This window comes from Klebsiella sp. D-Nf1 (assembly GCF_002810515.1).
GTDB classification, from domain to species: Bacteria; Pseudomonadota; Gammaproteobacteria; order Enterobacterales; family Enterobacteriaceae; genus Klebsiella; species Klebsiella variicola.
This window is the reverse complement of record NZ_PIOK01000001.1, coordinates 56,142-517,514: the sequence shown is the minus strand read 5'-3', so window position 1 is coordinate 517,514 and position 461,373 is coordinate 56,142. Positions and strand designations below refer to the sequence as shown.

General features: G+C 57.0%; 421 protein-coding genes, 3 tRNA genes and 9 pseudogenes (2 of these 433 running past the window's edge). 213 read left to right on the top strand and 220 right to left on the bottom strand.

The window, feature by feature from the left end:
- The 4 genes from glnH (CWM54_RS02505) to CWM54_RS02490 all read right to left on the bottom strand — a co-directional run.
- On the bottom strand, positions 1-315 hold the 5' end (the start) of the coding sequence (gene glnH / locus CWM54_RS02505; RefSeq protein ID WP_008807644.1) for a glutamine ABC transporter substrate-binding protein GlnH. 438 nt of this gene lie to the left of the window's left edge; only the first 315 of its 753 coding nucleotides appear in the window; it begins with the start codon at positions 313-315; its stop codon lies beyond the left edge, outside the window.
- Positions 316-442: 127 nt separating this feature from the next.
- Complete coding sequence (locus CWM54_RS02500; RefSeq protein ID WP_206053113.1) at positions 443-997, bottom strand: carboxymuconolactone decarboxylase family protein; 555 nt, start codon at positions 995-997, stop codon at positions 443-445.
- The gene (locus CWM54_RS02495) at positions 994-2,322 is read right to left on the bottom strand and encodes an aspartate aminotransferase family protein (protein WP_016160729.1); all 1,329 of its coding nucleotides are present in this window, start codon (positions 2,320-2,322) and stop codon (positions 994-996) included. The genes CWM54_RS02500 and CWM54_RS02495 overlap by 4 nt, the downstream gene beginning before the upstream one ends.
- Positions 2,323-2,450: 128 nt before the next feature.
- Positions 2,451-3,308 carry a MurR/RpiR family transcriptional regulator gene (locus CWM54_RS02490; protein WP_100695832.1) on the bottom strand — a complete coding sequence of 286 codons (858 nt, stop codon included), beginning with the start codon at positions 3,306-3,308 and terminating at the stop codon, positions 2,451-2,453.
- 226 nt (positions 3,309-3,534) lie between these two features.
- On the opposite strand from CWM54_RS02490, the gene CWM54_RS02485 reads away from it, so the two are divergent.
- Positions 3,535-4,542, top strand: a complete 1,008-nt coding sequence (locus CWM54_RS02485; RefSeq protein ID WP_100679965.1) for an AraC family transcriptional regulator — start codon at positions 3,535-3,537, stop codon at positions 4,540-4,542.
- Positions 4,543-4,644: 102 nt separating this feature from the next.
- The gene (locus CWM54_RS02480; protein WP_100696882.1) at positions 4,645-5,475 is read left to right on the top strand and encodes an oxidoreductase; all 831 of its coding nucleotides are present in this window, start codon (positions 4,645-4,647) and stop codon (positions 5,473-5,475) included.
- A gap of 13 nt (positions 5,476-5,488) precedes the next feature.
- On the opposite strand, the gene CWM54_RS02475 is transcribed toward CWM54_RS02480, so the two are convergent.
- Positions 5,489-6,424 carry a LysR family transcriptional regulator gene (locus CWM54_RS02475; RefSeq protein ID WP_100695830.1) on the bottom strand — a complete coding sequence of 312 codons (936 nt, stop codon included), beginning with the start codon at positions 6,422-6,424 and terminating at the stop codon, positions 5,489-5,491.
- A gap of 100 nt (positions 6,425-6,524) precedes the next feature.
- Between CWM54_RS02475 and CWM54_RS02470 the strand changes: the two genes are divergently transcribed.
- On the top strand, positions 6,525-7,634 hold the full coding sequence (locus CWM54_RS02470) for an alkene reductase (protein ID WP_100695828.1): 1,110 nt from the start codon (positions 6,525-6,527) through the stop codon (positions 7,632-7,634).
- A 2-nt stretch (positions 7,635-7,636) separates the two neighbouring features.
- Positions 7,637-8,230, top strand: coding sequence for an ester cyclase (locus tag CWM54_RS02465; protein WP_072123283.1), 594 nt, complete (start codon positions 7,637-7,639; stop codon positions 8,228-8,230).
- 90 nt (positions 8,231-8,320) lie between these two features.
- Here the strand turns inward: CWM54_RS02465 and CWM54_RS02460 are convergent, their stop codons facing one another.
- On the bottom strand, positions 8,321-9,070 hold the full coding sequence (locus CWM54_RS02460) for an SDR family oxidoreductase (protein WP_012542112.1): 750 nt from the start codon (positions 9,068-9,070) through the stop codon (positions 8,321-8,323).
- 167 nt (positions 9,071-9,237) lie between these two features.
- Here CWM54_RS02460 and CWM54_RS02455 point away from each other — a divergent pair, with 167 nt between their 5' ends.
- From CWM54_RS02455 to CWM54_RS02425, 7 genes are all read left to right on the top strand, one after another.
- Positions 9,238-10,143 carry a LysR family transcriptional regulator gene (locus CWM54_RS02455; protein WP_100695826.1) on the top strand — a complete coding sequence of 302 codons (906 nt, stop codon included), beginning with the start codon at positions 9,238-9,240 and terminating at the stop codon, positions 10,141-10,143.
- A 437-nt stretch (positions 10,144-10,580) separates the two neighbouring features.
- On the top strand, positions 10,581-10,787 hold the full coding sequence (locus tag CWM54_RS02450) for a hypothetical protein (RefSeq protein ID WP_227521601.1): 207 nt from the start codon (positions 10,581-10,583) through the stop codon (positions 10,785-10,787).
- Between the two features lie 315 nt (positions 10,788-11,102).
- On the top strand, positions 11,103-13,796 hold the full coding sequence (mgtA, locus tag CWM54_RS02445) for a magnesium-translocating P-type ATPase (protein ID WP_100679960.1): 2,694 nt from the start codon (positions 11,103-11,105) through the stop codon (positions 13,794-13,796).
- A 75-nt stretch (positions 13,797-13,871) separates the two neighbouring features.
- Positions 13,872-14,096, top strand: a complete 225-nt coding sequence (locus CWM54_RS02440) for a hypothetical protein (RefSeq protein ID WP_016160720.1) — start codon at positions 13,872-13,874, stop codon at positions 14,094-14,096.
- Between the two features lie 14 nt (positions 14,097-14,110).
- Positions 14,111-15,763 (top strand): Na/Pi cotransporter family protein, encoded by a 1,653-nt coding sequence (locus CWM54_RS02435; RefSeq protein WP_100696880.1) that lies wholly within the window; start codon positions 14,111-14,113, stop codon positions 15,761-15,763.
- Positions 15,764-15,828: 65 nt separating this feature from the next.
- Positions 15,829-16,173, top strand: a complete 345-nt coding sequence (locus tag CWM54_RS02430; RefSeq protein WP_100695822.1) for an SLOG family protein — start codon at positions 15,829-15,831, stop codon at positions 16,171-16,173.
- A gap of 324 nt (positions 16,174-16,497) precedes the next feature.
- Positions 16,498-17,631: an FAD-dependent oxidoreductase gene (locus tag CWM54_RS02425; RefSeq protein WP_100695820.1), complete on the top strand. Its 1,134-nt coding sequence runs from the start codon at positions 16,498-16,500 to the stop codon at positions 17,629-17,631.
- Positions 17,632-17,774: 143 nt separating this feature from the next.
- On the opposite strand, the gene CWM54_RS02420 is transcribed toward CWM54_RS02425, so the two are convergent.
- Positions 17,775-18,362 (bottom strand): TetR/AcrR family transcriptional regulator C-terminal domain-containing protein, encoded by a 588-nt coding sequence (locus CWM54_RS02420; RefSeq protein ID WP_100695819.1) that lies wholly within the window; start codon positions 18,360-18,362, stop codon positions 17,775-17,777.
- 165 nt (positions 18,363-18,527) lie between these two features.
- On the opposite strand from CWM54_RS02420, the gene CWM54_RS02415 reads away from it, so the two are divergent.
- Positions 18,528-19,970: a DHA2 family efflux MFS transporter permease subunit gene (locus CWM54_RS02415; protein WP_100695818.1), complete on the top strand. Its 1,443-nt coding sequence runs from the start codon at positions 18,528-18,530 to the stop codon at positions 19,968-19,970.
- Positions 19,971-20,092: 122 nt separating this feature from the next.
- Here the strand turns inward: CWM54_RS02415 and CWM54_RS02410 are convergent, their stop codons facing one another.
- Positions 20,093-20,878: an SDR family oxidoreductase gene (locus CWM54_RS02410; protein ID WP_100695816.1), complete on the bottom strand. Its 786-nt coding sequence runs from the start codon at positions 20,876-20,878 to the stop codon at positions 20,093-20,095.
- Between the two features lie 51 nt (positions 20,879-20,929).
- Positions 20,930-21,826, bottom strand: coding sequence for a GntR family transcriptional regulator (locus CWM54_RS02405; protein WP_100695814.1), 897 nt, complete (start codon positions 21,824-21,826; stop codon positions 20,930-20,932).
- Between the two features lie 192 nt (positions 21,827-22,018).
- Between CWM54_RS02405 and CWM54_RS02400 the strand changes: the two genes are divergently transcribed.
- Genes CWM54_RS02400 through CWM54_RS02370 form a run of 7 tightly spaced genes read left to right on the top strand, consistent with a single transcriptional unit; the run spans position 22,019 to position 28,697 of the window.
- Positions 22,019-22,831, top strand: a complete 813-nt coding sequence (locus tag CWM54_RS02400) for an ABC transporter substrate-binding protein (protein WP_100695812.1) — start codon at positions 22,019-22,021, stop codon at positions 22,829-22,831.
- Between the two features lie 27 nt (positions 22,832-22,858).
- Positions 22,859-23,584 (top strand): amino acid ABC transporter permease, encoded by a 726-nt coding sequence (locus tag CWM54_RS02395; RefSeq protein ID WP_008807665.1) that lies wholly within the window; start codon positions 22,859-22,861, stop codon positions 23,582-23,584.
- Positions 23,581-24,321 carry an amino acid ABC transporter ATP-binding protein gene (locus CWM54_RS02390; protein ID WP_012968502.1) on the top strand — a complete coding sequence of 247 codons (741 nt, stop codon included), beginning with the start codon at positions 23,581-23,583 and terminating at the stop codon, positions 24,319-24,321. The genes CWM54_RS02395 and CWM54_RS02390 overlap by 4 nt, the downstream gene beginning before the upstream one ends.
- 13 nt (positions 24,322-24,334) lie before the next feature.
- Entirely contained in the window at positions 24,335-25,510 is a 1,176-nt protein-coding gene (locus CWM54_RS02385) for a M20 family metallopeptidase (protein WP_100695810.1), read from the top strand.
- Positions 25,507-26,607 carry a mandelate racemase/muconate lactonizing enzyme family protein gene (locus tag CWM54_RS02380; protein ID WP_100695808.1) on the top strand — a complete coding sequence of 367 codons (1,101 nt, stop codon included), beginning with the start codon at positions 25,507-25,509 and terminating at the stop codon, positions 26,605-26,607. Before CWM54_RS02385 ends, CWM54_RS02380 begins: the two co-directional genes overlap by 4 nt.
- Complete coding sequence (locus tag CWM54_RS02375) at positions 26,594-27,763, top strand: M24 family metallopeptidase (protein WP_016160709.1); 1,170 nt, start codon at positions 26,594-26,596, stop codon at positions 27,761-27,763. The genes CWM54_RS02380 and CWM54_RS02375 overlap by 14 nt, the downstream gene beginning before the upstream one ends.
- Before the next feature lie 10 nt (positions 27,764-27,773).
- Positions 27,774-28,697: a dihydrodipicolinate synthase family protein gene (locus CWM54_RS02370; protein ID WP_023297410.1), complete on the top strand. Its 924-nt coding sequence runs from the start codon at positions 27,774-27,776 to the stop codon at positions 28,695-28,697.
- Here CWM54_RS02370 and CWM54_RS02365 read toward each other — a convergent pair.
- On the bottom strand, positions 28,681-29,778 hold the full coding sequence (locus CWM54_RS02365; RefSeq protein WP_100695806.1) for a glutamine amidotransferase-related protein: 1,098 nt from the start codon (positions 29,776-29,778) through the stop codon (positions 28,681-28,683). The two genes, CWM54_RS02370 and CWM54_RS02365, sit on opposite strands and share 17 nt — an antisense overlap.
- 68 nt (positions 29,779-29,846) lie before the next feature.
- Between CWM54_RS02365 and CWM54_RS02360 the strand changes: the two genes are divergently transcribed.
- A complete protein-coding gene (locus tag CWM54_RS02360; RefSeq protein ID WP_100695804.1) occupies positions 29,847-31,055 on the top strand; it encodes a pyridoxal phosphate-dependent aminotransferase in 1,209 nt (402 codons plus the stop codon).
- Positions 31,056-31,441: 386 nt separating this feature from the next.
- A complete protein-coding gene (locus tag CWM54_RS02350; protein WP_022065835.1) occupies positions 31,442-32,029 on the top strand; it encodes a TetR/AcrR family transcriptional regulator in 588 nt (195 codons plus the stop codon).
- Between the two features lie 26 nt (positions 32,030-32,055).
- Here the strand turns inward: CWM54_RS02350 and CWM54_RS02345 are convergent, their stop codons facing one another.
- A complete protein-coding gene (locus CWM54_RS02345; protein WP_100695800.1) occupies positions 32,056-32,832 on the bottom strand; it encodes a BPL-N domain-containing protein in 777 nt (258 codons plus the stop codon).
- A 494-nt stretch (positions 32,833-33,326) separates the two neighbouring features.
- Between CWM54_RS02345 and umuD the strand changes: the two genes are divergently transcribed.
- The 3 genes from umuD to CWM54_RS02330 all read left to right on the top strand — a co-directional run bounded on the left by umuD (position 33,327) and on the right by CWM54_RS02330 (position 35,516).
- Positions 33,327-33,746, top strand: coding sequence for a translesion error-prone DNA polymerase V autoproteolytic subunit (gene umuD / locus CWM54_RS02340; protein ID WP_008807676.1), 420 nt, complete (start codon positions 33,327-33,329; stop codon positions 33,744-33,746).
- Between the two features lie 2 nt (positions 33,747-33,748).
- A complete protein-coding gene (umuC, locus tag CWM54_RS02335) occupies positions 33,749-35,011 on the top strand; it encodes a translesion error-prone DNA polymerase V subunit UmuC (RefSeq protein ID WP_100695798.1) in 1,263 nt (420 codons plus the stop codon).
- Between the two features lie 262 nt (positions 35,012-35,273).
- The gene (locus CWM54_RS02330; RefSeq protein WP_002901096.1) at positions 35,274-35,516 is read left to right on the top strand and encodes a DinI family protein; all 243 of its coding nucleotides are present in this window, start codon (positions 35,274-35,276) and stop codon (positions 35,514-35,516) included.
- Between the two features lie 171 nt (positions 35,517-35,687).
- Here CWM54_RS02330 and CWM54_RS02325 read toward each other — a convergent pair whose 3' ends face one another.
- On the bottom strand, positions 35,688-36,824 hold the full coding sequence (locus CWM54_RS02325) for a glycosyltransferase family 9 protein (RefSeq protein ID WP_165785705.1): 1,137 nt from the start codon (positions 36,822-36,824) through the stop codon (positions 35,688-35,690).
- Here CWM54_RS02325 and CWM54_RS29140 point away from each other — a divergent pair.
- The 3 genes and pseudogenes from CWM54_RS29140 to CWM54_RS02315 all read left to right on the top strand — a co-directional run bounded on the left by CWM54_RS29140 (position 36,819) and on the right by CWM54_RS02315 (position 38,138).
- Positions 36,819-36,978: pseudogene (locus CWM54_RS29140) on the top strand (hypothetical protein). The gene CWM54_RS02325 and the pseudogene CWM54_RS29140 overlap by 6 nt on opposite strands.
- A gap of 95 nt (positions 36,979-37,073) precedes the next feature.
- The gene (locus tag CWM54_RS02320; protein WP_008807680.1) at positions 37,074-37,574 is read left to right on the top strand and encodes a YbaK/prolyl-tRNA synthetase associated domain-containing protein; all 501 of its coding nucleotides are present in this window, start codon (positions 37,074-37,076) and stop codon (positions 37,572-37,574) included.
- Between the two features lie 117 nt (positions 37,575-37,691).
- Positions 37,692-38,138, top strand: a complete 447-nt coding sequence (locus tag CWM54_RS02315) for a DUF441 domain-containing protein (protein WP_008807681.1) — start codon at positions 37,692-37,694, stop codon at positions 38,136-38,138.
- On the opposite strand, the gene CWM54_RS02310 is transcribed toward CWM54_RS02315, so the two are convergent.
- Entirely contained in the window at positions 38,122-38,916 is a 795-nt protein-coding gene (locus CWM54_RS02310; protein ID WP_162677727.1) for an AraC family transcriptional regulator, read from the bottom strand. The genes CWM54_RS02315 and CWM54_RS02310 overlap by 17 nt on opposite strands.
- Before the next feature lie 106 nt (positions 38,917-39,022).
- Here CWM54_RS02310 and CWM54_RS02305 point away from each other — a divergent pair, with 106 nt between their 5' ends.
- Positions 39,023-40,198: a CynX/NimT family MFS transporter gene (locus CWM54_RS02305; protein ID WP_165785908.1), complete on the top strand. Its 1,176-nt coding sequence runs from the start codon at positions 39,023-39,025 to the stop codon at positions 40,196-40,198.
- Positions 40,199-40,229: 31 nt separating this feature from the next.
- Here the strand turns inward: CWM54_RS02305 and CWM54_RS02300 are convergent, their stop codons facing one another.
- Positions 40,230-40,922 (bottom strand): CTP synthase, encoded by a 693-nt coding sequence (locus CWM54_RS02300; protein ID WP_100695794.1) that lies wholly within the window; start codon positions 40,920-40,922, stop codon positions 40,230-40,232.
- A 145-nt stretch (positions 40,923-41,067) separates the two neighbouring features.
- Between CWM54_RS02300 and CWM54_RS02295 the strand changes: the two genes are divergently transcribed.
- Positions 41,068-41,577, top strand: coding sequence for a DUF523 domain-containing protein (locus CWM54_RS02295; RefSeq protein WP_061154986.1), 510 nt, complete (start codon positions 41,068-41,070; stop codon positions 41,575-41,577).
- A gap of 4 nt (positions 41,578-41,581) precedes the next feature.
- Entirely contained in the window at positions 41,582-41,920 is a 339-nt protein-coding gene (locus CWM54_RS02290; protein ID WP_075203370.1) for a DUF488 domain-containing protein, read from the top strand.
- Here the strand turns inward: CWM54_RS02290 and CWM54_RS02285 are convergent.
- From CWM54_RS02285 to CWM54_RS27985, 3 genes are all read right to left on the bottom strand, one after another.
- A complete protein-coding gene (locus CWM54_RS02285) occupies positions 41,910-42,149 on the bottom strand; it encodes a DUF333 domain-containing protein (RefSeq protein WP_074386263.1) in 240 nt (79 codons plus the stop codon). The two genes, CWM54_RS02290 and CWM54_RS02285, sit on opposite strands and share 11 nt — an antisense overlap.
- 265 nt (positions 42,150-42,414) lie before the next feature.
- On the bottom strand, positions 42,415-42,666 hold the full coding sequence (locus CWM54_RS02280; protein ID WP_004216467.1) for an ogr/Delta-like zinc finger family protein: 252 nt from the start codon (positions 42,664-42,666) through the stop codon (positions 42,415-42,417).
- Positions 42,667-43,018: 352 nt separating this feature from the next.
- Positions 43,019-43,810, bottom strand: coding sequence for a competence protein CoiA family protein (locus CWM54_RS27985; protein WP_133123754.1), 792 nt, complete (start codon positions 43,808-43,810; stop codon positions 43,019-43,021).
- A gap of 373 nt (positions 43,811-44,183) precedes the next feature.
- Here CWM54_RS27985 and CWM54_RS02265 point away from each other — a divergent pair.
- Both CWM54_RS02265 and CWM54_RS02260 read left to right on the top strand, forming a co-directional pair.
- A pseudogene (locus CWM54_RS02265) lies at positions 44,184-45,164 on the top strand (phage portal protein).
- 758 nt (positions 45,165-45,922) lie between these two features.
- Positions 45,923-47,743 carry a hypothetical protein gene (locus tag CWM54_RS02260; protein WP_100695790.1) on the top strand — a complete coding sequence of 607 codons (1,821 nt, stop codon included), beginning with the start codon at positions 45,923-45,925 and terminating at the stop codon, positions 47,741-47,743.
- A 311-nt stretch (positions 47,744-48,054) separates the two neighbouring features.
- Here the strand turns inward: CWM54_RS02260 and CWM54_RS02255 are convergent, their stop codons facing one another.
- Complete coding sequence (locus CWM54_RS02255) at positions 48,055-48,282, bottom strand: hypothetical protein (protein WP_100695788.1); 228 nt, start codon at positions 48,280-48,282, stop codon at positions 48,055-48,057.
- Entirely contained in the window at positions 48,279-48,989 is a 711-nt protein-coding gene (locus CWM54_RS29460; RefSeq protein ID WP_413773792.1) for a hypothetical protein, read from the bottom strand. Before CWM54_RS29460 ends, CWM54_RS02255 begins: the two co-directional genes overlap by 4 nt.
- A 26-nt stretch (positions 48,990-49,015) precedes the next feature.
- Between CWM54_RS29460 and CWM54_RS02245 the strand changes: the two are divergent.
- The 5 genes and pseudogenes from CWM54_RS02245 to CWM54_RS02225 all read left to right on the top strand — a co-directional run.
- Positions 49,016-49,381 (top strand): annotated as a pseudogene (locus CWM54_RS02245) (tyrosine-type recombinase/integrase); the annotation flags it as partial.
- A gap of 234 nt (positions 49,382-49,615) precedes the next feature.
- Positions 49,616-50,629 (top strand): sensor domain-containing diguanylate cyclase, encoded by a 1,014-nt coding sequence (locus tag CWM54_RS02240; RefSeq protein WP_100695786.1) that lies wholly within the window; start codon positions 49,616-49,618, stop codon positions 50,627-50,629.
- A gap of 57 nt (positions 50,630-50,686) precedes the next feature.
- A complete protein-coding gene (locus CWM54_RS02235) occupies positions 50,687-50,788 on the top strand; it encodes a YoaK family small membrane protein (protein WP_004150782.1) in 102 nt (33 codons plus the stop codon).
- Positions 50,788-50,862 (top strand): protein YoaJ, encoded by a 75-nt coding sequence (gene yoaJ, locus CWM54_RS29455; RefSeq protein WP_004892898.1) that lies wholly within the window; start codon positions 50,788-50,790, stop codon positions 50,860-50,862. The genes CWM54_RS02235 and yoaJ overlap by 1 nt, the downstream gene beginning before the upstream one ends.
- Before the next feature lie 119 nt (positions 50,863-50,981).
- The gene (locus CWM54_RS02225) at positions 50,982-51,107 is read left to right on the top strand and encodes a hypothetical protein (protein WP_012542130.1); all 126 of its coding nucleotides are present in this window, start codon (positions 50,982-50,984) and stop codon (positions 51,105-51,107) included.
- Between the two features lie 59 nt (positions 51,108-51,166).
- Here the strand turns inward: CWM54_RS02225 and CWM54_RS02220 are convergent, their stop codons facing one another.
- The 4 genes from CWM54_RS02220 to fraE all read right to left on the bottom strand — a co-directional run bounded on the left by CWM54_RS02220 (position 51,167) and on the right by fraE (position 54,904).
- Complete coding sequence (locus CWM54_RS02220; protein ID WP_004203731.1) at positions 51,167-51,430, bottom strand: DUF2534 family protein; 264 nt, start codon at positions 51,428-51,430, stop codon at positions 51,167-51,169.
- A gap of 130 nt (positions 51,431-51,560) precedes the next feature.
- A complete protein-coding gene (leuE, locus tag CWM54_RS02215) occupies positions 51,561-52,199 on the bottom strand; it encodes a leucine efflux protein LeuE (RefSeq protein ID WP_004203730.1) in 639 nt (212 codons plus the stop codon).
- Positions 52,200-52,288: 89 nt separating this feature from the next.
- Positions 52,289-53,203, bottom strand: a complete 915-nt coding sequence (lpxP, locus tag CWM54_RS02210) for a kdo(2)-lipid IV(A) palmitoleoyltransferase (RefSeq protein ID WP_061155012.1) — start codon at positions 53,201-53,203, stop codon at positions 52,289-52,291.
- Positions 53,204-53,860: 657 nt separating this feature from the next.
- Entirely contained in the window at positions 53,861-54,904 is a 1,044-nt protein-coding gene (gene fraE / locus CWM54_RS02205) for a fructose-asparagine asparaginase (protein WP_012542131.1), read from the bottom strand.
- Positions 54,905-55,213: 309 nt separating this feature from the next.
- On the opposite strand from fraE, the gene CWM54_RS02200 reads away from it, so the two are divergent.
- Together CWM54_RS02200 and CWM54_RS02195 are read left to right on the top strand one after the other, a co-directional pair.
- Positions 55,214-56,422, top strand: a complete 1,209-nt coding sequence (locus CWM54_RS02200; RefSeq protein ID WP_061155013.1) for an HD domain-containing phosphohydrolase — start codon at positions 55,214-55,216, stop codon at positions 56,420-56,422.
- A 72-nt stretch (positions 56,423-56,494) separates the two neighbouring features.
- Entirely contained in the window at positions 56,495-58,279 is a 1,785-nt protein-coding gene (locus CWM54_RS02195; RefSeq protein WP_100695784.1) for a sensor domain-containing diguanylate cyclase, read from the top strand.
- Positions 58,280-58,285: 6 nt separating this feature from the next.
- On the opposite strand, the gene CWM54_RS02190 is transcribed toward CWM54_RS02195, so the two are convergent.
- Complete coding sequence (locus CWM54_RS02190; protein ID WP_100695782.1) at positions 58,286-59,176, bottom strand: LysR substrate-binding domain-containing protein; 891 nt, start codon at positions 59,174-59,176, stop codon at positions 58,286-58,288.
- 120 nt (positions 59,177-59,296) lie between these two features.
- Here CWM54_RS02190 and CWM54_RS02185 point away from each other — a divergent pair, with 120 nt between their 5' ends.
- Entirely contained in the window at positions 59,297-60,799 is a 1,503-nt protein-coding gene (locus tag CWM54_RS02185) for a UbiD family decarboxylase (protein ID WP_100679918.1), read from the top strand.
- A 75-nt stretch (positions 60,800-60,874) separates the two neighbouring features.
- Here CWM54_RS02185 and CWM54_RS02180 read toward each other — a convergent pair whose 3' ends face one another.
- Together CWM54_RS02180 and CWM54_RS02175 are read right to left on the bottom strand one after the other, a co-directional pair.
- Positions 60,875-61,285 (bottom strand): Spy/CpxP family protein refolding chaperone, encoded by a 411-nt coding sequence (locus CWM54_RS02180; RefSeq protein ID WP_032730058.1) that lies wholly within the window; start codon positions 61,283-61,285, stop codon positions 60,875-60,877.
- 129 nt (positions 61,286-61,414) lie between these two features.
- Positions 61,415-62,101 (bottom strand): EAL domain-containing protein, encoded by a 687-nt coding sequence (locus CWM54_RS02175; RefSeq protein WP_100695780.1) that lies wholly within the window; start codon positions 62,099-62,101, stop codon positions 61,415-61,417.
- Positions 62,102-62,567: 466 nt separating this feature from the next.
- Here CWM54_RS02175 and CWM54_RS27980 point away from each other — a divergent pair, with 466 nt between their 5' ends.
- Complete coding sequence (locus CWM54_RS27980; protein ID WP_133123755.1) at positions 62,568-62,756, top strand: hypothetical protein; 189 nt, start codon at positions 62,568-62,570, stop codon at positions 62,754-62,756.
- Here the strand turns inward: CWM54_RS27980 and CWM54_RS02170 are convergent.
- Positions 62,735-63,367 carry a helix-turn-helix domain-containing protein gene (locus tag CWM54_RS02170; protein WP_100695778.1) on the bottom strand — a complete coding sequence of 211 codons (633 nt, stop codon included), beginning with the start codon at positions 63,365-63,367 and terminating at the stop codon, positions 62,735-62,737. The genes CWM54_RS27980 and CWM54_RS02170 overlap by 22 nt on opposite strands.
- A 573-nt stretch (positions 63,368-63,940) precedes the next feature.
- Here CWM54_RS02170 and CWM54_RS02165 point away from each other — a divergent pair.
- Positions 63,941-64,138: a hypothetical protein gene (locus tag CWM54_RS02165; protein WP_061155019.1), complete on the top strand. Its 198-nt coding sequence runs from the start codon at positions 63,941-63,943 to the stop codon at positions 64,136-64,138.
- Between the two features lie 59 nt (positions 64,139-64,197).
- Here the strand turns inward: CWM54_RS02165 and CWM54_RS02160 are convergent, their stop codons facing one another.
- Positions 64,198-64,992 (bottom strand): AraC family transcriptional regulator, encoded by a 795-nt coding sequence (locus CWM54_RS02160; RefSeq protein ID WP_100679915.1) that lies wholly within the window; start codon positions 64,990-64,992, stop codon positions 64,198-64,200.
- Between the two features lie 77 nt (positions 64,993-65,069).
- On the opposite strand from CWM54_RS02160, the gene CWM54_RS02155 reads away from it, so the two are divergent.
- Genes CWM54_RS02155 through CWM54_RS02145 form a run of 3 tightly spaced genes read left to right on the top strand, consistent with a single transcriptional unit; the run spans position 65,070 to position 68,243 of the window.
- On the top strand, positions 65,070-67,121 hold the full coding sequence (locus tag CWM54_RS02155) for an FUSC family protein (protein ID WP_100695776.1): 2,052 nt from the start codon (positions 65,070-65,072) through the stop codon (positions 67,119-67,121).
- Positions 67,114-67,326 (top strand): DUF1656 domain-containing protein, encoded by a 213-nt coding sequence (locus CWM54_RS02150; protein WP_074386273.1) that lies wholly within the window; start codon positions 67,114-67,116, stop codon positions 67,324-67,326. Before CWM54_RS02155 ends, CWM54_RS02150 begins: the two co-directional genes overlap by 8 nt.
- On the top strand, positions 67,323-68,243 hold the full coding sequence (locus CWM54_RS02145; protein WP_100695774.1) for an HlyD family secretion protein: 921 nt from the start codon (positions 67,323-67,325) through the stop codon (positions 68,241-68,243). Before CWM54_RS02150 ends, CWM54_RS02145 begins: the two co-directional genes overlap by 4 nt.
- On the opposite strand, the gene cydB is transcribed toward CWM54_RS02145, so the two are convergent.
- The 6 genes from cydB to CWM54_RS02115 all read right to left on the bottom strand — a co-directional run bounded on the left by cydB (position 68,231) and on the right by CWM54_RS02115 (position 72,912).
- Positions 68,231-69,247 carry a cytochrome d ubiquinol oxidase subunit II gene (gene cydB, locus CWM54_RS02140; RefSeq protein ID WP_100695772.1) on the bottom strand — a complete coding sequence of 339 codons (1,017 nt, stop codon included), beginning with the start codon at positions 69,245-69,247 and terminating at the stop codon, positions 68,231-68,233. The two genes, CWM54_RS02145 and cydB, sit on opposite strands and share 13 nt — an antisense overlap.
- A complete protein-coding gene (locus CWM54_RS02135) occupies positions 69,244-70,650 on the bottom strand; it encodes a cytochrome ubiquinol oxidase subunit I (protein WP_061155025.1) in 1,407 nt (468 codons plus the stop codon). Before CWM54_RS02135 ends, cydB begins: the two co-directional genes overlap by 4 nt.
- A 55-nt stretch (positions 70,651-70,705) precedes the next feature.
- Entirely contained in the window at positions 70,706-71,593 is an 888-nt protein-coding gene (locus CWM54_RS02130) for a manganese catalase family protein (RefSeq protein ID WP_100631739.1), read from the bottom strand.
- Positions 71,594-71,609: 16 nt separating this feature from the next.
- Positions 71,610-72,116 (bottom strand): ferritin-like domain-containing protein, encoded by a 507-nt coding sequence (locus tag CWM54_RS02125; RefSeq protein ID WP_061155027.1) that lies wholly within the window; start codon positions 72,114-72,116, stop codon positions 71,610-71,612.
- A gap of 26 nt (positions 72,117-72,142) precedes the next feature.
- Entirely contained in the window at positions 72,143-72,637 is a 495-nt protein-coding gene (locus CWM54_RS02120) for a ferritin-like domain-containing protein (protein ID WP_008807707.1), read from the bottom strand.
- Positions 72,638-72,726: 89 nt separating this feature from the next.
- Positions 72,727-72,912 carry a general stress protein gene (locus tag CWM54_RS02115; protein WP_004150795.1) on the bottom strand — a complete coding sequence of 62 codons (186 nt, stop codon included), beginning with the start codon at positions 72,910-72,912 and terminating at the stop codon, positions 72,727-72,729.
- Positions 72,913-73,707: 795 nt separating this feature from the next.
- On the opposite strand from CWM54_RS02115, the gene CWM54_RS02110 reads away from it, so the two are divergent.
- On the top strand, positions 73,708-73,935 hold the full coding sequence (locus tag CWM54_RS02110; RefSeq protein WP_012542149.1) for a DUF1272 domain-containing protein: 228 nt from the start codon (positions 73,708-73,710) through the stop codon (positions 73,933-73,935).
- A 54-nt stretch (positions 73,936-73,989) separates the two neighbouring features.
- Here the strand turns inward: CWM54_RS02110 and CWM54_RS02105 are convergent, their stop codons facing one another.
- Positions 73,990-74,535 (bottom strand): cysteine hydrolase family protein, encoded by a 546-nt coding sequence (locus tag CWM54_RS02105; protein WP_061155029.1) that lies wholly within the window; start codon positions 74,533-74,535, stop codon positions 73,990-73,992.
- Positions 74,536-74,825: 290 nt separating this feature from the next.
- Positions 74,826-75,467 (bottom strand): GntR family transcriptional regulator, encoded by a 642-nt coding sequence (locus CWM54_RS02100; protein WP_100695770.1) that lies wholly within the window; start codon positions 75,465-75,467, stop codon positions 74,826-74,828.
- A gap of 173 nt (positions 75,468-75,640) precedes the next feature.
- On the opposite strand from CWM54_RS02100, the gene CWM54_RS02095 reads away from it, so the two are divergent.
- From CWM54_RS02095 to CWM54_RS02080, 4 genes are all read left to right on the top strand, one after another.
- On the top strand, positions 75,641-76,114 hold the full coding sequence (locus CWM54_RS02095) for an OsmC family protein (protein WP_100679906.1): 474 nt from the start codon (positions 75,641-75,643) through the stop codon (positions 76,112-76,114).
- Positions 76,115-76,251: 137 nt separating this feature from the next.
- On the top strand, positions 76,252-76,575 hold the full coding sequence (locus CWM54_RS02090) for an antibiotic biosynthesis monooxygenase family protein (protein WP_100695768.1): 324 nt from the start codon (positions 76,252-76,254) through the stop codon (positions 76,573-76,575).
- The gene (locus CWM54_RS02085) at positions 76,568-76,960 is read left to right on the top strand and encodes an amino acid-binding protein (protein WP_100695766.1); all 393 of its coding nucleotides are present in this window, start codon (positions 76,568-76,570) and stop codon (positions 76,958-76,960) included. The genes CWM54_RS02090 and CWM54_RS02085 overlap by 8 nt, the downstream gene beginning before the upstream one ends.
- The gene (locus CWM54_RS02080) at positions 76,957-77,670 is read left to right on the top strand and encodes an ArsR/SmtB family transcription factor (RefSeq protein WP_100695764.1); all 714 of its coding nucleotides are present in this window, start codon (positions 76,957-76,959) and stop codon (positions 77,668-77,670) included. The genes CWM54_RS02085 and CWM54_RS02080 overlap by 4 nt, the downstream gene beginning before the upstream one ends.
- A 145-nt stretch (positions 77,671-77,815) precedes the next feature.
- Here the strand turns inward: CWM54_RS02080 and CWM54_RS02075 are convergent, their stop codons facing one another.
- Together CWM54_RS02075 and CWM54_RS02070 are read right to left on the bottom strand one after the other, a co-directional pair.
- The gene (locus CWM54_RS02075) at positions 77,816-78,256 is read right to left on the bottom strand and encodes a GNAT family N-acetyltransferase (protein WP_061155034.1); all 441 of its coding nucleotides are present in this window, start codon (positions 78,254-78,256) and stop codon (positions 77,816-77,818) included.
- A gap of 428 nt (positions 78,257-78,684) precedes the next feature.
- On the bottom strand, positions 78,685-80,118 hold the full coding sequence (locus tag CWM54_RS02070) for a PLP-dependent aminotransferase family protein (RefSeq protein ID WP_100695762.1): 1,434 nt from the start codon (positions 80,116-80,118) through the stop codon (positions 78,685-78,687).
- Positions 80,119-80,216: 98 nt separating this feature from the next.
- Between CWM54_RS02070 and CWM54_RS02065 the strand changes: the two genes are divergently transcribed.
- Entirely contained in the window at positions 80,217-81,005 is a 789-nt protein-coding gene (locus CWM54_RS02065) for an arylamine N-acetyltransferase family protein (protein ID WP_100695760.1), read from the top strand.
- A gap of 180 nt (positions 81,006-81,185) precedes the next feature.
- Entirely contained in the window at positions 81,186-81,407 is a 222-nt protein-coding gene (locus tag CWM54_RS29135; protein ID WP_319823385.1) for a YnfU family zinc-binding protein, read from the top strand.
- Between the two features lie 274 nt (positions 81,408-81,681).
- Here CWM54_RS29135 and CWM54_RS02055 read toward each other — a convergent pair.
- The 5 genes and pseudogenes from CWM54_RS02055 to CWM54_RS02035 form a co-directional block, all read right to left on the bottom strand.
- Positions 81,682-81,849 (bottom strand): annotated as a pseudogene (locus CWM54_RS02055) (isocitrate/isopropylmalate family dehydrogenase); the annotation flags it as partial.
- Positions 81,850-82,166: 317 nt separating this feature from the next.
- The gene (locus tag CWM54_RS02050; protein WP_100695758.1) at positions 82,167-82,490 is read right to left on the bottom strand and encodes a hypothetical protein; all 324 of its coding nucleotides are present in this window, start codon (positions 82,488-82,490) and stop codon (positions 82,167-82,169) included.
- Between the two features lie 5 nt (positions 82,491-82,495).
- On the bottom strand, positions 82,496-83,188 hold the full coding sequence (locus CWM54_RS02045) for an EAL domain-containing protein (protein ID WP_080930058.1): 693 nt from the start codon (positions 83,186-83,188) through the stop codon (positions 82,496-82,498).
- 355 nt (positions 83,189-83,543) lie between these two features.
- Complete coding sequence (locus tag CWM54_RS02040; RefSeq protein ID WP_047666393.1) at positions 83,544-84,602, bottom strand: diguanylate cyclase; 1,059 nt, start codon at positions 84,600-84,602, stop codon at positions 83,544-83,546.
- A gap of 422 nt (positions 84,603-85,024) precedes the next feature.
- A pseudogene (locus tag CWM54_RS02035) lies at positions 85,025-86,281 on the bottom strand (tail fiber domain-containing protein); the annotation flags it as partial.
- A gap of 274 nt (positions 86,282-86,555) precedes the next feature.
- Between CWM54_RS02035 and CWM54_RS02030 the strand changes: the two are divergent.
- Positions 86,556-87,917: a YncE family protein gene (locus CWM54_RS02030; protein WP_100695757.1), complete on the top strand. Its 1,362-nt coding sequence runs from the start codon at positions 86,556-86,558 to the stop codon at positions 87,915-87,917.
- Between the two features lie 343 nt (positions 87,918-88,260).
- Here CWM54_RS02030 and CWM54_RS02025 read toward each other — a convergent pair whose 3' ends face one another.
- Positions 88,261-90,024, bottom strand: a complete 1,764-nt coding sequence (locus tag CWM54_RS02025; RefSeq protein ID WP_064151304.1) for an EAL domain-containing protein — start codon at positions 90,022-90,024, stop codon at positions 88,261-88,263.
- 406 nt (positions 90,025-90,430) lie between these two features.
- On the opposite strand from CWM54_RS02025, the pseudogene CWM54_RS02020 reads away from it, so the two are divergent.
- The 3 genes and pseudogenes from CWM54_RS02020 to CWM54_RS02010 all read left to right on the top strand — a co-directional run.
- Positions 90,431-90,643, top strand: a pseudogene (locus CWM54_RS02020) (3'-5' exonuclease); the annotation flags it as partial.
- 52 nt (positions 90,644-90,695) lie between these two features.
- Positions 90,696-90,941 carry an excisionase gene (locus CWM54_RS02015; RefSeq protein ID WP_012542206.1) on the top strand — a complete coding sequence of 82 codons (246 nt, stop codon included), beginning with the start codon at positions 90,696-90,698 and terminating at the stop codon, positions 90,939-90,941.
- Entirely contained in the window at positions 90,922-92,049 is a 1,128-nt protein-coding gene (locus tag CWM54_RS02010; RefSeq protein WP_100695755.1) for a site-specific integrase, read from the top strand. Before CWM54_RS02015 ends, CWM54_RS02010 begins: the two co-directional genes overlap by 20 nt.
- Positions 92,050-92,166: 117 nt before the next feature.
- On the opposite strand, the gene icd is transcribed toward CWM54_RS02010, so the two are convergent.
- Positions 92,167-93,417, bottom strand: a complete 1,251-nt coding sequence (gene icd, locus CWM54_RS02005; protein WP_008806032.1) for an NADP-dependent isocitrate dehydrogenase — start codon at positions 93,415-93,417, stop codon at positions 92,167-92,169.
- A gap of 240 nt (positions 93,418-93,657) precedes the next feature.
- Here icd and rluE point away from each other — a divergent pair, with 240 nt between their 5' ends.
- The 5 genes from rluE to purB are packed head-to-tail and all read left to right on the top strand — an operon-like array spanning position 93,658 to position 98,016.
- A complete protein-coding gene (gene rluE / locus CWM54_RS02000; protein ID WP_032729972.1) occupies positions 93,658-94,308 on the top strand; it encodes a 23S rRNA pseudouridine(2457) synthase RluE in 651 nt (216 codons plus the stop codon).
- A 16-nt stretch (positions 94,309-94,324) separates the two neighbouring features.
- Positions 94,325-94,783: an NUDIX hydrolase gene (locus CWM54_RS01995; protein WP_100682195.1), complete on the top strand. Its 459-nt coding sequence runs from the start codon at positions 94,325-94,327 to the stop codon at positions 94,781-94,783.
- 56 nt (positions 94,784-94,839) lie between these two features.
- Positions 94,840-95,946, top strand: a complete 1,107-nt coding sequence (mnmA, locus tag CWM54_RS01990; protein ID WP_074386605.1) for a tRNA 2-thiouridine(34) synthase MnmA — start codon at positions 94,840-94,842, stop codon at positions 95,944-95,946.
- 54 nt (positions 95,947-96,000) lie between these two features.
- Positions 96,001-96,642 (top strand): high frequency lysogenization protein HflD, encoded by a 642-nt coding sequence (gene hflD / locus CWM54_RS01985; protein ID WP_004140557.1) that lies wholly within the window; start codon positions 96,001-96,003, stop codon positions 96,640-96,642.
- Positions 96,643-96,645: 3 nt separating this feature from the next.
- Positions 96,646-98,016: an adenylosuccinate lyase gene (gene purB, locus CWM54_RS01980; RefSeq protein ID WP_072124892.1), complete on the top strand. Its 1,371-nt coding sequence runs from the start codon at positions 96,646-96,648 to the stop codon at positions 98,014-98,016.
- 54 nt (positions 98,017-98,070) lie between these two features.
- Here the strand turns inward: purB and CWM54_RS01975 are convergent, their stop codons facing one another.
- Positions 98,071-98,433, bottom strand: a complete 363-nt coding sequence (locus CWM54_RS01975) for a cupin domain-containing protein (RefSeq protein ID WP_012542212.1) — start codon at positions 98,431-98,433, stop codon at positions 98,071-98,073.
- Between the two features lie 83 nt (positions 98,434-98,516).
- A complete protein-coding gene (locus CWM54_RS01970) occupies positions 98,517-99,323 on the bottom strand; it encodes an AraC family transcriptional regulator (RefSeq protein WP_100695753.1) in 807 nt (268 codons plus the stop codon).
- A gap of 283 nt (positions 99,324-99,606) precedes the next feature.
- Between CWM54_RS01970 and phoP the strand changes: the two genes are divergently transcribed.
- The 3 genes from phoP to CWM54_RS01955 all read left to right on the top strand — a co-directional run bounded on the left by phoP (position 99,607) and on the right by CWM54_RS01955 (position 102,951).
- Positions 99,607-100,278, top strand: coding sequence for a two-component system response regulator PhoP (gene phoP / locus CWM54_RS01965; protein WP_004150807.1), 672 nt, complete (start codon positions 99,607-99,609; stop codon positions 100,276-100,278).
- Entirely contained in the window at positions 100,278-101,744 is a 1,467-nt protein-coding gene (gene phoQ / locus CWM54_RS01960; RefSeq protein WP_074386309.1) for a two-component system sensor histidine kinase PhoQ, read from the top strand. The genes phoP and phoQ overlap by 1 nt, the downstream gene beginning before the upstream one ends.
- Positions 101,745-101,829: 85 nt before the next feature.
- Positions 101,830-102,951, top strand: coding sequence for a cupin domain-containing protein (locus CWM54_RS01955; protein ID WP_100695752.1), 1,122 nt, complete (start codon positions 101,830-101,832; stop codon positions 102,949-102,951).
- Positions 102,952-103,459: 508 nt separating this feature from the next.
- Here the strand turns inward: CWM54_RS01955 and pepT are convergent.
- Complete coding sequence (gene pepT, locus CWM54_RS01945; protein WP_074386311.1) at positions 103,460-104,692, bottom strand: peptidase T; 1,233 nt, start codon at positions 104,690-104,692, stop codon at positions 103,460-103,462.
- A gap of 257 nt (positions 104,693-104,949) precedes the next feature.
- On the opposite strand from pepT, the gene potA reads away from it, so the two are divergent.
- The 4 genes from potA to potD are packed head-to-tail and all read left to right on the top strand — an operon-like array spanning position 104,950 to position 108,752.
- Positions 104,950-106,086: a spermidine/putrescine ABC transporter ATP-binding protein PotA gene (gene potA, locus CWM54_RS01940; protein WP_008806021.1), complete on the top strand. Its 1,137-nt coding sequence runs from the start codon at positions 104,950-104,952 to the stop codon at positions 106,084-106,086.
- On the top strand, positions 106,070-106,927 hold the full coding sequence (gene potB, locus CWM54_RS01935; RefSeq protein ID WP_008806020.1) for a spermidine/putrescine ABC transporter permease PotB: 858 nt from the start codon (positions 106,070-106,072) through the stop codon (positions 106,925-106,927). Before potA ends, potB begins: the two co-directional genes overlap by 17 nt.
- Positions 106,924-107,709: a spermidine/putrescine ABC transporter permease PotC gene (potC, locus tag CWM54_RS01930; RefSeq protein ID WP_074386314.1), complete on the top strand. Its 786-nt coding sequence runs from the start codon at positions 106,924-106,926 to the stop codon at positions 107,707-107,709. Before potB ends, potC begins: the two co-directional genes overlap by 4 nt.
- Positions 107,706-108,752, top strand: coding sequence for a spermidine/putrescine ABC transporter substrate-binding protein PotD (potD, locus tag CWM54_RS01925; protein ID WP_016160627.1), 1,047 nt, complete (start codon positions 107,706-107,708; stop codon positions 108,750-108,752). The genes potC and potD overlap by 4 nt, the downstream gene beginning before the upstream one ends.
- Positions 108,753-108,797: 45 nt before the next feature.
- Here potD and CWM54_RS01920 read toward each other — a convergent pair whose 3' ends face one another.
- The 9 genes and pseudogenes from CWM54_RS01920 to CWM54_RS28315 all read right to left on the bottom strand — a co-directional run.
- Positions 108,798-110,522, bottom strand: coding sequence for an aldehyde dehydrogenase family protein (locus CWM54_RS01920; RefSeq protein WP_100695750.1), 1,725 nt, complete (start codon positions 110,520-110,522; stop codon positions 108,798-108,800).
- Entirely contained in the window at positions 110,519-112,147 is a 1,629-nt protein-coding gene (locus tag CWM54_RS01915) for a long-chain fatty acid--CoA ligase (RefSeq protein WP_100695748.1), read from the bottom strand. The genes CWM54_RS01920 and CWM54_RS01915 overlap by 4 nt, the downstream gene beginning before the upstream one ends.
- Positions 112,148-112,398: 251 nt before the next feature.
- Positions 112,399-112,743, bottom strand: coding sequence for a hypothetical protein (locus tag CWM54_RS01910; protein WP_100682169.1), 345 nt, complete (start codon positions 112,741-112,743; stop codon positions 112,399-112,401).
- A 90-nt stretch (positions 112,744-112,833) separates the two neighbouring features.
- Entirely contained in the window at positions 112,834-113,664 is an 831-nt protein-coding gene (cobB, locus tag CWM54_RS01905; RefSeq protein ID WP_100682168.1) for a Sir2 family NAD+-dependent deacetylase, read from the bottom strand.
- 14 nt (positions 113,665-113,678) lie between these two features.
- Entirely contained in the window at positions 113,679-114,590 is a 912-nt protein-coding gene (gene nagK, locus CWM54_RS01900; RefSeq protein ID WP_038422335.1) for an N-acetylglucosamine kinase, read from the bottom strand.
- A 48-nt stretch (positions 114,591-114,638) separates the two neighbouring features.
- Positions 114,639-115,883, bottom strand: a complete 1,245-nt coding sequence (lolE, locus tag CWM54_RS01895) for a lipoprotein-releasing ABC transporter permease subunit LolE (RefSeq protein ID WP_100682167.1) — start codon at positions 115,881-115,883, stop codon at positions 114,639-114,641.
- Positions 115,883-116,584: a lipoprotein-releasing ABC transporter ATP-binding protein LolD gene (lolD, locus tag CWM54_RS01890; protein WP_002900798.1), complete on the bottom strand. Its 702-nt coding sequence runs from the start codon at positions 116,582-116,584 to the stop codon at positions 115,883-115,885. Before lolD ends, lolE begins: the two co-directional genes overlap by 1 nt.
- Positions 116,577-117,776, bottom strand: coding sequence for a lipoprotein-releasing ABC transporter permease subunit LolC (lolC, locus tag CWM54_RS01885; protein WP_074386606.1), 1,200 nt, complete (start codon positions 117,774-117,776; stop codon positions 116,577-116,579). The genes lolD and lolC overlap by 8 nt, the downstream gene beginning before the upstream one ends.
- A 142-nt stretch (positions 117,777-117,918) precedes the next feature.
- A pseudogene (locus tag CWM54_RS28315) lies at positions 117,919-118,041 on the bottom strand (hypothetical protein); the annotation flags it as partial.
- A gap of 39 nt (positions 118,042-118,080) precedes the next feature.
- Here CWM54_RS28315 and mfd point away from each other — a divergent pair.
- Positions 118,081-121,527 carry a transcription-repair coupling factor gene (gene mfd / locus CWM54_RS01875; RefSeq protein ID WP_100682166.1) on the top strand — a complete coding sequence of 1,149 codons (3,447 nt, stop codon included), beginning with the start codon at positions 118,081-118,083 and terminating at the stop codon, positions 121,525-121,527.
- A gap of 163 nt (positions 121,528-121,690) precedes the next feature.
- Positions 121,691-122,650 carry a L,D-transpeptidase LdtC gene (gene ldtC, locus CWM54_RS01870; RefSeq protein WP_100695744.1) on the top strand — a complete coding sequence of 320 codons (960 nt, stop codon included), beginning with the start codon at positions 121,691-121,693 and terminating at the stop codon, positions 122,648-122,650.
- Positions 122,651-122,778: 128 nt separating this feature from the next.
- Here ldtC and bhsA read toward each other — a convergent pair whose 3' ends face one another.
- Positions 122,779-123,036, bottom strand: coding sequence for a multiple stress resistance protein BhsA (gene bhsA / locus CWM54_RS01865; RefSeq protein WP_022065354.1), 258 nt, complete (start codon positions 123,034-123,036; stop codon positions 122,779-122,781).
- A gap of 133 nt (positions 123,037-123,169) precedes the next feature.
- On the opposite strand from bhsA, the gene CWM54_RS28310 reads away from it, so the two are divergent.
- Positions 123,170-123,289, top strand: a complete 120-nt coding sequence (locus CWM54_RS28310) for a hypothetical protein (protein ID WP_162677765.1) — start codon at positions 123,170-123,172, stop codon at positions 123,287-123,289.
- Positions 123,286-123,921 (top strand): TetR/AcrR family transcriptional regulator, encoded by a 636-nt coding sequence (locus tag CWM54_RS01860; RefSeq protein ID WP_074386326.1) that lies wholly within the window; start codon positions 123,286-123,288, stop codon positions 123,919-123,921. Before CWM54_RS28310 ends, CWM54_RS01860 begins: the two co-directional genes overlap by 4 nt.
- Before the next feature lie 52 nt (positions 123,922-123,973).
- Here CWM54_RS01860 and CWM54_RS28305 read toward each other — a convergent pair whose 3' ends face one another.
- A complete protein-coding gene (locus CWM54_RS28305) occupies positions 123,974-124,096 on the bottom strand; it encodes a hypothetical protein (protein WP_165784190.1) in 123 nt (40 codons plus the stop codon).
- Between the two features lie 69 nt (positions 124,097-124,165).
- On the opposite strand from CWM54_RS28305, the gene CWM54_RS01855 reads away from it, so the two are divergent.
- On the top strand, positions 124,166-126,355 hold the full coding sequence (locus CWM54_RS01855; RefSeq protein ID WP_100695741.1) for a TonB-dependent siderophore receptor: 2,190 nt from the start codon (positions 124,166-124,168) through the stop codon (positions 126,353-126,355).
- 57 nt (positions 126,356-126,412) lie between these two features.
- On the opposite strand, the gene CWM54_RS01850 is transcribed toward CWM54_RS01855, so the two are convergent.
- From CWM54_RS01850 to yceD, 22 genes are all read right to left on the bottom strand, one after another.
- Positions 126,413-126,952 (bottom strand): glycine zipper 2TM domain-containing protein, encoded by a 540-nt coding sequence (locus tag CWM54_RS01850; protein WP_008805999.1) that lies wholly within the window; start codon positions 126,950-126,952, stop codon positions 126,413-126,415.
- 192 nt (positions 126,953-127,144) lie between these two features.
- A complete protein-coding gene (locus tag CWM54_RS01845) occupies positions 127,145-128,449 on the bottom strand; it encodes an NAD(P)/FAD-dependent oxidoreductase (RefSeq protein ID WP_008805997.1) in 1,305 nt (434 codons plus the stop codon).
- 244 nt (positions 128,450-128,693) lie between these two features.
- On the bottom strand, positions 128,694-129,236 hold the full coding sequence (gene ycfP / locus CWM54_RS01840) for an alpha/beta hydrolase YcfP (RefSeq protein WP_002900775.1): 543 nt from the start codon (positions 129,234-129,236) through the stop codon (positions 128,694-128,696).
- A gap of 35 nt (positions 129,237-129,271) precedes the next feature.
- Positions 129,272-130,282: a beta-N-acetylhexosaminidase gene (nagZ, locus tag CWM54_RS01835; RefSeq protein ID WP_165785858.1), complete on the bottom strand. Its 1,011-nt coding sequence runs from the start codon at positions 130,280-130,282 to the stop codon at positions 129,272-129,274.
- A 23-nt stretch (positions 130,283-130,305) separates the two neighbouring features.
- On the bottom strand, positions 130,306-131,133 hold the full coding sequence (gene thiK, locus CWM54_RS01830) for a thiamine kinase (protein WP_100682164.1): 828 nt from the start codon (positions 131,131-131,133) through the stop codon (positions 130,306-130,308).
- Positions 131,114-131,752 (bottom strand): penicillin-binding protein activator LpoB, encoded by a 639-nt coding sequence (gene lpoB, locus CWM54_RS01825; RefSeq protein WP_162678317.1) that lies wholly within the window; start codon positions 131,750-131,752, stop codon positions 131,114-131,116. The genes thiK and lpoB overlap by 20 nt, the downstream gene beginning before the upstream one ends.
- A gap of 21 nt (positions 131,753-131,773) precedes the next feature.
- Positions 131,774-132,148 carry a YcfL family protein gene (locus CWM54_RS01820; protein ID WP_002900683.1) on the bottom strand — a complete coding sequence of 125 codons (375 nt, stop codon included), beginning with the start codon at positions 132,146-132,148 and terminating at the stop codon, positions 131,774-131,776.
- 4 nt (positions 132,149-132,152) lie between these two features.
- A complete protein-coding gene (gene hinT / locus CWM54_RS01815; RefSeq protein WP_004204571.1) occupies positions 132,153-132,509 on the bottom strand; it encodes a purine nucleoside phosphoramidase in 357 nt (118 codons plus the stop codon).
- Positions 132,510-132,770: 261 nt separating this feature from the next.
- On the bottom strand, positions 132,771-134,204 hold the full coding sequence (gene ptsG / locus CWM54_RS01805; RefSeq protein ID WP_008805993.1) for a PTS glucose transporter subunit IIBC: 1,434 nt from the start codon (positions 134,202-134,204) through the stop codon (positions 132,771-132,773).
- A gap of 296 nt (positions 134,205-134,500) precedes the next feature.
- Positions 134,501-135,295, bottom strand: coding sequence for a metal-dependent hydrolase (locus CWM54_RS01800; RefSeq protein WP_100682163.1), 795 nt, complete (start codon positions 135,293-135,295; stop codon positions 134,501-134,503).
- Positions 135,296-135,305: 10 nt separating this feature from the next.
- Complete coding sequence (gene holB / locus CWM54_RS01795) at positions 135,306-136,310, bottom strand: DNA polymerase III subunit delta' (RefSeq protein WP_061155075.1); 1,005 nt, start codon at positions 136,308-136,310, stop codon at positions 135,306-135,308.
- Complete coding sequence (tmk, locus tag CWM54_RS01790; RefSeq protein WP_008805990.1) at positions 136,307-136,948, bottom strand: dTMP kinase; 642 nt, start codon at positions 136,946-136,948, stop codon at positions 136,307-136,309. The genes holB and tmk overlap by 4 nt, the downstream gene beginning before the upstream one ends.
- Positions 136,938-137,960, bottom strand: a complete 1,023-nt coding sequence (gene yceG / locus CWM54_RS01785) for a cell division protein YceG (protein ID WP_061155076.1) — start codon at positions 137,958-137,960, stop codon at positions 136,938-136,940. Before yceG ends, tmk begins: the two co-directional genes overlap by 11 nt.
- A 1-nt stretch (position 137,961) precedes the next feature.
- Positions 137,962-138,771 (bottom strand): aminodeoxychorismate lyase, encoded by an 810-nt coding sequence (pabC, locus tag CWM54_RS01780; RefSeq protein ID WP_100695739.1) that lies wholly within the window; start codon positions 138,769-138,771, stop codon positions 137,962-137,964.
- Positions 138,772-138,897: 126 nt separating this feature from the next.
- A complete protein-coding gene (fabF, locus tag CWM54_RS01775) occupies positions 138,898-140,139 on the bottom strand; it encodes a beta-ketoacyl-ACP synthase II (RefSeq protein WP_061155078.1) in 1,242 nt (413 codons plus the stop codon).
- 89 nt (positions 140,140-140,228) lie between these two features.
- Positions 140,229-140,465: an acyl carrier protein gene (gene acpP, locus CWM54_RS01770; protein ID WP_000103754.1), complete on the bottom strand. Its 237-nt coding sequence runs from the start codon at positions 140,463-140,465 to the stop codon at positions 140,229-140,231.
- A gap of 210 nt (positions 140,466-140,675) precedes the next feature.
- A complete protein-coding gene (gene fabG / locus CWM54_RS01765) occupies positions 140,676-141,410 on the bottom strand; it encodes a 3-oxoacyl-ACP reductase FabG (protein ID WP_002899294.1) in 735 nt (244 codons plus the stop codon).
- A gap of 12 nt (positions 141,411-141,422) precedes the next feature.
- Positions 141,423-142,352: an ACP S-malonyltransferase gene (gene fabD / locus CWM54_RS01760; RefSeq protein WP_061155079.1), complete on the bottom strand. Its 930-nt coding sequence runs from the start codon at positions 142,350-142,352 to the stop codon at positions 141,423-141,425.
- Positions 142,353-142,367: 15 nt separating this feature from the next.
- The gene (locus CWM54_RS01755) at positions 142,368-143,321 is read right to left on the bottom strand and encodes a beta-ketoacyl-ACP synthase III (protein WP_002899288.1); all 954 of its coding nucleotides are present in this window, start codon (positions 143,319-143,321) and stop codon (positions 142,368-142,370) included.
- Positions 143,322-143,375: 54 nt separating this feature from the next.
- Positions 143,376-144,473: a phosphate acyltransferase PlsX gene (gene plsX, locus CWM54_RS01750; RefSeq protein ID WP_206052723.1), complete on the bottom strand. Its 1,098-nt coding sequence runs from the start codon at positions 144,471-144,473 to the stop codon at positions 143,376-143,378.
- A 203-nt stretch (positions 144,474-144,676) separates the two neighbouring features.
- Entirely contained in the window at positions 144,677-144,850 is a 174-nt protein-coding gene (gene rpmF / locus CWM54_RS01745; RefSeq protein WP_000290724.1) for a 50S ribosomal protein L32, read from the bottom strand.
- A 16-nt stretch (positions 144,851-144,866) separates the two neighbouring features.
- Positions 144,867-145,388, bottom strand: coding sequence for a 23S rRNA accumulation protein YceD (yceD, locus tag CWM54_RS01740; RefSeq protein WP_008805983.1), 522 nt, complete (start codon positions 145,386-145,388; stop codon positions 144,867-144,869).
- Between the two features lie 141 nt (positions 145,389-145,529).
- On the opposite strand from yceD, the gene CWM54_RS01735 reads away from it, so the two are divergent.
- Positions 145,530-146,114, top strand: a complete 585-nt coding sequence (locus CWM54_RS01735) for a Maf family protein (protein WP_100695737.1) — start codon at positions 145,530-145,532, stop codon at positions 146,112-146,114.
- Positions 146,115-146,151: 37 nt separating this feature from the next.
- Here the strand turns inward: CWM54_RS01735 and rluC are convergent, their stop codons facing one another.
- Positions 146,152-147,105: a 23S rRNA pseudouridine(955/2504/2580) synthase RluC gene (rluC, locus tag CWM54_RS01730; protein ID WP_077274739.1), complete on the bottom strand. Its 954-nt coding sequence runs from the start codon at positions 147,103-147,105 to the stop codon at positions 146,152-146,154.
- Between the two features lie 699 nt (positions 147,106-147,804).
- Here rluC and rne point away from each other — a divergent pair.
- The gene (rne, locus tag CWM54_RS01720; RefSeq protein ID WP_100695735.1) at positions 147,805-151,050 is read left to right on the top strand and encodes a ribonuclease E; all 3,246 of its coding nucleotides are present in this window, start codon (positions 147,805-147,807) and stop codon (positions 151,048-151,050) included.
- A gap of 38 nt (positions 151,051-151,088) precedes the next feature.
- Here rne and CWM54_RS01715 read toward each other — a convergent pair whose 3' ends face one another.
- Positions 151,089-152,117: a LysR family transcriptional regulator gene (locus tag CWM54_RS01715; protein WP_165785856.1), complete on the bottom strand. Its 1,029-nt coding sequence runs from the start codon at positions 152,115-152,117 to the stop codon at positions 151,089-151,091.
- Positions 152,118-152,133: 16 nt separating this feature from the next.
- Between CWM54_RS01715 and CWM54_RS01710 the strand changes: the two genes are divergently transcribed.
- Positions 152,134-153,348: an MFS transporter gene (locus CWM54_RS01710; protein ID WP_100682158.1), complete on the top strand. Its 1,215-nt coding sequence runs from the start codon at positions 152,134-152,136 to the stop codon at positions 153,346-153,348.
- A gap of 53 nt (positions 153,349-153,401) precedes the next feature.
- Here CWM54_RS01710 and murJ read toward each other — a convergent pair whose 3' ends face one another.
- The 4 genes from murJ to rimJ form a co-directional block, all read right to left on the bottom strand.
- The gene (gene murJ, locus CWM54_RS01705) at positions 153,402-154,937 is read right to left on the bottom strand and encodes a murein biosynthesis integral membrane protein MurJ (RefSeq protein WP_061155086.1); all 1,536 of its coding nucleotides are present in this window, start codon (positions 154,935-154,937) and stop codon (positions 153,402-153,404) included.
- Between the two features lie 111 nt (positions 154,938-155,048).
- Positions 155,049-155,960 carry a Gfo/Idh/MocA family protein gene (locus tag CWM54_RS01700; protein ID WP_165785859.1) on the bottom strand — a complete coding sequence of 304 codons (912 nt, stop codon included), beginning with the start codon at positions 155,958-155,960 and terminating at the stop codon, positions 155,049-155,051.
- 14 nt (positions 155,961-155,974) lie between these two features.
- Positions 155,975-156,628, bottom strand: a complete 654-nt coding sequence (locus CWM54_RS01695; RefSeq protein WP_012542247.1) for a YceH family protein — start codon at positions 156,626-156,628, stop codon at positions 155,975-155,977.
- Between the two features lie 9 nt (positions 156,629-156,637).
- Positions 156,638-157,222: a ribosomal protein S5-alanine N-acetyltransferase gene (gene rimJ / locus CWM54_RS01690; RefSeq protein ID WP_008805973.1), complete on the bottom strand. Its 585-nt coding sequence runs from the start codon at positions 157,220-157,222 to the stop codon at positions 156,638-156,640.
- A 228-nt stretch (positions 157,223-157,450) separates the two neighbouring features.
- Here rimJ and mdtH point away from each other — a divergent pair, with 228 nt between their 5' ends.
- The 7 genes from mdtH (at position 157,451) to CWM54_RS01650 (ending at position 162,820) form a co-directional block, all read left to right on the top strand.
- Entirely contained in the window at positions 157,451-158,659 is a 1,209-nt protein-coding gene (gene mdtH / locus CWM54_RS01685; protein WP_074386341.1) for a multidrug efflux MFS transporter MdtH, read from the top strand.
- A 114-nt stretch (positions 158,660-158,773) separates the two neighbouring features.
- Positions 158,774-159,334 carry a lipoprotein gene (locus CWM54_RS01680; protein ID WP_061155089.1) on the top strand — a complete coding sequence of 187 codons (561 nt, stop codon included), beginning with the start codon at positions 158,774-158,776 and terminating at the stop codon, positions 159,332-159,334.
- A 125-nt stretch (positions 159,335-159,459) separates the two neighbouring features.
- Positions 159,460-160,506 (top strand): dihydroorotase, encoded by a 1,047-nt coding sequence (gene pyrC / locus CWM54_RS01675; protein ID WP_100695733.1) that lies wholly within the window; start codon positions 159,460-159,462, stop codon positions 160,504-160,506.
- Between the two features lie 73 nt (positions 160,507-160,579).
- Positions 160,580-160,831 carry a DNA damage-inducible protein I gene (dinI, locus tag CWM54_RS01670; RefSeq protein WP_100695731.1) on the top strand — a complete coding sequence of 84 codons (252 nt, stop codon included), beginning with the start codon at positions 160,580-160,582 and terminating at the stop codon, positions 160,829-160,831.
- Between the two features lie 304 nt (positions 160,832-161,135).
- A complete protein-coding gene (gene bssS / locus CWM54_RS01660; protein ID WP_008805969.1) occupies positions 161,136-161,390 on the top strand; it encodes a biofilm formation regulator BssS in 255 nt (84 codons plus the stop codon).
- Between the two features lie 126 nt (positions 161,391-161,516).
- Complete coding sequence (solA, locus tag CWM54_RS01655) at positions 161,517-162,635, top strand: N-methyl-L-tryptophan oxidase (RefSeq protein ID WP_100695729.1); 1,119 nt, start codon at positions 161,517-161,519, stop codon at positions 162,633-162,635.
- 71 nt (positions 162,636-162,706) lie between these two features.
- Positions 162,707-162,820, top strand: a complete 114-nt coding sequence (locus tag CWM54_RS01650) for a DUF2770 family protein (protein ID WP_002898988.1) — start codon at positions 162,707-162,709, stop codon at positions 162,818-162,820.
- Here the strand turns inward: CWM54_RS01650 and CWM54_RS01645 are convergent.
- The gene (locus tag CWM54_RS01645) at positions 162,806-163,870 is read right to left on the bottom strand and encodes a rhodanese-related sulfurtransferase (protein ID WP_100695727.1); all 1,065 of its coding nucleotides are present in this window, start codon (positions 163,868-163,870) and stop codon (positions 162,806-162,808) included. The two genes, CWM54_RS01650 and CWM54_RS01645, sit on opposite strands and share 15 nt — an antisense overlap.
- 205 nt (positions 163,871-164,075) lie before the next feature.
- Here CWM54_RS01645 and CWM54_RS01640 point away from each other — a divergent pair, with 205 nt between their 5' ends.
- The 3 genes from CWM54_RS01640 to CWM54_RS01625 all read left to right on the top strand — a co-directional run bounded on the left by CWM54_RS01640 (position 164,076) and on the right by CWM54_RS01625 (position 166,883).
- Positions 164,076-164,996 carry a Kdo(2)-lipid IV(A) acyltransferase gene (locus CWM54_RS01640; protein ID WP_004140735.1) on the top strand — a complete coding sequence of 307 codons (921 nt, stop codon included), beginning with the start codon at positions 164,076-164,078 and terminating at the stop codon, positions 164,994-164,996.
- A gap of 170 nt (positions 164,997-165,166) precedes the next feature.
- Positions 165,167-166,405, top strand: a complete 1,239-nt coding sequence (gene mdtG, locus CWM54_RS01630) for a multidrug efflux MFS transporter MdtG (protein WP_008805966.1) — start codon at positions 165,167-165,169, stop codon at positions 166,403-166,405.
- A 91-nt stretch (positions 166,406-166,496) separates the two neighbouring features.
- Positions 166,497-166,883, top strand: a complete 387-nt coding sequence (locus CWM54_RS01625) for a MysB family protein (RefSeq protein ID WP_012542251.1) — start codon at positions 166,497-166,499, stop codon at positions 166,881-166,883.
- Here CWM54_RS01625 and CWM54_RS01620 read toward each other — a convergent pair whose 3' ends face one another.
- From CWM54_RS01620 to mdoG, 3 genes are all read right to left on the bottom strand, one after another.
- The gene (locus tag CWM54_RS01620) at positions 166,884-167,111 is read right to left on the bottom strand and encodes a YceK/YidQ family lipoprotein (RefSeq protein ID WP_008805964.1); all 228 of its coding nucleotides are present in this window, start codon (positions 167,109-167,111) and stop codon (positions 166,884-166,886) included. It abuts the gene before it with no gap.
- Positions 167,112-167,177: 66 nt separating this feature from the next.
- Positions 167,178-169,706, bottom strand: a complete 2,529-nt coding sequence (gene mdoH / locus CWM54_RS01615; protein ID WP_100695725.1) for a glucans biosynthesis glucosyltransferase MdoH — start codon at positions 169,704-169,706, stop codon at positions 167,178-167,180.
- Positions 169,699-171,252 carry a glucans biosynthesis protein MdoG gene (gene mdoG, locus CWM54_RS01610; protein WP_165785871.1) on the bottom strand — a complete coding sequence of 518 codons (1,554 nt, stop codon included), beginning with the start codon at positions 171,250-171,252 and terminating at the stop codon, positions 169,699-169,701. The genes mdoH and mdoG overlap by 8 nt, the downstream gene beginning before the upstream one ends.
- 251 nt (positions 171,253-171,503) lie before the next feature.
- Here mdoG and mdoC point away from each other — a divergent pair, with 251 nt between their 5' ends.
- The gene (gene mdoC, locus CWM54_RS01600; RefSeq protein WP_061155096.1) at positions 171,504-172,664 is read left to right on the top strand and encodes a glucans biosynthesis protein MdoC; all 1,161 of its coding nucleotides are present in this window, start codon (positions 171,504-171,506) and stop codon (positions 172,662-172,664) included.
- A 34-nt stretch (positions 172,665-172,698) separates the two neighbouring features.
- Here mdoC and CWM54_RS01595 read toward each other — a convergent pair whose 3' ends face one another.
- The 6 genes from CWM54_RS01595 to ghrA all read right to left on the bottom strand — a co-directional run bounded on the left by CWM54_RS01595 (position 172,699) and on the right by ghrA (position 176,966).
- Complete coding sequence (locus CWM54_RS01595; protein ID WP_100695723.1) at positions 172,699-173,292, bottom strand: TetR/AcrR family transcriptional regulator; 594 nt, start codon at positions 173,290-173,292, stop codon at positions 172,699-172,701.
- Positions 173,293-173,358: 66 nt separating this feature from the next.
- Entirely contained in the window at positions 173,359-173,886 is a 528-nt protein-coding gene (gene ymdB, locus CWM54_RS01590; protein ID WP_100682153.1) for an O-acetyl-ADP-ribose deacetylase, read from the bottom strand.
- Positions 173,887-174,038: 152 nt separating this feature from the next.
- Entirely contained in the window at positions 174,039-174,521 is a 483-nt protein-coding gene (locus tag CWM54_RS01585; protein ID WP_100695721.1) for a DUF1097 domain-containing protein, read from the bottom strand.
- 103 nt (positions 174,522-174,624) lie between these two features.
- Positions 174,625-175,179 carry a molecular chaperone gene (locus CWM54_RS01580; RefSeq protein ID WP_100682151.1) on the bottom strand — a complete coding sequence of 185 codons (555 nt, stop codon included), beginning with the start codon at positions 175,177-175,179 and terminating at the stop codon, positions 174,625-174,627.
- A 22-nt stretch (positions 175,180-175,201) separates the two neighbouring features.
- Entirely contained in the window at positions 175,202-175,939 is a 738-nt protein-coding gene (locus CWM54_RS01575) for a phosphatase (RefSeq protein ID WP_008805956.1), read from the bottom strand.
- A gap of 88 nt (positions 175,940-176,027) precedes the next feature.
- The gene (gene ghrA, locus CWM54_RS01570) at positions 176,028-176,966 is read right to left on the bottom strand and encodes a glyoxylate/hydroxypyruvate reductase GhrA (RefSeq protein WP_100682150.1); all 939 of its coding nucleotides are present in this window, start codon (positions 176,964-176,966) and stop codon (positions 176,028-176,030) included.
- A gap of 268 nt (positions 176,967-177,234) precedes the next feature.
- Between ghrA and CWM54_RS01565 the strand changes: the two genes are divergently transcribed.
- The 3 genes from CWM54_RS01565 to CWM54_RS01555 all read left to right on the top strand — a co-directional run bounded on the left by CWM54_RS01565 (position 177,235) and on the right by CWM54_RS01555 (position 179,378).
- Positions 177,235-177,322 (top strand) — tRNA-Ser (locus CWM54_RS01565).
- 525 nt (positions 177,323-177,847) lie between these two features.
- Positions 177,848-178,711 carry an arginase family protein gene (locus CWM54_RS01560; protein ID WP_061155103.1) on the top strand — a complete coding sequence of 288 codons (864 nt, stop codon included), beginning with the start codon at positions 177,848-177,850 and terminating at the stop codon, positions 178,709-178,711.
- Between the two features lie 94 nt (positions 178,712-178,805).
- Positions 178,806-179,378, top strand: a complete 573-nt coding sequence (locus CWM54_RS01555) for a TetR/AcrR family transcriptional regulator (RefSeq protein WP_100696874.1) — start codon at positions 178,806-178,808, stop codon at positions 179,376-179,378.
- A 189-nt stretch (positions 179,379-179,567) separates the two neighbouring features.
- Here the strand turns inward: CWM54_RS01555 and CWM54_RS01550 are convergent, their stop codons facing one another.
- The gene (locus CWM54_RS01550) at positions 179,568-180,473 is read right to left on the bottom strand and encodes a LysR family transcriptional regulator (protein ID WP_100695719.1); all 906 of its coding nucleotides are present in this window, start codon (positions 180,471-180,473) and stop codon (positions 179,568-179,570) included.
- Positions 180,474-180,587: 114 nt separating this feature from the next.
- Between CWM54_RS01550 and CWM54_RS01545 the strand changes: the two genes are divergently transcribed.
- From CWM54_RS01545 to CWM54_RS01535, 3 genes are all read left to right on the top strand, one after another.
- A complete protein-coding gene (locus tag CWM54_RS01545; protein ID WP_061155105.1) occupies positions 180,588-181,448 on the top strand; it encodes a pirin family protein in 861 nt (286 codons plus the stop codon).
- 18 nt (positions 181,449-181,466) lie between these two features.
- Positions 181,467-182,144 carry an isochorismatase family protein gene (locus CWM54_RS01540; protein WP_002898927.1) on the top strand — a complete coding sequence of 226 codons (678 nt, stop codon included), beginning with the start codon at positions 181,467-181,469 and terminating at the stop codon, positions 182,142-182,144.
- A gap of 145 nt (positions 182,145-182,289) precedes the next feature.
- Positions 182,290-182,377, top strand: a tRNA-Ser gene (locus CWM54_RS01535).
- 555 nt (positions 182,378-182,932) lie between these two features.
- Here CWM54_RS01535 and phoH read toward each other — a convergent pair.
- The 4 genes from phoH to efeU form a co-directional block, all read right to left on the bottom strand.
- Positions 182,933-183,721 carry a phosphate starvation-inducible protein PhoH gene (gene phoH / locus CWM54_RS01530; RefSeq protein ID WP_002898923.1) on the bottom strand — a complete coding sequence of 263 codons (789 nt, stop codon included), beginning with the start codon at positions 183,719-183,721 and terminating at the stop codon, positions 182,933-182,935.
- 504 nt (positions 183,722-184,225) lie between these two features.
- Positions 184,226-185,509 (bottom strand): iron uptake transporter deferrochelatase/peroxidase subunit, encoded by a 1,284-nt coding sequence (gene efeB, locus CWM54_RS01525; protein WP_100681509.1) that lies wholly within the window; start codon positions 185,507-185,509, stop codon positions 184,226-184,228.
- Between the two features lie 4 nt (positions 185,510-185,513).
- Positions 185,514-186,641, bottom strand: a complete 1,128-nt coding sequence (gene efeO / locus CWM54_RS01520) for an iron uptake system protein EfeO (RefSeq protein ID WP_100695717.1) — start codon at positions 186,639-186,641, stop codon at positions 185,514-185,516.
- A 51-nt stretch (positions 186,642-186,692) separates the two neighbouring features.
- Entirely contained in the window at positions 186,693-187,523 is an 831-nt protein-coding gene (efeU, locus tag CWM54_RS01515) for an iron uptake transporter permease EfeU (RefSeq protein WP_008805948.1), read from the bottom strand.
- A gap of 270 nt (positions 187,524-187,793) precedes the next feature.
- Here efeU and CWM54_RS01510 point away from each other — a divergent pair, with 270 nt between their 5' ends.
- Positions 187,794-188,978, top strand: coding sequence for a NupC/NupG family nucleoside CNT transporter (locus CWM54_RS01510; protein ID WP_016946978.1), 1,185 nt, complete (start codon positions 187,794-187,796; stop codon positions 188,976-188,978).
- A gap of 31 nt (positions 188,979-189,009) precedes the next feature.
- On the opposite strand, the gene CWM54_RS01505 is transcribed toward CWM54_RS01510, so the two are convergent.
- Together CWM54_RS01505 and putP are read right to left on the bottom strand one after the other, a co-directional pair.
- Positions 189,010-189,444, bottom strand: coding sequence for a DUF3574 domain-containing protein (locus tag CWM54_RS01505; RefSeq protein WP_061155108.1), 435 nt, complete (start codon positions 189,442-189,444; stop codon positions 189,010-189,012).
- 134 nt (positions 189,445-189,578) lie between these two features.
- Positions 189,579-191,087 carry a sodium/proline symporter PutP gene (gene putP / locus CWM54_RS01500; protein WP_061155109.1) on the bottom strand — a complete coding sequence of 503 codons (1,509 nt, stop codon included), beginning with the start codon at positions 191,085-191,087 and terminating at the stop codon, positions 189,579-189,581.
- Positions 191,088-191,508: 421 nt separating this feature from the next.
- Between putP and putA the strand changes: the two genes are divergently transcribed.
- Together putA and CWM54_RS01490 are read left to right on the top strand one after the other, a co-directional pair.
- The gene (gene putA, locus CWM54_RS01495; RefSeq protein WP_100695715.1) at positions 191,509-195,471 is read left to right on the top strand and encodes a trifunctional transcriptional regulator/proline dehydrogenase/L-glutamate gamma-semialdehyde dehydrogenase; all 3,963 of its coding nucleotides are present in this window, start codon (positions 191,509-191,511) and stop codon (positions 195,469-195,471) included.
- 317 nt (positions 195,472-195,788) lie between these two features.
- The gene (locus CWM54_RS01490) at positions 195,789-196,184 is read left to right on the top strand and encodes a lysozyme inhibitor LprI family protein (protein WP_074386357.1); all 396 of its coding nucleotides are present in this window, start codon (positions 195,789-195,791) and stop codon (positions 196,182-196,184) included.
- Here the strand turns inward: CWM54_RS01490 and rutR are convergent.
- The gene (rutR, locus tag CWM54_RS01485; protein WP_047666343.1) at positions 196,181-196,819 is read right to left on the bottom strand and encodes an HTH-type transcriptional regulator RutR; all 639 of its coding nucleotides are present in this window, start codon (positions 196,817-196,819) and stop codon (positions 196,181-196,183) included. The genes CWM54_RS01490 and rutR overlap by 4 nt on opposite strands.
- 285 nt (positions 196,820-197,104) lie before the next feature.
- Between rutR and rutA the strand changes: the two genes are divergently transcribed.
- From rutA to rutG, 7 genes are read left to right on the top strand one after another with little or no spacing between them, the layout of a single operon-like run.
- Positions 197,105-198,196, top strand: a complete 1,092-nt coding sequence (gene rutA, locus CWM54_RS01480) for a pyrimidine utilization protein A (RefSeq protein WP_004204507.1) — start codon at positions 197,105-197,107, stop codon at positions 198,194-198,196.
- Positions 198,196-198,906, top strand: coding sequence for a pyrimidine utilization protein B (rutB, locus tag CWM54_RS01475; protein ID WP_008805941.1), 711 nt, complete (start codon positions 198,196-198,198; stop codon positions 198,904-198,906). The genes rutA and rutB overlap by 1 nt, the downstream gene beginning before the upstream one ends.
- Entirely contained in the window at positions 198,899-199,291 is a 393-nt protein-coding gene (rutC, locus tag CWM54_RS01470) for a pyrimidine utilization protein C (RefSeq protein ID WP_004204505.1), read from the top strand. Before rutB ends, rutC begins: the two co-directional genes overlap by 8 nt.
- Complete coding sequence (gene rutD, locus CWM54_RS01465) at positions 199,288-200,088, top strand: pyrimidine utilization protein D (RefSeq protein ID WP_100695713.1); 801 nt, start codon at positions 199,288-199,290, stop codon at positions 200,086-200,088. Before rutC ends, rutD begins: the two co-directional genes overlap by 4 nt.
- Positions 200,088-200,678 (top strand): malonic semialdehyde reductase, encoded by a 591-nt coding sequence (locus CWM54_RS01460; RefSeq protein ID WP_008805939.1) that lies wholly within the window; start codon positions 200,088-200,090, stop codon positions 200,676-200,678. Before rutD ends, CWM54_RS01460 begins: the two co-directional genes overlap by 1 nt.
- A gap of 10 nt (positions 200,679-200,688) precedes the next feature.
- Positions 200,689-201,183 carry an NADH-dependent FMN reductase RutF gene (gene rutF, locus CWM54_RS01455; RefSeq protein ID WP_012968592.1) on the top strand — a complete coding sequence of 165 codons (495 nt, stop codon included), beginning with the start codon at positions 200,689-200,691 and terminating at the stop codon, positions 201,181-201,183.
- A gap of 21 nt (positions 201,184-201,204) precedes the next feature.
- Complete coding sequence (gene rutG, locus CWM54_RS01450) at positions 201,205-202,527, top strand: pyrimidine utilization transport protein G (protein WP_100695711.1); 1,323 nt, start codon at positions 201,205-201,207, stop codon at positions 202,525-202,527.
- Between the two features lie 348 nt (positions 202,528-202,875).
- On the opposite strand, the gene CWM54_RS01440 is transcribed toward rutG, so the two are convergent.
- Together CWM54_RS01440 and CWM54_RS01435 are read right to left on the bottom strand one after the other, a co-directional pair.
- Positions 202,876-203,814 (bottom strand): DMT family transporter, encoded by a 939-nt coding sequence (locus CWM54_RS01440; protein WP_100695707.1) that lies wholly within the window; start codon positions 203,812-203,814, stop codon positions 202,876-202,878.
- Between the two features lie 163 nt (positions 203,815-203,977).
- Positions 203,978-204,151, bottom strand: coding sequence for a general stress protein (locus tag CWM54_RS01435; RefSeq protein ID WP_065801247.1), 174 nt, complete (start codon positions 204,149-204,151; stop codon positions 203,978-203,980).
- 117 nt (positions 204,152-204,268) lie between these two features.
- On the opposite strand from CWM54_RS01435, the gene CWM54_RS28285 reads away from it, so the two are divergent.
- The 3 genes from CWM54_RS28285 (at position 204,269) to CWM54_RS01425 (ending at position 205,431) form a co-directional block, all read left to right on the top strand.
- Entirely contained in the window at positions 204,269-204,370 is a 102-nt protein-coding gene (locus tag CWM54_RS28285) for a hypothetical protein (protein ID WP_227509589.1), read from the top strand.
- A 216-nt stretch (positions 204,371-204,586) separates the two neighbouring features.
- Positions 204,587-205,183 (top strand): NAD(P)H:quinone oxidoreductase, encoded by a 597-nt coding sequence (gene wrbA, locus CWM54_RS01430; RefSeq protein ID WP_008805935.1) that lies wholly within the window; start codon positions 204,587-204,589, stop codon positions 205,181-205,183.
- 20 nt (positions 205,184-205,203) lie between these two features.
- Entirely contained in the window at positions 205,204-205,431 is a 228-nt protein-coding gene (locus CWM54_RS01425; RefSeq protein WP_061155116.1) for a YccJ family protein, read from the top strand.
- Between the two features lie 67 nt (positions 205,432-205,498).
- On the opposite strand, the gene agp is transcribed toward CWM54_RS01425, so the two are convergent.
- A complete protein-coding gene (gene agp, locus CWM54_RS01420; RefSeq protein ID WP_100695705.1) occupies positions 205,499-206,746 on the bottom strand; it encodes a bifunctional glucose-1-phosphatase/inositol phosphatase in 1,248 nt (415 codons plus the stop codon).
- Between the two features lie 152 nt (positions 206,747-206,898).
- On the opposite strand from agp, the gene CWM54_RS01415 reads away from it, so the two are divergent.
- Both CWM54_RS01415 and CWM54_RS01410 read left to right on the top strand, forming a co-directional pair.
- A complete protein-coding gene (locus CWM54_RS01415) occupies positions 206,899-207,348 on the top strand; it encodes a winged helix-turn-helix transcriptional regulator (RefSeq protein ID WP_061155118.1) in 450 nt (149 codons plus the stop codon).
- Positions 207,349-207,463: 115 nt separating this feature from the next.
- On the top strand, positions 207,464-208,252 hold the full coding sequence (locus CWM54_RS01410) for an SDR family NAD(P)-dependent oxidoreductase (protein WP_100695703.1): 789 nt from the start codon (positions 207,464-207,466) through the stop codon (positions 208,250-208,252).
- Between the two features lie 17 nt (positions 208,253-208,269).
- On the opposite strand, the gene CWM54_RS01405 is transcribed toward CWM54_RS01410, so the two are convergent.
- Positions 208,270-208,491 (bottom strand): hypothetical protein, encoded by a 222-nt coding sequence (locus CWM54_RS01405; RefSeq protein WP_061155120.1) that lies wholly within the window; start codon positions 208,489-208,491, stop codon positions 208,270-208,272.
- A gap of 256 nt (positions 208,492-208,747) precedes the next feature.
- Here CWM54_RS01405 and CWM54_RS01400 point away from each other — a divergent pair, with 256 nt between their 5' ends.
- Positions 208,748-208,870 carry a small membrane protein gene (locus CWM54_RS01400; RefSeq protein WP_002898600.1) on the top strand — a complete coding sequence of 41 codons (123 nt, stop codon included), beginning with the start codon at positions 208,748-208,750 and terminating at the stop codon, positions 208,868-208,870.
- 119 nt (positions 208,871-208,989) lie between these two features.
- Here the strand turns inward: CWM54_RS01400 and CWM54_RS01395 are convergent, their stop codons facing one another.
- A complete protein-coding gene (locus CWM54_RS01395; RefSeq protein ID WP_061155121.1) occupies positions 208,990-210,381 on the bottom strand; it encodes an APC family permease in 1,392 nt (463 codons plus the stop codon).
- 353 nt (positions 210,382-210,734) lie between these two features.
- A complete protein-coding gene (locus CWM54_RS01380) occupies positions 210,735-212,156 on the bottom strand; it encodes a glutamine synthetase family protein (RefSeq protein ID WP_074386366.1) in 1,422 nt (473 codons plus the stop codon).
- Between the two features lie 225 nt (positions 212,157-212,381).
- Here CWM54_RS01380 and puuD point away from each other — a divergent pair, with 225 nt between their 5' ends.
- From puuD to CWM54_RS01360, 4 genes are all read left to right on the top strand, one after another.
- Entirely contained in the window at positions 212,382-213,134 is a 753-nt protein-coding gene (gene puuD / locus CWM54_RS01375) for a gamma-glutamyl-gamma-aminobutyrate hydrolase (protein ID WP_072199196.1), read from the top strand.
- 25 nt (positions 213,135-213,159) lie between these two features.
- Positions 213,160-213,717 (top strand): HTH-type transcriptional regulator PuuR, encoded by a 558-nt coding sequence (gene puuR / locus CWM54_RS01370; protein WP_002898590.1) that lies wholly within the window; start codon positions 213,160-213,162, stop codon positions 213,715-213,717.
- A gap of 319 nt (positions 213,718-214,036) precedes the next feature.
- Positions 214,037-215,524, top strand: coding sequence for an aldehyde dehydrogenase PuuC (gene puuC, locus CWM54_RS01365; protein ID WP_061155124.1), 1,488 nt, complete (start codon positions 214,037-214,039; stop codon positions 215,522-215,524).
- A 2-nt stretch (positions 215,525-215,526) separates the two neighbouring features.
- Positions 215,527-216,807, top strand: coding sequence for an NAD(P)/FAD-dependent oxidoreductase (locus tag CWM54_RS01360; protein ID WP_100632006.1), 1,281 nt, complete (start codon positions 215,527-215,529; stop codon positions 216,805-216,807).
- Here CWM54_RS01360 and CWM54_RS01355 read toward each other — a convergent pair.
- Complete coding sequence (locus tag CWM54_RS01355) at positions 216,804-217,766, bottom strand: LysR substrate-binding domain-containing protein (protein WP_162677780.1); 963 nt, start codon at positions 217,764-217,766, stop codon at positions 216,804-216,806. The two genes, CWM54_RS01360 and CWM54_RS01355, sit on opposite strands and share 4 nt — an antisense overlap.
- Positions 217,767-217,848: 82 nt before the next feature.
- Between CWM54_RS01355 and CWM54_RS01350 the strand changes: the two genes are divergently transcribed.
- From CWM54_RS01350 to CWM54_RS01325, 5 genes are all read left to right on the top strand, one after another.
- Positions 217,849-218,934: a tartrate dehydrogenase gene (locus CWM54_RS01350; protein ID WP_061155127.1), complete on the top strand. Its 1,086-nt coding sequence runs from the start codon at positions 217,849-217,851 to the stop codon at positions 218,932-218,934.
- A 448-nt stretch (positions 218,935-219,382) separates the two neighbouring features.
- Positions 219,383-220,990 (top strand): BCCT family transporter, encoded by a 1,608-nt coding sequence (locus tag CWM54_RS01340; RefSeq protein ID WP_061155128.1) that lies wholly within the window; start codon positions 219,383-219,385, stop codon positions 220,988-220,990.
- A 36-nt stretch (positions 220,991-221,026) separates the two neighbouring features.
- Positions 221,027-222,151 carry a carnitine monooxygenase, oxygenase subunit YeaW gene (gene yeaW, locus CWM54_RS01335; protein ID WP_061155129.1) on the top strand — a complete coding sequence of 375 codons (1,125 nt, stop codon included), beginning with the start codon at positions 221,027-221,029 and terminating at the stop codon, positions 222,149-222,151.
- A gap of 18 nt (positions 222,152-222,169) precedes the next feature.
- Positions 222,170-223,618 carry an NAD-dependent succinate-semialdehyde dehydrogenase gene (locus tag CWM54_RS01330; protein ID WP_100695701.1) on the top strand — a complete coding sequence of 483 codons (1,449 nt, stop codon included), beginning with the start codon at positions 222,170-222,172 and terminating at the stop codon, positions 223,616-223,618.
- Positions 223,619-223,675: 57 nt separating this feature from the next.
- A complete protein-coding gene (locus CWM54_RS01325; RefSeq protein ID WP_100695699.1) occupies positions 223,676-224,641 on the top strand; it encodes a PDR/VanB family oxidoreductase in 966 nt (321 codons plus the stop codon).
- A gap of 37 nt (positions 224,642-224,678) precedes the next feature.
- On the opposite strand, the gene ptsP is transcribed toward CWM54_RS01325, so the two are convergent.
- Positions 224,679-227,180 carry a phosphoenolpyruvate--protein phosphotransferase gene (gene ptsP / locus CWM54_RS01320; RefSeq protein WP_100695697.1) on the bottom strand — a complete coding sequence of 834 codons (2,502 nt, stop codon included), beginning with the start codon at positions 227,178-227,180 and terminating at the stop codon, positions 224,679-224,681.
- A 309-nt stretch (positions 227,181-227,489) separates the two neighbouring features.
- Between ptsP and CWM54_RS01315 the strand changes: the two genes are divergently transcribed.
- The 5 genes from CWM54_RS01315 to CWM54_RS01295 are packed head-to-tail and all read left to right on the top strand — an operon-like array spanning position 227,490 to position 232,453.
- Complete coding sequence (locus CWM54_RS01315; protein WP_061155133.1) at positions 227,490-228,566, top strand: PTS fructose transporter subunit EIIC; 1,077 nt, start codon at positions 227,490-227,492, stop codon at positions 228,564-228,566.
- Between the two features lie 20 nt (positions 228,567-228,586).
- Positions 228,587-228,907 (top strand): PTS fructose-like transporter subunit IIB, encoded by a 321-nt coding sequence (locus CWM54_RS01310; protein WP_004179264.1) that lies wholly within the window; start codon positions 228,587-228,589, stop codon positions 228,905-228,907.
- Between the two features lie 50 nt (positions 228,908-228,957).
- Complete coding sequence (locus CWM54_RS01305; RefSeq protein ID WP_100696872.1) at positions 228,958-231,255, top strand: formate C-acetyltransferase; 2,298 nt, start codon at positions 228,958-228,960, stop codon at positions 231,253-231,255.
- A complete protein-coding gene (locus CWM54_RS01300) occupies positions 231,221-232,096 on the top strand; it encodes a [formate-C-acetyltransferase]-activating enzyme (protein WP_100695695.1) in 876 nt (291 codons plus the stop codon). Before CWM54_RS01305 ends, CWM54_RS01300 begins: the two co-directional genes overlap by 35 nt.
- Before the next feature lie 15 nt (positions 232,097-232,111).
- A complete protein-coding gene (locus CWM54_RS01295; RefSeq protein ID WP_061155136.1) occupies positions 232,112-232,453 on the top strand; it encodes a PTS fructose-like transporter subunit IIB in 342 nt (113 codons plus the stop codon).
- Positions 232,454-232,466: 13 nt separating this feature from the next.
- Here CWM54_RS01295 and CWM54_RS01290 read toward each other — a convergent pair whose 3' ends face one another.
- The gene (locus tag CWM54_RS01290; RefSeq protein ID WP_100695693.1) at positions 232,467-233,234 is read right to left on the bottom strand and encodes a phytanoyl-CoA dioxygenase family protein; all 768 of its coding nucleotides are present in this window, start codon (positions 233,232-233,234) and stop codon (positions 232,467-232,469) included.
- 261 nt (positions 233,235-233,495) lie between these two features.
- On the opposite strand from CWM54_RS01290, the gene CWM54_RS01285 reads away from it, so the two are divergent.
- On the top strand, positions 233,496-234,329 hold the full coding sequence (locus CWM54_RS01285; protein WP_100681519.1) for a helix-turn-helix transcriptional regulator: 834 nt from the start codon (positions 233,496-233,498) through the stop codon (positions 234,327-234,329).
- 17 nt (positions 234,330-234,346) lie between these two features.
- Here the strand turns inward: CWM54_RS01285 and CWM54_RS01280 are convergent, their stop codons facing one another.
- The 4 genes from CWM54_RS01280 to CWM54_RS01265 form a co-directional block, all read right to left on the bottom strand.
- A complete protein-coding gene (locus CWM54_RS01280; RefSeq protein ID WP_100681520.1) occupies positions 234,347-235,246 on the bottom strand; it encodes a GGDEF domain-containing protein in 900 nt (299 codons plus the stop codon).
- A gap of 243 nt (positions 235,247-235,489) precedes the next feature.
- Entirely contained in the window at positions 235,490-236,518 is a 1,029-nt protein-coding gene (locus CWM54_RS01275) for an ABC transporter ATP-binding protein (protein WP_061155140.1), read from the bottom strand.
- 1 nt (position 236,519) lies between these two features.
- Entirely contained in the window at positions 236,520-238,094 is a 1,575-nt protein-coding gene (locus CWM54_RS01270; RefSeq protein WP_162677786.1) for an ABC transporter permease, read from the bottom strand.
- Positions 238,095-238,115: 21 nt separating this feature from the next.
- Positions 238,116-239,132, bottom strand: a complete 1,017-nt coding sequence (locus CWM54_RS01265; protein WP_100695690.1) for an iron ABC transporter substrate-binding protein — start codon at positions 239,130-239,132, stop codon at positions 238,116-238,118.
- A 403-nt stretch (positions 239,133-239,535) separates the two neighbouring features.
- Here CWM54_RS01265 and CWM54_RS29130 point away from each other — a divergent pair.
- Positions 239,536-240,150 (top strand): annotated as a pseudogene (locus CWM54_RS29130) (CSS-motif domain-containing protein); the annotation flags it as partial.
- A gap of 96 nt (positions 240,151-240,246) precedes the next feature.
- Positions 240,247-241,071: a cyclic diguanylate phosphodiesterase gene (locus CWM54_RS29125; protein WP_227521614.1), complete on the top strand. Its 825-nt coding sequence runs from the start codon at positions 240,247-240,249 to the stop codon at positions 241,069-241,071.
- Between the two features lie 38 nt (positions 241,072-241,109).
- On the opposite strand, the gene CWM54_RS01255 is transcribed toward CWM54_RS29125, so the two are convergent.
- The 4 genes from CWM54_RS01255 to CWM54_RS01240 all read right to left on the bottom strand — a co-directional run bounded on the left by CWM54_RS01255 (position 241,110) and on the right by CWM54_RS01240 (position 246,101).
- Positions 241,110-241,448 (bottom strand): STAS domain-containing protein, encoded by a 339-nt coding sequence (locus CWM54_RS01255; protein ID WP_061155144.1) that lies wholly within the window; start codon positions 241,446-241,448, stop codon positions 241,110-241,112.
- Positions 241,449-241,512: 64 nt separating this feature from the next.
- Positions 241,513-243,939, bottom strand: coding sequence for a glycogen/starch/alpha-glucan phosphorylase (locus CWM54_RS01250; RefSeq protein ID WP_100695686.1), 2,427 nt, complete (start codon positions 243,937-243,939; stop codon positions 241,513-241,515).
- A gap of 302 nt (positions 243,940-244,241) precedes the next feature.
- Positions 244,242-244,329, bottom strand: a tRNA-Ser gene (locus CWM54_RS01245).
- A 146-nt stretch (positions 244,330-244,475) separates the two neighbouring features.
- Entirely contained in the window at positions 244,476-246,101 is a 1,626-nt protein-coding gene (locus tag CWM54_RS01240) for an ABC transporter substrate-binding protein (protein ID WP_100681524.1), read from the bottom strand.
- 268 nt (positions 246,102-246,369) lie between these two features.
- Here CWM54_RS01240 and yccA point away from each other — a divergent pair, with 268 nt between their 5' ends.
- A complete protein-coding gene (yccA, locus tag CWM54_RS01235) occupies positions 246,370-247,029 on the top strand; it encodes an FtsH protease modulator YccA (protein WP_002898458.1) in 660 nt (219 codons plus the stop codon).
- A gap of 89 nt (positions 247,030-247,118) precedes the next feature.
- Complete coding sequence (gene tusE, locus CWM54_RS01230; RefSeq protein ID WP_002898457.1) at positions 247,119-247,448, top strand: sulfurtransferase TusE; 330 nt, start codon at positions 247,119-247,121, stop codon at positions 247,446-247,448.
- Here the strand turns inward: tusE and yccX are convergent.
- From yccX to CWM54_RS01215, 3 genes are read right to left on the bottom strand one after another with little or no spacing between them, the layout of a single operon-like run.
- Positions 247,445-247,726, bottom strand: coding sequence for an acylphosphatase (gene yccX / locus CWM54_RS01225; protein WP_012542291.1), 282 nt, complete (start codon positions 247,724-247,726; stop codon positions 247,445-247,447). The two genes, tusE and yccX, sit on opposite strands and share 4 nt — an antisense overlap.
- A gap of 48 nt (positions 247,727-247,774) precedes the next feature.
- On the bottom strand, positions 247,775-248,563 hold the full coding sequence (locus CWM54_RS01220) for an AraC family transcriptional regulator (RefSeq protein ID WP_061155147.1): 789 nt from the start codon (positions 248,561-248,563) through the stop codon (positions 247,775-247,777).
- A gap of 17 nt (positions 248,564-248,580) precedes the next feature.
- Positions 248,581-249,135, bottom strand: coding sequence for a YbhB/YbcL family Raf kinase inhibitor-like protein (locus tag CWM54_RS01215; protein WP_061155148.1), 555 nt, complete (start codon positions 249,133-249,135; stop codon positions 248,581-248,583).
- Between the two features lie 190 nt (positions 249,136-249,325).
- Here CWM54_RS01215 and rlmI point away from each other — a divergent pair, with 190 nt between their 5' ends.
- Both rlmI and hspQ read left to right on the top strand, forming a co-directional pair.
- Positions 249,326-250,528: a 23S rRNA (cytosine(1962)-C(5))-methyltransferase RlmI gene (gene rlmI / locus CWM54_RS01210; protein WP_061155149.1), complete on the top strand. Its 1,203-nt coding sequence runs from the start codon at positions 249,326-249,328 to the stop codon at positions 250,526-250,528.
- A 59-nt stretch (positions 250,529-250,587) separates the two neighbouring features.
- Positions 250,588-250,905 (top strand): heat shock protein HspQ, encoded by a 318-nt coding sequence (gene hspQ, locus CWM54_RS01205; RefSeq protein WP_002898441.1) that lies wholly within the window; start codon positions 250,588-250,590, stop codon positions 250,903-250,905.
- A 29-nt stretch (positions 250,906-250,934) separates the two neighbouring features.
- On the opposite strand, the gene CWM54_RS01200 is transcribed toward hspQ, so the two are convergent.
- Positions 250,935-251,348 carry a CoA-binding protein gene (locus CWM54_RS01200; RefSeq protein WP_002898434.1) on the bottom strand — a complete coding sequence of 138 codons (414 nt, stop codon included), beginning with the start codon at positions 251,346-251,348 and terminating at the stop codon, positions 250,935-250,937.
- Positions 251,349-251,501: 153 nt separating this feature from the next.
- On the opposite strand from CWM54_RS01200, the gene mgsA reads away from it, so the two are divergent.
- On the top strand, positions 251,502-251,960 hold the full coding sequence (gene mgsA / locus CWM54_RS01195; RefSeq protein WP_100695684.1) for a methylglyoxal synthase: 459 nt from the start codon (positions 251,502-251,504) through the stop codon (positions 251,958-251,960).
- Between the two features lie 11 nt (positions 251,961-251,971).
- Here mgsA and helD read toward each other — a convergent pair whose 3' ends face one another.
- A complete protein-coding gene (helD, locus tag CWM54_RS01190) occupies positions 251,972-254,026 on the bottom strand; it encodes a DNA helicase IV (RefSeq protein WP_100695682.1) in 2,055 nt (684 codons plus the stop codon).
- 124 nt (positions 254,027-254,150) lie between these two features.
- Between helD and CWM54_RS01185 the strand changes: the two genes are divergently transcribed.
- A complete protein-coding gene (locus CWM54_RS01185) occupies positions 254,151-254,597 on the top strand; it encodes a YccF domain-containing protein (protein ID WP_012542294.1) in 447 nt (148 codons plus the stop codon).
- Between the two features lie 17 nt (positions 254,598-254,614).
- Positions 254,615-256,750 carry a YccS family putative transporter gene (yccS, locus tag CWM54_RS01180; protein WP_100695680.1) on the top strand — a complete coding sequence of 712 codons (2,136 nt, stop codon included), beginning with the start codon at positions 254,615-254,617 and terminating at the stop codon, positions 256,748-256,750.
- 13 nt (positions 256,751-256,763) lie between these two features.
- Here yccS and CWM54_RS01175 read toward each other — a convergent pair whose 3' ends face one another.
- The gene (locus CWM54_RS01175; protein WP_100681529.1) at positions 256,764-257,360 is read right to left on the bottom strand and encodes a TfoX/Sxy family DNA transformation protein; all 597 of its coding nucleotides are present in this window, start codon (positions 257,358-257,360) and stop codon (positions 256,764-256,766) included.
- 350 nt (positions 257,361-257,710) lie between these two features.
- Between CWM54_RS01175 and sulA the strand changes: the two genes are divergently transcribed.
- Complete coding sequence (gene sulA, locus CWM54_RS01170) at positions 257,711-258,220, top strand: SOS-induced cell division inhibitor SulA (RefSeq protein ID WP_100681530.1); 510 nt, start codon at positions 257,711-257,713, stop codon at positions 258,218-258,220.
- Positions 258,221-258,572: 352 nt separating this feature from the next.
- A complete protein-coding gene (gene ompA / locus CWM54_RS01165; protein WP_008805892.1) occupies positions 258,573-259,625 on the top strand; it encodes a porin OmpA in 1,053 nt (350 codons plus the stop codon).
- A 107-nt stretch (positions 259,626-259,732) separates the two neighbouring features.
- Here ompA and matP read toward each other — a convergent pair whose 3' ends face one another.
- Positions 259,733-260,185 (bottom strand): macrodomain Ter protein MatP, encoded by a 453-nt coding sequence (gene matP, locus CWM54_RS01160; RefSeq protein ID WP_008805891.1) that lies wholly within the window; start codon positions 260,183-260,185, stop codon positions 259,733-259,735.
- A 185-nt stretch (positions 260,186-260,370) separates the two neighbouring features.
- Here matP and CWM54_RS01155 point away from each other — a divergent pair, with 185 nt between their 5' ends.
- Both CWM54_RS01155 and fabA read left to right on the top strand, forming a co-directional pair.
- A complete protein-coding gene (locus tag CWM54_RS01155; protein WP_061155155.1) occupies positions 260,371-262,128 on the top strand; it encodes an AAA family ATPase in 1,758 nt (585 codons plus the stop codon).
- Between the two features lie 69 nt (positions 262,129-262,197).
- Positions 262,198-262,716 carry a bifunctional 3-hydroxydecanoyl-ACP dehydratase/trans-2-decenoyl-ACP isomerase gene (gene fabA, locus CWM54_RS01150; RefSeq protein ID WP_012542300.1) on the top strand — a complete coding sequence of 173 codons (519 nt, stop codon included), beginning with the start codon at positions 262,198-262,200 and terminating at the stop codon, positions 262,714-262,716.
- Positions 262,717-262,784: 68 nt separating this feature from the next.
- Here the strand turns inward: fabA and rmf are convergent, their stop codons facing one another.
- The 6 genes from rmf to rlmKL form a co-directional block, all read right to left on the bottom strand.
- Complete coding sequence (rmf, locus tag CWM54_RS01145) at positions 262,785-262,952, bottom strand: ribosome modulation factor (protein WP_002898396.1); 168 nt, start codon at positions 262,950-262,952, stop codon at positions 262,785-262,787.
- Between the two features lie 254 nt (positions 262,953-263,206).
- Positions 263,207-263,770, bottom strand: coding sequence for a membrane integrity-associated transporter subunit PqiC (gene pqiC, locus CWM54_RS01135; protein WP_074386394.1), 564 nt, complete (start codon positions 263,768-263,770; stop codon positions 263,207-263,209).
- Positions 263,770-265,407 (bottom strand): intermembrane transport protein PqiB, encoded by a 1,638-nt coding sequence (gene pqiB, locus CWM54_RS01130; RefSeq protein ID WP_061155157.1) that lies wholly within the window; start codon positions 265,405-265,407, stop codon positions 263,770-263,772. Before pqiB ends, pqiC begins: the two co-directional genes overlap by 1 nt.
- The gene (pqiA, locus tag CWM54_RS01125; protein ID WP_074386396.1) at positions 265,397-266,665 is read right to left on the bottom strand and encodes a membrane integrity-associated transporter subunit PqiA; all 1,269 of its coding nucleotides are present in this window, start codon (positions 266,663-266,665) and stop codon (positions 265,397-265,399) included. Before pqiA ends, pqiB begins: the two co-directional genes overlap by 11 nt.
- Positions 266,666-266,679: 14 nt before the next feature.
- The gene (locus CWM54_RS01120) at positions 266,680-268,587 is read right to left on the bottom strand and encodes an ABC transporter ATP-binding protein (protein WP_061155159.1); all 1,908 of its coding nucleotides are present in this window, start codon (positions 268,585-268,587) and stop codon (positions 266,680-266,682) included.
- Between the two features lie 12 nt (positions 268,588-268,599).
- Positions 268,600-270,705 (bottom strand): bifunctional 23S rRNA (guanine(2069)-N(7))-methyltransferase RlmK/23S rRNA (guanine(2445)-N(2))-methyltransferase RlmL, encoded by a 2,106-nt coding sequence (gene rlmKL / locus CWM54_RS01115; protein WP_100695678.1) that lies wholly within the window; start codon positions 270,703-270,705, stop codon positions 268,600-268,602.
- A 99-nt stretch (positions 270,706-270,804) separates the two neighbouring features.
- On the opposite strand from rlmKL, the gene CWM54_RS01110 reads away from it, so the two are divergent.
- A complete protein-coding gene (locus tag CWM54_RS01110) occupies positions 270,805-271,914 on the top strand; it encodes a YcbX family protein (protein ID WP_100681532.1) in 1,110 nt (369 codons plus the stop codon).
- Here CWM54_RS01110 and zapC read toward each other — a convergent pair.
- The gene (gene zapC, locus CWM54_RS01105; RefSeq protein ID WP_100681533.1) at positions 271,911-272,453 is read right to left on the bottom strand and encodes a cell division protein ZapC; all 543 of its coding nucleotides are present in this window, start codon (positions 272,451-272,453) and stop codon (positions 271,911-271,913) included. The genes CWM54_RS01110 and zapC overlap by 4 nt on opposite strands.
- Before the next feature lie 169 nt (positions 272,454-272,622).
- Complete coding sequence (gene pyrD, locus CWM54_RS01100) at positions 272,623-273,633, bottom strand: quinone-dependent dihydroorotate dehydrogenase (RefSeq protein WP_074386399.1); 1,011 nt, start codon at positions 273,631-273,633, stop codon at positions 272,623-272,625.
- Between the two features lie 248 nt (positions 273,634-273,881).
- On the opposite strand from pyrD, the gene ssuE reads away from it, so the two are divergent.
- From ssuE to ssuB, 5 genes are read left to right on the top strand one after another with little or no spacing between them, the layout of a single operon-like run.
- On the top strand, positions 273,882-274,457 hold the full coding sequence (gene ssuE / locus CWM54_RS01095; RefSeq protein ID WP_008805880.1) for an NADPH-dependent FMN reductase: 576 nt from the start codon (positions 273,882-273,884) through the stop codon (positions 274,455-274,457).
- Positions 274,450-275,412 (top strand): sulfonate ABC transporter substrate-binding protein, encoded by a 963-nt coding sequence (locus tag CWM54_RS01090; protein WP_012542306.1) that lies wholly within the window; start codon positions 274,450-274,452, stop codon positions 275,410-275,412. Before ssuE ends, CWM54_RS01090 begins: the two co-directional genes overlap by 8 nt.
- Positions 275,409-276,554, top strand: coding sequence for an FMNH2-dependent alkanesulfonate monooxygenase (gene ssuD, locus CWM54_RS01085; RefSeq protein ID WP_061155165.1), 1,146 nt, complete (start codon positions 275,409-275,411; stop codon positions 276,552-276,554). The genes CWM54_RS01090 and ssuD overlap by 4 nt, the downstream gene beginning before the upstream one ends.
- A 10-nt stretch (positions 276,555-276,564) precedes the next feature.
- Complete coding sequence (gene ssuC, locus CWM54_RS01080; protein WP_008805877.1) at positions 276,565-277,356, top strand: aliphatic sulfonate ABC transporter permease SsuC; 792 nt, start codon at positions 276,565-276,567, stop codon at positions 277,354-277,356.
- Positions 277,353-278,126 carry an aliphatic sulfonates ABC transporter ATP-binding protein gene (gene ssuB / locus CWM54_RS01075; RefSeq protein ID WP_074386401.1) on the top strand — a complete coding sequence of 258 codons (774 nt, stop codon included), beginning with the start codon at positions 277,353-277,355 and terminating at the stop codon, positions 278,124-278,126. The genes ssuC and ssuB overlap by 4 nt, the downstream gene beginning before the upstream one ends.
- Before the next feature lie 97 nt (positions 278,127-278,223).
- On the opposite strand, the gene pepN is transcribed toward ssuB, so the two are convergent.
- Complete coding sequence (gene pepN, locus CWM54_RS01070) at positions 278,224-280,839, bottom strand: aminopeptidase N (protein WP_100681534.1); 2,616 nt, start codon at positions 280,837-280,839, stop codon at positions 278,224-278,226.
- Positions 280,840-281,164: 325 nt separating this feature from the next.
- Here pepN and pncB point away from each other — a divergent pair, with 325 nt between their 5' ends.
- Positions 281,165-282,367 carry a nicotinate phosphoribosyltransferase gene (gene pncB, locus CWM54_RS01065; protein ID WP_100695676.1) on the top strand — a complete coding sequence of 401 codons (1,203 nt, stop codon included), beginning with the start codon at positions 281,165-281,167 and terminating at the stop codon, positions 282,365-282,367.
- Between the two features lie 44 nt (positions 282,368-282,411).
- On the opposite strand, the gene CWM54_RS01060 is transcribed toward pncB, so the two are convergent.
- From CWM54_RS01060 to dpaL, 4 genes are all read right to left on the bottom strand, one after another.
- Complete coding sequence (locus tag CWM54_RS01060; protein WP_100631484.1) at positions 282,412-283,575, bottom strand: M20 aminoacylase family protein; 1,164 nt, start codon at positions 283,573-283,575, stop codon at positions 282,412-282,414.
- 18 nt (positions 283,576-283,593) lie between these two features.
- Entirely contained in the window at positions 283,594-284,832 is a 1,239-nt protein-coding gene (locus tag CWM54_RS01055) for a Zn-dependent hydrolase (protein ID WP_100681536.1), read from the bottom strand.
- A 24-nt stretch (positions 284,833-284,856) separates the two neighbouring features.
- The gene (locus tag CWM54_RS01050; protein ID WP_074386406.1) at positions 284,857-286,146 is read right to left on the bottom strand and encodes an aromatic amino acid transport family protein; all 1,290 of its coding nucleotides are present in this window, start codon (positions 286,144-286,146) and stop codon (positions 284,857-284,859) included.
- Between the two features lie 122 nt (positions 286,147-286,268).
- Positions 286,269-287,483 (bottom strand): diaminopropionate ammonia-lyase, encoded by a 1,215-nt coding sequence (gene dpaL / locus CWM54_RS01045; protein WP_074386407.1) that lies wholly within the window; start codon positions 287,481-287,483, stop codon positions 286,269-286,271.
- 369 nt (positions 287,484-287,852) lie between these two features.
- On the opposite strand from dpaL, the gene CWM54_RS01040 reads away from it, so the two are divergent.
- The 4 genes from CWM54_RS01040 to CWM54_RS01025 all read left to right on the top strand — a co-directional run bounded on the left by CWM54_RS01040 (position 287,853) and on the right by CWM54_RS01025 (position 292,938).
- Positions 287,853-288,314 carry an Lrp/AsnC family transcriptional regulator gene (locus tag CWM54_RS01040; protein ID WP_045395698.1) on the top strand — a complete coding sequence of 154 codons (462 nt, stop codon included), beginning with the start codon at positions 287,853-287,855 and terminating at the stop codon, positions 288,312-288,314.
- A gap of 175 nt (positions 288,315-288,489) precedes the next feature.
- Positions 288,490-289,890: an asparagine--tRNA ligase gene (gene asnS, locus CWM54_RS01035; RefSeq protein WP_039103039.1), complete on the top strand. Its 1,401-nt coding sequence runs from the start codon at positions 288,490-288,492 to the stop codon at positions 289,888-289,890.
- 590 nt (positions 289,891-290,480) lie between these two features.
- Positions 290,481-291,560 (top strand): porin OmpK35, encoded by a 1,080-nt coding sequence (gene ompK35 / locus CWM54_RS01030; RefSeq protein ID WP_061155168.1) that lies wholly within the window; start codon positions 290,481-290,483, stop codon positions 291,558-291,560.
- Between the two features lie 187 nt (positions 291,561-291,747).
- On the top strand, positions 291,748-292,938 hold the full coding sequence (locus CWM54_RS01025; protein WP_061155169.1) for an amino acid aminotransferase: 1,191 nt from the start codon (positions 291,748-291,750) through the stop codon (positions 292,936-292,938).
- 76 nt (positions 292,939-293,014) lie between these two features.
- Here the strand turns inward: CWM54_RS01025 and CWM54_RS01020 are convergent, their stop codons facing one another.
- From CWM54_RS01020 to cmoM, 7 genes are all read right to left on the bottom strand, one after another.
- Positions 293,015-293,662: an MBL fold metallo-hydrolase gene (locus CWM54_RS01020; RefSeq protein WP_061155170.1), complete on the bottom strand. Its 648-nt coding sequence runs from the start codon at positions 293,660-293,662 to the stop codon at positions 293,015-293,017.
- 13 nt (positions 293,663-293,675) lie between these two features.
- Positions 293,676-294,227, bottom strand: coding sequence for a YcbK family protein (locus CWM54_RS01015; protein ID WP_061156391.1), 552 nt, complete (start codon positions 294,225-294,227; stop codon positions 293,676-293,678).
- Between the two features lie 303 nt (positions 294,228-294,530).
- Positions 294,531-296,324, bottom strand: coding sequence for a L,D-transpeptidase (gene ldtD, locus CWM54_RS01005; RefSeq protein WP_100695674.1), 1,794 nt, complete (start codon positions 296,322-296,324; stop codon positions 294,531-294,533).
- Positions 296,325-296,524: 200 nt separating this feature from the next.
- Entirely contained in the window at positions 296,525-300,973 is a 4,449-nt protein-coding gene (gene mukB / locus CWM54_RS01000) for a chromosome partition protein MukB (protein ID WP_074386411.1), read from the bottom strand.
- Complete coding sequence (mukE, locus tag CWM54_RS00995; RefSeq protein WP_004150840.1) at positions 300,973-301,677, bottom strand: chromosome partition protein MukE; 705 nt, start codon at positions 301,675-301,677, stop codon at positions 300,973-300,975. The genes mukB and mukE overlap by 1 nt, the downstream gene beginning before the upstream one ends.
- Positions 301,658-302,980 carry a chromosome partition protein MukF gene (gene mukF, locus CWM54_RS00990; RefSeq protein WP_008805866.1) on the bottom strand — a complete coding sequence of 441 codons (1,323 nt, stop codon included), beginning with the start codon at positions 302,978-302,980 and terminating at the stop codon, positions 301,658-301,660. The genes mukE and mukF overlap by 20 nt, the downstream gene beginning before the upstream one ends.
- Positions 302,977-303,777, bottom strand: coding sequence for a tRNA uridine 5-oxyacetic acid(34) methyltransferase CmoM (gene cmoM, locus CWM54_RS00985; RefSeq protein WP_100695672.1), 801 nt, complete (start codon positions 303,775-303,777; stop codon positions 302,977-302,979). Before cmoM ends, mukF begins: the two co-directional genes overlap by 4 nt.
- 121 nt (positions 303,778-303,898) lie before the next feature.
- On the opposite strand from cmoM, the gene elyC reads away from it, so the two are divergent.
- Positions 303,899-304,678, top strand: a complete 780-nt coding sequence (gene elyC / locus CWM54_RS00980) for an envelope biogenesis factor ElyC (RefSeq protein WP_061155173.1) — start codon at positions 303,899-303,901, stop codon at positions 304,676-304,678.
- Here the strand turns inward: elyC and CWM54_RS00975 are convergent.
- The 13 genes from CWM54_RS00975 to CWM54_RS00915 form a co-directional block, all read right to left on the bottom strand.
- Positions 304,655-305,548, bottom strand: coding sequence for a YcbJ family phosphotransferase (locus tag CWM54_RS00975; RefSeq protein ID WP_100631479.1), 894 nt, complete (start codon positions 305,546-305,548; stop codon positions 304,655-304,657). The genes elyC and CWM54_RS00975 overlap by 24 nt on opposite strands.
- A 138-nt stretch (positions 305,549-305,686) precedes the next feature.
- Positions 305,687-306,433, bottom strand: coding sequence for a 3-deoxy-manno-octulosonate cytidylyltransferase (gene kdsB / locus CWM54_RS00970; RefSeq protein WP_100695670.1), 747 nt, complete (start codon positions 306,431-306,433; stop codon positions 305,687-305,689).
- Positions 306,430-306,612, bottom strand: a complete 183-nt coding sequence (gene ycaR, locus CWM54_RS00965; RefSeq protein WP_004201390.1) for a protein YcaR — start codon at positions 306,610-306,612, stop codon at positions 306,430-306,432. Before ycaR ends, kdsB begins: the two co-directional genes overlap by 4 nt.
- A gap of 63 nt (positions 306,613-306,675) precedes the next feature.
- Positions 306,676-307,905 carry a winged helix-turn-helix domain-containing protein gene (locus tag CWM54_RS00960; protein ID WP_100695668.1) on the bottom strand — a complete coding sequence of 410 codons (1,230 nt, stop codon included), beginning with the start codon at positions 307,903-307,905 and terminating at the stop codon, positions 306,676-306,678.
- A 54-nt stretch (positions 307,906-307,959) separates the two neighbouring features.
- Positions 307,960-308,940 carry a tetraacyldisaccharide 4'-kinase gene (gene lpxK / locus CWM54_RS00955; RefSeq protein ID WP_100681542.1) on the bottom strand — a complete coding sequence of 327 codons (981 nt, stop codon included), beginning with the start codon at positions 308,938-308,940 and terminating at the stop codon, positions 307,960-307,962.
- Entirely contained in the window at positions 308,937-310,685 is a 1,749-nt protein-coding gene (gene msbA, locus CWM54_RS00950) for a lipid A ABC transporter ATP-binding protein/permease MsbA (RefSeq protein ID WP_061155178.1), read from the bottom strand. The genes lpxK and msbA overlap by 4 nt, the downstream gene beginning before the upstream one ends.
- 36 nt (positions 310,686-310,721) lie before the next feature.
- The gene (locus CWM54_RS00945) at positions 310,722-312,986 is read right to left on the bottom strand and encodes a ComEC family protein (RefSeq protein WP_100695666.1); all 2,265 of its coding nucleotides are present in this window, start codon (positions 312,984-312,986) and stop codon (positions 310,722-310,724) included.
- A gap of 205 nt (positions 312,987-313,191) precedes the next feature.
- Positions 313,192-313,479, bottom strand: a complete 288-nt coding sequence (gene ihfB / locus CWM54_RS00940; RefSeq protein ID WP_004100704.1) for an integration host factor subunit beta — start codon at positions 313,477-313,479, stop codon at positions 313,192-313,194.
- A gap of 151 nt (positions 313,480-313,630) precedes the next feature.
- Positions 313,631-315,304, bottom strand: coding sequence for a 30S ribosomal protein S1 (gene rpsA, locus CWM54_RS00935; RefSeq protein ID WP_061155180.1), 1,674 nt, complete (start codon positions 315,302-315,304; stop codon positions 313,631-313,633).
- A gap of 133 nt (positions 315,305-315,437) precedes the next feature.
- Positions 315,438-316,121 (bottom strand): (d)CMP kinase, encoded by a 684-nt coding sequence (cmk, locus tag CWM54_RS00930; RefSeq protein WP_012542319.1) that lies wholly within the window; start codon positions 316,119-316,121, stop codon positions 315,438-315,440.
- A gap of 174 nt (positions 316,122-316,295) precedes the next feature.
- Positions 316,296-317,579, bottom strand: a complete 1,284-nt coding sequence (gene aroA / locus CWM54_RS00925; protein WP_100681544.1) for a 3-phosphoshikimate 1-carboxyvinyltransferase — start codon at positions 317,577-317,579, stop codon at positions 316,296-316,298.
- Between the two features lie 73 nt (positions 317,580-317,652).
- A complete protein-coding gene (serC, locus tag CWM54_RS00920) occupies positions 317,653-318,741 on the bottom strand; it encodes a 3-phosphoserine/phosphohydroxythreonine transaminase (protein WP_100681545.1) in 1,089 nt (362 codons plus the stop codon).
- 188 nt (positions 318,742-318,929) lie between these two features.
- On the bottom strand, positions 318,930-319,622 hold the full coding sequence (locus tag CWM54_RS00915; protein WP_100695664.1) for a DUF421 domain-containing protein: 693 nt from the start codon (positions 319,620-319,622) through the stop codon (positions 318,930-318,932).
- A 116-nt stretch (positions 319,623-319,738) separates the two neighbouring features.
- Here CWM54_RS00915 and ycaO point away from each other — a divergent pair, with 116 nt between their 5' ends.
- From ycaO to pflA, 4 genes are all read left to right on the top strand, one after another.
- Complete coding sequence (gene ycaO, locus CWM54_RS00910; protein WP_100676031.1) at positions 319,739-321,499, top strand: 30S ribosomal protein S12 methylthiotransferase accessory factor YcaO; 1,761 nt, start codon at positions 319,739-319,741, stop codon at positions 321,497-321,499.
- 385 nt (positions 321,500-321,884) lie between these two features.
- Entirely contained in the window at positions 321,885-322,742 is an 858-nt protein-coding gene (gene focA, locus CWM54_RS00905; protein WP_061155184.1) for a formate transporter FocA, read from the top strand.
- Between the two features lie 51 nt (positions 322,743-322,793).
- Positions 322,794-325,076: a formate C-acetyltransferase gene (pflB, locus tag CWM54_RS00900; RefSeq protein ID WP_061155185.1), complete on the top strand. Its 2,283-nt coding sequence runs from the start codon at positions 322,794-322,796 to the stop codon at positions 325,074-325,076.
- 192 nt (positions 325,077-325,268) lie between these two features.
- Positions 325,269-326,009: a pyruvate formate lyase 1-activating protein gene (gene pflA, locus CWM54_RS00895; RefSeq protein WP_002898145.1), complete on the top strand. Its 741-nt coding sequence runs from the start codon at positions 325,269-325,271 to the stop codon at positions 326,007-326,009.
- 165 nt (positions 326,010-326,174) lie between these two features.
- On the opposite strand, the gene CWM54_RS00890 is transcribed toward pflA, so the two are convergent.
- The 9 genes from CWM54_RS00890 to lrp all read right to left on the bottom strand — a co-directional run bounded on the left by CWM54_RS00890 (position 326,175) and on the right by lrp (position 340,054).
- Positions 326,175-327,323: an MFS transporter gene (locus tag CWM54_RS00890; RefSeq protein WP_061155186.1), complete on the bottom strand. Its 1,149-nt coding sequence runs from the start codon at positions 327,321-327,323 to the stop codon at positions 326,175-326,177.
- A 275-nt stretch (positions 327,324-327,598) separates the two neighbouring features.
- Positions 327,599-328,462 (bottom strand): dimethyl sulfoxide reductase anchor subunit family protein, encoded by an 864-nt coding sequence (locus CWM54_RS00880; protein WP_100681548.1) that lies wholly within the window; start codon positions 328,460-328,462, stop codon positions 327,599-327,601.
- A 1-nt stretch (position 328,463) separates the two neighbouring features.
- Positions 328,464-329,081: a DMSO/selenate family reductase complex B subunit gene (locus tag CWM54_RS00875; RefSeq protein WP_004150845.1), complete on the bottom strand. Its 618-nt coding sequence runs from the start codon at positions 329,079-329,081 to the stop codon at positions 328,464-328,466.
- 10 nt (positions 329,082-329,091) lie between these two features.
- A complete protein-coding gene (dmsA, locus tag CWM54_RS00870) occupies positions 329,092-331,530 on the bottom strand; it encodes a dimethylsulfoxide reductase subunit A (RefSeq protein WP_100681549.1) in 2,439 nt (812 codons plus the stop codon).
- Between the two features lie 200 nt (positions 331,531-331,730).
- The gene (gene serS / locus CWM54_RS00865) at positions 331,731-333,023 is read right to left on the bottom strand and encodes a serine--tRNA ligase (RefSeq protein WP_049003789.1); all 1,293 of its coding nucleotides are present in this window, start codon (positions 333,021-333,023) and stop codon (positions 331,731-331,733) included.
- A 91-nt stretch (positions 333,024-333,114) separates the two neighbouring features.
- Positions 333,115-334,458, bottom strand: coding sequence for a replication-associated recombination protein RarA (gene rarA / locus CWM54_RS00860; protein WP_074386424.1), 1,344 nt, complete (start codon positions 334,456-334,458; stop codon positions 333,115-333,117).
- 8 nt (positions 334,459-334,466) lie between these two features.
- Positions 334,467-335,078, bottom strand: a complete 612-nt coding sequence (lolA, locus tag CWM54_RS00855; RefSeq protein WP_061155191.1) for an outer membrane lipoprotein chaperone LolA — start codon at positions 335,076-335,078, stop codon at positions 334,467-334,469.
- 122 nt (positions 335,079-335,200) lie between these two features.
- On the bottom strand, positions 335,201-339,424 hold the full coding sequence (ftsK, locus tag CWM54_RS00850) for a DNA translocase FtsK (protein ID WP_100695662.1): 4,224 nt from the start codon (positions 339,422-339,424) through the stop codon (positions 335,201-335,203).
- 135 nt (positions 339,425-339,559) lie between these two features.
- A complete protein-coding gene (lrp, locus tag CWM54_RS00845) occupies positions 339,560-340,054 on the bottom strand; it encodes a leucine-responsive transcriptional regulator Lrp (RefSeq protein ID WP_000228469.1) in 495 nt (164 codons plus the stop codon).
- Positions 340,055-340,586: 532 nt separating this feature from the next.
- Between lrp and trxB the strand changes: the two genes are divergently transcribed.
- The 5 genes from trxB (at position 340,587) to infA (ending at position 346,472) form a co-directional block, all read left to right on the top strand.
- Entirely contained in the window at positions 340,587-341,555 is a 969-nt protein-coding gene (gene trxB, locus CWM54_RS00840; protein WP_012542328.1) for a thioredoxin-disulfide reductase, read from the top strand.
- 114 nt (positions 341,556-341,669) lie between these two features.
- Positions 341,670-343,436, top strand: coding sequence for a heme ABC transporter permease/ATP-binding protein CydD (cydD, locus tag CWM54_RS00835; RefSeq protein ID WP_100695660.1), 1,767 nt, complete (start codon positions 341,670-341,672; stop codon positions 343,434-343,436).
- Complete coding sequence (cydC, locus tag CWM54_RS00830) at positions 343,437-345,158, top strand: heme ABC transporter ATP-binding protein/permease CydC (protein ID WP_100681552.1); 1,722 nt, start codon at positions 343,437-343,439, stop codon at positions 345,156-345,158.
- Between the two features lie 39 nt (positions 345,159-345,197).
- Entirely contained in the window at positions 345,198-345,902 is a 705-nt protein-coding gene (aat, locus tag CWM54_RS00825) for a leucyl/phenylalanyl-tRNA--protein transferase (protein ID WP_061155195.1), read from the top strand.
- A gap of 351 nt (positions 345,903-346,253) precedes the next feature.
- Positions 346,254-346,472, top strand: coding sequence for a translation initiation factor IF-1 (gene infA, locus CWM54_RS00820; RefSeq protein ID WP_001040187.1), 219 nt, complete (start codon positions 346,254-346,256; stop codon positions 346,470-346,472).
- Positions 346,473-346,590: 118 nt separating this feature from the next.
- Here infA and clpA read toward each other — a convergent pair whose 3' ends face one another.
- Positions 346,591-348,870, bottom strand: a complete 2,280-nt coding sequence (gene clpA, locus CWM54_RS00815; protein ID WP_061155196.1) for an ATP-dependent Clp protease ATP-binding subunit ClpA — start codon at positions 348,868-348,870, stop codon at positions 346,591-346,593.
- 30 nt (positions 348,871-348,900) lie between these two features.
- Positions 348,901-349,218 carry an ATP-dependent Clp protease adapter ClpS gene (gene clpS, locus CWM54_RS00810; protein WP_002896520.1) on the bottom strand — a complete coding sequence of 106 codons (318 nt, stop codon included), beginning with the start codon at positions 349,216-349,218 and terminating at the stop codon, positions 348,901-348,903.
- Between the two features lie 325 nt (positions 349,219-349,543).
- On the opposite strand from clpS, the gene cspD reads away from it, so the two are divergent.
- Positions 349,544-349,765, top strand: a complete 222-nt coding sequence (gene cspD, locus CWM54_RS00805; RefSeq protein WP_002896516.1) for a cold shock-like protein CspD — start codon at positions 349,544-349,546, stop codon at positions 349,763-349,765.
- A 66-nt stretch (positions 349,766-349,831) separates the two neighbouring features.
- Here the strand turns inward: cspD and macB are convergent, their stop codons facing one another.
- From macB to CWM54_RS00790, 3 genes are all read right to left on the bottom strand, one after another.
- Entirely contained in the window at positions 349,832-351,772 is a 1,941-nt protein-coding gene (macB, locus tag CWM54_RS00800) for a macrolide ABC transporter ATP-binding protein/permease MacB (protein ID WP_061155197.1), read from the bottom strand.
- Positions 351,769-352,884: a macrolide transporter subunit MacA gene (gene macA, locus CWM54_RS00795; RefSeq protein WP_100695658.1), complete on the bottom strand. Its 1,116-nt coding sequence runs from the start codon at positions 352,882-352,884 to the stop codon at positions 351,769-351,771. Before macA ends, macB begins: the two co-directional genes overlap by 4 nt.
- Positions 352,885-353,021: 137 nt before the next feature.
- Positions 353,022-354,680, bottom strand: coding sequence for an ATP-dependent endonuclease (locus tag CWM54_RS00790; protein WP_061155199.1), 1,659 nt, complete (start codon positions 354,678-354,680; stop codon positions 353,022-353,024).
- A 419-nt stretch (positions 354,681-355,099) separates the two neighbouring features.
- Here CWM54_RS00790 and aqpZ point away from each other — a divergent pair, with 419 nt between their 5' ends.
- The 4 genes from aqpZ (at position 355,100) to hcr (ending at position 359,585) form a co-directional block, all read left to right on the top strand.
- The gene (aqpZ, locus tag CWM54_RS00785) at positions 355,100-355,795 is read left to right on the top strand and encodes an aquaporin Z (RefSeq protein WP_002896434.1); all 696 of its coding nucleotides are present in this window, start codon (positions 355,100-355,102) and stop codon (positions 355,793-355,795) included.
- A gap of 115 nt (positions 355,796-355,910) precedes the next feature.
- Positions 355,911-356,810 (top strand): lysine exporter LysO family protein, encoded by a 900-nt coding sequence (locus CWM54_RS00780; RefSeq protein WP_100681555.1) that lies wholly within the window; start codon positions 355,911-355,913, stop codon positions 356,808-356,810.
- A gap of 143 nt (positions 356,811-356,953) precedes the next feature.
- Complete coding sequence (gene hcp / locus CWM54_RS00775) at positions 356,954-358,606, top strand: hydroxylamine reductase (RefSeq protein WP_061156393.1); 1,653 nt, start codon at positions 356,954-356,956, stop codon at positions 358,604-358,606.
- A 10-nt stretch (positions 358,607-358,616) separates the two neighbouring features.
- Positions 358,617-359,585: an NADH oxidoreductase gene (gene hcr / locus CWM54_RS00770; protein ID WP_100695656.1), complete on the top strand. Its 969-nt coding sequence runs from the start codon at positions 358,617-358,619 to the stop codon at positions 359,583-359,585.
- 207 nt (positions 359,586-359,792) lie between these two features.
- On the opposite strand, the gene CWM54_RS00760 is transcribed toward hcr, so the two are convergent.
- Positions 359,793-360,227 (bottom strand): DoxX family protein, encoded by a 435-nt coding sequence (locus CWM54_RS00760; RefSeq protein ID WP_100695654.1) that lies wholly within the window; start codon positions 360,225-360,227, stop codon positions 359,793-359,795.
- Positions 360,228-360,378: 151 nt separating this feature from the next.
- Between CWM54_RS00760 and poxB the strand changes: the two genes are divergently transcribed.
- From poxB to CWM54_RS00740, 4 genes are all read left to right on the top strand, one after another.
- The gene (poxB, locus tag CWM54_RS00755; RefSeq protein WP_074386614.1) at positions 360,379-362,097 is read left to right on the top strand and encodes a ubiquinone-dependent pyruvate dehydrogenase; all 1,719 of its coding nucleotides are present in this window, start codon (positions 360,379-360,381) and stop codon (positions 362,095-362,097) included.
- A 38-nt stretch (positions 362,098-362,135) separates the two neighbouring features.
- Positions 362,136-363,137: a low-specificity L-threonine aldolase gene (gene ltaE, locus CWM54_RS00750; protein ID WP_100695652.1), complete on the top strand. Its 1,002-nt coding sequence runs from the start codon at positions 362,136-362,138 to the stop codon at positions 363,135-363,137.
- A gap of 10 nt (positions 363,138-363,147) precedes the next feature.
- Positions 363,148-364,590, top strand: a complete 1,443-nt coding sequence (locus CWM54_RS00745) for an SDR family oxidoreductase (protein ID WP_100695650.1) — start codon at positions 363,148-363,150, stop codon at positions 364,588-364,590.
- A gap of 87 nt (positions 364,591-364,677) precedes the next feature.
- Positions 364,678-365,691: an NAD-dependent epimerase/dehydratase family protein gene (locus tag CWM54_RS00740; RefSeq protein ID WP_044612794.1), complete on the top strand. Its 1,014-nt coding sequence runs from the start codon at positions 364,678-364,680 to the stop codon at positions 365,689-365,691.
- On the opposite strand, the gene CWM54_RS00735 is transcribed toward CWM54_RS00740, so the two are convergent.
- A complete protein-coding gene (locus CWM54_RS00735; RefSeq protein ID WP_061155206.1) occupies positions 365,688-366,518 on the bottom strand; it encodes an N-acetylmuramoyl-L-alanine amidase in 831 nt (276 codons plus the stop codon). The two genes, CWM54_RS00740 and CWM54_RS00735, sit on opposite strands and share 4 nt — an antisense overlap.
- Before the next feature lie 31 nt (positions 366,519-366,549).
- Positions 366,550-367,689: a GGDEF domain-containing protein gene (locus CWM54_RS00730; protein ID WP_100695648.1), complete on the bottom strand. Its 1,140-nt coding sequence runs from the start codon at positions 367,687-367,689 to the stop codon at positions 366,550-366,552.
- 361 nt (positions 367,690-368,050) lie between these two features.
- Here CWM54_RS00730 and yahO point away from each other — a divergent pair, with 361 nt between their 5' ends.
- From yahO to artJ, 7 genes are all read left to right on the top strand, one after another.
- Positions 368,051-368,323 carry a DUF1471 family periplasmic protein YahO gene (yahO, locus tag CWM54_RS00725; RefSeq protein WP_008805825.1) on the top strand — a complete coding sequence of 91 codons (273 nt, stop codon included), beginning with the start codon at positions 368,051-368,053 and terminating at the stop codon, positions 368,321-368,323.
- A gap of 253 nt (positions 368,324-368,576) precedes the next feature.
- Positions 368,577-369,092 (top strand): lipoprotein, encoded by a 516-nt coding sequence (locus tag CWM54_RS00720; RefSeq protein ID WP_025712993.1) that lies wholly within the window; start codon positions 368,577-368,579, stop codon positions 369,090-369,092.
- Positions 369,093-369,318: 226 nt separating this feature from the next.
- The gene (artP, locus tag CWM54_RS00715; protein ID WP_012968630.1) at positions 369,319-370,047 is read left to right on the top strand and encodes an arginine ABC transporter ATP-binding protein ArtP; all 729 of its coding nucleotides are present in this window, start codon (positions 369,319-369,321) and stop codon (positions 370,045-370,047) included.
- Positions 370,048-370,067: 20 nt separating this feature from the next.
- Entirely contained in the window at positions 370,068-370,799 is a 732-nt protein-coding gene (artI, locus tag CWM54_RS00710) for an arginine ABC transporter substrate-binding protein ArtI (protein ID WP_002896390.1), read from the top strand.
- A gap of 6 nt (positions 370,800-370,805) precedes the next feature.
- Positions 370,806-371,522, top strand: coding sequence for an arginine ABC transporter permease ArtQ (gene artQ, locus CWM54_RS00705; protein ID WP_023288989.1), 717 nt, complete (start codon positions 370,806-370,808; stop codon positions 371,520-371,522).
- Positions 371,522-372,190 carry an arginine ABC transporter permease ArtM gene (artM, locus tag CWM54_RS00700; RefSeq protein WP_008805822.1) on the top strand — a complete coding sequence of 223 codons (669 nt, stop codon included), beginning with the start codon at positions 371,522-371,524 and terminating at the stop codon, positions 372,188-372,190. Before artQ ends, artM begins: the two co-directional genes overlap by 1 nt.
- 183 nt (positions 372,191-372,373) lie before the next feature.
- On the top strand, positions 372,374-373,105 hold the full coding sequence (gene artJ / locus CWM54_RS00695; protein ID WP_008805821.1) for an arginine ABC transporter substrate-binding protein ArtJ: 732 nt from the start codon (positions 372,374-372,376) through the stop codon (positions 373,103-373,105).
- 82 nt (positions 373,106-373,187) lie between these two features.
- Here artJ and CWM54_RS00690 read toward each other — a convergent pair whose 3' ends face one another.
- The 12 genes from CWM54_RS00690 to CWM54_RS00635 form a co-directional block, all read right to left on the bottom strand.
- Positions 373,188-374,660, bottom strand: coding sequence for an ATP-binding protein (locus CWM54_RS00690; RefSeq protein ID WP_100695646.1), 1,473 nt, complete (start codon positions 374,658-374,660; stop codon positions 373,188-373,190).
- On the bottom strand, positions 374,657-375,373 hold the full coding sequence (locus tag CWM54_RS00685; protein WP_025712995.1) for a response regulator transcription factor: 717 nt from the start codon (positions 375,371-375,373) through the stop codon (positions 374,657-374,659). The genes CWM54_RS00690 and CWM54_RS00685 overlap by 4 nt, the downstream gene beginning before the upstream one ends.
- A gap of 78 nt (positions 375,374-375,451) precedes the next feature.
- A complete protein-coding gene (gene rlmC / locus CWM54_RS00680) occupies positions 375,452-376,579 on the bottom strand; it encodes a 23S rRNA (uracil(747)-C(5))-methyltransferase RlmC (protein WP_100695644.1) in 1,128 nt (375 codons plus the stop codon).
- 41 nt (positions 376,580-376,620) lie between these two features.
- Positions 376,621-377,109 carry a YbjO family protein gene (locus CWM54_RS00675; RefSeq protein WP_061155210.1) on the bottom strand — a complete coding sequence of 163 codons (489 nt, stop codon included), beginning with the start codon at positions 377,107-377,109 and terminating at the stop codon, positions 376,621-376,623.
- Between the two features lie 57 nt (positions 377,110-377,166).
- The gene (gene potI / locus CWM54_RS00670; RefSeq protein ID WP_002896372.1) at positions 377,167-378,012 is read right to left on the bottom strand and encodes a putrescine ABC transporter permease PotI; all 846 of its coding nucleotides are present in this window, start codon (positions 378,010-378,012) and stop codon (positions 377,167-377,169) included.
- Positions 378,009-378,962 carry a putrescine ABC transporter permease PotH gene (potH, locus tag CWM54_RS00665; RefSeq protein WP_061155211.1) on the bottom strand — a complete coding sequence of 318 codons (954 nt, stop codon included), beginning with the start codon at positions 378,960-378,962 and terminating at the stop codon, positions 378,009-378,011. Before potH ends, potI begins: the two co-directional genes overlap by 4 nt.
- Positions 378,963-378,972: 10 nt before the next feature.
- Complete coding sequence (potG, locus tag CWM54_RS00660; RefSeq protein WP_077274740.1) at positions 378,973-380,106, bottom strand: putrescine ABC transporter ATP-binding subunit PotG; 1,134 nt, start codon at positions 380,104-380,106, stop codon at positions 378,973-378,975.
- Positions 380,107-380,269: 163 nt separating this feature from the next.
- Complete coding sequence (potF, locus tag CWM54_RS00655) at positions 380,270-381,382, bottom strand: spermidine/putrescine ABC transporter substrate-binding protein PotF (RefSeq protein WP_074386442.1); 1,113 nt, start codon at positions 381,380-381,382, stop codon at positions 380,270-380,272.
- Between the two features lie 348 nt (positions 381,383-381,730).
- Positions 381,731-382,210: a YbjN domain-containing protein gene (locus CWM54_RS00650; protein ID WP_061155213.1), complete on the bottom strand. Its 480-nt coding sequence runs from the start codon at positions 382,208-382,210 to the stop codon at positions 381,731-381,733.
- Positions 382,211-382,298: 88 nt separating this feature from the next.
- On the bottom strand, positions 382,299-383,201 hold the full coding sequence (gene rimK, locus CWM54_RS00645) for a 30S ribosomal protein S6--L-glutamate ligase (protein ID WP_061155214.1): 903 nt from the start codon (positions 383,199-383,201) through the stop codon (positions 382,299-382,301).
- A 113-nt stretch (positions 383,202-383,314) separates the two neighbouring features.
- The gene (nfsA, locus tag CWM54_RS00640) at positions 383,315-384,037 is read right to left on the bottom strand and encodes a nitroreductase NfsA (RefSeq protein ID WP_100695642.1); all 723 of its coding nucleotides are present in this window, start codon (positions 384,035-384,037) and stop codon (positions 383,315-383,317) included.
- Positions 384,021-384,308: a YbjC family protein gene (locus tag CWM54_RS00635; RefSeq protein ID WP_094954876.1), complete on the bottom strand. Its 288-nt coding sequence runs from the start codon at positions 384,306-384,308 to the stop codon at positions 384,021-384,023. The genes nfsA and CWM54_RS00635 overlap by 17 nt, the downstream gene beginning before the upstream one ends.
- A 202-nt stretch (positions 384,309-384,510) precedes the next feature.
- Here CWM54_RS00635 and CWM54_RS00630 point away from each other — a divergent pair, with 202 nt between their 5' ends.
- Positions 384,511-384,774 (top strand): GrxA family glutaredoxin, encoded by a 264-nt coding sequence (locus CWM54_RS00630; RefSeq protein ID WP_002896352.1) that lies wholly within the window; start codon positions 384,511-384,513, stop codon positions 384,772-384,774.
- Positions 384,775-384,780: 6 nt separating this feature from the next.
- Here CWM54_RS00630 and ybjM read toward each other — a convergent pair whose 3' ends face one another.
- A complete protein-coding gene (gene ybjM / locus CWM54_RS00625; RefSeq protein ID WP_008805811.1) occupies positions 384,781-385,164 on the bottom strand; it encodes an inner membrane protein YbjM in 384 nt (127 codons plus the stop codon).
- 267 nt (positions 385,165-385,431) lie between these two features.
- Between ybjM and CWM54_RS00620 the strand changes: the two genes are divergently transcribed.
- On the top strand, positions 385,432-387,117 hold the full coding sequence (locus CWM54_RS00620) for an aspartate:alanine antiporter (RefSeq protein WP_008805810.1): 1,686 nt from the start codon (positions 385,432-385,434) through the stop codon (positions 387,115-387,117).
- Positions 387,118-387,296: 179 nt separating this feature from the next.
- On the opposite strand, the gene CWM54_RS00615 is transcribed toward CWM54_RS00620, so the two are convergent.
- Positions 387,297-387,860: a TetR/AcrR family transcriptional regulator gene (locus tag CWM54_RS00615; RefSeq protein WP_061155218.1), complete on the bottom strand. Its 564-nt coding sequence runs from the start codon at positions 387,858-387,860 to the stop codon at positions 387,297-387,299.
- 82 nt (positions 387,861-387,942) lie between these two features.
- Here CWM54_RS00615 and CWM54_RS00610 point away from each other — a divergent pair, with 82 nt between their 5' ends.
- Together CWM54_RS00610 and CWM54_RS00605 are read left to right on the top strand one after the other, a co-directional pair.
- Complete coding sequence (locus CWM54_RS00610) at positions 387,943-389,145, top strand: MFS transporter (protein WP_008805808.1); 1,203 nt, start codon at positions 387,943-387,945, stop codon at positions 389,143-389,145.
- Positions 389,145-389,957, top strand: a complete 813-nt coding sequence (locus CWM54_RS00605; protein ID WP_100681564.1) for a Cof-type HAD-IIB family hydrolase — start codon at positions 389,145-389,147, stop codon at positions 389,955-389,957. The genes CWM54_RS00610 and CWM54_RS00605 overlap by 1 nt, the downstream gene beginning before the upstream one ends.
- Before the next feature lie 39 nt (positions 389,958-389,996).
- Here CWM54_RS00605 and kdeA read toward each other — a convergent pair whose 3' ends face one another.
- Entirely contained in the window at positions 389,997-391,229 is a 1,233-nt protein-coding gene (gene kdeA / locus CWM54_RS00600; protein ID WP_032732730.1) for a multidrug efflux MFS transporter KdeA, read from the bottom strand.
- A 326-nt stretch (positions 391,230-391,555) separates the two neighbouring features.
- On the opposite strand from kdeA, the gene ybjG reads away from it, so the two are divergent.
- Positions 391,556-392,149 (top strand): undecaprenyl-diphosphate phosphatase, encoded by a 594-nt coding sequence (gene ybjG / locus CWM54_RS00590; RefSeq protein ID WP_094954874.1) that lies wholly within the window; start codon positions 391,556-391,558, stop codon positions 392,147-392,149.
- A 102-nt stretch (positions 392,150-392,251) separates the two neighbouring features.
- Positions 392,252-393,010, top strand: a complete 759-nt coding sequence (gene deoR / locus CWM54_RS00585) for a DNA-binding transcriptional repressor DeoR (RefSeq protein WP_060568522.1) — start codon at positions 392,252-392,254, stop codon at positions 393,008-393,010.
- 38 nt (positions 393,011-393,048) lie between these two features.
- Here deoR and dacC read toward each other — a convergent pair whose 3' ends face one another.
- Positions 393,049-394,251, bottom strand: a complete 1,203-nt coding sequence (gene dacC, locus CWM54_RS00580) for a serine-type D-Ala-D-Ala carboxypeptidase (RefSeq protein ID WP_004201290.1) — start codon at positions 394,249-394,251, stop codon at positions 393,049-393,051.
- Positions 394,252-394,506: 255 nt separating this feature from the next.
- On the opposite strand from dacC, the gene CWM54_RS00575 reads away from it, so the two are divergent.
- A complete protein-coding gene (locus tag CWM54_RS00575) occupies positions 394,507-395,133 on the top strand; it encodes a glutathione S-transferase family protein (protein WP_061155220.1) in 627 nt (208 codons plus the stop codon).
- 2 nt (positions 395,134-395,135) lie between these two features.
- Here CWM54_RS00575 and CWM54_RS00570 read toward each other — a convergent pair whose 3' ends face one another.
- The gene (locus CWM54_RS00570; RefSeq protein WP_100695640.1) at positions 395,136-396,245 is read right to left on the bottom strand and encodes a PQQ-dependent sugar dehydrogenase; all 1,110 of its coding nucleotides are present in this window, start codon (positions 396,243-396,245) and stop codon (positions 395,136-395,138) included.
- Between the two features lie 115 nt (positions 396,246-396,360).
- The gene (gene bssR / locus CWM54_RS00565; RefSeq protein ID WP_061155222.1) at positions 396,361-396,744 is read right to left on the bottom strand and encodes a biofilm formation regulator BssR; all 384 of its coding nucleotides are present in this window, start codon (positions 396,742-396,744) and stop codon (positions 396,361-396,363) included.
- A 378-nt stretch (positions 396,745-397,122) separates the two neighbouring features.
- Here bssR and CWM54_RS00560 point away from each other — a divergent pair, with 378 nt between their 5' ends.
- Positions 397,123-398,364 (top strand): oligosaccharide MFS transporter, encoded by a 1,242-nt coding sequence (locus CWM54_RS00560; protein ID WP_100695638.1) that lies wholly within the window; start codon positions 397,123-397,125, stop codon positions 398,362-398,364.
- Between the two features lie 27 nt (positions 398,365-398,391).
- On the opposite strand, the gene CWM54_RS00555 is transcribed toward CWM54_RS00560, so the two are convergent.
- The gene (locus CWM54_RS00555; RefSeq protein ID WP_100695636.1) at positions 398,392-399,294 is read right to left on the bottom strand and encodes a Kdo hydroxylase family protein; all 903 of its coding nucleotides are present in this window, start codon (positions 399,292-399,294) and stop codon (positions 398,392-398,394) included.
- A gap of 245 nt (positions 399,295-399,539) precedes the next feature.
- Between CWM54_RS00555 and rimO the strand changes: the two genes are divergently transcribed.
- The gene (rimO, locus tag CWM54_RS00550; protein ID WP_061155225.1) at positions 399,540-400,865 is read left to right on the top strand and encodes a 30S ribosomal protein S12 methylthiotransferase RimO; all 1,326 of its coding nucleotides are present in this window, start codon (positions 399,540-399,542) and stop codon (positions 400,863-400,865) included.
- A 963-nt stretch (positions 400,866-401,828) separates the two neighbouring features.
- Here rimO and gsiD read toward each other — a convergent pair.
- The 5 genes from gsiD to iaaA form a co-directional block, all read right to left on the bottom strand.
- Positions 401,829-402,740, bottom strand: coding sequence for a glutathione ABC transporter permease GsiD (gsiD, locus tag CWM54_RS00535; RefSeq protein ID WP_100682072.1), 912 nt, complete (start codon positions 402,738-402,740; stop codon positions 401,829-401,831).
- Between the two features lies 1 nt (position 402,741).
- Positions 402,742-403,662 carry a glutathione ABC transporter permease GsiC gene (gsiC, locus tag CWM54_RS00530; RefSeq protein WP_008805798.1) on the bottom strand — a complete coding sequence of 307 codons (921 nt, stop codon included), beginning with the start codon at positions 403,660-403,662 and terminating at the stop codon, positions 402,742-402,744.
- 72 nt (positions 403,663-403,734) lie between these two features.
- Positions 403,735-405,276, bottom strand: coding sequence for a glutathione ABC transporter substrate-binding protein GsiB (gsiB, locus tag CWM54_RS00525; RefSeq protein ID WP_100695634.1), 1,542 nt, complete (start codon positions 405,274-405,276; stop codon positions 403,735-403,737).
- Positions 405,277-405,308: 32 nt separating this feature from the next.
- Positions 405,309-407,168, bottom strand: a complete 1,860-nt coding sequence (gene gsiA, locus CWM54_RS00520; protein WP_100631672.1) for a glutathione ABC transporter ATP-binding protein GsiA — start codon at positions 407,166-407,168, stop codon at positions 405,309-405,311.
- Between the two features lie 17 nt (positions 407,169-407,185).
- Positions 407,186-408,127 carry a beta-aspartyl-peptidase gene (gene iaaA, locus CWM54_RS00515; RefSeq protein WP_100695632.1) on the bottom strand — a complete coding sequence of 314 codons (942 nt, stop codon included), beginning with the start codon at positions 408,125-408,127 and terminating at the stop codon, positions 407,186-407,188.
- Between the two features lie 233 nt (positions 408,128-408,360).
- On the opposite strand from iaaA, the gene moeA reads away from it, so the two are divergent.
- From moeA to CWM54_RS00485, 6 genes are all read left to right on the top strand, one after another.
- A complete protein-coding gene (gene moeA / locus CWM54_RS00510) occupies positions 408,361-409,596 on the top strand; it encodes a molybdopterin molybdotransferase MoeA (RefSeq protein ID WP_100695630.1) in 1,236 nt (411 codons plus the stop codon).
- A complete protein-coding gene (moeB, locus tag CWM54_RS00505; RefSeq protein WP_061155230.1) occupies positions 409,596-410,351 on the top strand; it encodes a molybdopterin-synthase adenylyltransferase MoeB in 756 nt (251 codons plus the stop codon). The genes moeA and moeB overlap by 1 nt, the downstream gene beginning before the upstream one ends.
- 155 nt (positions 410,352-410,506) lie before the next feature.
- A complete protein-coding gene (locus CWM54_RS00500) occupies positions 410,507-411,406 on the top strand; it encodes a glycyl-radical enzyme activating protein (RefSeq protein WP_100695628.1) in 900 nt (299 codons plus the stop codon).
- A gap of 4 nt (positions 411,407-411,410) precedes the next feature.
- A complete protein-coding gene (locus tag CWM54_RS00495; protein ID WP_061155232.1) occupies positions 411,411-413,843 on the top strand; it encodes a formate C-acetyltransferase/glycerol dehydratase family glycyl radical enzyme in 2,433 nt (810 codons plus the stop codon).
- A gap of 180 nt (positions 413,844-414,023) precedes the next feature.
- The gene (locus CWM54_RS00490; RefSeq protein WP_100695626.1) at positions 414,024-414,839 is read left to right on the top strand and encodes a Cof-type HAD-IIB family hydrolase; all 816 of its coding nucleotides are present in this window, start codon (positions 414,024-414,026) and stop codon (positions 414,837-414,839) included.
- A gap of 140 nt (positions 414,840-414,979) precedes the next feature.
- Positions 414,980-416,245, top strand: a complete 1,266-nt coding sequence (locus tag CWM54_RS00485; protein WP_100695624.1) for a DUF1479 domain-containing protein — start codon at positions 414,980-414,982, stop codon at positions 416,243-416,245.
- On the opposite strand, the gene CWM54_RS00480 is transcribed toward CWM54_RS00485, so the two are convergent.
- Positions 416,242-417,315, bottom strand: a complete 1,074-nt coding sequence (locus CWM54_RS00480) for a LacI family DNA-binding transcriptional regulator (RefSeq protein ID WP_100695622.1) — start codon at positions 417,313-417,315, stop codon at positions 416,242-416,244. The two genes, CWM54_RS00485 and CWM54_RS00480, sit on opposite strands and share 4 nt — an antisense overlap.
- 299 nt (positions 417,316-417,614) lie before the next feature.
- Between CWM54_RS00480 and CWM54_RS00475 the strand changes: the two genes are divergently transcribed.
- Positions 417,615-418,916 (top strand): MFS transporter, encoded by a 1,302-nt coding sequence (locus CWM54_RS00475; RefSeq protein WP_061155236.1) that lies wholly within the window; start codon positions 417,615-417,617, stop codon positions 418,914-418,916.
- Between the two features lie 15 nt (positions 418,917-418,931).
- Entirely contained in the window at positions 418,932-421,295 is a 2,364-nt protein-coding gene (locus CWM54_RS00470; protein ID WP_100695620.1) for a glycoside hydrolase family 31 protein, read from the top strand.
- A gap of 152 nt (positions 421,296-421,447) precedes the next feature.
- Here the strand turns inward: CWM54_RS00470 and CWM54_RS00465 are convergent, their stop codons facing one another.
- Entirely contained in the window at positions 421,448-423,040 is a 1,593-nt protein-coding gene (locus CWM54_RS00465; RefSeq protein WP_061155238.1) for an ABC-F family ATPase, read from the bottom strand.
- A 48-nt stretch (positions 423,041-423,088) separates the two neighbouring features.
- Here CWM54_RS00465 and CWM54_RS00460 point away from each other — a divergent pair.
- Positions 423,089-424,004: pseudogene (locus CWM54_RS00460) on the top strand (tyrosine-protein phosphatase).
- A gap of 201 nt (positions 424,005-424,205) precedes the next feature.
- Positions 424,206-425,120 carry a L,D-transpeptidase gene (ldtB, locus tag CWM54_RS00455; protein ID WP_100682079.1) on the top strand — a complete coding sequence of 305 codons (915 nt, stop codon included), beginning with the start codon at positions 424,206-424,208 and terminating at the stop codon, positions 425,118-425,120.
- 122 nt (positions 425,121-425,242) lie between these two features.
- Here ldtB and CWM54_RS00450 read toward each other — a convergent pair whose 3' ends face one another.
- The 5 genes from CWM54_RS00450 to mntR form a co-directional block, all read right to left on the bottom strand.
- Positions 425,243-425,959, bottom strand: a complete 717-nt coding sequence (locus CWM54_RS00450) for a GntR family transcriptional regulator (protein ID WP_100682080.1) — start codon at positions 425,957-425,959, stop codon at positions 425,243-425,245.
- Positions 425,960-426,026: 67 nt separating this feature from the next.
- Positions 426,027-427,403, bottom strand: a complete 1,377-nt coding sequence (locus CWM54_RS00445) for a glycoside hydrolase family 1 protein (protein ID WP_100695618.1) — start codon at positions 427,401-427,403, stop codon at positions 426,027-426,029.
- Positions 427,404-427,558: 155 nt separating this feature from the next.
- Positions 427,559-428,599: an aldo/keto reductase gene (locus tag CWM54_RS00440; RefSeq protein WP_100695616.1), complete on the bottom strand. Its 1,041-nt coding sequence runs from the start codon at positions 428,597-428,599 to the stop codon at positions 427,559-427,561.
- A 107-nt stretch (positions 428,600-428,706) separates the two neighbouring features.
- Positions 428,707-429,819, bottom strand: coding sequence for an anion transporter (locus CWM54_RS00435; protein ID WP_061155244.1), 1,113 nt, complete (start codon positions 429,817-429,819; stop codon positions 428,707-428,709).
- Complete coding sequence (mntR, locus tag CWM54_RS00430) at positions 429,816-430,289, bottom strand: manganese-binding transcriptional regulator MntR (protein ID WP_008805779.1); 474 nt, start codon at positions 430,287-430,289, stop codon at positions 429,816-429,818. The genes CWM54_RS00435 and mntR overlap by 4 nt, the downstream gene beginning before the upstream one ends.
- A 185-nt stretch (positions 430,290-430,474) precedes the next feature.
- On the opposite strand from mntR, the gene mntS reads away from it, so the two are divergent.
- Both mntS and CWM54_RS00420 read left to right on the top strand, forming a co-directional pair.
- Positions 430,475-430,600 (top strand): manganase accumulation protein MntS, encoded by a 126-nt coding sequence (gene mntS, locus CWM54_RS00425; protein ID WP_012968653.1) that lies wholly within the window; start codon positions 430,475-430,477, stop codon positions 430,598-430,600.
- 268 nt (positions 430,601-430,868) lie between these two features.
- Entirely contained in the window at positions 430,869-432,449 is a 1,581-nt protein-coding gene (locus CWM54_RS00420; protein ID WP_100682082.1) for a phosphoethanolamine transferase, read from the top strand.
- A 95-nt stretch (positions 432,450-432,544) separates the two neighbouring features.
- On the opposite strand, the gene ompX is transcribed toward CWM54_RS00420, so the two are convergent.
- Positions 432,545-433,060, bottom strand: coding sequence for an outer membrane protein OmpX (gene ompX, locus CWM54_RS00415; protein ID WP_008805777.1), 516 nt, complete (start codon positions 433,058-433,060; stop codon positions 432,545-432,547).
- Between the two features lie 351 nt (positions 433,061-433,411).
- Here ompX and rhtA point away from each other — a divergent pair, with 351 nt between their 5' ends.
- The 6 genes from rhtA to ybiO all read left to right on the top strand — a co-directional run bounded on the left by rhtA (position 433,412) and on the right by ybiO (position 440,030).
- Positions 433,412-434,299, top strand: coding sequence for a threonine/homoserine exporter RhtA (gene rhtA / locus CWM54_RS00410; RefSeq protein ID WP_061155246.1), 888 nt, complete (start codon positions 433,412-433,414; stop codon positions 434,297-434,299).
- Positions 434,300-434,537: 238 nt separating this feature from the next.
- Positions 434,538-435,041 carry a DNA starvation/stationary phase protection protein Dps gene (dps, locus tag CWM54_RS00405; RefSeq protein WP_004886200.1) on the top strand — a complete coding sequence of 168 codons (504 nt, stop codon included), beginning with the start codon at positions 434,538-434,540 and terminating at the stop codon, positions 435,039-435,041.
- Positions 435,042-435,471: 430 nt separating this feature from the next.
- The gene (glnH, locus tag CWM54_RS00400; protein WP_061155247.1) at positions 435,472-436,218 is read left to right on the top strand and encodes a glutamine ABC transporter substrate-binding protein GlnH; all 747 of its coding nucleotides are present in this window, start codon (positions 435,472-435,474) and stop codon (positions 436,216-436,218) included.
- A 125-nt stretch (positions 436,219-436,343) separates the two neighbouring features.
- The gene (gene glnP, locus CWM54_RS00395; RefSeq protein WP_002895837.1) at positions 436,344-437,003 is read left to right on the top strand and encodes a glutamine ABC transporter permease GlnP; all 660 of its coding nucleotides are present in this window, start codon (positions 436,344-436,346) and stop codon (positions 437,001-437,003) included.
- Positions 437,000-437,722, top strand: coding sequence for a glutamine ABC transporter ATP-binding protein GlnQ (gene glnQ / locus CWM54_RS00390; RefSeq protein WP_008805775.1), 723 nt, complete (start codon positions 437,000-437,002; stop codon positions 437,720-437,722). Before glnP ends, glnQ begins: the two co-directional genes overlap by 4 nt.
- 112 nt (positions 437,723-437,834) lie before the next feature.
- Entirely contained in the window at positions 437,835-440,030 is a 2,196-nt protein-coding gene (ybiO, locus tag CWM54_RS00385) for a mechanosensitive channel protein (protein ID WP_012542377.1), read from the top strand.
- On the opposite strand, the gene rlmF is transcribed toward ybiO, so the two are convergent.
- Entirely contained in the window at positions 440,031-440,945 is a 915-nt protein-coding gene (gene rlmF / locus CWM54_RS00380) for a 23S rRNA (adenine(1618)-N(6))-methyltransferase RlmF (RefSeq protein WP_100695614.1), read from the bottom strand.
- Between the two features lie 96 nt (positions 440,946-441,041).
- Between rlmF and CWM54_RS00375 the strand changes: the two genes are divergently transcribed.
- The 4 genes from CWM54_RS00375 to ybiJ all read left to right on the top strand — a co-directional run bounded on the left by CWM54_RS00375 (position 441,042) and on the right by ybiJ (position 442,889).
- Positions 441,042-441,656: a flavin reductase family protein gene (locus CWM54_RS00375; protein ID WP_100695612.1), complete on the top strand. Its 615-nt coding sequence runs from the start codon at positions 441,042-441,044 to the stop codon at positions 441,654-441,656.
- A gap of 139 nt (positions 441,657-441,795) precedes the next feature.
- Positions 441,796-442,056 (top strand): DUF1471 domain-containing protein, encoded by a 261-nt coding sequence (locus CWM54_RS00370; protein ID WP_074386616.1) that lies wholly within the window; start codon positions 441,796-441,798, stop codon positions 442,054-442,056.
- Positions 442,057-442,076: 20 nt separating this feature from the next.
- Positions 442,077-442,343, top strand: a complete 267-nt coding sequence (locus tag CWM54_RS00365) for a DksA/TraR family C4-type zinc finger protein (RefSeq protein ID WP_002895824.1) — start codon at positions 442,077-442,079, stop codon at positions 442,341-442,343.
- 285 nt (positions 442,344-442,628) lie between these two features.
- A complete protein-coding gene (gene ybiJ / locus CWM54_RS00360) occupies positions 442,629-442,889 on the top strand; it encodes a DUF1471 family protein YbiJ (protein ID WP_004176772.1) in 261 nt (86 codons plus the stop codon).
- 108 nt (positions 442,890-442,997) lie between these two features.
- On the opposite strand, the gene ybiB is transcribed toward ybiJ, so the two are convergent.
- From ybiB to CWM54_RS00325, 7 genes are all read right to left on the bottom strand, one after another.
- The gene (gene ybiB / locus CWM54_RS00355; protein ID WP_100682085.1) at positions 442,998-443,966 is read right to left on the bottom strand and encodes a DNA-binding protein YbiB; all 969 of its coding nucleotides are present in this window, start codon (positions 443,964-443,966) and stop codon (positions 442,998-443,000) included.
- Between the two features lie 29 nt (positions 443,967-443,995).
- Positions 443,996-446,152 carry an ATP-dependent DNA helicase DinG gene (dinG, locus tag CWM54_RS00350; RefSeq protein ID WP_061155253.1) on the bottom strand — a complete coding sequence of 719 codons (2,157 nt, stop codon included), beginning with the start codon at positions 446,150-446,152 and terminating at the stop codon, positions 443,996-443,998.
- A gap of 187 nt (positions 446,153-446,339) precedes the next feature.
- A complete protein-coding gene (gene rhlE, locus CWM54_RS00345; protein ID WP_008805766.1) occupies positions 446,340-447,695 on the bottom strand; it encodes an ATP-dependent RNA helicase RhlE in 1,356 nt (451 codons plus the stop codon).
- 216 nt (positions 447,696-447,911) lie between these two features.
- Complete coding sequence (locus CWM54_RS00340) at positions 447,912-448,904, bottom strand: transketolase family protein (RefSeq protein ID WP_061155255.1); 993 nt, start codon at positions 448,902-448,904, stop codon at positions 447,912-447,914.
- Positions 448,904-449,749 carry a transketolase gene (locus tag CWM54_RS00335; RefSeq protein WP_100695610.1) on the bottom strand — a complete coding sequence of 282 codons (846 nt, stop codon included), beginning with the start codon at positions 449,747-449,749 and terminating at the stop codon, positions 448,904-448,906. Before CWM54_RS00335 ends, CWM54_RS00340 begins: the two co-directional genes overlap by 1 nt.
- 13 nt (positions 449,750-449,762) lie before the next feature.
- Positions 449,763-450,512, bottom strand: a complete 750-nt coding sequence (locus tag CWM54_RS00330; protein ID WP_100682088.1) for an SDR family NAD(P)-dependent oxidoreductase — start codon at positions 450,510-450,512, stop codon at positions 449,763-449,765.
- Between the two features lie 50 nt (positions 450,513-450,562).
- Positions 450,563-451,894: an MFS transporter gene (locus CWM54_RS00325; protein WP_100695609.1), complete on the bottom strand. Its 1,332-nt coding sequence runs from the start codon at positions 451,892-451,894 to the stop codon at positions 450,563-450,565.
- A gap of 418 nt (positions 451,895-452,312) precedes the next feature.
- Between CWM54_RS00325 and CWM54_RS00320 the strand changes: the two genes are divergently transcribed.
- From CWM54_RS00320 to CWM54_RS00295, 6 genes are all read left to right on the top strand, one after another.
- On the top strand, positions 452,313-453,236 hold the full coding sequence (locus CWM54_RS00320; RefSeq protein WP_100695607.1) for a LysR substrate-binding domain-containing protein: 924 nt from the start codon (positions 452,313-452,315) through the stop codon (positions 453,234-453,236).
- A gap of 73 nt (positions 453,237-453,309) precedes the next feature.
- Complete coding sequence (gene cecR / locus CWM54_RS00315) at positions 453,310-453,969, top strand: transcriptional regulator CecR (RefSeq protein WP_008805760.1); 660 nt, start codon at positions 453,310-453,312, stop codon at positions 453,967-453,969.
- On the top strand, positions 453,969-454,964 hold the full coding sequence (gene hlyD, locus CWM54_RS00310; RefSeq protein ID WP_100695605.1) for a secretion protein HlyD: 996 nt from the start codon (positions 453,969-453,971) through the stop codon (positions 454,962-454,964). Before cecR ends, hlyD begins: the two co-directional genes overlap by 1 nt.
- Positions 454,957-456,696, top strand: a complete 1,740-nt coding sequence (locus CWM54_RS00305; RefSeq protein WP_100682089.1) for an ATP-binding cassette domain-containing protein — start codon at positions 454,957-454,959, stop codon at positions 456,694-456,696. Before hlyD ends, CWM54_RS00305 begins: the two co-directional genes overlap by 8 nt.
- On the top strand, positions 456,686-457,819 hold the full coding sequence (locus CWM54_RS00300) for an ABC transporter permease (RefSeq protein ID WP_100682090.1): 1,134 nt from the start codon (positions 456,686-456,688) through the stop codon (positions 457,817-457,819). Before CWM54_RS00305 ends, CWM54_RS00300 begins: the two co-directional genes overlap by 11 nt.
- A gap of 129 nt (positions 457,820-457,948) precedes the next feature.
- Positions 457,949-459,055: an ABC transporter permease gene (locus tag CWM54_RS00295; RefSeq protein WP_100682091.1), complete on the top strand. Its 1,107-nt coding sequence runs from the start codon at positions 457,949-457,951 to the stop codon at positions 459,053-459,055.
- Here CWM54_RS00295 and CWM54_RS00290 read toward each other — a convergent pair.
- A complete protein-coding gene (locus CWM54_RS00290; protein ID WP_100682092.1) occupies positions 459,017-459,427 on the bottom strand; it encodes a YbhQ family protein in 411 nt (136 codons plus the stop codon). The two genes, CWM54_RS00295 and CWM54_RS00290, sit on opposite strands and share 39 nt — an antisense overlap.
- 131 nt (positions 459,428-459,558) lie before the next feature.
- Between CWM54_RS00290 and CWM54_RS00285 the strand changes: the two genes are divergently transcribed.
- Both CWM54_RS00285 and clsB read left to right on the top strand, forming a co-directional pair.
- Positions 459,559-460,320, top strand: a complete 762-nt coding sequence (locus tag CWM54_RS00285) for an endonuclease/exonuclease/phosphatase family protein (protein WP_061155265.1) — start codon at positions 459,559-459,561, stop codon at positions 460,318-460,320.
- Positions 460,317-461,373, top strand: partial view of a cardiolipin synthase ClsB gene (gene clsB, locus CWM54_RS00280; protein ID WP_061155266.1) — the 5' portion only. It continues 188 nt past the right edge of the window; the window shows 1,057 of its 1,245 coding nt (coding positions 1-1,057); the start codon lies at positions 460,317-460,319; its stop codon lies off the right edge, out of view. The genes CWM54_RS00285 and clsB overlap by 4 nt, the downstream gene beginning before the upstream one ends.

Below are 461,373 nucleotides of genomic sequence, written 5' to 3'. Positions count from 1 at the left end.
GAAATCCACGACCTGTTTACGCGCATCGGTAATGGTTATGCCGGCCATCGCCACGTCCAGATTGCGCGACTGCAGCCCGGGGATGAGGCCGCCGAAATCCATCGGCCTTAATTCGTAGCTGATATGCATTTTCTTTGCGATAGCGTCCCACAAATCGATATCAAAGCCGACATATTTATCACCTTGTTTAAATTCAAAAGGGACAAAGGCGGTATCCACGCCCACCGTTATTTTATCCTGGGCTGCTGTCACAAAACTGGCTGAACAAATAACCAAAGCCAGCGTCAGTTTTAATTTATTAAATAATCCAGTCATAATTACCCTCAGCGTCAATGAAATGGCATGCAACGAATATCAGCCTGCGATATATATCGCCGGAAGAACCAATAACAACACTTGATATGCAGGGCGCATTATTATGCGCCCGAATGAAAAGGCTAACTTATTCAGAAAATAGAGAGTCGGTGGTATCCGGTACGGGCGTCTGGGCGCTGTTCATCACCATGGAGAGAAAACTGTAATAACCGTTTATCCCAATCAGATCCACCACGCCCTTCTCACCCCATAAATCAACGGCTTGTTGCCAGGTGCTATCACTCACCTTTTGCTGTTGATGCAGTTGCTGACAGAAGTCATATACCACCTGCTCATCGGGCCGGAGATCGTCTGGCGGGCGCCGTTGCTTAATCGCCCGCACCGCCGCGGCAGAGATGCCCTTCTCACGTGCTATTGGCGCATGGATCGCCCACTCTACCGGCTGTGACCAGTGCCGTGCGGTCAGCAAAATCGCCAGTTCAGAAAGACGCTGACCCAGCGCGCTGCGATAACGTAAATACTCCCCCATACGCTGGGCATGCGCCATCAGCTCGGGACTACGCAGCAGCGGCTCAAAAGGCGGCAGCAAGGCGCCGCGCGGCCCATTGATAATCTCTTCCGCTAACTGACGTTGCTGCTCGTCCCATTCCTGTTCCGCCAGGGGCGGTAAACGATTAATCATAATTTCCCCGTCTCTTCGCGGATCACGCTGTTCAGCGTATCGACCACAAAGTCGATCTGCGCCGGGGTGATGATAAACGGCGGCGCGATCAGGATGTGATCGCCATACTGACCATCGATCGTGCCGCCCATGGGATAGACCATCAACCCGCGCGCCATACAGTTTGCTTTGATCGCAGCATGCAGCTTCAGGGCAGGGTCGAACGGGGTTTTGTTGTCTTTATCGCGCACCAGCTCGACGCCGGCAAACAGGCCGCGCCCGCGCGTATCGCCGACATGCGGTAACTCACCCAGCACCTCGCGCAGGGCCTGTTGCAGATAGGCGCCCTGCTGTTTGACGGCAGCCAGTAAATTATCGCGCGCAATCACCTGCTGCACCGCCAGAGCTGCCGACGCGGCGGTAGCATGACAAATATAAGTGTGACCATGCTGGAACAACCCGCTGCCCGCCTTCAGCGCGGAAACAATGGTCTCACTCGCCAGTACCGCCCCAATCGGCTGATAACCCCCGCCGAGCCCCTTGGCGATGGTCACTAAATCAGGCACCACGTCGTCTTGTTCAAACGCGTGCAGCGTCCCGGTACGCCCCATACCGCACATCACCTCATCTGCGATATACAGGATGCCGTATTTATCGCACAGGCGGCGCACCCCCTTCAGATAGCCCGGCGTCGGCGGCGTGGCCCCCGTCGTCGCCCCCACCACGGTTTCCGCACAGAAACCGATAATCGTTTCCGGGCCGGCCTCAAGGATGGCTTGCTCCAGCTCATTAAGCAGACGTTCGGTATACTGTTGCTGGGTCTCGTCAGCCCGGCGATCGCGGTACTCATTGCAGGCTGAGACGCGGATAACATCCATTAATAAGGGGGCAAACTGGCGACGGCGCCATTCGTTACCGCCCACCGCCAGCGCGCCCAGCGTATTGCCGTGATAGCTCTGTTTACGGGCGATAAATCGGGTGCGCGATGGCTGGCCGATCTCCACAAAGTACTGCCGCGCCATCTTCAGCGCCGTCTCTATTGCCTCGGATCCGCCCGAGACAAAGTAGGCATAGTTAAGCTCGCCGGGTGCCGTGCGGGTGAGATGTTCGGCCAGCTGTTCCACGACATCACTGGTAAAAAAACTGGTATGCGCATAGGCCAGCTGATCGATCTGGCGGTGCATCGCCGCCAGCACATCAGGGTGTGCGTGTCCGAGGCAGGAAACCGCCGCCCCGCCGCAGGCATCAAGATACGGCTTTCCCTGGGCATCAAAGATATAGGCCCCCTGGGCACGTGAGGCCACGATCGGCGTGCTACGCAGGCTGCGGTGAATGACATGACTCATACTGGGTTCTGCTCCTGAATCCGCTACATTAATTGAGCGTATCTTGCAGGATCCATTTGGATCACGTCAACGAAATAAAGATATAAATGCATCCATAATTCTTATACCAGATACATTTGAATCATTTATCAGGATTTACCGGGGATTACATAGACACCAGAATCGATAAGATAGCGTTCGGCACTTTCAATTTTATTCACCGCCTCACGGCCGTGGCGCACCACCAGCATCGCCAGTAAACACTCCGCCAGCCCCATGCCGGAGACCACGGAAGGGAAAAATGACGGACTGTCGATGGAAAACAGCAGCGTGCAGTCTGCCGCCTGCGCTAAAGGGGAAACCGGCGAGTCGGTGATGGCGAGGATCTTCGCCCCTGCCTGCCGGGCTGCCCGTAAAACATCCAGTGATTCGCGTGAATAGGGCGCAAAGCTGGTGAGTAAGACGCAATCCCGGCTGGTCAGTTCGCGGGTGAAAACTTCGATATTGCTGGCCAGGCCATCGATTAACGATACCTGCCGGTTGAACAGTCGATAGACATAAAACAGCGACCACGCGATCGGAAAGCTGGCGCGGAATCCGCAGATATAGACATTCTCCGCGCTATCGAGCAAGGTCACCGCCTGCTCCATCTCCTGCGCATTTTCGTTTTGCGTAAAGGTCAGATTCGCCTGATGCGCCTGAAAAACCTCTTTATACAGCTGCGTTTGCGTGCCGCGGGCCATCATTTTTTCCGCTTTTGATACGTACGTATCATTGCGCAGCCCGAGGTCGTCAATGAAATCGCTTTTCAGCTCGCTCCAGCCGCGGTAACCCAGCCGCTGCGCCAGACGCAGCAGCGTCGCCGGTTTTACCCCGGCTTCCGCCGCGAAGGCACGCATCGATAACACCACCAGTTGGCTGGCATTTTGCAGTGAGAACTCGGCGGCGCGTTGCAGCTCGGGCGACAACCCGCCGAATTCATTAATGATTTTTTCCCTGAGATTCATGGCAGCTACTTACTGGTTTTAAGTGAAAGCTATCTAATCATATTTGAGATCAAGACTCTATAGGTGGCTAACGACCCCGCGGGTTACATCCGTTCCCCCTTCTCATTGCTGGCGTGCTTTACTTCAAATATGGCGTAAGAGGAATGTCACTGGCGGGTGGGAAAAGGTATGCTCTTATCAGGGGGCGTTGCACATCAAAGCCCTGTTCACTGCTGGAAATTTCACCATGGCACGCAACCGCACTTTTTCTCTCAATCTCCGTTGGCGAGCGCTGCTCAAAGACGCAGGGATGGAGCCTGAACATCTCCTCCGCCAGGCCGGTTTGCCGGACGACACCTTTTCAGACATCAATCGCGGTCTGACTACCGATGAGTATCTGCGTTTCTGGCGCGTGCTGGAAAAAGAAAGCGACGATCAGGCCTTTCCTTTGCCCTTTGTAGAAAGGGTCTCTGCGGAAGTGTTTGATCCCCCGCTGTTCGCCGCCTTGTGTAGTACCCACATGATGCAGGCGGTCCAGCGGCTGGCCAAGTATAAACTGCTTATTGCCCCCATGGTGCTGGAGACGATGGTCGTGCAGAACGGCACGCTGACAGTGTCTCCGCGCTGGCTGGGAGCAACAGAAATCCCTGCCTCTCTGGAAGTGGCAGAGCTGGCATTTTTACTTCGGCTGAACCGACTGGCCACCCGCGAACCGGTTCAGGCCGTGAAAGTAACGCTCTCACAGCCCCTCACCCGCCAGCAGACCCACCACTTTTCAGCCTTCTTCGGCACGACCATACAGCGTGGAAAGCGGGCGACCATCAGCTTTGCCGCCGCTGATGCCCTGCGGCCCTTTTTGACGGTGAACGAGGGTATGTGGCAGGTCTTTGAGCCGGAGCTGCAGCGTCGTCTCAGCCAGCTTAGCGATCAGGCCTCAACGGCTGAACGTGTTCATGCAGTCCTGCTGGAGCTTCTGCCGGGCAACGACGCCTCTATCGACAATACGGCGCAACGTCTGGGAATGAGCAAACGCACCCTGCAGCGCAGGCTGGAGCAGGAGGGAGAGAATTATCGCGCCCTTGTTCACGCTTGTCGCGAAGCGCTGGCTCGCCACTATCTTCTCAATACCACGCTTTCCGGTTATGAGATCGCCTTTCTGCTCGGTTTTGAAGATCCGAATTCCTTCTATCGGGCTTTTATGGCGTGGACCGGCCAGACGCCAGAAACCCTCAGAGACATGATGCGCCTCAACTAAGCGCGCGTCATGGCGCGCTTTGCCAGTATTGTGGCGTACCGTGCCAGCGACACCGCGCCTGACAGCAGGCACACTCAGCGCAGTCTACTTGCCGAGGTGCTTATGTTTATTCAGGAAAATAAAACCGCGCTGGTCACCGGCGCATCGTCAGGGATGGGGAAAGCCATTGCCCGTCGTCTTATCCAGGAGGGTTACCAGGTTTACGTTGCTGCCCGGCAGCTCGGGAAAATGGACGATCTGGCTTCGCTAGGGGCCCAATGCCTGCAGATGGATCTCTCACGGCAGGACGATCGGCTGGCGGTCGTGAACACCATTCTGTCTCAGACCGGAGGGGTCGATGTACTGGTCAATAATGCCGGTTTTGGCCTGTATGGCCCGGTCGAAGAGATCGGTATCGATGAGGCTCGCTACCAGTTTGAGGTCAATCTCTTCGGCGCGGCGCATCTCACGCAACTACTGCTTCCCGCGATGCGCGCCCGCCGTCGCGGATATATTGTCAATATCTCTTCCATGGGCGGGAAGATGTATAGCGTCCTCGGCGCATGGTACCACGCCACCAAACATGCACTTGAGGGATGGTCAGACTGCCTGCAGCTGGAAGTTGCCGACTTCGGCATCAAGGTGGTTATCATCGAACCTGGAGTGATTGAAACCGGCTTCGGCGATGCGGCCAGTGAAAGTATTGTCAAACGTTCGGCCACAGGACCGTATGGTCAGTTGGTAAAAGGGGTCGCCCTGTCGATCCAAAAAACGTACGGCCATGGCACCGGCAGCGATCCGCAGACGATCGCCGAGGTGGTCCTGGTCGCGGTGAATGCCTCAAATCCACGCCCCCGTTATGCCGTCGGTAAGTATGCCAAATTGCTTATCCGGATGCGTGTCTGGCTGGGCGACCGTCTTTTCGATCGTATTATCCTCAGCCAGATGCGCTGAGGTCATGTTCTGCTCACTTTCGCCTCGCGCTGGAGGGGGATGACTCTCCCAGCCAGTCGATAAAAAACGCCATAAACGCCGATACCTGAGGGGGCTGCAGCTTTCGCTGGGGAAAGACAAACTGCAGCCCGACCTCCTTGCGGTCTAAGGGGCTGAATCCGGTGAAGCGCTCGGCAAACAGCACCTGAAGCCGCCCTTCCTCGATATCCCTCTTCACATCCCACCATGATTTACCAGCGATCCCCGCCCCGCTTAGCGCCCACTGCCGCAGCAGTGCCCCATCGTCGCAGACCATCGCCGGTGTCACCCGCACCACGCGCTCCTTTCCCGCCTCCTCAAAGCGCCATTCATTCATCACCACACCGTGCCGCTCCAGCGCCAGGCAGCGGTGATGGTGCAACTCGTCGAGGGCGGCAGGCGTTCCGTGAGTGGCAAGATAAGCCTCCGAAGCCACCAGCACCCGGTGGTTGGGGCGGATATGGCGGATCGCCAAACTACTGTCTGGCAGGTTACCGACGCGAATACTCATATCCAGCCGGTTGGCGACCAGATCCTCCACGCGCTCCCCTAAGAACACGGAAAACGTGACCTCCGGGTGACGCCTGGAAAAGTCGACGATGGCCGGGCTAAGATACTGTCGGCCAAAGTCGGAGGGGGCGGAAAGACGAATATTGCCGCTCAGCACGCCTTCCTTTTGCGTCAGCAACGACTCAGCGTGGCGGGCCTCCTCCAGCACGCGCCGCGCGGCATGATAAAAATCTTCCCCCGCCCTGGTCAGGGTGATAGCGCGCGTGGAACGATGGAACAGGCGGGTCTGGTAGCGCTCCTCCATCGCCTTCAGGCGGGCCGTCATGGTGGCCGGTGAGAGCGATAACCGTCTGCCGGCGGCGGAGAGTCCCCCCGCCTCGGCGACAGCCACCAGCAGCGCCATATCTTCCAGCTTGCCCATTTTTCGTATTTCCTGAAAAGTGAATCTGTTTTTAGCCTAATTATCAAAATTAGATCCCGACTGTAAAGTGATTTTCATTCCACTCGCAAGGGACACCCGTATGAACAGCCTCTCACTTTTCGATCGTTACCACATCGGCACGCTGCCGTTGAAAAACCGCATCGTCATGGCTCCCATGACCCGGGCGCGCGCCCTGCAGCCCGGAAATATCCCCTCCGCGCTGATGGCGGAATATTACCGCCAGCGCGCCAGCGCCGGATTGATCGTCACGGAGGCGACGCAAATCTCTCCTGAGGGACAGGGATACTCCTGGACGCCTGGCCTGCATTCCGCTGAGCAGATTGCCGGCTGGCAGCTGACGACCGGGGCCGTTCACCAGGCTGGCGGCGTTATTTTTTCTCAGCTCTGGCACGTGGGCCGGATGTCGCACGCTCGTTTTCATGCGGATGGGCACCCCGTGGCCCCGTCGGCGCTGGCGCCGGACGCCCAGGTCTGGGTGGTGGATGAGCAAGGCCGGGGCCAGATGGTGGACTGCCCACCGCCGCGGGCGCTCTCCCGATCGGATATTCAGCGTATTGTCGCCGATTACCGTCAGGCGGCGCGCAATGCGATAGCGGCGGGGTTTGACGGCGTGGAAGTGCACGGCGGCAATGGCTATCTGATCGACCAGTTCCTGCGGCGTACCGCCAACCAGCGTACTGATGAGTACGGCGGTAGCCTGAGCAACCGGATCCGTTTTGCCCAGGAGGTGCTGACCGCCATCGGCGACGTCATTGGCCGCGAGCGGACGGGCATCCGCCTTTCCCCCTTCATTACCCAGCGCGGGATGAACGACCCGCAGGTGATCGACGCCATCCTTGCCCTGGCGGCCTGGTGCGAACAGCAGGGTATCGCCTTTATCCACCTGGCGGAGGCGGACTGGGACGATGCGCCAGCCGTTCCCCAGCACTTTCGTGACACGCTGCGCGCGACCTTCAGCGGCACCCTGATCGTGGCCGGCAATTACGATCAGCAAAAGGCGGAACGTATCCTCACCGCCGGTTTCGCCGACCTGGTGGCTTTCGGCCGGCCGTTTATTGCTAATCCTGACCTGCCGCAGCGGCTTCAGCACCGCTGGCCGCTGGCGACCGTCAGCGATCCCGCCACGCTGTTTGGCGGGACAGAGGTGGGCTATACCGACTATCCCTTCTATACGGAGCATAAAGAGTGAAAATGACCCGCAAAATGTTACCTGCCAGCCGTAGTTTCGCTGTTGTCTGTACGCAGGCCAGACGCGGCATCGCGCTGCGGCGCTGCGCCACAGCGCTGCTGCTTGCCGGGATATCCGGCTCCGCGTTTTCAGCCCCGCAGGGTTTGCTGAAGCCAGCCCAGCTCATCGTTGACAGCGGCCTTCCCCCTGCCACACGCGCCGCCAATGAATATGTCGCCAGGCAATACGCCACGTTCTGGAATACCGGTGATGAAGCGCTGGCCCGGGCGGCGCTGGCGGGGAATTTTATCGATAAAACGCCCCCGGAAGGGCGTCGGCAAGGGCCGGAAGGCGCGATCCTCGCCTCCAGAGCGTTTCGTCAGGCGGTGCCGGATTTACGTTGTGATGTCGAACAAATGATTGTGGCCGGTGACCGGGTGGTCTCACACTTACATTTTCATGGCCACTTTACCGGGACCTTCGGCACCCGGAAGGGGAAGGGACAAAATATCGATTTTATCGCCACCGATATCTATCAGATCAGCGGCGGTAAAATTGCCGCCAACTGGCATATTGAAGATAACCTGACGCTGATGAAACAGCTGGGCGCGCAATAAGCTGCCCACCCGAGCGGTGAGTAAGCGATCGCCATAACCACGAGCCGCCCCGGCATCCGCCGGGGCAGCTCGCCTGGCGACAGACTGTGCTTAGATTTGCGCCATTCCACCGTCGACATAGATCTCTGCGGCGTTAATAAAGCTCGACTCGTCAGACGCTAAAAATACCACCGTCCTGCCAATCTCCTCCGGTTCGCCCAGCCGCCCGAGCGGTACGCTGGCGGCCAGGGCGTCGAACAAGCCCTGACGGTCCGCCTCCGCGACCAGTCCTCCCAGACCCGGGGTACGCACCGGCCCCGGGCTGACGACATTGATGCGGATCCCGCGATCGTTCACCTCCAGCGCCCAGGAGCGCGCCAGGCTGCGTACCGCCGCTTTACTGGCGCTATAGATGCTGAAGTTCGCCGTCCCTTTGACCGCCGCCGTAGAGCCGGTCAAAATCACCGAGGCGCCGTCGGTGAGCAGCGGCAGCGCTTTCTGGACGGTGAACACCACCCCGCGCACGTTGGTGGCGAAAATCCGCTCGACGTGCGCTTCGGTGATGGCGCTGAGCGGCAGCATATCCCCGCCGCCAGCATTGGCGAACAGCACATCCAGCCGGCCGGACTCGTCGGCAATGGTCGCAAATACCGCGTCAAGGTCGCTTAACACGGCGGCGTCGGCGCGGATCCCGCGGGCGGCGGGCCCGATGAATCTTACCGCCGCATCCAGCTCCTCCTGTCGGCGGCCGGTGATATACACCTTCGCGCCCTGCTCCGCCAGCGCTTTCGCCGACGCCAGGCCAATCCCGGTGCTGCCGCCGGTCACTAACGCCACTTTATCCGCAAGTTTTTTGCTCATGGTGCATTTCCTTGGTTAGAGTATAAACAGGCCAGGCTCGCAAAAGCGCCCCGCCGGGTATGGAAAGCACTGTAATCGCCTCAAAGAGGCGGAAAAATGGCCTAATCTGAAAAACACTTTTCCCCTCCGTGGATAATGGACGCCCACTCACCAGGATACTGCCAATAATGGACCGATTTTCAGCCCTCAAAGCCTTCACCCGCGTTGTCGAAGCCGGCAGCTTTACCCGCGCCGCGGACTCGCTGGATATGCCCAACGCCACGCTCAGCAAAACCATCAAGCAACTGGAAGCGCACCTGGGGGTTTCCCTCCTGCAGCGCACCACCCGACGTATTACCGTGACGCCGGAAGGACGGGAGTACTATGAAAAAGCCCGCTGCCTGCTGGAAGACCTGGAAGAGATCGACGCCTCCTTCAATACCGCCCACAATAAGCCGAAGGGCCATCTACGGATCGCCATCGGTGGGTCGACCGCGTGCGATGTGCTGATCCCGCTACTGGCGGACTTTATGACCTCCTGGCCGGATATCCGTATCGATTTACAGGTGGCCGATAAACCCGCGGACCTCATCAGCGGCAATATTGACTGCGCCATCCGCGGCGGGCCGATGGAAGACTCGACGCTGATCGCCCGTAAAATCGGCGAGGCGACGCTGGTCACCTGCGCCACCCCTGGCTATCTTCAGCGCTGCGGCACGCCCGCCTCGCCGGATGAACTCCATCATGGCCACCAGCTCATCAGCTATCTGTCGCCGGCCAGCGGCAGAGCGTTTCCGTTTCGCTTTACGCGTCACGGCGTCAGTACCGAGCTCAAGACAGAGCCCCATCTCGGCATCAATGAGAGCAACGCGCATATTGCCGCCGGCGAGGCGGGCTTAGGCATTGTGCAGACCTTTACCTATTCGCTAAAACCCGCGCTGGCAAGCGGCAAGCTGGTGGAGATCCTCAGCGCCTGGCGCCCGGCCCCCTATCCCTTTCACGTCGTCTATGCCCGGCACCGGCACGTGCCGCCCCGGCTCCGCGTCTTTATTGAATGGCTGGCGGCGGTTTTTCCGGCTGCGGTGCAGGGATAATGCGCGTTATCTGACGCCGCGCCGAGGGGGTCCGTAAATGAACGCACTGACCGCTATTATCCTTTTTACGACCGTTCGAAAAACACCGATGATTAAATCTACGATTTGATGTTTCTACACAAAATATAAACGAAGATTTAAATTGATATGAATGTGTTGACAATAACATTGGCTATGGGTAGATTTCATGGGCCTAAGTTGTGGCCTTTCCTAATCTGACATAAGAGACTAATGGATACTGAATTTAGTAGCGGTCCGAATATTGCCTTAACGGTTATTCGGACAAGTAAACATAAAATCGATTGTGATCACTTCTTCGTTTTGGTGTGTCTCGCCGGAGCCTGATGCTCTCGTGTTGTCCCACCTCGACCAGAGTTTTCACGGTCCCGAGGTGTGTTATGAACTTCAAATCTACCCTTTTTCCTGGTGTCAAAACCATGACATCAACGCTACGTGTCCGGCCGCCCCGCGATCGGGCGTCGTCTGCGCAAAAAAAACAGCAAAGCTCTATTTTCTCTTCGAAAATCAGCGAGTTGAATCAACGCATTACTAACTGGCGCGTCAGTCCTGTCACCGGCCAGCTGGAGCGTCGTTGCCGCTTCTCTGATGGCGAAGACCCACAAAGTCGCCCCTTCGTCGCCTGATTCAGCCGTTACGCCGTAGGCCGTGTCTGCGCGCTATGCCGCAGCCCGTTTTCGTGTGTCATGCTGAGTTAAGTCACTGCTGGTACCTGTTTATTCACTGATGTATTCATACTTGTACATCGGCAGGAATAATCACGTCCAAATAAAACAAAATATAAACTTCACGCCTGTTTATTTTTAATAATAAACAGCGGGAAGCCCTGTGCGAAATTAATTAAAACCGATCGCTGATGCGACATCGGGCTATTTTCGGCCGCCCTTAATCCGGGTCTTACCGTAAAAAGCCTGCTGCCTCCCGGCGACAGGAGCAGCACCATGACTGTACAAACCAAGAACCGAAATAAAAAAAGCACGCTGTCTATGCGTGCCGCCCAGGAAGCCCAAAACGGTATCGCAGAAACCCTGGTCAACCTCAACACCACCCGGGAAGGGCTGCAGGAAGCCCAGGCAAATGCCCGGCTGGAGCGGGATGGCCTGAACGAAGTGACTCATGACAAGCCGCCGCACGCGCTGATCCAGCTGCTGATGGCGTTTAACAACCCGTTTATTTATGTGCTCGCCATTCTCGCCGGGATCAGCTTCTTCACCGACTACTGGTTGCCCACCAGCCATGGCGAAGACAGCGACCTGACGACGGTGATAATCATCGGCACCATGGTTGCCCTCAGCGGACTGGTGCGCTTCTGGCAGGAACACCGCTCGGCTAAATCGGCCGAAGCGCTGAAAGCGATGGTTCGCACCACCGCGACGGTCGTTCGTCGCGAACACGCCGGGCAAAAAGGAACGCCACGTGAAATCCCGATGCGCGAGCTGGTGGTGGGCGATATCGTGCAGCTCTATGCGGGCGACATGATCCCGGCGGACGTCCGTTTGATCGAATCACGCGACCTGTTTATCAGTCAGGCCGTCCTGACCGGCGAAGCGCTGCCGATTGAGAAGTACGACACCCTCGGCGACGTGGCGCAGAAATCCGCGCACGACAAGGCGGTTGACAACGAGAACCTGTTGGATATGCCTAACATCTGCTTCATGGGAACCAACGTTGTCAGCGGTACCGCTCAGGCGGTCGTGGTGGCGACCGGGCCGAGGACCTACTTTGGCTCACTGGCAAAAGCGATTGTCGGCACCCGGGCGCAAACGGCGTTTGACCGCGGGGTGAACAGCGTCAGCTGGCTGTTGATCCGCTTTATGCTAGTGATGGTGCCGGTGGTATTCCTGATTAACGGCCTGATGAAGGGCGAATGGTGGGATGCCCTGCTGTTTGCTCTGGCCGTCGCCGTAGGTCTGACGCCAGAAATGCTGCCAATGATCGTCAGCGCCAACCTCGCCAAGGGCGCGGTGGCTATGGCGAAGCGTAAAGTCGTGGTTAAGCGCCTTAACGCGATTCAGAACCTGGGCGCGATGGACGTGCTGTGCACCGACAAAACCGGCACCCTGACGCAGGATAAAATCATCCTTGAGCACCACGTCGACACGCACGGTCAGAAAAATCAGTCCGTGCTGGCGCTGGCCTGGCTCAACAGCCACTATCAAAGCGGCATCAAAAACCTGATGGATCAGGCGGTCATTTACTTCTCTGAAAATGAGTCGGGCTTTGTGCAACCTCAGGGGTACAGCAAAGTCGATGAGATGCCGTTCGACTTCGTGCGCCGTCGCCTGTCGATTGTGGTGAAAGACAGCCAGAGCAATCATCTGCTGGTGTGCAAAGGCGCCGTGGAGGAGATGCTGAGCATCGCCACCCACATGGAAGAGAATGGCAAGGTTATCCCCCTCGACGATCAGCGCCGTGACGCCATGCTGGCGATGGCGAACGACTACAACAAAGACGGCTTCCGCGTTCTGGTGGTCGCTACGCGCGACATTCCGAAAGCCGAAGCGAAAAGACTGTACAGCACCGCTGATGAGCACGATCTGATTATCCGCGGCTTCCTCACCTTCCTCGATCCACCTAAGGAGAGCGCGGGTCCGGCGATTGCTGCCCTGATGGATATTGGCGTCGCAGTCAAAGTGCTGACCGGCGATAACGCGATTGTCACTACGCGGATTTGCCGCCAGGTGGGACTGGAACCAGGCGAACCGGTACTCGGCCCGCAGATTGAGCCATTGAGCGACACGGCCCTGCAGCAGTTGGTGGAAGAGCGCACAGTGTTCGCCAAGCTAACGCCGCTGCAGAAATCGCGCGTGCTGAAGGCGCTGCAGGCCAACGGTCATACGGTGGGCTTTCTCGGTGACGGCATTAACGATGCCCCTGCTCTGCGCGATGCCGACGTGGGTATCTCGGTCGACAGTGGCACCGATATCGCCAAGGAATCGGCCGACATCATCTTGCTGGAAAAGAGCCTGATGGTGCTGGAAGAAGGCGTCATCAAAGGCCGCGAGACCTTTGGCAACATTATGAAATACCTGAACATGACCGCCAGCTCCAACTTCGGCAACGTGTTCTCGGTACTGGTGGCCAGCGCGTTCATTCCGTTCCTGCCGATGCTCGCGATCCAGTTGCTGCTGCAAAACCTGATGTACGACATCTCCCAGCTCGCGCTGCCGTGGGACAAAACGGACAAAGAGTTCCTGAGCAAACCGCGCAAGTGGGATGCAAGAAACATCGGCCGCTTTATGGTCTGGATTGGCCCGACCTCGTCCATTTTTGACATGACGACCTTTGCGCTGATGTGGTTTGTGTTCAGCGCCAACAGCGAACACATGCAGACCCTGTTCCAGTCCGGCTGGTTCGTTGAAGGCCTGCTGTCGCAGACGCTGGTGGTGCACATGCTGCGTACCCAGAAAATTCCGTTCATTCAAAGCACCGCCGCCTGGCCGGTACTGATGATGACCGGTCTGATTATGGCTATTGGAATTTACGTGCCGTTCTCTCCGCTTGGGCCGTTGGTTGGGCTGCAGGCACTGCCGTGGCAGTACTTCCCGTGGCTGGTCGGCACCCTGCTCGCCTACTGCTGCGTGGCCCAGGGCATGAAAACGTTCTACATCCGTCGCTTCAGGCAGTGGCACTAATTCTGCGTTAAAGACAGTGATTCACGTGCCGCTTCGGCGGCACCTTTCAGGCAGGCCACACAGGCTGGAAGCATTATGGAAAAGCAACATTCCATCATTTTCCTGATTAAAAATAAGACCATCGCGTTGATTGTCTTATTTTTAATGAAAATAACCCGCACCCTTCGCGTCCGTGCCCTGGCATGGTACGCCGGAGGGAAGATTAACTATCAACACACTAAAGCATTACTGAACCTCGCCAGCGCCATACATCGTTTTTCGATCAGGTTACTGCGTTTTATTTCACTACCCGCCCTGTAGAGGGGGAATTCATGATGTCCGGAACCACTCTGTTAATTAACCTGGCTGGCGCCATCGCATTGCTGCTCTGGGGCAGCCATATGATTTCAACGGCGCTGCAGCGCGGCTTCGGCACGCCGCTGCGCAACTGGATGGGACGCCACCTCACTAACCGCTGGACCGCCCTGCTCTCCGGCATTGGCATTACCGGCATTCTGCAAAGCAGCACGGCGGTCAGTATGATGGCGACGTCATTTACCGCCGCAGGTACGCTAAGCCTTGCCCCCGCGCTTGCGGTGATGCTCGGCGCTAACATCGGCTCCACGCTGGTGGTCCAGCTGATGAGCTTTAACATGGAAATCGCCATTCCGCTGCTTCTGCTGGCCGGGTTTGTGGTTTTCAAGCTACGCGACCATTCCAGCTTTGAAAGCGTGGGCTGCGCCCTGATTGGCCTCGGCCTGATGCTGCTGGCGCTGCATTTACTGGGCGGCACGCTGCAGGACATTGAGGTCACGCCGGTGTTTCATGCCGTGATGCAAGGGCTACAGGGCGATATTTTCATTGCCCTGCTGGTGGCGGCGCTCCTGACGCTCCTGTGCCACTCCAGCGTGGCGATGATTTTGCTGATCGCCTCCCTCGCCGGTACCGGCACGCTGACCCCGACTACGGCCCTGGTGCTGGTGCTTGGCGCCAACATCGGCGGCGCGTTACCGCCGGTGTTAAACGCCGGGTCCGCGGTGGCCCGCCGCCTGCCGGTTGGCAACCTGATGGTCCGCCTGTCCGGCTGCGCGCTGGCGTTACTGCTTCTGCCGTTGCTGATGGCGATCGCCCGTAAATCCGGGCTGAACACGCCGCAGCTGGTGGTGTGGTTTCATACCGCCTTTAGCGTGGCGCTCGCGCTGCTGTTTATCGGCCTGAACGTGCCGATGGCTCGCTTCCTGGAGCGACTGTTTCCGGAAGAAGAGCGTGTAGGCGACCCGGGTATGCCGATGTATCTCGACGATGCGGGTCTGGAAGTGGCTTATATCGGCCTGTCCAATTCGGTTCGCGAATCGCTGCGCGCCGCCGACATGCTAACCATCATGCTGGACCGACTGCTGGTGCTGTTTGTGACCCAGGAAAAACAGGCTGCCGATGACATCCGCCAGCTGGAGCAGTCGGTCGATCTGCTGAGCGCGGCGGTTCGCGCCTACCTCGCCGACATTGGTCAGGACGGGCTGAATGATGCAGATGCCGATCGTGCCCAGGAAATCCTGATGTTCATCATCAATGTTGAGCACGCGGGCGACATTCTCTCCAGCAATCTGACCCAGCTGGCCACGCGCCGCGCACGCCGGGGAGAGCAGTTTAACGACTTTGAATTACACCATATTCGCCTGCTGCATGCGGAGCTCCTCACCAGCCTGAACTTAGGAATAGCGGCATTCCTGCGTGAAGACTTGTCTGCTGCCCACCAGTTGGTGCAGCGCAAAGAAACCATCCGCCAGCTGGAGGCCTCCGCCAGCCGCGAGCACTTCAAAAAACTGCGGGAGGACAAGAATGCCTGGGCGGAATCCGGCGACATCTTCCAGCGGGTGCTGCGGGACTACCGCCGCGTGCATCACCATATCGCCGCCGTCGCCTACCCGGTCATTGACCGCCTGGACGATACCTCGCTTCGGTTTATTGAAACGCCGCCGGATGTTTAAAAAACAATAACCGCCAGCGCGCGGACGAGATCCTTTTCAAGGCAAGCAACGTTAAGGTACAAAAAATGCGAGTGTTAATCTGCTCGGGTCGGTTTTATGCCGACACCCATACCATCACTCATGTGCTGGATCTCTATGCCGGTACACAGACGATTAACGTGTTGATTCACGGAGGGCACCAGGCGCTGGGCGGCGCGATAGAAAACTGGGCGCGCGGGATCGACGTTCACGTGATCCGCTACCCGGCAAACTGGGCGCTGCACGGAAAATATGCGGAGACAAGGCGCAATTTGTTTATGCTGGAAGACAGCCGCCCTGACGTACTGCTGGCTTTTCCTGGCGGAGAAGATACGGCGGAGTGCATAAAGATGGCGAAAAACAGAGGGATCCGGGTCATCGACGTCGTTTAACCTGAGTGGGTGAAGTTCGGTGACCATGGCCACAGGCAGGCGTCCGCTGAAGGGGTATTGAATAGCGGCCTTGACGATTAACCGGCAATGATCAATCTAGAGAACTTTGCTCGTCTAAGTGTAAGCTGAGCGCAGAGAGGACAGTCAGGCGGGGTCCCGGCCCCCCAATTGTCCGGGAACAATATGGGCAATACCGCTCAGCATACCCTCAGGCTTCCGTTAGTCCCCTGGGTGCGATTTCACGTTAACTATCCTTATTCGCGCGGTATCGAAACCAGGAACAGCCGGACAACGACACCCGCCATACCATACCTGGAGCGAAAAATGACGTCATCCATTGCCATCGTCGGTGCAGGACTCGGCGGCCTCATGCTCGCACGTGTTTTACATGTCCACGGCATTTCCTCTGTGGTCTACGAAGCTGAAGCCTCCCCTGAGGCCCGCCCGCAAGGTGGCTTGCTGGATATCCACGATCATAATGGCCAGCGGGCGCTGATAGCGGCAGGCCTGTACGATGCCTTCCGGGCCCTTATTGTTCCTGGTGGTCAATCCACGCGCGTACTCGATAAAGCGGGCAACGTATTGTTCGAGCAGTTCGATGATGGTTTGGGCGGCCGACCAGAAGTCTCTCGCGGCGCGCTTCGCACGCTGCTGCTGGAGTCGCTTCCTGCGGACACCGTGCAATGGGGCCGTAAAGTGGCAGATATCGTCCCCCATGATGACGGCACGCATAGTTTGTACTTTACGGATGGCTCCACCACCAGGGCCTCCCTGGTGGTGGGCGCAGATGGTGCCTGGTCGCGTGTCCGCGCTCTGGTCACCGATGCTGTCCCTGCCTATGCGGGATTTTCGTATGTCGAGCGCTGGCTTAGCCACGTCGACACCGATCATCTGGCTTGTGCGCAAGCAGTAGGCCGCGGCTCATTTTTTGCGCTCTCGCCGGGCAAGGGTATCATGGCGCACCGGGAGCCTGGCGGCGTGATCCACGTTTACATTGCTCTGTGCCAGCCTCAAGCCTGGTTCGCTGACGTGACGTCCGCTAATGCACAGGTTGACGTGCAACGTATAGTCGATGAATTCGATGGCTGGGCGCATCCACTGCAATCATTGATTACGGAGGGTGATGGTGAGCCCGTATTGCGCCCTATTCACTTTTTACCTCCCGGACTTCGATGGCCGCGAACAGCAGGTGTAACGCTGTTGGGCGACGCCGCGCATCTTATGCTGCCGTTCGGCGAAGGCGCTAATCTCGCGTTAGAGGATGGCGCAGCGCTGGGACTCGCGATTGCGGCCAATGCAGAAAATCCTGAAGCCGCGCTGTCCGCCTATGAAGAACAGATGTTTATCCGCGTCGAAACCGCGGCCAACGACGCGCAGGCAATGGCAGGCATTCTCTTTGGGGACGAGACACCCGACGCGTTGTTGCATTTTTTTAATCAATATAAAACAGGATCCTGATCCCCCGACGCTGCGGTGATTCTTGCGCGATGAACAAATAACCCTCCCGCCATCGGGAGGTCACCGTTCAGGATGTCCGGAGAATAACGCTCCGGATATAAAATCATTAAAACGCTGTCGCAATAGCTGAAATCTGGAACGAGTTATTTTAATAACCCCTTCATGATCAAAGACAGACCGAACTCAAAACATGTATCGGGATGTTGGTGGGTAAGCGCATCGATACGACTGATTTCTGTTGAGGATGTAGACAATCTTTCATCATCATGTCTGTCTGTACGAGACTGCTCCTCTAATACGCATCCCAGGGTATATTCGCTAATAGTGAGTAATATCATTGCGGCTTCGGCCTCAGAAAAGCCGGCCCGCATAAGGTAAGCCACCTTTGGGTAGAACGTTTCCCCTCCTACCCGCGCCGGTGTTGTCCCCGCATGGAGCAGTGCGCCATCCCGATGAGCAAGAAGCGCGCGGCGGAAACTGCGCGCGTTATTTGCCAGCCAGTCTGCCCACTCGGCCGTGTCTTCAGCCAGCGGAAGTGAATGGTGCCTGGCTAAAACGGTTGCAGCCATCTCTTCCAGTAAGCTGGCCTTGTTCCTGAAATGCCAGTACAGCGTTGCGGATTCTACCCCCAGCTTTTGCGCCAGCTTTCGCGTCGTTATCGCTTCCAGCCCGACTTCATCTAAGAGTGCTAATGCAGCATTAATGACCTGATCCCGCTGAATTTTAGCCATGGTGTTCATCCTGTTGTTAATGCATCCAACCGAGCCCGTGGTAGATACAAAGAGATCTTCTCCTGACCAGGAGCCTACCGGCGCCATTGATGAAAATAAATCTATCACTGATAGAAAAATTGATCAATGATAGGTTTTTAACGCATCGCACCTAAAGGTTATCCCATGAATATCAATCGAGATACGCAGGCTAAGAAAACAAACCATGCTGATCCCATCAATGCCATCCCGCCGGTTTTGTGGATGCAAGCCGCCATCATCACTCTTGGGGCATTCGCTACCATGCTCTCATCCACCATGCTCAGTGCTGCGCTTCCGGCCATGGCAAAGGGCCTGGGGGTGACGGACGCCTCCATCCAGTGGATAGCCACCGCGTACCTCATGGCACTGGCCGCAGGCGTTCCGGTTAGCGCATGGGCGGTAAAACGGTTTGGCGCCACCCAACTTTGGCTCTATGCACTTATTTTATTTGGTGTTTTCTCGGCAGTTTGCGCGTTATCCCCGAATATCGAAGTGCTGCTCATCGCCAGAATAATGCAAGGTCTGGCAGGCGGGTTACTCGTGCCGGCCGGGCAGACGATCCTGGGTCTGGTGGTCGGTCGTGAGCGCCTCGGGCGGATCATTGGTACGATAGGCGTGGCTATCGTCATTGCGCCCTTACTGGGAACGTCTCTGGGTGCCGTGCTGCTTCAGGTCTGCGGATGGCGAGTCTTGTTTTTTATTAATGTCCCCTTATCTCTCTGTGCCTGGCTTGCGGGATGGAAATTACTCCCTCGCCCGACAATAAAAAATGATAAGCCGCTCTCCCTGGACTGGATGGGGTTAATACTGATTCTTTGTAGCCTTCCCCTGCTCATGGAGGGTATTAAAGGTGTCAGCCTGAATAGTGGTGAAAATAGCGGGAACATTATCTTACTCAGCGTGGGCGCACTGTTTATCGGCTTGTTTATCTTTCGCTCTTTTCGCATTGACTCGCCTTTACTTCATCTCAGCCTTTTCAAACATCGTGGCTTCACATTATCGGCGTTGCTGATGGCTATCGGAGGTGCGGTGAATTTTGGTGGGCAGTTCCTGCTCCCGTTGTATTTCCGCGACGTTTGCCATGAAGCACTGGCTGACGTGGGTTTGCTCCTTACTCCGCAGTTAATCGGTTCTGCCATAGGATTCCCGGTCGCCGGTTATTTCTCAGACCGGCTGGGTCCTCGCGTGGTGCTGATCGTTGGCGGCTTGCTCTCGGTGTTAGCGACATGGCCGCTGGCCATGATTGATGGGGGCAGTAGCTACCTCCTGGTCGGTAGCGCACTCGCTATCAGAGGGTTCGGTTTAGCCCTTGCGACAGTGCCGGCGATGGCGGCAGGCCTGGCGATGGCGGGTACCCGTCATGTTTCTGATGCAGCACCGATTCTCAACATCCTGCAGCGTGTTGGCGCGATGGCTGGCGCGGCCCTGGTGACGGCGTGCTACGTCAGACTGGCGCATACGCAGGGTAGCTTAGCCGCCTTTCAGCACGCCGGGTGGATACTGATCAGCGGCGCCATACTGCTCACCCTTTCAGCACTTTTCATGGTGAACCATCAGGGTTCATCAACGCGGGGAGAAACAAGATAACCGGTCTGGCGTCCTGTCCCTCACCCGGTACGCAATAGTTAATACCTCATGCTGAATGAGCGCGAGAGAGGCGTGAATGCCAGTCAGCGACACCAGCGACTGGCATTGCACGCGACTCCCCACTAAATCGAACCAATCAATCCGCCATCGACCCGGATCACCGCCCCGGTAATGTAGCTGGCAGGCTGGCTTGCCAAAAAGGCAGCGGTGGCGCCGTACTCCTGGGGGTGACCATAACGTCCCGCCGGAATGCTCAGACGACTCTTCTCCGCGACCGCTTCCGCAGTGGAATGTTCCCGTTTCGCCTTGATAGCATCCAGCTGACCCACCCGGTCGGTAGCGATGCGCCCAGGCACCATCACATTCACTGTGACGCCGTCGGCCGCCACTTCAGTGGCAAGGGTTTTCGACCAGCCGAGTAAGCTCATGCGCAGCGCATTCGACAGGGCGAGACCCGGAATCGGGGCAATCACACCGGACGAGGTGGTGGTAATAATGCGTCCCCAGCCACGGCTGCGCATGGCGGGCAGTAGTTTATCGGTGAGCTGGATCAACGAGGCGACCATCACTGAAAATTGCTGTTGCCAGACGGCGCCGTCCGTCCCCTGTGCCAGCGTGGGCGGTGGGCCACCGGAATTATTGACCAGAATATCGATGTCGCCCCAGTGTTCGCGGATATCGGCGATGACCGTATCAAACTGTTCCGGGACGGCAAGGTCCAGCGGCCAGGCGCGGGCGGTACCGCCCAGCTGAGTGATGCGTTCCACCGTTTGCGCCAGCTTCTCTCTGTTGCGGCCTGTCACGGCGACCTTCACGCCTTCCTGCGCCAGCGAGCAGGCGATAGCCTGTCCAAGGCCACTTCCCGCACCGCAAACCAGTGCCACACGCTGTTGTATCTGCAAATTCATAAATGCTCCTGATTGTATTTTCAGGAGCACTATGTGCAATAGTGATGCCAGTTATACGCGTGGGCTTTTTACATTGACCTGGTCAAACGCGTATTGCAGGTGTTTTCTCATCAACTCTGCCGCCTGTTCCTGTTTGTTCTCTCGCAGGGCATCGATGATGGCAACGTGCTCTTCGCACCACTCTTTTACGCGACGCTTATTGTGATAGCTACCAAATTCCAGCAGGCGGCGCAGCCGGTTTTGCTGCTGAATGGCCTGTAATACAAACAGGTTGCCGCTGGCCTCTGCCAGCAACTCATGAAACGCCGCATCGGTTTCGAAAATCTCTTTGGCCGGGACCTGCGTAATGTCCGGGTGGGTGATGAGTCTCAGATGCCGGGCGCGCAGACGTTTAAGCATTTGCCGGTCAACATGCAGGTTGGGCGTCAGCAACGCCATCGGTTCAATCATCAGGCGAAAACCGTAGCTATTGCGCAGAGCGATATCGGAGTTCAGGGTTTGCAGAAAGCGCCAGCCATGCCCTGCATTGCGGGCAATCAGGCCATCCTCCGATAGCTTCACCAGCGTACGGGTCAGCACGCCGCGATCAACATCATAGCGCTGGCTGATTTCGGTCTGGGTAAAGGATTCCGGCAGGATACCTGCAATGCGGTCATGGACCAGTTGCTCGTACAACTTCTGGTCATTGCTCTTGGACTGCTCAATCTCCAGCTGATCCAGCTCATTACTGCGTTTAAGCAGGAAAAAACCCTGGTTTGGCCGCGCTTCAACCACCCCCATTCGGGTCAGTTCCTTGAGCCCGGCACGTACCGGGGTACGCGAAACACCCAACGCATCGGCAAGATGTTGCTCACGTAAATGATGACCTGGATCGAATCTTGCTTCAGATATCAGGTCGAGTATTTGCCGGGCTATCCGGCGACTGCTCGCAGTGGAGTCAGGCTGCATGAATTCACGATTCCCTGAAATGCATTGTTGTGGTCGATATACACAATATCACGAGCCACAAAACGCAGCAAAGTAAAGCAAGGAGTGCACGATTAACGTGCAATACGCACCAGAATGAGACATTTTTTTCACACGCATAATTGTATTTATTGACTCACTAAATTCAATTTAAACATTAGCCAGGAGACGACTATGTCCAGCAATTCTTTTCTGTTTCGCCGCGTGCGTACCTTGATGTTCGCGCTGACCGCCCTGCCACTGGTCAGCCATGCGGCGGTGGAAACCATCGCCAAGGGTCAGCTGACCTATGGAACGGCAGCGACGTTCATGCCTTTTGAATACGTGAAAGCAGGCAAGCTTACCGGCTTCGATATCGACCTGATTAACGCGCTAAGCAAAGAGATCCAACTGACGCCGGCGCCAATGCCGATGGAATTCAAAGGGCTTATTCCGGCGCTGCAGGGTAAACGTCTGGATATCATCAACTCCGCCATGTACGTCAATCCGACCCGTGCCGAGCAGGTTGACTTCGTACCCTATCTGAAAATCGGCAGCCGCGTGGTGGTCCGCAAAGGTAACCCGGCCAACATCACCGGACGTGACCTGAGCCTCTGCGGCAAAAACATCGCCGTGACGCTCGGCGGGATCGAAGAGAGCCAGGCGCGGGCAGACAATCAGCGCTGCCTGGCGGCCAAAAAACCGGCCATCAACGTCATGACGTTCCCCGCGGCCACCGATTCCGCCGTGGCCGTCGCCCAGGGACGTGCCGATGCCGAGTTCCTCTCCACGCCGGGCACCGTCGCCCTGTTTACCGAAAAAGCTGGCATGTTCGAAGCGGTTGGCGCCGAGTTCGAAGCGAATACTCACATCGCCTTTGCCGTGCGTAAAGGCGATACCGCAACCCAGGCCCTGCTGGAGCAAGGTCTGCAGAGACTCGTCAAAAATGGCACCTACACGCAACTGATTAAGAAGTGGAACTTCCCAGACTCCGTTGCCCTTTTCTAACCCGTTTGCCATTAACCGGAGAACGCTATGTCGATCGATTTAATGTGGCAGTACTTCCTCTCCCCCGAATTTATTCGGGGTGCGTGGATGACGCTACTGATTACCCTCTGCTCACTGTTGTGTGGCGTGGTGCTGGGCCTGGTGTTGGCGCTGTTGCAGGAAGCGCCGTTTCGCGCCGGGAAAGGGCTGGCCTTTTTCTACCTGTGGCTGTTTCGCGGGACGCCGGTGCTGTTCCAGATAATCTTTGTCTACAACGTGCTGCCAGGCTTCGGCTTACGCTTCTCCGCGTTTACCTGTGCAGTGCTGGCGCTTTCGCTCAATGAAGGCGCCTACATGGCGGAAATTCTGCGCTCTGGCCTGCAGGCGGTGAAAAGCGGCCAGCGCACCGCCGGCATGGCGCTGGGTATGACTCACGGCCAGATCATGCGAAAAATCGTTCTGCCTCAGGCCGCACGCATCGTTCTGCCGCCGATGGGTAACCAGATGATCAGCATGCTGAAATCGAGCGCGCTGGTCTCGGTTATCGCCGTTCAGGAACTGCTGCTGGTCGCTAACCAGGCCGCCAGCGCCAGCTTCCGTTACTTCGAAGCGCTTTGCGCTGCGGGCATCTATTACCTGCTGCTCACCAGCCTGTTCATGATCTTCCAGTCGTGGCTGGAACGCGTGCTGGATCCCAGGCAGCGCCGCAGCAAAAGCCAGAAGCGGCTGACTCGCCTGTTTAAATTACCGAAAACCGTCCGGGAGGAACCATGAGTGAGAAACCGCTGCTGGAGATGATCGGCATTGATAAGACTTTTGGTCGCCAGACCGTACTCAAAAACTGCTCTCTTACCGTGCAACGCGGAGAAACCGTGGTGCTGATTGGCCCGTCCGGCTCGGGAAAATCCACCCTGCTACGCTGCGTCAATATGCTCTCGCCCGCAGACAGCGGCGATGTGTTCTTCGCAAGCCAGCACATCAGCCGGGGCGACGTGCCGGCGCACAAACTGCGTCAGCGCATTGGCATGGTGTTCCAGAACTACGAGCTGTTCTCGCACCTGACCGCAGCGGAAAACATCATGCTGGCCCCGATGACGGTGTTGGGAATGAACCGTATTGATGCCCGCAAACTGGCGGACAACCTGCTGGCAAAAGTGCGCATCAACGAACGTGCAGACCATTTTCCGGACGAGCTCTCCGGCGGACAGCAGCAGCGCGTGGCGATTGCCCGGGCGCTGGCGATGAAGCCCGAGCTGATGCTTTACGACGAACCCACCTCCGCCCTCGATCCGGAGATGATCCGTGAAGTGCTGGAAGTGATGGCGGAGCTCAGCGCGGAAGGCATGACCAGCATGGTGGTGACTCACGAAATGGGCTTCGCCCGTCGGGCTGCTAACAAGATTCTGTTTATGGAAGACGGCGAAATTATCGATCGCGCCAACACCAGCGATTTCTTCGCCGGCCATGTCAGCGACCGCGCGCAGCGCTTCCTGACGCAAATATTACATTAATCACGGAGTTCCTATGTCCAGTTATCAGGTTGACAGCGCTCGTATGAAAAAGGACTTAGCGACGCTGGTTGCCATCAACACGGAGAATCCACCGGGCCATGAGCGCGAAGCCGCCGAATGTCTGGAAGGCTGGCTGCTGACCGCCGGGTTCGATCTCTCCTTTAGCGAATACGCACCGGGGCGGACCAACGTTATCGCCGTCCTGAACAATGGACCGGGGTCGTGTTTCGCCTTTAACACCCACCTTGACACCGTTCCGGCGGGCAGCGGCTGGGCCAGCGATCCCTTCACGCTCACCGAGCGTGACGGACGCCTGTACGGACGCGGCGCCTGCGATGCCAAAGGCCCGCTGGTGGCGATGGTTGAAGCCCTGCGTCTGCTGGCTGCCAACCGTCAGCAGTGGTCCGGCACATTGATGGGGGTGTTCACCGCCGATGAAGAGGTCGCCAGCGAAGGGGCGAAATTCTACGTCCGTGATAATCCACCGGCGATTGATTTTGCGGTGATTGGCGAGCCGACCTCGAATGCCACCTTCTCCGCCCACAAAGGCAGCTTACGTCCTCGCGTGCGGGTTAAAGGCGTCACCGCGCATTCCGGTACGCCGGAGTTGGGGATCAACGCGATTTACCAGTCGGCGCGCCTTTTAGGGTTGATTGAAGAAGCCCACCACCAGCAGGTGCGTTGCCGCTGCCACGATCTGGTCGGCAACGCCAGCCTGACGGTAACCCGCATCCACGGCGGCCATGCGGACAATGTGGTGCCAGACAGCTGTGAGCTGCTGCTTGACCGTCGCATGGTTCCGGGCGAAGACGAAGAGGTCGTCAAAGCCGAACTGCAGCAACTGCTCGACCACGCGTACGCACATGCAGGTGTGGAAGCCGAAATTATCGCCTGGCAGCCCACCACCGGTGGCGCGACGCAAACCGACAGCCGCGAAGCTATTGTCGAGCAAAGCCTTGCTGCCTGTCGCCGTCATGGGCAGAGCGAACCCGGCCCGTTTGGTTTTCAGGGGGGATGTGACCTGGTGCATTTCCGTTCGCTGGGCGCAAAAGGCGTCGTGATTGGCCCCGGCTCGCTGGCCGTGGCTCACAAACCCGATGAATTTGTCCCTGTCGATGAATTTATCGCCGCGGCCTACCTCTATCTCGATATTGCGCTCGCCATGCTGCCGCCGGAGCCCGGTTTATGAAAGCGCAGCTCTTTCGGGGAGATCTGCATTACACCGGTGTGACGCTGCATACCGCTGCCTCTGGTCCGGTAACGGCGCTCGACACGCTCTGGCTGCGTCTGGAAGACCAGGGAGTGACCGGGATTGGCGAAGTGCGGCTCAACATTCGCTACCTGCATGGCTACCGCGAAGAGCAGGTGCTGAACAACTTGCTTCAGACACTTCACCGCTGGGACTGGCGCCAGGCGCCCGCCGCGCGACTTGCCGCGTTAGATGATGAGGGCTGCACGCTCCTGTCGCCATCGCGCATGGTGCTGGATATGGCCTTGCACGACCTGCTGGCGCGTCAGCAAGGGGTAAGCGTTGCCGCCTGGCTGGGGGCGCGGGATTGCCTGCCTGCGTGGCACACCAACCAGACCCTGTTCTGGGGCAGCGAGAGACAGATGCTGGAGCAGGCGCAACGCTATGTCGATCGCGGTTTCACTCAACTGAAGTTGCGCACAGGCGTGGCGGATTTCGCTACCGACCTGGCCCGTCTGCAACGGCTGCGCCAGCGGTTCGGTCAGCAGATTTCGCTGGCGATTGACGTGAACGGCCAGTGGTCTCTGGCGCAGGCTCACGCGGCATTCCCATGTCTGCGCGAGCTGAAGCTCAGCTACATCGAACAGCCGTTAAGCCCGGCAAACGACAGCCAGCTTGCGGAGCTGTACGCCTACGGCATACCGATCATGCTCGACGAAAGCCTCAACAGTGACGCCGCCATCACCCGGCTGATCGCCGCCAAAGGTGCGCTGTGGGGGCATCTCAAACTGGTGAAACTGGGTGGCCTTGCGCCGACGCTGGCCGCCGCCAACCAGCTGCGACTCGCCGACGTGCCATTCATGATTGGCCAGATGAATGAAGGCCATGCTGCCACCGCCGCCGCGCTCCAGCTGTGTCGTGTCGTGCAACCGGCATTTGCCGAGCTGTATGGCGCCGATGGCTTAACGGATGATCCCGTCAGCGGGCTGGAATACCGCAATGGCCTGGTCACCGTCAATGACTCACCCGGTCTGGGCGTGCAGTTTAATGCCGCGCAGGCCCACTTACTCCAGGAGTTTACTCATGCAAGATGTTAACAATGTGATTCAGGGCAGTGAGTCCGCCTTTAGCGCTGATGAATATGCGCAACGCATTCGACGCACCCGCGAACGCTTAAGCCGCGCGGGCGTGGACGTCATGATCGTTACCGGCCCGGAAAACATTTTCTGGCTCACCGGTCAGCAAACACCGGGCTATTACACCTTCCAGGCGCTGTTGCTGCCGGTAGAAGGGGATCCGGTGTTTGTGATTCGCCAGCTCGAATACTTTAACTTTATCGCCAACACCTTTATTTCTGACGCCGCCATCTACCAGGATGGCGATAACCCGGTGGATTTCCTGGTGGGCATGCTGCAACAGCGCGGCTGGCTCCACAAACGGATTGGGCTGGACAAACGCGGTTGGTTCCTGCCGGTTGCCGTGTATGAAGCCCTGCAGGCCAGGCTCGGCACCATTGCCGATACCGCGGGCGTCATCGAGCCGCTGCGCGCCGTGAAATCGGCGGCGGAGGTGGAAAAAATCGCCATCGCAGCGCGCTATGTGGACGCGGGCATGCGCGCGGGCATGGCGGCGATTCGCAGCGGCGCAGACGAAAACGCGCTGGTCTCGGCGATGATGGGGGCCGCCATTGCCGCCGGTTCCGAGTATGTCGGCATGGAACCGCTGGTCTCAACCGGCCCACGCAGCGGCGTGCCGCATGGCACATGGCGTCGTCGGGTGATGCAGGATAACGACCCGGTATTTCTCGAAATGTCAGCGGCTCACGACCGCTACCACGCCGCGATGATGCGCTCCGCCTGGCTGGGGCGGCCGCCCGCTATCGCCATCGAAATGGAAAAAGTGTGTCAGGAAGCCCTGCAGGCCTCCCTTGATGCCATTCGTCCAGGCGCCACCTGCGAAGCGCCGCACCTGGCCTGCCAGAAGGTGATTGATCGCGCCGGGTTCACCGAAAACTTCAAAAAACGCACCGGTTACTCCATCGGTATCGCCTTTGCGCCGGACTGGGGCGAAGGCGGCATTCTCAGTCTGTATCGTGGCGTCACCACTGAGCTGCAGCCAGGAATGACCTTCCACATTCCACCGGCTCTGCGGATCTACGGTCAATTTACCGTCGGCGTCAGTGAAACCGTGGTGGTGACCGAAACCGGATATCGTCAGCTGGGTTCCCTGGCTCGCCCTCTCACACTGCTGTAAGGAAAGAAAAATGAAAGATATCAATGAATGCCGTGAACGCCTGCGCGGTATTTTCAACATCACCGTCACCCCGTTCACCGCCAGCGGCGCGATCGACTTTCCGGCGTTACGTGAAAATATTGAACGCGTGATTGGTCTGGGTTATGACGGTCTGCTGATTGGCGGCACCTACGGTGAATTCCCGGTGATGACCGTCGAAGAACGCCGTGAGCTGTTTCATCAAGTCATGGCCTGTGTGGATGACCGCGTGGCGGTCATGCTGTGCAGCGCCAGCGCCGACCCGCGCGATGCCCGCGAGCTGACGCTGCTGGCAAGCGAGCTGGGCGGCCTGCCGATGGTGACCGCGCCCTTTGTTAGCGAAATCACTGACCAACAGATCGTCAGCTACTTCAAAGAGATGGCTCCCTTATCCAAAACCGGCATCCTGGTGTACAACGCGCCGGGCATCGGCATCACCCTCTCCCCGGCGCTGCTGGAACAACTGGCAGAGATCCCCAACGTGGTCGGCATCAAACAGGGCGATCTCAACCCCACCGCCATCGACCAGATTGCCAACCGTCTGCGTGGGCGTCTGCGCCTGTTCTGTGCATCCGATCTGGCCTTCCTCGGGCCAATGATGGCCGGATTTGACGGCATCAGCACGACCAACAGCGGCGCGCTGCCGGAGCTGATTATCAATACCTTCCGTGCCGTGGAACAGGGCGATGCCGCCACGGCCCGCGATCTGCATCAGCTGTGGTACGCGTATCGCGCGCTGGCGCGCAAACATGGTCAGCCGCAGCTGGTGAAAGCGGCGATGGCGCTGCGCGGTTTTAACGGCGGCACCGTACGCGCACCGTTAAAACCGATCGACGACGCGGCGCTGGCGGAGCTGACTCACGTCATGTCGGCGCTTGCCAGCGACAGCCGTAGCGGCGTTACGCTGGCGCGTTAAGCGCCGCCCGTAAAAAGGCGACAAATAGCGGATGGGGCGCATCCGGGCGGGACATCAGTTCCGGGTGCCCCTGCACACCATGCCAGAACGGCAGTTCCGGCTGGGAGATGGCCTCCACGATATCGTCCGTTTGCGCACTGACGCTGACTCCGCTGCGATCCAGCGCCGGTAATAAGTCGGTGTTAAAGCAGTAGCGATGGTTGTAGTGCATTTCGCGGATATCACCGGGGATCAACCCGAAGGAAAAAGGGAATACGCCGCAGCGATGACGGCCATCAACAAAGGGAACAAAGCTGTGCAGAGCCTCATCCGGAGCCACTTCGGCGGGAATGGCTGATTCGCAACCCGGACGCCGGCGCACGACTGCGGTCATCATGCTCTGCATTCCCAGGCATAACCCCAGCGTGGGCTGTCCGCGGGCAAGCGTATCTTCCGCCACGCGGATTTGTCCCTTGACGGCGGCCATCGAGGAACCGCCTGGCAACACGACGCCCTGGACGTCGTGGAGGTCGTGTAACCCAGGGGACAGACTGACCGGCGAGAAGAAATGGACATCCAGCTTCAGCCCCAGCGACGCCGCGGCATCACCCAGTGAGCCAAGCGTGGCGGGGTAAACCAGACGGTGGTCTGACTCACGGCCAATCAGTGCGATGCGCAAGGACGTCCCGGCAGAGGATAGCTCCCCGGCATCCCAGCGACCATAGCGATCGGCGGTGAGGTCTAACAACGTATGTTGTCCGTCGCTGAGCGTCAGGCGCTGGTTGCGGTCATCACTGAACAGCCGTTGGCCCGGCAGGTCGGCGATAAGCGCAGCCTGCGAGGACGCCAGCACAATGACAGCATCTGACTCAGGCAGGCTGGCGATATCGCGTACCTCTTCACGCAGCGTATCGCTGCGCCAGAGGCCGCTGGTCACGCAGTACCCGGCACGAATGACGTGCTGATGGCTGTCGGGAACATCGCCGGCGAAGTCGGGGCGAAGGCTCCAGAGAGGCAGTCCAAGACGATTAGCCCACAGGCTGGCGGTAATACCGTAGCGAGCGGGCGCAGAGGTGTTATCGAGAATAAAGATCGGTGACACGGCGAGTTTCCTGCTGAGGTTGGGGACCTAATTGTATTAATTGAATCATTAGATACAAAAGAGGATTTATGAATAACAGTCAAATCGCCCGTCGTATGCAATCTGTACGCCCTTCACCGACAGCGGTCATTTCTGACCAGGTACGGGCACTGGAAGCCGCAGGCAAGCCGGTTATCAACCTGGGCGAAGGAGAACTGGATTTTGCTACCCCGGCCCATATCTGCTATGCGGGAATTGAAGCGATCGTGCATCATCAGACTAAGTATACCGCCGTTTCCGGCACCGCCGCGTTAAAGGAGGCCATTGCCGCCAAGTTCGCTCGCGACAATCAGTTGCATTACCGTCCGCAAGAGATCATCGCAGGCAGTGGCGCCAAGCAGCTTATTTTCAATGCTTTTCTGGCCACCCTCGACGCCGGGCAGCAGGTCATCATTCCCGCCCCCTACTGGGTCTCGTATCCGGATATGGTCTCTCTGGCCGATGGCGAACCGGTGATTGTGCCCTGTGATGAACAAAACGGCTGGAAGCTGACGCCACAACAACTGGCCGCCGCCCTCACCCCATCAACGCGCTGGCTGATCCTCAACTCGCCGGGCAACCCGACTGGGGCGATTTACAGCGAGCAGGAACTGCGTGCCCTGGCTGCGGTGCTGGCGGATTACCCACAGGTGCTGGTGATGGCCGACGATATTTACGAGCCGCTGCGCTATGACAATATCCCTTTTACCACTTTTGCCCAGGCCGCCCCGCAGATGGTTTCGCGTACCCTGACGGTAAACGGTGTGTCCAAAAGCCACGCCATGACCGGCTGGCGCTTGGGCTATGCGGGAGGGCCGCAATGGCTGATTGCCGCCATGCAGATCCTGCAATCACAAAGCACCTCCAACCCCAGCAGTATTTCGCAGGCTGCGGCGGTCGCAGCGCTTAACCACTCAGCCAATTTCTTCGACGGCTGGCTCAACGTGTTAGATAAACGCCGCCAGCAGGTGCTGGGAATGATTGCCGCCACCGATGGCCTGAGCGCCACCGCTCCCCAGGGGGCATTCTATGTGTTTGCTAACTGCCAGGCGCTCATGGGCCGGATGACCCCTGGCGGCGAAATCCTTCGCAACGACAGCGCGCTGGCGAACTGGCTATTAGAACAAACCCAGGTGGCCGTTTTACACGGCTCCGCGTTTGGAATGCCGGGGTATTTGCGTATTGCGTATGCGATAGAAGATGGCCTGCTAACCCAAGCCTGCCAGCGGATAGCGGGCGCCTGCGCGCAATTGCGTTAAAAGCGTGTGGTGGCGCAGCGGCTACCCACGCGGCGGCAAACCACGCTCGGTCTGAAAAATGCCGTGCTTATCGCCTACCTTGCCGATAAGCACGTTGTCATCATGATAGCTCACCGGGTAATCGCGACGTTCTCTTTCCCGGTTTTCCACTCCACCGTTGCGGCCACCACCGCACGCGGCAGGAATAGCATCCTGCGCATAGCTAATAATAAAGCGAACTCCTTGCAGCTGAATTTATACCAGACCCACAAAATAGATTTTCGTTATTTGGTTAATCCTATATAAAACATAATGCTAACAGCTATCCCCGAATGTTGAACACGTGCAAGGTTTCAGAAATTATGATATAGTTCGCGCTTTAATGGATAGTGATTAAGGTTGAAATATTGAAAACGGCCAATTTTTCTGAGTTGATAAAAATAGCAGCGCTACAACTGTTCAGAGAAAAAGGGTTTAGCAATGTCTCAACCCGTGATTTGACGCAAAAAATGAATATTTCCAGAAGTCATATCTATCACTATTATCGAGACTGGGAAACGCTCAAGAAATCCACTATTCAGTATATGTTTGAAAATGACATACAAGAATGTCATGCGTTTTTAAACGCGTCAGAAAAAATGAGCGCTAGTGAAAGAGTAAACCTCTATATTAGAACGCTGTTACCCGATGCACCTTCGGCACACTGGCTGCTCTACCTTGAACTATGGCCAATGGCAGCACGCGATGCGGATTATGCTAAATTAGTGCACGATCACTCCCTGCAATGGATCACTATTCTTGAAGGCATCATTAGCGTAGGGATGCAGGAAGGCGAGTTCCTTGCGGAAAACGCCGCTACCTCAGCCAGACAAATAAACACATTAATTGATGGGTATTCCAGCTTGCTGATCCTCGATTATTCAGAAGACAGACGCAGCATTTTTCTTAATGAAATATCTGAGCTTGCCTTTAAAATCCTTAAAAAGGATTTCTGAGTGGGTGAAGCAAAGTACCGTATCAGTTAACTCTTTTTTATATTGAGATAACTTAAAATACGCTGCATTTTACTTTCTGCCGTCGTATTTCCTGGCGCAGTGCTGTCTATCCAGGTCTCATCGGCTTCAGGATGCGGACCTGACAGGATGATGTTTCCCTTGCCATACCGGTACTTACCAATGGCGATATCTCCATTCTTGTAGTAAGCGATCGGCTGGAATCCAGTACTTGAGATACTACTGTTGAGATAAGGCCCATCCTGGTAGTAAAAAGGCTCTTGTTTATTATTCCATGTCAGTTGCAGGGTATAATCGCCTTCATCAACGGCCTGCGAACCGGGTCTCCCCACCTCTGACTCTAAAGGCGCATCAATAAGCCCTATCCAGTCTTTGTCGGCAAGATAGGCCCCCATACAAAGACCAAGAAAGGATTTGCCACTTTTCACAAAATTACGGATAGCCTCTGCCCCTTCATCACCCAGGGCTTGATAAGATCCGGGTATATCCTGACCGCCGCCAGGTTGAATATAGAGATCGAATTTTTTCAGTGTTTGTGCATTTAATTTCAGCTTTTCTTTTTCACCAACATAAGAAATGTGCAGAGGCAGACCTGTCGCGACCAGCGATTTTACCACCATTTCAGAACAACCCGGGCACCCGGCCTCCCCGCGATAAACGGCGACATTATAACTCTCTGATTGCGAGGGCTTTGCCAGCACCGATGCGGTGAAAAAGGCGAAAGAAAAGGCAACCGTTAGTATTTTTGCTTTTTTAAGTCTGGTGCCCTGGAAAAAAATTTTCATGTCAGTAGATCCCCTGGTTATGTAGTGTCATGGTTAATCACAGCGTATCACTTTTGGATCCCGCAGATGATGACGATAAATTAGAGCACTTGCTCAAAGTTATCCTCAACCTCAAATTTGTCAAGCCGTTTTAGTTAAAATAAATAATGTTTATTTATTCTGTAAGGTAAAGGCGACAATATTTTATAAATAAATTTTAATGAGATATTCTCATATCTTATTGTCTTCTCAATAACATTAAATACCGAAGAGAGGGTGAAAAAAGAGTCGATCATGCTCCATGTAATACCGCGGTCGTCTTACCGGGCAAACGTCAACGTTGGCGTACTGGTCGCGCTACACAGCGATGGCAGTTCAGCAACAACACCACATGGCATGCTTTACATAAATCATCATTATATTCATGCAGTTATAAAAACAACGTCACATGCGCCTTGATCCATCAGTACATTCAATAATACTGTATATAAAAACAGTATTCGAGGATCGATACCATGCAGTTTACTCGGCCAACTGAGATTTCGCCCCCACTCATGCTCCCCCTCTTCTCCGAGAGGGTGCCCTGTGGATTTCCCAGCCCCGCTCAGGATTATGTTGAGGACAGGCTGGATCTCAATAAATTATTGATAAAACATCCGAGTGCTACTTACTTCATCAAAGTCAGCGGAGAGTCTATGCGTGATGCCGGCATCAGTGATGGAGACCTTTTAGTGGTTGACCGCTCACTGTCTGCCGTCCATGGTGATATCGTCATTGCGGCTATCGCAGGTGAATTCACCGTGAAAGAACTTCGCACTCATCCTTTTTTACAGCTAGTGCCGCACAATCGCGATTACGCTTCCATTTCGTTTCATAATGCCGAAGAATTAGAAATATTTGGCGTGGTCATTTTTAGCATTAAAGCGCATAAATAATTATGTTTGCCCTCGTCGATGTCAATAACTTCTATACTTCTTGTGAAACGGTTTTTCGCCCTGATTTAAAGGGAAAGCCTATTGTGGTCGTGTCCAATAATGATGGTTGCATTATTTCTCGCTCAGCCGAGGCAAAATCCCTCGGTATAAAAAATGGTGAGCCTTTCTTTAAAATAAAAAATAACCCTTATTATTCCAGTGTTCATTTTTTCAGTTCTAACTATGCGCTTTATGCCGACCTCAGTGACCGTGTTATGCAAACGCTCACGGCAATGTCTCCATCAATAGAAATCTACTCCATCGATGAAGCCTTTATTAATTTATCCGGAGTAATGAATTGCGTCCCCTTATCCACCTTCGGCCATGAAATAAGAACTAACGTATTGAAAAATACTGGCTTAACGGTGGGCGTAGGTATTGCGCAAACCAAGACATTAGCCAAGCTCGCTAACCATGCCGCCAAGACATGGCGCGGCACGGGCGGCGTTGTCGACTTATCCAATATTGTGCGCCAACGCAGGCTACTCGCCCTTGTCCCTGTTGAAGAGGTCTGGGGCGTTGGGCGAAAAATGAGTAAAAAACTTAATTTAATGGGTATTAATACCGCTCTGGATCTGGCTGAAAGCTCATTATGGGTCATAAAAAAGCACTTCAATGTGGTGCTGGAAAGGACCGTTCGCGAACTGCGTGGTGAGCCATGTTTTGAGCTACAAGAATTTTCCCCAACAAAACAACAGATTATTTGTAGTCGCTCTTTTGGCAACCGGGTAACGCAGTATTCAGATATGCATCAAGCCATTTGCGCCTATGCTGAGCGAGCAGCAGAAAAATTACGCACTGAGCATCAATTTTGCCGCTTCGTTAGCGTATTTGTCCGGACGAGTCCGCACGCCGTTAATGAAAAATATTATGGCAACCAAGCGTCAATGAAGCTATTAACGCCGTCTAATGATACCCGTGACATTATAAATTGTGCCACAAACTGCCTGCAGAGAATTTGGATTGATGGTTATCGATATATGAAAGCCGGTGTTATGCTTGCTGATTTCTTCAGTAATGGCATAGCGCAGCTAAACTTATTTGACGATAACGCTCCGCGCAAAAATAGTGCTGCGTTAATGGACGTTATCGACCAATTAAATCAATCCGGGAAAGGAAAGGTCTGGTTTGCCGGTCAGGGGATCGAAAAATCCTGGGCGATGAAGCGTGAAATGCTTTCCCCGGCTTACACCACCCGATATTCAGACCTACCCGTCGCGAAATGAATGTACGCAGGTAATGACATCGCTTCGGGTGAAGGTCACTGCGTTTACCAGGCCTACGCAATCAGCGATAACGCCTTTGCAGCGCGGAAATCCCCTCCGCTCGTCAATGAGGCCTGCCTGACCGCCGGCGGACGAGGTGCTGCTTTTGCGCGCAGCCCGTCTCCCGCGCGAGGTTGCGGATGAGCAGCACCGCGCATTCACTTGACACTGTACATTAATACAGTAAAACTATCGCCCGCGATCAGCATACAGAGGACAGAAGATGTTTGTGGAACTGATTTATGACAAGCGCAATTTTGCCGGGCTGCCGGGTGCCAGAGAGGCCATTCTTAACGAACTGACCAAACGCATGCAGCGCATTTTCCCGGAAGCGGAAGTGCGGGTGAAGCCGATGATGACGCTGCCGGCGATCAACACCGACGCCAGCAAGCATGAAAAAGAGCTGATCAGCCGTACGGTGCAGGAGATGTTTGAAGAAGCGGATATGTGGCTCACTGAAGAGTGATGCCGCCCGTCGTTGGCGGCGGCCATCTCTTTAAGAGCTTTCCCGGATGTGGCAGAGCAGCGGGAAACAGTACAATAGCGGCGGTTGCAGACTGGCAATGCAACCTTCGCTCACCTGCTGGCTCTTGCATACGGCCAGCAGGTGAGCCCTACCAACCTCCCCTCATCGCCCTCACAGCGTCTCCGGTAGCGCCGCCATCATCCGATCCACCAGCTCGCGATGCTGATGGACCTTCCCGCATTTAACAATGATCTGTCTGGCGTTGTCATAGCCCGGGGCCCACAGCCGGTTATTGAGCAGAACGTCCTTATAGACCGCGATCAGCGGTTTGTTCCACGCCGCCGCCATATGCACCACCGAGGTGTCCGGGGAGATAATCAGCTCCGCCTGGGCAATCAGCGCCATCGCATGGTGCAGCGTGTTAAACGGATTAATCACCACCTCCGGCGGCAGCGGGATGCGGATCTCACGCCGATGATCGAGCAGAATAACCGCCAGCCCCGGATGGCGAGCCCGCAGCTTGTCGAGCAGTTCGGCCAGCTGCGTCTGGGAGAGACTCCGGTCGGCATGGCCGGCAAAAATATTAATCACCACCGCTTTTCCGCTCAGCGACGCCAGATACTGCGCCACCTCCTGCGTAATCGGCGCGGGCACCGCCAGGTCGTAAGTGTCCAGACCGCGAGTGTCCAGTTTGAGATAGTCGGCGATCAACGCGAACGTTTTCGTCACGTGCCAGTGCTGGCAGTCAAAATCAAAAGAATGAGAGTAGTGTTTAATCGATGGCCATTTATTAAACCCGAGCACTGATTTGGCTTTTATTTGTCGGAAAAGCCGCAGGCGATGCACGGGAATATCGAACAGCGAAGGGTCAATAATAATATCGTACTTATTATTAGCCAGTTCATTAATGACGTCGCGGGGAACGTTATGGTTAAATTTACGCAAAAAGTCAGCGGAATTGACCGGCTCAGCTTCATAAATATGGCGGATCCGCGGGTTATAGCGCATCACCTGGCTGTTAGAGGTCGTCAGTAGAAAATCAACGATATAACCTGACTGATGCAGGCATTTTACCAGCGCGGAATCCACCACCACATCGCCGACCGCCCCCTCATTGCGCATGAGTAAGACAGTTTTCGCGGACGACAAATCCACCGGCTGACGGCGTCGGCGGTCCCAGAGCGCTTTCGCCACTCCCACCCGCAGGGCATTACGTACTTTCTTAGTAAAGTAATTCCGCCGTCTGTTGAGCTCCCTTATTTTATTAAACTTCTTGCGTGGGGAACCCTGCATGGTTGCATCGTGCATCATCCTAACCTCATTACGGCAATTATTAATATTCTGTGTCGTCCGATAGAGACTGAGCGAAATAAAAAAAGTTCGATTGAAAATGAAAATCATTCTTTTTTTTATTTACAAAACTCATCTGCTGCGCCTGCGAGATTGCACCACAGCACTGTGAAGCAATAATGAGCGAATGGTGAATTTCCCGGCCCACCGTTGGCAGGCTGACACAACAGCGCTAAGCTGGCTGCTTGATGATGTCAGGAGGACGCTATGCTTGAAGCAGTAGAAGGTAATATCCACCAGCGGCTGTGTGCGCTGCTCGACGAACACCAGGCGCGCTACCGGGTGATGGCGCACGACGCGGTCGGCCAGTGCGAAGCCGTCTCGGCGATCCGCGGCACCGCGCTTGGCCAGGGCGCAAAAGCGCTAGTCTGTAAAGTAAAAGGAAACGGCGTCAACCAGCATGTGCTGGCGATCCTCGCCGCCGATCAGCAGGCCGATCTCGCCAGCCTGGCCCGGCATATCGGCGGCAGCAAAGCCTCGCTGGCCAGTCCGGCGGAAGTGGATGCCCTCACCGCCTGCGTGTTCGGCGCCATTCCCCCCTTCAGCTTCCATCCGGCGCTGCGGCTGGTGGCCGACCCGCTGCTGTTTGAGCGCTTTCCACAAATCGCCTTTAACGCCGGACGCCTGGATCGGTCGATCATTCTCGATACCGAGGATTATTTACATATCGCCCGACCGGAGATCGCGACCTTTCGCCGCCTTAGCTAACCGGGCATCCGCCCTGATTTTCGCCGCATGGCGTAAAAATCCTGTTTATTCACGCCACGATGCGTAGAGTAAGCGGGATATTTTTTGGCTTTCTTTTTTTGGCAAGGACCTCTGTACATGTTTGATACCACCCTGTTGATCCTGCTGGGTCTGGCGGCGCTCGGCTTTATCAGCCATAACACCACCGTAGCGATCTCCATCCTCGTGCTGATTATCGTGCGCGTCACACCGCTGAATACCTTCTTTCCCTGGATTGAGAAACAGGGGCTGACCGTCGGGATCATTATTTTAACCATCGGCGTGATGGCGCCTATCGCCAGCGGTACGCTGCCGCCCTCGACGCTGATCCACTCCTTTATGAACTGGAAATCACTGCTGGCGATTGCGGTCGGGGTGTTTGTTTCGTGGCTCGGCGGTCGCGGCGTAGCGCTGATGGGCACCCAGCCGCATCTGGTAGCCGGGCTGCTGGTCGGCACGGTACTCGGCGTCGCCCTGTTTCGCGGCGTCCCGGTCGGGCCGCTGATTGCCGCCGGGATCATCTCATTGTTTATTGGGAAGTCGTAGCCAGGCTGCCGTGATAGCGGCCCGGCGTCTGTCCGAGCCCTTTTTTAAACATAGTGATGAAGGCGGTGGTGGAGTCGTAGCCCAGCGCCTGAGCCGTTTGCTGCACCGTTTGCCCGCGGATCAGCAGCTGCAGCGCGAGGATCAGCTGCAGCTGATGGCGCCAGCGGCGAAAGCTCAGCCCCGTTTCACGCACCACCAGGCGGGCCAGATTGCGCTCGCTCATCGCAAACACCGCCGCCCACTGGCTCAGGGTCTGCCAGCGCGCCGGATCCTCGGCCATCATCGTCACCATCTGACGAATTTTCGGGTGGTTTGATACCGGCAGCTGCAGGTGCTCCTGCGGCTGCCGGGGCAGCTCATCAAACAGAACCTGCACCAGCCGGGCCGTGGCAGGGGCGGCCAGCGACTCCCCGCCGCGTTCCGCCAGGGTGAGGATCAGCTCACGCACCAGCGGAGAAATCTTCAACGTACAGCAGCGATCCGGCATCGGCGCGGCGCCCGGCTCGATGAACAGGAAGCACACCTGGGCGCCGGGGGTGGCGCGGTTACTGTGGGAAAGCTGTCCCGGGACCCACACCGCATACTGCGGCGGCACCATCCACATCGCGTTCTCCACCTCGCAGGTCAAGGCGCCGTGCAGGGCGAGGATCAGCTGCCCCTTACGGTGGGAATGCGCCGGAATATACTGCTCCGCCTCCACCACCTGAATACGAAAGGCAATGGCCGATTCGTGGCCACTGTCCGGTTCATAACCATCCAGACCCAGTCCGATCATCATGTTGTCCGATATTAGCGATAATCTGTCATTTTAGCTTGATTTAAACAGGAGACAAAGTCGCTATCGTAACCCCCTCGTTAGTTACCTTGAGAATGATATGTCTTCTGTGATCTCCTCTACCGGCCGCCGCCCCGCGCTGCTGATTGCCGGTATCTTGCTCATCGCCACCACCCTGCGCGTGGTCTTTACCGGCGCGGCGCCGCTGCTGGACGCGATTCGTAGCGACTATAGCCTGACCACCGCGCAGACCGGGTTGCTCACTACCCTGCCGCTGCTGGCCTTTGGCCTTGTCTCGCCGCTGGCGGCAGGGGTTGCCCGCCGGTTCGGCATGGAGCGCAGCCTGCTGCTGGCGATGCTGCTGATCTGCGCCGGCATTGCCCTGCGCTCCCTGCCCTCCGCTGCACTGCTGTTTATCGGCACGGCGGTGATCGGCTGCGGTATTGCGCTGGGCAATGTCCTGCTGCCCGGACTGATTAAACGGGATTTCTCGCAGCATGTCGCGCGGATGACCGGCGCCTATTCCCTGACGATGGGTGCGGCGGCGGCGCTCGGCTCGGCGCTGGTGGTTCCTGTGGCGATGGCCGGATTCGGCTGGCGTGGCGCGCTGTTGCTGCTGATGATCTTCCCGCTGCTGGCGATCCTCAGCTGGCAGCCGCAGTCCCGGCGCCGGGCGGAGGCGCCATTGACCGGCTCAGGCGCCATGCACAACCGGGGGATCTGGCGGTCGGCGCTGGCCTGGCAGGTGACGCTGTTCCTCGGCATCAACTCGCTGGTCTATTACGTGATTATCGGCTGGCTGCCGTCGATTCTGCAGAGTATGGGCTATAGCGAAGCGCAGGCCGGCTCGCTGCATGGCCTGCTGCAGCTGGCGACCGCCGCGCCCGGTCTGGCGATACCGTTGATCCTGCATCGGCTGCGCGACCAGCGCGGGATCGCGGTGCTGGTCGCCCTGATGTGCGCCATCAGCGCCGCCGGGCTGTGGCTGCTGCCAGGGCTGGCGATCGGCTGGACGCTGCTGTTCGGCTTTGGCTCCGGAGCTACCATGATCCTCGGCCTGACGTTTATCGGCCTGCGCGCCAGCTCGGCGCACCAGGCCGCGGCGCTGTCAGGGATGGCGCAGAGCGTCGGCTATCTGCTGGCCGCCTGCGGGCCGCCGCTGATGGGCAGGATCCACGATGCCAATGGCGACTGGCATATTCCGCTGCTGGCGGTGGCGCTGATTTCGCTGGTGATGGCGGTCTGCGGCGCCCTCGCCGGACGTGACCGGGAAATCCATTCCTGAAGATGACCGGCAGCGCCCGCTGCCGGTGGGTTTATTGTGCCGCGGCGCGCAGCAGCGCCTGTACCAGCGGCGAAGGACGCCCATCCAGCGCGTGGCGTTCATGCTGGAACAACGTGGCGACAAAAAACGGGTGCGTCACCAGCTCGACGGCGCGGATCTCACCCTCTTCATCCCAGCCGGTGACGCGCAGATCGCCCTGTTCCAGCTCTCCGGCAAACGCGCTGTCCACCCCGTACCGGCAGTGGTAGCCCTCTTCAATGCTCTCCCGGCCATAGGCGCGGGCAATCAGCGTATTCGCCCGCAGCTCGACGACGGCGGAGGTCTCCACCAGCGAACAGCTGAGGGGAGCGATCACCATCCGCCCTTCGTTGTCAGTTTCCGCATGACCAGCATCCTGCCAGCCGAGCACGTTACGGGCGTATTCAATCACCGCGTGCTGAAAGCCGCCGCAGGTGCCGAGGAAAGGGATGCCGTTTTCGCGGGCATAGCGGATCGCGGTAAAGGCCCCCTCCGGATGACGATACGGGCTACCGGGAACGACCCAGATGGCATCGTACTCGGCCAGCGCCTCGCCGGAGACAATCGACGGGGTGGCGAGCCAGTCATATTTCACCGGCTGCTCCAGCACGGCGGCAGCATCGTCTATCGCCAGGGGAATGGCCTGATGGGCAACAATATCGGGGTGATAATCGCCGACGAGGGCGAGGCGTAAAGGGGTTTTCATAGCAGGTTCCTTATGTCTGGACGAGACGAGCAGCACAAGGCACGTCAGGATAGCGATCCCTCCTGTGGAACACAATCCTTATTTTCGCCCCACCGCCCCCGCCGGCGGGTAAGGTATACTGGAGCAAGCGCGAAAGGGAGAGAGGATGAAAAGTAAGCTTTTGGTCAGCGCCTGCCTAATGGGATTCCAGGTGCGGTATAACGGTAGCGAGAAGGCACATCTGGCGACGACCCTGTCCCGCTGGCAGCAGACGGGACGGCTGGTGATCCACTGCCCGGAACTGGCGGCCGGTCTGTCCACGCCCCGTCTGCCGGCGGAGATCGTCGGCGGCGCCGGCGGAGATGTACTTGCCGGGCGGGCGCGGATCGTGGAAAGCGACGGCCGCGACGTCACGGGACATTACCAGCTGGCCGCCTGGCTGGCGCTCAGCGCCGCCCGGGAAGCGGGCTGTCAGGCAGCGTTACTCACCGATGGCAGCCCTACCTGCGGCAGCCAGTTTGTCTATGACGGTTCTTTTCGCGGACGACGCAAAGCGGGCGCCGGGGTCGCGGCCGATCTGCTGCGCGCCCACGGCATCACGGTATTTTCCGACGGGCAAATCCCGCAGTTGCTCGCCTGGATGGCACAGAGGGAGCAGGATGATGATTCAATGTAAACGGGTGTATGACCCGCAGGAAAGCAGCGACGGCTACCGGGTGCTGGTCGACCGTCTCTGGCCGCGGGGGATTAAAAAAGAGGCGCTGGCCTGTGATGAATGGTGTAAGGCGTTAACGCCTTCCGCTGAGCTGCGAAAAGCCTTTCACGGCGAGGCGATCGATTTCGCCCACTTCAGCCAGCGCTATCGCCAGGAGCTCGACGCCCATCGTGAAACGGGCCTGCGGCTGGCGGCGCTGGCGCAGCGCCAGCCGTTGACGCTGCTGTACGCTGCGAAGAACACCGAGCAGAATCATGCCCGGGTGCTGGCCGCCTGGCTGGCGGCCCTGCCGGTTACGATTTAGTCGGATGATCCCGACGCCACAGCGCCCACTCGTCGAGGGTTTCGCCGCTGGGTAGTTTGCACTGGGTGCTAACGCCCTGCGGCGTTTGCACCGGCACCCGGGTACCGCCGGATTGCTGACAGTACACCGCCGCGGGATTGGCCATGCCGATGGTTTTCGTCGGCGCGGTGGACTGCGGCTGGGTACAGCCGGCTAATACCAGTGGCAGAATAGCCAGTAACTTTTTCATCGTTCCTCCCTTTCCTGAATGCCCGGGGATTTTAGCCTGAATCTCCACGTTTTCTCCATCTTGCCTGCACTTTTCCCCCGTAGAGTAGCCCCTGTTCTCGAACTGACCAGAGAACAGATCATTCCATAATCAATGAGTTTTTCCCCGTCGCCCCCGACGGGGCTTTTTTTTGGGATTTAATAAATTGAAATAAAAGGATTTATTTCAAAAATGTCCACATATCGACCACATTGACAAGAATAGCCCCCTTTCCAGGGGGCTATTTTTATACCGCAAGACTAAGTTGACGGTTCCCGTAATGAGAAGCCGGGAAAGCGTCGCCGGGGATAAATCCTGGCGGCAAAGGATCTGCGCTGGTTGAGCGCTTCGTTACTCTGCGCTCTACGGTGTTAAGTGTCGTGAATGACTCGCTGCATTCAAGGTTCTGGCATTGATGGTATTGCCGGATGGTGAACTCGCTTAACCGGCGGCTGGTGCGGGTGCGGGCGTTTGCGCCGCAGTAGGGACAAACAAACATGATGATCTCCCATAGGGAGTTGAACGACCATATCAGACCTTAACAACATTAAGGCGGGTTGACGAGGATATCTGGGAGCGGTTGCAAAACGCCTCTGTAAGTGAGTTGATGGCAATTCTGAAAGATGGAGCAGAAACGGCGTTGAAGACAGCCCAAGGGATACTTAGAAATCCGAGATCCTAAGAACTAATGCCTCGTAAGCCAACATATCATGATGCAAACAACGTCCAGCTCTCATAAAAATACGATACCGACGAATCCAGTGGCCGTCATGAACGATAATTGGGCGCTTCCTTTAACACTCTCCACACTACAGGTAAGTGCCAAACATTCATAAATGCCAGTGTTATTACTAAACCATCCCGCAAATTATGTAATCTCCACCAAAATCAAGAAGGTGCGTACAACAAAAACAATCATCAGTTAGATTAGCGTATGCTCTCCCTTTCCACGTGCGAGCTGGAATAGGACAGCCATCCACATGGCAGGCAAACCCACGATAAACAGTACTGCGCCGTACACCTCTAGAAAGCATCTCCTCACATCGCCGGGCAGCTGCGGCATTGAATATCCAAGACTTATGTTTACCAGGCCCGATAACAAAACTCTCAAGCATCTCGGGAGTAAATGCTCTGGCGACATTAGATAAATCTATCTCTATAGCTGACATTCCAAGAGCCTGAAAATGAGCTGCTTTACATTCACTAACAGCGTGAGACACTTTGATTTCTATAGCAAGAGCCCTATTACGTACATAGGCGATAACATCGGGAATGATAGAGTCAATTCGTCTTTCCAATACAACTTTGTCCAAGCTGTATTTTTGTTCAGGAGCAAGCACATCAAGCACCGAAGGATTACCCCTGCGAGGAACCTTTACTTCAACCGGTGGAAGATATATATATTTCTTAGTTTCAATAATCTCTTTAGCAGCAAGATGAAGTGCCGTTTCTACACCCACACCGCAGTCAGCACCAGCAGCATGAGCAAAGTGATGCTGTTTCAGTTTGCCTTTTCTAGCTATCAATCGCGCATTACAACCAGGGCACCGGTAGCAACAAGCTTCGTCGGAAGAAACATTTGATATATGTGTAGCTTTGCCATCTAGCATCCCATATAGCAAAGGTTTTGCATGTCTAACCATTTATTCCTACCGGTTGATATTGGAGCATATAATCACTGCTGATACAGGAAAGTCTTATAGAGTGAATTTTAACTTCATTGAAACCATTCTCCTATGATCTTGTAGTTTTTTCAGGAATTTTGCCACTACAATTACGCCCTGTTCTGTAACAGAATTAGAGCAAATATGAGCTAATACATACATTACTTTTTATGCGGTACGTATCCACATAGACAATGGTGCATATTCGTTAGTCACATCTAACTCTTTGTTTGCGGACTCTCTCTAGCTTGCCGCATAAATGTAGATTCCTTCAGTAAGAGCTAACGGGGCGCTTTTCTGGTTATCTGTTCCGTGTATAGTGTTCGATTCCCACGTGGCTGTCGCCTGAACGATGCCAGTGGGGCGTCAGGTCAGCTTTGATGGCCCTTTTCCCGTGCGTGACATGGCCGATTTGCTGGACAATCTCTATTGCATGAACAACGGGCGATACTATGAGACGCCAGTAGATTTTTACGGGCTGGCTAAAGCTCCGAGCCAAAGCGCCTGGCATGAGTAGGCGTTGTATTTCAAACGTAATGTGCTCACCGGCTGTTTTATCCCGCACAAACTGCTCAATCGCCAGACCTTCTCGGCCTTCGCACTGGACTGGTTCACGTTTGGCAATGCCTACCTTGAACTCCCACGCAATCGCCTGGGCGGGCCACTTCCCTTCCGGCATTCACTGGCGAAATACACCCGGCGCGGGAGTACGGACCTCGATCAATACTGGTTCATCCGGCGCTGGAAAGAGGAACACTCGTTTAAACCGGGTTCAGTGTGTCACGTTCTGAATCCGGACATTAATCCGGAGGTCTACGGCATGCCCGAATATATGGCAGCGCTGCTGGCAGCCAGTTTGTCACACTCCGCTGACATGTTCCGCAAGCTGTATTACGACAACGGCTCCCACGCGGGGTGTATTGTCTATATTGGTGCGGGGCAGGTTGACGATAAAAGCATGAAAACGGTCAAAGAGACACTGACCGGCGCGCGTGGGAAAGGGGCATTTAAAAACGTACTGCTGCATGCGCCAGGCGGCGGTAAGGATGGCGTTCAGATCCTGCCGTTTCAACAGATCACGGCTAAAGATGAGTTTATCAACATTAAGAATGCCACCAGGGACGACATACTCGCGGCGCACCGTATCCCGCCGCAGCTGATGGGCGCCATGCCAGCAGGAAATGGATCGTTTGGGGATATCGAGAAGGCCGCACGGGTCTACGCGATCAACGAGCTGACGCCCGTAATGGAGGCCCTGAAGGTGGTCAACGAGTGGCTAGGAGAAGAGGTGATCCGTTTCAACCCTTATGCGTTGCTTTCCCCAGAGAAATAACCGCTAGAGAATTCAGTTTCTTTAAACAACATCAGCCATTTATAACAGGCCAGCGTTTTCGCTGGCCTCATCTTTTCTGCTTAAAGAATCCCGCATCAACGCCCCTCTGCACATCGCTGCTTTTTGCCTGTGCGAGGCATGCCTCTACCTAAAATCACCGCTCACCGTGACGCAGAACCCGTGAAATTGCGTATTCTGCCGCCTTCCCTACCCTGACCCGCTTGCGGGGGCTTGCCCCCCGTCACCTGCACACAGCTATCCTGTCATTTTCGCGCATGCACAAATCTGGCCTCAGAGCGCGCCACGTATGGTGTTATAGAGGATTAAATACATAAAAATACTGTGCCAATGTGTGCACTTATGTGCATTGTTCTGGATGTAAATGGACAGGATTAAATTTTAGGATCAGCAATTCACATAATGTGTGCGTCTTTGCAAAACGCACCATTTACTTTTAGGATTCCTCCACCATACTGTTTATGTTCCCTGAAGAGTTTCCTATGTGTAGATCGAACACGAGACCATTACCGTTCTGACATCGGATGAAACATCAAAGAACTTTGATTCACAAAAATATCAATAAATATGAAGAACAAAAGCATATGTACATACAATAGGGGCGCGCAAATGTTCCACCTTACCACTCTAGTAAAACAACAAACTTTTTGGTTAATGAATAACTAACCAATTCAATAAAATAATTCATACACCAGCCATCCACATAGTAGTTTTCGCGCACAACAACGAGGTGTATACGCATGGATACCTTGAGTAGATTTAATTTATTACGATCACTCGCCACACCGACATTAAAACATTTTAAAGCATACATCATTGCTTTATTACTCACTTCTTTGGTCAGTGTAAGTACAAATGCGGATACAAAAATTAAAATAAGTGAAGCAGAGTTACGAGAGGCAGCGATACAAGGCGCAGACATTAGAAACAGAATTATTGACGGGGAGGATTTATCCAAGACCATATTCTACTTAACACAAATTAGGGCTGGAAAAGGAAAATTTGAGCAGTGCGAAATATGCAACCCCAAAAGTGAAATCAGAATAATCGACTCAGTCATCGTTGGGGAAATAAGTTCAAATACATATGGCATTGGGTTTTTCCACATTTCTAACCTTGATGAACTCGTAAAAATAACGATATTAAACTCAAAGCTTTACCCAAGCAAAAATAACAAAGCAATTACAATATCTGACATGAATGCTTATCTAAACATACAAAATAGCGATATCAATGGATTATCTTCTTTTAAATACCTTCAGTTAAGCAATGACTCTACATTAACTAATAATAAATTCAATGGTGATGTAAAATTTAGCAATGTGGTTTTTGCTGATAAATCAAAGGAAACGGTTGATCGCAAGGAAGATGAAGAGACGACAGGAATTAATGGGATTATCGGGAATATATTTTTGAGAAAATTTGAAATCAGAGACTCTTCTATTGCTTCTGATTTAAATATATCTAAAAATTCATTCAATGGGCTATTCTCTGCCTCTGACATTTTAATCGCTCAATTAGATGGATTGTTAAAATTACAGAACAATAAATTTGAAAGTTCATTCATCTTAACGCGATTTAATTATCATGATGGAGTTGATGGTAACTCTCTGTCTATGAGCCATTATTTAACGCAAGATAATCCCTACAGCATTCCATTTGTATGGGGTGATATCGATTTAGGGTCATCTATATTCTCAGGAATGGCGTTCTTTCAAGAAATAAACGTACGAGAATTATTATTTTCACCAGCCACTGATGATACATACAAACACGCAGATCTCCATGATAAATATATAATTTATGATATCCCCACGCAATTCAAAAACGGCTTTGTTTTTTTTAATTCCGCATGTGATGTTTGTGATTTTCATTACACTATTATTTCCGGCGCCGCCAGGTTTGACTCTTTGCGAGCCAGAACTCTAAACCTCAACAGATCAACATTTAATAACACACTATCATTCCAGAACACAATATTTTGGGATCTGAACGTTTTTGGAGCAATATACAATAATGGGTTTGAAATTGACGATTCGACACTAAACATAATATCAAATGCATGTTCAAAACCTGTCCCCAATGAAAATATCATTTTAAAACGTCGACAATGTATTAATTTACTATACAAACTTAGCTCTATTTATGAAAAAGCCGGTGATAATAATAGCGCAATAGAGGCAAAATACTTATACCAGAAATACAACAACCCAAATATTATTTTAGATATGGCATGGGGTTATAGCTATAGACCATGGAATTTGGTTGCAACAATTTTTATTTTTTTTATTGCATATACACTATGCTACGCAACACAAATACCAATGCATGCGAAAACAATAAAATGCGCTGCACAAAACCTTGCGCACTCATTTAATTTCAGTTTTCAATGCGTGCGATCTTTCAATTTAAAATTTGCCACAGAAAACACTAAGAATAAACTTTTCAGATGTTTAGCTATAAGCGAAGTAATTATTTTCAAAATATTTCTAGCATTGCTTTTATATTCATTGTCTCAGACAAGCCCCATACTAAAAACAATATTGGATGCGATTCATTAATTCTTATTTTAATGTCACAATTTAGTGAATTTCTGTACTACCAAGTTATAGCAGGCGCTATTCAGTATCAATGCAAGATCTAATATGAGCTGATAAAAGTCGTATAATAGTCATCAAATCCAAAGGCTTTCTAGTCAGTGACTATCTCTTTTAGTAGTACTGATTTCCGGTTCATACGATCGCGAGCTTGCAACAGTTTTATCTGATTCTGTTCTGATCAGATATTACGAGTATTCGCTAGCAATGATGCATACGTACGCCTTTCGTTGATAACTTCCTGCACAACTGATTCATCGTGCCTAAGGTTGGTTTCAATACCAAATACCACGCGTACAGTCGGGCGCAAGCGGCGAAACGCGGCTCGACTCCACGATCGTGCATCTTTCCATTTCGACAATATGTGTACCCCGCATACTCTTCAGCCATAGCTTGTCGCCGGGTTTCGGCACCGATGGCAGATCCAGGACTATCTCAGGGCGAGTGCTCTTTTTAAGCCAGGTAACGATATCTTCATTAATTTCAACAGTGAACGTGGTCATAATTTTTTCCTGATAGCCCTTTGGCAGCGATCAAGCAGCTCACTTTGTTTGGTCAATGATGCCGGGGCGTGGTTGGCGTGTTTAAACAATCGGCGCTCCACTATTAACTCCCCTTTTCTGATGGCAAACTCCATTTCGCCACGCAACAGAATGCAGCCACCTAATAACAATCTAACCTCCACGTCGCTGAGAACGTTATTACGTCTATTCAGTTCAGCTATCGCGTGGTCAGGCACTTCTTGCGAGATCCTGCTAATGCCTTGCAGCGGTGAATTTCGCCCTTGAACGTTCGCTGCCGTACCGTTCTGTTGAAGCAATGCTGCCTCTGACTTTTTCTTTTGGAATTCCGAAGCCACTGCGGCGTAACTGTCCGCACGTCGTTCCACCTCAATCCGTAGCTGCTCGCGCCAGCGCTGCTCTGCCTCTTCCGGCGTCAGGCTCATATCTTTCGCGGCGGTGACTTTTGGCCCCCATGCCAGCGCAGTTTCGTCATCAATCGACGTGCGCAGGCCGCGCACGGTAAGCATGAAGGCTTGATCTGAGCTTTCGCAGGCAGATTTTCTGATCCTGCTGGTGATTTCCTGCCTTTGCTGGCGTGAATATCGCCTTAAATCTTCGATATTCAGCGGAAGTTCTGTCACTAAACTGTCGTCTGGAGCAGTTTTATCAGCAGGCATCATCGTTTCTAACGGTGGTTTTTCATCCAAAATGGAGCGCCCCGTACAGTTATTGACAGAACTCCAAGCAGCGGACTGTTCCTGTTTCAGCGGAAGTGGCAAAACTCATAGCTGATGGTAAGCGAGGGTTGTTATTTGGTAAGGCGTCTTATTCTGACTTCAGGCAGATACTCAGGGAAGTAAAACCTGATCTTCCGACCGGCCAGGCGACGCATGCACTACGCCACAGCTTCACGACGCACTTTATGATTAATGGGGGAAGCATCATTACATTACAGAGGATCCTAGGACATGCGCGAATTGAGCAAACTATGGCCTACGCTCACTTTGCGCCCGAATACCTCCAGGACGCAATCTCGCTTAACCCGCTGAGAGGTGGCGCTGATGCGGAAAATGTCCACATTATGTCCACACTTAGGTAGGTAAATATGGCTTTCAATGGTCTTGCGTGCCGCGCAACCCCGCATTGCACCGTTGAAAGCCGTAGTATCTGGGGTGGCTAACGCCCCCGACGGGGCTTTTTTTCCTTCCGCGTGGACAAGTATTCCCCAAACAGATGTGATAAATTTAAAAATATCACTGTTTATTCGACGCTGATGTCCGTTTGCAGCCCATTATGCTGGGGTGACGTTTGGCGTGCTGGAGCTGTATTATTCATGTCAGATTTTATTCTTGCCCGGGTGTCGCAAACCCTCGCTGCGGAACAGTCCCTGGAAACCCTGGTGCGCCAGCTGCTGGAGATGCTGGAGGCGGTGACCCGAATGGAGTCCACCTATCTTACCCGCATCGATATCAACGCCCAGCGGCAGCAGGTGATGTTCGCCCACAACAGCAGCGAAATGCGGATCCCGGAAGGATTCTCCGTCCCTTGGGATGAATCCCTGTGCAAACGCGCCCTAGAGGATCAGTGCACGTTTAGCAACGACGTGGCCCATCGCTGGCACTCCTGCATCGCCGCCCAGGAGCTGGGGATCGCCACCTTTTTAAGCATTCCCGTCCGCCTGGCCGATGGCTCTCTGTTCGGTACCCTCTGCGCCACCAGCCGACAGAAGCAACCTTATAATCTCGAAGGTGAACAGGTGATGGGCCTGTTCGCGAAGCTCATTTCCCACTACGTGGAAAAAGACACCCTGGTGCAACAGCTGCAGGCGGCTAACGTCGCGCTGGAGCTGCACTCGTCGACCGATGAGCTCACCCAGCTTCCAAATCGCCGTGCGCTGTTTAAGCAGCTGGCGCTACGCTTTGCCTCCGCCCGCGCCCAGCAGCAGCAGGTCTCGCTGATTTTTATCGATCTCGACGGTTTCAAAGCCATTAACGATCGGTTCGGTCATCCGTGCGGCGACAGCTTTCTGGTGCAGGTCGGCGAACGACTCACCGCCGTCGCGCGCCGTGAGGATATCGTTGGCCGCCTTGGCGGCGATGAATTTTTGATCGTCGGTAGCGCCCAGGAGCCCGCGGCACAGCAGGCGTATGTCACGATCCTGCGCCAGGCCCTGTGCGGCGTCTACTTTCTCGGCGAACAGCGTATCGACTATGAAGGCGCCAGCTTCGGGGTGATCATCTGTGATCCGCAGAGTATCGATGTTGAAGCGGCCTTGCGCGCTGCCGATGAGGCGATGTACCAGGATAAGAAGTCCCGCCGTCAGGAGAATTTCATTCATATTGACTAAAGTACCGTGATATCCAGTATCATGCTGGGCATCATTCGTGGGTACAGGGGCACTATCATGAAATTGGGTATTCTTTTCCCGGTGGCGATCTTTATTATCGCCGTCGTCTTTCTCGGCTGGTTTTTCGTCGGCGGCTATGCGGCGCCGGGTGGGGCATAATGAAAAAAAGCACCATTATCATGCTGGTTGTCGCCATCGTGGCGGTGGCTGGCAGCCAGTTCGGCTGGTGGTGATCGCGGCGGCGATATTGCGGAGTTATCCTATCCCATCAACAAGTTAACCCTTTACACTCACGTTATCCACCGCGGCATTCTCTGCCCCGGGGAAAGCAGAATAGCGGGAGAAGTAAGGGATGAAAAAACCGATCGTGTTACCGTTGATTATTGCACTGTGCACGCTGTTATCGGGATGCATTATTGACGATGGGTACCACGCCCATCGCCATCACCACCATCATCACTATCATGACGATGATTAATCCTTCAGGCTGTTGATGGGCCGATAAGACAGGGCGAACCACGGTTCGCCCGTTGACGCTTAATCCTGACGCTCATCGCCGAGGAAAATAAAGCCGAGAGGAATAGCGAAGAGTGCGGTAAAGACAATGCTGTAAACCGTCACCATCGCCCCCTGCAGGAAGAACATGGACGTCGTCCACTCTGAGTACGGCATATTGTACTCGCTCACCACGCCCCCGAAGGTCGCCCGCCCCACCACCGCCAGCGCGATAGCAAACACCGCCGCGAGCGACAGACAGTATTTTTTGCAGTTTTTATTGCTGAGGAGTTTTTGCAGAATCATCGGGGCTTCCTTTTTGCTGAGCGATAAACGGCTGTATATGTAACACCAATGCAATAAAAAATGAAGGGTTTTTGTTACAGGGCAGAATAAGAGACGGCGGGCCGGTCAGCGGGTAACCGGCCCGTGGGGATCAGGACTGCAGGGTAGCCAGGCGCGCGGCGAACCCAACGAAAACCAGACCAATCAGGCTGTTGCCCAGTTTGGCCAGCTTCTTGCGGGTTTTGACGTAGCGGGTGACAAACGATCCGGAGAGGATCAAAAAGCTCATATAGCAGAAGCTAATCACCTCGAGGGTCAGCGCCAGAATAAAGAACGCCACGCCGGGCGCTTTGGCGTTGACATCGATAAACTGCACGAAAAACGACACATAGAACAGAATCGCTTTCGGATTGGTCAGACTCAGGGTCAGAGAGCGCTTGAGGATCGCGCTCGCCGGCTCCGCGCTGGCGTCGGCCTGGCCATCGCGCTGGGTCAGCACCGCGTAGAGCATTTTGCCCCCCAGCCACAGCAGGTAGATCGCCCCGAGGTAGCGGACGACGTTAAACAGCACCGGCGTGGTCTTAATCAGCGTCGCCACGCCGGCAAAGGCCAGAAACATCAGCACCGCGTCGCCAATAAAGACGCCCGCCGCCGCCAGATAGCCTTTCTTCACGCCGTGGGCAATGCCCGTCTTCAGCACAAAAAACGTATTAGGGCCAGGGACGAGGATGATAAACACCGCCCCGACCAGGTAGGTCAAATAATTCAGAACACCAAACTCAGCGAACACTCTGCACTCCTTCGCGCACGACTAAAACATGATCCGGCTCACGTTACCCCAACTGTCGGGATTTTGAAAGCGCAGCCTGTGCGGGAAAGTTAATAGACGGAAGGTTCACCCAGCGGGCGGGTTTTAAAACGACGGTGCACCCACAGATACTGCTCGGGGGCGCGCAAAATCTCGCGCTCGATGACCTTGTTGATATAGCCGGCAGCGATCTGCTTATCTTCACCCGGATAATCATTCATCACTTCGCTAATGTGCAGACTGTAGCCCTTGCGACCCAGCTTGCGTACCATACTGATGCTCAGCATTTTCGCACCCGATAAACGGGACAGGACATAGGTGCCGTTGGTGGTCGCCGCCTGCGGGACAGAGAAAAACGGCGCAAACACGCTGCCCTTAGGACCGTAATCCTGGTCGGGAGCAAACCACACCGCTTCACCTGATTTTAAGGCATGCACCAGACCGGTCAGGTTGTTGCGATCGATCATCGCTTTGTTCGAACGCAGGCGACCACGGGTTTGCACCCACTCCATCAGCGGGCTGTTGTGCGGACGATAAGTGGCCATCATTGGACGGCACAGTCCCATCGCGCGTCCGCCCAGCTCCAGCGACATAAAATGCACGCCGACCACCATCACCCCTTTGCCGCCGCTAAGCGCATGATTAAGATTGGCGAATCCTTCGACATCAAACCATTTCTTGACCCGCTCGTCGCTCCAGAACCAGGCCATGCCGGTTTCGATAAGCCCCATTCCCAGCGACATAAAGTTTTGATCGATCAGGGTCTCGCGCGCCGCCGGCGACATGTCCGGGAAGCAGAGCTCAATATTGCGCCGGGCGATATGTTCGCGGCGTTTGAGAAAGCGTCGGGAGAGGCGACCCGCGCTGGTGCCAATAAAATGCAGCAGCGGATAAGGCAGTTGCACGATTAACCAGAGGATGCCGAGCCCAAACCAGGTCAGCCAGTTGCGCGGGTGTAAAAGTTGTTTATTAAATACGCAGGCCATGATTTTTCCTGTAAACATTAATTATGTGGTAACGCTTAAGGAAAACAGAATCCATTTATCATCATTAGGCGGTACGTACAGCAAGTTCGACAATACTAATCCGCTGAAATTCACTCCGGCAAGTAAAAAACAACTTGCTGACAAAAAAACATAATTGCGGCACAAATGTTACCAAATGTAAACTTAAATCTTATCCTCTTCTTAATATATTCATCGTGCATATCATTTTCACGCTAATCATCAGCGTTACTAACAGGCATAACCGAAACCCGCCGCGAGAACGCCTTTTCTGCCGGGGACTGAGCCCGCTCAGCCACGTGGCCCGCAGCCTGCCCGCGTCCACAAGATCGTCGTCTGTACCGCGAAAGAATTAAAGCGCTCCCGCTTCAGAGTGAAACATTTTTTATCCGTCGGCATAAGGAATATTAAAATCGCCTTAAGGGAATAATTAAGAATAGACTTATTTAAAGATGCTTTAAAAATAAGCGTCTTGCCAGTTGTTTGCACTTTAATACCGCCCTCACCCGCCGCAAAAAAAATATTTCTTTACGCCTTATACGCATAAAGCGCGGCATTTAGCGCGGACAGTGACCCGACATCGGGTCACTGTGGGGCAAACCGTAGCGAAGGCGTGAACGACGCCCTGGCCGCAGAGGATCAGTAAGTGTGGAAATATTGCTGGATCAGCTGCGGATCTTTCGTTTGCGTCAGCGCGGTCATCAACAGAATACGCGCTTTCGCTGGGTTGAGGGAGTCGGACACCAGCCCGGGCTGGCTGTCATCCGGCGGCACGACACCGCTGCCGGTACGGGAGGCGCGAACCACCACGATACCCGCCTGCTGCGCTTTTTTGATGCCCGCAGCGCTACGTACCGACACCGACCCCGCCCCGGTTCCGGCGTAGATAATACCGTCGGCATGATGGGCGATCGCCGCATCGTACATATACTCCGGGTCGTCCTGGTAACCATAAATGATCACCACCTTCGGCAGGGTCTTCAACTGGCGGACATCGAACACCGAGCGCAGCGTGTGAATTTTATCCACTCGAGTCTCGAACTGGGGTTTTCCGCCCACCACGACGCCAAGGTAGCCCTCCTCCGGCGCCCGGAAGGTATCCAGCGAAGTGGCATTGGTTTTGGTGACGAAGCGCGCCGCGCCGATGCGGTCGTTCAGCACCACCATCACCCCGCGTCCCCGGGCATCAGGATCGGCAGCGACCGTGACCGCTTCCAGCAGGTTCATCGGCCCGTCGGCGCTGATCGCCGTCGCCGGACGCATCGCCGCGGTAAAGACCACCGGCTTGTTGCTTTTCACCGTCAGATTGAGGAAATAAGGAGTTTCATCGAGGGTGTCCGTGCCGTGGGTGATCACCACGCCATCGACATCATCCCGGGCCAATAACGCATTCACCCGCTTCGAGAGTTCCAGAATAATGTCACTGGTCATATTCTCACTGCCGATATTCGCCACCTGCTCGCCTTCGACGTGGGCGATTTTACTCATTTCCGGCACGGCGTTAATCAGCGTCTGCACCCCAATCGCCCCGGCTTTATAACCCGTTGTCTGGGTATTGCTGGCCGCCGAACCGGCAATCGTCCCGCCGGTGGCTAAAATAACGATATGCGGTAGACGCGTCTCGCTAAACGCCAGGCTGCTCATCGTCAGTAACGCAATGGTAAGTAATGCTCTAAAATTCATACAGGCCACTCCCTTCATAGACATTAATCAAACTAACGCTTGCTTAATGCAAAGGGCTTGCCAGAATTTATTTATTTTTTGGGGGGGAAATGGTTAACTATCAGACAATAATAAGGTTCTCGCATCAACATCGCCCAAATCTGGTGCATGGCTGGCTCTGAACCGGGCAGGCGCTATGAACCTGATACATTCTGGGTACTAACCTGTTCAGCAACAAACAACACAACACGCATTGCGATCAGATTATCGACACTTCCGTCACCCGCGAGGTCATTTTTGCCCGCCAGGTAACGCGTACGGAGAACAGAAATGCGTATTGCCCTGAAGTCAGCGCTGATGCTGACGACCAGAGTCATTCAGATCATTAACCCTGAACTGCACCGGCATATGCAACGAACGGCCTTAATCGCCCTAACACTGGCGCAGAGGCTGGGGCTGCCTGCCGAGCGGCAACAGACCATTTTTTGCGCCGCGCTGCTGCATGATATCGGCGTGCTGGGAGATAAACGCACCATTCATTCGCTGGATGCCATCGATAACATCTACGATCCGCATCAGCGCCAGGGAGCGGCGATGCTGGAAGGGTTAGTGACCTTTCTGCCCATTGTCCCCTTCATTCGCGATCACCATTTTAGCCCGGACCACCGGGGTAGCCGCGAACAGCATATTGTCTACTTTGCCGATGCCTTTGAACGGCTGCTGCCTGCCGGGAGTCACGTGGCCACCTGGCCCACGCGGGCAGTAGTGGAGCAGTTCGTGTCTTTGCACCGGGAAATCGATCCACCGCTGTGCGATATGCTATGTGAGGTCGCTGAAAATGCGAACTTCTGGCAGCATCTTCATCCCGGCCATATTCAACGGCTGCTGGAGATCATTGCCCCTATCAACACGCTGTATCTGGATATTCATGGTCTGAAAGATGTCTGCCTGCTGATTGCCAAAATTGTCGACACCTACAGCAGCTTTACCGCCAGCCATAGCATCATGGTGGGTGAAATTGCCCGCCAGCTTGCCCGCTGGATGCCGCTGCCGGAGCCCACCTGCCAGCAAATTCAGATTGCCGGCTACCTGCATGATATTGGTAAGGTCTATATCCCGCTCTCCATCCTCGAAAAAGAGGGCGAGCTGGATGAGGACGAACTGAACCAGGTGCGCGAGCACAGCTATATGACCGGCGAAATCCTCAGCGACTACAGCGAACTTGGCGACATTATTAACTGGGCGTCGAATCACCATGAAAAACTGGACGGCAGCGGCTACCCTCTGCATCTCGAAAAAAATCATCTGACCCTCGCCGACCGTATTATCTCTATCGCCGATATTTTCACCGCGCTGACCGAAGATCGCCCTTATCGCAAAGGGATGGCCTGGCAGGAGGCCTTACAGATCATCGAAGCGGATGTTATAAATGGCGCTCTGGATAGCGATGTCTTTCTCGTTTTGCGCCACCATGCAGAAACGCTGCACGCCATCATTCTTCAGGCCCTCGAACACCCCCGCAGCGAGCACCGCCCCTGAAGCGGGCCCCGTCAAGGCGGGGGGCGAGTTCTATAATTAAAACAGCTTCATCTGCATGCAAGGAAATACAGGGTGAGAATCGCCACCATCACCAACTGGGCTTACGGGATCACCGTCGGCCTGACGCTGGCATCCGGCAGCGCCATGCTTATGGCCTCCAGCGCCGACCGCGTCGAACGCCAGGCGGTACAGCAGCGCCAGGTCTTTGATACCCTCTCCGACGAGGTGGAAAACGACGCCTGGGCGCAGTCTGACCTCGCCCGGCTGTACGTGGTTAAGCCTTCGCCGGAGACGCTAACGCAATATCAGCAGCTGCAGCAGGCCAACAAGAGCATTGAGCAGCGGCTGGCCAGGCTGAAAGATAACGGCGCCAGCCACGAGGAGCTGGCACTACTGCACGATGGCCTGCAGATCGCCGATGAGCTGCAGGATGAGCAGCAGGCGGCCCTGACGCATGTCGCCCGCGGCGATGCGCCAGCGGCCATCGCTGTGCTGTACGGCAAAGCGTATGAGACCGAACTGGAACGAATGCAGACGCAGATCGATCACTTCCGCCTGATGCTTGAGCATCGCGCCGCCGCCGCCATTGACCAGGCCACCGAACGCTCGCGGACCTGGCGCACCCTGTCGGAAATCATGGTCGGCCTGACCGCCCTGATGTTTTTGTTTGTCCTCGGCTTCATTCTCAAACGCCGGGTACTGTATCCGGTGGTGCGCCTGAGCGATGTGGTGCAGCGTCTCGCCTCCCAGGATTATGCGGTGGAGACGCCGCAGTTCACCCAGGTGGATGAGATTGGCGATATGGCTCAGGCTATCCGCATTTTTCGCGAGAACGGTCTGGCCCGCCAGCAGCTGGAACAGCAACGCGACGCCGACTGGGCGATCCGTGAACTGCTGGCGCGTATGACCCAGCGTCTGCAGGGCTGTGAAACCATTGAGGATGTGATTAAGGTGGCGGAGCTGTTCGCGCCGAACATCGCCCCGACGATCCCCGGTAAACTGTATATTCTGGATACCGATCCGTGGCAGATGCGCTGCGTGGCTCAGTGGCTGTCGCCCGCCGAGGAGACGACGCCCTTTGCTCCCGACGACTGCTGGGCGATACGTCGGGGACTCAGCCATCCGCCGGTGCAGGGTGAGCCCGATATCACCTGCTATCATCTGCCGGAGGCGTACGCCGGCCAGTCCCTCTGCGTACCGCTCATCGCCCAGGGCGAAGCGATCGGTCTGCTGAGCTTTCAGAACGTCACCGCCAGTGACGCCCCTTCCCGGGCTTACCTGGAGCTGATGGCCGAAGCGCTGGGGCTGGCGCTCGCCAATCAGCGTTTACGCAGCGCCCTGCTGGAAAAAGCGTTGTTCGATTCGCTGACCGGCCTGCGTAACCGCCATCATCTTGATGAAGCGCTGCACTCGCAGATGGCGCTGGCGGTCCATACCCACACCCCGCTGAGCTGCCTGATGATCGACATCGATCACTTCAAAGCCATCAATGACCGCTACGGCCATGAAGCCGGGGATCTGGTGATTAAGAGCGTCGCGACCATTGTGCAGCGCGCGGTGCGCGATATCGGCATGGCTTTCCGCTACGGCGGCGAGGAGTTTTTAGTGCTGCTCCCCGGCATTGACGAAGCCGGGGCGCACCAGTGCGCCAGCGAGATCTACACCCAGGTGCACAATATGACGCTGCGCGATGGCCTGACGGAGATAGGCCAGGTGGATGTATCGATTGGCATCGCCAGCTACCCGCAGCACACCCAAAGCGACAGCCTGCTGCGCGCAGCGGACGCCGCGCTGTACCGGGCGAAAGAGCTGGGCCGTTCAAGGATTGTCAGCTTTGGCCGCCTGAAGACCGGCTAACCGGGATTATGGCTCAGTGGCATTGAGCAGCGAGATAACTTTCCGCACCACCGCCGAACGTATATGGCGGTGGTAAACCATGCTCAGCTCGCTCTCCGCCAGCCGGTCCTGGAGATCGATATACACCACGTTATCAAGGCGTAAGGCCCGCGCCGAGACCGGAACCAGCGCCCCCCCCACCCCGGCGGAGACCAGGCTAATCATCGAGGTGACGTCGTTAATTCGCTGCACCACCTGCGGCGCAAAGCCCGCGACGCGACAGGCGTCAATAAACACCTGCTCCAGTCCGGTGCCCTGCGGATCGTCAAGCGAGATCCAGTTGTCAGTGCGCAGCGAGGCCAGATTGAGCGCCCCCACGCCTGCCAGCGGATGCTGTTGATAGAGCGCCAGACACAGTTTTTCCCGCACAAATGGCCTGACCACCAACGCGTCCGGTGGTGAAGCCAACGGCGCGCGGATGATAGCGATATCCAGACGCAGATCCAGCAGCGCTTCATACAGCATTTGCACATCACCCTGCACCAGCGACAGCTCAATCCCCGGCCAGTCGGCGCGCAGCTCACGCAGGAGCCCCGGCAGTTTGCTGTCATACATCGCACTGGAGACGTAACCCAGATGCAATCTCCCCTGCTCGCCTCGCGCGGTGCGCTGGGCGTCCAGGACTGCCTGATCGGCCATCTCCAGCGCCAGCCGCGTCTTCTGCAAGAAGGCCTCGCCCGCGGCGGTAAGGGTCAAGCGCCGGTTAGCGCGAGAGAAGAGCACCACGCCCAGGCGCTGCTCGAGTTGTTTAATCTGCTGGCTGAGGGCGGGTTGGGCGATATGTAACCGCTCCGCCGCCCGATGCATATGTAATTCTTCAGCAACGACCACAAAATGGCGTAACGCTCGAAAAGACATGGCCGAACTCCGCGGAGTAAATTGATAATAAAAATCTTATCAATAACGCATGAATGATGCAATTGATAACCATTAGCCTGCGAAGCATACTATCCGCATCGACACGCTAAGGAGAACATCATGACCGCACCGATTCAGGATCTGCGCGACGCTATCGCGCTGCTGCAACAGCATGACAATCAGTACCTCGAAACCGATCATCCGGTTGACCCTAACGCTGAGCTGGCCGGCGTCTATCGCCACATCGGCGCGGGCGGCACCGTGAAGCGCCCCACCCGCATCGGCCCGGCGATGATGTTTAACAATATTAAGGGCTATCCGCACTCGCGCATCCTGGTGGGCATGCACGCCAGCCGCCAGCGGGCCGCGCTGCTGCTGGGCTGCGAAGCCTCACAGCTGGCGCTGGAAGTAGGCAAAGCGGTGAAAAAACCGGTCGCGCCGGTGGTCGTTCCGGCCAGCAGCGCCCCCTGTCAGGAACAGGTCTTTCTGGCCGACGATCCGGATTTTGATTTGCGCACCCTGCTCCCGGCGCCCACCAACACCCCGATCGACGCCGGTCCCTTCTTCTGCCTGGGCCTGGCGCTGGCCAGCGATCCCGACGACGCCTCGCTCACCGACGTCACCATCCACCGCTTGTGCGTCCAGGGCCGGGATGAGCTGTCGATGTTTCTCGCCGCTGGCCGCCATATCGAAGTGTTTCGCCAGAAAGCCGAGGCCGCTGGCAAACCGCTGCCGATAACCATCAATATGGGACTCGATCCGGCTATCTATATCGGCGCCTGCTTTGAAGCGCCGACCACCCCGTTTGGCTATAACGAACTGGGCGTCGCCGGCGCGCTGCGTCAGCGTCCGGTAGAGCTGGTACAGGGCGTCAGCGTCCCGGAGAAAGCCATCGCTCGCGCCGAGATCGTTATCGAAGGGGAACTGCTGCCGGGCGTACGCGTCAGAGAGGATCAGCACACCAACAGCGGCCACGCGATGCCGGAGTTTCCTGGCTACTGCGGCGGCGCCAATCCGTCGCTGCCGGTGATAAAAGTCAAAGCGGTGACCATGCGAAACAATGCGATTCTGCAGACGCTGGTAGGGCCGGGCGAAGAGCATACCACCCTCGCCGGGCTGCCAACGGAAGCCAGTATCTGGAATGCCGTTGAAGCCGCTATCCCGGGCTTTTTACAAAATGTCTACGCCCACACCGCGGGCGGCGGTAAATTCCTCGGGATCCTGCAGGTGAAAAAACGCCAGCCCGCCGACGAAGGGCGTCAGGGGCAGGCCGCGCTGGTAGCACTGGCGACCTATTCCGAGCTGAAAAATATCATTCTGGTCGATGAAGATGTCGATATCTTTGACAGCGACGATATCCTGTGGGCCATGACCACCCGCATGCAGGGGGATGTCAGCATCACGACGATCCCCGGCATTCGTGGTCACCAGTTGGATCCTTCCCAGACCCCGGCATACAGCACGTCGATCCGCGGAGAGGGTATCAGTTGCAAGACGATTTTCGATTGCACGGTGCCGTGGGCGCTAAAATCACACTTCGAGCGCGCACCGTTTGCCGATGTCGATCCGCGTCCGTTTGCGCCGGAGTATTTTGCCCGGCTGGAAAAAAACCACGGTCAGTAAAATCAGGTGATAGCCGCCGGAGCACGGCGGCATCTTCCGAGCCAGTATCACCTGCAACGGGTGGCTGACGCAGGGTTAGTTGATCGCGGCGGAAAGGTCTTTTTTCACCTGCTCACGCTGCTCGGGGGTCAGCACCTGGCTCACGTCGAAGTAGTATTTCACACGATAATATCGCACCTGCTGGTCCAACTGGCCAAAGGCGGCCAGCTGCTGTTTGACCTTAGCGTCGTCCCATTTTCCGGAGTGAATAACGTCTGCCAGGGCACCATCCTGATAGCCGCTGATTTTAATCTGGCTTACATTATTTTCGAATCCCTGACGCAGCGTCTGGATTTTGGCGACCTGCTCTTCACTCAGCTTCAGGTGCTGGACGACCGGATCCTGCGAGACAGACGGTACGTCGGCGGAGGTCGACGCCTGGCTGGCTGCCGTAAAGCAGGTGGTCAGCGCAATGGCGAGCAGGGTGTTACGCAAGCGAGTATTCACAGTGAATGATCCTTCAGAAAAGAAAATGAGAGGCGATTATCACTGCGCTAATAAAGACTATCTGTAACAAAGGGTTAATTTAAAACTGGATAAAAAAAGGATGGTAAGAAGCAGAAATCAGATCCCGGGTCAGCAGCACAGAAAGATATATTCATCCTTCCAGTAACGGCCCTGTCCAATGATATCCCCGGCGGCGCTGATTAACTGTTTTTGCTTTTCGGTTTCAATACCCTCAACGATCACATGGCTGGTCAGGGTATGAATAGACTGCAACAGCCCGGGAAAAGCGGGGTCGTTTTCTTTATCCCAGAAGTAATCTTTATCCACTTTGACACAATCGAAGCGGAAGCGCTCGAGCAGCGGGAAGGACGTCCGTCCGCGGCCAAAATCATCCAGCCAGACCGGGCAAAGCGCCGCCAGCGTGCTCAGCGCCGTCAGCTCACGTCCGGCGATAAACTCGTGAAAGTTCTCATTTATTTCCAGAGCAATGTGTTTACAGGAGCGCAGGAAATCACAGAGATAGCGATCCGTCAGAATAAAGTGGCTTAATAAATCATCAATATTCAGCGATATCGGCTTATTATCGACCCGGGCGAAATCAAATACGGAAAGTAACTCGATTTGCCGAATAAATAGAGCAAGCTTGTCGCGTTCGGTGAGCGTGGAGAAAGAAAACGTCGACGCTGAGGCGGTATTTTGTGCAGGTGCTATAATATCTTTAGTGAGCAATTCCCACGAGTGGTAGCCGCCATCGTTGCTAATAGCGGGCTCCAGAACGAAGCGATAAGAGGTATTTTTCACGTTTTCTTCAACCATTTAAAAAATACCAAAAATAAGAAAGGGTTAAAGCATGTCATATATTTTCCGCCAACAAAAATAGTTTAAAGTGATCGATAATAATCATTCGATAGTTAAAAGCTATCAAGATATAATTTATTGATCGGTAAATTGAATTAATATAAATTAGCCACTGCTGTAACACTCTCTTAAATGTCAATTAAAATATCGTTTCAAACCAGCCAGTTACCAGAGCAATCTGCGTAAAGCATGGTCACTTCACGCGTTGTCCCGCCAGGTAAAAAAGAGCGGTGTAATAAAAATTAAAAATACAAGCCGCCAATTTTAGTCATATCATTATGCCGAATATGAATAACGCCGATCTCTGCGGCGCCTCTTCGCCTGGCATGTCATGAATCCTCAATAAAAAAATGTGATCCCGTCGACAAAACGTCATACTTTACCGCTACCCTGCAACGAGGAAGAGTGAAGTGGATGACAGGCAGTGAAAAAAATAAACGTGATTCCGCTGGGGCTGATGCTATTAATGCTCATCGCCAGCGCGTGGCTGGGACCTGCGCCGCGGCACACCGGCAGAATGCAGTGCGTTTGGTTTGACGGGGCAATGGTGAGCTGCCTGCAAAAGCAACGGCTGGGCGAAGGCTCACCGCATCATTCGCTGGTCAGACGATAAACCGGTACCCGTCGGAGGGTGTTGAACAGATTGTCGCTGACTTCGACCTCTTCGGTGACAATTCTCATGCCGGACCGGCGCAATTGCGCAATATCCGCCGCCACCCGCTGACTGCCGAACCAGAATAGCGCATCAAGCGCGGTAACCGGCAAGCCGGCAAGTAGCGCATGGCGAAGTCGCTCCCGGGCCGGCTTTATCTCGCGGGCAATCTGCTGGTACGGGGTCGACGTCGGTCCCTGCGGATCGACGCGACGGATACGGTTTGACAGGTGGTACTGGAAGGTCTCCGGAATCGCCTGTAAATCCTGCTTCAGACTGTAGACACAACCGTAGCGTTTGCCGTTGAAAACGGCGGCTTTACGGTTGAGCTGCAGCTGATCGCGCACATCCGCGATCAGCTGTGGCGCGCGCACCAGCAGCAGGCGAAAAGGCAGTTCGAAGCTGGTGACATAGTCGACGTTCAATAGCGCAATGCGCAGACGCTCGTCAGCCCCGGCCTGCAGCTGACGACACTCCAGATAGACCTCACGCCACTGCGCTCTGAGCCGTGGCGACTCACCGGCTTCGGTAAACTGGTATTTTTCAATATCGTAATCAATTCTCCCGGCCACCGCGCATTCCTTTCTGAATCAGTCCGGCGTCATAATAACATCCTCTGGCGCAGTACCCTATGCCGAGCGCCCTCGCGTATCCCCTTCCCGGTTATTTACGATACAGATAACGGGTGATGACCACATCAAGGACATACAGCAGGAAAATAACGCTGCTTAACCACAATAAACCTGCGAATAAATCAAGTAATTGCATCGTTGCTCCCTCACTGTTAGCCATCGCCAAATGACGCCCTATCACCATAAAGTAGTTAAGTTCTGCCTTAACAGCCACCGAATAACATTATTTAGTGAAAAGAAACCCCGGCGCTATTGTACGTTCATTTCACTGTCATCAATTTGTCATCATAAAATGTCTATCATCAACCCGCGCCGCTGGGTTGCCCCGCGCCTCATGGCATCCAGGAGAAACGCGCGGCCACAGGTTTAACAACATGGAATAATATCGCCCCACCGTATCCTTAATGACATTGCATCATCTTATATCAGGCGCTACTGTCATCCTGCTGAATAATCCGGAAAACGCTTTAAACAATAAACGCCCTGCTGATTGGTTTACCATGGAGAAATAAGATGCCCAGCGAAAAAGCCCGCAGTCTTGACCATTTCTATGAATTACTGGCGACAGGACAACACCCGAAAATCGAACTCGATTTTGATGTCGACGCGGACGATTTTTTTAAAATCGCCACCGAGTTTGGCGATATTGGCGCGAAGATCACCCGGGTTAACGAGCGATTTATTATTAAAATCAAGTCGCCGAAAGGGTAAGCGCCCCCCTGCCACCTTGTTGGGCGTTACGCCAGCCGTCGCGGCCCGACAAGGTTTTCTTAACGAGCCGCGGTCTGACGTTCGGCAAAATAGTGCGCTGGTGTCGTCCCCATCGTTTTTTTGAACATGGTAATAAAGGCATTTACCGATTCATACCCCAGCTTAGTCGCCACGTTTTGTACCGAAACGCCGCTGGCCAGCTCCTGCAGGGCAATAATCAAATGCAGCTGCTGGCGCCAGCGCCCGAAGGTGAGGCCGGTCTCCCGCAGCATCACCCGTGCCAGAGAGCGCTCACTCAGCGCCAGACGCTTCGCCCACACCGACAGGGTGCTGCGATCGTCAGGATGGCTGACCAGCCGGTCGGCCATCGCACGAATTTTGGGATGTGCAGAGACGGGCAGATTCAGGCGCTGCGCCGGCATGGTCGCCAGTTCGTCAAGGGTCACCCGGGTGAGTCTCCCGGCATGGCTATCCGCCACATAATCCGCCCCCTCACGAGTGAGTCGCTCCACCAGCTCGTGGATCAGGGGAGAGAGCGCCAGGGTGCAGCAGCTGCCAGGCAGCGCGGCAGCGCCGGGTTCAATAAACAGATAATTGAGGCGCGCGTTCCAGGTGGCGGACACACTGTGCGGAATACCGCCCGGGATCCATACCGCGCAGCGAGGCGGCACAATCCACAGGTTATTTTCCGCCCGACAGCTCACCGCACCATACAGCACAATAATCAACTGCCCTTTGCGATGGGTATGCACCGGCACTTCCGCTTCATACTCGACAAAATCAAGATGACAGGCGACGGCCGGACAGGACGCGGCGTCCGGATCGTACAGCGTATTGGCAAAAGGTGATGGCATACGATTGGCCAGATTCAGGTATTTTTTGACAGAATAGAGTATTTCGCCGCAAGCGCAAGCCAGCCATAATCCGCAGCATGAACATTAACCGCTTTCGCCAGGCCTCCTGGCTGCGTGCCGCAGGCGCCGTCGCGCGCCCTTTCATGCCGCAATCGACTTCAGCCGTCCTGCGCAGTGATGCCCAGGCGGTACTCTTTTCCGCAAAGAGTTTCGCCGCGGCGATGCTGGCGTACTATCTTGCGCTATCCATCGGGCTGCAAAGGCCTTCGTGGGCCATCATCACTGTCTATATTGTGTCGCAGACCTCGGTGGGCGCATCGCTAAGCCGCAGCGTCTATCGCCTGGTCGGGACCCTCGTCGGCGCGGCGGCCACCGTCTTCATCGTGCCCACCTTCGTTAACCAGCCGATCCTGTGTAGCGCCATGCTGGCCCTGTGGATCGCGGGTTGCCTGTGTCTGTCGCTGCTTGAGCGCACGCCGCGCGGATACGCTTTTTTGCTGGCGGGTTACACCGCGAGCCTGATTGGCTTTCCCGCCGTCTCCACGCCCGGGACGATCTTTGACCTCGCGGTCACTCGGGTGGAAGAGATCGCCATCGGTATCTTGTGCGCCGGATTGATTCACCGCTTCGTGCTGCCGGTGCGCATCGCCGGGCGGTTTAACAGCACGCTGGCACAGACGCTGGCAACCGCCCGGCAGCGGATCGCCGATACGCTGGCCGGTAAGCCGGTGGCGGCGGAAACGCTGCGGCTGGCACTGAGCCTGCAGTTTTTGCAGGGCATCAACCACCATCTTCCCTGGGATGACGACCTCTCGGTTCCCCACCGCCAGGCCAGAAAAGCGATCCACGACCGGCTGGCACGACTGTTGATTGTCAATGGCGAATTGCACGACCGTTTACAGAGAGCCGGAAAGCGGCCAGCTGACCTGCAGATGCTGCTGGCGGAAGCAGAGACCTGGCTGAGAGGCCAGGAAGCCCACAGAACGGCGCTCTCCGCCGACGAACTACTCTCCCGCTGCGAGCAGCTCATCAACCGGTACGCCCCTGCGCAGACGCTGAACGAGGCGCTGCGCGTTAGCCTGGTGCGCCACCTGGCGGAAGCCATCCGTCTCCTGCAGCAGAGCGAACGGCTGGCGAAGGCGATTTATCACCGGCGCTCGCCAGCCCTTCCCCCTGACGCCCGCTCGGCAAAGGGCTATGTTTTCCATCGCGATCCGCTCAGCGCCCTGCGGACCGCCTTCGGCGCCTTCGTCATCATCCTCAGCGGCTGCCTGATCTGGATAGGCTCTGCCTGGCCCGATGGCGGCACCGCGGTCTCGATCCTCGGGGTCTGCTGTAGCCTGTTCGCCAGCTTCGATGCACCGGCGGCGCATCTGGTGAAATACCTGATCGGCTGCGTGTGGGGCGTGCTGTTCAGCCTGCTGTATAGTTTCGCCCTGCTGCCGCAGGTGAGCGAATTTGCCCTGCTGGCGGCGATGCTCGCCCCGGTCTATCTGCTGGCCGGTTCGCTGCAGGCGCGACCGCCCACCACCTTTATGGCGATGGGCATCACCCTGACGCTGCCGATATTGTGCGAACTGGGCCCCAGCTACCAGGGGGATTTCGCGACGGCGATGAATACCTCTATCGCGCTGTTTGTCGCCATCGGCTATGCCGCGTTTGGTATGCGCCTGCTGCAAACCGTGCAGGCCGATGCCGCTGTCCATCGTCTGCTGACGCTGTGCCGTCGCGATATCCGCCGCGCCGCGCGGGGCCGACTGGCGCACAATGCCCACCGCTGGACCAATCTGATGATCGACCGGACCGCTTTACTGCTGCCGCGGCTAACGCAGAGCGGGCCAACCGCAGGTCAGCTGCTGGACAAGATGCTGCACGATATTCGTACCGGCCTGGCGGTGATCCACCTGCGCCGTAGCTATCAGCCGGTGGATCGAGAAGCGGCTACCGCTGTGCAGACGCTGCTTGACGCCCTTAAACAGGAGCCGGACATAGAGGCCCTCGCGCAGCCTGTTGACGCACTGTTGGCCCACGGTTTACCGGCTGATGCCGCCTCACATGAGCGCGCGGAAGCGCTCATTTCCCTGTATTGCGCCTTACACTTGCCTGAGGAGAGCCAAAACCATGCGTGATCTCGCGATGGGCGGGGTATTTTTCCCCGGCCTGCTGGTTGTCGGCCTTATCGCCCTGCTCGCGACGCTGCTGTTGCAACCGCTTATTTTCTCCACCCGGGGACTGGGCCGCTTGCCCTGCCGCCCGCTGTGGGGGCTTTCCCTCTATATCGCACTCTTTTTCCTGCTCCTGCAGGAGGTTAACACGCTGGGGTTTGCCGTATGACAGTCTATCTCACTCTTCTGGGCCGCTACGCCCTGACCTTAGGCGCCGTTGCCGCCGCCGCGCTACTGGCTTTCATTCTCTGGAAACAGGAGGCGCAAACGCCCTGGACCCGCGATGGCCGGATGCGGGCCGACGTGGTGCAGATCGCCCCCGATGTCTCGGGGCCGGTGGCCAGCGTGGCGGTGAAAGACAACCAGTGGGTCAATCGGGGAGATGTGCTCTATTCCATCGATCCGCGCTGGCTGAAGCTGGCGGTCAGTAGCGCCCAGGCGGAGGTGGAAGCCCGACGCCAGGAGATGGCGATGCGCCAGGATGCCGCCAGACGACGGGCGCAGATCCAGGGCGTCATCTCCAGCGAAGATCTGAAACAGACCACCAGCGCGGCCAGCGTCGCGGCCGCTAACTACCAGGGCGCGCTGGCGGCACTGGCGCTGGCGCAACTGAATTTAGCGCATGCCACCGTGCGGACGCCGGTGGCCGGGTACGTCACCCATCTGCGGCTACGCCCGGGCGACTATGCCACCGCCGGGGTGACGAAAGTGGCCATTATCGATGGCCAGAGTTTCTGGGTGGTGGGGTATTTTGAAGAGACCCGCCTGCGCCACATCCAGGTTGGCGATACCGCACACATCACGCTGATGGGGTATGATCCGGTCATTACCGGCCATGTGGAGAGTATCGGACACGGGATCGGCGATACCAATGATGAGACCGGCGCCCTGGGCCTGCCGCAGGTCGAGCCGACCTTCAGCTGGGTGCGGCTGGCGCAGCGTGTGCCAGTGCGCATCCATATCGATACTCTGCCCGAGGGGGTGGAACGGGTCGCCGGTTTGTCCGCGACTGTCTCGGTCATTCCCGCGCGGTTGGCGCGACGCGCCGGCAAATCCTCACCTGCCGGCGCGAATCAGGCACAGTGATAGCCTTCGCTGCCGGAGACTTTGCCGCGAAAGACGTAATAGCTCCAGGCGGTATACATCAGGATCACCGGGATAATGAGCAGCGCCCCCGGCAGCATAAATACCTGGCTGGAGGGCGGCGCGGCGGCATCCCACAGGGAGATATTCGGTGGGATAATGTTCGGCCAGACGCTGATCCCCAACCCGCTGAAGCCGAGGAAAATCAGGCCCAGCGTCAGGATAAAGGGACGAGCGTGGCTGGCGGGGCGCGCGCTCAGGCGCCAGATCCACAGGCTCAGCGCCAACACCAGGATCGGTACCGGCACGAACCAGAAGAAATTGGGCAGCGTAAACCAGCGCTCCGCCACGTAGCGCCAGCCCAACGGCGTCCAGACGCTGACCACCGCGATCACCACCATCAGCGCCAGCAGCACCTTGCGGGTCAGCGCGCGCATCCGCTGCTGCAGCGCGCCTTCGCTTTTCATGATAAGCCACGTGGTGCCGAGCAGCAGATAGGCCACCACCAGCCCCAGACCGCAGAACAGGTTAAAGGGGGTAAGCCAGTCCAGCGTCGAACCGGCGAAGCGGCGATCAGCCACCGCAAAGCCGTTGATAAACGCGCCGACGACAATCCCCTGGCTGAAGGTCGCCAGCAGCGAGCCGCCGGCGAAGGCATAATCCCAGAAGGTACGATGTGAGGGAACCGCTTTAAAACGAAACTCAAACGCCACGCCGCGAAAAATCAGGCCGATGAGCATCGCCGTCAGCGGGATGACCAGCGCATCGGTGATCACCGCATAGGCCAGCGGAAAGGCGCCGAACAGCCCAGCCCCGCCGAGTACCAGCCAGGTTTCATTTCCATCCCAGACGGGCGCCACGCTGTTGACCATCACATCGCGCTCTTCGCCATCATGCACCACGCTGAACAGCATCCCAATACCTAAATCGAAACCATCCATCACGATATACATCAGCGTGGCGAAGACGATGATGACAAACCAAATCACCGAGATATCGATGCTCATGATGCGTTCTCCTCATCCCGCACCGGCTCTGCCGCCGAGAGCGGACGCGCCGGGGTGCCGGCAGTTTGCGAGGTCAGCTCCGTCACCGGTTGCGGCCCTTTTTTAATCAGCCGGAAAATGTAGTAATACCCCACGCCAAATACCGCGCAGTAGACCACGATAAACACCAGCAGGCTGATGGCCATCTGCAGCGTGCTGTGCAACGACACCGCATCCCGGGTGCGCAGCAAGCCGTAGATCACCCACGGCTGGCGGCCCATCTCGGTGGTCACCCACCCGGCGACCAGGGCAATAAGGCCGGCAGGCCCCATGCAGAGCGCAAACCACTGAAAGGGACGCGAGTGATACAGCCGCCGCCGATAGCGCAGCCAGGCGCTGCAGATCCCCAAGGCGATCATCAACATTCCCATCCCAACCATGATGCGAAACGACCAGAAAACGGCGGGCGAATAGGGTCGGTCCTCTTTCGGGAAGTCTTTCAGGGCCGGCACCTGCTTATGCAGACTGTGGGTGAGGATCAAGCTGCCGAGAGCGGGGATCTCCAGACCATAGCGGGTGCGCTCCTGTTCCATATCCGGCAGACCAAACAGCAGCAGCGGCGTGGCCTCGCCGGGTCGGTTTTCCCAGTGCCCCTCGATGGCGGCGATCTTCGCTGGCTGATGCTCAAGGGTGTTAAGACCATGCATATCCCCCACCACCGCCTGGATTGGCGCCACCAGCAGCGCCATCCACATCGCCATCGACAGCATTTTGCGGATGGCCGGCGAGTCGTTGCCGCGCAGAAGATGCCACGCGGCAGAGGCCCCGACGAACATGGCGCTGCTGAGAAACGCGGCTATCGCCATATGAAACAAACGATACGGGAACGAGGGGTTAAAGATAATCGCCAGCCAGTCTTGCGGAATGAGATGGCCATTTTCGATGGTAAAACCCTGCGGCGTCTGCATCCAGCTGTTGGAGGCGAGGATCCAGAAAGTGGAGACCAGGGTGCCAAGCGCCACCATGCAGGTAGTAAAAAAATGCAGCGCCGGCGGCACTTTATTCCAGCCAAATAGCATCACCCCGAGGAATCCCGCTTCGAGGAAAAAGGCAGTCAGCACTTCGTACAGCAGCAGCGGGCCGGTAATGCTGCCGGCAAACTGGGAAAATCCGCTCCAGTTGGTGCCGAACTGATAGGACATGACTAATCCGGAGACCACGCCCATCCCAAAATTGACGGCGAAAATTTTCAGCCAGAAATTGTAGAGTGAACGCCAGACATTATCCCGGGTTCGCAGCCACATCCCCTCAAGCACCACCAGGTAGCTGGCAAGGCCGATAGTGATAGCCGGAAAGAGGATATGGAAGGAAACGGTAAAGGCAAATTGCAGTCGGGCCAGATGAAACGCGTCAAATTCAAACATAATCCGCACCCATCATTGTGAATCGCCCCGGCGGCAGCCGGGGCTCATGCGAACATCACTTAGCCGATGATGACGTGTTTTGCTTACCGGCACCGAGTTCGGCGCCGGTCAAAGGATCACCCTGCGGGTCAGACTGCGTTCGCTTCAGCATCGCTTTGCACAGCGCTTCCTGCTCTGGCGTCAGGCCGACAGAAGCGCTGCCATCTCCGCCATCCACGGCCGGCTGCGGATCCTTGACATAATCGAAGTGTTTGTCACTGTTCCAGCTGCCGCGTACTTCTCCACCTTCAGACATATTGTAGTAGGTGTTAGCGTACTCGCTAATGGGCGGCAGTTTGCCCGGCGGATAGTTGTTGCGAATCGACTGCAGCGCCTTCTCAAAAGAGAGCTGATGCGCCGCTTCGCGGGTCATCAGGAACGCCAGCGCGTCTTTCACGCCGGGATCGTCGGTCACGTTGATCAGGCGTTCATAGACGATCTTCGCCCTCGCCTCCGCGGCGACATTCGACCGCAGGTCGGCGGTGGGTTCACCGATAGTATCAATATAGGCCGCCGTCCACGGCACGCCCGCCGAGTTGGTTAGCGGGGGACCGCCGCCGTACAGCAACGAGGTAATATGGCTGTCATTGCCGTTGGCGGTGAGCGAACGATAGAGTTCCGCCTCGCTCTCGGTGCCCTCCGCCAGGGCTCCTTTGGCCCCTTTATTCAGCATGCCGACCAGGGTGCCAATGATCTCCAGATGGCTCAGCTCTTCTGTCGCGATATCCATCAGCATATCTTTGCGGCCGGGATCGTCATCGCTTAATCCCTGGGTGAAATAACGACACGCGGCGGCCAGCTCGCCCTGAGGACCGCCAAACTGTTCGAGCAGTAAATTCGCGAGCCCCGGATTGGGTTCAGCAACGCGCACGGTATACTGCAGTTGTTTCACATGACGAAACATAGGCCTGCCTCCTGGGTTATTTTTTCGCTTCTACGCCGTCAGCATCTGAACGCAGGAGAAACTGTTCCGTGGTCTGAGGAATATGTTTGATCAGCCAGTCAGCCATGGCCTGCTCTTCTGCCAGAATGGCTTCGATAGCCGGGATGGCGGCGGTATCGCCCGCTTTTTCAGCCGCCGCCAGCAGAGAGGTGTAGCAGGCGATCTCAAATTGCTCGAAGACGTACCCGCTGATCGAGCCTTTGACGATTTCATCGGAAGGAAAGATCCCGCCGATGGACTGGCCGAGAGCCGCCATTTTACTCATCGAATCTTTAATCACCGAACGCGAAATATCGTTGCGGTCGAGGATCTCTTCCAGCACAGTAATTTGCCGTTTGGTCTCATTAATATGCTGTTCAATTCTGGCACGGAGATCGGGATAATTATCGATACGGCCAGCCATCGATTCCAGCATGGATTCTGCCTGCTTTTCCATGGCATGCGCATCGCGTAGCCAGTCATGATAATGTTCAACGTGATTCATCGTGATTTCCTCGTGTCAGGGAGCGTTTATTTTTCCGCTTTTTTATTAATATTACCTACCGCCAAATCGGTTAATTTAACGTCGGTTTGCTTTTCTTCTTCCAGCGTTTCGGCAAGTAATTTGACCGCTTTTTTATAGCCCAGCTGTTCTGCCAGGGTGACCAGGGTACCGTAACTGGCTATTTCGTAATGCTCGACCTTTTGCGCAGCGGCAATTAGCGCAGCATCTCGTACCTCATTTTTTTCCGTGCTCTCAACAACTTCATTGGCCTCTTCGATTAATCCTTCCATGGCCACGCATTTCATGCGTTTGATTTTCAGGCCGGATTCCTGCTCAATAATTTGGTCAATACGTTCAATCTGGCCCTGGGTTTCTTCGAGATGAGCATTGAACGCCGCGCTGAGTTTTTCACTGGACGCCGCTCTGGCCAGTTTCGCCAGCCCGCGGGTTAATTGTTTCTCTGCGCTGTAGGTATCTGAGAGCAGGTGAATAAATACATCTTCAATGCTTTTCATATTCATAGAAATACCTTCTGGAGTCAGAAAATAACTGCGAGTCTGTACAGACTCGCAGGAGATACTTTCACTTCAGGGTGCAAGGAAAAGGATAATCAGGAATTATCGGACTTGCGGCCACCGCCGTGGCTGTTTTGTCCGCCTTTTTTACCCGCTTCGGACGCACGCTGCGGATCATTTTTAAAGTTCCCGCCGCTGTGCTGACCACCTTTACGACCTGCTTCAGAAGCTTTTTCACGGTCTTCAGCAAAATTACCGGAACCACCACGATGCTCTGCCATATTTCACCTCATGTATATCGGTTATGTCAGTACGATACGAAAATACTCCGTATCACTCGTCGTTCGATATTTAAATCTAGCGGGTAATGCTGGTTAGTCAAATTATTATTCCGTTTTCCCAACGTCTTTCAGCAGTAATTCGGAATAATTCTACAAAACACATTAAAAATAACCAGACGGCACATTACCGCTAACTTACTGTGTTCAGGGAAATAATACCTGCAGCCCTTATGTTATCTATACAGACGAAGTACTCCTGTTGGGGTATATAACGAAGCGGCGCGGCGAGGCTTCGTCGGCATGAAATTCAGAACTTTTCTAAAGATGACCAATAAAAAAAGCCGCTGGGGGAGCGGCTATCAAATACAAAATGGAGCGAATATCATGCCCAATTAAGGCTAGCCTTCTTCATTCGAATATTCAAATAACCCAACAAACCAAACGCAAAATAAGCGAAGCGTAAAATCCATTCAGCAACTTAAATATCACACGCTTCCATTATTTGTACTCTACGCTTTATTTTTACGGTGGTTTATCGGTGGCCATCGCGTCAGGTCAATATGCCATAAGCCTTCATGTTGTCAGCCGGTACCTCGGAGGTCGTGGGCTTTAAAGCGAAAATCAGCCTCACAGAAACCGTCCTGTGTACGCTGAAATCAAGGTCTGCAGCGAGAAGGCAACGCTTTGAGGCGGAAGTTAATCTGCCCTCCTCGGCAGCCAGTCCGGGCCGTGATATAAAAACAGCATGCGTTGACCCGCCGTCGCTGATACAGCCGTTAACCACAGGAGAAGTTAATGCTCGAGTTACGCCCGAATTGCGAATGCTGTGATAAAGATCTGCCGCCAGACTCACCCGAGGCGTTTATCTGCTCGTTCGAGTGTACTTTTTGCCGGGACTGCATGACGGCGCGGCTGCACGGTCGTTGCCCAAACTGCGGCGGCGAACTGGTGCGGCGGCCTGTGCGTCCCGAAGAGGCGCTTCGGCGGCACCCCGCCTCCACCCTGCGCCGCCATGCACAGTAAAACCGGATGAACTGGCGTAGCAAACGGGAGCCATTGGGCTCCCTTTCTTCATCCTTATTTCTCTGCAGAAAAGTGCCACTCTGCGGCGGTCGATAACGTCACAAATGGCCCGGCAAGCGTGATATTGTGATGGCCGATAATGTCAGGCGCTGACAAACGTTCGTTATCCATGGTTGAGTGCGCATCCGAGATCAGCACCGTCCGCCATCCCAGCGCCGATGCCGCACGGCAGGTCGTGTCCACGCAGAATTCGGTTTTCATCCCGGCAATAACCAGCTGTTTTACGCCGGCCTGGGCGAGCCGATGCGCAAGGTCAGTTTGCTGGAAACAGGAGGGGTACTTTTTAATAAAGACGATATCCCGCTCGCCGTTAACACCCATCTCAGGCAGCAGTTGGGTTAATGGACTTTGTGCTGAGAACGGAGAATCGTCAGGTCCGGTATGGCGGGCAAAGAAGACGGGCACCTCAGCCTGTCTCGCTTTTTCAATCAGCAGGCAAACGTTCGCCAGAAGCGCATCGGCCTGATACGGAGAAACCGGGCCATGGAAAAGCCCCTGCTGCATATCGATAATTAAAAGTGCATTCTCAGATGAAATCATGATGGGTCTCCATTCAGTGTGTCACGAACGGAGAGGTCTCTCCCCGTCCACATTGGCGGGGAGTGAGGATCTGTTTGTCAGGAGCCGGTCACAGATACGCCCACACCACCGCAGGTTACGGTAGTGGTGGTGACGGTGGTCGTTGGCTGAACTGACGTAATCATTATCTGACCTTCACTTATTCTTTACATATAAAACATACGCACCATTAAAACGGCTCTTTTCTTATAGCACTGAGCCGATACGGATGGCAATTTATGCGCGAACAATGCAGCCGCTTTACGCAACCATTAACGGCTTACAATATAGGCGCGAAGGATTTCACCTGCTGAGAGAATATGTTTCACGGTATACGCCCGCGCCTCCTGTGGATTATTTTGCTGGCAGGCCATCAGGATCTGCTGATGCTCATCCTGGAATTTCAGCGTATCCGACAGCAGTCTGTTCTGAAAAACCTCATACCTTTCAATCTGCTCGCGCAATTCACCGATCATCTTCAGCAGACGCTGATTATTACACTTCCGATAAAGCAGTTCATGAAACTCCCGGTTATATCTCCCCTGCTGCTCGGGTTCAGAGGCGCTGCTCAGCAACTGATGCACCAGCTCCGCCCGGGCAAGCGTTTCCGGGTCCATATTCTGTAGGCTATAAAAAATGGCTTCACCTTCCAGGAGTGCCCGCAGCTGATAAATTTCATCGACATCTGCGGCCGTCAGCGTTTTCACCACCGCGCCACGATTTCTGTAAATCTCAACCAGACCTTCGCGCTCAAGCTGCTGTATCGCTTCTCTCATTGGGATACGGCTGACCGCAAACTGGCTGGCCAGGTCCCTCTCAACGAGACGGTCGCCATCTCGCAATGAACCCTTGTTGATTAAGATTTTTAGCTCACCGGCAAGAATATCGGCGGTCGAACGGGAAGCGGTGTTCATTTGGCTCTCTTTACATCACGCATAAATGGTATACCATTATGCCATTGACATTAGCGTCATGACAACCTTGCGATTCCAACGGCAGCTTCGCTCAGGCAACGCAATAAAACGGGAAGATGCCTCAGCGATGAAAAGCGCATAAATTCATCCCTCTACAGAGAAAAGGCAAATCTATGGAACATGCTTATACCAGCCATATCACATGGACCGGCAATCAGGGCACGGGTACTTCGGGTTACAAGGCTTATGCCCGGACCTGGGATATCGCGGTAAAGGGAAAAGAACCCATTCATTGTTCAAATGATCCATTACTGGGCGGCGATCCCGGCAAAATGAACCCGGAAGATCTCCTGCTCTCTTCTCTCTCAGCCTGTCACATGCTGTGGTACTTACATCTGGCCTCCGATGCCGGCATTACGGTCATGGAATATCAGGACTCGCCGGTGGCAACGGGTGAAGTGTTAAAAGGGGGCGCGGGCCGCTTTATTTCTGCTACCCTCAGGCCGAAAATCACCGTATTACCAGGTACCGATCTCGACGCCGCCACGGCCATTCATCAGCAGATCCATCACGTCTGTTTTATCGCCCGATCGGTCAATTTCCCGGTCAGTTACCAGCCTGAATTTATTATTTTTAACGCAGAGTAACGCGTTTCTGGCGCGGTAATCCGGTGCGCAGGGACGGCGGCTGAGGGTATCCCCCCTCAGCCATACTTCGCTGTAGACCGAAGCATTCTGCTCTGGGCGTCAGTAGACTGCGGGGACATTCACCACGGAGAAGACTGATGATTGCGGTACTTTTTGAAGCCGACGCCTTACCAGAAGCACAGGAAAGATATTTACAGCTTGCGGCCGGGCTGACGCCTTTGCTTTCAGACACGCCGGGGTTTATTGCCATTGAGCGCTTTCAGAGCCTGAGTACGCCCGGCAAAATCCTCTCGCTATCCTGGTGGGAAGATGAAGCATCGGTGGCCAACTGGCAGCAAAATGAGCGGCATCTGGCTGCCCAGCGCGAAGGTAAAGCATCCATTTTTTCTTACTACAGAATACGCGTCGCCCGCGTGTTCCGGGATTACGCATCGGATCGGGGAGCGCTGCCAGATGTATGACATTCACGTAATTCTCAGCAACACGCCGGGCTCACTAGGCGCAATGGGTATGCCGCTGGGTAACAACGGCGTGGGCCTCGAAGGCGGCGGCGTATTCACTACGCCTGAGGCCGGACATGCGCATTTTCTGGTGGAAGACGGTGAGAAAGCCCGCAGGGTACTGATCGAGGCCGGCTTTGTCGTCAGCAGCGTATGCCATCCTCTGATCAGAAAGTTACCTCAGGAACGACCAGGGGAACTGGGCGACATCGCAGACACCCTTGCCCGCAATGGCATTAATATTCTGGTACAGTACAGCGACCACCGTAACCGGCTCATTCTCATTACCGATGATGACACCCGGGCAGCGGAAATGACCAAAAAATGGGCCATACTCTCTGAATGAATCGCCTGAAAACGCAGCAAGACAGTGAGCCAGAGGAGGCGCTGGAAACCTCTATGGCGATGGTAGCCTCAGCCCTCTCTGACCCGTCAAGGGTCAGTATTCTGTGCGCGCTGATGGACGGGCGCGCATGGACGGCCACGGAGCTTAGCACAGTCGCCGAGGTGTCTGCCTCCACCACCAGCGGGCATCTTGCCCGACTGCTCAGCAACGGGCTGGTGGTGTGTCTCGCGCAGGGGCGTCACCGCTATTACCGCCTGGCGGGCGCGCATATCGCCGCGCTGCTGGAAAACCTGATGGGCGTCTCTATGCAGGCGCATAAGACGCTTCTCCCCAGCACGCCGGTTAATCTTCGTTACGCCCGAACCTGCTACGACCATCTGGCTGGTGAACTGGCGGTGATCATTTATGAGTTTATGCTGCGGGAAAAATGGCTGGCGACCGATGGCCTGGCCCTGACGCCAGCCGGTAAAATGCAGCTTGAACGCCTTGGCGCAGAGCTTAATGCCCGCCCACGGCGTAAGCCTTGCTGCCCCTGTCTTGACTGGAGCGAAAGACGTTTTCATCTGGGAGGCGATGCCGGATCGGCGCTGATGGCACTGTTTGAGCAGAAAGGATGGATAACCCGCACGCCGGGATATCGGGAAGTGCGAGTGACGGATAGCGGCAAAGCGGCGTTGTCCCGGCTGTTTAATCTGAAAGTGAGCGGATAGCCAAAGCCATTCTCGCTCCTTAGCAGAAAACGAATAATATCCCTGGCGTTTGCTCTGCCATCATGCCTGCAAAATCAATCATGAAATATCACTTAACGCGTGCAAAAAACGCGAGCCCATCGGCTCGCGTTATAGCGCAGGCAAATTACAGCAGCTTGTTATAGACGTAAAATTGAGTATCCCGTTCAAAGCCATTACGCTCATACAGCGCTTGTGCTCGGGTATTATCTGTCGCGGTACTAAGCATAATAAATGCCGAATCGCTCTCCTTCGCCAGTTGCTCCGCCCGGGAGATTAACGTCTGTGCGACACCGAGCTTGCGAGCGGATTCATCAACAAACAGATCATAAAGTAACCAGATACGCTTCATCTCGAGAGAGCAAAACAAAGGATAGAGTTGCGTAAAGCCTACCGCTTTTCCATCAACCTCGGCGTAAAAAATCACGGATTCATTAAGCTGCAGGCGCTTGAGAATAAAATCTCTGGCTTGCGATGCGTTTTCTTCGACCTCGTAGAAACGACGATAACCGAGATACAGAGGAAGGAGGGTATCCACATCATGTGGTTGGGCTTGATAAATTTTCATACAAAAACCTCATAACAATTACGTGATTAATTGTATTACAAATAATCCCGATTGTCTGTCCCTTTAGGGGACGAAAGATTTGACTGTTGGATTTACAGGCATCATAAATTCATTAAAGAAAATAAACTATCTCGCATTAAGCCATGCGTAGCCAAACATAATATTTATGGGGCACTTGAACTCTTTGATTTAGTTTAAAAATAAGATTTTAAGATCAATTTACAATGTAAAAGATACCACTTTTGCGTGTTTTTTTATTTTTACGGCAGTATTAGAGAGGATCCCGCATTTCGCTTAAAGTGGCCCATTGAACTCACAGCCAAAAAAAGACGTGACTAACATCATGCTTAATTAATCTCATAGAGAAGACAAGCCCACTTTTATCCTCTGCCGTATCAGGGGTAGTAAAGGGATTATTTTATGAGTCATTAGCCCTGACCAGCCAGTTCATGGCAAAGCGTACCGATCTGTTCCACTGCGTTTAGCAACCTGGGCGAGGGTTCATTTGCACAATTTAACCGCAGGAAGTTCTGAAATTCCGCCCCCGGGGAAAACAGGAGGCCAGGACTGACACCAATACCCAGCGCCAGCGCGCGACGATGTACCTCCAATGCATTCAGCGGATGCGGAAGTTCTATCCACAACAAGAAACCGGCTGTCGGCATGGCAACACGAGTGCCCGGAGGGAAGCTAGCTTTGACCCGAGCGATAACAGCTTGTACCCCCTCCGAGACCCTGAGCTTCAGGCGTCGCAGATGACGCTCGTAGTCACCACTTGCCAGTATATCACTCGCGGCTGCTTCAAGCAGCGGTGCGCCTGCCCAATCCCCGGACATGCGAGCCTGCAAAACCTGTGTGTGGTAGCGTCCTGCCGCAACCCAACCGATTCTCCAGCCCGGGGCAAGGGTTTTTGATAATGAACTGCAATAAATCACACACCCACTCTGGTCGAACGCCTTGCAGGCCGGAGGACGCTGCCCCTCACCAGCAAGATCACCATACACATCGTCCTCAATTAAAGGGATGCCTGCACGTTCAATCAGAGCCACAAGTTCCTGCTTGCGCGTGACGGGCATACTGGCGCCGAGTGGGTTTTGCACCGTGGGCGAGGCTAACACGGCTGCAGGACGATGGCGCTGGATAGCTTCACCCAGAGGTGCCAGCAACAAGCCTTCAGCGGGATCCGTGGGTATTTGCAATGCCTTGAGGCCTAAGTCCTCCAGCAACAGGAGCGTACCGAAGTATACGGGTTGCTCAATTGCCACTACATCGCCAGGCTGACATACAGCCCTCAGAGCCAGACGCAGTGCCTGCGTCGCTCCCGCCGTGATGACGAGATCATCCGGACCAAAACAGGCCCCCCACTGTGCAGCGCGTACAGCTATATTTCTACGCAGGTCTGCCCTTCCCGGGGGGAGGCTGTAGCTCTGCCCATGTGCTTCCAGGCGGCGGCTTGCAGTCTGCAGTGTCCGCTGTAACGTTTCTGTTGGCAACCATATGGGATCGGGTAACGCTGCGCCAAGTGGCACCAGGCGGGCTTCTGCGCTACTGAATAGTGAACGGGCTACTGCTGACATTGTCACGGGGACGGGGCCAGGTAAATGATGGGAAGACTGTATGTTCTGAGGTGTGTATATCTGGCAAACGAAGTAGCCGGAACGCGGACGCGCAACAATCAGGCCTTCGGCCTCAAGGCAACGTAGTGCTTCCAGTGCCGTTGGAAGGCTAACTTGCTCGCGTTCGGCCAGTTTACGCGCGGAGATCATCCTGTCGCCGACGCGCAATACACCTGATGAAAGCGTAAAGCGCAGCATTTCAGCAATCCGGCGGTAATGCGGGGACAACATACGTGGGACGGACATTGCGAACTGTACAGTCTGATTTTCGATAGATCTGACTATACAGGCAATAATGCGACCCTTCTATAGTAATGCCGAACCCGATTAATCAAGGTGGCATTATGCATAGCGACAACTTCAACCTTTCAACTTATTTCCGTCGTATAAACTACACTGGGCATGCAGCTGCCGATACCGCCACGCTGCACGCGCTCATGCGTCATCAACTCTTTTCAGTGCCCTTCGAGAATCTGGATGTACAAGCTGGCAAAATCGTCTCCCTGGTACCCGAAGACATTGCAGACAAGCTGCTACAACAAGGCCGTGGTGGATACTGCTATGAGGTCAATGGGCTCTTTGCAATGGCGTTAGGCGCTTTAGGTATTTCCTACCGTTTCGTTGCAGCTCGTCCGATGTTCTACCCAGCACGCCGACCAAAAACGCATATGGCATTAATTGCTGAAGTCGATGACCGCCTGTGGCTTTGCGATCTAGGGTTCGGCAGCTATGGTATTCGCGCACCGATCGCCATAGACATGCTAGATACCGATATTGAACAGGATTTCGACACTTTCCGACTTATCCGTGACGTTAATAGCGAGTACCTGCTACAAGCGAAGGTGGAGGGTGAATGGGCCAATCAATACAGTTTTGATCTATCACCCCAGGAGTGGATTGATTTCGTCCCGGCCAATTACCTCAACTCCACCCATCCTGATGCCATCTTTGTGCAGAAACTACTTATCGTGCAGCACGGCTCCGAGGGGCGCCTGATTTTGCTAGGTAATGTGTTGAAAATAATCACCGCAGAGGGCGTAGAGAAGCAGCAACTCACGGAAGGCGATATTGCCCGTGTACTGAAAAAACGATTTGCTCTGTCTGTACCGCAATACATCGGGAAGGCAGTGTAATCCTGAGCGCCGCCTTCCCTTTGTTTATCCTAATGCAATATACAGAGGGCTGGCTGGCATACCTATCGCAGACGACGCATTCAACACACTATGGTTTGGATGTTGTTTTAATTCGGTTGAAGTACTGTTGCAAATAGACCCTTCATTGATGAGGTAGTTGTGAAATTCAGTACGGGCTATATGTCTGTTGATAGTGTATGGTTACGGTCCATTTATTATCGGAAAAATCATATGCAACAACGCAATAATTCAAAAAACAATCGCAACTATCTCATCAAATGTACCTGCCCTAACTGCACCAACCAATCAGAACATAGTCACACCCGAGTCCAAAAAGGTTCTGCGCTGATGTGTCCCCACTGTAGTAAGATTTTCACTCAAGACAAGCCCCCCTTCGCTTAGGCATACATTGTCATAAACTCAGGTAAAGCATCGACTGCACTTCATACCTCGCCAGCATGAATGTCCTGATGCTTTACGTGAGGGGCCTCACCTCCTCTCTTACCCGCCCTCATAAAACTCAACAGCAAACGGATAGATACCATGATCATCGAGGATGGGGTGAACAAAAGTGGTTTATGAGGTTTTTCGGGAGGGCGTTTTGATAGCCGTTCAAAAACTAATAACAAAAACGGGAACCACTAGGTTCCCGTTTTGACATAATCTGGGGGCCAGATTACATGTTCGCGATAATCGCGTCGCCAAACTCGCTACATTTCAGCAGCTTAGCGCCTTCCATCAGACGTTCGAAGTCATAGGTCACGGTCTTGGCGGCGATAGCGCCTTCCATGCCTTTAACGATCAGGTCTGCGGCTTCGAACCACTGCATATGGCGCAGCAGTAGTTAACTAATAACATCATTACTTATTGATTTAAAAAGAAAAATAGGTATTTTTGATATGTGGTTAATGTTTTTAGCCTAAGCCCTAACCTATTGAAATTCATTAGTATATTTTCAGTTTTGATAACTGGCTTTGAGTTTTTCAGCTCATCTGGATAGTGAATTATTAGCCAATAATACTCACTCCCTGTGAGTCGGGTTAAATATTTCGGATGTTCTAATTCATGCTTTGAAAGCATTATAAAAATACTATAAAAAAGCCTCGAAATTCGAGGCTTTGATTGAAAGCGCCATCACTATAATATTATTTTAATAATTATCTACCATGTAATTATTGCTCTTTTCCAAACCATCTTCCCTTTTTTCTCTTCTTTTACATACAGAATCTTTTTCATAATAAAATAAAAAACAAGAGAAAGCGCAATTATAGTAATATATGCACCGATACCGAAAGATACCAGAAACACAACTAAGATTCCAAAGAGCGCTACCAGTAAAGACGTACCGATAGATACCAAATTAATTCTTTTGCGAGCGTCTCTTGATACATACCCTTTAATCTTAAATGCATGGCAACTTTGGCAGCGGTCCTCAGCAATTAAATATGCACCACAAAATGGACATTTCTCATCTTTTGTTATCATTTATTTTAAATCTCGACATAATAGTAATCGCTCATCCACAACCTTCCCTGGCAAGCGCAATCAACAACAGAATGTACTTTATTTTTTTGTTCTATTGTCTCAACTCCCTCAACAATTACGAAATTGCAGTATGATTTTACTTCATTTAATACCTTAAATAATTTACTCTCATACTGTATTTCCCAGAAATAATCTTTATCGATTTTTATACATTCAAAATTAAACATCTGAATAATTGTAATACTTGTTAAGCCCCTCCCAAAATCATCCAGCCATACTGGACACAATTTCGAAAGACACTTTAAGTCACTCATACAGCATTTAGTATTAAATTCATGAAACTCTTCGTTAATCTCAAAGGCAATGTTTTTTTGTTTTTTTAAGTAATCGCTAATATATTTATCATTCAAGATGTAATCGCTAATTAGGCTGTCAACATTCAACGAAACTGGCTTTAACTTCAATTTAGAAGCGTCAATTTCTTCAATTGTCAATATCTGTTTATTAAACAAATCGATTTTTTCTTTGTCACTTAGTGCGCTGAAACAAAAAGCACTTTCATTAGCAAGATAACCATTAGCATTCTTTTTTTTAACATTTTTCGTGAGAATTTCCCAAGAATGTACAGAACCATCTTTTTTGTAAGATGGTTCTAAAACAAATCTATAGGATTCTATTTCCACACTGTTCTTTATCATTAAAAAAACACCGGAACTAAGAATAATCCTAATCGTGTCATAATTAAATATGAAAGAGAAATAGTTTAAAATGATCGATAACGATCTAATGATAGGCAAAAACTATCATACTTTGAGTATCGATCGATTATTCAAATCAAATGAAAAAAAAGGTAAAAAAAGAAACATGATTTCATTATTAAAACTATTTGGATCAGATAGTTGCATTAAGCGAATGACTTGGGTGGCAGATGTCCAATGTAAGTTGAAAGGCGCTTGTGGTTTCGAAGAGATTAATCCTTGTTAAAACTGTGGATAATAAACGTTCTTAAACATATATATGTATAAAATCATGAGAAAAGAAATCATATCATCTTCAATTATTTGGTATACAATATCCATTCTTTCCGTTACGTTTAACTTCATATAGCATTTCATCAGCCTCTTTGATCCACTCGATGATTGATTCTTTATTTTCTGCACAAGAAATACCGATACTGACGGTACAGTACATATCTTTGTGGGAAGGCAATGAAAGATCTTTAATATTTTTTTGAATTAAATGAACCATAGCTATAACAAGCTTGCTATTACTGTTGTTAACAATTATAGCCAACTCATCGCCACCAATTCTTGCTGGCACGTCCTTCTCACCAGCGCACTCTCGTAATATTGTTGATATACGAGATAACACCGCATCGCCTACTTCATGACCATAGGTATCATTAATTTTTTTAAAATTATCAACATCAATGAGCATAAGATATGAATGAATTCTTTTTTTACGCGTCGCACGAAAAGCACTTTCCATTTTCTGCTCAAAAAAACGGCGATTTGGAAGATCTAGACCAGGATCCATCAGGGCCTGCTTTTCCAGTAACTCCCTTCTTTTCCTCAACTTTATAGATAAATGTCTTGAAACTACACTCAATACAATGGGATAGCAGGTTGCCAAGGGTAAAGAAAGCAATACCGTTCGGGTACTGAATTCAATCGTATATCTGAAATCATTTGCTAACCAAACTGCCAGGAAACTAATCATCATACACGTTAATGCTGGTTTTAAAATTTTCCATCCACCAGCAGCATAGCGATCAGCTATTTGAACTGAAATTATGAATAATGATGGAATTGGACTAATTTGCATTACGGCTATCCAGATACCAGCCCAGAATGAATCAAGTATCATATTCTTTTTTTCAGTACCCAGCATATCCTTCGACATCATGCTTGCCAGATAAGCAACCGATGGCCAGATGAGTGCATTCAGAATTAACAAGGCTATTGTTATTTTTTGATGTGACTGCTCCTGGAGGACAGAATATATAGGAAGAAAGCAAAGAACGACACCTATCTGACGTAAAAAAAATACTCGTTTAATAAACGATGAATTTCTATCAGATATGTATTTTTCATCCGGGAAATTTGTTAACATAGAAAGCCTATTAAAAATCGCTAAGAACCGATATCACTACAACCCACGAAATTACAAGATAAAACTGCCCTGCATTACAAATTTATAACATGGGTGTAAAAATTACAAGATTGCACCTCAATTAATTATAAACGTGTCAATAATAATATTTAGCATCCATTTCCCTGAATCTATTTTTATGATTTCTATCTGATGAAAAGTATTACTTTAGTTTTAAATCCTTAAACATGAAAACCCAACAGGATTTAGCACTATTGCATTATTAATTTTGGTAGGTTATTAAAAAACGACACAACATCTGACCAGTAGAACTTTACTTGAACTTACTTATCGTTTACTGCAAATTATTCTGTGATGTACACAGCAATTAATGTCGTTTCAGTTGCCCCCGGCAAGTGCCTCCGGGGGATTTTTTATGCTCCTCAACTTTCTAGGTCGTCAACTCGCCTAATCAAATCCTGTACCACGGTCACCAAATCGGCGATGATGGCCGTGTAATCCACATTCATCACCCTGAATATTTCGCCATCAATCTCCTGCTCGATGCCGGGGAAGGTATACAGGTCATCAACTTTCTCAGCTTGCTGGGCTATAAACCCACGCCTCCTGCGTGTTTCGCCCTTCATATTGAACTCGCATACCCCCAGCGCGTTAATGCGCCTGGAGGCACCTTCCTGAGATTCCGTAAAATCCTCTTTCAGCCGCACGTCTGAGCCGGTAGTCAGGACGTCCCCTTTGCCAGTGGAAATGGTGCCGCCAGCACGGAATATCCATGCGTCAGTACGTCCGAACCCATCCGCGTACAGCACAAGCCGGTGCTCAGTCCCGACCTGCTCTTCCATGTACATCTGTACGTAAGCCCCGTCCACGTCACCATAGGCCCCGCGCCCGGCCATCAATGAGCGTACCGGACTGGAGGTCAGTTGCGTTCCGATGGCTGGGTTTGCTGGCATGGTCGATGATGCTGTGATCCTCCCGTCCGTTACCCAAAAACTTTGTACCTGCGCGTTCAGGCGGTTCTGCCTGTCGTGGATAAGGCGAGCGGTATAATCCGCACTGCTGCCGTTGTAGTGGAAGTCAATGTAAGGCGTGCTCATTGACAGCTCGATCGCCTGCGTCAGAACCTTCCCCTTTGACGTGTTATCGATGTTGCCGCCAGCTGATAACCCACCGGGCAAAGTCGTCTGGTTATCGGTCCCAATAACGAGGATGTCATCAAAGGTATCTGACGGTGACACAGTGGTCGCTCTTGAACGCTGAACCCTGAACGGTGTTCCCGAGCCAACGGCAATTGTCCCGCCTTGCCCCTGTTTTTTGAGCAGAGCCAGATCTGAGTTCTTACCGAGAATAAAACCGGCATTATCGCTGGTTATAACCTGCGAGCCGTTGAGTTTGTTTCCTCCGGTGAGTTTTGCCAGCGCGTTAAGATCCGATGCCTTCGCCATCCCGCCTATCGCCGGCACGGTCACCTGCTTTCCGGTGATCGGGTCAGTCAGGGTGATATTGCCACTGCCGGTCAGGGCCATCGACCAGCCCTCCACCACACTACGCCAGAATGCAAATGCGCTGGCCAACTGGTTAGCAAACGACGAGGTACTGGCGGTTTCAGCGGTTATAATGCCGTAACTGGCGCCGGAAAATGCGGTGGTGATATGCCGGGTCAGCGTCAGCTGCGTATCGAGTCGCTTACCTCGCTTTTAAAGTGCCTGAAACTAAATTCCTGAGCGTCCGCACTTGGCACAATGCGATCCCCCTAAACTCAGCTCGCTGAACATCAAACTCCTGGCATTCATATACCACTAAAATAGTAATGATAATCATTTACATCCACGTGATATATTGAGTATGCTCATAACAATACATATTTCTCATAGCAGAAGGTAACACTCAGTACGTGAGGAATAATCTGTGGCTGCATTGAGATGCAGCATCAATACAGTTTATGGAGATAAGATGAGAACAATTTCAGTCCGTTCAGTGCTGTTGGCCTCCACTATTACAATGTCAACCGTCGTAACGGCATACGCCGATAGTCAATGGGCAGCAGCCACCACGACCTTTCCAGGTAGTATTCGTGCCGGATCACGGGAAGTTCCTGTTAAGCCCGGAGATCACACGGTGATCACGATTAAGAACCTGCCAACAGGTGCGACTGTCACCATGCTGAATGGTGCTGAAGTCCTTACGCCGAAGCCATTGGCTGCCGATGAGAAGGGAAATCTCACTATTCCACTAAACGTTCCGGCCGACGCTGCTACAGGCCTTCATCCACTCACTGTTATCACGCAAAATCCCGCGAGCGTTTCGCAGGTTATGTTGAAATTGTCCAAGGTTGTTCCCCCGAAAAACACTGAGGCTTTCAGGCTGCAAACAATTCCCGTCGGTGAGCGGGCTTACCAGTCGGCAGTGTCGGCCGATGGGAAGCTCTTCGTGACTTCTGCACGCGGCCCGAAGGATGGTAGCCGGCTGATGAGACTGAACGCAAGAACGCTGGCTGTCGAAGCGGAGGCGACGCTGCCTAAAGACAAAAAGGGAGAGCAGATTGGAGTATTCGGAGTCGGTGTTGATAATGCCCATAACCATGTATGGACGACGAACACGCTTGCCGAGACGGTGACCGTCTATGACGCAAAGACCCTTTCTGTGGTGAAAGTCTTTCCCGAAGGGTCTGTTGTACATCCACGCGATGTGATTATTGATGAAGCCCACAATCGTGCCTATGTCAGTGCAGCGCTGACCGGATTTATCGAGGTATATGACACAAAATCACTTGAACACATCGGTCAACTTGAGTTCGTAGTGGAACATGGCAAAAACATGTTTAACAATACCGATCTTGCCCTTGACAGTGCAGGAGGGAAACTTTTCGGCGTCAGCCGTGATACGCCATGGGTAGGTTGGATTGATCTCAAAACGGGTAAGAGCACGACGGTGAAAGTGCCTGAGGCGCAGGGGGCAACAGACATCACTCGCGATCCGGCGACTGGCCGTCTTTATGTTGCTTCCCAGGAAACGAACAATGTCGTGGTTCTTGATGCGGACGGTAAGGTTCTCGCAGATACTTATATTGGTGCCGGAGGCGTATCTGTCGTCTGGGATCCAGTGACGTCTCAGGTTTTCGCCGCCACGCGTGCAGGTGGAACCGTTGCTGTTCTGAACAAGGACGGTAAACTGGTCGCTAATATTCCGATGGATGAAACACCAAACCACCTGACTGCCGCGCCTGATGGCGCCGTTTATGTGGTGTCGATGTATGGCGCTGTCGGGGACAAAACTCAAACAGGTTCAGTGACGAAAATCACCCAAAAAAAATAGCGACTTCTTTATTCGCGGGCAGACCGGCCTGACATTATTATTTACCCCCTTCCGCCCGTGGAGCGGGAGGGGGTATCCGGCATACCTGCCCAGTATTGACGTATTCATCCTCGATGCTGATTGATGTCCATTGCGATCCCTAAATGCAACCCGAATCTTTCCGCACGCAAGTCTCTAAGAGGCTGCTTTGAGCGAGAAGCGGAAGTGAGAATTTGTCATGATTACCCGGATGCAGGACGAGCATCGGCCTCTGATAATCAATGGAGAGCAGGTCAGGATGACCAGTTCCCTTCTTATTTGTATATTACGGGCAGGCGAGCATACGTATTTACTTAATACTCGTTCACTTTAAGGCTTCGTCTCTGCCGTGATACCAGGTTTCAAAAGCATCAGGGGTCATCGGTTTGGCAAAAAAATAGCCCTGAACTTCATCGCAGCCCAGCCTTCTTAAAATATCAACGGTCCTAGCGTCCTCGACTCCTTCGGCCAGAACGATATAGTCGAGCTGCTTGAGGAGTGTGATAACGTTGCGAACAATGATGCGGCTGGCATTGTCGCCAGCAACCTTACTCACAATAGAGCGGTCAAGCTTGATGATGTCCATCGGGATTTGTCGCAGGTAATTAATGTTGCTGTATCCGGAACCAAAATCATCCAGAGATATTTTAAATCCGCGTTGTTTGAGCATGTCCAAGCCGATAAGTGCAGCGGGGCTTTCCAGCATCTTCTCGGTTTCCAGACACTCCACCCCCAGCAGGGCGGGATCCAGACGCGCGTCCAGCATTTTCTGTTCCAGCTCATCGCAGAAATCTGGTCTTGAAAAATCACTGGCAGCCAGATTAATCGACACAGGTAAAGAAACTCCACGGCTTTGCCAGGCACTCAGTTGCACAATCGTGTGATCGATAACCCATGCTGTGAGTTCACGCATCAGGCTGGTCTTTTCGACCAGAGGAATAAACACACCCGGCAACACTTCGCCGTTTTTAGGATGTTGCCATCTAAGCAAAGCTTCGGCTCCCGTCACACGCCCTGTCACCAGTGAGATTTTCGGCTGATAAACCAGATATAAGCCCTGGTTTTCTTGTAGCGCTTGTCTAACTTCAGTAAGAAGGCTGAAATCAGTCTTCTTACGGCTATCCAGTGCGTCATCATAAACTGTAAACCGGCGCCCCTGACTTATCCCTTCATGCAATGCGCTGACTGCACGGCGCAGTATTTCATTCGATGTCAGAGATTTATCGCAAAGCCCGGAGTCACCCATGTGAATATCCAGATCAAGGGGAACTTCAGGGGTAAACCTGGCCTGGATCCCCTGAAGGCTTTGAGAGATATCTTCTAATGTCCGAGTTTTTTCCTTATGGGTAAAAAAGGCAAATCGTCCAACTGCCACGGCGTAGAGCGGCCCTTCTAAAGGCAGGCGGATCTGCAGCTCTGCGACCATATTACGAAGTAGATTTTCTACGGCAGTCATACCGAGTGAGCGAGCCATTTCGTAGGCTAATGGCATATCAATACAATCAATAATGACGAGCCTGAATGCGCCTTCAGTTGAAACCTCTATATCCTTCAGCAGTCGCTGCCGGTTTGGTAATAGCGTGACTATATCGAGGTAGCCGACGGAGTGCCACGAGGCCAGAAAATCCGATATAAGTCCTGCAATCTTTTCAAAAAGATCGAGCTGCTCGTCTGAAAGTTCCCTGGGCTGAGTATCGAGGATACACAAGGTACCTATGGGTACTCCATCCTGGGTTTTAAGTGGGCAGCCTGCATAAAAGCGAATGAATGGAGCCTCTTTCACCGCGTGATAGTCACGAAAGGTAGGGTGCTGATGAGTGTCATGACAAATGAATGTCTTACTCTGTTCCTGGGTCTGTACGCAAAATGCCTCGCTCAGGCTGATTTCCGTGACGGCAACATTTTGGGCTGATTTGATGTATTGCTTTTCTTCATCGAGAACAGAAACAAAGCCCATCGGCATGTTCAGCAATTGGCATATTAGATGAGTATATTTTTTTAACGCATCATCCCGGCCCTTGTCAGGATTTTTCAACAAGTCGATTGCCGCAAGTCTTTTACTTTCATCTCTGCTGAGATCGGTCAACATGGCAAGACATCCTCCGGCGCAATAGGCTTCTGGTTATTCCACACTCAAAGGTAGCATGCATCATTCTTCCAATGGCATATGGTAATACATACGCTGTGACCTGCATAAACTCTCACATTAAAATGTTTCCAGTTGATTGTCTCCCGGAAATGTCGCCCCCGGGCTGCCCGGTAATCCATTTGCTGGTTGTGTTTGTGTCAGTAATGTCCGCTCCTGGCACTCAGCGGACATCTCAGCTTTGCCTCACCCCGGGATATTTAAACTTAGCTTTGACATCCCGTACCAGCTGCTGTTGATTCCATTTTAGGCATAATCAGCACCTCGTCGCTTTGCGCAGGCAGCGGTTACGCATTTTGGCAAGCAACCAGAGTTCGTTTGCTGTTGTAGTCATCCCAAGCATCGATGTGTATATCCGTGGGAATACTGGAACGATCGGGACGTACGAACAATGGTAGAGCTCGGCCAGGCCATTAGCTTCGACCCCAAAACAACGATCCCGTTTGAAGGGTCTCGTCACAATGCCCTCGCTGATGCTATTCATCAGGCCCGCTATGTATCAGCGATCTGGCAGCGAATAATTGCCGGCAATCAGGTGCTGCAAAAATTGATGCAAAACTGATTTTGTATTTTCAGATACTGGCCCAGCAATGGGCCATGATGAGGTAAAACATATGCTCCAGATGTTAACCCTTGAAGAGTGGGCAAACGAGAAATACAGAAGCAATCCTCCAAGTGTTTCCACTCTCAGGAATTATGCTAAACAGAATATGTTTTCTCCCCCAGCCAAAAAAGAAGGTCGATTCTGGCGCGTCAGGGAGGATGCTGAGTTGGTCGGTACATTGACCACTCCTGTAGTAAAGAAAAGCGACCCTGTTCTTTTGCAGAGGATTTTGAACGATGGCTGCCAGACCACGTAAAAATAATATATCTATTCCAAATTTATACCCGCTCTTCAGCAGAAAGGTTAATAAAGTATATTGGCGTTATAAGCACCCGATAACTGGTAAGTTTCATAGTCTAGGAACAGACGAAGCAGAGGCCACGGCAATAGCTATTGAAGCAAATAAAAGACTGGCGGAACAACAAACCCGCCAGATAATGGCAATCACTGACAGAATTTCCACCAGCTCAGGAAAATCAATATCAACTAACACCTGGCTTGAACGTTACTGGAAGATTCAGCAGGAAAGATTGAAGTCCGGAGATATTAAAGAAAACACTATCAAACAAAAAGCAAAACCAGTATCTCTGCTTAAGGAACGGGTAGGAATGAAATTAATATCCGCTGTCAATGTTCGAGATGTTGCGCAAATTCTTGATGAATATTTAGCGGAGGGACAACCCAGAATGGCTCAGGTCATTCGCTCTGTCCTAATAGATGTTTTTAAAGAAGCTCAGCATGCGGGAGAAGTACCTCCTGGTTATAACCCTGCACTAGCAACTAAACAACCTCGTAGAAAGATCACTCGCCAGCGCCTCACTTTTGAGGAATGGCAAAAGATTTTTGATATAGCCGATGAAAATCACAAATACATGGGGAACGCCATGCTTTTAGCCATAGTAACAGGACAGCGACTAGGTGATATATCCCGTATGAAATTCTCGGACATCTGGGACGATCATCTACACGTTGAGCAAGAGAAAACCGGAAGCAAAATCGCTATACCATTAGCTCTGCGTTGCAACGCAATCAACTGGAGCCTCCGAGATGTAATCAGTCGTTGCCGGGATTATGCAGTAAGCCCTTATTTGGTTCATTTCTTTAGAACCACCTCACAGGCTGAGCGAGGAGCACAGGTGAAACCCAGAACACTGACCATGAATTTCAGCAAGGCAAGAGACAGTGCAGATATTGACTGGGGACAAGGTACACCGGCAACTTTCCATGAACAAAGATCGCTTTCCGAGCGGTTATATAAAGCCCAAGGTATAAACACGAAAGATTTACTTGGACATAAAACTCAACAACAAACGGATAGGTACCATGATGATCGTGGGAAGGGGTGGACAACGGTGGCCTTATGAGGTTTTTCGGGAGGGGTTTTGATAACTTGTTTTGATAAAATTTTGATAACCGTTCGAAAACTAATAATAAAAACGGGAACCACCAGGTTCCCGTTCTGACATAATCTGGGGGCCAGATTACATGTTCGCGATAATCGCGTCGCCAAACTCGCTACATTTCAGCAGTTTAGCGCCTTCCATCAGACGTTCGAAGTCATAGGTCACGGTCTTGGCGGCGATAGCGCCTTCCATGCCTTTGACGATCAGGTCTGCGGCTTCGAACCACTGCATGTGGCGCAGCATCATCTCTGCGGACAGGATGATGGAGCCCGGGTTCACTTTGTCCTGGCCGGCATACTTCGGCGCAGTACCGTGAGTCGCTTCGAACAGTGCGCACTCGTCACCGATGTTGGCGCCCGGGGCGATACCGATACCGCCAACCTGTGCCGCCAGCGCGTCAGAGATATAGTCGCCGTTCAGGTTCATACAGGCGATAACGTCGTATTCCGCCGGACGCAGCAGGATCTGCTGCAGGAACGCATCGGCGATCACGTCTTTCACCACGATCTCTTTACCGGTGTTCGGGTTCTTGATTTTCACCCACGGGCCGCCGTCGATCAGCTCGCCGCCGAACTCTTCGCGAGCCAGCTGGTAGCCCCAGTCTTTGAACGCACCTTCGGTGAACTTCATGATGTTGCCTTTGTGCACCAGGGTGAGGGAATCACGATCGTTGGTGATCGCGTATTCAATCGCGGCGCGAACCAGGCGTTTGGTGCCTTCTTCAGAGCACGGCTTGATGCCGATACCGCAATGTTCCGGGAAGCGAATTTTCTTCACGCCCATCTCATCGCGCAGGAATTTGATGACTTTGTCTGCTTCAGCAGAGTCGGCTTTCCACTCGATACCTGCATAGATATCTTCTGAGTTTTCACGGAAGATAACCATATCGGTCAGTTCAGGGTGCTTAACCGGGCTCGGGGTGCCCTGGTAGTAACGTACCGGACGCAGGCAGACGTAGAGGTCCAGCTCCTGGCGCAGCGCCACGTTCAGAGAACGGATGCCGCCGCCGACTGGGGTGGTCAGAGGACCTTTAATAGCAACGCGGTAGTCACGAATCAGATCGAGGGTTTCAGCTGGCAGCCAGACATCCTGGCCATAGACTTGGGTCGATTTTTCACCGGTGTAAACTTCCATCCAGGAAATTTTACGCTCGCCCTTATAGGCTTTCTCAACGGCGGCATCAACCACTTTCAGCATCGCTGGGGTAACGTCAACGCCGATACCGTCACCTTCAATGAACGGGATAATCGGATTGTGAGGGACGTTCAGTTTGCCGTTTTGCAGGGTGATTTTTTGACCTTCCGCCGGAACTACTACTTTGCTTTCCATTAACCTCTCCTTCGAGCGCTTCTGGTTCTGCTCTTCCCTCTTCACGCGAGCCTGGTGTTGGCTGAGTCGGCCAGCTCCAGCGTACCGGGTTTTCCCGCTAAGCGGAGCTATCGCGTCCGTGTCGCCTTCCTGCCTGTAGTGCGAATCGGTTTGAGCAATTTTTTGTTAATAATTTGTAATGAGCATGTCAATACTACCTGAATGTTTGCATCCATGAAAGGCATTCGTAATTAGGCTATAATGCGGCAATTGATAGAGCCTGAAAATACCATGCAGAAAACTTCATTTAGAAAACATCGCGTTGAGCGATTCAGCACACAACAAGTCACCAGACAACGTAAAGAACACCAGCCAAAAACTGTGATCTTGTTCAATAAACCCTATGATGTGTTGCCACAATTTACCGACGAGGCCGGGCGCAGCACGCTGAAAGATTTTATCCCCGTGGCGGGCGTCTACGCCGCCGGTCGTCTTGACCGCGACAGCGAAGGCCTTCTGGTGCTGACCAACGATGGCGCGCTGCAGGCGAAGCTAACCCAGCCGGGTAAACGCACCGGCAAGATTTACTACGTCCAGGTGGAAGGAGAACCCACCGCCGAGGCGCTGGCCGCGCTACGCAACGGCGTCACGCTCAACGATGGCCCCACCCTGCCTGCTGGCGTGGAAGTGGTGGAGGAGCCCGCGTGGCTGTGGCCGCGCAACCCGCCTATTCGCGAGCGCAAATCGATCCCCACCTGCTGGCTGAAAATCACCCTCTACGAGGGACGTAACCGCCAGGTGCGCCGGATGACCGCCCACGTCGGCTTCCCCACCCTGCGCCTGATCCGCTACGCCATGGGCGGCTATACGCTTGACGGGCTGGCCAACGGCGAATGGCGTAGAGCCGAATAACCGAAAAGGAAAAGCGATGTTTAAACCTCATGTTACTGTAGCCTGCGTGGTTCATGCCGAGGATAAATTCCTCATCGTCGAAGAGACCATTAACGGCAAAGCGCTGTGGAACCAGCCGGCGGGCCACCTGGAGGCCAATGAGACGCTGCTGCAGGCCGCCGAACGCGAACTGTGGGAAGAGACCGGCATTCGCACCACGCCGCAGCACTTCATCCGCATGCACCAGTGGGTCGCTCCCGATAACACGCCGTTTCTGCGCTTCCTGTTCGCCATCGAACTTAGCGATCTGTGCGCCACCGAACCGCATGACAGCGATATCGATCGCTGCCTGTGGCTCAGTGCTGAGGAAATTCTTAACGCGCCGAACCTGCGTTCACCGCTGGTTGCCGAAAGCATTCGCAGTTATCTGCAGGACCCGCGCCAGCCGCTGTCGCTGATTGGCGCATTTAACTGGCCGTTCACAGGGGGTGAATGAACGGTGAGCGCGTGCTAGAATACGCCGCCTCGAAGTTCAATGTAGCGAGTATTTCCATGTCAGAAAGCCAGAAAAAAGTGATCGTCGGCATGTCCGGCGGCGTCGACTCCTCGGTCTCCGCGTACCTGCTGCTGCAGCAAGGGTATAAGGTGGAAGGCCTGTTCATGAAGAACTGGGAGGAAGACGACGGCGAGGAATACTGCACCGCCGCCGCCGACCTTGCCGACGCGCAAGCGGTCTGCGATAAGCTGGGCATTGAACTGCACACCGTTAACTTTGCCGCCGAATATTGGGACAACGTCTTTGAGCTCTTCCTGGAAGAGTACAAAGCCGGCCGCACGCCGAACCCGGATATTCTGTGCAATAAAGAGATCAAGTTTAAAGCCTTCCTCGAGTTTGCCGCCGAAGACCTCGGCGCCGACTACATCGCCACCGGGCACTATGTGCGCCGCGCCGATGTCGACGGCAAAAGCCAGCTGCTGCGCGGCCTCGACGGTAACAAAGATCAGAGCTACTTCCTCTATACCCTTAGCCACGAGCAGATTGCCCAGAGCCTGTTCCCGGTGGGTGAGCTGGAAAAACCGCAGGTGCGTAAGATCGCCGAAGAGCTGGATCTGATCACCGCGAAGAAAAAAGATTCCACCGGCATCTGCTTTATCGGCGAGCGTAAATTCCGCGATTTCCTTGGCCGCTATCTGCCGGCGCAGCCGGGCAAAATCCTCACCGTCGACGGCGAGGAGATCGGTACCCATCAGGGGCTGATGTACCATACTCTGGGCCAGCGTAAAGGGCTGGGTATCGGCGGCACCAAAGAGGGTAGCGAAGATCCGTGGTACGTGGTGGATAAAGACGTTGAGAACAATATTCTTGTCGTCGCCCAGGGCCATGACCACCCGCGCCTGATGTCCGTCGGCCTGATTGCCCAACAGCTGCACTGGGTTGATCGTGAACCGCTGCGGGGCACCCTGCGCTGCACGGTGAAAACCCGCTATCGCCAGACCGATATCCCCTGCACCGTCACCGCGCTGGATGAAGACCGTATCGAAGTCCGCTTTGATGAGCCGGTCGCGGCGGTCACCCCGGGCCAGTCCGCGGTGTTCTATTTAGGTGAAGTATGCCTCGGCGGCGGTATTATTGAACAACGACTGCCTCTGCAGTCCTGAACGCGCGTTATTTCCGTCGGGACGAACCGCCCCGACGGCTGACAAGGAGTATGTGTGGCGAAGAATTACTATGACATCACGCTGGCGCTGGCTGGCGTTTGCCAGGCGGCACGACTGGTTCAGCAACTGGCGCATCAGGGACATTGCGACAGCGATGCCCTGCATGTGTCGCTGAACAGCATCATCGACCTCGATCCCGAGTCGACGCTGGCGGTGTTCGGTGGCAGTGAAGCCAATCTTCGCCTCGGCCTTGAAACGCTGCTCGGGGTGCTCAATACCAGCAGCCGTCAGGGCCTCAATGCTGAACTGACGCGCTATACCCTGAGCCTGATGGTGCTGGAGCGCAAGCTCGCCGCCAGTAAAGGGGCGATGGACACGCTCGGCAACCGCATCGCCGGCCTGCACCGTCAACTGGAACACTTTGACCTGCAGTCCGAAACGCTGCTCAGCGCCATGGCAGGCATCTATGTTGACGTGATAAGCCCGCTGGGGCCGCGTATTCAGGTGACCGGCTCCCCTGCCGTGCTGCAAAGCCCGCAGGTGCAGGCGAAAGTTCGCTCAGCGCTGCTGGCGGGTATTCGCGCCGCGGTGCTCTGGCATCAGGTGGGCGGCGGACGTCTGCAGCTAATGTTTTCCCGTAATCGTCTGGTTAACCAGGCAAAGCAAATTCTTGCTCATTTAACCCCGGAGTTGTGATCTATGGAATTATCCTCACTGACCGCCGTTTCCCCTGTAGACGGCCGCTACGGCGATAAAGTCAGCGCGCTGCGCGGTATCTTCAGCGAATTCGGTTTGCTGAAATTCCGCGTTCAGGTGGAAGTACGTTGGCTGCAAAAACTGGCCGCCCACGCAGCGATCAAGGAAGTTCCTGCTTTTGCTGCCGACGCAAACGGTTTCCTTGACAAAATCGTCGCCGATTTCAGCGTCGAAGACGCTGAGCGCATCAAAACCATCGAGCGCACCACCAACCACGACGTGAAAGCGGTAGAGTATTTTCTGAAAGAGAAAGTCGCTGACGTCGCCGAGCTGCACGCGGTATCAGAGTTTATTCACTTCGCCTGTACGTCTGAAGACATCAATAACCTCTCCCACGCGCTGATGCTGAAAACCGCCCGCGACGAAGTGGTTCTGCCTTACTGGCGCAAGCTGATTGACGCGGTAAAAGATCTGGCAACCCAGTACCGCGATGTGCCGCTGCTCTCCCGTACCCACGGTCAGCCGGCAACGCCGTCCACCATGGGTAAAGAGATGGCGAACGTCGCCTACCGTATGGAGCGCCAGTACCGTCAGCTGAACCAGGTGGAAATCCTCGGTAAAATCAACGGCGCGGTGGGTAACTACAACGCCCACATCGCGGCCTACCCGGAAGTCGACTGGCATCAGTTCAGCGAAGAGTTCGTCACCTCTCTGGGCATTCAGTGGAACCCGTACACCACCCAGATCGAGCCGCATGACTATATCGCTGAGCTGTTTGACTGCATCGCGCGCTTCAACACCATTCTGATCGACTTCGATCGCGATGTGTGGGGCTACATTGCGCTCAACCACTTCAAACAGAAGACCATCGCCGGAGAGATCGGCTCCTCCACCATGCCGCACAAGGTGAACCCGATCGACTTCGAAAACTCCGAAGGCAACCTCGGCCTGGCTAATGCGGTCATGCAGCACCTGGCCAGCAAACTGCCGGTTTCCCGCTGGCAGCGCGACCTGACCGACTCCACCGTCCTGCGTAACCTCGGCGTAGGCATCGGCTATGCGCTGATCGCCTATCAGTCCACCCTCAAAGGGATCAGCAAGCTGGAGCTGAACCAGGATCGCCTGCTGGACGAACTGGATCACAACTGGGAAGTACTGGCTGAGCCGATCCAGACCGTGATGCGCCGTTACGGTATCGAAAAACCGTACGAGAAGCTGAAAGAGCTGACCCGCGGCAAACGCGTTGACGCGGAAGGGATGAAGCAGTTTATTGACAGCCTCGCCCTGCCGGAAAACGAAAAAGTGCGCCTCAAAGCGATGACCCCGGCCAACTATATTGGTCGGGCAACCACCATGGTTGACGAGCTGAAGTAATCGCCCTGCCCCTCTTTCCGCCGGAAAGAGGGGCGTTTTGTCGCCGGAAAGCAATCAGATCCAGACGTCGTTCACCGCCGTCCGCTCACCGCCCTCATGGCCGGTATTCAGCACGCCACGCGGCTCAATCAGCATGAGCTTCGCTTCCGTCTCCGCCGAGGTCTTATGTTCCACCCCGCGCGGCACGACGATCATCTCCCCGGCCTTCACCAGCACATGTCCGTCGCGGAAGTCCACGCGTAATACCCCCTCCACCACCATCAGTGTCTCATCGGTTTCCGGGTGGCTGTGCCAGATAAAATCGCCGGCGATGCGGACGATCTTGAACTGATAGTCGTTCATCTCAGCCACCACTTTGGGCTGCCATTGTTCGCTGAACAGGGAAAATTTCTGAGCAAGATTAACGAGTTGATACATGGGCTGTCTCCTTGTGATAAAGGCAGTCAGCATAGTTCGCCTCGCCGCGGTCACGCTTGAACGATTGTGCAACCTGCACCGCGCTAGCCGCGGATCGCCCGCAGCCAGCGGCCCGGAGAGAGACCAAAGCGGCTGATAAACTGGCGTGTCATGTGGCTCTGATCGGCAAAGCCCGCGTCGGCGGCAATATCCACCAGACGATCCCCGGCGCGCATCCGCTGGCGGCAAAAATCGAGCCGGCGCATCATGACGTAACGCCACGGGCTGGTGCCGTACAGCGTTCTGAAATCACGACTCAGGCTCCAGCGGTCCCGGCCGCTCACCTGCGATAAGGTGTCGAGGGTCATATCCTGCATAAAACAGGCATGGATATACTCCCGGGCCCTCTCCGCCGCCTGATAGTCAAATGCCTGGCGACGGGAACGCTGCCCGCCGACCACAGCCAGGGTCTGCGCCAGGTCGTACAGAGCATCCTCTTCCTCCAGCGGCTCGAAGGTGTCCGTGACCGCTTTTAACAACGGCTGCGCGGCGCAACGCAGACGCGGATCCGCCGACAGGCCGCCGGGGATAAACGGCAATGGCCTGCCGCCGAGTATCTTTTGGATCAGCGCCGGTTCGATATAGACCATGCGGTAGTGAAACCCCGCCTCGGTGCCCGCCTCGCCGTCGTGTATTTCGTCCGGGTGAAGCACCATCGTCCCGCCAGGCAGACTGTGCTGTTGCCCGCCGCGATAGTGAAAGCTCTGCACGCCGGCAATCGTCTGGCCGATAGCATAGGTATCATGCCGGTGCGGCTCGTAGCCGTGGCCGCCGAAGAAGGCTTCGATGCGTTCCGTCTGGCTGGGCGACTGCGCCAGCCTGACCCAGTCCGCGCTCTGCTGCTGAGACATAATGGATAACCTGCGGCGTCATTGAGAGGTGATCCCAGCACTATTACACAAAAAATTAACATCACCAACCCGCGCACTGCCCGCGCCCTACCGCTGGGCGTTTGCTGAAATAACGCATAGAATGAAGGAGTTCCATGCACTATGCGCAAAGGGCATCGCCGAAGGCTGCCCTGCCTGGCGGTGTTATGCGCCGATGGTATAAAAAGCTTTATTTAACAGCTGTTTATATTTTGCGTATATAATGAGCGTCAGATTACTATCAACACAGGAAGGGAGAACAGTCATGCGCGTACTCGTGGTTGAGGATAACGCCCTGCTGCGTCACCACCTCAAAGTTCAGCTGCAGGAGCTGGGCCATCAGGTCGATGCGGCGGAAGATGCCAGGGAAGCGGACTACTATCTGGGCGAACATCTCCCGGATATCGCCATCGTCGACCTCGGCCTGCCGGATGAAGACGGACTATCGCTGATCCGCCGCTGGCGCAGCCACGATGTGTCGCTGCCGGTGCTGGTGCTGACCGCCCGCGAAGGATGGCAGGATAAAGTGGAAGTGCTGAGCGCCGGGGCGGATGATTACGTCACCAAGCCATTCCATATTGAAGAGGTTGCCGCCCGCATGCAGGCGCTGCTGCGCCGCAACAGCGGCCTGGCCTCGCAGGTGATCTCCCTGCCGCCGTTCCAGGTCGACCTCTCCCGGCGCGAGCTGTCAGTCAACGATCAGCCGATCAAGCTGACGGCCTTTGAGTACACCATTATGGAAACCCTGATCCGCAACCGCGGCAAAGTGGTCAGCAAAGATTCCCTGATGCTCCAGCTTTACCCGGATGCCGAACTGCGTGAGAGCCATACCATCGACGTACTGATGGGCCGGCTGCGCAAGAAAATTCAGGCTGAATACCCGCAGGACGTCATCACCACGGTGCGCGGCCAGGGCTATCTGTTCGAACTGCGCTGATGAAGGGACTGTTGCGACATATCTTCCCGCTGTCATTACGGGTTCGCTTCCTGTTGGCGACCGCCGGGGTCGTGCTGGTGCTGTCGCTGGCCTATGGCATGGTAGCGCTGGTGGGCTACAGCGTCAGCTTCGATAAAACCACCTTCCGCCTGCTGCGCGGCGAGAGCAATCTCTTCTATATGCTGGCGAAATGGGAGAACGGCGCTATTGACGTCGATATCCCGGAAAACCTGAATATGGAAAGCCCGACGGTGACCCTTATCTACGATGAGAAGGGTAAACTGCTGTGGGCGCAGCGCGATGTCCCCTGGCTGGCGAAACGCATTCAACCGGAATGGCTGAAGAGCAATGGTTTCCATGAGATCGAAGCCGATGTCGACAGCAGTAGCATGCTGCTGCGCAACAACCACGAGATTCAGGAACAGCTGGACGCCATCCGCGAGCAGGGCGACGATTCGGAGATGACCCACTCGGTGGCAATCAACCTCTACCCGGCCACCAGCAAAATGCCCCAGCTCAGCATTGTGGTGGTCGATACCATTCCGGTGGAGCTCAAGCGCAGCTATATGGTGTGGAGCTGGTTTATCTACGTGCTGGCCGCCAACCTGCTGCTGGTGATCCCCCTGCTGTGGGTCGCCGCCTGGTGGAGCCTGCGGCCTATCGAGTCGCTGGCGAAAGAGGTGCGTGAGCTGGAGGAGCACCACCGCGAAAAGCTCAATCCCAACACCACCCGCGAGCTGACCCGGCTGGTCAGCAACCTTAACCGCCTGGTTCGCAGCGAGCGTGAACGCTATGACAAATACCGCACGACCCTCACCGATCTCACCCACAGCCTGAAAACGCCGCTGGCGGTGATGCAGAGTACGCTTCGCTCGCTGCGCGGCGAGAAGATCAGCGTCGACGAGGCGGAGCCGGTGATGCTGGAGCAGATAAGCCGCATTTCGCAGCAGATTGGTTACTATTTGCATCGCGCCAGCATGCGCAGCGGCGGTACCCTGCTGAGCCGGGAACTGCACCCGATCGCCCCCCTGCTCGACAGCCTGACCTCCGCCCTCAACAAGGTCTATCAGCGTAAAGGGGTCAATATCTCGCTCGACATCTCGCCGGAGATCACTTTTGTCGGCGAGCAGAACGATTTTATGGAAGTGATGGGTAACGTTCTCGATAACGCCTGTAAGTACTGTCTGGAGTTCGTGGAAGTTTCCGTGCGCCAAACCACCGACAGCCATCTGCATATTCTGGTGGAAGACGATGGCCCGGGGATCCCGCAGAGCCAACGCCGCGCCGTCTTTGACCGCGGCCAGCGGGCAGATACGCTGCGTCCCGGCCAGGGTGTGGGGCTCTCCGTCGCCCGCGAAATCGTCGAACAATATGACGGGGAGATTATCGCCGGCGAAAGCCTGCTCGGCGGCGCCTGCATGGAGGTGGTGTTTGGCCGCCAGCTGATGGAAGATAAACAGGGTTAATCATTGAGTTTTTTAACGGCGCCTGCATCGCCGGGGCGCCGCATCCGTTATAATCCCTGTCAGACACCTGCAGTGGAATATCAATATGGATTATCAATTAACGCTTAACTGGCCCGACTTTATCGAACGCTACTGGCAAAAACGGCCGGTGGTACTGAAGCGCGGCTTCGCCAATTTTATCGACCCCCTAAGCCCGGACGAACTGGCTGGACTGGCCATGGAGAGCGAGGTCGATAGCCGCCTTGTCAGCCATCAGGATGGAAAATGGCAGGTCAGTCACGGTCCCTTCGAAAGCTACGATCACCTGAGTGAAAACAACTGGTCCCTGCTGGTGCAGGCGGTTAACCACTGGCATGAACCCTCAGCGGCGCTGATGCATCCGTTCCGCGCTCTGCCGGACTGGCGTATCGACGATCTGATGATCTCCTTCTCGGTACCCGGGGGCGGCGTCGGTCCGCATCTGGATCAGTATGATGTGTTTATCATTCAGGGCACCGGCCGTCGGCGCTGGCGCGTCGGGGAAAAGGTGCCGATGAAACAGCACTGCCCGCATCCGGACCTGCTGCAGGTTGACCCCTTCGAGGCGATCATCGATGAAGAGATGGAGCCGGGCGATATTCTTTATATTCCGCCAGGATTCCCGCATGAGGGGTATTCGCTGGAAAACTCGCTCAACTATTCGGTCGGCTATCGCGCGCCGAATGCCCGCGAGCTGTTCAGCGGCTTTGCCGACTACGTTCTCCAGCGCGAACTGGGCAGCCAGCGCTACGCCGATCCGGACGTGCCGTCCCGCGACCATCCGGCGGATATTTTACCCGTCGAACTCGACCGCCTGCGCGAGATGATGTTGGGGCTGATTAACCAACCAGAGCACTTTAAACAGTGGTTCGGCGAGTTTATCACCCAGTCGCGTCATGAGCTCGACGTCGCGCCGCCGGAGCCGCCGTATCAGCCAGATGAAATTTACGATGCCCTGCAGCAGGGCGACACGCTGGAACGGCTGGGCGGCCTGCGGGTGCTGCGCATTGACGGCGAGGTGTTCGTCAATGGTGAGAAGATCAACTCCCCGCACCGCCCGGCGCTGGACGCCTTAGCCACCCATCTGACACTGCGTTCCGACCATTTTGGCGATGCGCTGGAGGATCCTTCTTTCCTCGCCATGCTGGCAGCGCTGGTCAACAGCGGCTACTGGTTCTTTGGCGACTGAGCCATCATCCTGCCCGGCGGCGCTGCGCTTGCCGGGCCTACAAACAGCACGATTTCCGTAGCTCCTGTATCGGTTTGCAACGGTTTCGACCCGGGAAAAACGTTTGTTCTGTGTTATTTCCGAGCAGATTGCGCTCCCAATATGTATTCTGCGTTATGTCACTCATGAAGTAGGGAGCGCACAGGGGGCGGCCAGTCGCCGCCGCCCCCTGTACCCCCGGGCTCCGACCAGCAAAATCGCCACTTCGTGGTGCCTTCGACTTATCCCTGCAGGCTTCGGGTCGGGCCGAGGCAGCGTCCATGCAAAACACGGCCCTCAGCCCGCATCCATGCGGGCTGCCCCTGCCTTCCGGGAACGTCTCAGCGATTTTGAGGCCGCCAACACCGGCAGTTTCAGTCGCGCAAGTGGGTAAATTAGCATCAGATCGCACGAGTCGTAGACCGGATAAGGCGAAGCCGCCATCCGGCATCTTGGGCGACAAGCAGAATGACCGGCCTGGTTGCGAAGGCTATTTCCCTTTTCTTGCCGCCGTCAGCTCGGCGATACGTACGATCACCTGCACCGCCTTCTCCATCCCTTCCAGGGTGACAAACTCATGTTTGCCATGATAGTTGTAGCCGCCGGTAAACAGGTTCGGGCACGGCAGGCCCATAAACGAGAGCTGCGCGCCGTCGGTGCCACCGCGGATCGGCTTCATTTGCGGTTCAATATCGCAGTCCACCATCGCCTGGCGGGCAATATCGACCACATGTGGATGGGCGATCACCTGCTCATGCATGTTGTAATAACTGTCCTCGATTACCAGCTCGATATAGCAGTCCGGGTGCAGCCCCTTGCCGACCTTTTTGGCGATTTCCATCATCTTGCGTTTACGCGCCTCAAAGTGCTTGCGGTCAAAATCGCGGATGATGTAGTGCATCTCGGCCCGATCCACGCTGCCTTTGATGCTGGTGAGGTGATAAAAGCCTTCATAACCTTCGGTGGTCTCCGGCGCCTCATCGGCCGGCACTTCGGCATGAATGCGCGCGGCCAGCGACAGCGCGTTGACCATCACCCCTTTTGCGGTGCCGGGATGCACGTTATTGCCGACAATCTTAATGGTCACCGAGGCGGCGTTGAAGTTTTCAAACTCCAGTTCCCCCACGCCACCGCCGTCGACGGTATAGGCCCAGCGGGCGTCAAAGGCCTCGACATCGAAATGCTTCGCCCCTTTTCCGACCTCTTCATCCGGGGTGAAGGCCACGCGGATATCGCCGTGGGGGATGTTTTTCGCCTGCAGGGTCGCCAGCGCGGTCATGATCTCGGCGATGCCGGCCTTGTCGTCCGCCCCCAGCAGCGTTTTCCCGTCGGTGGTGATCAGCGTCTGCCCCAAAAGCTGATGCAGAACCGGGAACATCACCGGGGAGAGCACCTCATCGCCGATGCCCAGCGCGATATCACCGCCGCGATAGTTTTCGACAATCTGCGGATTAACGTTTTTACCGCTGAAATCCGGGGAAGTATCGACGTGAGAGATAAAGCCGATGGCCGGGATATCGCCCTCCACGTTGGCGGGCAGGGTTCCCATTACCGTCCCTTTTTCACTCAGCGTTACCTTGACCAGTCCCATTTCTTCCAGCTGCGCCTGCAACAGGCGTAACAGCTTCCACTGCCCTTCCGTGCTGGGGACCTGACGAACGCCAGGCTTCGACTGCGTGTCCAAAGAAACGTACTGCAAAAAACGCTCAAGCAATTTATCCATGTAGCCACCCTCTTCTTTTGTGACAACATTATTCATAAGCCAGAAAAGACAAATATTGCGTCAGGTCATTCTTAGCCCGTAAAGCGAAATTTAATAACGGAACCGACGTTATGGTGTAAAGGTAGACTATGCAGGCGTATCAAGGATTGGCGATTACCCTCGTTTGCCGTAGAATGCTGGCCCTTATTAAAAACGTGCAACCCCAAAGGTGGTTAATCACAAACCCCGCAGCGGTCGGAAGTTTCCGTTGCGTCTACATGGGACAGAGTCAAAAATTGAATATACAACCGCGTTCGCGTTCGCCGCTGGTGCAACTGGCGGGAATTCGCAAGAGCTTTGATGGTAAAACGGTCATCGATAACCTTAACCTGACCATCAACAATGGTGAGTTTCTCACCCTGCTTGGCCCCTCTGGCTGCGGTAAAACCACCGTTCTGCGCCTTATCGCCGGCCTGGAAAACGTCGACAGCGGACGGATCCATCTCGAAGATCACGATATCACCCATGTCCCGGCGGAAAACCGCCACGTCAATACCGTCTTTCAAAGCTACGCCCTGTTTCCGCATATGACGGTATTCGAGAACGTCGCCTTTGGCCTGCGGATGCAGAAAACCCCGGCCGCGGAAATCACCCCGCGGGTTCTGGATGCCTTAAAGATGGTGCAGCTGGAAGACTTTGCCCAGCGCAAACCGCACCAGCTCTCCGGCGGCCAGCAGCAGCGCGTGGCCATCGCCCGCGCGGTGGTTAACAAACCGCGCCTGCTGCTGCTCGATGAATCCCTTTCGGCGCTGGATTACAAGTTGCGCAAGCAGATGCAGAACGAACTGAAAGCGCTGCAGCGTAAGCTCGGGATCACCTTCGTCTTCGTGACCCACGATCAGGAAGAGGCCCTGACCATGTCCGATCGCATCGTGGTCATGCGCGATGGCAAAATCGAACAGGACGGCACCCCGCGAGAGATCTACGAAGAGCCGAAAAACCTGTTCGTCGCCAGCTTTATCGGCGAGATCAATATCTTCGACGCCACCGTGATCGAGCGCCTCGACGAGCAGCGCGTGCGCGCCAGTGTCGAAGGACGGGAGTGCAATATCACCGTCAATTTTGCCGTGGAGGCCGGCCAGCGTCTGCACGTCCTGCTGCGCCCGGAAGATCTGCGCGTCGATGAGATCCACCACAACAGCGACGCCGACGGCCTGATCGGCTATGTGCGCGAGCGTAACTATAAGGGGATGACCCTTGAGTCGGTGGTGGAGCTGGAAAACGGCAAAATGGTGATGGTCAGCGAGTTCTTTAACGAAGACGACCCGGATTTCGACCACTCTCTTGACCAGAAAATGTCTATCAATTGGGTGGAGAGCTGGGAGGTGGTGCTGGCCGATGAAGAACTCCAGTAAATTCCAGAATGTGGTGATCGCCACCATCGTCGGTTGGCTGGTGCTGTTTGTCTTCCTGCCCAACCTTATGATCATCGCCACCAGCTTTCTGACCCGCGACGACGCCAACTTCGTCAAGCTGGTCTTCACGCTGGACAACTACTCGCGGCTGCTGGATCCGCTCTACTACGACGTGCTGCTGCATTCGCTGAACATGGCGCTGCTGGCGACCCTCGCCTGCCTGGCGCTGGGCTACCCATTTGCGTGGTTCCTTGCCCGGCTGCCGCAGAAGGTGCGCCCTCTGCTGCTGTTTCTGCTGATCGTCCCCTTCTGGACCAACTCGTTGATCCGTATTTACGGGCTGAAGATTTTCCTCAGTACCAAAGGCTATCTGAACGAGTTCCTGCTGTGGTTAGGGGTGATCGACACGCCGATACGCATTATGTTCACCCCCTCGGCGGTGATTATCGGTCTGGTGTATATCCTGCTGCCGTTTATGGTGATGCCGCTCTACTCCAGCATTGAGAAACTGGATCGCCCGCTGCTGGAAGCGGCGAAAGATCTCGGCGCCAGCAAGCTGCAGACCTTTATCCGCATTATCATCCCGCTGACCATGCCGGGGATCATCGCCGGCTGTCTGCTGGTGATGCTGCCGGCGATGGGGCTGTTCTACGTTTCCGACCTGATGGGCGGCGCCAAGAACCTGCTGATCGGCAACGTGATCAAGAGTCAGTTCCTGAATATTCGCGACTGGCCGTTCGGCGCGGCAACCAGCATTACCTTAACCCTGGTGATGGGCCTGATGCTGTTGATTTACTGGCGCGCGGCGCGCCTGCTGAATAAAAAAGTGGAGCTGGAATGATTGGTCGACTGCTGCGCGGCGGCTTTATGACCGCCATCTACGCGTATCTCTACATCCCTATTATTATTCTGATCGTTAACTCGTTTAACCGGTCGCGCTTTGGTATCAACTGGCAAGGGTTCACCACCGACTGGTATAGCCTGCTGATGAACAACGATAGCCTGCTGCAGGCCGCACAGCACTCCCTGACCATGGCGGTGCTGTCGGCGACCTTCGCCACCCTTATCGGCTCGCTGACCGCCGTGGCGCTGTACCGCTACCGCTTTCGCGGCAAACCGTTTGTCAGCGGCATGCTGTTTGTGGTGATGATGTCGCCCGATATTGTCATGGCCATCTCCCTGCTGGTGCTGTTTATGCTGATTGGTATTCAGCTTGGTTTCTGGTCGCTGCTGTTTTCGCATATCACCTTCTGCCTGCCGTTTGTGGTGGTCACCGTGTTCTCCCGGCTGAAGGGCTTTGATGTGCGGATGCTGGAGGCAGCGAAAGATCTCGGTGCCAGTGAGATGACCATCCTGCGCAAAATCATCCTGCCACTGGCGATGCCAGCGGTGGCTGCCGGATGGCTGCTGAGCTTCACCCTGTCGATGGATGACGTGGTGGTCTCTTCGTTCGTGACCGGTCCGGGGTATGAAATCCTGCCGCTGAAGATCTATTCAATGGTCAAGGTTGGCGTTTCGCCTGAGGTGAACGCCCTGGCCACGATTCTGTTGGTTCTGTCGCTGGTGATGGTCATCGCCAGTCAGTTAATTGCACGTGATAAAACTCAGGGGACGTTAAAATGAAAAAATGGTCACGCCACCTGCTCGCAGCCGGCGCTCTGGCAATCGGCATGGGCGCCGCGCACGCGGACGATAGCAAAACGCTCTATTTCTATAACTGGACCGAATACGTACCGCCGGGCCTGCTGGAGCAGTTCACCAAAGAGACCGGCATCAAGGTTATCTATTCGACCTACGAGTCGAACGAAACCATGTACGCCAAGCTCAAGACCTATAAAGACGGCGCGTACGACCTGGTCGTCCCGTCGACCTACTTCGTCGACAAGATGCGCAAAGAAGGCATGCTGCAGAAGATCGACAAGAGCAAGCTGACTAACTTCAGCAACCTCGATCCGCAGATGCTGAACAAACCGTTCGATCCGAATAACGACTACTCCATCCCCTATATCTGGGGGGCGACGGCTATCGGCGTCAACAGCGACGCTATCGATCCGAAAACCATCACCAGCTGGGCCGACCTGTGGAAGCCGGAATACAAAAGCAGCCTGCTGCTGACCGACGACGCGCGCGAGGTGTTCCAGATGGCGCTGCGTAAGCTGGGCTATTCCGGCAACACCACCGACCCGAAAGAGATTGAAGCCGCCTATAACGAGCTGAAAAAACTAATGCCTAACGTCGCGGCGTTTAACTCCGATAACCCGGCGAACCCGTATATGGAAGGCGAAGTGAACCTCGGGATGGTATGGAACGGCTCGGCTTACGTCGCCCGCCAGGCCGGTACCCCTCTGGAAGTGATCTGGCCGAAAGAAGGTGGCATCTTCTGGATGGATAGCCTGTCGATCCCGGCGAATGCCAAAAACGTCGACGGCGCGCTGAAGCTGATTAACTTCCTGCTGCGCCCGGATGTCGCCAAACAGGTCGCGGAAACCATCGGCTACCCCACGCCAAACCTGGCGGCACGCAAAATGCTCAGCCCGGCAGTGGCCAACGATAAATCGCTCTATCCGGACGCTGCGACCATTGAGAAAGGCGAATGGCAGAATGACGTCGGCAGCGCCAGCGCCATTTATGAAGAGTATTACCAGAAGCTGAAAGCGGGCCGCTAATCCCGCAGGGCGGAACCGCGGTTCCGCCTTTTTTTTGCTCTCACCTTATCCCCTCAGCGCGCGCCAGAGGATCGCCGGCAGCTTGCGCCACCGCGGCCGATGATAAAAATCCACCAGCTTCTGCGCCACCGCTTCCTGCCCCCGGTGGGTAATAAACCAGGGCGGTAGGGGCATCAGCGTCAGTTCGCCATGCCATAGACTGCGCGGAAACGGCCGAAACGGCGCCTCAATCACCGTGCGCTCGGTTTTCTCCAGCATGAAGCTGTTATGCACCTTGCCCCGCCCGCTCTGAATATCGTCGAGCGTGTGGCCGGGAAACGCGCCCCACGGGCAGGGGGCTAACAGGAAGGCCACCCCGCTCCAGCAGTTGATCGCCACCGTGCCGTAACGCAGCTCAGCGATTAACGCGTTAAAACGCTTACGTCCAATCGCTTTACGGGTGCGCGGGTGGATCACAATATTGGCCCCCAGCGTACCCTGCAGCCGCTGATTCGCATAGCCGATCGCCTGGCGCAGAAAGCTTTCCGCGCTGTCGGCCTCAAGACGAGTGACCGACAGCCCCGGGCCAAAGACCTCCTGCTGACAGAACGCCGGGTCATCCTCGGTGTTCGCCACAATCAACGGCATCGCGTCGCCACGCGCTATCTCCAGCGGCTGACGGGCGTGCAGGCGAAAGTCGGTCAGCCGTTTTTCAGCGCCGGGGTAGTAGTCCGGACGGGTGTTCGCGGCGATCAGCCGGTACAGCTGATTCAGCAAACCCGTCGCTGGCTCCCAGCCCTGCTGCAGGATCAGCACCTGGCTGGCCACGCAGTTAAACCCGCCGTTGTTCATCTTCTGCGTCGCCAGCTGCTGCGCCTGAAAAGCGATATCCGCCTCGCTCCACGGCCCGGGAACGATAATGGTGGGACTGACGCCGCCCAGCTCCGAGGTCACCCGACGCGGGTTCAGCGGCGTCCCGGCGGCCCGACGCTGGCGAGCCGCTTCACCGTCGCCCCAGACGATGACGTCATGGGTCTCGCGGGAGCCGGTGATATGGATCTCATCGACGGCGGGATGGGTGGTCAGCCACGCTCCCGCCTGGGCGTCGCCGGTGACGATGCGGAGCGCATCCATGGCAATCAGCGGCGCCAGGGCCTGGGCCAGCAGATCGTGCAGATAATCATTAACCGGGTTGAGCTTCAGCAGGCAGACCTGATTTTCAATAAACAACTTGTGTAGCACATCTAGTGGCGCAATGGAGGCCACATTGCCGGCGCCAAGCACCAGCGCCAGCTTGCCCTGCCGCGCGGCCGGCGGGATGTCGTATGCCCGCGCCGCATAGCGGTCGAGATGGGCCCGGGTGACGCCTGGCTGCATCCATATCTCAGCGCGAACACCAGACAGCAACAGTCGATCCCAGAGCGTGCCGGGCACCACCCGCAGCGCCAGGCGGCCGTCCGCCAGCGTCCGCAGCGGGATCCGCCGCAGAAAGGTCTTCTCTTCCAGCTGCTCCAGGGTGGCGATGAGCCCGTTGCAGCCGACCATTAGCGCGCAGGGGCCCGCCAGCCACTCCTCCCCCGCCAGCGGATCGCCCGCCGGCAGCCCTTTGGCCGCCGCCGCGGCGGCCACCCACGCCGGGGCAATACCAGCCAGGGCATCCTTGATCTGGCGCAGGAGCGCCAGACGACGGTTCACCGAGGTTTCCGCCCAACGCTGGCGTGCCGCCGACAAGGCGTGCAGGGCAGCATCATACTGAGAACAGGTCGTCAGACCGGGTCGCGCATGGCTCATTTTCCCTCACTCATTAAAATCTCTCCATAGGCCTGGCGCAGTTGATTTTTGAGCACCTTACCCGTGGCGCTGACCGGTAGCGCGTCGACAAATATCACCCGGTCCGGGATCTGCCACTTTGGCACCCGCTTCTCGAACCAGGTCAGCAGATCGGTCTCTTCCACTTCGCCCCCTTCCGCGCGAACGCACAGCAGCACCGGCCGCTCGTCCCAGCGCGGATGACGGGCTGCGATGGCCGCCGCGCTGCGCACCGCCGGATGCGCGATGGCGATATTCTCCAGCTCAACGGTGGAGATCCACTCGCCACCGGACTTGATAATATCCTTTGCCCGATCGCAGATCACCAGATAACCATTGGCGTCGAGCGTACCGATATCGCCGGTATCAAACCAGCCTCCCGCGGTCAGGGCGCTCGCGTCCTGACCATAGTACTGCTCCACCACCCAGTGCCCTCTGACCTGCAGATACCCCTGACTTTGACCATCCCGGGGCAACGGTTCGCCATCCACGTCCACTACCTGCAGTTCGATGCCGAATATGGGCCGCCCCTGACCGGCGCGCTGCTTTTGCTGCTCCTGTACCGGGAGCGCGTCATGTTTGCTCAACGGCGTGTTGATGGTGCCAATGGGCGATGTTTCGGTCATTCCCCAGGCGTGGGTCAGCGCAATGCCGTAATCACGCTGAAAGGCCTCGGCCATCGACGGCGGCAGCGCGGAGCCGCCGACCAGCGCACGTTTAAATTCAGGTAGCCGGACGTCTGTCCGGCGCATCGCCGCCAGCAAGCCGGCCCAGATCACCGGCACGCCAAACCCCACCGTTACCTTCTCGGCGGCCAGCAGCTGCAGCAGGCTGTCGCCATCGAGGTGCGGCCCCGGCAGTACCAGCCGCGCGCCGACCATGGCGGCGATAAACGGCGTCCCCCACGCGTTGACATGGAACATCGGCACCACCGGCAACAGGCTGTCCTTCGCCGATATGCCGGCGGCGTCCGGCTGGTTACCGCTCAGGGCATGCAGGACCAGCGAACGATGGGTATTCAACACCCCTTTCGGCCGGCCGGTGGTCCCCGAGGTGTAGCAGAGCGAAGCTGGGGTCAGTTCATTGAGTGTCGGCCAGCGATAGTCTGCCATCCCCTGCTGCAACAGATCGTCAAAAAACAGCAGAGAGGGCAGCTGGCTGAGCGCCGCTTCGCTGCGGGGTTCCATCAGCACGACGTGTTTCACCATCGGCAGCTGCGGCAGTAGTTGTACCACCAGTGGCAGAAAGGTCTGGTCAAAAAACAGCACTTCGTCGGCAGCGTCGTTGAGGATATACCGCAGATGGTCAACCGACAGCCGCGGGTTGACAGTGTGTGTCACCCAGCCGCCGGAGGCGACGGCAAAATAGATCTCCAGGTGGCGGCGATTGTTCCATGCCAGGGTAGCGCAGCGGGCGCCTGGCGGCAGCCCCAGCGTCGCCAGCGCCGACGCCAGCCGCTGAGCGCGGCTGGCCACCTCCCCCCAGCTGCTGCGCTCCTTCTCACCGCCGGCACCCACCGAGACAATCTCGGTCTCGCTGTGATATTGCGCCGCATGGCCGAGCAGCGCGGCAGTGGTGAGATCCTGATAAATCATCGGTGACGGCATTACGGGGTCTCCTTTACAGACTTCCGACAGGGAACAGGGTCGCGGCGCGATCGTGCGGGCGCCTATTGAATCTGGTCTACATTTGCCGGTCTGCACAAAAAAACGTACAGAAATCAGCGGTCACGCACAAAATAGAGTGGGAAATGGTTCAGGAGGGAGAAGACGAACTCATGACCGGAAGATCATTACTCAGAGAGCGTATCGCCCGGCAGCGGGCCGGGCGATAGCGTGCGTGGCGCAGCGGAAAACGATCAGCGTCGTCCACCGTCGCGCTGGCCTTTGCCCTTCTCTTTTTCGGCTCGCTGTATCAAAAAATCATCAATGATGCCGACAACCCAGTTGAGAGGTTTCCACAGCACCACCAGCAGCAGCAACGGGCCGTATATTCGCACAACGCCCGTCGCGAACCCGCCTGTCAACAGCAGGGCTAAAATATCCAGCAGCAGACCCAACGCGCTGCCGATGCTGATGAGATAGCACAGTATGAAAAGGATCGGCCGACTATCGGCGTGTAGCGGTAAAGCACGCTGGCTCCAGACGCCAACGATAATGGCCGCGATCAACATGATCGCTTCGATAACCAGCGGATTATGCATGGTCTGACTCCTGTCATGACGTGACATCCTTGTCAGCAGCGCTGCCGGAAGCAGTGGCCAGGGTCCTGGCTACCGGCAGGCGGCTTCAGTTTACAGCGGGTTTTCCTGCAGCAGCTTATCGATAAAGGCCGGCACCACTTCGCTTGCCAGCCCGTAGTGCTTCTCGGCAAACTCGCTGCCCACCTGGCTGGGCTCCAGGTTCAGCTCTACCGTATGGGCGCCGTGCAGCCGCGCCTCGTGCACAAAGCCAGCCGCCGGATAGACATGGCCGGAGGTACCGATGGCGATAAAAATATCCGCGTCGGCCAGCGCGCTGTAGATCTCGTCCATCCCCAGCGGCATCTCGCCAAACCAGACTACGTGCGGACGCAGCGCCGCCGGGAACTGGCAACAGTGGCATTTGTCCTCACCGGTGACGTCGCCGGTCCACTCCAGTACCTGGCCGCTCCACGAACAGCGCACCTTCAACAGCTCGCCGTGCATATGGATCACCCGGCGGTTGCCGGCGCGCTCGTGCAGATTATCGATATTCTGGGTGACCAGCAGGAAATGGTCGCCCAGCAGATCTTCCAGACGCGCCAGCGCCAGATGCGCCGCGTTCGGCGCGATTTCCGGACTCTGCAACTGACGACGACGGGCGTTGTAGAACGCCTGCACCAGCGCCGGATCGCGGGCGAAGCCTTCCGGCGTCGCCACATCTTCCACCCGATGCTCTTCCCACAGGCCATCGGCCGCGCGGAAGGTTTTGATCCCCGACTCCGCCGATATGCCCGCGCCGGTTAACACCACCACTCTCGGTTTTGCCATCGCTTCAGGTTTCATCCTGTCCTCCCTAAAGAAAATCCGCTGACGCAGACGGTCACGCAACCGACGTTTATTGCGACGAAAACGGCTCAATCGATGTAAACGGCGCGACTGCATAGCTACCTCTGTGATTAATGGGTCAGATGAAGGAAGGCCGCACCGCGCATTCCCCCGGCATCGCCGTGGCGCGCGCGCTCAATGCGCGGAACCCTGGCGACCGGCAGAAGATGGCGCGGCAATCGTTGCGCCAGCCCTTCGCTAATGGCCGTAAAGTTAGATAATCCACCGCCGAGCACCAGTAAATCCGGGTCGACAATGGTCAGTATATTCCCCAGACACACCGCCAGCAGATCGAGATAGCGCTCAACGTGCGCCTGGGCGCGCGGATCGTGCTGCTGCCACTGCGCCACTATCTCCGGCGAGGAGAGCGGGTGCTGGTAAAAATGTTCGTACAGCCAGGCGAAACCGCGGCCGGAGAGATAATTTTCAATGCAGCCCAGCTGGCCGCAGCCGCAGCGCAGCAGCGGAAAATCGCGCCCGACCACCTCCAGGGCATCCACCGGCAGGCGAATATGGCCGAACTCGCCGGTGATATAGCTATGTCCGGTAATCGATTTACCATTCAACACCAGGCCGCCGCCCACGCCGGTGCCGAGGATCAGCCCCATCACCAGCGGGTATTGCGTAAACTCATCGTCCCACGCTTCAGACAGCGCAAAACAGTTAGCGTCATTATCGAGGCGCACATCGCGCCCCAGCCGCGCGCTAAGGTCGGCGCGCAGCGGCCGGCCGCTGGCGGCTGGCACGTTAGCGGCATACAGCGTGCCGTCTGCCGTTTCCGGCATCCCCGGGATACCGATCCCGACCGACCCCTGCTGGTCGAAGCGCTCATCGGCCTCGCGGACCAGCGCCTCCACCGCCTGGAGAAAATCCTCATAACTGCTTTTCGGCGTGGCGACGCGTTTTTCCCACTGCAGTCGCCGCTCCTGATTAAATACGCCCAGCGCTATCTTGCTGCCGCCAATGTCAAATCCATAATACATTTCAGCAATTCCTCTTGTGTCGTCAGCAAAGCCGACGATGACGATAAATTACTGGCCACTCAGCACCCTCGCCGGGTCGATGCGGCTGGCGCGGCGGGCGGGATACCAGCTGGCCAGCAAACTCAGCAACAGTGCCGTCACCAGCACATAAAAGACGTCCAGCCAGTGCAGTTCTGACGGCAGGAAGTCAATAAAATAGATGTCGCCGGAGAGGAATTTATGCCCAATCAGGTATTCGATGCCGTTGATGATTGACGTTAGGTTCAACGCGCAGATCACGCCGATCACTACCCCGAACAGGCTGCCTACCGATCCGGCTAATAAACCATACCACACGAAAATCGCGCGAATTAAGCCGTCTTTTGCGCCAAGCGTGCGCAGCACCGCAATATCGCCGCTTTTGTCTTTGACCGCCATCACCAGCGTCGAGACGATGTTAAAGCAGGCCACGCCGATCACCAGCACCATCGCCAGGTACATAATGGCGCGGATCATCTGGATGTCGCGATACATATAGCCATAGGTACCGATCCAGCTCTTAATGTAGACGTAGCTGTTGGTCACCTCGCCGGCGTCGCGCACCAGCTTGTTCGCGTGGAAAACGTCGGTGACCTTGATGGCGATGCCGGTCACGCTGCTGCCCATCTCCAGGTACTGCTGCGCATCCTGCATCGGGATCATGGCAAAACTATGATCGAGCTGGCCGCTCAGCTGTAAAATTCCGGTCACATGCAGCCTGACGCGTTTTGGCTGCAGCAGCTGATGATCGGCGTCGGCATTAGGGATCATGATCGACACCCAGTCCCCCTGCTTCACGTGCAGCGCATCGGCGACCCCTTTACCCAGAATCACCTGCTGTTCACCAGCCTTGAATCCGGCCCACGCGTTATTCTGCACGAAGGTAGGCAGCGCGCTGAGCCGGGTTTCCTGCTGCGGATCAACGCCTTTCACCTGGATGGCGCGCATATTACTGCCGCTCTCCACCAGGCCGGTGAAGTTAATATAGGGCGCTGCCGAGACAATCCCCTTCACCTTCTGCACCTTCGCCAGCGCTTCCTGCCAGTTATTCCACGGCTGGTTCACGGGTTCGATTTCACCGTGCGGCACCACCGCCAGCACGCGGTTATTCAGCTCACGTTCAAAACCGTTCATCGCGCTGAGGCCGACGATCAGCACCGCCACCCCCAGCGCAATGCCGATGGTGGAGATCACCGAGATCAGCGATACCATGCCGCCGCGCCGCCGTCCGCGGCTGAAACGCAATGCAATCAGTAACGATAACGGAGACGCCATTACTCGGCCCCCATCAGGGTCAGGTCGGCGGTCAGACGGCCATCACGCATCTCCAGCTGGCGGCTCATCCGTTTCGCCAGCTGCAGGTCGTGGGTCACCACCAGAAACGCGGTGCGCTGCGCGACGTTCAGTTCGCCCAGCAGCTGGAAGATGCTGTCGGCGTTGCGAGCGTCGAGATTACCGGTCGGTTCATCCGCCAGCACCAGCCGCGGTTTATTCACCAGCGCGCGGGCAATCGCCACCCGCTGGCGTTCGCCGCCGGAGAGCTCCGACGGACGGTGATGGCTGCGGTGTTCAAGCCCGACCGCCTGCAGCATTGCTTTCGCCTGGCGTTCAATGTCCGCCGGCTTCTTTTTACCAATCAGCAGCGGCATCGCCACGTTTTCCAGCGCGCTAAAGTCTGGCAGCAGATGGTGGAACTGATAGATAAAGCCCAGCTCGCGGTTACGCAGGTCGGCGCGCGCGGCGGTGGAGAGTTTACTCATCGGCTGGCCAGAGAAGATAACGTCGCCAGAGGTGGGCGTATCCAGGCCGCCGAGCAGATGCAGCAGCGTACTTTTGCCAGAGCCGGAGGTGCCGACAATGGCCATCATCTCGCCTTCACCAATGCTGAAGCTGACATTGTGCAGGACATCGGTTTGCACATTGCCTTCCTGATAGCGTTTGCACAGGTTGTCGCATTGCAGCAGGATCTTATTCATAACGTAAAGCCTCAGCGGGTTGGGTGGCGGCAGCGCGCCAGGAAGGGTACAACGTAGACAACAAGGCCAGCACCATCGCCACCAGGGCGATAACAATAACCTGCAGCGGCTCAATCGCCACCGGCAGCGCCGCGCCGTCAAGGAAGGCGCCGATGATCGGCATTAAATTATTCAACTGGCTGGCGAGCAGCGCGCCAAGCGCGGCTCCCAACAGCGCACCGACGATCCCGGCGCTGGCGCCCTGCACCATAAAGACGGCCATAATCTGCCGCGGCGTCAGCCCCTGGGTCTGCAGGATCGCCACTTCGCCCTGCTTCTCCATCACCATCATCCCCAGCGAGGTAATAATGTTGAAGGCCGCGACGGCGACGATCAGGCTGAGCAGCAGGCCCATCATATTTTTCTCCATGCGCACCGCCTGGAACAGTTCGCCCTTGCGCTCGCGCCAGTCCTGCCACTGGGTACCCGGCGGCAGCGTCTGCTGACTCAGGGTGTCGACCTGCAGCGGTTTATCCAGCCACAGGCGCCAGCCGGTGATATTCCCCAGCGGGTAGCGCATTAAACGAGAGGCGTCGTCGATGTTGGTCAGCATCTGATAGCCATCGACTTCGCTGTTGGCGGCGAAGGTGCCGATGACCGTGAACAGACGCTGGCTCGGCACGCGGCCCATTGGCGTAAACTGACTGGCGGAAGGAACCATTACGCGAATTTGATCGCCACGATTAACCCCCAGCTGGCCCGCCAGCTGTTCGCCAAGAATGACGTTATATTTGCCCGCCTGCAGATCGCTCTGTTTGACGTTTACCAGGTACGGGGTCAGGGGATCGTTCTGCGCCGGATCAATGCCCAGCATGACCCCGACCGCCACGCTGCGCGCGCTCTGCAGGACGACGTCACCGGTCGTGATCGGCGCCACGCGGGTCACCCCCTGGAGTTTCGCCTCGCGCTCCGGCAGTTGCTGAGGGTTCACCGAGCCCTGTTTGGCGCTAAGAATGGCCTGCGGCATCAGCCCCAGGATGTTGTTTTGCAGCTCGCGTTCAAAGCCGTTCATCACCGACAGGACCGTCACCAGCGCCATTACGCCAAGCGTAATGCCGATGGTTGAGAGCCAGGAGACGAAACGACCGAAGCGGTCGGCTGCGCGCCCGCGCATATAGCGCAGGCCGATAAAGAGTGCGGCAGGTTGGTACATGTCATCCATCTGGTTGCTGATAGCCGATGCCCGAGTATATAAGCGAATACGGGCAGCGTAAATGACTGATACCTGACGACTTTATTAGCAATAATCCTAAAAACCAAGCAAATACAATCGGATAGATAAGACCTTGCTGATATATCTTTACGCTTATCCGCGACCCGGATGTTTCTTCAACCAACACCTGATGGCAATTCGGGTTGGCGAATCCAGACCAATCGCGGATAATCTCACTATTGAATATCAGCGAGTTGCCCTCCATATCGGCAGAGCGAATCCCCAAGAGACCATGAAACCGTCTATGCCTGAACAATATCGATACTCATTGCCGGCCAAAGCCGGTGATCTGCGCCAGCTTGGCGAGTTGACCGGCGCGGCCTGCGCTACCCTGGTGGCAGAGATGGCCGAACGCCACAAGGGCCCGGTGGTGCTGGTGGCACCTGACATGCAAAACGCGCTGCGCCTGAACGACGAGATCAGGCAGTTCACCGACAGCATGGTGATGGGGCTGGCTGACTGGGAAACACTCCCCTACGACAGCTTCTCGCCGCACCAGGACATCATCTCCTCCCGTCTTGCCACCCTTTACCAGTTACCCACCATGCAGCGCGGCGTACTGATCGTCCCGGTCAACACCCTGATGCAGCGTGTCTGTCCGCACAGCTTCCTCCACGGGCACGCGCTGGTGATGAAAAAAGGCCAGCGCCTGTCGCGCGATGCGCTGCGCGATCAGCTGGAGGGCGCCGGCTACCGCCATGTCGATCAGGTGATGGAGCACGGCGAATATGCTACCCGCGGCGCGCTGCTCGACCTGTTCCCGATGGGCAGCGATCAGCCCTACCGCCTCGATTTCTTTGACGATGAAATCGACAGCCTGCGCCTGTTCGACGTCGACAGCCAGCGCACGCTGGAGGAAGTGGCGGCCATTAACCTGCTGCCAGCGCATGAGTTTCCCACCGACCAGACCGCCATCGAGCTGTTCCGCAGCCAGTGGCGCGACCGTTTTGAGGTGAAGCGCGATGCCGAGCATATCTATCAGCAGGTCAGTAAAGGGACACTGCCTGCCGGTATCGAATATTGGCAGCCGCTGTTCTTCAGCGAGCCGCTGCCGCCGTTATTTAGCTATTTCCCGGCCAGCACGCTGATCGTCAACACCGGCGATCTCGAGGCCAGCGCGGAACGTTTCCAGAATGAAGCCCGCGCTCGCTTTGAAAACCGCGGCGTCGATCCGATGCGCCCGCTCCTGCCGCCGGAACTGCTGTGGCTGCGCAGCGATGAGTTGTTCGGCGAACTGAAAAAATGGCCGCGCGTACAGCTGAAAACCGAGCACCTGGCGGACAAAGCGGCGAATACCAATCTGGGCTACCAGACGCTGCCGGACCTCGCCGTGCAGGCACAAAACAAAGCGCCGCTGGATAATCTGCGCCGCTTCCTCGAGTCCTTTAGCGGCCCGGTGATTTTCTCGGTGGAAAGCGAGGGTCGCCGTGAAGCGCTGAGCGAAATGCTGGCGCGGATAAAAATTGCGCCAAAACACGTGCTGCGTCTGGAAGAGGCCACCGGCAATGGCCGCTATCTGATGATTGGCGCCGCCGAGCACGGGTTTATTGACAGCCAGCGCGGCCTGGCGCTGATTTGCGAAAGCGACCTGCTCGGTGAGCGCGTGGCGCGCCGTCGGCAGGATTCACGCCGCACTATCAACCCTGACATCCTCATTCGCAACCTTGCCGAACTGCATATCGGCCAGCCGGTTGTCCATCTGGAGCACGGCGTGGGCCGCTATGCGGGAATGACCACCCTGGAAGCCGGCGGCATCACCGGCGAATACCTGATGCTGACCTACGCCAACGATGCCAAGCTATACGTTCCGGTATCCTCCCTGCATCTTATCAGCCGTTACGCCGGCGGGGCGGAAGAGAACGCGCCCCTGCACAAGCTGGGCGGCGATGCCTGGACCCGGGCGCGACAAAAAGCGGCTGAGAAAGTACGCGACGTGGCGGCAGAGCTGCTGGATATCTACGCCCAGCGCGCGGCGAAGGCGGGCTTTGCCTTTAAACACGACCGCGAACAGTATCAGCTGTTCTGCGACGGCTTCCCGTTTGAAACCACGCCGGATCAGGCGCAGGCGATTAACGCCGTCCTCAGCGATATGTGCCAGCCGCTGGCGATGGACCGCCTGGTGTGCGGCGATGTGGGCTTCGGTAAGACCGAAGTGGCTATGCGCGCCGCCTTCCTCGCCGTGGAGAACCACAAGCAGGTGGCGGTGCTGGTGCCGACCACCCTGCTGGCTCAGCAGCACTATGACAACTTCCGCGATCGCTTCGCCAACTGGCCGATACGCATCGAAATGCTCTCCCGCTTCCGCAGCGCTAAAGAGCAGGCGCAGATCCTCGAACAGGCCGCGGAAGGCAAAATCGATATCTTAATCGGCACCCATAAGTTGTTGCAGAGCGAAGTGAAGCTGCGCGATCTGGGGCTGCTGATCGTCGACGAAGAGCACCGCTTTGGCGTTCGTCACAAAGAACGCATCAAAGCGATGCGCGCCGATGTCGATATCCTGACCCTCACCGCCACGCCGATCCCGCGGACGCTGAACATGGCGATGAGCGGGATGCGCGATTTGTCGATTATCGCCACACCGCCGGCGCGCCGTCTGGCGGTGAAGACCTTCGTTCGTGAATACGACGCCCTGGTCGTGCGCGAGGCGATCCTGCGCGAAACGCTGCGCGGCGGCCAGGTCTACTATCTGTTTAATGACGTCGAAAACATCCAGAAAGCCGCCGACAAGCTGGCGGAGCTGGTGCCGGAGGCGCGGATCGCCATCGGTCACGGTCAGATGCGGGAGCGCGAACTGGAGCGGGTGATGAATGATTTCCATCACCAGCGCTTCAATGTGCTGGTATGTACCACCATCATTGAGACCGGGATCGACATCCCCACCGCCAATACGATCATCATCGAACGCGCCGACCATTTTGGCCTCGCGCAGTTGCACCAGCTGCGCGGCCGCGTTGGTCGTTCACATCACCAGGCCTATGCCTGGCTGCTGACGCCGCATCCGAAAGCGATGACCACCGATGCGCAAAAGCGCCTCGAAGCCATTGCGTCGCTGGAAGATCTCGGCGCCGGCTTTGCGCTGGCGACCCACGATCTGGAAATTCGCGGCGCCGGGGAACTGCTCGGCGAAGATCAGAGCGGCCAGATGGAAACCATCGGTTTCTCTCTGTATATGGAGCTGCTGGAGAACGCAGTCGATGCGCTGAAAGCCGGACGCGAACCCTCGCTGGAAGATCTCACCAGCCAGCAAACGGAAGTTGAACTGCGCATGCCTTCCCTGCTGCCTGACGATTTCATCCCCGACGTCAATACGCGCCTGTCGTTCTATAAACGGATTGCCAGCGCGAAAAATGAACTCGAACTGGAGGAGATCAAAGTCGAGCTGATCGATCGTTTTGGCCTCCTGCCCGATGCCGCGCGCAACCTGCTGGATATTGCCCGTCTGCGTCAGCAGGCGCAGAAACTGGGGATCCGCAAACTGGAAAGCAACGAAAAAGGCGGCGTGGTCGAGTTCAACGAGAAAAACAACGTCAATCCGGTGTGGTTAATCGGCCTGCTGCAAAAGCAGCCGCAGCACTTCCGGCTGGACGGGCCGACGCGCCTGAAATTCATGCAGGATCTTGAAGAGCGTAAAACGCGGATGGACTGGGTTCGCCAGTTTATGCGTCAGCTGGAAGAGAACGCCGTCGCCTGACTGGCAGGAGATACGGCCCCCGAGCCGTATCTCCCTTCCTACATACCTGGCAATCTTTACAAACATTTTGCAATCCGCCTGGATTTCCCCACACAGACTCACGCCATAATCTCATCTGCTTTTCATATAAAAATAACCACTTATATATTTTGGAGTTATGGTAATGAGAAACCGTTTCCCCGTTACGCTCTGGCTGGCGCTGGTCGCGCTGGTCGCCGCGCTGGCACTGCCCGCGCGCGCCAACACCTGGCCCCTTCCCCCGCCGGGCAGCCGGCTGGTAGGTCAGAATACGTTCCATGTGGTGCAGGATAACGGCGGTTCGCTGGAGGCGATTGCCAAAAAGTACAATGTCGGCTTTCTGGCCCTGCTGCAGGCCAATCCCGGGGTTGACCCCTATGTTCCCCGCGCCGGCAGCGTGCTGACCATCCCCCTGCAGACGCTGCTGCCCGATGCGCCGCGTGAAGGGCTGGTGATTAACCTCGCCGAACTGCGCCTCTACTATTACCCACCGGGTAAGAATGAAGTGACCGTCTACCCGATCGGCATCGGCCAGCTGGGCGGAACCACCATCACACCGACGATGGTCACGACCGTGTCCGACAAGCGGGCCAATCCGACCTGGACGCCAACCGCTAACATTCGCGCCCGCTACAAGGCAATGGGAATTGAGCTGCCGGCGGTGGTGCCTGCCGGTCCTGACAACCCGATGGGCCATCACGCCATCCGCCTCGCCGCCTATGGCGGAGTCTATCTCCTGCACGGCACCAATGCCGATTTCGGCATTGGCATGCGCGTCAGCTCCGGCTGCATTCGTCTGCGCGACAATGATATTAAGGCGCTGTACAACGCCATCTCGCCAGGCACTAAGGTGAATATTATCAACACGCCAATCAAGGCGTCGGTAGAGCCGGATGGTCGCCGTCTGGTTGAGGTCCATCAGCCGCTGTCTGAGCATATCGACGACGACCCGCAGACCCTGCCCATTACGCTTAACGCGGCTATGACTGAGTTCAAACAGGCGCCGCAGACCGACGGGACGGTGATGGAGCGTGCGATGCATTACCGCTCGGGCATGCCCATTGACGTCACCCGTCATTTCGCGCCAGGCCCGCAGTCGATGTAGTCTCATGTTGCAGAAAACAAAAAACCCGCCTGATGGCGGGTTTTTTGTTGGCAAGGGTCAAACAGGGGTACAACAGGGTCTTACTCATCGCTGTCCGGTGAAGGGGGCCGGGCAGCGACGCATCGGGCTTACTTGTAGATAACGGCGGTACCGTGAAGGGTATTCGGACCGGTTACCGAAGTAATACGGAATGAGGTGGCGCCCATCTCTTCTGCTTTCTGCGCCAGCTGGTCTTCCAGCGAGCCCAGGTTGGTCCCGGCAGAAGCAGAGATGGTGCCTACTTTATGCTGACCCGCTGGGGTGGACTGCACCTCAACAGCGGCAAAGCTGGCGAAAGAGAGTGAGCTAAGAACGGCGGCAATAGCCAGAGTATTAACGGTTTTCATGATTATTATACCTGTGCAGATGAATTTTTTAGTAGGGTCGCAAGTATTAACTTAACGATCGATAGGTAAATAGTAATGTGATCTACATCACACGTCAACGCATTTTTATAACGATCGTTTAACTATTTATAAAATGCTTAAATTTCATACTCATATGAATTATTTATTTTTAAACCAACAGCGCTGGCCCCGGCGATCGTTTATTTTTATAATGGCCTTTCACCAAACCAACATAGGTACAACGGCATCATGACAACTGACGTTCAAAGTTGCGCCAAAAAAAGCCGTGGCCGACCGAAGGTGTTCGACAGGGATGCGGCGCTGGACAAAGCCATGACACTCTTCTGGCAGCACGGCTATGAGGCGACCTCGCTCGCCGATCTGGTCGAGGCGACAGGAGCAAAAGCCCCCACCCTGTATGCGGAATTTGTGAATAAAGAAGGACTGTTCCGCGCAGTGTTGGATCGTTACATTTCGCGCTTTGCCGCGAAGCATGAAGCGGTGCTGTTTGCCGAGGGGAAACCCGTCGACGGTGCGTTGCGGGATTACTTCACGGCGGTCGCCACCTGCTTTACCAGCAAAGAGACGCCGGCTGGCTGTTTTATCATTAATACCTCCGCCGCGCTGGCCGCCTCCTCGACAGATATCGCCAATACCATCAAGTCACGCCATGCGATGCAGGAGCAGGCGCTGACCCAGTTTCTGCAGCAGCGGCAAGCGCAGGGCGAACTGCCCGCAGGCCGCGATGTCGCGCAGCTGGCGCAGTTTTTAAACTGTGTACTGCAGGGCATGTCGATTAGCGCACGGGAAGGCGCGGATTTCGATAAGCTGATGCAAATCACCGATACCACCTTCCGTCTCTGGCCGCAGCTCCTCGAGTCCTGATGCGCCCCGCTTCCGGCGGTATTCTGCCGCCGGATCCGCCCTCCAGTTCGCTTTACCCACACAAAACAGATTGATTTCTATTGTCTTTCCCCGCAAAAGATAAACGCAAATGATATTGATTGCGATATTCATTATGTGCAAAATCCTTTTTTGAGTTTTTCCAGATGTTTCGCATTGTAACTAATGCCGACCCGGCGTCGGCCTATAACAACGACAAAGCAACTTGCTCATAAAAGGAATGGATATGAAAAAGCGCCTCTGGGTGCTCCACCCTCTGCTGCTGGTCAGCACGCTGCCTGCGCTGGCGGCTCAGTCTGATGAAGACAGCATCATCGTTAGCGCAAACCGCACCCATCGCACCGTGGCCAAAATGGCCCAAACCACCTGGGTCATTGAGGGCCAGGAGATTGAGCAGCAGGTCCAGGGCGGGAAAGAGTTCAAAGACGTGCTGGCGCAGTTGATCCCAGGCATCGATGTGAGCAGCCAGGGGCGCACCAATTACGGGATGAACATGCGCGGGCGCGCCATCGTCGTGCTGATCGACGGCGTCCGGCTCAATTCCTCACGCACCGACAGTCGCCAGCTCGACGCCATCGACCCATTCAACATCGAACATATCGAAGTAATCTCCGGGGCGACCTCGCTGTATGGCGGAGGCAGTACCGGCGGGCTTATCAACATCGTCACCAAGAAAGGGCAACAGGATCGCCAGGTCGATCTCGAGGTGGGTAGCAAGAGCGGGTTTGCGAACAGTAACGATCACGATGAGCGCATCGCGGCGGCCGTCAGCGGCGGGACAGACCATGCATCCGGGCGCTTATCGGTAGCCTATCAGCGTTTCGGCGGATGGTACGATGGCAATAACGATGCGCTGATCCTCGATAACACCCAAACGGGGCTCCAGCACTCTGACCGCCTCGACGTGATGGGGACGGGGACGATTGAGATCGATGACAACCGCCAGCTGCAGCTTGTCACCCAGTATTATAAAAGCCAGGGCGATGATGACTACGGCCTGTGGCTCGGGAAGAACATGTCCGCGGTCACCAGCGGCGGCAAAGCGTACACCACCGACGGGCTCAATTCCGACCGTATCCCCGGCACCGAACGCCACCTGATCAGCCTTCAGTACTCCGATGCCGACTTCTTCGGTCAGAATCTGGTGAGCCAGGTGTACTATCGCGATGAGTCCCTCACCTTCTATCCGTTCCCGACGCTCACGAAAGGCCAGGTCAGTAGCTTCTCCTCGTCGCAGCAGGATACCGATCAGTATGGGGCAAAGCTGACCCTCAACAGTCAGCCGCTGGCAGGATGGGATCTCACCTGGGGTCTCGACGCCGATCATGAGACCTTCAATGCCAACCAGATGTTCTTCGATCTGCAGCAATCGCTGGCGTCCGGCGGGCTGCACAACGAATCGATCTACACCACCGGCCGCTACCCGGGATACAGCATCTCCAACGTCGCGCCGTTCCTGCAGTCCAGCTACGATCTGAACGAGATCTTTACCGTCAGCGGCGGGGTACGCTACCAGTGGACAGAAAACCGGGTTGACGACTTTGTCGGCTACGCCCAGCAACAGGATATCGCCAACGGGAAAGCGCGCTCCGCCGACGCCATCAAAGGCGGCAAAACCGATTACGACAACTTCCTGTTTAACGCCGGGATCGTGGCGCATCTGACCGAGCGTCAGCAGACCTGGTTTAACTTCTCGCAGGGCGTCGAGCTGCCGGACCCCGGTAAATACTACGGCATCGGTAAATACGGCGCGGCGGTCAATGGCCATCTGCCGCTGATCTCCAGCGTCAATGTCGATGACTCGCCGCTGCAGGGGATCAAAGTTAACTCGTATGAGCTGGGCTGGCGCTACACCGGCGATAACCTGCGCACCCAGCTGGCGGCGTATTACTCGACTTCGGATAAGACCATCGTCGTCAACCGCACCGACATGACCATCGACGTTCAGTCCGACAAACGGCGTATTTACGGCGTTGAGGGAGCGGTCGATTACTTTATTCCGGACAGCGACTGGAGCGTCGGCGGTAACTTCAACGTGCTGAAATCACAGGTGCAGACCGACGGCCGCTGGCAAAAATGGGATGTCACCCTCGCCTCACCGTCCAAAGCCACCGCCTGGGTGGGCTGGGCACCGGATCCGTGGAGCCTGCGCGTGCAGAGCCAGCAGGTGTTTGACCTCAGCGACGCCGCCGGTAACAAGCTGGAAGGCTATAACACCGTTGATTTTATTGGCAGTTACGCGCTGCCGGTGGGGAAACTGACCTTCAGTATCGAAAACCTGCTTAACGAAGACTATGTCACCATCTGGGGCCAGCGGGCGCCGCTGCTCTACAGCCCGACCTACGGCAGTTCATCGCTGTACGAATACAAAGGCCGTGGCCGTACCTTCGGTCTGAATTACGCGTTAACCTTCTGATAAAAAAAGCCCCTCAGCCTGAGCGATTGAGGGGCTAATCAATACATAAATCTGTTTTTAGATTTTGTTGTTCAGGACCAGCTGGCCGTTGTTGTCCAGCGGGATCTGGCTGCCAGGATTGTGATCCATACGGATTTTCCCCTGCTGATCGCCTATTTTATAGGTCACATCGTAGCCCAGCATTTTATCGGATTTGTCATACACCGTTTTACAACGCTGCTGGGTGGTAGTGTAGGTATCGTTGTCCTGCATCGCCCCCTGCAGCTGGTTGCCGGCATAGCCGCCGCCCAGCGCACCCACCACCGTCGCTACACTACGTCCGCGACCGCCGCCAAACTGGTGGCCAATCACCCCACCGGCCACCGCGCCGAGTACCGAACCGGCGATACGGTTTTCATCCTGGACCGGACGACGATGGGTCACCGTGACATTGCGGCATTCCTGACGCGGCGTTTTCACGGTTTCTTTAATCGGTGTACTGGAGACCACTTGCGCATACTGCGGGCCGCGATCTAACACGTTGAGACCAGCGACAGCTGCAACGCCCAGCGCGGCAGCCACGCCTATCCCTATACCCGCCAACATAGATTTATTCACGGGAGATCCTCCTTTGTTGCTGTTGATACAATTTTGCAACCGGAGCCGGGAGGGCGCAAATCAGATAGCGGATGAAAAGTGCGAGAATTCGCAGCAAATCAAGGGGATTCAGAGGATTCCGAGCGGGATCGCCGCGGTTTCAACAGAAGAGCCCGGAGCGCCGTCAGGGCGGCTCCGGGTAAAGACAGCGTATTAGTGCAGCTTAAGACGCGGGCGAATGATGCGGTTGATACGCCCGACCAGCATCATCAGGCCGGTCTTGAAGTAGCCGTGCAGGGCGATCTGATGCATACGGTACAGGGAGATGTACACGAAGCGCGCAATGCGCCCTTCCACCATCATCGAGCCGCGCATCAGGTTACCCATCAGGCTGCCGACAGTGGAGTAATTGGACAGCGACACCAGCGAGCCATGGTCTTTATAGGTGTACGCCTTCAGCGGTTTGCCTTTCATCTGCGCGAGGATGTTGTTCAGCGCGCAGGTAGCCATCTGGTGCGCTGCCTGGGCACGCGGAGGGACAAAGCCGCCTTCCGGACGCGCGCAGGAGGCGCAGTCGCCGATGGCGAAAATATCCGCGTCGCGGGTGGTCTGCAGCGTCGGCTCGACCACCAGCTGATTGATACGGTTGGTTTCCAGGCCGCCGATCTCTTTCATGAAATCTGGCGCTTTGATCCCGGCCGCCCAGACCATCAGATCCGCCTCAATATATTCGCCATCTTTGGTGTGCAGACCGCCTGCATCCGCGCTGGTGACCATGGTCTGCGTCAGCACCCGTACGCCCAGCTTGGTCAGCTCATTATGCGCCGCCCCGGAAATGCGCGGCGGCAGTGCCGGCAGAATACGCTCGCCCGCCTCGACCAGCGTGACGTTCAGCGCTTCGTTAGTCAGCCCTTTGTAGCCGTAGCTGTGCAGCTGTTTCACCGCATTATGCAGTTCAGCGGAGAGCTCCACGCCGGTAGCACCGCCGCCGACAATGGCGATGTTCACTTTACCGTTGGCACCCAGATTGGCGGAGTATTTGAGGAACAGGTTGAGCATTTCCTGATGGAAACGACGCGCCTGATGCGGGTTGTCGAGGAAAATGCAGTTCTCTTTCACGCCAGGGGTATTGAAGTCATTCGAGGTACTGCCCAGCGCCATCACCAGCGTGTCGTACGGCAGTTTACGCTCAGCCACCAACAGCTCGCCTTTTTCATTGCGCAGCTCGCCGAGGGTGATGGTCTTCCCTTCGCGGTTGATATCCACCACCGAACCCAGCTGGAACTGGAAACCGTGGTTGCGGGCATGGGCCAGATAGCTCAGCGCATCGACACCTTCATCCAGAGAACCGGTCGCCACTTCATGCAGCAGCGGCTTCCACAGATGGCTGTGGTTACGGTCCACCAGGGTGATTTTCGCTTTTTTATGGCGCCCTAACTTTTTCCCCAGCTGAGTTGCCAGTTCCAGTCCGCCAGCGCCGCCACCCACAATTACGATTTTTTTCAATGGCGTAGTCATGTGTACCCCTAAAATTATTAACCAATTGTTAAATAAAAGTTATGATAATAGCCTTTATTTAACAACAAGTTACGTCAATGAAACCATTCAGCACCGTCGAGAATACCATGAACGGTGCATTGGTCATACCAAAATTGATATGCATCAAGTTTTGTCGCGTATTTTTTCAGCGAAACCAATAAGTGTAGGCATAAAAAAACCCGCGCGGTGAACACGGCGCGGGTTTGGCGACAGGGGAAAAGGCTTAACCGAGGGTTTTAAACGCTTTCAGCCGCTGCAGGTGCGGCGAGATGTTTTTAAATTTATGGGTCTGCTCTTCATCCCAGATAATTTCATAATAGTGGTGCAGAAGATCGGCGGAACGCTGGCTGTCCAGCGCTTCATCCTGCCGGGAAAGCACCACCAGACAGCGATCGCGATTCTTCTCACGGAAGTTGGTTACACACTTGGTGGCGATGTCAGCATACTCTTCCGGGCGGTCGATTTTGCCTTCCATGTTCTCATGCGGAAACAGGTTTGGATTGAACACCGCCTGGCGGATATCGCACAGAAAACCAATCCGCTCCGCCCAGTATCCGCCTAGGCCGACGCCGCAGATCAGCGGCCGGTCATCGGCGGTAAGCTGCAGCATTTTATCGACCTCTTTCAGCAAATGCTGCATGTCGTGCTTGGGGTGACGCGTACTGTAGCTAATCAACCGCACGTCCGGGTCGATAAACTGCAGCTGCATCACCTTCTCATGGTTACCGGGGCTGTTCGAGTCAAAACCGTGTAAATAGATAATCATCGCATCCTCACCTGACAACAACGCCCCACAGAGCGTTACGCGGACTTCGCCTCTTGCCAGCGCGCATGAAGCTGCTCCAGCTGGGCACTCACCGTTTTCCAACGGGCTGAATCCCTTAACTCCTGACGGGAAAAGGAACCTTTATGATACAATTTCGTAACACGCTCTGCTTTGATCGGCGACAGGTTATCCAGCACACTGACCGCGCCTTTACGATTATTGCAGACCAGTATCATATCGCAACCGGCGTCGAGCGACGCCTGACCGCGTTCGGCATAGCTGCCCATAATCGCCGCCCCTTCCATCGACAGATCGTCTGAGAAAATCACTCCGTCGAAGCCCAGCTCGCCGCGCAGCACCGTTTTTAACCAGTACGCTGAGCCGCTGGCCGGACGCGGGTCGAGCTCCGGGTAAATCACATGCGCAGGCATAATGGCATCCAGACGCTGTTCGGCGATGAGGCTTTTGAACACCGCCATATCGTGGTCGCGAATAACCGACGCCGGCCGCGGATCGAACGGAGTCTCTTTATGTGAATCGGCGGTCACCGCCCCGTGTCCCGGGAAATGTTTGCCGGTGGTTTTCATGCCCGCCGCGTGCATGCCGTCAATGAAGTGACGCGCTATCGCCAGCGCTTTTTGCGGATCTGCATGATAGGAACGTTCGCCGATCGCGGCACTGATATGGCCCACGTCCAGCACCGGCGCAAAGCTGATATCAATATCCATGGCGATCATTTCGCTGGCCATCAGCCAGCCGGCCTCAGCGGCCAGTTTGCCCCCCTCTTCCATTCCCAGCAGGGCGGCAAAAGACTGGGCTGCCGGTAAACGGGTAAAGCCTTCACGGAAACGCTGAACACGCCCCCCTTCCTGATCCACCGCCACCACCAGATGGTTCCGGGAGGCGTCGCGGATCTGGCGCACCAGCTCCCGTAGCTGCGCCGGATCATGATAATTACGGGTAAAGAGGATCAATCCTCCCACCAGCGGATGCGCCAGAATCTCTCGCTCTTCCGCATCCAGTTCATACCCTTCGACATCCAACATGACTGGGCCCACACTGACCTCTCTTATCCTTTACGTTCGTTGTCTAACTGACACCATATTTCATCTGCCAGCGTGATAAATTGCCGATCGCCACTCTGCCGCCAGCGCATTTCATACCACCCCGCCATCAGCAGCAAGACCCACGGGCGCCAGCGTGCAACCTGCCGCCAAAGCTGCTGCGCGTCGATAGCCGCCCGCCGGGCATAGGCCGCCACCAGCTGGCGGCGCTGGTGAGGGGAAATCCACACCGCGGCCAGCTCCAGCGCGATATCGCCATCGCCGGCATATTCCCAGTCGATCAGCCTCAGGCCGGATTCGCTGTGGATAATATTGCCGGCATGGACGTCCATATGCAGCGGCGCCAGCCGGAGCGGACGGGGCTCGCCCTGGCGGCGCAGCCGCTGATGCCAGCGCAGCCAGCGCGGCGTGCGTCGTGCCGGATCGCACGTCTGCCAGTACTGGGCCAGCAGCGGTGCGAGGGTAACACGCCAGCCGAATCGCGGTTGCTGATGCACGTCATACAATAAGTCTGACAGCATCGGGCAGGCCGGTAACTCGCTTTTCACCTCCCCCGCGCAATATTCCACCACCATCCAGCAGGGTGAGTAAAACAGCGGGGCAGGCGCCAGCCTCGCAGGCAGTTGGCGGAGCGCGCGATACTGACGGCGGAAATAACAGGAAGCGGCTGACGGGTCGTGCGGCTGACGCAGCACGTGCCGCCGGTCGCCGTCGCTGATAATCACACTGCCGCCGCTGAGGCCATTCTGGCTCAGCGAGGCGACAGGATGATAACGGGGGAAGAAGCGCGACAAGAGCTCATCGCGCGTCAGCTTATTGTTGCTGAACAGCACCTTTACCTGACCAGATAATCTCGCCGGTTTGCACCAGCATCAACTGCATCTTCAGTTCAGGCGCGTTGACGTTGCCGGTGGCATTGGAGTAAAGCACATACTGCGCGCCCACGTTGCGGGCGATACCCATGGCTTTGCTGCGGCTGCCGAGGCTGTCCTGCGGCGACAGGCCCAGCTGCTGTTTGGCGACCCCCAGCTGCTGCGCCGAGACCAGCGTAAACTTGCCGTTGCCGGCCAGCGCATTACGCAGCGCGGTAGTGGCTTCTCCCGCATTCAGCGTACCGTTGGTGCGGTTGTTCACGCTGTCAACCAGCAGAATGCTGCCCGCATTGACGCCGCTGGCCTGCAGCATCTGCCCCACCAGCGGCTGGACCGCGCCGTTCCAGTCATAATGACGCACGCGCGGCGCCGGCTGGCCCGACTGCTGATCCTGATGCTCAATGGGCCCCGGCTGCGACGGTACGGCAGGAACCGCCGGCACAGTCGGCACCGTTGGCTGCGGCTGCGCAGGCTGCTGCGGCTGCGGTTTGGCCTCTTCGACCGGCGCAGGCTTCTCACGTAACCCCGCACAACCTGCGAGGAATATCGCCAGTGCTGTGATTAACGCATAGCGACACATTTTCATCATTATAATTACCCCTTACAGATAAAGATAAAGGCGGGCCTTATGCGCCCCCAGGATATTGGCGCTACCATACAATGTCACCGAAGAGCGTGCCGGGACCACGATGGTGCGCGGCGCGTCCAGCGGGTGCATCTCCAGACCTCGGGCGTCATACCAGAAAAAACGATAATGCACGGTGACCGGCTGCTGGCGCTCGTTATACAGCGTTGAGGAGGCAGTGGCCTGGATCTCCGTCGCCACCACGGCAGGCTCGCTGGCGCTGATCCCGGCCGCCAGCACGCTCGATTCCATCACCAGCGCCTGCTGGTCAGAAACCGGGATCTCCGGATGTGAACTACACCCGGCCAGCAGTCCCGCCGCCAGGCAGGCGCCCAAAAGGGTCCTGAGCATGGCCTTAGCCTTTATGCGCCAGCATCGGGCCCAGCGGACGACCGCCCAGCAGATGCATGTGGATATGGTAAACTTCCTGGCCGCCATGGCGGTTGCAATTAACGATCAAACGGTAGCCATCGTCGGCAAGACCTTCATCGCGGGCGATCTTCGCCGCGACGGTCATCATCCGGCCCAGCGCCAGCTCATGTTCGGTGGTGACGTCATTCACGGTAGGAATCAGAACATTCGGGACAATCAGAATGTGGGTGGGCGCCTGCGGGGAGATGTCGCGAAAAGCGGTCACAAGCTCATCCTGATAGACAATATCCGACGGGATCTCCCGGCGAATGATTTTGCTGAAAATCGTTTCTTCTGCCATGACTGATTCCTTATTAGTTTTATCCCATACGCTGGCCTGCTTCTGCAGATAAACGCGGACGCACAGGTTCAGATAAGAGTATGAGCGACATCCTCCCTCTCTTTCAACCTGAAAGCAGTTTTTCTTATTCAACTATAGACTTAGCTGCTGAGGGATTAAGCATTTGCCGGACAATCTCCAGGGTTATCGCCTCAGAAAACCTCACCTCGTAACGTAAAAAAGGCAGCCAATAGGCTGCCTTAGTCTCCCCGATACTACGTCTTAACTGTTACGGATGTACTCATCCATTTCAGTTTTCAGGTTATCGGACTTGGTACCGAAGATGGCCTGTACGCCAGAACCTGCCACTACCACGCCAGCGGCGCCCAGTTTTTTCAGGCCAGCCTGGTCAACTTTCGCTACATCCGCCACGCTAACACGCAGACGAGTAATACATGCGTCGAGGTTGGTGATGTTCTCTTTACCGCCGAAAGCGGCGATCAGAGCCGGAGCCATCTCGCTGGTTGCGCCAGCTTTGCTCTCTTCGGTGGTATCTTCACGACCCGGTGTTTTCAGATCCAGGGCTTTAATCAGCACGCGGAAAATGACGTAGTACACGATCGCATAGCAGATACCGACAATCGGGAACAGCCACAGCTTGCTGCTGTTACCGGACAGGACGATAAAGTCGATCAGGCCGTGGGAGAACGAGGTACCGTCACGCATACCCAGCAGGATACAGATCGGGAACGCCAGACCCGCCAGAATGGCATGGATAACGTACAGGATCGGCGCCACGAACATGAAGGAGAACTCGATCGGCTCGGTGATACCGGTCAGGAACGAGGTCAGCGCGGCGGAGATCATGATACCGCCCACTTTGGCGCGGTTTTCCGGTTTAGCAGAGTGCCAAATCGCGATAGCCGCTGCCGGCAGACCGTACATTTTGAACAGGAAGCCGCCAGACAGTTTGCCCGCGGTCGGGTCGCCTGCCATGTAGCGCGGGATATCGCCGTGGAACACCTGACCAGCCGCGTTGGTGTATTCGCCGATCTGCATCTGGAAAGGTACGTTCCAGATGTGGTGCAGACCAAACGGCACCAGGCAACGCTCGATGAAACCGTAGATGCCAAACGCTACCACTGGGTTCTGATAAGCAGCCCACTGGGAGAAGGTCTGGATCGCGGAACCGATCGGCGGCCAAATGAAGGAGAGGATCACGCCGGTGAAGATAGCGGCCAGACCAGAGATAATCGGTACAAAGCGCTTGCCCGCAAAGAAGCCCAGGTATTCTGGCAGCTTGATGCGATAGAAGCGGTTGAACATGTACGCGGCGATAGCACCGGAGATAATACCGCCAAGCACGCCGGTATCAGCCAGGTGTTTTGCCGCAATCTCTTCAGCAGGTAAATGCAGCACCAGCGGCGCAACAACCGCCATGGTTTTCACCATGATGCCGTAAGCCACGACTGCAGCCAGTGCGGATACACCGTCGTTATTAGTGAAGCCGAGGGCCACACCGATAGCGAAGATCAGCGGCATGTTGGCGAAAACTGAACCGCCTGCTTCTGCCATAACGTGGGAGACCACGGCTGGCAGCCAGCTGAAGTTTGCGGAACCGACGCCCAGCAGGATACCTGCGATAGGCAGTACGGATACCGGCAGCATCAGCGATTTACCGACCTTCTGCAGGTTAGCAAATGCATTCTTAAACATAATTGAGAGTGCTCCTGAGTATTTGGTACTTTTTTACGTTTTCACGCATTGGCCCGGGGGGAGAACCGTGCCGTGGACAGGACATCTAAGCGCCCTTTATTTATTACACAGAGTAAAATAATTAACGGGATGATTGTTTGACGGCTATCACGTTTCAATCAGCCTTCCGGTAAAAATTTACATCAGCTTACATAAGTTGTATCTGGATGTTGCCAAAAAACCTTCACCGCCACTTTTGTGGCGGTGAACTTTACTCGCTTTGGTTATTAATTACGAGCCTTAAAATAATAGGCAGATCAAGCAGGTTGCAAGCGGGCGGGGTCAATGTGGAACAGGGTGGCAAAATTGTCAGTGGTCTGCTGGGCCAGTTGCTCCAGCGACACCCCTTTCAGCACCGCCATGTATTCCGCAACGTCACGGACCAGCGCCGGCTGGTTCTCTTTGCCGCGATGGGGGACTGGCGCCAGATACGGCGAATCGGTCTCCACCAGCAGACGATCCAGCGGAACATAGCGCGCTGCATCGCGTAGCTGCTCGGCGTTACGAAAAGTGACGATGCCGGAAAACGAGATATAGAACCCCATGTCGAGCAATTTACCCGCTGTCTCCCTGTCCTCAGTGAAACAGTGTAGTACGCCACCGCAATCCGTCACGTTTTCTTCGCGTAAAATGGCCAGGGTATCGGCGCGCGCGTCGCGAGTGTGGACGATCACCGGCTTATTCAGCTCGCGGCCAATGCGAATGTGGTCGCGAAATGAGGTTTGCTGCTGGGCTTTGGTTTCCGGGGTATAAAAATAATCCAGACCGGTCTCCCCCATCGCCACAACGCCCTCTTCCGCCGCCAGCGTGCGCAGCGTCTCCACATCGTAGGGTTCGTCCTGGTTTAACGGGTGCACGCCGCAGGAGAAGACGACGTTATCACGCGTCCCCACCAGCTCGCGCATACTGCGGTAGCCGGGCAACGTCGTGGCGACCGCCAGGCAGAATTTCACATCACGCGCGGCCGCTTTTGCCAGAACGTCGTCGACGTTTTTGTGCAGGGTTTGATAATCCAGACCATCAAGATGGCAGTGGGAGTCGACTAAAAACATAATGTCTCACTCAGAGGTGGGATACGGGTAAAACCGTCCCGGGTTGCAGGTAATGTTCCCAGCGCAGCAAGCGCTCGGTGAGCAGCAGTTCGCGGTTGACGCCGACGACGTTCAGCAATTGCTCGCGGCAGGTACAGACGTCATGGGCGATCGCCTGCAGGCGGGCGGCGGGCAGGCTGTGCGCCAGCTGCTCCAGCAGCGGCCAGACGTCCGGGTTACTTACCAGGGCAATCCCCTGCTGTCGTTTTTGCGCATCGACCAGCAGCGATGCCAGCCAGTGCAGGCGAACCGCCGCCTGTTCATGATTGAGTATCGGCAGCAATGCCAGCCAGTCGCCGCTCGCCAGGGTGCTTGCCAGCGCCTGACACAGCTGCTGACGCGCCGTCCACTGCGGCTCCTGTAACAGTTCGAGCGCCGCGGCTGGCGCGCTGGCGCACAGACGCAACGCCGTCAGTAGCGCCTCCTGCGGCAGGCTCACCTCACGCTCCAGCCAGGCCAGAGCATAAGATTCCGTCGGCGGCGACAGGTGGTGCAGACGACAGCGGCTGCGCAGGGTCGTCAGCAGACGCGCCGGCTCCTGGCACGCGAGGAAGAACCAGGTATTCTCCGGCGGCTCTTCCAGCGTCTTCAGCAACGCGTTGGCGGCGGCATCTGTCAGTAAAGCGGCATCGCTAATCCACACCACTTTCGCCCCGCCCAGGCGCGCGCGCTCATAGAGCTTTTCGTTGACATCGCGCACCGCATCAATGCCCAGCGCACTCTTGCCCTTTTCAGGGGCCAGCGGATAGTAATCAGGATGCGTGCCGGCCTGCATTAGCTGGCAGCTGTGGCAATGGCCGCAGCTTTTATGCCCTTCGGGCTGGCGGCACATCAGGAAGCGGCACAGCGCGTAAATCAACGCCTCACCGCCCATTCCGCTCAGAGACTGTAACAGTAAGGCGTGGTGGCCTCGTCCGGCCTGATAGCTACCGACCAGTTGCTCGAACGACGGGCGCAACCACGGATACCATTTCATGCCGGTTGCTCCGCCATCCACTGGGCAATCGTGGCGCGAATGTCGCGAGCGACGGCGTCGAGCGGCTGGGTCGCGTCAACCGTGCGGATCGACGGGTCTGCAGCGGCCAGCTCAAGGTAGCGCGCACGGGTGCGATTGAAGAAGTTCATGGACTCCTGCTCAATGCGATCAAGCTCGCCGCGGGCCCGGGCGCGCTGCAGCCCCACCTCCGGCGTGACGTCGAGGTACAGCGTCAGATTGGGGCGGAAATCGCCGAGTACCGCATCGCGCAGCGTCGCCAGCATCGTACGGTCGATTCCCCGGCCGCCGCCCTGATAAGCCTGAGTCGACAGATCGTGACGATCGCCGATCACCCACTGGCCGCGGGCCAGCGCAGGCTTAATCACGGTCTCCACCAGCTGGACGCGTGCCGCGTAAAACATCAGCACTTCCGCTTTATCATTAATGACTTCATCACCCGTGGACTGGATATCCAGCACCAGGCTACGCAGTTTTTCGGCAAGGACAGTGCCCCCCGGCTCGCGGGTAAACACCATATCGTGAATACCTGCCGACTGCAGCGTCTCCACCACCAGTTGACGTGCGGTGGTCTTCCCGGCGCCCTCCAGCCCCTCGATGACGATATAGTTACTGCGCATTTTTTTCCTTAAGTACTTTCAAATAGTCCTGCACCGCACGGTTATGACTGACCAGGTTTGTGGTAAACGTATGGCCCCCTTTTCCGTCGGCGACAAAATAGAGATATGACGTTTTCGCCGGATGGGCGGCCGCTTTCAGCGATGCCTCGCCCGGCACCGCGATAGGACCAGGCGGCAGGCCGCTGATGGTATAGGTATTGTATGCGGTCGGCGTCTCGAGATCCTTACGCGTTAATTTACCAGTATACCCCTCGCCCATCCCGTAGATCACGGTCGGATCGGTCTGTAAGCGCATACCGATGCGCAGACGGTTGATAAATACCGACGCGACGCGGTCGCGCTCTTCCGCCACCGCGGTCTCTTTCTCAATAATCGAGGCCATGGTCAACAGCTGGTTCTGATCGGCATAGGGCAGATTCTCCATCCGTCCTTCCCAGATCTTCGCCACTTCCGCGACCATTTTCTGATGCGCACGCTTGAGGATGGCGATATCGCTGGTATTGGCGGTGTACATCCAGGTATCCGGCCAGAACCAGCCTTCCACCCAGTCGGCATGCTCAAGACCTAACGCCTTAGCCACCGTCGCGTAGCTATCATCATCGAGAGTGTGCTTCACGTACGGGGCATCACGCAGCTGGCGAAGGTAGTCGCTGACGCGCATGCCTTCGACAAAGCGCAGCGGAAACTGCGCCTCTTTACCGCTGGCCAGCAGCTGCAGCATCTCGCGTACCGTCATCTGCGGCGTGAAGCGATAGGTCCCGGCTTTGAAGTGAGACAACTCAGGTTCCACCCGCAGCAGCCACTGGAAAACGCGGGGGCGATTGATTACCTTTTCGCGATAAAGATCCTGACCCAACGCCAGACGGCCGGTGCCGGTCTCCAGGGTGAAGATGGTCTCTTCTTTAATCAGCAGCTTGCTGTCCGCCAGCTGGCGTACCTTCCACATGCCTGCCGCTGCAGCGATACCCAGCACCACCACCAACAGCAGAATAAAACGTAACATTTTCTTCATACTAACCAGACAGCTCACACAAAGGGGCTAAAAAATGGTAAAGCTCGCGCGAGGACCAGACGGTCTCCTCCCAGCGACGAACCGGCACCAGCGGCATCAGCGCATTGCAGATCAGCACTTCATCGGCTTCCCGCAATGCCTCAGGACGCGCTGTCACTTCGACAACGCGAAATGTCGATGGTGCCAGCTGCGCGATACAGCGCTGCCGCATAATGCCGTTGACCCCGGCGTAATCGAGTCGCGGAGTAAATACATCCCGTCCCTGACGCCAGAATAAATTCGCGGCACAGCATTCCGTAAGCCACCCATCACTGTCAAGGACCAGCGCCTCATCGGCGTCCGTCTGCTCAAGATGAGAGCGGATCAGCACCTGCTCAAGGCGATTAAGATGCTTCAGGCCGGCAAGCCAGGGGTTACGACCCAGGGGCACCGGGCTCTGGGTCAGAGTAATGCCCTCCTCCCGCCAGCGCGCATAATGCGCCGGGAATGGAGAGACACTGAGAATGCGGGTGGGCGACACGCAGCCCGCCGTACTGTATCCCCTACCCCCAACGCCGCGGGTGAGGATCACCTTCAACACGCCCTGCGCGTGCGGCCGCGCCAGACGCTGCATCTCTTCGCTCAGCGTCAGCCAGTCGTGAAATGGTATTTGTAATTTTTCACAGGTTGTCTGCAAACGCGCCAGATGAGCCGTCAGCAGCGCAACCTGCCCCTGCTGAATGCGGGCGGTAGTAAAACAGCCGTCGCCAAACTGGGTGGCGCGATCGTTCGCTGCCAGCGTGTCCTGTGCAACGCCATTTATCAAGAACATAAAGGACTCCTTTTCACTGGTCAGTCAGTGTCTCAGGACCCAGAGCAGAGGACAAGCGGAGAAAACTGAATAAAAAAAGGCCCGACAAACGGGCCTTTTGTTAAAGCAGTACCGGGGCAAGCCCTGTCACACTTTTTTGAAGATCAACGAACCGTTAGTGCCGCCAAAGCCGAAGGAGTTGCACAGGGTGTACTCCAAACCGGAAACCTGACGCGCTTCGTGCGGAACGAAGTCGAGGTCGCAGCCGTCATCCGGGTTATCGAGGTTGATCGTCGGCGGAACCGCTTGATCGCGCAGCGCCAGGATAGAGTAGATCGACTCTACCGCCCCTGCCGCGCCCAGAAGATGCCCGGTCATGGATTTGGTGGAGCTCACCATGACGCGGCTCGCCGCATCGCCGAAGACAGACTTAACCGCCTGCGCTTCCGCTTTATCGCCAGCCGGCGTCGAGGTGCCGTGGGCGTTGACGTAGCCAATCTGACCAGGTTCGATGCCCGCATCGCGAATGGCATTCACCATCGCCAGCGCGGCACCCGCGCCATCTTCCGGCGGTGACGTCATATGATAAGCATCGCTGCTCATCCCAAAGCCAACGATCTCGGCATAGATTTTCGCGCCGCGTTTTTTTGCATGCTCGTACTCTTCCAGCACCACCATGCCCGCGCCGTCGCCCAGCACAAAGCCGTCGCGATCTTTATCCCACGGACGGCTCGCCGCCTGCGGGTTGTCATTGCGCGTGGAGAGCGCACGCGCCGCGCCGAAGCCACCCACGCCAAGCGGGGTACTGGCTTTTTCCGCACCGCCTGCCACCATCGCATCGGCATCGCCATAGGCGATAATGCGCGCGGCCTGGCCAATGTTGTGCACGCCTGAAGTACACGCGGTCGCGATAGAGATACTTGGTCCACGCAGACCAAACATGATGGTCAGATGCCCGGCCACCATGTTAACAATTGTGGAAGGAACGAAGAATGGGCTGATCTTACGCGGTCCGCCGTTAACCAGCGAACTGTGGTTTTCTTCGATCAAGCCGAGACCGCCAATACCGGAGCCGATAGCGGCGCCAATACGGGTTGCATTCTCTTCCGTCACTTCAAGGCCAGAATCCTGCATGGCCTGAACGCCAGCGACAATTCCATATTGAATGAAGGCATCCATCTTGCGCTGTTCTTTGCGCGAGATGATGTCCTCACAGTTAAAATCCTTTACTAAGCCAGCAAATTTCGTTGCATAGGCGCTAGTATCGAAATGGTCGATCAGGCTGATGCCACTCTGACCGGCAAGGAGAGCTTTCCAGGTAGACTCTACGGTATTGCCGACAGGAGACAACATGCCCAGTCCGGTCACAACTACACGACGCTTAGACACGTTTGTCCTCCAGGGAGGGAAAATAGATTCTTGTGGGACAAAAAAAAGATAAAACTCAGGCGGTCGAATGACCGCCTGGAGATGTTCACTTACGCCTGGTGGCCGTTGATGTAATCAATGGCAGCCTGAACGGTGGTGATTTTCTCAGCTTCTTCGTCCGGAATCTCAGTATCAAACTCTTCTTCCAGAGCCATTACCAGCTCAACGGTGTCAAGAGAATCAGCGCCCAGGTCTTCAACGAAGGAAGCATTGTTGGTAACTTCTTCCTGCTTAACGCCCAGCTGCTCGCCGATAATTTTCTTAACGCGTTCTTCGATAGTGCTCATACTCTTAAATTTCCTATCAAAACTCGCTTTCGCGATGGTTTTCGTAGTGTATAAAATGTTGAAAAATTTGCAACTAAATCCCGGCAGGTCTTACCACGATTTTGCGCTATTTTGAGGCCGTTTGCCCTAAGAACGCAAATCTTTTCGCACAAAACCGCACAGGGAACCGTGCGAAGTGCGCGGTTCCTGAACGTTTTGCACAAATCTCGGTCAGACCATGTACATTCCGCCGTTAACGTGCAGCGTTTCACCAGTGATGTAACTTGCTTCGTCAGAGGCTAAAAATGCAACCGCGCTGGCGATTTCATTTGGGGTGCCAAGGCGCCCCGCAGGAACTGCCGCCAGCGTACCCGCACGCTGCTCATCGGTCAGCGCACGCGTCATGTCCGTTTCAATAAAGCCCGGAGCAACAACGTTTACAGTAATACCGCGTGACGCAACTTCACGCGCCAGTGATTTACTGAAGCCAATCAGACCCGCTTTCGCCGCAGCGTAGTTGGCCTGACCCGCATTTCCCATGGTACCAACCACAGAACCGATAGTGATAATACGTCCATGACGCTTTTTCATCATAGCGCGCATTACCGCTTTTGACAGACGGAAAACCGATGACAGGTTGGTTTCGATAATATCGTTCCACTCATCATCTTTCATGCGCATTAACAGGTTGTCGCGAGTGATCCCGGCATTATTCACCAGGATATCCACTTCGCCAAACTCTGCGCGCACATTTTCCAGAACAGATTCAATAGATGCCGGGTCGGTCACATTCAACATCAGACCTTTACCGTTGGCGCCTAAGTAGTCGCTGATGGCCTGCGCGCCGCTTTCGCTGGTCGCAGTACCGATAACTTTCGCGCCACGAGCGACAAGCGTTTCAGCGATTGCACGGCCAATACCGCGGCTTGCACCGGTAACCAGCGCGATTTTTCCTTCAAAACTCATGGTTTTCCTCTTTTATTGCTCAAGCGCCGCAGACATCGCCGCCGGCTCGTTAAGCGCGGAAGCGGTCAGGGTGTCAACAATACGTTTGGTCAGACCGGTGAGGACTTTACCCGGGCCAACCTCATACAGATGCGTTACGCCCTGAGCAGCCATAAACTCAACGGTTTTGGTCCACTGAACCGGGCTGTACAGCTGGCGCACCAGCGCGTCGCGAATGGCGTCTGGCGTGGTTTCGCATTTCACGTCGACGTTATTCACCACCGGAATCGTCGGCGCGTTGAAGGTGATTTTCTGCAGCTCCAGCGCCAGTTTTTCTGCAGCTGGTTTCATCAGCGCGCAGTGGGAAGGCACGCTCACCGGCAGCGGCAGCGCACGTTTGGCGCCTGCAGCTTTACATGCAGCGCCCGCACGTTCAACGGCCTCTTTGTGCCCGGCGATAACCACCTGGCCCGGCGAATTGTAGTTCACCGGCGAAACCACCTGCCCTTCGGCGGACTCTTCACACGCTTTGGCGATAGAAGCGTCATCGAGACCGATAATCGCAGACATCGCGCCAGTACCTGCCGGTACGGCTTCCTGCATGAATTTCCCGCGCAGTTCAACCAGACGAACGGCATCCGCGAAATCAATAACGCCGGCACAGACCAGCGCGGAGTATTCGCCGAGGCTGTGACCCGCCAGCAGCGTCGGCGCTTTGCCGCCCTGCTGCTGCCAGACGCGGTACAGCGCCACGGAGGCGGTCAGCAGCGCCGGCTGGGTCTGCCAGGTTTTATTCAGTTCTTCTGCCGGGCCCTGTTGAGCCAGCGCCCACAGATCGTAACCCAACGCTGCGGACGCTTCACCGAAGGTCTCTTCAATCACCGGCCAGGTGGCTGCCATATCGGCCAGCATGCCTACGGCCTGGGAACCTTGTCCCGGGAACACAAAAGCAAATTGCGTCATGTTTAAATCCTTATACTAAAAACGAACCAGCGCGGAACCCCAGGTGAAACCGCCACCAAAGGCTTCCAGCAGAATCAACTGACCGCGTTGGATACGGCCATCGCGAACGGCTTCATCCAGCGCGCAAGGGACTGACGCCGCGGAGGTGTTGCCATGACGGTCGAGGGTCACAACGACGTTATCCATCGACATGCCCAGTTTCTTCGCCGTCGCGCTGATGATACGCAGGTTTGCCTGGTGCGGCACCAGCCAGTCCAGCGCCGAGCGCTCAAGATTGTTGGCTGCCAGCGTCTCGTCAACGATATGCGCCAGTTCGGTGACCGCCACTTTAAAGACTTCATTGCCGGCCATCGTCAGATAGATCGGGTTTTCCGGATCGACGCGATCGGCGTTCGGCAGAGTCAGCAGTTCACCATAGCTACCGTCGGCATGCAGGTGCGTCGAGATAATGCCTGGCTCTTCAGACGCGCCCAGCACCACGGCGCCGGCGCCGTCGCCGAAAATAATAATCGTTCCGCGATCGGCCGGGTCACAGGTGCGCGCCAGCACATCAGCCCCCACCACCAGCGCATAATCCACCGCGCCGTTTTTCACGTACTGATCGGCGACGCTCAGCGCATAGGTGAAACCGGCGCAGGCGGCCGCGACGTCAAACGCCGGACAGCCCTTGACGCCCAGCATAGACTGAATCTGGCATGCCGAACTCGGAAACGCATGCGTGCCGGAGGTGGTCGCAACGATAATCAGACCAATTTGCTCCGCGGACACGCCCGCCATCGCCAGCGCCTGCTTTGCGGCTTCAAAGCCCATCGTAGCAACTGTTTCATGCGCTGCGGCAATACGACGCTCACGGATACCTGTGCGGGTGACAATCCACTCGTCAGAGGTCTCTACCATTTTTTCCAGGTCGGCGTTTGTACGCACTTGCTCGGGCAGATAGCTGCCGGTACCAATAATCTTCGTATACATGTACGCTCAGTCACTCTTGGGTAATATACCCGCCTCTTTCAACCTGCCGCGGCGTCAATCGTGGCCATTCGTCCCGCTTTGCTGTCGGGAGTTCACGTCACTGTCGCTTTCCGGCAGCGCGAAACCAGCTGGGTATAAAGATTCCAGGCGCGCGGCGATCCGTTGAGGAATTTGCCGCTGCACCGCCTGCACTGCCTGCTCTATCGCGACGCTAAAGGCGCGTTGATTGGCAGCACCATGACTCTTGATCACGGAACCGCGCAATCCTAACAGACAGGCGCCATTATACTGGTCGGGGTTGAGGTGACTGAATCGCCTCGCCAGGCTTTTTTGTAACCAACGTTTTAATAACAGCAGCCACCACGACCGTTTTTTGCCCTCTCCCTGAGATTTCAGCAGCGAAAGGAACATTCTGACAACACCTTCCATGGTTTTTAATGTGACGTTGCCCGTGAATCCATCACAAACCAGCACATCGGTTTTTCCGGTCAACAATTCATTGGCTTCAAGATAGCCGATGTAGTTGAGGGAAGGCAGCGTTTTAAGCACTGCGGCAGCATCGCGAATGCTGCTGAGGCCTTTCATCTCTTCTTCGCCGATATTCAGCAAGGCGACGCGCGGGTTGGTAATGCCAACCACTTCCTCCGCCAGCACCGCGCCCATGACGGCGAACTGCACCAGCATCGTGCTGTCGCAATCGACGTTGGCGCCGAGATCCAGCACCACGGTTTTGCCCTTCTGTTGGTGCGGAAGAACCGTCACCAGCGCCGGCCGCTCAATACCTTCGATCGGTTTCAGCAACAGTTTCGCCAGCCCCATCAGCGCGCCGGTATTGCCGGCGCTGACGCAGGCTTCCGCCCGCCCTTCTTTCACAAGCTCCAGCGCCACGCGCATTGAGCTTCCGCGACTGCTGCGGATAGCCTGTGCGGGTCGCGCATCACTGGCAATAACTGACTGCGCAGGAATAACCTGCAGACGCGAACGTTGTTCGAAGTCAGCTTTGGCAAGTAATGGCGTGATGGCGTCGGGGTCGCCGACTAAAAGAAGTGTGAGTTGCGAATTAGAGTTCAGTGCCTGCAGTGCTGCAGGCACCGTCACGGATGGGCCAAAATCGCCCCCCATGACATCTAACGCCAGGGTTAGACGTGTCAAGGTATCGTCGCTGCCCGGTTCGGTGATTCCCCAGTTGCCCGGGGAGTCCTCACTAAGCTTCATCACGCTGGCACTCGCGAATATTCACGCTGCAGACGCAACAATTCGGGCATTGATGCCCCTGGTGACCGGGTTAACCGAGTTTCCAGGGACGCACACGCCCGCCATGGCCTGCAACGGGAAATCCTGCGAGTATCGCGTGATTACTTAGCGATAACCTTGCGACCGCGGTAGAAACCGTCGGCAGTGATGTGGTGACGCAGGTGTTTCTCACCAGAAGTTTTGTCTACAGACAGGCTGGTGACTGCGGTCAGCGCGTCATGGGAACGACGCATGCCACGTTTGGAACGGGTTGGTTTATTCTGTTGTACGGCCATGGACCTTACTCCTCAATTACTTACGCTTTAAGCTGGCTAATACGGCAAATGGATTTGGTTTTTGTGCCTCTTCAGGCAGTTCGCCAAAGACCATGTCCGCGTCGGACACTTCACAGTGTTCAGAATCATGCACCGGAACTACGGGCAGGGAGAGGATAATTTCATCCTCGACCATTGCCTGCAGGTCGATTTCACCGAATTCGTTAACCTCAATCGGCTCATACGCTTCCGGTAGTGCTTCGGCCTGTTCGTCATTTCTGACGGGGCTAAAACAATACGTGGTGTGGACGTGATGAGGGAACGGTTTCCCGCAACGCTGGCATTCGAGGGTTACCGTCACCTTTGCATCGCCAGTGATGACGGCGAGACGCTGGTTATCGATAGCGAACGACATGCTGCATTCCACATCGCTGTCCACGCTGACTACAGAATCGGCTACACGTTCAACCTGATCGCGGGCATAGATGCCTTCGTAATCAAGGCGTTTTTGAGCCGTGCGGACCGGATCAAGAGTCAGGGGTAATTTTACCTTTTGCATAGGGCGCGCATATTAACTTTGTAATGTCATAGAGTCAAAGAAAAAGGCAGCCTCAGGTTGCCTTTTGCCATTTATTCGCACACATTGCGGCGCATAGTTTAAGATGATGCTCTGCGAAGCGCTATATGTGGATGAAAAAATATGTCTGAACTTATCCTCGCGTCAACCTCTCCCTGGCGGCGCATGCTGCTGGAAAAACTGGGCTTACCGTTTGAATGTGCCGCGCCTGACGTTGACGAAACGCCGCTGCCGGAAGAATCCGCGCGTCAGCTTGTCACCCGGCTGGCACAAGCCAAAGCGCAAAGCCTGGCCACCCGCTACCCGTACCACCTTATTATAGGCTCCGATCAGGTTTGCGTATTAGATGGTGAGATCACCGGCAAACCGCACACCGAGGAAAAGGCCCGCCAGCAGTTGAGAAAGGCCAGCGGGACCATCGTCACCTTTTATACCGGTCTGGCGCTATACAACTCCGCCAGCGGCCATCTGCAAACCGAATGCGAGCCCTTTGACGTTCACTTTCGCCATCTCAGCGATAAAGAGATTGAAGGCTACGTCCGCAAAGAGAACCCGCTGCAATGCGCCGGGAGTTTCAAGAGTGAGGGGTTAGGAATTACGCTATTTGAAAGGCTGGAAGGCCGAGACCCAAATACCCTGGTCGGTTTACCCTTAATCGCGCTCTGTCAGATGCTGCGGCGAGAGAATAACAATCCGCTGTTAGGCTAAAGCGAAAAAAACGGCGGAACTGATTCCGCCGTTGTGCTTATTTGCTCTTACGTAGCACCTGTAAACAGTGCTTCAGCTGGTTATCCAGCGGCGCTTCAACGCGCATCACCTCCCCGCTCCCCGGGTGGGTAAACTTCAGCGCCGCCGCGTGCAGGAACAGACGGTTTAAGCCGGTACCGGAGAGCTGCTTGTCGAACTCGCGGTCGCCATAGCGATCGTCAAAAGCGATAGGATGGCCGGCATACTGGGTATGAACGCGGATCTGATGCGTGCGCCCGGTGACCGGGCTGCAGCGCACCAGCGTGGCGAATTCGTAACGCTCTTCAACTTTAAAGCGCGTCTCCGACGGTTTGCCTTCCTGACTCACGCGAACGATACGCTCTCCGCTCTGCAGAATGTTCTTCAACAGCGGGGCCTGCACCACTTTGGTATGCGACTGCCACTGACCGCGCACCAGCGCCAGGTAATCTTTCTGCATGCCTTTATCGCGCAGTTGCTCGTGCAGCGAACGCAGCGCTGAGCGTTTTTTTGCCACCAGCAGCACGCCGGAGGTATCGCGGTCGAGACGATGCACCAGCTCAAGGAAACGTGCCTCGGGGCGCAGGGCGCGCAGCCCTTCAATCACGCCAAAGCTTAGGCCGCTGCCGCCATGTACCGCAGTACCGGAAGGTTTGTTGAGCACCAGAATATGGTCGTCTTCATAGAGGATCACTTCAGAGAGCGCCGCTACTTTCTGCAGGTGTGGCGATACCGCCTCTTCTTCACGCTCTGCCACGCGCACCGGCGGGATACGGACTTCATCGCCCGCTTCCAGCTTATACTCCGGCTTCACACGCTTTTTGTTTACCCGCACTTCGCCTTTACGCAGGATGCGATAAATCATGCTCTTCGGTACGCCTTTCAATTGGGTACGCAAAAAGTTGTCGATACGTTGCCCCGCTTCATCAGCAGCAATGGCAATCATTTTTACGGTTGGGGTCTCAGTTTTCATGGTGCGCGATTCTAAATAGCCGGACGCATTAGCGCCACTCATTTTTATATGCTTATATTTATCATTATCCTGTTTTCACGGTTTACCTGTCCGCCATTTTGTTTGTTATTAGAACAATCTGTATGGGCAGGTGATAAAACTGTGAGTAACCGGGTGATAAAAGGTGAAAGTCAACTTGCTATAACAAGGTTAGCAATGGAATAATGAGACCGTTTTCCGTATTGCATCTTGTTAGAACAAGACATTAGCGGAATGACCAATTTTGTCTGACCGATCGCCCACGCAGCAATGGCGTAAGACGTTGTGATCTTTCAGACAGTTAGCGGGCTGCGGGTTGCAGTCCTTACCGGTACAGGCTCTATGGATTTCAAGTCGCAGGAAGGCGTCAACTCCGGGACTCCCGGGAGCTCATCTGGATCCTTTGATCGAGGTGAGCAGGTTAAGCCACCATGCCTGCAACGCGAAAGACGACGAGTATAAATGGAATATTCTCTGGTGATACATCCCAGGCTGTTCCCCTGAATAATTGCGCTGTGTTTCCGTTTGAAACACAGGCGACCGACACTCTGCGCCTCTTAAGCGCGCGACAACCGTGAGGTTGGCGACGTGAACCAGACACGAGGCCATCGGTTTTCCCCCGGAAAGGCATTACTCTGCCCGCAGCTTAGTCGTCAATGTAAGAATAATGAGTAAGTTACGATGAAAAGAATGTTAATCAACGCAACTCAGCAGGAAGAGTTGCGCGTCGCCCTTGTTGATGGGCAGCGCCTGTACGACCTGGATATCGAAAGCCCCGGGCACGAACAGAAAAAAGCGAACATCTACAAAGGCAAAATCACCCGCATTGAACCTAGCCTTGAAGCCGCGTTTGTCGATTACGGCGCTGAGCGTCATGGTTTCCTCCCCCTCAAAGAAATCGCCCGCGAATACTTCCCCGCTAACTACAATGCGCACGGTCGTCCTAATATCAAAGACGTGCTGCGTGAAGGTCAGGAAGTTATCGTGCAGATTGATAAAGAAGAACGCGGCAACAAAGGCGCTGCGCTCACCACCTTTATCAGCCTGGCAGGCAGCTATCTGGTCCTGATGCCGAACAACCCGCGCGCGGGGGGAATTTCCCGCCGTATCGAGGGTGACGATCGTACCGAACTGAAAGAAGCGCTGGCGAGCCTGGAGCTTCCGGATGGCATGGGCCTTATCGTTCGCACCGCTGGCGTCGGCAAATCTGCCGAAGCCCTGCAGTGGGACCTGAGCTTCCGTCTGAAACACTGGGAAGCGATTCAGAAAGCCGCGGAAAGCCGTCCGGCGCCGTTCCTGATCCACCAGGAAAGCAACGTGATTGTCCGCGCCTTCCGCGACTATCTTCGCCAGGACATCGGCGAAATTCTGATCGATAACCCGAAAGTGCTCGAGCTGGCCCGCCAGCATATCGCCGCGCTGGGTCGTCCGGATTTCAGCAGCAAAATCAAACTGTACACCGGTGAAATCCCGCTGTTCAGCCACTATCAGATCGAGTCGCAGATTGAATCCGCTTTCCAGCGTGAAGTTCGCCTGCCGTCCGGCGGGTCTATCGTTATCGATAGCACCGAAGCATTGACCGCTATCGACATCAACTCCGCTCGCGCAACTCGCGGCGGCGATATCGAAGAGACGGCGTTCAATACTAACCTCGAAGCGGCCGATGAGATTGCCCGCCAGCTGCGTCTACGCGACCTTGGCGGCTTGATCGTTATCGACTTCATCGATATGACCCCGGTTCGCCACCAGCGTGCGGTAGAAAACCGTCTGCGTGAAGCCGTCCGTCAGGACCGCGCGCGCATTCAGATCAGCCATATTTCGCGCTTCGGCCTGCTGGAGATGTCTCGCCAGCGCCTGAGCCCGTCGCTGGGCGAGTCCAGCCATCACGTCTGCCCGCGCTGCTCCGGCACCGGTACTGTGCGTGATAACGAATCGCTGTCGCTCTCTATTCTGCGTCTGATTGAAGAAGAAGCGCTGAAAGAGAACACCAAAGAAGTCCACGCCATCGTTCCGGTACCGATCGCCTCTTATCTGCTGAACGAGAAACGTGCAGCGGTGAGCGCTATCGAATCCCGTCAGGGTGATGTACGCGTCATTATCGTGCCAAACGACGAAATGCAAACGCCGCACTACTCCGTCCTGCGCGTGCGCAAAGGTGAAGAGACCTCAACGCTGAGCTATCTGCTGCCGAAGCTGCATGAAGAAGAGATGGCGCTGCCTGGTGACGAAGAGCCGGCAGAACGTAAACGTCCGGAACAGCCTGCGCTGGCCACCTTTGTGATGCCTGACGCACCGCCAGCACCGATGCTGGAAGAGCCTGTTGCCGCCCCTGTCGTCGTCGCAGCGACACCGGCCGTGGCCGCTGCACCGGCGCAGCCAGGACTGCTCTCGCGCTTCTTCAGCGCACTGAAAAATATCTTCTCTGGCACCGAAGAAGAAGCCAAACCTGCTGAAGTTCAGGTCGAGAAGAAAGCGGAAGAAAAACCGGAGCGTCAGCAGGAACGTCGTAAACCACGGACCAACAACCGCCGCGATCGCAACGACCGCAACGACCGCCGTGATAACCGCGACAATCGTGACAACCGCGATAACCGTGACAATCGCGACGCCCGTGCGGACAATGCCGAGGGCCGCGAGCCGCGTGAATCGCGTGAAGAAAACCGTCGCAACCGTCGCGAGAAGCAGCCGCAAAACGCAGAAGCGCGTGACGTTCGTCAGACCGTCGGCGATGATGCGGACAAGACCAAATCCCGTGACGAGCAGCAGCCGCGCCGTGAACGCTCCCGCCGCCGCAATGACGACAAACGTCAGGCGCAGCAGGAAACCAAGGTGCAGACGCGTGAAGAGCCGGAAGTGCAGGAGACTGAGCAGGAAGAGCGTGTGCAAACTCTGCCGCGTCGTAAACCGCGTCAGCTCTCCCAGAAAGTGCGCTTTGAGTCTACCGTCGCTGAGCAAACTGCCGAGATCGCGCCTGAGGCCGTTGTGGCTGAAGTCGCCGCCCCGCGCAGCGAGCCGGTGAACGCCGAACTGCCAGCGGTAGTGGAAAGCGTGGTGGAACACGACGAAAACGGCGAATCCCGTGAAGCTAACGGCATGCCGCGCCGCTCACGTCGTTCCCCGCGTCATCTGCGCGTCAGCGGGCAGCGTCGTCGTCGCTATCGTGACGAACGCTATCCGACCCAGTCGCCAATGCCGCTGACCGTCGCCTGCGCCTCGCCGGAGATGGCTTCCGGTAAAGTCTGGATCCGCTACCCGGTCGTTCGTCCGCAGGACCAGCTGCCGGAAGAGGTTCAGGTTCAGGACACCAGCGCCATTGAAGCCGTCGAAGCTGTAGCGGCACCGGTTGCCGTGGTTGAACCCGTCACTGCCGCGCCGGTTACCGTCGAGCCGGCGACCATGGAGCCAGTAACCGCTGAGCCGGTGGTCGTCGAACCCGTCGTCGCCGCCGAGCCGGTGATCGTTGATACTCTGGAAGTTGTCGAGCCAGCAGCTGTCGAGCCAGTCCCGGCCGAAGCGCCAGCTGTCGAAACGCCTCAGGCCATAGCGCCAGTGACGATCGACGCCGAGCCGGTCACTGTTGAACCTGAAGTGGTGGAAACGGCGCCTGTCGTTGAAGCGCCAGTAGAAACCATTGCGCCGGCTGCAGAAACCGTGGTGGAAGCACCGGTGACCGAAGCGGCCCCTACGGCCCCTGTCGAACCGGTCAAAGCTGAAACGCCGGTAAGCCAACCTGTGGTTGTGGCTGGCGATCGCCATGCTACCGCGCCGATGACCCGTGCGCCTGCTCCGGACTATGTCCCGGAAGCGCCGCGCCACAGCACCTGGGTGCGCCCGCCGTTCGCTTTTGAAGGTAAAGGCGCCGCCGGTGGTCATAGTGCGACCCATAAAGCCACCGCAGAACCGACCCGCCCACAGCCCGTCGAGTAAGCGTGCTTAATAAAAAAACCGGCCTCTGGCCGGTTTTTTTATGCGCTTTGCGGACGCTGCATCCCGGCCAGATCCGGCATGATCTCCCGCATCAGGTCAAGGAACTTACGCAAGCGTGTCGGATAATAGCGCGCCCAGGGATAAACCAGATGAACCGGCAGCGAGGCGGGACGCCACTGCGGGAACAGCTCAATCAGCCGTCCGGCGGCAATATCCTCCACGACAGTCCAGCTGGACACCATCGCCACCCCCAGCCCCGCCAGCGCGGTATTTCGCGCGACGTACAGGCTGTCAGTGCTCAGGCAGGGGGTGATGGCCGTCGAGACGATTTGCCCACTTTCCAGATGCCGGAGCCGTACCTCATGCTGATAAAAGGTATTAATGGCGATCCACGGCAGGCCGGATAGCGCCTCCAGCGAGGTTAACGGCGGGTACTTCGCCAGGAGTTCAGGGGAGGCCACCACACAGCGCGGCACTTCCGCCAGCAGCACGGATACCGTGGCTGGATCCACCTCCGCGCCAACGCGGATGGCGCAGTCGATATTATCGCTGAGAAAGTCGACGGTATTATCATTCAGCATCCACTCGACCGACAGTTGCGGATGACGCTGCAGAAATGCGACCAGCGGCGCCAGCAGCTGTTGCTGACCAAAAGCATGGGGCGCCCGTACCCGCAGCACCCCCACGGGCTGATCGTCGGCAATACGCAGGTCATCCTCCAGCGCCAGCCAGGCGTCCACGACCTGACGGGCATGGCGATAACAGCGTTCGCCATCGTCAGTGAGCTTCATCGCATGGGTCGTGCGCAGGATCAACTTCACCCCCAGCAGTCCTTCAAGGGACTGCAGGCGGCGGCTGACGGTCGCCTGGGTGGTATCCATCTGCCCCGCGGCGGCGGAGAGTGAGCCGGCCTCTATAATACGAATATAGGTGCGCATCAGCTCAATGCGGTCTATACGCTCCTGTCTTTTCATTTTTCTTTTGCCTATACGTGCTACGTATAACCGTTTTACCACCAGCCCGGCTACCGCGCCAGCTGCATTCGGGGAAAAATAGCGCCATCGCATCTATGAGGTACTGATCATGACACCGACTTCCCTTTCCACCCGCGACGCAGGCTGGATTATCTTCATTCTCGCGCTCGGCGCTGGCTTTAGCGTTGCCTCTATCTATTATGCGCAGCCGCTGCTGCCGCTGATGGGCGCTAATCTCCACCTGTCGGTAGAAGGAATGGGCCTGGTCCCTACCCTGACGCAGGCTGGCTACGCGCTCGGCATTCTGTTCCTGCTCCCACTCGGCGACCGTCACGATCGCCGCCGGCTGATCCTGCTGAAGAGCGCAATGCTGGCGATCCTGCTGTTCCTGTGCAGCCTTACCGGCCAGCTCACCTCACTGCTGGTGGCCAGTCTGCTGATCGGCATGGCGGCCACCATGGCGCAGGATATCGTTCCTGCGGCGGCGATCCTCGCCCCGGCAGGTAAGCAGGGAAAAATGGTGGGCACGGTGATGACCGGACTGCTGCTGGGGATCCTGCTCTCCAGGACAGTCAGCGGCGTAGTGGGCGCCGTATTCGGCTGGCGGGTGATGTATCAGGCGGCTGCAGTCAGCGTTGCGCTGATTGGCCTGGTGATGTGGCGGGTCCTGCCACGCTTCGCCATTCACTCGACGCTGAGCTATCCGCAGCTAATGGCCTCAATGGCCCATCTGTGGCAGCGCTATCCGGCGTTACGCCGCGCCGCACTGGCTCAGGGGGCACTCTCTATCGCCTTCAGCGCTTTCTGGTCGACGCTGGCGGTGATGCTCTCAGAACACTATCACATGGGGAGCGCAGTAGCGGGTGGCTTTGGTATCGCCGGTGCCGCCGGGGCGCTGGCGGCACCACTGGCGGGCGGACTGGCCGATAAGTTTGGCGCCGGCAAAGTGACTCAGATGGGCGCAGCGCTGGTCACCCTCTCCTTCGCCCTGATGTTTATGCTGCCGCTGCTCCCTCTGCATGGCCAGCTGGCGCTGATTGCTCTCTCGGCTATTGGCTTCGATCTCGGCCTGCAGTCAAGCCTGGTGGCGCATCAGAACCTGGTTTACAGCCTGGAGCCGCAGGCCCGTGGCCGCCTTAACGCCCTGCTGTTCACCGTCGTCTTTATTGGAATGTCGCTGGGGTCAGTGCTGGGCAGCAAGCTGTACGTGCTGGCCGGCTGGAACGGAGTGGTCACGCTGGCCGTCGTCAGCGGGGCAATCGCCCTGGCGATCCGCCTGCTGGAGAATGCGCGCGTCATCGCAGCCGAACGCCGCACATCATAAAAAAACCCGCTTCGCCTGAGGCGAAGCGGGTTTCCTCTTACCCTCGCAATGGCTTACGCTGTGCGACGGGCAAACTCTTTTACGCGGAAACCCAACACCAGCAGCGTGGCGAAATAAGCCACCACTCCGGCGACCACCACCACCAGCAGGCGCATCAGACGGAACGGCATCGTCCCCTGAGACCACTCCGGCATGAGATGCATGACGCCCAGCAGCGCGGCGGCCATCACCACCACCGCCGCGATCAAGCGCAACAGGAAGGCTAGCCAGCCGGGCTGTGGAGTGAAAATTTTCTGTTTACGCAGTTGCCAGTACAGCAGCGCGGCATTGAGACAAGCCGCCAGGCCGATGGACAACGACAGACCCGCATGCTTGAGTGGGCCGATAAACGCCAGGTTCATCACCTGGGTCATAATCAGGGTGACAATGGCAATCTTGACCGGCGTTTTGATGTTCTGACGGGAATAGAAGCCAGGCGCCAGTACTTTCACCACGATAAGACCCATCAACCCCACGGAATAGGCCACCAGCGCACGCTGGGTCATCGCCGCATCAAAGGCGCTGAATTTACCGTACTGGAACAGGGCCACGGTCAGCGGCTTGGCGAGGATCCCCAGCGCCACCGCGCTCGGCAACGCCAGCAGGAAGCAAAGTCGCAGCCCCCAGTCCATCAGGCGGCAATACTCGTCATGGTTACCGCTGGCGAAGCTTTTCGACAATGACGGCAGCAGAATGGTGCCGAGTGCCACGCCCAGGACACCTGACGGAAACTCCATCAGACGGTCGGCATAGTACATCCACGACACCGACCCCGACACGAGAAACGAGGCGAAGATGGTATTGATGATAAGGGAGATCTGGCTCACCGACACGCCAAGGATCGCCGGCCCCATCTGCTTCACAACCCGCATTGCGCCAGCATCTTTCAAATTAATTCTGGGCAGAACCAGCATGCCAATCTTCTTCAGGTGCGGCAGCTGATAGGCCAGCTGCAGCACGCCGCCGACCGTTACCGCCCAGGCCAGCGCCAGCACCGGCGGATGGAAGTACGGCGCGGCAAACAGTGCAAAGCCAATCATGCTGACGTTGAGGAATGTCGGAGCAAAGGCCGGCACCGAGAAGCGGTTCCAGGTATTGAGGATAGCGCCCACCAGCGAGGCCAGGGAGATCAGCAAAATATAGGGGAAGGTAATGCGCAGCAATTGGGTGGTCAGCGCAAATTTATCGGCGGTATCGGCAAATCCGGGCGCTGTAATGGTGATCACCCACGGTGCCGCCAGCATCCCGATAACGGTGACGATCGCCAGGGCCAGGGTCAGCAATCCGGAGACGTAAGAGACAAATACCCGGGTGGCATCTTCGCCCTGTTTGCTTTTATATTCGGCAAGGATCGGTACAAATGCCTGCGAGAAGGCGCCTTCGGCAAAAATACGCCGCAGCAGATTAGGCAGCTTGAAGGCGACAAAAAAGGCATCGGTCGCCATCCCGGCGCCAAAAATGCGCGCCACAATCGCATCGCGGGCAAAGCCCAGCACGCGCGAAAACATGGTCATCGAACTGACGGCCGCCAGTGATTTTAAAAGATTCATTACGCTATTATTCCAAACCCTGGAGTAAAACGCCCGCAAATGCGGGCGCTGGAAAGTGGCGATAGTCTACCGGGTTCAATATGAATTACTACAGTCAGTTGTTACAACGGATTATTCGCTGATGGCGTCACGCCAGAGCTTATCGACCACCCGCTGAGCCAGCAGCGCCTGTTCGCCTGCGGTTTCCGGAACCGTCTGATTTTGCACGCATTCGATGAAATGACGCGCACAGCCGACAAAACCGCGCTGCTCGAGGGTGGTTTGCCAGCCTGCCACCGGGCGCTGGACCACACCAAGACCACACTCCTCCTGCCACTCGCGCATCTCGCTCACCGCATATAACCCGCCATCGGTGACCGCCTGCACCCACTCACGCTGGCTTCCGGCACGGCGGTGCATGCTGGTGGTGACCTGCAGCCTGGATGAACTGAACTGGTGTTCGGCATAGAGCATTTCGCCCTGCGGGGTGATCTGCAGCGCGCCGCCGCGCAGGCGCGCCTGGCCGTCAGCCAGCCACAACGCGGTATCTACCACATGCAGATAATCATCGAGAAGGGTAAAGCGCAGATCGTTGCCTACGCTATCGCTACGGTGCTTATCCATTCGCAGCGAGGCCGCCTCGCCCAGCCGCCCCTTCAGTTCACGATAGAGTGGCGCAAAGCGGCGATTGAAACCGACCATCAGCGTCAGATGACGCCGGGCAGCCAGCTCGACCAGCGCTTCCGCCTCGCTCAGTTTGTCCGCCAGCGGTTTATCCACACAAACATGAACCCCGGCATTCAGCAAGTGATTCACCACTTCATAATGTGAAGCCGTCGACGTATGGACAAAGACCGCATCACACTGCGCCGCCAGGGCATCCAGCGAATCAGCATACGGGATCCGCCAGGTATCGCAGATGCGCAACGCCTTCTCTTTTCCTGGCGACCAGGCCGCCTGCAGCGTCCAGCTTTCCGCAGCGCCTAACACCGGCAACCACGCTTTTTGCGCAATGCCCCCTAAGCCAACCACCCCAATGCGCAGTCTTGTCCCCACGTTTAGTCCCCCAGATGGTGTAACAGCGAGTCAAGGCGCGCTTTCAACTCTGCCACCTCGCCTTCCAGTGCTTCAACCCGGGCACGCAGATCGTCATCGTCTTCCAGCGGCGAGAGTGCTTCCACCGTGGTGATCAGCGTGTCCATGTCATCGCAAAACAGATGCATATAGCGGCTTTCCCGTTTCCCCGGCTCCCGGGGCAGACGAGCGACAAAGGGGCCATCTTCGCGTGTGGCCAGCCCTTCCAGCACGCTTTCCACTTCCGCCATATCGCTGAACTCATGCATCCGCTGCGCCCGGCTGCGTAATTCACCCGGCGTCTGGGCGCCGCGCAGCAGCAGCGTCGTCACCACCGCCACCTCGCCGGCGCTGAGTTTCAGATCGCCAAATTCGGAGTTGCAAAAACGCTGCTCATATTTGGTGACCCGATTGCCAAACCCGCTGACCGTGCGCAGATAGTGGCGCTTCACCAGGGTATCCAGCAGCGTCTGGACCTCGCCTTCGCTCAGCGACATCACCGGCTCGCGGTTGGTTTTCTGATTACAGGCGGTCACCACGGCGTTCACCGACAGCGGGTACTGCTCGGGCGTGGTGACCTGCTTTTCCAGCAGACAGCCAATGACGCGCGCTTCGTGCGCGGTTAACTGATATTTCATCCTCTCTCCTTAGCGCCCTGCTGACCAGTCCGGCGTCGTTAGCGCCGTCAGTACATGGTCACGCCACTGCCCGTCAATCAGCAGATAATCTTTGGCATAACCCTCTTTTTCGAACCCCAACCGTGCCAGCAGCGCGCCGCTGCGCTGATTATGCGGCATATAGTTGGCCATAATGCGATGAATATGCTGCGTGCGCTGCATATAGCGAATCGCGGCGGTCAGCGCTTCAAACATCAGCCCCTGCCCTTGCCACTTTTCGCCAATGGAGTAGCCGAGATAACAGGCATGGAATGATCCGCGAACCACATTGGAGAAATTCGCCACGCCAACGATCTCTTTTTCCTCCGCATCGAGCAGCGCGAAATAAAAGGCTGACCCCTGCTTATGAAACTCGCCGATCATCGACAGGCGCGCCTGCCACCCGGAGGGATAGCAGTGGCTGTCGTCACGTACCGGCTCCCAGGGTTTTAAGAATACTTTATTCTCGGCGTAATAATCGGCCAGACGCCAGGCGTCACGATCGTGGACCAGGCGCACCACCAGCCGGTCCGTCGTCAAACGCACCTTCGGCACGTTACTGCGATAGCCAAACATTTCCTTTTCAGTCCCCCTGACTTCAATCTTGCTCTCATCACTATACCTGTCCTGCACGATAGTGTGAAAACAGCAACATACCATTTTCTGCGCCATCTCCTCTTTTCGATGAATAGGCTCAATCGATCTTGCTTTTTGATAAAAAAATATTGTCGCAAGGGTGCTGGGAAAAGCAGCAGATTACCCGCAGAATATCCTCGCTTATCTCTATTTTTCCCTGGAGGGGAAATGTCCCGCGTCTCGCAGGCAAGGAGCCTGGGTAAATATTTCCTGTTAGTCGATAACATGCTGGTCGTGCTGGGCTTTTTTGTCGTCTTTCCGCTGATCTCCATCCGCTTTGTCGATCAGATGGGCTGGGCAGCGCTGATGGTCGGCATTGCGCTCGGCCTGCGCCAGCTGGTGCAGCAGGGATTAGGTATCTTTGGCGGCGCCATCGCCGACCGCTTCGGCGCCAAACCCATGATTGTCACCGGCATGCTGATGCGCGCCGGCGGCTTCGCGGCGATGGCTGTCGCCCATGAGCCGTGGGTGTTGTGGTTATCGTGCATTCTCTCCGGACTCGGCGGGACGCTGTTCGATCCGCCGCGGGCCGCGCTGGTGGTCAAACTAGTGCGCCCGCATCAGCGCGGCCGCTTTTTCTCCCTTTTGATGATGCAGGACAGCGCCGGCGCGGTGATTGGCGCCTTGCTGGGCAGTTGGCTGCTACAGTATGACTTCCGCCTGGTGTGCAGCGCCGGGGCTGCGCTGTTTATCGCTTGCGCGGCGTTTAACGCCTGGTATCTGCCAGCATGGAAACTGTCGACGGTGAAAACGCCAGTCCGTGAGGGGCTGGGCAGGGTGCTGCGGGACAAACGCTTCGTCACCTATGTCCTGACGCTGACGGGCTATTACATGCTGGCGGTGCAGGTGATGCTGATGCTGCCGATCATGGTGAACGACATCGCCGGTTCGCCGGCCGCCGTGAAGTGGATGTACGCCATCGAAGCCACCATTTCGCTGACCCTGCTCTATCCCATTGCCCGCTGGAGCGAGAAACGCTATCGCCTTGAGCACCGGCTGATGGCTGGTCTGCTGGTGATGACGCTGGCGATGCTGCCGATTGGCATGACCAGCAGTTTGCAGCAGTTATTTACCCTAATCTGCCTGTTTTACATCGGTTCGATCATTGCTGAACCGGCCAGGGAGACGCTGGGCGCCTCGCTGGCAGATGCCCGTGCACGCGGCAGCTATATGGGGTTCAGCCGCCTGGGACTCGCCTTCGGCGGCGCGCTGGGTTACGCGGGCGGCGGCTGGCTGTTTGATGCCGGGAAAGCCGCGGGCCAGCCCGAACTGCCGTGGCTGATGCTCGGCGCCATCGGCTTTATCACCTTCCTTGCCCTGTGGTGGCAATTCAGTCCGAAACGCTCTGCCTCCGGCATGCTGGAGCCGCGTACCTAGACCGTACGTCCGTGGTTTCTCCTGCCTTTCAGCCTATTCTGCTGGCATGAAGGGTGCTGACAGGTCATGATGCTTTGTGTCAGGATGAATGATGGTACGAGCTTGAGGAGCCCCATGAAAAAGATATTGATCGCCGCTGCGCTGATTGTCAGCGGTCTGCTGAGCGGCTGTAACCAGTTGACCCAATACACGGTAAGCGAGCAGGAGATAAACCAGGCGCTGCAGAAGCGTAACCATTTCGCCAAAGATATTGGTCTGAAAGGTGTTGCCGATGCCCATATTGAACTGCAGAACCTGACCAGCGCTATTGGCCGCGAAGAGCCGGGCAAAGTCACGCTGACCGGTGTCGCCAACGTCGATCTGAACTCCCTGTTCGGGACGCAGAAAGCGACGATCGATCTGAAGCTCAAAGCGCTGCCAACGTTTGACAGAGACAAAGGCGCTATCTTCCTGCAGGAAATGGAGGTGGTCGATGCCAAAGTGGCGCCCGAGAAGCTGCAGTCGGTGATTCAGGCTCTGCTCCCCTATCTGAATCAGTCGCTGCGCAGCTACTTCAGCCAGCAACCGGCCTATGTCCTGCGTGAAGACGCCAGCACCGGCGAAGCGCTGGCGAAGAAATATGCCAAGGGCATAGAGGTGAAACCGGGCGAAATTGTCATCCCCTTTACCAATTAATCTTCAGGGCGCTACGGCGCCCTGAATTTTTTACGGAAATGAGTGCAAAGGAAAACGTTTACGCTTATCCTTAGTGCCCGGCAAAAAACAGCCCTGATGACTGAACCTATTAGCCGGAGCCTTCCATGACAGCACAATCCCAGGTATTGAAAATCCGCCGCCCAGACGACTGGCATATCCATCTGCGTGATGACGATATGCTGAAAACCGTCGTGCCTTACACCAGTGAGTTTTATGGCCGGGCGATCGTGATGCCGAATCTGGTGCCGCCTGTCACCACCGTCGCGGCGGCTATCGCCTATCGCCAGCGCATTATGGACGCCGTCCCGGCCGGGCACGATTTTACCCCGTTGATGACCTGCTATCTGACAGACTCTCTCGACCCGGCGGAGCTGGAGCGCGGCTTTAACGAAGGTGTGTTCACCGCCGCCAAGCTCTACCCGGCAAACGCCACCACCAACTCCAGCCACGGTGTCACCAGCACCGACGCCATTATGCCGGTGCTGGAGCGGATGGAAAAACTGGGCATGCCGCTGCTGGTTCACGGCGAAGTGACCCACGCCGAGATTGATATTTTCGATCGTGAAGCGCGCTTTATTGAGACGGTAATGGAACCCCTGCTTCAGCGCCTGCCCGGCCTGAAGGTGGTTTTTGAACATATCACCACTAAAGATGCCGCCGAGTATGTACGTGACGGCAATGAGTTATTAGCGGCCACCATCACCCCGCAGCATCTGATGTTTAACCGCAACCATATGCTGGTCGGCGGTATTCGTCCTCACCTGTACTGCCTGCCGGTGCTCAAGCGCAATATTCATCAGCAGGCGCTGCGCGAACTGGTCGCCAGCGGTTTCAGCCGCGTCTTCCTCGGCACCGACTCCGCGCCGCACGCCCGCCACCGTAAAGAAGCCAGCTGCGGCTGTGCCGGTTGCTTCAACGCCCCGACCGCCCTCGGCAGCTACGCCACCGTTTTTGAAGAAATGAACGCTCTGCAGCACTTTGAAGCCTTCTGCTCGCTGAACGGCCCGCGCTTCTACGGTCTGCCGGTCAATGAAAGCTATGTTGAGCTGGTGCGTGAAGAGACCACTGTCGTTGACAGCATTGCGCTGCCCAATGATAGCCTGGTCCCGTTCCTGGCGGGTGAAACCGTTCGCTGGACGATGAAGCGATAAAAAACGTAGCCCCCTGTTGTCAATGCTCACCAGATACTGTATAAATAACCAGTATCAAACACAGGGGGCAATTATGCGCATCGAAGTGTCTATCGCCAAAACGACCGCCTTACCCAACGGCGCGCTGGAAGCGCTGAATAACGAACTCTCCCGGCGTATCGCCGAGCAATTCCCGGCCATCGACAGCCAGGTGAGCGTACGCTACGCCACCGGTAACCAGCTCACGGTGCTCGGCGCCCTGAAAGAAGACAAAGACCGGATAAGCGAAATCCTGCAAGAAACCTGGGAAAGCGCGGACGACTGGTTTGTCCACGATCTCTCCTGAAGCATGGCGGGATCCAGTTACTCTGGTTTGCTCCCTCATTGTGCTTTTCTTTGCCGGGTCGCCCCGGCTTTTTTATCCCCGCCTCATGTTCAGAATATTCCTGATTATTCTGCTTAATATCGACTAAAATGGCCATTTCCCACGCTTATCTTGAGCAAAAAAGCGGCAAAAAAAAGAAAATCATGCTGCCTTTCATTTAATTTCTCGAGTTTATTCTTGATCCCTGATATAATTAACTTGCTTCAAAAAACATGCATTAAACCTCGAGAATTGTTGTCTTTTAACATATGAATAAGGGGTTATGATGGAAAAAAATAATGAAGTCATTCAGACCCATCCCCTCGTTGGATGGGACATCAGCACCGTTGATAGCTACGATGCGCTGATGTTGCGCCTGCACTACCAGAACCCCACTCAAGAAAACAGTCATGATGCTGAAATTGGCCAGACGCTATGGCTAACGACGGACGTCGCACGTCAATTTATTTCAATCCTGGAAGCAGGCATTGCGAAGATTGAATCTGGCGAATACCAGGAAAACGAGTACCGCAGACATTAACGCGATACATGGAATGACTTAACAATAGTCTTAACAGGCACCTGCGGGTGCCTGAATTATTTTCGGGCTTGTATAAGCGAAGGGAGTTAATTACCCTGCTAACAAGGCAATTACCCGGAACTCACCATGCAATACGATCTTATCATTATCGGCAGCGGATCGGTCGGCGCCGCCGCTGGCTATTATGCGCGTCGTGCCGGACTCAATGTTCTGATGACCGATGCCCACCAGCCTCCCCATCAGGAGGGCAGCCATCATGGCAGTAGCCGTCTTATCCGTCACGCTTATGGCGAAGGTGAAAAATATGTTCCGCTGGTGCTGCGTGCCCAGCAGCTGTGGGATGAACTGGCTGAAATCAGTGGCGAAGCCGTTTTTGAACGCACCGGCGTCATTAACCTCGGCCCCGCCAGCTCTCCTTTCCTGGCCAACGTCGCCGCCAGCGCCAGGGCGTTCAAACTTGAGGTTGAAGAGTTAGATGCCCAGGCCGTCATGCAGCGCTGGCCGGAGATACGCCTTCCCGACGACTATCGGGCGATTTTCGAACCGGCTTCCGGCGTACTGCGCAGTGAGCTGGCTGTCGAGACCTGGATCCGTCTGGCACGGGAAGCAGGCTGCGCGCAGCTATTCAACTGCCCGGTCTCGGCCATTCATCACCATGCAGACGGAGTCACCATTGATACCCTTGACGGTGAATATCACGGAAAGAAATTGCTAATCAGCGCCGGCACCTGGGTCACCCGCCTGCTTCCGGACCTTCCTGTTCAGCCGGTACGCAAGGTCTTCGCCTGGTTCCAGGCCGATGGCCGTTACAGCAGCAAGAATCATTTTCCGGCGTTCACCGGCGAGTTGCCCAACGGCGATCAATACTACGGTTTCCCGGCGGAAGATAATGAGCTGAAGATCGGCAAGCATAACGGCGGCCAGCCTATCGCCACGCCGCAGGAGCGATCGGCGTTTGGCGCTGTCGGCAGCGATGGTTCCGAATCCTTTCCGTTTTTACGTAACGTCCTGCCCGGGATCGGCGGTTGTCTGCACGGCGCCTCCTGCACCTATGACAACACGGTCGATGAGGATTTTATCATCGATACGCTCCCAGGCAGACCTGACACACTGCTGATCACCGGTCTGAGCGGCCACGGCTTTAAGTTTGCGCCGGTGCTGGGAGAAATTGCCAGTCAGTTTGCTCAGGGACAGACGTCGACCTTTAACCTGACGCCCTTCTCGCTGGCGCGCTTTAGTTCATAATGGAATGCGGCACGCTTGTCGCCGGGGAAAAAAACGGCCTCTGTCGAGGCCGTTAGTCATTGAGAATGGTTATGCGTCGCCTGTTTAATATGCTGGTCAACAACGTGCGCGAGCACTTTATGATCTACCTTGCGCTGTGGTTGCTGCTGGCGATCATCGATCTCGTCTGGTTATGGTTTTTCTGACGACTCCGGCTCGGGGATCCCGAGTTTGGTATTCAGTCGGCCACGCGATTTGTTAAAGATTTTATTGCCGTTTTCGCGTCCGGCGCGCAGCTGGCGCTGCTCTTCTTCCGGCAGCTTATGCTCTTCCATGCAGGCTTCGCTACAGCAACCGGCAAACTTCTCAGCGCAGCTCGGGCATTGAATAAACAACAGATGGCAGCCATCATTCAGACAATTGGTATGGGTGTCGCACGGCGCGCCACACTGGTGACAGTGCGCGATGACGTCATCGGAGATCCGCTCGCCCATCCGCTCATCAAAGACAAAGTTTTTGCCAATAAAACGGACCGGTAGCCCTTGCTCACGGGCGCGGCGGGCGTACTCAATAATCCCACCCTCGATGTGCCAGACCTGATTGAAACCGTTATGCTTCATCCAGGCGCTGGCTTTTTCACAGCGAATACCGCCGGTGCAATACATGACAATTTTCTTGTCTTTGTGGTCCTGCATCATGTCGACGGCTTTCGGCAACTGATCGCGGAAGGTGTCCGCCGGGATCTCCAGCGCGTTCTCGAAATGGCCCACTTCATATTCATAGTGGTTACGCATGTCGATAAACACCGCATCCGGATCGTCAAGCATGGCATTGACGTCCGCCGCCTTGAGATAATCCCCCACATTGGAAGCATCGAAAGAAGGATCGTCGATACCATCGGCAACAATACGGTCGCGCACTTTCAGGCGCAGCACCCAGAACGATTTCCCATCGTCCTCCAGGGCGATATTGAAACGCAGCCCCGCCAGCGCCGGATCGAAGCCATACAGAAACTCACGCAGCGCTTCAACATTGCTTTCCGGCACGCTGATTTGCGCGTTGATCCCTTCCCGGGCCAGATAAATACGACCAAAGACCTTCAGCTGCGTTAAGGCAACCCATAACGCATCGCGAGTGGCCTGCGGGTCGACAATGGTGAAATACTTATAGAATGAGATCGTCGTGCGCGGCTCGGTCTCAGCCAGCATTTGCGCCTTTAACGTCTCATTTGAAATGCGGTTGTGTAACACTGGCATGGTGTACCTGCTCGACATAGAAATGAGGAAATAAACGGCGGGCATGATATAGCAAAGCTTATTAATTTACATCCCTACATTTTACGCTACATTTTTCTCACCCGGTCGCGCCCCGCTTAACAAAACGAGCTGACTGTCGCCGCCTTTGGCTGGCCGGTAAAAAAATGCGATAATATAAGACGTTGCTCACTGATACGGGTATGAAATGACTCATTTGCCTAAATTTTCTCCGGCGCTGTTGCATCCGCGCTATTGGCTGCTATGGCTGGGTATTGGCCTGCTGTGGCTGGTTGTCCAACTGCCCTATCCGCTGATTTACCGCCTGGGAAATGCCATCGGCCGACTGGCCATGCGCTTTATGAAGCGTCGGGCGAAGATAGCCTACCGCAACCTTGAACTCTGCTTCCCGGAGAAAAGCGAGCAGGAACGTCACCGAATGGTGGTGATGAATTTTGAATCAGTGGGTATGGGGCTGATGGAGACGGGGATGGCCTGGTTCTGGCCGGTTCGTCGTATCGCCCGCTGGACCGACACCATCGGCTTTGAGCATATCCGCGATGTGCAGGCGCAGCAGCGCGGCATTCTGCTGATCGGTATTCACTTCCTGACCCTCGAGATGGGCGCGCGAATGTTCGGTATGAACGAGCCGGGAATTGGCGTCTACCGTCCCAACGACAACCCGGTGATCGACTGGCTGCAGACCTGGGGCCGCTTGCGCTCAAATAAGGACATGATTGACCGTAAGGATCTAAAAGGGATGATCCGGGCGCTGAAAAAAGGTGAAGTGGTGTGGTACGCGCCGGATCACGATTACGGCCCGACCGCCAGCGTCTTTGCCCCGCTATTTGCCGTCGACCAGGCGGCGACCACCTCCGGCACCTGGATGCTGGCGAAAATGTCCAAAGCCTGCATCGTCCCCTTCGTCCCGCGTCGCAAACCGGATGGTAAAGGTTATGAACTGATTATCCTGCCGCCAGAGTGTTCCCCGCCGCTGGACGACGCGGAAACCACGGCCGCCTGGATGAACAAGATCGTTGAGCAGTGCATCATGATGGCCCCGGAACAATATATGTGGCTCCACCGTCGCTTCAAAACCCGCCCCGAGGGCATGCCCTCCCGCTACTGATCCCTTTCCCCGGCCGCGCATGTGGCCGGGAATGCGCTTCTCGCTCATGCTTTATGCTCTGCTTTAGCTTTAAAAGCTCTCCTCCATTGCGGCATTTATTTCCCAGGCGCATAATTAGCAGGCTCATATTTTCTCTTAATTTGACCTGCCGCGCAGGCCAGTGGAACCCTATGTCCTCTGCTGATACCCCCATTAACTGGAAACAAAATCTGACCGTGACCTGGCTCGGCTGCTTTTTAACGGGCGCCGCCTTCAGTCTGGTCATGCCCTTTCTGCCACTCTATGTCGAACAGCTCGGGGTCACCGGGCATAGCGCGCTGAACATGTGGTCCGGGCTGGTCTTTAGTATCACCTTCCTCTTCTCCGCCATTGCCTCACCGTTCTGGGGCGGTCTTGCTGACCGCAAAGGACGAAAAATTATGCTGCTGCGTTCCGCCCTCGGAATGTCCGTAGTCATGATGCTGATGGGGATGGCACAGAATATCTGGCAGTTTTTGCTATTGCGTGCACTGCTCGGCCTGCTGGGCGGCTTTATTCCTAACGCCAACGCCCTGATTGCGACGCAGATCCCGCGCCATAAAAGCGGCTGGGCGCTGGGTACGTTGTCAACCGGCGCGGTGAGCGGTGCCCTGCTCGGCCCACTGGCGGGCGGCTTTCTGGCCGACCACTGGGGCTTGCGTACCGTCTTCTTTATGACCGCGGCGGTGCTGTTCATTTGTTTTCTGTTTACCCTGTTTTTAATCCGCGAAAATTTTGTGCCGATCGCCAAAAAAGAGATGCTCAGCGCCAGAGAGGTTTTCTCCTCGCTACAGAATCCCAAACTGGTGCTCAGCCTGTTTGTGACCTCGCTGATAATCCAGGTGGCCACCGGCTCGATTGCGCCGATTCTGACGCTTTACGTGCGCGACCTGGCCGGCAACGTCAGTAACATCGCCTTTATTAGCGGGATGATCGCCTCGGTGCCGGGAATAGCCGCGCTGATGAGCGCCCCTCGTCTGGGCAGGCTCGGGGATCGTATCGGACCGGAAAAGATCCTCATCGTCGCGCTGATTATCTCGGTGCTGCTGCTGATCCCGATGTCGTTTGTTCAGACTCCACTGCAGCTGGGTATCCTGCGTTTCCTGCTCGGCGCCGCAGACGGTGCACTGCTGCCGGCGGTGCAAACCCTGCTGGTGTATAACTCCACCAGCCAGATCTCCGGGCGCATCTTTAGCTATAACCAGTCGTTCCGCGATATTGGCAACGTTACCGGCCCCCTGATAGGCGCCTCGGTGTCCGCCAACTACGGTTTCCGCGCGGTATTCCTGGTCACCGCTGGCGTGGTGCTCTTTAACGCCATTTATTCTACCCTCAGCCTGCGCCGACCTGCCGCGGAAGCCTCGCAGCCTGACCGCCATTCAGTAAATTAATGTCCAGAGGGGCCCTGCCCCTTGACGCCATGGCTACCGCCTTCTATAGATTGAATCGTGTTCAATTCATATTCTTCTCAGGAGATTCGCTATGCCAAAGGATTCGATGTTCTATGCCACGCTCGAAGAAGCTATTGATGCAGCACGCGAAGAATTTCTCGCCAATAATCCTGACAGCGATGAAGAAAGCGCTAACGTTGAGCAGCTCAATATTCAAAAGTATGTGCTGCAGGATGGTGATATCGCATGGCAGGCCGAATTTTTTGCTGACGAAGACGAACAAGGTGAATGTTTACCGATGCTCAGCGGCGAAGCTGCGCAGAGCGTCTTCGACGGGGATTATGATGAGATAGAGCTACGCCAGGAGTGGCTGGAAGAAAATACGCTTCATGAGTGGGATGAAGGTGAATTCCAGCTCGAACCCTCGCTGGATACCGAAGAGGGACAGACGGCAGCAGACGAGTGGGACGAGCGTTAATCAGTTATAGGGCCCGTGGCTGGCGTCCAGCGGCAGCAGCAGCGTATCGAACACCAGCGAGAACGGCAGGTCCAGAACGGTGAGATAGCGCCATGCCGAGTCGCGAACGTCCCACTGCACGCCCGGGTAATATTGATTGCCATGCCCCTGTCCGGGCACCGTCCGGCTGATAATGCTGCCGCAGCCGCTCAGCAGCAGCGCCATGGCAATGATCGATAATATTCTCATCCACAACCTCGTGTTTCAGATAAAAAAATACCGGCATCGCTGCCGGTATTTTCCTTTACGTACGGCTTATTTCGTTTTCAGCGCCAGCGGGTTAAGCGCTAACTGCTGATAGGCGTTGACCCATGATGAATATTTCTCCGGCGCGGCCCAGACGCGATAGTGCAGACGCGACATGGTTACCGGGTCGCTCAACAGCACCAGTCGACGATCGCGGTTCAGCTTATCCGGCGTTTCGTTCAGCGCCTGCTCAACGTGGCGCTCGCGAGCGATCTCAAGGATATGACCATGACGATGGCGCGCGGTGGCCATCGCCGTGGCGAGGGCGTTAAACGACGGATTGAATACCGCGTGCATGAAGCCATCGTCCAGCGAACGCTGACGGTTCAGCGTCAGGTATGCGTCGGTATCCTTGAGCACCTGCGGCGGCGAATACTCTTCCGGGATCAGGAACAGCTTCCAGCGCTTGCTGCGCAGGCCCACGGTCGCCCGGCTGGAGATCGCCGACACAAACGGCGACAGGATCAGCGAGACAACAATCGGCGCCAGCCAGAACAGGAAGCGCAGATCCAGCCATGCCATCCCGACTGCCCACACCAGCCCCAGCAGCATTTGAGAACCGTGACGCATAAAAGCTTCTCCCCACGGCGTGGAGTCATCATCACGCTGCGGCGAATTCCACACCACTTCCCAGCCGAGGAAGGCGCTGACCACGAAGACGGTGTGAAACAGCATGCGAACCGGCGCCAGCAGGACCGAGAACAGGACCTCCAGCAGCAGAGAGAGCGTGACGCGGATAAACCCGCCGTACTCTTTCGGCCCTTTACACCACACCAGAATAATACTCAGCAGCTTCGGTAGGAACAGCAGCACCATGGTCGAAGCGAACAGCGCGATGGCCAGCTCCGGACGCCACTGCGGCCACACCGGGAACAGCTGACGCGGCTGCAGGAAATACTGCGGCTCGGTCAGGGCATGCACCACCTGCAACGCCGTCGACAGGGCAAGGAACATAAACCATAGCGGCGCTGACAAGTACGACATTACGCCGGTGAGGAATACCGCCCGGTGAACCGGGTGCATCCCTCTGACGAGGAACAGGCGGAAGTTCATCAGGTTGCCCTGACACCAGCGACGGTCGCGTTTCAGCTCGTCCAGCAGGTTCGGCGGCAGCTCCTCATAGGAGCCCGGCAGATCGTAGGCAATCCACACCCCCCAGCCGGCACGGCGCATTAGCGCAGCTTCGACGAAGTCGTGCGACAGGATCGAGCCGGCAAAGTTACCCTCGCCCGGCAGCGGCGCCAGCGCGCAGTGCTCAATGAACGGTTTCACGCGGATAATGGCGTTGTGTCCCCAGTAGTGAGACTCCCCCAGCTGCCAGAAGTGCAGACCCGCCGTAAACAGCGGACCGTACACCCGGGTGGCAAACTGCTGGCAACGCGCATACAGCGTGTCCATGCCCGAAGCGCGCGGGGATGACTGGATGATCCCGGCGTTCGGGTTCGCTTCCATCAGGCGCACCAGGCTGCTCAGACACTCGCCAGTCATCACCGAGTCAGCGTCCAGCACCACCATATAGCTATACTGGCTGCCCCAGCGGCGGCAGAAATCATCGATGTTGCCGCTCTTACGCTTCACGCGACGACGACGGCGACGGTAGAAGATCTGCCCTTCGCCCTGCACTTCGGCAATCAGCTCCATCCACGCCTTTTGCTCAGCCACACAGATATCGGGGTTATAGCTGTCGCTGAGGATATAGACGTCGAAATGAGCGGCGTTACCGGTCGCTTTCACCGACTCCCAGGTCGCCCGCAGCCCGGCGAAAACGCGGTCAACGTCTTCGTTACAGATCGGCATAATAAGCGCCGTACGGTGCGCCGGGTTCAACGGTTCGTCACCAACCGTCGAGGCGGAAATACTGTACTTGTCGCGGCCGATCAACAGCTGCAGAAAGCCCATTAACGCGGTCCAGAAGCCGGCGGAAACCCAGCAGAACAGCACCGCGAAGAGGATCAGAATGCCGCTCTGCAACACGTACGGCAGCAGCTGCATGAACGAGATCCACAGGTTCTGCCCCACCATGTCGGCCGGGTTGATCAGCGCCCAGCCCTGATAAGGCAGAATGGTTTTCATATACCAGGTGGCCACCACGGTCTGCGACAGCGTCAGCAGCAGCAGGATGTAGCGACGAATGGTGCCGACGGTACGCCATTTTTGCTCACTCTCGCGCTCTTCTTGCGTCAGGCGGGAGAGATAGCGCGGCGTGACATCGCGGCCGCGCAGACGATCCCAGAAGCGGCCGACCGGGTTAGTCCGCCACGGGTCCGGGATCATCGAGGAACGCCTGGCTTTCGGCATAGCATGCAGCTGGGTACGACCTTCGTCATCCTTCACCAGTTGATCGCCAGAAAGCGAATCCGGCCAGCTGTGCGCCAGACGCGCCTTCACCGACCCCAGCGGAGAGTCGTCTTCGCGGGCGAAGGTCTGATGTTCGTCATCCAGGGCCTGATGAACGGCCTGCAGGCTGGTGTCCGGCAGCGCCGATTTTTCGGCGTCCGACAGCGGCAATGCGTCAATGTACTTCGTTATCTTATTCATTGGCAGGCAGCTGATAGCTCCAGGTTTCGCTCAACGTGTCATCACCGTTAACCAGTGCGGCACGCATTTCCGTCGTTTTCTTCGGATCTTTGACCTTCAAACGCAGGATCATCCGCCAGCCTTTGGTCACTGGATTGTAACGCACGGTATTTTCAACGATTTCCGCGTTATCGCCGGTGCTCGCCTGAGCAGCGACCGGGGTATCCGCTGGCAGTTTCTTCATATCGGCGCCGGTGAAGTCGACAATGAAGGCAACCGTACCGTCCGGCTGACGGATCAGGTTCGACTGCTTAACGTCGCCGGTAGAGCGGCGGGTCTGCATAACGTAAGCGTTATCTGGCGCATGCAGCCTGTCTTCATCGCGGCTGAAGGTGATGGTGTATTTGAAGTTCATCTCCTTGCCCGGCTCCGGCAGCTGATCCGGCGTCCAGTAAGTCACGATGTTATCGTTCGTTTCATCGTTGGTCGGAATTTCAACCAGCTCGATTTTCCCTTTGCCCCAGTCCCCTTTCGGGGTGATCCAGGCGCTTGGACGCAGGTCATAACGATCGTCGAGATCCTCGAAGCGCGAGAACTGACGGCCGCGCTGCAGCAGGCCGAACCCTTGCGGGTTTTCCATCGCATAGCTGCTGACAGCCAGGTGTTTCGGATTGTTCAGCGGACGCCAGATCCACTCGCCGTTACCGGCCAGGATCGACAGACCATTGGAGTCGTGCAGCGCCGGACGATAGTTGAGCGTCGGAGAAGGCTGGTTGGAACCGAACAGGAACATGCTGGTCAGCGGCGCCACACCCAGTTTGCCTACTTTGTCACGCAGGTAAACTTTGGACTGCACGTCCACGACGGTGTCGCGTCCCGGCATGATCACAAAGCGATAAGCACCGGTTGCCCGCGGGGAATCCAGCAGCGCATAGATAGTCAGACGCTTGTCAGTGGCTTTTGGACGTTCGATCCAGAACTCACGAAAACGTGGGAATTCTTCGCCGGACGGCAGCGCGGTATCGATAGCCAGGCCACGCGCGGACAGACCGTAAACCTGACCCTGACCCAGCACGCGGAAGTAGCTGGCACCGAGCATGCTGACGATTTCATCGTTCTTATCTTTGCTGTTGATCGGATACAGTACTTTGAAGCCAGCGAAACCGAGGTCTTTCACTGTGTCTTTATCGTGCTGGACGTTACCAAAGTTAAAATAGTCCGGACTATATTTAATTTTGCGCACGCTGGTCGCCGTCACTTCATTGATGGTGACCGGCGTGTCGAAGTACATCCCCTGATGGTAAAATTCAAGCTTGAATGGGGTTTTCTGGTTATTCCAGTAAGCTTTATCGTGATTAAACTGAATTTGCTGGTAGTCCGCGTATTTCATGTCGCGGAAAGCGGAGGGCAGGTTACTCTTCGGCGCTTCATAGCCTTTCCCGGCTAACGTTTTGGCCTCTTTTGCAACGTCATCAATGCTAAACGCCCATGCAGATGAAGTACACAGGGACAACATTACGGCTGCGCTTAACCAACGCATTTTCATCATCTGTGGTTTATGTTTCATATAAGTAAGCACTTCCCCCTTTGTGTGCTTAAATCGATCCGATCTATTTTAATGGAAACTCAGGCAATCCGACAACATAATCCCTGCTTTGTTCAGCCTGGCGGCACAGGGAATAAACAGTTCGCTGTCCCGTTTGCACTTTGAGTGCTTATCCTGGAGACAGTTACCCCGAGTTCATGTAGGGTTGCTGATAATGTAAGCGTTATCACCTTGAGTGATAAGACGAATTATCTGAGATTGTCGTGAATCGTATGAATAATACTCCGGTACAGCGTGAATATTTCTTCGACAGCATCCGCGCCTGGTTGATGCTGCTGGGGATCCCTTTCCACATTTCGCTGATTTATTCCAGCCACAGCTGGCATGTCAACAGCGCCGAACCCTCGTGGTGGTTGACGCTGTTTAATGACTTCATCCATGCCTTTCGCATGCAGGTCTTCTTCGTCATCTCCGGCTATTTCTCCTACATGCTGTTTCTGCGCTACCCGCTGAAAAAATGGTGGAAAGTGCGCGTCGAACGAGTCGGTATTCCGATGCTGACCGCCATCCCGCTGCTGACGCTGCCACAGTTTATTATGCTGCAGTACGTCAACGGCAAGGCGGAAAACTGGCATACCCTTTCCATATACGACAAATTTAACACCCTGGCCTGGGAGCTTATTTCCCACCTGTGGTTTTTACTGGTTCTGGTGGTACTGACCTCGCTGGGGGTGGTGCTGTTTAAATGGCTGACGCGCCGCCCGGCTGGCCACGGCCTCGCCTTCAGTGACACTGTCACTATGGGTCAGTTGACGATGATTTTCCTTGCGCTGGGGGTCTTTTACGCGCTGATCCGTCGGTCCTTGTTCCTGATCTACCCGCCCCTGCTGAGCAATGGTCTGTTTAATTTCGTTGTGATGCAGACGCTGTTCTATCTGCCCTTCTTTGTGCTGGGCGCACAGACCTTCATTAACCCGCGCTTAAAGACCATGTTCACCACTCCGTCACCGTGGTGCTGCGCAGCGGCGCTGCTGGGGTTTATCGCCTACCGGCTGAATCAGCAGTATGGGTCCGGCGACGGCTGGATGTATGAAACCGAATCGGTGATTACTATGGTGTTGGGGCTGTGGATGGTCAATGTGGTCTTTTCGCTCGGCCATCGACTGCTGAACTTCCAGTCGGCGCGCGTGACCTATTTCGTCAATGCCTCGCTGTTTATTTACCTGGTGCACCACCCGCTGACGCTGCTTTACGGGGCGTGGATCACCCCGGCCATCAAGTCCAATACCTTAGGCTTTATTGTCGGGCTGGTTTTTGTGGTGGGTATCGCGCTGATCCTGTATGAAATTCACCTGCGCATTCCGCTGCTGCGTTTCCTGTTCTCCGGTAAACCGATGAACAAACCGGCCAAAACCCCGGCTTCGGCCAGCTAATTTGCCGCGGGTGCGGCACGCCAGGCGTGCCGCATTACCCCTGCTCGTCAAAAAGCCGGTCGAAAATCATATTATACAGGGCTTCTAAATCCGCCTTATCGACCGGGGTCGAGGCGTTCAGCTCACAGCGGTAGGCTGCCCCCTCCGTCAGAACAGCGATGAGCTCTGATGCGGCATTGCGCCGCGCATCGCTGAGCCCGGGATGGTAGCGCTGCGACAGCCGCCCTCCCTCCTCTTTCAACCGCCGATCGGCCTGCACCAGGATCTCACGCAAGCGTGGATTACGCGAGGATTCGGCGTTGATCTCCATCAGCAGATAATTATCGCTTTTGGTGGCTGCCGACGTCGGGATCCTGCCGGCCAGCACCGCCGCTTTGCGCGCCAGATTGTGGTTCTCATCGATCATCTCCCCGACCCTGGCGTTGACGATTTCGCTGACAATCGCTTCGATGATCGCCTCTTTGCTGGCAAAAATACGATACAGCTGACCAACGCTCAGGCCCGCCTCGCGGGCAATATCGGCAACGGAAGCGCCATGCAGCCCCTTTTCAGCAAAACACCTTTGCGCAGCGGCAACGATCTCTGCGCGGCGCGCCTGCTGCTTCTGCTGTACTTTTCCTTCTGACACCCTGCTCCCTCCTGCTATCCATCTTTCCCGTCAATACCGGCGGTTATCATAGCCTATTCTGGTGGATCAGGGGTATGACGCCAGCAGGCGGCGATAGATAGCCGCCGTTTCCTCATCAAAACAGACGAACAGGACGCGCTCAAGGGGATTATAGCGAGTGAGAAACGCGGTGACGGTGCGCACGGCGATCTCCGCCGCTTCCTCTTTCGGATAGCCATACACGCCGGTGCTGATCGCCGGAAACGCAATGGAGCGATAGTTGTTTGCCGTGGCCAGCTGCAGACTGTTTTTGTAAGCATCCGCCAGGGTTTGCGCTTCCATGTGGTCGCCGCCGTGCCAGACCGGGCCCACGGTGTGGATCACCGCGCTGGCGGGAAGATCGCCCGCAATAGTGATCACCGCATGACCGGGAGGACATTCGCCCTGCTGCTGCAACACCTGTTTACAAGCCGCCAGCAGCGCCGGACCAGCCGCCCGGTGGATCGCGCCATCCACCCCGCCGCCGCCCAGCAGCGAGGGGTTTGCCGCATTAACAATCACATCGACATCAAGCGTCGTAATATCGCCGAGAATTACCTCAGGTTGAACAGCCATTTCTCCTCCTGTCGGCATAGCGCGTGGATACGGCTTTCTGCCGATACTAGGGCATTCCCGCCCCCGGGAGCAAGATTATCCCTCAGCACTGGCGACGGGAAGCTAAAAAAAACAGGACCCTAAGGGTCCTGTTGAGCCTGTTGTTTCGCCGGTCAGGCGTTGTCATTAGCGAACGATTTATGTTTGCCCGCGCGGGCCGCCAGCCACAGGCCACTATTCTTCATGGCATAGCCAAAAACCAGACCCAACGCCAGGGAGGGCGCCACCAGGCGCCAGTCGCCGTCTGCCGCAAAAGTCGCGCAGGCGCCGATAAAGGTGCCCGGTACAAACGACAGCAATGTCTGTCGCGCCTGAATGCACATCAGGAAAGCGACGATACCGGTCATCATATAGCTGAGGATCTGCAGCTGCGGGGCCAGTGCGCTACCGTGGATAATCACTAATGCCCAGACCACGCCGCTAATTACCGTACACGAGGAGATTGCCAGACCTTTCAGACCGCCCTGCGGGCAGGCGAAATAGGCCGTACAGCCGAGGAAACCGGCCCAGCTCAGCAGGCCGAGAGCGACCGCCACCCATCCCCAAATTCCGGAGAGAATGCCCGTCGTTAATGCGATTGCGAAGAGTATGTTCATGGCGCGTATCCTAGCAGATACGCGCCGGAAGAATGAGATCTAAAACACAGTATATGAATGAACCTAATTTCATTTGCATTCAAATAGTGATTTACATCACATATTATTGCTCATCTTCTTCCTGAAGCTCGTCCCACATCGCGGCGATGGCGTCGCGGGTCAATGGCGCCATGGTGCGCCAGAACGGCGTGTGGGCATGGGCTTCGACTTTGCCCAGCATCGTCCCGCACCATGGCAGGATATAGTCAGCAAAGAGGAACTCCAGCGTCTCGCTCTGGTCTTCTGTAGCATGATCCTCAAGCCAGGAGGCGGCCAACAGCAGCGATCCGAAATGATCCGCCGGACCCTCCCCTGTCGGGATGCCGTGTTCGCTCATAAAAGCCCGTACTTCTGCTTCCGAGGAACCCTCCACCCACGCGCTACGGTACGGCGGCACGCTGCAGGCTTCACCGACGAACAGCGCATTATAGTCCGTCGCCAGGGACTGCATCTCACAGCTTTTCTGCAGACGCGCCAGCAGTTCATCCTGCTCAAGCGGCCAGCTGGCAGCCAGTTTGCCCTCACGGATCAGGGTAAACAGCGGCACCAGCAGCGGGTCCTGCGGTTGACGGTAATACAGCGAACCCAGCACGCGGCAGAGGATTGAAAACTCGTTCATTCAGTTATTCCAGTTATACAAATTAAAGGTCAGCAAATTCCGGGATCGCCGGCATGCCCCGCGACTCGAGGAAGTTGAGCAGGCGACGCGGAGAAACGTTGAGGATCCTCTCCTCCGGAAAATCGACCGCATCAAGGATCTTGCGGCATTCGGTAAATTCCCCGAGGGTAAAGGCAGTGTGAGAGTCCGAGCCCAGCGCCACCCATCCCCCGGCATCACGCACCGCCGCAGCGATAGCTCGACAGTTATCTTCACTGCCCACACGCGATGAAATAAAAGAGGAGTTATTAATCTCCAGCGCCACCTGATAGCGGGCCGCCGCTTCGGCAATGGCCGGGATATCCACCGGGAATTTCGGATTACCCGGATGGCTAATCATATGCACCTTACCGCTGGCCATCGCGGCGATCATCGCCTGCGTATGGGTGTCACGATCCTGCGGCGGGAACACCGGCTCATGGAATCCGGCGATGATCAGATCAAGCGAGGTTAACATCGGCCCGGAGCAGTCGATCTCACCTTCGATATTTTTAATATTCGACTCAATACCGCGCAGGATCCCCACCCCGTCTACCAGGCGGGGCCAGATGCGCATATTAACGAAGTGCCAGTAGTGCGGGGCATCCGCCATATCCGGGCCATGATCGGTGATGGCGAAGAGTTTGATCCCTTTACGCTTTGCTTCCGCAATATAATCGTGCAGGGTGCTGTAGGCGTGGGTGCTGGCGACGGTATGCATGTGCAGGTCAACGGGATACATCACATTCTCCTCTTCTGTTTGCCGCAAGAATAGCAGGAAACCGGGCTATTGATTAGCAAAAACCCCGCCGTGGCGGGGTTCTCTCGTCTTAATAACCGCGCTGGCGGTCGACCTGACCGCTTACCGGTTCCCCTCGCTCAAGCCGGTTAATGGTCCCCGCAATGTAGGTGATAGCTTCCATTGGACGGGTCACTGCCGCCACATGGGGGGTCATGGCCACCCGCGGATGCGCCCATAGCGGGCTCTCCTGCGGCAACGGTTCGCGACTGAAGACATCGAGCATCGCCCCTTTGAGCTTACCGCTGTTCAGCGCCGCCAGCAGATCCTCTTCAACGACATGCACGCCGCGAGCAAGGTTAAGGACATAGCTCTCATCCGGCAGCTGCGCCAGCAGCGTTTGGTTAATAATACCGGCGGTTTCGGCGGTATTCGGCAGCAGGTTGATCAGCACGCGAGTGCCCTGCAGGAATTCGCCCAGCTCGGCCTGACCGGCGAAGCTCTGCACCTGTGGCCAGGATTTGCGGCTACGGCTCCAGACGCGAAGCGGGAACCCCCAGGATTGCAAGCTTTCCGCGACCTTCGCCCCCAGCACGCCGGCACCCATAATACCGACGGTAAATTCGTCGGCGCGATACTCGGGCAGCGGCTGCCAGCGGGAAGCCAGCTTCAGCGCCTGATAGTCATCAAAGCGGCGGAACCAGTGCAACACCTGGCTCACGGCATACTCCTGCATCTGCCGTCCCATACCGGTATCTTCGAGGCGAAACAGCGGAATAGACAGCGGCAGCATATCCGGATGGTCGCGCAGCTTACTCAGGATTGAGTCCACGCCCGCCCCGAGGGCAAACACGGCCTTCAGCGCCCGGCCCTGCAGCATCTCTACCGGCGGATGCCAGACCAGGGCATAGTCAGCCGGCTGGTTGTCACCCGCTTTCCACTCACGCACCCGCGCACCGGGTAACTGTTTTTCCAGCTCACGGATCCAGAATGGGGTATCAAAGGTCTGATGGTAAAAAATAATCTCCATAGGGGCTCCTGATAGCAGACGCCTTTGGCCGATTGACGCTGGCGTCTTATTTTACTCATTGTTTTCTATTGGTTTGCCAGCATAACAAAATTCTCCCGAGCGAAAAGGGAAAAGGCACTGGCGACAAAAAAAACGGATTTCGCGCGTTTAAGGAGCAAGTTGCTCGAAGTTTGTCTAAACGCGCTTTTTTTGCAAAAAGTTGATTGACGGGCGATACGTATTTCCCTACATTAGCGCCCGTTCCCGACAACAACGGGAAAGACAATATGGTGAGGTGTCCGAGTGGCTGAAGGAGCACGCCTGGAAAGTGTGTATACGGCAACGTATCGGGGGTTCGAATCCCCCCCTCACCGCCATATTTTAAGAAGAGCTCGTACGAAAGTACGGGCTTTTTTTTCGCCTGTGGCACCCGCCGGGGGGATGAGAATCCCCGACCGGGGTTCGACAACTGGCAACGCCAGTTGGACAGACCGCGAGCCTGCGAGCGGGCTGCCCCGCAGGGGCGAGCGAAGCGAGTCAATCCCCCCCTCACCGCCATATTTTAAGAAGAGCTCGTACGCAAGTACGGGCTTTTTTTCGCATGTAGCACCCGCCGGGGGGATGAGAACCCCCGACCGGGGTTCGCCAACTGGCTTTGACATTACTCAGTATTGTCAAAGCCAGCCTTTGGTTCACACGATTAACAGCGCAGCGAAGATGTTCGCCTACACTATCCCCTCTTCCGCTTTGAGCCACCCGGCATAACGAAAATCATATCGCTCCGGATGGTGTAGGTTATGCATTAACGAAAAGTGCTTTGTTACTTGCGTATCGACCTTAACTCAATGTAAAAATGAATGAACACTCATTCATTTTAGCACATGACAACACAGAAGGTACCAATGAATAGCAAAACACTGAGACTTATATTTCCTCAATGGCAAGGCGGTAACAATCCTCCCTACTATCTTGGCTCACAGCTCCTCTCGTTTCTCTCTCCTGAAGCAAAAGGGCCCGTTGAGACCGTTCCTGTTGAGTTGCCAACAACAGGGCCATTGCCAGAGATTAATGACATCACGGCTAAACCATCCCTCATCAGGCAGCTCAGTAATGCTGCCACACTGATTGAAAAACATGATCCCAATAGCATTGTCATTTTAGGCGGAGACTGCCTGGTTTCGCTGGCGCCTTTCGCCCACCTGCTCGATAAGTACGGAGACAAACTCGGTGTGCTCTGGATTGACTCGCATCCTGACGTACAGACTGCTGAACAATATCCAAACGCGCATGCCCATGTGCTTGGTGCGCTAATGGGTACGGGTGATAACGATTTAGTTGCCCATGTAAGAACCAAACTTAACCCGTCAAAAATAATGATTGCCGGTATCCACGATCCACTTCCTTATGAAGCTGAATACCTCACTCGCCATAACATTACGACGCTAGCACCTGAACAGGTTAAAAGCGGCGAAGATGAAGTCCTGGAGTGGATATCGAAAGAAAAGATTGCGTATCTGGCGATCCATATCGATCTGGACGTTCTCGACCCGTCTCTGTTCCGCTCCGTTCTTTTTGCAAAACCGGGGCGCGGAAAACACGATTTTGGCGACGTTGCTGAAGGCAAACTGACGATTGAGGATGTACTCAATCTGATTGCGGCAGCGACGACAAAAGCAGTCCCCGTTGGCCTGACAATTGCTGAACATTTGCCCTGGGACATGCTGAATCTCAAGAACATGCTCAGTGAATTACCCCTGCTAAAGTAAGACGAAATCCAGGAGTCAGACGACAGAGTTTAGCTCTGGCTCCTTGCATAAAAGCGCGTTAAAGTTTGGGCACCGAATTTACCAAGATGCCGATATGTTAAAAAAAACCGAAACCTACCATAAGTTGATTACGGCTGCTGCTGCCTGCTTTGCGGAAAAAGGCTTTAGTGCGACAAGCATACGTGAAATCGCTACCCGGGCAGGAATCAGTCAAGGAGCAATGTATACGTATTTCAAAAGTAAGGATGAGCTTGTTAAGGCAATTGTACTGGAAGAGCAGAACTCCGCGTTGACTGCCCATAATGCGACCTATGCAGGCTCTTATTTTGATCGCCTTTGTGCACAAGTCACGTCCTGTATTAGTGAGATCGGTTACCCTATCACGCATCAACTTTGGGTTGAAATCATGGCTGAGTCTGCGCGCAATCCAGAACTGAGAAAAACGTATATCTCCAGCGATGACATCATGCGGAAAAGCTTCGCGAGGCTCATCCAGGAGGGTATCGCTGCCGGAGAGTTTCGTCGCGATATTAATCTTGAAGAAGTCACGATCATTATTTTTGCCCTTATTGACGGTTTAATCGCTCGTCAGGCAATAAACATGGCCTTCTCATTCAGGGATGATCTGCCAATGTTTTTTGACGTTATGGCAAAATTGCTTAAATAATACCAGACGGTCATAGTAAAACGATGTATCGAAAAAACCAGAGGTTGCTTATAACAGCCAACGCTCTCAAGCGGCAAACGACTCACACAGTGAGCAATCTTTCACGCCCCTACGCGATTGCGAAGAGTGCGTGAAAAAGTACGGACGCTTTTCACATATGAGTTCCAACAAAAAACCTCTGCCTCCCCATCAATCCTCCTCCATCCGCTGATACTCTTCGCTGAGGTAGTCCACCAGCGCCCTGACGGAGGGCAGCAGCCCGCGCCGCGAGGCAAATACTGCATGGATCACTTCCCGCCGCGGCTGCCACTCATCCAGTACCACCTCTAATTCTCCTGACGCCAGCTGATCGCGTACCATTAATAAAGGAAGCTGTACCACGCCTACGCCGGCCATCGCCGCCTCGCGCAGCGCCAGCATATCGGTGGTCACCATTCGCGGCGTGAAATACACTTCCGCTCTCGCTCCCTCAGGCCCGGTGAGCTGCCATTTATGCTGATGCTTGTTCGCTCCCAGGCTGAGCCCCGGCCAGGCACTCAGTTCAGAGGGTGCCTGCGGGCGCCCGAGTCGGGAAATCAGCTCCGGACTAGCCACCAGCCGGTGCCCGCGGTCCGCCAGCACGCGCATCACCAGATCGCTGTCCTCGATGGGCCGGGGACGGACGCGGATCGCCACATCAATCCCCTCCCCGACCACATCCACCCGGCGGTTGGTCGCCTCAAGATGCAGCGTTACCCCGGGATAGCGCGCCATAAATCGCGCCAGCATCGGTCCAATATGGACATGCAGCAAGGTGACCGGACAGGTGATCCTGACGCTACCGCGTGGCTCGGCGCGCAGCGTCTCGACCGCCTGCTGCGCCGCCTCGGCCTCTATCAGCATCGCTTTGCAATGCTGGTAAAAAGTCTGCCCGACCTCGGTAACCGCGAACTGACGGGTGGTTCGCTGAATCAAACGCACGCCCAATCGCTCCTCGAGTTGCGCAATGCGGCGGCTGAGCTTGGATTTCGGCTGGTCAAGCGCTCGCCCCGCCGCGGCGAAACCGCCATGGTCTACCACCTCGACAAACCAGGCGAAGTCATTGAGATCCTGCATCCTTCCTCCATTGTTCCATTTTTGGAACAGTATAGGTCATTTTTGCTCACTACCGCACACGTCGTCCCGGATATAAGCTTATTCACATCAGATACCGATACACAGGAGAAAGCCATGAAACAGATTACAGGAGTCTACACCGCGCCTGCGCAGCATTGGGTAGGTGATGGCTTCCCGGTTCGTTCGATGTTTTCTTATCAGACGCACGGCCAGCAGCTGAGTCCCTTCTTACTGCTCGACTATGCCGGGCCGTACACCTTTCCGGCAGGCAGCGATAAACGCGGCGTCGGTGAGCATCCGCATCGTGGATTCGAAACCGTCACCATCGTCTACGCCGGTGAAGTAGAGCATCGTGACTCCACCGGACGCGGCGGAGTGATTGGCCCGGGCGACGTGCAGTGGATGACGGCGGGCGCCGGGATCCTGCACGAAGAGTTCCACTCGGAAGCCTTCACCCGCAGCGGCGGCGAGCTGAAGATGATCCAGCTGTGGGTCAACCTGCCCGCCAAAGACAAAATGACGGCCCCCGGCTATCAGAGCATTACCGCCGGGACGATCCCCAGCGTCGCGCTGGCGAATGGCGCCGGACAAGTTCGAGTTATTGCCGGCCAGTATGACGACGTCAGCGGCCCGGCCCATACCTTCTCACCGCTTAATGTGTGGGATCTGCAGCTGAATCAGGGGCACGACCTCACGCTGCGCCAGCCGGAAGGCTGGAGTACCGCGCTGGTGGTGCTGGAAGGGGAAGTGATCATCAACGGTTCCGAGTCCGCCCGCGAAGGTCAGTTGGCCGTCCTGAGCCAGACAGGAGACGCCCTGCATCTGGAGGCGACCGCCCAGGCAAAAGTTCTGCTGATGGCCGGCGAACCGCTGCAGGAGCCGATTGTGGGTTATGGCCCCTTTGTCATGAATAACAAAACGCAGATCGCAGAAGCCGTTCGCGATTTTAACAGCGGCCGCTTTGGCCAAATCTAACTGATTGAGGTGAATACTATGTCTACTCCCGCTAACTTTAACGGTGCTCGTCCGGTGATTGATGTTAACGATACCGCAATGCTGTTGATTGACCACCAGAGCGGCCTGTTCCAGACCGTCGGCGATATGCCAATGCCAGAGCTGCGCGCTCGCGCCGCCGCGCTGGCCAAGATGGCGTCGCTTGCCGGGATCCCGGTGATCACCACCGCCTCCGTGCCGCAGGGGCCGAACGGTCCGCTGATCCCGGAGATTCATGAAAACGCGCCGCATGCGAAATACATCGCCCGTAAAGGCGAGATTAACGCCTGGGATAACCCGGAATTCGTCGCCGCGGTGAAAGCGACCGGTCGTAAGACGCTGATTATCGCCGGAACCATTACCAGCGTTTGCATGGCCTTCCCGGCTATCGCCGCTGTCGCCGACGGTTATAAAGTGTTTGCCGTGATTGACGCTTCCGGCACCTACAGCAAAATGGCGCAGGAAATCACCCTGGCTCGCGTGGTACAGGCTGGCGTAGTGCCGATGGATACCGCTGCCGTCGCCTCTGAGCTGCAGCGCACCTGGAATCGCCCGGACGCCGCAGAATGGGCGGAGGTGTACACCAAAGTCTTCCCGGCCTACCAGCTGCTGATCGAAAGCTACAGCAAAGCGCAGGACGTGGTGAAGAATAACGAACAGCTGGATTCTCAGCGCTAAAAACCCCGCCCCGCTGTACCGCAGCGGGGTGTTGTTCATTGCGTGAGCGAACGGTAGAGAAAGAAGAAAATATGCTTGACCGTTTTAACGCAACTCCCTATAGTAGCGCCCCGTTGCCCACCCAAGGTGAGCAGCAAGACAATATGGTGAGGTGTCCGAGTGGCTGAAGGAGCACGCCTGGAAAGTGTGTATACGGCAACGTATCGGGGGTTCGAATCCCCCCCTCACCGCCATATTCGAGATGAGAGCCTGTACGCAAGTACGGGCTCTTTTCTTTTATATTCTCCGCTGGGGGGGGATGAGAACCCCCGACCGGGGTTCGACAACTGGCGCAGCCAGTTGGACAGACCGCGAGCCTGCGAGCGGGCTGCCCCGCAGGGGCGAGCGAAGCGAGTCAATCCCCCCCCTCACCGCCATATTTTAAGAAGAGCTCGTACGCAAGTACGGGCTTTTTTTTCGCATGTGGCACCGCAGACATCCCCGGGGTCGGCATCAATGCCTCTCCCGGGCTACCAGATCGTACCCGCCAGGTAGTCCGGCCACGCGCAGTACCGCCGGGAAGCGAGTCAATCCCCCCCTCACCGCCATATTTTAAGAAGAGCTCGTACGAAATTACGGGCTTTTTTTTCGCATGTGGCACCGCAGACATCCCCGGGGTCGGCAGCAATGCCTCTCCCGGGCTACCAGACCGTACCCGCCAGGTAGCCCGTCCTGGCGCAGCGCCGCCGGGAGGATGCCCAAAAACAACAAAGCCCGGGCTAGCCCGGGCCTTGCTCACAGTATGACGATTAATAATAGGCTTTCAGCGTCCGCTGGCAGAGAGCCGAGCGCACGCAGTCATCGGTGGTGAAACGCACGATGCCGATCATCTCGTCTTCCTCAAAACGCGCCAGCGCATCACTTAGGCCAGATCTCACACCAGAGGGCAAGTCGCACTGGGTGATATCGCCATTGACGATGACCGTCACGTTCTCCCCGAGGCGGGTCAAAAACATCTTCATTTGCGCTGCGGTCACGTTCTGGGCCTCGTCCAGAATCACCACCGCATTTTCAAAGGTACGTCCGCGCATATAGGCGAACGGCGCGATTTCCACCTTGCCGATTTCCGGACGCAGGCAGTACTGCATAAAGGAAGCCCCCAACCTTTTCACCAGCACGTCGTAAACCGGTCGGAAATAGGGAGCGAACTTCTCGGCGATATCTCCCGGTAAGAAGCCGAGATCTTCGTCGGCCTGCAGAACGGGACGGGTAACAATAATTCTGTCCACATCCTTATGGATCAGCGCTTCAGCTGCTTTCGCCGCACTGATCCAGGTCTTGCCGCATCCGGCTTCGCCGGTGGCGAAAATCAGCTGTTTATTGTCGATGGCATTCAAATAATGCGCCTGAGCCTCATTGCGCGCCTCAATTGGGGAAGTATCACGGCTGTCCCGCGCCATGCCAATTGCTTCTACGCCACTCATTTGCACAAGCGATGTGACCGATTCTTCTTCACGTTGTTTATGGCTACGTGAATCCCGTCTCAGCACACGTTTTGCTTCACGACGAGCTTTGATCACTGCTTTTTGTCTTCCCATGGATAGCACCTTGCGTTGTAGGTTTACATCACACGCGTCAACATCGACGCGACTATGCGCACGAACGATTGAGGTTTGGCTTCCTTGTAAGCCATTGCTTGCCGGTAGAACTGACAACGAGTCGCGGCTACGCGCACCGCGTACCCTGCCAAGGTTGTAATAATTTGAAGCGGAAGGAGAAAGGGTAAGAAAATCGCTGCCGGAAGCGGGGCTTCCGTGCTGAAGAGTACGGTCTGTGGTTTTACGTTGTCCGGTACGGGACCTTACCATTCGCGATCTCCATAGTGAAACGTCACACTGCCGGGAACTACCGCGTATGTAATAAGTACATCAAAAAAGATTCTTAATGCAACTTATTTTTCACAATGACGCAACAAATAGTTCTTAAGCAAGTGTAGGAAACTATCGGTCATTTGTATTACAGAAATATAACACATGGCAGGAAATATAATAAAAAAGAGAAAAACAGCAGAAAACGCCCTGCCCTCACGGACAGGGTCGGTATCAGGCCTGCAGCAGCGACTGCGCCAGATAGTGCTTATCATCCACCACGCCGGGTAAAACAAAGAAGTAGCCCCCGCCGATGGGTTTGACGTACTCCTCCAGCGCCTCGCCGTTAAGCCGTTTCTGCACCGTCAGAAAACCCTTTTCCAGATCGTGCTGATAGCAAACGAACAACAGCCCCATATCCAGTTGCCCGGCGTTAGTGACGCCCAGCGAATAGCTGTAGCCGCGGCGCATCATCAGGCTGGACTGGGTTTCCGGCGTGCGAGGATTGGCCAGACGAATATGACTATCCAGCGCGATCGTCTCCCCGCCAGGATCTTTGCTGTAATCCGGGGTATCGTGTTCGTTTTTCATCCCCAGCGGCGCACCGCTGTGCTTGTCGCGGCCAAAGATCGTCTGCTGCTCTTTCAGCGGCGTCCGGTCCCAGAACTCGACGTGAAACTGGATGATGCGCGCCGCCTGATAGCTGCCGCCCACGGTCCAGGCCGGCTCATCCTGATCGGCTGTCACCCACACGACTTTATCCATCAGCGCGCTGTCGTGGCTCGGCGGGTTAGCGGTGCCGTCCTTGAATCCCAGCAGGTTGATCGGGGTCTCTTTGCCTTTACTGCGCGCCGCGCTGTCGGAGATAAACCCTTCCCGCTTCCAGCGCACGCTCAGCAGATCCGGCGTATGTTTGATGACATCACGCAGGGCATGGATCACCGTATCCTGAGTATTGGCGCAGATCTGCAGCAGCAGGTCGCCATGACACAGGGCGGCATCCAGCGAATCGTTGGGGAAGCGGGTCATCGGCTGCAGTTTTTTCGGCGCTTTATCCGCCAGGCCAAAACGCTCATCAAACAGCGAATGGCCAACAGAGACGGTCATGGTCAGGTTATCCGGTGCAATCCACGCCCCTAAGATGCCGGAATCCATCGGCGGCAGCCGCGGATTAGGCGTATCCGGCGCCGGGCCGCCCTGAGTTAAAAAGGCGATACGCTGAGTCAGCAGCCGAAACAGGCGCTCGAGGTCGGCTTTATCGGCCGCCAGCACATCGAACGCCACCAGCATCATCGAGGCCTGCTGCGGCGTCAGGATGCCCGCCTGATGCGGGCCGTAGAAGGGCTGCTTTTCCTGACGGGCGTCGGGTGCCAGCGTCCCGGGGGAACTTTCCGCTTTTGCCGCATGCGCCACCGGGCAGCCGCCGGTGATGGCCAGCGCGCCGCCAAGCGCGCCGATCCCTTTCAGTAAGCGACGACGTGACGGCTCGTTCACGTCGTGGGGTTTCTGTTGTGCCATCGACTTAGTCCAGACCCAGGATCCCGCGCAGCTGAGCCAGATCTTCCGCCAGGGTGGTGATCGGCCCTTTTAGCGCATTACGGTCAGCGGTAGTCAGCTTATCGTAGGTCTCGAAACCGTCTTTGGTGCGATATTTGCTGAGGATGCTGTCCACTTTCTTAAAGTTGGCGTCCACTTTCGCCAGCAGCGCGCTGTTCTCTTTTTGCAGCTGCGGGCGCAGCAGGTCGACAATTTTCTGTGCGCCATCAATGTTGGCCTGGAAGTCCCACAGGTCGGTGTGGCTGTAACGATCTTCTTCGCCGCTGATCTTGCTGGCCGCAACTTCCTCAATTAATCCGGCCGACCCGCCCACGACTTTTGACGGCGGGAATGCCAGCTCGCTGATACGCTTTTGCAGCTCCAGCACATCGCTGTTCAGCTGATCGGCATATTTTTCCATCCCCTTGACGCTGTTATCGCCAAACAGCGCTTTTTCCAGACGGTGGAAACCAGTGAATTTCGGATCTTCCGCTTTTTTCTCGAAGTCGTCTTCGCGGGCGTCGATGCTGCCGTCAAGGTCAGAGAACAGCTCGGCAATCGGCTCAATGCGCTCGTAATGCTGGCGCGTTGGGGCGTACAGCGCTTTCGCTTTTTCGATGTCGCCCGCTTTCACCGCGTCGGTAAAGGCTTTGGTGCCACTGACCAGCTGCGCGGTTTCCGCCGTCACATAGGCTTTGTAAGCGGTGATCGCGTCGCCGAGGCTCAGCACCGCATCCGCTTTCGCCGCGTCTTTGGTTGCTTCGCCGGTGACAATCAGTTTCCCTTTCGGGTTGGTGAGCAGGCCGCAGGTCATATCATATTCGCCTGGCTGCAGGTTAGCAGTGAGCTTTTGGGTAAAGCCCGGCGCGATGTTCTCACGCTCTTCCACCACCATGACCCCTTTCAGAATTTCCCACTCCAGCGCTTTCTGGCTATGGTTCTGAATAATAAACTGGTTTTTACCCGCTTTAACGGTCACCTGCATCGGCTCGCACTGCTTGTCGTTGACGGTGACTTTGACCTGCGGGATATCCGCAGCCTGAGCACCCAATGCAGAGCTGAGCAGCGCGGCCACGGTCGCCCGCAGCGCATTACGGCGAAAATGAATCATCATGATCATCCCTTTCGGTAAGTAGAGTGTCGCTTATAAGCTCGCAGCGCCCGGTCAGGCAGCCCGCGAGGCAGTGGTATTATTCCGCGGCGGCAGGGCAAACAGCACCAGCGCCGGGATCAGATAAAGCAGATAGACCGCCACTTCGCTAACGCTCGGGGTCTCCTGGTAGCCGAAGATCCCTTCAAGCAGTGTGCCGAACAGCGTATGCGTCGACAGCACGTTGCTCAGATCGAAGGCCGTATCCTGGAACAGGTTCCACAGGCCAGCCTCGTGGAAGGCGCGGATCGCCCCGGCAGCCAGACCAGCGGCCACCAGCAGAATAAACAGGCTGGTCCATTTGAAGAACACGCCGAGGTTAAGGCGGATACCACCCCAGTAGAGCAGGAAGCCCAGCACGATTGCCGTGGCCAGACCCAGCAGCGCACCCAGCGGCGGCCAGATGCCGACATCCTGCTGGAATGCCGCCAGCAGAAAGAAGACCGACTCCAGCCCCTCACGGGCAACGGCGAAAAAGACCATCATCACCAGCGCCCAGCCGTGGTGATTGCCGCGCTGCAGCGCCTTGTCCACGGCCTGCTCCAGCTGCTGTTTAACGTTGCGCGAGACATTGCGCATCCAGAAGACCATCCACGTCAGGATCACCACCGCGATGACCGCGACGATCCCCTCGAACAACTCCTGTTCGCGCTGAGGAAATTCCCCGGTGGTTTCGTTGATAAAAATGCCTAAGCCAAGACACAGCGCCGCCGCGAGGATCACGCCAATCCACATCACGCCAATCCAGTTTCCCCGCTGGGTGCGTTTCAGATAGCTGGCGATCAGGCTGACAATCAGCGCCGCCTCAAGGCCTTCGCGTAACATAATGAGAAATGGGACAAACATGCCAATACCCTTAAATGTAAAGCACCGTCAACGAATGCAAAAACAGGTAATATTTATGATAGTGATTATCATTACAATACTCAGAAACACAAGCGAAATGTTTAGAGAATGATGACTATCTGTAAATAAATCGCTGGCAAATAATGACTTACGAAAATATTCGCCTGTTATGAGGGAAAAGAATAAGCAAAGGATTTTTTACGCCAGATATTTACCCGTCGCGGCGGCTATGGCTAAATGGCGGCCTTATTGACCTGCGAAAAGAACAACATGACTGCATTTTTTCATTTCCTGCTGGCGCTGGTGGTGATCCTTGCCCTGGCCTGGCTTGTCAGCTACGACAGACAAAAAATTCGTATTCGTTACATTCTCCAGTTGATTATTATCGAAATAGCGCTCGCCTTCTTTTTCCTGCACGCAGAAAGCGGCCTGTGGCTGGTGAAAAATATCTCCGGCTTTTTTGCTTCACTGTTAGGCTTTGCCGCTGAAGGGACCAATTTCGTCTTTGGCGGCATGAGCGAAAAAGGGTTAGCCTTTATTTTCCTGGGCGTCCTGTGTCCGATTGTGTTTATTTCCGCGCTGATTGGTATTCTTCAGCACTGGCGGATCCTGCCGATTTTCATTCGTGTCATCGGCACCCTGCTGTCGAAGGTAAACGGCATGGGTAAGCTGGAATCTTTCAACGCCGTCAGCTCGCTGATCCTCGGCCAGTCGGAGAACTTCATCGCCTACAAGGGCGTACTGGGCGACCTCTCCTCACGCCGGCTGTTCACCATGGCGGCGACAGCCATGTCGACCGTATCGCTGTCGATTGTCGGCGCTTATATGACCATGCTGGATGCCAAATATGTCGTCGCGGCGCTGATCCTGAATATGTTCAGTACCTTTATCGTGCTGTCGGTGATTAACCCGACGCGGCCGGGCAGTGAGCAGGAAATAAAACTCGAGAAGCTACACGAATCGCAGAGTTTCTTTGAAATGCTCGGGGAATATATTCTGGCCGGCTTTAAAGTGGCGATGATTATTCTGGCGATGCTGATCGGCTTTATCGCCCTGATCAGCGCCATTAACGCGCTGTTCGCTACCCTGTTTGGTCTCAGCTTCCAGCAGATCCTCGGCTATGTCTTTTATCCGCTGGCCTGGCTTATCGGCATCCCGCTGAGCGATGCGCTGAACGCCGGCAGCATCATGGCCACCAAACTGGTCGCTAACGAATTTGTGGCGATGATTGAGCTGCAAAAGATTGCCGCCAGCATGACGCCGCGCGGGCTCGGCATTCTCTCGGTCTTCCTGGTGTCGTTTGCCAACTTTGCCTCGATCGGCATTATCGCCGGGGCGATCAAAGGCCTGAATGAACCGCAGGGCAATATCGTCTCCCGCTTCGGCCTGCGGCTGGTGTATAGCGCCACGCTGGTGAGCCTGCTTTCCGCCAGCTTCGCCGGGCTGGTCCTGTAAGACAAACGGCGGGGCTGCCCCCGCCGTTTACTCAGAACTGCACGCAGACCGGCTGGTCGACACGCATCACCGACTCCTGCGCGAAGCGTGATTTATAGCCCTGGCGCAGGGCTTCAATGCCTGCCTCGCTCTGCGCATCGTTGCCATGGATCACCATCAGCGCCTTACTCTGCTCCCGCACCACCTGACCATTCTGGCCCAGCCACTGGCCGCGGGCATCAAACACCGTCAGCCCATCGCGAAAGCGCGGCGTGACGTCGCGGTCGACAAACTGTTGCCACTCTTCAGCGGTGATGTCTTTCCCCGCCGGGCGGCTCAGGCCGAAGTAAAGCGTGGTTTGCACCATGGACCGATCCGCCGGGCAGGCGCCGGGCTTCGCCGCGCGGGTCGACGAACTTCCGCCCGCCACGCAGCCGCTGAGTAACCCTGCCAGCACCAGCGCCATTGCACCCTGTCTGAACGTCATCTTTGCTATCCTCATTGTTATTAGTCAGGAAATATCAGCGGATTTTCAAATAATTAGCAAGGGTTATAATATTCGGACCCGGCAACAGGCAAAAAAAAGCCCGCCAGCGGCGGGCTCGTGAGCGTCAGATGACCTTACTCAGCCGTGGCGCGTACCGGCGGCGGCGTATGGTAGTGGGCATCCGCTTCGGCGAAGCGCTGCTGCATGCTGGCCGACGGCGCTTTATCCAGCAGGCTAAAGACCGCGATCCCCAGGCTACCGAAGATAAAGCCCGGAATAATTTCATACAGGCCCAGCCAGCCAAACTGTTTCCAGACGATCACGGTCAGGGCGCCAATCACCATCCCGGCCAGCGCGCCGTTACGGGTCATGCGTGACCACATCACCGAGAACAGCACCACCGGACCAAAGGCGGCGCCGAAGCCAGCCCAGGCGTAGCTCACCAGTCCCAGCACGCGGTTTTCCGGATTGGCCGCCAGGGCAATCGCCACCAGGGCAACCACCAGCACCATCATACGCCCCACCCACACCAGCTCTTTCTGGCCGGCGTTTTTGCGCAGGAACGCTTTATACAGATCTTCGGTAATCGCGCTGGAGCAGACCAGCAGCTGACAGCTCAGAGTGGACATCACCGCCGCCAGAATCGCCGACAGCAGGATCCCGGCAATCCACGGGTTAAACAGGATTTGCGCCAGTTCGATAAACACGCGCTCAGCGTTCTGGTTAACCGCGCCCGCCTGGCTCGGGTTGTTATTGAAGTAGGCAATCCCAAAGAAGCCAACGGCCACTGCGCCCGCCAGGCACAGGATCATCCAGGTCATACTGATGCGACGTGCGTGAACGATGCTGTGGTGCGAATCCGCCGCCATAAAGCGCGCCAGAATATGCGGCTGGCCGAAATAGCCCAGCCCCCAGCCCATCAGCGAAATAATCGCCACGAAGTTCAGCCCCTTGAGCATGTCGATATTTTCGATGCTCTTTTGTTTAATGACTTCCAGCGAATCACCAAAGCCGCCGACGGAAATAATCACGATCACCGGGGTGAGGATCAGGGCAAAAATCATCAGGCTGGCCTGCACGGTATCGGTCCAGCTGACGGCGAGGAAGCCGCCGACGAAGGTATAGATAATCGTCGCCGCCGCCCCGGCCCACAGTGCGGTTTCATAACTCATACCGAAGGTGCTTTCAAACAGACGCGCCCCCGCCACAATTCCCGAGGCGCAATAGATGGTAAAGAACAGCAGAATAACCAACGCCGAAATAATTCTCAGCACCCGGCTTTTATCTTCAAACCGGCCGGTAAAATAATCGGGCAGCGTCAGGGCGTTATTATTCACCTCGGTATGCACGCGCAGGCGACCGGCCACCAGCTTCCAGTTAATCCACGCCCCCAGCGTTAAACCAATGGCGATCCAGCTTTCGGAAATCCCGGAGAGGAAAATCGCTCCCGGCAGTCCCATCAGCAGCCAGCCGCTCATATCCGACGCCCCCGCGGAAAGCGCGGTCACAAATGGCCCCAGACTCCGCCCGCCGAGAATATAATCATCGAAGTTTTTGGTCGAACGCCAGGCAATAAACCCTATTAAAACCATACCAAAAATATAAACAATAAATGTCACCAGCATCGGTGTGCTAATAGCCATGCAAAGTCTCCAGAATTTTTTATCGACAGCGTCCCGCTTTGTCGTTTTTTCCACTACCGGAACGGGGTAATGGTGCGTTGTTTAATTGGGCGACCGTATCCTGACGGAAGCTTCGGTTTTTCACAAATGATTTAACACAGCATTTACACGAAAAACCGGCAGCGCAAAACGTCATTTTTTTAGAGGTTGCACTCTCTCACGTTTTTAAAGGTTGCACCAAACAAAAGTGTTAACTCACGCATACAAATACCCTATGAGGCCGGGGTTAAAATTCTGCTATTTTGAGTATTATTTTTAACAAATGCGCCATTTCACGGCTTGTGTCACAAGCCACAATTAACAAGGTTGCACAAAGTTGCAACATAGTGGATATTTCCATGCAACCGCATAAGCCTAACGATAAATGACAGGAGTTCTGAGCATGGGCACCACCACCATGGGTGTTAAGCTTGACAACGCCACCCGCGAGCGCATTAAGTCCGCCGCGAGCCGTATTGACCGCACGCCGCACTGGCTGATTAAACAGGCCATCTTCAATTATCTGGAAAAACTGGAGAACGACGAGACGCTGCCTGAGCTGCCGGCCCTGCTCTCCGGCGCCGCCAATGAAAGCGATGAAGCAGGTTCCCCGGCGGAAGAACCGTATCAGCCGTTCCTCGAATTTGCCGAGCAGATCCTGCCGCAGTCGGTGAGCCGCGCAGCGATCACCGCCGCCTGGCGACGTCCGGAAACCGACGCGGTACCGATGCTGCTGGAGCAGGCCCGTCTGCCGCAGCCGCTGGGCGAACAGGCACACAAGCTGGCGTATCAGCTGGCGGAAAAACTGCGCAACCAGAAAACCGCCAGCGGCCGCGCCGGCATGGTGCAGAGTCTGCTGCAGGAGTTCTCCCTTTCTTCACAGGAAGGGGTGGCGCTGATGTGCCTGGCGGAAGCCCTGCTGCGTATTCCGGATAAAGCCACCCGCGATGCGCTGATCCGCGACAAAATCAGCAATGGCAACTGGCAGTCGCACATCGGCCGCAGCCCGTCGCTGTTCGTCAACGCCGCCACCTGGGGGCTGCTGTTTACCGGGAAACTGGTGTCGACCCATAACGAGACCAGCCTCTCGCGCTCGCTGAACCGCATCATCGGCAAGAGCGGCGAACCCCTGATCCGCAAAGGCGTCGATATGGCGATGCGCCTGATGGGCGAGCAGTTCGTCACTGGCGAAACCATCGCCGAAGCGCTGGCTAACGCCCGCAAGCTGGAAGAAAAAGGGTTCCGCTACTCCTACGATATGCTCGGCGAAGCGGCGCTGACCGCCGCCGATGCCCAGGCCTATATGGTTTCTTATCAGCAGGCGATCCACGCCATCGGCAAAGCCTCCAACGGTCGCGGCATTTATGAAGGCCCGGGCATCTCGATTAAACTCTCCGCGCTGCATCCGCGCTACAGCCGCGCGCAGTATGACCGGGTGATGGAAGAGCTTTATCCGCGTCTGAAATCGCTGACCCTGCTGGCGCGCCAGTACGATATCGGCATCAACATCGACGCCGAAGAGGCCGATCGCCTGGAGATCTCTCTCGATCTGCTGGAAAAACTCTGTTTCGAACCGGAGCTGGCCGGCTGGAACGGCATCGGCTTCGTGATCCAGGCCTATCAGAAGCGCTGCCCGTTCGTCATCGATGCCCTGATCGACCTCGCGACCCGCAGCCGTCGTCGCCTGATGATCCGTCTGGTGAAAGGCGCCTACTGGGATAGCGAAATCAAACGCGCGCAGATGGAAGGCCTCGAAGGCTATCCGGTTTATACCCGCAAGGTTTATACCGACGTCTCCTACCTCGCCTGCGCGAAAAAACTGCTGGCGGTGCCAAACCTGATTTACCCGCAGTTCGCCACCCACAACGCCCATACCCTGGCGGCTATCTACCAGCTGGCGGGCCAGAACTATTACCCGGGTCAGTATGAATTCCAGTGCCTGCACGGCATGGGCGAACCGCTGTATGAGCAGGTGGTAGGCAAAGTCGCCGACGGCAAACTGAACCGTCCGTGCCGGATCTACGCCCCGGTGGGCACCCACGAAACGCTGCTGGCGTATCTGGTGCGCCGTCTGCTGGAGAACGGCGCCAATACCTCCTTCGTCAACCGTATTGCGGACAATACCCTGCCGCTGGACGAGCTGGTGGCCGACCCGGTCAGCGCGGTAGAAAAACTGGCGCAGCAGGAAGGCCAGGCCGGCCTGCCGCATCCGAAAATCCCGCTGCCGCGCGATCTCTACGGCAGCGGCCGCAGCAACTCCGCCGGTCTCGATCTGGCGAACGAGCACCGTCTGGCCTCCCTCTCCTCTTCCCTGCTCAACAGCGCGCTGCATAAATGGCAGGCATTGCCGATGCTGGAGCAGCCGGTGGCCGAAGGCGAAATGCAGCCGGTGGTTAACCCGGCAGAACCGAAAGATATCGTCGGCTACGTCCGCGAAGCCAGCGACGCCGAAGTACAGCAGGCGCTGACCAGCGCTATCAACAATGCGCCGATCTGGTTCGCCACCCCGCCGCAGGAGCGCGCCGCCATTCTTGAGCGTGCCGCGGTGCTGATGGAAAGCCAGATGCCGACCCTGATGGGGATCCTGGTGCGCGAAGCGGGTAAAACCTTCAGCAACGCCATCGCCGAAGTGCGCGAAGCCGTCGACTTCCTGCACTATTACGCCGGCCAGGTGCGCGACGATTTCGATAATGAAACCCACCGCCCGCTGGGCCCGGTGGTCTGTATCAGCCCGTGGAACTTCCCGCTGGCGATCTTCACCGGCCAGATTGCCGCCGCGCTGGCGGCCGGCAACAGCGTGCTGGCGAAACCAGCCGAGCAGACGCCGCTCATCGCCGCCCAGGGCGTGGCGATTCTGCTGGAGGCCGGCGTGCCGCCTGGCGTTATTCAACTGCTGCCGGGCCGCGGGGAGACCGTGGGCGCCGCGCTAACCTCCGATGAGCGCGTACGCGGCGTGATGTTCACCGGCTCCACCGAAGTGGCGACGCTGCTGCAGCGCAATATTGCCAGCCGCCTCGATCCCCAGGGTCGCCCGACACCGCTGATCGCCGAAACCGGCGGGATGAACGCGATGATCGTCGACTCGTCGGCACTCACCGAGCAGGTGGTGATCGACGTCCTGGCTTCCGCGTTCGACAGCGCCGGCCAGCGCTGCTCCGCCCTGCGCGTGCTCTGCCTGCAGGAAGAGGTCGCCGACCATACGTTAACCATGCTGCGCGGCGCCATGAGCGAGTGCCGGATGGGCAATCCGGGCCGGCTGACCACCGATATTGGCCCGGTTATCGACACGGAAGCGAAAGAGAATATTGAACGCCATATTCAGACGATGCGCGCCAAAGGCCGCACCGTCTACCAGGCGGTGCGCGAGAATAGCGAAGACGCCCGCGAATGGCGCCACGGGACCTTCGTGCCGCCGACGCTTATCGAACTCGACAGCTTCGACGAACTGAAAAAAGAGGTCTTCGGCCCGGTACTGCATGTGGTGCGCTATAACCGTAACGAGCTGGACAAACTGGTGGAGCAGATTAACGCCTCTGGCTACGGCCTGACGCTCGGCGTGCATACCCGCATCGACGAGACCATCGCCCAGGTCACCGGCAGCGCGAAGGTGGGCAACCTGTACGTCAACCGCAATATGGTTGGCGCGGTGGTCGGCGTGCAGCCGTTCGGCGGCGAAGGGTTGTCCGGTACCGGTCCGAAAGCCGGCGGTCCGCTGTATCTGTACCGTCTGCTCTCCAGCCGTCCGCAGGACGCGGTTGGCGTGACCTTCGCCCGCCAGGATGCGGAGCGCCCGCTGGACGCCCAGCTGAAAACGCTGCTGGAAAAACCACTCCTGGCGCTGCAGCAGTGGGCGGCGGGCCGTCCTGAGCTGCAGGCGCTGTGCCAGCAGTACAGCGAGCAGGCGCAAAGCGGTACCCAACGCCTGCTGCCTGGGCCAACCGGCGAGCGCAATACCCTGACGCTGATGCCGCGCGACCGTGTGCTGTGCGTGGCGGATAACGAGCAGGATGCGCTGATCCAGCTGGCGGCAGCGTTAGCGGTGGGTTGTGAAGTATTGTGGCCGGACAGCGCCCTGCAGCGCGATCTGGCGAAGAAGCTGCCGCGGGAGGTCAGCGAGCGCATTCGCTTTGCCAAAGCGGAGCAGTTACCTGGTCAGGCCTTCGACGCGGTTATCTACCACGGCGATTCCGACCAGCTGCGCGAGCTGTGCGAGCAGGTGGCGGCGCGCGACGGGGCGATTGTCTCCGTGCAGGGCTTCGCCCGCGGCGAAACCAACCTGCTGCTGGAGCGGCTGTATATCGAGCGTTCGCTGAGCGTTAACACCGCGGCGGCAGGCGGTAACGCCAGCCTGATGACCATCGGCTAAAACAGGTTCCCCGGTGGCGCTACGCTTACCGGGGCTACCTACCACCGCCAAAGGGTAGCCCGGATAAGGCGCTGTGATCATCCCCGGTGGCGCTACGCTTACCGGGGCTACCTGTCTCATGGCACGGGGGCGGCCAGTATTGTAGGTCGGGTAAGCGTAGCGCCACCCGACAACATAACAATACCACGAGGTAGCCCGGATAAGGCGCTGTGCGCCGCCATCCGGGAAATTGGCGCAGTGATCAGCTAATGACAGCCGACGTCAGCTGTGTTTAATTAAGGCTCCCGGACGGGAGCCTTTTTTATGGGAGCAGAACAATGAAACGCACGTTATTTGCCGTGATGGCCCTGCTGGCCAGCGGCGCGGCGCTGGCAGACGAGTGCAGCAACGCCAATACCCAAACCGAAATGAATCAGTGCGCGGCCGCGCAGTTTCAGGCGGCCGACAAAAAACTGAATGACACCTGGCAGCAGGCCCTGCAGCGGGCGGTGGGTAAACAACAAACATTACTGAAGCAGGCGCAGCAGGCATGGATCGCCCTGCGCGACGCCGATTGCGCCTTCCTCGCGTCCGGCGCCGAAGGCGGCAGCATGCAGCCGATGCTGGTAAGCCAGTGCATGACCGATAAGAGCGTGGAGCGGGAGTCATTCCTCTCCTCGCTACTGCAGTGCGAGGATGGCGATCAAAGCTGCCCGCTGCCACCGGCCAATTAACGGACGCGAATGCCTTCGATAATCATCCGCTGGACATTATCGACCGTTTGTTCAAAAAAGGCCGCGTCCTGCAGCGTGGCGCCGGTGACCGCCTCCACCTGGGTAGCGAAGTCGGCGTAATGCTGGGTGGTGGCCCAGATCATAAAGATTAAATGCTGCGGATCGACCGGCGCCAGCTTGCCGCGGTCGATCCAGCCGGAGACAATCGCCGATTTCTCATCGACCAGCGCTTTCAGGTCCCCGGTCAGTTCGCCCATCAGCAGCGGCGCCCCCTGCAGCATCTCAAGGCAGAACAGCTTCGAGGCCTGGGGATGATCGCGGGACACCTCCAGCTTCAGGCGAATATATTCGCGGATCGCCACCAGCGGGCTGATATCCTCACGAAACGCCTTCAGCGGCGCCAGCCAGATGGCGAGGATCTGCTGCAGAACAGCCACATACAGCGCCTCTTTCGAAGGGTAGTAATAGAGCAGATTGGTTTTCGATACCCCGGCGCGCTCAGCCACCTGCTCCAGTCGCGTACCGTGAATACCAAATTGCGAAAATGCCTCCAGCGCGGCGGCCAGGATGGCCTCCTTTTTGGCGCTTACCGCTTGTGAACGTTTGCCGTTTTTCTTCACCGCGCCCTGTGTCATACATCCTCTCCTTCAGTTGACGCCACCAGCATAGCAAAAGCCCCGCGCCGACACGACCCCGTGCACCCTGATTGCGCATGACTGCCGTTTTTTCGTGCACTGATTTTGACCATCCAGTCCACTTTTTTATCATCCTTTTTAGCAACTCAAAAGTAACACATTAATAACATTAGCATTTATAAAACTGGCATCGCGTTTGCTTTAGCTCTTCTGCAAGGTGGTCCAGGGAGAGGCAGGATGCCGCACCACCGCAATTCCATCTTCCATGACTGCAGAGAGGTAGGTATGAAAATTGGTGTTTTCGTTCCCATTGGCAACAACGGCTGGCTGATCTCTACTCATGCCCCGCAGTATATGCCGACCTTCGAACTGAATAAGGCTATCGTACAGAAAGCCGAGCACTACCATTTCGACTTCGCGCTCTCCATGATCAAGCTGCGCGGCTTCGGCGGGAAAACCGAGTTCTGGGATCACAACCTGGAGTCCTTCACCCTGATGGCCGGCCTGGCGGCGGTGACCTCGAAGATCCAGATCTACGCCACCGCTGCCACCCTGACGCTGCCGCCGGCGATTGTCGCCCGGATGGCCTCCACTATCGACTCCATCTCCGGCGGTCGGTTTGGCGTCAATCTGGTGACCGGCTGGCAAAAACCGGAATATGACCAGATGGGCATGTGGCCGGGAGATGACTATTTCGCCAGCCGCTATGACTATCTCACCGAATACGTTCAGGTGCTCCGTGACCTGTGGGGCACCGGGCGCAGCGATTTCAAAGGTGACTACTTCACCATGAACGACTGCCGGGTCAGCCCGCGCCCTTCGCAGCCGATGAAGGTGATCTGCGCCGGGCAGAGCGATGCCGGTATGGCCTTCTCCGCTCAGCACGCGGACTACAACTTCTGCTTTGGCAAAGGGGTCAACACGCCAACGGCCTTTGCCCCGACCGCCGCGCGCATGATGCAGGCGGCGGAAAAAACCGGCCGCGACGTGGGGTCCTATGTGCTGTTTATGGTGATCGCCGACGAAACCGACGAGGCGGCGCGCGCCAAATGGGAACATTACAAAGCGGGCGCCGATGAAGAAGCGCTGGCGTGGCTCACCGAGCAGAGTCAGAAAGACACCCGCTCCGGCAGCGATACCAACGTGCGCCAGATGGCCGACCCCACCTCGGCGGTCAACATTAACATGGGCACCCTTGTCGGATCGTATGCCAGCGTCGCGCGGATGCTCGATGAAGTGGCGAGCGTGCCCGGTACTGACGGCGTGCTGCTGACCTTTGATGATTTTCTTGCCGGCATCGACGCCTTTGGCGAACGCATTCAGCCGCTGATGCGCTGCCGGGACCACATTGCTCCTGTTACCCGTGAGGTGGCCTGATGATTACCCTTCCCGCTCGCCCGGAATCCCTGACCTTCGCGCCGCAGCAGAGCGCGCTGATTGTGGTCGATATGCAGAACGCCTACGCCAGCCAGGGCGGTTATCTGGATCTCGCCGGCTTTGACGTCTCCGCCACCCGGCCGGTTATCGACAATATTAATACCGCCGTCGCCGCCGCCCGCGCCGCGGGTATGCTGATTATCTGGTTCCAGAATGGCTGGGATGACCAGTATGTTGAAGCTGGCGGCCCGGGCTCGCCGAACTATCACAAGTCCAACGCGCTGAAAACGATGCGTCAGCGTCCGGAGCTGCAGGGCAAGCTGCTGGCGAAAGGCGGCTGGGATTATCAGCTGGTGGACGAACTGACACCGCAGGAAGGCGACATCGTGTTGCCGAAACCGCGTTACAGCGGCTTCTTTAACACCCCGCTCGACAGCATTTTGCGCAGCCGCGGCATACGCCACCTGGTGTTCACCGGGATCGCCACCAACGTCTGCGTCGAATCGACGCTGCGCGATGGCTTCTTTCTCGAATACTTCGGTATCGTGCTGGAGGATGCCACCCATCAGGCCGGGCCGGCCTTCGCCCAGCAGGCGGCGCTGTTCAATATTGAAACCTTTTTCGGCTGGGTCAGCGACGTCGAGAGCTTCTGCCACGCGCTGTCCCCCGCCACCCCGCTGTCTTTAGCCAAGGAGAAACGTTATGCCTAAACAGGTGATTATTCCGCCAGGCACCACCACGCCGATTGCCCCCTTTGTTCCGGGGACGCTCGCCGACGGGGTGGTCTACGTCTCGGGCACCCTGCCGTTTGATAAGCAAAACAATGTGGTGCACATCGGCGACCCAAAGGCGCAAACCCGCCACGTGCTGGAGACCATCAAGAGCGTTATCGAAACGGCGGGCGGGAGTATGGCGGATGTGACTTTCAACAGCATCTTTATCACCGACTGGACAAATTACGCCGCGATTAACGAGGTCTACGCCGAGTTCTTCCCCGGCGATAAACCGGCGCGCTTTTGCATTCAGTGCGGACTGGTGAAGCCTGATGCGCTGGTGGAAATCGCCAGCGTCGCCCATATCGGAACCCCGACATGATGAGGCTCAATATCGCCCCGGCTCCGTGGCCCGGCGCGCCGGTGGTGGTCCTCAGCGCCGGCCTTGGCGGGGGCGGCGGCTACTGGCTGGCGCAGCGCGCGGCGCTGGAGGCACATTATCAGCTGGTGAGTTATGACCATAACGGGACCGGGGAAAACGCCGGCCCGCTGCCCGCCGACTACAGCATGGCGACGATGGCCGGGGAGCTGTTCAACGCCCTGCAGGCGGCGGGGATCACCCGCTTTGCGCTGGTGGGCCACGCCCTGGGGGCGCTGATTGGTCTGCAGCTGGCGCTCGATCGCCCCGAGGCGGTGAGCGCCCTGGTGCTGGTCAACGGCTGGCTGACGCTGTCGCCGCATACCCGCCGCTGCTTCCTGGTGCGCGAGCGTCTGCTGCATGCCGGCGGCGCGCAGGCGTGGGTCGAAGCGCAACCACTGTTTCTCTACCCGGCGGAATGGATGGCCGCGCGCCTGCCGCGCCTCGAAGCGGAAGATGCGCTTGCCATCAGCCATTTTCAGGGCAAGGAGAATCTGCTGAAGCGGCTGCAGGCCCTGAAGCAGGCTGATTTTTCACGCCGTGCGGCGGCCATCGCCTGCCCGACGCTGATTGTCAGCGCCGCTGACGACCTGCTGGTCCCGGCCTCCTGCTCCCGCGTGCTGCAGGCGGCGATCCCCGACAGCCAGCGTGTGGAGATGCCGTGGGGCGGCCATGCCTGTAACGTCACCGACGCCGATACGTTTAATACCATTTTATGCGACGGGCTGGCCGCTATGCTGCCGGTCGCCAGGGAGATCTAATGAACGATGCGATAAACCACACGGCCTGCGAGACGCTGTTTACCCAGGCCCGGACCCACAACGGCTGGCTGGATAAGCCGGTGAGCGACGCGCAACTGCAGGCCATCTGGGACCTGATGAAAATGGGGCCCACCTCCGCCAACTGTTCGCCGGCGCGCATCGTGTTCGTCCGCAGCGCGGAAGGCAAAGAGAAGCTCCGCCCAACGCTCTCCAGCGGCAATCTGCAGAAAACCATGCAGGCGCCGGTGACCGCCATCGTGGCATGGGATAGCGCCTTCTACGACCGGCTGCCGACCCTGTTTCCCCACGGTGACGCCCGCAGCTGGTTTACCTCCAGCCCGCAGCTGGCGGAAGAGACCGCGTTTCGCAACAGCTCGCTGCAGGCGGCGTACCTGATTTTCGCCTGCCGGGCGCTGGGCCTCGACACCGGGCCGATGTCCGGTTTTGACCGGGAAAAAGTCGACGCGGCGTTTTTCGCCGACAACGGCTGGAAAAGCAACCTGCTGGTGAATATCGGCTATGGTGACCCCGGCAAGCTGTATGGTCGCCTGCCGCGTCTGTCCTTTGATGAAGCTTGCCTGCTGGCATAAGGAGTTTGCGATGGAGTTAGCGGACAAAGCGAGTTTTCGTGACGCCATGGCCCACGTCGGCGCCGCGGTTAACATTATTACCACCGATGGCCCGGCGGGCCGGGCGGGGTTTACCGCCAGCGCGGTCTGCAGCGTCACCGATACGCCGCCGACCCTGCTGGTCTGCCTGAACCGCTCAGCCTCGGTGTGGCCGGTGTTCAGCGAACACCACACGCTGTGCGTCAATACCCTGGCGGCGGGACAGGAGGCCCTGTCGACGCTGTTTGGTGGTAAAACGGCAATGGACGAGCGCTTTGCCGCCGCCGACTGGCAGACCGGCGCCACCGGCTGTCCGCGGCTGGAGGCGGCGCTGGTCAGCTTTGACTGCCGTATCGACCAGCGCGTCAGCGTCGGCACGCACGACATCCTGTTTTGTCACGTCGTGGCCATTACCCGTCACCCGGAACCCCGGGGACTGATGTGGTTTGACCGCGGTTATCACACGCTTATGCGACCCGCTTGTTAACCTTTAACCCGGGATATCATCATGGCACTCTTCGATTTTCCTCGCTGGAAGTTGACCTCCCCCGCCGCTGAGTCCGGCGTTGTCGCCCCCGATGAACGCTTGTCGGCCGGACAAACGCTGGTGATGGGTGTGCAGCACGCCGTTGCGATGTTCGGCGCGACGGTGCTGATGCCGCTGTTGATGGGGCTCGACCCCAACCTGTCGATTCTGATGTCGGGCGTCGGCACTCTGCTGTTCTTTGTCGTCACCGGCGGACGGGTGCCGAGCTATCTCGGCTCCAGCGCCGCTTTTGTCGGGGTGGTGATCGCCATTACCGGCTTTAACGGCCAGGGGCTGAACCCTCATCTGAGCGTCGCCCTTGGCGGGATCATCGCCTGCGGGCTGGTTTACACCCTGATTGGTCTGGTGGTGATGAAGATCGGCACCCGCTGGATCGAGCGCCTGATGCCGCCGGTGGTGACCGGCGCGGTGGTGATGGCTATCGGCCTGAACCTGGCGCCGATTGCCGTGCACAGCGTGTCCGCCAGCGCCTTCGACAGCTGGATGGCGGTGTTAACCGTGCTCTGCATCGGCATAGTCGCGGTATTTACCCGCGGGATGCTGCAGCGTCTGCTGATCCTGGTCGGCCTGATCGTCGCCTGCGCACTGTACGCCCTGCTGGCTAACGGCTTTGGCCTTGGCAAGCCGCTGGACTTTTCTTCCCTCTCCCAGGCGGCGTGGTTCGGGCTGCCGCACTTTACCACCCCATCCTTTAACGGTCAGGCGATGATGTTGATTGCGCCCGTCGCCGTGATCCTGGTGGCTGAGAACCTGGGGCACCTGAAGGCCGTCGCCGGGATGACCGGGCGCAATATGGACCCGTACATAGGGCGCGCCTTCGTCGGCGATGGGCTGGCGACCATGCTCTCCGGCTCGGTGGGCGGCAGCGGGGTTACGACCTATGCGGAGAACATTGGCGTCATGGCGGTGACCAAGGTCTATTCGACGTTGGTCTTTGTCGCCGCGGCACTGATCGCGATGCTGCTGGGCTTCTCGCCGAAGTTTGGCGCATTAATCCACACCATTCCCGGGCCGGTGATCGGCGGCGCCTCGATCGTGGTGTTTGGCTTAATTGCCGTCGCCGGGGCGCGGATCTGGGTGCAAAACCGGGTCGACCTCAGTCAGAACAGCAATTTGATCATGGTGTCGGTGACCCTGGTGCTGGGCGCCGGCGATTTCGCGCTGTCGCTGGGCGGCTTTACGCTGGGCGGAATTGGTACGGCCACCTTCGGGGCGATCCTGCTGCACGCGCTGCTTCATCGCGGAACGCGGGAGGCGAAGGAGGCCAGGGTAACGCCGGTGTAAGCCACATTAGCGCGGTGTTGGCACGTGGGCCTGGGTGGTGTGAGCCTGTAGGCCGGATAAGGCATTTATGCCGCCATCCGGCACCGCCACGGGTACGGAGCCTGACTGCCCGGCGGCGCTGCGCTTGCGCGGGCCTGGGTGGTGTGTGCCTGTAGGCCGGATAAGGCATTTATGCCGCCATCCGGCATCGCCACGTGTACTGAGCCTGACCTCACGGCGGCACTGCGCTGGCGCGGGCCTGGGTGGTGTGAGCCTGTAGGCCGGATAAGGCATTTATGCCGCCATCCGGAACCGCCACGGGTACGGAGCCTGACCGCCCGGCGGCGCTATCGGGACAGAAGGGAAAGATTACGGCTCGTGGCGATCGGCCAGGCCAGGCAGCGGCGGCGCATCGTCATTCGTTGCAATCTGCGGCGGCGATTTGCGCTTCCACTTCAGCTCGCTCACCAGCACCCCCGCGAGGATCAAGACGCAGCCGAGCAGAGCCAGCAGCGGCAGACGCTCACCGGCCAGCCGGCCAAAAATACCGGCCCATACCGGTTCACCAGTATAGATAAGGGTGGCCCGCGTCGGCGAGACGCTGCGCTGCGCCCAGTTCATGGTCACCTGAATGATCGCGCTGAAAATCCCCAGCCCCAGCGCGACGCCGAGCAGGGCCGGCGTCAACGGCGGAACCGCCTCACCCGCCGGCTTCATGGCGGCGAAAGCCACCAGCGACGCGGTCGCCAGCTGCACGACCGTCACCCGGCGGACATCGACTTTCCCGGCCCAGGCGCTGATAAGGATAATCTCCGCGGCTATCGCCAGCGCGCTCGCCAGAGTAATCATCTCCCCCACGCCAAGCGCCAGCAGATTATTTTCCGGCCCGGCCAACAAGATCAAACCGATAAAGGCCAGCACAATCCCCACGCAGGACATCACCCCCGGCATACGGCCCAGGCACAACCACTGCAGCAGCGGCACCAGCGGCACATACATCGCCGTGATAAACGCAGACTTACTGCTGGAGATCGACTGCAGTCCCCAGGTCTGCAGGCCATACCCCAGCGCAATCGCCACGCCAATCGCCACCCCCGCTTTCACCTCCAGCCACGTCAGACCGCGCAGGGTACGCAGCGAGAGCAGGCCCACCGCCAGTGCGGCGGTCGCGAAACGCAGACCGACAAAAAACAGCGGCCCGCTGAGGCTTACCGCATACTGCACGGCAAGGAACGTCCCTCCCCAGAACATGGTGATCATGATAAGGAGCGCTTCCTGGCGGGTAACGGAGAATTTTAACGAAGACATAAGACAGCCATGACGATTAACGGGGCGACCAGTGTGCAATCCGCCCGGCGGGAGCGCAACCACCGACAGATAAAAAAACCGCCGGCAGATGCCGGCGGCGAGGGCGATGCGGTTGGGTGGGGGAGATTAACACCGCATCAAAGAGAACAGTGCGAGTCGCGCGTTAACTGTCACGACTACCATGACTGTTTTTACCCCCTTTTTTGCCAGCCTCTGAGGCGCGCTGAGGGTCATTCTTAAAATTCCCCCCGCTATGCTGGCCACCTTTACGTCCTGCTTCTGATGCTCTTTCACGGTCTTCAGCAAAGTTGCCAGAACCGCCACGATGGTTTGCCATTACTGACCTCCATTAGGTTAGACATCATAGTGCATTACGCGGGAGCGGCGATGCCGCTGTCTTACCGCGTATCTATAAGGTTAGTGAATGACAGCCGCTGACGGCGGCAAATGAAATATCCAGAAACAAACCCGGGCGAAAAAAGTCCCCTCGCGGCGTGAACGGGTCCTAACCGACTCTGCTGGCGGAGAAAAAATAGTCGGCAAAAATGTATCCTGATGCTACACCCTTGCCGCACCGGCCAAAATGGCAGGCGCAACGCCCCCTCTTCTCTCCTGTTCAGGCCGCGCTGTGCAAGGAAAAGTAAATAACGCTTTGTCATTTTGTTATAAATCAAATAAATGCCCGTTGGATTTGCACTCTCCGGCGGAGGCTTTATCTTTAAAGGTAACCAGTCATTTGGCTGGCTTATAACGCAACCGAGGAGTGATGGAAATGGCTAAAATTCTGGTGCTTTATTATTCCATGTATGGACACATTGAAACCATGGCTCATGCCGTCGCCGATGGAGCGAACCGGGTGGATGGCGTTGAGGTGGTTGTGAAGCGCGTGCCGGAAACCATGCAGGCTGAAGCATTTGCCAAAGCAGGCGGGAAAACTCAAAACGCGCCCGTCGCCACGCCGCAGGAACTGGCAGAGTATGACGCCATCATCTTTGGTACCCCGACTCGTTTCGGCAACATGTCCGGTCAGATGCGCACCTTCCTCGATCAAACCGGCGGCCTGTGGGCGTCCGGCGCCCTGTATGGCAAAATCGCCAGCGTATTCAGCTCAACCGGCACCGGCGGCGGCCAGGAACAAACGATCACCTCGACCTGGACGACGCTGGCCCACCACGGCATGATCATCGTCCCGATCGGCTATGGCGCCCAGGAGCTGTTTGATATCTCCCAGGTCCGCGGCGGAACCCCTTATGGCGCGACCACCATCGCCGGCGGCGACGGTTCGCGTCAGCCGAGCGAGGAAGAGTTAGCCATCGCCCGCTATCAGGGCGAACATGTCGCTAAACTGGCCGTTAAAGTACACGGCTAATCTTCTGCAGGAGGAGCAACATGCCAACTCAAGAAGCAAAAGCACATCACGTCGGCGAATGGGCAAGTTTACGTAACACCTCGCCGGAGATCGCCGAGGCGATTTTTGAAGTCGCCCATTACGATGAAAAACGGGCGGAGCAAATCTGGGAGGAAGGCAGCGACGAAGTGCTGGCGCTGGCCTTTGCCAAAACCGATAAAGATGCGCTGTTCTGGGGTGAACAGACGATTGAGCGTAAAAACGTCTAGGACGTTTATTCCCGCCAGGGCTCACCCTAACCTGCTAAAAAACCCGGATTGCTCCGGGTTTTTTACATTACTTCGCCGCCTCGTTGATCACCTTTTTAAAGGTCTCCAGCGGGCAGAATCCCTGATCGTCAACCGGGCAGCCGTTAAGCGCCAGGGTGACCCGCTGCGGCGGGGCCTGCAGGGTTAACGCGTCGGCGTTACGCAGCTGTTCAGTACTTTGATAGACATACTCAATCTTCATCAAATCGCGATTGCCGGCGCTGTCATGCCAGCGCTGAAACAGCAGTTTGCCGCCAATGGACGTGCGCTCGTACTGGCCAGGTAGTTGATAAGGCTTAAAGTCCAGGGCCGTCAGCAGCGAGGCGATATTCGAGTCGTGCCCCACCAGCAGCGTGACTTTCGCCTTGTTGGCCTCCTCGCCCACCAGCGCGTTATCGATATATTTAACCAGTGGTTTGGCGACGTTTTGCGCCACTGCCGTCGAGGTAAACAGACTATCCTGGTAGCCGTTTTTCAGCTTCGACAGCACCTGCCATTGCTTATCGCTGGTGATTTCCCCCCACGCCACCTGGTCTTTCGGGAAACCTTCATAGTATTGCAGGGTGAACGCATCCACCAGCGAGTTGCCCACCTTCAGCGGGCCGGAAACTCCCGGCTCCTGCTGATAACCGGCGCTAAAGGTATCCTTACCCTCGCTCAGCGAGCAAACCTGCTTCTCTTTGCAGGAGGGCGAATTGCGGTAATCGATCATCTTCTCCAGCAGCTTATAGCTCTCGGTCAGTTGCATCCCCTGACGCTCTTTTTCCATCGCCTGCAGCGCTTTCTCGCGAAACGCGGGGGAGTCGTCGGTAATAACCGGGTTGAAGGTCGGGTCCATAGTGCCCATCTGCGGCTGATGGTGCACCGTGATACCGCAGCCCGGGAACGCGCCGGTGATAAAGAACTGCGCGGTGGCAACGGTGCGCTGCAGGCTGTTGGCATAGGCGTAAACCGCGTTTTCCGGCGGGCACTCACCGCTGGTCACCAGCTTCTGCTGCGCCAGCCATTCGCGCATATAGTGGCCCATATACACCTCCAGCACGCCGCCTTTGGTGGTCAGCTGGCCGCCCGGCACATCCCACTGCGGCCAGGCTTTCGCTGTCGACTGCTCCAGCACGCTGCCGTTATTGGCCAGCGGCGCACGCAGATTGTGACGGCTCATGATCAGCACCTGTTGCAGCTGATACCCCTCCGGGGCGGCCGTGTCCTGCGCCTGAGCGCCAGCGGATAACATCACCGCGCCGGCGACGGCGGCGGCAAGTAGACGTTTTTTCATCCCTTCATCCTTAATCATTTATCATCATCGCGTTAATTGTGACGGATTTATGACATTTTTCCTGGTAATCGCTCGCAAACTTAGACCGTAGCCGAAAATTTCCCCTGCCGGGCAAAGAGTTTTATAATGAAACAATTAACCTGGAGGCCTTCGTGAAACGTACCCGTCTGGAAAACAGCTGTTGCCCTATCGCCCGTTCCCTCGATGTAATCGGTGACTGGTGGTCGCTGCTGATCGTCCGTGATGCCCTGCGCGGGGTGCGCCGGTTTAGCGAATTCCAGAAAAACCTCGGTATTGCCAAAAACATGCTCGCCGGGCGGCTGAAAATGCTGGTGGATGAAGGCATCCTGCGCCTGCAACCGGCCTCCGACGGCAGCGCCTGGCAGGAGTATGTCCTGACCGACAAAGGCCGTGCCCTGCAAACGGTGCTGGTCGCCCTCTCCCAGTGGGCAGATGACTATCTTTTTGACCCGAACGAACCGGCGACCCGGCTCATTGACCGCCAGCAGCGCCAGCCCCTGCGTAAACTGGTCCTGCAGGCGGCCGATGGCCGTGAGCTGTCCCCAGCGGATATCACCATCGCCCTCCCGCTGAACGACTAATCGCTCCCTGCGGCAGGCAGAAATAAAAAAAGCCTGGCAAAATAGTTGCATTATTAAACCAGATATCTCATGCTGAATTTGGTTTAATAATGCAACCTTTTACGAGGCAATTCTCATGACCCAGTCATCGCACACTGCTTTTATCACTGGCGCGTCCTCAGGTATCGGCGCGATCTATGCCGAACGACTCGCCGCCCGCGGCTACAACCTGATCCTCGCCGCCCGTCGTGAAGACCGGCTGCTGGCGCTCGCCGACCAGCTGCAGGCACGCTACGCCATCCAGGCCAGCATCCTCAAAGCCGATCTTAGCGAAGAGCACGGGATTGCCGCCGTAGAGCAGCGTCTGCAGCAGGATCTCACCATCGACCTGTTCATTAACAACGCCGGCACCGCAAAAATGGCGGGTTTTCTCGCCAGTACGCCGCGCGAGCACCAGGCGATTCATACGCTCAACACCACGGCGCTGCTACGCCTGAGCTACGCCGCGCTGGCCGCTTTCACCCCACGACGCCGGGGAACGCTCATTAATATTGCCTCCATCCTCGCGCTACATACGCTGCCGGGCAGCGCGGTCTACAGCGCCAGTAAAGCCTGGGTGTTGAGCTTCACCCGCGGACTGCAGGATGAGTTTGCCGACAGCGGCGTGCGTATTCAGGCGGTATTGCCGGCGGCGACCGCCACCGATCTCTGGCCGACCTCCGGCGTGGCGCTGGACGCCCTGCCCACCGGCACAGTGATGACCACAGAAGATCTGGTGGACGCCGCCCTCAGGGGACTGGAGATGGGGGAACAGGTCACCTTACCGCCGGTTCATGACCTGGGACTGTGGGAGGCTTTCGAGCAGACCAGACTGGCGCTGTTTACCAGCGCGCGAACCGGGCAACCGGCGCCGCGGTATCGCTAACCCCCTTGCGGCGGGCGTTACTCCGGTAGCGGAACCGCCGTCAGGGTACAAATGGCCTCGTGCTCGCCGCCGCGGCGATCGGTGATCACCACCTTATCGCCCGCTTTTTTACCTTCACACGGCTTGAGGACCTGCTCCACGATCCGTTCGCGGCTCGCCTGACGTTCACTTTCAGCCTGGCTGGCGAAGGCAGACAGCGCCAGCACCACACCCAGCAGGCTGAGGGTTTTCTTATACATGACTTACTCTCAGATCATTCTTATTCGCGGTCAGCGTAACCTGCTGTAGACCGCACTTCTGTAAAATCACTTAACGGAGTGTTACGCCATTTCAGATGAAACCCTGGCTGTCACATTCCTGCGGGAAATATTTTATCACAACCCCACCGCCGAAGATTCCCGGTATGAGGCGTCATCTTTCAGACATATCCCGATGTTATCTTCAAACAGAGCCCTGTATCTTTTTCCCTTTCTAAACAGAATATTAGGTTGGTCTATGTCGGGTCTTATTCTCTTTATCGTCGCGGTGGCGCTGCTGGGCGTCGCCATTTACAGCCTAGTGTCGTACCTCAAAGAGCGGCGCGCCAGTCAGTTACCTGTCCATAAAAAGAAGAAATAACACCTTCCGTTCCCCGCCGTTTTCTGCTGATTTCTTTACCGTCCTGTACTGTCCCTTACCGAACCAAAAACGAAGGCAGGCCTGTGGGCCTGCCTTCGTTCAACAGCAGCATCAAACGTTTATGATTCCCAGGCCTGCTCCGCTTTGGTGGCATCGAACTGCGGCGGGGGTTTACGGAAACGCCGGGTCAGATAAGTCAGGTACAGCAGGCCAAGCGCCGCCCACACCAGACCAAGCGTTAGCGAGGTGGCCTCGAGGTTGATCCACAGCACGCCCACGGTCAACGCCCCGACCATTGGCAGCAGCAGATAGTGCAGACGATCCTTCCAGGTTTTGTTATACCCCTTACGCCGCCAGAAGTGGTTGAACACCGACAGGTTAACGAAGGTAAACGCCACCAGTGCGCCGAAGTTGATCAACGCCGTGGCGGTCACCAGGTCGAAGAACAGCGCCGACAACGCAACGATGCCCACCATAATCACGTTCAGCGCCGGGGTACGCCATTTCGGATGCACATAGCCAAAAATACGCTCCGGGAAGACGTTGTCGCGGCCCATCACGTACAGCAGACGGGAGACGCTGGCATGCGACGCCAGGCCCGACGCCAGGGTGTTAACAAAGGTCGTGCACAGGAAAATCGACTGGAATAGCTTGCCGCCCACATACAGCGCAATCTCCGGCAGCGCGGCATCAGGATCTTTAAAGCGATGAATATCCGGGAAGAACAACTGCATAAAGAACGACGCGGCGATAAAGATAATGCCGCCATACATTGCGGTGAGAAAAATCGCCTTCGGGATCACCCGCGCGGCATCAGGGGTCTCTTCCGACAGCGTGGTCACCGCATCGAAGCCGAGAAACGAGAAGCAGACAATGGTCGCGCCGGTAATAATCGGGATCAGATGGGCATTCTGGCTGATAAACGGCTGCAGCGACCAGACGGTACCCACCCCCTCCCCTTTATGCAACCCCTGCACCACCAGAATGACAAACACCACCATGATCGAGATCTGCACTAACACGAACAAGGTATTGAAGTTAGCCACCAGGTTAACGCTTTTCAGGTTCGCGGCGGTGAGGATGGCAACAAAGGTCACCACCCACACCCACGGCGGTACTTCCGGGAATAGCGCCGAGAGATAGATCTTCGCCAGCAGGACGTTGATCATCGGCAGGAACAGATAATCCAGCAGCGACGACCAGCCAACCATAAAGCCGACGTGCGGACTGATGGATTTTTGCGCGTAGGTGTAAGCGGAGCCAGCTTCCGGAAACTGGCGCACCAGTTTGCCGTAGCTGATAGCGGTAAACAGCACGCCCGCCAGCGCCAGCAAATAAGACGCCGGTACGTGACCATTGCTGATGCCGGAGACAATGCCGAAGGTATCAAACACCGTCATCGGCGTGAGATAGGCCAGCCCCATCATCACCACTTGCCAGAGTTTGAGTGATTTCCGCAGACCAGGTCTGCCCGCCTGAGCGGCATCTTGCGCAGGAAGATTAATAGCCATCGCTCATTCCCCCTTTGCTGATAACAGTCTGCGGGTACAACGTCCGCGTGACAAACCTGCTTAGCAAAGGGGTAAGGCGTAAATAAAAGGGTAAGACGGACCGGTGAGCGGTAGCTGGTTGGCATCCAATGCGGCCAGAGCGGCCTCCCTCTCCCTGCGGATATTTGAACATCTGCATCATCTCATTTCCTCGTCACACACTGTGTCGTTAACTGAAGCCCCGTTGCCGCCTGCGCTCCTTAACGCGACATCCGGGAAATGGCTGGGCTCCCAGCAAAAAGGACGACCAGGCTCCGCTCAGGCCGTATGATGCTACTGATTACCAAACTCATGGGCCCCTCGCGGGGCGACCATCAGGCGTTTTTCAACATCCACTCAATTTCGGTTTCTGTGATAAGACGCTCAAACTGCAGTAATTCATCATGCTTACAGGCATGAAAAACGTGGCAGAAACGCTCACCGAGGCGCTCGCGCAGATGATCGTTCTGCATAAACTCCCACAGCGCATCGCTCTGGCGGATCGGGAACGGCAGGCCCTCTTGTTCCAGACCGTTACCTTCCACCTCTTCCTGCAAAGGCAGCTGGGGGTTATCCAGCCCGTGCAGAATGCCGGCAAAAATCGCCGCCATCACCAGATACGGGTTGGCGTCCGCCCCCGCCACGCGATACTCGACGCGGTGGTTCTGCCGCTCGCCGCACGGAATACGCAAGGCCACGGTACGGTTGTTATGCCCCCACGAAGCCTGCGTCGGGACGTACATCCCCGGCTGAAAGCGGCGATACGAGTTCACGTTTGGCGCCAGCAGCGCCATCGAGGCCGGCATCAGATCGATCATCCCGGCCAGCGCGCGTTTGAGCAGCGCGGAGTCTTCCCCGTCGCCGTCCACCAGCACGTTTTCCCCTTTATTGTTCAGCATGCTGATGTGGATGTGCATCCCGCTGCCCGCATGCTCTTCATAAGGCTTCGCCATAAAAGTGGCGTGCATCTTATGCTTCTCCGCCATTAAACGCACGAGACGTTTTAACGCCAGCGCATCATCGCAGGCATCCAGCACGTTATCGGTATGGTGAAGGTTGATTTCAAACTGGCCCGGCGAGGCTTCCGCCACCGCGCCGTCGGCGGGGATCAGCTGCAGTTTGGCCAGCTCGTCGATGTCATAAAGCACGTCGGCAAAGTGGTTAAGGTTATCGACAGAGTAGACCTGGCTTTGGGTGTTGCGATCGTCGGTGCCCGGCGCGCACGGCGGCTGGAGGTAGCCTTCGGCATCGCGTTTGCGGTCCAGTAAATAGAACTCCAGCTCTACCGCTACCACGGGGAACAGCCCGCGCTGGCGCAACTGCTGCCAGAGGCGGTTGAGTACGTTCCGCGGCTCAACGTCAAAGGGAGCGCCATCTTCATCAACCATGGTCAGCTGTACCTGGGCTATCGATTGTGGGTCAGCCGCCGAAGGCGTTAAGGTGCCAGGTACCGGGATGCAGCTGCGATCCGGCTCGCCCATATCCTGACCCAGACCGGCCTCTTCCACCACATTGCCAAGAATATCCATCGCAAACACCGAGGCCGGGAAATAACAGCCTTTCTCCAGTTTACTCAGGCCGGCAACCGGGATCCGTTTGCCGCGGAAGCAGCCGTTCAGGTCGGTGAGGAGGACATCGACATACTGGGTATCGGGGTAGGTTTCGAGGTAGCGCTTCACTTCTTTCGCGAATGCGCTGACCCGTCTCTCTTCCGTATGCTGAACAAAATTCTCAACTTCTACGATATTGGTTTCCATGATTCACCGCCGTTGGTTGGGTTTCGGTCCTGTGCTCAGACCGTTAAATATAATGTCCACCCCATCGACTGTGTATGCAAACAAATTGTTTGTCAAATGTTAAATTAAGTTTGCAAAGGGCTATTTCCACTGCTAGATTGAGAAAATATTGAACGATATGGCCGTTAAACCCGCTATAGCGGTCATAATTTAGTCCACTTTGTGAGGGCGATCATGGAAAATATAATGTACAAGCCAGTTATTGGCGTCGTGATGTGTAGAAACAGGCTTAAGGGTCACCAGACCCAGACTCTGCAAGAAAAGTACCTGAATGCCATTGTTAACGCCGGCGGACTGCCGATCGCCCTGCCGCATGCGCTGGCGGAGCCGGAGCTGCTGAACGCGTTAGTCGATAAACTGGACGGGATTTACCTGCCAGGCAGTCCCAGTAATGTGCAGCCGCACCTTTATGGTGAAAACGGCGATGAGCCTGACGCCGACCCCGGGCGTGATCTTCTGAGCATGGCGCTGATTAACGCCGCACTCGAAAGGCGCATCCCCATTTTCGCCATCTGTCGTGGACTGCAGGAACTGGTTGTCGCCACCGGCGGGACTCTGTATCGTCGTCTGTTCGAGCAGCCTGAGCTCCTTGAACATCGTGAAGATCCTGAACTGCCCGTCGAGCAGCAGTATGCGCCGTCCCATCAGGTTGAGGTTCAGGAAGGAGGATTGCTGTCGCAATTGATACCGGGCTGCAACACGTTTTGGGTAAACTCGCTACATGGGCAAGGGGCGAAAACTCTGAGTCCGCAGCTGCGCGTGGAGGCACGAGCGCCGGATGGACTGGTGGAAGCGGTCAGCGTGAACGATCATCCTTTCGCGTTGGGCGTACAGTGGCATCCTGAATGGAACAGTAGCGAATACGCCCTGTCGCGTATGTTGTTTGATGGTTTTATCACCGCCTGTCAGGGCCATCATGCTGAAAAGCGGCGGCGCTGACCACTACCGTTAAGGAAATGCAAATATGAGCGATGACGGACTGGCGCCAGGGAAACGTCTGTCAGAGATCCGCCAACAGCTGGGTCTCTCACAGCGTCGTGCCGCCGAACTGTCTGGGTTAACACATAGTGCCATCAGCACCATAGAGCAGGATAAAGTCAGTCCTGCCATCAGTACGCTGCAAAAGCTGCTGAAAGTCTATGGGCTGTCGCTCTCGGAATTCTTTTCTGAACCCGAAAAGCCGGACGAACCCCAGGTGGTCATTAATCAGGATGACCTGATTGAGATGGGGAGTCAGGGCGTTTCCATGAAACTGGTTCATAACGGAAATCCGAACCGTACGCTGGCGATGATTTTTGAAACTTACCAGCCTGGAACCACGACCGGGGAGAGAATTAAGCATCAGGGTGAGGAGATAGGCACCATACTGGAAGGTGAGATCGTGCTGACCATTAACGGTCAGTCGTACCACCTGGTGGCTGGACAAAGCTATGCCATTAATACCGGCATCCCGCACAGCTTCAGCAACACCTCGGCAGGCATCTGCCGCATCATCAGTGCCCACACCCCCACCACATTCTGATTATTTAGCCTGAACGAGGTTCAGGCTTTCTTCAGGCCTGTCGCGACGGAAAAGCTATTTTCGTCGCGGCGAAGAACTCGCAGTAATAACGCCTGTGCCGTACGGAATATTATTTCCTGTTGGCCCTGAAATAATTAACGCCTGTGAATGGCGGCTCGCCCCTGAATAATTCGGGTTGCAAACAACCTGTCGAATTCCAGGGAAATAAACGGTATTCAACTCCGGGGATACGTTATGCCCTGCGCCTGGCGCAGCGCCCCCGTGCAGCCTGAAAACGCCGAACTGATTAATTTGCCGATAATGTTTTTAAGGAGTCATGATGAATTTTCAGCACCTGGCTTACTGGCAGGAAAAAGCGAAAAACCTGGCCATTGAAACGCGCTTATTTATTAACGGCGAATATTGCGCCGCGGCCGATAATACCACCTTTGAAACCATTGACCCTGCCGCGCAGCAGACATTAGCGCAGGTCGCCCGTGGTAAAAAAGCCGACGTCGACCTGGCGGTGAAAGCCGCGCGCCAGGCTTTTGATAACGGCGACTGGTCGCAGGCCTCTCCGGCCCGACGTAAAGCGGTTCTCACTCAATTTGCCGACCTGATGGAAGCGCATCGTGAAGAGCTGGCGCTGCTGGAAACGCTGGATACCGGCAAACCGATCCGCCACAGCCTGCGCGACGATATTCCCGGCGCCGCCCGCGCCATCCGCTGGTACGCCGAAGCGCTGGATAAAGTCTATGGCGAAGTCGCGCCGACCGGCAGCAACGAGCTGGCGATGATCGTCCGCGAACCGATTGGCGTCATTGCCGCGGTGGTACCGTGGAACTTTCCGCTGCTGCTGGCCTGCTGGAAGCTTGGCCCGGCGCTGGCGGCAGGCAACAGCGTGATCCTCAAACCATCGGAAAAGTCACCACTCACCGCCCTGCGTCTGGCCGGGCTGGCGAAAGAGGCCGGACTCCCGGACGGCGTGTTGAACGTGGTTAGCGGTTTTGGCCACGAGGCCGGACAGGCGCTGGCCTTGCATCCTGACGTCGAAGTCATCACCTTCACCGGATCCACCCGTACCGGCAAGCAGCTACTGAAAGACGCCGGCGACAGCAATATGAAGCGCGTATGGCTGGAAGCGGGCGGCAAGAGCGCCAACATCGTCTTCGCCGACTGCCCGGATCTGCAAAAAGCGGTCAACACCACCGCCGGCGGCATCTTCTATAACCAGGGCCAGGTCTGTATCGCTGGCACCCGCCTGCTGCTGGAGGAGAGCATCGCCGACGAATTTCTGACATTGCTGAAAGCGCAGGCGCAACACTGGCAACCGGGTAACCCGCTCGATCCGGACACCACCATGGGCATGTTGATTGATAACGCCCATGCCGACAACGTGCACAGTTTTATCCGCGGCGGCGAAGCCAAAAGCACGCTGTTCCTCGACGGGCGGAAAAACCCGTGGCCTGCCGCCGTCGGCCCGACCATTTTCGTTGACGTCGACCCGGCATCGACCCTCAGCCGGGAAGAAATCTTCGGCCCGGTACTGGTGGTCACGCGCTTCAAAAGCGAAGAAGAGGCGCTGCAGCTTGCCAACGACAGCGACTACGGCCTCGGCGCCGCCGTGTGGACCCGCGATCTGTCACGCGCCCACCGCATGAGCCGTCGCCTGAAGGCTGGCTCGGTCTTCGTCAACAACTATAACGATGGTGATATGACCGTTCCGTTCGGCGGCTACAAGCAGAGCGGCAACGGGCGCGATAAATCGCTGCACGCGCTGGAAAAATTCACCGAACTGAAAACCATCTGGATTGCCCTGGAGTCTTGATCATGACTGAACATACCACTAGCTACTACGCCGCCAGCGCCAACAAGTATGAACCGTTCCCAACGCTGGACGAATCGATAAGCTGCGACGTCTGCGTCGTCGGCGGCGGCTACACCGGCCTCTCCTCGGCCCTGCATCTGGCCGAAATGGGCTACGACGTGGTGGTGCTGGAAGGGGCGCGCATCGGCTTCGGCGCCAGCGGCCGCAACGGCGGTCAGCTGGTCAACTCCTATAGCCGCGATATCGACGTCATTGAGAAGAACTACGGCCCGGATGCGGCCAAAATGCTCGGCAGCATGATGTTCGAAGGCGGCGATATTATTCGCGAGCGCATCCAGCGCTACCAGATCCAGTGTGATTACCGCCCGGGCGGCCTGTTTGTGGCGATGAACCATAAGCAACTGGAAACCCTGGAAGAGCAGAAAGCCAACTGGGAGCGCTACGGCAACACCCAGCTGGAACTGCTGGACAGCCACGCAATCCGTCGCGAAGTGGATAGCGACCGCTACGTCGGCGCCCTGCTCGACCACAGCGGCGGCCATATTCACCCGCTGAACCTCGCCATCGGCGAAGCGGACGCCATTCGCCTGAACGGCGGCCGGGTGTATGAGCAGTCGCCGGTCACCCGCATCCAGCACACCAGCCCGGCGGTGGTCAGTACCGCGCGCGGCCAGGTGACCGCACGCTACGTCATCGTCGCCGGCAATGCTTATCTCGGTGACAAGCTGGAGCCGGAGCTGGCGAAACGCAGCATGCCGTGCGGCACCCAGGTGGTGACGACCGCCCCGCTGTCGGAAGAGGTCGCCCGTTCGCTGATCCCGAAAAACTACTGTGTGGAAGATTGTAACTACCTGCTGGACTACTACCGTCTGACCGGCGACAACCGCCTGCTGTACGGCGGCGGCGTGGTCTACGGCGCACGCGATCCGGACGACGTGGAACGGCTGATTATGCCCAAGCTGCTGAAAACCTTCCCGCAGCTACAGGGGGTAAAAATTGACTACCGCTGGACCGGCAACTTCCTGCTGACCCTGTCGCGGATGCCGCAGTTCGGGCGTCTCGATAACAATATTTACTACATGCAGGGCTACAGCGGCCACGGCGTGACCTGTACCCACCTCGCCGGACGCTTGATTTCAGAGCTGCTGCGCGGCGACGCCGAGCGTTTCGACGCCTTCGCCAGGCTGCCGCACTACCCGTTCCCGGGCGGCCGCAGCCTGCGCATTCCCTTTACCGCCATGGGCGCCGCCTACTACAGTCTGCGCGACCGCCTTGGGGTTTAATCGCCTCCGCCGACGGCCCTGGCCGTCGGCTCATGCTGCGGATAGTGCAGTTGAAAGTAGTGGCGCAGAAACTCCACGGTGGTGCGAATTTTGGCCGACGTCGCCAGCCGGGAGACGTAGACCGCCCAGACATTGGCAGGCTGAAAGAATTCCGGCAGCACATGCACCAGATGGCCGCTGGCGATATTCTCCCTGACGTCCCACCATGAACGTAACGCAATTCCCTGCCCGTCCAGACACCACTGGTGCACAATTTCACCATGGTTGGATGACAGCGGCCCGGTCACCTTGATCGCGTGCTGCCCCTCTTTGCTGTGCAACTGCCAGACGCCAAACGGATGATCGCGCTCTTTAATCACCAGGCAGGGTAAGGCGGCCAGATCGCTCAGCTGCTTCAGTGGTGGATGGCGGTCAAGGAACTGCGGTGAGGCGCAGAGCACGCGGTGGTTGGACGCCAGCTGGCGGGCAATCAGATTCGGCGCGATATCGTCGCCGACGCGAATATCGAGATCCACCCCTTCATTGACTAAATCCACCAGCCGGTCCTGGACATCGAAACGCAGTTCCAGCTGCGGGTACTGAAGGGCCAGCGCCGACAGCGCCGGGGCCACCACCCGGCGGCCAAAGCCGAAGCTGCTGATAATACGCAGCGTTCCCTGCGGCACCTGACGCACGTCGGAAAGCTCGTCCATCATCTCATCGACATCCTGCAAAATGCGCTGCGCCCACTCGTAGATCCGCTCCCCCTCCTCGGTAATGGTGACCCGGCGGGTAGTTCGGTGCAGCAACACCACATTCAGGGTGTGTTCCAGCAGCGAAACCCGCTTGCTGACGAACGCCGGTGATACGCCAAGCTCCTCGGCGGCGGCGGCAAACCCGGCCCGGCGAGCGACCAGCATAAAGACGCGTAAATCATTTAGCAGCGGCAGATTATTCATGATCTGTGTTTTATGTTTCACCAGTTAGCGTGATTAATTATGAACCAGTCAATTATAGGATAGGCAGGTGGTCAAACATCATCGCTAAAAAGTGAGAACCGGAATGAAAAAAACCTGTCGTATTGCCGCCATCCCGGGTGACGGAATTGGCAAAGAAGTTCTGCCTGAAGGGATTCGCGTGCTGCAAGCCGCCGCACAGCGTTGGGATCTGTCGTTGAGCTTCGAGCAGATGGAGTGGGCAAGCTGCGAATATTATGCTCATCACGGCAAGATGATGCCGGACGACTGGCGCGAGCAGCTGCAGGGCTTCGATGCTATCTACTTTGGCGCCGTCGGCTGGCCGGATACCGTTCCCGACCACATTTCTCTGTGGGGGTCGCTGCTGAAGTTCCGCCGCGAGTTCGACCAGTATGTCAACCTGCGTCCGGTGCGCCTGTTCCCCGGCGTCCCCTGCCCGCTGGCGGGTAAAAAGGCCGGTGATATTGATTTTTACGTGGTGCGCGAAAATACCGAAGGCGAATATTCCGCCCTTGGCGGGCGCGCCAATGAAGGCACCGAGCATGAAGTGGTGATTCAGGAGTCGGTCTTTACCCGCCGCGGCGTGGACCGGATCCTGCGCTACGCCTTCGAACTGGCGCAAAGCCGCCCACGCAAAACGCTGACTTCGGCGACCAAATCCAATGGCCTGGCGATCAGCATGCCCTACTGGGATGAGCGAGTGGAAGAGATGGCCAAAAACTATCCGGATATTCGCTGGGACAAGCAGCATATCGATATCCTGTGCGCCCGCTTCGTGCTGCAGCCGGAGCGTTTCGACGTGGTGGTCGGTTCCAATCTGTTCGGCGATATTCTGTCAGATCTCGGCCCGGCTTGTACCGGCACAATCGGTATTGCGCCATCGGCCAATCTCAACCCGGAGCGCACCTTCCCATCGCTGTTCGAGCCGGTTCACGGCTCCGCGCCGGATATCTACGGTAAAAATATCGCCAACCCGATCGCCACCGTGTGGGCCGGGGCGATGATGCTCGATTTCCTCGGTAACGGCGACGAGCGCTATCACGCCGCCCACAACGGGATCCTGGCGGCGATTGAGCAGGTGATTGCCAGCGGGCCAAAAACCCCGGATATGAAAGGCAGCGCGTCAACGCAACAGGTCAGCGACGCTATCTGCAAAGCCATTTTGGCGTAATTACCCCGGCCGCTCCCCGGTCGCGCTGCGCTTACCGGGGCTACAATGGCACGAGAATATCGTCCGGGTAAGGCGCTACCCGCCACCCGGCAAAAAACGGCACCGTGAGTAGCCCGGGTAAGGCGTAACCGCTACCCGGGAAAACCCGCGCGCCTGGCCCGCCAACTCCCCTCTCTTTTCGTTATGCAGAATCCCCCACGATTGACAAGTGGACCGCATCACAGCGGTGAACTTTATTAATTCCTGAAAGGAAAGAACCTGCGCCAATTCACCTTTTATTATTTCCGTTCCGTGTTTTATTGCTTCACGAATCGGCCAATTGTTTAATTCATGTAACGAAGAAATAATCCGATTGTTAATAGCTTTTTGCTACGAACCTTGACCCTACAGCGTGATAACAACGACAGGCTAAAGCCACCTACGGGCAATCATGCCCAGGAGATCACCCATGTTGAGCAACGTAAAGAAAAAAGATGTGCCGCTGATTGCCATCAGCCTGGCGGCCATTGTTTTCATCGCCGCTACATTAAGTCTCTTCCCCCACCAAACCGCGCAGGCGGCTGATTCGATTTTTAACGGCGTGACCCGGCTGCTGGGTTCCACGGTACAGGTACTGGTGCTGCTGGCACTGGGACTGGTGCTCTATCTGGCAACCAGCAAATACGGCAATATCCGTCTCGGCGAAGGCAAAGTCGAATACAGTACCCTCTCATGGCTGTTTATGTTTATCTGCGCCGGGCTCGGCTCCTCCACGCTGTACTGGGGCGTTGCCGAATGGGCTTATTACTACCAGACCCCGGGCCTGAACATTGCGCCGCAATCGCCGAAAGCGCTGGAATACAGCATCCCTTATTCTTTCTTCCACTGGGGGGTTAGCGCCTGGGCGACCTACACTCTCGCCTCGCTGATCATGGCCTATCACTTCCACGTGCGGAAAAATAAAGGCCTCAGCCTCTCCGGGATCATTTCAGCAATCACCGGAGTGAGTCCGCAGGGCTTCTGGGGCCGTCTGGTCGACCTGATGTTCTTGATCGCCACCGTCGGCGCGTTAACCATTTCGCTGGTGGTCACTGCCGCCACCTTCACCCGCGGCCTGTCAGCGCTGACCGGGTTGCCGGATAACTTCACCGTGCAGGCGTTTGTGATCCTGCTCTCCGGCGGCATTTTCTGCATGAGTTCGTGGATTGGCATCAACAACGGCCTGCAGCGCCTGAGCAAAATGGTCGGCTGGGGCGCGTTCCTGCTGCCGTTGGTGGTATTACTGGTTGGCCCGACCGAATTCATCACCAATAACGTTATCAACGCCATTGGCCTCACCACCCAAAACTTCCTGCAGATGAGCCTGTTTACCGACCCCCTCGGCGACGGCGCCTTTACCCGCAACTGGACCGTCTTCTACTGGCTGTGGTGGATCTCCTATACCCCAGGCGTGGCGATGTTCGTCACTCGCGTCTCCCGCGGGCGCAAAATCAAAGAGGTCATTTGGGGACTGCTCCTCGGTAGCACCGCCGGCTGCTGGTTCTTCTTCGGGGTGATGGAAAGCTACGCCATGCACCAGTTCGTTAACGGCGTGATTAACGTACCGCAGGTGATGCAGACTCTCGGCGGCGAAACCGCCGTCCAGCAGGTGCTGATGTCGCTGCCGGCAGGTAAGCTGTTCCTCGCCGCCTATCTGTTCGTGATGATTGTTTTCCTCGCCTCGCACATGGATGCGGTGGCCTACACCATGGCGGCGACCAGCACCCGCAACCTGCGCGAAGGCGAAGATCCGGATCGCGGCATGCGCCTGTTCTGGTGCGTGGTGATCACCCTCATCCCGCTATCGATTCTGTTTACTGGGGCTTCGCTTGAGACCATGAAAACCACCGTGGTACTGACCGCCCTACCGTTCCTTGCCATTTTGCTGATTAAGACTGGCGGCTTCGTGCGCTGGTTAAAACAGGACTACGCCCACGTGCCGGTCAATCAGATAGAAACCCATACGCCCGAGCCAATGATTAAAGCCGAGACGCTACCGGTTGGCACGGTACTCAAAGGCGACGGCCAGTCGCTGTAAAACCTCTTACTGACAATAATCACAAGGTGACCTTACATGAGCAATTTGAGCCCTGACTTTACGCTGCCGATTAATTTTTGCGCCAATCCGCAGGATGCCTGGACCATTCCGGCCCGTTTTTATACCGACAGCCAGGCGTTTGAGCACGAGAAAGAGCGCATCTTCGCCAATAGCTGGATTTGCGTCGCCCACGGCAGCGAGGTCGCCAGGCCGAACGATTACATAACCCGAGAAATCATCGGCGAAAATATCGTTATCGTCCGCGGCCGCGACAACATTCTGCGCGCTTTCTATAACGTTTGCCCGCACCGCGGCCACCAGTTGCTGAGCGGTGAAGGTAAAGCCAAAAACGTGATTACCTGCCCCTATCACGCCTGGGCCTTCAAGCTTGACGGCAATCTCGCCCACGCCCGCAACTGCGAAAACGTGGCGAATTTCGATAGCGAAAAGGCGCAGCTGGTGCCGGTTCGCCTTGAAGAGTATGCCGGCTTTGTGTTTATCAATTTGAACCCGGAAGCCGAGAGCGTGGAAACACAGCTGCCGGGCCTGCAGGACAAAGTGCTGGAAGCCTGCCCGGACGTGCATGATCTGAAACTGGCGGCGCGCTTTACCACTCTCACCCCGGCGAACTGGAAAAATATCGTCGATAACTATCTGGAATGTTACCACTGCGGCCCGGCGCACCCGGGCTTCTCGGATTCCGTACAGGTTGACCGTTACTGGCACACCATGCACGGCAAATGGACGCTGCAGTATGGCTTCGCCAAGCCGTCCGAGCAGTCGTTTAAATTCGAAGAAGGTACCGAAGCCGCGTTCCACGGTTTCTGGCTATGGCCGTGCACCATGTTCAACGTCACGCCGATCAAGGGCATGATGACCGTGATCTATGAATTCCCGGTGGATGAAGAGACCACTCTGCAGAATTACGACATCTATTTCACCAACGAAGAGCTGACTGACGATCAGAAAGCGCTGATTGAGTGGTATCGCGACGTGTTCCGCCCGGAAGATTTACGCCTGGTGGAAAGCGTGCAGAAGGGGCTGAAGTCCCGCGGCTATCGCGGCCAGGGACGCATTATGGCGGATAACAGCGGCAGCGGTATCTCCGAGCACGGTATCGCCCATTTCCACAATCTGGTGGCCCAGGTGTTCCAGCCGTAATCGTTGAAGGAGTTTGCTATGTCCGTGTTTCACTCAGATCTGTTTCGCCAGCAGGCGCTGATTGCCGGAAGCTGGCGCGACGCCGCCGACGGCACGACGCTTGCCGTCAGCAATCCTTCCACCGGCGCGGCGCTCGGCCAGATCCCTAATATGGGTCGGGCGGAAGCGCAGCAGGCTGTGGATGCCGCTGCGGCCGCGCTGCCGGCCTGGCGCGCATTAACCGCCGCTCAGCGCGCCACGCTATTGAAAAACTGGCACCGCCTGATCCTCGAAAACAAAACCGCGCTGGCGCAGATCATGACCGCCGAGCAGGGCAAGCCGCTGGCGGAGGCGGAAGGCGAAATCGCCTATGCCGCCTCGTTTATCGAGTGGTTTGCCGAACAGGGCAAACGCACCAACGGCGAAATAATCCCCTCCCCTGGCGCGGATAAACGCCTGATGGTGATCCGCCAGGGCGTGGGCGTCTGCGCGGCGATCACCCCGTGGAACTTCCCGGCGGCGATGATCACCCGTAAGGCCGGCCCGGCGCTGGCTGCGGGTTGTACGATGGTGATAAAGCCGGCTAACGAAACGCCGTTTACCGCGCTGGCGATGGCGGAACTGGCTATTCAGGCCGGGATCCTGCAGGGCGTCATTAACGTCGTTACCGGCCAGTCGCGCGAAATTGGCGCGGTGTTCACCGGCGATGAGCGGGTGCGTAAACTCTCCTTTACCGGCTCGACCGAAGTTGGCCGCGTGCTGATGCGCCAGTGCGCGGAATCCATCAAAAAGCTCTCTTTAGAGCTCGGCGGTAACGCGCCGTTTATCGTCTTTGACGATGCCGATATCGATAAAGCGGTCGAGGGAGCGCTGATCGCCAAGTTCCGCAACGCCGGGCAAACCTGCGTCTGCGTCAACCGCTTCTATATTCATCGCGCCATCTACGACCAATTCTGCGATAAGTTCGTGGCCCGCGTCGCCGCCCTGAAAGTTGGCGATGGCAGCGAGTCCGATGTACAGATTGGTCCGTTGATCAACGCCGACGCCGGGCGCAAAGTCCAGTCCCTGCTTGACGACGCCCTGACCCGCGGCGCAACGTTGTTAACCGGCGGTAAAGCGCACCCACTGGGCGGTAATTTCTTCACCCCTACGGTGATCGGCGACGTACAGCCGGGGTCACTGCTGCTGCAGGAAGAGATTTTCGGCCCGGTGGCGGCACTGGTGAAATTTGACGATGAGCAGCAGGTCATCGAACAGGCAAATGACACTATCTACGGCCTCGCCTCCTATTTTTACAGCAACGATGCCGCCCGTATCTGGCGCGTCTCCGAGCAGCTGGAATACGGGATGGTCGGCATCAATACCGGGCTGATTTCCAACGAAGTCGCGCCATTTGGCGGAGTGAAGCAGTCCGGCCTTGGCCGCGAAGGGTCGGAACACGGAATCGAAGATTACCTGGAGATGAAGTATCTCTGCCAGGGGTTGTAAATGTCCTCTCCCGGCGGCGGCGCTGGCCACGCCGGGATTTTTTGATGGAGTTCAGCGATGTCTGATTATCAAATGTTTGAGGCGATCGTTCGCGATGTTGAACAGATCACCCCCCTTGTGAAGCGTTTTACGCTGGTATCGCCGACCGGCGCTCCGCTGCCGGCATTCAGCGGCGGCAGCCATATTATCGTCCAGATGCAGGATGGCGCGCAGCGCTACAGTAACGCCTACTCGCTGATGAGCTCGCCGCTGGATACCACCAGCTGGCAGATTGCGGTGCGTCTTGAGTCGCCTTCCAAAGGCGGCTCGCGTTTTATGCACCAGCAGGTGCGCCCGGGCGATACCCTGACGGTGTCCACGCCCAACAACCTGTTCGCCATCGAACCACAGGCGCGAAAACATCTGCTGATCGCCGGCGGCATCGGCATCACGCCGTTTTTAGCGCATATCCCTGAACTGGAACAACGGCAGGCCGACTGGCAGCTGCACTACTGTTTCCACGACGCCGACAATAATGCTTTCGTCGATGCGCTCAGCGCCGCGCCGTGGCGCGATCGGGTCAATGTTCATGTATCAGCGCTCGGCAGCCGTCTCGACCTGCCGCGCCTGTTCGCCGACCTCGAGCCCGGGACCCACGTGTATACCTGCGGCCCGGCAGCGCTTAACGAGGCGGTGAAAGCCGCCGCCGAACGCCATCAGGTGCCCGCCAGTCAGCTGCACTTTGAGCAGTTTATCGTTGAGGATAAAGGCGGAGAGGCGTTTACCCTGGTGCTGGCGCGTTCCGGACGCGAATTTACCGTACCGCAGGACATGACCATTTTGCAGGTTATTGAGAATAACAAAGCGGCGAAGGTGGAATGCCTGTGCCGCGAAGGGGTGTGCGGCACCTGCGAAACGATGATTCTGGAGGGGGAAGCCGACCACCGCGATCAGTATTACAGCGAGGAAGAGAAAGCCAGCCAGCAGAGTATGCTGATCTGCTGCTCGCGCGCCAAAGGCGGCCGGTTAGTGCTGGATTTGTAAAGCGCATTCCGGCCAGCACCGCTGGCCGGTGCGTGGATCACAGTTCCAGCTCGCGGCGCAGCAGGCCAGCGATATCCTCGCGACTCTCCGCGGATACCAGAGATTGACGGAACTCCGCGTGCATAATGCGCCGCGCCAGCCGCGAGAAAATCCGCATATGCTGATCGCCCGCCGAGTGCCTGTTCAGCGTCAGCATAATCACAAACTGCGCCTCTTCATCGCCCCACACCACCGGCTGCGCCAGGCGGGCGACGCTGATGGTCGACTGCTCGATATGCTCGGATTTACTGTGCGGAATGGCGAAGCTAAAGCCCAGACCGGTAGAGAACACCGCCTCGCGGGCCCACAGGTCAGCCTCCAGTTTTCGCGGATAGCGGCAGCGTCCGGCCAGCAGCAGATTATCCGTCATCCCTTTCAGCACCTCCTCCTTGCTGCGCCAGTCGCTGTTCAGCGTAATGCACTCGGCGCTCACCAGCGGCACATCCTGCTGACGCATGCGGAACTGGGCCAGCAGATGCTCCACTTCCAGTGAGGTACGGCACTGCATGGCCTGATTCAGCAGCTGGCGGCAGGCGCGGCTGTCCAGCTGGGCCAGGCGCGATTTGGTCGCCGGGATCGCCGGCGCGCTCATGCTCAATTCATCTAAACCGAGGCCTACCAGCAGCGGTAGCACCGATCCTTTGGCCCCCAGTTCGCCACACAGACCGATCCATTTCCCCTGCCGATGCACCGCCTGTACCGCATAGTCCAGCGCGCGCAGGAAGGCGGGATTCAGGCTGTTGTAATGGCGCGTCACTTTCGCATTATCACGATCGACCGCCAGCAGATACTGCGTTAAGTCGTTGCTGCCGATGCTAAAGAAATCCACCTCTTCACAGCACTGATCGATGATAAACATCACCGACGGCACTTCCAGCATGATGCCGAGCGGGATCTTTTCATCAAACGGGATCTGCTCGGCGCGCAGCGACTGTTTGGCCTCCGCCAGTCGCTCTTTCACCCACAGGATCTCTTCCATTGATGAAATCATGGGGATCATAATCTTCAGCGAGCCGTGTGCCGAGGCGCGTAAAATCGCCCGTAGCTGAGTGTGAAACAGCGCCTGATACTCTTCATAGATGCGCACCGCGCGGTAGCCGAGGAACGGATTGTTTTCCGCAGGGATGTTGAGATAGGCCACCGGCTTATCACCGCCGATATCCATAGTCCGCACGATAATGCTGCGCCCGGCAGCGGGTTCCAGCGCCTGGCAGAAGATGTTGTAGAGCTCATCTTCCGACGGCGCGCTCGGGCGATCCATATACAGCATTTCAGTGCGGAACAACCCTACCGACTGCGCGCCCTGGTTGAATGCCGCCACCGCTTCCACCGAATGGGCGATATTGGCGGCGATCTCCACGCGGATACCATCTTGCGTCTGCCCGGCTTTATCCAGCCATACCTGCTGCTGTTGCTGGATTTGCGCCTGTAGCCAGGCCTCCTGCTGATAGTAGCGCGCCACCGCCGGACTCGGATCCACCACCAGCAGCCCGGCGTTGCCGTCAATCTGCACCTGCGTATCCACCCACGGCAGCAGCGCGGCTAAATCCACGCCCACCAGAGTAGGGATATTGAATGAGCGTGCCAGAATCACGGTATGCGAGGTGGTGCCGCCGCTGCGCAGCAGCAGCCCTTTGAGATGCGTTTTATCGAGTTCCAGAAACTGGCTGGGGGTCAGCTCGTCGGCAAGGCAAATGGCCGCTTCCCGCAGCTGGCCCGGCGCCGGGAAACGGGCTTCGCCGTAGATATGCTGCAACAGCTGGAAGCAAACGTCACGGACATCCAGTACCCGCTCCTGCAGATAGCGGTTACCGGAGTCGCGGAACTGGGCGCAGAAGTGGTCGCCGGTGGCGACAATCGCCTGGGCGCAGCTCAGCCCGGTGAGAATACCGCCAAGCAGGTGCTGGCGCAGCGAGGCATCCGTCGCCAGCGAACGGTGAGCTTCCAGGATCGCGCTGGCGGTGCCGTCGTTGTCCAGCAACCGCAGCGCAATATCTTTCACCAGTAGCCGCAGGCCATTATCCAGTGCCGCCTGCTCCTGTTCGGGACTGGCGGCGACGGGCAGTTCACCCAGCTCGTGCAGATCGCGTGATTTGAGATGAACCAGCGTTCCCCCCGCGCTGCCGGCGCACACCGGGCGGGCATGAAACAGCGTCGGGTTCAGCCGCGAAAGTGACTCTGGCACAGGCTGGATATCCAGCGTTGGCGCAGCGGGCAGCGGCGCGTCACAGTGGGGAAATTCATCGCGCATAAAAACCGTTAACGCGGCGAATGCCTCAGCTTCATCTTCGCCGCTGATAAGCAGCTGGCAGGCGTCGCCCCTCAGGGTATTGCTGCCGATAATCGCCAGCGCGCTCTTGGCATTTCCACCGGTCTCGCGGTGCAAGTTCCGCCACTCAATCGCTGATGAAAAACGATTACACAGCGTTTCGACCAGACTGGCCGGACGCGCATGCACGCCGTTGGGCAAATCACATGTAAATTCAATGACCAGAGCCATCGCCTTCCTCCTGAGCAATCCATTATTTCCCCAAAAGGTAATAAAAGACGGCCCCCGGGACTAGGTGATAAAACTGGCAATTACTGGACTATTGTACACACGATAATTTTTTATGTCCGCCATCACAATTCCACCCTGTTAGCGCTCATCTTTCCTGTCACTACTAAGATTTGAGGTGGATCGCAATTCTTTTCTCACCTTACAAATATCCAGTAAATGCACTTTTTCTCTACTGTTTAATACCCCGCCCTTTTTCTAATGTTGAGGCATCAATACTGTCACGGGCCCTACAGCGCTCAGGAGCAAGCAATGAACGAACTGGTGCAAATACTAAAAAATACCCGCCAGCATCTGATGACCGGCGTCTCGCACATGATCCCCTTCGTGGTTTCCGGCGGGATCCTGCTGGCGGTCTCCGTCATGTTGTATGGCAAAGGCGCGGTGCCCGATGCCGCCACCGACCCTAATCTGAAGAAACTCTTTGATATCGGGGTCGCCGGGCTGACGCTGATGGTGCCCTTTCTCGCCGCCTACATCGGCTACTCCATTTCTGACCGCGCCGCGCTGGCCCCCTGCGCCATCGGCGCATGGGTGGGCAACAGCTTTGGCGCCGGCTTCTTCGGCGCGCTGATCGCTGGCATGATTGGCGGCCTGGTGGTCTATTACCTGAAAAAAATCCCCGTACATAAAGTTCTGCGCTCGGTGATGCCGATTTTCATCATTCCTATCGTCGGCACCTTTATCACCGCCGGGATCATGATGTGGGGGCTTGGCGAGCCGGTTGGCGCGCTGACCGCTAATCTGACCGGCTGGCTGCAGGGGATGCGTGAAGGCAGCATCGTGGTGCTGGCCATCATTATGGGCCTGATGCTGGCCTTTGATATGGGCGGCCCGGTGAACAAAGTGGCCTACGCCTTCATGCTGATCTGCGTTTCGCAGGGCGTCTACAGCGTGGTGGCCATCGCCGCCGTCGGTATCGCCGTACCGCCGCTGGGCATGGGGCTGGCGACGCTGATTGGCCGCAAATATTTCACCGCCGAAGAGCGGGAAACCGGCAAAGCGGCGCTGGTGATGGGCTGTGTCGGCGTGACCGAAGGGGCGATTCCCTTTGCCGCCGCGGACCCGCTGCGCGTCATTCCGGCCAATATGATTGGCGCCGCCAGCGGCTGCGTCACCGCCGCGCTGATGGGCGTCCAGTGTTACGCCGGCTGGGGCGGGCTCATCGTGTTGCCGGTGGTCCAGGGCAAGCTGGGCTTTGTCGCCGCGCTGCTGGTCGGCGCCTGCGTCAGCGCCGCCTGCGTCATCCTGCTGAAAGCCTTCGCCAAAAAGAAACCCACTGACGTCACCGCTGACGATGAACTAGACCTTGATTTCGAAATTAACTAACAGACTGGAAGGAACAGATTATGACCCACATTATCGCTGTCACCGCCTGCCCGTCGGGCGTGGCTCACACCTACATGGCCGCCGAATCGCTGGAAAGCGCCGCCAAAGCCAAAGGCTGGCAGGTCAAGGTAGAAACGCAGGGTTCTATCGGCATTGAAAATGAACTGACGGCGGAAGAGATTGCCGCCGCCGATATGGTCATTCTGACCAAAGATATCGGCATCAAATTCGAAGAGCGTTTTGCCGGGAAAACTATCGTGCGCGTCAACATCAGCGATGCGGTAAAACGCGCCGACGCCATCATGAACAAGATAGACAGCCACCTTTCCCAGAGCGCCTGAAGCCTTAAAAGGGGCGCCCTCGCGCCCTTCGCCACAACATGGAGTTTATCATGACGAATCGTACCCAACGCCTGAAAGCCAGCCTGTTTGCCCAGCCGCGCGAAATCTCCCTTGAACGCGCATTACTCTACACTGCCAGCCATCGGCAGACGGAGGGCGAACCGGTCATTATCCGCCGGGCGAAAGCCACGGCGTGGATCCTCGATAAGGTGATGATTTCGATTCGTGAGGATGAACTGATCGCTGGCAACCGCACCGTCAAACCGCGCGCGGGAATAATGTCGCCAGAGATGGACCCCTACTGGCTGCTCAACGAGCTCGACGCCTTCCCGACCCGCCCGCAGGATCGCTTCGAAATAAGCGAAGAAGATAAACAAATCTACCGCGAAACGCTGTTCCCCTACTGGGAAAAGCGCTCAATGAAAGATTTCATCAACGGCCAGATGACTGAAGAGGTCAAGGCTGCTGTCAACACCCAGATATTTAGCGTTAACCAGACCGATAAAGGCCAGGGCCATATCATCATCGACTATCCACGGCTGCTGAATCATGGCCTTGGCGCGCTGGTCACCGAGCTCAAAACGCACTGCGCCCAGCAACCGGAGAACCCCTTTTATCAGGCGGTACTGATCCTGCTGGAAGCTTCCCAGCGCCATATTCTGCGCTACGCCGCGCTGGCCGAAGCGATGGCCGCTAACTGTGCGAATGCGCAGCGTCAGCAAGAGCTGTTAACCATCGCCGCTATTTCGCGCCACAATGCGCAGCATCGGCCAACGGACTTCCCCCAAGCCTGCCAGCTGTTCTGGTATATGAATATCATTCTGCAGTACGAATCCAATGCCAGCTCGATTTCGCTGGGGCGTTTTGACCAGTATATGCTGCCGTTTTATCAGGCATCGCTAAATCAGGGCCAGGATCCCGCGTATCTCAAGGAGTTGCTGGAGTCGCTGTGGGTGAAATGCAACGATATCGTCCTGCTACGCTCCTCCAGCAGCGCGCGCTATTTCGCGGGTTTTCCCACGGGCTATACCGCCCTGCTCGGCGGGCTGACGGACACCGGGCGCAGCGCGGTCAACGTGCTGTCATTTTTATGCCTCGACGCCTATCAAAACGTTCAGCTACCGCAGCCGAATCTGGGCGTGCGGGTCAACGAGCTGATTGATCGCCCGTTCCTGCGCAAAACTGCCGAAACCATCCGCCTGGGGACCGGGATCCCGCAGATTTTCAATGACGAGGTGGTGGTCCCTGCTTTCCTCAATCGCGGCGTGTCGCTGGAAGATGCCCGTGATTACGCGGTGGTTGGCTGCGTGGAGCTCTCCATTCCCGGCCGCACCTACGGCCTGCATGATATCGCCATGTTTAATCTGCTGAAGGTGATGGAAATTGTGCTGCAGGAAAATGAACATCAGCCTGACGTCAGCTGGGACGGTCTCATCAGCCAGATCCGCGACAAAATCCGCCATTACATCAAGCTGATGGTCGAGGGCAGCAACATTTGCGATATCGGCCACCGCGACTGGGCGCCGGTCCCCCTGCTCTCCTCGTTCATTGAAGATTGCGTGCAGCACGGCAAAGATATCACCGCCGGCGGCGCGCGCTATAACTTCTCCGGCGTTCAGGGTATCGGGATCGCTAACCTGAGCGATTCGCTGTACGCCCTGAAGGGTATGGTCTTCGACCAGCAGCGTCTCAGCTTTGACCAACTGATGGCCGTGCTGAAAGCCAATTTCCAGACGCCGGAAGGGGAAAAAATCCGCGCCCGACTGATTAACCGTTTTGACAAGTACGGCAACGATATCGACGATGTCGACAACATTAGCGCCGATCTGCTGCGTTTTTACTGCAAAGAGGTTGAGCAGTATCTGAACCCGCGCGGCGGTCATTTTACCCCCGGCTCCTACACCGTCTCCGCGCACGTGCCGCTGGGTTCAGTGGTGGGCGCCACCCCGGACGGGCGGCTGGCCGGTGAGCAACTGGCAGACGGCGGCCTGTCGCCGATGGTCGGTCAGGATTCCCAGGGGCCAACGGCAGTGCTGAAATCGGTCAGCAAGCTGGATAACTATCTGCTGTCGAACGGTACGTTGCTGAACGTCAAATTCACCCCGGCAACGCTGGCCGGCGACGGTGGGCTGAACAAACTGGCAGACTTTTTACAGGCCTTCTGCAAGCTCAAGCTGCAGCATATTCAGTTCAACGTGGTCAACGCCGACACCCTGCGTGAAGCGCAGCAGCGGCCGCAGGACTTTGCCGGCCTGGTGGTACGCGTCGCGGGCTACAGCGCCTTCTTTGTTGAGCTGTCAAAGGAGATTCAGGATGACATTATCCGCCGCACCGCGCATCAGCTGTGAGGTCATCGACACGCGCGCCGACCGGGCGCGCATTTTTAACCTCCAGCGCTACTCGCTCAATGACGGACAAGGGATCCGCACGGTGGTCTTTTTTAAAGGCTGCCCTCATACCTGCCCGTGGTGCGCCAATCCCGAATCAATTTCACCCAGGATTCAGACCCTGCGCCGGGAGAGCAAATGCCTGCGCTGCACCCGCTGCCAGCAGGACGTTGCCGAATGTCCGTCCGGAGCGTGGGAACAGATTGGCCGCGATGTGACGCTGGATAACCTGTTGCAGGAGGTGCTGAAGGATGAGGTCTTCTTTCGCGCCTCCGGCGGCGGCGTCACCCTCTCCGGGGGCGAAGTGCTCATGCAGGCCGGGTTTGCCGCCCGCTTTCTCCAGCGCCTGCGCCAGTGGGGGATCCGCACCGCCATCGAAACCGCGGGCGACTGCGCTTTCGACCGCTTCCTGCCGGTGGCCGAAGCCTGCAATGAAGTGCTGTTTGATTTTAAAATCATGGAACCTGAGCGGGCGCGGTCGCTGCTGCGAATGAATCAGCCACGGGTGCTGGACAATTTTCGCCAGCTGGCGGTGAGAAAAATCAACCTGATCCCGCGGGTGCCGCTGATCCCGGGCTACACCCTGAACGTCGATAATTTTCGCCAGATTCTGGCGTTTCTCGCGCCGTTCGCGCTAAAAGAAATACACCTGCTGCCGTTTCATCAATATGGCGAGCCCAAATACCGTCTGCTGGGCAAACGCTGGCCGCTCGCCGGCGTGAAAGCGCCTGACGAAGCGGAAATTCAACCTTACCGGACGCTGGCCGAAGCGGCCGGATTCCACGTCACTATCGGCGGATAACGCCAGGAGGATATTATGGACTTTACGATCGTTGCCGTAACCGCCTGCGTCAGCGGGGTGGCGCATACCTACATGGCCGCCGAACGACTGGAAAAGGTCGGTCATCATGAAAAATGGCACCTGAAAGTCGAAACCCAGGGCGCGCTCGGTGTTGAAAACCGGATCACCGCCGAAGATATCGCCCGCGCCGAAGTGGTGCTGCTGGTGACGGATATCGAAATCGATGACGCCCAGCGCTTTAGCGGCCTGCGGACGATTAAAACCAGCATCAAGAGCTTCCTGCTGCAGCCGCAGCAGATCGTCGAGGCCGTGAAAAGCATCATGAAAAAGCCGGTCGTCTATGTAGAACTTCCCTGACCGGCGACAGACCTTATTCTACATCCAGCAGCCACTTTTGCGCCGGCGTCAGCCGGCTTGCCGTCTCCGGCGTCAGCCAGCGCCGCTGGTCCTGCTGCGGCGTATCCGCGCGATCGATATATAACCCATGCAGTACGCGTCGTCTGCTGCCTTCACGATTACGAGTACCACCGTGCCAGGCGTGCGCGTTATAAATCATCACACTGCCGGCCGGTGCGGCAAACACAATCTCATCGGGATGGGTCAGTTCCGGGTCGGCCAGCACCTCCTCCGGCAACGCCGGGCGCAGGTGGGTACCGGGAATGATCCGCGGTGCACCGTTGGCGGCGCTCAGATCATCTATCGCCCAGATAGTATTCACCAGGTGGACTTTGGGAAAATCCGGGCGCGGCTTTTTCCAGTCGGCGTGCAGCGGCTGGTGGCCGCCGTTATACAGCGCCTCGCGCGCGTTCAGGCTGGAGACTTTAAAATCCCCGTTGAAGATATAGCGACAAGCGGAGAGGATCAGCGGGTGTGACCAGACTTTCTCCCAGATAACCCCCTTATTAATCAGGTTAGCGATCCGCGTCGCCGTCGCCTCCTGATGGTGCTCCATCGCCAGATTATCGCCTTCGCGTTCAACCAGGGTGTCAATGAGCAGGCGCATTTCGCTCAGCCACTGGGCGTCAACGACGTTATGCACGACGGTATAGCCGAGGGTGTCGAGCTCGTGTTTCATTTGCGCACTGAGCGCCTGGCTGGCGCCTAACGCATCGAGAAAGTTAGCCGATGATGAGTTCATTTTGCGTTCCTTTTTAACGTTCCGATAACACAAACAAACTCTACTGGTCCCTCCGCGGCATGACACGAGGCGAGCGCTACAAAAAACTGGACATACGTACGCGAGCCCACAAAGTGTGATGGACATCAACAATCTCTTTTCCGGCAATGCATGCGCTGCAGCTGGCCGGCAATCCGCTGCGCAAAATGGCTAAACTAACGCTGCCAGGAAGGAAAAAATAGATTACCATCAACAGGATAATGCGCATGCTGAGGGCAAAGAATGATTGAAGATCTGCCGGATATACTGCATCGGTTAATCGGTCAAAAAGATCACTTACAGGTGAGATTTCCTGAGCCGGATATCTCCGTGCCTGCCCTCGCCTTCAACGTGCCGTTTCCGCGTCTGGAAATTGTGCTGGAGGGCCAGCTGAGTGAACAGGGACTGCCGCTGGCCGCCTCGACGTTAACCACGCTGCAGGTACTGTACGTGCAGGCGGGGAAGTGGACGCTGCCGCAGTGGACCGGCCCGGCCACTACCCTGAGCATCCTGTTTGGTCGGCAGAAACTGGGATTCAGTATTCAGCGCTGGGACGGGAAAAGCCTGCATACGGAAAAGCAGAGCGTTTCCCGCCTCGGACCGCGCGTGGGCTCTTACCTGTTGCTGAGCCTGAATGAAGTCAGCCTGCAACCCGACCCGCTGACCGCACGGCTGGTGGTCGCCGCGCTGCTGAGTCATTGTCGTGAACAGCTGGTCGGTCTGGAAATGCGCGTCAGCCGCAGTCGGGATCTGTTTCTCGCCGTCCAGGACTACCTCGAGGAAAATCTTAGCCTGCCGCTGACACGGGAATCGGTAGCCAAACGTTTTCACATCACACCCAACTATCTATCGCATATTTTTCAGAAATCAGGCTCGGTGGGATTTAATGAGTATCTGACCCGGGTTCGCCTGGAAAAGGCGAAGCAGCTACTGCGCGGCTATGACCTGAAGGTGAAAGAGATTGCCCATAATTGCGGTTTCGTCGACAGCAACTATTTTTGCCGGGTATTCAAACGCTACACCGAACGCTCACCGTCGGAGTATCGGCGACACTGCCGTAGCGCGCAGCAGGCCTAACCTGCCGCGCCGGAATCTTACGCCCACTCCACGCGTCCGCGTCCGTTGTGCTTGGCCTTGTACAGCGCCTCGTCGACTTTACGGATAAATGTCTCCTGCGCTTCGCCTGGCCGCCACATTCCAACGCCAATGCTGATCGACAACGGCGTCTGATGATTGATCAGGATGGTGTGGGCATTGTCGAGGATCGCCTGCGCCAGGGCGTGCAGCTCGGGCTCCGACAGGCCATCGACGATAATGGCAAACTCTTCCCCACCGATACGCGCCGGCTGGATGCGATCGCTGGTCAAGTTTGCCAACTGTTTACCCAGCGAAAATAACACTTCATCGCCCACCAGATGGCCCAAGGTATCGTTAATTTTCTTAAAAAAATCGATATCCAGAATCATGAGTCCCAGCGCATGCCCCGACTTCTCGCGGATGGTATTGATGAAAAAACGGCGGTTGGGCAACTGGGTGAGCTCATCCTTCAGGGATTGCGATCGCGCGTCAACGTACAGCAGGTTAATCCGCTCAATAATTTTGTAGACACCCACCACGGTCAGCAGCATCCCGGAGAGGCGCAGCAGATCTTCGCAGTAATAGCCCATCCAGCGCGGCTGAACCACGATCTCATCCATCACGTCAAAGGTACCACCGGCAATCCACAGCAGCAGCCCATAACGCACCCAGTTGACGGCAATGTGGCTCATCCGCACCTTTGCCGAGCTCCACAGCATAAACACCAAAAACAAAAGCGCCAGCAGATCGATATAGAGACCGGGGTTAGTCAGGATCTCGTGTCGTGTGCCGACCGGGGGCGACACCAGGACACAGCCGACAGCGATGGCGACGATAACCAGCAGCGCTGGCAGGAGCGTCACCCGGGCCACAGCGGCCGGGCCGGGGCGATTCGCAGGAGTATGGAGTTCAGGCATAGCGATGTCTCATGGTAACAACAGGGCCGATCGCGAGACAGGATAGCAGTTAAGCGTAGCGGGACGAATGAAAAAGCGACGGATCGGTAAAATGGTGGGCGCTGGACTGACCCCGCGGAATTGTTCCAACGTACTACCACTCCATGGCGACGAGGTCAGTGGCGCGGATACTAGCGGCTTCATCCGCCATCTGATTAGCTTTCCGTGCGGCGCCGTCGATAGCCGACGGCGCCTGCTCAGGGATTAGCCGCTAAACACCCGCGCCTTGCCGCTGACCGTCAGTCGTACCGTCGCGCCGGGCTGCCACGCCGGCTGGCTCACGGTTCGCAGGACAATCGGCCGCTCGTGCCCGGCCATCGACAGCGTCAACGTGGAAAGCTGGCCTGAGAAATCGACATCGCGGATGATGGCGGTACTTTCCTGCGGCTCGCTCACACTGACGCTCAGCTGTTCCGGACGCAGCATCACCCTACCTTCGCCAGCAGGATGCAGTGCGTCCGTCGCCAGGTCCCCCAGCGCGCAGCTTGCCCGGCCGGGGCTCAGGCGCGCAGGAAGGATCAGGGCATCGCCAAGAAACAACGCCGTCTCTTCATCCACCGGCTGCGAGTAAACTGTCAGCGGCGTTCCGACCTGGGCAAAGCGCCCCTGGCGCATCACCGCCACCTGAGTGGCAAACGACAGCGCTTCGTTCTGATCATGGGTCACCAGAATCGAGGCGATTCCCGTCTCGGCCAGCAGGTCCGCCGTCGCTTTACGCGTGCTGGCGCGCAGCCCGGTATCCAGTGCAGAAAACGGCTCATCCAGCAGCATCAGCGCCGGCTGCTGAGCCAGTGCACGGGCCAGGGCAACGCGCTGCTGCTGACCACCGGAAATTTCATGTGGCCAGTGGCTCGCCAGGCCAGGGTCGAGGGCGACCATCTCCATCAACGCCCCCACCCGGCGACGCTTCTCCTCACGGCTGGCGTCCAGCCCCCAGGCGATATTGTCCGCAACATTGAGATGAGGAAACAGCGCCCCTTCCTGCGGAACATAACCGATCCTCCGCTGGTGGGCGGGGACAAACACGCCGTCGGCAAACAGAGGAGTACCGTGCATGACGATCCGCCCGCGATCGGGCGTTTCGAAACCGGCGAGAATGCGCAGCAGCGTGGTTTTTCCCGAGCCCGACGGACCAACAATGGCCGTCCGGCTCCCCGGCGCCACGGTCAGATTGAGATTATCGAGAACCAGCGCATCGGCGAAGGATTTCGAAATAGAAGACAATTCCAGCATGTTACAACCCTGCCATTTTTTTCGACTGCATATAAAGAACCGCGGTCAGCGGCAGCGAAATGACGATCATCAGCAGCGCGTACGGCGCCGCCGCCACGTAGTCGATCTCGCTGGTTAACGCCCAAAAACCGGTCGACAAGGTGCGGGTGCCTAACGGCGAGAGCAGTAGCGTGGCGGTGAGCTCATTACTGACGCCAAGGAACACCAGCGCGGCCCCTGCGGCCGCGCCCGGCGCGGCAAGCCGCATGGTGATACTCCACAGGGCGCGGGCCGGACTGCGCCCGAGGCTACGGGCAACGTTTTCCAGTTCTACCGGCGCCTGCGCGATACCGGCACGCAGGTTAATGAGCGCACGCGGCATAAACATCAATAGATAGGCCAGAAACAGCGTCACTTCGGTCTGGTACACCGGGCGGGCGTAGTGGATGGTGACCGTCACCAGCGCCAGCGCGGTAACAATGCCGGGCAGCGAGCTGGTGATGTAATTACACCCCTCCAGCAGGCGGAACAGCGGGCGCGGATAGCGCACGCCGAGCCACGCAATGGGGATCGCGCAGGTTGTCGTCAGCAGCGCCCCGCCCATGCCCAGTAGCAGGGTCTGGCGCAGCGAATGCCACAGATCGGCATGCAGCCAGTTGTCGATGCCGCCCAGCCACAGCCAGCGGCACAGGACCAGTAAGGGAACCCCCATCGCCAGCATCACCAGCAGCAGAAGCAGTAGCTGCGCGCCAACAGCCGCCCCTTTACCCAGCACAAGCCGCTTCTGCTCGCGGGCCGCCCCGGCGCCGATACGCGCGTAACGCGCTTTACCGCGTGAGGCGCTCTCCAGCAGCAGGATCGCCAGGCAGCACAGAGCCAGCACGCCTGCCAGCATATTGGCGGCCGGACCGCTGAAGGTCGACTGGAACTGATCGTAAATGGCGGTAGTGAAGGTATCGAAGCGGATCATCACATACAGGCCATATTCCGCCAGCAGATGCAGGGCCACCAGTAGCGCACCGCCGCAGATAGCCAGGCGCAGCTGCGGAAGCACCACCCGGAAAAATACTTTCCACGGCGGCGTGCCCAGCGATGCGGCGACATCTTCAAGGGTGGGATCGAGGCGGCGCAGCACGGCCGCCACCGGCATATAAATAAACGGATAGTAGGCCAGCACCGAGAGAAACACCCCGGCGGAGAGGCCATGCAGCGAAGGCACGGCGCTGACCCAGGCGTAGCTCTGGACAAAGGCTGGAATCGCCAGCGGGGCCACCGCCAGCGCCGACCACAGCTGCCGACCGGCAAGGGCGGTACGTTCCGTCAGCCAGGCCAGCGTCACGCCGAGCACAATGCTGATGGGGACCGCCAGCACCGTCAACCACAGGGTATTGCTGAGCAGCTCCCCTACCCGCGGGCGAAAGACCAGCGCTTTGATCGTCGGCCAGCCGGTGTCGAATCCAACCGCCACCACAAACCCTAACGGCAACAGCGCCAGCAATGAAAACAGCAGCGCTAACGCCACCATCGGAAATGCAGGACGCCTGCGCTCGGGCAGGCGTCCTGTTTTCTTTCCGAGCGACAGACTCAGAACAGACATAGCAACATCACTTCCTCAGGATCAGAGCAGGCCAGCCTGCGTCATCAGCTCAATGACCTTTTTACTGTTCAGCGAGGAAGGTTCTACCTTCGGTGCATCCAGATCTTTCAGCGGGGTCAGTTTCGGGTTAGAGGCCGCGTCTACCCCCACAGCATATTCGAAGGCGTTATTGGTGCGCAGCGCATCCTGCCCCTGTTTGCCGGTGATCCATTTAATGAAGGCCTGCGCCTGCTCTTTATGTTTGCTGGAGGCCAGCACACCGCCGCCGGAAATGCTGACGAAGGCGCCCGGATCCTGGTGTTTGAAGTAATACAGATGGGTGTTTTTGCTGTTCTCACCGGTTTTTGACTGGTCGACGAAGCGATAGTAGTGGTAGATCACCCCGCCGTCGATCTGCCCGGCATTGACCGCTTTCATCACCGTGCTGTTGCCTTTATAGGCGACAAAGTTGGTTTTCATCGCCTTCAGCCAGTCGAGAGTCGCCTGCTCACCCTTCAGCGCCAGCATCGCGCTGACGATAGCCTGGAAATCTGCCCCCGATGGCGAAGCCGCCCAGCGCCCTTTCCACTCCGGTTTTGCCAGATCCATCAGGGAATGCGGCAGCTGCGCCTCGCTGATTTTCGCCGGGTTGTAGACGAAAACGGTGCTGCGCGCGGCGATGCCGATCCAGCGCCCATGCTGCGGACGGTACTGCGCCGGAACCTGCTGCAGGGTGGCGGCATCCAGCGGGGCGAAAAGTTTGGCATTATCGACCAGCACCATCGACGGCGAGTTCTCGGTCAGAAACACATCGGCCGGCGACGCGGAGCCTTCCTGAACCAGCTGGTTACCCAGCTCACTGTCATCGCCATTGCGCAGCGTGACCTTAATACCGGTCTCTTTGGTAAATCCATCCACCCACGACTTCACCAGATTTTCGTGCTGGGCGTTGTAGACCACAATCCCGTTCTGAGCGTCAGCCGCCATCCCCTGCGGCGCCAGAAACAGAGAAGCGGCAACCAACGCTGCCGTACGGAGGGGCGATAAGCGAGATTTCATGAACGCATCCTTAATGAAATAGGGCAATAAACGGTAAATAGCCTGAGCGGAGAGGATTAAATCACAGCAAAAAAAGAATGATAATGAAAACAATTATCATAAACTTAAAAAAGCAAAAAATAGCGCCGGTCTGTTATTAGGGATTAGAAAATGCTTAAAACTATCCAATGCCGGAATTTATGTTAAGAAAACATTAAGATAGGTTTTTTTTATTCCTGTCGTGACGGACTCGTAGCCGCATCAGGTCGTTAGCGAGTTTTGCTGGCAGGTATTGTGAGACTGATCATGTTTTTACATGCTCCGTCGTCGCGGAGGTTATCCCCCTTCTACGATCATTGGATAACGCCTTTTCAGCGGGATGAATGGTTCATTTTATGCTCGCCTCACATAGCACGCGTAATAAATGAAAAAGACAAAAGTGCGAAACGCATGGATTTCCTTTTCCCTGGCGCTGGTGGTATTTCTGGCTGGCGTGTTCGTCATTAACTGGCAACTGTGGCATTCAGACCAGGCCACCCATGCCGCCGCCGCCCGTCAGGCGGCGAAGAAAATCGCCGTTATTCTGGATGAAGCCCGAGCCGCCACGGTGACGGCAATGAACGTTAGCCGCCGCGGTTGCTCCGTGCAGGGTCAATTCCAGCTCGGGACCGAGGCCGCCCTGCAGCCGCATCTGCGCACGATCGTGCTGGTAAAAGATGGCCTGGTGTGGTGCTCGTCGCTGCCGGGCAATCGGGTACTGACGCTCCATCCGGAATCCTTGCCTGATGAGCTGCTGCAGCTGCTGCCCGCCAGGATGATGGTTAACAAGCGGCCGGTGCTGATCTATCACACGCGTTCGGCGCAGGTGAGAGTCATTGTCAGTATCAGCGACATCCATTTGCGCGATGCCTTGTATAGCGATGAGGATAACGCCGGGCTGGCGCTCTCGGTCAACCATCAGATGATCGCCAGATATGGCGATGTGGAGCCACTCAACGCGGGCCCACACCAGGGTATATTTAGCTCACCGGACTACCCGTTTCGCATTATCTATCCCGAGTCGCCTTTTTTTAGCCCCGGTCGCTTATTTCGTAATGGCTTCGGTCTGCTGATTTTTATTTTCTCTATCGCGCTATTGTTTTATTTCCTGCTGCGCAAATACCTCAATGCCTATACCTCTGAAGAAGAGAATTTGCGCTACGCTATCGCCCAGGGGGATATCATTCCCTACTACCAGCCCGTCGTGAATGGGAAAACCGGGGAGATATACGGCGTGGAAATTCTCGCCCGCTGGAAAAATTCCACCGCACAGTGGCGTTCGCCCGCTGAATTTATTCCACTGGCCGAACGTACCGGCTTAATTATCCCACTGACCCGCAGCCTGATGGCGCAGGTCGCCGCCCAGATGAGACCCATCTTCAGTAAGCTGCCGGATGGGTTTCATATTGGCCTGAATATCAGCGCGTCACACATTAACGATCCGACGTTTATCGACGATTGCCTGCACTATCAGCGCGGCTTTGAGGGCAAAGCGGTGAAGCTGATGCTGGAGATCACGGAGCAGGAGCCGCTGTTGCTCAACGGCGCGGTTGTGGACAAGCTCAATACGTTACACTCCCGCGGGTTTTCCATCGCGCTGGACGACTTTGGCTCCGGCTATTCCGGGCTTTCCTATCTCCACGAGCTGGTTTTCGACTATATCAAAATCGATCAGAGCTTTGTCGGCAGGGTGACCGGGGAGACACCGTCAAGCAAACTGCTGGACTGCGTGATAGAGATGGCCCGGACGCTGTCACTGCGCATCATTGCCGAGGGCGTCGAAACCCAGGCCCAGCTGGATTATCTCAATCGCCAGAATATTCATCTGCTGCAGGGCTACTATTTCTGGAAGCCGATGCCCTACGTCGCGCTGGTGATGCTCCTGCTGAGCAAACCGAAGGCGCGGATTGTCGAAGAATAAGCGGGCGACCCATCACCCGCTGGCCTGCACCAACGTCATCACTGAGTGAACGTGTTCAGCGCATCCTGTCGAGTCTCCTTAATGGAAAAGATGCGATCCATACGGGTGAGCTTAAACAGGTTTTTAATCGTGTCATTGAGCGAACACAGCACCAGCTCGCCCTGACCGTTGACGCTTTTCAGAATGGATACCAGCGCGCCAAGACAACTACTGTCGATGAAATCAACGTGGCTCAGATCCAGCAGCACGTTTTTGGTATCCGGGTCGATAGCCTCCAGAACCTGCTGCTTAAACGCCTGTACGACGGAAGCGTCCAGTCGGCGCACCAGTGGCATAATAATTTTTACGCCCTGCTCGGTATGTAATTCAACGTTCATGCTCATCCTCAATAGTGACTGATATCCGTCGACGAGTCCCTTTTCCGCTCGGCGTGTTCTCTCTTTAGCAGGTGATACCCCAAATATCCCGGGCGTAGCCACGTATGGTTCTGTCGCTGGAAAATTCTCCCATCCGACAAATATTGAGTAAGGCCCGACGGTGCCATTGTTCCGGCAGTTCAAAATCGGCCATCGCCTGCCGCTGGACCTGACAATAACTGTCGAAATCCAGTAAATGACAGTAATGATCGCCCTCAGTCAACATGTGGTGAAGTGGTGTAAACAGCTCACGATCGCTGGTGAACAACCCAGACACGAGGGTATCGACAACACGCGCAATAGCCGGGTTCTGATGATAGAAAGCATGGTGATGCCCGAGTCGCCGGCTCTCTTCAATCTCTTCCGCCACGGCGCCAAACAGATAAAAATTATCGATTCCCACGGCCTCGCGGATTTCGATATTCGCCCCATCATAGGTGCCGATGGTTAACGCGCCGTTCATAGCAAACTTCATATTGCTGGTGCCGGACGCCTCGGTACCGGCGGTGGAGATCTGCTCAGAGAGATCCGTGGCCGGAATGATTTTTTCCGCCAGCGAGACTTTATAATCTTCGAGGAAAACCACTTTAAGCTGCCCGGCAACCTGCGGGTCGCTGTTAATTTTCCGGGCGACGGTATTAATCAACTGAATAATCAGCTTCGCCATCCGATAGCCCGGCGCCGCTTTACCCGCAAACAAATGCACCTTAGGCGCGATAGTTTTCCCTGTCTCTTTGATATCCAGGTAAAGCGCGATCACGTGAAGAATATTAAGCAACTGACGCTTATATTCATGAATACGTTTGACCTGACAATCAAACATCGCCAGCGGATCCAGGGCGATGCCATAGCGTTGAGCGACCAGCTGGCTGAGCGCGGTTTTGTTGGCAAATTTAATGGCCCGGATGTTATCAATAACAGCAGTATCATCGGCCAGGCTTTCCAGACTGGACAGCAAGGGTAAATCGGTTGGCCACCCTTCCCCCAGCTGTTGATGCAAAAATGCTGCCAGGCCGGGGTTAGCCTGCTGCACCCAGCGTCGCGGCGTGACGCCGTTGGTCTGATTAATGAATTTCTCCGGGGTCATAAAATAGAAGTCCGGCACCAGTTGTTTCTTAACCAGTTCCGAATGCAGCCATGCTACCCCGTTCACGCGATGGCTACCAACAATGGCCAGATTGGCCATGCGGATTTGCTTATCGTGATGTTCGTCAATTAAAGACAGCGAAGATAACAGGTGATTTTTATCCGGCCAGCGCCGGGCCACGTCTTCAAGGAAACGATGGTTGATCTCAAATATAATTTGCAAATGCCGCGGCAGCAGTTTTTCAAACAGCGTCACCGGCCAGGTCTCCAGCGCTTCCGGCATCAACGTATGATTAGTGTAGGCACAGGTGTTTTGCGTTATCTCCCACGCCTGCTCCCAGGGCAACCGGTATTCATCGACCAGGATGCGCATCAGCTCCACCACCGCTAATGCCGGATGGGTGTCATTAAGCTGAATCGCCACATGCTGCGGCAGGAAAGTAATATCGTCATTAGCCTCGGCATAGTCACGGAATATATCCCGCAGCGTACAGGCCACCAGAAAATACTCTTGCGTCAGCCGCAGCTCTTTTCCGGTGAGCACCTCATCGGAAGGATAAAGAATTTTTGAAATATTCTCCGAAGCAATTTTATCACTCACCGCCTTGATATAATCACCACGATTGAAAATATGGATATTAAAGGAGTCAGAGGCGACCGCGCTATAGAGCCTCAGCTTATTGGTCGTCGTATCCCGATAGCCGGAAACGAAATAGTCATGGGGAATACCGATAATCGTTTTCCAACCCAGCCACATTGGGTTGTAATTACCATCAACATCTTCGCTGTGTTCAATATAGCCTCCCAGCGGGATCAGGATTTGCTGAGCATGGTGTTCAACCAGCCACGGGGAGTGCATGGAATGCCAGTCATCCGGATGTTCCATCTGCTGGTCATTTTGAAAGGATTGGCGAAAAAGACCATATTCGTATTTGATGCCATGCCCGGATGCGGCAATATCAAGGGTGGCCATCGAATCGATAAAACAGGCGGCTAAGCGCCCTAACCCCCCGTTGCCCAGCGCGGCGTCGGGCTCTTCGTCAAGAAGGTGGTCAAGATCAAACCCCAGGTCATTCACCACCTGGCGCATCTCCGCCAGTAAATTCATATTCAAAAGGTTATTACGCAGCGACTGTCCCAGTAAAAACTCCATCGACAGATAGTAAACGCGCTTTTTATGTTCTTCACGTTGCCGTGTCTGGCTCAACAGAAAATGGTCCTGTTGAAAATGACGAATGGCCAGCGCCACCGCGTTAAAAATATCGCCATGCGTAGCTTTATTTAAGCTAACACACAATGTGTACTTTAATTGCTGTTCTACCAAAACCCGTAGTTCTTTGATTTCTGGACGATTAGTGACAGGCATTCTGACCTCACTGGTCTCTGTATCTGCGTAAAACCATGGCAGGTAAATCATCATTTTTCCAAGTATAGACGAAGATATTTTGCCGAATGGTTTTTATTCCTCAGCACCATTGCCGTTTATAACGAGAGGCTGAATAATTAAAATAACAACCATTTGCAATGGATTGATCGTCACCTTTTCGCCAGCGATAACGCTACAGACATGGCGGGTTTGCGGAGTCGGGAGGTGAAGGTGAAGTGCAGTCAGGACGGCTAGAGGGAAAAGCAAAAAGGGGTTACCTTTCGGTAACCCCTTCTTTTATATGGCGGAAGCGCAGAGATTCGAACTCTGGAACCCTTTCGGGTCGCCGGTTTTCAAGACCGGTGCCTTCAACCGCTCGGCCACACTTCCGGTGTGAGGCGCACTATAAACACCTCGACGGATGCTGTAAAGCACCATTTTGTTCAACTGCCTTAAAAACAAACAATTCTGTGTTATTCGTCTGAATTTCAGGCAGTTCGCACAGAAAATCAGCGCTCTTCCCCGCTATCAGATGACTATTTTTTAATGTACATGTCTTTGGTGTAGTAATACCCCAGCTTATCCGGCGTGAAACCGCCCACGCTGGGTTTCACTAAATGGGTACGCACATAGTGATAGACCGGAATGGCGGGAACATCCTGCGCCAGCAGATCTTCCGCCTGCTGATAGTATTTGCCCCGGGTCGCTACGTCGGAGGCTTTCGCCGCATTGCGCAGGGCCTCATCGTAAGCCGGGTTGCTGTACTGACTGGTGTTCTCGCTATCCCCGGTACGGAAAGTGTTGAGGAAGGTGGCGGCATCGTCGTAGTCGGCGATCCAGGCATAGCGGACGGCGTCAAAGTTATGGGTATGCATGGTATCCAGCATCGTCTTCCACTCCTGGTTCTGCAGCTTCGCCTCGACGCCGAGGTTTTTCTTCCACATGGAGCTGGCGGCGATGGCGATACGCTGGTGCGACTCAGAGGTGTTATACAGCAGGGTAAAGACCAGCGGATGGCGCTCATCGTACCCCGCCTGCGTCAGCAGTTTTTTCGCCTCGGCAATCCGCTGCTCGCGCGGCCAGCTGGCGTAGTCCGGGTTGTGCAGCGTCACGCCGCCGATATCCGGCTGACTGATCAGCCAGGCCGGGCGCTGCCCCTGGCCAAGCACTTTTCCGGCAATGATATCTTTATCAAGCGCCATATTCAGTGCGCGACGCACGCGGGCGTCGTTAAACGGCGGCCGGGTGGTGTTAAATTCGTAGTAATAGGTCGCCAGCTGTGGCGAAACGTCCAGCTGGTCGCCCATGGTTTTCTGCAACTGCGCGAACTGATTGACCGGCACCGTGTAAACAATATCGATCTCCCCCGCTTTGTAGCGGTTGACATCGGCAGCCTCCGAAGAGATGGGCAGGTAAGTCACTTTATTAATAACGGTGTGCGCATTATCCCAGTACTTCGCATTACGTTCAGCCACCAACCGCTCATTCACCACCCATTGGGTCAGCTTATAGGGCCCGCTGGTGACGATATGCTCTGGCCGGGTCCATTTATCGGCAAAACGCTCCACCAGCACTTTGTCGATCGGTACCAGCGAAGGGTGCGCCAGCATCGCCAGGAAGGCAGCGTTTGGCTGGGTCAGGGTGACCTGCAGCGTGGTGTCGTTCAGCGCTTTTACCCCCAGCGTCTCGGGTCCCTTTTGCCCCAGAGCAATTTCGCGGGCGTTGGCGATATGCATATTGCCGGGATAGCTCGCATAGGGCGAGGCGGTGGCCGGCGAGACCAGTCGTTGCCAGCTCCAGACGATATCCTGCGCCGTGATGGCCGTGCCGTCGGACCAGGTCAGTCCTGGGCGTAAATGGAAGGTCCATAACAGGTTGTCCTTGTTTTCCCAGCGTTCCGCCAGCCGGGGCTGGATCGCCCCCGCAGGCGTCACGCTGACCAGCCCTTCAAAGAGATCGCTAATGACGTTGAATTCAACGTCGCTCTCGACTTTGTGCGGATCGAGTGACGCCGGTTCGCTGCCGTTATTTCTGACCAGCTCCTGCTTTTCCGCCAGCTGGGTGCCCGGCGGCACCTGCGCCGCCTGCGCCCCACCGATCATGGCCATCATACTCACTGCCAGGAGTGTTCGGGTGATGTGATTGTTTTTGTGTAATGTCATTTCCCTTTGCCTTTAACGTACGGAGTTATTCCCCCTTCCACACTTAGTCGCAGAATTTCAATAAAGCAATGTATTTCAGCAACCTATAAGATTTCGATCGGCTCACCGATGCGAAACGCGAAAACATATCGCTTTTCCCAATCCATGTAGAATTTTATGCTGGGCAAAAGCGGCAAAAGCTAAGTAAAGATGGGTAAAAGCATTAGGGCTTCACGCTTGTTTTTCTTATTCTTTATCCCTAATTACATCTGTCATAAGAGAGTGACTCATGGATCGCATAATTACATCATCGCGTGACCGTTCCTCGCTGCTCAGCACGCACAAGGTTCTGCGTAATACCTATTTCCTGCTCAGCCTGACGCTGGCGTTTTCCGCTATCACCGCCACCGCCAGCACGGTGCTGATGCTTCCTTCCCCGGGGCTGATTTTGACCCTTGTGGGGATGTACGGTCTGATGTTCCTGACCTACAAAACGGCGAATAAACCCACCGGGATTATTTCCGCCTTCGCTTTCACCGGGTTCCTCGGCTATATCCTTGGGCCGATGCTGAACGCGTACCTTTCTGCCGGCATGGGCGATTTAATCGGCCTGGCGCTGGGCGGCACCGCACTGGTCTTCTTCTGCTGCTCGGCCTACGTGCTGACGACGCGCAAAGACATGTCATTCCTCGGCGGAATGCTGATGGCGGGCGTGGTGGTCGTCCTGATTGGTATGGTCGCTAACCTGTTCCTGCAGCTGCCGGCGCTTCATCTGGCGATTAGCGCGGTGTTCATCCTGATCTCTTCGGGTGCCATCCTGTTCGAGACCAGCAACATCATCCGCGGCGGTGAAACCAACTACATCCGCGCAACAGTTAGCCTGTATGTCTCGCTGTACAACATCTTTGTCAGCCTGCTGAGCATTCTGGGCTTCGCCAGCCGGGACTAACCGCTCCCCTGCTCATCCTGAGGCCTCGCTTATGCGGGGCCTTTTTTTTTGCTACACTGCGGCCAGTTTCAGGCGGTATGTGAAAAATCATGTTTATTTTTGAAGGCAACGAAATTGAAACGGATAGCGAAGGCTATCTGAAAGATACCACCCAGTGGAGCGAGGCGATGGCGGAAGTCATTGCCGCGCAGGAAGGGATAACGCTCGCCGTTGAACACTGGGAAGTGGTGCGCTTTGTGCGCGAGTTTTACCTTGAGTTCAATACCTCTCCGGCGATCCGCATGCTGGTGAAGGCGATGGCCAACAAGTTTGGCGAAGAGAAAGGCAACAGCCGCTATCTCTATCGCCTGTTCCCGAAAGGCCCCGCCAAACAGGCGACCAAAATCGCCGGGCTGCCGAAGCCGGTGAAGTGCATCTAATAGAGAATCGCGAATTTTTCCCAGCTGCGGGTGGGTTGATGGGGTTCGGTTAACACTCGGTCAACCCGCGCGCTGCGCGGCCCCCCGGCTTTCAGCCAGGCGATGAGTTTCTCCACCTGCTCTGCCTCGCCGCAGGCAAGCACTTCCACCCCTCCGTCGTCCAGATTACGGGCATAGCCGGTCAACCCCAGCTGCAGCGCTTCCCGCTGTGTAGAATAGCGAAATCCCACGCCCTGAACCGAACCGTAAACCCATGCCATCGTGCAGATACTGGCCATTATCATCTCCTTTTCGCTCACACTTTACGCTGAGGATAGCAAATTCGCTCAGCGTACGTGCTTCGGCAGTAAACCATAATGCTGACGGAAGCGCGCGGTAAAGCGCGATCCCGACTGATATCCGCTGTTCTGCGCGATTTCGCCTATTGGCCGCGAGGTGGTCTGCAGCTGCCCCAGGGCGTGGGCCATCCGCACCTCCTCAACAATCTGGCGAAAACTCTGCGATTCCTGCTGCAGCCGACGGCGCAGAGTGGACTCGCCGAGAAAGAGCATTTTCGCCACCCGCGACACGCTCCATGCCTGCGCCGGCGACAGCATGACCAGTTGTCGAACCTGCGCCGACAGATCCTGCTGCCGCTCGACAAGCAGCGGGCCGGCATAGCCCGCCTCGTGCAAGGCCAGCAGCAGGCCCATGGTCTGGTGGTGCTGTAGTGAGGAGGATAATCCCTCCCGCACCGCCTGCAGAACGCTTTGCCACATAAACGCCAGCTCTGTCGTCACCGGGGCGCAGAGCGAGGTCAGACGCCCTGGCGGTGGCTCCCTGAGATAACGGGTCTTAAACATCGTCAGCAGCTCGGGGGTCAGCGACAGCAGATCGGAGCAAAACAGGCCGTTATCCGGCTGGTTAATCACCTCCAGCTCAACGTCAGCCGGCAACACAATCAGCTGTTGCGGCGTCGCCAGCACCCGGCTCTCCCCTTGCACAATCACCTTGCTGCCACGTTTAACCCGACAGAGCGCCGGGGAGAACAGGCGCACCCGATGCAATCTACACAGCCGTCGGGTGGTGACCTCTGCCGCGGTTAAGGCGTTATGCTGGAAGTGGATACTCTCCATCGGATCGACCCTTTATTTTAGCGCCCGGCCATCGCTGTCAACTGTGCGCTGGCGAGAGCATGGCTGTGTAACAGATAGCCGACCAGCGCCCCGCTGGCCCCGGCATCCACCGGCAACGTAGGGACATCCAGCGCCCATATCGTAAAGCGGTAGCGGTGCGGTTTATCTCCCGCCGGCGGACAGGCGCCGCCGAAGCCGGCATAGCCAAAATCGTTGCGGCCCTGTACCGCTCCGCCCGGCAGTGTAGCGCTGTTTTTATCTCCCGCGCCAGCGGGCAGCGAAAAGACGCTGCTGGCGATATTGACCACCGTCCAGTGCCACCAGCCGCTGCCGGTAGGCGCATCGGGATCTCTGACAGTGACCGCGAAGCTTCGCGTCCCCGCCGGGGCATTTTTCCATGCCAGCTGCGGAGAGACATTGCCTCCGGTACAGCCGAAACCGGCAAACCAGTGCTTCCGGGCCAGCGCCTGCCCGTCATGCATATCATCGCTGCTCACGCTAAACGGCGCAGCCATCGCGCCACTACTCACTGCCGCGACCATCGCCACGGCCATGCGTATACCTGTTTTCATCATCTGATCCTCGTTGGGGTGAGAAAACAGGGTATGAGAGTCCGCACAAGCTGAATGTGCCGAAGCGCCTGCATTTTGTGCCGAAACGCTCACCTGTGCCTGCCGGGCGAAAGATGCTTGCGTGCGCCAGGTGTGCTACTCTACGCGCCATTTTTCGGTGCCGACATTCCCGTTGCTTAAAGGTAGCTCCATGACAGATTCCCTATTCCCCCGCTTAGTGTTAGCCAAAGGACGCGAGAAATCCCTGCTGCGTCGCCATCCGTGGATTTTCTCCGGCGGCGTCGCCCGCATGGAGGGTAAAGCCCGCAGCGGTGAAACCATCGATATTGTTGACCATCAGGGAAAATGGCTGGCCCGCGGCGCTTACTCGCCGTCGTCGCAGATCCGCGCCCGCGTGTGGACCTTCGACCGCAATGAAACCATCGATAGCGCCTTCTTTGAACGCCGCCTGCAGCAAGCGCAAACCTGGCGGGCATGGCTGGCAGAGCGCGATGGCCTCGACAGCTACCGTCTGATCGCCGGCGAGTCCGATGGGCTGCCGGGCGTTACTATCGACCGCTTTGGCAACTTTTTCGTGTTGCAGTTGCTCAGCGCAGGCGCAGAATACCAGCGGGCCGCCATCATCAGCGCCCTGCAGAACCTGTTCCCGGACTGCGCCATTTACGATCGCAGCGATGTCGCCGTGCGTAAAAAAGAGGGACTGGAGCTGGCCCAGGGGCCGGTGGTGGGCGAGCTGCCCCCGGCGCTGCTGCCGATCACCGAGCACGGCATGAAGCTGTTGGTTGATATCCAGGGCGGGCACAAAACCGGCTATTACCTCGACCAGCGCGACAGTCGCCTGGCCACTCGCCGCTATGTCGCCGATAAGCGAGTGCTGAACTGCTTCTCTTATACCGGCGGCTTTGCGGTGTCAGCGCTGATGGGCGGCTGCCGCCAGGTCACCAGCGTGGATACCTCTCAGGAAGCGCTGGACGTTGCCCGACAGAACGTGGAGCTCAACGGACTGGATCTGTCCAAAGCGGAATTTGTGCGTGACGACGTGTTCAAACTGCTGCGTAAATACCGCGATCAGGGAGAGAAATTCGACGTGATCGTGATGGATCCGCCGAAGTTCGTGGAAAACAAAAGCCAGCTGATGGGCGCCTGCCGCGGTTATAAAGATATCAATATGCTGGCGATCCAGCTGCTGAACCCCGGCGGCGTGCTGCTGACTTTCTCCTGCTCCGGCCTGATGACCACCGATTTATTTCAGAAAATCATCGCGGATGCCGCAATTGATGCCGGGCGTGATGTACAATTTATAGAACAGTTCCGTCAGGCTGCCGACCACCCGGTGATCGCAACCTACCCGGAAGGGCTGTATCTGAAGGGGTTTGCCTGTCGCGTCATGTAACTTGAAAAACGAAACATGAGCCTCATATAGGGAGTATTCATGTTTCCCAGGAGGTGCCTATGATAGCCAGCAAATTCGGTATCGGCCAACAGGTCCGCCATACGCTCTTGGGCTACCTGGGCGTCATCGTCGATGTCGATCCCGAGTATTCACTCGCGGAACCGGAAGAGGATGAGATTGCCGCCAATGACGAACTGCGTGCGGCGCCCTGGTACCATGTGGTGATGGAAGATGATGATGGCCAGCCGATCCACACCTATCTGGCAGAAGCGCAGCTGAGCAGCGAAACCCGCGACGAACACCCGGAACAGCCGTCCCTCGACGAACTGGCCAAAACGATTCGTCAGCAGCTGCAGGCTCCGCGCCTTCGCAACTAAAACAAAACCCCGCCTGGCGGGGTTTTTTGTTATTTTGCTAATCCCAGTCGCGGCAGCTCAATGGCCGGACAACGATCCATCACCACGTTTAACCCGGCTTCTCTGGCCAGCACTGCGGCCTGCTCATTGATAACCCCCAGCTGCAGCCACAGCGTTTTCGCGCCGATGGCTATCGCCTCCTGCGCCACGCCCCACGCCGCTTCTGAATTACGGAAGACATCAACCATGTCGACCTTTTCCGGAACGTCGGCGAGCGTCGCATACCCTTGCTGTCCCAGCAGCGTCTTGCCCGCCACCTTCGGCGAAACCGGGATAACGTGATACCCCTGATCCAACAGATACTTCATGACCCGGTAGCTCGGGCGGTCAGGTTTGTCGCTGGCGCCAACCAGCGCAATCGTCCGTGTCGACGTCAGGATGCCGGCAATATCGTTCTCTTTCATGGGTTCCTCCTGCTATTTCACCTAAGTGTATGCTAATCCGCAGCAGGCAGCCATCCAGGCTAACCCACAGATTCGGCAAAATTTTCACCCCGATGCTTGCAGCGGCAGCCACATTCAGTAATCTGTCTGCAGGTCAAAATGTGGAATGAAAATATGGAACTGACAACTCGTACCCTGTCCGCGCAAAAACATATCGCGCTGGTGGCTCACGATCACTGTAAAGATATGCTGATGAAATGGGTCGCTCGCCATCAGGCGCTGCTGGCGCAACACGTTTTGTATGCCACCGGCACCACCGGTAACCTGGTCTCGCGGGCTACCGGACTGGAGGTCCATGCCATGCTGAGCGGCCCGATGGGCGGTGACCAGCAGGTTGGCGCGCTCATTTCAGAAGGGAAAATCGACGTGCTGATCTTCTTCTGGGATCCGCTGAACGCTGTGCCTCACGACCCGGACGTCAAAGCATTGCTGCGCCTGGCCACCGTCTGGAACATTCCGGTTGCCACTAACGTCTCCACCGCTGACTTTATCATCCAGTCACCGCACTTTAATCAGCCGCTCGATATTCTGATCCCGGATTATCCGCGCTATCTTGCCGAGCGCCTGAAATAACCCAGCCGTGATTAGGGTTTCCTGGCAACCGGCACATCCAGGGCCTGCAGGATGTCGACAAATGGCGAAGGTTGCGCTTTGTTAAACAACAACCACACCCGATGACGTGCGCGGGTTATCGCCACGTACAGTAGTCGCCGCTCCTCCGCATCAGGAAAATCTTCCGGCTGCGGCAGGAGCGCCTGCTCCATGATCGACTCGCGCGCCGGCGCGGGAAACGCATCCTCTCCCTCCTGCAGTCCCAGCACAATCACATAGTCCGCCTGCTGGCCTTTGCTGGCATGAATAGTCATAAAATCAAGCTGCAGATGCGGCCAGCGCGTCGCCGCCTTGTTGAGCGCGTCGGGCTTCAGATGATGGTAGCGGGCAAGCAGCAGGATCCGCTGCTCGGGCTTAACGTAGCCGCTCAGTTTATCCAGCAAATCATCCAGCTTATCATCGGCTAACAGCGTGACGGCCTTTTTATCGCCCGCCGTCAGGCTGTTCAGCGGTTTACTTAACTGATGTGGATTCTGCTGGATAAAGCCATTGGCAATTTCGCCAATGCGGCCGTTAAAGCGATAGGTGGTATCCAGCGCACAGCTATCCCCTTCGCCAAAGTAATGATTAAACGCGGTGGTCAGGGAAAGCTGGGCCCCGCTGAACCGGTAAATCGCCTGCCAGTCATCCCCGACGGCAAATAGCGTGGTTTGGGTATTCTGCCGGCGTAATGCGGCCAACAGCGAGGCCCGCTGCGGCGAGATATCCTGAAATTCATCCACCAGAATGTGTTTCCATGGGCTGACGAAGCGGCCTTTATCGAGAATATTGACCGCCTGATGGATCAGGCCGGAAAAATCGACCGCATTCTCAGCCTTCAGCGACGCCTTCCAGTCTTTCATCAGAGGCGACATCAGCTTCACCCGTTTACTGAACTGATCGCGTACCGCCTCCGGCGCTCCGGCAATCATCTCTGCCTGGGAGCCACCGTGCATACGCATCAGGCTAACCCAGCGGTCGAGCCGACTGGCCATACGCCGCTGCACCTTCTTGTCCTGCCAGAAATCCCCCTCCGGTAGTTGCCAGCCCATCTCCTCTTCCAGCCACAGGCGCCAGCCTTTCGCCTGCGCTTTTTTCTCCTGACACTGCTGCTGCCAGCTTTTCACGAGCAGCGCCTGACGAGCTGCGCTATCGCTTTCCAGTTTGCTGATGGTGGGGACTTTTTTGCTGCCCTGCTGAATAATATGTAGCGCCAGCGAGTGGAAGGTACGCGCAGTGATATCGTCTGATGCAAGACGCTCGCGGATCCGCGCATCCATCTCCTGCGCTGCCTGGCGGCCGAATGCCAGCAGCAAAATTTGCTCTGCCGCCGCTTCTCCCCGCGCCAGCAGCCAGCCTGCCCGCGCCACCAGCACCGAGGTTTTACCGCTGCCCGCGCCCGCCAGCACCAGCAGGGAATGTTCACCGTTCACCACCGCCCGCGCCTGTGAGGCATTAAGAGGGGACGACTCAACGCCGTCAAAAAAGCCGCGATACTGCTCCAGCATCGCCTCGGTGAAGGCCTGATTATGGGCCAGGCGTGTCGCTTCAATATCCCCTAACCAGCGCTGACACTCCCGCCACAGCTCCCGACAGTTGTCAAAGGCTTCAAGCCGGCTGGTGGGCATCGGCAAGCCAGTCAACGCCTGGCGAATGTTATCCTGCACATCCGCCACCTGCTGACGCGTCAACCATTTGCCTTGCGCACGGGTGTGCTCGATCGTCGCCAGCTGCTCCTTCAGCACGCCTGCGGCGATGTCGCTCATTTCCGCGCTCCACTGCTCCCAGAGTGCTTGTAAATGGTGATAGAAGCGCTGTGTTTCGCTCCACTCGGTACCGTGCAAACGCACGACTTTGCTGTCAGGCAGCACAAACTCTAGTTCGCCCCAGACCAGACCGCGCTTACAATGCACTGACAATAACTGATTGAAAGGGATAAGATACTCATGACGGTCGCCGGAAACCTTTACGCCGGCATTCAGTAACTGCACCCGATCATAAGGGTGCTGAGCCATGCGTTTGCCCAATGTTGTCGCTTTAAGTTCCATATAATGTCGATTTTCAATCAGGGTGGATTGTTTTTCAGTTTAACCGCCCGGGACCAGGTGCTCCAGCGCAAAAAAACGTTACAATTGTCAGGTCTTATTATCCACAGGGCAAAACCGAGGGTTTATGCGTACCATTCTGAATATTTTGAACTTTATCCTTGGTGGTTTCGCCACCACTTTAGGCTGGCTGCTCGCCACGCTGGTTAGCATCATTCTGGTCGTCACGCTGCCGCTGACCCGCTCCTGCTGGGAAATCACCCGACTCTCGTTATTTCCTTACGGTAACGAGGCGATTCATGTCGATGAGCTGGAGCCGGGCCGTAAAAACGGTCTTCTCAACGCCGGCGGCACCGTGCTGAATATTCTGTGGTTCATTTTTTTTGGCTGGTGGTTGTGCCTGATGCATATTTTCAGCGGCATAGCTCAATGTCTAACCATTATTGGCATCCCGGTGGGGATCGCGAATTTTAAAATTGCTGCCATTGCCCTTTGGCCGGTAGGGCGCAGGGTCGTCTCTGTGGAAACCGCGCGTGCCGCACGTGAAGCCAATGCGCGTCGTCGCTTTCAGTAACCGAACGGAACACGGACATGATTAGCCCCCTGCTACGCCGCTATACCTGGAACAGTGCCTGGCTTTATAACGTACGGATCTTTATCGCGCTCTGCGGCACAACGCTGTTTCCCTGGTGGATCGGCGAAGTCAAACTGACCATCCCTCTCACCCTTGGCGTTGTTGCCGCGGCCCTGACCGACCTCGACGACCGGCTGACCGGTCGTCTGCGCAACCTCGCCATTACCCTGGTCTGTTTTTTCATCGCCTCCGCCTCCGTGGAGCTGCTGTTTCCGTGGCCGCCGCTGTTTGCTCTTGGCCTCACCGTGTCTACCATTGGCTTTATTTTGCTCGGCGGCCTCGGTCAGCGCTATGCCACTATCGCCTTCGGCGCCCTGCTCATCGCCATTTACACGATGCTCGGCGTCACGCTGTACGATCACTGGTATCTGCAGCCGTTGTTTCTGCTGGCGGGCGCCGTGTGGTACAACCTACTGACACTGTCCGGGCACCTGATATTTCCGATTCGACCGCTACAGGACAACCTGGCGCGCAGCTATGAGCAACTGGCCCGCTATCTTGAGCTCAAATCCCGGCTGTTTGATCCCGATCTGGAGGATGAGAGCCAGGCGCCGTTGTACGATCTGGCCCTCGCCAACGGCCAGTTGGTGGCCACGCTCAATCAAACTAAGGTCTCATTGTTGACCAGGCTGCGAGGCGACCGGGGCCAGCGCGGCACCCGCCGCACGCTGCAGTACTATTTTGTGGCCCAGGATATCCACGAACGCGCCAGCTCATCGCATATTCAGTACCAGACCTTACGCGATCAATTCCGCTACAGCGATGTGATGTTCCGTTTCCAGCGCATGCTCTCGATGCAGGCCCAGGCCTGCCAGAAACTTTCACGGGCGATTTTGCTGCGCGAACCCTACCAGCATGACGCCCAATTTGAACGCGCGTTTATGCATCTCGACGCCGCGCTCGACCGCGTGCGCGCCAGCGGCGCGTCCGACGAGCAGATCAATGCCCTTGGCTTTTTACTCAATAACCTGCGCGCTATCGATGCGCAGTTGGCCACGATTGAATCTGTGCAAACGAACGCGCCTGCCGGGAGCAACACCGAGACGCTGTTGGCCGACGACAGACTCGGCGGGTTGAACGACATCTGGCTGCGTCTGCGGCGCAACATGTCACCGGAGTCCGCTCTCTTTCGCCACGCGGTACGTATGTCGCTGGTCCTCTGCGCCGGCTATGCCTTTATCCAGTTTACCGGGCTCCAGCATGGCTACTGGATCCTGCTGACCAGCCTGTTTGTCTGTCAGCCGAACTATAACGCCACCCGCCACCGACTGGCGCTGAGGATCATCGGCACGCTGGTGGGGGTGGCGATCGGCCTGCCCGTCCTGCTGCTGGTGCCTTCGATTGAAGGGCAACTGGTGTTGATCGTGCTCACCGGCGTGCTGTTCTTTGCCTTTCGTAACGTGCAGTACGCCCATGCCACCATGTTTATTACGCTGCTGGTGCTGCTGTGCTTTAACCTGCTTGGCGAAGGCTTTGAGGTCGCGCTGCCGCGCATCATTGATACCCTGATCGGCTGCGCCATCGCCTGGGCGGCGGTCAGCTTCATCTGGCCGGACTGGAAATTTCGCAATCTGCCGCGCGTCCTGGACCGGGCGATGAACGCGAACTGCCGTTATCTGGATGCCATTCTGGAGCAGTATCACCAGGGCCGCGACAACCGTCTGGCCTATCGTGTCGCCCGCCGTGATGCCTACAACCGTGATGCCGAACTGGCCTCCGTGGTCTCGAATTTGTCGACTGAACCGCGCGCGGATGGCGCCCAGCGCGAGACCGCTTTTCGCTTGCTGTGTCTCAACCATACCTTCACCAGCTACATCTCCGCTCTCGGCGCGCATCGGGAAAAACTGTCCACCCCCGATATCCTTGCCCTGTTGGATGATGCCGTTTGTTATGTTGATGACGCCCTGCACCATCCCCCCGCCGATGAACATCGGGTGCAGAAGTCTTTGAGCAGCCTGCAAAGCCGGATCCAACACCTGGAACCGCGCGCGGATAGTAAAGAGCCGCTGGTATTGCAGCAGATTGGCTTGTTGCTCGCGCTGCTGCCTGAAATTTGCCGCCTGCAACAGCGCGTCCACGCTCAAACAGAATAACGGTGGTCGTCCGCTAGCGGGCTCCAGCCCATTCGAGCAGCTCCTGACGCCGCAGCGTCGGGAGCGCAGCGGTGTGAACGCCGACAATCGCCCCATCCAGCGCCAGCAAGACGTTGACCGACAAGGAGGCGTTGTTTTCTCGCAGCCGTTGCCAGGCCTGCTGAGCGCCTACCTCCCGAAGCGTCCTGACATCCGGTATGCCCGCGTGGATCAGCTGCAATTCCATATGAAAGCTGATATTGGGTAAATCCTTCAGGCGGCCAGACTCCCGACGGTGGTACTTTTCACGCTGGGCGCTTTGCCACGACAGCAGCGACAGCCGAAAAAGCTGTGTTTCATCGCGCCACAATGCGTCGTCAATTTGATAATACTTCATTGGCACGATGCGCCCGTGTCGGCGCAGCGTTAATAAAGGATTACGATGTTCAACCCGATACGCGGCGCTCTGCTCGCAGGCTCTCAGGTAAATATCCCCCTCTGCCACCATCGCAAACACCGTATCATCAATGGCCAGGCTATAGCCGCCAAAAAGCGGACGAGAATGTAACTGACCCAGCGGCGAGACGCAGGCCTGAAATTGCGGGAACCGCGGACATACTAGTTTTCTCATGATCATTCCTTTGTTAATCATGTAATTAAACTTAAGTTGTTAACGGATCCGCTAAGAGAAAACATAAGGGACTTCCCGAACAGCAGCAAGATGATTTTCGCCGACTTTTCCACCAGAACGCGGTTTTGCGAGACGCTTTCAGAAAATCGCTGACGTTGCTGCAATCAACAGGGTGGAAAGAAATGATTAGCCCGCGTGAAGGATATTGTTGAGGAGAGGTGCGCATCTCTATAGATAAGACGCGCCTGGAAATGATTAAATTTCAGCCAGCAAAATGGCAAATTGCGGTTGATCTTTTCCCCAGGTAGATATACTGTATATGCATACAGTAACTACAGGCGGGATAGACTATGTTTACTTCAGCTCACGCAAATCGTTCAGCACAGGCTTCTGCTTCTGCAGGCCACTACGCTCATCGTTCTGGCGAACAGACCGCCAATGGGCTGATCAGTGAAATTGTCTATCGTGAAGATCAACCCATGATGACCCAGTTACTGCTGCTACCTTTATTACAACAGCTGGGTCAACAATCTCGCTGGCAGCTGTGGCTCACGCCGCAACAAAAGCTTAGCCGCGAGTGGGTCCAGTCTGCCGGTCTACCGCTGTCTAAAGTCATGCAAATTAGCCAGCTGTCCCCCTGCCATACCATAGACTCGATGATCCGCGCGCTGCGCACCGGTAATTATAGTGTGGTTATCTGCTGGCTAACGGAGGAGCTAACCGCAGAAGAGCATGAGCGTCTGGTCAATGCAGCCCAGGAAGGTTGCGCGATGGGATTCATCATGCGCCCGGTGAGAAATCAAGGCACGCTCGGCAGACAACTCAACGGGCTAAAAATTCACTCAAATTTGTATCATTGAGTGAAATTAGGATTATTCCTGGAATTTTTTTTACCGATGGTAAAGCCACAGCGTTTTTCAGGGTCTTTTTCGCGGAATGCCTGTCACACGGGCATTTCTGCCTTTTTTCTGCGTACGAAAATCAACCATATTTGTTAAATATTGTGTACACAACCCTTTTTTTTCATATGCCTGACAGAGTTCACACTTGTAAGTTTCGAACTAAGTTGTAGACTTTACATCGCCAGGGGTGATCGGCTTACGCTGCATGTATCAGCATAGTTAACAACAAGTCACGCCCCGGGTGAAGGATTTAACCGTGAGGTCTTTTGTAACTTCATGGCGAATTTTGGATGATAATGAGGCGCAAAAAATGAAAAAGACAGCTATCGCGATTGCAGTGGCACTGGCTGGCTTCGCTACCGTAGCGCAGGCCGCTCCGAAAGATAACACCTGGTATGCAGGTGGTAAACTGGGTTGGTCCCAGTTCCATGACACTGGCTGGTACAACAGCTCTCTGAACAACAATGGTCCGACCCACGAAAGCCAGCTGGGCGCTGGTGCGTTCGGTGGTTACCAGGTTAACCCGTACCTCGGTTTCGAAATGGGTTACGACTGGCTGGGCCGTATGCCGTACAAAGGCGACCAGGTTAATGGCGCATTCAAAGCTCAGGGCGTTCAGCTGACCGCTAAACTGGGTTACCCGATCACTGACGATCTGGACATCTACACCCGTCTGGGCGGCATGGTATGGCGCGCAGACTCCAGCAACAGCATCGCTGGCGACAACCACGACACTGGCGTTTCTCCGGTATTTGCTGGCGGCGTAGAGTGGGCTGTGACTCGTGACATCGCTACCCGTCTGGAATACCAGTGGGTTAACAACATTGGCGACGCGGGCACCGTTGGCGTTCGTCCGGACAACGGCATGCTGAGCGTGGGTGTTTCCTACCGTTTCGGTCAGGAAGATGCTGCACCGGTTGTAGCTCCGGCTCCGGCTCCGGCTCCGGAAGTGACTACCAAGCACTTCACCCTGAAGTCTGACGTTCTGTTCAACTTCAACAAAGCAACCCTGAAACCGGAAGGTCAGCAGGCTCTGGATCAGCTGTACACCCAGCTGAGCAACATGGATCCGAAAGACGGTTCTGCAGTTGTTATGGGCTTCACCGACCGTATCGGTTCCGAAGCTTACAACCAGCAGCTGTCTGAGAAACGTGCTCAGTCCGTTGTTGACTACCTGGTTGCTAAAGGCATCCCGGCAGGCAAAATCTCCGCACGCGGTATGGGTAAATCCAACCCGGTTACTGGCAACACCTGTGACAACGTGAAAGCTCGCGCTGCACTGATCGACTGCCTGGCCCCGGATCGTCGTGTAGAGATCGAAGTTAAAGGCTACAAAGAAGTTGTAACTCAGCCAGCGGCTTAAGTTAGAACTGATGAAAAAACCCGCCTCGGCGGGTTTTTTTATGTCTTCTCGCTCGCTTTCGCGGTGGTAGCCTCCATATCAGGGTAGCCCCTGACTGGCCGTACAGGCTACTCTTTGCCTAACAGTTCCTGCAGATCGTGCTTCAGGCTCGACATTTTGCTGGCATACTTCTCTTTATGCTCAGCATCCTCAATCAGCTGCACAATGGTTTCAGACAAGGTTTTACCCCGCCGCTGCGCCAGGCCGGCAAGACGCTGCCAGACGACAAACTCAAGATCGATAGACTTCTTGCGCGTGTGCTGATGCTCCGCGTTAAAATGCCGTTTCCGCCGTGCACGGATAGTCTGCTTCATGCGGTTCATCAGCGCCGGATTCATATGCTGCTCAATCCAGGCATGCACCAGCACAGGTTCATTCTCGAGCGTCAGCAAGTCATCTACCGCAGCTTGCGCAGCGCTGGCCTCAATGTAGCGGGTAATCAGCTCACCTTCCCGGTGCTTCTTTACCAGATATTTCCATTTCCAGCCGCTTTCAAGATTTTCCAGTTGTTGATATTTCATTGCGATCTCAATGTGACCGTGTAACTCATTTCAGGATATCAGTTTTTTCCTGATGTGCTGAATATAAATCATTATTCGTGATGTGTATGGCCGGGGAATCATTGGGGTAATCATAATCCTCCGTGTGCTCAGTCGCGGCATCAGGTATAATTGCGCGCTTTACATCTAACTAAAAAACAGCGACTTTGACCATTACGAAACTGACCCGAACCGACCTTGCGCCCGATATGGAACCTTATCAGGCGCTGTTTGCCCAAGCTGATCTCTCTCAACCGGCCCCCTCCCTCTCGGGCGATCTGCAGCCGCGTTTGTTCTACGCGCTTGAGCAATTGCTGTGCACGCCGGCAGTCTCCTCCTTCATGCTGGTGAAAGCCCCCGAAGAACCGGAGTATCTGCAATGGCTGACGGCAGAAACCCGCACGCTGCATGAACCTGCCGCCCCGCTCTACGGGGTCCGCTATGACATTGACGGCGCTCGCGTGACGCTCTCCCCGGCACAACGTGCAGAGGATAATTTTGCCAGCACCGCTCCGGTCGTCGCGGCCGATTGGGTAGAGGCGGAACAGCTATTTGGCTGCGTACGCCAGTTTAACGGTGGCATCACCCTCCAGCCAGGCCTGGTTCATCAGGCCAATGGTGGCGTGCTGGTAATCTCGCTTCGTACACTGCTGGCGCAACCGCTGCTGTGGGTGCGCCTGAAAAATATGGTGACCCGTCAGCGGTTTGACTGGCTCTCCATCGATGAGTCACGCCCGCTGCCGGTCAGCATTCCCTCCATGCCGCTGAGCCTGAAAGTCATGCTGGTCGGCGAACGCGAATCGCTGGCGGATTTCCAGGAAATGGAACCAGAGCTTTGTGCTCAGGCGATCTACAGTGAGTATGAAGACACTTTGCAGTTTGCTGACGCCGAGACGCTGAAAGCCTGGTGCCAGTGGGTATGGCAAAATGCCCAGCAGCTGACGCTGCCAGGTCCGGCGGCCGACGCCTGGCCACTGCTGATCGATGAGGGGACGCGCTATACCGGCGATCAGGAGACCCTGCCGCTCAGTCCGCTATGGATAGCCCGCCAGCTGCGGGAGGCCGCCGCATTCTGCGAGGGCGAGGAGATTACTGGCGAAGAAATGCAGACGATGCTGGCACGCCGGGAGTGGCGTGAAGGCTACCTCGCAGAACGAATGCAGGATGAAATCCTGCAGGAACAGATCCTGATTGAAACCGAAGGCGAATGCGTCGGACAGATCAACGCCCTGTCGGTGATTGAATTTCCCGGCCATCCGCGCGCGTTCGGTGAACCTTCGCGCATCAGCTGTGTCGTGCACATTGGCGACGGCGAATTTATCGACGTCGAACGCAAAGCCGAGCTGGGCGGCAATATTCATGCGAAGGGCATGATGATCATGCAGGCTTTTCTGATGTCCGAGCTGGAGCTGGAGCAGCAGCTTCCCTTCTCCGCTTCGCTGACCTTCGAACAGTCGTACAGTGAAGTGGACGGCGACAGCGCCTCCATGGCCGAACTCTGCGCCTTAATCAGCGCGCTGGCCAATGTGCCGATTAATCAGAGCATCGCAATTACCGGTTCCGTCGACCAGTTTGGTCGCGTGCAGCCGGTCGGCGGTCTGAATGAAAAAATTGAAGGATTCTTCACTATCTGTCAGCAGCGCGGCTTAACCGGTAAACAAGGCGTCATTATCCCAGTCGCCAACGTTCGCCATCTCAGCCTGAGCCACGAGTTACGTCAGGCCGTTGCCGAGAATCAGTTTTCCATCTGGGCAATTGAAGATATCACCGAAGCGCTGCCGATGCTGACCCAACTGATGTGGGACGGTGAAGGGCAGACGCTGCGACAAACCATTCAGGAGCGGATAGCGCAGGCGACCCAGCAAGAGACTCGCCATCGTTTTCCGTGGCCGCTACGCTGGTTAGGTGGGACAAGTTCTAACTGATCGGACTTGTTCAGCTTACACGTGTTAGCTATCCTGCGTCCCGAACTTAAAATAAGGCTTACTGAAAACATGGTAGATAAACGCGAATCCTATACAAAAGAAGATCTTCTTGCCTCTGGTCGTGGTGAACTGTTCGGCGCGAAAGGCCCGCAGTTGCCAGCACCAAACATGCTGATGATGGACCGCGTCATCAAAATGAGCGAAACCGGTGGTAACTATGACAAAGGTTATGTTGAGGCAGAACTCGACATCAACCCGGACCTGTGGTTCTTCGGTTGCCACTTCATCGGCGATCCGGTGATGCCGGGCTGCCTGGGCCTGGATGCGATGTGGCAGTTGGTCGGGTTCTATCTTGGCTGGCTCGGCGGCGAAGGCAAAGGCCGTGCGCTGGGCGTTGGCGAAGTGAAATTCACCGGTCAGGTTCTGCCGACCGCGAAAAAAGTCACCTACCGCATCCACTTCAAGCGCATTGTTAACCGTCGTCTGATTATGGGCCTGGCGGATGGCGAAGTGCTGGTTGACGATCGTCTGATCTATACCGCGAACGATCTGAAAGTAGGCCTGTTCCAGGATACTTCCGCTTTCTGATAATCATCGGCAGCGATTAAAAGGCGAAGCCCCCGCTATGCGGAGGCTTCTTTTTTAAAGAGACAGTGTCAGGCCGTTAGTACCCTGTCCTCCATGGCTTCTCGCCAGCCTCCCAGCCACCATGAGCGTTGATTCAAGCTCTGGTATGGACACATTTCTTTCGATCTTCCCGCGATACCCGCTTGATATCCACGTTGATGTGCCCGTTCCAGGCGATCTCGTTTTTGTCTCTTCATGCCTCGTTTCCCTCATTCTTTGATCTGGTGGAAAAGAAAACAGTGGTCGCAAATTATGCAGCCACGGGTTACGAATACCGCGAAATGAAGGCAACGTCAATGCGCAAAATTCACGCCAGTGTCATATTTGTGACCTATATAAGAGTTCATTTTTTGTTCATTCAGCGCCGCGGTTGCTAACGAACTGACCTGGCAAAAAAAAATGCCGCGCGGCTCAGATGAACCGCGCGGCATATCACTTTTATGAATTTTACTTATGGCAGACGGTTAAGCTCGCCGGCAATGGCCGCCGCCTCCTGGCTCCACGCCTGCGCCAGGGTTTTCACCATCGCATCATAGCCATCCTGCTGCTGCTTGAGCACGATGTTAAACGGGCGCTTAATCAGCTGTCCCTGATGCTTCAATAACCACTCGCCGCTGACGATAACCCGCCCGTCGTAGCGCCCGTGAAAGCCATTTACCGCCACATTGAGCGTATCCTGCTCGCTGCCCAACGGTTGGGACGACACTACCCAGCCCGGCAACTGCTGGCTGAGGTTTGCCACCAGCGTAGTACGCAGCTGCTGGTCCAGCGGGCTGGCCCACAGATTATTACTGGCGATCACATACTGCACATCGGTGGTCTGATAGACCACTCCATTGCCCGCCAGATAATCCGGGATGCTGATCTGCTCAACCCACAGCAGGCGAGCCCCCTGGCTGGCTGCGCTCTGTGCGCCGCCCTGCACCACCGGCAGTTGGTAGTATGTTTTGCTCTCGCCGCCGCTACTGCACGCCGTCAGCGCGCAAACGGCTGCTGCCAGTAACCATTTTTTCATTATTTCGCTCCCTTCGGCTGTGGGTCTTTTTTATCCTTCGCCTCAAATACCAGCGCATTGCTCTTATCATTGAGCGTTTTCAGGACCGGCTGCAGTTCACGCAGCACCTGATCCAGACGCTGCATATCGGCCACCATCTTATTGTAGGCCGCGGAGCCCGGCTGGAAGCCCTGCATACTGCGGTTCAGTTCGCGCAGCGTCGTCTGCATATCAGCAGGCAACTGCTGCATCGACTGACTGGAGGTGATCTTATTCAGACTATCCAGCGTGGTCTGCACGTGCTGCATGGTCTTCTCGCTTTGCGCCAGCGTACTGGTCGCCTGCTCCAGTAGCGGATTGAGCGGCAGGTTATTGATTTTATCCAACGCATCCATCAGACGCTGCTGGATCTGCGCCAGTCCACCGCTAATGGTCGGGATAATCGGATAGCCGTTAAACTCCTGAATTTTCCCGCGCGGCGGCGCTTTCGGATAGAAGTCGAGATCGATATACAGCGCGCCGGTCACCAGGTTGCCGGTCTTCAGCGAGCCGCGCAGTCCGCGGTTGATCAGATCGTCAATGTGGGCACGAATATTCGGATCGCCACCGAGCTGGTTAATCAGACGTTGCGGTTCAACCCGCACTTCCACCGGAATACGATAGTCATCGTTCAAACGCTGCTTCAGCCCAGGAATAAAGAACGGCACTTTGCCGACGGTTCCCAGACGGATACCGCGGAACTCTACTGGTGCACCAGGCTGCAGGCCACGAACCGAGTCTTTGAAGAACATGACGTAGTCGATATGTTCGGTAAAGACCGAATCCTGGATGCTCTTCTGATCGTCAAACAGGTGGTATTCCGTTTTGTTCGCCACCGGCTCGCCGAGATCCAGTCCTTCCGGAATATCGAAGCTCACGCCGCCGCCAAACAGCGTCGACAACGAGCCCATCTCGACGCGCATCCCCGCCGCGGTCAAATCAACGGCGATCCCACTGTCCTTCCAGAAGCGAACGTTGCTGGTCACCAGGCGGTCGTTTGGCGCATTGATGAACAGCTGATAAGTGATATGCCGTTTTTGCGCATCAAAAGTGCTGGTTTCCACCGACCCCACGCGATAGCCGCGGAACAGCACCGGATCGCCTGGCGAAAGCTGGCCCGCTTTGCTGCTTTCCAGCAAAATACGGATCCCCTTGGCATCCGGCGAGGCCAGTGGCGGAGAATCCAGCAGCGGATACTGCGCCGGCACCGAACCTTTCGACCCCGGCTGCAGTTCAATATAGGCCCCGGACAATAATGTCCCGAGGCCACTGATCCCCTCGCGCCCTACCTGTGGTTTCACCACCCAGAAGACGGAATCGTTATGCAGTAATTTCTGCATCCCGGAATTGAGGCGAGCTTTGATTTCCACATGGGTTAAATCGTCAGTCAGCGTCGCGCTCTCTACCACCCCAACATCCACGCTGCGGCTCTTGATCCGGGTTTTTCCCCCTTCAATGCCTTCCGCGTTGGTGGTGATCAGCGTGACCTCTGGTCCCTGATGGCTGTAATGATAAAACAGGATCCACGCCCCGATCAGCGCAGTGACGATAGGGAAGATCCACACCGGTGACCAGTTCTTCACCTTCTGCACTTTCGCTTCTCCGCTCTTATTTTCCATGTTGTTGTATTTCCTCATGGCTTGAATCTGGCTCACGATCCCACAGTAAACGGGGATCAAACGTCATCGCTGAAAACATGGTCATCACCACCACCAGCGCAAACATGACCGCGCCGATGGCGGGATAGATATTCATCAACCCTCCCATGCGCACCAGCGCAGAGAGCACGGCGATGACAAAAACGTCAATCATTGACCAGCGGCCAACAAATTCCACCACTTCATAAATCAGATGCATGCGTTCCGAATCGCGCGCACCGTTACCGTTGGCATTCCAGCACAGCCAGGCGATGGCGATCATCTTCAGCGTCGGCACCATAATACTGGCGATAAAAATCACCAGCGCCACCGGATAAGAGCCTTCGCTCCACAGTAAAACCACCCCGGCCATAATGGTCGACGGCATTTTATCGCCCAGCAGATCGGTGATCATGATGGGCATAATATTGGCGGGAAGATAGAGAATAAATGAGGTCACCAGCAGCGCAAGCGTCCACTGCAGGCTATTTTTACGCCGCGCCGTTCCTTTGCTGTGACAGCGCGGACAGACCGTTTGGTCGACCGGTAACACCGCCGTACAACAGGCGCAGGAGCGCAGCCCCTGGCGGATCCCGGCAACCCCAATTTTCAGCGGTTGGGTAATCGCCGGCATGGGGGCAATATCATCCCACAACCAGCGGCGGTCGACGCACTGGAAGGTACGTAACTGCAGCAGGCAAAACATGCACCAGGGAATAAAGCTTAGGCCGATGCCGATATCGCCGTAGGCCATCAGTTTGACGAAGCTGACCAGCACGCCGGCAAGAAAGATTTCCGCCATGCCCCAGGTCTTGAGGTGAAACAGAATACGCGCCAGGAATGCCTTCAGGCCGAGGGGCATCCTGACCCGATTGACCAGCAACAAAATGGTGACCAGGCAAAACGCCGGTACCAGTTGCACAAAGAGTAAAAAGAAGGTGCCAAGGCTGGCGTAATCCTCGGTAAACAGCACGTTGGGAATTTCCAGCAGCTCTATTTCGCTGCTGATGCCACCCACTTTCATATAGATAAAAGGAAACAGGTTGGCCAGCAGCAGCATAAATAGCGCGACCAGCGCGTAAGCCGTGGGACGCTGGCGAGGCGCGTCCCACGTGGTGGTTAACGTTGTACCGCAGCGCGGGCAGGCGGCTTTCTGGCGATGCTCAAGCTGCGGCAAAGCCACCAGCAAATCACATTGGGGACATAAAATATGTCGCGCAGCATGATGGTGATCGCACATGACAACTCCTCGGCTCAGGCGCCGTTCTTTAATCCTTCGAGATATTCCCAGCGTTCAAAGGCGGCTTCCAGCGCCTGCTCCGCCTCGGCCAGCTGCGCCAGCACCTGCTGCGTACGATCGTGCGATTGTCCAAAAAAGTCGGGATCGGCTACCTGCTCCTGCAGCGTCTGCAGTTCAGCCTCAAGGGTTTCCAGCTTCTGCGGCAGTTGCTCCAGCTCGCGCTGCAGGTTATAGCTTAGTTTGTTCCCGCCGCGTTTGACAGTTTCTGCTTTTGGCTGAGCAACTTCCATCGTTTTTTTCGCTGCCGGCTGCTTCTGTGCCAGCGACTGGGCCTGCTGACCGCGGGCGTCGTGATAGCCGCCAACGTACTGACCAATATGGCCGCCGCCCTCGAAGATCCAGCACTCGGTCACGGTATTGTCAACAAACTGACGATCGTGGCTGACCAGCATCACGGTACCCTGATAGCCGTCGATCAGCTCTTCCAGCAGTTCCAGCGTTTCGACATCAAGGTCGTTTGTCGGTTCATCGAGAATCAATAAGTTACTGGGTTTCAGGAACAGCCGCGCCAGCAGCAGGCGGTTACGTTCCCCGCCGGACAGCGCGCGGACTGGCGTCATCGCCCGTTTCGGATGGAACAGGAAGTCCTGCAGATAGCCCAGCACGTGCCGCGGCTTACCGTTAACCATCACCTCTTGCTTACCTTCGGCGAGGTTATCCATCACCGTCCGGTCCGGATCCAGCTCTGCGCGGTGCTGGTCGAAGTAGGCGACTTCCAGCTTGGTGCCGACGTGGATCCGCCCGCTGTCGGCCTGCAGCTGGCCAAGCATCAGCTTCAGCAGCGTGGTTTTGCCACAGCCGTTCGGGCCGATCAGGGCAATCTTATCGCCGCGCTGAATTTGCGCGGAGAAATCTTTCACCAGCACTTTGCCGTCAACCTGATAGTTGACGTTCTCCATTTCGAAAACGATTTTGCCGGAGCGCGAAGCCTCTTCAACCTGCATCTTCGCACTGCCCATCACTTCCCGGCGCTCGCCGCGCTCGCGACGCATCGCCTTCAGGGCGCGAACGCGACCTTCGTTACGGGTGCGGCGCGCTTTGATCCCCTGACGGATCCACACTTCTTCCTGTGCCAGCTTGCGGTCAAATTCGGCATTCTGCAGATCTTCAACCCGCAGAGCCTCTTCTTTATCCAGCAGATACTGATCGTAATTACCCGGATAGGTCACCAGCTTGCCGCGATCGAGATCGACGATGCGCGTCGCCATATTGCGGATAAAGGAGCGGTCATGCGAAATAAAGATAATGGTGCCTTTAAAGCTTTTCAGGAACCCTTCCAGCCAGTCGATAGTTTCGATATCGAGGTGGTTTGTCGGTTCATCCAGCAACAGCACGCGCGGCCCGCTGACCAGCGCGCGGCCCAGCGCCGCTTTACGCAGCCAGCCGCCGGAAAGCGAAGCCAGCTGTGCGTCGGCGTTAAGACCAAGCTGCTCGATCACTTCATTGATGCGGCTATCCAGCTGCCACAGCCCCAGGTTATCCAGCTGTTCCTGCAGACGGGCCAGTTCATTTAAATTTTTGTCGCTTGGGTCGGTCATCACCTGATGCGACACGTCATGGTAGGCCTTCAGGTAAGCTGCCTGTTCGGCGATCCCTTCGGCGACGAAATCGTACACCGTACCGGCAACGTTGCGCGGCGGATCCTGCTGCAGACGCGCGACGATCAGATCCTGTTCATAAATAATGCGCCCGTCATCCAGCCCCTGTTCACGGTTGAGGATCTTCATCAGGGTCGATTTACCGGCGCCATTGCGCCCAACCAGACAGACACGTTCGTTATCTTCGATATGCAGTTCAGCATTATCCAGCAGCGGCGCATCGCTGAATGAAAGCCAGGCGCCGTGCATACTAATCAGTGACATTCTTTATTCCTTTCAGGCTGCAGTAATCAGCCAGCAGTTGTGGATCTGACGGTTGCGGGCAAAATCCTGCGACAGCGTTTTTTGCGAAATCTCTTGCGCCTTCAGGCCAAGCGCCGCCAGCCCGTCATGATCCATACGGAAACCGCGTTTGTTGTTCGAGAACATAATGGTGCCGCCTTTACGCAGCAGACGTTTTAGATCGGTCATCAGGCGAATATGATCGCGCTGCACGTCGAAAGCATCTTCCATCCGTTTGGAGTTAGAGAAAGTCGGCGGATCGATAAAGATCAGATCGAACTGCTCGGTGCTTTCCCGCAGCCAGCCCAGCACGTCAGCCTGCATCAGGCGATGCGCGCGACCGGTCAGGCCATTGAGACGCAGGTTGCGCTCCGCCCACTCCAGATAGGTACGCGACATATCCACCGTGGTCGTAGAGCGCGCGCCGCCCAGACCGGCGTGGACGCTGGCGCTGCCGGTATAGGAGAACAGATTGAGAAAGTCCTTACCTTTGCTCATCTGGCCCAGCATGCGACGGGCGATACGGTGGTCGAGGAACAGACCGGTATCCAGGTAGTCGGTGAGGTTAACCCACAGGCGCGCGTTGTACTCCTGCACCTCGATAAAGTCGCCCTTCTCCGCCATCTTCTGATACTGGTTTTTACCCTTTTGCCGCTCGCGGGTCTTCAGCACCAGCTTGTTGGGGGCGATTTCCAGCACAGCGATGGTCGCCGCGATAATATCAAACAGACGCTGGCGCGCTTTGTGCGCATCGACGGTTTTCGGCGGCGCATACTCCTGCACCACCACCCAGTCACCGTAGCGATCGATCGCCACGTTATATTCCGGCAGATCGGCATCATACAGGCGATAGCATTCAATGCCTTCCTGACGGGCCCACTTTTCAAATTTCTTCAGATTCTTACGCAGACGGTTAGCAAAATCTTCCGCCAGCATCGCCGGCTTGCCGCCTTCGCTTTCCGCCAGGTGATAGTTCTTCTGTACGCAGTCCAGCGGGCCGTTCTTCGCTTTGAACTGTTTATCGGCACGCAGCTGCAGGCAGCTCAGCAGTTCCGGCGAGGCGCTGAACACCGACAGGTTCCAGCCGCCAAACTGACTTTTCATGATCCGGCCCAGCAGGCTGTGCAGGGCGATCAGCGCCGGTTCGCTTTCCAGGCGCTCACCATACGGCGGGTTACTAATCACTGTACCGTACGGGCCTTTCGGCAGCGGGTTATTCAGTTGGGCGACGTCTTTTACTGCAAAATCGATCAGTTCGCCGATGCCAGCCCGGCGGGCGTTGCGGCGCGCGCGCTCAATGACGCGCTCGTCGACGTCAGAGCCATAGAAGCGCGACCCATATGCCGCCAGCCCCTGGCGGGCGCGGGTTTGCGCTTCTGCCTTCACCTCTTTCCAGATGGCGTCATCGTGCTGTGCCCAGCCGTCAAAGCCCCAGTGGCCGCGGTGCAGACCCGGCGCGCGATCGGTCGCCAGCATCGCCGCTTCAATCAGCAAGGTACCGGAGCCGCACATCGGATCGAGCAGCGGCGTACCCGGAGCCCAACCAGAGCGCATGACGATCGCCGCCGCGAGGTTTTCTTTGATCGGCGCCATACCGGTACCATCGCGGTAGCCGCGCAGATGCAACCCTTCCCCGCTCAGATCCAGAGAGATATGCGCCGTCTCTTTGTTCAGCCAGACATTGATCCGCAGATCGGGATTTTCACGATCGACATTCGGGCGCGGCAGGTTTTTACGCGTGAAGCTGTCGACGATGGCGTCTTTGACTTTTAATGCGCCATACTGACTGTTGCGGATCTCGTCATTGAGGCCGCTAAAATGCACCGCGAAGGTCGCGTCAGTGGTAAAGATCTCCGTCCACGGAATCGATTGAACCCCCAGATAGAGATCCAGATCGCTATACACGCTGCACTCACCCAGTGGCAGCATGATGCGCGAAGCCAGCCGGCTCCACATCAGGCTTTGATACAGCAGGCGCGTATCCCCCTGAAAATGGACCCCGCCCTGGACGACCTGGCAGTCCGTCGCGCCAAGTCCTTCCAGTTCAGTTTTTAACAGCTCTTCCAGCCCACGAGCCGTACTGGCAAACAGAGAATTCATATCGTCACTTTTACTTAAAGAAAATTGGTGCGCATTATAGCCAATATGTGCCCTATGTCATAAAGTTATAGGCTTATTTTTGGAACCCGGAGGCAGCGTATGGTAACGCTCTCGCGACTTTTTATTCATCCCGTTAAATCCATGCGCGGCATGGGCCTGACCCATGCCTTTGCTGATATCAGCGGCCTGGCCTTCGATCGCCTGTTTATGGTCACCGAAACCGACGGGACCTTTATTACCGCCCGCCAGTTTCCGCAAATGGTGAAATTTATTCCGGCGCCGCTTCATGATGGCCTTCACCTGACCGCACCGGACGGCAGCAGCGCCGTGGTGCGTTTTAGCGATTTCGCCCCGCAGGCCGAGCCGACCGAAGTCTGGGGCAACCATTTCACCGCCCTCATCGCGCCCGCTGCCGTTAACCAGTGGCTCAGCGGCTTTTTCAAGCGCGATGTCCAGCTGCGCTGGCTGGGGCCGCAGTTAACCCGCCGGGTGAAGCGCCACGATGCGGTACCGCTCTCCTTCGCCGACGGCTACCCATACCTGCTGGCTAACGAGGCCTCGCTGCGCGATCTGCAGCAACGGTGTCCTGCCAGCGTAAGCATAGAACAGTTTCGTCCTAACCTCGTGGTCACCGGCGCGGCGGCCTGGGATGAAGATAGCTGGAAAGTGATCCGCGTCGGCGAGGTGGTGTTTGACGTCGCCAAGCCCTGTAGCCGCTGCATTTTTACCACTGTCAGTCCGGAGCGCGGACAGAAGCATCCCACCGGGGAGCCGCTGGAAACCTTAAAACGTTTTCGTACCGCGCTGGACAATGGCGATGTCGATTTTGGCCAGAACCTGATTGCCCGCAACAGCGGGGTGATCCGGGTAGGTGATGAAGTCGAAATCCTCGCCCGCGGCCCGGCGAAAGCCTACGGCGCCGGCGAGAGCGACGATACTCCGGCCCCAGAAGCGCAGCAGCAGGCTACGGTTGCCATCGAATGGCAGGGTCAACAGTTTACCGGGAATAACCAGCAGGTGCTGCTGGAGCAACTGGAGCAACAGGGCATTCGCGTACCCTATTCGTGTCGGGCGGGGATCTGCGGCAGCTGCCGCATTCGCCTGGAAGAGGGCGAAGTCAGCGCGTTAAAGAAAAATGCGGTCGCCGGGGATGGCACCATTCTCGCCTGCAGCTGCGTACCAAAAACGGCGCTGCGCCTGGCGCCTTAAACCGCCTGTCCCAGGCTGTAGCTGACCGCGCTCTGCGCCGGCTGCAGCCTGTCGTTCATGATTTTAATGACGTCGCCTAACTGCATCACGCGCCCGGCAAGGGTGAGACCCGGCTGGGCCAGCAGACAAAGCGCGGCGTTATCTCCCGGCTCCACCACCAGCAAATTCACCTGCTCGCCGGTATCGCTCAGCCAGACGCAGGCGGCGTCGCCGCTGCTGGGTTGCCAGTGATGAATGTGGGCGGTAAAGTGCCAGCTTTTCGGCATCTGCGGTTTGAGAAAACGGATGGCAGTGAGCGCGTTGAGCACTAATTCTGCCCGCTGTTCTTTCGATAGCCCGAGATCGCGGCATTTTTCTTCAAAGGAGAAATAGAGCGCGGCGTCATCGACGCAGAATCCCGACGGCGCAAAGGCATCCGGGGTCAGCATTCGCCGGGCGAAGCGCGAGCGAAATAACATGCCATTGGCCAAATCGAGCATCATACGGTCGTGCTCTTCATCGTAATACCAACGCCAGTTATCGTCAGGTTTAATGCGCATTTTTCCCCCTGTCCCCTTTCATACGCCTCTGCAAAGTTGTTGCGACTTGCCGCAGAATATTTTCTAAAATTAAGAAAAGTCTAAAATGTTTAAATAAGCAACAGTGAGGGAATATAAAACAACCAGGGCCGGAAATAAAGCCCTGGGTGGGATTCAGCGGAGGAAAAGATTAGATGTGGGTAACAATTTCTTTAATCAGCGGCGGACCTTTAAAAATAAATCCGGAATAAATCTGCACCAGCGATGCTCCGGCGGCCATCTTTTCCCGCGCAGCAATCACCGAATCAATACCGCCCACGCCGATGATAGGCAAACGACCATTCAGCTCAGCGGAGAGCATACGGATAATTTCGGTGCTCTTTAATTGTAATGGACGACCGCTAAGCCCGCCGGTCTCATCGCAATGTTTCATTCCCTGAACCAGAGAACGATCGAGGGTGGTATTGGTTGCAATCACCCCGTCAATATTATGACGCACGAGGCTATCGGCAACCTGGATCAATTCCTCTGGTAAAAGATCCGGTGCGATCTTAACGGCGACCGGAACATATTTTTGATGCTTTTGCTGCAGCTCAAGTTGCTTATTTTTAATACCGGAGAGTAAATCATCGAGCGCTTCACCGTATTGCAGCGTGCGCAACCCCGGGGTATTCGGTGAGGAGATATTAATGGCGATATACCCGGCGTAAGGATAGACTTTTTCCATACAAATCAGGTAATCATCTTTACCGTGCTCCACCGGCGTATCTTTATTTTTGCCGATATTGATGCCCAGCACGCCGTCAAAATGCGCCTTTTTCACGTTCTCAACCAGGTTATCAACGCCATGGTTATTAAAGCCCATGCGGTTGATCAACCCCTCGGCATCCACCAGACGGAAGATCCTCGGCTTATCGTTGCCCGGTTGCGGACGCGGGGTCACGGTGCCGATCTCAATCGAACCAAAACCCATCGCGCCCAGCGCGTCAATGCATTCCCCATTTTTATCCAGCCCGGCCGCCAGACCCAGCGGATTTTTAAAGGTCAGCCCCATGCAGGTAACGGGCCTGGCCGGTACCTTCTGGCGAACCAGCATTTCCAGCGGCGTCCCGGTGACACGGCGTAATTGTTGAAAGGTAACTTCATGAGCGCGCTCAGGATCGAGCTGAAAAAGGGCTTTACGAACGAAGGGGTAGTACATGAACTCTCCTGGATTCCCGGTGTGCAAACCGGGGGCGTATTATGTGCGATCCGCAGCTGAAAGGGAATTGACCTGCGACAAAAAATCACCCATCAGCGCAAACGATTACCTCTCCCCACGCCGTTATGCGCTTTTCGGCTATCTAACGGTGGATAAATCATTTAGGGAAATAATGGTGCTCTGTCACACTCACTGCAAATGTTATCAATTATAGATAAATGCAAACATTTAGTTATAAGGAGAGAGAGATGCGCGTCATTACGCTTGCGGGCAGCCCGCGTTACCCTTCCCGTTCCAGCGCCCTGCTGGAATATGCCAGAGAGACGCTCACCGCCGCCGATATCGAAGTCTGCCACTGGCATCTGCAGAACTTTGCCCCGGAAGACCTCCTGTACGCTCGCTTTGACAACCCGGCGCTACAAACGCTCAACGAGCAACTGGCCGGGGCCGACGGTCTGATTATCGCCACGCCAGTGTATAAAGCCTCATTTTCCGGCGCCCTGAAAACCCTGCTCGATCTGCTTCCTGAGCGCGCGCTGGAGGGCAAAATCGTGCTACCGCTGGCCACTGGCGGCACCATCGCCCACATGCTGGCGGTGGACTACGCTCTGAAACCCGTCCTGAATGCCCTGAAGGCCCAGGAGATCCTCCATGGCGTCTTCGCCGATGACAGCCAGGTCACGGATTACCAGCATAAGCCGCAGTTCACCCCTAACCTGCAGCGGCGCCTGGATGAGTCCCTGGAGACCTTCTGGCAGGCGCTGCATCGTCCCAGCAGCCGAGCCCCGTCGTTAACGTCTCTGCGTGGGGTGGAACATGTTTAATCCTCTCCGCGCGCTGACCCTCGGCGGACTGCTGCTGTTCTCTGCGCTGGGCCACGCCGCCCCGGCGGCGCCCGATGCCCTGCGCATTGGTTATCAGAAAGGCAGCGTCAGCATGGTGCTGGCGAAGAGCCACCAGCTGCTGGAGCAGCGCTATCCGGGCACCCATATCTCGTGGATTGAATTCCCGGCCGGCCCCCAGATGCTGGAGGCGCTGAACGTCGGCAGCATCGATATCGGCAGCACTGGCGACATTCCGCCTATCTTTGCTCAGGCGGCGGGCGCCGATCTGGTCTATATCGGTTCGGAGCCGCCCAAGCCCAAAGCGGAAGTCATCCTGGTAGCGCAAGGCAGTCCCATTCACAACGTTGCCGAATTAAAAGGGAAAAAGGTCGCTTTCCAGAAAGGCTCCAGCTCCCACAATCTGCTGCTGCGCGCCCTGCAGCTGGCGGGCCTGAAATTTAGCGATATTCAGCCGGTTTACCTTGCCCCCGCCGATGCGCGCGCCGCCTTCCAGCAGGGCAATGTCGACGCCTGGGCCATCTGGGATCCGTACTACTCCGCCGCGCTGCTGCAGGGCGGCGCCCGGGTGCTCACTGACGGAACCGATCTGAAACAGACGGGATCGTTCTATCTTGCTTCCCGGCCCTACGCTGAACGCAATGGCGCTTTCATTGAAGGCGTACTCGACACCTTTACTCAGGCCGATGCCCTGACCCATAGCCAGCGCGCGCAAAGCATTACGCTGCTGGCGAAAACGATGGGATTACCGGAAGCGGTGATCGCCAGCTATCTGGACCATCGTCCCCCCACCTCAGTGACCCCGGTGAGCGCCGAAACGGCCGCTCGCCAGCAGCAAACGGCCGACCTGTTCTATGAGAACAAGCTGGTGCCGAAAAAAGTTGATATCCGGGCCCGTATCTGGCAGCCCGCCGCCGCACAAGGAGCGAAATCATGAGTCTGAATATGTTCTGGTTTTTACCGACCCATGGTGATGGTCGTTATCTGGGCACCGAAGAGGGCGCCCGTCCGGTCGATTACGGCTATCTGCAGCAAATCGCGCAGACGGCGGATCGGCTGGGGTTCACCGGCGTACTGATCCCGACCGGACGCTCATGTGAAGATGCCTGGCTGGTTGCGGCCTCGATGATCCCGGTGACGCAACGGCTGAAATTTCTTGTCGCCCTCAGGCCTAGCGTGGTGTCGCCGACGGTAGCCGCCCGCCAGGCGGCGACCCTGGACCGACTGTCAAACGGCCGGGCGCTGTTCAATCTGGTCACCGGCAGCGATCCCGCCGAGCTGGCAGGAGACGGCGTCTTCCTCGACCACACCGAGCGCTATGAGGCCTCGGCTGAATTTACCCACATCTGGCGCAAGCTGATGGAGGGAGAAACCGTCACCTTTAACGGCAAGCATCAGCGCGTTCGCGATGCCAAACTGCTGTTCCCGCCGCTACAGCAGCCCCGTCCACCGCTCTATTTCGGCGGTTCGTCTGAGGTGGCGCAGGATCTGGCCGCTGAGCAGGTCGATCTCTATCTCACCTGGGGTGAACCACCGAAACAGGTGGCAGAGAAGATTGCTCAGGTCCGGGAGAAAGCGGCCCGGCATGGACGCCGGGTGCGTTTTGGCATCCGTCTGCACGTGATCGTGCGGGAAACCAACGAGGAAGCCTGGCAGGCCGCGGACAGCCTTATCTCCCACCTTGATGATGAAACTATCGCCCGCGCCCAGGCAGCCTTCGCCAGAACCGACTCGGTCGGTCAACAGCGAATGGCGGCGTTGCATAACGGTCGACGCGATCAGCTCGAGATCAGCCCTAACCTGTGGGCCGGTGTCGGTTTAGCGCGCGGCGGCGCCGGTACCGCGCTGGTGGGCGATGCCGCCACCGTTGCCGAACGAATCAATGAATACGCTGCGCTGGGGATCGATAGCTTTATCTTCTCCGGCTATCCGCATCTGGAAGAGGCGTATCGGGTCGGCGAGCTGTTGTTCCCCCTGCTCGACGTCGCCGTGCCGTCTATCCCGCAGCCGCAAAATCTGCGCCTGCAGGGGGAAGCGGTCGCCAACGAGTTTATCCCGCGTAAAGTGGCGCAAAGCTGAGGAGGCACTGATGGCAAAATCAACCCATCCCCTGTTGTTACGCCTCGCCCCCTGGCTGCTGCCGGTAGGGACGGTCATTGTCTGGCAGTTGGCCTCGTCCGTTGGCTGGCTGTCGACACGGGTACTGCCCTCGCCGGAGGGGGTATTGAAAGCGTTCTGGACGCTCTCGGCCAGCGGTGAGCTGTGGCAGCATCTGGCCATCAGCTCGTGGCGGGCGCTGGTCGGCTTCGCCATCGGCGGCTCCATCGGGCTGGTGCTCGGCCTGATCAGCGGCCTGTCACGCTGGGGCGAGCGTCTGCTGGACACCTCGATCCAGATGCTGCGTAATGTGCCGCATCTGGCGCTGATCCCGCTGGTGATTTTGTGGTTCGGCATCGACGAGACCGCCAAGATCTTCCTTGTGTCGCTGGGCACCCTGTTCCCGATCTATATCAACACCTGGCATGGGATCCGTAATATCGACCGTGGGCTGGTGGAGATGGCGCGCAGCTATGGTTTATCCGGCTTCGCGCTGTTCCGTCACGTGATTTTACCCGGCGCCCTGCCCTCAATTATGGTCGGCGTGCGTTTCGCTCTTGGCCTGATGTGGCTGACGCTTATTGTTGCCGAAACCATTTCAGCGAATGCCGGTATCGGCTATCTGGCGATGAACGCGCGTGAATTTCTGCAAACCGACGTGGTGGTGGTCGCCATCATTCTTTACGCCATCCTTGGCAAACTGGCCGACGTCTGCGCCCAGCTGCTGGAACGGCTCTGGCTGCGCTGGAACCCGGCGTATCATCTTCAGGAGGCTAACGCATGAACACTGCCCGTCTGAACCCAGGTATCCCGTTGCTGCTGAACGGGGTGACGAAACGCTATGGCGATAACACTATTCTTAACGAGCTGGATCTGCATATTCCCAGCGGCCAGTTTGTGGCGGTGGTGGGCCGCAGCGGCGGCGGCAAGAGTACCCTGCTGCGCCTGCTGGCGGGTCTGGAAAAACCGAACGCCGGCGAGCTGCTGGCGGGCGCGACGCCGCTGGCGGCGATCCAGGACGACACCCGGATGATGTTTCAGGATGCGCGCCTGCTGCCGTGGAAAACGGTGATTGATAACGTGGGGCTGGGGTTAAAAGGCGCCTGGCGCGACGCCGCCCTACAGGCATTGGCCAGCGTCGGACTCGAGAACCGCGCGCAGGAGTGGCCGGCGGCGCTGTCGGGCGGGCAAAAGCAGCGCGTTGCGCTGGCCCGCGCGCTGATCCATCGCCCGCGCCTGCTGCTGCTGGACGAACCGCTGGGGGCGCTGGATGCCCTCACCCGTCTGGAAATGCAGGAGCTGATCGTTTCCCTGTGGCAGGAGCATGGCTTTACGGTCCTGCTGGTCACGCACGACGTCAGTGAGGCGGTGGCCATGGCCGACCGGGTGCTGTTAATTGAAGAGAAGAAAATTGGCCTCGATTTGAACGTGGATATTCCGCGACCGCGGCGCACCGGGTCGGCGAAGCTGGCCGAGCTGGAGGCAGAGGTGCTGGATCGGGTGATGAAACGCGGCAAGAGCGAGAGCGCACCGCGTTTGTTTAGTCATGGCTAACTAACGTCCCCGGCCCGCGCTTCGCTCGGCCGGGCTACCAAATCGCACAGCGCTGTAGCCCCGGTAAGCGAGAGCGCAACCGGGGATTTTGCGGCCGTTACGCCAGCGCCTTACTGATTTTCTCGAACAGATCGCCGGAGAGATTCTCCAGCCCCTTCAACTGCTCCAGCGCGGCGCGCATCAGCGCCTGGCGTTTCTCATCATAACGCTTCAGACGAATCAACGGCTCAATCAGACGCGACGCCACCTGCGGGTTACGCTGGTTAAGCTCGGTCAGCATCTCCACCAGGAACTGGTAGCCGCTACCGTCTTCAGCATGGAACGCCGCCGGGTTGCTGCTGGCGAAAGCGCCGATTAACGACCGCACACGGTTCGGGTTGCTGATGCTAAACGAACGGTGATTCAGCAGACCACGTACCGTTGTAACCACATTGGCTGCCGGGCTGGTGGACTGCAGGATAAACCACTTATCCATCACCAGACCGTCCTGATGCCATTTGTCATCGTACTCCTGCATCAGCGCATCGCGGCACGGCAATTCAGCCGCGACCGCCGCCGACAGCGCGGCCAGCGCATCGGTCATGTTATCCGCCTGGTGATACTGCGCCGCCACCAGCTTATCGCCCAGCGTCGGTTCCGCAAACGCCAGATAGCGCAGGCAGGTATTACGCAGGGCACGCTGACCGATATCGGCGTGCTCCACCCGGTAGCTGTCGAGCTTATTGGCGTTATAAACCGCGAGGAACTCGTCCGCCAGCTCATTCGCCAGGGTGCGGGTAAGCGCTTCGCGTACGGTGGCGATGGCGATCGGATCGATAATGGCGAACATCTCGGCGATTTCGTTAGCCGACGGCAGGGTTAAGATCTCGGCGGCCAGCGCCGGGTCAATCTTCTCGTCCAGCAGGATGGCACGGAAGGCGTCCGCCACATGCACCGGCAGCGACAGCGGCTGTCCCTGCTGATGACGGTTGACGTTCAGCTTGATGTAGGTCGCGAGCAGGCTCTGCGCCGCATCCCAGCGCGAGAAATCATTCCGCGCATGGCGCATCAGGAAGGTGAGCTGCTGATCGCTCCACTTATATTCCAGTTTCACTGGTGCTGAAAATTCGCACAGCAGCGCCGGCACCGGCTGGAAATAAACGTTATCGAAGACGAAAGTCTGCTCGGCCTGAGTCACATTGAGCACCGGGTGTACCGGATGGCCGCCCTTCTGCAGGGGGATCACCTTGCCTTCGTTATCGTACAGCTCAATGGCAAACGGGATATGCAACGGCTGCTTTTCGGCCTGCTCGGCGGTCGGCGGCGTACGCTGGCTGATGGTCAGCGTGTACTGCTCGGTTTCCGGGTTGTAGTCGTCATGCACGGTGACGATTGGCGTACCGGACTGGCTGTACCAGCGGCGGAAGTGTGACAGGTCGACGTTCGAGGCATCCTCCATCGCCTGGACGAAATCATCGCAGGTCGCCGCGCTGCCGTCATGACGTTCAAAGTACAGCTGCATCCCTTTCTGGAAGTTTTCTTCACCCAGCAGGGTATGCAGCATGCGGATCACTTCGGCACCCTTTTCATAAACCGTCAGGGTGTAGAAGTTATTCATCTCGATAACCATATCCGGGCGGATCGGGTGCGCCATCGGGCTGGCGTCTTCAGCAAACTGCAACCCGCGCATGGTGCGCACATTGTTGATGCGGTTAACCGCCCGTGAGCCGAGGTCGGAGCTGAACTCCTGATCGCGGAACACGGTCAGACCTTCTTTCAGGCTGAGCTGGAACCAGTCGCGGCAGGTGACGCGGTTGCCGGTCCAGTTATGGAAATACTCATGACCAATCACCCGCTCGATATCAAGATAGTCTTTATCGGTGGCGGTATCGGTACGGGCCAGGACATACTTGGAGTTAAAGACGTTGAGTCCTTTGTTCTCCATCGCGCCCATATTAAAGAAGTCGACGGCGACAATCATATAGATGTCGAGGTCGTACTCGAGGCCAAAGCGCTCCTCATCCCATTTCATGGAATTTTTCAGCGAGGTCATTGCCCACGGCGCGCGGTCGAGATTGCCGCGATCGACGTACAGCTCCAGCGCCACTTCACGACCGGAGCGGGTGGTAAAGGTGTCACGCAGAACGTCAAAATCACCGGCCACCAGCGCAAACAGGTAGCACGGTTTCGGGAACGGATCCTGCCACTGTACCCAGTGGCGGCCATTCTCCAGCTCTCCCTGCGCCATGCGGTTGCCGTTGGAGAGCAGGAACGGGTATTTCGCTTTGTCGGCGATGATTTTGGTGGTAAACCGCGCCAGCACGTCCGGGCGGTCCAGATACCAGGTAATATGGCGGAAACCTTCCGCTTCGCACTGCGTACACAGCGCTTCGCCTGACTGATACAGGCCTTCCAGCGCGGTGTTCGCCGCCGGGCTTATCTCATTGACGATGGTCAGGGTGAAATGCTCCGGCAGGCCGCCGATCACCAGCTGATTGTTTTCTTCTTTATAGTCACTCCACGGCTGGCCGTTCACTTGCAGCGCGATCAGGGTCAGATCTTCGCCGTCCAGGCGCAATGGCACATCAGACGCAGCCGCGTGGCGGGAGACCTTGCTCTCGGCCGTAACGACGGTTTTTGCGGCATCCAGGTCAAAGGTCAAATCGATATCGCTAATCAGATACTCCGGCGCACGATAGTCGTGGCGGTATTTGGCTTGGGGCTGTTGTGTCATAAAAAACCTTTCGCATCTTGGGTAAAGTGTCGTCCCAGTCTATTCCCGTTGTGTCAATCGCGCTATGCAGAATCTTCATCTTTTCAATGTGAAACACGAAAACCGCTACATTTTGTTAACACGTGCGGCACGAAATGCCCTCGACCCGACGCAAAGCTTGTGGTGTGATCCATGTTCAATATATTAAACTAGGCCTCGCAAATGACCGTCAGCGTCGCCATCGCTCGCCATCGCGGGACAGAGTCGGGTAATAAAGGTATACTCCGCCTCCTTTTTCGCGTTGGTTTGGATGGAACGCTCCAGTGAGAGGATGCTACTGCGCACCATGACACAATTCACTTCTCCTGTACTGCACTCGCTGCTTGATACGGATGCCTACAAGCTGCACATGCAGCAGGCTGTCTTCCATCGCTACGGCGATGTGCATGTGGCGGCGGAGTTTCGCTGCCGCGGAGACGACCTGCTCGGCATTTATGCCGACGCGATCCGCGAGCAGGTGGAGTCCATGCGCGACCTGAGGCTGCGGGACGATGAATATCACTGGCTGTCCACCCTTCCCTTTTTCCGCCAGGATTATCTCGACTGGCTGCGCGATTTTCGCTATGACCCGCGCCAGGTCACGGTCAGCAATGACAACGGCAAGCTTAACATTCGCCTTACCGGCCCATGGCGTGAAGCCATCATGTGGGAAGTCCCGCTGCTGGCGGTGATAAGCGAGCTGGTCCATCGCTATCGTTCACCCGAGACGGGCGTCGATCAGGCACTGAACACGCTGGAACATAAACTAGGCGACTTCGCCAGCATGACCGCTGGCCTCGATATGCGCGCCTTCCGCCTGATGGACTTCGGTACCCGCCGTCGTTTTTCACGCGAAGTGCAAGAGGCCATTGTGCAACGTCTGCAGCAGGAGCCGTGGTTTGTCGGCACCAGCAATTACGATCTGGCTCGTCGCTTACATTTAACCCCGATGGGCACCCAGGCGCATGAATGGTTCCAGGCCCACCAGCAGATCAGCCCGAACCTCGCCAGCAGCCAGCGGGCGGCCCTTGCCGCCTGGCTGGAAGAATATCCCGACCAGCTTGGTATTGCGCTGACCGACTGCATCACCATGGATGCGTTCCTGCGCGATTTTGGTCCGGAATTCGCTACCCGCTATCAGGGTTTGCGCCATGACTCCGGCGACCCGGTGGAATGGGGTGAAAAAGCCATCGCCCATTATCAAAAGCTGGGCATCGATCCGCTGAGTAAAGTGCTGGTCTTCTCCGATAACCTCGATCTCGCTAAAGCGGTCGATCTGTATCGCCACTTCGCCTCGCGAGTGAAGCTGAGCTTTGGTATCGGCACCCGTTTAACCTGCGATCTGCCGCAGGTTAAACCGCTCAATATCGTGATTAAGCTGGTGGAATGTAACGGCAAGCCGGTGGCGAAACTCTCCGACAGCCCGGGGAAAACCATCTGCCACGATAAGGCCTTCGTCCGCGCCCTGCGCGAGGCGTTCGACCTGCCACCGATTAAAAAGGCGAGTTAAAAAAACGGCCCGGCGGCGTTACGCTGCCGGGCCGACTAACATCTCTACTGCGGCAATCTTGTCCTGATCACCTCGGCAAAATACTCCGCGCCGGTCAGTAAAATTTCATCATTAAAGTCGTAGCAAGCGTTATGCAGCGGCGTATTGCCCTGAGTATCAGACGCATCGCCGTTACCTAAAAAGATGAAGCAGCCGGGGATCTCCTGCAGGAAGGCGCCGAAGTCCTCCGAAATCATCATCTGCGCGACGTTGCCGTCGACATTTTCCGCCCCCACGACGTTCACCGCCGCATTGACCGCGACATCAACGCATTGCTGCCAGTTCACCGTCGGGGCGAATTCATGGGTATAGCTAAACTCGCACTGCGCGCCGTGCATCGCGCAAATCGCTTCGCTGATGGTCCGCATGCGCGCTTCCAGCAGCGCCTGTACGTCAGCCGAGTAGCTGCGGGTATCCCCTTTAATTTCCACATGCGTGGGGATCGCATTGCGGATACCGTCAGTATGAAGCTCCGTACAGGAGATCACCGCCGGCACGTTCGGGTCGATATTGCGTGAAACGATGGTCTGCAGCGCCAGAATAATTTCTGCCGCAATCACCAGCGGATCCTTCGCCATATGCGGCCGGGCGGCATGCGCCCCCTGCCCCTTAATACGGATAATAAAGTTATCTTCGCTGGCCATAATACCGCCGACACGGGTGGCGATGGTCCCGGCCTTCATACCCGGCATATTGTGCAGGCCGTAAATCTCCTCGATGCCGAAACGCTCGATAACGCCGTCCGTCATCATCGCATTGGCGCCATAACCGGGTTCTTCCGCAGGTTGAAAAACAAAACAGACGGTGCCGTTAAAGTTTTGCCGCTGCAATAGCAACTGCGCCGCGCCCAGCGCAATGCAGGTATGGCCATCATGCCCGCAGCCGTGCATCCGTTCGGCGGTCGTGGAGCGGTAAGGCCGTTCACCCTGTTCGTTCAATTGAATAGCATCGATATCGGCGCGGATGGCGATAACACCGTTACCGTCGCCGCATTTCAACACGCCCACCAGCCCGGTTTTACCTATATTACGATGAACCTCAATGCCCATCGCTTCGAGTTTCTCGGCGATAAACTGCGAGGTTTTGACTTCTTCAAAGGCGCTTTCCGGATTGGCATGCAGGTGATGGCGCCAGGCAATAAGCTGCTGCTTTAGCTGTTGTTGATTCATTCTTCACTCCTGTAAAAATTATGCCGCACGCTGCGCGCGCTGTAATACCACCTGCAGCAGCACATTGGCGCCGGCAATGAGATCTTTGGCTTCGCTATGTTCATTGACGTTGTGGCTAATGCCGTCAACACAGGGGACAAAAATCATCCCTGCGGGGCATACCGAAGCCATAAATTGCGCGTCGTGGCCGGCACCGCTCGGCAGGCGCCGATAACTGAGGGCTTGACGTTTCGCCTCCGCTTCTACGGCATTGACGATTTCATCGGCAAAAATGACCGGGTTAAAACGCACCAGTGAACGGCTGGCTATCTCCACCCCCTCTTCCTGCGCCGTTGTGGCGACAAACTCGGCTAAGCGCCGTTCCGCTTCAATTAAGATAGCGTTATCGGTATTGCGTAAATCCACCGACATCACGACGTGATTTGGAATGACGTTAATCAGGTTGGGTTTAACGCTGATATGCCCGACGGTAGACACCTGATTGCCGCCGAGGCTCATCGCCAGTTCACGGGCAAAAACGGCGATTTTCGCCGCCGCCAGGCCGGCATCGCGGCGCATGGACATCGGTGTCGTACCGGCGTGATTCGACACGCCTGTTAGCGTAAATTCTTGCCATGAAATACCCTGCACGCCGATGACGACGCCGATATCAATCCGTTCCTTATCGAGGATAGGTCCCTGTTCGATATGTAGTTCGACGTAGCTATCTACCGGCAGATTGCCCGGCTGATGTTCGCCTTTATAGCCAATCTCCCGCAGCGCCTCGTCAAGAGTAATGCCATTGTGGTCTTTTGCCGCCAGGGCCTGCGCCAGTGGATACTCCCCGGCAAACACCACGCTTCCCATCATATCGGGCTGGAATCGCACCCCCTCCTCATTAGTAAAGAAGGTTACGGCTAACGGACGTCGCGGACGAATCCCGGCATCCTGAAGGGTGGCAATCACCTCGAGACCGGCCATCACGCCGTAGTTGCCATCGTACAGGCCACCAGTACCCACGGTGTCGATATGCGACCCCATCATCACCATCGGTAGCGCCTCTTCTCCGCGATAAACACCGGTAACGTTGCCGATAGCATCGATATAGATAGTCAGCCCCAGCGCGTTCATCCGGGCAACAACAAAGTCCCTACCGGCTTTATCTTCCGCGGTCGCCGCAAGGCGGCAGACGCCGCCGCCTTCCAACGCGCCGCATTCACCAAGCGCAAACAGGGAATCGATCAGCCGCTGGCCGTTTATCTGTAGATCATGACTCATAAAACATCTCGCTATTGTTCGGGGTTACTGGAACATGCCGTAAAAAATGGCGGATACGGTAATTAACCCAATCAGGGTGACGAAAACGTTGCTGGCTTTGCCGCGATACGGCGCCAGCACCGGTAACTTATGAATGGCATACATCGGCAACAGCAGTAGAATCGCAGCCCCGGTCGGGCCGCTGATGCACTCGATAATACCGAGGATGCTTGGGTTCTTATAGGCGGCGAACCAGCAGGTGAGGACCATAAAAACCAGAATAACGGCGTCAACTGCGCGGATAGTCGGTTTTTTCCCCCGCGCGGCGGCGGCCTCGATAATCAGATCGCGCAGCGATTCATAAGCGCCGATATAGTGGCCAAGAAACGATTTCGTAATCGCGACAAACGCAATGATTGGCGATAGCCAGGCAATAATCGGCGTCTCAAACTGGTTGGCGAGGTACGACAGGATCGACAAATTCTGCGCTTTTGCTTCCGCTAACTGCTGTGGTGACAGGCTCAACACGCAGCTGAGAACGAAAAATAGCACCACCACGGTCATTAAGAGAATGCCATAGCGCTGGATCTGCGCGCATTTGCGCTCGGCAAGCGCGAGTCCGTAGCGCTGCTTCTGGCGTACGACCATCGGCGAGACGATCGGATAGTGGTTAAACGACATAACCAGCACCGGAAAAGTCATCCACAGCGTCAGTAAAATGCCGCGCCCATCGCCCATTGCGCTGAAGCTCACGGTGTGCAAAATCGCGCCGTTCCAGTGCGGGATCAAAAACAGCGCCATAAAAATAAGTGAAATAATGAAGGGATAAACCAGGGTGCTCATCACGCGCATAATCAAACGCTGCCCGAGGCGGACAATAAACATCAGCCCGAGGATCAGCACAATCGACACCACTGCCCGCGGCGGCTCCGCCAGCCCCAGTTGATGGCTGATAAAACTTTGCGCAGTATTCGTAATGGCTACCGCATACATAATCAAAATGGTGTACACAGCGAAGAAATAGATAACGGTAAACACCTTCCCCGCTAGCGCGCCAAAATGCTCGCCAATGACATCGGTGATCGTGCTTTCCGGCGTGTTGGAAGAATAAATAAATCGTGCCAGCCCGCGATGCGCCAGATAAGTAATGGGAAAAGCGAGAGCAAAAACGATAAGCAGCGGCCAAAAACCGCCAATTCCGGCGTTAATCGGCAGAAACAACACCCCGGCGCCAATTGCCGTGCCGAACAGGCCAAGCACCCACACGGTATCTTCGCTATGCCACTTTGCGGCATCGCAACATCCTCTTTCTGTCACAGCATTTTCAGTATTCATCGGTCAGGTTCTCTCTATGCATTACGCGAATCCGCGTATGTTTTCGTTATTAGTCAGAACGCATGTCATACCGAGGGCTCGTAGGGTAGGTAAGATGGCCCTCTTGTTATTGCCGATGGCGATTAGCCATTACGGCCAAACCAGACGATGTCTTCATAGACATCCGGGGACGTATCTCCTTCAGTGCTGATTAACAGGACCTGCGCATCAGCATTCAGCCGCAGCGCTTCGGCAAGTTCGCGGTATTCCGGCTGAGTCATCAGCGCATAAAGCACTCCCGCGCCGATGGCGCCGGATTCGCCGGAGATAAAGGGTTCATCGGTACCTGGCCGCGGCGCGGCCAGCAGGCGCATGCCGTTAGCGGCAAGACAATCATCGGCAGAGATAAAACAACGGGCATGGTCACGCAGCATCGGCCAACTGGTGATATTGGGTTCGCCGCAAGCAAGGCCGGCCATTAACGTCGCCATGTCGCCGCCGACGCTGTGCGGTTGCCCGTCATTGATGGTTGCCGAACGGTACAGGCAGTTCGCTTTATGCGGTTCAAGGATCACTATTGTCGGCGCATTCTGCTGCATCTTCTCAACGAAATACCCCATAATGCTGCCGGCAAAAGAGCCGACGCCGGCTTGTAAAAACAGATGCGTAGGCATCCTGGCGCCGCTTTGCGCCAACTGCTGCCAGGTTTCAACGGCGAGCGTCATATAACCTTGCATGATCCAGGTAGGGATCTGTTCATAGCCCTGCCAGGCGGTGTCCTGCAGCAGTACCCAACCCTGCTCTTTGGCGGTTTTATCCGCCAGACGGACGGTATCGTCATAATTGAGTTCGGTTATTGTGCACTCAGCGCCATGCTGGCGAATATTCTGCGCGCGGACCGGCGAGGAACCTTTAGGCATATAAACAACCGCCCGTAGCCCAAGCTGCTCCGCCGCCCACGCCACGCCACGGCCGTGGTTGCCATCGGTAGCGGTGACAAACACAATATCTTTAATACGGGCTTTGATTTCTGGTGAATTAAGATCGCTAAAGCTCAAAGTATTAATATCGCGCCCAAGCTGTTCCGCGAGATATTTTCCCATCGCATAAGAACCGCCTAATCCTTTAAAGGCGTTAAGGCCGAAACGCTGCGCTTCATCCTTTATATGCAACGATCCCAGCCCGAGACGCTGGCTTAAATAATCCAACTTTCGCAGTGGCGTTACCCGATAGGCGGGGAATTTTTGATGGAATGCCAGCACTTCGTCGCCAACGCTTTCATTGAGCAGACTGAGGTCCGCCCCCTGTTCATACGGCAGATGCCGGGCGTTGAGTTGATATTTAATCGTGTCCGTCATAAATAAACCTTTTATCCATATCGTCGTACGACGATGAATTAATCAACGACCAGCCCGGCCAAATAAAGGGCGCAGGGATCCGCGCGGCCAATAAAGAGATGGTCGAATAAATCGATGTATACCCGTCATACTTCAAGTTGCATGTGTGTTGGCTTTCTGCAACTCGAATTATTTAGGCTATAGAAATAACGTCAGTGGTTTTCTGTAGCGATTTCACGCTTTACCACTGTCTGAGATGGTACACTGCCGCCGATGGTTAAATGGCGCAAAATTGCCCATAGCTTCGCAATTTTCACTCTGATTCACCTCTTTCACGCAACAAAGTTGCATGCGTGAGGCCGATCACAGGTATTTAGGGCGACAAAGATAATGAAACTGGATAGTTGGGATAAAAAAATTCTCACCCTGCTACAGCGCAACAATCGCCTGTCGCAGCGGGAAATCGCCGATCGCGTCAGTCTTTCCGCCTCGGCGGTCAACCGGCGAATTGCCGCGCTGGAAGAGGCTGGCATCATTAAAGGCAGCGTGAGCGTGGTTGATGCCAGTAAAGTGGGCCGTCCAACCACTATCATGGTGCAGGTTACGATCGAGAATGAACGCCTTGACCTACTTGAAGAGGATAAACAGCGGTTTGTCAGTTGCCCGCAGGTGCAGCAGGTTTATTACGTCACCGGCGACTTCGATTTTCTGCTGGTGATCAACGTCCGCGATATGGCGGAATACGAAGCCCTGACCCGTGAGCTCTTCTTTGCCTCGGGGAATATCAAATCCTTCCGCACCATCGTATCGATGCAAAACGCGAAGCAGGAAATGACGGTCATTATCGAATAATTCGCGTAAAAGAGGTAAACGGAAGGTAAAGAACGGCCCCGCGGCTAATTTATTTCCGAAATCCTCCCTCCCATGTGCGAATTCTGCTTGTCTGATGGAAGATGACAGGTAACATAGATATCCCCCCGCTGTAGGGGGAAGAGACTTTTTTATTGGACTACATAGAGAGATTATTATGAGCGTTGTGCCTGTAGCCGACGTACTCCAGGGCCGCGTTGCCGTTGACAGCGAAGTCACGGTCCGCGGATGGGTGCGTACCCGCCGAGATTCTAAAGCTGGCTTTTCTTTCCTCGCCGTCTATGACGGTTCCTGCTTTGATCCTGTACAGGCCGTTATTAATAATTCTCTGCCCAATTACAATCAGGAAGTGCTGCGTCTGACCACCGGTTGCTCGGTGATTGTCACCGGTAAAGTCGTGGCTTCCCAGGGTCAGGGTCAAAGCTTTGAGATCCAGGCGACCAGCGTGGAAGTGACCGGCTGGGTGGAAGACCCGGACACCTACCCGATGGCGGCCAAGCGCCACAGCATCGAGTATCTGCGTGAAGTGGCGCACCTGCGTCCGCGCACCAACCTGATTGGCGCGGTAGCTCGCGTGCGTCATACCCTGGCGCAGGCGCTGCACCGTTTCTTCGACGAACAGGGCTTCTTCTGGGTTTCCACCCCGCTGATCACCGCTTCCGATACCGAAGGCGCCGGCGAAATGTTCCGCGTGTCGACGCTGGATCTGGAAAACCTGCCGCGTAACGATCAGGGCAAAGTCGACTTCGATAAAGACTTCTTTGGTAAAGAGTCGTTCCTGACCGTATCCGGCCAGCTGAACGGCGAGACCTACGCCTGTGCGCTGTCGAAAATTTACACCTTCGGCCCGACCTTCCGTGCCGAAAACTCCAACACCAGCCGTCACCTGGCGGAGTTCTGGATGCTGGAGCCGGAAGTCGCCTTCGCCAACCTGAATGATGTTGCAGGTCTGGCAGAAGCGATGCTCAAGTACGTCTTCAAGGCAGTTCTGGAAGAGCGTGCGGATGATATGCAGTTCTTCGCCGAGCGCGTAGACAAAGACGCTATCGACCGACTGCAGCGTTTCGTCTCCGCTGACTTTGCCCAGGTGGATTACACCGATGCCGTCACTATTCTGGAAAACTGCGGCAAGCAGTTTGAGAACCCGGTTTACTGGGGCGTGGATCTCTCCTCCGAGCACGAACGTTATCTGGCCGAAGAGCACTTCAAAGCGCCGGTCGTGGTGAAAAACTACCCGAAAGACATTAAGGCGTTCTACATGCGCCTTAACGAAGACGGTAAAACCGTCGCGGCAATGGACGTCCTGGCGCCGGGCATCGGTGAGATCATCGGTGGTTCCCAGCGTGAAGAGCGTCTCGACGTGCTGGACGCACGTATGGCAGAGATGGGGCTCAACAAAGAAGACTACTGGTGGTATCGCGACCTGCGCCGCTATGGCACCGTGCCGCACTCCGGCTTTGGTCTGGGCTTCGAACGTCTGATTGCCTACGTAACCGGCGTGCAGAACGTCCGCGATGTCATTCCGTTCCCGCGAACCCCGCGCAACGCGACATTCTAAATTTTTCGGTTATAAACCTCAGAGGCCAGCGCAAGCTGGCCTTTTTTATGTCAATTACTGTTAGCAAAATTCAACAAACTTAAACATCAAGGCCTGGAAATCACATTTATGTTACGCACTGTTTCGGTGCATACTGGTGACGCAGATCGCACTTTATGTTCATAAGAACGCAAAACCGCTGATAAATCTGCTCATTTTTTAACCGCTCACCGCACGTCTTGCAAAGACAGGAGCTGAATAAAAAGAAGGCGAATTCAACACACAAAATGAACGAATTACCGCTTATCCAAATTAATCATAAATAATTCATATAGATAGATAAGCAATGGCGTTTTGCCTTATCAGGTGGAACGGAATTTTGATTAAGTTCACAAAGTTCCCTAAAATACACATTTAGTTACATGATTTTTCGTTTTGTTACTCATATGAGATATTAGTAGCATTTTCCGGCTAGCGAAACGTTGTCGCGGATGGAAAGATGCCTTCAGACACCAAACTCTCATCAATGGTTCTGTAAGTTTTTATTGACAGAACTTATTGACGGCAGTGGCACGTGTTCATATAAAAAATATTAATGAGGGTAATAAATAATGATGAAGCGCAATATTCTGGCAGTGGTGATCCCTGCCCTGCTGGTAGCCGGTGCAGCCAACGCTGCAGAAATCTATAACAAAAACGGCAACAAACTGGACTTCTACGGGAAAATGGTCGGCGAGCACGTCTGGACCACCAATGGTAACACCAGCAGCGACGATACCACCTATGCCCGTATCGGCCTGAAAGGCGAAACTCAGATCAACGATCAGCTGACCGGTTACGGCCAGTGGGAATACAACATGGATGCGTCCAACGTTGAAGGTTCCCAGCCGACGAAAACCCGTCTGGCGTTCGCGGGTCTGAAAGCAGGCGAATACGGTTCATTCGACTACGGCCGTAACTACGGCGCAATCTACGACGTCGAAGCAGCAACCGATATGCTGGTTGAATGGGGCGGCGACGGCTGGAACTACACCGACAACTACATGACCGGCCGTACCAACGGCGTGGCAACCTACCGTAACTCTGACTTCTTCGGTCTGGTTGACGGCCTGAGCTTCGCGCTGCAGTACCAGGGTAAAAACGACCACGACCGCGCTATTCGTAAACAGAATGGCGATGGCTTCAGCACCGCAGCCACTTACGCGTTCGACAACGGTATCGCGCTGTCTGCAGGCTACTCCGGCTCTAACCGTAGCGTCGATCAGAAAGCTGACGGCAATGGCGACAAAGCCGAAGCCTGGGCAACCTCTGCAAAATATGACGCCAACAACGTCTACGCGGCAGTCATGTACTCCCAGACTTACAACATGACTCCGGAAGAAGATAACCACTTCGCGGGCAAAACTCAGAACTTTGAAGCTGTCGTACAGTATCAGTTCGACTTCGGCCTGCGTCCGTCCATCGGCTACGTGCAGACCAAAGGTAAAGACCTGCAATCGCGTGCTGGCTTCTCCGGCGGCGATGCGGATCTGGTTAAATACATCGAAGTGGGTACCTGGTACTACTTCAACAAGAACATGAACGTTTATGCTGCGTATAAATTCAACCAGCTGAGCGACAACGATTACACCAAAGCGGCTGGCGTAGCGACCGACGACCAGGCGGCCGTGGGTATCGTTTACCAGTTCTAATCTGCAGTACACCCCTTCGTGATATGCCTTCAAAGCAGGACTTCGGTCCTGCTTTTCTGTATTCGTGAGGCAAAGATCGTATCTTTCGAAAACCTTCTCGCTTTTTGTCGCAAACGGTTGGCAATTCGTTATTCTCCCGTTAACCTGATAGCGGATTTCCCTTCAGTAATCACAATGGAACCTCGTCATGTTTGAGAACATTACCGCCGCCCCAGCCGACCCGATTTTAGGTCTGGCCGATCTGTTTCGTGCCGATGACCGCCCTGAAAAAATTAACCTCGGAATTGGTGTTTACAAGGATGAAACCGGTAAAACACCCGTTCTGACCAGCGTCAAAAAAGCAGAGCAGTACCTGCTGGAAAATGAAACGACTAAAAACTATCTGGGCATCGATGGTATTCCTGAATTTGGTCGCTGCACCCAGGAGCTGCTGTTCGGTAAAGGCAATGCGATTATCGCTGATAAACGCGCCCGTACTGCGCAGACCCCAGGCGGTACTGGCGCTCTGCGTGTCGCGGCTGACTTCCTCGCCAAAAACACCGACGTAAAACGCGTTTGGGTGAGCAACCCAAGCTGGCCGAACCATAAAAGCGTGTTTAACTCTGCCGGCCTGGAAGTGCGCGAATATACCTACTACGATGCCGCTAACCATGCGCTGGACTTTGATGGTCTGCTGGCCAGCCTGAACGAAGCGCAGGCAGGCGACGTGGTGCTGTTCCACGGCTGCTGCCACAACCCGACCGGCATCGATCCGACGCTCGACCAGTGGCAGCAGCTGGCGCAGCTGTCTGTGGAAAAAGGCTGGCTCCCACTGTTTGATTTCGCCTACCAGGGCTTCGCCCGCGGTCTGGAAGAAGATGCTGAAGGGCTGCGCGCCTTTGCTGCGCTGCACAAAGAGCTGCTGGTCGCCAGCTCCTACTCGAAAAACTTTGGCCTGTACAACGAGCGCGTTGGCGCCTGTACGCTGGTCGCCGCCGATCAGGAGACCGTGGACCGCGCGTTCAGTCAGATGAAATCGGTGATCCGTGCCAACTACTCCAACCCGCCTGCGCATGGCGCCTCCGTGGTCGCCACCATTCTGAGCAACGATGCGCTGCGAGCGATTTGGGAACAGGAACTGACCGATATGCGCCAGCGCATCCAGCGTATGCGCCTGCTGTTCGTCAACACCCTGCAGGAGAAAGGCGCGAGCCGCGACTTCAGCTTTATCAGCAAGCAGAACGGCATGTTCTCGTTCAGCGGGCTGAGCAAAGAGCAGGTGCTGCGTCTGCGCGAAGAGTTCGCCATTTATGCGGTTGCATCCGGACGTATCAACGTGGCCGGGATGACGCCCGACAATATGGCGCCGCTGTGCGAAGCCATCGTCGCGGTACTGTAAGCGACAGAGTGCTCTAAGCGAGATAAAAGAAAAAGGCCGCGAATGCGGCCTTTTTTATGTGTTCGCGTCATGTCTGTCACCAGACCGGCATCTCATCCTGCAGGAACGGGTTGTTACGGCGTTCCTCACCCAGCGTCGACAGTGGACCATGGCCGGGAATAAAGGTCACGTCATCACCCAGCGGCAACAGCTTATCTTTAATGGCCGCAATCAGCTGTCCATGGTCGCCGCGTGGAAAATCGCTACGCCCCACCCCGCCTTTAAAAATCACGTCACCGGAAATGAGTAATCGGGACGCGTCATCAAAGAAGACCACGTGACCCGGCGTATGGCCCGGGCAGTGGAACACCTGCAGCGCCACATTCCCTACATTGACCACATCGCCTTCATTGAGCCAGCGATCCGGACGCAGCGGCTGGCAATCCTCCAGGCCGAACATCCGGCTTTGCGCCGGTAATCCTTCCAGCCAGAACTCATCTTCTTTTTCCGGACCAATAACCGGTACGCCATAATGCTGCGCCAGTTCCGCAGCGGCGCCGACGTGATCGAGATGGCCATGCGTCAGCAGGATCTGCATCAGCGTGACGCCTGCCTCCGCCACCACCGCTTTGATACGTTCAGCATCGCCGCCAGGATCGACCAGCGCTGCCAGCCGGGTTTGTTCGCACCAGATAAGAGAACAGTTCTGCGCGAACGCGGTAACCGGAATAATACGATAGTTCATGACGCTCCTTTCGTTACCAGTGCCTTACCGGACCGGTATCAATATGCACAAAGTTACTACGTGGGTAATATCCTACACCACCTGCGCGCATAGATAACGCCGCTTTGCGTATATTGCTTAACGAAATGCCTTCAATATGGAAATCCATTGCCTGTCCCTTGGTGTGATAGCTGTGTTTCGCTACACCACGGCTTCGTGCGCGAAGCTCATCATTGGTATCGAGGGAACGATAACCAGAAATAAGCTGAACAGGTTTGTTGGTGCCAAGCAATCCCTGCAACCGATAAAGATGATCGAACAGACTTGGGTCGATGGACTTAATTTTATTCGCGCGGTAATCACGGAAAAAATGATTAAGTCTTGCTAATTCATCCTGAATATAGCCTCTGCCATCGAAAAACTCCGCCTTGAGCGATTCACCGGTATGCAGGTTATTCAGCGTCAAAATACGCGGACGGGGGGTCGAGAGGGTGGCAAATGCCGGCGCAGGGAGAATGGCGGCAGCACCCAGCGCAGCACCACCCAACGCCAGCAATCTGCGGCGATTAGCGTCAAATTTGTCCATGATAATCAGGTCTACAGTCAATGAATCGTTATATACTTTTTCCGCATCGCACGAGGCTAACCGCCAGCTCGCCATCGCTCGCCACAACCGTGATGCAGCCCGGCAAAGGAGAGCGTTCGCGCTGGCCGCGCTACGCATTGAGCGGAATTATATGTATATGCACTTCTGGCGCACGAAAGGCACCTTACCGGGCATTATTGCCAACGTCAAGGCAGCCTCACCCCAGGAAAATCGGGCGCTGCAGAGGAGCAGCGCCCTTTTTTACCCAGTGCTAGGACAACAAAATCCATTGAACTACTTCATTTACCTGATTAATTGTTCAGCTTTCGTCAGAATTTGTGCACTGGATCGCGCGGTTAGATCGTAATTGTAAATATCTGTTCGATATTGTGTACGTCCATCAGCATCTACAAAAGCCGTTAAGTAATATAAATTCACCGGTATATTTTGCCGAATATTGACATAGCGCGTATCCCCTTGCTTCAGGGCATCGGAAATACGCGTGTCGTTCCAGCCCGCATCCTGCAGCAGCATATTGGCCAGCTCCGAGGCCTTATTGACGCGTACGCAGCCGGAGCTGAGCGCACGAACATCTTTCTGGAACAGATTATGGTTTGGCGTATCGTGCAGATAGATAGCATCCGAACTCGGCATATTAAACTTGTAGCGGCCCAGTGAGTTACGCGCCCCCGGCGCCTGCTGAAAACGGAACGGTAAATTATTCTCGGTGATGGTCGACCAGTCGACCCGGTAAGGATCAATCGACTCTTTACTGTTCCAGCCGCGCATCATGGTGTAGCCATGTTGTTCCAGATAGCCTGGGTTATTCCGCACCTTCGGCAGGATATCTTTGCGCGCCAGCGTCGGCGGCACATTCCACGGCGGATTGACCACCACGTTATTCAACGCGCTGCTCATCATCGGCGTTTTGCGGTCCGGACGCCCCACGATCACCCGCGAGGCCAGCACCTGGCTGCCATCCTGGTAATAGACCAGCGAGAAAGCGGGAATATTCACCATAATGCCGGTCGAGAGTTTGCCCGGCAGCAGGCGTAAACGCTGAATATTCAGGGCCAGCACCCCCGCACGCTGCGCGGAGGAGACGTTGAGCCAGTCACGGGTGGACTGGCCAATGACGCCATCCGCCCCCAGCCCCTGCATGGCCTGGAAGCGCTTCACGCCCTCCACCAGCTGGCGATCGTACACGCCGCGGGCCGCAGCCGATTTGCTCTTTTTCTTCGCCGACGGGCTGACCACATCGCCGGGCAGAACGATATCGGCCGTATTTTCCAGCATCCCGGTACGCTGGAGGATCTCACGCAGGGCACCGATATCATTGCTCCATTCACCGGGGCGCAGCGAGCCGCTGCCGGTTAGCTGCGGCCACGGGCGAGAATCAGCCACCAGCGCCAGCAGCGACTGGTGCATGGTCTCATACTGTGGATGATGCGGCGCCAGGCCGGCGATAAACGCCGGCAGGGAACCATTGTCCAGCGCCAGCTGCCACTGGTTAATTACCGACAACGGTGGGGTCGCCATTTTGTACGGTGTCGAACCGTACAACCAGCGAGTGCCCTGGGTGGGGATACCACTGATAAAATGCAGGTAGCCCATCATGGCATCCGACAACACCACATCGCGCGCCATGCCGCTGACAGCGGGATCGGTCAGCAGGCTGACCCAGGTGGTAAACTGCGGCTGAAAACCGGCGATGGCGATCTCCGCCAGCTGCTGCTGGAACGCCTGCACCGCCTCGCGGTTTTCCCACATCGGTTTCATATCCCTGGCGGCGTACAGCGATACCAGCGGATTGATAAAGACAGGTTTGTACCCTGCCGGCAACAGCGCTTCGATCTGGGCGCGACTGTTCGCCGCGGCCTCCATCGACAGCGGCTGCTCACCGGCTAGCTTCGCGACCGCCGGCGATTGCCCATCGCTTTGCGTCAGCGCGACGGAAAGCTCTCCAGGTGTAGCGGAGCTATCACCGGGTACGACTTCAGGCTCTGCGGCCTGGACATTGAACAGCGGAGCAAATGCCAGTGCCAGGCTCAGGCTGAGCGCTGACAATGGACGACCATACCGTTTCTTTAGCAACATCCCTTGCCCCCTGTTGTCACACATTGCCGCCCACAAATTAGTGGGCTTTTTCTCAGTATATAAAGACCAAAAGGCTTTTGCCTTACCTAATGTAAAGAAGCTTAAAGATTATACCACTCTGGCATACCGGGCTGGATAGCAAAAAGGGCAACTTAACGTTGCCCTTTTCACCGCTTACGCACCAGGATTTAGCCGCAGCCTCAGGAGGCGTCGGCCGTCCCCGGCAGGGCTTCCGGCACCGGCGCGGCAAAACCGCGCAACCCGACCACGTGCACATGTTCATGATTATTGAACACTTTACGCACCAGTTTATAGGTGGTGCCTTTTTCCGGACTGATGTTCTCTGGCGCCGCGATAATCAGCTGCATCTCCAGACGTTCGCACAGTTCGAACAGCGTGGCGATAGAGCGGGCATCGAGACGCGCCGCTTCATCGAGGAACAGCAGACGACATGGCGAGATGTCCTTGCCGCGCAGACGACGGGATTCATCTTCCCAGCTCTGCACCACCATTACCAGAATCGACATCCCGGTACCGATCGCTTCCCCGGTGGACAGCGCGCCGGACTCGGCGCGCAGCCAGCCGTCGGAGCCGCGGTTAACTTCCACTTCCATCTCCAGATAGTTGCGGTAGTCGAGCAGTTCTTCGCCGATGGTTTGCGGCGTGCGCTGCCCCATATCGATCTGCGGGTTGAGGCGCTGATACAGCTTGGCCAGCGCTTCCGAGAAGGTCAGGCGATTGCTGTTGAACAGATCCTGATGCTGCTCATGCTGTTCAGACAGCACATCGAGCAGCGTCGAGTGGGTCTCACGCACGTTAACGTTCAGACGCACGCTGTTAACCTGGCCGAACGAGACGCTCTGCAGCCCCTGGTTGAGCATCCGGATACGGTTCTGCTCACGCTGAATGGTTTTGCGAATAATGTTCGCCACGCTGCGGGAACTGATCGCCAGTTTCTGTTCGCGGTTGGTCAGCTCTTCGGTCAGACGACTGAGCTCGATCTCCATCTGCTCGATCGCTTCCACCGGGTCATCGGTACGAATAATATCCTGACGGATACGCTCACGCAGATGCTGATAGACGGCGACGAAGAACTGGATTTTGCGCTCCGGACGTTTCGGATCTTCCGAAATACGCAGCACGTCACGCAGGTGCTCGTTATCGGAAACCGCCAGACGCAGCGCACCCAGCGCCTTATCCGACATCGAACGCAGCTCATCGGCAGAGAGATAAGCCAGCTCACGGCGGTGCAGACGACGTTCCACGCCGTTGTCTTTCACCAGACGCATCACCGCACACCAGCCCGCCTTGGCGCTGACGACCTGCTCACGCATTTCGCAGTAATCGCGCTCCAGCTTGCGCAGCTTACGGGTCAGGTTGTCCATTTCCGCTTCGCAGAAGGTCAACGCTTTCTCCAGCTGATTGCGGCGGGAGCGGTTGTTGCTCAGCTGCATGTGCAGCTCGTCACGACGCGCACGCGCACGCTCTTCCGCCCCGGCGTCGGCGCGCACGCCGATATCCTGCAGCTCTTTATACAGATCGTTGAGCAGCTCTTTTTTGGTGTCATACGAGCTCTTCAGCGACGCCAGCACCTGGTTGTACTGGTTCAACTGGGCAACATGGCTTCGCATCGCTTCGCGCGCGCGGCTACGCTCGGACTCCGCGTGTTGCAGACGCTGGCGCAGCTTCTCGTTGAGATCGCTGTTGCCACTGAGCATCTCCGCCGAATCGGAGTAGCTGAAGTGGGCCCGGCGCTGCACGACTTCCGCCAGCGCGAAGGCCTGCTGACGCGCATCGCGCTGGGTTTGCTGCGCATAGGCGTAATCTTCTTTCAGCTGCTCAAACTGCTCCGGATCGCTCTGCAATACCGAGACGATCGGCTCCAGCTTCGCCAGCTGATTGCCATGCTGCTGAATAAAGCGCGCCGCCTCCTGCGCTTCGTCCAGACGTTCCTGGATCTCGTCCACGCGGTCGGCCAGCGTATCATCCGCCAGCAGGTTCAGGCGCGGCAGCAGGCGGTTGAGCGCAGAAACGCCCTCTTTCGCCTGCTCATACTGCACGCGGTTCTGTTGGTTATCGCTCTCATGGGCGTTCAGCGCGCGCTCCAGCTCGCCGCGGCGGCTGTTGAGTTTGCGGATCTCTTCTTCCGGATCGTCCTCGAAAGCCACCGCCAGATGGCTGCCAATGAAGCGGCTGAAAGCCTGGTGCAGACGCTGGGTTTTCTGCACGTCGAACGACAGGGTTGCGAAACGCTCGGAGAGGCTCTCACGCTCAGCATGCAGCGTTTCGATACGGTTTTCGCGCGCCGCGCGACCAAACAGCGGCAGCGTTGGGAAACGTGAATAACGCCACTGGCGGTCGGCAATCTTCACCACCACCGCTTTTTCCAGCTCGTCGACGCTGAACACGCTGTCGTCGAAGGACTGCGGATCGCCTTCGATCAGATACAGGTCTTCCGGACAATCTTCCAGCCCTTCGAGCTGCTCCGCCACCTGCGACAGATCCGGCACCACGATCGCATGGCGCGACGGGCCATACAGCGCGGAGAAGTACGGCGCATCTTCGAGGCTAACGTCGTCATAAATTTCCGACAACAGGACGCCGCCAAAGCGCTCCGCCAGCGCGTTCAGACGCGGGTCTTCAGAGCCGCCCGGCTGGCTGAGACGCTCGATCTCTTCGTCGATGGCCCGCTTGCGGGCGCCGACTTCGTCACGTTCAACGATAGCCTCACGCTCACGCTCCAGCAGCTGCTGCAGGTATTCGGTGACCTCCTGGCCGGACTCAAACTGTTCGCCGCTCTGCTCGCACAGCTGGTTGAGACTGTTCTGCGCCGCCAGCCAGATCGGCGCCCGACGCATCAGCGTCTGGGTGCGCGACTGCAATTGCTCCAGCTCCTGACGCAGGGTCATGCGCTGTTCCTGAGCGTTAGAGACGCTGTCGGCCAGCGACGCGATGCGCGCTTCCAGCTCCTGATGCAGCGTTTCCAGATCGTCGATATCGTAGCGTTTGCCCTGGCGTTTGCAGAACTCAGCCAGCTGACGCTCGGCGTCCTGCTGCTCGCGCAGACGCTGCTCCAGCTCGTTGAGACGGCTGCGCAGCCCCTGCGCCTGCTCGGCCTGATGGCGCTGGTTAACGCCGTCGCGCAGCAATTCGCGCGCCACGTCCCAGGCTTCATTACGCGCCAGCGGGCCGTTAATCGCCGCCACCAGCTGGTACGCCTGTTCGAACTGGCTGTGCGCGGTTTGCGCCACGCTCATTTTCTGTTCCAGCGACAGCATTTTCTCCGTCGCTTCCTGCTCTTTCGCCTGGAAGGTTTCCAGCCACTCGTCGGCGCTCTCTGGCGTCAGATCCGGCAGATGGCACAGCGCCTTCGCGCGCTCCAGCGCCTGCAGCGCCTGGTTATACTGAATGGCGCGGGTCTGCTGGACGTCGAGCGCCTGCTGATAGTCGGCGAGCTGGTTTTTCAGCTCATCCACTTCCAGCTCGGCGGCTTCGGCGCGGGCTTCGTTCTCTTCCTGCTGGTCGGCGGCTTCCGCCACCACTTCATTCTGCTCTTCCAGACGGATCTGCAGCTCGTCGAGATCCGCTTCGTAGCGCTCAATTTTTTCCTGCTGGCGCAGGGCGGTCTGCACCAGGTTCAGGTGATCGCTGGCGGCCTGGTAATCGGCTTCCAGATCGCCTTCCGCGCCGTTGTGCTCCTGCAGCTCGCGCGCCATCTCGACGTGCTTGTACTGCTCGGCCGCCAGTTGCGAACGCGAGGTAAAGAGATCGCGACGATACTCCAGCGCCTTATCCAGGTGAATGCGCCGCTCGTTGGCGTGACGCATATAGTCCGCCGCCACGTAGTTGGTGGCTTCGCTGATCAGGTGTTTAAACAGATCGCGGTCAGACTGGGTAACGCGAATGGCTTCCAGCGTCATGCGGTTTTCCCGCAGCGCCGCTTCCATATCCTGGAACGCTTTACGCACGCCACTGTTTTCCGGCAGCAGGTAATCGCGCAACGAGCGGGTAATGGTGCTGGAGATCCCCCCGTACAGCGAGGCCTCAATCAGGCGGTAGTATTTGCTACGATCGGAGGCGGAACGCAGACGACGCGCCACCACGCCCAGATCGAACATCAACGAGTGATATTCGGTGATCGAGTTGAACTGTTTAAACTGAACGCCTTCCATCGCCTCGAGTTTGTCTTTCAGCTCATTGAGGCTTACCACGCGCGCCTGACGATCGTTGAGCGTCTCGGTCAACAGCTGGGTCGGTTGGATCGAGGTGGGCAGCCCCTGGATGGCAAAAGGTTTGATGTCGACTTTACGGTCGCGCCCGGCGACCTGCTGCAGGCGCACACCGACTACCACGCGCTGGTGGCGAGAGTTGATCACGTCGAGTACCGAGTAACACACCCCGGCACGCAGTTTACCGTGCAGGCCTTTATCGCGCGAACCGCTGGTGGCGCCCGCTTCGGTGGTGTTACGGAAGTGCAACAGGGTTAAATCCGGGATCAGCGCCGTGACGAAAGCCGCCATGGTCGTGGACTTACCCGCGCCGTTCCCCCCGGAGAGGGTGGTCACCAGTTCATCAAGATCAAAGGTCCGGGCAAAGAAACCGTTCCAGTTAACCAGCGTTAGCGAGCGAAACTTACCGCGTTCAATCATTACTCTTCCTCCCCGCTATCCGGCTGGTTTTCTTCATTCTCATCATTGAGCTGCAGGTGATTTTCCAGGGCCATCGCTTCCCCGTCGCGGATCAGGCGGCGCTGCGCCTCGCGCGGGTCATCGCCGGCGCGCACATCGGCGCCAAAGCGGAATACCGATTCGGTAATGCGAAACTTGCTGCTGTCATGGCCCATAAACCACACCATCCCCAGGCGGCGCAGGCGGTTAAGCGACGCGCGCATTTTTTCCTGCAGCTTCTGGCGGTCCAGATCCGAACCGGTGGAACGGTTGTTCACCAGCTTCAGCAGCCTGGATTCATCCGCCAGGGTCAGCAGTTCGTCATAGAGTTCCTGCTGGGTGAAAATCCCTTCGTTTGCCAGGCGCTCCGGGCTGAGGTAGAGATAGCAAAGAATTTTGCCCACCATCATATCCAGCTCCGACAGCACCGAGCGCGAAATCAGCGTGGTGGAGCGCGGGCGCAGGTAGAAGAACCCTTCCGGCGCGCGGATCAACTCGACGTTATAGCGAGCGTAAAATTCTTCCAGGTAATCCTGGAAATCCATCAAAAATGCGTGATTATCCAGCTCGTCGAGACCGATATGACGGCCCGCGCGCAGGGCGCTGTCCAGCGCCGGAAATAACGGATTGGCCAACGCCTGCGCCAGCTTAACCGGCATCACTTGTTCAATATTTGTCAATGACATGCGCCTGTACCTTGGCTCCGTAATCATTAATCGGCTGCCATTTTGCCGGCAGTCCGGTGAAATCTGCCTGGGCGACGCCCAGCTGTACCGCCTGATCCACGACGATCCGCGCCACGTCGAAGTGACGCCCGCGCGGATACTGCGCCAGGAACTCCCGCGCCACCAGGCCGAGGTCCAGCGGTATTCCCTTCTCTTTATAGACCGCCAGTTGCGCTTCAATTAGCGCCGCCAGCTGCTCGCGAATTTCGTTAAACTCTTCAAATTCGAGATCCGCCGGCAGTTCGCCGGTGACCTCTTCATCGCGCAGCGCCATCTCTTCATCGCGCATATCCAGCAGACGGTCGGCGTTGGCGTAAGTCAGCGCCCACGGCTCATCAAAATAGGTCTGTACCGACTGGCGCAGACGCTGGGCGAAGACGCGGTTCTTATCCATATCGATAGCGGTACGGATAAACTTGTGCACGTGGCGGTCGTAGCCGATCCACAGGTCAATCGCCTGTTGACCCCAGCTGACGATGCGATCGAGCTTGCTTTGCAGGTCGAATACCAGCCGGTCGACAAAATGCAAATCGTCGCGCGCCATGGTCGAATCCTGGATGCGCAGCAGATTCGCCTGCAGTTTATCCCCCGCCGCATCCAGCGTATCCTGCAGTTCACGCAGCGTGCCAGAGGTTTCCGACAGCAGCAGTTCACAGCTGGAAATCGCCGCGCGCCAGTCTTTATTTAACAGCTGCGCGATATCGTCTTTCACCAGCTGCTGCTGCTCATCCATAATGCGCTGCGTCAGGTCAATGCTGTCGAAAATTTCTGCCACGGAATATTTCAGCGGAGCGAAAACATTGCGATGCCAGTGGAACTCATCTCCGCCCTCTTCTGCGGCATCCGCCGCGCGCTTCAGCTCGCCGGCGACGATCGACAGCTGCATCGAGAGACGCAGCGTCGAGAATTCACGCTGACGGATATAGTAATCGGTGATCCCGATCCCCAACGGCGTCAGGCGATAGATCGCATTGCCTTCGGTAATTTCGCTGGTAAAGCGGTTCAGCAGACGCTGGCGCACCAAATCGTTGATCGCATTATTGGCGCGCTGGCTGATGGTTTCGCTGGTCTGCTCAAACGCATCACTGACGTGGCGGAACGCATCCACCAGTTCTCCCTCGCTCATTTCCCCTTCCAGCCGTTCGCCGTTCAGCGTGGCGACCGCCAGCAGAAAAGAGAGTCTGTCGACCGGCAGCGAGATAGAAAAATCATTTTTCCTGGCCCAGGCAACCAGTTCGGGGACTGTCTGGGAAAATTCACTCATACTTTATCCTTGCATCTGCGGCTATGAGCCTGGCTCTTAAGCGCGGTGACATGAATATAACGGCCCAGGCTGAGATACGGCTCCTGACGACAGTAGCGCGTTTCCAGCTCCAGTAGTGCCGCATAGCTGTCATGCTGTTGGCGTTTTTCACGCAGATAATCATGAAACACCCGCACGCCGGTTTTGCTGACAATCTGCCAGCCAATCTCTTCCAGCCAGTGATAAACCTGCTGCGGCTCACGCGGATAATCCGGCGACAGCGTGCGTTTTTTCTTTTTTGGCATGCCCAATTGTACGTAATCGAAATTACCGGCCACCATATTGTGCATCAGCAGGCCGTTAGCATTGTAGAACATCAACGACAGCCCACCGCCAGGACGCAGCGTCGACCACAGCGTACGCAGCACCTCCTGGGGCTCCGCCACCCACTCCAGTACCGCATGAAACAGTACCAGATCAACCGGGCTTTCCAAATGCTGCGCAATATCCTGAGCCGCGCATTGTACAAAATGCATGTTGTCGATCACACCTTTATCGACGGCCGCCTGGCGGGCGCGCGCCACCATTTCAGCGGAGAGATCGCACAGCGTCACGTGATGGCCCAGTTGCGCCACTTTAATGGCCGTTTGCCCTTCGCCGCCGCCGGCATCCAGTACCCTCAGCGGTCCCGGCCCCAGATGCGCCAGCAGCGGTTCCAGATCCTGCCAGAGGATCGCCTGGCGCAGCTGACCTTTTGTGGTGCCGTAAATATTGCGCGAAAACTTTTCAGCAATGTCATCGAAATTGCGATCCTGCACGGGCGACTCCACAAGCCAACACAAAACCGCTATTTTGTCATACCCACGCCGAGAATGAAGCGATCTGTTATAAGATCCGAACATAACTTTGGTTATATGGTTAAAAAAGGAACCATCTGGCATGCTTTTCACGCTAAAAAAGATCGTCGGCGGTCTGCTGTTGCCGCTTCCCGCCCTGCTGTTGCTGATCGGGATCGGGATCGCGCTGTTATGGTTCAGCCGCTTTCAACGTACCGGAAAGCTATGCGTGAGCCTCGGCTGGTTGCTGCTGGCGCTGCTGAGCCTGCAGCCCGTCGCCGACAGCCTGTTGAAACCGATTGAAGATAGCTACCCCACCTGGCGCGGCGAGCAGCCGGTGAGCTACGTGGTGGTGTTGGGCGGCGGCTATACCTGGAATCCAGAGTGGGCGCCAAGCTCTAATCTTATCAATAACAGCCTGCCGCGCCTGACGGAGGGTATCCGCCTTTGGCATGAGCATCCCGGGTCGAAAATGATCTTCACTGGCGCGGCGGCAAAAACGAATCCCGTCAGCACGGCAGAAGCTGGGGCGAGAGTGGCCGAGAGCCTCGGCGTACCGCGCAGCGATATCATTGTGCTCGATCGGCCGAAAGATACAGAAGAGGAAGCGCAGGCGGTGAAGCGCGCCATCGGCGATGCCCCCTTCCTGCTGGTCACTTCGGCGTCACACCTGCCACGGGCGATGATTTTCTTTCGTCATGCCGGTCTGGATCCCCTGCCCGCGCCGGCAAATCAGTTAGCGGTGACCTCGCCGCTTAATCCGTGGGAGCGAGCCATCCCCTCCCCGGTATGGCTGATGCACAGCGACCGGGTCGGCTATGAAACCCTCGGTCGCGTCTGGCAATGGCTGAAAGGTGGCTCAGGCGAGCCAGGGCAGGAGTGATTTTTTTGCGAGGTCGAAACGGGTGCGATCAAAGCGCCCGGTATTGACCAGGCTATCCACCTCATCCCACAGCAGATAGAGCCAGCGCCGCCAGACAAAGGCTTCTGAAACCGGCGCCTGCTGCAGGTAGCGCCACAGCAGCTGCTCGGCCTGACCGCCTTCTGCAAGGCGGAACAGTTCATACTCGCGTGGCGCCCATAGCATCATCCCCGGCCCCACCATCGCCAGCAGCTGATCGCTGCGTGGGTCTTTCAGCATACTGCGCAGGGTGAAATTGCCGTGTACCAGCACGGCATTGTCATTGAAATCGCGGAACAGCTCTGGAAGGCACTCGCGGGAGCGAAACAAAATGCGCTTATCCTGCATCGTCAGGCCGGTATCCTGATACAGGTTCAGAGTGCTCCACAGCATCTCTACCCGCTGGCGGTACCAGTTCGACCACAGATTGTCCTGGGTATTGTCGACCATCCCTACGCAACCGCCGCTGTCCTGACGATGCCAGGCGAGCAGCGCCTCGACGATTTGCTCCTGCAGTTGCTCCCAGCGGGCCGGCGTACGCGTGGGGGCCTCCACCGGAACACCGCGCAGGCGCTCAAGCAGCAGCACATCCGGCCCGGGATGCTCTTCATGCGTCATCACGCCGTAAACCACCGGCATGCGCACTGTACCACTGCGCGCGAGAGTGGAGATCTTCCATGCCAGTTGCCGCGCCACACCGGGCGTGGTGAAACTGCGCGCCAGCAGCGGCATCGGGTTTCCCTGCGCATCATACAGGGACCACAGCGCCGTAGCGGCTTTTTCACTGATACACTCCACCCGGCTCAGCTTTTCGCCAAGCAGGTGACTGAGTTCGGTTCGCAACTGTTCCATTGTCGATTACCCCTATGAACACTACTGGTTTCATAATGAGCGCCCGCACCTGGGTTGTCATCGAATAAGATCAAAAAGGGGTAAAAAAAGCGAAAAACCGGCGGGGATATCCCCCCCCTGTAAGGAGGGGACAGGGGATTAACGCAGCTCAGCGCGGACGCGCTCCAGATCTTCCGGGGTATCGACGCCGATGCCTGGTACTTCTGCTGCAACGGCAACATGGATTTTCTCACCATACCACAGGACCCGCAGCTGCTCGAGCATTTCAATCTGCTCCAGCGGGCTCGGCGCCCAGCTGACATAGCGGCGAATAAAGCCGGCGCGGTAGCCATAAATGCCGATATGACGCAGCAGGGAATCACCGATAGCGTCCCGGGAGTGGGCAAAGCGATCGCGATCCCACGGAATGGTGGCGCGTGAAAAATAGAGCGCATAGCCCTGGGCATCCATCACCACTTTGACCGCATTCGGATTAAACGCCTCTTCCGCGTCGTGGATCGGCACCGCCAGCGTCGCCATTCCGCAGGCGCTGGACGCCAGATTCTCGGCCACCTGGCGGACGATTGCCGGGGGGATCATCGGCTCATCGCCCTGAATATTGACGATGATAGTGTCATCGCTGAATGCGCACTTCTCCACCACTTCCGCCAGCCGTTCGGTGCCGGACTGGTGATCGGCACGGGTCATGCACACTTCACCACCCGCCGCTTCAACGGCGCTGGCCACGTCCGGATGATCGGTGGCGACAATGATCCGATCCGCCCCGGACTCGCGCGCGCGCTCCAGCACATGAACAATCATCGGCTTGCCATTAATGTCCTGCAGTGGTTTTCCCGGCAGGCGCGTGGAGGCGAAACGCGCAGGAATAATAACCACGAAACTCATGAGTGACTCTCTTCTACCGCCAGCGGACGCGCCTCTGTCTCCAGCAGCACAGGGATACCATCGCGCAGCGGAAACGCCAGACTATCAAGTTTGCAAATAAGTTCTTGCTTATCCTGACTGTAATACAGCTTACCGTTACAGACCGGGCAGGCGATGATTTCAAGTAAACGGTGATCCATGTTTCCTCCTGATGGACCGGATAGATTTCTCAGCAGCATATCACAGGAAGGTCGGCGCCGGGATCAATCGGCGTCGATTTCCCACCCCTGCTCATGACCGACAAACAGCCCTTCCGGCAGGCGCCGGCACAAGATCCGTTCCGCCGATTGCCAGCGCGCGAAGTCATTAATCGCCCGGCGCAGCCCCTGCTCAAGGCCACGGGTGATCTTCACCCCCTCCTCCAGCCACAGGGAGAAGATCTCCAGCTCCTGGCTTTTGCGATGTATTTTACTGTCCATCCGCCCAACCAGCTTGCCCTGGTGCAGCAGGGGCAGTACGAAGTAGCCATACTGCCGCTTCGGTGCCGGGGTATAGCACTCCAGACGATAGCTGAAGTTGAAGAGTTGCTCCGCGCGTTTACGATCCCAAACCACCGGGTCGAAGGGAGAGAGCACAGCACTATGGCTGGCGATCAGCTTACCGCCAGGCGCTGACTCAAGCTGCGCCAGCGCGTCGCTATGCAACCACATCTCGCCGAGTGCTTCCACGTTAACCGGCACCACCAGGCCCTCTTCCTGCCAGGCAGCCAGCAGACCCGGTAGCGACAGCTGGCGCAAGCGATAGTAATCGGCCAGCCACTGGGTACGAAAGATACCGAGGCTGCGGGCGCTGTTGCGCAGCATGATGGCCTCTGCGTCTTCGCGGGATAGCGCGTCGCGTTCGTCATCCCAGTCCGGCATCACCCGCTGGGTTAAATCATACACGCGGTGAAAATTGCGCCGCTCCACCACCATCACTTCGCCGGCGGTAAACAGCCCTTCCAGATGGCGCTTATGCGGTTTCCACTCCCACCAGCCGCTGGCACCTTTGCGTGGGTGGGAAAAATCCGCCGAGCGGACCGGGCCATTTTGCCCGATGTGCGCCAGCAGCTCTGCAATACTCCCGGCATGCTCGTGCATCCACGCTCGATGATATTTCCAGCCCATATTGTCGGGATTCAACATGCGATGGCGCACCAGGGCGAAATCGCTGCGCGGCAGAAAGCAGGCTTCATGCGCCCAGTATTCCATCAGCTCGCCGCTGCGCAACGACTCATCCAGCCAGTGTTGCGGATAGCTGCCGAGGCGGCTGAACAGCACCAGGTAGGGGCTACGGGCCACCACGTTGATGGTATCGATTTGCAGCAGCGACATCTGCTGGATGGTGGAAAGGATGTCATTCTGGCGAGCGCGACGCCGGGGCCTTTTTAACAACCCCTGCGCCGCGAGATGGAGGTGGCGCGCCTCGTTAAGCGAAAATTGCAATACCGACATGCAGGTTCTCCGTCAGGAATTCCAGCACAGCGGCGAGCAAAGCCGGCGCGATGGTTAACGTTGCGCCAACGTCGCTAAGTCCGCAAGCAACCGCTGTGCGCGTTCATCGGCCATTATGGCGTCGACCGGTAAATACCACCAGTTCGCGGCGGCGAAATCGCGACATTTCACGGCATCTTTCTCGGTCATCAGCAGCGTCTGATCGGCGGTCGCCAGGGCGACGACATCGGCCTGGCTCAACGCCTGATGGTCCGCCAGCGCCACGGTTTTGACCGGCTGGATGCCGCAGCTTTCGAGGGTGGCGAAGAAGCGCGGCGGATGGCCGATGCCGGCCATCGCCACCACGTTCTTGAAGGTGGAGACATCGCGACGTTCGCCGGTGAGCAGGTTAACCGCCCTTCCGGGACGCAGCTGCATCGGGATCTCCCCCGGACGCGGCACACCGCCGTTAACGATAACCGCGTCAACGCTTTGCAAGCGCGAGGCCCGCTCGCGCATCGGCCCGGCAGGCAACCACCAGCCGTTGCCAAAGCGACGCACACCGTCGATGACGACAATTTCTCTGTCCCGCGCGAGCTTATAGTGCTGCAACCCGTCGTCGGTCACGATAATCTGCAGATCATGCGCGCTGAGCAGCGCTTTCACCGCGTCGCTGCGCAGCGGAGAAACCGCCACCGGCGCGCCAGTGCGCTGATGAATTAACACCGGCTCATCACCCGCCTGCGCCGTACTGGTCCGGTCAGTTAATACCAGCGGGTAGCGGTCGGCTTTACCGCCGTAGCCGCGAGAGACCACCCCCACGCGAATACCGCGCTGCTGCAGTTGCTCCACCAGCCAGATCACCACCGGGGTTTTACCATTGCCGCCGGCCGTGAGATTACCGACCACCACCACCGGCACCGGCGCGCGCCAGGCTTTTTTCCACCCCAGCTGATAGCTGAGGCGAATAACCGCGCTCACCAGGCCATACAGCCAGGAGAGCGGCAGCAGCAGGCGCCACAGCGGCGATTCCCCGGACCAGATGCGCGCGATCATTCGCCGAATTGCATCTTATGCAGCTGGGCGTACACGCCTTTATGCTCCAGCAGATCGTGGTGGGTTCCGCGCTCCACAATCCGCCCGTCTTCAACCACCACGATTTCATCCGCCTGTTCAATGGTCGACAGACGGTGGGCGATAACCAGCGAGGTGCGGTTCTTCTGCAGCTCATCCAGCGCCGCCTGAATGGCACGCTCGGACTCGGTATCCAGCGCCGAGGTAGCTTCATCAAGGATCAGGATCGGGCTGTTACGCAGCAGCGCACGGGCGATAGCAATACGCTGGCGCTGACCACCGGACAGCATTACGCCATTCTCGCCGATGATCGTATCCAGACCATTGTCCATCTTGTTGATGAAATCCATGGCGTAGGCCATTCGCGCGGCCTCTTCAATCTGCTCGCGGCTGTACTCTTCGGTACGCGCATAGGCAATGTTGTTGGCGACGGTATCGTTGAACAGATGCACGTTCTGTGACACCAGCGCCACCTGATCGCGCAGCGAGCTCAGCTTGTACTCGCGCAGGTCGTGACCATCCAGCAGGATCTGGCCGTCGTCAACATCGTAGAAGCGGGTGATCAGGCTGGCGATGGTCGATTTACCCGACCCGGAGCGCCCCACCAGCGCGACCGTTTTCCCTTCCGGGATATCGAGATTGATATTGCGCAGCGCGGCCACTTCGCGACCCGGATAGGTGAATGTGACGTTTTCAAACTTGAGATTGCCTTTCGCCCGCTCAATGACCCGCGTACCTTCGTCTTTTTCCTGCTCGGAATCGAGGATCGCAAACAGCGTCTGGCACGCGGCCATCCCGCGCTGGAACTGGGCATTGACGTTGGTCAGCGACTTCAGCGGGCGCATCAGCGCAATCATCGAGGAGAAGACCACGGTAATGGTCCCGGCAGTCAGGGTGTCCATCACGCTCGGGAAGCTGGCGGCATACAGGACAAAGGCCAGCGCCAGCGATGCGATAAGCTGAATGATCGGGTCAGAGATAGACGAGGCTGACACCATCTTCATCCCCTGCAGGCGCATTTTATTGCTGACCTTATCAAAACGTTTGGTTTCCACTTCCTGGCCACCAAACATCAGCACTTCTTTGTGACCCTTCAGCATCTGCTCGGCGCTGGTGGTGACCTGCCCCATCGTGTTCTGCATATTCTTACTGATATTGCGAAAACGCTTGGAGACCACGCGGATCGCCACCGACACAATCGGCGCCAGTACGATCAGGATCAGCGACAGCTGCCAGCTGTAATAGAACATCATCACGAACAGGCCGATAATCGATGCCCCTTCGCGGACCACGGTGATCAAGGCACTGGAAGAGGATGAGGCGACCTGCTCAGAATCATAGGTAATGCGCGACAGCAGCGTCCCGGTAGACTGCTTGTCAAAGAAGGACACCGGCATGCCCATCATATGGCCGAACAGGCGACGACGCATGGTCATCACGACTTTGCCGGAAACCCAGGAGATACAATAGCTCGAGATGTAGCTGGTGATCCCACGCAGCACCATCAGCCCGATAACCACCAGCGGCATCCATAGCAGCACTGAGCGATCCGTTTTACCAAAACCATCATCCAATAACGGTTTAAGAAGCGATAACATGAAGGTGTCACTGCCCGCGTTAAGCACTAACGCCACCGCCGCGACGATTAGCCCGGTTTTAAACGGCGCGATAATCGGCCAAAGTCGGCGGAAGGTCTGCCACGTGGAGAGATCTTTATCGTTCTGCATTCAATAAACCAGCTTGTGTTGAAATAGCCGCATATTCTACCCGTTATCGGCGGGCGCGCCAAACCACTGATGATACCAACGAGGTAAAACTTGATCCCGTAAGCTGTGGATTTGCCACCCTTCTGCGGAAAAAACCACCGTTATCTGTCCCTGCTGCGGCGTGGCTAACCAGCGATACCCCTGCTGGCGGTAGCGCTGAACCACCTTGTGCGAAGGCATCCGCCATGCATTGTAGCGCGAAGCAGAAGCCAGCGCGGCCGCGCCATCTACCCGGCGGACCAGCAGCTCGCTGGACGAGGTGTTGCTACCGTGGTGCGGAACCTGGATAAGTGTAGACGTCAGATGCTGCCAGTAACGGCTGATCATCGCCTGCTCTGCCTGACGTTCAATATCGCCGGTGAGCAGGATGCTGGAGCGACCATCATCCACCTTCACCACGCAGGAGTGATTATTACCCTTTGCCGTGCTGCCCGGCAGCGGCCACAGGGCCTGGAAGTTGAGTCCCTGCCATTGCCAGCGCTCGCCGCGATGACACGGCAGATGACGCGCCCAGCTTAAAGGGCTGCGCACCCACGCCTGCGGCCATGCCTGCAGCACTGAATCAAGGCCGCCGCGATGATCGAGATGTTCGTGGCTTAGCACAATGCCCTGCAGCTGCAGATGATGCCAGCGCAGCCACGGGATAATCACCTGCTGACCGCTGTCGCCCTGCGGCCATGCAGGCCCGGTATCATACAGGAGCGCCTTGCCGTGACGCTCGATCACCATCGCCAGCCCCTGCCCGACATCCAGCATCGTCACCCGCCATTCGTCTGCGGGAATTTGCCTCCAGAAGGGCCGCATCAGCAAAAGCAGTACACTCAGACACAGGGCCGGGAAATGCCGCCAGCTCTGAAAACGCCAGCCCATCACCAGCAGCCACGGCAGGCTACTGATCCAGAGCCAGCGGGCGTCAAGAGGCAGCCAGCCGTCCGGTAAATGTCGTAATCCCCAGAACAGCAGCGCCAGCACGCGATCGGCCGCCAGCCAGAGCAGCGACTCCACCATCCCCGGTCCCGTGAGATGCAGCAGCATCGCGCCGAGAATAAGCGGCACCGCCAGCAGGGTCACCAGGGGTACCGCCAGCAAATTGGCGGCCATGGACGTCAGGCTGACTCCATGGAAAAGCAGGAGCTGGAGCGGCACCAGCAGCAGCGTCACGCCAGCCTGCAAATGAACGAGGGCGAACAGTGCTTTCCACGGCCAGCGCCAGCGGCCGACAGGAAGCGGTACCCACTGAAACCAGAAGATCAGCCCCGCCACGGCGAAGGCGGATAGCCACAGGCTTTGCGACAGCACCGCCAGCGGGTCGGCAACGAGTATCGCCCCCAGACAGCAGAGCCACACCTGCCACGCCGTCCAGCGCTGCCCCGACAAGCGTAAGGCGTAGCACACGCCCAACCCTACGCAAGTCCGCAGCGCCGGCGGCTGCATGCCGGTCAGCCAGCCGTAACCGACGGCGCCGGCCAGCCCGGCCAGCAGCGGCAACCGCCAGCCGATCCAGCGACCCGGGAGAATATACTGCACGCCGCGCAGCATGAGCACGATAAGGGAAGCCGCGAGGGCGATATGGAGACCGGAGATAGCCATCAGATGAGAGGTGCCCGTGTTCTGCATCAGGACTTTAATCGCCGTCGGCAGGGCCAGCCGCTCCCCCATCCCCAGTCCCAGCATCACCGGATGCCAGGGATAAGTCTGCAGCCGTCGGGTCAGCGACGCCAGATAGCGGGCGCGCAGGCTGCAGCGGGGATCCAGCGCGGAAGCTGCGACAATTCCCCCGCTCAGCGGCCGGTGCTGCGCCAGCGCATAACGCTGGCTGTCGAACCCCCCATCATTGAGCTGCCCGTGCACCGGGCGCAGGCGCAGCGTCATCAGCCAGTGCTGACCCGCACAGGCGGGCGCAGGTGCAAGTTCCCCGTACAGCGTCACGCCGACCGGGGGAAACAGGTAGCGACCCGCCAGCCGCACAATCTGACCACGATGCAGGGCCTGGCCATCCGTCTCGCTGAGGATCACTTCCGCCTGCCGGGTGGCGCCGGAGAGGCGCTGCGCAGGCCACAGCGCCTGATGTCCGCTCAATACTCCCCAGACCATCAGCAGAAGCGTCATCGCCACACAGGCCATGGCCGTTCCATGCAGGCGGGTCAACAGCAACGCCATGAAGCACGCGCCTGCCAAAATGCGCGGACCCGGCAAGGCGGGTAACCAGAGTAGCGGCAGCATACCGATGATGGCGCATCCGGCAAGCCATGGTAGACGCATAAACACCTCCCTGTGAGCAGGCAGTGTTACGCAAAGCAACGGGGGCGTCCTGCCGCCGAATTCAGGCTTGCGCAGCGCGTTCCGGACATTCACATCTGTTGCAGTCAGGCACAGTTTTTTTGCGAAGCAGGAGGTAAATCGCGGGCACAAAAAAAGCACCCGAAGGTGCTTTTTTTATCGTCAGGCAGGTTGCACGTCGTGCAACTTACTCTTCATAAATATTGGCGCGGTCACGTAATTCTTTCCCGGGCTTAAAGTGCGGAACGTACTTACCTTCCAGTTCGACTTTATCACCAGTTTTCGGGTTACGTCCGGTGCGAGGTGCTCGATAGTGCAGAGAGAAGCTGCCGAAACCGCGGATTTCAATGCGCTCACCTTGAGCAAGCGTTGAGGCCATATGTTCCAGCATTTCTTTAACAGCATCTTCCACCGCTTTCGCCGGAATGTGAGATTGCTGGCTGGCAAGTCTTTCAATCAATTCTGACTTGGTCATTATTCCTCCGGTTTCCTTCAAGGCAAAAATTAGCTAACAGCTTAAACAAGGGCGGCCGTAGCCGCCCTTTGTGCTTGATTACAGGACGAATCCTGCAATCTGTCAAGTAAACTCGTCACTATTCAGGTTGTTATTACCTGAATGACAAAGATTACTCGCCTTTCGCTGCTTTGAACGCTTCAGCCATGGCGTTGTTGGAGAAGTTCGCGTCTTCCTGCTTGTTCACGGTAGCGATAGCGTCTTTTTCATCCGCTTCGTCTTTCGCACGTACAGACAGGCTCACTACGCGGTTCTTACGATCCACGCCGGTGAATTTCGCTTCAACTTCGTCGCCAACGCTCAGAACCAGAGTTGCGTCTTCAACGCGGTCACGGGATGCTTCAGAAGCACGCAGGTAACCTTCTACGCCGTCAGCCAGTTCTACGGTTGCGCCTTTAGCGTCAACTGCAGTCACTTTACCAACAACGATAGCGCCTTTCTTGTTCAGAGCAACGTAGTTGTTGAACGGATCTTCCGCGAGCTGTTTCACGCCCAGGGAGATACGCTCACGCTCTGCGTCAACCTGCAGAACAACTGCTGCGATTTCGTCGCCTTTCTTGTATTCACGAACTGCTTCTTCGCCTGCAACGTTCCAGGAGATGTCAGACAGGTGAACCAGGCCGTCGATGCCGCCGTCCAGGCCGATGAAGATACCGAAGTCAGTGATAGACTTGATTTTACCTTCAACACGGTCGCCCTTGTTGTGGGTTTCCGCGAACTGCTGCCATGGGTTAGATTTGCACTGCTTCAGACCCAGGGAGATACGACGACGCTCTTCGTCGATATCCAGAACCATCACTTCCACTACGTCGCCAACGTTAACAACTTTGGACGGGTGGATGTTTTTGTTGGTCCAATCCATTTCGGAAACGTGAACCAGGCCTTCAACGCCTTCTTCGATTTCAACGAAGCAGCCGTAGTCGGTCAGGTTGGTCACGCGACCGGTCAGTTTGGTACCTTCCGGATAACGTTTAGCGATAGCTACCCACGGATCTTCGCCCAGCTGTTTCAGGCCCAGGGATACACGGGTACGCTCGCGGTCGAACTTCAGCACTTTAACAGTGATTTCGTCGCCAACGTTTACGATTTCGCTCGGATGCTTAACGCGTTTCCAGGCCATATCGGTGATGTGCAGCAGGCCGTCAACGCCGCCCAGATCAACGAATGCACCGTAGTCAGTGAGGTTCTTAACGATACCTTTGACTTCCATGCCTTCCTGCAGGTTTTCCAGCAGCTGATCGCGCTCTGCGCTGTTTTCGGATTCGATAACGGCACGACGAGAAACAACAACGTTGTTACGCTTCTGGTCCAGCTTGATGACTTTGAACTCAAGCTCTTTGCCTTCCAGGTGCAGCGTGTCGCGCACCGGACGAACGTCTACCAGGGAACCCGGCAGGAACGCACGAATACCGTTCAGCTCAACAGTGAAGCCACCTTTAACTTTGCCGTTGATAACACCGGTAACAGTTTCAGCGTCTTCGTAAGCTTTTTCCAGCGTGATCCAAGCTTCGTGACGTTTAGCTTTCTCACGGGACAGCAGAGTTTCACCGAAGCCGTCTTCTACTGCATCCAGAGCAACGTCAACTTCGTCACCAACCTGGATTTCCAGCTCGCCCTGGGCGTTTTTGAACTGCTCAGCCGGGATGGCGGACTCAGATTTCAGACCGGCGTCAACCAGTACTACGTCTTTGTCGATAGCAACAACAACACCACGAACGATGGAACCCGGGCGGGTTTCGATTTCTTTTAAGGATTCTTCAAACAGTTGAGCAAAAGATTCAGTCATGTTTAATCTTCAGGTTAATATTAACGTCCACCTGGCTCCGTGCCGGATGGGGTTGTTTCACATACCCGCTGACCATCCATTGCCGCGGGGTACTGCTATAATTCGGAGGCTTCGGCGCGTTACCGGCTAAGGCTTACGCAACGGCCAATTTTTCGCGCGCATATTGTAGCGCTTTTTCAATCACTTGCTCAATGTTTAGTTCTGTTGAATCGAGAACTAATGCATCGGCAGCCGGGACAAGCGGCGCCACGGCACGATTTCGGTCGCGATCGTCACGCTCTTTTATCTCGGACAAAAGACGTTCAAAGTTAACATCAAAGCCCTTTTCCTGCAACTGCCGCATACGGCGATGCGCCCGTTCATCGGCAGAGGCATCAAGGAAAATTTTGACCGGTGCGTCCGGGAAAACCACCGTGCCCATATCGCGCCCGTCGGCGATGAGCCCGGGCAGTTCACGGAAAGCACGCTGGCGGCGCAGCAGCGCTTCGCGAACGCGTGGGAAAGCGGCCACTTTCGAGGCGGCATTGGCGACCTCCTGAGTGCGAATTTCGCCGCTGACATCTTCCCCTTCCAGCACCACTTCCAGGGTGCCGTCAGTAGAAATAAAGCGCACGTCAAGATGGGCCGCCAGGGGCACCAGCGCCTCTTCGGACTCTACGTCAACATGATGATGCAGCGCCGCCAGCGCCAGAACGCGGTAGATCGCGCCTGAATCTAACAGATGCCAGCCCAGCGCTTCCGCCATTGCCTTGCACAACGTACCTTTACCCGCACCGCCAGGCCCATCAATGGTGATTACCGGAATATTCGCCGTCATCTTTTTCTCCTTCAGCAAGGCGCATGGAATATAAACGCCGCGCATTATACGCATCAATACGCCGGAAAGTGAGCATTGCTTGTAAATTACGGACTACAGGAAATGAAAAGCAGAAGTTTTGCGCAATTATAGCGGGCTGACAGGACATCAGCCCGCGGGATGACAAAGTTTTACTCAGGCGAGGGTACTGATCCGCGCCAATTGCTCAAAATAGTCCGGGAACGTTTTGGCAGTACATTTGGGATCAAGGATGGTCACCGGCGTATCAGACAGCGCCACCAGCGAGAAGCACATCGCCATCCGGTGGTCGTTATAGGTGCCGATTTCAGCATACTTCAACTTCGCCGGCGGGGTGATGCGAATATAATCTTCCCCCTCTTCCACCTCGGCGCCCACTTTACGCAACTCGGTCGCCATGGCGAAGAGACGGTCCGTCTCTTTGACACGCCAGTTGTAGATATTGCGCAGCGTAGTGGTCCCTTGCGCGAACAGCGCGGCGGTGGCGATAGTCATCGCCGCGTCCGGGATATGGTTCATATCCATATCGATAGCCTTGAGCTCGCCGTGGGTGCAGGCGATGAAATCGTCGCCCCAGGTCACGGTGGCGCCCATTTTTTCCAGTACGTCGGCGAAACGAATATCGCCCTGTACGCTGCCGCGGCCGATACCGGTGACTTTTACCGTGCCGCCCTTAATGGCGCCAGCGGCGAGGAAATACGAGGCCGAGGAAGCATCGCCTTCCACCAGGTAATCCCCTGGTGACTGATAGTGTTGCTTGCCGCGCACCACAAAACGCTGATAAGACTGATTGTCCACCTCAACGCCGAAGGTTTTCATCAGGTGCAGTGTAATGTCGATGTAGGGTTTCGACACCAGATCGCCCTTAATGGCGATCACGGTATCCTGCGGTGCCAGCGGCGCGGTCATCAGCAGCGCGGTCAGGAACTGACTGGAGACGCTGCCGTCAACCTCGACATTGCCCCCCTGAAAACCGCCGCGCAGGCGCAGCGGTGGATAATTTTCCTGCTCAAGATAGTCGATCTGAGCGCCGCCCTGACGCAGGGCATCCACCAGATGGCCGATCGGGCGCTCTTTCATCCGCGGCTCGCCGGTCAGCACAATATCGTTGCTGCCAAGGCACAGGGCCGCAGCCAGTGGGCGCATCGCGGTACCGGCGTTGCCGAGGAACAGTTCCAGCGCCGCAGTAGAGCGCAGCGGACCACCGTTGCCAGTCACTTCGCAGCGGGTGCGGTCAGCAGACAGGGTGTAATGAACTCCCAGCGCACTCAGGGCATTCAGCATATGGCGCACATCGTCGCTGTCCAGCAGGTTGGTCAGCACCGTCGTGCCGCGGGCCAGGGCGGCCAGCAGCAGCGCGCGGTTGGAGACGCTTTTCGAACCTGGCAGGTTCACGGTGCCCTCTACGCGTGCGATGGGTTGTAACGTCAGGGATTCCATCAAACTTCACTCTCAAACAAACAGAATAAAAACCCCGCAGACTGGCCGCGGGGAGGAAGAAAGAAACAGGCGATTAACCGTGGCGGCGTTCGAAGTCCAGCATAAAGTCGGTTAACGCCTTCACGCCGTCCAGCGGCATCGCGTTGTAGATGGAGGCACGCATGCCGCCCACCACGCGGTGGCCCTTCAGCGCGTGCAACCCGGCGGCAAACGACTCTTCGAGGAACAGTTTGTCCAGCGCGCTGTCCGCCAGCTGGAACGGCACGTTCATGCGTGAACGGTTGGCTTGCGCCACATCGTTACGGTAGAACCCGCTGTTATCGATCACGCCATACAGCAGTTCGGCTTTCTGCTGGTTGATTTTATCCATCGCAGCGACGCCGCCCTGCTGTTTCAGCCACTTAAACACCAGACCAGCAAGATACCAGGCGAACGTCGGCGGCGTGTTAAACATTGAGTCGTTCTCACTTAACACGGTGTAGTCGAGGATCGACGGACAGGCCACGCTGGCTTTGCCCAGCAGATCTTCACGCACGATAACCAGCGTCAGCCCTGCCGGGCCAATATTTTTCTGCGCGCCGGCATAAATCACACCGTAGCGGTTGACGTCAATTTCACGGGACAGAATGGTGGAGGAGAAATCGGCCGCGACGGTGACGTCGTCGTCGAAGTTCGGCGTATCATCAATCGCGATACCGTCAATAGTTTCGTTCGGGCAGTAATGCAGATAGGCCGCGCCCGGCGTCAGCTGCCACTCGCTCATCGGCGTAACAGCCCGCTTGCCATCGACGGTGATTTTCGCGTCGATAACGTTCGGCGTGCAGTATTTCTTCGCCTCTTTGACCGCGCTGGCTGCCCAGTAGCCGGCGTCCACATAGTCAGCGACGTTTTTATCGCCGAGGATGTTCAGCGGGATCCCCGCGAACTGGCCGCGGCCGCCGCCGTGGCAGAACAAAACTTTATAGTTGGAAGGAATATTCAGCAGGGAGCGGAAGTCCTGTTCTGCCTCTTCTGCCACCTGGATAAACTCCTTACCACGGTGACTGATCTCCATGACCGACGTACCCAGACCGTGCCAGTCGCACAGTTCTTGCTGAGCCAGTTTGAGTACTTCCGCCGGCAGCATTGCCGGGCCCGAACTAAAGTTATAGACCTGAGCCATTTCCCCTCACCACGTTGCTATGTTGTTTTGCCCGCGAACCGCCGCGGGCATAAGTTATTCCTGTGGCTATCGGTTTTATCATTCAGTGACACAGTCCGCAATGGCTAAAACTCGCCAACGGTAAAACGCGGCCTCCGTCACACAACAGAATCTATCGGCTTGACGTAATAAAACCGACATATTTGCTGTCAGGTGAGCCGTTTCGCCCGGCTGGCCTTCGACCATTCTGCATTTGCGCAGCGCGGACATATTCGCTTTTCTCCCGCCTGCATCGCCATCACGATGCTGCAGCGTACGCAGGCATAGATCCCCTCCTGCGGAATGGTGGTGTAACGCGTGGTACAGTGGGTAGGCAGGATAGACAACCCCGCTCTGACCTCTTCATCGGGATAATAAAACACGCTGATCTGCCCGTTGGTTTCGAGGATCGCCAGCCGGACCTGGCCAAGCTGCTCGACGCTGTTGACCCGCAGCTCCATGAAAAATTCGAATTCGGTCATGTTTTCCGCATGCAGCTTCTCCCACGCCAGCTGCCCCTCCTCGACCACCACAATAGGTTTGCCTTCCAGCAGATCCTCCAGCTTTTCGCTGTGCCCCATCAGCCACATGATACCGCGATACAACAGCGCCAGGGTGATGAAGACCACCAGCACCGGCAGTAGCGGTACATCGTCATAAAACGCCACGTCCCCTGCCGCCGAGCCGAGGGTCAGAATTATCAGCACCTCAAATAGTGACATCTGCCGCACGCCGCGCCGTCCGGTGATTTTGAGGAAAATAAAGACCAGAACGAAGGTGTAGAGGCAACGCAGCGCCACCTCAGCAAGAAACTCCACCGGCACTTTATCGAGCGCCATCCGCTGCCAGTCAAAGGCTTTCATCTATCATCTCCCTGCGGGTCATAAGTTGCCTCTAAGCATAGCCAGATGATGGAGATAGCACCTGTCAGATAAAAGCCGTATCATTGCGCGCTTTCCGTACGACAAAAGTGATCGCCATGACCCAAACGTTTATTCCCGGCAAAGATGCCGCCCTGGAAGATTCCATCGCTCGCTTCCAGCAGAAATTGCTCGACCTCGGATTTGATATCGAAGAGGCCTCGTGGCTGAACCCGGTGCCGCACGTGTGGTCCGTTCACATTCGCGATAAAGCGTGCGCGCTGTGCTTTACCAATGGTAAAGGCGCCACCAAAAAGGCAGCCCTGGCCTCCGCGCTGGGCGAATATTTCGAGCGTCTGTCCACCAACTATTTCTTCGCCGACTTCTGGTTAGGCGACACCATCGCTAACGGCCCATTTGTTCATTACCCGAACGAAAAATGGTTCCCACTGACCGAAGACGATGAAGTACCGGAAGGTCTGCTGGATGCCCGCCTGCGCGCGTTCTACGATCCTGACGATCAACTGACCGCCGGTATGCTGGTGGATCTGCAGTCGGGGAACGATGAGCGCGGCGTGTGCGGCCTGCCCTTTACCCGCCAGTCCGACGGCGAAACCGTCTATATTCCGATGAATATCGTTGGTAACTTGTACGTATCCAACGGTATGTCAGCGGGTAACACCCCGAATGAAGCGCGCGTGCAGGGTTTGTCCGAAGTCTTTGAGCGTCACATCAAAAACCGCATCATCGCAGAGAGCATCAGCCTGCCGGAGATCCCGGCGGAAGTCATGGCGCGCTATCCTGGCGTCGTGGAGTCGATCGCTAAACTTGAAGCCGAAGGTTTCCCGATTTTTGCCTACGATGGATCGCTGGGCGGCAAATACCCGGTTATCTGCGTCGTGCTGTTTAACCCGGCTAACGGCACCTGCTTCGCCTCCTTTGGCGCCCACCCGGACTTCGGCGTGGCGCTGGAGCGTACCGTCACAGAACTGCTGCAGGGCCGCAGCCTGAAAGACCTCGACGTCTTTACACCGCCGACCTTTGATGACGAAGAAGTCGCCGAGCACGCTAACCTCGAAACCCACTTCATCGACTCCAGCGGTCTGATCTCCTGGGATATGTTCAAGCAGGATGCCGACTATCCGTTCGTTGACTGGAGTTTCTCCGGTACCACCGAAGAAGAGTTCGCCACCCTGATGGCCATCTTCAAGGCCGAAGATAAAGAAGTGTACATTGCCGACTACGAGCATCTGGGCGTTTACGCCTGCCGTATCATCGTTCCGGGAATGTCGGATATTTATCCGGCAGAAGACCTGTGGCTGGCAAACAACAGCATGGGCGCCCATCTGCGGGACACTATTCTGTCTCTGCCGGGCAGCGAGTGGGAAAAAGAAGATTATCTGGCGCTCATCGAACAAATGGACGACGAAGGCCTGGATGATTTCACCCGCGTTCGCGAACTGCTGGGCCTTGCCACCGGGAAAGACAACGGCTGGTATACCCTGCGCATCGGCGAGCTGAAAGCGATGCTGGCCCTGGCTGGCGGCGATCTGGAACAGGCGCTGATCTGGACCGAATGGACCATGGAATTCAATGCCTCTATCTTCAGCCCTGAGCGCGCAAACTACTATCGTTGCCTGCAGACCCTGCTGCTGCTGAGCCAGGAAGAGGATCGTCAGCCGCTACAGTATCTGAACGCCTTCCTCCGTATGTACGGCACTGATGCGGTCGAGGCCGCCAGCGCTGCGCTGAGCGGCGAAGCCCCGTTCTATGGCCTTCAGGCTGTCGACAGCGATCTGCAAGCCTTCCCGGCTCATCAGTCGCTGCTGAAAGCGTATGAAAAGCTGCAGCGGGCGAAAGCGGCATTCTGGGCAAAATAAGCCCTCATTGCGCTAACATGCTTGTCAACAACGGAGCCCGATGCGGCTCCGTTATTTAAACCTGGCGAGCTAGCCACTATAGTTTGTAGTTGCAAAGTTAATTAATAGTAAATATCGCACTTATATCATTTACCAATTGTTAATTTTAAATAAAATACTCCATTTTAATTAACTCAAAAACTGGGGCGAAAACGAAAAAATTCAACATAAGTTATAAATTTTAAAATTTATTTTCCATAAAAAATTCAAATAGTTAAGCATCAAATAGACAAAAACCACACACTAAAAAGGCATATAGTTCCGGTGAGATATGATCTATATCAATTTCCCTTCTATAATGCTTTGTTAGTATCTCACCGCCAACTTATATAAAGAGAGAGTTAGTGTGAAAGCTGACAACCCTTTTGATCTTTTGCTCCCTGCCGCGATGGCGAAAGTCGCCGAAGAAGCAGGTGTCTATAAAGCAACGAAGCATCCGATGAAGACCTTTTATCTGGCGATCACCGCTGGCGTTTTCATCTCCATCGCTTTCGTATTCTATATCACCGCGACCACCGGCACTGCCGCGATGCCTTTTGGGATTGCCAAGCTTATCGGTGGGGTCTGTTTTTCCCTGGGTCTGATTCTGTGCATCATCTGCGGCGCTGACCTCTTTACCTCTACCGTATTGATCGTGGTGGCGAAAGCCAGCGGTCGAATTACATGGGGGCAACTGGCAAAAAACTGGCTCAACGTCTATTTTGGTAACCTGGTGGGCGCACTGCTGTTTGTGCTGCTGATGTGGTTATCAGGCGAATATATGACTGCCAACGGCGGTTGGGGGCTAAACGTCCTGCAGACCGCTGACCACAAAATGCACCATACTTTTGTGGAGGCCGTGAGCCTGGGTATCCTCGCTAACCTGATGGTTTGTCTCGCCGTATGGATGAGCTATTCCGGTCGTAGCCTGATGGATAAAGCGATGATCATGGTCCTGCCGGTAGCGATGTTCGTTGCCAGCGGCTTTGAGCACAGCATCGCCAACATGTTTATGATCCCAATGGGTATCGTAATCCGCAATTTTGCGAGCCCGGAATTCTGGACCGCGGTCGGTTCAACTCCGGAAAGTTTCTCACACTTGACCGTTATGAACTTCATCACTGATAACCTGATTCCGGTGACTATCGGGAACATTATCGGCGGAGGTCTGCTGGTCGGGTTGACATACTGGGTCATTTACCTGCGTGGCAACGACCATCACTAAGGGTTGTTTCAGGCAGTAAATAAAAAATCCACTTAAGAAGGTAGGTGTTACATGTCCGAGCTTAATGAAAAGTTAGCCACAGCCTGGGAAGGTTTTGCGAAAGGTGACTGGCAGAATGAAGTCAACGTCCGTGACTTCATTCAGAAAAACTACACCCCATATGAAGGCGACGAATCCTTCCTGGCTGGCGCAACTGAAGCGACCACCAAGCTGTGGGACAGCGTAATGGAAGGTGTAAAACAGGAAAACCGCACTCACGCGCCTGTTGATTTTGACACTGCCCTGGCTTCCACCATCACCTCTCACGACGCAGGCTATATCGAGAAAGGTCTGGAAAAAATCGTTGGTCTGCAGACCGAAGCGCCGCTGAAACGTGCAATCATCCCGTTCGGTGGTATCAAAATGGTTGAAGGTTCCTGCAAAGCGTACAATCGCGAGCTGGACCCGATGCTGAAAAAAATCTTCACCGAGTACCGTAAAACCCACAACCAGGGCGTATTTGATGTTTACACCAAAGACATCCTGAACTGCCGTAAATCCGGCGTGCTGACCGGTCTGCCGGATGCTTATGGCCGTGGCCGTATCATCGGTGACTATCGTCGCGTTGCGCTGTACGGTATCGACTTCCTGATGAAAGACAAATACGCTCAGTTCCAGTCTCTGCAAGCGAAACTGGAAAGCGGCGAAGATCTGGAAGCAACTATCCGTCTGCGTGAAGAAATCGCTGAACAGCATCGCGCTCTGGGTCAGATCAAAGAAATGGCAGCGAAATACGGCTGCGATATCTCTGCTCCGGCAAAAACTGCTCAGGAAGCAATCCAGTGGACCTACTTCGGTTACCTGGCTGCCGTGAAATCTCAGAACGGCGCGGCAATGTCCTTCGGTCGTACCTCCAGCTTCCTGGATATCTACATCGAACGTGACCTGAAAGCGGGTAAAATCACCGAGCAAGACGCGCAGGAAATGGTTGACCACCTGGTCATGAAACTGCGTATGGTTCGCTTCCTGCGTACTCCGGAATATGATGAACTGTTCTCCGGTGACCCGATTTGGGCAACGGAATCCATCGGTGGTATGGGCGTTGACGGTCGTACCCTGGTGACCAAAAACAGCTTCCGCTTCCTGAACACCCTGTACACCATGGGGCCGTCTCCTGAGCCGAACATCACTATCCTGTGGTCTGAAAAACTGCCGCTGAGCTTCAAGAAATTCGCTGCTAAAGTGTCTATCGATACCTCTTCTCTGCAGTACGAGAACGATGACCTGATGCGTCCGGACTTCAACAACGACGACTACGCTATCGCATGCTGCGTAAGCCCGATGGTTGTTGGTAAGCAAATGCAGTTCTTCGGCGCTCGTGCCAACCTCGCGAAAACCATGCTGTACGCTATCAACGGCGGCGTGGATGAAAAACTGAAAATGCAGGTGGGTCCGAAATCTGAACCGATCAAAGGCGACGTCCTGAAATTCGACGAAGTCATGGATCGCATGGATCACTTCATGGACTGGCTGGCTAAACAGTACGTCACCGCGCTGAACATCATCCACTACATGCACGACAAGTACAGCTACGAAGCCTCTCTGATGGCGCTGCACGACCGTGACGTTATCCGCACCATGGCGTGTGGTATCGCTGGTCTGTCCGTTGCTGCTGACTCCCTGTCTGCTATCAAATATGCGAAAGTTAAACCGATTCGTGACGAAGACGGTCTGGCTATCGACTTCGAAATCGAAGGCGAATACCCGCAGTTTGGTAACAACGATGCTCGCGTCGATGATATGGCCGTTGACCTGGTTGAACGTTTCATGAAGAAAATTCAGAAACTGCACACCTACCGTAACGCTATCCCGACTCAGTCTGTTCTGACCATCACCTCTAACGTGGTGTATGGTAAGAAAACCGGTAACACCCCAGATGGTCGTCGCGCTGGCGCGCCGTTCGGACCAGGTGCTAACCCAATGCACGGCCGTGACCAGAAAGGTGCTGTTGCCTCTCTGACCTCCGTAGCTAAACTGCCGTTTGCTTACGCGAAAGATGGTATCTCTTACACCTTCTCTATCGTGCCGAACGCACTGGGTAAAGATGACGAAGTTCGTAAGACCAACCTGGCGGGCCTGATGGATGGTTACTTCCATCACGAAGCGTCCATCGAAGGTGGTCAGCACCTGAACGTGAACGTCATGAACCGCGAAATGCTGCTCGACGCGATGGAAAACCCGGAAAAATATCCGCAGCTGACCATCCGCGTATCTGGCTACGCCGTACGTTTTAACTCCCTGACGAAAGAACAGCAGCAGGACGTTATTACCCGTACCTTCACTCAGACCATGTAATTCCCAGTCTGACTGAAAAAGCGTACAATAAAGGCCCCACGTCAGTGGGGCCTTTTTAACAAGTGCTTCCCCGCCCCAGCCTGCTTTGCCAGTTATCTATACTTTGGGTACCTGTCAAAACAGACTCGACACAGCCGCTGAGCTGTGCACCAACACGGCCCCGGATGGGCCACATCTGGAGAAAACACCGCAATGTCAGTTATTGGTCGCATCCACTCCTTTGAATCCTGTGGCACCGTTGATGGCCCGGGCATCCGCTTTATTACCTTTTTCCAGGGCTGCCTGATGCGCTGCCTGTACTGCCATAACCGTGACACCTGGGATACCCACGGCGGCAAAGAAATCACCGTTGAAGAGTTAATGAAAGAGGTAGTGACCTATCGTCACTTTATGAATGCCTCAGGCGGCGGCGTCACGGCATCGGGCGGCGAAGCGATCCTGCAGGCGGAGTTTGTTCGCGACTGGTTCCGCGCCTGTAAGAAGGAAGGTATTCATACCTGCCTCGATACCAACGGCTTTGTCCGTCGCTACGATCCGGTTATCGACGAACTGCTGGAGGTGACTGACCTGGTCATGCTGGATCTCAAACAGATGAACGATGAAATTCACCAGAACCTGGTCGGCGTGTCCAACCACCGCACCCTCGAGTTTGCCCAGTACCTGGCGAAAAAGAATATCAATGTCTGGATCCGCTATGTGGTGGTTCCGGGTTGGTCAGACGATGATGACTCCGCACACCGCCTGGGCGAATTTACCCGCGATATGGGCAACGTCGAGAAAATTGAGCTGCTGCCCTACCATGAGCTGGGCAAACACAAATGGGTAGCGATGGGTGAAGAGTACAAGCTGGACGGCGTCCATCCGCCGAAGAAAGAGACCATGGAGCGGGTGAAAGGCATTCTTGAGCAGTATGGTCACAAGGTGATGTACTAATAGCCTCATCAGGGCCGGTGGTGCGCTTACGCCGGCCCGACGCTACGCTGGAAATCGTTCCAGTCTCGCATTTCATCCTCATGAAAAGCGCAATGCCATCTCTGCAGTGGAAAACACGATCGATTGAAGCAGATGACGCGCAGCCTTCGCTGCACGTCAGAATGGTTATGCGTGCGCCACCGGCGTCGGATGATGCCCGGCCTTGCGCAGCAGGGTCAGCAGATAGATAAACGACACGCTGGCGATCATGATAAACAGCAGGTTGTCTGAGAAGTTCTGCATCAGCATCGCCGTCAGGGTCGGGCCCAGCAGGCTGCCGATGGTATAGCTCATCAGCAGCGCCTGATTCATCGCCACCAGCTGATGGTGCTCCACTTTTTCACAGGCCCAGGCCATCGCCACCGGATACAGCGTGAAACCGGATGCCCCAAGCACAAACAACGCCGGGGCCATTGCCGCCTGACTCAGCATCGCCAGACAGCCGATGATCACCACAAAGACCTGCACCCGCAGCACCAGCAGGCGGCCATAACGATCAGCCAGGCGCCCTACCGGCCACTGCCCCAGGATGCCCGCGCTAACCATCACCGCCATCCAGAAACCAATGCCGGAGTCGCTGACGCCCTGATGGTTCAGCCATAGTGGCATCAGGCCGTACAGCGAGCCGAGAACAATCCCCGAGATAATGCAGCCATTGACACCGTGGCGCGCCTGGCGCAGCTTCAGCATCGGCCAGATACGTACTGTTTCATGCGGCTCTTCAGCCTGTCCCATAATACGGGTAAACAGCAGCGGCAGGATCGCCGCCAGCGCCAGCCCTGTCACCCACGGCAGGACGCTCATTAAATCGGTGGGTAATTTACTGACCATCAGCTGGCCCAGTACGGTACCGACATAATAGACCATCATGTACGCCGCCAGCAGACGACCCCGGCTGCGGGAAGTCCCGCTGCAGACCAGCGCGCTTTCCACCACCACCCAAATCATCGCGCAGCCTACGCCGGCGATAAAACGCCAGCTCAGCCACGTCCAGAAACCAACGGTGATCCCCAGCCCTACGCAGCCGACGGCGAAAATTAACGACGCGAGATAATAGCTGCGGTTAAACCCAAGGCGCTTAATCACCCAACCGGCCAGCAGCGTACCGGCCAGGTTGCCGGTAAAATAAGATGACCCCACCATGCCGACCTGCCAGGTTGGCATATTTTCATGGGCGAGCCAGAGCGGGACGAGCGTATTCAGCACCGCTATCGCCAGGGTCAGTAAAAGCAGGCCACAGAGCAGCATTTGCACTGGCCGGGTATAGATGGTCATGGGTAAAAAACCGTGAGGAATGTTCAGATCGCGAGCGCATCATGCCACCGCTAAAAACATTGTCAATCCATCTGAAATCAGGCCTGACGCGGTTTTGCAGGGCACGATAGAAGTTTTTTATCCACAGAAGGGGGAAAGGTAAGGCAACAGATAATACGCTATTGTTTTTCTTAATTTATTAATAAATCCCGGCGTTAATTTCAGTCGAAAAATTTCATCTATCGACAGCACGTTTTCATCATGCCGGCACGCCTGCGCCGGCATGATGACGCGGATTAACTGGCGACAGCCATCCCCACGGTCATATGCAGACCATAGAATACGCCGCGGCCGATCATCTCTGCCGCCAGCACCAGAACCAACGCCAGGCCGAGCAGCGAGACCGCCGGCTTGCGGCCGCGAATCTGCGGCACGCACCAGCAGGCCAGGGCCAGCGCCAGCAGCACCACCCGCCAGGCCATAAGCACCCCGTAATCCGGCACCAGGGCGGAGGCCTGCTGAATTGAGCTGCGGATAGTGGCAAGTTCACTCCCCTGCATCAGGATCACCACAATACTCACCAGCAGTGCCAGCAAAGAGACCACCGGCAGCAGGCGCAGCGCCCAACCGTCAACACCTGCCACGCGCAGCAGCAGATAACCCAGCAGCGGACCACCGATAAACAGCGTCAGAAAGAAGCTCAGCGGCGTCCAGACGGTATACCAGGTCGGCACCGTGTCGATGGTGTTGTACACCCGCACCATCATCCAGACGAAGATCACGCCCAACACCATGGTGACTATCAGCCACAGGCTACGCAGGCTGGCAGGCAGCTTTTTGCACACGGCCAGCAGCCAGCCAATTCCGCCGACGGCGAAGAAGATCGCCCCGCTGGCTATCTCATTACTCAGCGACGAGGCCCCCACGCGATTCAGCGAATTAAAGGCCCGTAGCGGTGAGCCAAGGTGCATCGTCGAGGCAATAAAACCGATCCCCATCAATACCCACAGGCCAAACATACTCCCCACCACGCGCTGCTCCTGCTCACGGGAGAGATTGCCCGTCATCAACGCCAGCGCCATGACGATAAACCCGCCTGCGACGCACTGGCCGAAGACCGTAAAGATCATCAGCGGCCATTCATGCCATCCGTTTCCCATCTCACACCTCCTTCGGGTTCGCCAGATAACCGGTGGTATCGCCACACGGCCGGGCATTGGCGTTAGGTTTGATAACGATACTCGGCCTGGTAAAGTGCGCCGACGGCAGCGGGGCCACCGCGGCCAGCTGGCCGTGCTTAGCGCGCAGTTCGGCAATCGGTCCGAAATCGAGTGCCCGCAGCGGGCAGGACTCGACGCAGATCGGCTTTTTCCCCTCGGCGACGCGCTCATGGCAGCCATCGCACTTGGTCATATGGCCTTTGTCGGCGTTGTACTGCGGGGCGCCGTACGGGCAGGCCATATGGCAGTAGCGGCAGCCAATGCACACCTCTTCGTTGACCACGACAAAACCGTCTTCACGCTTGTGCATTGCCCCGCTCGGGCAGACCTTGGTGCAGGCCGGATCCTCGCAGTGGTTACAGGCGATGGAGAGGTAGTAGGCGAACACGTTCTGCTGCCAGACGCCGTTGTCCTCCTGCCAGTCGCCGCCGGCATACTCATAGATGCGGCGGAAGCTGACCTCCGGGGTCAGGTTCTTGTAATCCTTACAGGCCAGTTCGCAGGTCTTGCAACCGGTGCAACGGGCGGAATCAATAAAAAATCCATACTGAGTTGTCATCGGTTACTCCTTACAGCTTTTCAACCTGGACGAGGTTGGTATGCGACGGGTTCCCCTTCGCCAGCGGCGACGGACGCTGGGTGGTCAGCACGTTGATGCTGCCCGCCTGATCCACCCGCGAAGCGTCCGGGTTATACCAGGCCCCTTCCCCCAGCGCGACAACGCCCGGCATCATGCGCGGCGTCACCTTCGCTTCGATATGTACTTCACCGCGGTCGTTGAAGATGCGAATGCGATCGCCGTTGGCAATACCGCGTTGCTTCGCGTCGATCGGGTTAATCCACATCTCCTGCCGACAGGCGGCCTTCAGCACATCGACGTTGCCGTAAGTTGAGTGAACGCGCGATTTATAGTGGAAGCCGGTCAGCTGTAGCGGGTATTTCGCCGTCAATGGATCGTTGTAGTTTTCGAAGCCCGGGGTATAGATAGGCAGCGGATCGATAACATCCCCTTCCGGGAGTTCCCAGGTAGCCGCGATTTTCGCCAGCGCCTGCGAGTAAATTTCGATCTTGCCCGACGGCGTGGTCAGCGGATTGGCCTGCGGATCCTCGCGGAAGGCTTTGTAGGCCACATGGTGTCCTTGCGGATCGCGCTGCTTATAAATGCCTTGCTGGCGGAAGGTGTCGAAATCTGGCAGATCGGGAATCGCTTTCTGCGACTGCTCATACAGATAGCGCATCCAGCCTTCCTGGGTACGGCCTTCGGTAAACTGCTGCTCCACACCGAGGCGTTTTGCCAGCTCGGTGGTCATCTCATAGATAGTTTTGCATTCGAAACGCGGCTTGATGGCCTGATCGGCAAAGATGACGTAGGACATGTTGCCGCAGGAGGCATCCAGCGCGAAATCCATCTGCTCGGAGGCGGTGCAGTCCGGCAGCAGAATATCGGCGTATTTCGCGGACGAGGTCATATGGCAATCGATGACTACGATCATCTCGCACTTCTTGTCGTCCTGCAGGATCTCGTGGGTACGGTTGATCTCTGAGTGCTGGTTAATCAGGCAATTTCCCGCATAGTTCCAGATCATTTTGATCGGCACGTCGAGCTTATCTTTGCCACGAACGCCGTCGCGCAGCGCGGTCATTTCCGGACCACGCTCGATAGCGTCGGTCCACATAAACATCGAGATACTGGTCTGAACCGGATTCTCCAGCGTCGGCATGCGCTCAAACGGCAGGCTGTAAGAGCCCTCGCGCGCGCCGCTGTTGCCGCCGTTGATCCCGACGTTACCCGTCAGGATAGCGAGCATCGAGATAGCCCGGGTGGCGATTTCGCCGTTGGCGTGACGCTGCGGCCCCCAACCCTGGCTGATATAGGCCGGTTTGGCGGTGGCAATTTCGCGCGCCAGTTTAACAATGCGTTCGCGCGGAATACCGGTAATCGTCGAGGCCCACTCCGGCGTTTTGGCGATACCGTCAGTGCCCTGGCCAAGAATGTAAGCTTTGTAGTGACCATTGGCTGGCGCATCGGCGGGCAGCGTTTTCTCGTCGTATCCCACGCAGTATTTATCGAGGAACGGCTGATCGACCAGATTCTCGGTGATCATCACCCACGCCAGACCCGATACCAGCGCCGCATCGGTACCGGGGCGAATCGGGATCCATTCATCTTCGCGTCCGGCGCCGGTGTCGGTATAACGTGGATCGATAATGATCATCCGGGCATTGGATTTCTGCCGCGCCTGCTCAAGGTAGTACGTCACCCCGCCGCCGCTCATCCGCGTTTCGCCGGGGTTATTGCCGAACAGCACCACCAGCTGGCTGTTTTCAATATCCGACGGGCTATTGCCGTCGGCCCAGCCGCCGTAGGTATAATTGAGGCCCTCGGCAATCTGCGCCGAAGAGTAATCGCCGTAGTGGTTGAGATAGCCGCCGCAGCAGTTCATCAGGCGAGCAATCAGCGTTTTCCCTGGCGGCCAGGAGCGTGTCAGCGTGCCGCCGAGCGTGCCGGTGCCATAGTTCAGGTAGATGGATTCGTTGCCGTACTCTTTAATTAACCGCTGCATATTGCTGGCGATGGTATCGAACGCCTCTTGCCAGCTGATTTGCTCGAACTTGCCCTCGCCGCGTTTGCCGACGCGCTTCATCGGGTACTTCAGGCGGTCCGGGTTATAGACCCGGCGACGCATCGAGCGACCACGCAGGCAGGCGCGAACCTGATGCAGGCCATCATAGTTATCGTCACCGGTATTATCGGTTTCAACGTATTTAATCGCGCCATCCACCACGTGCATGCGCAGCGGGCAGCGGCTGCCGCAGTTGACGGTACAGGCGCTCCAGACCACCTTCTCGCTGGCGGGCGCCGGTGTATCGGCGGCATGCGCCATACGGGTAAAGGGTAATGTTAGTGCGTTGCTGGCCAGCGCCAGGCCGCCTATTGCCGTGGTTTTCATTAAACCACGGCGGCTTACCTCAGCAGCCAGTAAAGCATCGGGGGCTTTAATTTTCATGGATACTCGCTTTGGTTGCTCACAATAAACTGACAAGCGCTATATAGTCATATATATATTGCTTTGAAATATTATTGGTTTTTTATGCTGATTTAATCCAAAGGGAGTATCACTGCATTCGTAGAATGGATTATTGCCCGGTATCAATAAGGGCGTAAAAAAAGCGCCCGCAGGCGCTTTTAAAAGAGAGGAAGAAAAAATTACCCGATATATTCGAGGCCACGCATATACGGGCGCAGAATTTCCGGGATTTCAATACGGCCATCGGCCTGCTGATAGTTTTCCATCAGCGCCACCAGGGTACGACCTACCGCCAGACCAGAACCATTCAGAGTATGAACGAGACGAGTCTTCTTGTCGGACTTGCTGCGGCAGCGAGCCTGCATACGACGCGCCTGGAAATCCCAGACGTTAGAGCAGGAAGAAATTTCACGATAGGTGTTCTGCGCCGGAACCCACACTTCCAGGTCGTAGGTTTTGCAGGCACTGAAGCCCATATCGCCGGTGCACAGCGCGACCTTACGGTACGGCAGACCCAGCAGCTGCAGCACTTTCTCGGCATGGCCGGTCATCTCTTCCAGCGCCGCCATGGAGTCTTCCGGACGCACGATCTGCACCATTTCAACTTTGTCGAACTGGTGCATACGGATCAGACCGCGGGTGTCGCGACCATAGGAACCGGCTTCAGAGCGGAAGCACGGCGTATGGGCGGTCATTTTGATCGGCAGATCGTCTTCGTCGATGATTTCATCGCGCACCAGGTTGGTCAGCGGCACTTCCGCCGTCGGGATCAACGCGTAGTTGCTGCTGTCGGCTTCTTCTTCCAGCGGACGAGTATGGAACAGGTCGCCAGCGAATTTCGGCAACTGGCCGGTGCCATACAGCGTGTCCTGGTTCACCAGGTACGGGACATAGTTTTCGCTATAGCCATGCTGTTCGGTGTGCAGATCCAGCATGAACTGGGCCAGAGCGCGGTGCAGACGGGCCAGTTGGCCTTTCATCACTACAAAACGCGAGCCAGTGAGCTTAACGGCGGCGGCAAAATCCAGCCCCCCGTGCATTTCACCCAGCGTCACGTGATCGCGCACTTCGAAATCGAACTGGCGCGGCGTACCCCAGCGGCTAACTTCAACGTTGTCGTTTTCGTCACGGCCAACCGGCACATCATCATGGGGAATGTTCGGGATCGCCAGGGCAATATCGCGAATTTCCGCCAGCAGCGCTTCCAGTTCGGATTTTGCGGCATCCAGCTGTTCGCCAAGCTTGTTCACTTCCAGGCGTAATGGCTCGATATCTTCCCCGCGCGCTTTCGCCTGGCCAATGGATTTCGATCGGGAGTTGCGCTCCGCCTGCAGGTTTTCCGTTTGCACCTGCAGAACTTTACGACGCTCTTCAAGCGCGCGAAGTTTATCTACATCCAGCTTAAAGCCCCGGCGTGCCAGTTTTTCTGCGACTGCGTCTGGCTCGGTACGCAGCAGATTGGGATCGAGCATGCTTATCCTGTGCTTATCGAATTAAATAAAGAAAAGTGGCCGCAGACTACGACCACGGAAATAGTGTAATAACCTTACCGCAACGCCTCAATTAGCGGTAGCGTTTTATCGGGCTATTTTGATCCTGTTCAGCGAGCCAGGCGAGCTTTTCGCCAATTTTGCCCTCAAGCCCCCGGTTTGTCGGGTGATAATAGCGCGTTTGCGCCATTTCCTGCGGGAAGTACTGCTCGCCAGCGGCGTAGGCGTTGGGTTCGTCATGAGCGTAACGATACTCCTGGCCATAACCCATTTCTTTCATCAGCTTCGTCGGCGCATTGCGCAGATGCACCGGAACGTCATAGTCAGGACGATCTCGCGCGTCGGCCAGCGCCGCTTTAAAGGCGGTGTAGACGGCGTTGCTTTTCGGCGCGCAGGCCAGATAGACAATGGCCTGGGCAATTGCTCGTTCACCCTCTGCTGGCCCGACGCGGGTAAAGCAGTCCCACGCGGAAATGGCCACCTGCATCGCCCGTGGGTCGGCGTTGCCGACATCTTCCGAGGCAATCGCCAGGCAGCGACGGGCAACGTACAGCGGGTCGCCACCGGCGGTGATGATCCGCGCGTACCAGTAAAGTGCCGCATCCGGCGCGCTACCGCGCACCGACTTATGCAGAGCGGAAATCAAATCGTAGAACCGGTCGCCTTTGTTATCAAAGCGCGCGCTGCGCTCGCCGGCGATCTCGGTCAGCAGTTCCGCCTTCAGCACCCGCTTGCCCGAGTCATCGCTCTCGGCCATATCGGCCATCATTTCCAGGGTATTCAGCGCCCGCCTCGCGTCGCCATTCACCAGTTCGGCGATGGCCTTGCGGGTCTCATCCGGCAGAATAATATCCTGCCCACCGTAGCCGCGGGACTTATCGTTCATCGCCTGGTCAAGCACCCGCTCGATATCGTCGGCAGTCAGCGATTTCAGTAAGTAGACGCGCGCACGGGAGAGCAGCGCTGAGTTAAGCTCAAAGGAGGGGTTTTCGGTGGTCGCGCCAATAAAAGTGATGGTGCCGTCTTCAATATGCGGCAGAAAGGCGTCCTGCTGACTTTTATTAAAGCGATGCACTTCGTCAACAAACAGGATGGTCCGTCGGCCAGCGTTGCGGTTTTGCCGTGCGCGCTCAATGGCCTCGCGGATCTCTTTGACTCCTGAGGTCACCGCCGAGATCCGTTCGACATCGGCGCTGGCGTAGCGGGCAATCACTTCCGCGAGGGTGGTCTTGCCGGTGCCCGGCGGCCCCCAGAGGATCATTGAATGCAGGTGCCCGGCTTCAATCGCCCGCGGCAGGGGTTTACCCGGCGCCAGCAGGTGCTGCTGGCCAATATACTGCGCTAAATTTTCTGGCCGCATACGAGCGGCCAGAGGTTGAAACGCGTTGTCGGAAAAATCGAGCGACAGATTGCTCACTTTCGCCTCTACTTACGTTGATCGTCCACCGTCACCCCTTTCGGCGGCGTAAAGGTGAACTTAGATGCGTCGATTGCGCCATTCTGCTGCGACTTCAGCTGATAACTGCTGCGCTGATCATCCTGCTCGACGGCGCTGAACTGGTGGATGGTGCCATCCCGACCGACGTTGATCGTGAACTGCTTCAGGTTACCGCTGCCACTTTTCGGCGTCAGCACAAAATCATCGCCGTTTTGTTTGATATTGTACTGCTGCCAGTCGCTGGACTGGTTGCGGGCAATCAGCATAAACGGCGTGTTGCTGGTAGCATCTTTCAGCCAGGTCGCCGTGGCCTGCTCAACGAACGGGTTGTAAAACCACAGTGTTTTACCGTCAGAGACGAGGACGCTCTCGTCCGGCTGGGTCATATGCCAGTTAAACAGGTTCGGACGTTTTACCCACAGGTCGCCCTGACCGTCCTGGACGGCGTTACCGCTGCCGTCGGTGACTTTCTGCGTGAAGCTGGCATGGAAACTGCTCACTTTATCAAGACGGCTTTTTAAGTCACTGGCCGCATCTGCCCAGACCTGGCTGACGACCATACCAGACAGTAATGCACAGGTGATTGCGAGTTTTTTCATTGTTATTCCTTAATGTGCGTCACTCCCGACGCGGGAGCCTCTTCTGCCCCTAATGTAGGACCGCTGATGGCGGCGGAACAGAAGAATTGGCTGATTTTGCGCTTATTTACCCAACTTTGCACTCATTCAAAGGGCGGCGGTGCCAGCACTTCGCGGTTACCGTTATGGCCCTGCTCGCTGACGATCCCCTGCGCTTCCATCTGTTCAATAATGCGCGCTGCACGGTTATACCCAATGCGGAACTGACGCTGTACGCCGGAAATCGATGCTTTGCGCTTCTCAGTCACAAAGTTGACCGCCTGATCGAACAGTGGATCCAGCTCTTCGCCGCCGTCTAAGCCACCACCGCCGCCTTCACTTTCGCTGTCGGAGGTAATGCCATCCACGTACTGCGGACGACCACGGGCTTTCCAGTCCTGAACCACGGCGTGGACTTCCTGGTCGCGCACAAACGCCCCGTGGACACGCACCGGCGTGGTAGAGTTCGGCCCGGAGTAGAGCATATCCCCCATACCCAGCAGCGATTCCGCGCCGCCCTGATCGAGAATGGTACGCGAGTCGATTTTACTCGATACGGTAAAGGCGATGCGCGTCGGGATGTTGGCCTTAATCAGGCCGGTAATGACATCCACTGACGGACGCTGCGTCGCCAGCACCAGATGGATCCCCGCCGCACGCGCTTTTTGCGCCAGACGGGCAATCAGCTCTTCCACCTTCTTGCCCACGGTCATCATCAGGTCGGCGAACTCGTCCACCAGCACCACGATGTACGGCAGTTTTTCCAGCACCGGATGCACGGCATCCATGCTGTCGCCCGGCTTCCAGTACGGATCCGGGATCGGCCGCCCCATGCGTGCAGCTTCAGCGATCTTCTCGTTATAGCCCGCCAGGTTACGCACGCCCAGCGCTGACATCAGCTTGTAGCGACGCTCCATCTCGTTGACGCTCCAGCGCAGCGCATTGGCGGCGTCTTTCATGTCAGTGACCACTTCCGTCAGCAGATGCGGAATACCTTCGTAGACCGACAGCTCGAGCATTTTCGGGTCGATCATAATGAAACGCACATCTTCCGGCTGCGCTTTGTAGAGCATGCTGAGGATCATGGCGTTCACACCGACTGACTTACCGGAACCGGTGGTACCGGCAACCAGCAGGTGCGGCATTTTCGCCAGGTCGGCCACCACCGGGTCGCCAGCGATGTCTTTACCCAGCACCACGGTCAGCGGCGACGGATTATCGCGGAACTTGGTATTGTCGAGCACTTCACGCAGATAGACGGTCTGACGCTTTTTGTTCGGTAATTCCAGGCCGACATACGGCTTGCCCGGGATCACTTCTACCACGCGCACAGCAACCGTTGACAGCGAACGCGCCAGGTCCCGTGACAGATTCGAGATCCGCGCCGCTTTAACACCTGGCGCCAGATTGAGCTCAAAGCGGGTGATCACCGGGCCTGGCGAGTAGTTGATGACATCCGCTTTGATACGGAAATCGGCCAGACGTGCTTCTACCAGTCGCGCCATCTGCTCTAAAGCAAAGGTATCCACCGGTTCGACTTCACTGGGCGGCGGCGTTAACAGATCCAGCGACGGCAGCGGCGTGGTCGGTCTTTGCAGCGGACGGCTATCGCCATTACGCATCAGCAGCGGGTGGATCAAGCTCTCCTGCGGCGCAGGCGCAGCAGGCTGATACCCCTGCGGGGCAACCGGTTGTTGCTGCTGCACTGGCTGCGGCGCAGTCTGGTAAGACTGCGGCTGAGGCGGCACTGGCTGATGGTGTACAGGCTGATGCTCCGCAGCTTGATAACCCTGCTGCGGAGCCGCCGCCGGTTGTTGATAGTGCGGGGCCGGTTGCTGCGGCTGGACTTCCGGTGTCGGCGTAAACAGCGGCTCGCTCGGTCCGTCATTGACCAGCGTCTTCATTGGTGAAAATTCATAATCCGCCGGCGAGAACGGGTTCGCACCCGGCGGCTGCTCAGCGGCGTAGCGCTGCTGCTGAGTGGCAGCAAACTGACGCGCCAGCTCCGCTTCCGCCGCAGTGTCGGCGTCATCGTCATCAGTCGCGTTATCGTCTTCCCAGCGATGACCATAGCGCTGCTGCTGGGTGGCGGCGAACTGGCGGGCCAGTTCATCCTGCTCCAGAACGTCGGCTTCTTCATCAGAGAGCAGCTCATCGTCATAATGAGGATCGCGTTCCGCCTGCCGCGCACGCTGTTCAGCCTCCCGTTGCGACGGTAGCTTGATGCCGTATGAGGCCAGCTCCCGACGCGTCGGGACACGAACGCGATTTGGTCGCGGTAATTTCGGACCGATGCCTTCTTTCACCTGAACCCGCGGTCCGCTGGACGCCGGGCTGAACAATGGCGCAGCCGCAGCGGATGCGGCAGTCGCCGACGTTGCCGCCGCCGCGCCGCCGCTGGCGGCCGTTGCCTGATGCACCCCTGCCGCGACCGCAGAGACCACCGTTGTCTCCACTGGCGGTTTGGACGGGGTGGCTGGCGGCGTCAGCGGTTTAGTGGCGATCGGGCTTTCCGGCTCCGGAATAGGCTGATACCAGGAGGCCAGCAGCTCACGTTCACGTGCCCGCTTCTCTTCGACTTCTTCGAAGTAATAGAGCGGTGGACGTTTCACCTCTTCCGGCGCAACCTCTGGTTCTGGCTCTGGTGACGGAACTGGCGTGCTTTGCGGCTGATACGCTGCTGGCTCAGGCTGATACGCCTGCGGTGCAGGTTGACCGCCATGCGGATCGTAAGTCGGCTGCTGATACGGTGCCGGCTCTGGCTGATACGCCTGCGGCGCTGGCTGACCGGCATGAGGAGCATAAGCAGGCTGTTGATACGGCGCCGGCTCTGGCTGATACGCCTGCGGAGCAGGTTGCCCGCCATACGGATCGTATGCCGGCTGCTGATACGGCGCCGGCTCTGGCTGATACGCCTGCGGCGCAGGTTGCCCGCCATACGGATCGTATGCCGGCTGCTGATACGGCGCGGGCTCTGGCTGATACGCCTGCGGCGCAGGATGTCCGGCATGCGGATCGTAAGCCGGCTGCTGATACGGCGCGGGCTCTGGCTGATACGCCTGCGGCGCCGCCTGACCGGCATGAGGAGCATAAGCAGGCTGCTGATACGGTGCCGGCTCAGGCTGGTACGCCTGTGGCGTCGGCTGACCGGCGTGTGGATCGTAAGTCGGCTGCTGATACGGTGCCGGTTCTGGCTGGTACGCCTGCGGCGGGTAACCAGCTTCCGGCTGATAAGCAGGCGCAACGCCCTGATGGCCAGCCGCGGATTCAGCCCACGCCTGTGGCGCGGCAGTGGCCGCCGCCGCTGCGACCACGGGCTCAGCGATACTATGACCATTCAGCAACGGATCGTAAGGGTCGAAATCTCCAGGGCGCGCGGCGCTGGCACCGGAGAACAACACATCATCCTCTGCGGGACGCGCGGCGCTGGCGCCGGAAAACAGGACATCGTCGGCGGCGACAGGCGCACCGCTGGCGCTGTATTGCACCGCCTCTTCCCCGTCATCCATCCGTTTGCCGGAGAAAAGCGCCGCGTCTGTTTTACGTCCCATGGGGTTGGTAAACTTCTCGGCCAGACGCTTACGCCGCGCCAGCGCGCTGCGTAAGATACGGGCACGACGCGACTCCTGCGGGTTTGCCGCTTCGTCTTCATCGTCGTACTCTTCATCGTCATCTTCGTATTCGCCTTCATCGACCCAGGTATCATCCCGACGGGTACGGTTGCTGGCAAAGGTCAGCACCGACAGGATGCCACCGCCCAATTTTTCCGCAATGCTGACCCACGACCAGCCGGTGAACAACGTCAGACCGGCCGCCCAGATGCACAACAGGGCAATAGTGCCGCCGCTGCTGTGCAGCAGCGGTTGCAGCGTGGTACTCAGCAGGCTGCCGATCACTCCGCCCGAGGCGAAGTACCAGATATCATCGGCGTTAATAGCTGCCAGACCACAGGAGGTCAGGATCAGGGCTAACGCGCCAATGAGGCGCAGGGAAACGGCGAAATAATCAATGTATTCGTCGTTTTCCTGATGCCGCCAGGCAAACCAGCATCCACCGATGATGATCACCGGGATGGTGTAGGCCATGACGCCAAAAATGAAAAAGAGGGTATCGGCAAGCCACGCACCGGGGGCGCCGCCTAAATTATGAATAGGCTCATGCCATGCCGTCTGCGACCAGCTTGGATCCGAGGGGTTAAAGCTCAGTAGTGCCGCCATCAGCCAGATGGCGAAGAGGGAGCAAAGGATGAGCATCGCCTCAAGGAGTCGGCGCCCGCTGCTGAGTTTGGTTAGTTTGACTTCTTTGTCTTCGGTGTATTCCTGGCTCAAGAAAGGCTCTCCAGGTATCAGGCTGTTTCCTGCCTGCTGCTAAAACGGACAACAGCGCCGGGTCTCCCCGGCACTGTTGCTGTATGGATTAACAGGAGTGTAATCAAACCACGTCGATTTTGCACCTGTTCCGTGTTAGCGCGTCTTAATAACCAGACGATTACTTTGCTTGACTTCTTCCATCACCACGTAGGTACGGGTGTCGTTTACGCCCGGCAGGCGCAGCAAGGTCTCGCCCAGTAATTTACGATACGCTGACATATCCGGTACGCGGGTTTTCAACAGATAGTCGAAATCACCGGAAACCAGATGACACTCTTGAATTTCTTCAAGTTTTTGCACTGCGGCGTTAAATTGCTCAAACACATCCGGCGCGCCACGATTCAGAGTAATCTCAACAAATACCAGAAGTGATGCATCCAGATAATGCGGGTTGAGCAGCGCCGTATAGCCCTGAATAAAACCCTGTCTTTCAAGACGACGCACGCGCTCAAGGCAAGGCGTCGGAGAAAGTCCCACCCGTTTAGAAAGCTCGACGTTAGAAATTCGACCATCTTTTTGCAATTCATTCAGGATGTTACGATCAATGCGGTCGAGATCTTTGCCAGGGCGCTTCTTGCTATCTACCATTATTATTGTCTCTCTGTATTCCTTCCCTACTCCTGTTCCGGCTCTGTTCCTTCACTGCCAGAGCCCATCCTGTTATTACCCGTACGACAATGGGTAACCCAGGGGTACGTGAGAAGCCCGTTGCCTGACGGCAGTCACCGACATCACGCATGGCGTCTGTCCACACCATGCGTAGATTTCGTTAACCCGGATAAAAATGGCATTTGCGTGCATGAAAATTCGCCGCACGCTAAATACTGCTTTTCTTCTTCCATGAATGTTTTCGCAAAAGCACAGGGGATTGTCAAAGCAAAACATCGATTTTTAGTACAAGATGCCAGATATTCATCATCCCCCCTGGTTGATTCTCATTTTTTCGTCTTATAATTGTCCCGCTGACAGTAGAAATAGTTATATTCTTTGCCGGTAAAATCGCCAATTCATCGGCGGTTTCTATTGCACACATCGTTAACAAAATCGCTGTGCTCTTTTTTTACGACAACAAATTCCCTACAATCTCTGGCCAATGTATGCCAATTAATATGGGGATCTCATGGGCACAGCCAAACACAGTAAACTGCTTATCCTTGGTTCTGGACCTGCGGGATACACCGCGGCGGTCTATGCCGCACGCGCCAATCTGCAGCCGGTGCTGATCACCGGGATGGAAAAAGGCGGTCAGCTGACCACCACGACGGAAGTGGAAAACTGGCCAGGCGATCCTAACGATCTCACCGGTCCTCTGTTGATGGAGCGCATGCACGAGCATGCCGCGAAATTTGAAACGGAAATTATTTTCGACCATATCAGCCGCGTCGATCTGCAAAACCGTCCGTTCCGTCTGACAGGCGATAGCGGTGAGTACACCTGTGATGCGCTGATCATTGCCACCGGCGCATCGGCGCGCTACCTCGGTCTGCCATCGGAAGAGGCGTTTAAAGGCCGTGGCGTTTCAGCTTGCGCCACCTGTGACGGATTCTTCTATCGTAACCAGAAAGTGGCGGTGATCGGCGGCGGTAACACGGCGGTTGAAGAGGCCCTGTATCTGTCCAATATCGCCTCTGAGGTGCATCTGATCCACCGTCGCGACGCCTTCCGCGCGGAAAAAATCCTCATCAAGCGTCTGATGGATAAAGTGGCGAGCGGCAACATTGTGCTGCATACCGACCGCACCCTCGAAGAGGTGACCGGCGACCAGATGGGCGTCAGTGGCCTGCGCCTGCGTGATACCAAAAACAGCGACAACGTTGAGTCTCTGGAAGTGGCAGGCCTGTTCGTCGCCATCGGCCACAGCCCGAACACCGCCATCTTTGAAGGTCAGCTGGAACTGGAAAACGGCTATATCAAAGTGCAGTCCGGGATCCACGGCAACGCCACGCAAACCAGTATCCCGGGCGTATTTGCCGCTGGCGATGTCATGGACCATATCTATCGTCAGGCGATCACCTCCGCCGGCACCGGCTGCATGGCGGCGCTGGACGCAGAGCGTTACCTGGACGGTTTGGCCGACGCTTGCAAATAATCTTTACAAGTCAGTAACAAAGGTAAAGAAGGCGACGAAAAGTCGCCTTTATTTTTGCCGCGATGTAACATTGCCGTGCCCAATATTCCCACAACGATACCTGCAAAGCGCGCAATGAATAAAACCCGTCAACAAGAGTTAACCCGCTGGTTAAAACAGCAAAGTATTATCTCCCGTCGCTGGTTGATGATTTCCCGCCTGCTTGGCGTGGCAAGCGGTCTGCTGATCGTGGCGCAGGCCTGGTTCCTGGCGCGGATCCTGCACCGGATGGTGATGGAAAATATTCCGGCAACCGCCCTGCTGCTGCCGCTGACGCTGCTGGTACTGGTCTTTGTGCTGCGCGCCTGGGTGGTCTGGTTGCGTGAGCGGGTCGGCTTTCAGGCCGGGCAGCATATCCGCTATGAAATTCGCCGCCAGGTTCTTGACCGCCTCCAGCAGGCGGGCCCGGCCTGGATCCAGGGCAAACCGGCCGGCAGTTGGGCAACGCTTATCCTTGAGCAGATCGATGATATGCACGATTACTATGCGCGATACCTGCCCCAGATGACGCTGGCGGCCTGCGTACCGCTGCTGATCGTTATCACTATTTTCCCGATTAACTGGGCCGCCGCGTTGATCCTCCTCGGCACCGCCCCGCTGATCCCGCTTTTCATGGCGCTGGTCGGGATGGGCGCCGCCGATGCCAACCGGCGTAACTTCCAGGCGCTGGCCCGCCTCAGCGGCCATTTCCTCGACCGCCTGCGCGGCATGGAAACCCTGCGTATTTTTCACCGCGGTCAGGCAGAAATCGATAATATTCGCGACGCCTCGCAGGATTTTCGCCAACGCACCATGGAAGTCCTGCGTCTGGCCTTCCTCTCCTCCGGGGTGCTGGAGTTTTTCACCTCCCTCTCCATTGCGCTGGTGGCGGTCTATTTTGGCTTCTCTTACCTTGGCGAGCTGAACTTCGGCCACTATGGCGCGGGCGTCACGCTGATGGCAGGCTTCCTGACGCTGATCCTCGCGCCGGAATTTTTCCAGCCGTTACGTGACCTGGGCACCTTCTACCATGCCAAAGCCCAGGCCGTGGGCGCCGCAGACAGCCTGAAAACGTTTATGGAAACCCCATTGACCCAGCTGGAGCGCGGCGAAAAAACCTTAAATGATAGCGATCTGATTGGCGTGGAAGCGCGCGACCTGGTGATCAAGTCTCCGGAAGGTAAAGTCCTGGCCGGGCCGCTTAACTTTTCACTGCCTGCTGGCGCACGCGTTGTGCTGGTGGGTCAGAGCGGCTCCGGAAAAAGTTCGCTGCTGAACACACTGCTCGGCTTTTTGCCCTACGAGGGCTCGTTGAAGGTCAACGGCGCGGAGTTGCGCGAACTGGACACCGAACGCTGGCGCCGCCTGTTAAGCTGGGTGGGACAGAATCCCCAGCTACCTGCCGCCACGCTACGGGAGAATGTGCTGCTGGCGTGGCCGGAAGCCAGCGATGCCCAGCTTCGGCTGGCGCTGGATAAAGCCTGGGTCAGTGAGTTTATCGCCCTGTTGCCGGACGGGATCCATACCGCCGTGGGCGATCAGGCGGGTCGTCTGTCGGTAGGTCAGGCGCAGCGTATCGCGGTTGCTCGCGCGCTGTTGGTGCCCTGCCGCCTGCTGTTGCTGGATGAACCCGCCGCCAGCCTCGACGCCCATAGCGAACAACGGGTGATGCAGGCCCTGACCCATGCCTCCACCGAGCAAACCACGCTGCTGGTTACCCACCAGCTCGAGGGACTGGCTGACTGGGATGCCGTCTGGGTCATGCAGGACGGACAGATTATCGAGCAAGGCGACTACGCCACGCTGGCCCGCGCCAGTGGGGCCTTCTCGGCGCTGCTGGCCCATCGTCGGGAGGAGATTTAAATGCGCGCACTTTTACCCTATCTGGCGCTTTATAAACGCCATAAATGGATGCTGCTGCTCGGCGTCGTGCTAGCCATCGTGACCCTGCTGGCCAGCATCGGCCTGCTGACGCTCTCCGGCTGGTTCCTCTCCGCCTCAGCGGTGGTGGGTGTCGCCGGGATCTACAGTTTTAACTATATGCTGCCTGCCGCGGGCGTCCGCGGCGCGGCGATTATCCGTACCGCCGGACGCTACTTTGAGCGTCTGGTTAGCCATGACGCGACCTTCCGCGTGCTGCAGCACCTGCGCGTCTTCACCTTCAGCAAACTGCTGCCCCTCTCTCCGGCGGGGCTGGCGCGCTTTCGCCAGGGTGAACTGCTCAACCGGGTGGTGGCCGACGTCGATACCCTGGATCATCTCTACCTGCGGGTGATTTCACCGCTGGTCGGCGCGCTGGTGGTGATTGTGGTGGTCACCTGCGGATTAAGCCTGCTCGACGTCACTCTCGCGCTGACGCTCGGCGGCATCATGCTGGTCACCCTGCTGGTTATGCCGCCGCTGTTCTATCGCGCGGGTAAACCGGCCGGCGAAAGTATGACGCAGCTGCGCGGTCAGTATCGCCAACAGCTTACTGCCTGGCTGCAGGGCCAGGCAGAGCTGATGGTGTTTAACGCCAGCGACCGCTACCGCGCGCAAATGGAAAAGACCGAGCTCAGCTGGCAGGACGCGCAGCGCCGTCAGGCCGAGCTGACCGCGCTTTCGCAGGCGGTAATGCTGTTAATCGGCGGCATCGCCGTGGTGGCCATGCTCTGGCTGGCGTCCGCTGGCATCGGGGGTAACAGCCAGCCAGGGGCATTGATCGCGCTGTTTGTTTTCTGCGCGCTGGCGGCCTTCGAAGCCCTGGCGCCGGTGACCGGCGCTTTCCAGCATTTAGGCCAGGTGATCGCCTCCGCACGGCGGATTTCGCAGATCACCGAGCAGCAGCCGGAGGTCACCTTTGTCGAAAGTGAAGCCAGGGTGCCTGCGCAGGTGGCCTTAACCTTCAGGCAGGTTACCTTCCGCTATCCGCAACAGCCCTCCCCCGCCCTGGAGAATATCTCCCTGCAGATTACCGCCGGTGAGCATATCGCCATCCTTGGGCGAACCGGCTGTGGAAAGTCAACGCTGTTGCAGTTGCTCACCCGCGCCTGGGACCCGGCACAGGGAGAGATTTTGCTCAACGACCAGCCGCTGTCCCAGCTCAGCGAAGCCAGCCTGCGTCAGGCAATGAGCGTGGTGCCGCAGCGCGTGCACCTGTTCAGCGCTACGCTGCGCGACAACCTGCTGCTGGCGGCGCCAGACGCTGACGATACTGCGCTGTGCGTAACCCTCGAGAAAGTGGGGCTGGAAAAGCTGCTGGAAGATGGCGGACTGAACAGCTGGCTGGGGGAAGGCGGACGCCAGCTATCCGGCGGCGAACTGCGCCGGCTGGCCATTGCCCGCGCACTGCTCCATGATGCGCCGCTGATGCTGCTCGATGAGCCGACAGAAGGTCTGGATGCGGCCACCGAAAGCCAGATCCTGCATCTTCTGGCGGAAGTAATGCGCGAGAAAACCGTGCTGATGGTGACGCACCGCCTGCGGGGCCTGGCGCGTTTTAATCAGATAATAGTCATGGACAACGGCCAGATAATTGAGCAAGGTAGTCACGCGGATTTGCTCGCTAAACAGGGCCGGTACTTCCAGTTTAAACAGCGTCTGTAGGCTATTATCTAATTTTTGCTGATGCGTATTGAGGTTAAAATGCGTCTGGTTCAGCTCTCCCGGCATTCTATCGCCTTCCCTTCCCCGGAAGGCGCCCTGCGTGAACCTAACGGCCTGCTGGCGCTTGGCGGCGATCTGAGCCCGGCGCGTCTGCTGATGGCCTATCAGCGCGGTATTTTCCCCTGGTTTTCTCCTGGCGACCCGATCCTCTGGTGGTCGCCCGATCCCCGGGCGGTGCTCTGGCCGGAACAGTTTCATCTCAGCCGCAGCATGAAGCGTTTTCATCAGCGTTCGCCTTATCGCGTCACGCTGAATCATGCCTTTGGCGAGGTCATTGAAGGCTGCGCCAGCGATCGTGACGAAGGGACCTGGATAACCAGCAGTATCGTTCGCGCTTATCACCAGCTACATGAGCTGGGTCATGCCCACTCCATTGAAGTCTGGCAGGGGAATACTCTGGTGGGGGGAATGTACGGCGTGGCGCAAGGGGCGCTGTTTTGCGGTGAATCGATGTTCAGCCGGGCAGAAAATGCCTCCAAAACCGCGCTGCTGGTATTCTGTCAGGCTTTTGCGCAGAGTGGTGGTAAATTAATCGACTGCCAGGTACTGAACAATCATACCGCCTCATTAGGCGCGGTGGATATTCCCCGCCGCGATTATCTTGACTACCTGTCAGTATTACGCGGTTACCGCCTGCCCGAGCGATTTTGGGTGCCGCGGGTGCTATTTCCAGGCGCGCAATAAAAATGTTTTCAGCACATTTTGCGTCAGGATGGTATAATTGCGCGGTAGAGTAGCTTCTGCCTGTTGCCCCGCCGCCGTTTGGGAATAATAAGAGTCAGATAACGCCCATCGTTCTGTCACTCCCCTTTACGTTTGCGCCTGTCACGCGGCATAGCCGTGTGTGTTCCGGGCAATGCGCCAAAACTACTTCGGCGATTCATACCCGTCATATATCCGTTGCCGGTGTGCTGACTGTGCGCTTTCCGGCAAGGTGAATTATTCAGGGTAGATACGTAAAACTTTACTTACATGATGAACTTCGGCATTATCTTGCCGGTTCAAAACTACGGTAGTGATACCCCAGAGGACTAGATGGCCAAAGAAGACAATATTGAAATGCAGGGCACCGTACTTGAAACGTTGCCTAACACTATGTTCCGCGTAGAACTGGAAAACGGTCACGTGGTAACTGCGCATATTTCCGGTAAAATGCGTAAAAACTACATCCGCATTCTGACGGGCGACAAAGTGACTGTTGAGCTGACCCCGTACGACCTGAGCAAAGGCCGCATTGTCTTCCGTAGTCGCTGATTGTTTTCGCCCCTAAGGCGTCAGATGCTGAAGGCCGGGATAATTCCCGGTCTTTTCATTTCTGCCACCGGCAAAAAAAAACCGGCCCTGGGCCGGTTTTTACGTTGAAGACATCGCGTTAGTGGGCGGCTTCCGGTTTGTGCTTTTGCGCGCTCTGGAAATCGTAGATCAGCGCATTCTTCGCGCTGTCCAGAGACACCGTCACCTGGCCACCATCGACCAGCGAGCCGAACAGCAGCTCGTTCGCCAGCGGCTTTTTCAGGTTGTCCTGAATGACGCGTCCCATTGGACGTGCACCCATCGCCCGGTCGTAGCCTTTCTCCGCCAGCCAGTCGCGCGCTTCCTGACTCACTTCCAGGGAGACGCCTTTCTGGTCCAGCTGGACCTGCAGCTCGACGATAAACTTGTCGACAACCTGATGGATCACCGTGGTAGAGAGGTGATCGAACCAGATAATGTTGTCGAGGCGGTTACGGAACTCCGGCGTAAAGATCTTCTTGATCTCATCCATTGCATCCGGACTGTTGTCCTGCTGAATAAGGCCAATCGATTTACGCTCAGTTTCCCGCACCCCGGCGTTCGTGGTCATCACCAGCACCACGTTGCGGAAGTCCGCTTTACGCCCGTTGTTATCAGTCAGCGTACCGTTATCCATCACCTGCAGCAGCAGGTTGAACACATCCGGATGCGCTTTTTCGATCTCATCAAGCAGCAGCACCGCGTGCGGATGTTTAATCACCGCATCGGTCAGCAGCCCGCCCTGATCGAAGCCAACGTAACCCGGAGGCGCCCCGATTAAACGGCTGACGGTATGACGTTCCATATATTCGGACATGTCAAAACGCAGCAGCTCAATACCCAGCGCCTTCGCCAGCTGCACGGTCACTTCGGTTTTCCCGACCCCGGTAGGCCCGGCGAACAGGAATGACCCAACCGGCTTGTGCTCATGTCCCAGCCCGGCGCGCGCCATTTTGATAGCTTCGGTCAGCGCCTCAATGGCTTTATCCTGACCAAAGACCAGCATTTTCAGACGGTCGCCAAGGTTTTTCAGCGTATCGCGATCGCTCTGGGAGACGCTCTTCTCAGGGATCCGCGCAATACGCGCCACCACTGACTCGATATCCGCCACATTAACCGTTTTCTTACGCTTGCTGACCGGCATTAAGCGCGCCCGCGCGCCCGCTTCGTCAATGACGTCAATCGCCTTATCCGGCAGATGACGATCGTTAATGTATTTTACCGCCAGCTCAACCGCCGCACGCACCGCTTTGGCGGTATAACGCACATCATGGTGCGCTTCGTACTTCGGCTTCAGGCCATTAATAATCTGCACCGTCTCTTCCACCGACGGTTCGGTGATATCAATTTTCTGGAAACGACGGGCCAGCGCACGATCTTTCTCAAAGATGTTGCTGAACTCCTGGTAGGTGGTGGAGCCGATCACCCGGATCTTGCCGCTGGAAAGCAGTGGTTTGATCAGGTTAGCCGCATCGACCTGGCCGCCAGAAGCCGCCCCCGCACCGATAATGGTGTGGATTTCATCAATAAACAGGATGCTGTTGGTATCCTGCTCCAGCTGTTTGAGCAACGCTTTGAAGCGTTTTTCAAAATCGCCACGATATTTGGTCCCTGCCAGCAAAGAGCCAATGTCGAGCGAGTAGATGGTGCAGTCGGCCATCACTTCCGGCACATCGCCCTGCACAATGCGCCAGGCAAGGCCTTCGGCGATCGCGGTTTTACCGACGCCAGATTCCCCCACCAGCAGTGGGTTATTTTTACGGCGACGGCACAGGACCTGAATCGCGCGCTCCAGCTCTTTTTCACGGCCGATCAGGGGATCAATGCCGCCGACGCGAGCAAGCTGATTGAGGTTGGTGGTGAAGTTTTCCATACGTTCCTCCCCGCCGGCTTGCTCTTCATTGCCAGGCTGGCTTCCGCTGTTATCGGAAGACTGGCTCGGCTCGTCTTTGCGTGTACCATGAGAAATGAAGTTCACCACATCGAGTCGGCTGACTTCATGTTTACGCAGCAGGTAAGCGGCCTGCGACTCCTGCTCGCTGAAAATGGCCACCAGTACGTTGGCGCCGGTCACTTCGCTGCGGCCAGAAGATTGCACGTGGAAGACGGCGCGCTGCAGCACACGCTGGAAGCTCAGCGTCGGCTGGGTGTCACGCTCTTCTTCCGTGGCTGGCAGGACGGGTGTGGTTTGTTCGATGAAGGCTTCAAGTTCCTGACGCAATGCCACCAGGTCCACTGAACACGCTTCCAGGGCCTCACGGGCCGAGGGGTTGCTTAGCAGAGCCAGCAGCAAGTGCTCGACGGTCATAAACTCATGACGGTGCTCGCGCGCTCTGGCGAAAGCCATATTTAAACTGAGTTCCAGTTCTTGATTGAGCATAGGCACCTCCCCCAATTTTCATGCCTGTATTCAGGCTTTTTCCAGCGTACACAGCAATGGATGCTCGTTCTCCCTCGCGTACTGATTCACCATAGCGACTTTGGTCTCCGCCACTTCCGCGGTAAACACGCCACAAATCGCCTTACCTTCATAGTGAACCGTGAGCATCAGTTGCGTTGCACGTTCAACATCATAAGAAAAGAATTTTTGTAACACGTCAATAACAAACTCCATTGGAGTGTAGTCATCATTGACCAATATCACTTTATACATAGATGGCGGTTTAATCGCATCACGAACTTCGTCGTCAACCAGGTGCTCGAAGTCCAGCCAATCTCTCTTACTCATCGTCAGTGTTCATCATCGGTTGCTGTTGCCAACAGGCGGAGGCCTGTCGATGACCAGAGGTTATGCTCATCACAAATCTACAACAGATCATAGATAACTATCATCTATCGCTTCTATCCGCGACGGCTGTCACATTCCCCGGCAATAGCGTTAACTGCTTCAAATTTTGACGCATTTTTCGCCTTTCCCCCTCCTCAATCGCTTGACGCGTTTTCGTATTTCTCTAAATTGTAGTGGCGAGAGTTGGCGAGCAATTGAACAACTCGTCACTCCACCACCGGTTCATTCCATCTTACTTATAAAGATTTACGAAGGATGTCGAAGTATGGAAATGGGTACTGTTAAGTGGTTCAACAATGCCAAAGGGTTCGGTTTTATCTGCCCTGAGGGCGGCGGCGAAGACATTTTCGCCCATTACTCCACCATCCAGATGGATGGTTACAGAACGCTAAAAGCCGGACAAGCCGTTCGGTTTGATGTTCACCAGGGGCCAAAAGGCAACCACGCCAGCGTGATCGTCCCTGTGGAAGCGGAAACGGCTGCATAACTCTTTTGCTTCATTGTGTACATCCTGCTAATAAAATGCCAGTCCTTCTGACTGGCATTTTTATTTCTATTCGCGTGCCAGCGCATCCACCGGATCGAGCCGTGCCGCGTTGCGCGCAGGCAGCCAACCAAACAGCACCCCGGTCAACGTCGAACAGAGAAAAGCCGTCACCAGCGCCAGCGGGGAAAAACCGATCTCCCAGCCGGGCAGAAACAGCTGCAGAATAAACGCGATCATCAGCGACAACGTGACCCCCAGCGCACCACCGACCAGGCAAACCAGCACCGCTTCGATGAGAAACTGCTGCAGTACATCGCTGGCCCGCGCACCAACCGCCATGCGGATGCCGATTTCCCGCGTCCGTTCGGTCACCGACACCAGCATGATATTCATTACGCCAATACCGCCAACCACCAGGGCAATCACCGCTACCAATGTCAGGAACAGCTGTAAGGTATGTGTGGTCCTTTCTGCGGTTTTCAAGATGCTGTCCATATTCCAGGTGAATACATCTTTTTTTCCATGCCGCAGCTCCAGCAGCCGCAGCAGCTGTTTCTCTGCGGTTTCACTGTCATAACCTTCATGAACGCGTACCGTAATGGAGTTCAGCCACGACTGGCCCATCACTCTTCCCGCCATGGTGGTGTAAGGCAACCAGACGCGGAGAATTTTACTGCTGCCAAACATTGACTGTTTTTCATCCGCGACGCCGATCACCGTGGCCGGCATATTGCCCACCAGAATCACCTCGCCCACCACTTTCGCTTTATTGGGAAACAGCTGGCGACGGGTATTGCTGTCGAGCACCACCACCTGCGCCCGACTATTAAGCTGCAGTTCATTAAAGGTATTGCCTTCGCTGAAGGTCATGCCGTAAACATTAAAGTACTGCGGCCCGACCCCTTCCGCGCTGGCGGCAACGTCAATATTGTTGGCGCGCAGGCGCAGGCTTTTCGATACCGCCGGCGTGGCGGAACGCACCCATGGCTGTTTCTGGATCGCCAGCAAATCGTCATATTTCAGCGCCTGCTGATAACGCGGGTCGTCATCGCCAAAATCCTTTCCGGGATAGACATCGATGGTATTGGTGCCGATGGCGCGAATATCCGCCAGCACCATCTGCTTGGCGGCATCACCGACCACCACGATCGATACCACCGACGCAATACCGATAATAATACCGAGCATGGTCAGCAGGGTACGCATTTTATTCGCCGCCATCGCCCGCCACGCCATCACCAGCGCTTCGCGAAAGCCACTGGTAAACTGACGCCACGCCGAGGGTTCCGCCTGCTGACGGGCGCGCAGCCCACCGCCCTGGCGGCTGCCGGGTGGATTGCGGACGATCTCGCCATCGCGGATCTCGATAATCCGCTCCGCCTGGGCTGCGACCTGCGGATCGTGGGTGACAATGATGACCGTATGGCCCTGAGCTTTGAGCTGATGCAGGATCGCCATCACCTCTTCGCCGGAATGGCTGTCCAGCGCGCCGGTCGGTTCATCCGCCAGAATCACTTCCCCGCCGTTCATCAGCGCACGGGCGATACTCACCCGCTGCTGCTGGCCGCCAGACAGCTGCGACGGCTGATAGTCAGCCCGATCGCCCAGCCCCAGACGCACCAGCAGATCATGGGCGCGCGCCAGGCGCGCCCGCCGCTCACTGCCGGCATACACCGCGGGCACTTCAACGTTCTGCGCGGCGGTAAGATGCGACAGCAAGTGGTAGCGTTGAAAGATAAAACCAAAGTGTTCTCGCCGCAGCCGGGCCAGCGCATCGCCATTCAACTGCGCGATATCGGTTCCCGCCACCCGGTAGGTGCCGCTGGTCGGTTTGTCGAGACAGCCAAGAATATTCATCAGCGTCGATTTACCCGAGCCGGAGGCACCCACGATCGCCACCATCTCCCCCGCATTGATGCTGAGGGTGATCCCCTTCAGTACCTCAACGCTGCCGTCGCCGGAAGGGTAGCTGCGACGAATATCACGCAGCTCAAGCAGCGCCGTCATTTTGCCTCCCCGCTCGCGCTCTCGCCGACGATCACTTCATCTCCCTCATCCAGCCCCTGCACCACCGCGACGTCGGTATCGTTGCGGGCGCCAATGGCAACCTCACGCTCTTTTACCTCGCCGGTGCGCAACAGCCGGACGTGATAGCGGTTATCACCCACCGCATCGCCCAGGGCGCTCAGCGGGATGGTAATCACATTTTTCACCTCGGCCAGCTGAATATGCACCTGCGCGGTCATGTCGAGACGCAGGATCCCCTGCGGATTCGGCACCTCGAAGCGGGCATAGTAGAAGATGGCGTCATTGACTTTTTCCGGCGTCGGCAGAATGTCTTTCAGCGTGCCTTCATAACGAGTCAGCGGGTCGCCCAGTACGGTAAACCACGCCTTTTGCCCCGGTCGGAGGTGGATGACATCCGCTTCAGACACCTGCGCTTTGACCAGCATGGTGCTGAGATCCGCCAGCGTCAGAATGTTCGGCGCCTGCTGGGCGGCGATCACCGTCTGCCCCTGCAGGGTGGTAATTTGCGTCACTTCGCCAGCCATCGGCGCCAGGATCCGCGTGTAGTCAAGGTTGGTCTTCGCCGTGTCGAGCGTCGCCTGGTTACGCTTGATTTGCGCTTCAATGGTACCGATTTGCGCCTGTTTCACCGCCAGGTCGGTGGCTGCGGTATCAAGGTCCTGTCGCGAGACCAGCTGGCGCTGCGCCAGTTGCTGCTGACGGGCCAGAGTCACCTGCGCCAGTTTGCTCTCCGCGCGCGCCTGATTGAGCTGGGCACGCAGTTCCATCAGCGTCGCTTCAACCTCTTTAATTTGGTTTTGCGCCTGCTCCGGATCGATAACCCCCAGCAACTGGTCCTTTTTGACCTTATCGCCGATGTTGACGTGCAGCGTTTTCAGCTGTCCGCTGACCTGGGCGCCGACGTCAACTTTCCGCAGGGCATCCAGCTTACCGGTGGCCAGCACGCTCTGCTGGAGGTCACCTTTGCGCACCACCAGCGTCTGGTAGTGCGGCAGCGGCGCATTCAGGATCCGCCATCCCCAGACGGCCAGACCCAGCACAACGATCGCTAACAACCACCAGATTGTCCTGCGTTTTCCCTTCACTTTCATTATCCGATTCCTGCTGTTTCCCTGCCGCTCCAGACGGTGATTCTATCCAAACCCGTCGGCAACAGAACACCCATTTTTAACGTCGCTTACGTTTTGTTTAGCTACCGGAGAGCTTTACGCCAGCCCTACGCCGCAGGTTAATCTGCGCGACCACGAGCCAGCCACAGTACCCGCGAGAACATTTTCTTCAGCAGCGTCGGCACGGCGTCCACCCCGCGTCGGCCAGCCTCCATCGCCACCTCAATCGCCAAATCGGGCTTGGATGAACGATGGATGGCCTTGGTGATCACCCGCCGCATGTTCATGGGGACATTATCCGGGATCTGCGCCACCCGGTGATAAACGTCATCAAATCCCTGACGATACATAAAGTGTTCCATATCCATCGCTGGCAGGCTCGTCAGATGGTCGCGCTCCAGCTCGCGATCGTTATTCAGCAGACCGAGCACGGTGGCGGCATATTTTTTCCCTGCCTCATCGCCATCCACCAGTACGTGCCACTGGATCCCCATCCGGCGGGCAAATTTGATCAGGGGTTTAAGGCCAGACTGGGCAAATTCGATCACCTTCACCCCCTCGGCATCAAAATGATGACCGCACTGGCGGGCCAGTTCGTTAATAACCCAGGTCTCCGTCTCCCCCTCCACCAGCAGCCAACAGCGGGCGAAGAGCGATGAGGCGCGGTTGAAGCGAATATGAAAGGCGATACGCCGGCTGTCTTCGGCATTCATTCCGCCGGGCCCCAGCCGCCACGCCGACACTCTTGCCGATTCACGTACCAGCCGGCAGACCTGCTCCACCGGCGTCAGGGACAGCAACTCTCCGGAATTGGTGGTGGTCACGCGCTGCAGCGGCAGTAAATTCAGCAGGTGCCAGGCGACGGAGAGCATAATCGGATGTAGACGCGTCTCCGGATCCTCAATCAGCAGCAGCGGCCGTGCATCGCGATCGAGGCGCACCGTCCCTTTCGCCTGCAGCAGGGTGGAAAACAGCCCCAGCAGGATCACCCGATGGCTGCGCCCGCCGGGTTTGTCGATCATCCGGTTGATAATATCCAGGTAACGCCAGCTGCGCTGCTCATCATGGGAGCGCCGCCGCATCAGGCGATGCCGCGTCTGGGCGCTGCTTTGCTCGGCAAAGTAATGCTCCAGCAGCTGCACCATGGCCGACAACCCCTCGCGGATCTGACCGTCCGATAAATTTTGCGGATGACTGACCAGTTCCCGGGAGAGAAAATCCAGCTGGCGGGCGGTGATCTCTATCTGCGGCGAATGCGGTACCGTTCCGTTATGGATGCGCCGCATAAAGCGCGCATCGCGCAGGCGCAGCACCGGCATCAGACGCACCAGGTGTCTGGCCAGGTCATCAATATCCTCAACCGCCAGCGCTTCGCCTTCGCCATCGATAAAGCTCCGCAGGGTCATCACGCTGTCGTCATCGGCGAGCTCGCCTTCCAGGCGGTAGAACACCCGATGATAACCATCGTCACAAGGTACCCAGCAACGCTGAAGCGGACGAAAACGCCGGACCCGATGGCGGCCCGGTTCGCTTTCGCGGAAGGTCAGGATAATATGCAAATGGTGCTCGCGCCCCTGGATGTCGCCCGGGGGAAACCAGAAGTCATCGCGGACAAAGTGATAAAGATCGAACTCAGGGGACAAAAGCAGGGTTAGTGCATCAAGCAGACTGGACTTCCCCCACGCGTTCTCCCCGATCAGGACGTTATTTTGCTCCAGCATCAACGACAAACGATTGATACCGCGAAAACCGACGATTTCTACGCGCTCAAGAAGCATATCCCCTCCGCTAAACCACCACTCTCCTTCAGTAATCAACAGTATAGCGAGGGCAGCGGCAAGATGACACTCTGCTTAATCGCATCGGCGCATCATATTCAGCAGATTAAATATATTCATAAAATTACTCACTTATCACCTATTACCGACTGTTGATTATTCATCAAACAAAATAATTTTATTTCAGGCGTTATGTTCTACACTATTGATAATCTTCCACGGATAAAGGAAAGGCTAAACTGGCAAAAGGAATCCACTCACCTTGCCCTAAATCAAATAATATCAATATATTTAACTGGCTCTGGGATGGCGGTTATCTCTAGAATAACGCCGCTTTATTTTTATCGTCATCCCTTATCACGATAAATAAAGACCGGCACGGTCCGCTCGTGCGCGTATACATTTTAATTGAGGTGGTTATGTTCAGAAAATTAGCAGCCGAATGCTTCGGCACCTTCTGGCTTGTATTTGGTGGCTGCGGTAGCGCCGTGCTTGCCGCAGCATTCCCTGAGCTCGGCATTGGTTTTGCCGGCGTCGCGTTGGCATTTGGCTTAACGGTATTAACCATGGCGTTTGCGGTTGGCCATATTTCCGGGGGGCATTTCAACCCGGCAGTGACCTTGGGTCTGTGGGCCGGCGGCCGTTTCCCGGCGAAAGAGGTCATTGGCTATATCATCGCTCAGGTGGTCGGCGGCATTATTGCCGCGGCGGTGCTGTATGTGGTGGCCAGCGGTAAAGCCGGCTTTGATGCCGCCGCCAGCGGCTTTGCTTCTAACGGCTATGGCGAACACTCCCCGGGCGGCTTCTCCATGCTGTCGGCTATCGTCATTGAAATTGTCCTGACCTGCGGCTTCCTGCTGGTTATCCATGGCGCGACCGATAAACACGCGCCGGCGGGCTTTGCGCCGATCGCCATCGGCCTGGCGCTGACCCTCATCCATTTGATCAGCATTCCGGTCACCAACACCTCGGTCAACCCGGCGCGCAGCACCGCGGTAGCGATTTTCCAGGGCGGCTGGGCGCTGCAGCAGCTGTGGCTGTTCTGGGTCATGCCGATCGTCGGCGGGATCCTCGGCGGCGTTCTGTATCGCACCCTGCTGGAAAAACGCGATTAATCCTTTTTAAAGCCCGGGTTTCCGGGCTTTTTCTTTCTGGTGACAGCTTTACTCGGCCCGGTGATTTGGGTAGTGTCATGGGCGCTATTCTCATTATGCAAGGGCTGCATCGTTCATGTTCTCGGGACTCTTCATCATTCTGTTGCCGCTGGTTGTCGGCTATCTGGTGCCACTTCGTCAACCCTCCGCGCTAAAACTGATTAACCGGATGCTCAGCTGGATTGTCTATGTCATCCTTTTTTTTATGGGTATCAGCCTGGCGTTCCTCGACAATATGGCCAGCAACCTGCTGGCCATATTGCATTACGCCGCGGTGAGCGTGGTCATTATTTTACTGTGTAATATTGCCGCCCTGCTGTGGCTGGAAAGTAAAATGCCATGGCGCAGCCAGCATCGGCAGGAGAAATTACCCTCGCGCCTGGCCATGGCCCTGGAATCGCTGCAGCTGTGCGGCGTGGTCGTGCTCGGTTTTCTGCTCGGCCTGACCGGCCTGTCTTTTTTACAGCACGCGACCGAAGCCAGCGAATATACGCTGATCTTTCTCCTGTTCCTCGTCGGTATTCAATTACGCAATAATGGAATGAGTCTGCGACAAATAGTCCTTAACCGTCGGGGAATGATCGTCGCCGTGGTGGTTATGGCCAGCTCATTACTCGGCGGGATACTTAACGCCTTTATTCTCGGTCTGCCGTTAAAGACCGGTCTGGCGATGGCGAGCGGTTTCGGCTGGTACTCGCTCTCCGGTATTTTACTCACCGAATCCTTTGGTCCGGTGATAGGCAGCGCGGCGTTCTTTAACGATCTGTGTCGCGAGCTGCTGGCTATCATGTTAATTCCGGGCCTTGTTCGCCGCAGCCGCTCCACAGCGCTGGGGCTGTGCGGCGCCACTTCGATGGACTTCACCTTACCGGTACTCCAGCGTTCCGGCGGCGTCGAGATTGTTCCTGCCGCCATCGTGCACGGTTTTCTGCTTAGCCTGCTGGTCCCGATCCTGATCGCCTTTTTTACCGCCTGAGTACGCGCTGGCGGCAGCCTTCCTGCCGCCAAATTTGCGCTAAATCAATCTCCCTTTAAGTTGTATCAGAAATGCCTTTTCACCTTGTGCCATGCGGCATAACCTTAAACATGTATATTAAATATAACTTTAAAGGTGTGACCATGTTTTGTGTGCAATGTGAACAAACCATTCGTACCCCAGCCGGCAACGGCTGCTCTTACGCGCAGGGGATGTGCGGTAAAACAGCGGAAACCTCCGATCTGCAGGATCTGCTGATTGCGTCACTGCAAGGCCTGTCCGCCTGGGCGCTCAAGGCCCGCGAATATGGCATTATCGATCATGAGGTCGACAGCTTTGCCCCCCGCGCCTTCTTCTCCACCCTGACCAACGTCAACTTCGATTCTCCGCGTATCGTCGGCTATGCCCGTCAGGCGATTGCCCTGCGTGAGGCGCTGAAAGCACAGTGCCTGAATCTCGACGCCAGCGCCGCGGTTGATAACCCGGTAGCCGATCTACACCTGGTCAGCGACGATCTGGGTGACCTGCAGCGTCAGGCGGCAGACTATGCCCCAAATAAAGATAAAGCCGCCATCGGCGAGAATATCCTCGGCCTGCGCCTGCTGTGCCTGTACGGTCTGAAAGGCGCGGCGGCCTATATGGAGCACGCCCACGTGCTCGGCCAGTACGACAACGCGATTTATGCCCAGTACCATAAAATCATGGCATGGCTGGGAACCTGGCCCGCGGATATGAACGCGCTGCTCGAATGTTCGATGGAGATCGGCCAGATGAACTTCCAGGTGATGAGCATCCTTGACGCCGGTGAAACCACCAAATACGGCCACCCAACGCCGACTCAGGTCAACGTTAAAGCCACCGAAGGGAAGTGCATCCTGATCTCCGGCCACGACCTGAAAGATCTCTACAACCTGCTGGAGCAGACGGAAGGCACCGGCGTCAACGTCTATACCCACGGCGAAATGCTGCCGGCACACGGCTATCCGGAGCTGCGTAAATTCAAACATCTGATCGGCAACTACGGCAGCGGCTGGCAGAACCAGCAGGTGGAATTCGCCCGCTTCCCGGGCCCTATCGTGATGACCTCGAACTGCATCATCGACCCCACCGTCGGCGCCTACGACGATCGTATCTGGACCCGCAGCATCGTCGGCTGGCCGGGCGTGAATCATCTGGAAGGTGAAGACTTCTCCCCGGTTATCACCCAGGCGCAGCAGATGGCGGGCTTCCCGTACAGCGAAATCCCGCATCTGATCACCGTCGGCTTTGGCCGTCAGACGCTGCTTGGCGCAGCGGATACGCTAATCGATCTGGTCAGCCGTGAAAAACTGCGCCACATCTTCCTCGTCGGCGGCTGCGACGGCGCCCGCGGGGAGCGTAACTACTTCACCGATTTCGCCACCAGCGTGCCGGATGACTGCCTGATCCTGACGCTGGCCTGCGGTAAATATCGCTTCAACAAGCTGGACTTCGGTGATATCGAAGGCCTGCCGCGTCTGGTCGATGCCGGGCAGTGCAACGATGCCTACTCGGCAATTATTCTCGCGGTTACGCTGGCGGAAAAACTGGGCTGCGGCGTTAACGATCTACCGCTGTCGCTGGTGCTCTCCTGGTTTGAACAAAAAGCGATCGTCATTCTGCTGACGCTACTGTCGCTGGGGGTGAAAAACATCGTCACCGGCCCGACAGCGCCTGGCTTCTTCACTCCGGATCTGCTGGTGGTCCTCAATGAGAAGTTTGGTCTGCGTTCGGTGACCACCGTAGAACAAGATATGCAGCAGCTGCTGAGCGCGTAAGGAGTCCCTGATGACCATGCCAACCTCCCAGTGCCCGTGGCGGATGCAGGTTCACCACATTCACCAGGAAACCCCGGACGTGTGGACGCTTTCGCTACTGTGCCACGATTACTATCCGTACCGCGCCGGCCAGTACGCCCTGGTCAGCGTGCATCACTCGGCGGAAACGCTGCGCGCCTATACCCTTTCCTCCACGCCGGGGGTCAGCGAGTACATTACGCTGACCGTTCGCCGTATTGACGAGGGCGCGGGTTCGCAGTGGTTGACCCGCGAGGTCAAACGCGGCGATTACCTTTGGCTGTCCGATGCGATGGGCGAGTTTACCTGCGACGATAAAGCGGAAGATAAATTCCTGCTGCTGGCCGCCGGCTGCGGCGTAACGCCAATAATGTCGATGCGCCGCTGGCTGGCGAAGTATCGACCGCAGGCCGACGTGCAGGTGATCTATAACGTGCGTTCGCCGGAGGATGTGATCTTTGCCGAGGAGTGGCGCCAGTATCCGGTCACCCTGGTGGCGGAGCACCATGCCACTCATGGCTTTGTCGCCGGCCGTCTGACCCGGGAGCTGCTGCAGAGCGTGCCGGATTTAGCCAGCCGCACCGTGATGACCTGCGGCCCGGCGCCTTATATGGAGAAGGTCGAGCAGGATGTTGCCGCCCTGGGCGTCACCCGCTTCTTTAAAGAGAAGTTCTTCACCCCGGTGGCAGAGGCCGCGACCAGTGGCCTGAAATTTACCAAACTGCAGCCAGCGCGCGAGTTTTACGCGCCGGTGGGCACCACACTGCTTGATGCGCTTGAGAGCAATAAGGTGCCGGTGACCGTCGCCTGCCGCGCCGGCGTCTGCGGTTGCTGTAAAACCAAAGTGGTTTCCGGGAAGTACAGCGTCACCAGCACCATGACGTTAACCGACGCCGAAATCGCCGACGGCTATGTGCTGGCCTGCTCCTGCCATCCGCAGAGCGATCTGGTTCTCGCCTGAGGTCAAAATCCCCGGTGGCGCTACCGCTTACCGGGGCTACAGCGCGGTGCGATTGGGTAGCCCGGAGAAGGCGCAATGCGCCGCCTCCGGGAAAATCCCTGGCGACAATAAACGCTCAGGCGACATGAGATAAACGCTTTCTCGGACTGAAAAAGTTGCAAACCGACAACAGTATCGACTTTACGCCGTAGGACGAATGAGGCATTTTTACCGCCAGGCCGACTGACAGGCCAGCGAATAACGCCCCGCGCCGAGTAGCGCAATCGCCAGCGCGCCAACAAAGAAATAGACCAGGTTCTCGATCGCCCACGCCCCCACCGCATCAAGCGCAAACGTCTTGCCGAGACCGACCATCAGCCACGCCACCACCATGGTGAACGCCAGCACCAGCGCCGCCGGACGGGTCAGGACGCCGAGAATTAACAAGCAGGGAGCGACCACTTCCCCCACCAGCACACCGTAGGCGATAAACCCCGGCAACCCCTTCGCCACCAGCATGCCGCTGATCCCGCCCACGCCGTCCATCAGCTTATGCAGACCGTGAAACAGCATTAACCCGCCGACGGCGAGTCGTAACAAGAGTTTACCGGCGTCTTCATGCGACAGCGTTTTATTTACTGCGTTTAACATTCCCTTAACCATCTGATGTGCTTCCTGTTTTACACCCTGTGTGGTCCCAGAGTATGCACAATTTTTCAGCAATAAAACCAGCAAAAAATAAGGGGCAATCAGCAACGTAACCTGCAGTTTCATCTAAGCTTGAAGGCGTTATCACAAAAAGGAGATGGAGATCATGAAACAAACCGTGGCCGCATACATTGCCAAAACGCTGGAACAGGCTGGCGTGAAACGTATCTGGGGCGTCACCGGAGATTCCCTCAATGGATTGAGCGATAGTCTGAACCGCATGGGCACCATTGACTGGATGCCCACCCGGCACGAAGAGGTCGCTGCTTTCGCCGCTGGCGCCGAGGCGCAACTGACCGGCGAACTGGCGGTCTGCGCCGGTTCCTGCGGGCCGGGCAACCTGCATCTGATTAACGGTCTGTTTGACTGTCATCGTAACCATGTGCCGGTGCTGGCCATTGCCGCCCACATCCCCTCCAGCGAAATCGGCAGCGGCTATTTTCAGGAGACCCATCCTCAGGAACTGTTCCGCGAATGCAGCCACTACTGCGAGCTGGTCTCCACCCCGGAACAAATTCCGCAGGTGCTGGCCATCGCCATGCGTAAAGCGGTGATTAACCGCGGCGTCTCGGTGGTGGTGCTGCCCGGCGACGTGGCGCTGAAGGCCGCCCCGGAGAGCGCCAGCAGCCACTGGTATCATGCGCCGTTGCCGACGGTCACTCCGGCGGAAGAAGAACTGCGCAAGCTGGCGCAGCTTATTCGCTACTCCAGCAATATCGCGCTCATGTGCGGCAGCGGCTGCGCCGGCGCTCACCAGGAGCTGGTGGAGTTCGCGGCCAAAATTAAAGCCCCCATCGTCCACGCTCTGCGCGGCAAAGAGCACGTGGAGTACGACAATCCGTACGATGTCGGCATGACCGGGCTGATTGGCTTCTCCTCTGGCTTCCACACCATGATGAATGCCGATACCCTGATCCTGCTGGGCACCCAGTTCCCCTATCGCGCCTTCTATCCAACCGACGCCAAAATTATTCAGATCGACATCAACCCCGGCAGCATCGGCGCGCACAGTAAGGTCGATATGGCGCTGGTGGGCGATATTAAATCGACCTTGAAAGCGCTACTGCCGCTGCTGGAAGAGAAAACCGATCGCCACTTCCTGGATAAGGCGCTTGAGCACTATCGCGACGCGCGAAAAGGCCTCGACGATCTGGCTAAACCCAGTGATAAAGCCATTCACCCGCAGTATCTGGCGCAGCAGATCAGTCATTTTGCCGATGAAGACGCCATTTTCACCTGCGATGTCGGTACCCCAACCGTCTGGGCAGCACGCTACCTCAAAATGAACGGCAAACGCCGTCTGCTGGGCTCGTTCAACCACGGCTCAATGGCCAACGCCATGCCGCAGGCCATCGGCGTCCAGGCCACTGCGCCGGAGCGGCAGGTAGTGGCCATGTGCGGCGACGGCGGGTTCAGCATGCTGATGGGCGATTTTCTGTCGCTGGCGCAGATGAAGCTGCCAGTGAAAATTGTCATCTTTAACAACAGCGTGCTGGGCTTCGTGGCGATGGAGATGAAGGCTGGGGGCTATCTCACCGACGGTACGGAGCTCCACGATACCAACTTCGCCCGCATCGCCGAGGCCTGCGGTATCAAAGGTATACGCGTTGAAAAAGCCTCCGAGGTGGATGAAGCGCTACAGACCGCTTTTCGCACCGACGGCCCGGTGCTGGTCGATGTCGTCGTCGCTAAAGAGGAACTGGCGATCCCGCCGCAGATCAAGCTGGAACAAGCGAAAGGTTTTAGCCTGTATATGCTGCGGGCGATCATCAGCGGGCGCGGCGATGAAGTCATCGAACTGGCGAAAACCAACTGGCTCAGGTAAAACAGAAGCCATACTCTGAACCAGAACAAGGAAAAGCCGTGATCGATCTGCGCAGTGATACCGTTACCCGCCCCGGGCGTGCCATGCTGGAAGCCATGATGGCCGCCCCGGTCGGGGACGATGTGTATGGCGACGACCCTACCGTCAATGAACTTCAGCGCTATGCCGCCGATCTCGCCGGCAAAGAGGCGGCGCTGTTTCTGCCCACCGGTACCCAGGCCAACCTCGTTGGTCTGCTCAGCCACTGCCAGCGCGGCGAAGAGTATATCGTCGGCCAGGGGGCACATAACTATCTGTACGAAGCCGGCGGCGCGGCGGTACTCGGCAGTATTCAGCCACAGCCGATTGACGCCGCAGCGGATGGTTCGCTGCCGCTGGAGAAAGTGGCGGCGAAAATCAAACCCGACGATATTCATTTCGCCCCCACCCGTCTGCTCAGCCTGGAAAATACCCATAACGGTAAGGTGCTGCCGCGCGACTATCTGCAGGAAGCCTGGGCATTTACCCGCCAGCGCGACCTGGCGCTGCACGTCGACGGCGCGCGCATCTTTAACGCCGTGGTGGCCTACGGCTGCGAACTGCGTGATATCGCCCAGTACTGCGACTCCTTCACCATCTGCCTGTCAAAGGGGCTTGGTGCTCCGGTAGGCTCGCTGCTGCTCGGCAGCGAGGCGTACATTCGCCGTGCCGTCCGCTGGCGGAAAATGGTCGGCGGCGGCATGCGCCAGGCGGGCATTCTGGCTGCTGCCGGGCTGTACGCGCTGAAAAATAACGTGCAGCGCTTGCAGGAGGATCATGACAACGCCGCGTGGATGGCGGAGCAGCTGCGCGCCATCGGCGCCGACGTCACCCGCCACGATACTAACATGCTGTTTGTGCGCGTCGGCGAAGCGCAGGCCCCGGCGCTCGGCGAGTTTATGCAGGCGCGCGGCGTGTTGATCAACGCCTCGCCTGTTGTTCGTCTGGTCACTCACCTGGATGTCAATCGTCAGCAGCTGAGCGAGGTGGTCGCTCACTGGCAGGCTTTTTTACAGCGCTAAGGAGTCAGGCGTGTCGCAATCTGTTCTGGTGCTCGGCGCCAGCGGCTATATTGGCCAGCATTTGGTGCGCGAGTTAAGTGCGCGGGGTTATCCAGTGCTGGCGGCGGCACGCCATATCGACCGACTGCAAAAGCTCGATTTGCCCGGCGTCACCTGTCGGTCAGTCGATCTTAATCAGCCGCAGGCTCTGCCTGCACTGCTCGCCGGCATCGATACCCTTTATTATCTGGTACACGGTATGGGCGAAGGCGGCGATTTTATCGCCCATGAGCGCCGGGTGGCCACGCATGTGCGCGATGCCCTGCGTCAGTCGTCAGTGCGCCAGGTGATATTTCTCAGTTCGCTGCAGGCCCCGGTGCAGGAACAATCTGACCATCTGCGCGCCCGTCAGGTAACCGGCGATGTCCTGCGTGAGTCGGGTGTACCCGTGACCGAACTGCGGGCCGGGATTATCATCGGCGCCGGCTCTGCCGCCTTCGAGGTGATGCGCGACATGGTTTATAACCTGCCAGTGCTCACTCCCCCGCGCTGGGTACGCTCGCGTACCACCCCTGTCGCCCTGGAAAATCTGCTCTTTGACCTGGTTGAGCTGCTGAACCATCCGTCCCGCGAACACCGCGTCTTTGAAGCCGCCGGTCCGGAGGTCTTAAGCTATCAGCAGCAGTTCATTCGCTTTATGGCCGTCAGCGGCAAACATCGCCCTCTCATTCCCATCCCCTTGCCGACGCGCTGGATCTCGGTGTGGTTTCTTAACGTTATCACCTCGGTCCCGCCAACCATCGCCAAGGCGTTGATCCAGGGGCTGAAGCACGATCTGATTGCCGACGACCGCGCCCTGCGCGCGCTGATCCCACAAACGCTGATCCCCTTCGATCAGGCAGTCCGCCTGACGCTGAAAGACGAAGAGCGGCTGGTAAACTCCAGCGACTGGGGCTACGACGCGCAGGCCTTCGCCCGCTGGCGCCCGGAGTACGGCTACTTTCCGAAGCAGGCTGGCTGTACCGTGACCACCCAGGCGAGCCGCAAGGCGCTGTGGCAAGTCGTTAACCAAATCGGCGGTAAAGAGGGATATTTTTTCGGCAATATTCTGTGGAAAACCCGCGGTGCGATGGACCTGCTGGTCGGCCACCGCTTAGCCAAAGGGCGGCCACAGCGCGACTATTTGCAAACCGGCGATACGGTCGACAGCTGGAAGGTGATTATCGTGGAGGAAGAAAAACAGCTAACCTTATTATTCGGCATGAAAGCGCCGGGCCTGGGCCGGTTAAGCTTTACGATTAACGATAAAGGCGAGCGTCGTGAACTGGACGTGCGCGCTTGGTGGCACCCGCACGGTATGCCCGGACTGGTCTACTGGCTGCTGATGATCCCGGCGCATCTGTTTATTTTCCGCGGTATGGCGCAACGCATCGCCCGGCTGGCCGAACAAATCTCAGGCATAGACGAAGGATAAGTATTATTCTTTCATGATTCTCATTGCATAGTCGGGAGAATCACGGAAAAATGCGCACGAAATTCTTTTCTGGGACAGTTGAGTGATATGAAGGTACTGGTTACCGGTGCGACCAGCGGATTAGGCCGCAACGCAGTGGAATATCTGCGCAATAAGGGCATCAGCGTGCGAGCCACCGGGCGCAACGAAGCGATGGGTAAGCTTCTGAGCAAGATGGGGGCGGAATTCATCCCGGCAGATTTAACCGAGCTGGTCTCTTCGCAGGCTAAAGTGATGCTCGCCGGTATCGATACCCTGTGGCACTGCTCGAGTTTTACCTCGCCCTGGGGCACCCAGCAGGCTTTCGATCTCGCTAACGTCCGCGCCACCCGTCGCCTGGGCGAATGGTCTGTGGCATGGGGGGTGCGCAATTTCGTCCATATCTCTTCGCCATCGCTCTATTTCGATTATCACCACCATCGCGATATCCAGGAAGATTTCCGCCCGCACCGCTTCGCCAACGAGTTTGCCCGCAGCAAAGCGGCCAGCGAGGAGGTGATCAACCTGCTGGCGCAGGCCAACCCACATACCCGTTTTACCATTCTGCGCCCGCAGAGCCTGTTCGGGCCGCACGATAAAGTCTTTATTCCCCGACTGGCGCAAATGATGCAGCACTATGGCAGCGTCCTGTTGCCGCGGGGCGGCAGCGCGCTGGTTGACATGACCTATTATGAAAATGCGGTACATGCGATGTGGCTGGCAAGCCAGTCAGCCTGCGACCATCTCCCTTCCGCCCGCGCGTGGAATATCAGCAATGGCGAACCGCGCACCTTGCGGAGTATCGTGCAGAAACTGATCGATGAGCTGGGCATCAAGTGCCGGATCCGCTCAGTTCCCTACCCGATGCTGGATATTATCGCCCGCAGCATGGAGCGTTTTGGCGATAAAACAGCCAAAGAGCCCGCGTTTACCCACTACGGCGTCTCTAAGCTGAATTTTGATTTTACGCTTGATATCACCCGCGCACAGGATGAGCTGGGCTATCAGCCGGTGGTGACACTTGACGAGGGCATTGTGCGTACCGCCGCCTGGCTACGCGACCACGGTAAACTTCACCGCTAACCCTGACCATATTTTTCTAACAGCGCCTCGGCTATCGCCTCGGTTTGCGCATCCGCTACGCCATCCCAGCGCTGCGGACGGAAGTGCATCTGGAAGGCGATAATCACCCGCTTCTGCTGCGCGGGGGTCATCTCCGGCGTCACCTGATAACCATAGCGCGCCAGTAAATCCAGCACCACCTCAGGGTCAACGGGATCGCTGGCCGACCGTCCGTTCAGATAAAAGGCCACCCGCTGCTCGTCAGGCCAGGCGCCAATCCCCTGCTGCGCCAGCTCTTGCCAGGGGAATAATGGCCCCGGATCGTCTTTGCGCTGCGGCGCGATGTCCGCATGGGCGACCACGTTCTGCGGTGCAATATGGTAGCGGGCGATAATATCGCGCGCCAGCGGGATCAGGGCCGCTATCTGTTCCGGGCGAAAGGGGGTAAAGCTTTTGACACCCGCCGTCTTCTGCCAGCCGCGGTTCTCCAGCTCAATGCCGATGGACGTATCATTGATACGCGTACTGCCGCGCCAGTAGCTCACCCCGGCGTGCCAGGCTAAATCCTCTTCCGGCACCAGCTGCCAGATCCGCGGTTTATGATGATAACGCGGCGGCTGCTCGGGGATTAAATAGTGGGAGCTGACCTCTTTATCGGTCAACGTCGCCAGAGAAACATCAAAATTGTCTGCCGTATAGTGGATCACCAACACTTTTATTCGCGGATAGGCCGCCTGCGCCGGATGGCGAGTGTCCAGCTGGTATCCATCGCGATCGATAATTCCCTTTTCCCCGGCACAGCCGGTTAGCAGCAGCGCCAGCAGGGCGATCCGCGCAATCCGTTTCATCCCCTCTCCCTCGCCCGGCAGTGGAGCCGGGTTAATAAGACCATTGATTACGTCCTTTATTTTTAGCCTGGTACAACGCACTGTCCGCCCGGGCGATGAGCGCCTCCACCGGGACCGTACCATCGGAAGCCACGATCCCCATACTGACGGTCACCACCTCCGCCACCGCTGAGGCTTCATGCGGCAGGGCCGCGTCGTGGATTTTCTGCTGAATGCGCTCGGCAATGGCGGTGGCGTGCGCTAAGGAAACCCCGGGCAGCGCCACCACAAACTCTTCGCCGCCGTAGCGGGCCACCAGATCGTCCTCAGCCCGCACCGCCATTTTAAGCACCTGCGCGACAGACGATAAGCAGTCATCGCCGGCCTGATGACCGTAATGGTCGTTATAGCGCTTAAAGTAATCAACATCGATCATAATCAGCGCTAACGGCGCTTTTTGCTCCCAGAGCTGCGCCAGAAAAGCATTCAGTGCCCGGCGGTTGGCCGTTCCGGTTAAGGCATCCTGGTTGGCGATACTTTCCAGCCGATGGATAAGCTGCATATTTTCCTGGTGCGTATCCCAGGCTTCGTCATACCAGCGCTGCAGAATACGCCGCCCATAAAGCAAAATCGCCGTAAAAATAGCCCATAAGGTCAAAAATCGTACTTCAGCGTCATAGTGAATCTGCACCCCTGCCAGCAAGGCGGTCACCCACATCGGTAGCATAAAGGCGATAATTCCGGGCCAGTGGTGATACAGCGCGGTGAGGCCGGTGGTCATTAAAATCACCAGCAGTGGCCAGGCGAAGGGCAAGGTCCAGAAAAAGATGAAACAGTAATTACTCAGGGACCAGCACAGGCTGAGCGCCAGCAGCAGCCCGGTGATGATATTCAGCGTATATCGCCCCTGCGCCAGCCGCGGCGTGACGGCGATGGCCGCTAAAATAGTCGAAATAATAATGACCGCAATCAGCGCCACTTCAATATAAGGAATAACCGCCTGGTGCGTCAGTAACTTCTGATCAAAATAAGTGAAGATGAAATTACGGAAGAAAATCATTAACGCGAAAGCGATGTTGACGAAGGCCAGCCAGGGCATACTCATCGACAGCGCATGTCTCTGGACATTATCTCGGGTGGCCCACAACGCGGCTCGCTGCTCCCGCGCACTCTCTCGCTTATTCGTTAACATCTTGTCTCCCTGGTGACCTGCATGACCATGGGCGTAGCCCCTGCTCTTCTTTATGATAAACCATGTTCCCGGGAATGTCTGTCAGCGCCCCGCCCCCTTCTCCTGCCGGCGCCTCAGCTAATTTTCAGCTAACAACAGTGGAAAAAGGTCTGGCGCCGCCCCTATGTTCATTCGGCAAAAAAAAGCAAGAATTATCAATGAGAACCACGTCATCTTTTGTTTAAAAAATAGTTACCTAAACGTCATAAAATTGCAGTATTGCACTTGAAAAAAAAGCGGCGTTAGTACAATCTGAAACCGCTCATTGGTCAGTTAAAACAAGAGCATGATGATAGCAAAATAAACAATGGAGTTTAAAAATATGAAATATGCAGCTTTAGTGGCAGGTGCAGCATTGTTTTTAACGGCGAACGCCTTCTCCGCTGAGATTTTAACGAAAGAAGCCTTTAATAAGGTCCATACGCAATATACCAAAATCGGCACCATTTCCTCTACTGGCCAGACTGCGCCGAGCGATGCCCGAGAAGAACTGATTAAAAAGGCCGATGAAAAAGGCGCGGACGTTATCGTGCTCTCCTCCGGTAATACCGATAAAAAACTTCACGTCTCCGCTAACATCTATAAGAAGAAGTAATTAATCTTATATCTCAAGAAACATTATCCTATTGCCGGGTAATGTTTCTTGTTTGCTCAAAAAGTCTGTTTATTTTTAAACGGCGCCTGTTTTTTCCTGCCCTAATATCATTCTGTGATGCTCATTGTCGATTTCCTGCCCTAAGGCCGTAGTCACATCAAGGTCTTAGCTCTTTGCGTCAAGTACAATCCGCACGCTATACGCTATGCTTTAACGGAAACTGAAAACGTAGTTTGCTTATAAGGAAATCATCATGCGCTACAAACTTCTTGCTGTACTTCTCCCTTGCGCGCTGGCGCTCAGCGCCTGTACGACCGTCACCCCGGCCTATAAAGATAATGGCACTCGCAGCGGCCCCTGCGTTGAAGGCGGCCCTGACGACGTAGCGCAAAAATTCTATGACACCCAGATCCAGAATCGCACTCAGGATCCGGCAGCACTGCGCCCCTATCTGAGCGACGGACTGGCGCAGTTACTCAACGACGCCCGCCAGGATCCGGCCAACAGCAAACTGTTACAGGCTAACCCGTTCTCCAGTAGCAGCACCCCGGCGGACAGCGCCGTCGTTGCCAGCGCCTCCACCATCCCGAACCGTGATGCGCGCAATATTCCGCTGCGCGTCGAACTGAAACAGGGTACCCAAAGCTGGAAAGATGAAGTGCTGATGATCCAGGAAGGCCAGTGCTGGGCCGTCGATGACGTTCGCTATCTCGGCAATAACAGCCACGCACCAGCGGGTTCATTGCGACAGAGTCTGGAGAAACGCTGATTCCGGAGTTGAAGCCACGCCGCTGAAACGATACCCCCGGTAAAATGTCGGTATTCGCCCCGGGAATGCCGACATTTGCGCCTCCCTCACCCACCAGGCCATATTTTGTGCTAACTTTAAAGCTAAACGTGGTTTAGATTTAACTTTTAACGCATAAATATTGCATAACTATTCTGCCAAAGGTACTATTTGCGGCCTCAATAGCTATTCGTATCAGACTGCCCAGATGAGTATTAAACTAAACGGCATTAATTGCTTCTACGGCGCACACCAGGCGCTGTTCGACATCACGCTGGATTGCCCGCAGGGGGAAACGCTGGTGCTGCTCGGCCCCAGCGGTGCCGGGAAGAGCTCGCTGCTGCGCGTACTCAACCTGCTGGAGATGCCGCGTTCCGGTTCGTTATCCATCGCCGGCAACCAATTCGACTTCACCAAAGCGCCGTCCGATAAAGCGATTCGCGAGCTGCGTCAGAACGTCGGCATGGTCTTTCAGCAGTACAACCTGTGGCCGCACCTGACGGTGCAGCAAAACCTGATCGAAGCCCCCTGTCGCGTACTGGGGTTAAGCAAGGATCAGGCGCTGGCTCGTGCAGAGAAGCTGCTGGAACGCCTGCGTCTGAAGCCTTACAGCGATCGCTATCCGCTGCATTTATCCGGCGGCCAGCAGCAGCGTGTGGCTATCGCCCGCGCGCTGATGATGGAGCCGCAGGTCCTGCTGTTCGATGAGCCTACCGCGGCGCTCGATCCGGAAATCACGGCTCAAATCGTCAGCATTATCCGCGAGCTGGCTGAAACCGGCATCACCCAGGTTATCGTCACCCACGAAGTTGAAGTGGCGCGCAAGACGGCCAGTCGGGTGGTGTATATGGAAAATGGCCATATCGTCGAGCAAGGGGATGCCTCCTGCTTCACGCATCCGCAAACTGACGCGTTTAAAAACTATCTTTCACATTGATGTTTTTCGGGGAAATGACGATGAAAAAAGTACTGATAGCCGCCCTGCTCGCAGGCATGAGCCTCTCCGCTTCCGCCGCGCAGACCATTCGTTTCGCCACCGAGGCCTCCTACCCTCCGTTTGAGCTGGTGGACGCCAACAACCAGATCGTCGGTTTCGATGTCGATCTGGCGAACGCGCTGTGTAAAGAGATCGATGCCACCTGTACCTTTACCAACCAGGCCTTTGACAGCCTGATCCCGGGACTGAAATTCCGCCGTTTCGACGCGGTCATGGCCGGGATGGACATCACGCCGGAGCGTGAAAAGCAGGTGCTTTTCTCTACCCCGTATTATGACAACTCGGCGCTGTTCGTCGGTCAGCAGGGTAAGTTCACCAGCATTGACCAGCTGAAGGGCAAAAAAGTGGGCGTGCAGAACGGCACCACCCACCAGAAATTCATCACCGATAAACATCCGGAAATTACTACCGTTCCTTACGACAGCTACCAGAATGCGAAGCTGGACCTGCAGAATGGTCGTATTGACGCGGTCTTTGGTGATACCGCCGTGGTCACCGAATGGCTGAAGAGCAATCCGAAGCTGGCGGCCGTGGGCGACAAAGTGACCGACAAAGCCTATTTCGGCACCGGGCTGGGCATTGCCGTGCGTCAGGGCAACACCGATCTGCAGCAGAAATTTAACGCTGCGCTGGAAAAAGTGAAGAAAGACGGCACTTACCAGACCATCTATAACAAATGGTTCCAGAAGTAAGACTGAATGAACGAAATTTTTCCATTAGCAAGCGCCGCCGGGATGACCGTCGGCCTTGCCGTTTGCGCGCTCGCCATCGGCCTAGTCCTGGCGATGCTCTTTGCGGTACTGGAGTCAGTGAAATGGCGTCCGGTAGCCTGGCTTGCAACCGGCATTGTGACCATTCTGCGCGGACTACCGGAAATTCTGGTGGTACTGTTTATCTATTTCGGCTCTTCCCAGCTGCTGCTGACGCTCTCTGACGGTTTCACCATCCCGCTCGGGTTCACGCAGATCCCGGTGCAGATGCAGATTGAGAACTTTGACGTCAGTCCGTTCCTCTGCGGGGCGATCGCCCTGTCGCTGCTGTATGCCGCCTACGCCTCGCAAACGCTGCGCGGCGCGCTGAAAGCCGTTCCGCAAGGGCAGTGGGAGTCCGGCCAGGCGCTAGGGCTGTCGAAAGCCGCGATTTTCTTCCGCCTGGTGATGCCGCAGATGTGGCGCCATGCCCTTCCCGGTCTCGGTAACCAGTGGCTGGTGCTGCTAAAGGACACCGCGCTGGTGAGCCTGATCAGCGTCAACGATCTGATGCTGCAGACCAAAAGCATCGCCACTCGCACTCAGGAACCCTTTAACTGGTATATCATTGCGGCGGCAATCTATCTCGTCATCACCCTGTTGAGTCAATACATCCTTAAGCGGATTGACCAGCGTGCGACGCGCTTCGAACGGAGACCAGGCTGATGCTCGACTACTTACCCGAACTGCTGAAAGGGCTTCATACCAGCCTGACGCTGACCGTGGCGTCGATTATCGTGGCGCTGATCCTGTCGCTGATTTTTACCATAATCCTGACGCTGAAAACGCCGGGGCTGGTGTGGATAGTCCGCGGCTATATCACCCTGTTTACCGGTACGCCGCTGCTGGTGCAGATCTTCCTGATTTACTACGGCCCCGGACAGTTTCCTTCGCTGCAGGATTATCCGTGGCTGTGGCATCTTATCTCCGAACCGTGGCTGTGCGCCCTAATCGCCCTGTCGCTCAACAGCGCCGCCTACACCACTCAGCTGTTTTATGGCGCCATCCGGGCGATCCCCGACGGGCAATGGCAGTCCTGCAGCGCGCTGGGGATGAGTAAAAAGGATACCCTGGCGATCCTGCTGCCCTATGCTTTTAAGCGTGCGCTGTCGTCCTATTCCAACGAAGTGGTGCTGGTTTTCAAGAGTACCTCTCTGGCCTACACCATCACCCTGATGGAAGTGATGGGACACGGCCAGCTGCTGTACGGACGCACTTACGACGTGATGGTGTTCGGCGCCGCCGGGATTATCTATCTCATCGTCAACGGACTGCTGACGCTGCTGATGCGCCTGGTGGAACGTAAAGCGCTGGCCTTCGAGCGACGTAACTAGCGACGGAACATATTGCATAAAAAGCAGACAACAAGACGGACAAGTCTAACACCTGTCCGTCTTTTTTTATGCCATTAAAAATACTTAATCATTTTTATTGCATATAAATTCATTTAATGGCATTGTCACTCTATGCCGCAGACACGGCGAATAATCATAAGATTGACAGACGGGAGTTCCACGATGAAAAAGTTAGTTCTGGCTGCACTGCTCACCACGTTCACCTTCGGCGCTGCCGCCGCGGAGAAAATCAGCTTCGGCGTGTCCGCGACCTATCCGCCGTTTGAATCGATGGATGCCAATAATCAGATTGTCGGTTTCGATCTCGACCTGGCCAAAGCGCTGTGCAAACAAATGCAGGCAGAATGTACCTTTACCAACCACGCGTTTGACAGCCTGATCCCGGCACTGAAGTTCAAGAAATATGATGCGGTGATTTCCGGAATGGATATTACGCCGGAACGGAGCAAGCAGGTGGCCTTCACCGACCCGTACTACGCCAACTCCGCGCTGGTGATCGCCAAAAAAGACGCGTTCCATTCCTTCGATGACCTGAAAGGCAAACGGATCGGCATGGAAAACGGCACTACTCACCAGAAATATCTGCAGGATAAACATCCTGAGGTGAAGACCGTCGCCTATGACAGCTACCAGAATGCGATTATCGATCTGAAAAATGGCCGTATCGACGGTGTGTTCGGCGACACGGCGGTGGTCAACGAGTGGCTGAAAACCAACCCGCAGCTGGGCGCAGCCACGCCGAAAGTGACGGATCCGCAATACTTCGGCACCGGACTCGGCATTGCTGTGCGCCCGGATAACAAGGCGCTGCTGGAGAAACTGAACGCCGCGCTGAAAGCGATTAAGGCCGACGGTACCTACCAGAAAATCAGCAATCAGTGGTTCCCGGAGTAACTTTTTTGCCGGGTGGCGCTGCGCTTACCCGGCCTACTCTTTCCCCGTAGCCGGGTAAGGTGTATCCGCATCCGGCAATGTCTCAAAGTGGCACGAAGAACCTGAACCGCGCCCCGCTTACCGACTCCACCAGTCTGATACCGCCTCCGTGCAGCTCCAACATTCGTTTCACAATCAGCAGCCCTAACCCGCCGCGATCCTCCCGCGATGCCTGGGTAGACAACGCCGACGGCCGCTGGAACAGATCGTCGCGCAGCGCGGCATCGACGCCCGTTCCGTTGTCTGCCACTTCCACCTGGAGCTGTTGATCCTCCTGCCAGACCGCCAGACGGATCTCCCCGCCGACGGGAGTATGCCGCATCGCGTTATCGAGCAGGTTGGTCACCACCCTCTCAATCATCGACACATCGGCGTTAATCAGCGGCAGCGGTCCCGGCACATCAATATGCAGGTTCACCTCGCGCGTGCGGGCAGTTAATTCAAACTTCTGCGCGACGTCGGAGATCAGCTCCCCCATCGCGAAACGCTCGCGCTGCGGCTTAATGCCCCCGTGCTCCAGTCGCGCCAGCTCAAACAGCTGCTGCGAGAGATGGCGCACTTTGTTGCCCTGACGCAGGGCGATGGTGAGATATTGCCTGCGCTCCTCGGCAGTCAGCCATTCGTCCTTCAGGGTCAGCGTTTCCAGATACCCCAGCAGCGAAGTCAGCGGCGTGCGCAAATCGTGGGAGATATTGGCCACAAATTCGCGGCGCTGGCGGTCGTTGTCGGCCAGCCGATCCCACTGGCCGGCTATCTGCTGCGCGAGGTCAATAAAACGATTCTCGAGCATCGCCACCTCGTTACCTGGCTGCGGCTCCGGTGTGCGGGCCGCCAGGGTTTTGATGGCGCTGATACTGTCCTGACCGCTCGCCACTACCTGGGCGGTGAGCAGGCGGACCGGCCGGGTGACCCAGAACCATGCCAGCCCCCCTGCCAGAAGGCCAAACAGGGCCACCAGCAGCAGCGTCCACAGAACAATGCTCCACAGCGTTTTTTGCCAGGCGTCGGCCGCCAGCTGATTAAAGGTCTCTCCCTGCAAAATGATATACAGGTAGCCGCGCAGCTGCCCGTCGACGCGCAGCGGGGCGGCGCTGAAGACTTTTCGTCCGTCGAGACTACGCGGATCGTCGCCATATACCGGCGACGCACTGCCGGTGAGAAAAGCCTGCACCGGCGCCATGTCGATACGCTGGCGCTGGATATGTCCCGGCGGCGCCGCATCGGCCAGCAGGTCGCCATCCGGCGACAGCAGATAGAGCTCCACGCTGGGATTAAAGGTCATCAGGCGGTCAAACAACGACTTCAGGGTTTGTCGGTTGACCTCGCCGTGGGCGTCCAGCAGCGGCTCGCGGGCCACAATCTGCTGAGCCAGCCCGGCGGAGAGGCGCTGCACCATGGCGTTGCCATACTGCGCGCTGCTGTGTAACTGAACGGCGCACACTGCCGCCGCGCACAGTATCAGCAGGGAGACCACCACCAGCGCCAGCCGCTGGCTGAGGCTTAAGCGGCGGATCACGGGGCGGCCTCTTGCGACACCGGGGCGAACTTATAGCCTTTACCCCAGACGGTAAGAATGATGTCCGGCTCCGCCGGATCACGTTCGATTTTGCTGCGCAGGCGGTTGATATGGGTATTAACCGTGTGCTCATAGCCCTCGTGCTGATATCCCCAAACCTGCTCCAGCAGCGCCAGCCGCGAAAACACCTCACCGGGATGGCGGGCGAAGTAATAGAGCAGATCGAATTCGCGCGGCGTGAGGTCCACCACCTCGCCGCGCAGCTTCACTTCGCGCGACAGCGGATCGATGCTCAGGCCATGGCAGGACAGGCGCCCGGCGTCCATCAGCAGGTTCTGCCCCATCGCCTCCTGGCGACGAAACAGCGCTTTGACGCGGGCGATAAGCTCCAGCAGTGAAAAGGGCTTCGCCAGATAATCATCGGCGCCCATCTCCAGGCCCAGCACGCGGTGCATTTCGCTGGTGCGAGCGCTGATGATAATCACCGGCAGGTAGCGGGTCATCTGACGGATACGCCGGCAGATCTCCAGGCCATCGACGCCAGGCAGCATCAAATCAAGGATCACCGCATCCCAGACCTGCTTTTCCAGCTGGACAAGGGCCTGGTCGCCGTCGGCTTCATGCACAATCTGATAGCCCTCATCCTGAAGATTGAGCCGCAGCAGCGTGGCAATATCCTCGTCATCTTCCACCAGCAGAATGGTTTTGGCCATTAGATTCCCCCCACCAATAACAAAACATGCAGCGCCAAGCTTACCTGATTTCAGCGACGCAAAGCCTTCACATTTTGTTTAAACTTCGCGGACCAGCAGGGTCAGCACTTCGTAGTGCGCGGTGTGAGGGAACATATCAAACAGCTGGACCCGCTCGACGCGATAGCCGCGAAGACGGGCAATATCGGTCGCCATGGTGCGAGCGTTACAGCTGGAATAGATGATATAGGGCGGCGCCATGCGGCTTAAATAGTCGCACAGTTCGGCGCCAATGCCGCGACGCGGCGGGTTGACCAACACCAGCTGCGGGATATCGTCTTCATGAGTGGCGAACTGCGTCGAGTCCAGCGCCTGAAAATGCAGATTGCTGAGCCCCAGCTGCGCGGCTGACTGTCTGGCGCAGGCGATCGCTTCCGGGGCAATCTCGATACCGGTCAGGCGCATCGCCGGCGTCGCGCAGTGCAGGCCAAATCCCCCGACGCCGCAAAACAGATCCCACATATGCTGGACCGGCAGCGCGCGCACCCAGTCGCGGGCGGTGGCATACAGCCGACTGGCTACCGCCGGGTTGGTCTGAAAGAAACTTTGCGGGCGGATCCACAGCGGCACCTCGTTAAAGACCTCCCCCAGCGCCTGCTGTTCGGTGAAGAAGATCTCCTGCTCGCCTTCCATGATTGCCATATGCACCGGCTGGATATTCGCCGTGATCACGCTGAGCTGCGGGAGCTGTGCCTGCAGCCACGGCAGCGCGGCGCGCAGCTGAGCCACCTTGGCCTCTGAGCGCAGCACGAAGCGCAGCATCATCTCTCCCTGCTGGCTGGCGGTCAGCAGCAGATATTTCAGCTCCCCGCGCTTGCGGGCGACGTTGTAGGGCGTTAACCCGGCGCGAGCGATAAAGGGTTTCAGGGCAGCAAACACCGGCGCAAACGCTGAAGGATAGAGCGGGCAGTCGGTGAGATCCACCGGGGTGCCATCGCGATGCAGCATCCCCAGCAACGGACGCTCAACGCTGCCGCTGACCACCATCTTGGCCTTGTTACGGAAGGCCGTCTCCGGCCCGCTGACCGGCTCGCCCCAGGCAGCGACCGGGATCGCCGCCAGCAGCGTGCGCAGATCGGCCATTTTATCGGCGAGCTGTTGCGGGACCGGCCGCTCCAGCCATTGACAGGAGCGGCAGCGGCCGGCGTCGTAGAGTGCGCAATGCATAATTGACCTTCAAAAATCCAGGGGCGGGGATTGTATCACCGTTATTGCAGGCGGAAAAACCGACGACAGTTTGCAGGCACAAACAGCAGCGTCAGGACCAGCAGATCCGGCAGTTTTTGCATCACCAGCGAGTGGAAAATCTCCCGTTTCGATTCACCGGGAATGCTGAACAGTTCCGGATAACCGTAGCCCAGCGACGCAGCCCACAGATAGCCGGCGGCAATCACCTGCGTTAGCAGATAGATCCAGCGTGCCCAGTTACGCCCTTTCACCAGTGAAAAAGCGCACCAGATTTCGATAAACACCAGCACCAGGCTGCCAAGGAAGACCAGCGTCAGGTTCCAGGTCTGGACGCTGCGGTGAATGAATTCGTTTAACCCCTGCAGACCCAACAGATTGAGGATCATCAGCAGATCCAGAGCACGAATCAAAATAATAGCAAAGGCCGCCACCTGCACCAGCGCAGGGACGTTAAGGCGGGCATGAGATGAGCGAGTTTTCGTAAACAATCCCAACGTAATGTCTTCCATGAAAACGGCGCCACAAGGTGGCGCCGACAGGAGGCTGCTGTACCGATTTTAGGTGGTTCAGCCTTGTCTTGCACGCTGGATATCGCGCACTCGCTGCTTTTCTGCGCGGGCCATCAAATACCAGGCGATAAAACCAACAATACCGACCACGCCAAGGATGAGCGTCGCCAGGGCGTTAATCTCCGGGTTGACCCCCATGCGCACGCTGGAGAAGACCAGCATCGGCAAGGTCGTGGCCCCGGGACCGGAGACAAAGCTGGCGATAACCAGGTCATCCAGCGACAACGTGAAGGCCAGTAGCCAGCCGGAGATCACCGCCGGCATAATCATCGGCAACGTGATGACGAAAAAGACCTTCAGCGGTGCCGCCCCCAAATCCATTGCCGCCTCTTCAATCGAGTGGTCCAGCTCGCGCAAACGCGAGGAGATCACCACCGCCACGTAGGCGGTACAGAAGGTGACGTGCGCCAGCCAGATGGTCAACATCCCGCGGTCCGACGGCCAGCCAATGGCATGCCCTAGCGCCACGAACAGCAGCAGCAGCGAGAGACCGGTGATCACGTCCGGCATGACCAGCGGCGCGGTGATCATAAATGCGAAGCCGTTAGACCCGCGAAAGCGTCCAAAGCGCACCATCACCACCGCGGCGATGGTACCGAGGATCGCCGCCGCCGTCGCCGCGCAGGCGGCGATGGTCAGGCTCAGCCCTACCGCGCTCATCATCGCATCATCGTGGAACAATTCGCTATACCAGCGCGTCGACCACCCGGCCCAGACCGTCACCAGTTTCGAGCTGTTGAATGAGTAGATCACCAGCATCAGCATCGGGGCATAGAGGAAGGTGAACCCGAGCACGAGGATCAGAATGCGCCACGGCGAGCGTACTACCGGCAAGTCGTTCATCCCTGCTCTCCCATCTGTTTTTGCTGGTGCTTGTGGAACCACATGATCGGCACGATCAGCAGTAGCAGCATGACAATCGCCACCGCCGAGGCGACCGGCCAGTCGCGGTTGTTAAAGAACTCCTGCCACAGCACGCGGCCAATCATAATGCTATCGGGGCCACCCAGCAGTTCCGGGATCACGAACTCCCCCACCGCCGGAATAAACACCAGCATGGAGCCGGCGATAATGCCGCCTTTGGTGAGCGGGACGATCACCTGGAAGAAGGTCTTCAGCGGCCGGGCGCCGAGATCCAGCGAGGCCTCCACCAGCGAATAGTCGATGCGGGTCAGCGCGGTGTAGATCGGCAGCACCATAAACGGCAGGTAGGCATACACGATACCGATATACACCGCCAGGTTGGTGTGCAGGATCTCCAGCGGCTGATCGATAACCCCTAACCACAGCAGGAAGTTATTCAACACGCCGTTGCTTTTCAGCAGCCCCATCCAGGCATAGACGCGGATTAAGAATGACGTCCACGACGGCAGGATCACCAGCAGTAGCAGAATATTGCGCGTCGACGGCTTGCTGTGCGCCACCGCCCAGGCCAGCGGATAGCCCAGCAGCAGGCAGCAGATCGTCGATATGCCCGCCACCTGCAGCGACTGGAGATAAGCTTCAAAATAGAGCGGATCGTCGGTCAACTGCAGGAAGTTGGCAAAGTTGAGGGTCAGCGTCAGCTGGCCATCCGCCCACTCCATCAGTTCGGTGTAGGGAGGGATCGCCCGCGCCATCTCGGCAAGACTTATCTTGAACACGATCAGGAACGGCAGCATAAACAACAGGATCAGCCACAGATAGGGCAGCGCAATCACCAGCTTGCGGCCATGCGCCATCTGCAGGCGTGCCACCCACAATGCGAAACCGCCCGGTTTTTTCTCCCCTGACGGGGATTCAACGGTACTCATCGCCCTCTCCTTACACCGTCAGCACTACGCAGCTGTCAGCATCCCAGCATAAACGCACCTCATCACCCCAGGTGGGCGTCCCTTTCCGATGGCGGTGTTCATTCTGCAGCTGGGCACTGATCATCTGCCCGCTTTGCAGGCGCACATGATAGATAGAGAGATCCCCCAGATAGGCGATATGAATCACCTCGCCGACGGCAAAATTGTAGCCGTCCGCCGGTGGTTCATCGCACAGCATGATCTTCTCCGGGCGCAACGCCACCCAGACCGGCACGTTGTCCACCACCGACGCGTCGGGGTCGACCTTCAGCGGGTGCACCAGTCCTGGCGAACTCAACACCAGACCATCCTCCAGACGCTCCTTCACCAGGCCTTCAAAGACGTTTACCGAGCCGATGAACTCGGCGCTGTAGCGGGTGGTCGGGTGCTCGTAAATCTCTTCCGGTTCGCCAATCTGCACAAACTTGCCGCGGTTCATGATGGCGATACGGCCCGCCATGGTCATCGCCTCTTCCTGGTCGTGGGTCACCATTACGCAGGTCACGCCAACGCGTTCAAGGATATCCACCACCTCAAGCTGCATGCGATCGCGCAGCTTTTTGTCCAGCGCGCCCATCGGCTCATCGAGCAGCAGCAGCTTCGGCCGTTTCGCCAGGCTACGCGCCAGCGCGACACGCTGGCGCTGGCCGCCAGAGAGCTGGTGCGGCTTGCGTTTGGCATACTCCTGCATATGTACCAGGGCCAACATCTCCTGCACCCGGGCGGTGATTTCCGCTCTGGGCAGGCGATCCTGCTTCAGACCGAAGGCGATATTCTGCTCAACGGTCATATGGGGAAACAGGGCGTAGGACTGGAACATCATATTGATAGGTCGCTGATAGGGCGGCACGCGCGCCAGATCCACGCCGTCGAGCATAATCTGCCCGGCGGTCGGTTGTTCAAAGCCCGCCAGCATGCGCAGCAGCGTCGATTTCCCGCAGCCGGATGCGCCCAGCAGAGCAAAAATTTCGCCTTTGTAGATAGTGAGACTGACGTCGTCGACCGCGTGCTGGCCATCAAACGACTTGGTTAAGTTACGGATTTCCAGTAGCGGGGTCAGCGCTTTGGGGGCTTTCGCCTGTGGGCGGGGCATTACGTCGTTCAATCGGGTGCTCTCCGGCAAAAAAACGATCACCATATGGTCCGGTGCCATACTTCGTGCTTAACAGTGCAATTGCACCATCCTGGTGCTTCTGCTCGCCGGGCGCGCTGCCATTTCCCGGCGAGTGCAGATCTGATACGGCCCGTGTTCGACGGGCCGTCAGAGATTATTTGCCGCTCTTCACTTTGGTCCATGCGCGGGTGCGCACGCGGTCAATCTTCGGATCCTGCACCTTCAGCGTGAACAGTTTGGCGAACACATCCGCTGGCGGATAAATCGCCGGGTTGTTACGGATAGCCTCGCTGACCAGCGGTGTGGAGGCCTTGTTGCCGTTGGCGTAGAACACCTGGTCGCTGATTTTAGCGATCACATCCGGACGCATCAGATAGTTAAGGAACTGATAGGCTTCATCTTTATTCTTGGCGTCGGCCGGCATGGCAAAGACATCAAAGAACGCCAGCGCGCCTTCTTTCGGAATAAAGTAGGAGACGTTTACGCCATTTTTCGCCTCTTTCGCGCGGTTGGCCGCCTGCCAGACATCCCCTGCCCAGCCGATCGCCACGCAGATGTCGCCGTTGGCAAGGTCGTTAATATATTGCGAAGAGTGGAAGTAGCGAATGTTCGGCCGCAGCTTCAACAGCAGATCGGTGGCCGGGCCGGTGTAATCATCCGCTTTGCTGCTGTTCGGATCCTTGCCAAGGTAGTTCAGCACGGTGGCGAAAATCTCTTCCGGCGCGTCGAGGAAGGAGACGCCGCAGCTTTTCAGTTTTTCGAGGTTCTCCGGCTTCAGCACCAGATCCCAGCTATCGACCGGCGCATCTTTGCCGAGGACCGCTTTCACCTTATCCACGTTGTAGCCAATACCCGTCGTCGCCCACAGATAAGGCACCGCGTATTTATTCTCCGGGTCATGCTTGGCGACCAGCTTCAGCACTTCGGGGTCAAGGTTCTTCCAGTTGGGCAGCTTGCTCTTATCCAGCGGCTGGAACACGCCCGCCGCCAGCTGGCGCTCAAGGAAGCTTGCCGACGGTACCACCAGGTCGAAACCGGTGCTGCCCGCCATTAATTTGCCTTCCAGTACTTCGTTGGAATCAAAAACGTCATACACGACTTTAATTCCGGTCTCTTTTTCGAAATTCGCTACCGTGTCCGGCGCAATATAATCAGACCAGTTATAAACATGCAGGGTTTTTTGTTCGGCGGCGAGCGAACCGGCAGAGACGGCCATCAGCGCACCCGTAACCAGACCTGTTAACCATTTTTTACCAAAGGCGGTCATATCTCTTATCCTTCTCAACGCCCGTTAATTTACGGGCTCAAATATACGCATTTCAACGCATGCAAGAATCATGCATATTTTTTCATTGCCTGAGAAAAGGAGAGCGGATCTCTCCCGGAGTGGTTGCTCGCAACTGGAAGCATCGCCAGAATAACTGTAGCCAGAATAAGAGGCTATAGCCCAGGTAAAAAAACGCCTTTTATCAAATTTTTATGCAATAACGGTCTACGTGATAAGCCAAAACGGCCTGAATGGCGGTGAATAATGCTTTAAGAGAAGGTTAAACGCAGAATAAAAGCGGGTAATACGCAGCCGCTGCGGTAGTGGCTGCGCTAATTTTAGACGGCTTTAGTGAAGAAAATGGTATTGCACGTTTTCCGCCGCGGGCTCTTCCTCTTCACCTTTGTACAACAGCTGGTTGGCGCCCGCTTCGAGGATCACCATCGAGATCTGCTCTTCACTTTGGCGGAAGAACCAGGCGAACTGATCCATGGTCACTCCCGGGCCGATAGACAACGACTGGCAGACCACCAGCTTGGGCAAGTTATCGTCCTGAATATCGATAAAGGCCTTCACGGTTAACGAGCTGGCGTTGATGGCCGAAAGATCCGCCGACAGCGCCAGCAGGGCAGACGGCTTCACCTCCGCGAGGGCGGAAAAGAGCACCACGTTGTCCACCAGGTCAATTTTGGCATCAAAAATACCGTCGAAATTCTGCATATGCGGCAGGTGCAATGCCTGACAGGAATCGCACTCAAAAAAGCTGATGCCGATCTCATCCAGCCAGCGACGTAGCGTATCCAGACCTGGAACGACCAGTGAATCCATAGTGCCTGTGACCTCTTACAATGGAAAAACGACGCCATAGCTTACGCAAAAAAAGCGCCGCATACCATGACAGACTTGCATCCGGCGGCTAGCCGCCTATTTTCAAACAGAATTCCGGCGTCGCCTGGCGCTCGATCCAGGCGATCATCTTGCTGGCGATGTCCACGCCGGTGGTGGTTTCTACCCCTTCCAGCCCTGGCGAAGCATTCACTTCCATTACCAGCGGCCCGCGGGTGGCGCGTAAAATATCGACGCCGGCGACGTCGAGCCCAAGGGTTTGCGTCGCCTTGATGGCAATCGCCCGCTCCTCGTCGCTAATCTGGGCCACCGTGGCCATGCCGCCGCGGTGCAGGTTAGAACGAAAGTCGCCCTCTTTTGCCCGCCGTTCGATCGCCGCCACCACCTCATTGCCGACCACCAAACAGCGAATATCGCAGCCTTTCGCCTCGGCAATATATTCCTGCACCAAAATATGCGCATTCAGCCCGCGAAAGGCGTCGATCACGCTCTCCGCCGCCTGACGGGTCTCCGCCAGCACCACGCCGATCCCCTGGGTGCCTTCCACCAGCTTCACCACCAGCGGTGCCCCACCCACCATGGCGATCAGGTCGCTGGTGTCATCGGGGGAGTGAGCGATGCCGGTCAGCGGCAGATCGATGCCCTGGCGCGCCAGCAGCTGCAGCGAGCGCAGCTTATCGCGAGCGCGGGTGATGGCGACCGACTCATTCAGCGGATAGCTTCCCAATAGCTCAAACTGACGCAAAGCCGCGGTGCCATAGTAGGTGATCGCCGAGCCAATTCGCGGGATCACCGCATCAAAATGCGGTAGCTGACGCCCTTTGTAGTGGATGGACGACGCCACCGGACTGACGTTCATATAGCAGGAAAGCGGATCGAGGATCTCGACCTGATGCCCGCGCTGTTGCGCCGCTTCGCGCAGGCGTCGACATGAATAAAGCGTTCCATCCCGGGATAATATGGCAATTTTCATCCTGCACCTCTGCGAAAAGACCCGCTCTGGCGGGCCTCACTATCGAACACACTTTCACCTTTCCTGCGGCCGGCGGCGGATACCGCCTGGCCGGAGCAGCAGTGTACACGTAATCAACGTGTTGCCCACCCCTGCTTATGCAGATAGTCGAGAATAAACGGACGACTCTCTTTCACGATAGTGCGACGGATATGATCGCTCCAGGTATCGCGGCGGGCGTTGCTGCCGCGCGACAGATAATAGTGCGCCAGCTGGTCGTCATAGTCCGCCAGCAGCGCGTTATCCAGCGGCTGATAGTGGTTCTCATGCACCAGCATGGCGGCCGGCATCCGCGGCTTGATGTCCGGGTTATCCGCCGGCCAGCCAAGGCAAAGACCGAACAGCGGCAGGACGTGCTGCGGCAGCGCCAGCAGCGCCGTCACCGCCTCAATGTTGTTGCGCAGTCCGCCGATATAGACGCCGCCCAGCCCGAGGGACTCGGCGGCAATCAGCGCGTTTTGCGCCAGCAGCGCCGTATCGACGACGCCGATCAGCAGCTGTTCCGCCAGCCCCAGCTGCGCCTGTGGGCAAATCTGCAGGTGGCGGTTAAAGTCGGCGCAGAAGACCCAAAACTCCGCCGCCTGGGCGACGTGCTGCTGGCCGCCGGTCAGCGGGACCAGTTGCGCACGCAGCGCCGGGTCAGTAATACGGATGATGGAGGTGCACTGTAAAAAACTCGAGGTAGATGCCGCTTGCGCGCTGGCGATAATCTCTGCGCGCTGTTCGTCGCTCACGGGCGCATCGGTGAAGTGGCGGATGGAACGATGGCTGCGCAGCAGCTCAATGGTCGGCGTCATTGCGTTTTTCTCTGTCAGACAAGGATTCAGGCTTTGGAGAGTGCGTTAACTGCGGGGCCACGATCTGCGCCACTCGCCACATGACGGCGATGGCGGCGGGGATCATCAGCATAATCCCGGCAAAGATCATCACCAGCGCCGCAGTCGGACTGGCAATGGGCGCAGGCAGCTGGACATACTGGTTAAGCGAGAGCCAGGCAAGGGTTAACAGCCCCATCCCGAGGATCTCAACCAGCAGAATGCTTTTCGGCAACGGGGCAAATTTTCGCATCACGCCTCTCCGGTTGATAAGCGCGGCGCATCAGACAATCCCACTGCGCCGCCGGGTCAGTATACGGGTTTTGATAGTACGACATTTATCAAACATAGCCGTAAACCATCGAAGCAAAAGGCAGAACCTTCTTTCCCTCCCCGGCCAATGCAGGCATCATAAGCGGCATTCGCCATCCGGCTGAGGTTTAAGGAGAGAAGCAATGTTTACCGTTATTTTTGGTCGTCCAGGCTGCCCTTACTGCGTTCGCGCCAAAGAGCTGGCAGAAAAACTGACCAACGAGCGTGATGACTTTAACTACCGTTACGTGGATATTCACGCCGAAGGCATCAGCAAAGCTGACCTGGAAAAAACCGTCGGCAAACCGGTTGAAACCGTACCGCAGATTTTCGTCGACCAGAAACACATCGGCGGTTGCACCGATTTCGAAGCCTGGGCGAAAGAGAATCTCGGTCTGTTTGCCTGAGCCAATTTATTTGCTCGATGAGTGACTGCGCCAGGTATCAAGCCAGGCGCAGATAAACAAAAAGCACAACGCCCCGAGCGCGCACCAGAACACCGCGCTCAGTACCCACGCCATCTCCTGCCAGAACGTTCTGTGCGTCACGAAGAACAGCCGCATCGTCACCATACAGACCGGCGCCGCCAGCATCGCACCCAGCAAAGGGCGCAGCACCCGCTGTCCGGGAGAGAGGCAGCTCGCCGCCGCCCCTGGCAGCAAAAAGAAGAGCAGGCCCAGCTCCGGGTTGCCGCTGGCGCGAAAGGCCCCTTTCATATGTAATAGCAGCGATAAGCACACCACAATGAACAGAACGAAGCCGCAGATAATACCGGCCCAACTACGCTCAGACTTCACCGTATCCTCCTGATGTTGCCTCTAACTCACGTCCACGTCGCCCAGTCAGATAAAGCATTTCGGCAATCCATGCCAATAACTCCCCTACCAGCCTAAAAACGATTGTCACTAGCCGCCGCATCCAGGAAGGATTAAACTAGCGGTTATATTTTTGCTGGTTATAACAGGGTGCCAGAATAGGTTCGCCACAACGCGAACGCCTGAGCAACCTTAGACCAAATAACCATTTCCTTCAACAACTTACTAGTAAATGAGAAGTTGGCTTTCGTGAATATAAACGTCGCAGATTTGTTAAACGGGAATTACATCCTGTTATTATTCGTTGTACTTGCATTAGGACTATGCCTGGGAAAACTGCGTCTCGGCTCAGTACAACTTGGTAATTCCATTGGCGTTTTAGTCGTTTCTCTCTTATTAGGTCAGCAGCATTTCGCGATTAACACTGATGCCCTTAATCTCGGCTTTATGCTGTTTATTTTTTGCGTCGGCGTGGAAGCCGGACCCAACTTTTTTTCCATTTTTTTCCGCGACGGCAAAAACTACCTGATGCTGGCGCTGGTGATGGTCGGCAGCGCGATGCTGATCGCCACCGTGCTGGGCAAAGTGTTCGGCTGGGATATTGGTCTTACCGCCGGTATGCTGGCGGGCGCCATGACCTCCACCCCGGTGCTGGTGGGCGCGGGCGACACCCTGCGCCATTTCGGCCTGCCCAGCGATCAGCTGGCGCAATCGCTTGACCATCTGAGCCTCGGCTATGCCCTGACCTACCTGGTCGGCCTGGTGAGTCTGATCGTCGGCGCCCGCTATATGCCCAAGCTGCAGCATCAGGATCTGCAGACCAGCGCCCAGCAAATCGCCCGCGAGCGCGGCCTCGATACCGATTCAAAACGTAAAGTGTACCTGCCGGTGATCCGCGCCTACCGCGTTGGCCCGGAGCTGGTGGCCTGGGCGGATGGCAAAAATCTGCGCGAGCTTGGTATTTATCGCCAGACCGGCTGCTATATCGAACGCATCCGCCGCAACGGCATTCTGGCCAACCCGGACGGCGACGCGGTGCTGCAGATGGGCGACGATATTGCGCTGGTGGGCTATCCGGACGCGCACGCCCGCCTCGACCCGAGCTTCCGTAACGGCAAAGAGGTATTCGACCGCGATCTGCTCGACATGCGCATCGTCACCGAAGAGATTGTGGTCAAAAACCACAACGCCGTCGGCCGCCGCCTGGCGCAGCTGAAGCTCACCGACCACGGCTGCTTCTTAAACCGGGTTATTCGCAGCCAGATTGAAATGCCTATCGACGATAACGTGGTGCTGAACAAAGGTGACGTGCTGCAGGTCAGCGGCGATGCCCGTCGCGTAAAAACCGTAGCCGACCGCATCGGCTTTATCTCCATTCACAGCCAGGTGACCGACCTGCTGGCCTTCTGCGCCTTCTTTATCGTCGGCCTGATGATCGGCATGATCACCTTCCAGTTCAGCTCTTTTAGCTTCGGCATCGGCAACGCCGCCGGCCTGCTGTTCGCCGGCATTATGCTTGGCTTCCTGCGCGCCAACCACCCAACCTTCGGCTATATCCCGCAGGGAGCGCTGAACATGGTGAAAGAGTTTGGCCTGATGGTGTTTATGGCCGGGGTCGGACTCAGCGCCGGGGCCGGGATCAATAACGGTCTGGGCGCCGTCGGCGGCCAGATGCTGGCGGCAGGGCTTATCGTCAGCCTGTTGCCGGTGGTGATCTGCTTCCTGTTCGGCGCCTATGTGCTGCGCATGAACCGGGCGATGCTGTTTGGCGCCATGATGGGCGCCCGCACCTGCGCCCCGGCAATGGAGATCATCAGCGATACCGCGCGCAGCAACATTCCGGCGCTCGGCTACGCAGGCACCTACGCCATCGCCAACGTGCTGCTTACCCTTGCCGGGACGCTCATCGTGATCATCTGGCCAGGGCTACAATAAATTTTTGAGAAAAAAGCCGTCACAGGCAGAACTTTTTCTCAGGGCATCAGTCATAAGTAATGCCACTGCTTTTCTTTGATGTCCCCATTTTGTGGAGCCCATCAACCCCGCCACTTCGGTTCAAGGTTGATGGGTTTTTTGTTGCCTGCATTTAGCCCTCACGCATGTCTCGCACTGCCTCAGCGCCCCTCTTCCTGCACCCTCTCCCCCGCCAGCTGCCCAACCAGCAGCCGGATTGCCGCCTTCGACAGCGGCGCGCGGTCGGTGACAAAGTGCAAGGTCATCCCTTCAATAAAGGCGTCGAGGCCGCGGGCGGTATCAGCGGCGAACCATTGCTCCAGCGTCTGCTGGCTGCGCCGCATCCAGTTCTGCATCACCCCCTTTAGCGCCGGCTGACTGCTGCAGAACGCGTACAGCTGGTACATCAGCTCCATATTGCGCGCCGTGGTCACCTGGGCGCTGAAGATCAGCTCCGCGATAGCATCGCAGGCTTGTTCCCGGTTCGTTACTCCAGCAAAACATTGCTGATACTGCGCCGACATCTCGGCGGTAAACAGGCTGAACGCCTCCTCAACCAGCGCCTCGATGCCGCTGAAATAATAGGTCAACGACCCCAGCGGCACATTCGCGCAGAGGGCGATTTTGCGGTGCGTCACTGCCTGGACGCCGTGCGCCGCGATGGTGTCCAGCGTCGCTTGCAGGATGCGCTCGCGGCGCTGCGGATCGTTCGGTCTACGGGCCATAATTTTCCTCTTCCGGTTTATGTACAAATGTACACATGCTTGCTACTGTTGTCTTCACTCTTCTCCTTTAAGGCGTTTACGGATGACGACGCAAACCTCGCGCAGAGCGCTCCAGCTTCGGCTGTGGGCGCTGTTTATGTTCTTTTTCATCCCCGGCTTATTAATGGCCTCCTGGGCCACCCGCACGCCGGCGATCCGCGATCAGTTGATGCTTTCTACGGCAGAAATGGGCGTAGTGCTGTTTGGTCTGTCGGTGGGGTCGATGAGCGGTATTCTTTGCTCAGCGTGGCTGGTGAAGCGCTTTGGTACCCGCAAGGTCATCCGCACCACCATGTCCTTCGCCGTACTCGGCATGCTGGTGCTCAGCCTGGCGCTGTGGGTCTCTTCCGCCCCGCTGTTCGCCTTCGGCCTGGCCATCTTTGGCGCCAGCTTTGGCTCTGCAGAAGTCGCTATTAACGTCGAAGGCGCGGCCATCGAGCGGGAGATGAATAAAACGGTGCTGCCGATGATGCATGGCTTTTACAGCTTCGGCACCCTGTTCGGCGCCGGGGTGGGCATGGCAGTGACCGGATTCGGCCTACCTGCCGCCCCGCACATCCTGGCGGCCGCGCTGGTGGCTATCCTGCCCATCGCCATTGCCATCCGCGCCATTCCCGATGGCACCGGTAAAAATGCCGCCGAAGCCGCCCACGGTGAGGCGAAGGGTCTGCCGGTATGGCGCGACGCGCAGTTGCTGCTGATCGGGGTCATCGTCCTGGCGATGGCCTTTGCCGAAGGCTCGGCCAACGACTGGCTGCCGCTGCTGATGGTGGACGGCCACGGCTTTAGCCCCACCTCCGGCTCGCTGATCTATGCCGGCTTCACCCTCGGTATGACGCTGGGCCGCTTTACCGGCGGCTGGTTTATCGATCGCTACAGCCGGGTGACGGTAGTCCGCGGCAGCGCGGTGATGGGCGCCCTGGGTATTGGCCTGATCATCTTCGTCGATAACCCCTGGGTGGCGGGAATCTCGGTACTGCTGTGGGGCATTGGCGCCTCGCTCGGCTTCCCGCTGACCATCTCCGCCGCCAGCGATACCGGGCCGGACGCGCCCAAGCGCGTCAGCGTGGTGGCGATCACCGGTTATCTTGCTTTCCTCGTCGGGCCGCCGCTGCTGGGCTTCCTCGGCGAACACTTCGGCCTGCGCAGCGCCATGATGGTGGTGCTGGGTCTGGTCATGGTGGCGGCACTGGTCGCCCGCGCGGTGGCTAAGCCACAATCTGAACCCGTTATGGAGAACAGCTAATGAGCATCAAACTGATTGCGGTGGATATGGACGGCACCTTTTTAAGCGATGCCAAAACTTACAACCGGCCGCGCTTCCTCGCCCAGTACCAGCGAATGCGTGAACAGAATATTCGCTTCGTGGTCGCCAGCGGCAACCAATATTATCAGCTGATCTCCTTTTTCCCGGAGATCGCCCATCAGATCGCCTTTGTGGCGGAAAACGGCGGCTGGGTGGTGAGCGGCAATGAAGACGTCTTCAACTGCCAGCTGCCGCTCCACCATTTCAACGCCGTGGTCGATCATTTGCAGACCCTGCCGAATATCGAAATCATCGCCTGCGGGAAGCGCAGCGCCTACACGCTCAACCGCTATAACGACGCGCTGAAGACGGTGGCGGCGAAGTATTATCACCGCCTCGAACTGGTGGATGATTTTAACCACCTTGATGACGCGATCCTCAAATTTGGTCTCAATGTACCGGACAGCCTGATCCCGGAAATTCAGCCGAAGCTGCACGCGGCGCTGGGGGATATGGTCAACGCGGTGGCCACCGGCTACGGCAGTATTGACTTAATTATGCCAGGGGTGCACAAAGCTAACGGTTTGCGCATTTTGCAGCAGCGCTGGGGCATTGAGGATCATGAGGTGGTGGCGTTCGGCGATAGCGGCAATGATATCGAGATGCTGCAGCACGCCGGATTTGGCTTTGCCATGGCCAACGCCCGGGAAGACGTCAAAGCCGTCGCCAGCCATCACGCGCCGCACAACAACGAAGAAGGCGTGCTGCAGATTATTGATAAGGTGTTAAATCGCGAAGCGCCGTTCGCCTGATAAGACCCCGGATGCGAGCGCATCCGGGTTTGCCACCGGTTACGCCTGCTGCGAATTGCCGACGCTTTTATCTTTCAGGAAGTAGATCATCAGCCCCAGCCACAGTACCCCGCCCAGCAGGTTAAACAGGCTGAACAAGCCGTTACCCCCCAGCTCATAAGCATGTTTGCTGAGCTCGATGCCGACAGTGAAGATCAGCATCTGCAGCATTCCCATCGCCGCCGAGACCGTGCCTTTGCTCATCTCGCTGGCGAACAGCGTTAAGCGCACCAGCCCGGCATTCGCGAGGCCAATTCCGAAGGCGTAGAAGCTCAGGCCGGCGGTCATCCACAGATAAGCGTGGGAAGAGACCACGGTCGCCGCCGCGGAGAGGATCAGACCAAACATGATCGGCCAGCCGCCCATGATAATCAGCGAGCGCACGGTACGGCGCGAAGTCAGGCGCGCCAGCACCAGGTTACCGGCAATCAGCGCGCCGAAAATCGGCACCTGCAGCATGCCGTACTCATAGCTGGTGGCCTGTTCGCCGCTGATAATAATCACCGGCGACTGGGCAATCCACGCCAGCAACGGCAGGCTGACAAAGCCTGTCGCCAGCGCACCGGCGACGAAGCGCAGGTTTTTCAGCACCAGACGATAGTCACGACCCAGCTCTTTGACCGACAGCTTTTCGCCCAACCGCGTCGCGGTTTCCGGCATCGCCCGCTGCAGCCCGACGAACGAGATGCCCGCCAGCACGGCGAACAGGACGAACATCATCTCCCACGGCAGCACGTGCACCCAGGCGGCGCCCACCAGCGGCCCCAGCAGCGGGGCAATCAGCGCCACGTTGGCCATCAGGGCGGTGATTTTGATACACACCGCCTCCTCAAAGGACTCCTGGATCGCCGCATAGCCTACCGCGCCGATAAAGCACAGGCTGATCCCCTGCAGGAAGCGCAGCAGGGTAAACTGCTCAATGGTCTGCGCCAGCAGCGTCGCCAGGCAGGTGACGATAAACCACACCACCCCGGTCAACATCACCGGGCGGCGGCCAATACGGTCCGACAGCGGCCCCAGCAGCCACTGTAAAAACATGCCGCCGGCCAGATAGGCGGTCATCGAGGTAGGTACCCATTCGTTGCCCACCTGAAACTCCTGAACCACGGCCAGCATACCCGGCTGGATCATATCGTTGCCGATATAGGTGGAAAACTCGTACAGCACCAGACATAACGGGAACAGCAACGCCTGCCTTCCGAGGCGGCGGCCTGAAAGCGAATAATTTTGCATGAAATCTCTTATCTATCAAAAATCGCGCAAAGTGTAATGAAACTCCCGGCGCGGAGATAGTGAATTGTGGGTGACACCGCACAATATTGCGAATTGCGCGCCCCCCTCCAGACTCTCCCCCTGCTATTCAGCCTGCGTATATATTCCGTTTATGTTTCAGCAATGTGACAAACGATATACTGGCGCTTTTCAGGCGGTTAGCATTGAAATCCATTTGCAAGATTTCTTAACAACCTGATCTTTAAGACAATGCTGCTTTATCTCCGCACCGCTTTTTTTTAGGGTAGGCGGCTTATTTGCTATCGGACCAACGAGCCTGGAAGTCTATGCTGGAAAATATTAACTACGCGCTGTTCGCCCTGATCAACGCGACGCCGGCCTCGCCGCAGTGGGCCATTGAGGTGGCGATCCTGATCGCCAAAGATCTGATTCTGATCGTGCCCTTGCTGGTAGTGACATTATGGCTGTGGGGGCCTGCCCAGCGGCAGATGGTGTTTAAGCTGATGCTGGCGCTGATGATTAGCCTGACCGTGTCGTGGGCGATCGGCCACCTCTATCCGCACGATCGGCCGTTTGTCGCTGGCGTGGGCTATAACTTCCTGCATCACGCGGCGGACGACTCCTTCCCCAGCGATCACGGCACCGTCAGCTTTACCTTTGCCCTGGCTTTTCTGTTCTGGCACCGCCTGTGGTCTGGCACCCTGCTGATGGCCATTGCCGCCGCCATCGCCTGGTCCCGCGTCTATCTCGGCGTGCACTGGCCGCTGGATATGGTCGGTGGTCTGCTGGCCGGAATGTGCGGCTGCCTTGGCGCGGCGCTGATCTGGCATACGTTCGGCCCGGCGCTGTATCGCCAGCTGCAGCGACTGTATCGTCTCTGCTTCTCCTTGCCGATCCGCAAAGGCTGGGTACGCGGCTAAACGCCAGCCGTCGCTGCGGCCACCGCGTGACTAACCCGTAAGCGACAGGTAAAATCCCGCTAACGCCCTGCCCCCGCAGGGCGATTTTAGCGCAGAGGGAATATGGAAACTCGCCGTGACGAACGTATCAGTCAGCTCATTCAGGCACTCAAGCGCAGCGATAAGCTGCATCTGAAAGAAGCCGCCTCCCTGCTTGGGGTCTCGGAAATGACCATTCGTCGCGACCTCAATGGCCATAGCGGCCCGGTTGTGCTGCTCGGCGGATACATTGTGCTGGAGCCGCGCAGCGCCACCCATTACCTGCTCAGCGATCAAAAAACCCGGCTGGTCGAGGAAAAACGCCGCGCCGCTCGCCATGCAGCCGCGCTGCTGGAGGCCCATCAGATGGCCTTCTTCGACTGCGGGACCACCACGCCGTGGATCATTGACGCCATCGATGATGCCCTGCCCTTCACCGGCGTCTGTTACTCCCTGAATACCTTCCTGGCCCTGCAGGAGAAACCGCAGTGCCGCGCGGTCCTCTGCGGTGGAGAATTTCACGCCAGCAACGCGATTTTTATGCCGCTGAGCCTTGAAGATACCCTCAGCCATCTGAGCCCCGACATCGCCTTTTACTCGGCGGCGGGCATTGACTGCGAGCAGGGGGCGACCTGCTATAACCTGGAGGAGCTGCCGGTCAAGCACTGGGCGATGCGTCACGCGCGCTACCATGTGCTGGTGGTCGACCACAGCAAGTTTGGCAAAGTGCGTCCGGCGCGCATGGGGGCGTTAGCGAACTTTGACGTGATCGCCAGCGATATCTGCCCGGATGATGAGCTGGTCGCGCTGGCGAAGGCGCAGCAGATCTCCCTGCTGTATTGAGGCGTCACTGACCGCGCCCGCCGGGCGCGGTCATGGCATCAGGAGAACCAGCTGCCGAACCAGCCGTGCAGTTTCATCAGCACGAAATCGATCATCCGGCTGAAGAAGCCGCCCTCTTTCACCGGCTCCATGACGATCAGCGGGCGCTGTTCGATGGTTTTATCATTCAGCTTAAAGTCGATAGTCCCGACCACCTGCCCCTTTTCCAGCGGCGCGGTAAGCTGCGGCTGATTTAAGGTGTAGCTGGCTTTCAGGTTTTTCAGCTGGCCCTTCGGCAGGGTAATAGAGCCCGCCTCGCCGGCTCCCAGTTTCGCTTCGCTACTGTCGCCAAACCACACGCGCTGGGTGACGAAGGTGGCATCCGGTTTAATCGGCGTCACGGTTTCATAGAAGCGGAAGCCCCAGGTCAGCAGTTTTTCCGACTCGTTAAAGCGAATGCGGTCAGTTTTGGTCCCCAGTACCACGGCGATCAGACGCATATCACCCTGGGTGGCTGAGGAGACCAGGTTATAGCCGGCCCCGGCGGTGGTCCCGGTTTTCACGCCATCGGCGTTGAGGTTGGTGCTCCACAGCAGACGGTTGCGGTTCGGCTGGCGAATTTTATTGAAGGTAAACTCTTTCTCTTTATGTACCGCGTACTCTTCCGGCACATCGTGGATCATCGCTTTGGTCAGCAGCGCCATATCGCGGGCGGTACTGAACTGACCCGGCGCATCAAGGCCGTGGACGGTCATAAAGGTGGTGTTGGTCAGCCCCATTTTTTTGGCATAGCCGTTCATCAGGCTGACGAATGCATCCTGGCTGCCCGCCACGTAGTCGGCAATCGCAATACTGGCGTCGTTACCGGACTGAATAATGACCCCTTTGTTCAGATCTTCCACCGAGACCTGCATGCCAGGCTTGAGGAACATCACCGATGAGCCGCGCAGCGCCGGGTTGCCGGTCGCCCAGGCATCACGTCCGACGGTCACCATATCGGTGAGCTTGATTTTTCCCGCTTTTATCGCCTGCCCCACCACGTAGCTGGTCATGATCTTTGTCAGACTGGCCGGGTCGAGTTTTTCATCGGCATTGCCTTCGCTGAGCACCTTCCCGCTGGCGTAGTCCATCAGGATCCAGGCGCGAGCGTCAATCGAAGGGGCGTCGGGGAGTTGTTCTGCAGCCTGCACCGCAGGTGCGACAAGAAATAACAGCGCGCAACCTGCAGCGAGGCCGCGAAGGGAAAAAGCGTCATGCATCATAAGAGCCACCCAAGTATCCTTTCCAAACAAAATATGCCGCACCACTCTGACCGCGCCGCAGCAACCGGTGAGTAAAGCGTACAAATGACCTTAAAGAAACAGCGAGTTGGTAAAGTTTTTAAAGTTTACGCAATAACGTGCCGCTGTGCTTTAATCAGAACAACTTTTTTGATCGTGATTGCCTAAATATTAACTTTATCCCAACATGATCGCCGATCGCGCTGCAACGGCAGTGAAACAAACTCAGGAGCGAAAATGATTACACTGTGGGGACGTAATAACTCGACCAACGTGAAGAAAGTACGCTGGGTGCTGGAGGAGTTGGATCTTCCTTATGAGCAGATCCTCGCCGGGCTGGAGTTTGGTCTCAATCATGACCCGGAATATCTGGCGATGAACCCGAACGGGCTGGTGCCGCTGTTAAAAGACGATGCCACCGGGGTGGTGTTGTGGGAATCAAATACCATTATTCGCTACCTTGCCGCGCAGTACGGCGTCGATCGCCTGTGGCTGGCCACGCCGGCGCAGCGCGCGCAAGGGGAAAAGTGGATGGACTGGTCCAACGGCACGCTCTCTCCCGCCCATCGCCCGGTGTTAATGGGTCTGGTCAGGACGCCACCGGAGCAGCGCGACCCGGCGGCCATCGCCGCGGGGATCAGCGCCTGTGAATCGCTGTTTGCCATGCTTGATGACGAACTGGCGAAAACGCCATGGCTCTCTGGCGAGCACTTCGGCCTTGGCGATATTGCCGTTGCCCCCTTTGTCTACAATCTGCTGACGATCCTCGATACCTGGCAACCGCGGCCCCATCTGCAGCGCTGGTATCAGCAGATTAGCCAGCGCCCCGCCTGGCACGAGGTCGTGAAGATCCCGGTCACCTGAGGTTAACCCTCCGGGCTCAAACGCAACAGTTCGCCGTTAGACTCGTCGGTTAATACGTACAGATAGCCGTCGGGTCCCACGCGGACGTCGCGGATACGCTTCCCGCGCGCCTCCAGCAATCTCCCCTCCTCGCGGACCTGATTACCGTCCACCGATAAGACAATAAGCGACGTCTCCTTCAGCGCGCCGATAAACAGCTTATGCTGCCACTGGGGAAAAGTCTGCGCCGAGTAAAAGGCCATCCCACTCACCCCGGGGGAGACCGGCCAGACATACAGCGGGGGTTCGGTACCCGGGACCGTCTTGCCCTTGGCCTCCGGAATTGGCAGGCCGCTGTAGTTAATGCCGTGCGTCGCCAGCGGCCAGCCGTAGTTTTTCCCCGCCTGCGGGATGTTAATTTCATCCCCGCCGCGCGGGCCGTGCTCATTGAGCCACAGCGCGTCGCTCCATGGGTTCATCGCCATGCCCTGCGGATTGCGAATACCGTAGGCCCAGATCTCCGGCCTGGCGTCAGCCCGGCCGACAAAGGGGTTATCCGGCGGAACGTCCCCCGCGTCCGTCAGGCGGACCACTTTCCCCTGCAGCTTGCTGAGATCCTGGGCGGTGGCGCGCTGATTGTTCTCTCCCAGACCGATAAACAGATACCCTTTGCCGTCGAACACCAGCCGGCCACCGAAATGATTGCCAACGGAGAGCTTCGGCTGCTGGCGAAACACCACGGTAAAGTTCGTCAGTTGGGTGGCATCCTCGCTTAACCGTCCGTAGCCTACCGCGGTGCCCGCTTTGCCGCTGGCGTCGCTTTCCGCATAGCTCAGCCATACCCGTCGCGACTGCGCAAAATCCGGCGCCAGCGCCACATCCAGTAAGCCGCCCTGGCCGTTGGCCCACACCTGCGGCACGCCGGATATCGGCGCCGACAGGCCTTTACCTGGCTGCCAGCGCTTGAGCTCGCCGCCGCGCAGGGTAATCAACATGCCCTGATCGTCGGGGAGAAACGCCAGACCCCACGGATGGGCCAGCCGGTTTTGCAATACCTCCACCCGCACCGCGGCCTGGCTTAACACCGGCAGCGCTAAGGCGCTCAATATCAACAGCAGCGGGATCGGACGCATGGCATTCTCCTTTATTCAGCTCTGCGCTAAAGGGTAGCCAGCGGGGAAAGTTGCGCGGGGATTTTTACATAACCTTTAACAGGGGAAGCGTCTACTTCCCCTGGGTTTCAGCCGATCAGGCATGGGTGATTGGCGCCAATTCATTCAATTTATGAATATTTGAAGTCAATCCTGTCAGACAGCGTTCTAGCTTCTCTACGTTAACCGCAATGTACAGCGGGCAATCATGATGCCCGCTCATCAGGCATACTGCAGCGGCGGCGATGGACTCGCCAGCCAGGCGAAGGGCATCCCTCTCCTCCGGTGAAACGACATTCTGCAGGCGCGGGGCCTGCGCACGCATTTCACGGCACAGCTCAAACAAGTTATCACGCAGATGGTCATTTTCGCTGACTGACATGTAGCCTTTGGCCTTTCGCAGCTGCAGATAGGCATCAATATCGATATTGGCATTGATGAGCTTCTGCAAAAGGTGGCGATATCGTCTGTCAACGGTCATCACAGTTCCTCCTCTGTCGTCCTTTACCCTTCTCATAATACGGTTATTTTTTGTGCAAAATGATGCGCCAGGTCAATTATTCCCAAGCCTTTAACACCATTTACAATGTGACAACCTTACCGCTTTGTAGGATACATACCAAAGATAATGGTATACGATCACAATTAGTTTCAAAAAGAAATCAACTCGCAACGATTGCCATTAAAAGGCGGAAATAGTGCTGTAATGATCACAATATATTACAGGCGCTATTGCGCGATCGCCAGTTAGAGTGCCATAACAAATTATTAATGTAATACGTATAACATTTCATAAAAACAGCGGACGCACGCCGTGGATCGCTGATAATCTCTCTGCTCGTTTGCAAGGAACTGAAATATGACGCCCGGTAAAAGAAACTACCTCCTGTTGAGTCTTTTCGATTTCCTCTACCTGTTCGCCTGGTCGTCGACCATGGCTTTCTTCGTCATCTGGACCACCCAGCATCTTGGCATCAGCGCCACGAAGACTGGCCTGCTCTACTCGGTCAACGCCTTTATCGCCCTGCTGATGCAGCCTTTCTTCGGCTTTATCTCCGACAAGTTCGGCCTGAAAAAACGCCTTATCTGGCTGCTGGTCGCCTTGCTCCTGCCGGTGGGGCCCTTCTTTATCTACGTTTACGCGCCGCTGCTGGTGCACAACTTTTGGTTTGGCGCGCTGCTGGGGGGGATCTATCTGGGGATCATCTTTAACTCCGGCTGCGGGGTGATCGACTCTTACATCGATAAGATTTCACGCCGCTACCAGTTCGAATACGGTCGGGTACGGATGTGGGGCTCGTTAGGCTGGGCAGCGGCGGCCTGGATTGTGGGTAAATATATCGACAGCAATCCTAATCTGGCCTTCTGGCTCGCCAGCCTCGCCATCGTCATCACCGCCATCTGCTTTATGCTGACCAAAATTGAATTAACCGACGCTGATGTGGCGCGAAGCGAATCGCTGAAGGTCTCCCATGCCCTTGAGCTGGCGAAGAATGGTCAGTTCTGGATGCTGCTGCTCTTTACCCTGTTCGTCACGCAGATTTATGACACCTACGATCAGCAGTTTGCCCAGTATTTCTCGCTGCAGTTCCCGACGCCGGAGGAAGGCAACCGCTGGTACGGTATCCTCGCATCCGTTCAGGTCTGCGGTGAAACCCTGTTCTTATGCCTGATGCCGTGGTTTGTTAACCGGACCGGCGCCAAATGGGCGCTGATCATCGCCGGGTTGATCATGTCGGTACGCATTGTCGGGTCAGCCATCCCCCTCGGTCCGGTATGGATTGGCGCGGTGAAAATGATGCATGCCCTGGAGAAACCATTAATTCTGGTATCGGTCTTTAAATTCATCGCCGCCAACTTCGACCACAAGCTCTCTTCGACGGTCTATTTGCTGGTGCTGTTTGTCGCCTCGATCGCCACCGCCATCTATTCCCCGCTGGCAGGCTACCTGTACGATACCATTGGCTTCGCCGACACCTATCTGATCCTCGGCGGTATCGCCGGGCTCTTTACGTTGATCTCCATTTTCACCCTGAAGGATAAGCGCGAGCCGAAAAAGCCCAGCGCCAGGCCTTCCGGGGCCGTTACGCCGGCGCAATAAGTCTTTGCCCGGTAGCCACGCCGGGCGCTACACGTTGCGCGCAACTAACGGCTTTTGCAGGAGCGTTTCCAGCACCCGCAGCGGCGAGAGCTGCGGGTGACTCATCGCCTTCACCGGCAACAGGAAGGTTTGCTCAAGCAGATACTGGCCGCGCATTGCGGCGTGCGGAGTCTGATCGGAAAAGCAGATCCAGGTGCTGCCGGCGGCAAAGTCGATCTCCTGCTGCACCCCCTGTTGTTGGTACTCAGGGGTGCTTTTCATCGCATCGTGCAGGGCCAACATCAGATGATCGTAATGGCTGCGCCGACTTTTGGTGATCCCCAGCGCTGCCAGCAGCCAGGCGCCTGGCGGCGACCAGGGTTTCAGCTGCGGCAGAAAGCGCGCCGCGAGGGTATCGAAATGCTCCCCCGTCCGCCAGGTTCGCGGTTCGCCGCCTGGGTGAATATTGCAAAAAATGCGCAGAATACGGTCACCATTGACCGGGCGCGACGGGAAAGCATCCACGTGCAGGCGCGAATCGTCTTTGCGCCAGGAGGTCGTTTCACGCCAGGCGGTAATGGGATGCAGACGCAGACTGGTTTGCGGATGGTGCAGCGCCTCGCCATAGCCTGGCAATAACGCGTCAATCAGCTGCAGCGACATCTGGTGGTAACGCGCCATCAGCCGGGCGACGGCGGCGGTTTTCTGCTTATCCGCCACGCCTCTGAGCGTTCGGGTGTCAGGTTGATAGCTGATATTCTTGCGCCGCGGCGCGACCAGCTCAGGGGTCAGCAACGCCTGCTCCGTGGCGGTTAATGAAAACGCCAGCTGCGGCAGATAGAGCACATTCCCCTGCTCAAGGGCGTGTTGGATCTGCGGCGGCTGCGGGGGGATCTCCAGATTACTGAATGGCAGGGTGGCAATCGCCACCGGTGCGCTTGTTGGTGTCATTTCCTTGCCTCTTCTCCTCGCGGTCACCGAGGTATTTAGTAAAGAAATTGTTATCAACTTGTAGATTACAACGTAAATGACGGGCGTTTTTATCAGGAATGGCGGTTTTGACCCGGCGCTGAAGCTCACGCGCCCTTCACCCGAGCGCTTTTTCACCATTAACCGCGATGGAGCTATACTCTTTTTCGCAAAGATCTGTAGAATTCCTGCCCTGACCATTCCAATAATTGAACACTTTTTAAGCTATGAGCAATGTCACGCACCAGCCGAAAATCGGCTTCGTCTCCCTGGGCTGCCCGAAAAATCTCGTGGACTCAGAGCGTATCCTGACCGAACTGCGCACCGAAGGTTATGACGTCGTCCCCACCTACGACAACGCCGATATGGTCATCGTTAACACCTGCGGCTTTATCGATAGCGCTGTGCAGGAATCGCTGGAAGCGATCGGCGAAGCGTTGAAAGAGAACGGCAAGGTGATCGTCACCGGCTGTCTCGGCGCGAAAGAGGATCAGATCCGCGAAGTTCACCCGAAGGTGCTGGAGATCACCGGTCCGCACAGCTATGAGCAGGTGCTGGAGCACGTCCACCACTACTCGCCGAAGCCGAAGCACAACCCGTTCCTCAGCCTGGTGCCGGAACAGGGTGTTAAGCTGACCCCGCGCCACTACGCCTACTTAAAAATTTCTGAAGGCTGCAACCATCGCTGTACCTTCTGCATCATCCCGTCCATGCGTGGCGATCTGGTGAGCCGTCCGATTGGCGAAGTGCTGGCGGAAGCCAAACGCCTCGCTGACGCCGGTGTGAAAGAGCTGCTGGTGATTTCTCAGGACACCTCCGCCTACGGCGTCGACGTCAAGCACCGTACCGGTTTCCACAACGGCATGCCGGTGAAGACCAGCATGGTCAGCCTGTGCGAAGAGCTGGCGAAGCTCGGCATCTGGGTGCGCCTGCACTATGTCTACCCGTACCCGCACGTCGACGATGTGATCCCGCTGATGGCGGAAGGCAAAATTCTGCCGTACCTCGATATTCCGCTGCAGCACGCCAGCCCGCGTATTCTGAAGCTGATGAAGCGTCCTGGCTCTGCAGACCGCCAGCTGGCGCGCATTAAGCAGTGGCGTGAAATTTGCCCGGATCTGACCCTGCGCTCTACCTTTATCGTGGGCTTCCCGGGCGAAACGGAAGAAGATTTCCAGATGCTGCTCGACTTCCTGAAAGAGGCGCGTCTCGACCGCGTCGGCTGCTTCAAATACAGCCCGGTAGAAGGCGCCACCGCCAACGAACTGGCGGATCAGGTACCGGAAGAAGTGAAAGAAGAGCGCTGGAACCGCTTTATGCAGCTGCAGCAGCAGATCTCTGCCGAGCGTCTGCAGGAGAAAGTGGGCCGCGAAATCATGGTGCTGGTGGATGAAGTTGACGAAGAAGGCGCCATTGGCCGCAGCATGGCCGATGCCCCGGAAATCGACGGCGCGGTCTACCTGAACGGCGAAACCCGCGTTAAGCCGGGCGACGTGGTGCGGGTGAAAGTCGAGCATGCCGACGAATACGACCTGTGGGGTACCCGGGTTTAGTCCAGCTTCCAGGATAGCGGCTTATCGCATTCCCCAGCCTACGGGGTCCTCCCGTAGGCTCACCCCCCCAGGCCCTCGCAAGCGCAGCGCCGCCGGGTAATCATTGATTACCTTCCAGGCAACCCTGTTGCGCCGTTATCTTGCCGGGTGGCGCTACGCTTACCCGGCCTACGGATGCCGCCTGTAAGCACAGATACGGTAGGCCCGCGCAAGCGCAGCGCCGCCGGGCAAGCATTGATTACCTTCCAGGCAGCCCTGTTGCGCGGTTATTTTGCCGGGTGGCGCTACGCTTACCCGGCCTACAAATGCCGCCTGTAAGCGCAGATACAGTAGGCCCGCGCAAGCGCAGCGCCGCCGGGCAAGCATTGATTACCTTCCAGGCAACCCTGTTGCGCCGTTATTTTGCCGGGTGGCGCTACGCTTACCCGGCCTACGGGGTCCAGTCCCAATATGTGAATCGCCGCCGGATATGGGGCCGCTGAAACTGCCGGTGCTGGCGGCCTCAACATCGCTGAGACGTTCCCGGAAGGCCGGGGCAGCCCGCATGGATGCGGGCTGAGGGCCGTGTTTTGCACGGACGCTGCCTCGGCCCGACCCGAAGCCTGCAGGGATAAGTCGAAGGCACCACGCAGTGGCGATGTTGCTGGCCGGAGCCCGGGGGTACAGGGGGCGGCGGCGACTGGCCGCCCCCTGTGCGCTCCCTGCGCTATGAGAGACATAACGCAGAAGATTAACCGGGAGCGCAATGTGCGCTGAAGCCACAAATAATATAAAGCACCGCACGGCGAAGATTTCCCTCACCCTAACCCTCTCCCGGAGGGAGAGGGAACCGTCCGGCAGTCGTTTCGCCCCACACCGCTCCCTGCGCTATGAGAGACATAACGCAGAAGATTAACCGGGAGCGCAATGTGCGTTGAAGCCACAAATAATATAAAGCGCCGCACGACGGAGCTTTCTCTCACCCTACCCCTTTAACTTCGGATCCAGCGCATCGCGCAGGCCATCTCCCAGCAGATTAAACGCCAGCACGGTCACGAAAATCGCCACCGCCGGAAATAGCGCTACGTGCGGGGACATCACCATATCCGCCCGCGCCTCGTTGAGCATCGCGCCCCACTCCGGGGTGGGCGGCTGCGCGCCGAGGCCGAGAAACGACAGACTGGCCGCCGAAATAATCGATACCCCGATACGCATCGTGAAATAAACCACGATCGATGACACCGTCCCCGGCAGGATGTGGTTGAACAGAATGGTGGCGTCGCTGGCGCCGATGCTGCGCGCCGATTCAATAAAGGTCTGCTGCTTTAACACCAGCGTATTGCCGCGCACCAGACGAGCAAACGCCGGGATCGAGAAGATCGCCACGGCGATGATCACGTTGGCCATCCCGCTGCCCATGACGGCGACAACCGCAATCGCCAGCAGGATCCCCGGAAAGGCGAACAGCACGTCGCAAAGTCGCATAATGAGCCGGTCCCACCAGCCCTCATAGTACCCGGCCAGCAGCCCAAGCACCGTGCCGATGGCCGCGCCAATCAGCACCGCCAGTACCCCGGCAGCCAGCGAGATCTGCGCCCCGACCAGCACTCGGCTGAAAATATCGCGTCCCAGCGAGTCGACACCGAACCAGTGCACCAGCGAGGGCCCCTCATTAAGCCGGTCATAGTCGAAATAATTTTCCGCATCGTACGGCGCTATCCATGGGGCAACGATGGCTACCGCAATCAGCAACAGCACGAAAATACCAGCGCCCATCGCCACCGGCTGGCGACGAAATCGCCGCCAGAACTCATGCCATGGGGTATGGATCTCGCCGGGTCCGATACCCGGCATGGCGTTCAGCGCCGCCTGCCTTCTCCAGTTAAGCAATCGCACCTTACTTATACCTGATAGCCGGGTTAATGGCCGCGTACAGCACATCCACCACTAAATTGATAAGAATAAACTCCAGCGAAAAGAGCAGGACTTCCGCCTGAATCACCGGGTAATCGCGCATCTCTACCGAATCGACCAACAGGCGCCCAAGCCCCGGCCAGTTAAACACCTTTTCCACGACGATCGACCCACCGAGCAGAAAACCGAACTGCAGCCCCATCATGGTCACCACCGGGATCATCGCGTTGCGCAGGCCATGCTTGAGCACCACCCACGTTTCGCTCACCCCTTTCGCCCGCGCGGTACGCATATAGTCTTCATGCAACACATCGACGAACGACGCGCGGGTAAAGCGCGCCATGACCGCCGCCACCGCCGCGCCAAGGGTCAACGACGGCAAAATATAGTGCCGCCAGCTGTCGGCCCCCACCGTCGGCAGCCAGCCCAGCTCAACCGAAAAGACCTGCATCAGCAGCATGCCGAGAGCAAAAGCCGGAAACGAAATGCCGCTCACCGCCAACGCCATTCCCAGACGGTCAGGCCAGCGATTGCGCCACACTGCCGCCGCGATCCCCGCCGCCATCCCGAACAATACCGCCCAGCTCATGCTGGCCAGCGTCAGCCACAGCGTGGGCATAAAGCGGCTGGCTATCTCACTGGAAACGGGACGCCGCGAGGCCATGGAAATGCCAAAATCGCCGCGCAGTACGTTGGTGATGTAGTGCCAGAACTGGACATGCAGCGGCTGGTCAAGCCCCAGTTGCTGGCGCACCATCGCCACCACCTGGGCATCGGCCTCCGGTCCAGCAATCAGCCGCGCCGGGTCACCGGGCAGCATATGGACGAACAAAAACACCAGTACTGCGACGATAAGCAGGGTGGGGATCAGCCCCAGCAGGCGCTTAATCACATAGTTGAGCATCATACCTCCGCAACCCGCCCCGCGGAAAAACCGCCCCCCGCGCGCTGGCGCCTGAGGGCATCATCCCATCCTTCACGGTGTTAAATCTGCCTGTTCAAAACTAAAGCCAGTATCCGGCTGGATATAGAAACCGGTGAGGTTCTTACTGTGGGCGGAGACCAGTTTCTCGACCACCAACGGTACCCACGGCGACTCTTTCCAGATAATATCCTGCGCCTCTTTATAGAGTTTGGCTTTCTCTTGCGGGTCGGTGGTTTTCAGCGCCTCGCTCAGCGCTTTATCCACCTGCGGGTTGCTGTAAAATGCGGTGTTAAACAGCGTCGGCGGCCAGTTTTGCGAGGCGAACAGCGGCGACAGCGCCCAGTCGGCTTCACCGGTGGAGGCGGACCAGCCGGTATAGAACATCCGTACCCCGCTCTCTTTCTGCCCTTTACCTTCCACTTCCGCCGCCCGCTGACCAGCGTCCATCGCCGTCACCTGCGCCTTAATCCCCACCTGCGCCAGCTGCTGCTGGGTGAACTGCAGCACTTTCTGCGCGGTGCTGTGATTATGTGATGACCACAGCGTGGTACTGAAGCCGTTAGGGTAGCCGGCCTCTTTCAGCAACTGGCGAGCTTTCGCCGGATCGTAGGGCCAGGCGGTGTAGGTCTGGGCGTAGGCAATCGACGGCGGCACCACCCCGGTCGCCGGGGTGGCGTATCCGGCAAACGCCACCTTGACCAGCGCCTGACGGTTAATCGCATAGTTGATGGCTTCACGCACCTTCGGATTATCGAACGGCTTCTGTGTCACGTTCATGCTGATGTAGCGCTGCATGATCGACGGGCTGGCCACCAGCTCCAGTTTGCTGTTTTTTGCCAGCAGCGGCGCCTGTTCGTAAGGGATCGGGAAAGCAAACTGCGCTTCGCCGGTCTGCAGCATCGCCGCCCGGGTGTTGTTATCCACTACCGGACGCCAGGTGATGGAGTCCAGCTTCGGCAGGCCCGGCTGCCAGTAACCATCGAACTTGCTGACCTTCACGAAATCGGTCTGGTTCCAGGTGTCGAGCTTATACGGCCCGGTACCCACCGGATGGAAGCCAATATCCTTGCCATATTTTTTCAGCGCCGCCGGCGAAATCATCGCCGTTGCCGGATGGGCGAGAATGTTAATAAACGCCGAGAAGGGTTGCTTCAGGGTAATTTTGACCGTGGTCGGATCGACCGCCTCGGTGCTGGCGATATTTTTATACAGGTTATAGCGCTTGAGATGGTTATCCGGATTACTCGCGCGATCAAGGTTAGCCTTGACCGCCTCGGCGTTAAAGTCGGTGCCATCCTGGAATTTCACCCCGCTGTGCAGCTTGATGGTGTACACCAGGCCGTCCGGTGACACGGTATAGCTCTCGGCAAGAACATTTTGCAGCTTCATCTCTTTATCAAGGCCGAACAGGCCTTGATAAAAGGACTTCGCCACCGCCTGCGACAGCGTATCGTTGGCATCATAGGGATCGAGCGTCGTAAAGTTAGACCCGACCGCCACTACCACATCTTTGGCGGCAAAGGCGGGGGCGCTCGCCAGGGCCGCCGCGATACTCAGCGCCAGCCACCATTTGCGTGAAACAGGTTGTGTCATCGTGTTCTCCTGAAAAAGTGCGTTATGTGTTGTTATGCTCTGCCCAGCACATCGGCGGACTCGCGGGCGACAAAGTGGCCCGGCCCAACCTGCTGCAATGGCACGCTGGCGATCTCCTCGCCCCGCTTATAGATATTGCCCGGGACATCATCAGACAGCAGGACCCGCTGCGGATGACGGTAGGCCGGGTCGGCCACCGGTACGGCGGCCATTAGCTTACGGGTATAGGGGTGCTGCGGGTTTTCAAACACCGCGCGGCGCGGGCCTATTTCGACAATGCGACCGCGGTACATCACCGCCACGCGGTGGCTGATGCGCTCCACCACCGCCATATCATGGGAAATAAACAGAAACGCGATGCCCATCTCGCGCTGAAGATCGAGCATCAGATTGATAATCTGCGCCCGAATGGAGACATCCAGGGCCGACACCGACTCATCGGCTATCACCACCTTCGGATTCAGCGCCAGCGCGCGGGCAATGCAGATCCGCTGTCGTTGGCCGCCGGAAAAGGCATGAGGGTAGCGCCAGGCATGCTCCGGCTGAAGCCCCACGCGCTTCAGTAGCCAGGAAACCCGCTCACGGGCTGCTTCCCCGTGCAACAGGCCATGCACCCGCAGCGGTTCCATAATCGAGTCACCGACCGTCTGACGCGGGTCAAGCGAAGCGTAAGGATCCTGAAAAATAAACTGAATATTACGGCGCAAGGACTGCAGCTTGCTGCCGGAGAGCGTATCAATCCGTTGGCCGTCGAAGGTAATGGTGCCTCCCTGGGTCTCTACCAGTCTCAACAGCGCCCGGCCGGTGGTCGACTTGCCGCAGCCGGACTCGCCCACCAGCGACAGAGTTTCTCCCGGCCAGAGATCAAAACTGACCTTCTCCACCGCATGCACTTCGCGCGTCACGCGATTGAGCAGCCCGCCGCGCACCGGAAAACGGGCCACCAGGTCGCGCACCTGCAGGATAGGCTCCCCCGCCGCCACCGTGTCTGGCGTTTCTGTCTCCGCCTGTGGCTGACCGGGAAGCGAAAAACGGCGCGGCAGATCCTGACCCCGCATCTCCCCCAGCCGCGGGACCGCCGCCAGCAGCGACTGAGTATAAGGATGCTGCGGCGAACGAAAGATCTCCTCAACGCTGCCGGTCTCTACCGCCTCACCGCGATACATCACCAGCACCCGATCGGCGATATCGGCCACGACGCCCATATCGTGGGTAATAAAGATCACCCCCATCGCCATCTCCTTTTGCAGGACGGCAATGAGTTGCAAAATTTGCGCCTGGATGGTGACATCCAGCGCCGTGGTCGGCTCATCGGCTATCAACACCGCCGGCCGACAGGAGAGCGCCATGGCGATCATCACCCGCTGGCGCATGCCGCCGGAGAGCTGGTGCGGATAGCGTGAGAGCATCTCTTCCGCCTGGGGAATACGCACCTGGTCGAGCATCTTTTTCGCCGCGCGCAGCGCCTCTTCGCGCCCCAGCCCCTGGTGCAGGCGCAGGGATTCGGCGATTTGTTCGCCGATGGTAAAAACCGGATTCAGCGAGGTCATCGGCTCCTGAAAAATCATGGCCAGATCGGCGCCGCGCACCCGGCGCATCTCGGCGTCCGTTTGCTCATTGAGCGCGATCACCTGCCGGTTACGCCGCCGCAGCCACAGCCCCTCGCTGCTCACTTCGCTGCTGGCGGCGTCAAGCAAACGCATCAGCGCCAGCGCGGTCACCGATTTTCCCGAACCGGACTCACCCACAATCGCCAGCGTCTCGCCGCGACGCAGGCTGAAGGAAAGCTGACGCACGGCCTGCACCTCTGGCGCATCCTGTTGGCGAAAGGCCACGTTCAGGTTGCGCACTACCAGCACTTCGCAGGTATCGGTTTCGTGAGTTTGCGACAATCTCCCTCTCCCTTCTTCTATTCGCGATAAATGCCAATGGTCGGCGTATCGCCGGCATAGCACCAGGCGCGGTACATGCCTTCACTGTTAAACGGTAAAACGACGTTACCTTCGCGATCGACGGCAATCAGCCCGCCGCTACCGCCGAGAGCGGGCAGTTTCTCCATCACCACCCGCTCGCAGGCGGTGTAGAGACTCAACTGACCATACTCCATTAAGGCGGCGATATCGTAGGCCGCCAGGGTGCGCATAAAGACTTCGCCGGTGCCGGTGCAGGAGACCGCCATGCTGGCATTGTTGGCATAGCATCCCGCGCCCGGCAGCGGGCTGTCGCCGACGCGTCCGGGCAGTTTGTTGGTCATGCCGCCGGTGGAGGTTGCCGCCGCCAGATTGCCAGCCAGGTCGAGCGCCACCGCGCCGACGGTGCCCATTTTCTGGCGTTCATCGAGCGGGGCGGCGTAGTGGTCGAGGATAATCTCCCCGCCCGCTTTCGCCTCCTGCAGCTGCAGCAGGCGCTCGGGCGTGGAGAAGAGATCGTTTTCGACGCGTTCCATCCCCCGGGAGAAGGCGAAATTTTCCGCGCCCTCGCCAATCAGCAGCACGTGCGGGCTCTCCTCCAGTACCAGACGCGCCGCCAGCACCGGATTACGCAAATGTTTGACCCCAGCCACCGCGCCCGCCTGCAGGCTATAGCCATCCATCACGCAGGCGTCCAGTTCATGGGTTTGATCGTGGGTAAATACTGAGCCCATCCCGGCGTTAAACAGCGGGCACTCTTCCAGCAGACGGACGGCTTCAGTCACGGTATCCAGCGCACTGGCGCCCGCGGCCAACATTTTCTGCCCGCTTTCGACGATTGCCGACAGCGCCGCCACATACTCCCGCTCCCGTTCCGGCGTCATCTGCGCGCGGGAAATCGCCCCTGCGCCGCCGTGAATTGCTATAACCGCTTTGCCCATTTCGCCAGTCCTTAACGATGAAGTGGATAGCCCCGCCCTGTTGCGCAGCGTCGCGGCGCCGGTCACGTCAGGAATAGGGTATTGATATCATTATATTGCTGAATGTCTTATACAATTTTTGAATATAGAAAGAGCGGCGGGCGATGTAAAGCCTCGTACCCAGGTGGCATACAGCCCGCGCCGCTTTTCTGCCATAATAGGCGTTTTCGCTGTTTTGCCCGCAGGAGTGACCCATGGATTTTACCGCCGGACTGATGCCGCTCGACACAGCCCTCACCCAGATGCTCGATCGTATTACGCCGCTGAGCGCGACGGAAACTGTACCGCTGTTGCAGGCCTTCTCGCGCGTGACCGCCCATGACATCGTCTCCCCGCTGGATGTCCCCGGCTTTGATAACGCGGCGATGGATGGCTATGCCGTCCGGCTAAGCGATCTTCGCGACGGCGCGGCGCTGCCGGTCGCCGGTAAGGCCTTTGCCGGCCAACCGTTTAACGAGACCTGGCCGGCGGGTACCTGTATCCACATCATGACCGGCGCGCCGGTGCCTGCAGACTGCGATGCGGTGGTGATGCAGGAAGAGACCGAACAGACCGACGCCGGCGTGCGCTTTACCGCGCCAGTCAAAGCCGGGCAGCATATTCGCCGCCGTGGAGAAGATATCGCCCACGGCGCGGTGGTCTTCCCGGCGGGGACGCCGCTGACGGTGGCCGAGCTGCCGGTGCTGGCCTCGCTGGGCATTGCCGAGGTCGAGGTGGTGCGCAAGGTCCGCGTCGCGGTCTTCTCAACCGGCGATGAGCTGCAGCTGCCGGGTCAACCGCTCGGCGACGGCCAGATTTACGATACCAACCGCCTGGCGGTGCACCTGATGCTGCAGCAGCTGGGCTACGAGGTCATTAACCTCGGCATTATTCCTGACGACCCAGCGAAGCTGCGTGACGCGTTTATCGCCGCCGACCAGCAGGCTGACGTGGTCATCAGCTCCGGTGGCGTCTCGGTGGGCGAAGCCGACTACACCAAAACCATTCTTGAAGAGCTGGGCGAAATCGGCTTCTGGAAGCTGGCGATCAAGCCGGGGAAACCCTTCGCCTTCGGCAAACTCAGCAGCAGCTGGTTCTGCGGCCTGCCGGGTAACCCGGTTTCCGCCACCGTCACCTTCTGTCAGCTGGTGCAGCCGCTGCTGGCGAAACTCTCGGGCAAGCACGGCCCGCTTCAGCCACCCCGCCTGCGGGTACGCGCCGCCACGCGACTGAAAAAGTCCCCGGGTCGTCTCGATTTTCAGCGCGGTATTCTGCAGCGCAACCCCGACGGCGAGCTGGTGGTGACCACCACCGGCCATCAGGGCTCGCACATTTTTAGTTCCTTCAGCCTCGGCGACTGCTTTATCGTGCTGGAGCGTGAGCGCGGCCACGTTGAAGCAGGCGAATGGGTCGAGGTCGAACCGTTCAGTCACCTGTTTGGAGGGCGGTAATGACCGTTGAGCTGAGCGATGAAGAGATGCTGCGCTATAACCGGCAGATCGTCTTGCGCGGTTTTGATTTTGACGGCCAGGAGCGGTTAAAAGCCGCTCGCGTGCTGGTGGTCGGCCTCGGCGGGCTCGGCTGCGCCGCCGCGCAGTATCTGGCCGCCGCCGGAGTGGGTCAGCTCACCCTGCTCGATTTCGACACCGTCTCGTTGTCCAACCTGCAACGCCAGACGCTGCACAGCGACGCCACCCTCGGCCAGCCGAAGGTGGATTCTGCCCGCGAGGCGCTGGCGCGGATTAACCCGCACGTCCGGCTGGTTACGCTCAATGCCTTGCTGGATGAGACCGCGCTGGCGGGGCAGATTGCCGATCACGATCTGGTGCTGGACTGCACCGACAACGTCGCCATTCGTAACCAGCTCAACGCCGGCTGTTTCCAGCACACCACCCCGCTGGTCTCCGGGGCGGCGATCCGCATGGAGGGGCAAATCAGCGTCTTCACGTATCAGGATGGCGAACCCTGCTACCGCTGCCTGAGCCGTCTGTTCGGCGAAAATGCCCTCACCTGCGTCGAAGCCGGGGTAATGGCCCCGCTGGTGGGCACTATCGGTTCGCTGCAGGCGATGGAGGCCATTAAACTGCTGACCGGCTACGGCACCCCTGCCAGCGGAAAAATCGTGATGTACGACGCCATGACCTGCCAGTTTCGTGAAATGAAGCTGATGCGTCATCCGCAGTGCGAGGTATGCGGTTCGCACTAACCCCCCACACCGGCGACGAGGGTCGTCGGTGGTTTTGTGACCTCTCTCGTTATTTTATCCCCAGGGGCTTATCCCCATACCGCTTATTGATTTGCGTCAATACAACTTTCATTCGAAAGTGTTTTTATATTCATACGCAAACAAGAGGATAAGCCATGATCTTCAACATCCAGCGCTATTCCACCCATGACGGCCCAGGGATCCGTACCGTCGTCTTCCTGAAAGGCTGCTCGCTGGGCTGCCGCTGGTGCCAGAACCCGGAAAGCCGCGCCCGCAGCGAAGATCTGCTGTATGACTCGCGGCTGTGCCTGGCCGGCTGCGATCTGTGCCAGCAGGCGGCGCCGGAGGTTATCACCCGTACCCTCGATGGTTTGATCATTGATCGGCAAAACGTTAACGACAAGCATATTACTGCGCTGCGTGACTGCTGCCCCACCACCGCGCTAACGGTCTGCGGCGAGGAGAAAAACGTCGAAGCGATCATGGCGACGGTGCTGCGTGATAAACCGTTCTACGATCGCAGCGGCGGCGGCATCACCCTTTCCGGCGGCGAACCCTTTATGAACCCGACGCTGGCGCAGGCGCTTTTCGAAGCCAGCCATCAGGCTGGTATTCACACCGCCGTGGAAACCTGCCTGCACGTGCCGTGGAAATACATTGAACCGGCTTTACCCTTTGTCGACCTGTTTCTCGCCGACCTCAAGCATGTCGACGAGGCCGTTTTCCAGCAGTGGACCGACGGCAGCGCCCGCCGGGTGCTGGATAACCTGCAGCGTCTGGCGCAGGCAGGGAAAAAAATGATTATTCGCGTGCCGCTGATCCAGGGATTCAACGCCAGCGAAACCGACATTGCCGCGATCACCGATTTTGCCGCCGACCGCCTGCAGGTCAGCGAAATCCATTTCCTGCCGTACCACACGCTGGGAATGAACAAATACCAGTTACTCAGTCAGCCCTACACCGCACCGGACAAACCGCTGGATGCTCCTGAGCTGCTCGCCTTTGCGCAAGATTATGCGCGGAGCAAGGGGCTAACGGCGATCTTACGAGGATAACCCTATGACGACCCTGAAACTCAACACCCTCAGCGCCCGCATCCAGGCCCATAAAATGGCGCTGGTGCATATCGTTAAGCCGCCGGTCTGTACCGAGCGCGCCCGCCACTATACGGCGATGTATCAGCAACATCTCGATAAACCGATCCCGGTGCGTCGCGCCCTGGCCCTCGCCCACCACCTGGCGGAGCGCACCATCTGGATCAAGCACGATGAGCTGATCGTCGGCAACCAGGCCAGCGAAGTGCGCGCTGCGCCGATTTTCCCGGAATATACCGTCAGCTGGATTGAGAAAGAGATCGACGATCTCGCCGACCGCCCCGGCGCCGGCTTCTCGGTCAGCGAAGAGAACAAACGCGTGCTGCATGAAGTGTGCCCATGGTGGCGCGGGCAGACCGTACAGGACCGCTGCTACGGTATGTTTACCGATGAGCAGAAGGCGCTCCTCGCCACCGGTATTATCAAGGCGGAAGGCAACATGACTTCCGGTGACGCCCACCTGGCGGTCAACTTCCCGTTACTGCTGGAAAAAGGCCTCGACGGCATGCGCGCCAAGGTTGCTGAACGCCGGTCGCGCATTAACCTGACGGTACTGGAAGACCTGCATGGCGAACAGTTCCTGAAAGCGATTGATATCGTTCTGGAAGCGGTCAGCGACCACAGCAAACGCTTCGCCGCACTGGCGCGCGAGATGGCGACAGCAGAATCCCGCGAATCACGCCGCCACGAGCTGCTGACGATTGCCGAAAACTGCGACATCATCGCCCATGAGCCGCCGAAAACCTTCTGGCAGGCACTGCAGCTGTGCTACTTCATTCAGTTGATCCTGCAGATTGAATCCAATGGCCACTCGGTCTCCTTTGGCCGTATGGACCAGTACCTCTATCCGTACTACCGCCGCGACGTTGAACTGCAGCAATCGCTGGATCGCGAACAGGCCATTGAGCTGCTGCACAGCTGCTGGCTGAAGCTGCTGGAGGTCAACAAAATTCGCTCCGGCTCGCACTCCAAGGCCTCTGCCGGCAGCCCGCTGTACCAGAACGTCACCATTGGCGGCCAGAACCTGGTCGACGGCCAGCCGCAAGATGCCGTCAACCCGCTGTCGTATGCCATCCTGGAATCCTGTGGTCGTCTGCGCTCTACCCAGCCGAACCTCAGCGTGCGTTACCATGCCGGGATGAGCAACGACTTCCTCGACGCCTGCGTCCAGGTGATCCGCTGCGGCTTCGGCATGCCGGCGTTTAATAACGATGAAATCGTCATTCCGGAATTTATCAAACTCGGCATCGAGCCACAGGACGCCTACGATTACGCCGCCATCGGCTGCATCGAAACCGCGGTCGGCGGCAAATGGGGCTATCGCTGCACCGGCATGAGCTTTATCAACTTCGCGCGGGTGATGCTGGCGACGCTGGAAGGCGGCCGCGATGCCACCAGCGGTCAGGTATTCCTGCCCCAGGAGCATGCCCTGTCGAAAGGCAACTTCGCTAATTTCGACCAGGTGCTGGCAGACTGGGATAACCAGATCCGCTACTACACCCGTAAATCCATTGAGATTGAGTATGTGGTCGATACCATGCTGGAGGAAAACGTCCACGATATTCTCTGTTCGGCGCTGGTGGATGACTGTATCGAACGGGCGAAAAGCATCAAGCAAGGCGGCGCGAAATATGACTGGGTTTCCGGCCTGCAGGTGGGTATCGCCAACCTCGGCAACAGCCTGGCGGCGGTGAAAAAACTGGTCTTCGATCAGGGCGCCATCGGCCAGCAGGAACTGGCGAAGGCGCTGGCGGAAGATTTCGACGGTCTGACCCACGAGCAGCTGCGCCAGCGGTTGATCAACGGCGCGCCGAAGTACGGTAACGATGATGACAGCGTCGACGAGTTGCTGGCGCGGGCCTACCAGACCTATATCGACGAGCTGAAGCAGTATCACAACCCGCGCTATGGCCGCGGCCCAATCGGCGGCAACTATTACGCCGGCACGTCCTCTATCTCCGCCAACGTTCCGTTCGGCGCGCAGACCATGGCGACCCCGGATGGCCGTAAAGCGCACACCCCGCTGGCGGAAGGGGCCAGCCCGGCTTCCGGTACCGACCATCTGGGGCCGACGGCGGTCATCAGTTCGGTGGGCAAACTCCCCACCGGGGCGATCCTCGGCGGCGTGCTGCTTAACCAGAAGCTGAATCCGTCCACGCTGGAGAACGAGTCCGACAAGCAGAAGCTGATGGTGCTGCTGCGCACCTTCTTCGAGGTGCACAAAGGCTGGCATATCCAGTACAACATCGTGTCCCGCGACACGCTGCTGGAGGCGAAGAAACACCCTGACCAGTACCGCGATTTAGTGGTCCGCGTCGCCGGATACTCGGCGTTCTTCACCGCCCTGTCGCCGGATACCCAGGACGATATCATCGCCCGAACCGAACATACGCTGTAACCCTTCGTGCCCGCTGGCGCTATGCTTAGCGGGCCTACCCTGTTCTGCAGGCCGGGTAAGGCAACGTTGCCACCCGGCATTTTCTGCGCTGAGTGAACTTTCATTCGAAATAAATTTGTGCTCCCCATCACATTGTAATTAGAATGTTACTGGTCGAAGTTAAGCCAGGAGCATCCCCTTATGACCGTTAAAGTTATCGTCACCGATATGGACGGAACTTTTCTCAATGACGCCAAGCAGTACGACCGCCCGCGTTTCCTCGCGCAGTTTGCGCAGCTCAAACAGCAAGGTATTGAATTTGTTGTCGCCAGCGGCAACCAGTACTATCAGCTGATCTCATTTTTCCCGGAAATCCGCGAGCAGATTTCGTTCGTCGCCGAAAACGGCGCGCTGGTCTTTGAGCATGGGAAGCAGCTGTTCCACGGCGAACTGACCCGCCACGAATCGCAGGTGGTGATCGGGGAATTACTTAACGATCCGCAGCTGAACTTTGTCGCCTGCGGCCTGCAGAGCGCGTATGTGAGCGATAAAGCCCCGGACGCCTTCGTCGACCTGATGTCAAAGCACTACCACCGTCTGCAGCGGATAAGTGATTACCATCGCATCGACGATACGCTGTTTAAATTCTCCCTCAACCTGCCGGACAGCGAGATCCCACAGCTGATCGATAAGCTGCACGTGTCGCTCGATGGGATCATGAAGCCGGCCACCAGCGGCTTTGGTTTTGTCGATTTGATCATCCCCGGCCTGCATAAAGCCAACGGCATCAGCCGCCTGCTCAAACGCTGGAACCTTTCGCCGCAGCAGTGCGTGGCCATCGGCGACAGCGGCAACGACGCCGAAATGCTGAAGCTGGTGAAATACGCCTTTGCCATGGGCAACGCTGCTGACAGCATCAAAGCCATCGCTGGCTACGCCACTGACGATAACAACCATGACGGCGCGCTGAACGTCATTCAGGCCGTCCTCGATAACACCGCCCCCTTCAACGATTGACCTTTCGCCGGGGCAGCGCGCCCCGGCTTTTCCATTTTGTGCGCCGCAGCAAGATTTTAAACTTGCATTAACTCCATTTTAACTTAAATTAACGTTTGTAAGATTTAATACTTTCGAATGAAAGATACAGCGAGGTTATTATGGCTGCTCTCCCGACCCACGAAACATTACCTGCCGACCACAAAGCGGCAATTCGCCAGATGAAACAGGCCTTACGGGCGCAAATCGGCGATGTCCAGGCGGTATTCGATAAACTCTCGGCACGCATCACAGAGCGCCTGGAAGAGATTGAGGCCCTGAAAGCCGCAGGCCAGGAGGTCTGGCCGACGATCCCGTTCAGCGATATCGCCCAGGGTAACGTGAGCGATGCGCAGCGCGCGGCGATTAAGCGCCGGGGCTGCGCGGTCATCAAAGGCCACTACCCGCGCGAACAAGCGCTGGCCTGGGATAACGCGATGCTGGAATACCTCGATCTGAACCATTTCGATGATGTATACAAAGGGCCTGGCGACAGCTTCTTCGGCTCGCTGGAGGCCTCGCGCCCGGAAATCTATCCGATCTACTGGTCGCCCTCACAGATGCAGGCTCGCCAGAGCGATGAAATGGCAGCAGTGCAATCCTTCCTCAACCGCCTGTGGCGCTTTGAGCAGGACGGCAAGCGCTGGTTCGATCCGGATGTCAGCGTGATTTACCCTGACCGCATTCGTCGTCGTCCGCCGGGAACCACGTCAAAGGGGCTGGGGGCGCATACCGATTCCGGGGCGCTGGAGCGCTGGCTGCTTCCCGCCTATCAGCAGGTTTTCGCCAACGTTTTTAATGGCAATATCGACGCCTACGATCCGTGGGACGCCGCGCATCGTACCGAAGTGGAAGAGTACACCGTCGACAACACCACCAAATGCTCGGTGTTCCGCACCTTCCAGGGCTGGACCGCGCTGTCGGACATGATCCCGGGTCAGGGGCTGCTGCACGTGGTGCCTATCCCGGAGGCGATGGCTTATGTGCTGCTGCGCCCCCTGCTCGACGATGTGCCGGAAGATGAACTGTGCGGCGTCGCGCCGGGCAGAGTGCTGCCGATCTCTGAGCAATGGCACCCGCTCTTAATTAAAGCGTTAAGCTCGATTCCGGCGCTGAATGCCGGGGACTCCGTCTGGTGGCACTGCGATGTTATTCACTCAGTGGCGCCGGTGGAAAATCAGCAGGGCTGGGGCAACGTGATGTACATCCCCGCCGCGCCGATGTGCGAGAAGAATCTTGCCTATGCGCAGAAGGTGAAAATAGCCCTTGAGAAAGGCGCTTCGCCGGGGGATTTTCCGCGCGAGGACTATGAAGCCAGCTGGCAGGGCCGCTTCACCCTTGATGATCTGAATATTCACGGGAAACGGGCGCTGGGAATGCCGACCTAATCGTCATACAGCCCCTGCGGCTCGACGGCGGTATGGCTCTTGCCTGGCCGGATCCGCCGTACCGAATCACGCACCACCAGCGTACCATGCAGCAGTAGCGAGCCGTGCGGCGCCTCCGGGCGCAGCAGGCGCTGCTGTAGCAGATGCACCGCCTCGCTGCCCAGCTCATCTCGCGGCACATGCACCGCGGTCAGCGGCACCTCCTGAATCGCCGCCAGATTAAACCCGTCAATACTCATTACCGAGACATCCTGCGGCACCCGCAGGCCTCGTTTTTGCAGGGCGCTGACGGTACCGGCGGCCATAAAATCGCCGCCCACCAGGAAGGCGGTGGGCATCGGGCGCCCCTGTAAAGCGTCGAGCCAGACCCCCACCTGCTCTTCCGTCTCTCTGGCGCTAAAATTGGCGACGCTGATGAGATCCCGGCTGGCGGTAAAGCGTAGATTGCGCGCGCGCCATGCCTCCTGGATCCCTCCCAGCCGTAGCTCCATGGTGTAGCGGCGCAGGCACATCACATTCATCACCGCCCGGTGACCCATATCAAACAGATAGCGCGCCGCGCACTGGCCAATCAGACGATGGTCGGGGGCAACGGACGGCAGCCGCATCCCTTCATCCCGACAGTTGATTAATACGCAGGGTTTGCCCAGATCCGCCGCCAGGCCATGAATATGCGGATCGTCAATCCCCAGCAGCACCGCGGCCTGGGTCTCCGCTTCGTTCATGCGGGCAAGAAACAGATTGGCGTCGCTGTCGTTCTCGTCCAGCGCACAGTAGCGCAGGCGCACTTCATGCGCCGCCAGCGCGTTATTAATGCTCTGGATCACCCGGTAGTAGAAGATATCCGACCGCTCATCGAAGGCGCGCTGCGGGGCAAAAACCAGCAGATTATTGAGCAGCAGACGCCCGGCGGCCAGCCCTTGCATGACCCCCAGCTCGCGGGCGCAGTCCAGCACCGCCCGGCGCGCCTTGTCACTGGTATTCGCTTTCCCGGCCAGGACGCGTGAAACCGTGCTGGCCGACAGCCCGGTGCGGGCGGCAATTTCGGCAACGCGCAGCTTTTTATCCATTTTGTGATCCAGCTCCGATTGGAAAATGAAAGGATTTTCATAATCGCTAAAGCGCCTCACGCAAGCAAGTATCACAGCGAAATATGAGATCTTCGTCATTTCATGAAAAAAATTGCATAAATAGCGCTATGCCCGACGATTTTTCTCCCTTAGCCTGAATTGGTCCAACATCTCCCATACTAGTCATACCAATAATGTTGAGATAAAAATTAGACTATTCAAATAGTTAAAAAAAATATGTGACCACTCACGGAAAGAGGCCGTCACTTTCCCCCTACAAACGTCTTGTGGAGTGTGCTATGAGTCAAGGCCTCAACAATGATATCGCGGTCAGCAAAACACGCCGGGTGGTAAAAAACCTGCGCTGGTGGGTGCTGGTCCTGTTTTTACTTGGCGTCACCGTCAACTACATCACACGCAACTCGCTGGGGATTATCGCCCCGGAACTGAAAGCGACCCTCGGCATTACCACCGAACAATATTCCTGGATCGTCGGCGCGTTTCAGCTGGCTTACACGATTTTCCAGCCGCTCTGTGGCTGGCTTATCGACGTCATCGGCCTGAAGCTCGGGTTTATGATCTGCGCTACCCTGTGGGCGCTGGCCTGTATCGCCCATGCCGGGGCCGGCAGCTGGCTGCACCTGGCTATGTTGCGCTTCTTTATGGGCGGCGCTGAAGCGGCCGCCACGCCGGCCAACGCCAAAACCATCGGCGAGTGGTTCCCGAAATCCGAGCGACCGATCGCCGCCGGCTGGGCTGGCGTCGGCTTCTCTATCGGCGCGATGCTGGCCCCGCCAATCATCTACTTCGCCCACGCCTCCTTCGGCTGGCAGGGCGCGTTTATGTTTACCGGCGCGCTGGCGCTGCTGTGGGTGGTGCTGTGGTGGGCTTTCTATCAGAACCCGGAAAAGCACCCGAACCTCAGCAAAAGCGAGCTGGAATACATCAAGCAGGATAACGAAGCCCCGCCGGTGAAGCTGCCCTTTTTGACCGCGCTAAAAACCGTCTCGAAGAACAAACGTTTCTACGGGATCGCCATCCCCGCCTTTATGGCCGAGCCCGCCTGGGCGGTGCTGAGCTTCTGGGTACCGCTGTACCTGGCGAAAGAGCACGGGATGGATCTGAAGCAGATAGCGATGTTTGCCTGGCTGCCGTTCCTCGCCGCCGACCTTGGCAGCGTGGTCAGCGGCTATCTCACCCGCCTGTACGTTCGCTGGTTCGGCTGCACGCGAGTCAACTCGGTTATCGCCAGCTCAGTGACCGGCGCGTTTCTGATGATCTCGCTGGCCCTGGTCGCCATCACCCGCGATCCCTATATCACCATCATCCTGATCTCCATTGGCGGCTTCGGGCACCAGATCATCTCCTGCATGCTCAGCGCGCTGGTGGTGGAATCTTTCGACAAGGGGCAAATGGCGACAGTCAACGGCATGCGCGGATCCGCGGCATGGATCGCCAGCTTCCTGTTCTCGTTATTGATCGGGGTGACCGCCGACAAAATTGGCTTCAACCCGCTGTTTATCGCCATGGGTTTCTTTGACCTGATTGGCGCCGTTTTCCTGGTGGCATTTATTGCTGAACGTCGCGCCAAGCGCGCCTGAGAGTGGATATAAAATATGAAGACGTTGAAACACTGGAGTTTGCACCAACAGCTGGAGCATCACGTTGAACTGACCGTCGATGGCCAGCACACCCTGTGCCTGTACGTGCTGGAAGAGAATTTGTTCCGCGTCCTGCTGAAGCGCCAGGGCCAGCTGGCGCTGGATCGCACCTGGAGTATCGCCCCGCAGCAGGATGTGCCGTGGGAAGGCCGTGCGCGGGATGACCTCAGCGGTTTTAGTCTCCCGGCCTGGCAGATGATCGAAGAGGATAACGCGCTGACCATCGCCACCCGCCAGCTGCGCGTCACCGTCCACCAGCCGCTTTGGCTGGAGTGGAGCTATCGCGACGACGCCGGTGAGTGGCAGACGCTCGCCAGTGACCGTCCCACCAGCGCCTATCTGGCAAACGCTCACGGGGATGGCGTCGCCCATTATCTGAGCCGCCGTAAAGATGAGCGTTTCTACGGCCTGGGCGAAAAGGCCGGCGACCTGCAGCGCAACGGTAAGCGCTATGAAATACGTAACCTCGATGCCATGGGCTACAATGCCGTCAGCACCGACCCGCTGTATAAACATATTCCGTTTACCATCACCCAGCGCAGCGATATCAGCTACGGCCTGTTTTACGACAACCTGAGCAGCTGCTGGCTGGATCTGGGTAATGAAATCGACAACTATCACACCGCCTATCGCCGCTGGCAGGCGGAGGCCGGCGACATCGATTATTACCTGTTTACCGGTAAACAAGTGCTGGATGTGACCAAAGCTTTCGTCCGTCTGACCGGTAAAACCCTGTTCGGGCCAAAATGGAGCCTCGGCTACAGCGGTTCCACCATGCACTACACCGACGCGCCGGATGCGCAAAATCAGCTGATGAACTTCATCCGCCTGTGCGAGCAGCACGCGATCCCTTGCGACTCGTTCCAGCTCTCTTCCGGCTATACCTCGATCAACGGCAAGCGCTACGTCTTTAACTGGAACTACGACAAGGTGCCGCAGCCAAAAGTGATGAGCCAGTCGTTCCATGATGCCGGGCTGAAGCTTGCCGCCAATATCAAACCCTGCCTGCTGCAGGATCATCCGCGCTATGGCGAAGTGGCGGAGCGCGGTCTTTTTATTCGCGATTCGCAAACCGACGCGCCGGAGCGCTCCAGCTTCTGGGACGATGAAGGGTCGCATCTCGACTTCACCAACCCGCACACCGTGGCCTGGTGGCAGGAAGGCGTGACCACCCAGCTACTGGAGATGGGTATCGATTCGACCTGGAACGATAATAACGAGTATGAGGTGTGGGACGGCGAAGCGCGCTGCTACGGCTTTGGCCGCGAAATCGCCATTAAACATATTCGCCCGGTGATGCCGTTGCTGATGATGCGCGCCTCCATGGAAGCCCAGCAGCGCTTTGCGCCGCAAAAGCGCCCGTATCTGATCTCCCGCTCCGGCTGCGCCGGGATGCAGCGCTACGTCCAGACCTGGAGCGGCGACAACCGCACCAACTGGGATACATTACGCTATAACACCCGCATGGGATTAGGCATGAGCCTGTCCGGGCTGTTTAACGTCGGCCACGACGTCGGCGGATTCTCCGGCGATAAACCTGAGCCGGAGCTGTTCGTGCGCTGGGTGCAAAACGGCGTGATGCATCCGCGCTTTACCATTCACTCGTGGAATGACGACCAGACGGTCAATGAAGCCTGGATGTACCCGGAAATCACCCCGGCGATCCGCTCAGCCATCGAACTGCGCTACCGCCTGCTGCCCTATCTGTACACTCTGCTGTGGCAGGCGCATGCCGATGACGAACCGATGCTGCGCCCGACCTTCCTCGATCACCAGCACGATACCCAGACCTTCGCCGAGTGCGATGACTTCCTGCTGGGTCGCGATCTGCTGGTGGCCAGCGTGGTCGAGCCCGGCGCCCGTCAGCGCCAGCTATGGCTGCCCGATAATCAGGACGGCTGGTACGATTTTTACAGCCACCAGTGGTTCGCCGGTGGCCAGTGGGTGACGCTGGACGCGCCGCTGGAAAAACTGCCGCTGCTGGTCCGCGCCGGCGCCGGTCTGCCGCTCAGTGAACGTATCAGCCATGTCGATGCGCAAAAAGACGATCGTCGCGAACTGCAGTTGTTCCCGCTGAAAGGTACCGGCTCAACCCGCGGTCTGCTGTTTGAAGACGACGGCGAAAGCTGGGGCTATAAAGAGGGGGATGCGCTATGGCTGGAGTGGGAAATGACCTGCAGCGCCAACAGCATAAACCTGAATATCAACGCTCGCGGCAACTATCGCCCGGCGTGGAAAGCGCTGAGGCTGTCATTACCGGCGGGAGAAAAGCGTAAGCTGCTGGTGAATGGCGTCGAAGGAACGGAGTGGAGGCGCTAAGCGATATGCCGGGCGGCGGCTTACGCCTTGCCCGGCCTGGATTTTATTATGTTCCCGGATTGCGCTACGCTAATCCGGGCTACAAACTACAGATCACATACCAGGCGTAGCCCGGGTAAGGCGTAAGCCGCAACCCGGGTAACGGACAGGGATTACTCGATACCTTTGCTGCGCAGGTAGTCTTCGTAGTTGCCGCTGAAATCGATAACGCGTTCAGGGGTGATCTCCAGGACGCGGGTCGCCAGCGAGCTCACGAACTCGCGGTCGTGAGAGACGAAGATCAGGGTGCCCTGATACATCTCCAGCGCCATGTTCAGCGATTCAATCGATTCCATATCCAGGTGGTTGGTCGGTTCGTCCATTACCAGGATGTTTGGCTTCTGCATCATCAGCTTACCAAACAGCATGCGCCCTTTTTCACCACCAGAAAGGACTTTCGCCGGCTTTTTGATATCGTCCTGGCTAAACAACAGACGACCGAGGATGCTGCGTACTGCCTGCTCGTCATCGCCTTCCTGTTTCCACTGGCTCATCCAGTCAAAGACCGTCAGATCGTTCTCGAAATCTTCGGCATGATCCTGCGCGTAATAGCCGATACGGGCGTTTTCGGACCACTTAACGGTACCGTTATCTGCTTCCAGCTCGCCCACCAGGGTTTTCAGCATCGTTGATTTACCGACGCCGTTGGTCCCCAGCACCGCCAGCTTCTCGCCAACCTCCAGCAGCAGATTCACCCCTTTGAACAGTGGGCCGTTATCAAAACCTTTCGCCAGCGCTTCCACTTCCAGCGCATTACGGAACAGTTTCTTATCCTGCTCGAAGCGAATAAACGGGTTCTGACGGCTGGACGCTTTCACTTCATCCAGCTTAATTTTATCAATCTGACGGGCGCGAGAGGTCGCCTGACGCGATTTAGAGGCGTTGGCGCTAAAGCGGCTAACGAAGGACTGCAGGTCAGCGATCTGCGCTTTCTTCTTGGCGTTGTCCGCCAGCAGACGTTCGCGTGCCTGGGTCGCCGCGGTCATATACTCGTCATAGTTGCCCGGATAGACGCGCAGCTCACCGTAATCGAGATCCGCCATGTGGGTGCAGACCATGTTCAGGAAGTGACGGTCGTGCGAAATGATGATCATGGTGCTGTCACGTTCGTTCAGCACCTGCTCCAGCCAGCGAATGGTGTCGATGTCGAGGTTGTTCGTCGGTTCGTCGAGCAGCAGGATATCCGGATTGGAAAACAGCGCCTGCGCCAGCAGGACACGCAGCTTCCAGCCCGGCGCGACTTCGCTCATCGGGCCGTAATGCTGTTCAACCGGAATGCCGACGCCGAGCAGCAGTTCGCCGGCGCGCGCTTCGGCGGAGTAGCCGTCCATCTCGCCGTATTTGACTTCCAGATCGGCCACTTTATAGCCGTCTTCCTCGCTCATTTCCGGCAGGGCGTAGATACGATCGCGCTCTTGCTTCACTTCCCACAGCTCACCGTGGCCCATGATAACCGTATCCAGCACGGTGAACGCTTCGAAGGCGAACTGATCCTGGCGCAGCTTACCGATACGCTCGTTCGGGTCGAGAGAAACGTTGCCCAGCGTCGGCTCGAGATCGCCGCCGAGGATCTTCATAAAGGTCGATTTACCGCTGCCGTTGGCGCCGATCAGACCATAACGGTTGCCGCCGCCAAATTTAACGGAGATATTTTCGAACAGCGGCTTACTGCCAAACTGCATGGTAACGTTGCTGGATACTAGCACGGGGATATCCTGAAAAAAGAGAATGAGGGGTGTGACACAGCAGACATTATGCCAGTAAATGACGCACTTTTCACGGCCTGCGGTAAATTCCGCCGCGACGCTTGTGCTAAGGTCTTTGTCAGATGAGCCACAGACCAGGGCTCAAACGGTTATTCTGTACGTCATTATGAGGAACCCCATGACCACCAGCCTACCGCGACACCCGGCCTTTTTATCCCTGCAGGGCGGTATCAATTTTCGCGATCTGGGCGGCCAGCGTGCCGCCGACGGACGCACGGTACGCAGTGGCAAGCTGCTACGCTCCGGCGCGCTAAACCAGTTGACGGCGGACGATCTCAACCACCTGGCGACGCTGCCGCTCAGTCGGGTGCTCGACTATCGCGACCCCGGAGAGGTACAGCGCACGCCTGACAAGCTTAGCCCGCTCACTCATTATTTGAACGCGCCAGCCAATCCGCCCATCAGCGATGTGAATGCGAAGGTCACCGAGCTGAATGCTGCCACCCTTAACGCGCTGAATGGTGAACAGTTTATGCTGCAACTCTATCGCCAGCTGCCGTTTAACAATCCGGCCTATCGCCAGCTCACTGCCTGGCTGACGGCCCCTTTTGAAGGGGCGTTACTCCAACACTGCGCCGTCGGCAAAGATCGCACCGGCGTCGGCTGCGCGCTAACGCTGTTTGCCGTCGGATGCGACAGCGAGACGGTCATGGAGGAGTATCTGCTCACCCACGGTATGCTGACGCAGGTGGAAGCCTGGATGCTGGAGATGCTCGGCAACGACCTGACGCCCCAGGGACGCCAGAGTCTGGCGGATATTCTGACGGTGAAAGAGTCCTATCTCGCCGCCGCGCTGTCGGCCATCCACCAGCGCTATGGTAGCGTCGACGCCTGGCTGGCAGAAGAGTACCAGCTCACCGCCCCGGCCCGTGCTTCGCTGCAGGACCGGTTACTGGAAGGATAACCTCCCTGTGAACCGCGTGGGAGGCGGCGGTCGCATTGTCCGCCAGGCCCCGACAGTCGAGACGACAGGGAAAAAAATGTGATTTCGTACACATCTGATTTACCTGTTCAGCGGAATGCACATATAATGCGCTCCCATCTACTGTCTCAATCATTAACAAAGGCCTGTGTGGCGTTGATTTCGCACACGACATTAAAGACTATGAAATTATCTACACTCTTAGCGGCAGCCTTCGCCCTCGTAGGCTTTTGCAATACAGCGTCTGCTGTCACCTATCCTTTGCCGACCGACGGCAGCCGTTTGGTTGGTCAGAATCAGGTCATCACCATTCCTGATGATAACAAGCAGCCGCTGGAATACTTTGCGGCGAAATATCAGATGGGGCTGTCCAACATGCTGGAAGCCAACCCGGGGGTGGACACCTATCTGCCAAAAGGCGGTAGCGTCCTGAACATCCCGCAGCAGTTGATTCTGCCGGACACCGTCCACGAAGGCATCGTGATTAACAGCGCCGAGATGCGTCTGTACTACTATCCGAAAGGCACCAACACCGTGATCGTCCTGCCGATCGGTATCGGCCAGTTAGGTAAAGACACGCCGATTAACTGGACCACCAAAGTCGAACGCAAGAAAGCCGGCCCGACATGGACGCCGACCGCCAAGATGCATGCCGAATACATCGCTGCCGGCAACCCGCTGCCAGCCGTCGTACCGGCCGGTCCGGATAACCCGATGGGCCTGTACGCGCTGTATATCGGCCGTCTGTACGCCATCCACGGCACCAACGCTAACTTTGGTATTGGCCTGCGCGTGAGCCACGGCTGCGTGCGTCTGCGCAACGATGACATCAAGTTCCTGTTTGATAACGTGCCGGTTGGCACCCGCGTACAATTTATCGATGAGCCGGTAAAAGCGACCACCGAGCCGGACGGCAGCCGTTACATTGAGGTTCACAACCCGCTGTCAACCACCGAAGCGCAGTTCCAGGGCGGCGAAATCGTGCCAATCACCCTGACTCAGCCGGTACAGGCGATCACCAGCCAATCTGATGTCGATCAGAACGTGGTTGAGCAGGCTATCCAGAACCGCTCCGGTATGCCGGTGCGTCTGAACTAAGTTCTGCATGACAAGAAAAACGGCGGGCCTGATGCCCGCCGTTTTTTTATCTGTATTTCCCCGGGCTACCAAACCTGACAACACCCTGGCCCTGCTAAGCGCTCGCAAACAGGCCCCCCGGTCTAGCCGTTATTCACCAGAATAATCCCGCCGTGATCGTAGCGATAGTGGCAGTGGGCATACTCCAGCGGCGTACCGTCTTCGAGGTAGATAACCTGCTCAACCTCCAGCACCGGGTCGGTGGCGTCGCAGTGAAGATGTAATTTATCCAGTTCATCGGGCTTCATCGCCCGCACCACGCGGTAAGATCCCATCAGCTTCAGCCCCAGCGTCTCCTGCACATAGCGAAACACCGAGCTTTCCAGATGGCTTTTATTGAGCCCCGGCACCAGTCCCACCGGCATAACCGTCAGATCCAACGACACCGGCTCACCGTTGAGCAGCCGCAGACGGACAAAGTCATACACCGGGGCATCGGCGTCAATCAGCAGCGAACTCTGCTCCTTGTCGCTGGGAAAACGCACCTCAAAGCGCACCACTTCGCTTTGTACCTCGCCAAGATGCTCCCAGGTTTTGGTGGCGCCAAAATAGTCGCTGCCGGGCAGTTCCCACTGCGACAGCTGGAGGAAATTTTTCCGCACAAAGGTGCCCTGCCCTTTGCGGGTGTAGATAAGCCCTTCGACGATTAACTGACGCATCGCCTGCTGGATCGTCATCCGGCTGGTGTTGAACTCCGCCGCCAGCGCAAACTGGTCGGGTAGCGGTGCGCTGGCAGGATACTGCTGGCTGATGATGCGTTTTTTTATTTCCCGCGCAATTTGCAGATACTTCGCCGTCATTCCCGGTCCTTTTACATTCTGTGCGTGACTGGCGGGCAGCATACTTGACCTGACCGCCAGGACGCCGTTACATCGCTTCGCCGTTGCTGTGGATCACCTGCTTCAGCCACGCATAGCTCTTCTTCGGCACCCGCCGTAGATCCTTGAGGTCATGGTTCTCACGATTGACGTACACCACGCCGTAGCGCTTACGCATATCGCCCTGTGAGCTAAGAATATCGATTAATCCCCAGCCCAGATAGCCGATCACCTGCGCGCCGTCCTCAAACATCGCCGCTTTCATGGCGTTAATATGGTCGCGATGGTAGGCGATGCGGTAATCATCGGCAACCGGATGTTCACCGTCCCAGGATTCGATCACCCCGATGCCGTTTTCAATCGGGAACACCGGTAGCCGCCAGTCATTGTAATAACGGGTGATGATCATGCGAAATCCCAGCGGATCGATCTGCCAGTTCCATTCCGTCGCTTTCAGGTACGGGTTATCCTGATTACCGAATAGCATGTAATTGTTGACCGCCGTTCCCGGCGGGATCGCGTCGCTATTGAGCGAGCGGCTGGCGTAATAGCTGAACGCCAGATAATCCACCTTCACCATTGCCATCAGCGCCATATCTTCGGCGCGATAAATATCGTCAAAGCCTTCGCGGGCGACAAAGTGCATCACCTCCGGGCTATAGCCCTCGCCCGCGTAGACGCGCAGCAGGTTCTGGTTTAAAAACTCGTCCAGTTGCTGAGCGCAGAGAATATCGCGTGGTTTGCAGGTAGCCGGATAGACCAGCGCGTGAGCCAGCATTCCGCCCATCAGGCACTGCGGCTTCGTCTGATGCAGATAGTGGGTCAGATGGACATGCGCCATCATCACGTGGTGCTGGATCTGGTAGAGTTCGCGCAACGTTTTATCGCCACGCAGATAGCCGGTGATCAGGAAGGCTTCCGGCGAATGGTAGAGGTTCTGTTCATTGAAGGTCAGCCAGTACTTCACCTTATCGCCGTAGCAGTCGATCATCTTCTGGCCATAGCGGATAAAGTCGTCCATGACCCGGCGGTCGGTAAAACCGTTGTAGCGCTCCGCCAGCGACAGCGGCATGTCAAAGTGATACAGGCAGATCATCGGCTCGATGCCACGGGCAATAAGCTCATCGATAAACTGATGGTAGAAAGCGATCCCTTCTTCATTGAATTCGCCGTCCCCCTCCGGACACACCCGGCTCCAGGCGATCTGGAAGCGGTAGCAGTTCATGCCCAGATCCTGCATCAGATCGAAATCTTCGCGGAAGCGATGATAGGAGTCAGTCGCCACCTTCCAGTCCGAGGCGAACTCTGACGGTTGACGAATATCGTACACCGACATCCCCTTTCCTCCCTCATTCCACGCCCCTTCGGTCTGCATGCTGGAGACCGAATTGCCCCATAAAAAATCGGCCGGTAATGTGTCTTTCATGGTTCGCCTCTGTATATGACTAGTCATTTTAAATTCATGACTAGTCATATACAAAAAATACGCCACGGAAGCAAAAGACGGATCGTTTTCTGTGAGCCAGACAAACAAAAAAGATCGCCGCAAGCGGCGATCTTTAGAGGTAAGTGGAAACGGCGTTACTGCGCGTCAAGCTGATGACGACGATATTCCCCCTGGCGCTCCAGCATCCAGCCCGGATATTCGCGCGGCAGGGCGCTGACCGCATCAAGCTGGCGCAACTCATCTTTGCTCAGGCGAATAGCGGTCGCAGCGATGTTATCCTGCAACTGTTCGGCCCGTTTGGCGCCAATAATGACACTGGTCACCGCCGGCTGATGCAGCAGCCACGCCAGGGCAATCTGCGCCACCGATACCCCTTTTGCTTCAGCTATCACCCGCATGACGTCGATGCAATCAAATGCGCGCGCTTTATCCACCGGCGGAAAGTCGAACGCCAGGCGACGCCCCCCCGCTTCCGCCTCGCCGTCGCGGCGGTATTTCCCGCTCAACAGGCCGCCCGCCAGCGGGCTCCAGACCATCAGGCCGAGGCCTTCACTTTGCAGCATCGGCACCAGCTCGCGTTCCAGGTCACGCCCGGCGATAGTGTAGTAGGCCTGCAGAGAAGCAAACCGGGAGAGTCCAAGGCGTTCCGCTATGCCCAGCGCTTTGGCGATTTGCCAGGCCGCCCAGTTAGAAACACCGATGTAGCGCACGTGGCCCTGCTGTACCAGGGTATCCAGGGCCGACAGCGTCTCTTCGATCGGCGTCGCCGGATCGAAGCCGTGCAATTGATAGAGATCGATATGATCGAGCTGCAGGCGGCGCAGGCTCTCTTTCACGCTGCCCATGATGTGGTACCGTGAGCTGCCGCGAGAGTTCACGCCAGCGGTGCCGGTTTCGCCAAACACTTTGGTCGCCACCACCACGTTTTCACGCGGGATTTTCAGGTTTTTCAGCGCCTGGCCGGTAATCTCTTCAGAGCGCCCTTCCGAGTAGACGTTGGCGGTATCGATAAAGTTGATCCCAGCGTCCAGCGCGCTGCCGACCAGTTGCTCGGCTTCGGCCTGGCGCAGCTGGCCGATTTTGCCCCACATCCCTTCTTCGCCGCCGAAGGTCATGGTGCCCAGGCACAGCTCAGAGACAAACAGACCGGTATTGCCCAGTTTTTGATATCGCATAGCACTCTCCTCAACAGGATGATTAACGTCAGCGGTATAGTTATACCGCTGAGTCGAGGCGTGCGAATGGGGTGTTTCTGTCAGTTTCTTGCCCAATTCTGCAGAAATTAGGCGCAGAGTTTGAAGAGCCAATAGCCGCTGATGGCCGCCCACAGCAGCATAGGAATGGAGTAAAGATGGAAGCGCCACCAGATCCGCCGATCGCTGGCCATGCGCAGGGCGATGATATTGGCCAGCGATCCTGGCAGCAGGCCAAAGCCGCCCACGTTAACCGCCCAGGCGAGCAGTATCGACGGCGGGACATAGTTGAGCAGCAGAATGGTCGAGGGCACATTACTGATCACCTGCGACAGGCCGATGGCGGTCAGCCACAGTCCGCCGCCGGAAAGCGTCCCGACGCCGCTCAGCACATGATGCAGCGCCGGAAGCTGGGTCAGCAGGTGGACATCGATAAACATCACCATAAACACCAGCAGCAGCGACCAGTCCACATGGACGATCACCGCCCGGGCCAGTATCAGGAAGCCCAGCAGCACCAGCGCCAGACCCCACAGCGCCTGATTCATCTCCAGCGCGGTCAGGAACACCAGATACAATCCCAGACAGCTCCAGACCAGCTTAGGCTGCCACGATGGCGCCTTATCGCTACTCTGGTAGCTGAGCCGGTTTGCCGGGAAACAGAACCAGCACAGCACCAGCAGAGTCAACATCATTGCCGCCGCCAGGGGTAGCATCTGGCCGATAAACCCGACGAAAGAGAGACCGGACCGTCCCCACAGCAAAATGTTTTGCGGGTTGCCGATCGGCGTCAGCAGAGACCCGGCGTTGACCGCCAGCGCTTCGAAGATAATCAGACGGTTAACCGGGATCGCGCACCACTTTTTCAGCGTCAGCGTCAGCGGCACCACAATAAACAAGGCGACATCGTTGGTCAGGAAGGTGGATAAGAGCGCCGCCGCCAGCACCATAAAGATGGCCAGCTGGCGCTCAGTCACGAAGCGGCGAGCCATTTTCCGTCCCAGCACGTCAAAGTAGCCGCTCAGTTCAATGCCCTTGGTCAACAGCATCAGGCCGCTGAGCGTGATGATGGTATGCCAGTCAATGGCCGCCGGCCAGCTTGCCGGGACAAACGGCACGATGGCGCTGAGCACGCAGGCGATAATCAGCAGCAGGTGTAAAAAACGGTCGCGCAGCAGCGACTGAACGAAGGGAAGAGTCATGCTTCCTGGGATCCCTGTTTCTGGGTAAATTTCAGGAACATCGCCAGCGTCTCTTCACTCACGTGATGCTCCATTCCCTCCGCATCGCGGCGGGCAATCTCCGGACTGACGCCAATCGCCAGCAGAAAGTTTTCCACAATCTGGTGGCGCTCGCGACTTTCCTGGGCCAGCTTTTCCCCTTCCGGGGTTAAGAAGATCCCGCGCCAGGGGATCTGTTCGATTAGCCCCACGCTGGCCAGGCGTTTAAGCATTTTGGCGACCGTAGGCTGCGAAACGCCAAGACGCGCCGCCATATCCACCTGGCGCGCCTCCCCCACTTCGTTGATCAGATCGGAGATCAGCTCCACATAGTCATCGATCAGCTCGCGGCGATGCGCTTCCCGCACCTGACGGAAACCCTCAACGTGCTCTTCAACATTTACTAACTGCGTCACTTTTTTTGTTATTGGCTTACCTGCGCGACGGTTCATTGTGCTTCCTCATTCGTGTGACGCGTCAAGCATCATATAAAAAGATCCACATTGTAATGGATTGCGCCAAGAGCACAAAAAATTAACGTTTTAGCCATAGCTATAAAATATAGCCTGTGCTATATCTGTATGTAATGCAAACAGCCATCAAGGATTGACGGCGTGAACAGGCAGGAGGAGAGCAGATGAATGAATTCAAGAGGTGCTTAAACGTGTTTAGCCATTCACCCTTTAAAGTACGACTAATGCTGATCGGTATGCTGTGCGAGATGATTAACGGTAAACCGCAGCAGGACAAACCTCATTCCTAAGGCGGCGTCGCGGTACGCCGCTTCATTTTTCTGTCATCTTCTGCCGCTAAAATGGCCGGTTTCCCCCGTTTCCCTGACCTTTTTTCAAGTTTTGTAAGCGCCCTCGCAAAACAATCTGTTATGTCTGGTTGACCTTACCATTTACAAGCCCTATCTTTGCACAGCCCTGCCACATTCGCGGCTCGCAGAGACCCTCTTCGCGCACTGTCCAGCAGGTTTTCCCCCTTGATGCCAGGGGATGCGCATGGCCTCTTTTTGATTGTTTACTATGAATGTCACCACCCTGAAAAATACGCTGGTCGCCCGCCGACTGGCACTGAACCCATGGACAGGATTCTACTTTTTACAGTCGCTATTAATTAACCTGGCGCTGGGCTATGAATTTAGCCTGCTCTATACCGTGGCATTTACCTGCGTGTTACATCTTTTGTGGCGTGCCTTTCCACGCGTTCAGAAAGGGGTGGTCGGTGCCTATTCGCTGCTGGCGGCTCTCTACTACCCCTTTGGCCAGGCCTACGGCGCCCCCAACTTCAATACGTTGCTGGCGCTTCACGCCACCAATGTGGAAGAATCCACGGAAATTCTGACCATCTTCCCGTGGTACAACTATCTGCTGGCGGTCTTCATTTTCGCGCTGGGGATCATTGCGGTTCGCCGCAGGATCGTTGAGCCATCCCGCTGGGGAAAAATGGAGACCCTGGGCCTGCTGTTCAGCATCGGGATTTTCTTTCTGCAGCCGGTGCAGAATCTCGCCTGGGGCGGCGTGTTCAAGGTGATTGACACCGGTTATCCGGCCTTTCGTTTTGTGAAAGACGTGGTGGTGAATAATAACGAGGTGCTGGACGAGCAGGCGCGAATGGCGCAGCTGGCCGGCATGAAAGACAGCTGGCACGTGCTGGCGGTGAAGCCAAAGTACCATATCTATGTGGTGGTGATTGGCGAAAGCGCCCGCCGCGACGCCCTCGGCGCCTTCGGTGGCCACTGGGACAACACGCCGTTTGCCAGCTCGGTAAACGGTTATCTGTTTAACAACTATGTCGCCGCCAGCGGCTCGACGCAGAAATCGCTCGGCCTGACGCTTAACCGGGTAGTCGACGGTAAACCGCAGTTTCAGGATAACTTTGTCACCCTTGCCAACCGCGCGGGTTTCCAGACCTGGTGGTTCTCCAACCAGGGGCAGATTGGCGAGTACGACACCGCTATCGCCAGCATTGCCAAACGTGCGGATGAAGTCCAGTTCCTGAAAAACGGCGATTTCGAGGCCAATAAAAATACCCAGGACGAGCAGTTATTAAAGCTGACCGAACAGGTACTCTCTACACAGCGCACCCAGCCGCAGCTGATCGTCCTGCATCTGATGGGTTCTCACCCGCAGGCCTGCGACCGGACCAAAGGCAAGTACACGGTTTTCGTCCAGTCGAAAGAGACTTCCTGTTATCTCTACAGCATGACGCAGACCGACTCGCTGCTGGCTAAGCTCTACAGCCAGTTGCAAAACTCCGGCGATACCTTTTCACTGACCTACTTTTCCGATCATGGTCTGGCGTTCAAGGAGCGGGGAAAAGAGGTGCAGTATCTGGCGCATGACGATAAGTTCCAGCAGAACTTCCAGGTGCCGTTTATGGTGCTGTCCAGCGATGACAACGCGCATAAAGTGATTAAAGCGCAGCGGTCAGCGAATGATTTCCTCAGTTTCTTCTCCCAGTGGACCGGGATCAAGGCGGCGGAACTCGTCCCGCGCTATCGTTTTATCTCTGAGCAAAAGGCCGGTCCGGTGTACATCACCAACTTCCAGCTGCAGAAGGTTGACTACACCCACCTCGGCAGCGATGAGTTCACTGTCAACTAAGACGACTCGTTCAGCCCGGTCAACCGCCCGGGCTGGCCGTCAACAGGCAAAAAAAATCCGCCCCGTGAGGCGGATTTTTTATATCACAGGAGTGATTAGAAGCGGTAACCCACGCCAGCAATCCAGGTACCGACGTCAACGTTACGAATACGAGACTGCTCGTAGGAGAAGTCCAGGGCAACGTTTTCGATCGGGTTGAACTGCAGACCAGCACCGTAGGAGAAACCGTAGTCGCTCATATCGGATTTCTGGTTCGGGAAGTTGTTGTTCTGGAATTTACCGTAACCAACACCCACTACGCCGTAGATGCTTGCCCAGTCGTTCAGACGGTAAGCCGGACCTGCGGTGATGCCGTAGTACTGACCTTTGTTGTAAGTACCGTTACTGGTGTTATCCTTTTCAGTGTAGGTGAAGGAACCGATAACGCCCAGTGGGTTGTTATCTTGCTCGTAACGGTATTTCAGGTTGAAACCGCCAGCTTTGTTCGCTTTACCCTGCATGTCGCTCTGCGCGTAACCGCCAGTGACGGTAGAAGTTGCAGCAAATGCAGTGGTACCTACGGATGCAGCCAGAACAACGGCCAGTGCTGAAAGACGTGCAATTTTATTCATAACCACCTCAAATGTGTTTCTAATAAGTCCTAAGCCTTAAATATATCAAAAACTTTTGGGAAACTCTTTGGAGTTTACATTGTCTAACATACTTTTTCATGTAACTAAAAGTTTCCATACTTCTATAACAATATGGAAAACAACAATTTTTGGCGTTAACGTACATCTTAACGCTCATTAAGAAATTCGCAAGCATCCAGATTAATCCTAATCGCCTGGCGAATTTCTCAGCAACGTGCGCCATTCTACTGTTTTTGCCCCTGTTTTTTTCAACATTAGCTCAACCGTCAGCAGGTTATTCCAGTACACTGGAACTTTTACGACTTTTGACAAAACCTGACAGGAGAAAGGATGCCCGGTCCATCCCGAAAAGCGGCGGCATGGTTGCCAATTCTGGTGATTTTAGTCGCCATGACATCGATTCAGAGCGGCGCCTCGCTCGCCAAATCGCTGTTCCCCTTGGTCGGCGCCCCGGGCGTCACCGCCCTGCGTCTGGCGCTCGGGACGCTGATTCTGGTGGTCGTGTTCAAGCCATGGCGGTTACGTTTCTCCCCAGCACAGCGTGTGCCGCTGCTGCTGTACGGCCTGGCGCTCGGCGCGATGAACTATCTCTTTTACTTATCCCTGCAGCGCATTCCGCTCGGCGTGGCGGTGGCCCTGGAGTTTACCGGCCCGCTGGCGGTGGCGCTGTTTGGTTCGCGCCGACCGCTGGATTTCGTCTGGGTGGCGCTGGCGATCCTCGGGCTGTGGTATCTCCTGCCGCTGGGGCAGAACGTGGCGCAGGTCGATTTAACCGGCGCGCTGTTTGCCCTGGGCGCGGGAGCCTGCTGGGCAGTCTATATTCTGACCGGGCAACGTGCCGGTGAAGAACACGGTCCGGCCACGGTGGCGATGGGGTCGCTCATCGCCTCGTTGGTGTTTGTTCCGTTAGGCATAGCGCAGGCCACGGATACGCTATGGCAGTGGTCGCTGCTGCCGATGGGGCTGGGGATTGCTATTCTCTCAACCGCACTGCCCTACTCCCTTGAAATGATGGCCTTGACGCGCCTGCCGACGCGCACCTTCGGCACACTGATGAGCCTCGAACCAGCGTTAGCCGCCCTTTCCGGTATGGTCTTCCTCGGCGAAACGTTGAAGCTCTCCCAGACTCTGGCGCTGGGCGCGATCATTATCGCCTCAATGGGCGCCACGCTGACCATGCAGCGACAAAGTAAAATCGAGCAAGTCGATATCAATTAACATTCTGTTACGCCGCCGGCCCGTGAGAAATCCGGGCCGTTCAGCCAAATATAACCGTATGATATTTAGAGTTTTTTTAAAATAACCAACCACTTTGCGCTATCAAAGTGATATGGCCTGCCGATGCCTCACTCTTTGAAACCCTTGCTATACTTAGTCCCGAAGTTACCTGGGACAACGCTCCACATCATTCAGATTTGAAGTGTGACGAGCATCAATATCAAGAGGATATGAAACGATGAGTACCGCAAAACTGGTTAAATCAAAAGCATCTAATCTGGTCTATACCCGCAACGATGTCGCTGACAGCGAAAAGAAAGCGACCATTGAGCTGTTGAATCGCCAGGTGATCCAGTTCATTGACCTGTCACTTATCACCAAGCAGGCACACTGGAATATGCGCGGTGCGAACTTTATCGCCGTGCACGAAATGCTGGATGGCTTCCGTACCGCGCTAACCGAGCACCTGGACACCATGGCGGAGCGTGCCGTGCAGCTGGGCGGCGTCGCACTGGGCACCACTCAGGTCATTAACAGCAAAACGCCGCTGCAGAGCTACCCGCTCGATATCCATCACGTTCAGGATCACCTGAAAGCGCTGGCTGACCGCTATGCCGTCGTCGCTAACGACGTACGCAAGGCGATTGGTGAAGCCAAAGACGAGGATACCGCGGATATTTTCACCGCGGCCTCCCGCGATCTGGATAAATTCCTGTGGTTCATCGAAGCGAATATCGAGTAAGGCTTTGCCGCCGGTCGCAACGCGGTCGGCGGCGCCTTTGCTTTTCCCTCCCCCACCTTTCTGTTTTCCGTTCTATCTGTTATCCCTTCTTTGCTTTCATTCCCCGCTGACCTTGCACCGTTTTAGGGCGCCAAATTGATGAAAATGCGCACAAAAGTAAAACAATTGTAATAATCACCTCACACAATCGTTACGCCGAGATTGTTTTCCCATCAGGGTTTGCGCTAAAAATGTGCTCGTTATTCAGCAACTCTATAACGCACCAAAGTGACGCCCCATCATGGTGCGGTTAGTGCCTGTCGTGATCGAAATTGTGCAACCTCTCGCGCTTCGTTTGTTGAAAAACAACAGCTTGTAAAAGTGGCACGATTTTTTCATTAGGCTAGTCGTTCTCGCAGGGGATCGTCCCGTGGATATAAAAGGAAATGCTATGAAGTCTGTATTTAAAGTTTCACTGGCTGCACTGACCCTGGCTTTTGCGGTTTCTTCCCATGCCGCCAATAAGACCCTGGTTGTCGCCACCGATACGGCGTTCGTCCCGTTCGAATTTAAGCAAGGCGATAAATATGTCGGGTTTGACGTTGACCTGTGGGCGGCTATCGCCAAAGAGCTGAAGCTCGACTACACCCTGAAGCCAATGGACTTCAGCGGCATTATCCCGGCGCTGCAAACTAAAAATATCGATCTGGCGCTGGCCGGGATCACCATCACCGACGAGCGTAAAAAAGCGATCGATTTCTCCGATGGCTACTACAAAAGCGGCCTGCTGGTGATGGTCAACGCCAATAATAACGACATCAAAGATGTGAAAGATCTGAACGGCAAAGTGGTCGCGGTGAAGGGCGGTACCGGCTCCGTTGACTACGCGAAAGCCAATATCAAAACCAAAGATCTACGTCAGTTCCCAAACATCGATAACGCCTACATGGAACTGGGTACCGGCCGCGCTGATGCCGTGCTGCACGATACGCCAAATATTCTGTACTTCATCAAAACCGCGGGCAACGGCAAGTTCAAAGCGGTAGGCGAATCACTGGAAGCGCAAAACTACGGTATCGCTTTCCCGAAAGGCAGCGACGAGCTGCGTGAGAAAGTGAACGGTGCGCTGAAAACGCTGCGCGAGAACGGTACCTACAACGAAATTTATAAAAAATGGTTCGGCACTGAACCAAAATAATAAGAACACACTTCGCCGGACGCAGGTCCGGCGACACCACAACGGTCTTCCGGCACAGGCTACGCGGGAGACAGTATTTTGGCAGAGGATTTCCTCTGCTCTCGACATGGTAACAGGAACGTATTATGCAGTTTGACTGGAGTGCCATCTGGCCTGCCATTCCGATTTTGCTGGAAGGCGCCAAAATGACGCTGTGGATTTCCGTCCTCGGCCTGGCCGGCGGTCTGATAATCGGCCTGGTGGCCGGTTTCGCCCGCTGCTTCGGCGGCTGGATCGCCAACCACATCGCACTGGTGTTTATTGAAATCATTCGCGGCACCCCGATTGTGGTGCAGGTTATGTTCATCTACTTTGCGCTGCCGATGGCCTTTAGCGACCTGCGCATCGACCCCTTCTCCGCAGCGGTAGTGACCATCATGATTAACTCGGGCGCCTATATCGCGGAAATTACCCGCGGCGCGGTGCTCTCCATTCATAAAGGCTTCCGCGAAGCGGGCCTGGCGCTTGGTCTGTCGCGTCGCGAAACCATTCGCCACGTGATCCTGCCGCTGGCGCTGCGCCGCATGCTGCCGCCGCTGGGCAACCAGTGGATTATCAGCATCAAGGACACCTCGCTGTTCATCGTCATCGGCGTCGCCGAACTGACCCGTCAGGGACAGGAGATCATCGCGGGCAACTTCCGCGCCCTGGAAATCTGGAGCGCCGTTGCTGTTATCTACCTGATTATTACCCTGGTCCTGAGCTTTATTCTGCGTCGTCTTGAAAGAAGGATGAAAATCCTGTGATTGAATTTAAAAACGTCTCCAAGCACTTTGGCCCAACCCAGGTGCTGCATGATATCTCCCTGAAAATTAATCAGGGTGAAGTGGTGGTCATTATCGGCCCGTCCGGATCTGGTAAATCAACGATGCTACGCTGCATCAATAAACTGGAAGAGATCACCAGCGGCGATCTGATTGTCGATGGCCTGAAGGTCAACGACCCGAAAGTTGACGAACGTCTGATTCGTCAGGAAGCCGGGATGGTATTTCAGCAGTTTTATCTGTTCCCGCACCTGACGGCGCTGGAGAACGTCATGTTTGGTCCGCTGCGGGTGCGCGGCGCCAGCAAGCAGGCGGCAGAGAAGCAGGCGAAAGATCTGCTGGCGAAAGTCGGCCTGGCAGAGCGCGCGCATCACTATCCGTCCGAACTGTCCGGCGGCCAGCAGCAGCGTGTGGCGATCGCCCGCGCGCTGGCGGTGAAGCCGAAGATGATGCTGTTTGATGAGCCCACCTCCGCGCTCGACCCGGAACTGCGCCATGAAGTGCTCAAAGTGATGCAGGATCTGGCTGAAGAGGGGATGACCATGGTGATCGTAACCCACGAAATCGGCTTTGCCGAAAAAGTGGCCTCGCGATTGATCTTTATCGACAAAGGACGCATTGCTGAAGACGGCAACCCGCAGGAGCTGGTGAAGAATCCGCCAAGCCCGCGCCTGCGCGAATTCCTGCAGCACGTCGCCTGACCCGCAACGGCTCTCTTCCCCCGCGGAGAGAGCCGCTTTTCCAGATTCCTCTTCCCTCCCCTTCCGCCATCGGCTTCTATACTTACCCGTTTACGTTGCAACGGAGGTGCCCATGCCGTGGATCCTGCTTTTGCTCGCTGCGCTGTTTACTGCCCCGCTTTCCGCCGCCGCCCTGCCCGGCGTGCCGACAGCTAACGCCGATAAAACCAGCGCCAGCGAACCCGATGCGGAACAGAAAAGAGCGGCCTACGCCGCGCTGGCTGACGTGCTGGCTAACGACAGCGCCCGTCAGGAGCTCATTGACCAGTTGCGTAAAGCGGCCGCCACGCCGCCGCCAGACAGCACCCCGACGCTGACGCCGCCGGCGGTGAAAGAAGAGACCACGGTGCTGGAGAACGTCACGCAGATCAGCCGGGAATACGGCGAGCAGCTCTCGTCGCGCTTCTCTCAACTGTGGCGCAATATCACCGGCTCACCGCATAAACCCTTTAATTCGCAAACCTTCACCAGCGCGGCCTGGCATTTTTTACTGCTGGCCGGCCTGGTGTTTGCCTTCTGGTGGCTGGTACGTCTCGCGGCGCTGCCGCTGTATCGCAAAATGGGTGAATGGGGGCGGCATAAAAACCGCGATCGCGGAAACTGGCTCCAGCTGCCCCTGACCATCGCCGGGGCGTTTGTTATCGACCTGCTGCTGCTGGCGCTGACCCTGTTTGTCGGCCAGTTGTTAAGCGATCGCCTGAATGGTAATAACCCCACCATCGCCTTCCAGCAGAGTCTTTTCCTCAACGCCTTCGCGTTGATCGAGTTTTTTAAAGCCATTCTGCGGCTCATTTTCTGCCCGCGCATCCCGGCGCTCCGGCCCTTTAACCTCAGCGACGAAGCCGCGTCATACTGGAGCCTGCGCCTGAGCGCGCTCAGCAGCCTGATTGGCTATGGCCTGATCGTCGCGGTGCCGATTATCTCCAATCAGGTGAATGTTCAGGTTGGCGCGCTGGCTAACGTCGTCATCATGCTGTGCATTACGCTGTGGGCGCTGTACCTGATTTTTCATAACAAGACCTTGATTACGCAGGGGCTAATCCATCTGGCCGACCGTTCGCTCTCCTTCTTTAGCCTGTTTATCCGCGCCTTCGCGCTGGTCTGGCACTGGCTGGCCTGCGCCTACTTTGTGGTGCTCTTTTTCTTCTCCCTGTTCGACCCGGGCAATAGCCTGAAATTCATGATGGGCGCCACCCTGCGCAGCCTGGCCATTATCGGCGGCGCGGCGCTGGTGTCCGGCATCCTGTCGCGCTGGATAGCCAAAACCATCACCCTGTCACCCGCCACCCAGCGCAATTATCCTGAGCTGCAAAAGCGGCTGAATGGCTGGATCTCCGCCTCGCTGAAGGCCGCGCGCATTCTCACCGTCTGCGTCGCCGTCATGCTGCTGCTGAGCGCCTGGGGCCTGTTTGACTTCCGCGAATGGCTGCATAACGATGCCGGGCAAAAAACGGTGGATGTGCTGATCCGCATCGCCCTCATCCTCTTCTTCTCTGCCATCGGCTGGACGGTGCTGGCCAGCCTGATCGAAAACCGGCTGGCCTCGGATATCCATGGTCGCCCGCTGCCCAGCGCGCGGGCCCGGACGCTGCTGACCCTGTTTCGCAACGCGCTGGCGGTGGTGATCAGCACCATCACGGTGATGATCCTGCTTTCGGAGATTGGGGTTAACATTGCGCCGCTGCTGGCGGGCGCCGGGGCGTTAGGGCTGGCGATTTCGTTTGGCGCGCAAACGCTGGTTAAAGATATTATCACCGGCATATTTATCCAGTTTGAGAACGGGATGAATACCGGCGACCTGGTCACCATCGGCCCTTTGACCGGCACCGTGGAACGAATGTCGATTCGCTCCGTGGGGGTACGGCAGGATACCGGCGCCTATCACATTATTCCCTGGTCCTCGATTACCACCTTTGCCAACTTCGTGCGCGGCATTGGCTCGGTGGTCGCCAACTATGATGTCGACCGTCACGAGGATCTGGATAAAGCCAGCCAGGCGCTGAAGGCGGCGGTGGACGATCTGCTGGCCCAGGAGGAGATCCGCGGCCTGATCATTGGCGAGCCGTCGTTCGCCGGGCTGGTGGGGCTGAGCAACACCGCCTTCACGCTACGCGTCAGCTTCACTACCCTGCCGCTGAAGCAGTGGACGGTGCGCTTTGCCCTCGACACTCAGGTGAAAAAGCACTTCGACCGCGCCGGGGTTCGCGCCCCGGTACAGACCTGGCAACAGCTGCCGATGCCGGGCTCAGACAGCCCGGCCGCCGAGTAGTTAGAACGGACGGCGGCGTTTGGCGTCGTCCATAAAGCTCCAGGCGATAAAGCGGCTCTGCTTTTGACCCTGGGCCATCTCTTTTTTCACCACTTTCACGGCCCCAACCTCGGTCAGCAGGCGGTAGAGCGGCGGCAGATTATCGCCGCGCGACACCAGCGAGGTAAACCATTTCACCTGGCGGGCGAAGGCCTGACTTTCGCGGATCATCTGCGAGATAAAGGCCACTTCGCCTCCTTCGCACCACAGCTCCTGCTGCTGACCGCCAAAGTTAAGCGCGCTGTCGGCGCCGAGTCCGAGATTGCGGCGCTTGCGCTCACCGCCTGCCCGGGCGCTCTCTGCGGAGTCATGGAACGGCGGATTACACAGCGTGGCCTCATAGGTCTCGTTTTTGTGGATGACGCCGTGGAAGATGGCCTGGCTCTCTTTTTGCCGACGCAGACGGATCTGCCGGGTCAATCCGGGGTTGCCATTGACAATGGCCTGCGCGCTGGCGAAGGCTTCCGGGCTGATTTCGCTGCCGGTAAAGCGCCAGCCGTACTCGTGAACGCCGATCAGGGGATAGATGAGGTTGGCGCCGGTGCCAATATCAAGGATCGTGGCTTGCTTCGGCACCTCGCCACTATCCTGCGCCAGCAGATCCGCCAGATGATGAATATAATCGGCACGCCCGGGCACCGGCGGACAGAGAAAACCGTCAGGAATGTCCCAGTGTTTGACCGCGTAGAAATGCGCCAGCAGCGCTTTATTCAACGCCTTTACTGCCTGCGGATTGGCAAAATCAATGGTCTGCTCACCCAGCGGATTGAGCGTAATGTATCCCTGCAGGTCAGGATGCGCCTGGCAGAGCGCAGGCAGGTCGTAGCGTTGATGGTGGCGGTTACGCGGGTGTAACCCCGGTTTCTGGGCTTTCATGACAATCTCCTTTGAACAGCCGCGTAAGATACCCGTTGACGGCGGCGCGGTAAATAAGGGAGTCTGGATATCTCCTTTATCCGTGACAGGTGCAGCATGTACTTTTATCAACCTTCGCAGGGCCACGGCCTGCCGCATGACCCCCTGAACGCGATTATCGGGCCTCGCCCGATAGGCTGGATCGCCTCGCAGGACGCTGAGGGCCACCGTAATCTGGCGCCATACAGCTTTTTTAACTGCTTTAACTATCGGCCACCGATCATTGGTTTCGCCAGCAGCGGCTGGAAAGACAGCGTGCAAAATATTGTCGAGACGAAAGAGTTCGTCTGGAACCTGGCAACGCGCCCGCTGGCCGTGGCGATGAATGAAACGTCTGCCTCGATCCCGCACCATGAGGACGAGTTCGTGCGCGCCGGCCTCACCGCCGCCGCCAGCCGCCTGGTCAGCGCCCCCCGGGTCGCGGAGAGCCCGGTGAACTTTGAGTGCCGTCTGTCGCAATGTATTCAACTCACCACCGCCGACGGTCACCCTGTCGATACGTGGCTGGTGCTTGGCGAAGTGGTCGCCGTGCATATTGATGAATCACTGCTGGACAACGGCATCTATCAAACCGCCCGCGCCCAGCCGATCCTGCGCGCCGGAGGTCCGAGCGCCTATTACAGTATTGATGACAGTCTGCGTTTTGACATGATCCGCCCTGACGCCCGCTAAATAATCTACCGGCCAGAGTGCCGCTGCCCTGCGCCGGTAGCCTACTAAACGCCTTGTTTTGCATTAAAAATTCTCTATCGCACGGTCGGGAAAGACCTACACTTAAGCTATGTCCCATGCTGTTTATGAGGATATGCTGATGAAAATCACCTCGCTGCTATTCGCCGCTGCGCTCACCGCTCATGCCGCCGCGGCCTCTCCCCTGCCACCGACACCCGTACTGCCCTATGACGGGCCGCTACGCCCTGTCGGTACCGTCTCCGCCTCCGGTGCCAGCACCCTTGATGATCTGGTGGCTGCGCTCGCGGATAAGGCCCACCGCCAGGGGGCGATAGCCTGGCGGGTCAATGCTGCCAGCAGCGGTAACCGACTGCACGGTTCAGCTATAATTTATCAATAACCTTTCACAGGAGGCAGACGATGGCATCAGGTTGGGCAGGCGATGGGGCCGTTCAGGATCAGATCGACAGCACCATTGACGATGCGGTGGCTCGCGCGCGCCGCGAGCTTCCGCGCGGCGAAAGCAACAAATTTTGTGATGAATGTGGAGAGCCGATTCCGGAGGCCCGTCGACAGGCCATCCCAGGAGTCAGATATTGCGTGAAGTGCCAGCAGGAGAAAGATTTACATAACAATACATTTTCAGGATATAATCGTCGCGGATCCAAGGATAGCCAGCTACGCTGACTTTCCTTTACCGTTCATGACAGCCTTTCGCATTATCTTTTCGCGCACATTTTTTGGCGGAAAAAGTCGCAATATGTGCCCTTAAACGCGTCGGTCTTCCTCGCTACGCTTCGTGGCGAAAAGAATGAGAAATAATTTATTAATAATCAGTAAATTATTAATCATTCAAAAAATTAGATGAAGACTGTGAATTTCCTTCGATTTTATCTCCCGCAAAAAAGCGTGATACTTATCACATCGACGGAACATCGTCCCCTGAACAGAACAACCTGCGAGAGATTAACTATGAAAAACATCAAATATGCTGCCGCTGCCATCGCTCTGACCGCCCTTTCCTTCGGCGCGTTTGCCGCCGAACCGGTCACCCCCGCTCAGGCTGAAAGCATGAATAAAATCGGTGTGGTGTCTGCGCAAGGCGCAACCACTTTAGATGGTCTGGAAGCAAAACTGGCTGCTAAAGCCGAAGCCGCTGGTGCGACTGGCTACAGCATTACTTCCGCTAACACCAACAACAAACTGAGCGGTACCGCGGTTATCTATAAATAATCGCTGTTCCCTCTGTAAGCCACTGAATTAACCCTGAAAAAACCTTTAATACCCTTGCCTTGCCCGTCCGAGCCACCGGACGGGCTTTTTTTTATCCTGCAGATCCGATTACCAGCAGTCGTTGACGCGGCTGAGGCCCTGCTCCAGGGTGGTGACTTCCCCGCTGGCCAGCAGACAGCAGGCAAGCTGAATTTTCAACGAGTGGGGCACCGGTTCGACGCCGGCGACGCAGCGCTCGATCCAGCGCGCGGTGACCTCGGGATCTTTCGAGGCCGGCAGGACCACCACCTCCGTTGCCGTCTCAGTCTGGCGTTCGTACAGCACCTGCACGCCCTGCTCATCGATCAGGCTGATCTGCGGGCAGCGCTGCGGGTTGGCATACACTTCGCCCTCGGTACCGTGCATCAACAGCGCGCGGCCACCGGTCTCACGAAAGAAGTTCGCCACCCGGGGAACATATTCCGGATGTGACACGCTGGAGAGACGCAATGCCTCCCCTTCGCCAAACGGTGTAGCCAGCTTGGCCAGGGTATGGGCGCTGTTGCGCACGCCCATCCGCCAGCGCATCGCCAGCTGTTTCTCCAGCGGCGGACAGAAAGCCCCCACCGGGATATACACCGGTTCATGGCCCTCCAGCTGCGCCTGAGCCTGTCCGGCGTGCCGGGTGGCCGGAATGTCCAGCAGGGTAAAAATGGTCTCGGTCAGCACCCGGGTGGGATCGTGACTGACGCCATGAACCACCACCGGAAACCCCAGCTTGTGCAGGAGCATCGCCAGCAGCGGCGTCAGGTTCGCCTGCTTGCGTGCGCCGTTGTAGCTGGGGATGACAATCGGCATCGGCTTGCCGGCCGGCGGGGTCAGGCGCAGCGTATGCTGCTGCATCGCCGCGTAAAACCCTTTCATCTCCGCTTCGCCTTCGCCTTTGATGCGCAGGGCGATTAATATTCCCCCCAGTTCCAGCTCCGGCACCTCGCCGTCCAGCATCCGCGCATAGAGCGCACGGGCGGTCTCTTCATCGAGGTCGCGGGCATGATTCTTACCGCGACCCACCTCTTTTATAATTTTGCTGTACTCCATGGCTCCCCCTGGTGCATCACGCGCCGGCGTCAGCGACGTTTGCGGCCTGTCTGTTTTGCTGTCTGTTTTGCTTTCCGTTTTACTATAACCTCCGGGACGCCCGGCTGCTCTATGGGAAAAACAGGTAACGCGTTCAGTAGACGCGCGCCATAGTTTTTGGTCAACAGACGCTTATCGTAAATCACCACCTCTCCCCAGCAGTGATGGCTACGGATCAGACGCCCCACCTGCTGAATCAGATTAAAGGAGGCGCTGGGCAAACTCTGTACCTCGAAAGGATAACGATTGAGGCTTTTCAGCCATTCGCCTTCGGTGATCACTACCGGGCTGTCGATGGGCGGAAAGGCGATTTTATGAATATGCACCTGGCTTAGCAGATCGCCCTTTAAATCGAGACCTTCGGCAAAGGACTGCAGGCCCACCAGCACGCTGTGCTCGCCGTTTTCAACCCGTTTGCGATGCAGCTCCACCAGCCGATAGCGCGGCTGATCGCCCTGCACCAGCAGCATCAGGCGCAGATCGGTCACATGCTCCAGGAAGCGGTTCATCGCCCGCCCGCTGGCAAACAGCACCAGCATCCCGAGATGTTTCTTGCTCTCTACCTGCTGGCGAAAATAGGCTGCCATCTCAGCAATGTGCTGCTCTTCATTATCCATCAACGGTTCATAGCGCATTTGAGGAATAATAATTTTCCCCTGCTCCACGTGATTGAACGGCGAATCCAGCGCCACGAAGCGGTCACCCGCTTTCTCCTTCAGACCGCTCATCTCCTGCAGGCGCGAAAAGCTGTTCAGAGAACGCAGCGTCGCTGACGTCACGACGATATGCGGCACGCTGCGCCACAGCAGCCGTTCCAGCTGATCGCTGACGCGGATGCCGACGCAGTGGAACCAGACATGGATCTGGCCGTCGCGCACCACCCGCGTCGCCCATTTAGTCACCGGCGCACCCGAGGATTGCGCCAGCGACGCCAGGCGCCACAGCTTGCTTTGGCTTTCAAACATGCCGAGCGCGCGGTTCATCTGCAGCAGCACCCGATGCAGGCGCACCACGTCATGGCTGCCGGTCTTTTCGCTGAGATCGTTAAGGAACAGCTCCGCCAGCCCGCGCAGCGTCTCGGTGAGCTTCGCCAGCCGCTGGCAGATCTCCATCACCTCCTGCGGCAGTTCGCCCATCGGGAAACGATGCTCCGCTTCCTGACCGGCGGGCATGTAGAGATTGAGAATATTATTCAACGACGCAATCAGCTCGAACAGCTCTTCGCAATGGCCGGTGAGCCGCTCCGGATTGGCCAGCGGCGGCGTGGTTTTCGGACGAAACTGCTCCATGCAGGTGGCGACCAGCTTGCAGAACAGATCCAGCTGCAGGCGAAACCAGGGGGCGGTGATCTCGGCGCTCATCTCCAGCGCGTCGCGGGCGACGTCCGGCAGATGATGGCCCTCATCAAGGACCAACAGCAAGTTTTTCGGTTCCGGCAGCACGGCCTCGCTCTCCATCGCCGCCATCACCAGCGCATGGTTGGCCACCACCACTTCCGCCTCCTGAATTTCCCGCCGCGCCACGAAGAACGGGCACTCGCGATAGTAGTGGCAGTTGCGGTTCAGGCAGCTGGCCTTATCGGTGCTCAGCCGGCTCCACAGCGCGTCATCGATGGCTTTATCGGTATGATCGCGCAGGCCGTCCCAGCGGTAGCTGTCGAGGTCCTGCTTCAGGGTCGCACACAGCTTCTGCTCGGCCTGGTTGTTCGGGGTGAGATCGTCATCGAGAAAGGCCAGCAGATCCTGCTGTGACGGCTCGGTGCTGGCCAGCGCCGTCAGGTTACGCGGGCAAACGTAGCGCCCACGGCCAAAGGCGGCGGTAAAGCGCAGGTCGGGAATGATTTTACGCAGCAGCGGCAGGTCTTTACTGTAGATTTGATCCTGCAGGGCGACGTTGGCAGTGCTGACCACCAGCGTTTTTTGTTCCTCCCGGGCGATAGCTATGCCCGGGATCAGGTATGACAGCGTTTTACCGACGCCGGTCGGCGCTTCGATAGCCAGATGCCTGCCCTCTTCCCCGGCGAGGGTTTTCGCCACATCGGCGATCATCTGCCGCTGCGGGGGGCGGGGAATAAAGTCTGGGATCTGTTCCTGAAGCGCCTTATACCAGGCGGCGATTTGCGCTTTCAGCGCAGCGGTCAAAGCCATGAGAAAACCTGAATACTGTATAAACAGCCACTATTGTGCCATTTTTGCCCGCCCGGAGGTATTGCTTTCTGCTGAGTGTGGAAGCGTGCTCGACAAATAGTGTAATGGAAAGAAAAAGGCCCGTCGCCGCGTAGCGGACAGACGGGCCTGAGCCGGGCCGCGTTATCGCGGCCGGGGCATCAGCGAGTTATTCGCCAGCCGGTTTACGCGGGCGACGGCGGCGCGGCGGTTTGCCGTCCTGCGTACGCGCTTTCGGCGCCTCGCCGTCCTGACGGCGCGGGGCGCTGTTCTGGCTGCGCGGCTGTCCGCTACGTCCCTGACCCTGGCCACCGCGTCCCTGACCTTGCCCACGACCGCCGCCGCGCTGCTGGCGACCGTTCTGGATAGGTTCGGCTTTAATGGACGGATCCGGCTCATAGCCGGCAATCGCAATGCGCGGGATCTCTTTTTTCAGCAGGCGCTCGATATCGCGCAGCAGCTTATGCTCATCCACACACACCAGCGATAAGGCTTCGCCGGTGGCCGCCGCGCGACCGGTACGGCCGATACGGTGGACGTAATCTTCCGGCACGTTCGGCAGCTCGTAGTTCACCACGTGCGGCAGCTCTTCGATATCCAGACCACGGGCGGCGATATCGGTCGCCACCAGCACGCGAATGCCGCCGGATTTAAAGTCGGCCAGCGCGCGGGTACGTGCCCCCTGGCTCTTGTTGCCATGGATCGCCGCACTGCGGATGCCGTCTTTGTTGAGCTGCTCCGCGAGGTGGTTGGCGCCATGCTTGGTGCGGGTAAACACCAGCACCTGCTGCCAGTTGCCTTCGCCGATCAGCTGCGACAACAGTTCGCGCTTGCGGTTCTTATCAACGAAATGGACGTGCTGGGTGATCTGCTCGGACGCGGTGTTGCGACGCGCCACTTCCACTTCCAGCGGGTTGTGCAGCAGTTTCTCGGCCAGGCCCTTGATCTCGTCGGAGAAGGTCGCCGAGAACAGCAGGTTCTGACGACGCGCCGGCAGTTTGGCCAGTACGCGACGAATGTCATGGATAAAGCCCATATCCAGCATGCGGTCAGCTTCGTCCAGCACGAGGATTTCCACGCTATCAAGGCTGACCGCGTTCTGATGTTCGAGATCCAGCAGACGGCCCGGGGTGGCGACGAGGATGTCGACGCCACCGCGCAGTTTCATCATCTGCGGGTTGATGCTCACGCCGCCGAATACCACCAGCGAGCGAATATTCAGGTATTTGCTGTAGTCGCGGACGTTTTCGCCCACCTGCGCCGCCAGCTCACGGGTTGGGGTCAGGATCAGCGCGCGCACCGGGCGGCGGCCTTTTGCGTGCGGCTCTTTGTCAATCAGGCGCTGCAGCAGCGGCAGGGTAAAGCCCGCCGTCTTACCGGTGCCGGTCTGGGCGCTGGCCATCAGATCGCGCCCCTGCATTACCGCCGGGATAGCCTGCTGTTGGATAGGGGTCGGCTCAACGTAGCCCTGCTCAGCGACAGCGCGCAGGATATCGGGATTCAGGCCAAGGGAATCAAAAGACATAACAACTCCGAACCGCCCCGGCCCGGTGAAGGGCGTAGTTTTCAGGGAGATTATTGCGATAAGAGATGGCAAAAACCACAATGCCATGAAGGGGCGCATTCTAGCAGATTTTGTGACAGGCCGCATAAAATCTGCCAAAAGAATGCCGCGCTTGTCTGGCGGGGGGAAGAAGGCCACTGAGTGCGCTCAGCGGCCAGGTGTGTCATCGCAGAACGATTAACGCAGACGATACTTGATTTTTTCAACGATCTTCGCGGTGGAAATACCGTAACGATCGTGGAGGGTCGGCAGCGCGCCGGCTAACAGGAACGCGTCAGGGAGCCCTACGATATCCAGCTCACAGCGCACACCCTTACGCATCAGCAGCGCGGCCACCGCCTCCCCTAGCCCGCCGACCGCGGTGTGGTTTTCCGCAGTCACCACCAGACGACCCGGCTTCGACGCCTGTTCAATAATCGCTTTTTCATCCAGCGGTTTGATGGTTGGCACGTGCAGGACCGCCACGCTGATGTTATCAGCCCGCAGCTTTTCAACCGCCTCCAGCGCGCGCATGGTCATCAGCCCGGAGGAGATGATCAGCACATCGTTGCCGTCCTCCAGCAGCTTCGCTTTGCCCAGTTCGAACTGATAGTCGTATTTATCCAGCACCAGCGGCACCTTACCGCGCAGCAGACGCATATATACCGGCCCCTGGTGATCGGCAATGGCCGGTACCGCCTGCTCTATCTCCAGCGCATCGCAAGGATCGACGATGACCATGCCGGGGATACCGCGCATAATCGCCAGATCTTCAGTGGCCTGATGGCTAGGCCCGTAGCCGGTTGTCAGGCCCGGCAGCGCCGCGCAGATCTTCACGTTCAGATGCTCTTCGGCGATGACCTGATGAATAAAATCATAGGCGCGACGGGTCGCGAAGGCAGCATAGGTGGTGGCGAAAGGAATAAACCCCTCCTTCGCCATCCCCCCCGCCGCCGCCATCAGCAGTTGCTCGGCCATGCCCATCTGGAAAAAACGATCCGGGAAGGCCTGGGCGAAAATATGCAGATCGGTATATTTTGACAGGTCCGCGGTCATGCCGACGATTTCCGGGCGCTGCGCCGCCAGTTTTGACAGCGCGACACCGAAAGGCGCAGAGACAGTCGCCTGGCCTTCATCAGCAATCGAGGCGATCATCGCCGACGTTTTTAAACGGGGTTGACTCTGGCTCATTACAGCACTCCTTCCGGTTTGTTAGCGTCCAGCACCGCGATCGCCTTTTGCCATTCGTCGGCATCGACGCGAATAAAATGGTTTTTATCGCGGGTTTCGAGGAACGGCACCCCTTTGCCCATCAGCGTGTCGCATAAAATGACCCGCGGCTGGTTAGCGGAGTGATTTTTCGCGTTGTCAAAGGCAGCCATCACCGCCGGCAGATCGTTACCGTCCACGCGCTGTACGTACCAGCCGAAGGCGGCCCATTTCTCATGCAGCGGCTCGAAGCCGAGGATTTTGCGCGAATCGCCGTCCGCCTGCTGTTTGTTGACGTCGACCAGGTTAATCAGATTGGTCAGGCCATAGTGAGCCGCCGACATCGCCGCTTCCCAGGTCGACCCTTCGTCCAGCTCCCCATCGGACATGGAGTTGTAGACCCAGGCCTTGCTCTGTTTCTGCCGCAGCCCAAGCGCCATGCCGACGGCAATGGACAGCCCCTGTCCCAGCGAACCGCCGGACATCTCCATGCCTGGGGTGTAGGTCGCCATGCCGGACATCGGCAGGCGGCTGTCGTCGGAACCGTAAGTTTCCAGCTCGGCTTCCGGGATAATGCCCGCCTCCAGCAGCGCGGCATAATAAGCGATAGCGTAATGGCCATGAGATAGCAGGAAGCGATCGCGCCCCTCCCACTCGGGATCTTCCGGGCGATAGGTCATGGCGTGGCTGAAGGCGGTGGCCAGCACATCGGCATAGCCCAGCGCCTGGCCGATATAGCCCTGCCCCTGTACTTCCCCCATTTGCAGGGCGTAACGGCGAATACGCCACGCCGCTGCAGCGACTTTTTGTGATTCGGTCATCTTCATCTGTTTGCCTCGCTTAGTGAATTAACATGCCGCCGTTAACGTCCAGGGTGATACCGGTGGAATAGGAAGAGAGGTCGCTGCCGAGGAACAGCGCGGCGCGCGCGATGTCTACCGCGTCGCCGAGGCGGTTCATCGGGATCCCGGCAAGAATGTTGGCCGTCATGTCGTCAGTCAGCTTGCCGGCGGTAATGTCGGTCTGAATCAGCCCCGGGGTAATGCAGTTAACGCGGACGTTATCCGGACCAAGCTCGCGCGCCATCGCCCGCGCCAGACCCAGCACCCCGGCTTTTGCCGCGCTGTAGTGCGGGCCGCCGAAGATACCGCCGCCGCGCTGGGCGGAAACGGACGAGATGCAGACAATGCTGCCGGATTTTTGCGCCCGCATGGTGGGAATAACCGCCTGCGACATCAGCAGCGTGCCGCGCAGGCTGACATCGAGCACTGCGTCATAATTGGCGCGCTTGATATCCATCAGCTTCAGCGGTTGGGTAATCCCGGCGTTATTCACCAGCACATCAACCCGGCCATATTTCGCCAGAATTTGTTCGATGGCCGCCTGTACCTCCACTTCATCAGCGACGTTCGCCGCCAGGCCGAGATGACCTTCGCCTAATGCCGCCGCCGCGGTTTTGCTGGCTTCACCATTGAGGTCGATAATGACCACTTTCGCGCCGTTGTCGGCGAATAATTTCGCGGTGGCAAAGCCCAAACCGCGTGCGGAGGCCGCGCCAGTAATAATGGCGACTTTATCTTTTAATAACATAGTTTCACTCCATGACATTACGTCATATTAATTAACAGGATATATTTCCGTTATTGTGGTTCATCGAGGAAAAGAATCACCACCAAGCCAATGGCGGCGCAGATACCAAAATAGGTAAATACAGAATTAAAACTCCCGGTTTTATCAAGTAAGAAACCGGCTGCCATCGGCGCGACAAATCCACCGAGGTTGCCGCCGCTATTAATTATGGAAGAGGCGATTGGATAGGTTTTGCTGTCCGAAACGGCCATACCGTAGGCGGTAAAAGCCGGCCAGCCGATATTTAAACAAAAGCCGACAAAGAATAATCCAATACAGACCGCCAGGGTGCTCGTCGGGATATTCAGCATCACTAACATCATGACCACGGTTGACACCGCAGTGAACATCATGGTGGGTTTACGCCGGCGGCCTAATAATTTGTCCGAAATCCATCCGCCGCCGATCGCGCCAATAAAGCCGCCGATGCACGGCATACTGGCCACGAAGCCCATACTCATCACATCAAAACCGCGCTCTTTCACTAAATACAGCGGGATCCAGGTTAATAATCCGTACAGCACACTGACCATCATAAAATACGCCAGACAGTCACCCAGAATATTTTTTGAGGTAAATAAGCCTTTCGCCGTATCAATTGGCGCCATCTTTTTCACCCGAATAATTTTATCCAACCAGGTGAAGCGATCGGCAATTAATATATTCTCGCGTACGCCGTTATTATGGCGTTCACGCCCGGCATTAATCTCTTCAAGTTCACCTTGTGAAACAAATCCGCTCTCTGAAGGTTTGGATTTAACCAGCAGATACCACGCAATCGCCGCCACGATCCCGGGTATCGCAAAGGAGAAAAAGACCCACCGCCAGCCCCAGGTCACCGCAATCCACACCGCCAGCGGCGGGACAATAATCGGCGCAAACATGGTCGCCGCGATATAAACACCCGTTGCCGTCGCTTTCTCTTTTGGTGGAAACCAGTTATTTATGGTGGAAGCCAGCCCCACCGGGCAAGGCCCTTCGCTCAGCCCCAGTCCCAGCCGCACCAGCTTCAGGCCAAACACGGAGCTCACCGTGCCCATCAGCCAGGTAAAGGCGGAGAAGCCGAAAATGGACAGCGAGACCAGCCCTCGGGTACCGCGTTTGGCGATGAAAAAGCCGGCCGGGATCTGGCTTACCGCATAGCCGAGGAAAAACATACTGGCGATAGCCCCGGCTTCAAAATTATTGATATGAAACTCATCAATGATAAACGGCAGTACCGCGCCAATATTGGTTCTGTCGGCGTAATTGATGGCATACACCAGGAAAATCATCGTCAAAACCACGAAACGATATTTTGTTTTCCTGGCGTCAGTACAGACTAGTGTATCTATACGTGACATAGGGTTTCCTCATCTTATACCTCATCCACTTCGCTGCCCGTTGCCGCTTCGGATCACCGCGTTTTCACTTTCCATACAGCAGCAAGAGATAAATATCTTTTCGCTCAGCTAAACAGGTGGTTAGGTGTTTTATAATGGCGATCTCAATGCATCGCCGTTTGTGATCAGGCCTGTGAGAGGAATATAACAACCCCAAAATGAAACGGTATTCAAAAAACCTCAATTATGATTGAGAAAAATTGAGTTAGTGACTTCCCGCAAATTTTTAGCGTTTACTGACACGCACTCTTTTAACGAGATAAATTGTTAAGTCCATCACAAATTAAAATCATTTTTCCCTTTTCTCTATGCTGGCTATCACGACTGCGCCACGCTGTTCGCTATTTTCTTTTATAAACGCCCTGCCCAGGATGCTGCCATGAGTCAACCGCTGCCCAATAAAAATTTGCCGATGCCCTCTTTACGCAATATCCAGGCCTTTATTGAAGTCGCCGCTACCGGCAGCCTCAACCTGGCCGCAGAGAATCTCAATATTACCGCCTCGGCGGTCAGCCATCAGATAGCCAGCCTGGAGCACTTTCTGGGGAAAAAACTGTTCTCCCGCAGCAGTAAAGGCGTCATGTTAACGGCGGTGGGAGAAAAATATCTCAAAGAGGTCTCCGGGGCGCTGAATATGATTGGCCAGGCCACCAGTCAGGTGATCAACGATATCCATCAGGATTATTTACGTATTCACTCGGCGCCGAGTTTCGGCCTGCTTTGGCTGATGCCTCGCCTGGATAAATTTCGCCAGGCGTGGCCGGCGTTAAAAATCAGCCTGACCTGTTCATACGAAAGCATCCAGTTCTCCCGGGATAATATTGATATCGATATTCGTCACGGGCTATCACAGTGGCCAACGCTGCTGGTCAGAACCATTAAAAATGAGTGCGTCCTGCCCTACAGCGCAACGTCTTATTTAGCCAGCCATCCTGTGCATGCGGTGGAAGATCTGCTGACCTGCGATCTGATCCACTCCGACAGCACCTTAATTAACTGGAGCAGTTGGCTGTCGTGGCACAAGGTCCGCGGCTGGCATAAAAACTTCATCTTTAATTTCGACCGGTCGTACATGAGCATCGAGGCGGCCAGAATGGGGATGGGGGTGATCCTTGAAAGCAATCTGCTGGCCGGCGGGCACGTGCGTCAGGGGCAGCTGACGCCGGTATTTGACGACGAGCGGAGTATGCCGGTCGGCGCGCACCACTTCGTTCTCCCCCATGCCAATGAACAGAAGGAGAAGGTCCAGCGCTTCTTCGCCTGGGTCGCCGGGGAGCTGAAAGAGGAAGGTTTTCATATTTGATCCAGGCCGGTAGACAAACTGTCGATTGGGGCCTAAAGTTAATCAATCGATTGATTAACTTTTGCAGAGCGCGATGACCAGTAAAGGCGAACAGGCAAAAAATCAGCTTATCGCGGCCGCTATCGCCCAGTTTGGCGAGTATGGTCAGCATGCCACCACCCGCGATATCGCCGCCCAGGCCGGGCAGAATATCGCCGCTATCACCTATTATTTTGGCTCGAAAGACGACTTATATCTCGCCTGTGCCCAATGGATCGCCGATTTTATCGGCGACAATTTTCGCCCACAGGCCGAAGCGGCGGAGGCCCTGCTCGCCGGGAAGTCGCCGGATCGCCAGGCAATACGCGCCCTCATTCTCAACGCCTGCCATAACATGATCCTGCTGCTGACCCAGGATGATACGGTCAACTTAAGCAAATTCATTTCCCGTGAGCAGCTGGCGCCGACCGCCGCCTACCATCTGATCCACCAGCAGGTGATCGCCCCCCTGCACCACTATCTCACCCGGCTGATTGCCGCCTGGACAGGCCGCGATGCCGGTGATACGCAAATGATCCTCCACACCCACGCCCTGCTGGGCGAGGTGCTGGCTTTCCGTCTTGGGCGTGAAACCATCCTGCTGCGCACCGGCTGGACGCAGTTTGACGCGCAAAAGACCGAACAGATTTTCGAGGTCATTACCTGTCATATCGATTTCATTCTGCATGGGTTATCGCAAAGGAGTTTGGGCTGATGAAAAAACCCGTCGTCGTCATTCTGTTGATCGTGATTCTTCTCGCCGCGCTGGGCGGCGGCTGGTGGTGGTACCAGAGCAGCCGGCAGCAGCCGCTGACCCTGTATGGCAATGTCGATATCCGCACCGTCAACATGAGCTTCCGCGTCGGCGGCAGACTGGCTTCGCTGACCGTCGACGAAGGCGACAGCATCCGCGCCGGGCAAACGCTCGGCGAGCTTGATCGCGCGCCGTATGAAAATGCCCTGCTGCAGGCCCAGGCCAACGTCTCTACCGCCCAGGCGCAGTATGACCTGATGATGGCCGGCTACCGCGCGGAAGAGATTGCCCAGGCCGCAGCGGCGGTGAAACAGGCGCAGGCCGCTTACGACTATGCGCAAAACTTTTATCAGCGCCAGCTCGGCCTGCGCGCCAGCAGCGCGATATCCGCCAACGACCTCGAAAACGCCCGTTCTTCACGCGATCAGGCACAGGCGACCTTAAAATCGGCGCAGGACAAACTGCGTCAGTACCGCGCCGGTAACCGCCCGCAGGAAATTGCGCAGGCCAAAGCCAGTCTGGAACAGGCGCAGGCCGCGCTGGCCCAGGCTAAACTGGACCTGCACGATACCGTGCTCATCGCCCCTTCCGACGGTACGCTGATGACCCGCGCCGTCGAGCCCGGCACCATGTTGAACGCCGGCGGCACGGTGCTGACGCTGTCGTTAACCCATCCGGTGTGGGTCCGCGCCTATGTTGACGAGAAAAACCTTGGTCAGGCGCAGCCGGGACGCGAAGTGCTGCTGTATACCGACGGCCGGCCGGACAAGCCCTATCACGGTAAAATCGGCTTTGTCTCGCCAAGCGCTGAATTTACGCCGAAGACCGTGGAAACGCCGGATCTGCGTACCGACCTCGTTTATCGTCTGCGTGTTGTGGTGACCGATGCCGACTGCGCCCTGCGCCAGGGGATGCCGGTGACCGTCTCCTTTAACCACGGGAACGGACATGAGTGAGGCCATCATTGCCTTAAACGGTCTGAGCCGCCGTTTTCCCGGAATGGACAGGCCCGCGGTGGCGCCGCTCACCTGCACGATCCACGCCGGCTACGTCACCGGGCTGGTGGGGCCCGACGGCGCGGGGAAAACCACCCTGATGCGAATGCTGGCCGGTTTGCTCAAGCCTGATGAGGGCCGCGCCAGCGTGATCGGCTTCGACCCGCTAAAAGACGACAGCGCTCTGCACGCGGTGCTCGGCTATATGCCGCAGAAGTTCGGCCTGTATGAAGATCTGACGGTGATGGAAAACCTGACCCTGTACGCCGACCTGCGCAGCGTCACCGGCGAGGCGCGGAAGAAAATTTTCGACCGTCTGCTGGAGTTCACCTCCCTTGGCCCGTTCACCGAACGGCTGGCAGGCAAGCTTTCCGGCGGCATGAAGCAAAAGCTGGGGCTCGCCTGTACCCTGGTGGGCGACCCGAAAGTACTGCTGCTGGATGAGCCCGGCGTCGGCGTCGACCCTATCTCGCGCCGCGAGCTGTGGCAGATGGTGCACGAGCTGGCCGGCGAAGGCATGCTGATCCTGTGGAGCACCTCCTATCTCGATGAAGCGGAACAATGCCGCGACGTGCTGCTGATGAACGAAGGCAAACTACTCTACCAGGGTGAGCCGACGGCGCTGACGCAAACCATGGCCGGGCGCAGTTTCCTCGTCTCCAGCCCACAGGAAAACAACCGCCGTCTGCTGCAGCGGGCGCTGAAACTGCCGCAGGTCAGCGATGGCGTGATCCAGGGCAAATCGGTGCGCCTGATCCTGAAAAAGGACGCCCGCATTGAGGAAGTCCAGCAGCATGGCGACATCCCGCCGCTACAGGTGGCGGAGACGGCGCCGCGCTTTGAAGATGCGTTTATCGATCTGCTCGGCGGCGCCGGGACCGCTGAGTCGCCGTTGGGAGCGATTATCCATCGCGTTGACGGCAGCAAAGACGAAACGGTCATTGAGGCGCAGTCGTTAACGAAAAAATTTGGTGATTTCGCCGCTACCGACCACGTCGATTTCCAGGTTAAGCGTGGTGAAATTTTCGGCCTGCTCGGCCCCAACGGCGCCGGGAAATCCACCACCTTCAAAATGATGTGCGGCCTGCTGGTGCCCACCTCCGGCAAAGCGCTGGTGCTGGGGATGGATCTTAAGGTCAGCTCTGGCAAGGCGCGCCAGCATCTGGGCTATATGGCGCAAAAATTTTCGCTGTACGGCAACCTCAGCGTCGAGCAGAACCTGCGCTTTTTCTCCGGCGTCTATGGCCTGCGCGGCCGGGCGCAAAATGAAAAAATCGCCCGGATGAGCGATGCCTTTGGCCTGAAAAGTATCGCCCGTCACGCCGCCGACGAGCTGCCGCTCGGCTACAAGCAGCGGCTGGCGCTGGCCTGCTCGCTGATGCATGAGCCCGATATTCTGTTTCTCGATGAACCGACCTCCGGCGTCGACCCCCTCACCCGCCGTGAGTTCTGGCTGCATATCAACAGCATGGTCGATAAAGGGGTGACGGTGATGGTCACCACCCACTTTATGGATGAGGCGGAATATTGCGACCGCATCGGGCTGGTCTATCACGGTAAGCTTATCGCCAGCGGGACCCCGGACGCGCTGAAGGCCCAGGCGGCGAATGATAGCCAGAAAGATCCCACCATGGAGCAGGCGTTTATTACCCTGATTAACCAATGGGATAAGGAGCACGGCCATGAGCAATAGCGTTCTTTCGTGGCGACGGGTCCGCGCCCTGTGCGTGAAAGAGACCCGGCAGATCGTCCGCGATCCCAGTAGTTGGCTGATTGCGGTGGTGATCCCGCTACTCCTGCTGTTTATCTTCGGTTATGGCATTAACCTCGATTCCAGCAAGCTGCGGGTCGGCGTATTGCTGGAGCAACAGAGCGAAGAGGCGCTGGATTTTGTCCATACCATGACCGGCTCGCCCTATATCGACGCCACGGTCAGCGATAATCGCCAGCAGCTGATTCAAATGATGCAGGCCGGGCGCATCCGCGCCATGGTGGTCATTCCGGTGGACTTTGACCGCCAGATGGCGCGCCCCGGCGCCGACGCGCCAATTCAGTTGATTACCGACGGCAGCGAGCCCAATACCGCCAACTTCGCCCAGGGCTATGTGGAAGGCATCTGGCAGATCTGGCAGCAGCAGCGGGCGGAAGACCGCGGTGAGACCTTTGAGCCGCTGATCGACGTGCAGATGCGCTACTGGTTTAACCCGGCGGCTATTAGCCAGCACTTTATTATCCCCGGGGCGATCACCATCATCATGACCGTGGTCGGCGCGATCCTGACCTCGCTGGTGGTGGCACGCGAATGGGAGCGCGGCACCATGGAGGCGCTGCTATCGACGGAGATCACCCGCGCCGAACTGCTGCTGTGCAAGCTCATTCCCTACTATTTCCTCGGCATGCTGGCAATGCTGCTGTGTATGCTGGTGTCGGTATTTATTCTCGGCGTGCCCTATCGCGGTTCGCTGCTGATTCTGTTTGTCATCACCAGTCTGTTTTTGCTCAGCACCCTGGGCATGGGGCTGCTTATCTCAACCATTACCCGCAACCAGTTTAACGCCGCGCAGGTGGCGCTGAATGCCGCGTTTTTACCGTCGATTATGCTGTCCGGGTTTATTTTCCAGATAGACAGTATGCCGGCGGTGATCCGCGCGGTGACCTACGTGATCCCGGCGCGCTATTTCGTCAACACCCTGCAAAGCCTGTTTCTGGCGGGCAATATTCCGGTGGTGCTGCTGGTGAATGTGCTGTTTTTGATTGCGTCGGCGGTGATGTTTATCGGCCTGACGTGGCTGAAAACCAAGCGGCGTCTGGATTAGGTTTTGCCCGGTGGCGCTGCGCTGACCGGGCCTACGGTTTAACCAACATCGATTATACGGTTCGCCGATCCCGTAGGCCGGGCAAACGCAGTGCCGCCCGGCGTGGTTGAATGGGCCAAAGGAGCTATTATGTTTCACCGTTTATGGACATTGATCCGCAAAGAGCTGCAGTCGCTGCTGCGCGAGCCGCAAACGCGGATGATTTTAATCATGCCGGTGCTGATTCAGGTACTGCTCTTTCCCTTTGCCGCGACGCTGGAGGTGACCAACGCCACCATCGCCATCTATAACGAGGACAGCGGCCGGCATGCGGTGGAACTCACTCAGCGCTTTGCCCGCGCCAAAGCCTTTACCCACGTCCTGCTGCTGCAAAGCCCGCAGGCGATCCAGCCGACCATCGATGAACAAAAAGCCCTGCTGGTGGTACGCTTCCCGGCGGATTTCTCGCGTAATCTCGACAACTATCAAACCGCCCCGCTGCAGCTCCTGCTCGACGGGCGCAACTCCAACAGCGCGCAAATCGCCGCCAACTACCTGCAGCAGATCGTGAAAGACTATCAGCAGGAGCTGCTGGAGGGGAAAGCGAAGCCGAATAACAGTGAACTGGTGGTGCGCAACTGGTACAACCCGAATCTCGACTATAAGTGGTTCGTGGTGCCGTCGCTTATCGCCATGATCACCACCATCGGGGTGATGATCGTGACGTCGTTGTCGGTGGCCCGCGAGCGCGAACAGGGTACCCTCGATCAGTTGCTGGTCTCGCCCCTCGCCACCTGGCAAATCTTCGTTGGCAAAGCAGTACCGGCGCTGATCGTCGCCACCCTGCAGGCGACTATCGTGCTGGCGATTGGTATCTGGGCCTATCAGATCCCGTTTGCCGGCTCGCTGCTGCTGTTCTATTTCACGATGGTGATTTATGGCTTATCGCTGGTGGGCTTCGGTTTATTGATTTCATCGCTGTGCGCCACCCAGCAGCAGGCGTTTATCGGCGTGTTCGTCTTTATGATGCCGGCAATCCTGCTTTCGGGCTACGTTTCACCAGTGGAAAACATGCCGCAGTGGCTGCAGGATCTGACCTGGATAAACCCGATCCGCCATTTTACCGATATCACCAAGCAAATTTATCTGAAGGATGCGAGTCTGAAGATTGTGTGGGGAAGTTTGTGGCCGCTACTGGTCATAGCGGCCACCACCGGCTCAGCGGCGTATGCGATGTTCCGAAGAAAGATTGCTTAGTTTTTTATCTTTCGCCAGCAGCGAGACCACTGCCGGGCCTGCCAGTATCACCAGCCCGGCGAGGGCCAGCAGCAGGTTATTGTGCAGCACGCGCGACAGCAGCCACAGCGCTATCATGGCCGCGCCGAAGTACCAGGTCGTGGTGAGCTCCTCAAGGAAGTCTCCCACATCACGCCAGCGCGCCTCGTGGTGACGCTGTAAAAACAGCATCGCCAGCAGCGTGACGCTGTAGAGGACGCACAGTCCTAATCCGACGCGCACCAGCGCGCCGCTCATCCAACCCATCACCAGTACTGCCACGACCAGTAGATGCAACATAATCTGCCAGCAACTAAGACCTGTTGCGACGCGTACACGTTGTTGCCACTTCATGGCTTCTCTCCTGAAGGATTTTTCTCTGCTACTCAGAGTACCGCACTTTACGGAAAATTCCGTATCACCGCATCTTTTTGTGACGTCTACTACACTATTTTATTCAGGAAAGTGACATTTACTGGAGAATTATGGCTGAGCCAACGTCGGGATTTTCGTTGAACGTGCTGACAATTAACACCCATAAAGGCTTTACGGCGTTTAATCGGCGTTTTATTTTGCCCGAATTGCGCGAAGCCGTGCGCAGCGTCAGCGCGGATATTGTTTGCCTGCAGGAAGTGATGGGCGCTCATGAAGTTCACCCGCTGCACATCGAGAACTGGCCAGATACCACCCATTATGAATTTCTCGCCGACACCATGTGGAGCGATTACGCCTACGGGCGCAACGCGGTCTATCCGGAAGGCCACCACGGCAATGCCGTACTGTCGCGCTTTCCCATTGAATACTATGAAAATCGCGATATTTCAGTCGGCAACGGCGAGAAACGCGGTCTGCTTTACTGCCGCATCGTGCCGCCAGAGAGCGGCGTGACGATCCATGTCATCTGCGTTCATCTGGGTTTACGCGCCGACCAACGGCAGGCGCAGTTGACCATGCTGACGGAATGGGTCAATACCCTGCCCGCCGGTGAGCCGGTAGTGGTGGCCGGGGATTTTAACGACTGGCTTCAGCAGGCGAATCAGCCGTTAAAAGCGCAAGCCGGGCTGGAAGAGATCTTTACCCGCGCCCGCGGAAGGCCAGCGCGCACGTTTCCGGTCAGTTTTCCGCTGCTGCGCCTCGATCGCATTTATGTCAAAAACGCCCACGCCAGCCACCCGAAGGCGCTGGCCCTCAAACAATGGCGGCATCTGTCCGATCATGCGCCCCTTAGCGTGGAGATACACTTGTGAAATGTCGTTGGCAGGAAGGCAACCGCATTACGCTCCTGGAGAACGGCGACCAGTACTATCCGGCGCTGTTTGCGGCCATTGGTCGCGCCAGCCGGCGGGTGATCCTCGAATCCTTTATCTGGTTTGAAGATGAGGTGGGCTGGCGGCTGCACGCGGTTCTGCTAAAAGCCGCCCGCCGCGGTATTCAGGTGGAGGTGCTGCTTGACGGCTACGGTTCGCCGGATCTCAGCGATGAGTTTGTCGGCGAACTGACCGCCGCCGGGGTGATTTTTCGCTACTACGATCCGCGCCCTAAGCTGATGGGGATGCGCACCAACCTGTTCCGTCGGATGCACCGTAAAATCGTGGTGATTGACGACACCACCGCCTTTGTCGGCGGTATTAACTACTCCGCCGAGCATATGAGCGACTACGGCCCGGAAGCGAAACAGGATTATGCGGTGCAGGTCGAGGGGCCGGTGGTGCTTGATATTCTGCAGTTCGAGCTGGAGAACCTGCCCAACAGCGAAACCGCCCGCCGCTGGTGGCGCCGCCGTCGCCATCAGCCGGAGATCAACCAGACTCCCGGCGAGGCGCAGGCGCTGTTCATCTGGCGCGACAACCAGGATCATCGCGACGATATCGAACGCCACTACCTGAAGATGCTGACCAGCGCCCGCCGGGAGGTGATCATTGCCAACGCCTATTTCTTTCCCGGCTACCGCCTGCTGCATGCGATGCGCAATGCCGCGCGGCGCGGCGTGCGGGTCAAGCTGATCGTCCAGGGCGAGCCGGATATTCCGATTGTGAAGTTTGGCGCCCACCTGCTCTATCACTATCTCGTTAAGGGCGGGGTGCAGATCTTTGAGTATCGCCGCCGTCCGCTGCATGGCAAGGTCGCCCTGGCGGACGACCACTGGGCCACCGTCGGGTCGAGCAACCTGGATCCATTGAGCCTGTCGCTGAATCTGGAAGCCAATCTGATCATCCACGACCGGGTGTTTAACCAGACGCTGCGCGATAACCTCAACGGGCTTATCGCCAGGGATTGCCAGCGGATCGATAAAGCGATGC

Bases quoted from the DNA above. Each gene is read 5' to 3' on its own strand.
- CWM54_RS00675 (WP_061155210.1), bottom strand. From the start codon at position 377,109: ATGGAAGACATTACGTTGGGATTGTTTACGAAAACTCGCTCATCTCAT.
- CWM54_RS02125 (WP_061155027.1), bottom strand. From the start codon at position 72,116: ATGAATCACGTTGAACATTATCATGACTGGCTACGCGATGCGCATGCC.
- yceD (WP_008805983.1), bottom strand. From the start codon at position 145,388: ATGCAAAAGGTAAAATTACCCCTGACTCTTGATCCGGTCCGCACGGCT.
- CWM54_RS01695 (WP_012542247.1), bottom strand. From the start codon at position 156,628: ATGAAATATCAGTTAACCGCGCACGAAGCGCGCGTCATTGGCTGTCTG.
- CWM54_RS29135 (WP_319823385.1), top strand. From the start codon at position 81,186: ATGTCTGTTGATAGTGTATGGTTACGGTCCATTTATTATCGGAAAAAT.
- yccX (WP_012542291.1), bottom strand. From the start codon at position 247,726: ATGGCCAGTATCTGCACGATGGCATGGGTTTACGGTTCGGTTCAGGGC.
- CWM54_RS01400 (WP_002898600.1), top strand. From the start codon at position 208,748: ATGTCGGGTCTTATTCTCTTTATCGTCGCGGTGGCGCTGCTGGGCGTC.
- CWM54_RS00335 (WP_100695610.1), bottom strand. From the start codon at position 449,749: ATGAAGATGACCGAATCACAAAAAGTCGCTGCAGCGGCGTGGCGTATT.
- CWM54_RS02390 (WP_012968502.1), top strand. From the start codon at position 23,581: ATGAGTGAGAAACCGCTGCTGGAGATGATCGGCATTGATAAGACTTTT.
- cspD (WP_002896516.1), top strand. From the start codon at position 349,544: ATGGAAATGGGTACTGTTAAGTGGTTCAACAATGCCAAAGGGTTCGGT.
- nagK (WP_038422335.1), bottom strand. From the start codon at position 114,590: ATGTATTATGGATTTGACATTGGCGGCAGCAAGATAGCGCTGGGCGTA.
- yceG (WP_061155076.1), bottom strand. From the start codon at position 137,960: ATGAAGAAAATGTTACGTTTTATTCTGCTGTTGGTGGTGGTGCTGGGT.
- msbA (WP_061155178.1), bottom strand. From the start codon at position 310,685: ATGCAGAACGATAAAGATCTCTCCACGTGGCAGACCTTCCGCCGACTT.
- CWM54_RS02400 (WP_100695812.1), top strand. From the start codon at position 22,019: ATGTCCAGCAATTCTTTTCTGTTTCGCCGCGTGCGTACCTTGATGTTC.
- CWM54_RS01395 (WP_061155121.1), bottom strand. From the start codon at position 210,381: ATGGCTATTAATCTTCCTGCGCAAGATGCCGCTCAGGCGGGCAGACCT.
- potI (WP_002896372.1), bottom strand. From the start codon at position 378,012: ATGAACGACTTGCCGGTAGTACGCTCGCCGTGGCGCATTCTGATCCTC.
- CWM54_RS02030 (WP_100695757.1), top strand. From the start codon at position 86,556: ATGAGAACAATTTCAGTCCGTTCAGTGCTGTTGGCCTCCACTATTACA.
- CWM54_RS00375 (WP_100695612.1), top strand. From the start codon at position 441,042: ATGTACTTTTATCAACCTTCGCAGGGCCACGGCCTGCCGCATGACCCC.
- CWM54_RS01915 (WP_100695748.1), bottom strand. From the start codon at position 112,147: ATGCCGTCACCGATGATTTATCAGGATCTCACCACTGCCGCGCTGCTC.
- ybiO (WP_012542377.1), top strand. From the start codon at position 437,835: ATGCCGTGGATCCTGCTTTTGCTCGCTGCGCTGTTTACTGCCCCGCTT.
- CWM54_RS01185 (WP_012542294.1), top strand. From the start codon at position 254,151: ATGCGTACCATTCTGAATATTTTGAACTTTATCCTTGGTGGTTTCGCC.
- CWM54_RS02370 (WP_023297410.1), top strand. From the start codon at position 27,774: ATGAAAGATATCAATGAATGCCGTGAACGCCTGCGCGGTATTTTCAAC.
- nfsA (WP_100695642.1), bottom strand. From the start codon at position 384,037: ATGACGCCGACCATTGAGCTGCTGCGCAGCCATCGTTCCATCCGCCAC.
- mukE (WP_004150840.1), bottom strand. From the start codon at position 301,677: ATGTCATTGACAAATATTGAACAAGTGATGCCGGTTAAGCTGGCGCAG.
- CWM54_RS02470 (WP_100695828.1), top strand. From the start codon at position 6,525: ATGAACAGCCTCTCACTTTTCGATCGTTACCACATCGGCACGCTGCCG.
- CWM54_RS02310 (WP_162677727.1), bottom strand. From the start codon at position 38,916: ATGATGATCGGACTGGGTCTGGATGGTTATGAACCGGACAGTGGCCAC.
- CWM54_RS00365 (WP_002895824.1), top strand. From the start codon at position 442,077: ATGGCATCAGGTTGGGCAGGCGATGGGGCCGTTCAGGATCAGATCGAC.
- aat (WP_061155195.1), top strand. From the start codon at position 345,198: ATGCGTCTGGTTCAGCTCTCCCGGCATTCTATCGCCTTCCCTTCCCCG.
- lolE (WP_100682167.1), bottom strand. From the start codon at position 115,883: ATGGCGTCTCCGTTATCGTTACTGATTGCATTGCGTTTCAGCCGCGGA.
- rmf (WP_002898396.1), bottom strand. From the start codon at position 262,952: ATGAAGAGACAAAAACGAGATCGCCTGGAACGGGCACATCAACGTGGA.
- ssuB (WP_074386401.1), top strand. From the start codon at position 277,353: ATGAACACTGCCCGTCTGAACCCAGGTATCCCGTTGCTGCTGAACGGG.
- CWM54_RS00760 (WP_100695654.1), bottom strand. From the start codon at position 360,227: ATGGTTAAGGGAATGTTAAACGCAGTAAATAAAACGCTGTCGCATGAA.
- CWM54_RS02450 (WP_227521601.1), top strand. From the start codon at position 10,581: ATGACATCAACGCTACGTGTCCGGCCGCCCCGCGATCGGGCGTCGTCT.
- CWM54_RS00300 (WP_100682090.1), top strand. From the start codon at position 456,686: ATGAGCAATAGCGTTCTTTCGTGGCGACGGGTCCGCGCCCTGTGCGTG.
- CWM54_RS02165 (WP_061155019.1), top strand. From the start codon at position 63,941: ATGCCCAGCGAAAAAGCCCGCAGTCTTGACCATTTCTATGAATTACTG.
- rhlE (WP_008805766.1), bottom strand. From the start codon at position 447,695: ATGTCTTTTGATTCCCTTGGCCTGAATCCCGATATCCTGCGCGCTGTC.
- CWM54_RS01280 (WP_100681520.1), bottom strand. From the start codon at position 235,246: ATGCCTGAACTCCATACTCCTGCGAATCGCCCCGGCCCGGCCGCTGTG.
- trxB (WP_012542328.1), top strand. From the start codon at position 340,587: ATGGGCACAGCCAAACACAGTAAACTGCTTATCCTTGGTTCTGGACCT.
- CWM54_RS02090 (WP_100695768.1), top strand. From the start codon at position 76,252: ATGATTGCGGTACTTTTTGAAGCCGACGCCTTACCAGAAGCACAGGAA.
- mukF (WP_008805866.1), bottom strand. From the start codon at position 302,980: ATGAGTGAATTTTCCCAGACAGTCCCCGAACTGGTTGCCTGGGCCAGG.
- murJ (WP_061155086.1), bottom strand. From the start codon at position 154,937: ATGAATCTTTTAAAATCACTGGCGGCCGTCAGTTCGATGACCATGTTT.
- CWM54_RS01970 (WP_100695753.1), bottom strand. From the start codon at position 99,323: ATGTCTCAGCAGCAGAGCGCGGACTGGGTCAGGCTGGCGCAGTCGCCC.
- CWM54_RS01215 (WP_061155148.1), bottom strand. From the start codon at position 249,135: ATGAAAACAGGTATACGCATGGCCGTGGCGATGGTCGCGGCAGTGAGT.
- cobB (WP_100682168.1), bottom strand. From the start codon at position 113,664: ATGCAGTCGCGCCGTTTACATCGATTGAGCCGTTTTCGTCGCAATAAA.
- ompA (WP_008805892.1), top strand. From the start codon at position 258,573: ATGAAAAAGACAGCTATCGCGATTGCAGTGGCACTGGCTGGCTTCGCT.
- CWM54_RS02200 (WP_061155013.1), top strand. From the start codon at position 55,214: ATGCGTATTGCCCTGAAGTCAGCGCTGATGCTGACGACCAGAGTCATT.
- CWM54_RS01340 (WP_061155128.1), top strand. From the start codon at position 219,383: ATGTTGAGCAACGTAAAGAAAAAAGATGTGCCGCTGATTGCCATCAGC.
- ldtB (WP_100682079.1), top strand. From the start codon at position 424,206: ATGAAATTATCTACACTCTTAGCGGCAGCCTTCGCCCTCGTAGGCTTT.
- CWM54_RS02095 (WP_100679906.1), top strand. From the start codon at position 75,641: ATGGAACATGCTTATACCAGCCATATCACATGGACCGGCAATCAGGGC.
- macB (WP_061155197.1), bottom strand. From the start codon at position 351,772: ATGACGGCGCTGCTTGAGCTGCGTGATATTCGTCGCAGCTACCCTTCC.
- mdtH (WP_074386341.1), top strand. From the start codon at position 157,451: ATGTCCCGCGTCTCGCAGGCAAGGAGCCTGGGTAAATATTTCCTGTTA.
- CWM54_RS01585 (WP_100695721.1), bottom strand. From the start codon at position 174,521: ATGAACATACTCTTCGCAATCGCATTAACGACGGGCATTCTCTCCGGA.
- CWM54_RS00320 (WP_100695607.1), top strand. From the start codon at position 452,313: ATGAGTCAACCGCTGCCCAATAAAAATTTGCCGATGCCCTCTTTACGC.
- CWM54_RS01380 (WP_074386366.1), bottom strand. From the start codon at position 212,156: ATGGAAACCAATATCGTAGAAGTTGAGAATTTTGTTCAGCATACGGAA.
- CWM54_RS00450 (WP_100682080.1), bottom strand. From the start codon at position 425,959: ATGACGGCGAAGTATCTGCAAATTGCGCGGGAAATAAAAAAACGCATC.
- pabC (WP_100695739.1), bottom strand. From the start codon at position 138,771: ATGTTCTTGATAAATGGCGTTGCACAGGACACGCTGGCAGCGAACGAT.
- putA (WP_100695715.1), top strand. From the start codon at position 191,509: ATGGGCACCACCACCATGGGTGTTAAGCTTGACAACGCCACCCGCGAG.
- CWM54_RS00720 (WP_025712993.1), top strand. From the start codon at position 368,577: ATGCGCTACAAACTTCTTGCTGTACTTCTCCCTTGCGCGCTGGCGCTC.
- CWM54_RS01410 (WP_100695703.1), top strand. From the start codon at position 207,464: ATGACCCAGTCATCGCACACTGCTTTTATCACTGGCGCGTCCTCAGGT.
- ybjG (WP_094954874.1), top strand. From the start codon at position 391,556: ATGCTGGAAAATATTAACTACGCGCTGTTCGCCCTGATCAACGCGACG.
- hcp (WP_061156393.1), top strand. From the start codon at position 356,954: ATGTTTTGTGTGCAATGTGAACAAACCATTCGTACCCCAGCCGGCAAC.
- CWM54_RS00420 (WP_100682082.1), top strand. From the start codon at position 430,869: ATGAATGTCACCACCCTGAAAAATACGCTGGTCGCCCGCCGACTGGCA.
- CWM54_RS02070 (WP_100695762.1), bottom strand. From the start codon at position 80,118: ATGTCCGTCCCACGTATGTTGTCCCCGCATTACCGCCGGATTGCTGAA.
- CWM54_RS01460 (WP_008805939.1), top strand. From the start codon at position 200,088: ATGAACGATGCGATAAACCACACGGCCTGCGAGACGCTGTTTACCCAG.
- CWM54_RS00490 (WP_100695626.1), top strand. From the start codon at position 414,024: ATGACCGTTAAAGTTATCGTCACCGATATGGACGGAACTTTTCTCAAT.
- rutD (WP_100695713.1), top strand. From the start codon at position 199,288: ATGATGAGGCTCAATATCGCCCCGGCTCCGTGGCCCGGCGCGCCGGTG.
- pqiC (WP_074386394.1), bottom strand. From the start codon at position 263,770: ATGAAAAAATGGTTACTGGCAGCAGCCGTTTGCGCGCTGACGGCGTGC.
- CWM54_RS01310 (WP_004179264.1), top strand. From the start codon at position 228,587: ATGACCCACATTATCGCTGTCACCGCCTGCCCGTCGGGCGTGGCTCAC.
- hlyD (WP_100695605.1), top strand. From the start codon at position 453,969: ATGAAAAAACCCGTCGTCGTCATTCTGTTGATCGTGATTCTTCTCGCC.
- CWM54_RS00480 (WP_100695622.1), bottom strand. From the start codon at position 417,315: ATGGATAAAAAGCTGCGCGTTGCCGAAATTGCCGCCCGCACCGGGCTG.
- CWM54_RS02105 (WP_061155029.1), bottom strand. From the start codon at position 74,535: ATGATTTCATCTGAGAATGCACTTTTAATTATCGATATGCAGCAGGGG.
- CWM54_RS01025 (WP_061155169.1), top strand. From the start codon at position 291,748: ATGTTTGAGAACATTACCGCCGCCCCAGCCGACCCGATTTTAGGTCTG.
- CWM54_RS01040 (WP_045395698.1), top strand. From the start codon at position 287,853: ATGAAACTGGATAGTTGGGATAAAAAAATTCTCACCCTGCTACAGCGC.
- ycfP (WP_002900775.1), bottom strand. From the start codon at position 129,236: ATGATTATCTATTTACACGGTTTTGACTCGAACAGCCCCGGTAACCAT.
- lolA (WP_061155191.1), bottom strand. From the start codon at position 335,078: ATGAAAAAACTCGCAATCACCTGTGCATTACTGTCTGGTATGGTCGTC.
- wrbA (WP_008805935.1), top strand. From the start codon at position 204,587: ATGGCTAAAATTCTGGTGCTTTATTATTCCATGTATGGACACATTGAA.
- ycaR (WP_004201390.1), bottom strand. From the start codon at position 306,612: ATGGATCACCGTTTACTTGAAATCATCGCCTGCCCGGTCTGTAACGGT.
- CWM54_RS00650 (WP_061155213.1), bottom strand. From the start codon at position 382,210: ATGGATTCACTGGTCGTTCCAGGTCTGGATACGCTACGTCGCTGGCTG.
- CWM54_RS00445 (WP_100695618.1), bottom strand. From the start codon at position 427,403: ATGAAAGACACATTACCGGCCGATTTTTTATGGGGCAATTCGGTCTCC.
- CWM54_RS02040 (WP_047666393.1), bottom strand. From the start codon at position 84,602: ATGTTAACAAATTTCCCGGATGAAAAATACATATCTGATAGAAATTCA.
- ldtC (WP_100695744.1), top strand. From the start codon at position 121,691: ATGAGAAACCGTTTCCCCGTTACGCTCTGGCTGGCGCTGGTCGCGCTG.
- CWM54_RS01715 (WP_165785856.1), bottom strand. From the start codon at position 152,117: ATGCGATGGCGCTATTTTTCCCCGAATGCAGCTGGCGCGGTAGCCGGG.
- hcr (WP_100695656.1), top strand. From the start codon at position 358,617: ATGACCATGCCAACCTCCCAGTGCCCGTGGCGGATGCAGGTTCACCAC.
- CWM54_RS00570 (WP_100695640.1), bottom strand. From the start codon at position 396,245: ATGCGTCCGATCCCGCTGCTGTTGATATTGAGCGCCTTAGCGCTGCCG.
- rutF (WP_012968592.1), top strand. From the start codon at position 200,689: ATGGAGTTAGCGGACAAAGCGAGTTTTCGTGACGCCATGGCCCACGTC.
- CWM54_RS02160 (WP_100679915.1), bottom strand. From the start codon at position 64,992: ATGCCATCACCTTTTGCCAATACGCTGTACGATCCGGACGCCGCGTCC.
- CWM54_RS02415 (WP_100695818.1), top strand. From the start codon at position 18,528: ATGAATATCAATCGAGATACGCAGGCTAAGAAAACAAACCATGCTGAT.
- mdoH (WP_100695725.1), bottom strand. From the start codon at position 169,706: ATGAATAAGATAACGAAGTACATTGACGCATTGCCGCTGTCGGACGCC.
- kdsB (WP_100695670.1), bottom strand. From the start codon at position 306,433: ATGAGTTTCGTGGTTATTATTCCTGCGCGTTTCGCCTCCACGCGCCTG.
- CWM54_RS02015 (WP_012542206.1), top strand. From the start codon at position 90,696: ATGCTCCAGATGTTAACCCTTGAAGAGTGGGCAAACGAGAAATACAGA.
- CWM54_RS01560 (WP_061155103.1), top strand. From the start codon at position 177,848: ATGAATAGCAAAACACTGAGACTTATATTTCCTCAATGGCAAGGCGGT.
- cmk (WP_012542319.1), bottom strand. From the start codon at position 316,121: ATGACGGCGAATATTCCGGTAATCACCATTGATGGGCCTGGCGGTGCG.
- CWM54_RS00560 (WP_100695638.1), top strand. From the start codon at position 397,123: ATGACGCCCGGTAAAAGAAACTACCTCCTGTTGAGTCTTTTCGATTTC.
- lpoB (WP_162678317.1), bottom strand. From the start codon at position 131,752: ATGTGTCGCTATGCGTTAATCACAGCACTGGCGATATTCCTCGCAGGT.
- CWM54_RS01625 (WP_012542251.1), top strand. From the start codon at position 166,497: ATGCCAAAGGATTCGATGTTCTATGCCACGCTCGAAGAAGCTATTGAT.
- yccS (WP_100695680.1), top strand. From the start codon at position 254,615: ATGATTAGCCCCCTGCTACGCCGCTATACCTGGAACAGTGCCTGGCTT.
- bssR (WP_061155222.1), bottom strand. From the start codon at position 396,744: ATGACCGTTGACAGACGATATCGCCACCTTTTGCAGAAGCTCATCAAT.
- CWM54_RS01290 (WP_100695693.1), bottom strand. From the start codon at position 233,234: ATGAACTCATCATCGGCTAACTTTCTCGATGCGTTAGGCGCCAGCCAG.
- CWM54_RS00435 (WP_061155244.1), bottom strand. From the start codon at position 429,819: ATGACTCTTCCCTTCGTTCAGTCGCTGCTGCGCGACCGTTTTTTACAC.
- CWM54_RS02085 (WP_100695766.1), top strand. From the start codon at position 76,568: ATGTATGACATTCACGTAATTCTCAGCAACACGCCGGGCTCACTAGGC.
- rlmF (WP_100695614.1), bottom strand. From the start codon at position 440,945: ATGAAAGCCCAGAAACCGGGGTTACACCCGCGTAACCGCCACCATCAA.
- pyrC (WP_100695733.1), top strand. From the start codon at position 159,460: ATGACAGCACAATCCCAGGTATTGAAAATCCGCCGCCCAGACGACTGG.
- pflB (WP_061155185.1), top strand. From the start codon at position 322,794: ATGTCCGAGCTTAATGAAAAGTTAGCCACAGCCTGGGAAGGTTTTGCG.
- gsiB (WP_100695634.1), bottom strand. From the start codon at position 405,276: ATGACACAACCTGTTTCACGCAAATGGTGGCTGGCGCTGAGTATCGCG.
- dpaL (WP_074386407.1), bottom strand. From the start codon at position 287,483: ATGACGGACACGATTAAATATCAACTCAACGCCCGGCATCTGCCGTAT.
- CWM54_RS02345 (WP_100695800.1), bottom strand. From the start codon at position 32,832: ATGAAAATTTTTTTCCAGGGCACCAGACTTAAAAAAGCAAAAATACTA.
- yccA (WP_002898458.1), top strand. From the start codon at position 246,370: ATGGATCGCATAATTACATCATCGCGTGACCGTTCCTCGCTGCTCAGC.
- CWM54_RS02065 (WP_100695760.1), top strand. From the start codon at position 80,217: ATGCATAGCGACAACTTCAACCTTTCAACTTATTTCCGTCGTATAAAC.
- CWM54_RS01295 (WP_061155136.1), top strand. From the start codon at position 232,112: ATGGACTTTACGATCGTTGCCGTAACCGCCTGCGTCAGCGGGGTGGCG.
- CWM54_RS02455 (WP_100695826.1), top strand. From the start codon at position 9,238: ATGGACCGATTTTCAGCCCTCAAAGCCTTCACCCGCGTTGTCGAAGCC.
- CWM54_RS00630 (WP_002896352.1), top strand. From the start codon at position 384,511: ATGTTTACCGTTATTTTTGGTCGTCCAGGCTGCCCTTACTGCGTTCGC.
- efeO (WP_100695717.1), bottom strand. From the start codon at position 186,641: ATGATGATTCATTTTCGCCGTAATGCGCTGCGGGCGACCGTGGCCGCG.
- dps (WP_004886200.1), top strand. From the start codon at position 434,538: ATGAGTACCGCAAAACTGGTTAAATCAAAAGCATCTAATCTGGTCTAT.
- moeA (WP_100695630.1), top strand. From the start codon at position 408,361: ATGGATTTTACCGCCGGACTGATGCCGCTCGACACAGCCCTCACCCAG.
- CWM54_RS02430 (WP_100695822.1), top strand. From the start codon at position 15,829: ATGCGAGTGTTAATCTGCTCGGGTCGGTTTTATGCCGACACCCATACC.
- CWM54_RS02260 (WP_100695790.1), top strand. From the start codon at position 45,923: ATGGATACCTTGAGTAGATTTAATTTATTACGATCACTCGCCACACCG.
- fabD (WP_061155079.1), bottom strand. From the start codon at position 142,352: ATGACGCAATTTGCTTTTGTGTTCCCGGGACAAGGTTCCCAGGCCGTA.
- CWM54_RS02440 (WP_016160720.1), top strand. From the start codon at position 13,872: ATGGAAAAGCAACATTCCATCATTTTCCTGATTAAAAATAAGACCATC.
- CWM54_RS00890 (WP_061155186.1), bottom strand. From the start codon at position 327,323: ATGACCATCTATACCCGGCCAGTGCAAATGCTGCTCTGTGGCCTGCTT.
- CWM54_RS01620 (WP_008805964.1), bottom strand. From the start codon at position 167,111: ATGAGAATATTATCGATCATTGCCATGGCGCTGCTGCTGAGCGGCTGC.
- acpP (WP_000103754.1), bottom strand. From the start codon at position 140,465: ATGAGCACTATCGAAGAACGCGTTAAGAAAATTATCGGCGAGCAGCTG.
- CWM54_RS02360 (WP_100695804.1), top strand. From the start codon at position 29,847: ATGAATAACAGTCAAATCGCCCGTCGTATGCAATCTGTACGCCCTTCA.
- ptsG (WP_008805993.1), bottom strand. From the start codon at position 134,204: ATGTTTAAGAATGCATTTGCTAACCTGCAGAAGGTCGGTAAATCGCTG.
- CWM54_RS00685 (WP_025712995.1), bottom strand. From the start codon at position 375,373: ATGGCCAAAACCATTCTGCTGGTGGAAGATGACGAGGATATTGCCACG.
- CWM54_RS02285 (WP_074386263.1), bottom strand. From the start codon at position 42,149: ATGAAAAAGTTACTGGCTATTCTGCCACTGGTATTAGCCGGCTGTACC.
- CWM54_RS02380 (WP_100695808.1), top strand. From the start codon at position 25,507: ATGAAAGCGCAGCTCTTTCGGGGAGATCTGCATTACACCGGTGTGACG.
- CWM54_RS01975 (WP_012542212.1), bottom strand. From the start codon at position 98,433: ATGTATCAACTCGTTAATCTTGCTCAGAAATTTTCCCTGTTCAGCGAA.
- CWM54_RS00470 (WP_100695620.1), top strand. From the start codon at position 418,932: ATGAAGACGTTGAAACACTGGAGTTTGCACCAACAGCTGGAGCATCAC.
- mntR (WP_008805779.1), bottom strand. From the start codon at position 430,289: ATGAACCGTCGCGCAGGTAAGCCAATAACAAAAAAAGTGACGCAGTTA.
- pepT (WP_074386311.1), bottom strand. From the start codon at position 104,692: ATGGATAAATTGCTTGAGCGTTTTTTGCAGTACGTTTCTTTGGACACG.
- lpxK (WP_100681542.1), bottom strand. From the start codon at position 308,940: ATGATCGCGCGCATCTGGTCCGGGGAATCGCCGCTGTGGCGCCTGCTG.
- mgtA (WP_100679960.1), top strand. From the start codon at position 11,103: ATGACTGTACAAACCAAGAACCGAAATAAAAAAAGCACGCTGTCTATG.
- CWM54_RS02495 (WP_016160729.1), bottom strand. From the start codon at position 2,322: ATGAGTCATGTCATTCACCGCAGCCTGCGTAGCACGCCGATCGTGGCC.
- rpsA (WP_061155180.1), bottom strand. From the start codon at position 315,304: ATGACTGAATCTTTTGCTCAACTGTTTGAAGAATCCTTAAAAGAAATC.
- CWM54_RS02150 (WP_074386273.1), top strand. From the start codon at position 67,114: ATGCGTGATCTCGCGATGGGCGGGGTATTTTTCCCCGGCCTGCTGGTT.
- CWM54_RS01820 (WP_002900683.1), bottom strand. From the start codon at position 132,148: ATGCTCAGGACCCTTTTGGGCGCCTGCCTGGCGGCGGGACTGCTGGCC.
- CWM54_RS01545 (WP_061155105.1), top strand. From the start codon at position 180,588: ATGAAACAGATTACAGGAGTCTACACCGCGCCTGCGCAGCATTGGGTA.
- CWM54_RS00575 (WP_061155220.1), top strand. From the start codon at position 394,507: ATGATTACACTGTGGGGACGTAATAACTCGACCAACGTGAAGAAAGTA.
- lpxP (WP_061155012.1), bottom strand. From the start codon at position 53,203: ATGGCCTGCGTATTTAATAAACAACTTTTACACCCGCGCAACTGGCTG.
- phoH (WP_002898923.1), bottom strand. From the start codon at position 183,721: ATGGGAAGACAAAAAGCAGTGATCAAAGCTCGTCGTGAAGCAAAACGT.
- solA (WP_100695729.1), top strand. From the start codon at position 161,517: ATGCAATACGATCTTATCATTATCGGCAGCGGATCGGTCGGCGCCGCC.
- rluC (WP_077274739.1), bottom strand. From the start codon at position 147,105: ATGAAAACTGAGACCCCAACCGTAAAAATGATTGCCATTGCTGCTGAT.
- ybiB (WP_100682085.1), bottom strand. From the start codon at position 443,966: ATGGAGTACAGCAAAATTATAAAAGAGGTGGGTCGCGGTAAGAATCAT.
- rimJ (WP_008805973.1), bottom strand. From the start codon at position 157,222: ATGTTTGGCTATCGCAGTAACGTGCCGAAGGTGCGTTTGACGACGGAC.
- CWM54_RS01435 (WP_065801247.1), bottom strand. From the start codon at position 204,151: ATGGCAAACCATCGTGGCGGTTCTGGCAACTTTGCTGAAGACCGTGAA.
- CWM54_RS02130 (WP_100631739.1), bottom strand. From the start codon at position 71,593: ATGTTTCGTCATGTGAAACAACTGCAGTATACCGTGCGCGTTGCTGAA.
- CWM54_RS00325 (WP_100695609.1), bottom strand. From the start codon at position 451,894: ATGTCACGTATAGATACACTAGTCTGTACTGACGCCAGGAAAACAAAA.
- CWM54_RS00880 (WP_100681548.1), bottom strand. From the start codon at position 328,462: ATGGGAAACGGATGGCATGAATGGCCGCTGATGATCTTTACGGTCTTC.
- rlmC (WP_100695644.1), bottom strand. From the start codon at position 376,579: ATGCATTGCGCACTCTACGACGCCGGCCGCTGCCGCTCCTGTCAATGG.
- ssuC (WP_008805877.1), top strand. From the start codon at position 276,565: ATGGCAAAATCAACCCATCCCCTGTTGTTACGCCTCGCCCCCTGGCTG.
- ompX (WP_008805777.1), bottom strand. From the start codon at position 433,060: ATGAATAAAATTGCACGTCTTTCAGCACTGGCCGTTGTTCTGGCTGCA.
- CWM54_RS01645 (WP_100695727.1), bottom strand. From the start codon at position 163,870: ATGCCAGTGTTACACAACCGCATTTCAAATGAGACGTTAAAGGCGCAA.
- CWM54_RS02410 (WP_100695816.1), bottom strand. From the start codon at position 20,878: ATGAATTTGCAGATACAACAGCGTGTGGCACTGGTTTGCGGTGCGGGA.
- CWM54_RS01110 (WP_100681532.1), top strand. From the start codon at position 270,805: ATGGTAACGCTCTCGCGACTTTTTATTCATCCCGTTAAATCCATGCGC.
- ptsP (WP_100695697.1), bottom strand. From the start codon at position 227,180: ATGGCTCTGGTCATTGAATTTACATGTGATTTGCCCAACGGCGTGCAT.
- efeB (WP_100681509.1), bottom strand. From the start codon at position 185,509: ATGGCACAACAGAAACCCCACGACGTGAACGAGCCGTCACGTCGTCGC.
- CWM54_RS02050 (WP_100695758.1), bottom strand. From the start codon at position 82,490: ATGATAACAAAAGATGAGAAATGTCCATTTTGTGGTGCATATTTAATT.
- glnH (WP_061155247.1), top strand. From the start codon at position 435,472: ATGAAGTCTGTATTTAAAGTTTCACTGGCTGCACTGACCCTGGCTTTT.
- artM (WP_008805822.1), top strand. From the start codon at position 371,522: ATGCTCGACTACTTACCCGAACTGCTGAAAGGGCTTCATACCAGCCTG.
- CWM54_RS01860 (WP_074386326.1), top strand. From the start codon at position 123,286: ATGACAACTGACGTTCAAAGTTGCGCCAAAAAAAGCCGTGGCCGACCG.
- CWM54_RS00330 (WP_100682088.1), bottom strand. From the start codon at position 450,512: ATGTTATTAAAAGATAAAGTCGCCATTATTACTGGCGCGGCCTCCGCA.
- CWM54_RS01255 (WP_061155144.1), bottom strand. From the start codon at position 241,448: ATGAACGTTGAATTACATACCGAGCAGGGCGTAAAAATTATTATGCCA.
- CWM54_RS00735 (WP_061155206.1), bottom strand. From the start codon at position 366,518: ATGAAACGGATTGCGCGGATCGCCCTGCTGGCGCTGCTGCTAACCGGC.
- CWM54_RS00780 (WP_100681555.1), top strand. From the start codon at position 355,911: ATGTTCTCGGGACTCTTCATCATTCTGTTGCCGCTGGTTGTCGGCTAT.
- matP (WP_008805891.1), bottom strand. From the start codon at position 260,185: ATGAAATATCAACAACTGGAAAATCTTGAAAGCGGCTGGAAATGGAAA.
- aqpZ (WP_002896434.1), top strand. From the start codon at position 355,100: ATGTTCAGAAAATTAGCAGCCGAATGCTTCGGCACCTTCTGGCTTGTA.
- CWM54_RS02465 (WP_072123283.1), top strand. From the start codon at position 7,637: ATGACCCGCAAAATGTTACCTGCCAGCCGTAGTTTCGCTGTTGTCTGT.
- CWM54_RS02145 (WP_100695774.1), top strand. From the start codon at position 67,323: ATGACAGTCTATCTCACTCTTCTGGGCCGCTACGCCCTGACCTTAGGC.
- CWM54_RS01020 (WP_061155170.1), bottom strand. From the start codon at position 293,662: ATGAACTATCGTATTATTCCGGTTACCGCGTTCGCGCAGAACTGTTCT.
- CWM54_RS00615 (WP_061155218.1), bottom strand. From the start codon at position 387,860: ATGGCCCGTAGACCGAACGATCCGCAGCGCCGCGAGCGCATCCTGCAA.
- CWM54_RS00500 (WP_100695628.1), top strand. From the start codon at position 410,507: ATGATCTTCAACATCCAGCGCTATTCCACCCATGACGGCCCAGGGATC.
- CWM54_RS00975 (WP_100631479.1), bottom strand. From the start codon at position 305,548: ATGGAACAGTTGCGAACCGAACTCAGTCACCTGCTTGGCGAAAAGCTG.
- CWM54_RS02280 (WP_004216467.1), bottom strand. From the start codon at position 42,666: ATGTTTGTTTGTCCCTACTGCGGCGCAAACGCCCGCACCCGCACCAGC.
- phoQ (WP_074386309.1), top strand. From the start codon at position 100,278: ATGAAGGGACTGTTGCGACATATCTTCCCGCTGTCATTACGGGTTCGC.
- CWM54_RS02120 (WP_008807707.1), bottom strand. From the start codon at position 72,637: ATGAATATGAAAAGCATTGAAGATGTATTTATTCACCTGCTCTCAGAT.
- CWM54_RS28310 (WP_162677765.1), top strand. From the start codon at position 123,170: ATGCTTAAATTTCATACTCATATGAATTATTTATTTTTAAACCAACAG.
- aroA (WP_100681544.1), bottom strand. From the start codon at position 317,579: ATGGAATCCCTGACGTTACAACCCATCGCACGCGTAGAGGGCACCGTG.
- CWM54_RS01275 (WP_061155140.1), bottom strand. From the start codon at position 236,518: ATGCTGGAATTGTCTTCTATTTCGAAATCCTTCGCCGATGCGCTGGTT.
- rlmKL (WP_100695678.1), bottom strand. From the start codon at position 270,705: ATGAATTCTCTGTTTGCCAGTACGGCTCGTGGGCTGGAAGAGCTGTTA.
- puuC (WP_061155124.1), top strand. From the start codon at position 214,037: ATGAATTTTCAGCACCTGGCTTACTGGCAGGAAAAAGCGAAAAACCTG.
- deoR (WP_060568522.1), top strand. From the start codon at position 392,252: ATGGAAACTCGCCGTGACGAACGTATCAGTCAGCTCATTCAGGCACTC.
- efeU (WP_008805948.1), bottom strand. From the start codon at position 187,523: ATGTTTGTCCCATTTCTCATTATGTTACGCGAAGGCCTTGAGGCGGCG.
- CWM54_RS01265 (WP_100695690.1), bottom strand. From the start codon at position 239,132: ATGAAATCTCGCTTATCGCCCCTCCGTACGGCAGCGTTGGTTGCCGCT.
- fraE (WP_012542131.1), bottom strand. From the start codon at position 54,904: ATGAATTTTAGAGCATTACTTACCATTGCGTTACTGACGATGAGCAGC.
- CWM54_RS02385 (WP_100695810.1), top strand. From the start codon at position 24,335: ATGTCCAGTTATCAGGTTGACAGCGCTCGTATGAAAAAGGACTTAGCG.
- CWM54_RS00915 (WP_100695664.1), bottom strand. From the start codon at position 319,622: ATGAAAGCCTTTGACTGGCAGCGGATGGCGCTCGATAAAGTGCCGGTG.
- CWM54_RS02220 (WP_004203731.1), bottom strand. From the start codon at position 51,430: ATGATTCTGCAAAAACTCCTCAGCAATAAAAACTGCAAAAAATACTGT.
- CWM54_RS01440 (WP_100695707.1), bottom strand. From the start codon at position 203,814: ATGTCTTCGTTAAAATTCTCCGTTACCCGCCAGGAAGCGCTCCTTATC.
- CWM54_RS02475 (WP_100695830.1), bottom strand. From the start codon at position 6,424: ATGGGCAAGCTGGAAGATATGGCGCTGCTGGTGGCTGTCGCCGAGGCG.
- pepN (WP_100681534.1), bottom strand. From the start codon at position 280,839: ATGACACAACAGCCCCAAGCCAAATACCGCCACGACTATCGTGCGCCG.
- CWM54_RS01055 (WP_100681536.1), bottom strand. From the start codon at position 284,832: ATGAGTCATGATCTACAGATAAACGGCCAGCGGCTGATCGATTCCCTG.
- rluE (WP_032729972.1), top strand. From the start codon at position 93,658: ATGCGGCAATTGATAGAGCCTGAAAATACCATGCAGAAAACTTCATTT.
- CWM54_RS02330 (WP_002901096.1), top strand. From the start codon at position 35,274: ATGTTTGTGGAACTGATTTATGACAAGCGCAATTTTGCCGGGCTGCCG.
- ldtD (WP_100695674.1), bottom strand. From the start codon at position 296,324: ATGTTGCTAAAGAAACGGTATGGTCGTCCATTGTCAGCGCTCAGCCTG.
- holB (WP_061155075.1), bottom strand. From the start codon at position 136,310: ATGAAATGGTATCCGTGGTTGCGCCCGTCGTTCGAGCAACTGGTCGGT.
- bhsA (WP_022065354.1), bottom strand. From the start codon at position 123,036: ATGAAAACCGTTAATACTCTGGCTATTGCCGCCGTTCTTAGCTCACTC.
- CWM54_RS02295 (WP_061154986.1), top strand. From the start codon at position 41,068: ATGAAAAGTAAGCTTTTGGTCAGCGCCTGCCTAATGGGATTCCAGGTG.
- CWM54_RS01360 (WP_100632006.1), top strand. From the start codon at position 215,527: ATGACTGAACATACCACTAGCTACTACGCCGCCAGCGCCAACAAGTAT.
- pncB (WP_100695676.1), top strand. From the start codon at position 281,165: ATGACACAATTCACTTCTCCTGTACTGCACTCGCTGCTTGATACGGAT.
- asnS (WP_039103039.1), top strand. From the start codon at position 288,490: ATGAGCGTTGTGCCTGTAGCCGACGTACTCCAGGGCCGCGTTGCCGTT.
- lolD (WP_002900798.1), bottom strand. From the start codon at position 116,584: ATGAATAAGATCCTGCTGCAATGCGACAACCTGTGCAAACGCTATCAG.
- dinI (WP_100695731.1), top strand. From the start codon at position 160,580: ATGCGCATCGAAGTGTCTATCGCCAAAACGACCGCCTTACCCAACGGC.
- tmk (WP_008805990.1), bottom strand. From the start codon at position 136,948: ATGCGCAGTAACTATATCGTCATCGAGGGGCTGGAGGGCGCCGGGAAG.
- icd (WP_008806032.1), bottom strand. From the start codon at position 93,417: ATGGAAAGCAAAGTAGTAGTTCCGGCGGAAGGTCAAAAAATCACCCTG.
- cydB (WP_100695772.1), bottom strand. From the start codon at position 69,247: ATGAGCATCGATATCTCGGTGATTTGGTTTGTCATCATCGTCTTCGCC.
- CWM54_RS01755 (WP_002899288.1), bottom strand. From the start codon at position 143,321: ATGTATACGAAGATTATTGGTACCGGCAGCTATCTGCCCGAGCAAGTG.
- lolC (WP_074386606.1), bottom strand. From the start codon at position 117,776: ATGTACCAACCTGCCGCACTCTTTATCGGCCTGCGCTATATGCGCGGG.
- dinG (WP_061155253.1), bottom strand. From the start codon at position 446,152: ATGGCTTTGACCGCTGCGCTGAAAGCGCAAATCGCCGCCTGGTATAAG.
- CWM54_RS02460 (WP_012542112.1), bottom strand. From the start codon at position 9,070: ATGAGCAAAAAACTTGCGGATAAAGTGGCGTTAGTGACCGGCGGCAGC.
- ybiJ (WP_004176772.1), top strand. From the start codon at position 442,629: ATGAAAAACATCAAATATGCTGCCGCTGCCATCGCTCTGACCGCCCTT.
- macA (WP_100695658.1), bottom strand. From the start codon at position 352,884: ATGAAAGTGAAGGGAAAACGCAGGACAATCTGGTGGTTGTTAGCGATC.
- clpS (WP_002896520.1), bottom strand. From the start codon at position 349,218: ATGAGTAAGAGAGATTGGCTGGACTTCGAGCACCTGGTTGACGACGAA.
- ihfB (WP_004100704.1), bottom strand. From the start codon at position 313,479: ATGACCAAGTCAGAATTGATTGAAAGACTTGCCAGCCAGCAATCTCAC.
- fabG (WP_002899294.1), bottom strand. From the start codon at position 141,410: ATGAGTTTTGAAGGAAAAATCGCGCTGGTTACCGGTGCAAGCCGCGGT.
- poxB (WP_074386614.1), top strand. From the start codon at position 360,379: ATGAAACAAACCGTGGCCGCATACATTGCCAAAACGCTGGAACAGGCT.
- CWM54_RS02255 (WP_100695788.1), bottom strand. From the start codon at position 48,282: ATGACCACGTTCACTGTTGAAATTAATGAAGATATCGTTACCTGGCTT.
- mntS (WP_012968653.1), top strand. From the start codon at position 430,475: ATGAATGAATTCAAGAGGTGCTTAAACGTGTTTAGCCATTCACCCTTT.
- CWM54_RS00610 (WP_008805808.1), top strand. From the start codon at position 387,943: ATGACGACGCAAACCTCGCGCAGAGCGCTCCAGCTTCGGCTGTGGGCG.
- CWM54_RS27985 (WP_133123754.1), bottom strand. From the start codon at position 43,810: ATGGTTAGACATGCAAAACCTTTGCTATATGGGATGCTAGATGGCAAA.
- moeB (WP_061155230.1), top strand. From the start codon at position 409,596: ATGACCGTTGAGCTGAGCGATGAAGAGATGCTGCGCTATAACCGGCAG.
- CWM54_RS01995 (WP_100682195.1), top strand. From the start codon at position 94,325: ATGTTTAAACCTCATGTTACTGTAGCCTGCGTGGTTCATGCCGAGGAT.
- CWM54_RS02235 (WP_004150782.1), top strand. From the start codon at position 50,687: ATGAAATTGGGTATTCTTTTCCCGGTGGCGATCTTTATTATCGCCGTC.
- rlmI (WP_061155149.1), top strand. From the start codon at position 249,326: ATGACAGATTCCCTATTCCCCCGCTTAGTGTTAGCCAAAGGACGCGAG.
- ssuD (WP_061155165.1), top strand. From the start codon at position 275,409: ATGAGTCTGAATATGTTCTGGTTTTTACCGACCCATGGTGATGGTCGT.
- puuD (WP_072199196.1), top strand. From the start codon at position 212,382: ATGTACAAGCCAGTTATTGGCGTCGTGATGTGTAGAAACAGGCTTAAG.
- CWM54_RS02225 (WP_012542130.1), top strand. From the start codon at position 50,982: ATGAAAAAACCGATCGTGTTACCGTTGATTATTGCACTGTGCACGCTG.
- rimK (WP_061155214.1), bottom strand. From the start codon at position 383,201: ATGAAAATTGCCATATTATCCCGGGATGGAACGCTTTATTCATGTCGA.
- gsiC (WP_008805798.1), bottom strand. From the start codon at position 403,662: ATGCTCAACTATGTGATTAAGCGCCTGCTGGGGCTGATCCCCACCCTG.
- potB (WP_008806020.1), top strand. From the start codon at position 106,070: ATGAAGAACTCCAGTAAATTCCAGAATGTGGTGATCGCCACCATCGTC.
- CWM54_RS02395 (WP_008807665.1), top strand. From the start codon at position 22,859: ATGTCGATCGATTTAATGTGGCAGTACTTCCTCTCCCCCGAATTTATT.
- elyC (WP_061155173.1), top strand. From the start codon at position 303,899: ATGCTTTTCACGCTAAAAAAGATCGTCGGCGGTCTGCTGTTGCCGCTT.
- CWM54_RS02135 (WP_061155025.1), bottom strand. From the start codon at position 70,650: ATGTTTGAATTTGACGCGTTTCATCTGGCCCGACTGCAATTTGCCTTT.
- pqiA (WP_074386396.1), bottom strand. From the start codon at position 266,665: ATGTGCGATCACCATCATGCTGCGCGACATATTTTATGTCCCCAATGT.
- CWM54_RS02100 (WP_100695770.1), bottom strand. From the start codon at position 75,467: ATGAACACCGCTTCCCGTTCGACCGCCGATATTCTTGCCGGTGAGCTA.
- rimO (WP_061155225.1), top strand. From the start codon at position 399,540: ATGAGCAATGTCACGCACCAGCCGAAAATCGGCTTCGTCTCCCTGGGC.
- CWM54_RS02405 (WP_100695814.1), bottom strand. From the start codon at position 21,826: ATGCAGCCTGACTCCACTGCGAGCAGTCGCCGGATAGCCCGGCAAATA.
- rpmF (WP_000290724.1), bottom strand. From the start codon at position 144,850: ATGGCCGTACAACAGAATAAACCAACCCGTTCCAAACGTGGCATGCGT.
- ompK35 (WP_061155168.1), top strand. From the start codon at position 290,481: ATGATGAAGCGCAATATTCTGGCAGTGGTGATCCCTGCCCTGCTGGTA.
- dacC (WP_004201290.1), bottom strand. From the start codon at position 394,251: ATGATGCATGACGCTTTTTCCCTTCGCGGCCTCGCTGCAGGTTGCGCG.
- ycaO (WP_100676031.1), top strand. From the start codon at position 319,739: ATGACCCAAACGTTTATTCCCGGCAAAGATGCCGCCCTGGAAGATTCC.
- CWM54_RS01405 (WP_061155120.1), bottom strand. From the start codon at position 208,491: ATGTATAAGAAAACCCTCAGCCTGCTGGGTGTGGTGCTGGCGCTGTCT.
- CWM54_RS01285 (WP_100681519.1), top strand. From the start codon at position 233,496: ATGATTGAAGATCTGCCGGATATACTGCATCGGTTAATCGGTCAAAAA.
- CWM54_RS02325 (WP_165785705.1), bottom strand. From the start codon at position 36,824: ATGCACGATGCAACCATGCAGGGTTCCCCACGCAAGAAGTTTAATAAA.
- CWM54_RS01300 (WP_100695695.1), top strand. From the start codon at position 231,221: ATGACATTATCCGCCGCACCGCGCATCAGCTGTGAGGTCATCGACACG.
- mgsA (WP_100695684.1), top strand. From the start codon at position 251,502: ATGGAACTGACAACTCGTACCCTGTCCGCGCAAAAACATATCGCGCTG.
- cydC (WP_100681552.1), top strand. From the start codon at position 343,437: ATGCGCGCACTTTTACCCTATCTGGCGCTTTATAAACGCCATAAATGG.
- CWM54_RS28305 (WP_165784190.1), bottom strand. From the start codon at position 124,096: ATGCGAAACATCTGGAAAAACTCAAAAAAGGATTTTGCACATAATGAA.
- CWM54_RS01240 (WP_100681524.1), bottom strand. From the start codon at position 246,101: ATGACATTACACAAAAACAATCACATCACCCGAACACTCCTGGCAGTG.
- tusE (WP_002898457.1), top strand. From the start codon at position 247,119: ATGTTTATTTTTGAAGGCAACGAAATTGAAACGGATAGCGAAGGCTAT.
- CWM54_RS01550 (WP_100695719.1), bottom strand. From the start codon at position 180,473: ATGCAGGATCTCAATGACTTCGCCTGGTTTGTCGAGGTGGTAGACCAT.
- potA (WP_008806021.1), top strand. From the start codon at position 104,950: ATGGGACAGAGTCAAAAATTGAATATACAACCGCGTTCGCGTTCGCCG.
- CWM54_RS01330 (WP_100695701.1), top strand. From the start codon at position 222,170: ATGTCCGTGTTTCACTCAGATCTGTTTCGCCAGCAGGCGCTGATTGCC.
- CWM54_RS02080 (WP_100695764.1), top strand. From the start codon at position 76,957: ATGAATCGCCTGAAAACGCAGCAAGACAGTGAGCCAGAGGAGGCGCTG.
- rutB (WP_008805941.1), top strand. From the start codon at position 198,196: ATGATTACCCTTCCCGCTCGCCCGGAATCCCTGACCTTCGCGCCGCAG.
- rne (WP_100695735.1), top strand. From the start codon at position 147,805: ATGAAAAGAATGTTAATCAACGCAACTCAGCAGGAAGAGTTGCGCGTC.
- CWM54_RS01505 (WP_061155108.1), bottom strand. From the start codon at position 189,444: ATGACGTTCAGACAGGGTGCAATGGCGCTGGTGCTGGCAGGGTTACTC.
- mnmA (WP_074386605.1), top strand. From the start codon at position 94,840: ATGTCAGAAAGCCAGAAAAAAGTGATCGTCGGCATGTCCGGCGGCGTC.
- phoP (WP_004150807.1), top strand. From the start codon at position 99,607: ATGCGCGTACTCGTGGTTGAGGATAACGCCCTGCTGCGTCACCACCTC.
- CWM54_RS01575 (WP_008805956.1), bottom strand. From the start codon at position 175,939: ATGTATCCCGTTGACCTGCACATGCATACCGTCGCCAGCACCCACGCC.
- CWM54_RS01050 (WP_074386406.1), bottom strand. From the start codon at position 286,146: ATGAATACTGAAAATGCTGTGACAGAAAGAGGATGTTGCGATGCCGCA.
- CWM54_RS02420 (WP_100695819.1), bottom strand. From the start codon at position 18,362: ATGGCTAAAATTCAGCGGGATCAGGTCATTAATGCTGCATTAGCACTC.
- artP (WP_012968630.1), top strand. From the start codon at position 369,319: ATGAGTATTAAACTAAACGGCATTAATTGCTTCTACGGCGCACACCAG.
- rutA (WP_004204507.1), top strand. From the start codon at position 197,105: ATGAAAATTGGTGTTTTCGTTCCCATTGGCAACAACGGCTGGCTGATC.
- clpA (WP_061155196.1), bottom strand. From the start codon at position 348,870: ATGCTCAATCAAGAACTGGAACTCAGTTTAAATATGGCTTTCGCCAGA.
- CWM54_RS02490 (WP_100695832.1), bottom strand. From the start codon at position 3,308: ATGAATCTCAGGGAAAAAATCATTAATGAATTCGGCGGGTTGTCGCCC.
- rutG (WP_100695711.1), top strand. From the start codon at position 201,205: ATGGCACTCTTCGATTTTCCTCGCTGGAAGTTGACCTCCCCCGCCGCT.
- potF (WP_074386442.1), bottom strand. From the start codon at position 381,382: ATGACCGCCTTTGGTAAAAAATGGTTAACAGGTCTGGTTACGGGTGCG.
- purB (WP_072124892.1), top strand. From the start codon at position 96,646: ATGGAATTATCCTCACTGACCGCCGTTTCCCCTGTAGACGGCCGCTAC.
- CWM54_RS00285 (WP_061155265.1), top strand. From the start codon at position 459,559: ATGGCTGAGCCAACGTCGGGATTTTCGTTGAACGTGCTGACAATTAAC.
- CWM54_RS02500 (WP_206053113.1), bottom strand. From the start codon at position 997: ATGATTAATCGTTTACCGCCCCTGGCGGAACAGGAATGGGACGAGCAG.
- pyrD (WP_074386399.1), bottom strand. From the start codon at position 273,633: ATGTACTACCCCTTCGTTCGTAAAGCCCTTTTTCAGCTCGATCCTGAG.
- mfd (WP_100682166.1), top strand. From the start codon at position 118,081: ATGCCTGAACAATATCGATACTCATTGCCGGCCAAAGCCGGTGATCTG.
- CWM54_RS00295 (WP_100682091.1), top strand. From the start codon at position 457,949: ATGTTTCACCGTTTATGGACATTGATCCGCAAAGAGCTGCAGTCGCTG.
- CWM54_RS01270 (WP_162677786.1), bottom strand. From the start codon at position 238,094: ATGTCTGTTCTGAGTCTGTCGCTCGGAAAGAAAACAGGACGCCTGCCC.
- ssuE (WP_008805880.1), top strand. From the start codon at position 273,882: ATGCGCGTCATTACGCTTGCGGGCAGCCCGCGTTACCCTTCCCGTTCC.
- rutR (WP_047666343.1), bottom strand. From the start codon at position 196,819: ATGACACAGGGCGCGGTGAAGAAAAACGGCAAACGTTCACAAGCGGTA.
- CWM54_RS01060 (WP_100631484.1), bottom strand. From the start codon at position 283,575: ATGAATCAACAACAGCTAAAGCAGCAGCTTATTGCCTGGCGCCATCAC.
- CWM54_RS02185 (WP_100679918.1), top strand. From the start codon at position 59,297: ATGACCGCACCGATTCAGGATCTGCGCGACGCTATCGCGCTGCTGCAA.
- pflA (WP_002898145.1), top strand. From the start codon at position 325,269: ATGTCAGTTATTGGTCGCATCCACTCCTTTGAATCCTGTGGCACCGTT.
- CWM54_RS00555 (WP_100695636.1), bottom strand. From the start codon at position 399,294: ATGACACCAACAAGCGCACCGGTGGCGATTGCCACCCTGCCATTCAGT.
- CWM54_RS00730 (WP_100695648.1), bottom strand. From the start codon at position 367,689: ATGTTAACGAATAAGCGAGAGAGTGCGCGGGAGCAGCGAGCCGCGTTG.
- CWM54_RS01200 (WP_002898434.1), bottom strand. From the start codon at position 251,348: ATGAAAGAGAACGATATTGCCGGCATCCTGACGTCGACACGGACGATT.
- umuC (WP_100695798.1), top strand. From the start codon at position 33,749: ATGTTTGCCCTCGTCGATGTCAATAACTTCTATACTTCTTGTGAAACG.
- CWM54_RS00440 (WP_100695616.1), bottom strand. From the start codon at position 428,599: ATGCGATATCAAAAACTGGGCAATACCGGTCTGTTTGTCTCTGAGCTG.
- CWM54_RS02425 (WP_100695820.1), top strand. From the start codon at position 16,498: ATGACGTCATCCATTGCCATCGTCGGTGCAGGACTCGGCGGCCTCATG.
- CWM54_RS01540 (WP_002898927.1), top strand. From the start codon at position 181,467: ATGTCTACTCCCGCTAACTTTAACGGTGCTCGTCCGGTGATTGATGTT.
- CWM54_RS01305 (WP_100696872.1), top strand. From the start codon at position 228,958: ATGACGAATCGTACCCAACGCCTGAAAGCCAGCCTGTTTGCCCAGCCG.
- CWM54_RS00495 (WP_061155232.1), top strand. From the start codon at position 411,411: ATGACGACCCTGAAACTCAACACCCTCAGCGCCCGCATCCAGGCCCAT.
- rutC (WP_004204505.1), top strand. From the start codon at position 198,899: ATGCCTAAACAGGTGATTATTCCGCCAGGCACCACCACGCCGATTGCC.
- CWM54_RS01015 (WP_061156391.1), bottom strand. From the start codon at position 294,227: ATGGACAAATTTGACGCTAATCGCCGCAGATTGCTGGCGTTGGGTGGT.
- CWM54_RS00790 (WP_061155199.1), bottom strand. From the start codon at position 354,680: ATGCTTCTTGAGCGCGTAGAAATCGTCGGTTTTCGCGGTATCAATCGT.
- mdtG (WP_008805966.1), top strand. From the start codon at position 165,167: ATGTCCTCTGCTGATACCCCCATTAACTGGAAACAAAATCTGACCGTG.
- pqiB (WP_061155157.1), bottom strand. From the start codon at position 265,407: ATGGAAAATAAGAGCGGAGAAGCGAAAGTGCAGAAGGTGAAGAACTGG.
- CWM54_RS01315 (WP_061155133.1), top strand. From the start codon at position 227,490: ATGAACGAACTGGTGCAAATACTAAAAAATACCCGCCAGCATCTGATG.
- CWM54_RS02300 (WP_100695794.1), bottom strand. From the start codon at position 40,922: ATGAAAACCCCTTTACGCCTCGCCCTCGTCGGCGATTATCACCCCGAT.
- CWM54_RS01220 (WP_061155147.1), bottom strand. From the start codon at position 248,563: ATGGAGAGTATCCACTTCCAGCATAACGCCTTAACCGCGGCAGAGGTC.
- CWM54_RS01650 (WP_002898988.1), top strand. From the start codon at position 162,707: ATGCGTCGCCTGTTTAATATGCTGGTCAACAACGTGCGCGAGCACTTT.
- CWM54_RS01325 (WP_100695699.1), top strand. From the start codon at position 223,676: ATGTCTGATTATCAAATGTTTGAGGCGATCGTTCGCGATGTTGAACAG.
- CWM54_RS02240 (WP_100695786.1), top strand. From the start codon at position 49,616: ATGTCAGATTTTATTCTTGCCCGGGTGTCGCAAACCCTCGCTGCGGAA.
- CWM54_RS01955 (WP_100695752.1), top strand. From the start codon at position 101,830: ATGGATTATCAATTAACGCTTAACTGGCCCGACTTTATCGAACGCTAC.
- CWM54_RS02480 (WP_100696882.1), top strand. From the start codon at position 4,645: ATGTTTATTCAGGAAAATAAAACCGCGCTGGTCACCGGCGCATCGTCA.
- CWM54_RS01175 (WP_100681529.1), bottom strand. From the start codon at position 257,360: ATGAGAAAACTAGTATGTCCGCGGTTCCCGCAATTTCAGGCCTGCGTC.
- CWM54_RS00370 (WP_074386616.1), top strand. From the start codon at position 441,796: ATGAAAATCACCTCGCTGCTATTCGCCGCTGCGCTCACCGCTCATGCC.
- infA (WP_001040187.1), top strand. From the start codon at position 346,254: ATGGCCAAAGAAGACAATATTGAAATGCAGGGCACCGTACTTGAAACG.
- CWM54_RS01845 (WP_008805997.1), bottom strand. From the start codon at position 128,449: ATGACTACGCCATTGAAAAAAATCGTAATTGTGGGTGGCGGCGCTGGC.
- CWM54_RS01510 (WP_016946978.1), top strand. From the start codon at position 187,794: ATGACTGCATTTTTTCATTTCCTGCTGGCGCTGGTGGTGATCCTTGCC.
- CWM54_RS01120 (WP_061155159.1), bottom strand. From the start codon at position 268,587: ATGTCACTGATTAGTATGCACGGCGCCTGGCTTTCATTCAGCGATGCG.
- putP (WP_061155109.1), bottom strand. From the start codon at position 191,087: ATGGCTATTAGCACACCGATGCTGGTGACATTTATTGTTTATATTTTT.
- CWM54_RS01735 (WP_100695737.1), top strand. From the start codon at position 145,530: ATGTCTGAACTTATCCTCGCGTCAACCTCTCCCTGGCGGCGCATGCTG.
- CWM54_RS02190 (WP_100695782.1), bottom strand. From the start codon at position 59,176: ATGTCTTTTCGAGCGTTACGCCATTTTGTGGTCGTTGCTGAAGAATTA.
- CWM54_RS00945 (WP_100695666.1), bottom strand. From the start codon at position 312,986: ATGCGTCTACCATGGCTTGCCGGATGCGCCATCATCGGTATGCTGCCG.
- CWM54_RS00485 (WP_100695624.1), top strand. From the start codon at position 414,980: ATGGCTGCTCTCCCGACCCACGAAACATTACCTGCCGACCACAAAGCG.
- CWM54_RS02175 (WP_100695780.1), bottom strand. From the start codon at position 62,101: ATGGTTGAAGAAAACGTGAAAAATACCTCTTATCGCTTCGTTCTGGAG.
- CWM54_RS02315 (WP_008807681.1), top strand. From the start codon at position 37,692: ATGTTTGATACCACCCTGTTGATCCTGCTGGGTCTGGCGGCGCTCGGC.
- yeaW (WP_061155129.1), top strand. From the start codon at position 221,027: ATGAGCAATTTGAGCCCTGACTTTACGCTGCCGATTAATTTTTGCGCC.
- yahO (WP_008805825.1), top strand. From the start codon at position 368,051: ATGAAATATGCAGCTTTAGTGGCAGGTGCAGCATTGTTTTTAACGGCG.
- CWM54_RS01350 (WP_061155127.1), top strand. From the start codon at position 217,849: ATGAAAAAAACCTGTCGTATTGCCGCCATCCCGGGTGACGGAATTGGC.
- mdoC (WP_061155096.1), top strand. From the start codon at position 171,504: ATGAATAATACTCCGGTACAGCGTGAATATTTCTTCGACAGCATCCGC.
- CWM54_RS01920 (WP_100695750.1), bottom strand. From the start codon at position 110,522: ATGAGCCATGCGCGACCCGGTCTGACGACCTGTTCTCAGTATGATGCT.
- sulA (WP_100681530.1), top strand. From the start codon at position 257,711: ATGTTTACTTCAGCTCACGCAAATCGTTCAGCACAGGCTTCTGCTTCT.
- CWM54_RS00340 (WP_061155255.1), bottom strand. From the start codon at position 448,904: ATGAGCCAGAGTCAACCCCGTTTAAAAACGTCGGCGATGATCGCCTCG.
- nagZ (WP_165785858.1), bottom strand. From the start codon at position 130,282: ATGTTGGATGTCGAAGGGTATGAACTGGATGCGGAAGAGCGAGAGATT.
- CWM54_RS00475 (WP_061155236.1), top strand. From the start codon at position 417,615: ATGAGTCAAGGCCTCAACAATGATATCGCGGTCAGCAAAACACGCCGG.
- serS (WP_049003789.1), bottom strand. From the start codon at position 333,023: ATGCTCGATCCCAATCTGCTGCGTACCGAGCCAGACGCAGTCGCAGAA.
- bssS (WP_008805969.1), top strand. From the start codon at position 161,136: ATGGAAAAAAATAATGAAGTCATTCAGACCCATCCCCTCGTTGGATGG.
- ymdB (WP_100682153.1), bottom strand. From the start codon at position 173,886: ATGGCTGTTCAACCTGAGGTAATTCTCGGCGATATTACGACGCTTGAT.
- cecR (WP_008805760.1), top strand. From the start codon at position 453,310: ATGACCAGTAAAGGCGAACAGGCAAAAAATCAGCTTATCGCGGCCGCT.
- fabA (WP_012542300.1), top strand. From the start codon at position 262,198: ATGGTAGATAAACGCGAATCCTATACAAAAGAAGATCTTCTTGCCTCT.
- hinT (WP_004204571.1), bottom strand. From the start codon at position 132,509: ATGGCAGAAGAAACGATTTTCAGCAAAATCATTCGCCGGGAGATCCCG.
- CWM54_RS01425 (WP_061155116.1), top strand. From the start codon at position 205,204: ATGCCAACTCAAGAAGCAAAAGCACATCACGTCGGCGAATGGGCAAGT.
- artQ (WP_023288989.1), top strand. From the start codon at position 370,806: ATGAACGAAATTTTTCCATTAGCAAGCGCCGCCGGGATGACCGTCGGC.
- CWM54_RS01580 (WP_100682151.1), bottom strand. From the start codon at position 175,179: ATGAACGAGTTTTCAATCCTCTGCCGCGTGCTGGGTTCGCTGTATTAC.
- CWM54_RS01710 (WP_100682158.1), top strand. From the start codon at position 152,134: ATGACACCGACTTCCCTTTCCACCCGCGACGCAGGCTGGATTATCTTC.
- artJ (WP_008805821.1), top strand. From the start codon at position 372,374: ATGAAAAAGTTAGTTCTGGCTGCACTGCTCACCACGTTCACCTTCGGC.
- CWM54_RS02320 (WP_008807680.1), top strand. From the start codon at position 37,074: ATGCTTGAAGCAGTAGAAGGTAATATCCACCAGCGGCTGTGTGCGCTG.
- CWM54_RS02155 (WP_100695776.1), top strand. From the start codon at position 65,070: ATGAACATTAACCGCTTTCGCCAGGCCTCCTGGCTGCGTGCCGCAGGC.
- CWM54_RS01640 (WP_004140735.1), top strand. From the start codon at position 164,076: ATGACTCATTTGCCTAAATTTTCTCCGGCGCTGTTGCATCCGCGCTAT.
- mdoG (WP_165785871.1), bottom strand. From the start codon at position 171,252: ATGAAACATAAACCACAGATGATGAAAATGCGTTGGTTAAGCGCAGCC.
- CWM54_RS02375 (WP_016160709.1), top strand. From the start codon at position 26,594: ATGCAAGATGTTAACAATGTGATTCAGGGCAGTGAGTCCGCCTTTAGC.
- CWM54_RS02115 (WP_004150795.1), bottom strand. From the start codon at position 72,912: ATGGCAGAGCATCGTGGTGGTTCCGGTAATTTTGCTGAAGACCGTGAA.
- helD (WP_100695682.1), bottom strand. From the start codon at position 254,026: ATGGAACTTAAAGCGACAACATTGGGCAAACGCATGGCTCAGCACCCT.
- mukB (WP_074386411.1), bottom strand. From the start codon at position 300,973: ATGATTGAACGCGGTAAGTTTCGCTCGCTAACGCTGGTTAACTGGAAC.
- ghrA (WP_100682150.1), bottom strand. From the start codon at position 176,966: ATGGAGATTATTTTTTACCATCAGACCTTTGATACCCCATTCTGGATC.
- CWM54_RS02435 (WP_100696880.1), top strand. From the start codon at position 14,111: ATGTCCGGAACCACTCTGTTAATTAACCTGGCTGGCGCCATCGCATTG.
- zapC (WP_100681533.1), bottom strand. From the start codon at position 272,453: ATGCGCATTAAACCTGACGATAACTGGCGTTGGTATTACGATGAAGAG.
- glnP (WP_002895837.1), top strand. From the start codon at position 436,344: ATGCAGTTTGACTGGAGTGCCATCTGGCCTGCCATTCCGATTTTGCTG.
- agp (WP_100695705.1), bottom strand. From the start codon at position 206,746: ATGAAAAAACGTCTACTTGCCGCCGCCGTCGCCGGCGCGGTGATGTTA.
- serC (WP_100681545.1), bottom strand. From the start codon at position 318,741: ATGGCTCAGGTCTATAACTTTAGTTCGGGCCCGGCAATGCTGCCGGCG.
- CWM54_RS00605 (WP_100681564.1), top strand. From the start codon at position 389,145: ATGAGCATCAAACTGATTGCGGTGGATATGGACGGCACCTTTTTAAGC.
- CWM54_RS00305 (WP_100682089.1), top strand. From the start codon at position 454,957: ATGAGTGAGGCCATCATTGCCTTAAACGGTCTGAGCCGCCGTTTTCCC.
- CWM54_RS02025 (WP_064151304.1), bottom strand. From the start codon at position 90,024: ATGTTGACCGATCTCAGCAGAGATGAAAGTAAAAGACTTGCGGCAATC.
- CWM54_RS01800 (WP_100682163.1), bottom strand. From the start codon at position 135,295: ATGTTTTTAGTCGACTCCCACTGCCATCTTGATGGTCTGGATTATCAA.
- CWM54_RS00960 (WP_100695668.1), bottom strand. From the start codon at position 307,905: ATGTCGGTATTGCAATTTTCGCTTAACGAGGCGCGCCACCTCCATCTC.
- hspQ (WP_002898441.1), top strand. From the start codon at position 250,588: ATGATAGCCAGCAAATTCGGTATCGGCCAACAGGTCCGCCATACGCTC.
- CWM54_RS00635 (WP_094954876.1), bottom strand. From the start codon at position 384,308: ATGCGAAAATTTGCCCCGTTGCCGAAAAGCATTCTGCTGGTTGAGATC.
- CWM54_RS02010 (WP_100695755.1), top strand. From the start codon at position 90,922: ATGGCTGCCAGACCACGTAAAAATAATATATCTATTCCAAATTTATAC.
- dmsA (WP_100681549.1), bottom strand. From the start codon at position 331,530: ATGAAAATTAAAGCCCCCGATGCTTTACTGGCTGCTGAGGTAAGCCGC.
- potC (WP_074386314.1), top strand. From the start codon at position 106,924: ATGATTGGTCGACTGCTGCGCGGCGGCTTTATGACCGCCATCTACGCG.
- potH (WP_061155211.1), bottom strand. From the start codon at position 378,962: ATGAGTACCGTTGAATCCCCGTCAGGGGAGAAAAAACCGGGCGGTTTC.
- puuR (WP_002898590.1), top strand. From the start codon at position 213,160: ATGAGCGATGACGGACTGGCGCCAGGGAAACGTCTGTCAGAGATCCGC.
- CWM54_RS01250 (WP_100695686.1), bottom strand. From the start codon at position 243,939: ATGCCTGTCACTAATCGTCCAGAAATCAAAGAACTACGGGTTTTGGTA.
- CWM54_RS02110 (WP_012542149.1), top strand. From the start codon at position 73,708: ATGCTCGAGTTACGCCCGAATTGCGAATGCTGTGATAAAGATCTGCCG.
- CWM54_RS01490 (WP_074386357.1), top strand. From the start codon at position 195,789: ATGAAACGCACGTTATTTGCCGTGATGGCCCTGCTGGCCAGCGGCGCG.
- CWM54_RS01910 (WP_100682169.1), bottom strand. From the start codon at position 112,743: ATGCATAATCCGCTGGTTATCGAAGCGATCATGTTGATCGCGGCCATT.
- iaaA (WP_100695632.1), bottom strand. From the start codon at position 408,127: ATGGGCAAAGCGGTTATAGCAATTCACGGCGGCGCAGGGGCGATTTCC.
- umuD (WP_008807676.1), top strand. From the start codon at position 33,327: ATGCAGTTTACTCGGCCAACTGAGATTTCGCCCCCACTCATGCTCCCC.
- CWM54_RS01855 (WP_100695741.1), top strand. From the start codon at position 124,166: ATGAAAAAGCGCCTCTGGGTGCTCCACCCTCTGCTGCTGGTCAGCACG.
- CWM54_RS01555 (WP_100696874.1), top strand. From the start codon at position 178,806: ATGTTAAAAAAAACCGAAACCTACCATAAGTTGATTACGGCTGCTGCT.
- CWM54_RS00740 (WP_044612794.1), top strand. From the start codon at position 364,678: ATGAAGGTACTGGTTACCGGTGCGACCAGCGGATTAGGCCGCAACGCA.
- potD (WP_016160627.1), top strand. From the start codon at position 107,706: ATGAAAAAATGGTCACGCCACCTGCTCGCAGCCGGCGCTCTGGCAATC.
- rhtA (WP_061155246.1), top strand. From the start codon at position 433,412: ATGCCCGGTCCATCCCGAAAAGCGGCGGCATGGTTGCCAATTCTGGTG.
- artI (WP_002896390.1), top strand. From the start codon at position 370,068: ATGAAAAAAGTACTGATAGCCGCCCTGCTCGCAGGCATGAGCCTCTCC.
- CWM54_RS02075 (WP_061155034.1), bottom strand. From the start codon at position 78,256: ATGAAAATTTATCAAGCCCAACCACATGATGTGGATACCCTCCTTCCT.
- CWM54_RS02485 (WP_100679965.1), top strand. From the start codon at position 3,535: ATGGCACGCAACCGCACTTTTTCTCTCAATCTCCGTTGGCGAGCGCTG.
- cydD (WP_100695660.1), top strand. From the start codon at position 341,670: ATGAATAAAACCCGTCAACAAGAGTTAACCCGCTGGTTAAAACAGCAA.
- lrp (WP_000228469.1), bottom strand. From the start codon at position 340,054: ATGGTAGATAGCAAGAAGCGCCCTGGCAAAGATCTCGACCGCATTGAT.
- CWM54_RS02045 (WP_080930058.1), bottom strand. From the start codon at position 83,188: ATGATAAAGAACAGTGTGGAAATAGAATCCTATAGATTTGTTTTAGAA.
- CWM54_RS01680 (WP_061155089.1), top strand. From the start codon at position 158,774: ATGAAAAAGATATTGATCGCCGCTGCGCTGATTGTCAGCGGTCTGCTG.
- CWM54_RS01090 (WP_012542306.1), top strand. From the start codon at position 274,450: ATGTTTAATCCTCTCCGCGCGCTGACCCTCGGCGGACTGCTGCTGTTC.
- CWM54_RS00290 (WP_100682092.1), bottom strand. From the start codon at position 459,427: ATGAAGTGGCAACAACGTGTACGCGTCGCAACAGGTCTTAGTTGCTGG.
- kdeA (WP_032732730.1), bottom strand. From the start codon at position 391,229: ATGCAAAATTATTCGCTTTCAGGCCGCCGCCTCGGAAGGCAGGCGTTG.
- CWM54_RS00875 (WP_004150845.1), bottom strand. From the start codon at position 329,081: ATGACAACTCAGTATGGATTTTTTATTGATTCCGCCCGTTGCACCGGT.